Consider the following 459,160-nt stretch of genomic DNA (forward strand, 5'->3'; position numbering starts at 1 on the left):
ACCCGCCATCTCGTACGCGGTCACCCGGTTGAGGACGGCGTAGGGCACCTGCGTCTGCACGCTCGTCGCCCACATCACCGACCAGAACGCCCAGGCGCAGCCGCCGACCAGATGGCCCGCCATGAGCAGCGGAAGCGCGGGCTGGAGCGCGAGCGTCAGCGGCACGAACGTGAACCCGAACAGGGCGATCCCGCCTGCCGCCAGCGGCCGCGCCGGACGCAGCAGCATCGCCGTCAGCCCGCCGACCACGGTGCCGAGCCCGAGCGACGCCATCACCCAGCCGTAGGCCGCGTCGCCGAGCCGCTCCCCCACCAGCCGCGACCCGAGCGGCACCGAGGGACCGAAGACGAAAAGCCCGAAGAACACCCAGATGATGATCACCGACCACATCCAGGACCGCGCCCGGAACTCGCGCCAGCCCTCGCGCAGATCGGGCAGGAACGCGCTCTTGACCCGCGCGGCCGCGGGCAGGCCCCGGATCAGCGCGAGCAGCAGCCCGCTCAGCAGGAACGTCGCGGCGTCGACGGTGTAGACGACGCCCGCGCTGGTGAGCACCATGAGCATCCCGGCGAGCGCGGGCCCGGCGACCTGCGCGCCCGCGTCAGCGATCTTCAGCACCCCGTTGGCGCGCTGCGGATCGGACGCGACGAGCGGCACCATCCCGTTCACGCCCGGCTGGAACATCGCGGTGGCGATCCCGGCGAGCAGCGACGTCGCCAGCAGCAGCCACATCGGCGGCGTCCCCAGGAAGAACGCGACCGCGACCGCGCCCTGCGCGAGCACCCTGACGGCGTCGGCGGCGACCATCATCGTCCGCGCCCCCACCTTGTCGGCGAGGACGCCCCCGGCGAGCAGGAACAGCACAAAAGAGCCGGTCCACACCGCCATCACATAACCGACGCCGGAGATCCCGTAGATCCGGCCGACGGCCAGGGCCGCGGCGACGGGCATCATCGCGTCGCCGAACAGGGACACCACACGTGCCCCGAAGTACAGGGTGAACGTCGTCGTCCAGAGGCGGGGGGCGGGTGCGGCGGGGGCCGTGCGTTCCACGGTCGCGGTCATCGTGCGTACTCCATGACCCGTCATTCTTGCCACGCGCCGCCATCCCCACAGGTGTCCGGAAAGACGCGATCCGGTACTTTCCTGCCATGCGACATCGTGTGGTGGCCCTGGTCAGCCCGGGGCAGGAGCTGTACCCGGTGACCTGCGCGTCAGCCGTCTTCGGCTACCACGGGCCGGAAATCCCCCTGCGTTATTCCTTCCGGCTGTGCGCGGAACGGCCGGGACCCCTCCCGACGACCCTCGGGGCCGCCCTGGAGATCACCGACGGCCTCGAAGCCCTCGCGAACGCCGACACGATCCTGCTCGCCGACTGGCGGCGCGACCCGTCACCCGCCGTCCTCGCCGCCGTCGGCGCGGCGCACGCGCGCGGCGCGCGGCTGATCACGGTGTGGGCCGGGGTCTTCGTCGCCGCCGCGCTCGGCCTCCTCGACGGCAAACGCGCGGCAGTCCACTGGGACCTCGCCGGGGAGCTCGCCCGCCGCCACCCCCGCGTGCGCCCCGACGCCTCGGTCCTGTACATCGACCACGGCGACGTCGTGACGGCCGGGGCGTCGGCCACCGTCATCGACCTGTGCCTGCACCTCGTCAGATCCGACCACGGCGCGGCCCTCGCCCTGCGGATCGGCCGCCAGATCGCCGCGGCCCCGCACCGCGAAGGCCGTCAACGCCAATACCCCCGCCTCCCCACCTTGGGCCCCGCCGCCGATCCCCTGGCCCCCCTCCTCGACTGGATCACCGAGAACCTCGCGGCCCCCCTCACCGTCGCCGACATGGCGGAACGCTCCGGCACGTCCGAACGCTCCCTCAGCCGCAAGTTCACCGAACGCCTCGGCGTCTCCCCCGGCCGCTGGCTCCTCGACCGCCGCATCGCCCACGCCCGCGCCCTCCTCGAAGAAACCGACCTCCCCATAGAAGCCATCGCCCACCGCACCGGCCTGTCCTCCCCCACCAACCTCCGCCGCCGCTTCCGCACCGCCGTAGGCACCACCCCTTCCGCCTACCGCCACGCCCACCGCGGCCTCCCCGCCCCCTAACCCTCCCCACCCCAGGCACCAGCCAGCCACCCGACCTCGCCCCCAACCACACCGCGCCAAGCGCCTCGCGACGCGACGCTCACCACGCGCCCGCAGAACTGCGGCCGCCCAGCCCGGAACGTCAGGGGCGCCGCAAAGCGACGATCACGCCCCGCCCCACACCCACACCGCACAAAGCACCTCGCGGGACGGCGGTCAGGGGCGCGGCGTGCGGGGCGCAGCGTGCGGGACGCAGCGTGCGGGACGTGGGGAGCGTTGCGGGGCCGTGTGTTAGGCGGGGACGTCAGCAAGGGCGGCGCTCAGGAGCGCGGTCGCGGGGCTGTAGGCGCGGCGTGCGGAACGTGGGGTGCGTTGCCCGGCGGGTGGGTGGGGGGTCAGCGGGGGCGGCGGGGGACGGTGAGGGAGGCGAAAGCCTCGTCCAGGAGGGCGCGGAGGTCGCGGCCGTCCGCGCCGCCGGTCCAGGCTTCGACCGCGGCGTTCAGGCAGGTGAGGGCGGCGGCCGCGCGGACCGCGTCGCGCAGCCTCGGTGAGCGCGCACGGGCGCGCTGCGCGAGCGCCTCGGCGAGCAGCGGCCGCCAGGCGTGCTGCCGCTCAAGCTGACGCGCCCGCAGCGACGGCGTGTCGCGCACGAGGCGCGTCAGCGCGAGGGTGCGTTCCGGGTCGCTCGCGTAGGGCTCGATGAGGGTCGCAAGGGCGTTGCGCAGCGCAGTCCAGTCGTCCTCCGACGCCGGGCGCTCGCGCAGCGCGTCGGCGACCGCCATGCCCTGCGCGTCGAGCGCGCCGAGGACCGCGTCCTCCTTGCTGTCGAAGTAGCGCAGGAACGTACTGCGCGACACCCCCGCCGCCTCGGCCACCTCGGTGATGGTGACGTTGTCGAAGCCGTCGCGGGCGAACAGGTCGAAGGCGACCTCGGCAAGCTCCGCCCTGACCGCCGCGCGGGCGATGTCCCTGGTACTGGTGCGCACAGCTCCGCTCACCCCGTCGATCCTACGGGGTAGGCCACAACCGGCCGTAACCCGTACATATCCATCGGCCCTCAGTGCGTGACGACAGCGACAGGGCAGTCCGCGTGGTGCAGCACCGCGCCGCTCACCGACCCCAGGTACGGCCGCAGGTCTGTGCGGCGGCCTGGCCCGATGACGAGCAGGTCCGCCGACCGCGACTCCTCGAGCAGCGCGCTCTGCGGCTCCTCGAAGTGCAGCACGGGCACCGCGCGCACCCCCGGGAACCGCTCACGCCACGGCGTCAGCAACTCCTCAAGATCGTCAAGGGGGTCGCCCTCGACCACACCGCGCGACGGCAGCGCCCGCACAAGCCGCAGCTCCGCACCCGCCCTGTCGGCGGCCGCGAACCCGTAAGCCAACTCCTCAGCCTCCACCCCTCTCCCGGGCGCGAGCCCGACGGCCACCGCGCCGCGCGCCCCCGTGTCGTGCCCCCGCACGAGCACGACGGGCCGCGCGGTGTGCCCCGCGACGCCGAGGCTCGTCGTGCCGAGCAGCAGGAACTCCGACACGCGTCCCGCGCCCCGGTGCCCGAGCACAAGGACGTCGCCGCCGTCGGCGGCCTCGCGCAGCGCGGGGATCGCGGGCCCGTCGAGCAGCGCGGTCGTCACCTCGACGCCCTGCCCGCCGACCATCGCCACGGCGGCCCGCAGCACAAGGTCGCGCCCCGCGACGTCGCCGCCCTCCCCGGACGCCCACGGGTCCGCCGCCCGGACCACGCGCAGCCCGCCGCCGCGCCGCGCCGCCTCACGCACCGCCCATCGGACCGCGTTCGCCGCCACCGCCGACCCGTCGGTCCCGACGACCACCACACCATTACGCTCACTCGCCATATTCCGCCCATGCCCCCTGACACCGCCAGGAACACCCGACTTCCGCCCCCGTCCGCCGGGACCTCCGGCGCGCGCGAACCCCGCGCGGCTAGGCTGCCGAGGCCCGCACCCGCCGACCCCTTCCGGAGGCCGCCCACATGAGCCGGGACACGTCCCCGCACCCGCACGACACCGAGATCCTCGACCTCGTGAACTCGTCCGACGAGGTCATCGGCCAGATCCCCCGCAGCTCCTTCCCGCACCGCGCACCGCACGGCGCCTACATCCGCGTCGTCGACTGCTTCCTGCGCAACTCCAGCGGAGAACTGTGGATCCCCCGCAGGTCCCACACCAAGAAGCTCGCCCCCGGCGCGCTCGACTACAGCATGGGCGAACACGTCACCACCGGCGAGTCCTACGAGGACGCCGCCCTACGCGGCTTCACCGAAGAACTCAACCTGACAATCACCCCCTCCGACCTAACTCTCCTCACCAAGATCCCCCCAACTCCCACCAAGCCCTTCTTCCAAGCCCTCTACCTCCACACAACAGACACCACCCCCCACTACAACGAGGCCGACTTCATCGAAGCCCACTGGCTAACCCCCCAAGCCCTCCACACCCTCATCACTTCCGGCACCCCCACCAAACCCAGCCTCCCCTCCACCCTCACCCACTACCTCTCCCTAGCCCACCCCTAACCCCAACCCCACAAGAAAACTCCCAGAGGCCAAAGAACCACACACCCCAGCCCCCGAACCACGCCAACCCCAGCCACCCGCAAACCCCTGATCAAATCCTGCCCCCTGCCGTACCCAGGCGAGCGGACGGCAAACCCCCAACTCCTAACACCCGGTAAAAACAAAAAAGCCCCCGTACCGTAACGGGGGCGTGGGGGCGGAGCCCCCACATCGGGGGGTTCGGGGGGTCGCCCCCCCGATAGACATAGCGGCCCGCCGGGAGCTTTGAGCGACAGCGAAAAGCGACCAGCGGAAGCCGGCTCGTGGACGATACTGGGATTGAACCAGTGACCTCTTCCGTGTCAGGGAAGCGCTCTCCCGCTGAGCTAATCGTCCGGGATAACGAGGTGGAGACGGGATTTGAACCCGTGTACACGGCTTTGCAGGCCGTTGCCTCGCCTCTCGGCCACTCCACCGTGATCGACCCTCCAGGGCCGCTCCGAGCGGAAGACGGGATTCGAACCCGCGACCCCCACCTTGGCAAGGTGATGCTCTACCACTGAGCCACTTCCGCGTGTCTTGCCCCGGCCCTTCCGGCTGTCCCGGCCGGTCCGTGGCGACGTGGAAAACCATAGCCAACTCTCGGGCCGAGTGCCAAACCGGAGGCGCGCGGCCATGCGGAGCCGGGTAATCCGGGTGCGAGTGGTCGGTTCTGGGCGTGAAACTAGGGGTATGGATGCGTTCGCCCATGTGGGGGGTCTGCTGGCCACGGATCTGGCCGAGGTCTCCTCCGATCCCGCGGTGCTCGACGGGCGCGGCTGGTGGGCCGTGGCCGTCACCTATGAGGGCAAGGTGACGTGCGCCCGGTTCGAGCGGGTCAGGCCCGCTCCGCATCCGGAAGGGCCGTGGCGTGCGCCCGGACCGTGGCACAGCTCGCTGGACCGTTCCGCCTACGAGCGGGGCGTAACGGAGATCCGCGCGGCGATCGCCGACGGCGTCGTCTACCAGGCGAACCTCTGCCGTGTGCTGTCCGCGCCCGTCCGCGACGGGATCACCGGCCTCGGCCGCCGGCTGAGCGACGCCCATCCCGCCCCGTACGCGATGACGCTCAAGCTCCCCGGCCTTGAGATCGCCTGTGCGAGCCCCGAGCTCTACCTGGCCCGTGACGGCGACGTCGTCACGTCGGGGCCGATCAAGGGCACCGGGCGTACCGAGGCCGACCTCCTGCCGAAGGACCACGCCGAGAACGTCATGATCGTCGATCTCGTCCGCAACGACCTCGGGCGCGTCGCCGTCCCCGGGACCGTCGAGGTCCCCTCCCTGTGCGCGGTGGAACGGCATCCTGGGCTCGTCCACCTTGTGTCGACCGTACGCGCGCGCACGAACGCGGGCTGGCCGGAGATCCTTGACGCGACGTTCCCGCCCGGCTCGGTCACGGGCGCGCCCAAGTCGTCGGCCCTTGAGCTGATCGAGAGGCTTGAGCCGGTGGCGCGCGGCCCGTACTGCGGGGCGATCGGGTGGGTCGACGCCGACCGGCGCAAGGCCGCGCTCGCGGTCGGCATCCGCACGTTCTGGATCGAGGACGGGCATGTGCGCTTCGGCACGGGCGCGGGCATCACCTGGGGTTCCGATCCCGCGAGAGAATGGCTGGAGACTGAGTTGAAGGCCGAACGGCTACTGGAGGTTGCCGATGCTGGTGTGGACTGACGGCGAGCTCGGGCGCGACCACGTCAGCGTGGTCGACCACGGGATCACCGTGGGCGACGGCGTCTTCGAGACGGTCAAGCTCGTCAGGGGCGTGCCGTTCGCGCTGACGCGGCATCTGCGCCGCCTCGCCGTGTCCGCGCGCGGCCTCGGCCTGCCGGAGCCGGACGAGGGGTTCGTGCGCAAGGGCGTCGAGGAGGTCCTCGCCCAGGCCGACCCGTGGGAGCTGGGACGGCTACGGATCACCTATACCGGCGGCCCCGGGCCGCTCGGCTCTGTCCGCGGAGACAAGGGCACCACGACGATCGTGATCGCGGGCGAGCAGAAGCCGTTCGCTCCGACCTCGCGGGTGGCGACCGTCCCTTGGCCGCGTAACGAGCGGGGGCCTTTGACGGGCCTGAAGACCACCTCCTACGCCGACAACGTGATCGCGCTGGCACGGGCCGCCGAGGCGGGCGCGGACGAGGCGATCTTCGGGAACCTCGCGGGGAACCTCTGCGAGGGCACAGGCTCGAACATCTTCGTCGTCGTAGACGGACGGCTGATCACGCCGACGTTGGACAGCGGCTGCCTGGCCGGGATCACGCGCGCGCTGGTGCTCGAGTGGGGCGACGCCGAAGAGTCCGACGTGCCTTTCGAGTCGCTGGGCGCGGTCCAGGAGGCGTTCCTCACCTCGACCACCCGCGACGTCCAGCCCATCACCTCGATCGACGGCCGCGAGCTGCCCGTCGGCGGGCTGACCCGGGCCGTCGCCGCCGAGTTCGCCATCCGGTCGGCCGAAACCGTCGATCCCTGAGCCGTAAAGCGGTGTTCCCCCGCGGAGCGCCGCTTGTTACACGAAAGGGCTTATTACGGCGGCCGTCCCGGTTCAGACTGGAAGCCGTGTACGACTTCGATCTCCTCGTGCTCGGATCAGGACCGGGCGGCCAGAAGGCCGCCATCGCCGCCGCCAAGCTCGGCAAGAGGGCAGCCGTCGTCGAGAAAAGGAACATGCTCGGCGGCGTCTGCATCAATACCGGGACAATTCCGTCCAAAACCCTCCGTGAGGCCGTGCTCTACCTGACCGGCCTCAACCAGCGCGAACTCTACGGGCAGAGCTACCGGGTCAAGGACGACATCACCGTCACCGACCTCGGCATGCGCACCCAGCACGTCATCGGCCGCGAGATCCAGGTGATCCGCAGCCAGCTCAGCCGCAACCACGTCCAGATGTTCGAGGGCACGGGCCGCTTCCTCGACGCGCACACCGTCGGCGTCTCCGGGGCCGAGGAGAAGAAGGTCACCGCCGAGAAGATCGTCATCGCCACCGGCACCTCCCCGGCGCGGCCGTCGAGCGTCGAGTTCGACGACCGCACCGTCATCGACTCCGACGCCATCCTCCACCTCGACCGCGTCCCCGAGACCCTCGTCGTCGTCGGCGCGGGCGTCATCGGGATCGAGTACGCCTCGATGTTCGCCGCGCTCGGCACCAAGGTCACCGTGGTCGAGCGGCGCGAGCGCATGCTCGAGTTCTGCGACCTCGAGATCGTCGAGGCGCTCAAGTACCACCTGCGGGACCTCGCCGTCACGTTCCGGTTCGGCGAGAGCGTCGCGGCGGTCGAACGCAGGCCGCGCGGCGCGATCACCGTCCTGGAGAGCGGCAAGAAGATCCCCGCCGACTGCGTCATGTACTCGGCGGGCCGGCAGGGCAAGACCGCGGAGCTGTGCCTCGACGCCGCGGGCCTCAGCGCCGACGCGCGCGGCAGGATCGAGGTCGACGAGAACTACCGCACCGAGGTCCCGCACATCTACGCCGTCGGCGACGTGATCGGCTTCCCCGCCCTCGCGGCGACCTCGATGGAACAGGGCCGGCTGGCGGCCCAGCACGCGTGCGGCGAACCCGTCGCCGACATGCACGAACTCCAGCCGATCGGGATCTACACCGTCCCGGAGATCAGCTTCGTCGGCAAGACCGAGGACGAGCTGACCCGCGAAAGGATTCCGTTCGAGGTCGGCGTCTCCCGGTACCGCGAGCTCGCGCGCGGGCAGATCATCGGGGACTCCTACGGGGTGCTCAAACTGCTCGTCTCCCCCGAGACGCGCAAACTCCTCGGCGTCCACGTGTTCGGGACGGGTGCCACCGAACTCGTCCATATCGGCCAGACCGTCATGGGCTGCGACGGAACCGTCGATTACCTGGTCAACACCGTCTTCAACTATCCGACGCTCGCCGAGTCCTACAAGGTCGCGGCCCTTGACGCGATGAACAAGATGCGGGCCATCGAGCGGCTCACCGCCGAGCTGTGACCGTCGTCTGATGCGCGGAGCCCCGCGCGAGCCGGGTGTGGTGACGGCCGGCGCGGGGCTCCACGGTCTGCGCGAGGGGTGTCAGGACGACCAGAGCAGATGGTCGAGTTCGGCGTCCATGTCCACGAACTCCGACTCGCGCCCGGCCGCCACGATGTCGTACGTCTTGTGCAGGAAGTCCGCCATCGGCGTCAACGGGACGTCGAACAGGGCGTTCCCGAACGGCGACGACAGGGCCAGGTGCAGCGTCCTGTCGTTCTCCGGGCCCGCGGGCCACACCTGGACGTCGCCGTCCCCGGCCCTGCGCTCGATGCCGATCGTCAACAGCTCACGGGCGAAGATCCACTCGACGGGATCGTCATTGCCCACGTGGAACGACATCCTGATCGCGTACGGATCGTCCGCCGCGTACTCGAGGGTCGCCAACAGGGGCACGGTGGAGCGGTCGGGCACGACGAGCCGAAGGCCCAGCTCCGCGGAGACGGTGGTGCTGCCGTTCATCGCCATTCCTTCGCGTCGGGCCCGGTGCGTCGAGCATGGATGAGGACTGCGCCTCAATGACGGGTGTCCCCCTGATCTATGACGCGTAACTGCGAGAACGCGTCAGAACATTCCCAGCACCAGGCCACGAGAGGCCCTGACTGAGCGTGACCGATACCACGCTGACCTGCGAAAACGCCTGGCAGACAGGTCTTGGGACTCTGACTCCCGGGTAAGGTTTGCCACCGCCCGGCGGGCGTTTTCGACCTCCCGGGACTCGACTTTCACGTAGGGTGAAACCGTGGCGATTGACCAGGAAAATGATCTCCAGGGCCGCGGGGGCCGCCTCGAACGCTTCCGTACCGTGATGCGTTCCAATCCATTGCTTTACACGACATGGCGGGTCGGCGTCTTCACCGTCGGCGTCGCCGTCCTGTTGGCGGGCGTGCTGATGATGGTGCTGCCGGGACCGGGGATCCTTGCCATCGTCGTCGGCTTCGCGATCCTGGCGACCGAATTCGTCTGGGCCCAGCGCGCCCTGAGCAAGGCCAAGGCGGCCGCGGAGCGGGCCAAGGAGAAGGCGCTCGACCCACGGGCCCGTCGGCGGAACCTGACCCTCGCGGTCCTGTGCGGCCTCATCGCCGCCGCCGTGCTGATCGCCTATCTCCGGATCGTCGGCCTCGAACTCCCCTGGCGCGCCGACTGGAGCCGCATCAACACCGCCTGACGCCCGCACACCGTCGCGACCGGGGTGTGAAATCCGATATTCCGGACCTTCCCGGCAGCCGATTCCGGTGTCGGCGTTTCTTGCGAGCAACGACGCGAAACATCATGGACCCGGGTGCCCGCGCGCCTCTACCGTCACCGTTATGAGCATGGACATCACGGAGGCCGAGGAGCCGCCGGGCCCCGGCTCCGCCGACCCCGCAGCGACCCACCTCGACAACCTCGCCCGAGCGATCCAGCGCGGCTGGCCGGAACTCGCCACCGAACTCCTTCCCCCCTCCCCGACCCGTCCCGCGCGCCTGGCCGTCACCCGCGCCGACGCCCGCGAGGAGGTCTCCTGCCGCCTCGACCCCCGAACCGGCTGGCACTACCTCTGGCTCTGGCCCCACCCGCGCCCCCTCTCCCCCACCACCACCCCCGCCTCAGCCGCCCGCACCCTAGCCTCAGCCCTAGGCTGCCGAACCCTAACCACCTAGCCCCAACCCCAACCCCACCCCCGTCCCCAACCAATGTGCGAACCACCCCCCAAACACGCTAGTCTTAACCCCGTTGCCGGGCCCCCCGGCCAACACCGGGGCGATTAGCTCAGTGGGAGAGCGCTTCGTTCACACCGAAGAGGTCACTGGTTCGAACCCAGTATCGCCCACCCGGTAAAACAGCAGGTCGGAGAGGGTTTCGGGACTTTCCCGGAGCCCTCTTTCCGTGTCCCGGCCCTCCCCGGGAGCCACCAGCCAGGCAACTCCCGCCACAAAGACGGACTCGACCACTTCAACCGCATCCGTGCGTCGCTCATGATCGAGACGAACGAGTGACGCAGCTCCCGAGGTGTCCAGCCCTCCCCGATCCCGGCCCGGCGGGTCACCGCACGGAACGCCCGTCGGACGTTGCCGGCCTCCAGCGGCCCTCCGGTTCTGGTGCAGAACACCAGCCCGAGATTCTTCCAAGCGGCACCTGCTCGCTTGGCCCAGATCGCCACCTTCGCGAACTACACCCTGAGAGCGTCGGCGACCATGCTCGCGATTTCGAGTGTGCTCCTCGACTTCCTCGTCTTGGTGTCGCCGTCGACACGCACGGATCGCCACACGTGGATGGTGAAGCGCTCGTGGTCGAACCCCACGTCTGTGACAGCCCGCCTTCCCCGTCCATGAACGCCGCGACATGGTCCCATCTCATGGCCGTGCCATCTCATGCACTCTGAGCTGGGCAAACATCAACTTTGAGGCGACCGCGTGCGGGTCCGAGCACGCCGCCGTACTAGGCCCTGACCTGCGCCTACACAGGAGTTAGGGGTCGCGAATTCATCATCCGCGCGAGGGATAGGTACATCTACCCTCTCCTGGAATGTACAAGTCTGAGGGGTCGAAGGAATCGACCAGGAAACGCCGGAAAGACCTCACCCCCAAAGCGAATCAGCAAGATAACGAAATAGCAAAATCTTGCATGGGCTGGCCATGCCCGACCGGCCTCTACCTGCGGCTATGCGAATTCGCATACCGAGTCATGCGGATTCGCATTGCGAGAGCCTGTCACCGGCCTTCACGATGAGCCCGGTGCCCTCAGGCAAGGGCTACCTCGGCCATAGCAGAGCGAGTATCCCGTTGGGAAGTAGCAAGTTTCCCTGAGGAACTAGCTACTCCCGCACAGGCCGACCACCTGCCATCACGACCCGAGGCTGAGACGCAAATCTCACATATGTTCCAAACCGAGAAACGCTGGATTTTTGATGCCAGATACCGGAGGCTCGAAGCGGCCAAGGTAATCCGGCCTTGCCGGTACCGCCGCGAAAGGGGTAGGTACAGGGCATAAGACCAAGAAGAAGTATCGAACGAACCTACTGACGTGTGGGTGGCTCCCGTTGCAGCGGGAGCCACCCTATGTAGTCCCTCCAGGCTCCTAAACCGAAGGAGATAGACCACGTGCTCCACGATAAGCCCCCGTCGCAGCGCTGGCCCGTACCGCGACGGTGGGGATACTCCGTCGTCATCCTGCTCGTCGCGGTGGCGATCGGTGCGATCGCCTTCCAGTGGCCGCCGGCCGTTGCGCCTCTAACCCTGGCGCTTGCCGCGGCCCAGCTCGTGCACGGCTTCTTCGACAGGGAGAAGCCGAAGTAGAAGTGAGTGGTCGGCCAGTTAAGTGCTGGCCGACCGCTGCGTGAGCATCGGGAACTTAGGTGCGGAGGAGGTCTGCGAAGTTCTCCAGGCCGACTGATCTGGAGGCTTTGATCAGGACGGTGTCTCCGGGGCGCAGCAGGTCGTTGAGGAGGGGCAGGAGCGCTTCGGGGGTCTCGGCGTTCTTGATGCGGGGTGTGGAGCCGGTGGTGGTATTCGTGAGGGCGTTGATGTTGGGGCCGGTGCCGACGGTGATGAGGACGTCGAGGCCGAGGTCGGCGACGAGATCGCCGATTTCGGTGTGGGCTGCTTTGGCGGTTTCGCCTAGTTCGCGCATTTCGCCGAGGACGGCGATGGTGCGGCGGCCGTTGGCGAGGGTGGTGAGGGTGTGGAGGGCGGCGCGCATGGATTCGGCGTTGGCGTTGAAGGCGTCGTTGATGATGGTGACGCCGTCGGGGCGTTCGATGAGTTCGAGGCGGCCCGCGGAGAGGGGTTTCGCTTCGGTGAGGGCCTGGGCGATGTCGGCGGCGTTCATGCCGACGGCGTGGGCGGCTCCGGCGACGGCGAGGGCGTTGTGGACCTGATGGAGGCCGAGGAGTTGGAGCGTGACCGGGGCGGTGCCCGTGGGGGTGCGCAGGGTGAAGGCGGCACGGCCGTCAATTTGGGAGACGTCGGTGGCGCGGATCGTAGCCTCGTCGCCGGTGCCGTAGGTCAGGATCTGCGCCGTGGTCTGTTCGGCCATGGCGGCGACAAGGCGATCGTCGGCGTTGAGGACCGCGACTCCGCCTTCGCCGGAGGCCGGGAGTGCCTGTACCAGTTCGGACTTGGCCTTCGCGATGGCCTCCTGGCTGCCGAACTCCCCGACATGGGCGGAACCGACGTTCAGGACAATGCCGACTTTGGGGGGAGTCAGGGTGGTGAGGTAGGCGATGTCGCCGATGTGGCGCGCGCCCATCTCCAAGACGAGGAAGCGGGTCGAGGTATCGGCGCGCAGGACGGTCAGGGGCAGCCCGAGTTCGCCGTTGAAGGACCGCTCGGTCGCGACGGTCTCGCCATGACGGGCGAGGACCTGGGCCAGGAGGTCCTTGGTGGTCGTCTTGCCCGCGGAGCCGGTGAGGGCGACGACCGTCGCGCTGGTGCGCGCGAGAACATGCCGGGCGAGGTCACCGAGCGCGGCGATGACGTCGTCGACGACGACCGCCGGGGCCGCGACGGGCCGGGTCGCCAGCACGCACACCGCACCCGCGGCGACGGCCTGGGGCACGTAGTCATGACCGTCGACCCGCGCCCCGCCGACCGCGACGAACATGCCACCCGGCACCACGTCGCGGGAATCGACGGCGGACGGCGCGGTGACCCGGGCCTCTGGATCGGGCACGTCGTGCAGGGTGCCACCCGTGACTTCAGCGATCTCGGCCAACGTCAACGTGATCACGAAGTCCTCCTGGGCATCGGTGCGAACGTGATGGCACGGCCGGTGTAGGAAGCGGTCGCGCGGGTGGCCGGGACGCGGTCATGGGTTTGGCCCCAGGAGGAGGGGTCCCGGATGAGGAGGTGGCCGTCCTGGTGGCCGCGGGCGACGACGAGGTGGCCGCCGCTTCGACCGTCCTGGGGGAACCGCTCGGTCACCGAGATTATGAGCGGCGCGTCGTCCAGACGGTGGACAAGGTCAGCGGCGTCAACGGGCTCGGCTGTTGCGGGTACACCGAACTCGGTCGCGATGTGCGCGAGTCCCGCGTGCAGCCAGCCTCGCCCGGCGATGTAGGCCTCCCGCTTGACGCCGAGCTTCACCAGTTCGGTGAGCGGCGGCACGTCCTGGTGCCCGTAGGCGAGAAGGATCATCCGCAGGGAGGCCATACCGCAGGCTCGGTCGGACCACTTGACTCGGTCGCCGAGGGCCCAGCCTCCGCACCGGTCCCATTCCTCGGGGTCGATGAGCTGACGGCACATCGGCACGTCATGGACCTGGGACACGGTGCGGTGCCTTCCTCTCGTTCGGCTCAGCCGGAGACAGCCTCGAAGAACGGCTCCGGCAGAGGTCCATGGTAGGGCGGGCGGGTCAGCGCCTCATGGAGGAGCGCGAGCACGATGTCGGCGTGGCCGATCCCGCACAGTTCGGCGGCGGTGACGAAGTTCGACCCGGTGGACATGCCCGGGTTGGTGTTGACCTCAAGGGCCTGCGGTTCGGCGTTGTCGGCGACCATGAAGTCGATGCGGGCTGAGCCCTGGCAGCCGAGCCCGTCCCAGAGCCTGACGGCGTAGTGCTCCAGCCTGGTGATCATCGTGCGGGAGAGGTCGGCGCGACGGAAGCTGACGGTGCTCGTGCGGTCGGCGTCGAGTTTGGTGTCGGCGTCGTAGAAGTCCGCGTCGGGTACGTCGATGGCCAGGGGCGGCAGGACGAGCAGGCCGTCGGGCAGCTCCAGCAGGCCCACGGTCACGGGCGAGCCGAAGACGTAGTCCTCGACCATGACCTGTCCGTCGATCGCCGCTGCCTTCTCGAGCGCGGGCCGCAGTTCGTCGTAGGAGTGGACCAGGCTCATGCCGACGCTGGACCCGCCGAGGGTGGGTTTGACCATGACGGGTCGGCTGGTCCACTGCACGGTTTCGTCGTTCCAGAGCCACCAGTGGGGCGTCGGCACGCTCAGGCCACGCATCGTCTGCTTGCACAGGAGTTTGTCGGCGGCCACCGCGGACGCCGCCACACCACTTCCGCAGTAGGGCTTGCGCAGGTAGTCCAGGAGTCCCTGGAGACGGCCGTCCTCGCCGTAGGGGCCGTGCAGGCTCGACAGGACGACGTCGAAGCGGGTCAAGCTGGCGACGTACCTCTCCTCGCAGGGATCGAGGATCTCGAAGCGGATGCCGAGGTGTTCCAGGGAGCTGGCGAGCGCGGTGACCGAGATCTGCTCGGCGGGGCTCTCCTTGAGGTAGAGCCTGTCCTCTTCCGATACCCCGCCGTACACGAGCGCGACAGACAGGTCGGAGTTCATCTGCTGGTGCCATGTACGTAGCAGGTCGAGCTGGTTCTGGATGGTGGTGTCGTCGGAGGTCTCGATCAGGGGACGGGGCATGCCGGATCTCCTTCGTAGACTGTGGATGCGGCCCCCTCGACCCTCACTGTCGAGGGGACCGCGTGAACTTGCGGAGAGACGAACGGCGGACAGCGGTTCAGGAAGCCGCCGAGGAGCTGGCCGCGAGGAGCGGCAGGGACAGCTCGGCGACGTCGCCGGTGCCCATGAGGACGATCACGTCGCCGGGCAGGGCTCTGGCGGCGAGCGTGTCGGCCGCTTCGGACAGGTCACCGACCGTGGCGGACACGCGCTGCTGCCGCTCGGCGATCAGCGGGAGCAGGTGGTCGTGGTCGGCGTGGGTGTAGCGGGTGTGGACGGGCAGGAGGACGACGTCGTTCGCCTGGGCCAGGGACAGGGCTATCTCGGTGTGCATGAGGTTGACGCGGGTGAGGCCGGAGGGCTGGAGGGCCAGGATGACCCGGTGCTCGCCCGCGATTCTGCGGGCCACCTCGAGGTCCATGCGGATGGCGGTCGGATGGTGGGCGTAGGAGTCCAGGATGGTGACGCCGTTGTCGAGGGTCGTGGTGGTGAGGCGCCGCTCGACCCCGGGGAAGCTCTCCAGCGCGGAGGCGGCCTCGGCTTCGGTCACGCCGTACTGGCCGGCGACCACGATGGCGCCGAGCGCGTTGACCGCCTGGTGGCGGCCGAGGACGGGCAGCTTGACGACGCGGCCGGAGGAAAGGGTTCTCCAAGTGGTCGGAGTCGAGGTTGAGGACCAGGGCGACAGGCGGCTCGGTGAGCAGGAAGGACTTGTCGCTCTCGTCAAGCTCGGCGACGGCGGCCTCGCGGGGCGACCAGTGCGCGGCCTGCGTGCCGGTGGGGGTTCCACCGATCGCCCAGGCCGGGTCGAGGCCGACCTTGTCGAGGATGTGGCGGATCATCGCCGCGGTGTTGGTCTTCCCGTGGGTGCCGGTGACCGCGGTCCAGTGGTGGTCGGCGAGTACTTCGTCGAGGGCCTGTGCGCGGTGGACGATCGGGATGCCCTGTCGGTGGGCAGCGACCAACTCGACGTTCGTCGGGTCGATCGCCGAGGAGCGGATCACAACGCTGCGGCCGTTCACGTTCTCGGCGCGGTGGCCGCTGGAGGCGGGTCGGAGCCGGTGACGATCGCCTCGGCTCCCCTCAGCAGTTCGGCGAGAGGGGCCATCCCGAGGCCGTCGGCACCCACGAGGTGGGGGTTGGTCAGGTCGATGGGCCCGGTCATGCGTTGGGGTTCGCCGCTGGTCCAGGTGCTCCTTGCCGTTTCGGTCGTTTCTGCTCCGTTCTGGAGTGGGTCAGGTGGTCTCGGAGGGTTCCGTGTGGACGACGATTCAGGGGGTGGGGGACCCGAGCCTGCGAGCGCCCGGCACAGCGAACACCCGGGTGAGGTCGTTGATCCGGGCGGAGGGGAAGTGCAGGACGGCGTTCTCGCAGCGGCCGGTCTCCTCCAGGGAGATCACGGCCGTCCAGTCGGGGCCTCGCAGGGGCTCGGCTGTGCCCAGCAGGATCTGCATGTCCACCTCGGGCATGCACAGGTAGGCGAACCCTCGGTAGAAGTCGCCTCGGCGGCGGAGTTCGGCGGTCGGCAGCCGCACGCCGCTGTCGGCGTCGCAGTAGACGTCCCCCACGTTCTGGCAGCATGCGACCGTGCTGAGCCCGACCACCCAGAGAGCTTTGACCAGGTCGACCATCTCGGCGTCGATCTCGACCTGACGGCCGTCCGGGCTCATGACGGACTCGGTCTGGTGAACCTGACGCTGCTGGGTGTGCATCGTGCGGACGTCCTCACAGTGGTGTTCGGTCGGGGGTGGCCGCCCGTCCCGTGACGCGCGGGGGTCGCGTCGACAGGTGGGACGGGCGGCCTCCTCAAAGCGGCATCCCTATCGCCGCCTTGAGAGTTCGCTCGGCCCTCCGTGCCAGTCGGAGAGCCGAAGCCCTTGGAACCTCCCGGCCGTGGGTCGGGCCACGGGAAAGGGCCCACGGCCGGGAGGGGCTTCAGGAGACGGGCGGCTCGGGACCGGTGTCCGTCGACTCGTTCGTGACGGCGTCCTCCTCGATCGGGGGCTCCAACACGAACCAGAAGGACTTCCACCCTCCGGGCAGGGCTCTCCACCCGTGCTTGGGGGTCAGGAACTCCACGATGGCCAGGCCGCGGCCGTCTTCGGCGTCCTCATCGGGCATGGCCGGTGTTCCGGGGACATCGCGAGCGCGATCGGCGCAGTCGAAGTACAAGCCGCCCCCGAGCGTGGGGCGCACCGTGGCCCGCAGCAGCTCGCCCGGCGGACTCACCCGGACCGCGTTCGTCACGATCTCCGAGACGACCAGTTCCGCGGTCTCGATCAACGGTTCCGGCAGGCTCCACGCCTGGCACATCATGCCGACCGCCTTACGGATGACCCGGACGACGCCCCTTTCGGCGGGGAACTCCTGCCGGTACTCGATCCGCCCACCCTCAAGAAACGAGACGTGCGGCGACGCCTCGATGGATGTGGCTGCTGCGCTGGTCACGTCTCACCTCCGAAATTTCTGGAACGGACTCTCAGGAATGGAGAAGCACTGACAGCATCCGGCTGCGGGTTCTAATATGTCCACTGTTGCAGCATGTTCAGTGCAACTCTGACAACTCACAGACAACTTCCGAGGAGCCTTGTGAGCAGGAGACAACCCCCCGACCCCCGACTGTCGCTGAGGAATCTGATAGCCGCTGAGCTGCGCCTTATCCGTAGGGAACTACGGCTTTCAGGCGTTGAATTCGGGGAGATCATCCACCTCGACAAGACGATGATCTCCAGGCTGGAAAGCGGCGAACGACCTCTCCAGCTTGACCAAGCCAAACTGCTCGATGCACACATTGCTTCGCTCAGGCCCCGATACACGGACAACTTGGACAACGTGCACGCCCGATTCGAGGCCCTGGTGACCCTCGCGTCTGGCGAGCCGTCGGACGACTGGGGACGTGAGCACGAACGGCACGAGCAGAGGGCACACGCGATCCAGGTCTGGGAGTCCGGATACATCCCCGGCCTCTTCCAGACAGCCGACTACGCCCGCTCGATGATCAGCGCGACCGACGTACCGATGGACGTCGACAAACTTCTCGCGCGTCGCCTCGACCGGCAGCAGATCCTGACGCGTGACAACCCGCCTCAGGTCTGGGCCCTCATCGACGCAGGCATTCTCATGCGGCCCACGGACAACCCGTCCATCATGCGCGGCCAGCTCGCCCACCTCCTGGAGCTGACCGAGTTGCCGAACGTCACGATCCGGGTCGTGCCGCAAGACGTCCCCCTTCACCAGGGCCTCGACGGAGCATTCAAGATCTTCAAGTTCACCGGGGCGCTCCCGTTGGGCTACACCGAGGCCGCCTTCGGCTGGCGACTCGTCTCCGACCCCTCGGAAGTAGACTTGTTCGCACTCCGCTGGGAGCGGCTGTCGGCGCTCGCGCTGCCGGTCTCGGCGTCCAAGGCCACAATCCGCGAGCACATGGAGACGATGTGAAGGCGACCATCGCCTGGCGAAAGTCCAGCTACAGCAAGGCAGACGCGGACTGCGTGGAGGTCGGCCGAGCCGCGGGTCATGTCGGACTCCGCGACTCCAAGCACGTCGAGTCCGGACACCTCACGGTGCCCGCCCCCCAGTTCCGCGCCTTTGTCGCCTCGATCAAGGCGAGCGACCTGTAGGACGGAAGAAACAAGGTCCCAGTTGCCTGGGGCCTTGTTTGCTGGCGCTACGGCGGGCTGCGGCTTCCTGGAGCTAGGCGGGTTCGTGGAAGAACATGTCACTGACAGTAGGTAGCCGCCATCGCTGAGCGCCAGGAGTTTATTTAGTTTGCAATGAAGCCTTCTCCTGCCCAGATCTCCCTTTCGCTCCCGGGTGGGATGATCCCCAAAGAGACATGCGGGAGCCTGGTCGCCGCGAGCAGGAAGTCGAACTGCTCCTGCATTGCTTCGCGTCCGCCCATGGCGAGGTCAAGTGCTGAGGCTTCGAGGACGAAGGAGTACCGGTTCAACCCGGTGCCGTGGGTGAGCAGTCGCTTTCTGGAGAGCCGGCCCGCGGCTGCTCCGTCAACGTCTTCGTCTTCGGGCAGTTGGTGCACTCGGGCACCCATGGCCAGGAGAGCCCGGACGTATCCAGGGGTTTGCAGGATGCCGGGCAGCCGGTTGGATTCGTACGCGCGCAGAAGCTTGGTGCGCTCGTAGATGTCTCCCTCGGCCTGTACCTGCTTCAGGCCGACTTTCAGGGCCCGTTTGTGCTCGGTCCACATCTGCTCGGCATCGCGATGCGCTGCGATCAGCTCGGGAAGAACCCTCATCGCACCGCAGGCTTCGGCCCGCGCCCTGATGTCGCCCTCGGTCGGGCTGGACCGCGCATGCTCGATACGGCTGATCTTGGTGTTATGAATTCCGGTGCGGCTCGGACAGTTGCCGGCCCGTCAGCTCAGCGTCCAGGCGAAGGTCCTGAGCCTGAGCACGAACGCTTTGCGCGCCGCTGCTGAAGCGTCGTGGCCCACCGTCAGAGGGTACGCAAGTATTCGTGGTACGGGATCGACCGCTTCCACGCCGCCTCGAACGACGCGACGCACAAGTCGACGATCTCGGGATCGGACGAGACCTGAACATCGACGTGCTGGTCGTCCCCACCGAGGACGTTGAAGATCACGGTCTTGTCGTCCAGGACGAAGAAGTCGTTCCCCGGCAGGAGCAGCATCGATGCCCGTGCCCTGGGCAGCCACCGGATGTCCTCCCCTGCCTCGACCAGGGGCTCACTGATCGCGAGGATGAACCGGTGATACTCCGACAGCGGCTCGGACACGACCTTGATGCGGCGGGTCTTCACCCCGGCTTCGGTCTCCGCCTCGATCTCCGCCCGGATCTCTGCGGCGAAGCGGTCCAAGGTCTCCTGGTCCCCAGAGCGCCACGCCTCGAACAGAGGATCGTCAATGCCGTATCCGTCGCGCAGCTCCAGCTTGCGGATGTCCCGCGCTTCGGCGATGAGCGCGTTACGCCGCTCCCTCGATGTCGATTCCATAGGTCTCCTTCACCTACATCCGGGCGAAGAGGTCCCAAACGATCCGGAGCCTCCGAATAGACCTCGTTGTCGGCGAGGGCCACCAACGGCGATTCGATCTCCGGCCCCAAGCCCCAAGCCTGGATCACCCACGTCCCCCGGTCGGTCCGGTAGAACGTCGGGCAGTCTTGCTTGACCGAGGAATCGGGATCTTTGCAGTAGAAGCTAAGCCTCATCTTGTCGCCGCCGTCAGAAGTTTGCATGTTATTGCGCCCCTCCGTCCACGTAGCTGATCAAGCCTTCACTTACCAATCCAGAGCAGGTCAAGTGCGGACACTGAGCCCGTTCGCCCTTTGAGCGCAAACATCGTCAAATTCCTCGCTTCCACACCCCCAAGTCAGCGAATCTGCCGAAGAGTTCTCACCACCCATCCTCTGGCAAGCAGAGCAAGACGACTGGCTCCTCCTCGGCTTCGAAGTGCTGGAGGACTTCCGCAGCCTGGACTCAGCCCCGGCTCAGACGACCTCCCCCTGATCGTCGATACCCTCAACCGGATCAGCGCCCTACCGGTCCCCGGCATGCTCATCCTCCAACTCCTCGGATATCCCTTCACCCCGCCGAGGCCGAAGAAGTCGCGAGCGCCTGCACCGCCTGGCGGAACGCCGCCCCGAGAGCCATCGACCCCTCCGTCACGGCCACCGTCCGCTTCTACTCCAGGGCCTGCCAGCGGAAGCCCGACGAAGACTGGCTCAAGGTGGTCCTCGCCGACGCGGAAGCATGGGCCGAGTACCGCGGCCTGCGCGCGACCAACCAGTAAGAGGAAAGAAAAAAGCCCCGGCGCTGGACGCACCGGGGCACTTCGGGCCTGTTCGCCCAGGTCAGACCGTTGTGGCTCCCGCAATCCTGGAAGGGCACCACGGGAGCCAGTCCGGGGAGCCAACGTGGTCGGACGGAGCCGGATCCGGAAGCTCGGATGAGACCTTCTCGCAACTCAGCCACTGGTAGATCGACCTAAGCCGACTGTCCAGGACGGAGTGCGCTTCGTTCGCACCGGAGAGGTCACTGGTTTGGACCCAGTGTCGCCCATGCGGGTATGGAAGTGTGGGAGCCGGTTTCCCTTGGGGAAACCGGCTTTTGGTTATTTGAAGGGTTGGGTGTTGTGGGTGGTCCAGGTGGTGAAGGGGTGGGGTGGGCGGGTGAGGAGGTGGGTGAGGTCGGGGGTGGGGGTTTGTTCGGTGGGGGTGGGGGAGCCTAGGACGGCGAGGGTGGCGGTTACTACGGGGGGTGGCATGAAGGTGAGCATTCGGGTGCGGGCGGCTTCTGGGGTTTCTTCGATGAAGTGGATGGGGTCACCTAGGGCGTCAGCTATGGCGGCTACCTGCTCGCGGGGGGTGATCGGGGTGGGGCCCGTCAGGGTGTAGGCGGCTCCGGCGTGGCCGGGTTCGCGTAGGACGACGGCGGCGGCCTCGGCGATGTCGAGGGGGTCGATGGTGGGCAGCGCGACGTCGCCGAAGGGGGCGAGGGCCGTGCGCGAGGCGCGGATGGACTCGGCCCACTGGAAGGCGTTGGACGCGAAGTTGCCGGGCCGCAGCATCGTCCATTCCAGCCCCGAGTCCTTGACGGCGTCCTCGAGGTCGGAGGGGTGGCGGCCGGTGCCCACGCCCTGCGACGACAGCAGCACGACCCGCCCGACGCCGCTCGCCCGCACGACGTCCATGACGGCGTTCATGTCGCCGTGGGCCATGAAGTCGGCGGAGGTCAGCAGGAACAGCGCTTCGGCGTCGCGTAGCGCGGGCCGCAGGGTCTCCGGCGACGTCAGGTCGGCCTTGTGGCGCCGCACGCCCTCGGGCGCGTCCGCGACGTGCCGCGAGACGGCCGTGACGTCCTCGCCGGCTTCGACGAGCGTCTGGACCAGGTGCCGTCCGACGTTCCCGGTCGCTCCCGTCACCACGATCATGATTTCTCCTTGTTCTCGGTTCCTTGGGGGTACGTGGCGACGCTACTATCCGAGTGATAGTAGGTACCTAGAGGAAAGTACGGGGAACGTGATCGAGAGCACATCCGAGGTCGCGCCGGAGCAGGCATGTCCGATCGCGCCCGTGGTCGACGTGGTCTTCAGCCGCTGGACGACCCCGATCCTGTGGACGCTGCACGCGCACGGCAGGCACAGGTTCGTGGAGCTGGAACGCCGCATCACCACGATCACCCCGAAGGTGCTGACCGAGCGGCTGCGCAGGCTCGAGCGCGACGGGCTCGTCGTGCGCACCTACCATCCGGGCGTGCCGCCCAGGGTGGAGTACGAGATCAGCGAGCTCGGCCGCAGTCTCGCGCCGGTGTTCGCGGCGCTGGCGGACTGGTCGCCGAGCCTCGGCGACGTCGAGCGGTCCCGTCAGTCCTACGACGCGAGGGCCTGACCGGCGCTGCCTATGATGGTGAGAGGCCCTCAGGTTGGGGGGCGGAGGGAGCGGTCGTGTCTGAGGCGGAGCCTTACATCGCGCGACGGCCCAAACGGGCGGACGGGCAGCGGAATTACGACGCGATCCTCGCGGTCGCGCGCAAGGCGTTCGAGGCCGAGGGGGCTGAGGCTTCCCTTGAGGACATAGCGGCCCGCGCACAGGTCGCGATAGGCACGCTGTACAGGCACTTCCCCACACGGGCGACGTTGGTGGAGGCCGCTACGCGTGACGGGCTCGTCTTGCTCGTAGAGGCCGCAGAGAGGTTGCAGAAGGAGCAGGAGCCCTTGGGGGCCCTAACCGAGTGGATGGCTCTCGCGGTCCGGCATTTCAGTACCTTCCGCGGCCTCGTCGGGATCCTCGCGCGCAGCATGTACGACGAGGGGACGCCGTCGCACGCCATGTGCGCCGCCATGCACGCGGCGGGCGCGCGGCTGCTCACCGACGCCCAAGACGCGGGCGCGGTACGTCGCGACCTCGCGCCCGAGGAGCTGTTCGACCTGCTCAGCGGCGCAGCGTGGGTGCGGGAGAACGCGTCGTCCGACCGCGACGGCAGCCCCCGCTTCCTCGAGCACGTCCTCCAGGGCATCGCCGTCCGCCCCTGAGCGCGCCTGAGCCCGCGCCTCCCGGGTCGGGCGGCGCGGGCTCAGGGGCAGGGCTCAGGTCGTGCGGGCCGCGGCCGTGAGGTGACGGCTGACGCGCTTGATCAGGAGCGCCATCTCGTAGGCCACCTGGGCGGCCTGGGGGCCCGCGTCGGCGAGGACGGCCAGGCAGGTGCCCGTCCCGGCGGGCAGGACGAAGAAGAGCCTGTCGTCGAGCTCGATGACCGCCTGGTTGACCCGCTCGGCCGAGTAGTGCTCGGCCGCGCCGCGCGCGAGGCTGTGGAAGCCCGACGACAGCGCCGCGAGGAACTGGGCGTCCTCGGCTGACATGTTGCGGGACGCGGCCATGACCAGGCCGTCGCGGGACAGCAGGAGCGCGTGGTGGACGGGGACGACCCGGTCGACCAGGTCGTCCAGCAGCCAGTTGAGTTCGCCGGTCACGGTCTCTTCCGTTCGTCAGTCGGGTCGTCGCCCTGCCCGTCGCGTCCGAGCGCCCAGCCGTACTGGAGCGAGGACATGAGGGCGCGGCTTGACTCGGGGTCTGGTTCCTCGAAGTCGTCCTCGGGCGGGGGCGGCGTGGTCGACGTGCGCAGTTGCGGCGCCATGCTCTGCTGCTTGCGGCGGCGCGGAAGCCGTCCGGTCTGCTCGGGGGTCGCGTCCGGCTCGAAGCGGTTGTCGGCGGCGCGCGCGGGGGCGGGCAGCGGCGCGGGACGCCGTTCGGGGACCGCCGTGACGGCCGGGGCGGGCTGCGGCGTAGGACGTCCGGCGTCTACGGCGGGCCTGGACGGCGCGTCCTGGACGGTCAAAGACGACGGGATGAGGACGACCGCCGTGGTGCCTCCGTAAGCCGACGGCTGGAGGGCGACCCGGATGTTGTGCCGCGCGGCGAGGCGCGCGACGACGAACAGGCCGAGCCTGTCGGAGTCGGCGAGGTCGAACTCCGGCGGTTCCGCCAGCCTGCGGTTCAGTTCCGCGAGCTGGTCCGGGTAGAGGCCGAGGCCGCGGTCGATGATCTCCACGGCGAGCCCGTTCGCGACGGTCTCGGCCTTGACCAGCACCTCGGTGCCGGGCGGGGAGAACACCGTGGCGTTCTCGATGAGCTCGGCGAGCAGGTGGATGACGTCGGCGACGACCGCGCCGGTGATGGACGACGACCGCGAGACCGCGGGCTCCACGCGGGTGTAGTCCTCCACCTCGCCTATGGCGGCGCGGACTACGTCCTCGATGGGGACGGGATGGTCGAAGGCACGCACGGTCGGCTCCCCTGACAGGATCACCAGGCCCTCGGCGTGCCGCCGCATGCGGGTCGTCAGGTGATCGAGTTTGAACAGGTCGTCCAGCTCCTCGGGGCTGGATGCGCGGCGCTCCATGGTGTCGAGCAGCTGGAGCTGGCGCTGGAGAAGGCCCTGGCTGCGCCAGGAGAGGTTCACGAAGACCCTGCCGATGCTGCGGCGCAGCCGCGCCTCGCCGATCGCGACGTCGACGGCGGTGTGCTGGACCGTCGCGAACGCCTCGGCGACCGACGCGACCTCCTTGGTCCGCGCGCCGCCCGGCAGCGGCTGTTCTGCAAGGGACGTGTCGACGTTCTCGCCGGCCCGCAGCCGGGCGACGACGTCGGGCAGCCGTTCGTCGGCGAGGGTGTGCGCGGCGCTTTCCAGCACCCGCAGGTCGCCGGTCATGCTGCGCGCGAACCGCACCGACAGCAGCACCGACGCGACCACGGCGATGAGGCCGATGCCTCCGGCCGCGTAGAAGCGGAGCATGATCTGGTCGCCGACGGGTGCGATCCGGTCGTCGAGCATGGTGCTGATCTCGCCCATGTTCAGGTACCAGGCGGGCTCGACCTTGGCGATGACCTGCTTCCACTGGGCGGCGGTGACGCTCGCCTTGCCCGCGTTGACGCCGTTGAGCCGGATGTTCTTCTCGTAGGTCACGAATCCGGCGAACTCGGGGGACTTGGCGAACTCGTCGAGTTTGGCCCGGAGGTCGTCGTCGAGGCCCGCCGCGCCGAAGCGGAACATCTTGTCGCGGCTGTCGGCCCAGCCGTTGAACGCGCCGCGCTGGACCGAGTCGAACTTGCCGCCTTCGGGCAGGGTGGCGATGAGGGCCGACTCGCGCAGCATCAGGTCGTGCGAGTAGAGCACGTGCAGGACCGCGTTGCTGTTGCGGAAGGCGTCCATGTCGTCAACGCTGACCATGCCGGACAGCACCTCGAAGACGTTCTCCACGATGCGGCTGTACTCGTCGATGATCTCGACGGCGCCCGAGCCGTCGGAAGCCTTGCCGCGCAGGGCGGTGAGGTCGAGGAGCACGTCGTTGAGCGCCTTCACGCGGGCGCGGGACATGTCGTTCATCGCGTCCTGCGTCTCGTCGGAGAACGCCGAGTCGCGGAACGCCTGGACGATGCCGTCGGTGTAGGCGACCTGCTCGCCGAACTTCGGCGAGTGGGCGGCGGCCGACGCGCGTTCCTTCTGCATCGCGTCGATGACCGCGGCGGTCGGCAGGCCCATGTTGTCGTACTGGGTGTCGAAGTCGAACTTCGTCAGCGCGGCGGTCAGCGTGGTCACCGCCGCGAAGGACCAGAGGATGATCAGCGAGGCCAGCGGCAGCACAAGCAGGATGGCGAGTCTTCCGCTGACGGGCAGGACCCTGGGCCCGCTCCCGCCCTTCGCCGACGAACGTCTACCGCGCACCTCGCACCCCGTCCTCCTCCGATGGAAGCGTCATTCTCGTACGAGGCAACGTAGTTCTCGGACGGTCGGCAGACCACCATTTTGCCGGACTTAATACTAAATCGAAAGCAAGTTTAGATCACGCTGTGCGTCAACCGAGACGGTCTACGAGTCCCCAGGCCAACGCCGTTTCCGCGTCCAGAGGGGTGTTCGCCAAGGCGAGGTGCAGGGTGCGCCAGCGTCCGATGCGGCGCGGCAGGCTCACCGTGCCGCCCGCGCCGGGGATGAGGCCCATGGCGACCTCGGGAAGCCGGAACGTCGTCCCCGGCGACGCCACCACCGTGCCCGCGAACGCGGGGAGCTCCACGCCCGCGCCCACGCACGTGCCGTGGACGCGGACCGTGACGCGGTCACGCAGCCTGTGCAAAGGCAGCGCCACGCCCGCGCGCGTCCGCAGGAAGTGGGCGAGGGCCAGGTCGGCGGCCGTGCCGAACTCGGCGAGGTCGCCGCCCGCGGAGAACACCGGGCCCGCGCCGTCGAGCAGGACGCGGCGGACCGTCGGATCGAACTCCGCGACGGCGAGGGCCTCGACCAGGGCGTCGCGTACCTGGCGGCCGTAGGCGTTGCGCCGCTCTGGACGGTTCAGGGTGATGTGCAGGCTGTCGCCGTCTCTGCTGAGCAAGACGGGCTCGGCGACCTCCGCCGGAGGCAGGGCGTCGCCTCTGGTCGCCAGCCACGCGGCGAACTCACGGCCGGACAACAGGGTCGAGTAGGCGAACGACTCAAGGTCGAGCGCCTGCGCGACGTCAAGACGGACTCCCGCACGCAGCACCCCGCCGAGCGTGAAGGCGGCCTGAGGGTTGGCCTCCGCCTGACGCTGGAGGTGTTCGAGTTCGGCGCGGGGATCAGGCACCCCGACGTACGGGCGGGGAAGGGCACGTCCCGAACGCGCGAGCGTGAGGTCGAGGTAAGGGGCGAGCACACGGGCCGCCTCGGGAGGCGTCGCGCTGTCGGTGAGGCCGACGAGCACGCCGTCATGCGCGGCGAGGCGTTCGACGGCACGGCCGAGCGCGCCCGGCTCGCGTGGACCGTCGAGGACGACGCCGACGACCGGGGCGACCGGCGTCCCGTCCTCGCCCATCGCCCCCGCGCGCGCCACGCCGTCGGCGAGTTCCTCGACGGACACGACCGCGCCGACCATGGCCCCTCCCGCATGAAGATCATCGCCGCGGGCGAGTCTAGCCGCCTGCCCTGGATCGGCCGCGCCGGGGATTAGGCTCGCCCGCTAAGGCTCGGGGGTCAGGGAGGTGGCTGTGGAGAGCGTCGGAGGCGCGGCCGGGGCTTGGGCGCGCAGTGGCGTGGTCGCCCTGACGGGACGTGAGACGCCGCTCGTACCGCCCGGCGTAGGCGCGTGGACCGCTGACGCGCTCGCAAGGCGGTTCGCCGAGGCGACCGGCGTGGAGATGGACGGGGCTCGGCTGCTGTCCGAACGTGCCGCTTACACCGGCTTCGGACGGCGCGGAGCCGTCTCTGCAGGCGGGAGCTGCAGGCTCCTCCCCTGCGCGGACGGCTGGGCGGCGGTCTCCTGCGCGCGTGCCGACGACCCCGCTCTGCTCGCCGCCTTGGCGTTCGCCGAGCCCGGCGAAGACGTCTGGGCCGCTACCGCGCGGTGGCTGCGCGACCACACCGGCGCGGACCTCAACGAACGTGCCGAGCTGCTGGGCGTCGCCGCGGGCGCGGTGCGGCGGCCGCGCACTCCCCTGCCGCCCCTGCCCGGCCGTCCCCGGTCCGTCGCGGGGACCCTTGTCGTCGACTTCAGCGCGCTGTGGGCGGGACCCCTGTGCGCCAACCTCCTGGGGCTCGCGGGAGCGCGCGTGGTGAAGGTGGAGACGCCGACGCGGCCTGACGGGGCGCGCCGGGGGAACCCGACCTTCTACGACCTCCTGCACGCCGGCCACGCCTCGGTGGTGCTCGACCCGGACACCTCCGGGGGGCGACGCGCGCTCGCCGCCCTGGTGGCCGCCGCCGACATCGTCATCGAGGCGTCGCGGCCGCGCGCGCTGGCCCGCTGGGGGCTCGACGCGGAGGCCGCGGCGGCGTCCGGCACCACATGGGTCTCGATCACCGCGCACGGGCGCGGCTCGGACAGGATCGGCTTCGGCGACGACGTCGCGGCGTCGTCCGGGCTCGTCGCGCGGGACGCTGAGGGGCCCGTCTTCGTCGGGGACGCCTTCGCCGACCCTCTGACCGGGCTTACGGCCGCCGTCCTTGCCGCGTCGGAGCCGCCTTCCGGGGACGGGGTCCTGTGGGACCTGTCCATGACCGACGTGGTGGCGGCCACCGTCCCGGAGTCGGATAGCGGGATCTCCACGCGGGCCGTTCATGCGCGCTCGGGGTGGGTGGTAGAGACGCCGGACGGGGCGGTTCCCGTAGCCGCTCCCCTGCCTAGGGAGGCCGTACGGGTGGCGGCCTCTGCTTCGGGGGCGGACACCGCTTCCGTCCTCGGCTCCCTGGGGATCGCCCTTCCCTGACGCGGGCGGGCCCGTGGCGTCACCGTAGGGTGAGGACGTGGGTGGGAAGGGCGTACGCGGGACGCTGCTGCGGGACGTCGAACTCGACGGAAGACTGCGCGCCGACGTGCGGGTGCGCGACGGCGTCGTCCACGAGGTCGGGGACGCGCTCCCGTCTGACGGCGACGAAGTGCTCGCATGCGAGGGCCGCGCCCTCATCCCCGGACTGTGCGACCACCACGTGCACCTGCTCGCGCTCGCGGCAGTCCGCCGCTCGGTCGGGTGCGGGCCGCCCGAGGTGACCGACGCCGAGGCGCTCCGCGCGGCCCTCAGCGCGGCCGAGCCGGGACCGGACGGGTGGGTCCGGGGCGTGGGGTACGTCGAGACCGTCGCGGGCGACCTCGACGCCGCTGCGCTCGACGGGTTCCGCGCGGACGTGCCGGTCCGGCTCCAGCACCGCAGCGGCGCGCTGTGGATGCTGAACTCCGCCGCGGTGCGCGCCGCGGAAGTGGCGTCCGGGGAACATCCCGGGATCGAACTGGACGAGAGCGGCATACCTACCGGGCGGCTCTGGCGGGCGGACGGATGGCTGCGCACCCGTCTGCCGGACGAGGGCGGCACGGGCCTCGCCGAGGTCGGATCCGCGCTCAGCGCGCTGGGCGTCACCTCGGTCACCGACGCGACGCCCGACCTCGCGCCCGAGGCCGTCGCGCTGCTCGCGCGGGCACGGGCGTCCGGCGCGCTGCCGCAGCGGGTGCGCCTGCTCGGCGCGGCAGGTCCGCTGCCGGAGGGTCTTACGTCCGGGCCCGAGAAGATCGTCATCGCCGACTCCGCGCTCCCGTCACTCGACGGCCTAACCGCGCGTATCGCCGCCGCCCATCAGACCGGACGCCCTGTCGCCGCCCACTGCGTCACGTACGCGGCGCTTGTGCTGTTCCTGGTGGCCGTCGAGGCGGCGGGTCCGCTGCGCGGCGACCGGATCGAGCACGCCGCGCTCGTACCGTCGGAGCTTCTCGACACCATCCGACGGCTCGGCCTACGCGTCGTCACACAACCCGGCTTCTTGGCCGACCGGGGAGACGACTACCTGCGCGACATCCCTACGGCTGACCACGGCGACCTTTACCGCTGCGCGTCCCTGCTCGACGCGGGCGTCCCACTCGCCCTGTCGAGCGACGCGCCCTACGGGCCGCTCGATCCGTGGGCGGTCATGGACGCGGCGGTCCGGCGGCGGACCCGTCGCGGGGCGGTCGTGGGGGCGGCGGAGCGGATCGGGGCGCGCGCGGCCCTGAACGCCTACCTCGCGCCCTCCGACGACCCCGGCGGCCCCCCGCGCCGCGTCACACCGGGTGCGCCCGCCGATCTCGTGCTCCTGGCCGCCCCGCTCGCCGACGCCCTCGCCGGGCTCCCCCGCTCGCCGGTCGAGGCGGTATTCCTCGACGGCCGGCGCGCGCGCTGATTCCGGCGACATCCACCCGACGGCAAATCACCACTTACCCCTTGGCTAAGGTCGCAGGCGTAAGCACGACGTCTTGCTCGGGGCGCGACCCGGCAGGACAAGCAGGACGGCAAGGGGGCCGACGTGGGCGCGTTGCGGGACATCCTCGATCTGGAGCGGCTCGACGACCTCCTCTTCCGAGGTCCCGCCTCCCCGACCCGCAACACGCGGATCTTCGGCGGCGAGGTCGCCGCCCAGGCCCTCATGGCCGCCGGACGCACCGTGCCGGCCGACAGGCACGTCCACTCCCTGCACGCGTACTTCCTGCGGCCTGGCGACCCTGCGATCCCGATCGTCTACCAGGTGGACCCCATCCGCGACGGCGGCAGCTTCACCACGCGGCGCACCGTCGCGATCCAGCACGGCAAGCCGATCTTCCACCTCTCGGCGTCCTTCCACCGGCCCGAGGAGGGCTTCTCGCACCAGCCCGCCAAGACCGACAGGCCGGAACCCGAGGACCTTCCCACCGGCGACGAGGTGCTCGCCTCCGCCGACAAGGCCACGCGCGACTGGTTCGAGCGGGTGCACGGCAACAGCCCACTGGAGATCCGGTTCGCGGAGGAACTGCCCAGGTTCGCGGCGTTGCGCGGGGAAAGCGCCCCCGCCGTCCAGCGGTTCTGGTTCCGCACCCATGAGGCGCTTCCCGACGACGACCCCCTCATGCACGCCTGCGCGGTCACGTACGCGTCGGACCTTCTGCTGCTCAGCAGCTCGGTCGCACCGCACGCCACGACCCTCGACAGCGGCGGCCTCCAGTTCGCCAGCCTCGACCACACGCTCTGGCTGCACGGGGTCCCGCGCGCCGACGACTGGATCTTCTACGACCAGGAGGGCATCTGGGCGGGTGGAGCGCGCGCGCTTTGCCGAGGCTCCTTGTCCGACCGTTCTCACCGGCTCCTTGGCAACGTCATGCAGGAGGGCCTTATCCGTCCGGTGAGGTGAGGCGTCAGACGGCGTCGTAGGCGCGCAGCGTCAGCAGGGCCGCAAGGGTGACGCCCGGACGTGCCTCGGAAGCCGTCGTCGAAGACCACTGCACCCAACGGATCGGCCATCCGCCGTCAGCCTCCTGGGACTCCTGAAGATGGCGAAGGCTCAGGTCCATCTCGGCGTCGGAGAACCACGCGCGGGCGACGCTGCCGGGGAACGCCGCGTAGTCGTGCGGCATGTGCAGCTCACCCGGCCCGTAGCCGGGCGACAGCCGCGCCTCCTCGGGCCGCTCGGGGTCGAGCAGCACGATCCGCTGCTCCCTGACGAGCTCGCCGAGCCGCGCGGCCTGGCCTTCCGCCCACGCCCGGTCGGAGGCGCCGTCGAGGAACGCGACTGCCGCGCCGACCTCGTACGGGTGGGATTCCTTGAGCGTCTCGATCGCCGTCCGGCAGAACGCCTCGGCCTTCCGCAGCCACGGGTGCTCGACGCCGTGGCGCAGCAGCGGGCCCGCGATCTGACCCGTGGTGAGCAGATCACCGCGGGGGTCGTCGGCGACGGGCATGAACGGCGGGTGCGGATACCGCCGCAGCGACGGCAGGACCGCCGGGACGCCGCCGTCGGGGTCGGCCCGCTCGGCGAGCCAGTCGCACAGCGCGACAAGCCGCTCCTCGCGCGCCTGCCCGATCTCCTCGAGCACCCGCAGCGCCGACGGGACCGCGATCGGCTGGCCCTCGGGGCCCCGGATGTCGGGGTCGAGGCCGAACGCGTAGCCGCCCTCCTCGTCGGCGTAGGCGTCGAGTGCGGCGAGCACCCCTGACGCCGTTCCCGACCCGAACAGGTAGGCGAACCTGCGCTGTTCGAGCACCCTTCCCGACGTCCACAGGAAGCCGCCCGCGCTCTCGATCACCGTCTCGCTCAACCAACCCATAGGTCGCACCGTAAGCCGCCGGACGGGGTCGCGTCACCCGCGCGCGGGCGTGTCCTCACGGGTTCGGGGGCGGAAAGCGAGAAACCCCTCCCGGAGGAGGGGTCCTACCGGTCTCCCGGACGGGGCTCGTCACCAGTCGTGCCAGTAGCCCCAGCGGTCTCCGTACCACCATTCGTCGAAGTCGCAGTCGAAAGTGTCGCCCCAGCGGTCGGAGCACCAGTAGGGACCACCGGACGTCGGGGCCGTCGAAGCCGACGCCGATGTGGCGGGCGCGGCCACGAGGACCCCGCCCACAAGCGCGCCCGCGACAGCCAACCCGCGAGCGGAGCGCGATGCACTCATCACAAGCCTCCTCAAATCACTCGGAGTGACCTTCAACTCCACTGTCACACGACCCACCGTGATCCACACAAGCGATTACAGCCACCCAAACCACCACATAAGCCGCATTTGCCACAAACCACGCAAATACCCCAACCGCTCCCCCGTCCCGTTGCCGTCCCACAACCCCCCGACACCCCACCCGAACCCAGTTCACCCACCCACTCCCCGAGCGCCCGCACTCCCCGCCCGACCCGCCCGCTCCCCGAGCGCGCCCGCGTTCCCCGCCCGACTCGCCGCGGCACGCGGGCAGCGCTCCAGAGAGGCGGTGAGAGGGCCGTGGAGTCCGCAGTCCGGCGGACGCCGGGATCGTGGGCTTTGGAGTCCGCGGTCCCGGCGGGCTACGGGATCGTGGGCCTTGGAGTCCGCAGTCCCGGCGGACGGAGGGATCGTGGCCTTAAAGTCCGCGTCCCGGCGGGCTAGGGGACCGTGGGCCTTGGAGTCCGCAGTCCCGGCAGGCTACGGGATAGGGCGGCGGGGTGGGGCGGGCGGCGGGGTGGGCCGCCCGCCCGGGGGTCACTCGGCCGGGGTGTCGGCCGGGCGGTTGGGACGCCAGAAGACGGCGAGGAGGGCTGCCGCGCCGAGCACGCCCGCGCCCGCCGTGACGGCAAGGCCGGTGAGGCCGGACAGGCCGTCCTCGATGCCGATGACGGCGTCGAGGGAGTACGCGCCGCCGCCGAGCACGCCGAGGGCGCACGCGGTGAGGATCAGCACGAGCACGTACTCGTAGCCCTGGCCGGGCCGGAAGATGAAAAAGCCGTTGCGCAGGTGCGCGGTGACCAGCGCGACGGCCATCGTGCCGACGGCTCCGGCCGCGGCGAGCGGCGTCAGCAGCCCGAGCAGCAGCAGGACGCCGGCGCCGAGTTCGGTGCCCGTCGCGGCGAGCGCGTGCAGCATGCCGGGACGCAGGCCGATCGACGCGAACCAGCCTGCGGTGCCGGGCAGCTTGCCGCCGCCGAAGGCGTGGTTCCAGCCGTGCGCGATGAGGACGATGCCCAGGGTTGCCCTGAGGATCGCGGACGCAAGGTCGATGCTCTCCATGTGACCTCGTTCGGGGGGGAGAAGACGGATGGGTCAGCGCGGGCGAACGTGAGCCAGATTACGCCGAAAGGAACAAGGGCCCTTCTACCGCCCCCCGGCCGGTGTTAGCGTCGCGCGCATGCGACAGCGACGCGCACCCTCCCTGAGCGGACGGCGGGTGCTGATCACCGGGGCGGCGCGCGGCATCGGCGCAGCCCTGGCCCGCCGCCTGCACGAGCGCGGAGCCCGGGTCGTGCTCGCCGGGCTCGAACCCGAGCTGCTCGCCGAGGTCGCGGCGGACTGCGGCGACGCCCCCTTCCGGCCCGTCGACGTCACCGCGCGCGCCGATCTGGCCGAAGCCGTCGCCGACCTCGCGGGCCCGCTCGGCGGCCTCGACGTAGTCGTCGCCAACGCCGGGATCGCCAGGCAGTGGCCGGTGGCCGAAGGCGACCCCGAGATCCTCACCAAGACCCTCGAGGTGAACGTCCTCGGCACCGTGCACACCCTCCAGGCGGCGCTCCCGCACCTGTCCCATCCGCGCGGCTATGCCCTGCTCGTCTCCTCTCTCTCCGCCGCCGTCCACGCGCCCCTTCTCGGCGCGTACAGCGCCTCAAAGGCCGCCGTCGAGGCCCTCGGCAACACCCTCCGCATCGAGCTCGCGTCAACCGGCGCGCGCGTCGGCGTCGCCTACTTCGCCGAACTCGACACCGACATGACGCGCCGCGGCTTCGGCACCGAGGCCGCCTCCCTCCTGCGCACCCCCACCTCGGTCCTTGCCGGCGTCACCCCCCTCCCCGTCGCGATCGACGCCCTGGAACACGGCATCGCCTGGCGCTCCCGCACCATCTGCTCCCCCCGCTGGGTGGCCCCCCTTCTCCCCCTCCGCACCCTCGCCCAACACCTCCTGGAAACCACCCTCCCCCCCACCATCCCCAACGCAGTAGCCCTCGCCACCACCGAACCCGCCCCCTTCACCACCCCCCAACCCCCCACCCCCTAACCCCCCACTCCCCTGTCACCCCCCAACACCATAAAACCCAAACCCCCACCCCCACCTCCCTCACACGAGGGATGCGCAAGCCCACCCACCAGCCCAAATTCCCCCCAAGCACACAAGCTCAAAAACTCACAAACCGAGCCCCCACCCTCAGCACAACCCAGCCACAACCCAGCCCAAGCACCAAGCACCAAGCACCAAGCACCAAGCACCAAGCACCAAGCACCACCGACGCGAACCAGACAAGACACGGCTGAGGCACAAGCCACGCGCCGGACACGAAACGGGGCGAGACTGAGACGGGCGCGAGGCGCGGCGCGAGGCAGGGCGCGGGCGCGGGCAGGCAAGACACGCGGTGGGAAGCGAGCGGGATGGGCTACGAGGCGAGGCGCAGAGCGCGACGCACGTGGGGAGCGAGGCGGGGCTCAGACGCGACGCGGACGCGAGGCGCGGCGCGACGCTGGCACGAGGCAGGGCGCGGCGCTGGCACGAGGCGGGCGTGAGGCGCGGCCGTGAAACGCGACGCGGGCGTGATGCGGGCGCAGGGCGCGACGCGGCGCGGGCGGACGCGGGGTGGGGTGCAGCGTGGGTGGGAGGTGGGGTGAGGTGGGAGGAGGGGTGGGGTGGGTGGGTTAGGGGGTTAGGAAGGAGGTGGTAAGGGGGAGGGCGGGGTTGGGGGTGGGGGTGGGGGCGTGGGGGATGAGGGCGGCGAAGGCGAGGTCGGCGCGGTAGCCGATGAACCAGGAGTGGGGTGCGCCGGAGGCGGTTTCGGCGGTGCCGGTCTTGCCGTGGGTGCCCGAGGGGAGGGCTACGGAGGCGGCGGTGCCTGAGGTGACGACGGCGGACATCATGGTGCGGAGGGGGGCTAGGACGTCGGCAGGGAGTTTGCGGGGGTCGGGGACCTTCTCGCCGTTCTTCCAGTAGGCGTCGGCGGGGAACATGATGGGCGAGCGCCAGGTGCCCGACGCGACGGCGGCGGCGACCGCGGCCATCGCGAGCGGGGAGGCCATGACCCTGCCCTGGCCGATGCTCGCCTCGGCGAGGTCCGCGGTGCCCGAGGGCTCGGGGAAGCTCGCGCGGACCGCGTTGATGGCGAACGGCCGGTTGAAGCCGAACATCTCGGCGGCCGCCGTCATGCCCGCGGCACCTGCCCGGTTCACGCCGAGGTCGGCGAACGTCGTGTTGCAGGACTTCGCGAACGCCGTCCGCAGCGAGGTCGACCCGAGGGCGAGCCCATTGTGGTTGGGGATGGTGCGCTCGCCGATCAGGACCGTGGCGGGGCAGGCCACCCCCGACGACGCCGACAGCCCCGACGTGACGAGCGCCGCCGCGGTGACGATCTTGAAGGTGGAGCCCGGCGGATAGGTGATCTGGCTGGCCGCCAGGGAGCCCACCGTGTCGGCGAGGGCGACGATCTCACCCGTGGACGGCCGCAGCGCGACGAGGATCGCGGGCGAGGCCGCGGCGGCGACCGCCTTGTCGGCCGCGGCCTGGAGGTCCTCGTCCAGGGTGGTGGGACGCCGTGCGGCGGTCGGCTCGCTGAAGATCTTGACGGGCCGCCCGTCGAGGAAGACCCCCCAGCCCAACTCCTCCTCTCCCGAGGCGTACTGCCCGGTCAGCGCGTCGAGATACTGCCTGACGCCCGCGGTGTCGGGGATCTCCCCGCCGCCCGCGTAGGTGGCCACGCCTCCCCCGCCTCCGGGGATCTCCCGGAGTTGCAGCAGGCCGCCCTTCTTGAGTTCCGGGACGAGGGTCGCCGGGCTCCATATGACGCGCCAGCGCCGGTCCACGACCTTCATCCGCAGGGTCGAGCGCACGGTCCACTTGCCGGGAGGCAGGGTGCGCGACGCCGTGAACTCCGCCTTCGCCTCGTTCTCGGCGGACCGCACGGCGGGCTCGGGCTTGAGCAGGAGCGAGGAGACCCGGAGCGCCTTGCTGAAGGCCCGGTGCTGCTCGACGAAGTCCGCGGGCGGGGCTGCCGCGAGTTCGCGCATCGAGTGGAAGTCCCCTGCCTGCCAGTACGCGAAGTAGGACGTCGCGAGTTCCTTCGGGTCTCCTTCGATCCTGAGGCGCAGGTAGAGGCCGCCGCCCGCGGACGCGACAAGCACGGTTCCCACAATGATCGCCAGCCAGCGCACGCCCGACCTCCGGCCCTGAGAAGTTCAGCGCAGGCAATCTAGGACACAGAACACCCTTTCGGACAGGGATCTTGGAAATCTCCCGTTGAACCGTCGCCTTCCCGGCCTTCCGGACCGCTGCCCTACGATGGCCGCAGCACACGCCCACGGAGGGGATGGAATGTCGGGGAACGTAAGGCCGATCACGCTCATCGGGGACCCGGTCCTGCACCGGCCGCTGAAGGAGGTGACGGAGTTCGACGACGCCCTGCGGGAGCTCGCCGACGACATGTTCGCCAGCATGTACGCGGCCAACGGGGTCGGGCTCGCCGCCAACCAGATCGGCGTCGACCTGCGGATCTTCGTCTACGACTGCACCGACGACCACGGGGAGCAGCACAAGGGCGTCGTGGTGAACCCGACGATCGAGTACCCCGACAGGAACCGGACGCTCGACAACGACTCCGAGGGCTGTCTTTCCGTCCCCGGGCCCTACGCCGACGTCGCGCGAGTCGACCACGTGCACTGCCACGGGTTCGACCTCGACGGCAACCCGATCTCGCTGCACGGCACGGGCCAGCTCGCGCGCTGCTTCCAGCACGAGACCGACCACCTTGAGGGCAAGCTCTACGTGGACCGGATCCCCGCGAAGGCGCGCAAGCAGGTGCTGCGGGAGTACGAGGCGCGCAAGGCCGAGACGGCCTCCTGAGCCGCGCGCCAGGCGCGCGGCCGCCCCGGCGACGCGTGCTCTTCAGCCTGGTGAGAGGGTCTCGCGCAGCATCCGCGTGAGGCCCTCGACCCGTTCCAGGGTCTGCTGGAACAGGCGGTGGGCCTCCTCGAGCTGCTCCAGGGCCGCGTCGATCGGCGCCTCGTCGTCGGCCAGCAGAATCTCGGCGAACAGCACCTCGGTGGCGGCCAGGACGCCGGTCGCCGCGCCGCGCGCGACGCCGCCCTTCATCTCGGTGAGCTGGCGGACGGTGCGCATGAGGCGTTTCAGCACCATGGTCGGGTGCTGGCCCGGCGGCGCGGCGGAGCGGTACCCGGCGTCGAAGCGCGCCCAGTCCCGGTACATCCCGCCGGGTCCGGCGAGTTGTTCGACGGTCGCCAGCAGCCGGCCGACCGCGTACGCGTCGTCTCCCGGGCCCAGCGGACGCTCGGCGGGCCGCAGCAGGGCGAGCGCACGTCGCACGGCCCGCGGTTCGAGTTCGACTTTTTCTCGCTTCATCCCGATCACTCCTCAGCTCGTTGGCACCATCCTGGCCTCCTGTCAACCCCCAGAACCGACCGAACCCGATTCTGTGGATAACTTTTCGCAGCGATCCAAACACCCAACGTGCTCACCTAGCGCGCTACTCGTCGCGACCCCGAGACCGCGTGACGGGCAGGCCGCCAGGCGGCTGGACGCCGAGGAAAGCTAGGGTGTCCCGGAGTCCACGCCTGGCGCGGACCATCAGGAGATCAACCTTGAAAGCTCACAAAGAGCACAATTCGCAGGGGGTCGCGCGCGTGGTCGAGTTCGGTCCGGAGGCCGTCGAGTTCTGGCGGGAGTGGCACATCTGCACCCTGACGACGCTGCGCCCGGACGGCACCCCGCACGTCGTCCCGGTCGGCGTGACGCTCGACGCCGACGCCGGCGTCGCCCGGATCATCTGCGACGGCGGATCACGCAAGGCGAGGAACGCCGCCCTGCCGGGCGCCCGCGCCGTCGTCTGCCAGGTCGACAAAGGCCGGTACACGACGCTGGAGGGCACCGCGTCGGTGCTGACCGACCCCGAGTCCGTGGCCGACGCCGTGCGCAGGTACACCGAGCGGTACCGGGAGCCGAGGGTGAACCCGAACCGGGTCGTCATCGAGATCGCGATCGACCGGGTGATCGGCACCGTCAGGTGACGGTGTACTTCATCGGGGCGGGGCCCGGCGCGCCCGACCTGATCACCGTGCGCGCGCAACGGATCATCGCCGCGGCCCCCGTCTGCCTGTACGCGGGGGCGCTCGTGCCCGCCGAGCTGCTGGACGGCTGCCCGGCCGGGGCGCGCAAGGTGGACACCGCCGAGCTCGACCTCGACCAGATCCTCGCCGAGCTGACCGCCGCCCACGAGGCGGGCCGCGACGTGGCGCGCCTGCACTCCGGCGACCCGTCGGTGTTCAGCGCGATGGCCGAGCAGATGCGCCGTCTCGACGCCGCGGGGATCCCCTACGAGGTCGTGCCCGGCGTCCCTGCGTTCGCCGCCGCCGCGGCGTCGCTGCGGCGTGAGCTGACGGTCCCCGGCGTCGGCCAGACCGTGGTGCTGACGCGCACGGCGGCACGGGCCACCCCGATGCCCGAAGGCGAGGACCTGCCTTCGCTGGCGCGCAGCCGCTCGACCATGGTGCTGCACCTCGCCGTGCAGCGGATCGACGAGGTCGTCGCGGACCTGCTGCCGTCCTACGGGGACGACTGCCCGTCCGCCGTCGTCGCATACGCGTCACGGCGTGACGAGATCATCCTGCGCGGTCGTCTCGCGGACTTGCCTTCGCTCGTGCGTGAGGCGGGGATCAAGCGGACCGCGGTGATCATCGTCGGCAGGGTGCTCGCCGCCGAGAACTTCCCCGACAGCCACCTGTACTCGCCCGCGCGCTCGCGGCACTGAGCGCGTAACCGTCCGAGCGCTTACGTGGACGCGCCCTGCCTGAGGGCTCCGGTGGTTCGCCCGACGCCCTCGCCTGATTGGGTGGGGCGCATGAGATCCGTACTCGTGCTCGGTGGGACGGGCGAGGCAAGACGGCTCGCGGACGCGCTCTCCGCCGTGCCCCGGCTGCGGACGGTCTCCTCCCTCGCCGGGAGGGTGACGCATCCGGCCCTGCCCGTAGGCGAGGTCAGGACGGGCGGCTTCGGCGGCGCGGAAGGACTTGCGGCCTGGCTGAAGGCCGAAGGCATCGACCTCGTTGTGGACGCCACCCACCCGTTCGCCTCCGGGATGACGGCCTCCGCCGCCCAGGCCACCGCCCGTACGGGCGTCCCGTTGCTGGTGCTGCGCAGACCCGGATGGCAGCCCGTGCAGGGCGACCGCTGGCACTGGGCGGCCGACGTCGCCGAGGCGGCGAGGACCCTTCCCGGCCTCGGACGCCGGGTCTTCCTCACCACGGGCCGCCAGACGATAGGCGCGTTCGCCCGCCTCGACGGCCTGTGGTTCCTCGCGAGGTCGGTCGACCCTCCTGAGCCGCCCCTGCCGCGCGCCCTTCACGTCGTCCTGGACCGGGGGCCCTTCACCCTCGACGGGGAACTCGCCCTGATGCGCGAGCACGCCGTCGACGTCCTGGTCACCAAGGACAGCGGCGGGCCCATGACGTCGGCGAAGCTCGCTGCGGCGCGGACGCTGTCCTTGCCGGTACTTCTCGTACGCCGCCCTCCGCTGCCCGAAGGGGTGCCCGTTGTGGCGACCGTGGAGGAGGCCGCCGCGTGGGTCCGCGAAAGCTGACCTCCGCTCAGGCCGGGTAGCGACGCGGCGTGTAGACGACGGGTACGCCCTGCCGTTCGACGGCCCGGGTGGTGGACGACCCGATGATGACAAGGGTGCGCATGTCCACCTCCTGCGGAGCGAAGTCGGCAAGGGTGGTGACGACAAGGCGCTCCCGCGAGCCGCCGACGTCACGGCCGAGGATGACGGGCGTGGTCGGCGCGCGGTGCTCGAGGAACAGCGCCTTGGTCTTCTCGATCTGCTCGCGCCGCGTTTTAGACGCCGGGTTGTAGAGCGCGACGACGAGGTCGGCGCGGGCCGCCGCGGTGAGGCGGTCGGCGACGACCTCCCACGGCTTCAGGATGTCCGACAGCGAGATCACGCAGAAGTCGTGGCCGAGCGGCGCGCCGACGCGTGCCGCGACCGCCTGGGCGGCGGTCAGCCCCGGCAGCACCCGGACGGGCACGCCGGCGAACCGCTCCTGCTCGGCGACCTCGAGGACCGCGCTGGCCATCGCGAACACGCCGGGGTCACCCGAGGACACCACGGCCACGCGCGCGCCCTCGAGGGCGAGTTCCAGCGCGTGGGCGGCGCGTTCGGCCTCGACGCGGTTGTCCGTCGGGAAGCGGCGCTGCCTCGGGTTCGGCGGGACGCGGTCAAGGTAGGGCCCGTAACCGACGAGGGTGTCTGCGGCGGCCAAGGCGTCCTGCGCCTCTGGCGTCAGCCATGGGCGTCCTGCGGGACCGAGTCCGACGACGACGACTTCGCCCTCGCCCTTGGCCGGGCGTGACGGGGAGAGTTCCTGACGCACGGGCACGTGCGCGTTCATCGGGCTCGGCAGGAGCGCGAGGGAGAAGTACGGGGCCGAGGCCGGATCCACCTCCGCGAGGCGCTCGATCCGTTCGGTCCCGGTCGTCGCGCGTTCCACGTACCATGCCTCGTCCAGCCGCCCTGCGCGCTCCAACGCGGCCCTGACCTTGGGGAACGTACGGCCGAGCTTGAGGACGGCAACGGCGTCGGCGCTGGACAGGTGCCCGGCTAGTGCGTCCTCGGGAAGGGTGCCGGGCAGGACCGTCAGGGTCTCCTCGCCCTCCACGAGGGGCCTTCCGAGGGCCGCCGACGCGCCGCTCACCGAGGTCACTCCGGGGACGACCTCGGCCTCGTAGGTGTGCGCGAGCCTCTTGTGCAGGTGCATGTAGGAGCCGTAGAAGAGCGGGTCTCCTTCGGCGAGGACCACAACGTCGCGTCCTGCGTCAAGGTGGGCGGCCAGCCTTGCGGCGCACTCCTCGTAGAACTCCTCCAACGCCCCCCTGTACCCGCCCGGGTGGTCCGTTGTCTCGGTCGTGACGGGGTAGAGGAGCAACTCCTCCACCTGTCCTTGCCGAAGGTAGGGGGCCGCTACGGAACGGGCGATACTGCGTCCGTGACGGGCCGCGTGATACGCGATCACCTCCGCGGCGCCGATCAGCCGCGCTGCCTTGACCGTCACCAGTTCGGGGTCCCCAGGGCCGAGGCCCACCCCGTAGAGCTTGCCGGTGCGCATCACTCCTCCTCGCTGGCGATGGCGTTGACGGCGGCGACGGCCATCGCGCTGCCGCCGCGTCTTCCGTGGACGACGACGTAAGGCAGGTCGCTGTCTGCGAGCGCCTGTTTGGACTCGGCAGCGCCGATGAACCCGACCGGCACCCCGATGACGAGGGCGGGCCGTCCCGCGCCCTCCGCGACGAGTTCGAGAAGCCGGAACAGCGCGGTGGGCGCGTTGCCGATGGCCACGACCGCGCCTTCGAGGCGGTCGCCCCACAGGTCGAGTGCGGCGGCGCTACGGGTGGTCGCCAAGCGCGCGGCGAGCTCGGGGACGCCGGGGTCGTCGAGGGTGCAGATGATCTTGTTGTCGGCGGGCAGCCTGCGGCGGGTGATGCCCGAGGCGACCATCTTGGCGTCGCACAGCACCGGCGCGCCGCCGAGCAGGGCGGCCCGACCCGACGCGACCGCGCCCGGCGACCAGGCGACGTCGGCGACGAGGTCGGTCATGCCGCAGGTGTGGATCATGCGCACGACGACGCGGGCGACGTCGTCGGGCAGCCCGGTGAGGCGTGCCTCGGCGCGGATCGTCGCGAACGACCTCCGGTAGATCTCCGCGCCGTCGCGGATGTAGTCCATCACTCAGCCCTCTCGTGCTTCGCCGACGGCGGCCCCCGCCGTCACGAGCGAGGACAGTACCGGCCCTTCGGACACCCGGTAGCCATCGGCCGTCGCGACGACGTCCACGACGGGGCCCTCCGGCCTGCCGCAGCGGCGTTCGCAGCCGGACCAGTGGACCCTTCCCGCGCCGGGGGTCATGACGGCCCGGGCGTCGGCCCGTACGTCGGCGAGGGCCTTGCCGCAGCCGGGACGTCCCGTGCACGCGGTGACCCCCGCGAGCGCGTCACGCGGGTCGAGGATGAAGCCGTATCTGCGCAGTTCCTCGACGGTTTCGGGGCCGCCCGTCACGACGACGCTGCGCCAAGGCGTTATGACGATCTGCTCCCATGTCGCAAGGACCTCGGCCTGCTCGACCGTAAGGCGGCCGAGCGGAGCGCCGGCCACCACGAGGCCGCCGGGGACGCAGCCCAACGGGATCGCGTTGGGCTCGCGGCTGCGCGCGGAGTCTTCGGGAGAGGCGTCGGTCACATAAGGCAGGTCGCGCAGCGCGCGCACAATGCCCGGCACGGCTTCCGGCAGCTCGGTGAGCCGCCAGGCCGACGAGCCCAACGTCTCCCGCTCTGCGAGGAAGGACTCCGCCGCGGCGAGCAGCGCTTGCACGACGTCGGCGACGGCCACGCACAGCCCCGTGGCGGAGCCCGCTAGGCGCAGCGCGAACCTTGACGCGTCGAGTGCGACCGCCGACACGTCAGCGCGGGGAAGCCGGTCGCCTCCCCCGTCGTCGAGCCCGAATAGGAACCTTCCGGGCAGCGCCGCGAGCCCCGGCCGCGCGCACAACTCCCGGTCCAGCGCGCTGACAAGCGGCCCGATATCGACCCGCCCCGACCCGTCCCCCTCTCCTCCCACGGCGAGGCCGGCCGCGCACTCGGCCGCGACGGAGACCGCTCCGCCCGCGTCCGCACCGGGAACACCGCGCACTCCCGCGTCAGAGGCATGCGCGGCTGCTCCGGGGGCCTCGCCGGAAAGACCGCGCCCGTCCAGGTCAGCGGCGTGCGCGGCCAGGGCCTCCGCCCGAATAGCCGGGCCGAGGACCTCCCACCGCGCGGCCGAGCCCAGGGCCTCCCTCCGCACGGCCGGGCCGGGGGCCTCGCCCCGCGCGGCCAAGCCGAGGGTCTCCCCCCACGTGGCCGAGGCGGGTGACTCGCCCCGTGTGGCCGAGCCGGGGGCCTCGCCCCGCGCGGCCGAGGCGGGTGACTCGCCCCGTGTGGCCGAGCCGGGGGCCTCGCCCCACGTGGCCGAGGCGGGGGCCTCCCCCCGCGCGGCCGAGCCGGGGGCCTCCCCCCACGTGGCCAAGCCGAGGGCCTCCCCCCACGCGGCCGAGCCCAGGGCCTCGCCCCGCGCGGCCGAGGCGGGTGACTCGCCCCGCGTGGCCGGGCCGACGGGCTCCCGCCGCGCCGCCAAGGCGGAGGCCCCACACTGCGCGGCCAGGACGGAAGCCTCCTCCCGCGTGGCTGGGTCGGTGGGTTCCCGCTGTGCCGCCAAGGGGGAGGGGTCGCGCTGCGTGGTCAGGGGGGAGGCTTCGTGCTGGGGTGTGAGGCTGGGGGGCTTTGTCTGGGGGGTGAGGGGGGAGGCGGTGATGTTGCGGACGCGTTCGTGGGTCGGGGAAGGGAGCAGGCCCGCGGCGGTGAGGTGGGCGGTGAGGGCCGGGAGGCGGGCCGGGTCGATGCCGCGGATCTGGATGTTGGCGCGTGAGGTGAGTTCCAGCTCGCCCGTGCCGAACGCGCGGGCGGCGGCGGCCAGCGCGGTGAGCTGGGCGGACGTGACGCGGCCTCCGGGGAGCCTGAGGCGGGCCAGGGCGCCGTCGGCGGCGGTGTGCGGACGGAGCGCGCCGGGGCAGGCGTCGGGACGCTCACGCGGGGTGGTCATGTCGCCATGGTGCCACTTGCCGCCGAACCGCCCGCAACCGGTAATGTCGGGCGGGACGAGTCGTGCGAGGAAATCCGGTGTGAGCCCGGTGCTGTCCCGCAACTGTGATCGGAGGCCACGGCCGCCCGAAAGCCAGACACTCCCGCCCGTCGCCCGACCATCGACCGGGGCGCGGACCCCGAGGGAGGACCGTCGCCATGGGCGAGCCAGTTTTTGAGGGCGGCACTGTCGTGCTGCTTTCGACGTCCGACACCGACCTGCTCAGCGCGCGCGCTTGCGGCGCGGCCTACCGGCTCGGCAACCCGGCCCGTCTCACCGCCGCCGAGCTCCCCGCCCTCACCGACGGCGCTTCGCTCGTCGTGGTCCGGCTGCTGGGCGGCCGGAGGGCCTGGGAGGAAGGGCTCGACGCCCTGCTCGCCGGGAAGGTCCCGGTCGTCGTCCTCGGCGGGGAGCAGGCTCCGGACGCGGAGTTGATGGAGCTGTCCACGGTCCCGTCGGGTGTCGCCGCGCAGGCGCACGCGTACCTCGCGCACGGCGGCGCGGCCAACCTCGGCGAGCTGTACAAGTTCCTGTCTGACACCGTCCTGCTGACGGGTTTCGGCTTCGAGGCCCCGCAGGAAACCCCTGTGTGGGGAACCCTCGACCGCGCAGCGCGCGACGTAGACGGCCCGACGGTAGCGGTCCTGTACTACCGGGCCCACCACACGGCGGGGAACACCGCCTTCATCGAGGCCCTGTGCGAGGCGTTGGAGGACAAGGGCGCAAGGCCGCTCCCCGTCTACTGCGCCTCCCTGCGCTCGGCCCCCGCCGACCTCCTTGACGTCCTCGGTACCGCCGACGCCCTTGTGGTGACGGTCCTGGCCGCCGGAGGCACCCGTCCGGGGGCGGTCTCGGCGGGCGGCGACGACGAGCTGTGGGACGTGGGCGCGCTCGCCGCCCTCGACGTCCCGATCCTGCAGGGCCTGTGCCTGACCAGCAGCCGCGCCGAGTGGGCGGCCAACGACGACGGCCTGTCCCCGCTCGACGCCGCCTCCCAGGTGGCGATCCCCGAGTTCGACGGCCGCATCATCACCGTCCCGTTCTCGTTCAAGGAGATCGACGAGGACGGCCTGACCGTCTACGTCGCCGACGCCGAGCGGGCCTCGCGCGTCGCGGGGATCGCCTACCGGCACGCGCTCCTGCGGCACGTGGACGCGGCCGACAAGCGGGTGGCGCTGATGCTGTCGGCCTACCCGACGAAGCACTCGCGCATCGGCAACGCCGTCGGCCTCGACACGCCGCGCAGCGTGGTCCGCCTCCTGCGCGCGCTCGGCGAGCGCGGGTACGACGTCGGCGACCTGCCCGGAGCGGCCGCGCAGGACGGCGACGCCCTGATGCACGCGCTCATCGCGGCGGGCGGCCAGGACGAGAACTGGCTGACCGAGGAGGCCCTGGCCGCCAACCCGGTGCGCATCTCCGGCGCGGACTACCGCGCGTTCTTCGACACGCTGCCCGACGACCTGCGCGCGTCGATGGTGGAGCACTGGGGCGAGGCCCCGGGCAGCCTGTTCGTCCATGACGGCGACATCGTGCTCGCCGCCCTGACGGCGGGCAACGTCGTGGTGATGGTGCAGCCGCCGCGCGGTTTCGGCGAGAACCCCATCGCGATCTACCACGACCCGGACCTTCCGCCCAGTCACCACTATCTCGCCGCGTACCGGTGGCTCGAGGAGTCGTTCGGCGCGCACGCGGTCGTCCATGTCGGCAAGCACGGCAACCTCGAGTGGCTGCCCGGCAAGGGCGCTGGCCTGTCTGCCGACTGCGGTCCTGACGCGGCCCTCGGCGACCTGCCCCTCATCTACCCCTTCCTCGTCAACGACCCCGGCGAAGGCACGCAGGCCAAGCGCCGCGCGCACGCCGTCCTGGTAGACCACCTGGTTCCGCCGATGGCGCGCGCGGACGGCTACGGCGACATCGCCCGGCTCGAACAGCTCCTTGACGAGCACGCGGGCATCGCCGCGATGGACCCGGCGAAGCTCCCGGCGATCCGCGCCCAGATCTGGACGCTCATCCAGGCGGCGAAGCTCGACCACGACCTCGGCCTCGACGACCGGCCGCACGACGCGGAGTTCGACGACTTCCTGCTGCACGTGGACGGCTGGCTGTGCGAGATCAAGGACGTGCAGATCCGCGACGGCCTGCACGTGCTCGGCGAGGTCCCCGAGGGCGACGCGCACGTGAACCTCGTCCTGGCGATCCTGCGGGCCCGTCAGATGTGGGCGGGCAGGCAGTCGCTGCCGGGCCTGCGCGAGGCGCTGGGGCTCGCCGAGGACGGCTCGGCGGGCCGTGCCGAGACCGACGCGGCCGAGGAGCTCGCCGGACGGCTCGTGCGGGCCGCTGAGGCCGGCGGCTGGGCCGACCCCGCGGCGGCAGTCCGCGAGGTCCTGGGACGCGACGACGAGGCGGTGACGGCGGTGCTGCGCTTCGCCGCCGACGAGGTCGTCCCTCGCCTCGCCCGCACGACCGACGAGATGGCGCACGTCCTGCACGCCCTGGAAGGCGGATATGTCCCGGCCGGGCCTTCCGGCTCGCCGCTGCGCGGCCTGGTGAACGTGCTGCCGACGGGCCGGAACTTCTACTCGGTCGACCCCAAGGCAGTCCCGAGCAGGCTCGCGTGGGCGACGGGCCAGGCGATGGCCGATTCGCTTCTTGAGCGCTACCGGACCGAGCACGGGCGGTGGCCCGCGAGCGTCGGCCTGTCGGTCTGGGGGACGAGCGCGATGCGCACGGCCGGCGACGACGTCGCCGAGGTCATCGCGCTGCTGGGCGTCCGCCCGGTCTGGGACGACGCCTCCCGCCGCGTCACGGGCCTCGAGGCGATCCCGTCGGACGAGCTCGGACGCCCCCGCGTCGATGTGACGGTCCGTATCTCCGGCTTCTTCCGCGACGCGTTCCCGCACGTGGTGGCGATGCTGGACGACGCGGTAAGGCTCGTCGCCGACCTCGACGAGCCGGACGAGGCCAACTACGTCCGCGCCCATGTGCGCGGCGACCTCGCCGAGCACGGGGACGTCCGCCGTGCGACCCTCCGGGTGTTCGGCTCCCGGCCGGGCTCCTACGGCGCGGGCCTTCTCCCGCTGATAGACAGCCGCAACTGGCGTGACGAAAGGGACCTCGCCGAGGTGTACGCGGTCTGGGGCGGCTTCGCCTACGGCCGCGACCTCGACGGCCTGCCCGCGCGCGCTGACATGGAGTCGGCTTACCGCCGGATAGCCGTGGCGGCGAAGAACGTCGACACCCGCGAGCACGACATCGCCGACTCAGACGACTACTTCCAGTACCACGGAGGCATGGTCGCCACCGTGCGCGCGCTCACCGGACGTGCTCCGGCCGCGTACATCGGCGACAGCACCCGCCCGGAGGCGATCCGGACAAGGTCCCTCACCGAGGAGACGTCAAGGATCTTCCGTGCCCGGGTCGTCAACCCGCGGTGGCTGGCCGCGATGCGCAGGCACGGGTACAAGGGCGCGTTCGAACTGGCGGCCACAGTCGACTATCTCTTCGGATACGACGCCACCACCGGCGTGGTCGCCGACTGGATGTACGACCAGCTCGGCAGAACGTACATTCTGGACCCGGAGAACCGCGCCTTCCTCAACGAGTCGAACCCCTGGGCCCTGCACGGCATGGCCGAACGCCTGCTCGAGGCCGCGTCGCGCGGAATGTGGGCGGAGCCCGACCCTGAGGTCATCGCCGGGGTACGCCAGGCTTACCTGGACACCGAGGGTGACCTCGAGTCCGGCATGGAGTGACGGGAATCCGGTTAAGGTCTCCGGGTGACGGATCGAACTCCGGGGAGGCGTCACGGTGAAGAAGCTCGGTGCGGCGGCGGCGGTGGGGCTTGTCGGCCTGGTCTTCCGGGACGTGCCGCACTCGCTCGGCGCGCTCAAGCCAGGCCCGCGCGTGCTGCGTTCGCCGCACTACCGCGACGGCAGATTCCACAACGTGCGCGACGAGCCGCCCGCGTCCGAGCCGATGCGGGCGGCGATCGACTACGCGCGGCGCGAGCAGCGGTCGCCGCTCACGCCGGTCCCGGTGATGCGGCCGCGCTTCGGCGATCCCGAGCCGCTGACGGTGCACTGGCTGGGGCACGGCACGTCGCTGGTGGACATCGAGGGGCGGCGTGTGCTGTTCGACCCGGTGTTCTCCGCGCGCTGCTCGCCGAGCCAGCGCGTCGGCCCCAAGCGGGTGCATCCGGTGCCGGTGGCGGTCACCGGCCTGCCCAGGCTCGACGTCATCGCGATCACGCACGACCACTACGACCATCTCGACGCGGCGAGCGTCAAGGACCTCCTGCACACCCAGGACGCCCCTTTTGTCGTGCCGCTGGGGGTCGGCGCGCACCTTGAGCGGTGGGGGGTGCCGGTGTCGCGGATCATCGAGCTCGACTGGGACGAGACAGCCGTCGTCGCGGGCCTGCGGATCACCTGCACGGGCGCGCACCACTTCTCGGGCCGCGCGCTGAAGCGCAATCCGACCCTGTGGTGCTCCTACGTGGTGGCGGGCACCGAAAAAAAGGTCTTCTACAGCGGTGATTCGGGGTACTTCGAGGGGTATGCCGAGATCGGCGAGACGCACGGGCCGTTCGACGTCACGCTCATCCAGGTCGGCGCGTACAGCGCGTCGTGGGCCGACATCCACATGACGCCCGAGGAGGGCGTCACCGCCCATCGCGACCTGCGCGGCGAGCTGATGATCCCGGTGCACTGGGGCACGTTCGTGCTCGCGCCGCACGCGTGGAACGACCCGCCGAACCGCGTCAAGGCCGAGGCGAAGCTGCACGGGGTGCGCCTGGCGATCCCCCGGCCCGGCGAGCGGATCGACGTGTCCGCGCCGTCCGAGCCCGACGGGTGGTGGGAGCCGCTCGCCTGACCGCCCTAGGTCTTCTCCGCGCTCGGGGCGGGCGCGCCGAGCCCGGCGACGTCACGGACGAGCAGGCAGGCAGCGGCCCCGACCAGCACCATCAGGACCGGGAAGAGCATCGTCGGCCGTACGGCGGTGACGAACGCGTCCTCGAAGACCCTGGCGGCGAGCCGCTGCACCTCGGGCGGCGCGCCCGCCGGGCCCGAGTGCTGGCCCACGCCGAGTTCGAGGCCCGCCCGCGCCGCGCCGGCGAAGCCGCTGACGAACTCGTCACGGTTCGCCTCGGGCACCTGGGACGCGGCGTTCCGCGCCCCGTCGGCGAGCGCGACGGCCATCCGGTTCTGCAGGATCGCGCCCGCCGTCGCGTTGCCGAGCACCGAGCCGAGCTGGCGCAGCGTGTTGTTGACGCCGGCGGCCGCCCCCGCCTCGGCGGGCGGGACCGAGCGCATCGCCTCGGTCGACATCGGCGCGAACACGCACCCGACGCCGATCCCCGCGACGATGAAGGGGGCGAGGAACACCGTCCAGTGGCTGTGCGGGCCGATCACCGCGACGAGCCAGGCGAGCCCGATCGCGTAGGTGACGAGGCCGAAGATGAGGATGCGTTTGCCGCCCAGTTTGTCCGACAGCCGTCCGGCGTAAGGGGCGATGATCATCGACATCACCGACGATGGGGCCATCACCAGCCCCGCCTTGATCGCCGAGTACTCCAGCACTGACTGGAGATAGATCGACATGGGCAGGAAAAGCCCGATCATGCCGATCGACACCGTCACCCCGACGAGGCCGAGGACCGTGAAGTTCCGGTTGCGCAGCAGCGAGAACGGCAGCAACGGCCCGTTGTCCTGCCTGCGGCGCTGCTGGGTGAAGAAGACCGCGAAGATGACCGCCGCCGCCGCGAATGAGGCGAGAATCCACTGATTCCAGTCATAACGCTGGCCCTCGGTGAGCGCGAAAACGAAGAAGAACAGCCCCGCCGACGCCAGTGCGACGCCCGTCCAGTCGAGCGGGACGCGCGCGGAGTGCCGCACGTCCGGAATCACCGCGAACGCGAGGACGAGCACCAGCACGCCGATCGGCACGTTGACGAAGAAGATCCACCGCCAGTCGAGCGCCGTCACCAGCAGGCCGCCGACGGTCGGGCCGGCGATCGTCGCGAGGCCCGCGACCGAACCCCAGATGCCCATCGCCGCACCGCGCCGATCCGCGGGGAACGTCGCGATGATCAGCGCCATCGTCTGCGGCATGAGCATCGCCGCGCCGAGGCCCTGCACGACGCGGGCGGCGATCAGCTGCCACGCTTCCTGCGAGACCCCGCACAGGAACGACGCGATCGTGAACACCGCGACGCCGAGCACGAACATCGGACGCTGCCCGCGCAGGTCGCCGAGGCGGCCGCAGGTGATCAGCAGCACCGCGAGGATCAGGACGTACCCGTTCACCACCCACAGGACCTCGTCGAACGAAGCGTCAAGGTGCGCGAGCATGTCCGGGATCGCGATGTTGACGATCGTCAGGTCGAGGAGCGTCATGAAGAACCCGAGCGACAGCGTCAGCAGGATCGCCCAGGGGTTGCCGCGCCAGCGGCCGAGCAGCGAGGTCACGGCGGAGACGATACGCCCCTCGTCCGGCTCCCGCGATCAGTAGAGGGTGGCGCGGTAACCGGCCTCGAGGTCGGCGTCGATGACCTGCGCGGGGGCGGGGATGGCGAGGATGTCGCGCATCATCGCGCCGAGCGACGGGACCACGTCGGCCTCCGGCCACCCCTCCTGCCGCCACAGGCCCGACCTGCGGAAAGCCTTGGCGCAGTGGAAGAAGACCTCGTCTATCTCGACGAGGATCGCGGCCTTCGGGGCCTTGCCGTCGACTGCCAGGTCGGCCATGAAGGGGGCCCGTGCGACGACCCTGGCCCGGCCGTTGACGCGCAGGGTCTCCTCGCGTCCGGGGATCAGGAAGAGCAGGCCGACCGACGGGTGCATGATGATGTTGCGCAACGTGTCGTGCCGTTTGTTGCCGGGGCGTTCGGGGACCACGATGGTCCCGTCGTCCAGGACCTTCACAAAACCCGCGGGGTCGCCGCGGGGGGACAGGTCGGCGTTGCCCTCGCCGTCGGAGGTGGCAAGGAGGCAGAAGGGCGAGGCGGCTATCCAGGCGCGCGCGTGCTCCTCAAGGCGGGGCTGCACCTTGCGGATGACCGAGTCGTGCGGCTCGCCGAGCAGACCCGCCAACGCCTCGAGATCCGCGACGAACTCCACCCCGTCGTGCACGCTGCTTCCCCCTGTTTTCCGCCGGTGCGTGAGACCGATCTTACAGATACGGCGTAACCGATCATCCGTTTTGTCGCTTCACAGGGGATTCGTCCCTGGGTGGCATTGTGGGCGTCCAGCGCGGCCACGGCCTTCTGCGCTCCAGCTCGGCGGCGACCCGCAACAGGGCCTCCTCCTCCCCGTGCCGCGCGACGATCTGCAACCCGACCGGCAGCCCTTCCCGCGTGAAGCCCGCCGGGACGGAGATCGCCGGATGCCCGCTCAGATTGAACGCCCAGGTCAGAGCCACATTCATCCGCTCACCCGGCCCCTCGTGACCGTGCGGCGGATACGGGGCCGTCGGCGTGAACAGGAGATCCGTATGCGCGAAGAAGGCGGCGAGCGCGTCGTCGTTCAGGGCTCGGGAGGCCGCCGACGGGCCGCCGGACGTGGCGGACCCGTCTCGTGTGGGGGATGCCGCGTCCGGTTCGCCGCGCGTGGAGGGCGACGGGATCGGGACGCCCGATGTGAGGGATGGCGGGATCGGGGCGGCTCGTAGGGACGTCCAGGTCTCGGCCGGGTCGTTTAGGCGTAGTGATGTGGCGTCGAGGCTCAGGGGGCCCTGTAGCGCCTCTGCGGCGGTGCGGGCGATCTCGGCGACCTCGGGGTCCACCTCGGCGAAGCCGAGGGTCGCCGACCATGCGCCGCGCAGGGAGACCGGGAAGGCGTCGAGGAGGGTACGGGCCCCGCTGAGCGCGTCATAGGCGGCCGCCGCGTCCGCGACGGTACGGGCGAGCGGCCCCGGCGTGTTGAGCCCGGCCCGATCCCGCGCGGGAAGCCTCCCGTTCGTGAGCTTCAACCCGACGATCCCACACCATGCCGCAGGAATCCTGACGGACCCGGCACCGTCGCTCCCCGTCGCGAGCGGCACCATCCCCGCCGCGACGGCCGCCGCCGACCCCGCCGACGACCCGCCCGGCGTCACCTCAAGGCACCACGGATTCCGCGTCACCCCACGCGGAGTCCACCCCCACGTCTGCCACGCGGTCCCCGCCCGAGGCACCGCGGTCTCCCCCACCACCGCACACCCCGCCGCCACCATCCGCCGCCCTTGCTCCGACCCCACCCCTTCACTCCCCTTCACCCCCAACGGCACCCCCGCCAACGCCCCATCACCCCCCACCCCCGAACGAACCCCCACAAACGCCCGCACCACAGCATCCCTCTCCCCCACAACCTCCAACGCCGCCCGAACAACCTCCTCCCTGGACACCACCCTCCCCCGCACAAGCCCCCCGATCTCCACCCCGCTCAACCCCACATACTCCGAAGCCTCCACCGAACCTCCCACCCCCCTCTCCCCGTCCTGCTCCGGACATGATTCACCGTTCCCCCCACGGAACCCCCACCAACCCGCAACCATCAGACCCACAAGGCGAACAGCACGAAGGGCCCCAAGAACGACGTGCGATGCCGACGGGGGCTCAATGTCAGTTACGGGGCAGGCTGTGACGGTTCGGCTTGAGGCGCTTAGGTTTTATCGGGATAAAGGAGGGGTTCGGTGAGTTCGGAGCTTTCGGTGCAGGGGCAGGTGGGGGGGATGTCGGAGACGGCGCAGTTGGTGGCGGTGGAGAGGTATAAGTATATTTTGCAGCAGATTCATGCGTTGAATGAGAATGTTTATAAGTTTTTGGCGATTTATCAGACGCTGGCTACGGCGATTGTGGGGGCTGGGATTTCGGTGTTTTTGGGGCATGACAAGTGGGGGGTGGGGCCTGAGGTGGCGCGGGGGGCGTTGCGGGGGTTGTTGTGGCTTGAGACGTTTGTTGCGGGGTTCACGATTTTGTTGGTGGTCATTGGGGTTTTGTCTTGGTTGGATTATCGGCGGGAGGAGTGTGAGTTGTTGGATGAGCTGGTGCGGCCGGGGTTTCGGGCCAAGCCGAGGATCAGGGCGGCTTATCGGTGGTATGAGACGTATGTTGTGTTGTTCATCGGGGGGTCTACGGTGTTCCTGTGGGTGTACACGACGACGCTGCTGCTGCCGGCGATCAAGTGAGCAGGGCGGGGATCGACCACGTCGGGGTCGGGGTGGGGGCCCTGGTGTTCGACGGGGAGGGGCGGGTGTTCCTGGCGAAGCGGGGGGCCGGGGCGCGTAATGAGGCGGGGACGTGGGAGTTTCCGGGGGGTGGGGTCGCGTTCGGGGAGCGGCTCGCTGACGCCGTCCGGCGGGAGTTCCTTGAGGAGTACGGGATGGAGGTCGAGGCGACGGGGCTGCTCGGGGTGTTCGATCATCTGCTTCCCGAGGAGGGGCAGCACTGGGTGTCTGCCACGTTCCTGGCGAAGCATGTCGGGGGGACGCCGGAGATTCGGGAGCCGGGGAAGTGTCTGGAGATCGGGTGGTTTCGGCTTGACGCGCTGCCTCGGCCGCTGTCCCGGATCACCGAGGAGAATCTGACGGCCTACGCGAGGGAGACGGATCGGTGAGGGCGGCGTTTGCGGAGCGGGTGCGGGCGTGTGTCGTCGCGGGGGCGGTCGGTGACGCGCTCGGGGCGGGGGTGGAGTTCCAGTCGCTCGCCGAGATCCGCCGAGTTCACGGGCCGCGGGGCGTCGAAAGGCCGCTTCCCTGTTACGGCGTCGCCGGGGCGGTCATCACCGACGACACGCAGATGACGTTGTTCACCCTTGAGGGCCTTATCCGGGCGCAGAGCGGCGATGTTGAGGGGTCGGTCCACCGGGCGCACCGGAGGTGGCTTGCCACGCAGCGGCTGTCTTCGCCGCGTCGAGGGCACGTCGAACTACCGGGTGCGGGAGGCGTCGACCTTGACGGCGGCCTGTCTGACGAGGCTTGGCTGTACGCGCTGCGCGCGCCGGGGAACGCGTGCATGTCCGGCCTGTCCTCGAGGCGCATGGGCACGCCCGCCCACCCGCAGAACCCGGGCTCCAAAGGCTGCGGCGCGGTAATGCGCTCGGCCCCCTTCGGGCTCGTCCCTGCCTGGAGTCCCGAGGAGGCGTTCACGCGCGCGGCGGAGTGCGGCGCGCAGACACACGGCCACCCGACGGGCTACGTCGCGGCGGGAGCCTTCGCCGCGATCGTCCGTCACCTCCTCGCCGGGGAGCCACTGGCCGGTGCCGTCGGGCACACCGTGGCCCTCCTCGACGCCCACGAGAACGGCGCGGAGACCCGTGACGCGCTCGCCAAGGCGGTCGCCGCGGCCGCGCAAGGAATCCCGTCACCCGAGCTTCTGGAGTCGCTGGGCGAAGGCTGGATCGCCGAAGAGGCCCTCGCGATGTCCGTCTACTGCGCCCTCGCCCACGCCGACGACACCGCGGCCGCCCTGCTCCTTGCCGTCAACCACTCGGGCGACAGCGACTCGACGGGCGCGATCACCGGCAACCTGCTCGGCCTCCGCAACGGACTTACCGGCATCCCCGACGCGTGGCTCAGCGCGCTGGAAGGCCGCACGACGATCGAGGGCGTTTCCGACGCATTCGCGAAGCACTTCGCATCCTGAGAATTCTTCCACGTTCCGCCGGGTACATCCCTGGACGTGCCCGGTGACACATCACCCCCCTCGGGTAGGTGTTTCCTTTGTGAGATGACCGCTCCCGTGAGCTTCTGGGACCGCCTCCCCGCCGATCTGCAACGCCGTCTCGACGCCGAGCACCGCACCGTCGCGCACGGTCCGCACGCGGAGCTGCAGTTGCAGAGCAGGCTCGCCGAGGACGTCCTCATCGTGCGCGACGGGCACGCGCTGGAGATCCGCCGCGCGACCCTCACCAACCAGGCGTCGGTGATCGGGGTGCTCGGCCCGGGTGACGGGGCGGGGCTGCACCTGCTCGCCGGGCAGCCGCAGCGGGCCGACGTCGTCGCGGTCGGCAGGGGTGCGATGCGGGTGCTCAGGGTGCCGCAGGCGCGGTTCCGCCAGCTCGCCGAGGAGCACCACGCGTTCGCGACGGCGGTCCTGCGCACGATGGACGACCGCGCCACCCATGACGGCCTGCGCCTGGCGCTCGCGCTCGCGCCCGAGGTCGGCGCGGACCAGCGCCTGGCCGCGCACCTCGTGGAGCTCGCCGAGCGGTTCGGCCGTCCGCACGGCGGCGGCGCGCTGCTCGACATCGGCCTCACCCAGGAGGATCTCGGCAGATACGCGGGAGTGACGCGCGCACGGACAAACCGCACACTGAGCAGGTTCCGCCAGAAAGGGCTGCTCGACGCGCACTGGCGGCGTATCACCGATCTGCCCGGATTGCGGCGGATCGCGGAACCGTTCGACGACCTGTGGTCGGTGACCCCGCACCGCAGACCGCTCCTCGGCGAACCCGCGAAGCCCCGGCTGCGCGGGGCGGCGCTCCCCGCCGGTCTGGCCTGGCCGAGGCCGCCGTCACTGCCGCCGGAGGTGCGGCACTTCACCGGCCGCGCCGCCGAACTCAGCCTGCTGCGCGACGAGCTGTTGCACTCCCCCGGCCAGCGCCTGGCCGTCCTGCACGGTCCGAGCGGCTCGGGCAAGTCCGCGCTCGCCGCGCACTTCGCGCACGCGATGGCCGAGCACTTCCCCGACGGCAGGATCATGGTCGACGTCCGGGGCCGCCCCGCCGCGACGGCCCTCGGCGCGATCCTGCGCGCGCTGGGGCTGCCCGGCGAGAAGGTCCCGCGCGGCGAGGAGTCCCTGACCGAGCTGTACCGCCGCATCGTCGCCGACCGCGACCTGCTGCTGGTCTTCGACGACGCCGAGGGCCCCGCCCAGATAAGGCGGCTGCTCCCGATGACGCCGTCATGCGCGGTCGTCGTCACCTCGGGCGAGGCGCTGCCTTCTCTCGGTGGAAGACAGATCGCCGTAGGGCCGCTCGCGGAGGACGAGGCCGCCGACCTCGTCGCAAGGATCGCGCCGTCCGCTCCCCCGGAGACGCGGCGTGAGGTGGCCCGCCTGTGCGAGCGCAACCCGCTCGCCGTACGCGTCGCCGCAGCGCGTCCCGAAGGGCTCGCCGACCTCCAGGCCGGGACGGAGGCCGCGGGGGTGCGGTCGGCGTTCATGGTCGCCTACCGGGGCCTGGCGGAGGAGCACCGCCATGTGTTCAGGTTCGCCTCCCTCACCCCGAGCGCCGACTTCTCCGAGGAGTCCCTGAGCGCGCTGGTAGGTCTGCCGGTAGCGGCGGCCGGCGGCGTCCGGGAGGCCCTTGACGCGCTCGCCGAGGCGGGCCTCGTGACGCGCCAGCACGCCGGACGGTACCGCTGGCACGCCCTGCTGCGTCAGTTCGCGCTCGACCGGGTTCGCCTGGAGAACACCCAGCACGAGCGCGACGGGGCAGTCGACAGGGTCCTCACCTACTTCCTCGACGGCGCGCGCGAGCACGGCGACCGTCTCGGAAGGCACCGCCGCGCCTTCCATGGGACGGGCCCCGAGCCCTCCGCGCCCGAGCTGCGCGACAGGGGCCTCGCCTGGTTCGAACGCGAGCTGCGCGGACTCGTCGCGGCGGCGCGGCTGGCCGCCGAGGCGGGCCGCCACGAGGTCGCCTACGGCCTCGCCGACGCGTGCTTCGACTTCCTCGAACTGCGCAGGTACGGCCGCAGCACGATCGACATGCACCGGATCGGCCTGCGTTCCGCGCGCCTGGCCGACGACCCCCGCGCGGTCGCCCACATGCTGCGCAACCTGGGCGTCGTACATCTCGCGGTAGGCGAGTACATGGAAGCGTTCGCGTACGCAAAGATGGCCGGCCGCGCGTTCGCCGACCTCGAGGACAGGCACGGCCAAGCCGTCGTAGAGGGGGATCTCGCAGCCGTCCACCAGCTTCTCGACCAGCACGACGCGGCCATCGGCAGCGCCTGGCGGTCCCTTGAGCTGTACCGGGACTCGCGTGACCGGCGCGGCGAAGCCGACGTCCTGCTACGGCTCGGCGAGAGCCTGTGCACGCTCGGCCGTTACGCCGAGTCGTTGGAGGAGGCGGAGCGGGCGCTCGCGTTGCACAGGGCGTCCGGCGACGCGCGGGGCGAGGCCGAGGCGCTGCGCATCCGCGCGAACATCAGGCACGGCCGCCGCGAGCACGAGGCGGCGCACCGCGACGCGGCCGAGGCGCTCGCCCTCAGCGTCGCCCGCCATGACGCGACGGGCGAGGCGCGCGCCCTCACGATCCTCGCCAAGGTGGGCCGTCACCTACGGCTGCACGGCGAGGGCCGTGAGCATGGCCGCAAGGCCGTCGACCTCGCGCTCGCGTCGGGCGACCGGCAGGCCGAGGGCTGGGCGCGGATCTGGCTCGGCTGGACCCTCCTCGACGAGGCCGACCTCGACGGCGCGCTCGCCCAGCTCGACGCGGGCCTGCGCGCGCACATCGAGATCGACCACCCGCGCGGCCAGGTGTCGGCGCGCACGGCGATCGCGATCGTGCTGCAGCAGCGCGGCAGGCTGCACGAGTCGCGCAGCCAGCTCGAGCAGGCGCTGTCGCTGGCCCGCAGGATCGGCGACCGCAGCGGCGAGGCGCAGGCCCTCGAGGAGATGGCGACGACCCTGCGCCGCCTGCACCAGCTCAGGGACGCCAGAACGTTCGGCGAGGCGGCCCTCGCGGCGTGGCGCAGGCTCGGCCACCCGCACGGCACCGCGACCGCGCACGGCGGCCTCGCCCGCATCCACCTGCTCGCCGGGGAGATCGACGCGGCGTTGGCCGCGTGCGACCAGGCCGAGGCGCTGCGCGACCATCTTGGCGACCGTGTCGGGCTCGGCAGGGTCGCCGACACGCGCGCCCGCATCCTGCTGCGGATGGGCGAGTACGGCAGGGCGCTGAAGGTCATCGAGGAGGCGCTTCCGCTCATGCGCAGCGGCGGCGCGCCGTTCCCGCTCGCGTCGGCGCTGCTGGTGCGCGCGTCGGTGCTGCTCGAGCTGCGCAGGTACGGCGACGCGCACAAGCAGGCGGTAGACGGCCTGCGCCGCGCCGAGGAGCTTGGCGACGGGGCCGCCGAGGCCGAGGCACGGCTGGTGCTCGGGCTCATCCAGCAGCGGCAGGGCGGGGACGAGGGCGCGCTTGAGCAGTTCAGGCACGCCGACTCGGTCCTCGTGGACGTGGACGACCAGGGCGGCCGCATCGCCGTCCTGCTGGCCCAGGCGCTGTCCCACGAGCGCCTCGGCGGACACGACGAGGCCGACCGGTGCCGCCGCACCGCCCACGAGCTGCGCCGGTGGCTGGCGCGGCCCGAGCTCCCCGGAGGCTGATCCCCCATGTTCCTGTCGCTGCTGTCGGAGGAGACCAAGCGCGAACTCCACCACGCCGGATCGAGCGTGATCTACCGGCGCAACCAGAACCTCATGCGCGAGGGCACCGTCCTTGACGCCGTCCGCGTGCTGGACTCCGGCTGGGTCAAGGTGTGGGCGCGCCGCGACGGCCAGGAGCAGATCCTCGACCTGCTCGGCCCCGGCACGATCCTCGGCGAACTCGAACTCGCCGACGACAGGCTCCAGCTCTGCTACATCACCGCGCTCACCGACGTCCGCGCGACCGCCGTGCAGCCCGAGCGCTTCAAGGCACTGGCGGACCGCAACCCCGAGGTCTACCGTGCGCTCGCCCATGCGATCACCATGAAGTTCCGCGACGAACACGCGCTACGGATGGCCCATCAGGGCGCACAACGCCTGCGCGTACTGCTGATCCGCCTCGCCGACCGTTACGGACGCCCCACGCCCGACGGGCTCGTCCACGTCGCCATCCCGATCACCCGGACGCTCCTGGCGAGCTGGGCGCGGCTCACCACGGCCGCCAGCGGCAAGATCGTCACCCGCTCGTTCGGCGCGGGCGTCCAGTTCCGCCCTGACGGCCTGCTCATCCGCCGCGCCTGCCTCGACGTCCCCGACGACGACCTCTGAGCCCTACCGGGCGCGGAGCCGGTCCCGGACGGTGTCGGTGAGGGGACGGTACTCGCCCGCCGCGTCGCGGTAGTAGGCGATGCCCGCGTCCTCGTCCGGGACGCCCTCGGCGCGCAGGCTTCCGGTGCGCAGGCGGGCGAACGGGTTCGCGTCGATCTCGTCAACGATGCGGATGAGGTCGGGGCCCGCGTCGGGGAACGCAGCGGTGAAGTCGGCCGCCGAGACGGGGGCGCGCAGGGTGACAGCGGCGGCCAGGAGGTCGTGCCGTCCGGCGGGGATTCCGTATGCGACGGCGAGGTCGACGCCCGGCACGTCGCCGATCCTGTCGCGGATCGCGCCGCACGGGACGGGGCCCGCCGCCGTCCTGGCGATCTCGGCGGTGCGGCCGACCATCCAGTGGTCGCCGTCGGCGTCGCGCTGGAACAGGTCGCCGGTGGCGATCCATGAGTCGCCGGGCGCGAAGACGCCGCGCAGCGGATCGGGCGAGGCGTCTCCCGCCGCGAGGAGGATGCCGGTCTCGTCGGGGCCGCACTCGATCGCGAAACCGTCGGGGCCGGGGACGAGCGCGTCGCGTTCCAGGTCATAGCGCGCGATCGCGACGGCCGCGCTGCCCGGCAGCGGACGGCCCACCGAGCCCGGCTTCTTGCCGGTCAGGTTCACCATGATCGCCTCACCCGACGTGGCCGCGTAGAACTCCAACACACGGGCGGGCGCGAGCCGGGTCTCCAGCCGACGCCACAGGCCGCGCGGCATGCCCGAGCCGATGAACAGCCGCACCGAGTGGTGCCGCTCCCCCGGATGCGGAGGCGCCTCGACAAGCCCGTGCAGCAGGGTCCACGTGTACGACGCGACGGTGACGCCGTAGCGGCGCGCCTCGTCCCAGAACGTCGCGGGGTCGTAGCCGCTGGCCAGCGCGATCCGCGAACCGCCCGCGACCGCGCCGCCGATGCTCATCAGCAGCGTCGACGGGTGCGAGATCGGCGCGAGGCTGTAGACGGTGTCGGCCTCCGAGAGCGCCGCCGACGAAGCCGTGCCGAACGCCGAGAGCGCCCAGCGCCGGTTCGTGATCCGGATCGCCTTGGTCGCCCTGCCCTCGCCGCTGAACAGCACGAACGCGAGGTCGCCCGCGCGTCCCGGGTTCGGCCGGTACCAGCCCGGCACCTCAACGAGGTCGGTCTCCAGCCGGTCGAGGTCGGCGGCGACCTCGGCGTCGTCCGAGCCGCGCTCGGCCCCGCCGAGCAGGAACACCTCGACGCCGTCGACGAGCCCGGCGTGCTCGGGGTCGGCGACGACCCTGCGGACCTGGCCGAGCTCCATCTCCCGCGCGTGGTCGCCGTCGGGCCGCAGCATCACCGCGACCGCGCCGAGCCTGCTCAGCGCCGCGACGAGCGCCAGCGCGCTGGGCCGGTTGGCCATCAGCACCCCGACGTGCTCGCCCTGCCGCACGCCGAGCGACAGCAGCCCGCGCACCACCGTGTCGATCCTGCGTTCGGCCGCGAGCCGCGTGTGCGCCCTGTCCTCGTAGAGGAACAGCACCTCGTCGGGACGGCGGCGCGCCTGCTCGTCAAGGAGCAGGCCGAACGACATGCGGGTGTCCGGCTCGATCCGCTCGAGCCTGCGCAGGCGCGGCAGCAGCTCCGCGGCCTCCTCGCCGAGCCCGACGATCGCGTGCGCGGCGGTCGCGAGCGTCCCGGCCGCCGACCTGACGGCCCCGGTCCCGACCTGGACGGCGAGTTCAAGGCCGTACCCGACCTTGCCGCGCATGCCCTGTTCCTCGTCCTTCACCGGGCCGATCTCCTGCGGGATCATGCCCTCGCCCGACCGCCAGTGCACCCATCCCGCGACGACCGGCCAGGTGGTCCCGGCGGCGTGCGACCCCGCGACGAGTCCGAAATGCCCGGTCCGCTGGGTCGACTCGTACACCTCGGCGCGCGGCGCGGCCCGGACGATCCCGCGCACCATCGCGGTCGGCGCGATCTCGTCGACCTCACCGACGAACGCGAGCACAGGGCAGGTGATGTCGGCGAGGGTGCTCAGCCGGTCGCCGATGACGAACCCGCCGCGCAGCATCCGGTTGTGCGCCACGACCTGGCGCAGGAACTCCGCGAGCGCGGGGCCCGGCCAGGCGACCCAGCCCTCGCCCTGCATGAACCTGCGCTGGCGCTCACGCGGCGCGAGCACCTCCCTGTCGTGCAGCTGGAGCAGGAACTCGATCCGGTTGCGCACCGACTTGGTGGGGCTGAGCACCTGGAAGCCGACCCGCGTCACCCATCCCGGAATCGACAGGTTCGGCACCTGGCCGAGCAGGTCGACGATCGGCTGGCGCGGCACCCATGTCGGGACGCCGAACGGGTTCGCCGCGTCGAGGTCGGCGGGGCTGCCGAAGGTGATCAGCGACTCGATGCCCTGACTGCGGCGGTATGCGGCGGTCTGGTAGGCGAACATGCCGCCCTGGGAGTATCCGCCCAGATGGACGTCCCTGCCGGTGATCTCCTGGATGCGGTCGATCGCGTCGCTGATCGCCAGGACGTGGTCGCTGATGTCGCGCTGGAGGCCGCCCGGCTCGTCCTCGGGATGTCCGAAATCCACCACCCACGGGTCGACGCCGAGATCGTGCAGGACGCCGACGGCGCTCGCGGTCGGCGCGATGTCGTAGATCTCGGCGGTCAGCATCAGCGGGGGGACCAGCAGCACCACGGGACGGTCGGCCATGGCCTCGGGGAAGTAGCGGCGCAGCCGGTAGACGCGCTGCTCGGCCACGATCTGGTGCGGCGACGCCTGCTCGTCGGTGCGCAACCCGCCGAATCTGGCGACCTCCAGCACGTTCTGCGCGGTGGCGGTCAGCCCGCGGGCGAGCCGCGTGCCGAATCGGGCGAGGTCCTTCGGCGCCGGTGCCTTGAACAGGGACGTCACACCGGCCATCGTCGTGCGTCCACCCCTCCCGGGTCAACGCCCCGACCGGCCCGGCGCGTTAGCCGGGCGTTCATCACCCGTCACCCGACGTCGTCACCGTGAGGTAAGCAGTTATTTACATCACATGTGGGTAGGCAGCGTGGGAGCGGCGTGCGAGCATCGCCCTACCCCGGGCCGAGGAGACCCCCATGGATCGCGTGACGCTGGTGATCGAACGCCACGCGCAGCCGAGTCTGCGCGCCCGCGCCGTCGGCGTCAGCGCCCGTGCGGTCTCCAGAAGGCTGCTGTCGCGGGTGCCGTCGGGGCCGATCGACTTCAAGCGCGCGGCGGCGATCGACAAGTTCGCCGGGAAGGTGCCGCCGCCGCGCGGCACCCGGGTCCGGCGCGTCAAGCTCGACGGGTTCGGCGCGGAGTGGGTGCACGGCAGAGGCGTCGGACCTGACCGGTCGAAGGTGATCCTGTACTTCCACGGCGGAGGATGGATCTCCTGCGGGCTCAATACGCATCGGCGTATGGTCGCCCGCCTATCGGAGGCCGCCGGGGTCCCCGCCTTGTCCGTCGACTACCGGATGCTGCCCGAGGTCACCTTCGCCGAAGAAGCCCTCGACTGCCTGGCCGCCTACACATGGCTGCTCGACCAGGGCGTCGCCCCGGAGAACGTCGTCTTCTCCGGCGACTCGGCGGGCGGCTACATGACGTTCGCTACCGCGCTCCTCGCACGCGAGGCCGGCCTGCCGCTCCCGGCCGCGCTGATCGCCCTGTCGCCCATGCTCGACATGGACCTCACCGCCAAGGCCGCCCACCCCGCCGCCGCACTCGACGCGTTCAGCCTCATGCCGCTGCTCGACCTCTTCGTCACCCAGATCCTCGACGGCCTCGACCCGCTCGACCCCACGGTCTCCCCCATCAACGCCGACCTCACCGGGCTGCCCCCGTCCTACATCCTGTGCAGCTCGAGCGAGGTCCTGGTGTGCGACGCCGAGACGATGGCGCGGCGGCTCGCCGAAGCCGGCGTCCCGGCGACCCTCCAGACCTGGGCGGGACAGCTGCACGTCTTCCCCATGTTCGGCGGGCTCCTCCCGGAGTCCAAGGCAGCCATCGCAACGTACGGCGCGTGGGTACGCGCCGCGCTCACCCCTCCCGAGGAGGCCGCCTCGTGAACCAGATCTTCGACGACCTGCGCGCCGAGTACGCGGCGCTCGACGCGCTCGTCGGCGGTCTCACCCCCGCGCAGTGGGCGCTGCCGACCCCCGCGCCCGGCTGGACGATCGCCCACCAGGTCGCGCACCTGGCCTGGACCGACCGGCAGGCGCTGCTGTCCGCGACCGACCCCGACGGGTTCCGCGCGTCGCTCCGCGAGGCGACGCCCGACCTCCTCGAACAGGGCGCGAACCCCTCCCCGTACCTGCCGGGCACACCCCTTGAGGCGTGGCGCGAGGCACGTCAGGCGGCGCTGGCGGCGCTGCGCGAGGTGCCGCCCGGCGAGCGCGTCCCCTGGTTCGGACCGCCCATGGCCGCGCCGAGCATGGCGACCGCGCGCCTCATGGAGACCTGGGCGCACGGCCTCGACATCGCCGACGCGCTCGGCGTCACCGTCACGCCGACGCACCGGCTCAGGCACGTCGCGCACATCGCCGTCCGGGCCCGCGACTACGCGTTCTCCGTCAACGGGCAGCCCGCTCCCGCCGAACCCTTCTACGTGGTGCTGACCGGGCCGTCCGGCGAACAGTGGACGTGGGGGCCGAGCACCGCCGCCCAGCGCGTCACCGGATCGGCGCTCGACTTCTGCCTCCTCGCGGTCCGCCGCAGGCACCGCGACGACCTCGCCGTCCACGCCTCCGGGCCCGACGCGTCACGGTGGCTCGACGTCGTCCAGGCGTACGCCGGACCCCCCGGGCCCGGCCGCGCCCCCGTCGGCGCGACCGCCGAATCGAGTACGCACTAGGTCCGGAAGTCCTGTAGGGTTATCCATGTCGCCAAGGGGAACCGGCCGGAAACGGAACCGAAACCCGAGGTAGGCACGCGGAAGTGGCTCAGTGGTAGAGCATCACCTTGCCAAGGTGAGGGTCGCGGGTTCGAATCCCGTCTTCCGCTCGGAGAGGCCATCGCCTCGCGGTGGAGTGGCCGAGAGGCGAGGCAACGGCCTGCAAAGCCGTGTACACGGGTTCAAATCCCGTCTCCACCTCCACGGACGATTAGCTCAGCGGGAGAGCGCTTCCCTGACACGGAAGAGGTCACTGGTTCAATCCCAGTATCGTCCACGAGCCGGCCTTCGCTGGTCGCTTTTCGCTTCGCTTCAAAGCTCCCAGCGGGCCGCTATGTCTATCGGGGGGGCGACCCCCCGAACCCCCCGATGTGAGGGCTTCGCCCCCACGCCCCCGGCTACGGTACGGGGGCTTTTGGGTATCTGGGGGGTTTTCCTTTCTCGGGTTCTTCGTGGTCGGGGCGCTGACGCGTAGTTCCCTTGCAGTCTTAGGACACGTTCTTAGAGGGCTCCTCTCGTTGGTTGCGCTGGTTGGCGGGCCTCTCGCTTGTCGTGGCTGCTGCGTTTTCTCGCTTCTCGCTTCTCGCTTCTCGCTTCTCGCTTGTGCGCCCTTGCCCGTGTGCGCGCCGAAGTCGCTTGTTGGGGGGCTGGGGTGCTGGGGTTGGGGGCTGGGGTGGAGCGGTCCGGGGGGTGGGGGTGGGAGGGCCGGTGGTTTCGCGGATGTGGGTGGGGTGGGGGCGAAGGAACATCGGGGGGAGGCGGCCTCCGGGAGGGGGTCGGTGGATGGAAGGAGAGGGCTTATGGGGTGGGGTCGTCGGGTTTTGCGGGTGCTGGTCGTGGTGGGGGTGGTGGTCGCGGCGCATCTGCCGCCGGGGCCTGCGCTCGCGGCGGCGGGAGGGTCGGGGCCTTACCCGGCCGACTATGAGACGACGGTGCGGCTGCCGGGGCACACCGTGTACCGGCCCGTGAACCTGCCGAGCGGGAAACTGCCGATCGTGGCGTGGGGGAACGGGGCGTGCCGGGCCGACGGGACATGGTTCGAGAACATCCTGAAGGAGTTCGCGTCGCACGGGTTCCTGGTGATCGCCAACGGACGGCCAGGCGGGACCGGCAGGACCAACGCGCGGATGCTCACCGAGGCGATCGACTGGGCCATTGCGGAGAACACACGGCTGCTCAGCAGGTACCGGGGAAAGATCGACACGACGAAGATCGCGGTGATGGGCCAGTCGTGCGGTGGGCTCGAGGCATACGAGGCGTCCGCCGACCGGCGGGTGACGACGACCGGGATCTTCAACAGCGGAATGCTCGACGACGCGAACAACGTCCAGCTGACGCGGCTGCACGCGCCAGTCATCTACCTCGTCGGCGGACCCGACGACATCGCCCACCCCAACGCGCTCGACGACTGGGACCGGCTCCCGGCCGGGCTGCCCGCTTTCATGGGCAATCTGAACGTCGGCCACATGGGCACGTACGCGCAGCCGAACGGCGGTGAGTTCGGACGTGTCGCGTCGGCCTGGCTGAAGTGGCAGCTCAAGGGCGACACCGTCGCGCGGAGCCTGTTCGTCGGCGCGGACTGCGGGCTGTGCGGCACGGCGTGGGAGGTCCGTCAGAAGAACCTCTCCTAGCGCGCTGACAGAAGGCCGCCCTCCTCGTGGGGGCGGCCTTCCGCGTCGCGCGGACCCGCGAAATACCGTTGGGGCGGGGTGGGGATCGGTGGTTAGGGTGGGGGTATGGGCAATGCGGCGGGGACCGTGCGGGTGGACAGCTGGATCTGGGCCGTGCGGTTGTTGAAGACGCGGTCGGCGGCGGGTGAGGCGTGCCGGGGCGGGCACGTGCGGGTGAACGGGGTGCGGGCCAAGCCCGCGCAGGGCGTGAAGGTCGGCGACGAGGTGCGGGTGCGGGTCGAGGGACGGGAACGCGTCGTGGTCGTCGCCCGGCTCATCGTGAAGCGGGTGGGCGCGCCGGTCGCCGCCGAGTGCTATGAGGACAAGTCGCCGCCTCCGCCGCCGAAGGAGCTGACGGGGCCGGTCGGGATTCGGGATCGGGGGGCGGGCAGGCCGTCGAAGCGGGAGCGGCGCAGCATCGAGAAGCTGTTCGGGCGCAGTATGCGCTGACACGGCACGGGACACCCGGCGTTAGCGTGCGGTCACCTCGGGTAGTGGTTCGGTGATCGCGCCTCTGGGGGTCCTGTGAACTTTCTGATCCGGTTCGTCATCAACGCGGTGGCGCTGCTCGTGGCGACGTGGATCGTCAGCGGGGTCGACCTGACCGGGCACGACACCGCGTCGCAGGCGTGGACGCTGGCCGCCGTCGCGTTGATCTTCGGGCTGCTGAACGCGTTCCTCAAGCCGGTCATCAAGGTGCTCGGCTGCGCGTTCTACGTGCTGACGCTCGGTCTGTTCGCGCTCGTCGTGAACGCGTGCCTGGTGATGCTGACCGGCTGGATCGCCGACAAGTTCCATCTGCCGTTCCATGTCTCCGGGTTCTGGCCGGCGTTCTGGGCGGCGATCATCATCAGCCTGGTGAGCTGGCTGCTCAGCCTCTTCGTCGACGCCGACGACCGGCGATGACCGCCGCGGCGCGCCGTCTGCTGCCGCTCGTCCTGCCGGCGCTCGCCGTCGGGGTGGTGAGCGCGGTCGTGCTCGTCGGGGTGAGCGCGCTCGCCGGGCAGGTCGAGCATGTGCTGTGGAAGCCGCAGCAGGCGTGGTGGACGGTCGTCGTGCTGACCGCCGGGGGCCTGCTGAGCGGGCTCATCATCCGTTATGTCCCCGGGCACGCGGGGCACGACCCTGCGACGGAGAACCTGGGCGGCGGCGCGCCGCTGCCGCTTTCGACGGTGCCGGGCCTGCTCGCCGCCCTGTTCGTCACGCTGGCGTTCGGGGTGAGCCTCGGCCCGGAGGCGCCGACGATCGCCGCGAACGTGGCGCTCGCGGCGGGTCTCGGCCGACGGCTTCTGCCGAAGGTCCCCGTCGCGGTGTGGGTGGGGCTCGCGCTGTGCGGGACGCTGGGGGCGATGTTCGCGACGCCGATCGCGGCGGCGCTGCTGCTGTCGGAGCAGCCGTCGCGCGAGGGCGACGCGCCGCTGTGGGACAGGATGGCCGCGCCAGTCCTCGCCGCGGCGGCTGGCGCGTTGACCGTCCACTTCCTCAGCCCAGGCATGGAGTTCGCCCTGGACGTCCCCGCGTACGGCACGCCGGGGCTCGTCGACGTCGTCACCGCGGCGGTCGTGGCCGCCGTCGCGTGTCTGATCGGGATGGGCATGGTCTACCTGTTCCCGCGTTTCCACCGGATCGCCCATTCCGTCCGGAACACCGTGCTGCTGCTGACGCTCGGCGGGCTCGTCCTCGGGCTGCTCGGCGTGATCGGCGGCCGGATCACCCTGTTCAAGGGCCTCGAGCAGATGCAGGAGCTCGCGTCCGACCCCGACGCCCACTCGATGGGCCAGCTCGTCGTCATCATCGTCGTGAAGTGCGTGGCGCTGCTGGTGGCGGCGTCGGTGGGGTTCCGGGGCGGGCGGATCTTCCCCAGCGCGTTCATCGGGGTCGCGGTCGGGGTGCTCGCGGCGGCGCTGCCGTGGCCCGACATGCCGTTGGCGCTCGCCGTCTCGGCGGGGGCGATGGGCGCGTGCGTGGCGGTGTCGCGCAGCGGGTGGCTCAGCCTGTTCCTCGGGGTCGTGCTCGGCGGGAGCGTCGCGCTGGTGCCCGTGCTGTGCGTGGCGATCCTGCCCGCGTGGCTGATCGCGACGGGCCGGCCGGAGATGCGGGTCACGCCGCCCGCCGCCGGGACAGGATGAGGGTGATCACCGAGGTGAGGATGACGAGGTCGAACACCATCTGCACCGTGGTCAGCACCCGCGCCCACTGTCCGACGGGCACTATGTCGCCGAAGCCGACCGTGCACAGGGTCGAGACGGTGAAGTACAGGGCGTCGAGCCGTGTGGTGATTCCGTTGAACTCCTCGGCGCGCGCGTAGTAGAGCAGCGCGAAGAAGACGACGACGAGGTCGACCATGCTGAGCAGCAGCGCGATCTGCTCGGCGGGCAGCCGCCCCTGCTTCGTGGCGCGGCGACCCTGCCGGACGAGGATGAACGTCACGCCGCTCAGCGACAGGAACAGCACGAACGCGCGCAGCGCGAACTCCGACTGGATCTCCTCCGGTTTCACCGGGATCATGAAGTACACGACGGCCCCGCCGACGAACGCGAGGAACGCCTCGGCCCAGACCCAGATCCTGCGTGACACGCTCGCCCTCATCGGCCACCCCCTCCGCAGGGAGGTACCAGCCGGGTCGCCCGCCGCGCGCGCGGCGGGCGGACGGCGGCGCGAAGATCAGCGCGACTTGACCGACTCCAGGGCGAGCGCGAGGAGCACGACGTCGCGCGGCTCCTCGAGTTTGCGGCCGGTGACCTGTTCGAGCCGGCGGAGCCGGTTGAGCACGGTGTTGCGGTGGCAGTACAGCCGCCGCGCCGCCTCGGCGGTGGAGCCGACCTCGAGCCAGCAGTCGAGGGTGTCGAGCAGGGCGGTCGCCTCGTGTGACGGGAGCGCGAGCACGTCGGACATGATCTGGCGGCGCAGCAGTTCGGCGAGGTCGGGGGCCGCCCTGACGAACGAGCGCAGCAGATGGTCGTCGAGGGCGATGACGCCGCGCTGGTCGGGCCTGCGGCCGGCGAGCGCGGTGTCGGCGAGCCGCCGCGCGAACGCCAGCGAGGCGAGGCCGGTGACCTCGGGGCTGAGCCCGACCGGGCCCTGGACCGCCGCCTCGAGCGCCTCGGCGACCTTGGCGAGGCCGTCGCCGCGCAGCGCGATGACGGCGACGTCGCCCTCGGTCCCGGCCGACCACACGACGCGCGCGCCCGCCATCGTCTCGGGGTGGCGCACGCCGCGCCTCGGCCTTGCGTACCTGGTGACGGCCACGGCATAGCTGCCCTGCTCGTCAAGGCCGAGGGTGTCGCGGACGGCGTCCACGAGGGGCTGTTCCGGGGTGGCGGTCTCCAGCAGCTCGCCGAGCAGGAGGCGGGCGCGCTCGTCGGCGAAGCGGACCTGGTCGGCCTGTGCCTCGCGGTAAGCCTCGGCGGCGACGTCGGCCTGCCGCTCGATCCCCGCCCAGATGTGCATGCTGCTGCGCATCAGCAGGTCGAGCCGCTGCGGCGAGTCCTCGCGGACGATCCTGACGAGCTCGTCCCAGACGAGCTGGACCGACAGGTGGTAGGACTTGACGACCTCGTCGAGCGGGACGCCCTGGGCGGCGCGGCGGCGTCCGGTGCGCGCGGCCTGCAGGAGTTCGCGCCGCTCCGGACCGGGTTCGGGGATGGTGGCAAGGCCGTAGGCGAGGCCGAGCCGCACCGACTCGAACTGTTCCGCCTCCGGCACGAGCCGCGCGGCGGCCGGGCAGTGCGCCCTGATCCGCTTGACGAGCCGCGCCGCGAGTTCCGGGGTCTCGTCGCTGAGCCTGCGCGCCGCCATGCCGACGACGTCGCGGTGTGTCTGGTTCCGTTCGATGAGTCCGAGTGCGCCCATGATTGCCCTCCCTGAAACTCGGGCCAGCTTGCCCAGCGGGTTCGGGCCCGCGCAAGGGCGCGTTGTGGTCACCGACACACCTGCGCGTTCCGGATGTGCCCCCGCACACCTCTGCTGACCTGCGGTTATGCGGGACGGGACCGGTCCGACGGACGCCGTGCAGGGTGCACAAGACCAGGGATACACCTGTGGCACGCGCACAATCCTGGAACGATCCAAGCGGCTTCTCCGGCGATACCGGGCCGTGATGTTGTGCCGATGCTCCAATCGTCGCGAGGACCCCTATGGACGCCATGACACAGGGAGCCCACTTCTCCGGGGTCATAAACGTCATACGTATTATCCATCGCGTGTTCATTGCCACTTAATGCCGGGCTTCCGCCCTGTAGGCCGTTTTTGAGATCTTTTGTTTTGCCCGTAGATGACCTGGTTCGTCCAAATTCCCCCCGATTTGGCCGGGTCGTTCGGGCAGAAGGGAAGACTCGTGAAGCGAGTCCTCACGGCGACGGCCTGCGCGGCTGTCCTTGCGCCGCTCGCCCTCTTCGCCACCGCCTCCCCCGCCACCGCGACCCCGCCCGGCATCCCCAGCCTCGCCACCGCCAAGAGCCAGCTCGCGGCGCTGACCGTGGCCGCCGAGGCCAACGCCGGAACCTACAACCGCGACCTGTTCCCGCACTGGATCACCATCTCCGGCGCGTGCAACACCCGTGAGACCGTGCTGAAGCGCGACGGCGTCAACGTCGTCACCAACAGCTCGTGCGCCGCGACGTCCGGCAGCTGGTACAGCCCGTTCGACGGGGCCACCTGGACCGCCGCCTCCGACGTCGACATCGACCACCTGGTCCCGCTCGCCGAAGCCTGGCGCTCGGGCGCGTCGGCGTGGACCACCGCCAAGCGCCAGCAGTTCGCCAACGACCTCACCAGGCCGCAGCTGTGGGCGGTCACCGACAACGTCAACCAGGCCAAGGGCGACAAGGACCCCGCCGCCTGGAAGCCGTCGCTCACCGGCTTCTGGTGCACCTACGCCAAGTCCTGGATCGCCACCAAGTCCTACTGGGGCCTGACCCTCCAGAGCACCGAGAAGACCGCGCTCAACACGATGCTCGGCTACTGCTGAGTCATACGTAACACCTGACCGAAGGGCGGCCCGGGTCCCCCGACCCGGGCCGCCCGACGGGTGCTACTTGCCGCCCGGCTCCACCTTGACGGGCTCGGGCTTGTAGGACGCGCCCTTGGTGTCGTCGTTGATGTTGGCGAGCGCCTTGTTGATGTAGTCGTTGGTGTAGGCGAGTCCTTCCGGCTGCTTGGTGATGACCGTGTCGCCGTCGGCGTTCTTGGTGCCGAGCGACAGGTCGACGGTCCGCTTCCAGTCGGCGGCGTCGATGACGCCGATGCCGTCGGGCGCGGGCCAGATCAGCTTGTTGGTCTCGACGGTCTGCCAGAGCTGGTGGCTCGCGCCGAGCTTGGAGCCGCGCGCGACGACGAGGTCGCGGCACTCCTCGGGGTTGTCCCGGCAGAAGATCCAGCCCTTGAGGGTGCCGGTGAGGAACTTGACCGTCGTCTCCTGGTAGGCGGGGTCGCTGAGCCGCTCGGTCGACGCCCACACCGCGTCCTGCAGCATCGCGGTGCCGACCTCGTTCCAGTCAAGGACCGTGAAGTCCGACGCCTGGTACGGCTTCTTGGTCTTGGGGTTCTCCGCCTCCAGCAGCTGCGCGTACTCGTTGTAGGACATGGCCTGCGCGGCGTCGATGTCGCCGCGCAGCAGCGCCTGCATGTCGAACTGCTGCTGGACGAGCTCGACGTCCTTGCCCGGGTCGAGTCCGGCCTTGGTGAGGGCGGCGAACAGCTCGTACTCGTTGCCGAAGCCCCAGTTGCCGACCTTCTTGCCCTTCAGGTCGGCGGGGGTCTTGATGCCGCTGTCGGCGAAGGCGACCTGGTAGGTGCCGGAACGCTTGAAGATCTGGGCGACGTTGGTGATCGCCGCACCCTGCTCGCGCGAGGCGAGCGCCTTGGGCACCCAGGAGATCGCGTAGTCGGCCCGGTTCTGCGCCAGGACGGTCTGCGGGACGATGTCCACGCCGCCTTCCAGGATCTCCACCTCCAGGCCCTCTTCGGCGTAGAAGCCCTTGTCGACCGCCGCGATGTAGCCGGCGAACTGGGCCTGCACGAACCACTGGAGCTGGAGCTTGACCTTGGTGGGGCCCGACTCCTTGCCGCCGTCGCCCTCGTCGGTGTCGGCGGTGCCGCATCCGGCGAGCAGAAGCGCGGCGGTGAGCACGCCGAGGATCTTCTTCACTTGTTCTCTTCCTCCGGGGGTTGAGGGGATGAGGGGTTCCGGGGTGGGAGTTCGGGGGGCGGCTACGACGACGACGTGCGCTTCCACGGGGTCGCGAGCCGTTCCAGGAGGAGTGCCGCGGCGTAGAACAGCAGCCCGAGCGCGCACGCGCCGACGACGAACGCCCACGCCCTGGGGTAGGCGGTGTTCGACGCCGCAGCCGTGATGCGGGAGCCGAGGCCGTTCTGGAGGCCGCCGAAGTACTCCGAGACGACCGCGGCGATGACCCCGAGCGAGGCGGCCTGCCGCAGTCCGGTGAAGAAGAAGGGCAGCGCGCCCGGCAGGCGCACCTTCCGGTTGAACGCCCAGGGTCCCGCCGCGTAGGAGTCCATGAGCTCGGTGTGCGTCGGGTCGACCTCGCGCAGGCCGCGCAGGGTGTTGAGGAAGACCGGGAAGAACACCACGAGCGCGACGATCGCGCGGCGCGGGATGCTGCTGGTCGACTCGAACATGTTGTTCAGGATGGGCGCGAGCGCGATGATCGGCAGCGCGTTCGCGGCGGCGACGACCGGCGCGGACACCTCGCCGAGCAGGCCGAACCTGCTGGCCAGCAGCGCGGCGGCGAGCGCGAGCACGGTGCCGAGCACGAGGCCGGTGAGCACGTTGAGCCCGCTTGCCGCGCCCGTGCGGACGATGACGTCGAAGGAGCGGGTGAACTCCTTGGCGATCGCCGACGGCGCGGGCAGCACGAACGGCGCGACCCTGCCGACCCGCACGAACAGCTCCCACAGCACGAGCGCGGACACCCCGACGATGAGCGGCGCGAAGAGCGCGCGGGCCCTCACTTGTGCTCCGCGGGGGCGGGCACGGCCGGGGCGCGCAGCGCGCGGCGGACCTCGGTGACCGCGGCGAAGAACTCGGGCGACTGCCTGACGTCCTCGGTCCGCGCGCCGAGCGCGACGGGCACGATCTCGGTGATCCTGCCGGGCCGCGCCGACATGACCGCGACCCTGCCGGACAGGAACACCGCCTCGTCTATCGAGTGCGTGACGAACACGACTGTCGTGCCGGTCTCGGCGCAGATGCGCAGCAGTTCGCCCTGGAGCCGTTCGCGGGTCATCTCGTCGAGCGCGCCGAAGGGCTCGTCCATGAGCAGCAGGGGCGGCCCGTCGGCGAGCGCGCGGGCGATGGACACGCGCTGCTGCATCCCGCCGGACAGCTGCGCCGGGTAGTGCCCGGCGAAGTCGCCGAGCCCGACGAGGTCGAGCATGGCCGCCGCGCGCTGACGCCGCTCGGCCTTGCCGAGCCCACGCAGCTCGAGGGGCAGTTCCACGTTGCGCTGGACGGTTCGCCAGTCGAACAGCCCGGCCTTCTGGAAGACCATGCCGTAGGAGCGGTCCTTGCGCGCGCGGGCGGCGGGTTTGCCCGCGACGGTCACCGTCCCGGTCGTCGGCGGGACCAGGTCGGCGATGAGCCGCAGCAGTGTGCTCTTGCCGCAGCCGGACGGCCCGATCAGCGAGACGAACTCCCCCGCCGCGACGGACAGCTCCGCCGACGCTATCGCGGTGACCTCGGCGGCCTTGCCCGCGTTGAAGACCTTGGTGACCCCGGAAAGTTCGATCATGGTGTGACCCCCCTCGCGGCCAGGCGCTGCCCGAGCGTCAGCAGGCCGGTGACGGCCAGGCCGAGCAGGGCCGCGCCGAGCATCGCGGTGTAGACCTTCGCCGGGTCGGTCGTGGCCTCCCGGGAGTACTCGATGACAAGACGGCCGATGCCGCCGCGGGTGCCGGTGGAGATCTCCCCGACGACCGCGCCGACGACGGCGGCCGCCCCGGCGAGCTTGAGCGCCGGGAAAAGGAACGGCAGCGAGGCCGGGAGCCGCAGCTTGACCAGCGTCGCCCACCAGCCCGCCGAGTAGGCGTCCATCAGCTCGACCGCCTCGGGCGGCGGCGACTGAAGGCCGCGCAGCAGCCCGACCGCGACCGGGAAGAACGCAAGGTAGGCGGCGATGACGGAGACCGTCGCCCACTGCGGCATGATCGCGCCGCCCCAGCCCGCGATCGCCGGGGCGAGCGCGACGAGCGGGACGGTCTGCGACAGCACCACATAGGGCAGCAGGCCGCGTTCGGCGAACCCCGAGCGCTGCATGAGCACCGCGAGCAGCCCCCCGACGACGACGCCGACGACGAGCCCGACCGCGACGATCCCGAGCGTCGTCAGGCACGCGCTGAGCAGCACCTCCCAGATGGGCGCGCCGCCGCGCAACTCGGGTTCGCCGAGCCGGGCGAGCACGGTCCACAGGTGCGGCATCGCCTGGTCGTCGGCGCGCGGCATGACCCGGACGCCCATGACGGAGACGCCGTCGTCGGGGGCCAGCGCCTTGTATGCCTCCCAGGCCCCGGCGGCGAGCGCCACCAGGGCCAGGGAGCCGAACGCGCGTCTCACGTGGTCTTCACTCGCAGCCCCGAGACTGCCGGGATGATCTGCTCGCCGTAGACCGACAGGGTGTTCTCCTTGTCGTCGTGCTGGAGGTAGACGGCGAACTGGTCGACGCCCAGGTGCGCCAGCTCCTTCAGCCGGTCCAGGTGCGCCTCGACCGGGCCGAGCAGGCAGAACCTGTCGACGATCTCGTCGGGCACGAACGCGGTGTGGCTGTTGCCCGCGCGGCCGTGCTCGGCGTAGTCGTAGTCCTTGCGGCCCTTGATGTAGTCGGTGAGCGCCTTGGGCACCGCGCCGCCGTCCGCGCCGTACCGCTCCACGATGTCGGCGACGTGGTTGCCGACCATGCCGCCGAACCAGCGGCACTGCTCGCGCTGGTGCGCGAGGTCGTCGCCGACGTAGGCGGGCGCGGCCACGCAGAACGTGATCGCGTCGGGGTCGCGGCCCGCCTTCTCCGCCGCGTCCTTCACCGCGCCGATCGTCCACGCGACGATGTCGGGGTCGGCGAGCTGGAGGATGAACCCGTCGCCGACCTCACCGGCGACGGCGAGGGCGCGCGGGCCGTATCCGGCGACCCACATGGGCAGCGCGCCGCCCTTCACCCACGGGAAGTTGATCTCCTGGCCGCGCACGTCGGCGACCCTGCCCTCGGCCAGGTCGCGGATCGCGACGGTCGAGGCGCGCAACTCGGCGATGGTGGTCGGCTTCAGGCCGAGCGTGCGCACGGCGGAGTCGCCGCGGCCGATGCCGCAGACCGTCCGGTTGCCGTACGCCTCGTTCAGCGTGGCGAAGTGCGACGCGGTGACCGACCAGTCGCGCGTCTTCGGGTTGGTCACCATCGGCCCGACGACGACCTTCTCGGTCTTCGCCAGGATCTGGCTGTAGATGACGAACGGCTCCTGCCACAGCAGGTGCGAGTCGAAGCTCCAGACGTGGCTGAAACCCGCCTGTTCTGCCTTCACCGCAAGGTCCACGACGGCCGAGGCCGGCGGGTCGAGCTGGAAGACGACTCCGATGTCCACTGTTGTCCCCCTCGATGGTCTCTCGTGCGTCCGCGCTCAGGTGAGGTAGCTGCTCAGGCCGCGGCGCAGGTACTGCCCGTGGCCCTTGCGCCCCCGGTAGACGCCGTCCTCCAGCAGCACCGTGCCGCGGCTGATGACGGTGTCGACCTTGCCCGCTATCTCGTAGCCCTCGAAGGCGGAGTGGTCCATGTTCATGTGGTGCGTCTCGACGCTGATGCGGGTGCGGCCGTCCGGGTCGTAGACGACGATGTCGGCGTCCGAGCCCGGCGCGATGACGCCCTTGCGCGGGTAGAGGCCGAACATCCTGGCCGGGGTGGTGGCGATCGTCTCCACCCAGCGCTCGAGGCTGAGCTGGCCGTCCACGACGCCCTGGTAGAGCAGGTCGACGCGGTGCTCGACGCCGCCGATCCCGTTGGGGATCTTGGAGAAGTCCCCGACGCCGAGTTCCTTCTGGTCCTTGAAGCAGAAGGGGCAGTGGTCGGTGGAGACCACCGACAGGTCGTTCGTGCGCAGGCCGCGCCACAGGTCGCGGCCGTGCGACTCGTGCTTGGAGCGCAGCGGCGTCGAGCACACCCACTTCGCGCCCTCGAAGCCCGGCGCGCCGAGCTGGTCCTCGAGGGTCAGGTAGAGGTACTGCGGGCACGTCTCGGCGAACACGTTGCGGCCCGCGTCGCGCGCCTCGGCGACCCGCGCGAGCGCGCCGCTCGCCGACAGGTGCACGATGTACAGCGGGGTGTCCTTGGCGACCTCGGCGAGGTAGATCGCCCGGCTCGTCGCCTCGGCCTCCAGCGCGGCGGGACGGGTGATGCCGTGGTGGACCGGGTCGGTCTCGCCGCGCGCGAGCGCCTGCGCGACGAGGACGTCGATCGCCGGCCCGTTCTCGGCGTGCATCATGATCATCGCGCCGTTCTCGCGCGCCCGCTGCATGGCCCGCAGGATCTGGCCGTCGTCGCTGTAGAAGACGCCGGGGTAGGCCATGAACAGCTTGAAGCTCGTGATGCCCTCGTCGGTGACGAGCTGGTCCATCGCCTTCAGGGCGTCCTCGTCGACGCCGCCGAGGATCTGGTGGAAGGCGTAGTCGACGTGGCACTGGCCGTCGGCCTTGGCGTGCCACGCGGCGAGCCCGTCCTGGACGCGTTCGCCGGTCCGCTGCACCGCGAAGTCGATGATCGTCGTGGTGCCGCCCCACGCCGCCGCGCGGGTGCCGGTCTCGAACGTGTCGCTGGCGAAGGTGCCGCCGAAGGGCAGCTCCATGTGGGTGTGCGCGTCGACGCCACCCGGGATGACGTACTTGCCCGTGGCGTCCACGACGGTGTCGGCCGTGGTGATCGAGCCGGGCAGGGACAGCGAGACGATCCGCTCGCCGTCCACGAGGACGTCGGCGTCGATCGGGCCGGACGGGCCGATGACTTTGCCGCCCTTGACCAGAAGTGTGGTCATACGTATGCCTCCTTGGATACGCGGCGATTACGGTGCGGTGAGGTCGCCGTAGGCGTCCGGGCGGCGGTCGCGGTAGAAGGCCCAGCGGTCGCGGACCTCGGCGAGCAGCCCGAGGTCGAGGTCGCGGACGATCAGCTCGGCCTCGTGCCCGTCGCCGACGTCGCCGACGAACTTGCCCTCGGGGTCCACGAAGTAGGAGGTCCCGTAGAAGTCGTTCTCACCGAGGTCCTCGATGCCGACCCGGTTGATCGCGCCGACGAAGTACTCGTTCGCGACGGCGGAGGCGGGCTGCTCGAGCTTCCACAGGTACGACGACAGTCCCCGGCTCGTCGCCGACGGGTTGAACACGATCTGCGCCCCGTTCAGCCCGAGGGCGCGCCACCCCTCGGGGAAATGCCTGTCGTAGCAGATGTAGACGCCGACCTTGCCGACGGCGGTGTCGAACACCGGGTAGCCGAGGTTGCCGGGCCGGAAGTAGAACTTCTCCCAGAACCCCTTCACCTGCGGGATGTGGGTCTTGCGGTACTTGCCGAGGTAGCTGCCGTCGGCGTCCACGACGGCGGCGGTGTTGTAGAGGACCCCCGGCTGCTCCTGCTCGTACATCGGCAGCACCATCACCATGCCGAGTTCGGCGGCGAGGGCCTGGAAGCGCTCGGTGGTCGGGCCGGGGATCGACTCGGCGTACTCGTAGTAGGCCGGGTCCTGCACCTGGCAGAAGTACGGACCGTAGAAAAGCTCCTGGAAGCACATGACCTTGGCGCCCTGGGCGGCCGCCTGACGCGCGTATTCCTCGTGCGCCTTGATCATGGATTCCTTGTCGCCCGTCCAGGTGGTCTGGACGAGGGCGGCGCGGATGACTTCGGACATCACACTCCCCTGATCGAAGCCGTTAACAGCGACATCTTCTGCCCTTTAAGAGTCCGGAAGCTATGGCCGCAATTGGACATCCGCATTTCATGATCGTTCCAGGGAGGTTACTGACACCCTCTTGCACCTCGGGTCATTGGAGGGTCGAACAATCCGAATAGGGGAGATTTATCCGTTAATAGGAGGAAGTGCTAAAGCAGGGCCAGCAGACGGTCGCAGTGGGCGACGAGCGCGGCGCGCAAAGGCTCGGCCCGCTCGGCGAAGGAACGCTGGAACGCCGCGTACTCCGCGCGGCCCTCGGCGGTCTCGACGCGGATCGGCGGGTGGCCGAGCGCCGCCATGTCGTACGGGCTCGCCCGCATGTCCACCGCGCGGATCTCCCTGGCCAGCGCGAAACAGTCCGCGACGAGTTCGGCCGGGATCATCGGCGACAGCTTGTAGGCCCACTTGTACAGGTCCATGTTGGCGTGCAGGCAGCCCGGCTGCTCCTGCTCGCGCTGGCCCTCCCTGGTCGGCTGGAGCACGTTCAGCGGCCGCGCGGGCGGGGTGAAGAAGCGGAACGCGTCGAAGTGGCTGCACCGCACCCCGCGCCGGTCGACGACCTCGGCCACCTCCTCGGGCGGCAGCCGCAGCGGCCAGGCGGCGTGCCGGATCTCGTCCTGGCCGAGCTTGTAGACCATCGCCCACTCGTGCATGCCGAAGCAGCCCAGGTGGGCGGGGCGCGCGGCCGTCGCGGCGAGGAGGTCGCGGGTCCACGCCAGCGCCTTCGCGCGTTTGGGCAGCAGGGCGTCGAGATCGAGGGTCGCGCCGTCGGGGGTGTCGGCGTACGCCATGCCGAACTCGGCGGCCTTCGCGCCCTCGAGGACGACGCCCGCGCCCGGGTGCCAGGCCATCAGCCGGCCGGGACGGTGGCCGTAGTAGGTGAACAGGAAGTCCTCCACGGGATGGGCGCGCCCCGCCCGGCGCAGCGCGAGGTAGCCGCCGATCATGCCCTCGAGCCGGGCGCGGTGGGCCTCCGCGCGGTCACGCCAGACGGCGGCGGGCATGAGTGCGTCGCGAACCTGTGCCATGCCACGCATGTTAGGAGAGCCTGCGGACCGGGGCGGACCCTGGTAAAAGGGAGAGCGTAAAAGTGAATGCATGAGCACCTGCACGTGCAAGCGCCGTATGCGAAGGCGCTGTGCACGGCAGCGCGGCCGATGCGGCGAGGAGCGTAGATGATCCTGCGGGCCTTCAACGGGATGCCGGCCCAGTGGCTTCCGGAAGTCGAGTGGCGCGGCGGCGATACCGGCTGCGCGCTCGAGGTCGCCGGGCTGCCCGACGGCGAGGTCGCCGTGCGCAGCGCCCACCACCCCGACGGCCCCGCGCTGATCTTCAGCGCGGCGGACCTCGCCCTGTTCGTGGCGGGCGCGCGCGACGGGGTGTTCGACGACCTGTGCGCGGAACGCGGCAGGAACGAGGGCCCGGACGAGGCGCTGCGCTCGGCGTAGCGAGCGCGTCACGGCCCCGGCGGCCCTTGCCCGGCGGGCCGCCGGGAACCGGCCCGACCATCGTGGGCGGCCCCCGCCGCTAACGCAACCGCCTCGCCCATATCGTGATGGCCGCGTCGGCGGTGCGGCGCGGGACAACGCTCCCTGCCGGTCGGGACGGCGCGGCTCCTAACGTCGGACGCATGAACACCACTTCCCTCCAGACCGTCGCCTGGCTGATCATGGGCTCGACCGGAAGCGCGCCCGGCGTGCTGCGGCTCGGGAACGGACGGCTCATGTTCGAGGCGCACGGCAGGGGCGCGCTCACCCTCGGCCAGCTGCACACCCTCGAGCAGCGCAGCGGCGTGCCCGGCCTGTCCGGGCACCTCGCCGAAGGCGGCGTCGCCCCCCTGTTCGACGGGCCCGCCTCGCAGGTCAAGTTCCCCTGGTACTACTTCGGCGGCGGAATGAAGCTGTCGGTCGCGGGCTCGTCCTACCGGTTCTCCTTCCTCCAGCCGCAGAACACCCAGCTGCCCACCGAGCTGTACGACCTGCCGGGCATCGGCACGCAGATCAGCACGGGCCGCGCGGCCGGACGGGCCTGGCGCGCCGCGCTCACCGCCGCATAGGCGCGCGGTGTTCCGGCGGGCCGGGAACACGCGGGGGCGCTGCCGGTTCCGGCGCGGGGACGGCGGCTAGGCTCGCCGCCATGACCTTCCTGGACCCCGCGGTCGCCGACTACGTGGCCGCGCACTGCACCCCGGTCGACGACGTCCTGCAGGAGCTGGCCGACGAGACGCAGCGGGTGCTGCCGGACTTCGCAGGGATGCAGATCTCGCACGACGAGGGCGCGTTCCTCACGATGCTCGTGTCCCTGTCCGGGGCGCGCGACGCGCTCGAGGTGGGGGTCTTCACCGGCTACTCCTCGATCTGCGTGGCGCGCGGCCTGCCCGAGGACGGACGGCTGCTCGCCCTCGACGTCAGCGAGGAGTTCACCGCGATAGCGCGCGCGTACTGGGACCGCACGGGCCTCAGCGACAAGATCACCCTGCGGATCGCCCCGGCGATCGAGACCCTGCGCACGCTGCCGGAGACCCCGTCGTTCGACTTCGCCTTCGTGGACGCCGACAAGACCGGCTACCCCGACTACTACGAGGAGATCCTGCTCAGGCTCAGGCCGGGCGGCCTGATCGTCCTGGACAACGTGCTGCGCGACGGCAGGGTCGTCGACCCGACCGCGCAGGAGCCCGCCGACCTCACGATCAAGCGGCTGAACGACACGATCGCCGCCGACCCCCGGGTGTCCGCGGTGATGCTCCCGCTGCGCGACGGCGTCACCCTCGCCCGCAAGCACCCCTAGCGCGCTAGACGGACGCGCACGCCGTCTCGTGTCCCGTGGCCATCAGGCTCATTGCCTGGTCGCGGAGTTCGGCGTCGGTGCGGCCGCTGTCGTCGGCGTCGCGGGCTGAGGCGAGGGTCCGAGCACGTCGCCGTCGAGGTCGCCGTCCTTCTCTCAGGCGGCGATCTCGGCGCTGATCCCGCGCCGCGGCCTTCTTCCGCTGGAAGAAGGCGGGGAGCGCGCGCGGGAGGACGAGGTGGGTGTACGGCTGGTCGATGGCGTCCAGCGCGCGCTGGAGGGCGCCGGAGAGAACCGCGTAGCGCGGCGGCGCGGCCGCTAGCCCGACGGCTCGCCGCCGACCCCGCGGGCGGCGAGCAGGCCCGCGCGCGGGAGCGGCGCGGCGAGGCGCGGCGGCGAGGAGATCCCGTGTCGGCGGCCGTCGGGGCGCTGTCGCACGGCGAGACGCTCCGGGAGGGCCCTGGGACAGGGCCCCACAGGAGTCGACCGCTGGATCTAGGAGGCGGGGTCCTTGGGCTCGCCGCGGCGCGCCTCGGCGAGCCACGGGCCGAGCAGCGCGTCGGTGTCGAGGCCCGCCGCGCGCAGCCGCGCGATGGCACGGTCGGCGCGCAGCCAGTCGGGCTCCTGCCTGACGACCGGCGCGGGCCGGTCCGGCAGCATCCGGCGCGCCAGGAGCACGAGGCCCGTGGCGAGCAGGACCACGACCATGAAGATCACCGGAAGCACCGTACTTTCGGTGACAGGCAGGGCGACGGGCAGGGCGACGGGCAACGCGACGGGCAGTGCCGCGAGCGGCTCGGCGGACGGGGCGACTGCGGTCATCCGTTGCCGACCTCCTGCTGGCGCGGCACGAAGTCCTCGGCGTTGACCGGGCCCCGCTCGGCGTCGCGCGCCAGCACCTCGGCGAGCGCGTCGCGCACCGAGGCGAGCCCGTCGACGAGCCGGTCGTGCGCGCGGGTCAGCTCGGTGACGCGCGAGCCGACCTCCACGTCGAGCGACGCGCTCACCCGCTCCTCGAGCTCCATCGCGCGCTGCCGCGCCTCCCCGAGGATGCGCTCGGCCTCCACGGTCGCGGCGGCGAGGCGTTCGCGCGCCTCGGCCGCCATGAGGTCGGCGAGCTCGCGCGCGCCCAGCAGGGTGCGTTCGGCCTGCCCCGCCGCCTCCGCCTTGCGCTGGTCGGCGCACTCGGCGGCGAGCCGCAGCACTTTGGCGACCGCCCCCTCGGACGGCGCGACGGACGCGCCGCCGGGCGCCTCGGTGTGGGCGCGCAGCTCACGGCGCACCTCGAAGACAAAATCGTCGACCTCACGCCGGGAGTATCCGAAAAGTCGGATGCTGAATCCCGGTTCCTCACGGACAGCCATAAAGGCGAAGCTAGGCACCGATCGCCGCCGACGACGGGGGGACTTGCGGGCCGTCTTGAATCTTTGCCGACTCCGGGTGCGGTCACGGGAAACGACATAGGATTCACCGCAAGCCACGTCCGACGACACCCCTGGAAGTCATGCCGACCACGAGGCTGTACCAGGCCGTCCTGCGCGATCCGGGCCCCACCCTGGCCAAGCGCCTGCGCAGGGCGTTCAGCACCTGGCTGGTGGCTCGGGGCTTCCCCGAGGTGCCGATCAGCCCGCACTTCGAGGCGTCGGTCAAGGGCACCAGGGCGCGGCTCGACGCCGCGCGCGGCTGCGGCAGGTTCACCGTCGAGGACGGCAGGCTGCGCACCCGCGTCACCTACGCGCAGACGATCGAGCGGATGACCGGCTGGGTCGTGGTGACCGTCGAGCAGTACGCGGGCGAGCCGGCCGAGGAGTTCGCGCCCGGCTTCCTGCCGGACTACCTGGCGACCGAGCGCGTCACCGACGGCGGCGTCCACCTGACCGGCAGGGCCGAGCAGCACGACGAGGACGGCATCGTCTACCTGCTCGGCGACCTGTGCGAGCGGCGCAGACGGGTGCCGGTCGTGGTGGTGGCCGTCGAGGGGCGCGGGGTCGCCTCGGGCCGCGCCCACGCCGAGTACCTGGCCGACCGCGTCGCGGGCGCGGCCCAGGTCGTCTGGCTGGCCGACCTGCGCGCGCAGGACAGGTTCAACGACACGGTCGGCGACGACCTGGCCGTCTACGGCGGCGGCATCCGCACGTTCCTCGCGGGCTTCCGGCCCGAGGAGGAGGACACCGACCGGCACCGGGTGATGGGCGGCAAGATGGTCAGGGCCGAGGGCAGGCCCGCGCTGGACCGTGCCGCCGGCTACATCATCGGCGAGACCGCCGGGCTGAAACTGCCCGACGAGCTCCGCGAGCCCTACCGGGTGGTGGGCCGGATCGTGCAGGGCGACGTCGAGCCCGAGGCGCTCACCGAGGCGGCGCGGCCGCAGCCGGTGCGCTCGGCGTTCATCGACGCCGAGCTGTACCGCAAGATGATGGACATGGCCAAGGCCGCGCAGGTGCCCAAACCGCGCCCGCCGCTGTCCGCGCCGCGCGCGGCCGAGCCCGCGGCCACTGCGCTTGCCGAGAACCCGGCGCTCGCCGAGCCGGAGAACGCCGAGCCCGCCGAGCCGCCCTCCCCCGCCTTCGACCTCGACGGGATCGCCAGGATCGTCGCCGACCGCGTGGTGGAGCGGCTGTCTCATCTCGCCGACACCGTCGCCAAGGCGGTGACCGAGGGGGTGCACGGCGAGCTGGAGAGCATGCTCGAACTGGTCACCTCCGACCCGCAGGAGCTCGGGCGGCACATGCGGACGATGAACAGCCATGTCGCGAGCCTCACCCGGGAGCTGAGCGAGGCGCGCGACGGCCGCGAACGCGCGGTCTCCGGGCGGGCCGAGGCCGAGTCGGAGTCCGCGCGGCTCGAGGACGAGATCGAGCGCCTCGTGGAGCAGCAGCGCTGGCTTGAGCACGACCTGGCCGAGACCGCCGCGCGCGAACGCAGGCTCGCGGTGCGGGTGCGGCGGCTGGAGAGCGAGCTTGCCAAGGCCGCGGGACCCGTCGAGATCGCCGACGAGGCCCCCGAGTCGCCCGCCTCCCTGGTGGACGCGCTGCACTTCGCCGAGTCGCTGACCCATGTGGTGGTCGGCGAGACCATGCACGAGGCGAGTCTGCTTGACCTCGCCCATCCGACGCTGCGCAGGGTCTGGGCGGGCAAGGCGTGGGACGCCCTGTGCGCGCTCGACGAGTACGCCCGGGCCCGCTCGTGCGGCGAGTTCCAGGGCGGCTTCCGCGACTGGTGCCTCGCCGAGACCGGCGGCCGCCGCGTCATCTCGGCGAACCTGCTGGCCATGAAGGAGTCCGACTCGGTGACGGGCCGCGACAAGTTCTCCGCCGTCCGCACCTTCCCGGTCCCCGACGAGGTCGACCCGTCCGGCCGGGTCTTCATGCCCGCCCACATCAAACTCCGCAAAGCGGGCACCCCCGCCCCCCGCATCCACTTCTTCGACGACGCGGGCGGCCCCACCGGCCGCATCTGGGTCGGCTACGTAGGCGACCACCTCCCCAACACCCGCACAAACTAACCCCCCAACACCCCACGTGACGCGCCACGAGCTAATCCGGTCGATGCGCCGACGGGATTGGCGGCACTCACAGTAACGCCCCCCATACAGGTTCAGGTGGGGTACTGGCAAGCTTACGTATTATCCAAGCCGAAATTGCCTCGTGCTGGAGGGCCGCCTTGGCTCACAGGCCGGTCCAGGCTTTGGCGTGTTCCGAAACTACGCGCCCGGAGCGCAAAACCAAATCCTTGGATCTCAGCACTTTATCCGGTCAGACTTCCCCGAAGGTATCCCACCACCCGTCACACCAGATTTGGCGGGAACCCAAAATGCTCGTCCGATCCACGAGTAAAGACTCGCCACATCTCGACCTTTCCAGAAGAGCTGTCGGGGAAGATTTGCAGCTGGAACGAATTGCTCATAGCTACCGAGAAGAATCCACCGTCGGCGACGGTGGCGCTTGTCACCGTGGGGCGGAACCTTCCGAGGAATCCAGTCATGGCAATCGCCCTGGTGTCGAACATGGTGTTCTTGGATGGATCCTCATCGCCCTCAGCGGGGCGCTTGCCAGGGTAGGACAAGTCGTCCGAGCCAAGGATGATCTTCGACTCGTGGAGGAATCGGAAGGGGCACTGTATGTGGATACAGATCTCGTCGCCAGTCGAAGACAGGAATTCAACTATTCCCAAGTCCGTGGCGCGGCCGACCCCTTGCGCGACCGCACCATGGAGCAGACCGACGGCCCGCTCATGTTCTGTTAGCACCTGAACAAACCTCGCCCTTCCGCTACGATCCGATCGTAATCGGATCCTTGCTTGGTGATACGGTCGTGCAACTGACGCTCCTCTGCCGGCGTCAGGTCCCGCCCTAGATTGCGTTCGATCGTACGCACCACACGCTTAAACTCCTTGTCCTGCTCCACCCTGCTCTTAGGCGCATGGCAACCATCATCGTCCAAATCACCCGAGTCCCAATCCCCCTTGAACTTATCGAACTCCCAGTTAGCGGTGCCCTTGGGATCGGGATCAGAGGCGTTATCGACTAGGACCGGGGTGTTGCCGGCGAGGGCGTAGTGGGTGTGCGGGGTGTTGGGGAACAGGTGTTGGGCGAGGCGGGCTGCGAGGCTGCGGGTGACGGCTTTGCCGTTGTCGGTGGTGGTGGAGGGGCCTGGGTGGGCTCAGGGCAGGTCGTGGGGTCGGCAGGTGGCAGGCGAGCTGAGAGCCCGGACCGTCAGGGACAGATGGCCCGGGAAAAGGGGACATGTCGGTTGGGGACGGGGTGGGGGTGTCGGCGCTAGTCTGCCGGGATGACGCCGGTTCCGGGCAATCACCAGAGGGTGGCACAGGGACTCGACCTTGTCGGCAAGGGGCTTGGGCCCTATGTCGACAAGCAGATGCGCGGTAGGCACGGGGCGCAGTGGCTCGCGCAGGTGGAGAAGGACGACACCGCGCGGCTCGGTGAGCCCGTCACGCACTCGCTTGAGGACACCGGGCTGCTGCTGCGGATCATCACCGAGGAGCCGTTCTTCGCGGAGGTGCTGCCGCAGCCGGGGGTGCGGGTCGCGCGGATCTTGCTGCGGGTGCAGGCGCGGCTTGAGGACGTCGGGTTCACCGACGCCGAGGAGGACCAGGCGCTGCGCACGATGGCGCAGATGCTGCGGCTGGTCGGCGCGCGCAAGCTCGCGGGCGAGGTGCACGAGCTGATCGCGCCGCCGCCCCCGCCGCCGCCGCGCCGCAGGAACAACGCTGCGCTGGTGCGCAGGGCGGTGCTCGGCAAGAACCCCGGCCAGCGGCGCGAGCAGCGCGGCAAGACCAGCGCGGGCCAGATGCGGCTCACCACGCTCGTGGTCGGCGCGCTCGTCGTGCTCGTCGCGCTGCAGTTCCTCGCCGACGACGCCTCCCCCGACGACCCGTACGAGGGCAAGTGGACGGATCGGAAGGTCGGCGACCGGCTCGTGCACAAGGACGGCGTCGCGCTGCCCGACGGAAGCCACATCGTGCTCCTTGAGGGCGAGCCCCAGGAGGGGTCGTTCAAGGGTGACGTCTACTTCACGGCTGGAGCGCTCTACGCGACCGACCGTCGGCTCGCCGTGCTCGACAAGGACGATGACGCGGGCTACGAGCCGTGCCAGGGCATCAAGGACTGGCTGACCGTCGCCGAGGCCGAGGACTTGGAGCGGGGGCGCAGGCTCTGCGTCGTCACCGACCGCGGCGCGGTCGCGCTGCTGACCGTCACCAGCCGGGCCAAGCCCAAGCAGAAGGTCACGTTCGACCTCGAGGTCTGGAAGGGCCCGCGGCCGACGCGCTGACGGCTCAGGCGTCCGGCCAGAAGGCGGCGTACAGGGAGTCGTCGCGGGCGACCGACCAGCCGTTGCCGCGCAGGTGCGCGAGGACGGCGTTGACGTGCCTGGCGGGCAGGTGCTCGCGGCCGGACGGCCACTCCCGCTCGATCGGGCCGAACCGCTCGCGGAAGGCGACGTCGGCCCAGGGGCCGCGCACGGTCGGCACGGGACGCCAGCCGCTGTCGCCGAAGCACGGGTGCTCGTCCACGTCGAAGGGCTGGTCGTCGGCGGGGCGCACCGCCTGCCACAGGTCGCTGGTCGACCGCGCCCGCAGATGGTCGACGTCGACGTCCTCATGCGCGCGGCAGACCAGCTCGACGTAGTAGTCGAGGCAGCGGCGGCGGTCGTCCACCTCGAGGCCGAACGCGCGGGCCTCGCCGTAGGTGCGGGCGCTGAAGGCGGCGTCCAGACGGCGTACGCCCGCCTCCGCCTCGCTGTACTCCATCAGGTAGAGGTCGCCGCCGTGCACGCCGAGAGCCAGCTCGGCCTGCGCGAGCGCCGCGCCCGGCGCTTCCGGGGGGCGGTAGTCGGACTTGTCTCCGGGGAACAGGGGATCGCCCTCGTAGACGCCGAGCAGCCTTCCCGAGCCGCGCGGGCGGGTGAGGCGGCGCGGCGGCGGGCCAGGCAGCCAGGAGCCCTCGCCGCCGCAGCTGTACAGGGTGACCGACGCGCCGGTGCCGTAGAAGGCGACGCCCCAGCCGCGCGCCAGCCAGCCGTCGACCGTGCCGAGGAAGTGCACCCGGCCTGAGACGCTGGTCAGCCCCGCCTCGCGCCACGCCTCGAGGGCGAGTTCGCGGGCGCGGTCCGCCTCGATGACCGGCGCGGGACGGACGGGCTCGGCCGGCAGGGGGTGGGTCACCAGTTCCAGGACGGGGGTCATGGCACTCCTGACACGCCTTCGGAGGTGCTGGGGTAAGGCTCGCGGCGTCTCGATATTCTGTTCTATCATCGCATAGATGTTCGGTCGCGCCAGTGGTCGCGCCACATCCCGAGCGCGACGTTCACCTGGTCCATGAGGTCGAGCCCGTGGATCTCGCTGAGCGGGAACCATTCGGCGCGGTCGGTGGAGTTGTCGGTCTCGTGCCGCAGCTCCCCGCCGGTGCGCGCCACCTCGTACAGCACGCGCAGGCCGTGGAAGTCCACGATGTCGCCGTCGAGGTCGCGGCGCGGCATGTGGAAGGAGTGCACGCCGAGCAGCCGGGTGATCCTGCCGGTGTAGCCGGTCTCCTCGGTCAGCTCGCGCAGCACCGCGTCGGCGGGGTCCTCGCCGTGCTCCAGGCCGCCGCCCGGCAGAATCCAGCGGGGCCTGTCGCCGCCGATGAACCTGGCGAGCAGGATGTTCCCGTCCTCCACGACGACCGCGTACGCGGCGACCCTGAGTCTTCTTCTGATCGTTTCGTCCACGGGCCAGAGTCTTTCACCGCGCGCGTGCGGGCGGCCGGGTCCCCACTCCCGGCCGCCCTGTCATGACGTCAGCGCGCGCCCGTCAGTTCCAGGTGGCCGAGACGCTGTAGGAGCCGCCCGATCCCGTGCCGTAGGAGCGGTTTCCGCCGTTCTCCCAGGTCACGGTGCCATTCGCGTCCTTCTTGATGAACTTGTACTGGAATGTGGTGTTCTTCGGCACGATGGTGAGCCTGCTCCACACCGGGTAGCCGGTGGCCGACAGCGGGATCGCGTGGGCCGGGTTCCACGAGCCGAGCGAAGGCAGCGAGCCGACGACGTAGACGTTCGTGCCGGGATTCGTCGTCGCGTTCACGTTGAACGTCAGCGCGGTGGCGTTGGCGTCGGCGAGGTTCCAGGAGTTGTTGACCGTGACCGCCGACGTGCCGGTGGCGACCGTGCGGTTCGGGTTGCTCTCCCAGGTGACGGTCCCGCCCGCGGTCTTCTTGATGAACTTGTACTCGACTGTCGTGTTCGCGGGCAGCGCCGCCGAACCCGTCCAGACGGGGTAGCCGGACGCCGAGAGCTGCACCGCGTTGGCGGTGTTCCACGAGCCGAGCGCCGCGGTGTTGCCGACGACGTAGACGTTCTCACCGGGGACGGTCTCGGCGTAGACGTTGAAGTTGGCGGCGACCGTCGCGGGGTTGGTCGGGTCGGTGGGGGTCGGGGTCGGGGTGGGCGTCGGCGTGGTCGGCGTCGGCGACGGGCTCGGCCCCTCGCCCGACTTGGCGTTGACGTGGACGGCGAACGCGCTGTTCGCCGGGATCGTCACGGTCGCCGAGCCGCCGGAGACGGTGACGGACGAGCCGGTGCAGCCGTCGTCGTCGGGGACGCCGGTGATGACGTCGCAGTAGACGCCGTTCGCGAGGCCCGTCTGGTAGGTCGCGGTCGACGCGCTGCCCGAGTCGTTGATGCCGATCCAGCCCTTGTCGCCCCGGCTGAAGCCGATGACGTTGCTGTTGGTCGTCGTGAAGTTCGAGACGGTCGAGACGGACTTGGCGGCGTTGTGCCAGCCGACCATGCCCTTGATGCCCGTCGTCTGGGTGAGGCAGTTCCACGCCGCGCCGCACACGGTGTCGGTGACGTAGCCGTTCCCGTCGGCCGGGGGCGACTGTCCCTTCACCGACCAGGTGAAGCTGTCGTAGACCGACGGCTTGCCGTGCGGGTAGGCGAGCGCGAAGTAGTTCGCGAGCACGTAGTCGGTGCCGTTCTTGTACGACAGGACGACCCCGTCGCGCTCGAGGTCGTGGTTGGTGACCATCGAGAACACGTTGGCGCTGGGGGCGTCGAGCGCCCAGTTGCCGACGTTGGCGAGGGCGGAGATGGAGCCCTGGAACGCCGACCTGATGCCCTTGGCGTAGGCGAAGTCGAGGACGTCACCGTTGCCGGTGAACGCCGCGGCCTGCAGCGCGGGGTTGGAGGCCCCGTCGAAGATCTCCTGGGCGACGTACGGGCGCTTGTTCTCGGCGGCGGTGTTGTTCAGCTTGCCGAGGATCGCCGCGAAGTCGGGCTTGGAGACGTGCTTGACGGCGTCGACGCGGAAGCCGTCGACGCCGAGGCCGATGAGGTCGTTCAGGTAGGCGGCGATCTTGTTTCGGACGCTCTCGTCGCCGGTCCGCAGGTCGGACAGGCTGAGCAGCTCACAGCCGGTGACCTGCGCCTCGTTGTTCCAGTCGTTGATCCCGCCGCCGGTCGGGCAGCCGCTTCCGGGGTGGTGGAAGTCGTTGTAGCCGAAGGGCACGGCCGGGTAGGAGTAGCCGGTCGGGCTGAAGGACGTGCCCGCGTAGCCGGTGGTGTAGCTGTTGTTGGTCCCGGCCATGTGGTTGACGACGGCGTCGACGTAGACGCGGACGCCGGCGGCGTGGCACGCGGTGACCATCGCGGCGAACTCCGCGCGGGTGCCGAAGCGGCTCTCGAGCTTGTAGGAGACCGGCTGGTACACCTCCCACCACGGGTGGACGCCGTCGTCGCTGGTCGGCAGGCTCACCGACTCCTGCGGCGGCGCGACCTGCACCGCGCCGTACCCGGCGGGGCCCAGGTGGTTCGTGCAGGCGGCCGAGACTGAGTCCCAGTTCCATTCCCACAGGTTGGCGGTGACGTCGCTGTCGTTCAGGGTGACGGCTGCGGTGGCGGGCGCGCCAGCGCCGAGCAGGGCCGGGGCGACCATTCCTGCGGCGAGCGCCGTCGCCAGGGTGATCCCGCGCCAACGGCGCGGTCGTCTTCTCCACTGCATGCGGATGCCTCCTCGGGAGGGCCTGTCTGAAGGGGGGTGGGACGGCCGTCCACTCGGAGCGAGAATGAATCACTAATGAAAGCAAGTCAAGAACTTGCGCAAGAAGACTGCAAGTTTGCAGAAAGTCTTGACGGGAGGGTCGCGCTCGGACGATCCTCGGGTGCCCGCTCCCGTAGACGGCCAGGGAGCGGGCACCCGGGTTTCGGGTGCGGGACTAGCCGAAGACGCGCTTGAGCTTCGCGGTCCCGTGGGCCGTCACGTACGAGACCGCCTTGCGCGCGGTCGCCGCCGGGTTCTTGCGATCGGAGAGGAAGTACCAGTCCATCCGGGTCTGCGCCCTGCCGATCTCCACGACGCCGAAGCCGTGGTCGTCCATGTTGGTCCAGCGCACGTGCCGGTTGGTGACGCCGATCGCGGCCTCGACCGCCAGGGAGGTGGTGCGGGGCCGCGCACGGAGGATGTCGTCGATGTTGTCGCTGGTCACCGACGGGACGACGAACTCCGTCGCCACCGACGGGCTGAGCGGGTAGGTCCCGGCCTTGAGCGGCACCTCGTTGGCCCAGCTCGTGTGGATGTCGCCGGTGAGGAAGACCGTGTCGCCGGCCCCGCGCGCCGTAAGCGCGCTAAGCAGGGCCGCCCTGTCGGCGGTGTAGCCGTCCCACTGGTCGGGGTTGAGGCTGACGCCGCCGGAGGGCAGGCCGAGCAGCGCGGCGAGCGGGCCGAGCGCCTCGGCGGTGAGCGACGCGAGCACCAGCGGGCTGATCATCACCGAGGTCCCCACGATCCGCCAGCGCGCGGTGCTCGCGGCGAGGGTGTCCTTCAGCCACGCCATCTGCGGCGCGCCGGTGATCGTGCGCGCCGGGTCGTCAACGGCGAGGCCGCCCGCCTGGAGCGAGCGGTAGGACCGCAGGTCGAGCAGGACGATCTCGGCGAGGTCGCCGAAGCGCAGCGAGCGGTACAGGACGCCTTCCGGGGAGAACCGTACGGGCATCCACTCTTGGTATGCCTGGTGCGAGGCCGCCTTGCGGGCCGCGTACGCGCCCTCGGTATCGGGGCTGTGGTTCTCCGCGCCGTCGGCCCACGCGTCGTTGGCGACCTCGTGGTCGTCCCAGACGATGAGCCAGGGGTGACGCGCGTGCGCGGCCTGGAGGTCGGGGTCGGTCTTGTAGCTCGCGTGACGGATTCGGTAGTCGGCGAGCGTCACGATCTCGTGCGCGGGCGCGGTCTCGCGCACGACGCTCCCGCCCGCCGAGTAGCCGCCCGTGCCGTACTCGTAGATGTAGTCGCCGAGGTGGATGACGCCGAAGAGGTCGTCGCGCGCGGCGAGGTGGCGGTAGGCGGAGAAGAAGCCCGCCTCCCAGTTGGAGCACGAGGCGACGCCGAACCTGAGGGCGTCGACCGACGCGCCGGAGGCGGGGGCGGTGCGGGTGCGTCCGGTGGGCGAGTGGGTTCCGGCGTAGGTGAAGCGGTAGTGGTAGTCGGCCCCGGGGCGCAGGCCGCGCACGTCGACCTTGACGGTGTGGTCGCGCTCGGGGCCCGTCGCGAACACGCCTGAGGCGGCGACGGTGGCGAACGCGGCGTCCTCGGCGATCTGCCAGGACACCTGGATCTGCGGTCCGGCCCCGCTGCCGGGGACGGCCTCGGGCGTGGGCGTCACCCTGGTCCACAGGATGACGCCGTCGGGCAGCGGGTCGCCCGAGGCGACGCCGTGCGCGAACAGGGGTGAGGGTGCGGCGGACGCGGCGGCCGGGGCCATGAGGGCGAGGGCGGCCCCCGTGCCGCCGAGCTTCAGGGCGTCGCGGCGGTTGAGATGGGTCACAAGCGCCGAAGGTAACGAGTGTGACGAACCTGACAACAGTTTCGGCCGCAGAAGGCCATGCCCTGTTCATCGAGCTTTCGCCCGGTTTCCTCCGGCTTCGACCGGTGTTCACCGGCTGAGGCGGCGCGGATTCGTCGGCCGAGCGGCTCCGGAGACGACACGACACGCGTGGGGTCCCTGGAAAACCCTGGAACTCCAGGGAACTTCCGGTAGCCTCCGCTGCATGTCGCACGACGTCGACCCTTCCCCCGACCCCGCGCCGCCGGAGTCAGCCGACCACCTCGAACAGCGCATCTCCGCGCTGCGCACCGAGGTGCGGCGCGCGGTCGGCCGCGGCGACCGCGCCGCCGCCCGGGTGCTGCGCGCCGAGCTGCGCAGGCTCGAGCAAGCCTGGGACACCGCCGTGATGGCCCCCGCCGCGCCCGAGCCGGAGCCCACCCGGCTGATCCCGGTCCGCGACCAGGTGCACCACGCGCTCACCCTGCTCGGCGTGCCCGCCGCGCCCAAGCTCATCCAGAGCGTCCACGAGGCTTTCTACTCGGGGCCGCTGAACGCCGGGCAGCTCACCAGCCTGCGCCGCGACGAGGAGCGCTCGTTCCGGTCGGGCCCGCACACCAGGCCGTTCTACCTGTGCGCGGCGCTCACCTCCGATCTGCTCGCGCCCGCGCGCGGGCTGCTCGCGGTGAGCACCTGGCCCGCGCCCACCCGGATGGTCGGCCCGCTCAGCCCGCGCGTCGACTTCCTCACCGCGGCCGTGCGGGTCACCGAGCACCTCGAGCGGCTCGACGCCGAGCCCGGCCCTGCCGCACGCAGGCTGCTGTGGCGCTTCGCGGCGGGCATCCCGCGCGCGACCGGCGTGCAGGGCACCGTCGACCTGTCGGCGGTGCGCGCGGCCGCGCACGCCGAGCTCGACGTGCACCGCGAGGCCGACGCCGCGCACCGCGCCGAGGCCGCCGAGCGGGCCGGACGCCAGCTCGACCCGGTCGCCCAGCTGTTCGGGGCGAGACTGCAGAACACCCGCGCGATGGGAGTCGGCTCGTGAGCGCGCTTGAAGCCGTGGAAGCACGGCTGGACAGGCTGCGCGGCGACTCACCGCCCCGCAACCACGACGCGCGCAGCATCGCCGCGCTCACCACGAACCCCGGCTGCAAGCGCCGCGCCCTGCTGGACGCCGCGGGCGCCGACAAGGCGCAGATCGCCCGCTTGCTCGGGCATCCCCCGCACTTCGGCCGGTCCCAGTTCGCCATCACGCGCGGCAACGCGTTCGAGGCGACGGTCAAGGCCGACGGCTGCGCCCCCCTGTACGGGCTGCTGCGCGACAAGCTCGGCCTGCCCGTGCCCGAGTCGGAGTACGCCGACCTCGAGGAGGTCGGCGGGAACGTCAGCCGCGAGGTCCGCTACGCCCGTACCAAGCAGCTGCTCAAGCGCGCGGTCGAGGGCGAGGGGACCCTGTTCGACCATCCGCTGCTGCGTCTCGAGGTCGGCGGGCACCCCGTCTACCTCGAGCCCGACGTGATCGCGTTCCGGTTCGAGGGCGCGTTCCACATCATCGAGATCAAGTCGTTCCCGATCGTGGACGGCCGCGCCAACCCCGAGCAGGTCGCGGCGGCGGCCCGTCAGTCGGCGGTGTACGTGCTCGCGCTGCGGCTGCTGATGGCCGAGCTGGGCTATGACGAGAGCCTCGTCGCCGACCGGGTCGTCCTGGTCTGTCCGGAGAACTTCACCAACCGGCCGACCGCGACGCTCGTCGACGTGCGCCAGCAGCTCGGCGTCATCCGGCGGCAGCTCCAGCGGATGGAGCGGATCGACGCGCTGCTCGCGGAGCTGCCCGAGGACGTCACCTTCGCGTTGGAGGACGGGCTCGGCGAGTCCGTCCAGCGGATCGACGCCAGGTACGAGCCGGGGTGCCGCACCCACTGCGACATGTCCCTGTACTGCAGGGCCGAGGCCCGCGCGTGCGGCTCTGTCGACCAGCTCGGCCGCCAGATCGGCGACCAGCTCGGCGGGATCGTCAGGGTGGACGACGCGCTCGACATCGCCAGGGGCCGTGATCCCGGCGACGAGTCGCTCGAAGAGGTCGCCGAGGAGCTGCGCGAGGCGTACCGGCTGCTCGCCGAGGTCGCGCGGTGAGCGTGCTCGGCGCGGTCGCGCGCATGAAGGCGCTGCGCGAGGGCAGGGCGGTGCCGCTGGCGAGCGTCCGGCACGTCCGCCTCGCCGAGGACCCCCTGGTCCTCATCCCGCTGAAGCTCGCGGGCGAGGCCGCCGCGCCGCTCGCGGCGATGGTCGGCAACCATCCGGACAAGGCGCGGGTGCTGATCGTGCCGCAGCCGCGCAACCGCGACCTGCGGTTCGCGTTCTTCGCCGAACTCGGCAGGGTCGTGCTCGGCGAGGTCGCCGCCGCCACCGCGACCGCCGAGACGATCGAGATCAAGCGCGGCGAGCGCAAGGGCGAGACCTACGAGCGCTACCTCGACGCGCCGCAGATCCTCGTGCCGAACCGCGCGGCGATCGACTTCCTGCGGCACGTGGGCCGGGCGACGAGGTTCCGGCAGACCGACGGCGAGTGGCCCGTCGCGCCCGAGGTGCCGGTGCTCGGCCGCTGGCTCACCTGGTTCGCCGACCGCTCGGACTACCCGGGCGCGAGCGCGCTGTGCGCGATGACCGAGGTGCTCGGCGCGCACTGGGCGTCGGGGCAGTCCTCGATGGAGGACGGGAACCTCGCGGCGCTGCTCGGCTGGATCGACCCCGGGCCGCACCTCGCCGCGCTGATGGGCGCGCCGTCGCCGGGCCGTCGGCTGACCGGCAGGGACATGGCCGCGCTCGCCGAGGACCCGCTGACGGTCCCGCCCGCAGGGCCCGCGACCGACCCGACGTTCGACAACGAGATCCTCGCGCCGATGATCTCCGCCTACGACGCCGCGCCCGACGGCCCGGCCCGCGAGCACGCCGAAGAGCTGCTGCGCGAGCGGCTTGCCGAGCAGATGGAGCCGACGTGGCGGCTGATGTGGCACGCGGTCGCGCTGCTGCGCGAGCTGCCCGAGGCCCCGCACGTGCCGAGCCGCTTCGAGGGCGACAGGCAGTCCTTCACGAACTTCGAGGAGTCCCTTGACGAGGGCGTCCCGCAGGCCCGTCATGACGGCGCGGTCGCGGCGGCACGGCGGCTCGCCTCGCTGGAGGCCGCCGCGTCCCGGTACTCCGTCCAGCGCGCGCTTGACGACCCCCTCGTCATGGCCGAGCACCGGCTGACGGGTGAGGCGTTCCAGGGCGAGGTCGAGTGGGTCGACCCCGACAACGTCAACGAGAAGGGCCTGCGCCGTCCCCTGGTGACGATCGCGACGGACGACCGTCTGCGGCTCGAGCCCGGCGCGATCGTGCACAACGCGGCGCGCACCCAGAAGGCCGAGGTCCTGGACGTCGCCTCGGGCCGGGTGACCCTGCGGATCGAGAACGGGATGGGCAACGCGCGCAAGCCGCTGCCCGGCTCGATCCCCGAGGAGGGCCAGCGCATGTGCTTCACCGCGTTCGCCGACGAGTTCCGGCCGGGCGGCTCGCTGCCCGAGCCGGAGGACACCCCCTGGACGCACGGCGGGCCGCCCGAGACGTCGCTCGAGCCGAACGAGACGACCGCCGAGGAGATGACCCATGAGCGCGCCTGACGCGCCGGGCGCGCTCGCCGACGCCGCCGTCGCGGGGGTGCTCGCCGACCTCGCCGACGGGAGCCACCGCGGCGTCGTCGTCGACTCGCCGCCCGGCGCTGGCAAGTCGACCCTCGTGGTCAAGGCCGCGCTGCACCTCACCGAGGCGGGCGAGCGGCTGATGATCGTCGCGCAGACCAACGAGCAGGTGGACGACCTGATCGAGCGGCTGTGCGCCAAGACCGCCGACCTGGTGATCGGGCGGCTGTCGGCCGGGGACTACCAGCCGAGCGACCGCGTCAAGCTGCCGAACGTGCTGGTCTCCCCCAAGATCGACGCGCTCGCCGGGGTCCCGCTGACGATCGCGACCGCCGCCAAGTGGGCGACGGTCTCCGACGGCACATGGCCGTGGGCGATCGTTGACGAGGCGTACCAGATGCGCTCGGACGCGCTGCTGCGGATCGCCGCGCGGTTCGAGCGCGCCCTGTTCGTCGGGGACCCCGGGCAGCTCGACCCGTTCTCCACCGTCGACTCCGGGCGCTGGGCCGGCCAGTCGTGGGACCCGACGCAGTCGGCGGTCTCGGTGCTGCTCGCGCACAATCCCGACCTTCCGGTGCACCGGCTTCCGGTGTCGTGGCGGCTTCCCGCGTCGGCCGCGCCCGTCGTCTCCGACGCGTTCTACCCCTACACGGGCTTCCGCGCCGGAACCGGGCACGGCGACCGGCTGCTGCGGTTCGGCGCGGCCGGGCTCGGGGCCTACGACGACGCGCTCGACATCGCCGCCGCCTCAGGCTGGAGCCTGTACGAGCTGCCGAGGCGGCACACGATCCGCACCGACGCCGAGGCCGTCGCCGCGACCGCCGCGCTGGCCACCCGGGTGCTGCACCGGGGCGCGGTCGCGACCTCAGACGGTCAGGAGAAGCCGGTGACGGCCGAGCGGATCGCGGTCGGCGCCGCCCACCGCGACCAGGTCGCCGCGATCAAGGCGCACCTGGTCGGGACGGGCATCACCGTGGACACCGCGAACCGGCTCCAGGGCCGCGAGTACGACGTCACCGTCGTGCTGCACCCCCTGTCGGGGCGCAGGGACGCCACCGAGTTCCATCTCCAGGCCGGACGCCTGTGCGTGCTCGCCTCCCGGCACCGGCACGCCTGTGTGGTCGTCGCCAGGGCGGGCATTCCGGACCTGCTGGACGCCCATCCTTCGACGGGTCCGGTCCATCTCGGGCTGCCGGTGAAGTTCCCGGACGGCTGGGAGGCCAACCAGTCGGTCCTCGCCCACCTCGAGGGCTACAAGGTGACCGTCTGAGCCGTCATCTGCGCTCGCGGCGGCTCCTGCGCGCGACCGGCGAAAGGATCTGTGCGGCCGTGACCCGCACGGGCCGGATCGCGCGCAGGAGCTCCCCGCCGAGGATGACGCCCGCGCCCAGCGCGAGCGCCGTCGAGACCGCCTCGACCAGGGTGACGAGGCCGGTCTCGGTGTGCCCGGTGGTGACCTCGAGCAGCCCCCGGTACATCAGCGAGCCGGGCATGAGCGGCGCGACGCACGGCACCACCGCGACGATCGGGCTCACCCCCCGGTAGCGGGCGAGCGCGGTCATGAACAGGCCGACCACCAGCGTCGCGAGCAGGGTGGCGGCCGCGGCGGCGACGTCGTGGCGCAGCAGGAACGTGAACAGGGTCCAGCTCACCATCCCGCCGACGGCCCCGGGCAGGACCCACCGCGGCGGCACGACGACGTGCACCGCGAACGCCGCCGAGATCACCCCGGCCGCGAGCACCGAGCTGTTCGCGGTGAGCCGCGCGAGCGGCAGGTGCTCCAGCGAGATCGGGACGCCGATCCGCGCGGCGACGTAGATGGTGAAGCCGACGCCGCTGAGGATCGCCGCGATGATGTACAGCGCCTCGATGAGCCGGATCGAGCCGGTGACGTAGTCGCCCGCGATCCCGTCCTGCATGCTGGCGACGAGCGCGCGGCCGGGGATCAGCGCGATCACCACGCCGATGATCACCGCGCCGGCGCGCACCTCGACGTCGAGCCAGACCAGCACCGCCGCGAGGGTCGCGGCGAGGGAGGCGGCGAACGCCGTCTGAAGGAACTCCGAGACGCCCCGCGCGCCGAGCCGCGCCGCCGCCCGGTCGCCCAGCAGGGTCGCCACGAACGCGCCAAGCGCCGACAGGGGCCCGCCGCCGACCAGCACCGCGCCCGCCCCGGCGAGGACGGCGAGGGTGGGCGCGTGCACCCACCACGGGTAAGGGCCGGGCCGCAGGATGATCCAGCGCAGCCGCTCCGAAGCCTCCTCGATCGTCAGCCCGTCGCGCTCGGCCTCGGCGACGAGCCTGTCGACCGCGACCACACGGGTGAAGTCCGGGACGCGGCGGCGGATGGTCCGCTCGCACGTCACCGGGGGACGCCCGTGCCCCGGCAGGTACGACACCGAGATCGCCGACAGGGTGACGTTCACCTCGGTCCTGGCGGGCATGCCGAGCGCGCGGCCGAACCCGGCGACGGCCCGCTCGACGCTCTCTGCCGACTCGCCGCCCGCGAGCATCAGCTCGCCCACCCGCAGCGCGAGTTCCATCGCCAGATAGGCGGACTGCTCCTCGGTGCGCTCCTGCAACCCCTGCCTCCCCCGCGTGAGGGTAGCCAGGCCGTCACCGGCCGCCGCCCGACCCCCGGGCGGACCTGTGAAGTCTTTGCGATACCGTGCGAGCTGCGCATGTGAGCGAAGTCCGGTGTGATTCCGGCGCTGTCCCGCAACTGTGAACGCCGTCTCGGCGAAGCCAGGCCGCCTCGCGTGCGCAGGCGAACCCGAACCCTCGGCGGAAGGGCGGGCCGCCCCGCCGGGCGCGCTCGTCCCACCGCCGTCACCCCCAGGAAGGCCGTGTTCATGCGACGGGCCCGCGCTCTCGGCGCAGTGCTGTTGTTCCTCCCCCTCGCCGCCGGCTGCGGCTTCTCCACGTCCTCCGGCTCGGCCGAGGGGACGGGCGAGGCCGTCGCGCCCATCACCGTGGAGGCCGCCAACGGGACGGTGACGCTGCCCGGCCCCGCCGAGCGGATCGTGTCGCTGTCGCCGACCACGACCGAGATGCTGTTCGCGATCGGCGCGAACGAGCAGGTCGTCGCGGTGGACGACTACTCGACGTATCCCGCCGAGGCCCCGCGCACCGACCTGTCGGGCTTCAAGCCGAACGCCGAGGCCATCGCCGCCTACAAGCCCGACCTCGTCGTGCTCTCCGACGACATGGACGGCATCATCGCCGCCCTCGGCAAGCTGAAGATCCCGGTCATCCACGAGCCCGCCGCCAAGGTTCTCGACGACTCCTACGACCAGATCACCGACCTCGGGGCCGCCACCGGCAAGGGCGCGGAGGCCGCCGTGGTCGTCAAGACCATGAAGGACAGGATCGACGCGGCGGTGAAGGCCGTGCCGGACGGCTCGGGCATCACCTACTTCCACGAGGTCACCACCGACCTGTACACGATCACGTCGAAGACGTTCCTCGGCCAGATCTACGGGCTGTTCGGTCTGGAGAACATCGCCGACGAAGCCGACAAGCAGGGCACCGGCTACCCGCAGCTGTCGGCCGAGGCCGTGCTGAAGGCCGACCCGCGGCTGATCTTCCTCGCCGACGCCAGGGGCGCGGGCCAGTCGGCCGAGACCGTCGCCAAGCGCGCCGGATGGTCGGGCCTCACGGCGGTCAAGGAGCAAGGCGTCGTCGCGCTTGACGACGACATCGCCTCGCGCTGGGGTCCGCGTCTGCCCGATCTCATCGAGGACATCTCCGCCGCCGTCAAGCAGGCCGCGGCGTAAGTGCTCCCGCGCGCCAGGCTCCGTCCGGCACCGCTGGCGGTCACGCTCGCGGTGCTCGCGGCGTCCCTGGCGGCGGGGCTGCTCGCCGGCGCGATCGCGCTGCCGCCCGGGGCGGTGCTGCGCGCGGTCGCCGGGCTGCCGTCCGGGCTGTCGGAGATGGAGCAGGCGCTCGTCCTGGAACTGCGGCTGCCCAGGGTGCTGCTCGGCGCGCTGGTCGGCGGGCTGCTCGCGCTCGCGGGCGCGGGCTACCAGGGCGTGCTGCGCAACCCGCTCGCCGACCCCTACCTGCTCGGGTCGGCGGCGGGCGCGGGGCTCGGCGCGACCCTCGTCATCCTGTACGTGCCGATCGCGCCGTGGCTCGGGGTGCCCGTCGCGGCGTTCGCGGGGGCGCTCGGCGGGGTCGCCTTGGCGTACGCGCTCGGGCGGGCGGCCGGTCCCGGGACGGGGACGCTGATCCTGGCGGGCGTCGCGGTGTCGTCGTTCCTGTCGGCGGTCCAGACGTTCCTCCAGCAGAGCCGGATCGACGACCTCCACCGGGTGTACTCGTGGATACTCGGCGGGCTGTCGGGGGCGTCGTGGCAGACACTCGCCATGATCGCGCCGTACGCGCTGCTGTCCACCGTCGTGCTGCTGCTGCACGGACGGCTTCTCGACGTCCTGGCCGTCGGCGACGACGAGGCGTCGGCGCTCGGGGTGAACGCCGGGCAGGTCAGGTTCCTCGTGCTCGCGGCGGCGTCGCTGGCGACGGCGTCGGCGGTGGCGGTGAGCGGGCTCATCGGGTTCGTCGGCATCGTCGTGCCGCACCTCGTGCGGCTGCTCGCCGGGGGGTCCTTCCGGGTGGTGCTGCCGCTGTCGTTCCTGGGCGGCGCGGCCTTCCTCGTCCTGGCCGACCTGCTCGCCAGGACCGTCGTCGCTCCCGGCGAGCTGCCTTTGGGCGTCGTCACTGCTTTTGTGGGAGCGCCGTTCTTCCTCGCCGTCCTGCGCTCGTCCCGGGGGAGGTCGGGTTGATCGAGATCGCCGACCTGTCTGTGGACCGCGACGGCCGCCGCGTCCTCGACGGGGTATCCCTGACCGTGGACAAGGGCTCATGGGTGGCCGTCGTAGGGCCCAACGGGGCTGGCAAGTCCACGCTCCTGCAGGCCGTCGCCGGGCTACTCCCCCACACGGGGACCATCTCCTTGGCCGGGCGTACGGAGACGCGGGGACGGGAGCGCGCCCAAGCTGTGGCTTACGCGCCGCAGAACCCCGTACTCCCCGACGACCTCACGGTCTTCGACTACGCGCTGCTGGGCCGCTCCCCGTACATCGGCTACTTCGCCCGGGAGACCTCCCGGGACAGGAAGATCGCGGAAGCCGCCCTGGAAAGGCTCGACCTGTCCGGCTTCGCCGGGCGGCGGCTCGGCCGGATGTCCGGGGGCGAGCGGCAGCGCGTCGTCCTGGCCCGCGCGCTCGCCCAGCAGGCCCCCGTCCTCCTCCTCGACGAGCCCACCACGGCCCTCGACCTCGGCCACCAGCAGCAGGTCCTGGAACTCCTCGACGTCCTGCGCGCCGAGGAGGGCCTGACCGTCGTCACCACGCTGCACGACCTCGGCGCGGCGGGGCAGTACGCCGACGAGCTCGCGCTCGTGTCCGGCGGCGGGATCGCCGCCTCGGGGCCGCCCGGCGCGGTCCTCACCGCCGAGCTGGTCGCCGCCCACTTCGGCGCGCGCGTGCGCGTCACCGAAGGGCCGGGCGGACGGCCGCTCCTGTCCCTGGAGCGCCCGTGAACATCAAAACCGTCTGGCGCGAGGAGGACGGGGCCCGGCTGCCCGCGCTCGTCTGGCGCTCCGGCCCGCGCCGGATGATCTCCTCGGGGATGGTCGGCGGCGGGATCGGCGAGGCGGGCTGGGTGCTCAACGCCCAGGTCCCCGGCGGCTACAGCCGGATGGACCCCGTGACCCACCTTGCGGAGCTCGCGGCGGCCTTCACCCTCGACGGCCCAGGGGTCGGCCTGCTAACGGCCGCGGAGGTGAACGCGCACAAGACCGGTGAGGACTGCGGCGTCCACGCGGTCGCCACAGTGGGTCTAAGGGTGCCGACATGGGCGGCCGCCCCGGAGGGCGCGCGTGACCCCGAGCTCGCCCCGATGGTGACGCCCGGATACCGTCCCGGGACCATCAACATCGTCGTTGACGTGCCCGTCGCGCTTTCGGACGCGGCGCTGGTGAACGCCGTCCTCACCGTCACCGAGGCCAAGACCCAGGCGCTGCTGGAAGCCGGATACGACTGCTCGGGCACCGCCAGCGACGCCGTCTGCGTCGCCGCGTGCCTGAAAGGGGAGCCTGAGCCGTTCGCCGGGCCGCGCTCGGTGTGGGGCGCGCGGATCGCGCGGGCGACCCACGCGGCCGTCCTTGCGGGGGCGCTCGACTACCGTCGCCGACTGGGACTGATCGCGTCCGCGAGGCGGCCGGATCACGGCGGGTTGGGTTAAAGTCGCGGTAAACCGATCAAGGAGCGCGCCGCGATGATGACCGCCGTCCTCGTTCTGCTCTGTGTGGCGGTCGGGGTCCTCGAGCTGTACGCGGGCAGGCAGTCCAAGTACCAGGCCGAGGTTTTCGTCAGCCGGGTGCGCGACCTGCACGACCTCGTGCTGCGCCAGCACAACCGGCTCGAGTCCACCGGGCGCGAGCTGAACGAGGAGCTCGCCGAGGTCAAGCAGCGGCTGCTGCCCGACCTCGGCTTCCGGGTCAGCCAGCACGGCGGCCGCATAGACGAGATGTCGTCGCTGCTGCACCGGGCCGAGGAGTACATCAGGGCGCAGGCGATCCGGCTGCACGAGCTGGAGAAGCAGCGCGACGTGCTCGCCGAGCTGCGCGGCAGGCTCTCCGACATGGAGGCCGCCCAGACGCCGGTCCCGGTCCCGGCGATCGCGGGCGGCGAGGCCCGCATGGAGGCCGCGCTGACGCGCATCGCCGACCTGGAGACCGACCGGGGCAAGGTGCTCGAACTGCACCGCGACCTTTCGTCGGCGCTCGAGGAGATCGAGGAGGTCGTCGCCGACCTGCTCGGCTACGCCTCCGGCGAGCTGGATCACGCGATCACCGCGACCCTGCACGACGGGACCGAGCCGCTGACGACCGTCGGCGGCTCTCTCATGTCGGCCGACCCCGCCTTGCGCGAGGTGCTCTCGGACGTCTACGAGCGCTGCGTGGAGGGCAGCGGCCTGCACGTCAGGTTCCGCGACGTCGAGGACGACGTCACCCGCTACTACCTGACCGGCCGGATGCTCGAGGAGCTGGGCGGCGGGTACACGTCACTGCTGCTGTCGCTGACCCTTGACGCCGGCCTGTCGGCCACCCGGCACGGCGCGGGCGGCGACGCCGGCTCGGTCAAGGCGCTGCTGCGGGCGCTGCACGAGTCAGCCGGGGCCGTCGCACGGATCGGCCCGCTCGTGGTGTGCCGGACCGCCGACGCGCTCGTCTGCGGCGTCCTCACGCTCGCGCAGAGCGTCGAGTTCGAACGGCGGCGGCTGCACGCCGACCCGGCCGCGGCGGCCGCGACCCTGCGCGAACTGCCGGTCAGTCAGTTCTGGGACCTGACGGCCTGGGCGGCGCGTCCGGCCGCCGGGTAAGCCTGCACCACGACCCCGCCGGACGCCATCCTGACCAGCAGCCGCGCGTGCGGCCGCCCTGTCTCCCTGTCGAGTTCGACGCCGAGGCCGAAGCCCGTCTCGTCGTCGAGGAAGACCACGTCGCTGAGCGAGCGCGCCGCGCGCACGGCCGACCCTGCGGTGTCGGCGTCGTGGGGGTCGTAGAGGGTCTGGTAGGTGAGCCTGCGCGCGTACGCGGTGAGCGAGGCGGCGTCGATGACGCGGCTGCCCACCACCGCGTAAGGCCCCCGGATGGCTATGCCGGTGAGCCGTCCCCGGTCTCCGCGCACGAAGATCTCCCGGTCGGGATCACGTCGGACGTCGCCGCGCGGGAACTGGAGGCCGAAGCCGCTTGAGTCGGCGAAGACCGGCGCGGGGCCGGGCCGCGAGGAGAACCGCACGTCGCCAGGGACCGCCTTGTGGCCGGGAAAGTAGAGCTCGAGGCTCTTGACGAGCAGCTTCCACACCGCCCGCCCAGCGAGCTCGGCGCGGAACGCCTCCTCAGCCTCGTACGAACCAGGAACATGCCCCATGCTCCCCATCGTGGGCGCAACCACCGTCCCCGCACAAGAGTTACGGCGAGTCACGCGGCCCGGAGATTTCTCAACGGGCCCGGGCCGCGCTCCCCCGCACCTCGAGCCGTTCCAGCAGCACGGCCGTGGCCTCGGCCACCGCGGCGACCGCCTCCTCGAAAGCCTCGGCGTTGTGCGCGGCGGGCTCCCTGAACCCCGAGATCTTGCGCACATACTGCAGCGCGGCGGCCCGCACCTCGTCCTCGCCGACGTCCTCGGTGAACGGCGGCCTCAGCGTCTTGATGCTCCTGCACATACCTCCATCATCACCCCTCCCGCCGCGGCTCGAGGACGACGAGCGCGGCGGTGGCGTCGTCGTGGCGTTTGGTCCTGGGCCAGCGCTGGCAGTCGGGGTCGGCGTCCTCGGCGGAACGGGTCTGGTCGATGAGCGCCTCGGGGCCGTCGGCGGCGAGGAGGGTCAGCAGCTCCTGCCAGCCGAGGATCTTGAAGCGGTCGGTGAGGCGGGTCGCGCCGTCGGTGAGCAGGGCCGCGCGGCGGAGCGCGCCCGGCGGGCGGGCCCCGGTGATCGCGCGCGAGGCCGCCGACGGGTCCGCCGCGGCGTACGTGCGCGCGTACTCGTGCGAGACGACCTCGACGCTGCCGCCCGAGTCGAGCAACAGCACCGAGTCGGCGAGAACCAGGTACTCCACCCCCTCCGGACGCTCCCTCAGCGCGAGTACAGTCGCGGCAGGGGTGGCCCGATGGGACAGGTCGCAGGTATCGGCGTGCTTCAGCGCCACCGCCTCGATCGACGCGGCGAGACAGGCGCGCAGCGCGTTCCCCCGGTCCATCGGAACCGTGGGAGGCTCGAGCATCCTGCCGAGCATCTCAAGCCCGAGAGAGCGGGCGTACCATGCGGTTCCGTGGCGGCAGCCCAGATCCGTGCCCGGCGGGAGACTGCACCCGTCGAGCACCACCACCGCACCCTCGGCCGCCGCGACGAAATCCTCGTTGGGCCAGTCCCTGCGCGGAACGGCCCGGGTCGCCCAACTCACCTTCATGAACGCCTCCCGCCCCCTCCAGACGCCCACCGGACGTCCCAGGTTCGACTACCGTTTTTCCTGACCCGTCTTCGGAAAGGACGAGACCCATGCTCCTGCTCTTCGGTGGCTTCGGGCTGATCCTGCTCGCGTTCTGGATCTTCTGCATCTTCGATGTGCTCACCACCGACGCGCAAGAGACCAGGAACCTGCCCAAGCTCTTCTGGTTCGTGATCGTGGTGCTGCTGCCCGACGTCGGCTCGATCCTTTGGGTGCTGTTCGGCCGTCCCCGCCCGCCGTGGGAGGGGCTGCGCCGCCGTCCGGTGCCCGTCAAGAGCGCGCCCGACGACGACGAGGAGTTCCTGCGCGGCCTGCAGGCCCGCGTGGAGGAGCAGCGCCGCCGCGCCCGCGAGCAGCAGCAGGGCGACGAGCCCTGAACCCTCCCGCGTTACGGAGCGTGTCGGAGGCCGCGGGTGTCGTCACCGGTGGTAGTCGTGTGGGCGTTCACTCGCCCACCGGAAGGACCGTACCGATGCGTCTCGCCTCCGCCGCCGCCCTGGCGGCCTTCGCCGCCGTCCTGTCGCCCGGCTCCGCGCTCGCCAAGGGGGAACCCGGCTACCGCTGCGCCATCGACGGGCCCGTGCCCATGATCTATCCGCCGATGGTCCATGGGCGCTCGTGTACGCCGTCGGGGGGCGCGCCCGCGCAGGGGCGTGCCGACGGGCCCGTCAAGGTCGTCATCGGCGAGTCGGTCCTGGCGGGCGGCGGCCAGACCTGGGTCTGCCGGTTCACCGACGCGGTCGAGGGCAGCGGCGACGGCGGCATCATCGTGATCGGCCGCGACTGCGCCCTCATCGACCGCAGCCGCTGACCGTCGCCCGGCCCGTCCGATGAGCCTGTGCGGCCCTCAGGGCGACGTGACGGGCAGGAACAGCGCGGTTCCGCCTCCCGGACCGTGCTCGATCTCGTGGCGCTGTGGGAGCAGTCTCGTCGCCGTGCCGAGGGGATCGCCGGTGCCGGGGTTGCGGGCGAAGCGCGGGTGTGAGCCGCCCGCGACGTGGACCCTGATCCGGTGGCCCGCGCGGAAGCGGTAGGCGGTCGGCCAGAGGTCGAGCTCGATCTCGTGGACGCCGGGACCGTCGAGGACGAGCCTGCGCAGGCCGTCGCAGACGCCGGTGGAGCGGCCCGCCCGGTCGACGTCGGCGACCCGCACGAGCAGGTCGGTGTGCGCGGTGTCGCAGCGCAGCCTGACGCGGGCGCGGACCTCGCCGACGACGTCGAGATCGCGGTCGAGCGGCGGCGAGGTGAACAGCATGACGTCGGGGCGGGTCTCCACCGCGCGCTGGTCGCGCGGGCCCGCGCCGGAGCCGAGCAGCGGCCCGCCGACGCCCGGGGTCGGATCGGAGGGGTCGTAGGTGAAGGCCGACCACGAGACCTCGGCCGGGGGTTCCGCGCGCAGAGTGCCGTCTTGGTGGAGGTGGAAGGCGCGGGTTTGTGCGGGCGGCGGCCAGGCCGCGTAGCCGCGCCACTCGTCAGCGCCCTGGACGAACACGCGCACGGGGTCGCCGTCCGTGGGGAGGCCGCGCAGGTGCGCGCCGAACCAGTCGAGCGCGTCGCGGGCGGCCGCGCCGAACATGCCGAGTGACGTGTGCTTCCAGGGGCCGACCGTCAGCCGGGTCGTGCGGCCCGCCGCGACGAGCGCGGCGTGGTCGGCGAGCTGGAACGGCAGGAAGATGTCGTGCCAGCCGGTGACGAGGGTCGCCGGGGCGGTGACGTCGGCGACCGACGCGCGGTGGTCGCGGGTCTCGGTCCAGTAGGCGTCGCCGGGCGCGGCGTGCCGCAGCCATTGGCGGAACCAGGCGATGGGCGTGCCGGTGGCCGCGACGTCGGCCTCCTCCAGAGGGAGCGTCGCGTAAGCGCGCTCAAGGCGTCGGGCCTCGCCGAACAGCCTTCCGCGCGGGACGGCCCCGGTCCTGCGCGCCATGCCCGCCGCCCACGACAGGCTGCCGCGCAGCGTGAACGCCTCGCCGAGGTAGGTCTGGTCGCGGAACTGCGAGGCGGTCGCGAAGGGCGCGATCGCGGCGAGCCGGCCGCCCGCCTCGGCGGCGACGGCCCACTGGGCGAGGCCCAGGTAGCTCGGCCCGAACGTGACGGTCCTGCCGTTCCACCAGGGCTGCTTCTCCAGCCAGTCCAGCGCGGCGAGTCCGTCGCGGCCCTCCTCGAACGGGGAGAACTCCCCGTCTGAGCCGTCGGTACCGCGCACCGCCTGCACGACGACCTGGTAGCCGCGCTCGGCGAACGGCCACGCCGTCGCCTGCGCGACCCACCCACGCCGCCCGTAAGGACTGCGCACGAGGACGGTCGGCGCGTTCGGCACCCTGCGCGGCAGATACACATCGGCCCGCAGCACGGTCCCGTCATACGACGGAACCGCCACGTCCCTGCGCACCTCGACATCCCGCGACAGCGCGGGCGGCAACCCGAGCACCCGGGCGGCGACACGTCTCACCGACGACATGCCCGCGAGCCTAACCCCCACCCTCCCCCAAACCCCCAACCCCACCCCTCCACCCCCTCAGCCCCACACCAACAGCAGCGTCAGCCCCACGCCCCCATACCGGACAAGCCCAACACACGACCCACGCCAACCCCGCCACCCCCACCCGTGCCGGGCGAGCCCACACCGGCCACACGCCGACATCGCGACCGCGCGCGGGCAAGCCCAAGACAGGACGCACGCCGACGCCGTCAGGCGCACCCGTGCGGGCGCGCACAGGGCGGTCACACGCCGACGCCGTCAGGCGCACGCGTGCGAGCGAGCCCAACACAGGTCACACGCCGACGCCGTCGGGCGCACCCGTGCGGGCGAGTACAGGGCGGTCGCACGCCGACGGCGTCGGGCGTGTGCGTGCCGGGCGAGTTCAGGGCGGTCGGGCGGTGGCGGCGGGAAGGCGTGCGGGGGTTGGGGTGTGGGGGTTGGTCAGCGGGGGGTGGGTTGGGCGGAGATCTGGTTGCCGCGCACGGTGATGGTCGTGCCCGGTTTGAGGTCCTTGATGGTGCCGGGCTTGGTGGTGGTGACCGTCGTCTGGTCGGTGATCTCGACCTTGACGGTCTTGCCGTCTGAGGTCTTGACCTCGACGGTGTTCCCGGAGACCTTGGCGACGGTGCCCGCGGTGACGTTGCCGAAGCCTCCGCCGCCGCCGAAGCCTCCGCCGCCCGTCTGGGCGTTCGGCCTTCCCTGGCCCATCGGGCCGCCGCCTTGGCCGCCGCCGGGGAAGCCGCCTTGGCCGGGGAACCCTCCGCGCTGCGGGATCTGTGCGGCCTGCGGCGTCGCGGGGTCGCCCCACTGCTTGTCGGCGTAGACGCCGCCGATGAACCCGGCGACGGCGACCACGCCCGCCCCCAGGACAAGGGTCGCGACGGGGAGCTTGGCCCGGGGCGGGTGCGCGGCGAGGGCCTCCTCAAGCGTCTCCTCGTACGGGGACGTCTCCAGCAGTTCCTGCGGGCTCATGGGCTCGGACATGGCTGGCAGCATCGGGCCGTCGTCTGGGTGATCGGTGAGGCCCCGATGAGAGGAGGATGAGAGATCGGCTCAGCCCGTGGCGACCTCCACGGTGACGGGCATGCCCGCGCGGATCTTCGCGGGCCGCGACCCCAGCGACACGAGCACCTCGTACCTGACCACCGACGTCGACGACTGCTGGAAGCCGCCTCCCCCGGCGCTCGTGCTCTCGGCGCTGACCGGCGTCGGCGCGACGGTCAGCACCTTGCCCTTGACGCTCTCGCCCAGCGAGTCGAACGTGATCGTCGCCTTCTGGCCCTCCTTGAGCAGCGTCGCGTCCGCCTCGCTGAAGTCCGCGGTGACCCGCAGGTTCCGCATGTCAGTCAGCGTGATCATGGTCGAGCCCGCCGCGGCCTCGGCGTCGACGGTCGCGGCCACCGAGGTGACCGTCCCGGCGAAGGGCGCGTAGATCTTCGTGCCCTCGACCTCACGCTGCGCCTTCCGGTAGGCGTTACGGGCCTGGACCAGCGCGGCGTACAGCTGCTTCTTCTGGTCCTTCTTCGCGTCGGCGTAGCTGTCCTGCGCGGCGACGTACGCGGTGTAGGCGGCGTTGAGCGACTCGGTCGGCACAGTCGCGTCGACCGTCGCCAGCAGCGCGCCCTTGGCGACCTTCTTACCGGCCTTCGTCTTGACCGCGGTGATGACGCCGCCCGTCGCGAACGCGAGGGTGCGCACGCGCGCGCTCTCGACGGTGCCGGACGCCGACACCGCGCCCTCCTCGGCCGCCGCCGTCGCGGGCGCGGTCGCGGTCGCGGCGGCCGACGGCTCGGCCGCGTCCGCGCCTCCCCCGCCGCCCGAGCAGCCGGTCACCCCGCCCAGCACTAGGACCCCGGCAACGCCGAGCGCCACAACCCGGCCCCTCCCAAACCTCTTAACTCCGAACCTCTCGGCGCTAAACCTCTCGGCGCTAGATCCCTCGGCGCTAGATCCCTCGGCGCTAGATCCCTCGGCGCTCGATCTCTCGGCGCTCGATCTCTCAATGCCGTGACTCTTGGTGTTGTGGCTCTCAGCGTTAGACCTCTCGGGGTTGGACCTCTCGGGGTTGGGGATTTCGGGGTTGGGGTTGTTGGGGGACTGCATCGTTAGTTGCCGTCCTGTTCGCCGCCGTCGGGCCGGCCGCCGGGGCCGCCCTGGCCGCCGCCGGGGAAGCCGCCGCCGCCCTGGGGCATCAGGGAGGAGCACTCCTGGAAGGCGGACTGCTGCTCGGAGGACATGGAGGGCATACCCGAGGGGCGGGCCGTCGGCTGCCCGCTCGGGCGGTCCGTGGGGCGTCCGGTCGGCTGGCCGCTGGGCGCGTCGGTGGGGCGCTGCCCGCCGCCGCCCATGCCCCCGCCCATGCCGCCGCCCTGGGGAAGGGAGACGCCCTTGTCCTCAAGGCACTCCTGGAAGGCCGCGAAGTCGCCGTTCTGGGCGCCGTCCGAGGCGTCGTCGCCGCCGCAGGCCGCGGTCAGGGCGAGGACTCCGGCGAGCGCGAGGCCGCCGGCGATACGCACGATCTTGTTCATGGGGGGTCTCCTCAGTTCTGGCCGGGTGCCTGCATGCCGCCGCCGCCACCGCCACCGCCACCACCGGGGAACCCGGACGCGCCGGACCCCTCGCTGACGGAGGTCGCCGTGACGACGCCGTCGTCGCCGGTCTCGCCGCGCACGACGACGCTCGCGCCCGACTCGAGGTCGGCCGCCGTGCCGCTCTCGCTCAGCGTGATCTCGGTGTCGTCGCCGGTCTTGACCTCGACGGTCCCGCCGTCGGACGTCTTCAGCGTGATGACGCCGTCCTTCACCTTCGTGACGGTCCCGGAGGTGACGCCGCCGAGACCGCCGCCTCCCCCGCCGCCGAAGCCGCCCTGCCGCTGCCCGGACGCGCTCGGCGCGCCGCCCGTCGCGGCATCCGAACCGCCCCAGGTCTTGTGCGCCTGGACGCCGCCGATGAACCCGGCGACCGCGACGATCCCCGCGACGAGGAACACCGCGGGCGTCGGCTTCCGCCGCGCGGGCCGCGGCGCGAGGTCGGCGTCGAGGTCGCCCGCGAAGGGGCTGGCGTCGAGGACCTCGACGCCATTGCGCGGCGCGTCGGTCGCGTCCGTGCGGGTGGCGGAGGGGTCGCCGCCGCGTCGTGCCTTGCTCATGGGGTTCCTCACTCGTGTCGCAGGGCCTCGATGGGCCGCAGGTTTGCCGCGCGGTTGGCGGGATAGCTGCCGAAGAACAGGCCGATCGCGACCGAGACGCCGAGCGCCAGCGCGATGGACGACGGCATGATCACCGGCTTGACGCCGACGATCTCGAACCGGCTGCCCACCACCCCGACCACGACGCCGAGGACCCCGCCGAGCACCGACAGGATCGTCGCCTCGGCGACGAACTGGCCGAGGATCGCGCCCTTGGGCGCGCCGATCGCCTTGCGGATGCCGATCTCGCGGGTCCGCTCGGTGACGGTGACGAGCATGATGTTGGTGACGCCGATGCCGCCGACGAGCAGGCTGATCGCCGCGACCGCCGCGAGCAGCACGGTGAAGGTCTTGCTGGAGTCGGCGACGGCCTCCTGGGCGGACGCCTGGTTGTAGACGGTGAAGTCGGCGGTCGAGCCGGTGATCTCGTGCCGCTGGTTGAGGATCTCGGTGATCTCCTCCTGGGCGGCGTCGACCACGTCGGCGCTTTTGGCCTGCACGACGATCTGGCTGAGCGAGCCGTAGCTCGTCAGGGTGCCCTGCACGGCGGTGAGCGGCGCGATGGCGACGTCGTCGGCGTCCTGGAAGCCGGTCGAGGACGAGCCGGACGCGGCGAGCACGCCGACGACGGTGAAGGCCGTGCCGTCGACGTTGATCTTCTTGCCTACCGGGTCGACCGTCCCGAACAGCTCGTCGGCGACCGTCTGGCCGATCACCACGACCCGCGCGCGGGAGTCCACCTGCGCCTCGGTGAACGCCTCGCCCTTGGCGACTGTCTTGTTCGCCGCCTTGAAGTAGCCGGGATAGGTACCGATGAACTGGCTGATGTCGTGACTTGTCGTGGCGTAGGTGGTGGTGACGGAGTTGGCGTTCACCACGGGCGACGAGCTCTCCACGCTCGGCGCGTTCTCGGCGTCCACGAGGGCTTCGGCGTCCTCGACCGTCAGCTGCTTGGCCTGGGTGCGCGGGCCGCTCGACGTGGTGCTGCCGCCCCCGCCGAACTGACCGCCGCCTCCCCCGCCGCCGCGTCCCGTCGTGGACGACGACACCGTGAGCGAGCCCGCGCCGAGCGAGCTGATGCTGCTCTTGATCGCCTCGGACGAGCCGTTGCCGACCGCGACGAGCAGGATCACCGACGCGACGCCGATGAGGATGCCGAGCGTGGTGAGGCCGCTGCGCAGCTTGTTCGCGCCGAGTCCGCGCAGCGCGAACCTGAGGATCTCCAGGAGGTTCACCGGGCGCCTCCCGCGAGCAGGGCGGGCGGCGGGCCCTCGACGGGCGCCTGCCGCCGGTCCTCGATGACGTCGCCGTCCACGAGCTTCAGGACGCGCTTGGCCCGCGCGGCGACCTCGTCCTCGTGCGTGATGAGCGCGATGGTCCTGCCGCTGGTCGACAGCCGGTCGAGGATGTCGAGCACGTCGTGGGTCGAGCGGGTGTCGAGGTTGCCGGTGGGCTCGTCGGCGAGCAGCAAAGACGGCGACGTGGCCAGCGCGCGCGCTACGGCGACGCGTTGCTGCTGTCCGCCTGACAGCTCGTTGGGCTCGTGCCGTACACGGTCGGCAAGGCCGACCATCTCCAAGGCCGCCATAGCACGGCGTCGCCTTTCCGCGGCCTTCACGCCGCCGTACGCGAGCGGGAGCTCGACGTTCGCAAGCGCGCTCATTCGGGGGATGAGGTTGAACGACTGGAAGATGAAGCCGATCTTGCGGTTGCGCAGGATCGACAGCTGCGCCTCCTGGAGCACGCCGACGTCGGTGCCGTCGAGCAGGTAGCGGCCCTGGGTGGGCACGTCGAGGCAGCCGAGGATGTTCATCAGCGTGGACTTGCCCGAGCCGGACTGGCCCATGATCGCGACGTAGTCGCCGCGTTCGACCCGGAGGGTGACGCCGCGCAGCGCGTGCACGGTCGTCTCGCCCTGGCCGTAGACCTTGGTGACGCCCCGCACGTCGAGGACAGGGGGTGTCATCGGCCGCCACCGCCGCCGAACCCGCCGCCTCCGGTGAAGCCGCCACCGCCGCCGGGGAACCCGCCGCCCATGCCGCCGCCGGGGAAGCCGCTCCCGGTGCTGCCCGACGTTCCGGTGCTCGCCACCTGGACCGTGTCGCCCTCCTCGAGGCCCGACTTGATCTCGGTGCCCGAAGTGCCGGCGATGCCGGTCTCCACGGTGACGACCGACGTCGTCCCGTTCCGCACGACCGTGACCGTGCTCTGGCCGCCCGCCGTGCTGACCGCCGCCGACGGGACGTAGAGCACGTCCTTCGCCTCCGACGTGACCACGGTGACCGTCGAGGTCTGACCGATCCGCACCTTGGCGGGCTTGGACGTCAGCGTGATCGTCACCGAGAAGGACACCACGTTGTTGGTCGTGGTCGGCTCGGTGTCGATCGCGGTGACCTTGCCCTCGGCGGTGACCCCGCTGAGCGCGTTGAACGTCACTGTCGCGCTCTGCCCGACCTTCAGCTCGGTGGTGTCGGCCTCGGTGAAGTCGCCGTCCACCTTGAGCTTGCTGGGGTTGGCGATCTCGATGAAGCCGGACGACGCGGACGCCCCCGCCGTCCCGGCCGAGGACGAGCCCGAGGAGCCGGAGGACGAACCGCCCTCCTCGCCGTTCACGGCGGTGACCGTCCCCTTGAAGGGCGCGTAGATGACCGTGCCGTCAAGGGTCCGCTGCGCGCTCCGCACCGCGTTCTTGGCCTGGACGTACTGGGCGTAGCCCTGCGTGGAGTCGGTGTCGCCGTCGGCGGCGACCGCGAGGTTCGCCTGGGCCGCCTCGAGGTTCTCCAGCGCCTCGGTCTGGTCGAGGATCGCGAGCTTCTGGCCCTTGGCGACCTTGTCGCCGACCTTGACGTAGATCTCGTCAACGGTGCCGGAACCGGCGAAGGAAAGCGCGCTCGACTTGGCGCTCTCGACCGAGCCGGACGCCGACACCGACGCCGTCAGGTCGCCGCGCGAGACCGTCACGGTCCTCGTTGACGCGGAGGCCGGCTCGTCCTCCCCGAACAGCGCGCCGTCCCCGAGGGACAGGTAGGCGACGCCGACGCCGCCGGCAAGCAGCACGCCGAGCGTGCCGTTGACCAGCACGCCCCGGCGTTTGATGAGGGATTTCATGTCGGCTGAGGCTGCCGACGCCGTCTGGGCCGCCCGTGATCCCCACGTGAAAGTCACATGAGATCCACCGCCGCGCCCTCATCAAACCCGCGACCCGCGTTTAAGGAACCCCTCATCCGGGTACCGGACCGTTCCTTGGAATGATTCCGCCAATCCTGCTGACGGCGGTGCTGGCTCTGGGACACGTGACGGGCGCGAACACCGCGGCGGCGACGTCGCTGTTCGGTTCCGTCGGCGGCGCGGCCGGGCTCACCGCGGCCAACCGCAGGCTCGGGCTCACCCAGACGACGGTGTCCTCGGCATGGGGCGCGACCACCACGAGCGCCGCCGACCAGGTACGGCTCCTCACCGCGCTCGTCTCCCGGACGAGCAAGCTCTCCAAGGCCGGCCGCGCATACGTGCTCGGCCTTATGGGCGGCGTCACGGCGAGCCAAGCCTGGGGCGTCAGCGCGGCCGCGAAGACCGGCGACGACGTCGCGCTCAAGAACGGGTGGCTCCCCCGGCCCGTGCACGGCGGCCTGTGGACCGTCAACAGCGTCGGCCGCGTGACGGGCCACGGACACGACTACCTCATCGCGGTGATCTCCGAGCGGAGCACGTCGATGGCCGAGGGGGTCGCCACGGTCGAGCACGTCGCGCGCGCGGTGGCGCGGGGGATCGCCTAGGAACGTTCCCGGGTCAGCCCTGGGGGGCGTCGCGGAGCATGCAGCTGAGGCGTGACGTGCACACCCGGCGGCCCGCGTCGTCGGTGATCACGATCTCGAAGGTGGCGAGGCTGCGGCCGCCGTGGACCTTGGTCGCGACGCCCGTCACGAAGCCCTCGGTCGCCGACCTGTGGTGGGTGGCGTTGATCTCCACGCCCACCGCGATCCTGCCCTCGCCCGCGTGCAGCGCCGAGCCCACCGACCCCAGCGTCTCGGCCAGGACGCAGGACGCCCCGCCGTGCAGCAGCCCGTAAGGCTGGGTGTTGCCCTTCACCGGCATCCTGCCGACCACGCGGTCGGCCGACGCCTCGAGGATCTCGATGCCCATCGTGCTGCCGAGGTCCCCGCCGCCCTTCGCGAAGAATGCCTTCAACGACCGCGTCGTCTCTGCGTCCACCGGCCTCAACTCCCGCCGCTCGGTTCCGGCTCCTGCCGGAAACTGTCACCGACCGAGACTAGGCTCTGCGTGTGGCTAACGCGGAACCGACCCCTCAGACCCTGCTCCTGCTCGACGGGCACTCCCTGGCGTACCGGGCCTTCTACGCCCTGCCGGTGGAGAACTTCTCGACGACCACGGGGCAGCACACCAACGCGGTGTTCGGCTTCACCTCCATGCTGGTCAACGTCCTGCGGGACGAGAAGCCGACCCACGTCGCGGTCTGCTTCGACCGCTCCGAGCCGACGTTCCGCCACACCACCTACACCGAGTACAAGGCGGGCCGCGCCAAGACGCCGGATGAGTTCCGCAGCCAGGTCCAGCTCATCCAGGAGATGCTCGACGCGCTGCGCATCAGGCACCTGTCGGTGTCCGGCTTCGAGGCCGACGACCTCATCGCCACGCTCGCGGTGAAGGCGTCGGGCGAGGGGATGCGCACGCTGATCGTCACCGGCGACCGCGACGCGTTCCAGCTCGTCGACGACAACACCACCGTGCTGTACCCGGTGAAGGGCGTCTCGGTGCTGGCCCGGATGGACCCGGCCGCCGTCGAGGCCAAGTACGGGGTCGGGCCCGCGCGTTACCGCGAGCTCGCCGCACTCGTCGGGGAGACCAGCGACAACCTGCCGGGCGTGCCCGGGGTCGGGCCGAAGACCGCCGCCAAGTGGCTCACCGCTTATGAGGGGCTCGACAACCTCATCACCCGGGTCGACGAGATCAAGGGCAAGGCGGGCGACAGCCTGCGCGAGCATCTGGGCGAGGTGATCCGCAACCAGCAGATCAACAAGCTGGACACCTCCGTCGAGCTCGACTGCGACCCGGCCGACCTGACCGTCGGCGACTGGGAGCGCGCGGAGATCCAGGCGCTGCTCGACACCCTTGAGTTCCGGGGTGAGCTGCGCGAGCGGCTGTTCAACACGATCTCCGAGAACGTGGTCGAGGCCGAGGAGGGCTTCACCGTCGAGCTTGCCGAGCTGTCGCCGGGGGCGTTGGGCGACTGGCTGGCGGCGCGGAGCGGGCGCGTGGGCGTCGCGGTGGCCGGGCGGTGGGGGCGCGGCACCGGCGAGCTGACGGCGGTCGCGCTGGCCGACGCCGAGGGCGCTGCCGTGCACTTCGACCCCGCCGCGCTCGGCCCTGAGGACGAGCGGGCCCTGGCCGCGTGGCTGGCGGACCCGTCACGGCCCAAGACCATGCACGACTCCAAGGGCCCCGGCCTCGCGTTCGCCGCGCGCGGCCTCACCCTCGCCGGGGTCACCGACACCGCGCTCGCGTCCTACCTCGTCGCGCCCGACCAGCGCTCCTACGACCTCGGCGAGCAGGTGCTGCGCTTCCTGCACCGCGAGCTGCGCGAGGAGGCCGAGCAGAACGGCCAGCTCACCCTCGACGGCTCCGACGAGGACGACGCCGCCCAGGAACTCGCCGTCCGGGCCCGCGCGGTGGTCGACCTGTCCGAGGCGCTGGACGCCGAACTCGAGCGGCGCGGCGCGGGCCGGCTGCTCGTCGAACTCGAGCAGCCGCTCATCCCCATCCTTTCCGGGATGGAACGGGCGGGCATCGCCATCGACCACGATCACCTGGCGAACCTCTCGGCCTCGCTCGGCGGGCAGGCCAAGGAGGTCGAGCAGAACGCGTTCGACGCCGTCGGCCACGAGTTCAACCTCGGCTCGCCCAAGCAGGTGCAGCAGGTCCTGTTCGACGAACTCGGCCTGCCCAAGACCAAGCGCACCAAGACCGGCTACACCACCGACTCCGAGGCCCTCACCGGCCTGCTGGAGAAGAACGGCCACCCCGTCCTGGAACGCATCCTGCGCTGGCGCGAGGTGTCGAAGCTCAAGTCCATCGTGGACTCCCTGATGCCGCTCGCCGACGAGACCGGCCGCATCCACACCACGTTCAACCAGACAGTCGCGGCCACCGGACGGCTGTCCTCGACCGACCCGAACGTGCAGAACATCCCGACCCGTACCGACGAGGGCCGCCAGATCCGCGAGGCGTTCACCGTCGGGCCGGGGTACGAGTGCCTGCTGACCGCCGACTACAGCCAGATCGAACTGCGGATCATGGCGCACCTTTCCGGGGATGAGGCGCTGATCGAGGCGTTCGAGTCCGGCGCGGACTTCCACACCATCACCGCGGCGAAGGTCTTCTCCGTCGAGCTCGACAGCGTCACGCCCGAGCTGCGCAGCAAGATCAAGGCGATGAACTACGGGCTGGCCTACGGCCTTTCTGAGTTCGGCCTGTCCCAGCAGCTGCGGATCTCCCCCGGGGAGGCGCGCGGGCTGAAGGAGGAGTACTTCGAGGTGTTCGGCGGCGTGCGCGACTACCTCGCCGAGGTCGTCGCCGACGCCCGCCGCGACGGCTACACCGAGACCATCCTCGGCCGCCGCCGCTACCTGCCCGACCTCAACTCCGACAACCGGCAGCGCCGCGAGATGAGCGAGCGGATGGCGCTCAACGCCCCCATCCAGGGCTCGGCCGCCGACATCATCAAGGTCGCGATGATCCGCGTCGACGGCGCGCTGCGCGAATCCGGCCTGAAGTCGCGGATGCTGCTGCAGGTCCATGACGAACTCATCTTCGAGGTCTCCCCCGGCGAGACCGAAGCCCTCAAGGAACTCGTCAGCACCCAGATGGACGCCGCCTACGCCCTGCGCGCCCCGCTGCGCGTCTCGATGGGCACGGGCCGCACCTGGTTCGACGCCGCCCACTGACCGTCACCACCGGGCCCCGCAACAGCCCCCACCATCACCGTCCGCGATATCCCACCGTGTCCCACGTCACCCTTCCCCCACCACCTTTGCACCACCCCACCCCTCTCGCTACCGTTGCCCGAACGGGCCTGGAACGCCGAGTAGAAAACGCATGAACACGCGGCCCCAAAGGCGTCTCCAGGCCCCTCCCCTTCTCCCACCCGATCGCGCGGCTCCCCGCCCGTTCGCCTGGTAGCGTCCGTCGCATGAGCGAGCCATACGACTGGCCCTCCCTCATGCGGGTCCCCCCTTCAGTGGACCTCGACATGTACCTGGCCATGCCGGAGCACATCGCCCGCCGGGTCGAGATCAAAGACGGCATGATCGCCTTCCGCGAGTCCCCCTCGCCCAACCACATCACGGTCTCCAGAACGATCGAGCAGGCGCTTCGCGCCGCCGTCGCCAAGCACCCCCAGGACGAACTGTCCCTACGCGCGAGCGGAACCCTCGACATGCTCGTCTCAGAGGTCCCCTTCAGTTTCCGCAGGCCGGACGCGATCGTGTACCGCTGCGTCAAGGAGCCGCGAGGCCGCTGGAAGAAGAAGCCGACCGTCGCCGACACCCTCCTCGTCGTCGAGGTCGTCTCCCCCGGCACGGTCACCGCCGACCTACGCGACAAACGCGCCGAGTACGCCGCCCTCGGCATCCCCCACTACTGGATCGTCCGCATGGCCCGCGACGACGGCCCCGTCGCCTCCATCGAACGCCTCCGCCTCATGTCCGACGACACCTACACGCCCGACGGCATCTCCCTGCGCTCCCACACCCCCGCCCTGACGACCACCGACCCCGTGGAGGTCCACCTCACCTGGGAGGACCTGGACGAAGGGGTCGAGTGAGGGTCAGTTGAGGGCGGGGCGGATGGCGGTGAGGAGGTCGGTGAGGGTGTGGATGCCGGTCCAGGCGGGGCCGAAGGACGCGAGGGTGTCCTGGGCGGGGAGGACGGTCGGAGCGGCCTTGGGCGTGGCGGCCGGGACGCCCTCGAAGAAAAGGGTCTGCGGGTGGATGCCGGTCAGCAGCGGCGTCCCGGGCGGATGCCCGTCCCCCTCACCCAGGTCGGCCTCGACGGCCGGCACATCGGTGCTGAAGACCACAACGGGCGTGCCCACCGGAACCGCCCTGGCGAAACGCGAGGCGTCCGCCTCCGTCCCACCCCACACCTCCACATAGACGTTCCCATCCGCCCCGTACTTCGCATCCCCCTTAAGCCTCTCGACCACCCCCACCCGCACCACGACCTTGTGCACCGGCGCCCCACCCGCCGTCAAATGCGTCCGCCCCTCAGCAAACCCCCCAACAACCCCCGAAACCACAACATCCCACGCCTCAGCATTCTCCGCAGGCGACCCGAACATCACATAATCCCCCTCCGCAAACCCAAACACCGAAGTATCAACCACCCGCCCCACCCCCTCCCTCCCCTCCGCACACCCCACCACCACACCCCCCACCAACAGAACCACCACCCCAAACCACCCCACCCTCCCCATAACCTCCCCCTCCCCTTCAGTCGGGCGGGTATGGGGTCGGGGCTACGGGGGCTGGGTATCTGGGGCGCTTTCGTTGGGGTGGTCACGGGGGTTAGAGGACTTTGGAGAGGAAGTCGCGGAGGCGGGGGTGGGTGGGGGTGGTGAGGAGGGTGGGTGGGGGGCCCTGTTCTAGGATGCGGCCTTCGTCCATGAAGACGAGGGTGTCGGCGACCTCGCGGGCGAAGCCTAGTTCGTGGGTGACGACGATCATGGTCATGCCGTCGCGGGCGAGGGTTTTCATGACGTCGAGGACTTCGCCGACCAGTTCGGGGTCCAGGGCGCTGGTGGGCTCGTCGAAGAGCATGAGGGCGGGTTCCATCGCCAGGGCGCGGGCTATCGCTACGCGTTGTTGTTGGCCGCCAGAGAGTTGGGACGGGTAGTGGCTGGCGCGGTCGGCGAGGCCGACGCGGTCGAGGAGGAGTTCGGCGGCGACGCGCGCCTTGTCGCGCGGGATGCGCCGGACCTTGAGCGGCGCCTCCATGACGTTCTCGAGCGCGGTCTTGTGCGGGAACAGGTTGAAGCGCTGGAACACCATGCCGATCTGGCGGCGCTGCGCGGCGATCTCCCGCTCCGACAGCTCGTGCAGCTTCCCGTTCTTCTCGCGGTAGCCGATCAACTGCCCGTCGACCGACAGCCGGCCCGCGTTGATCTTCTCCAGGTGGTTGATGCAGCGCAGGAACGTCGACTTGCCCGACCCGGACGGGCCGATGACGCACATCACCTCGCCGCGCTCGACCTCGAGGTCGATCCCGCGCAGCACCTCGGTGCGCCCGAAGCTCTTGTGCACGTCCTCGGCCCTGACCATGGGCGCGTCGCTCCCCGCCGACGGGTCCGGCTCGCCCGACTCCGCGAGCTCGAACTCCGTCATCCCCGGACGCCCAGGGGACGTCGCGGCGTCGTCCGGACGGTCGGGCATCAGTGGTCCTTTCCGAGGATGCGCAGCCGCGTCCTCGCCTGTCCGGTGCGCGCGTGGCCCCGGGAGAAGCGGCGTTCGAGGAAGTACTGGCCGACCATCAGGACGCTGGTGAGCGCCAGGTACCACAGGCACGCGGCGACGAGCATCGGGAACGGCCGGAACTCGCGGTTGCCGATCGCGTCGAGCTGGAAGAACAGCTCGTTCGTGACGGGCACCGCGGCGAGGATCGCGGTGTCCTTGAGCATCGCGATCGTCTCGTTGCCGGTCGGCGGGATGACGACCCGCATGGCCTGCGGCAGCACGATCCGCCGCATCACCAGCGGACGCGACATGCCGAGCGCCGCCGCGGCCTCGGACTGCCCGGGGTCGACGGACTGGATGCCCGCGCGGATGATCTCGGCCATGTAGGCCGCCTCGGACAGCGCGAGCGCGAGCAGGCCCGCGAAGATCGGCAGGAGGATCTTGTTGGCGTCGACGGAGAACAGGGTCCCGTTAAGGTCGACGCCGAGGAGGTCGGCGATCTGCCCGGAGAACGGGAAGCCGACCGTGTAGTGCGAGTACAGGACGCCCATGTTGCCGAACAGCACGGCGAGCACGATGCGCGGGACCGCGCGGAAGAACCACGTGTACAGCCACGCGACGCCGCTGAGGATCGGGTTCGACGACAGCCGCATCACCGCGATCACGACGCCGAGCGTGATGCCGATCGCCATCGCGCCGACGGTCAGCTTCAGCGTGGTCTGGACGCCCTCGAGGACCGGCGGGTTGAAGGCGTTGTCGAAGATGTAGCCCCACATGAACTGGTCGTTCGTGAGGAGCATGTGTATGAACTGGGCACCGAGGACGGTGAGGACCGCGACGGCGATCCAGCGTCCGGGGTGCCGGACGGGCACGGCCTTGATGGGCTCGGGCCGGGCCCGTCCGTCATCCTGGGTTTTCATCAGGGGGCCGGGTCCACCGCCGGGTCGGTGATCGCGCCGCCCTCGACGCCCCACTCGGTGAGCACCTTGGTGTAGGAGCCGTCCGCGATGATCGCCTTGACGGCGTCGGCGAGTACCTGCGCGAACGGCGAGTCCTTCTTCAGGACGTAGCCGTAGGGCGCGGCGTCGTAGATGTCGCCGAGCAGCTGGAGGCCGGGGGCCTTGCTGACGGCGTATGCGGCGATGGGCGAGTCGGCGAGGCCGGCCTCGTCCTTGCCGGACACGACGGCGGCGGTCGCCTGGTCCTGGCCCTGGTACTGGTCGATCGTGATCTTCGGCTTGCCCGCGTCGGTGCACGCCTTGGAGCGCGCCTCGATGTCCTCGACCTGGACGGTGGCGGCCTGGACGGCGATCTTCTTGCCGCAGGCGTCGTCGGGCGAGATCGTCGCGCCCTCCTTGCCGAACCACTGGGTGCCTGCGCTGAAGTAGCTGACCATCGACGTCTGGGTCAGCCGCTCGGCGTTGATCGTGAACGAGGACACGCCGACCTCGTACTTGCCGGAGCCGATGCCGGGGATGATGCCGTCGAAGCTGCTGCTGACCCACTCGGTCTTCAGGCCGATCTTGGCGGCGACGGCGTCGAAGAGGTCGACGTCCCAGCCGCTGACGGTCTTGCCGTCCTCGTCGAGGAACTCGTTGGGCGCGTACGACGAGTCGACGCCGATGACGATCTTGCCGTCGGCCTTGATGTCGGCGGGGACGGCGTCGGCGAGGGCCTGGTCGACCGAGGCGAGGGGGGCCGCGGCCTCGGACGGCTTGGTGTCGGCGGCGTCGTCACCGCAGGCGGCGAGGCCGAGGGCGGCGACCAGGACGACGGTCCCGGCGGCCAGGGTACGGCGGGGGTTGGGGGATCTCACGGCGCGCTCTCCTTCAGTTAGTACTACGTACGACGGAGACTTGGAACGTTCGAAGGGGGCCGCCCGGGGGCGGCCCCTCTCCTATGCCTTGCTGGGCGGTGCTGCGGAATCGGGCGATCCGGGCTCCTCGGCGGCGGCCGTTTCAGACGGCAACTCTCCGCCAAGGTACGCGGCCCGCACCTCTGGGTCGTCGAGCAGGGTCGCGGCGGGCGCGGACTTCACGACCTTGCCGGTCTCCAGCACGTAGGCCCGGTGGGCGAGCTTGAGCGCCTGCTGCGCGTTCTGCTCGACGAGCAGCACGGTGGTGCCGCGCCGGTTGATCTCCTCGATGATCGAGAAGATCTGCTGGACGAGCTTCGGCGCGAGACCCATCGACGGCTCGTCGAGCAGCAGCACCTTCGGCTTGGCCATGAGGGCGCGGCCGATGGCGACCATCTGCTGCTCGCCGCCCGACATGGTGCCGCCCATCTGCGTCTTGCGCTGGGCGAGCCGCTCGAACAGCTCGTAGACCTCGGCGAGGTCCTTGTCGAAGTTGCCTCGGCGGCTGTAGGCCCCCATAAGGAGGTTGTCCTCGACGGTCATGCCGGGGAAGACGCCGCGGCCCTCAGGGGACTGCCCGATCCCGGCGAGGACCCGCTTGTGGCCCGGCATCTTGGAGATGTCGGAGCCGTCGAAGCGAATCCGTCCGGCCGAGAGCTTGCGCAGCCCGGAGATGGTCTTCAGCGTCGTCGTCTTGCCCGCGCCGTTGCCGCCGATGAGGGTGACGATCTCACCCTCGGCGACCTCGAGCGAGATGCCCTTGAGCGCCTCGACCTTGCCGTAGTGGACGCGGATGTCCTCGATCTCAAGAAGCATCGGCGGGGGCTCCCAAATACGCCTCGATGACCCGGGGGTCGTCCTGGACCTCGCGCGGCAGTCCTTCGGCGATCTTCGTGCCGAAGTCGAGCACCGCGACGCGGTCGCTGATGCCCATGACGAGACGCATGTCGTGTTCGATGAGCAGGACGGTGACGCCGGTGTCGCGGATCTTGCGGATGAGGTCCTGGAGCGCGACCTTCTCCGCCGGGTTCATGCCCGCGGCGGGCTCGTCGAGCAGCAGCAGCCTCGGCCTTGTGGCCAGCGCCCGCGCGATCTCCAGACGCCGCTGGTCACCGTACGGGAGGTTCTTGGCGGCCTCGTGGCCCCGGTGGGCGATCCCGACGAAGTCGAGCAGCCGCTGGGCCTCGGCGCGGCCGTCGCGCTCCTCGTTGCGGTGCCAGGGCAGGCCGAGGCCCGCGCCGGCGAGACCCGTCCGGTGGTGGGCGTCCGCGCCGACCATGACGTTCTCGATGGCCGACATGTTGTGGAACAGCCGGATGTTCTGGAACGTCCGCGCGACGCCGGCCTTGGTGACCTGGTAGCGCTTCTTGTTCGGGTCGCGCTGGAACCGCGTGGCCGCCCAGTGGGCGAGCGCGCCGATCCCGTCGCCGCGGCCAAGCCGCGGGAAGCGGTCGCGCTTCCACGCGCCGACCAGGAAGTTCGACCCGAAGTCGACCCTTCCCTCGGTCGGCCGGTAGACGCCGGTGATCACGTTGAAGACCGTCGTCTTGCCCGCGCCGTTCGGGCCGATCAGGGCGAAGATCTCGCCCTCGCGCAGCGTCAGGTCGAGCTTGTTGATCGCGGTGACGCCGCCGAACCGCATGACGACCTCGCGCATCTCGAGCAGCGGCTGCCCGGACGGCTGCGCCGCCCGCTCGGCGGGGTTGCCGGTGGGGTTGTCGGTCACTTCTTCACCTCGATCTCCACGTCGGAGCCGCCGGGACCGCCGACCTCCGCGCCGAGCGACCCCATGCCTCCGGTGCCCTCGGCGAGTTCGGCCTTGCGCTGCCGGGACGGCAGGATGCCCTCCGGACGCAACGCCATCATGATCACCAGCGCCGCGCCGAACACCAGGATGCGGTACTCGCCGACGCCGCGGACCCGCTCGGGAATCCACGCGATGATGAACGCGCCGAGCATGACGCCCGGAATGTTCCCCGAACCGCCGAGCACGACCGCGGCGAGGATCGTCGCCGACAGGATGAACGGGAAGTCCTCGGGGATGATCGACGTCGCCTGCGAGCCGTACAGCACACCGGCGAGACCGCCGAAGGCCGCGCCGATCGCGAACGACGCGAGCTTGAACTTGAACGTCGGCACGCCCATGAGCTCGGCGGCGTCCTCGTCCTCGCGGATCGCGGCCCACGCGCGGCCGACCCGGCTCTTCTCCAGCCGCTTGGCGAAGACGATGGTGAGGACGATCGCGACTACCAGGAGGTAGTAGTACGGCCGCGTGTCCAGGGCCCCGTAGGTGAAGGGCTTGAGCCCGTCGAGGTCGAGGGCCTCGGTGAGGGCGTTGGTCGGGACGGCCCAGTCCGTCAGGTTCGGCGGGTGGGGGATGCCGGCGATGCCGTTCGGGCCGCCGATCGCGTCGGTGTTCGTCGCGGTGATGCGGATGATCTCACCGAAGCCGAGCGTGACGATCGCCAGGTAGTCGCCGCGCAGCCGCAGCGTCGGCGCGCCGAGCAGGATGCCCGAGAGCGCCGCCAGGACGATCCCGATGACGATGATCTCCCAGAAGCTCCAGCCGTACATCTTGCCGAGGACGGCCATGGTGTAGCCGCCGACCGCGAAGAACGCGACGTAGCCGAGGTCGAGCAGGCCCGCCTGCCCGACGACGACGTTCAGGCCGATCGCCAGCAGGATGTACCCGCCGATCGGATAGAACAGGATGCTCTGCCAGTCCGAGTGCGGCGACATGAAGGAGCCGATCCCGGAATGCGGGAGAAGGAACGCGCCGACGATGAGCGCGACGTAGATCGTCCAGCGGACGGGGCCCGGCTGGCCCGCCCACCAGTCGCGGATGCCGTCGAGCACGTCGCCGACCGCGCCGGTGACGATCTTGAGTGGCTGCTGCCTGACCCTTGCGGCGGGCTTGGCCTTGTCGAAGGTGCTCATACGCGTGCCTGCTGAAGTGACTCACCGAGGATGCCGGTGGGACGGAACATGAGGACGAGGACCAGGACGGAGAACGCCACGACGTCCTTCCATTCGGAGCCGAAGAAGGCCGAGCCGTACATCTCGATGAGGCCGAGGGTGAGGCCGCCGACGAGCGCGCCGCGCAGGTTGCCGATGCCGCCGAGCACCGCGGCGGTGAACGCCTTGATGCCGAGGAGGAAGCCGACGAAGTAGTTCGTCTCCTCGAACCGCATGAAGTACAGGGCCGCCGCCGCGCCCGCCATCGCGCCGCCGATCGCGAACGTCGCGGTGACGATCCGGTCGATGTTGACGCCCATCAGCACGGAGGTCTCGGGGTCCTGCGCGGTGGCGCGGATGCCCCGTCCGAGCTTGGTCCTGGTGATGAACTGGTCGAGGCCGATCATCATGAGGATCGCCGCGAGGAAGATGATCAGCTTGTCGTTGCGCACGACGAAGTCGCCGATGGCGATCACGTCCTCGCGCACGACGAAGTGCCCCTGGACGGGCAGCGCGCCCTTCTCCTTGGGGACGTCGAACCACCAGGGGATCAGGACGCGCGCGAACAGCTGCTGCAGGAACAGCGACGCGCCGATCGCGGAGATGAGCGCGGCGAGCCGTGACGCGCCGCGTTTGCGCAGCGGCCGGTAGGCGAGGAACTCCAACGCCACCGCGCTCGCGCCCGACGCGACGCCGCCCGCGAGCGCGAGCAGCAGGACGACGCCGATGAGCGCGACGCCGCCGATCTCGGAGAAGCCGAACGCGCCGACCACCGCGAGGGAGGTGAAGGTGCCGATCATGAAGATCTCGGAGTGCGCGAAGTTGATGAGGCGCAGCACCCCGTACACCATCGTGTAGCCGAGGGCGATGAGGGCGTAGATCGAGCCGAGGGACAGCCCGTCCACGGTGGCGGGCCAGAACTGGCTCAGGAACTGGTCGGACGACGCCAGGAACCTGTCCCAGAGGCCGCCGAACACGCTGTCGAACATGAGAGAGTCACACCTTCGTGAAGAAGGGGCGGGAACCCGGGGTCACCGCGTTCCCGCCCCTCCACGTCTGCGTCGCGGGACTATTCGACCTTGGCTTCCTTGGCGTTGCCCAGCAGCGGCAGGGTCTCGCCGGTCACCTTGTAGATGTAGACGTCGTCCGCGGCGATCTCACCGTTCTCCTGGAACTTGATCTGCTTGCTGACGCCGGGGAAGTCGGCGCTGGCGATCCAGTTGTTGATGTCCTCGGCGGTGACGTTGCCGGCCTTGACGGCGTTGATGAACACCGACGCGGCGTCGTAAGCCTCGGCCGAGTAGATCGCGGTCGGCGAGCCGAACTTGGTCTTGTAGGCGTCGGCGAACTTCTTGGACGCGTCGCCCGCGGAGCCCTCGGGGTCGATCAGGCAGGGGCAGCCGATGAGCGCGCCCTCGGCGTTCTTGCCGCCCGCACCCTTGGCCAGGCCCGGGTCGAGGGAGCCGTCGGCCGACAGGAACTTGCCGTCGACGCCGGCCTCGCGCAGCTGCTTGAGCAGCTTGCCGCCCTGGGCGTAGTAGCCCGCGAAGAAGATCGCGTCGGGGGCGAACGCCTTCACCTTGTTGACGGTGGAGGAGTAGTCCGACGCCTTCGCGTCGATCGAGTCGGTCTGGCTGCTCGCGCTGCCGGCCTCGACGGTCGTCTTGACGGTCGCGCCGAGCGGCTGGCCGTACGTCGACTTGTCGTCGATGATGAAGACCTTCTTGGCGGACAGGCCGTTGACGATGAAGTTGCCGATACCGGCGCCCTGGACGTCGTCGTCGGCGATGACGCGGTGCCAGTACTTCCAGCCGCTCTCGGCGAGGTCGGCGTTGGTGGCGGAGGCCGAAACGCTCGGCACCTTCGCCTCCTCGAGGACCGGGCCGACCTGCGCGGACTCACCGGAGAACGCCGGGCCGATCAGGCCGACGATCTTGTCCTCCTTGATGGCCTGCTTGGCAAGAGCGGTCGCCTGCTCCGGCTTCGCCTGGCTGTCATAGGGGATCAGCTTGATCTTGGTGTCGGGGTTCGTCGCGTTGTACTCCTCGATCGCGAGTTCCGCCGCGTTCTTGATCGGCAGCACGATGCCGGAGTTCTCACCGGTGAGGTCGCCCATGAGTCCGATCGAGACCTCGGAGACATCGCCGCCGCCGCTTGAGTCGTCGCCACCGCCGCATGCGGTCAGCGCGAGGCTCGCGACACCGGCCACCGCGATGAGGCGGAGAGCGGACGTTCCAAGTTTCATGCCTTTGGCTCCTTCACCGGGTCGGCGCAGCGCGACGACCCACGTGGGACTGATTGGCGGAAACGTACTGAACGCCGATCAGGAACACCAGGCCAGAGCCGTTTCCCATCCGTCGTGATGCACAGTCGTGACCTTGCCGCTACCAACGGCAAATATCCGAAACCGGGATGTAACACCACAAAAGTGAGGAATTACTATTCCTGTGTTTTCGGCTCGGCTTCCGGCTCCGGCCGCACCGCGCTGTCCAGCACCGCCTCGGCGACCTTCCGCATGGTCAGCCGACGGTCCATCGACGTCTTCTGGATCCAGCGGAACGCCTCGGGCTCACTCCACCCGTGCTGCGCCTGGAGCTGCCCCTTGGCGCGATCCACGACCTTGCGGGTCTCCAACCTGTCCTTGAGCGTCGTGACCTCCGACTCGAGCTGCCGGATCTCGTCGTACCGCGACACCGCCATCTCGATCGCCGGCACGAGATCGGCCTTGGTGAACGGCTTCACCAGATACGCCATCGCCCCCGCGCTCCGCGCCCGTTCCACCAGCTCACGCTGCGAGAACGCGGTCAACATGACGACGGGCGCGACCCGCTCCCCCGCGATCCGCTCCGCCGCCGAGATGCCGTCGAGAATCGGCATCTTCACATCAAGGATCACCAGATCGGGCCGCAGCTCCGAAGCCAGCTTCACGGCCGTCTCCCCGTCCCCGGCCTCCCCCACAACCCGGTACCCGTCCTCCTCCAACATCTCCTTGAGGTCAAGCCGGATCAGGGCCTCGTCTTCGGCGATGACAACTCGCTTGGCACTCTCGCTCACGCGCACGAGACTACCGGGAACCTGTACCCTGGTGCCTGTCCCGGGTCGGCTAGACCCCGGTACGCACCGGTCCGCTCCACCGGACCCCGCCTCGGTATCCCAATTGGCAGAGGAGACGGATTCAAAACCCGTTCGTTGTGGGTTCGACTCCCACCCGAGGCACCACATTGAATAACCCGCCCTCCAGCCGGACGGCGATCGAGCTCTAACGAGCCCATCCCTGCTTTGCGCTCATGGCACCCTGCGCGTCGACGGGTTCCGGCCCCTCAGGGCCGGGTCACTCGCCCACGGATCTCGTCGGCGACAACGTCAAGCCGCTCGGCGCTCCCTTGCCCGAGCCCCGCCCCAGTGCGGTGGGCGGCGCTGGACGCCGGAGCCCATGAACAGGCCAGGCGACACTACGGTGAGGCCGTTGGCGCGGCTGGGGCTGGAGCGCCGGGTGCGGTTCGGGCGCTGCTCATTGAGCGTCAGGCGTGGGCGCACGCTGTGCGGGGTGACGAGGCGGGTGCCGCACGAGCTCTCGGCGACGCCGAGACCGCGCTCCTTGAATGCCGCGGGCAAGTGCCCCATTGGGCGGCGTGGGTCGACCAGATCGAACTCCAGATCATGGCGGGACGCTGTTGGGCCGAGCTCGGGCGTGAGCTGGAGCAGGCCACCTCGACGGCGATGCGCGCGATGGAGCTTGCGACGGGGGTCGCGTCGGTGCGGCCGCGTCAGAGGATCGGGTCGCTTATGTACAGATTCGAGCAGTACGCCGCGGAGGGCGGCGTCAGCGACCTCCTCGATCACGCCGAGGACTGGCTCAGCCGGTCGTCGTTCGTGTGATCCAGTCGAGGTAGTAGGGGGTGCCGTCTATGGGGGTGACGGTCACCTCCGCTGTGGTGCCCCAGGGGTGGGATTCGGCGAGGTGGGTTTCGAGGGCGGCGCGGTTGGCGGTTGTGGTTTTGAGGAGGAGGACCCACTCTTCGCTTTCGCCGTATTCGCCGTTGTGCCACCAGGCTGCGGTGACGGGGCCGTGGATCTGGCCGGAGGCGGCGTGGCGGGACTTGACGGCGGAGCGGAGGAGCGCGAGGGCTTCTTCGCGGGTGCCCAGTGCGGTGGTGACGTTGAGGTGGGTCACGGGGCCGGACTCATCCCAGGAAGGCCGAGGCCCCGCCGGATGAGCGGCGGGGCGGGGCGGCGGGTCAGTGGTGGGCTATGGCGTCGCCTATGCGGTGGACGCGTAGGGCGTTGGTGGAGCCGATGGTGCCGGGCGGGGAGCCGGCGACGATGACTACCTTGTCGCCTTTTTGGCAGCGGCCCAGTTCTAGGAGGGCCTGTTCTACCTGGGCGACCATTTCGTCGGTGTGGTCGACGTGGGGGACGAGGAAGGTTTCGACGCCCCAGGTGAGGGCCAGGCGGCTGCGGACGCGTTCGACCTCGGTGAAGGCCAGGAGGGGGATGGGGCTGCGGTAGCGCGCCAGGCGGCGGGCGGTTTCGCCGGACATGGTGAAGGCGACCAAAGCCTTCGCGCCTACGATCGCGCCGACCTCGGCGGCGGCTCGGGCGATGGCGCCGCCGGTGGTCTCGGGCCTGCGGTCGAGGGTGTGGGCGGCGTCGAGGTGGGACTCCTCGGCCGCGGCGGCGATGCGGGACATCGTCTGGACGGCCTCGATCGGGTACTGGCCGACCGCCGTTTCGCCCGAGAGCATGACGGCGTCGGCCCCGTCGAAGATGGCGTTGGCGACGTCGCTCGCCTCGGCCCTCGTCGGGCGGGGGGCGCTGATCATCGACTCGAGCATCTGGGTCGCGACGATCACCGGGTGTGCCTTGTCGCGGCACAGCTCGATCGCGCGCTTCTGCACGATCGGGACCTGCTCGAGCGGCAGTTCGACGCCCAGGTCGCCGCGCGCGACCATGATGCAGTCGAACGCGTCGACGATCTCGGGCAGCGCCGCGACGGCCTGCGGCTTCTCGATCTTGGCGATGAGGGGGACGCGGACGCCCTCCTCGTCCATGATCCGGTAGCACTCCTGGGCGTCGGCGGCGTTGCGCACGAACGACAGGGCGACCATGTCGACGCCGACGCGCAGCGCCCAGCGCAGGTCCGCCTCGTCCTTGTCGGTGAGGGCGGGCACGCTGACGGCCACGCCGGGCAGGTTGAGGCCCTTGTTGTCGGACACCATGCCGCCGACGACGACCTCGGTGCGCACCCGCGGGCCCTCCACGCCGAGGACCTTGAGGGAGACCTTGCCGTCGTCGACGAGGACGAAGTCGCCGCCGGTCACGTCGCCGGGCAGGCCCTGGTAGGTGGTGGACACCTCCTTGCGTGACCCGGGCACGTCCTCGGTGGTGATGGTGAACTCGTCGCCCACGTTGAGCCGGACCGGGCCGTCGGGGAAGCGGCCGATGCGGATCTTGGGGCCCTGGAGGTCGGCGAGCACGCCGACGCCCCGACCGGTGGCCTCGGCCGCGTCGCGCAGGAAGCGGTAGACCTCTTCGTGCTGCTCGTGGCTTCCGTGGGACATGTTCAGCCGGGCCACGTCGATCCCGGCCTCCACGAGGGCCAGGATCTGCTCGCGGCTGGAACACGCGGGACCGATGGTGCTGACTATCTTCGCTCGACGACTCACGGATACCACCCTAGGTAGTTACCCGACAGTAGGTGCAAAACAGCAGCTAGACATCACCGTCTGTTCATCGAGAACTTCGTGGAGTGGTCTAGACCAACGGTTTCGGTGACGGGCGCGGCCGGGGCCGTCAGGGAAGCCCGTCGCCAGACGACGAGGGCGGCGGCCAAGGCGACAGTGACGGGAGGGAGCAGGAAGGCGGTTTCCGGGCCGAACCGGTCGGCGAGCTGGCCGCCGAGGGCCGCGCCGGTCGCGATGCCCATGCCGGTCGCGCCGGTGAGCCAGGTGTACGCCTCGGTCTTGACGTGCGCGGGGGCGAGCCCGTCGAGGACGGTGTAGCCGGTGATCAACGCGGGCGCGACGATGAGGCCCGCCGCCCCGGCCGCCGCGTAGAGGGGGCCGGTGGAGGACGCGAGCGGCGGCAGCAGCAGCGCGGCCGACAGGGCCCACATGAGGAACGCGAGGCGGCGCGGTGCCTTGCCCTTCAGGCGGAGTGCGCCGAAGACGAGTCCGCCGACGAGGCTTCCCGCCGAGAACGTCCCGTAGATGGTGCCCGCCGCGCCGGGGTCGCCGAGCTGCTCGGTGTAGGAGGTGACGGCGACCTGGAGCGCGCCGAAGACCGTGCCGACGCCGAGCAACGCGCCCGCGACGACGCCGACACCGCGCAGCCCCAACACACGGGTGCCGCCCGTAGACGGGACGGGTACGGGAGCCGGCCTGCCCGTCCGTACGGTGGCGAACATCAGGGTGCCGAAGGCGACGAGGACGAGCGCGCCGGTGAGCGCCCAGACGGGGCTCGCGCCGGTCGCGGCAGCGATCAGGACGATCGGCGCGAGGGTGAACATGAGGTCGTCGGTGACGGCCTCGACCGCGAACGCCGTGCTCACGCTGCCCGGCGGCAGGAGATGCGCCCAGCGCGCGCGGACCATCGAGCCGACCTGCGGCATCGTCGCGCCCGCCAGCGCTGAGAGGGCGACGAGCCAGCCGGGCGTCAGGCCCGTCTGCGCGGCGACGAGCAGCGCGCCGAGCGCCGCGACGTGCACGGCGGTCTGCGGGTAGAGCACGGCCCGCTGCCCGTGCCGGTCGGCGAGCCGCCCGGTCTGCGGCGCGGCGAGCGCCTGCGCGACGGCGGCGGCCGCCGCCGCGAGCCCGCCCCACCCGTAAGATCCGGTCGCCCACTCGACGAGCAGCAACGTCCCGATCTGCAGCATCGCGTAAGGCAGCCGCGCACAGATCCCCGGCACGAGGAACCGCCAGGCCCCCGGCGTCCCCAACACACCCACATAAGCCCGCAAGGCCCGCTTCTCTCCACCCTCGACGACCAACGGTCAGACCGGGGTAGATACCGCCCTGATCCCAGAACAGCCGCCTTGCGGTCCCCCACATTTTACGCAAACCCCCAGAACCCCAAACCCCAAACCCCAACCCCAAACCCCAAACCTCCGGCCCCGAGCGCCTAGCGGCGCTCGGGGCCTCCGGAAGGAAACCCCACCCCGCCCGAAGACTTGAACCGGGAACCTCCGGAAGGGAACCCCACCCACGGACTCTGCCTACTGCCGGCACGCGAAGCGCAACGTCCGGAGGAGACCCCACACGCGCGCCGCCTCCTACCGGTAGGCGAAGCGCGGCGTCCGGGGTGGGGACCCCTACCCGCGTGGGTGTTGCGGCGCGCTGACCGACGCCCGCACCCCACTCGCGCCGCCTCCTACCGGTAGGCGAAGCGCGGCGTTCGGAGAAAGCAACGCCGCGCAGGCCCCCGTTCGGTAGGCGAAGCGCGGCGTCCGGGGTGGGAGCCCTGACCCGCGTGGGGGTGGCGGCGCGCTGACCGACGGGCGTAGCCCATGCGCGCCCGCGCTAGTCTCTTTGCCCGACGCTACGCGGGGCGCTCACGACCGCTGGGCGCGTCGTGCTCGGTGCGGTCCTCGCCGCCGCACGGGTCCTGCGCGATGCTCGGCGCGGGGCCGTCAACCGCACGGGCGTCGCGCGATGCTCGGCGCGGGCGGCCAGCCGCGTGGGCGTCGCGCGATGCTCGGCGCGGGGGGTGCCAGCCGCACGGGCGTTGCGCGTCGCTCGGTGCGGGGGGGTGCCAGCCGCACGGGCGTTGCGCGTCGCTCGGTGCGGGGGGGTGCCAGCCGCACGGGCGTTGCGCGTCGCTCGGTGCAGGGGGGTGCCAGCCGCACGGGCGTTGCGCGTCGCTCGGTGCGGGTGCCGGGCGCACGGGCGTTGCGCGTCGCTCGGTGCGGAGGCCGCCAGGCGCGCAGGCGTTGCGCGGTGGGGGTGTCGGGCGTGCGGGTGTTGGGCGGTGCTTGGTGTGGGGTGGGTGGCGGGGGGTGGGGGTTAGGGGTGGGGGGTGGGGGTGGGGAGGTGGACTGTGCCGGTTGTGCCGTTGAGGGTTAGGGGGGTGTTGGGGGGGATTCGGGTGGTGAGGGTGGGGATTCGGGCTATGGCGGGGATGTGGAGTTCGCGGGCGACGATGGCGACGTGGCTTAGGGGGCCGCCGCGTTCTATGAGGAGGCCGGAGGCGGTGGACAGGACGGAGACCCAGCGGGGGTCGGTGCGGCGGGTGACGATGATGCCGCCTTCGGCGTCGGCGGGCTCGTCGAGGAGGCGGGCGGGGCCCGTGGCTATGCCGGGGCTGCACGGGATGCCGCGCAGGACGTCGGCGGGGTCGTCGCCGGGGTCGGGGCTGCGCAGGCTCCAGTAGACGCTGCCGCGCGTGGTGAAGCGCGGCGGCGGGGCGGGCATCAGGCGCTGGCGGGTCTGCTGGTCGCGGCGCAGGTCGGCGAGCGGGCGCATCTCGCGGTGGTTGAGGGTGCCCGCGTAGGCGGCGCGGATCTCCTCGACCTTGAGGAAGAACACCTCGCGGCGGTCGCCGAGCGCGCCGACGGCCTCCAGGTCGCGGCCGATCGCCTGGAACATGCGCCGCGCGAGCCCGAACGCGTGCACCCTCGCGTGCCTGACGCGTTCGCGCTCATGCAGCGCCTCACGGACCTTCGTACGGACGAGGTTGTACACGAACCTCTTGGGCGCGCTGAGCCGCGCCTCAAGGTAAGCCTCCGCCTCCGCACGACGCCGCGCCGCCGCAGCCGCCTCCTCCGCTTCCGTCCCGCTCCGCACGTTCTGCAACGCTTCCTGAAGAAGCCCCATGAGCCGGACGGGATCATCCCGAAGGTCGGGCTCCTCAAGCTTCAACCCGCCAAGATGCCCGTGCTCGGCGAGGTAGCACGTCAGCGCGTCCCGCAGCCAGACGGCGTCATCCCCCCGCGCCTCGGCCAGCCACTCCGGCAACGCGCTCACGTCCCGCGCCGCGACCTCCACCGCGAGCCGGTCACGCGTCGCGAGCTCCGCCGCGATCTCCCCCATCCGCCGGACGGCCGGCCCCGGCTCGTTCGACGGCCGCACGGCCTCCCAGGCGAGCCACGCCGGCGCGTCCCGCAACCACCGCTGGTTCAACCCGTGCAGCACCCCGAACGAGAGCATCAGGACGTTGTCCAGCACCGCCGTCGGCCCCCACCGCGTGAGCAGCCGCTCTTCCAGCCGGTACAGCGCGCGGTTGACCTCCTGCCCCGGCATCGAGGAGTAGTCGACGCCCTCGAACTCCGCGGCGGCCTCGGCGAAGTCGTCGACGAACGACGAGACCGACCGCCGCGCCCCAAAGAACATCCGGACGAACCGGACGGCCACCCGCAGCCGCACAAGCCGCTGCCGCCCGGCGGAGTCGATCGGATGCTGCGCGTCCGCGAGCTCGTCGGACGTCTCCCGAACGCCCAGAGCCCGCTCGAGCACACGCCGATGCAGCTTGTACCCCGGCAGCAGCCGGATCACCTTGTACCAGTTCAGGACGTTGTAGTACACGCGTCCGTCGAAGTAGCCGAGCATGTCGCCGAACCACTCGTCCATCTTGGCGATGTCGCTCTCGGGCACGCCAAGCGCGCGCACGTGGTCGCGGTACACCTTCTGGTAAGCCGACCGCGCGAAACTGAACGTAAGCGGAGCGGTCACCTCGCCGAACGCCTCGTCTATGTGCGCGCTGTCCCAGACGCGCAGTTCGCCTTCCGCCTCCCTGAGCGTGGTGATGGGCCGGGCCTGGAGCACGTGGAACGCGCCGTCCGCGAAAGCCCACTCGACGTCCTGCGGGCAGCCGAACAGCCGCTCGATCTCCGCGCCGAGCTCGCCCAGCTCGCCGACCTGGTCGTTGGTGAGCGCGAACCGCTCGCGGTGGTGCCCGGACACCCGGCTGAGCACCGGCCCGTCGGGTCCGGCGTCGAGCCGCTCGGCCTTCTCCCCGATGACGGCGTCGCCGACGACCCCGCTCTCTCGATCAAGGGTCAACGTGTCGGGGTCGACCGCCCCGGACGCCAGCGTCTCCCCCAGCCCGTACACGCAGCTGATGAGCGACTGCGCCCGGTTCCCGGTGACGGGATGCGCGGTGAACATGACCCCGGACACCTCGGCGGGCACGATCCGCTGGACGATGACGGCGAGGTCGATCCGGTCGGTCGGCAGCCCGTGCAGCCACCGGTACACCAGCGACCGCGCCGAGTACCCCGACGCCCAGCACTCCCTGACGTGCTCGGCCACCGCGTCGAACCCGGAGAGCCCGAGGAACGACGAGTACTGCCCCGCGAACGACACGTTCGGCAGATCCTCATCGGCCCCCGACGACCTGACGGCCACCCGCCCCTGCCCGATCGCGTCGTACGCCCGCCAGATCGCCGAGAGCGCGGGCCCGTCGAGCGGCGTGACGGCGAACGCCTTGGCGATCCGTTCGGCGATGTCGTACGCGGTGTCGGGGTTGAGCCCGGAAAGCAGCGCCGCGATCTCCGCGTCGAGCCCGGACCGCAGCCTGAAGTCGCGCAGCACGTCGAGCCCGATCACCGACCAGGGCGGCACGGCGAATCCGGCGTCGGCGAGGGTGCGCAGGTGCGCGGCCTTGCCGCCGATCACGTGCGCACCACTTCGGCGCTCGCCGCGCAGACCTCGACGCCGTCCTGCGCGAAGGAGACCGCGACGGACGCCTTCCCGCCCCTGTCGGCGACGATACGGGCCGTACAGGACAGGGCCGCGTCAAGCTCCCCGATACCCGGGTGGGTGCTGTCGAGCGCCGTAACGGCGAGCTGTCCGGCCGGCAGGGCAAGGTGCCGGGACGTCGCCCACAAGGCGGCCTGCCGGGCGGCCTCCATGAGCGCGACCGCGGTGATGTGGTCCTGCGGCTTGTCGAAAAGTCCGGGGTTGGCGGGATCCATGACGACCCGGGCGGTCATCGTCCCCGGCCGCCAGACCGGGTCGGCGAGGATGACGTTGTCGTCGTGGCTGCGTCCGACGGCACGGGCCGCCGGGAAGGTTCCGGTCATGTCGGGCGGCCCGACCTCGGGGCCGAGCCCGTGCCTCGCCCGGCCCGCCGCGCGCTCGGCCCGCCAGGACTCCTCGCCCATCCAGGTGAACGACGACGCGGCGTTCGCGAGCGGCACGCCGTCGCCGTCGCCGTCCATGCCGAGCCCGTCCATGCCGAAGAAGCGCAGCGTGAGGTCGAGTCCGTCGCGGCGCGCCTCGGCGACGGTCGCCTCGATCCTGACGCGCCGGTGCGCGCTCGCGCCGGGCACCAGCGCCGCGCGCAGGCCGCGCAGCGCGAACCGCGCGTCGTCGGGCGCGCCGTGGTGGGCGTGCGCGAGGACGTAACAGCTCTGCCTGGTCAGCTCGAGGATGGGCGCGAGGTCGAGGCCGACGCCGGTGCGCGGCAGGTCGTTGAGGAAGCGATGCGCGGTCGGCAGCTCGCCCGCGAGCAGCACCGCGCCGCCGGGCGCGGCGAGCTGGTCGGTGAGCAGGACGCTCGCGGGACCCGCCTTGTGGACGAGCCGGTAGGGCAGGGTCCGGTCGAACCGCAGCGGACGCGTCGGCTGCGCGGTCAGGTGCTCCCACTGCGCGGTGGTCACCGCGGTCACCAGCGGCGCTTTGTCCGGTTCCGGGGACGCGACCATCGCCGCGCCGCCGAGGACGACCCCGTCCCACGGGTCGACGGGTGTGCCGCGCTCCGCCCGATCACGCGCTGCGGGCACGGAAAGGTCATGACCGGGAACGCGCTCGTACAGCTCCGCGATAAGCGCGCGCGCTTCCGCCTCACGGTCTACGCCCGCCGCCAAGTCGGCGTACACGCGGCGACGGTCCGGGCCGTCGAGCAGGATGCCGAACTCGCGGACGAGGTCGGCGGGCTCGTCGGCGGTGTGCGCGAAGGTGATGAGCGTGCCGATCTGGGAGGGCGGCCCGTCGAGCCGGTGGCGCAGCTGCCAGCGTTCCCGCCGCGACGGGTCGGCGCTGCCCTTGCGCTGGCTGATCCGCAGCGTCGCCGGGATGGGCGCGCGCGGCAGCCTGGCGACAAGGAGCAGGCTCTCCCCCGCGCTCGCGAGGAGGTCGGTGAGGGCGCGGCGCTCGCGGGTCGCGACGTTCCACTGGTACCACCACAGCGCGCGGGTGCTGTGCCGGTCGAGCCGCAGCGGCTCGGCGGCGGCGATGACGGCGTCCTGCTCGAGCAGCCACTCGAGCGCGGCTTCAAGCCGACGGCCTGCGACGGCGTCGGGGGTGAGCAGCACTGTGGCGTGTACGTCGAGGAGTGACCACGGGTCGGGGACCGTCTCGACGAGGTCGTCCCAGCCGTCGCGGAAGTAGCTGTCCACAGCGAACAGCGCGCGCTTGCCGGGGAGCGCGGACAGCGCGGCGGGGACGGGCTCTGCGTGCTCGGCCCCGATGGTCATCTCGGGTGTCTGCGCGGGCGCTGTGCCCGCTCCGGCCAGTGCGGTCGTCCCCGTCATGCCCGCCTCTCCCCACGGCGTCCCCGGCCCCGGATCGCACAGCGCTCCGGACCGATCACGAACCGTCCTGAAATATCCCTTCAAGAAAGGCCATCGAAGATGATCTGATCTTTGTTGTCAAATCGCCACAGCCCTGGCGGCAAGCGTTCACACACCTTTAACAGGGCGCTCCATTGCGGAGTGTCGCAGGTCACTGCCCCGCCCGGATTCCCTGCCCGGTAAGGGATCGCGCCGAGGTAACAGGAGTCAACATGACATTTCGGACCGCAGTCAACACAGCCGGTGAATTGCGCAACGACGCCATTCTCTTTTTCCGTGCCGCGCTCCCGCACCCGTTCCCGCCGCAACAAAGAACGCCCGGCCGCAGGTCACGGGACCGGGCCGGGCGTTCGGCGAGCGTTACAGGTCGTTGCGGATGCGGGTCAGAACATCGGCGGTCGCCGAGACGGGTTCGGCCTCCACGCACAACTGGTCCATCACCGCGAGGTAGCGCTCGACGTCGTCGCGCTTGTCGAGATACAGCGCGCTGGTGAGCTGTTCCAGATAGACGACGTCGGGAAGATCGGGCTCGGCGAACCGCAGGATGCTGAACGGGCCGCCGGCCGCCGCGTGCCCGCCGCGCGCGAACGGCACGACCTGGACCGTCACCCGGGGCAGCTCCGACAGCTCGATGAGGCGCGTGAGCTGCTCGCGCATCACCGCGCGCCCACCGAGGGGACGGCGCACGGCCGCCTCGTCGACGACGGTCCACACCAGCGGCGGGTCCTCGCCGGTGAGCAGTTCCTGGCGCTGCATCCGCATCTCGACGCGGCGCTCGATCTCGTCGGGCGGCGCGGCGCTGTGGCCGAGCAGGGTGACCGCGCGGGCGTAGCCCTCGGTCTGGAGCAGCCCGGGGACGAACTGCACCTCGTAGGAGCGGATGCGGCTGGCGGCCTCCTCGAGGCCGATGTAGTTCTCGAACCACTTCGGCAGCACGTCGTTGTAGCGGTGCCACCAGCCGTTGCGGCTGGCGCGCCGGGCGAGGGCGAGCGCCTTGGCGCGTTCCGCCTCGTCCCGGACGCCGTAGAGGGACAGGAGATCGGAGACGTCGCGCTCACGGAAGGAGACGCGGCCGAGCTCGAGCCGGCTGATCTTGGAGTCGGAGGCGCGGATGGCGTATCCGGCGTCCTCCCGGGAGATCCCCTTCGCCTCGCGCAGGCGGCGCAGTTGCGCGCCCAGAAGGATGCGCAACACCGTCGGACCGCCGCCCGCCGAGGCCGAGATGCTCATGACGGTGGCTGGTGCGGGTGGGACCATCCAGGGCTCCCCTGATCCATGGGTCTTCGGTTCTTCGGGTCTGCGATACGCCGGAACACGCGAGTATCCCATGGCACATCGCCGGGTTCCACCCGTTCTTATTTCGGACATCATGGACCGCCTGAACGGTCTGACCGCGTCGGCGGGACCCGGGCGCCGCCACCCGGCGCCCGCTGCTGTGCCCCCCGCTACTAGGCGACTAGATGGTCGAAGTCACCGTCCTTGGCGCCGCCGATGAAAGCCTCGATCTCCGCTCGCGTGTAGACGAGCACCGGGCCTTCCGGATGGCGCGAGTTGCGCATCGCGATCTCGCCGTTGGGCAACTCGCTCAATTCGACGCAGTTCCCGCTGGGGTTGCTCCTTCGGCTCTTCAGCCAGCCCCCGGGCGCCTGTCCGTGATGGGACGGCTTCAGTGCGTGTTCCCCCATGGCTTTGCTCCGTTCCAACAATGATCTTTCTGTGCCGCAAGGGCAGATGCACGTGCAGAAGCCCTTGCACCTGCACGCGTCGAAGGGAAAGATAGCGGACACCCACCCGACGCATCATCCGGTCGTGACAGGACAATCCATGACCCTTCAGCGGGCTCCTCGCATGATCCACAGCCGTCGGCTCTCCTGCGCCGACGAAGGCAGATGGCCTGCGATGCTGCCGACTCTGGAAGCCGCGCACTGGCCCACGCCGCCCTCGTCGGGCACCGACCGGCTCGTCCGGCGCCCGCTCAGCAGCGATCCGGGCTCCCCGGGTGCGGCGCGGGAGTTCACCCGCGACACGCTGCGCGGCTGGAACCTCTCCTGCGTCTTCGGCGACGCGGCGGTGGTGGTCTCCGAGCTCGTGACGAACGCGGTCCGCTACGGCCTTCCCGGACGGCACAGGGTCGCCCGCGCGCCGATCCAGCTCATCCTGATGGCGCAGGAGCGGCGGGTGCTCGCGATCGTCACCGACCCCAACCCCGAGCCCCCGGTGCTCAGCGAGCCCGACGACTTCGCCGAGAGCGGCCGCGGCCTCCAGGTCGTCGCCGGACTCGCCGAAGCCTGGGGCTGGGCGCCGCTGTCGACCGGCGGCAAGGCGGTCTGGTCGTCGTTCGCGCTCTGACCCGGACGTAACCCTCCCCGTGCTTCTCCCCTTAAGGCGTCCGTTTACAGCGCGCTTACGCGCATCGGGTAACCCGGGAATAACGGACAAACGCCGGACTGTTGTCCGCGACGGGCGGCGACCCATCGCCGCCGCGCCCGCGACGACGAGGGGAGGCGGCATGCAGAAACCGCGTTTTCCCGAGTCGATCCGACCTACGGTGGGTAAACAGGAAAGCGGGTCAGAGTTCCGGGGCGGTGAGGGCCACATGACCGATTCGTCCGCCTATAGTCTCGCGCCATGAACGTCGGGGGACCCGTCGCCGCGGCGCGGACCGTGCGTGGAGCCGCCGCGCGGCGTGAGGCCGACGGCTTCCACCGCACCCGCGTGCCCGATCCCGGAGCCGACTCCCTCCTGCACGCCGTTGACGCCCCCTACGCGGTGGGCGCGTGCGGCGCGGGACCGCTCATCCTCGCCTGGAACGGCACGGCCTGGACCTCCGAGACGCTGCCGGAGTTCGATCCCGCCCTGCACGGCGCGGTCCTGACCGCGGTGTCCGGCGACGTGGCGGTCGGCGGCGCGTTCGACCGCCTCCGCCTCGCCGAGGTGCCCCTCCTGCTGAGACGCGGCCCCACGGGCTGGCACGACGACGGCGCGCCGGAACTCGGCTTCCCCTACGTGCTCACCGGAGTCCGCGACGTCTGGGCCGTCGGGCACGGATTCCCCGGGAGCGGCCTGCCCACGTCCGTCGTCCTGCGGCACGACGGAGCCGTCTGGAAGCCCGTCGACGTGCCGGGGCGGCCCGCGAAGCTGCTCGCGGTGACCGCGTCGGGCGAGAACCTGCTCGCCGCCGGCGCACGTGACCGCGACGGCGTCATCCTGCACTTCGACGGACGCTCCTGGCGCGAGTGGCGCACCCGCACCGGGCCCGTCACGTCGCTCGCCTGCTGGCGCGGGCGCGCCTACGCGGCGGCCGGTGACGTCCTGCTGCACTGGACGGGCAGGCGCTGGGCCCAGGAGCGCGCGCCGCTGCGCGTCAACGCCGTCGCCGAGTGCCGCGCCGGGGTGCAGTGCGCCGGCGCGGACGCCCTCGCGGTCTTCGACGGCCGCCGCTGGAGCACCGAGGAACTCCCCGGCACCTGGCTGGGGACCGATCCGGAATGGCTCGTCGGCGCGTCCTGAGCTCAGGGCTCGACGAGCCCGGCCCGGATCGCGTACCTGGTGAGCTCGAGCCTGTCGCGCATGCCGAGTTTGGCGAGGATGTTCGAGCGGTGCCTGTCGACCGTCTTGACGCTGATGAACAGCGTCTCGGCGATCTCCTTGGTCGAGTTGCCCTCGGCGATCAGCTTCACCACCTCCTCCTCGCGCGGCGTGAGGATGCTGTCGGGCAGCCGCTCCCCCTGCTTCTCGCGCTGGAGGTAGTCGCGGATCAACGCGGTCATCGCGCCCGGGTACAGGAACGGCTGGCCGCGCATCGCCGCACGGCAGGCGTCGAGGAGGTCCTGGTCGGCCGCCGATTTCAGGACATACCCGCTGGCACCCGACTTCAGCGCCTCGAAGAAGTACTGCTCGTTGTCGTACATCGACAGCATCAGGATGCGCACCTGCGGGGCGCGCCGGGAGATCTCCCGCGCCGCCTGGAGCCCCGTCATCCGCGGCATCGCGATGTCGAGCACCGCGAGGTCGACCTGGCCGGACGCCGCAGCCTCGACCGCCTCGGCCCCGTCGGCCGCCTCGGCGACCACCGCGAGGTCGGGCTCGGAGTCGAGGATCATGCGCAGGCCCTGGCGGACGAGGGCGTGGTCGTCCGCGAGCAGGATCCTGGTCGTTTCCACGGTCGTCTCCACCGTCATTTCCGCTCTCTCATGGCCTCGACTGCCTTTCCTGGCACCGTCAGGGTGACCCGGGTGCCTCCCTGGGGGCGCGCCTGGACCGTCAGCCTGGCCCTGATCAGCCCGGCGCGTTCGCGCATGCCGCGGATACCCGCCCCCTCGACGTGTTCGCCGCCCTTGCCGTCGTCGGCGATCGACAGCACGATGTCCCTGCCCCGCACGGTGAGCCCCATCTCCACCCGGGACGCCCCGGCGTGTCGCATCACGTTCGTCAGACTCTCCTGCGCGACCCGGTAGAGGACGAGTTCGACGTCCTGGCCGAGATCTTCGGGAAGCTCAGGGTCTACCAGCTTCGTCACCGGAAGTCCGCTTGTTCGGGAGAAGTCGCTGATCAAGGACTTCAGCGCGCTGCGCAGCCCGAGGTCCTCCAGGACGCCGGGGCGCAGCCGGTGGGCGACCCTGCGGACCTCCTCAAGGCTCGTCCTGACGCCCTCCTGGACGGTGTGCAGGTCGTCCACGAGATCTTCCGGCGCGCGGTCCACCGTGCGTTTCAGGCCCAGCAGGACCACGGTCAGGCTCTGCCCGATCTCGTCGTGCAGCTCCCTGGCGATCCGCATCCGCTCGGCCTCCTGGGCGGCGAGGGTGCGCCCGGCGCTCGCGGTCCGCTCGGTCTCCAGCCTGTCGAGCATCCGGTTGAACGTGTCGATCAGGTGCGCGAGGTCGCCGTTGCCCTGCTCGGGCAGCCGGTCGCCGCCGCGCAGCAGGTCGACCCGCTGCATGACGCTGGCGAGCTGGTCGAGCGGGGCGAGGCTGCGCCGCAGCAGGAACCCGTTCAGGCCGAGGATCAACGCGAGGCCGACCAGGAGAACCGGTACTTCCCTCCAGAGCACAGGTGCGGATACCGTGGCGGGAGAGAGTGCGAGGACGAGGGTCCCTCCCGCGAACACCAGGCCGTTGCTGAGGAACAGTCTCCAGAACAGCGACTGGCCCGGTCCCTTCGCCTCAAGGCGTTTCCTGGCCTCAGAACGGCCGTCGGCTCCCCGCATCACTCAAGCGTCCTCACGGACCGTTGATCGGTCAATCGGCCGCGCCCCCCATTACTGAGCGTTGTGGGGGTCTGCCCCCACGGACATGTGGGGGTGTAACCCAATGGTGAGATCGTCCTTTTCGTCCCACACTGGAGAGGCGAGGAGGTCTTTGCGACCATGAGAATCACTCTGGATGGTGGAATGCGAGCGCGCGACATCACCGCGAACCTGCCCACGGTGACCGTGCACGACTCGGTTATGCGTGCCGTACAGCTCATGGCGGTGCGCCAACTCCCCGGCATCATCGTCGTGGACGACCGGGGCAAGCCGTGGTCCGTCCTGCCGGGCACCCAGGTGCTCCGGCTGGCCATCCCGGGAGCGTACCGGGAGACCCCCGCGCTCGCGCGCACCGTCGACGAGGCGCACGCCGACTTCTTCTGGGAGGAACTCGGCGAACGGACCGTCGGCGACTGCCTTCCCGAGGCCCCCGCGCGGCCCACCACCGTCAGGCCCGACACCAACCTCCTCGAGGTGGCGGCCCTGATGGCGCGGACCCGCAGCCCGCTGGCCGCGGTCGTCGACGAGCGCGGCGTGCTGATGGGGGCGATCACCCTAGACCGGCTGCTCACCAGCCTCGCCGTCCTCGGACCCGGCGACCCCGGCGAGTAAGAGGACCCGGGCGGCGGCCCTGACCGCCGCCTTCGGCGTTCCCGAGCACTTTCTTCTGTTGGGAGAGACCTATGTCCTATTTTGTCGATTCGTCATGCCTGAAAACTAGGACTGCGGAAGACGCGGGCCCGCCGGGGTACGCCCGGTGACCGGAATCGTCGCACTCTCCATCTTCACCATCGCCTTCGCGCTCATCGCCAGCGAGAAGGTGAACAAGGTCAAGGTCGTCCTGGTCGCCGCGGGCCTGATGACCGTGCTCGGGATCATCCCCGGCTCCGAGGTCTTCTTCTCCGAGCACGAGGGCATCGACTGGAACGTCATCTTCCTGCTGTTCGGGATGATGATCATCGTTGGGATCATCAAACAGACAGGTCTGTTTGACTTCCTGGCGATCTGGGCGGCGAAGAAGTCGGAAGGCCGCCCGTACAAGCTGATGGTCATGCTCATGGGCCTGACCGCGGTGGCCTCGCCCTTCCTCGACAACGTCACGACCATCATGCTCGTGGCGCCCGTCACCGTCGTCGTCTGTGACCGGCTGCGGATCCCGGCACAGCCCTACCTCATCGCCGAGATCCTCGCCTCGAACATCGGCGGCGCGGCCACCCTGATCGGCGACCCGCCGAACATCATCATCGGCAGCCGCGCGGGCCTGACGTTCAACGACTTCCTCGTGCACATGGCGCCGATCGTCGTCATCATCTTCGTGGTGTTCGTGCTGCTGACCCGGGTGATGTTCCGCAAGTCGTTCGAGTACCACCCCGAGCACGTCGCGGCCGTCATGGCGCTCAACGAGAAGAAGGCGATCACCGACCGGACGCTGCTCGTGCGCAGCCTCGTCGTCCTCGGCGGCGTGATCATCGGGTTCTCGCTGCACTCGGTGTTCCACGTCGAGCCGTCGATCGTCGCGCTCGTCGGCGCGGGCGTGATGCTGCTGGTGTCCAAGACCGACATCAACGACGTGCTCGCCGAGGTCGAGTGGCCGACGCTGGTGTTCTTCATGGGTCTGTTCGCCATGGTCGCCGGCCTCGTCCACACCGGGGTGATCGCCTCGATCGGCGAGTGGATCTCGGCGACGTTCGCCGACGACACGTTCCTGGCGGCGAGCGTCCTGCTGTGGGGCTCGGCGGTCTTCGGGGCGTTCTTCGACAACATCCCGTATGTCGCGACAGTCGCACCGATCGTCGAACAGATGGTCGCCGCGACGCCGGGCGACGGCGAGATGCTGTGGTGGGCGTTCGCGCTCGGCGCCGACTTCGGCGGCAACGGCACAGCGGTCGCCGCGAGCGCCAACGTCGTCGCGATCGGCATCGCCGCGCGCACCGGCCACAAGATCAGCTTCTGGCAGTTCACCAAGTACGGCCTGCTCGTCACGGTTCTGACCACCGCGATGGCCTGGGCGTACGTCTGGCTGCGCTACTTCGTGATGGCGTGATCCGAAGCCCGGCTCTGCTGGGCGGGGCCGGACGGGACTTCGGGTCCCGTCCGGCCCTTTCCTTTTGCCGCCTGAGTCCGCGGGGCTGACGATCGCCATATCCGTCCCGGGGGATACTCCCTCGGATGGAGGCCGTCGGCGCTGCGCTCGCCGCCATGCACTGGGGTGTCGTTCCCGTGCTGGCGGTCCTGGCCGTCCTGCACTACGTCTTCGAGGCGACGGCGCTGCGGTCGGCGGCCGGGCGTCCGCTGCGGCTCGGCCGCACCACGCTCACCCAGTTCACGGCCGCCGCGGCGGCGCGGATCACGCCGGGCGGGCTCGGGGGGATCGCGGTCAACGCGCGGTATCTGACGGTCTGCGGGATTCCGCTGCCCACGGCGGCGACCGCCGTCACCGCCTACACGGCCGGGCTCGTGCTGGGCCGGGTCGTGGTCGTGCTGCTGGTGATCGCGTTGACCGGGGACCTCAAGGCGCTCGACGGCGTCGCCGACCGGGTCGGCGGGTTCGTCGCGGGGCTCGCCGACCCCGGGATGGCGCTGGTCGCGGCGGGGGTCGGCCTCGCCGTCACGGCGCTGGTGTGGACGGGGGTGCGGCGGGCGCGCAGGGGCGGCGGAAGATCGCCGCGTGAGGCGCTCGCGGAGTCGTGGGAGGCGTTGCGCGACCTCGCGCGACGGCCCCGGGACCTGGCCGGGGTGCTGGCCTCGTCCGTGGGGGTCGCGGTGGTGCTCGGCGTCGCGTTCGCGCTCTCGGTGCTCGCGGTGCCCGGCACCGAGACCGACCCCGCGCAGCTCGGGGTGCTGGTCGGGGCGTACTTCGTCGGCAGCGCGGTCGGCTCCGCGGTGCCGGTGCCCGGCGGGGTCGGCACCAGCGAGGCCGCCTTCACCGGGACGCTGATCCTGCTCGGGATCGCGGCGCTGCCCGCGCTCCAGGCGGTCCTGGTGTTCCGGCTGATCACCTACTGGGCTCCTGTGCCGGTCGGGATCGCCGCGTCAAGGGTCGCGCTGGCCAGGCCCTAGACGGGCAGGGCCGTGTTGACCTTGATCCCGGCCTCCGTCAGCGGGCGCAAGGTCTCGGTGTCGGGGCGTTCGACGCCGAGGAAGTCGACCCTCGACAGCTCGCCTCCGAGGTTCGCCAGCAGGGACGACAGCTCGGCCGTCGGCGGGGTTCCGGAGAACGTCAGGGTGCCGAGGTGGGGCAACTGGGCGAGGGCGGCGAGGCGGGAGACGTCAAGGCGGGGCAGGCGTAGGTAGAGCATCCGTACGCCGAGCGGAAGCCAGCCGAGGCCGTCGCCCGAGGCCGCGCCCGACGACCAGCGCACCACGCGCAGGTCGGGATACCTGCCGGTCAGCCGCAGCGATCTGTCGTCGAGGTCCTGGCCCGTCAGCGAGATGACGCGCAGCGGCGCGTCCGGCGGGGCGAAGTCGCCCTGGATCGCGTCGGAGTCCAGCCACAGGTCGAACAGCTCACGCAGGCCCGCGAGCCGCCGCACGCCCGCGTCGGTGAACGTGCCGCGCGCCTTCAGGACCCGCAGCCACTCCATCGCGCCGACCTCGCCGAGCACCGCGTCGTCGGCGTCGGTGAGATCGAGTTCGCGGAACATCCGCTGTCCGCGCAGGCCGCCCATCCAGACGCCGGTGTACGCGAGTTCGGCGTCCGCCGCGAGCTCCACGCTCTGCATCTCCCCCATCCCCTCACCCTAGGTCACCCTCCGGCGGCGCATCCGGAATCCCGGGTGACGACGGGTCGAACTTCTCCACTCGCTCAGGGACGATTCCACCCGAAACCAGGAGATCACAGACCGCCGAGTCTGCCTTCGAGGATGATCAGGAGCTTGGACAGGTTCGCGGCCAGCTCATCGCGGGTTTCCTCGTCAAGGGCCGACAGGACCGACGCCTCGTGGGCGAGCTGGGCGGGGAGGATCTCGTCCGTCAGCGCGCGCCCTTCTTCGGTGAGGGAGAGGTGCGTGACGCGTCTGTCCCGCTCGTCCGTACGGCGGGCTACGAGGCCGCGTCCTTCAAGTGCCCGTACACGCTTGGTCACCGCCGCGCCGGACGCGAACGTCTCCCTCGCGAGGCGGCCCGGGGTGACCTCGTGGTCGACGCGGCGGAGCGCGGTGAGCACGTCGAACTCGGGGCGGGTCAGGCCGAACCCGGCGAGCGGGGTCTCCTCGGCCTGCTGGAGCAGCAGGGCGCAGCGGTTCAGCCTGCCGATCACGGCCATCGGCTCGGGGTCGAGGTCGGGCCTGACCTCGCGCCACTGCCGCATCACCCGCGCGACGACGTCTTCCACATCTCTCCTCATCGGTCACCCGACTGTAGTGCGGCGAGCTCGCGGTGTCCGTCGCGTTCGACGGCCGCGATCCGCTCCTCGGGCAGCCCGGCGCGCCACCACTCGCCGACGGCGATGTCGGCCGCCTCGCGCAGGCCCACGAGGGCGTCGGCGAGTTCGGCCGCGGCGGGCGCGGGCGGGGCGTCGGCGGCCTTCGCGCGGGCCTCCTCGACCCGGTCGAGGGCCCGCTCGGTGCGGCGCGCGGCCCGGTGGTTGGTGATCAGCAGGCAGGCGACGATCCCCGTGACCACGCCGACCACGGTGTCCAGCGCGCGGTCCATGACGAGCCCGGCGCCCGGCTCGCGCGCGGCGAACTCCGTCATGAGCAGGGCCATCGGGGTGACGAACACGGTCCCGAGCCAGTAGTTGCGGGTGATCATCGCCTCGGTAACGAACTGGCAGGCCAAGATCAGCAGGACGAGGGCGACCGCACCCGTCCGGCTTACCGGGAGGAGCAGGGCGAAGACGGCGAGTCCCGCGAAGTTACCCCAGACGCGCTGCACAGCCCGTCGCCAGGACAGGTCGGCGCTCGCCTGGCAGACCGCGGCGGCCGTTACGACGGCCCAGTACGGGTGTCCGACGCCGAGGAGAAGCGAGATCCAGCCGCCGAGCAGGGCCGACACCAGAACGCGCAGCACCACCGGCCACAGGCCCTGGAGCAGCACCGACGGGCTCGCGGCGGCGTGCCGTTCGGCGGCCAGGCCGGCGAGTTCGGCGACCTGGGCGTCGGAAAGCTCGACATCGGGGACGTTCCCGGCGCGGAGCCCGGCGGCGAGGGCGTTGAGGCGGGCGGACTCCGGCGGACGCGACAGCGCCTCCTCGGCCTGGACGAGCAGCCTGTCAAGGCCCGAAGGGCGGGCGGCGAGGACCGCGCGCCATGCGGCGTTGATCGCGGCGGCGGCGCGGTGCCGTGAGGGGGCGTCGGTGATCAGGGCGGCGGCTTCGAGCGCGCTAGCGACGGCTCGCCTTTCCGGCCCGTACGGGCGGACAAGGGCCGGGGCCATGACGACGAGCCAGGCGAACAGCGCGCCGAGCGCCGTCAGGGCGATGTGGCCGGGGACCTGGCCGGGGGTCGCGGGGACGAACGCGCAGGCCGCGCCGATGAACGTCAGGATCACGTTGCCGGGTGGGCCGACCTTCGCGGCCTCGCAGAACAGGCGGTGGGCGGCGGCCATGACGGCGGCCACGGCGACGAGAAGGGCCGCGGAGTCCGTCAGGGCCGAGGCGAGGGAGCCGACGGCGACGGTCGCGGTCATCGCGACGCCGATCCACGCGAGGACCCTGGCGCGTCGCCGGTACGGGAGGGCGTGGGTGTAGAGCGCGCACATCGCGCCCGCTGAGACGTACATGGCGAGGTCGAGGCGGCCCAGGGCGACGAGGACAAGATCGGGCACGCCGAGCGCGATCACCGCGCTGACCGACCTCTTCCACCAGATCTCGTCCACCCGGCCGACCCGGAACACCCCGGTGAGCGACAACCTCGGCCGCAGAACCCCCTGAACCATGACTACAGGCTACAAGTGTTTTACTAGTGAAACACTTGTAGCCCACTGTGCCCTTCGCCACGCCTGTGGGGGCCGGTTCGGTGCGGAAAAGGCGGCGGCGCGTGCTCTTTTACAGAGAGGGAGAAGGAAGCGCCGCCATGGCCGCACCGGGGCCCTGGGGAGGGAGCTGCGGTGAGGGAAGCGAGAGCGCTGTCATTCCTAAGATGGTGAGAAGGAAGCGCCCTCATGGCCTCGCCACGCGGCCCACGCTAGCAGCGCGGGCCCGGGCCGTCATCGGGTTATTCGCGGGGGCCCGGGCGGAGGGCGGGGAGGCTGCGCGCATTCCCTGGCGGAGAACAGAAGGAAGCCTTCCCATGGCCGCGCCGGGCCGTACTCAACAGGGCCCGGAACACGGGCGCTTGAGAGCCCGCGTTCCGGGTCGGATCGCACGATAGCGGTCAGAGCGGGACGAGGTCCGGCAGACTGTCGAGCGCGTACACCGTGGAGCCCTCGGGGAGATGGTCGGGGGCTTGCAGGCCGATGTACGTGACGGGGGTCTCCGGGGTGGTGCCGTCGTCTGGCAGGACGGAGCCTTCCGGGAGAAGGCCGAGCAGATGGCGGAACGTGACGTACTCGCGGTCGACGATCGAGGCGACCAGAAGGCCGGTGCTCACCCGTGTGTTCTCCGCCGTGTTGCCTTCGGACAGGCCCGCGAGGTGGACGTGCAGCCACTTCGCGCGCCAGCCGCCGACGGCGTCACGGACGAAGACCAGCGGGAGCGCGACCTGGCCGGTGCCGCGCAGCTCGGACCGCATCCGGACCGTCGCCGGCTCGAACGGCATCCCGTCCTGCTCGGCCTGCCGCAGCATGAACCCGAAGAAGGACTCGGCGACCTCGGCGAACCCCTCGCCCGAGAAGACGTGCACCTGCGGGACGATCCTGTCGTACCGCGCTTTGGCGAGGTCGATGTCGATGAACTCCGACGCGCCCTCCGGCGCCTCGGTGACGTCGCCGGAGTGGACCGCGCCGTGCTCGGCGAGGTTCGAGTACGACACCCAGTCGGGCTCGTCCCATCCGTCGTCGCCGTCGGCGAACAGCAGGACAGAGAGGTCGTAGTCGGTTGTTTGCTCGCGCTCCTTCCAGTACGTGAAGAATCTGAGCAGACCGGTGGATACCGGCGTCACCGAGCCGCGCGGCAGAATCCCGAAGCCCGTCGGGGCGGCCTTCCCGCTCAGCGGGAGCGCTACGTCGAGGATGTCGGGATCGACCAGGATGGGCCCTTTGAGGGTGAGGCGGGCGCGGACCTCGGCGTCGAGGATTTCGCAGACGTGGGAGATCGTTTCGGGCGAGAGCGGGGGGCGCGCGTCGGGCGTCACGTGCGCGCCGCCCTTACGGTTGACGAACACACGGCGCTTCTCGCCCGGAATCTCCCGGTTCATCAGGTGTTCCCGGATGCCGAGCAGGACACGTCCTGAGACGTGGGGCGCGGTCTCGGCGACTGCCTTGACGACGGCGTCACGCAGGCCGGTATCGCCCTCGGCGGTGCGGAGCAGGCGGTCAAGGGCGCGGAACAGCATGCCGGGGGCGGTCCGTAGGACGGCGAGCGTGCGCGGCACGTCACCGTCGGCGAAGGCGGCCTCGACCCTGCTGGCGAGGGAAGGAGCGCGCTTGTCTTGGCGGGCCACGGCGAACACGTCCTGCGCGTGCGGCCACTGCGGGAACTCGTGCGGGTGCAGGCGCTCCCCGAGGCGCTTCCACTGCTCGCGGCGCGCGTTCACGTCGGCGAGCTTGCCGGGGGCGTCACGGACGATCGCGTCGAGGGCGGCGAGGAGCTTGCGACGTGTGCCGCGCGGAAGCGAACGGAACCTGGTCGGCGTCTCGAGCGTGACGTCGCCGTCGGAGAGGGCGCAGGCGAGGCGCAGCACGTCGGTGACGGTGTCGGCGAGCAGCGGCAGCCCCTCGCTCAGGCGCACCCGGTTGACGACCGCGCGGTTCTCCCGCACGGGGATCTCCTCCGGCTGCGGCCCCTGCGCACAGTGGGCGGCGAGGAAAGCCAGGTCGCGCAGGTCGTCCTCGTTCAACGGCACGGCACTGCCCGCGAGAGCGAAGTACAGCTCACGCGCTTCGGTACGGGCGTCTCCGCCGAGATGCAGGACGGTGACGCGGTCGTCCGCCGAAGGCAGGAACTCCGCGTGGGCCGCTACCAACTCGGCGTACGTGTGCTGGTAGCGGCCGTACTTGGGCAGCGCCAGGAGGTTGATGCCCTCGGCGCTCGTGAACTCCTCGACAGGCAGCACCTTGAGGGCGTCGAGCACGCAGTCGACCCAGAACTCGACGGTGTCCGGCACGCCGTCCGGGAAGTCACGAAAGTAGGCGTTGTGCGCGACGTGGTCGCCGACCTCGCGCCGGACGACGTCGAGCACGGACGCGGCGAGATCGGTGACGACCTCGTCGGCGAGGCCGCCGAACGCGTCGAGGGCGTCCTTCGACAGCTTGAACCCGGCGGACATCAGCACCGCGTCGAACCGTCGCGCCGCCGCGCGCCCGTCGCCGCCTGGCCCGTCGGGCACCAGCACCTTCCGCCGCCTCCGCAGCACAAGTTCCGCGACCACATGATCGTGACTCATGCCCCGATCGTGGCATCCCCCTTTGACCCCCGTCTCCTGATTTATCCGGCGACGCTCGGGCTTTTCGGCTGTGGATAACTTTCTCGGCCGGGTCGTGATCCGGTTTAAAGTCGCGGTGAGGAGAGGGGGCGGTGATGGCGATGTGGACGCCGGAGCGCGAGATCGGGGTCGAGCAGGTGCGGCGGCTGTTGCGGGGCAGGTTTCCCGAGGTCGAGGCGCGCAGCGTCGAGTTCCTGAACGCGGGATGGGACAACGCTGTGTTCCTTGTCGACGGGGTGTGGGCGTTCCGCTTTCCGCACCGCAAAATCGCGCTCGACCTGCTGCGCAAGGAGATGACCGTCCTTCCGGCTCTTGCCGGGAAGCTGCCCCTGCCCATCCCCTCTCCACGTTTCGTCGGCGAGGACGACGGCGACCCGCCCTGGCCGTTCGTCGGCGGCCCGTTCCTGCCCGGCCGCGAGCTCGCCCTGGCGAACCTCAGCCCTGAGGCCCGTATACGCGCCGCCGAAGCCCTCGGCGGATTCCTCGCCGTCCTGCACTCCCTGACCCCGCCCCCTGGCCTCCCCCACGACCCGATGCTGCGCGCCGACCCCGTCGCCCGTGCCCGCATGGCCCGCGAAACCCTCGCCGACCTGGAACGCCGCGGCCTCCACACCCCCGACCCCGACGTCACCGCCCTCCTGGACTCCGCCCACGACCCCGGCCCCCAGACCCGCGTCCTCGTCCACGGCGACCTCCACCTCCGCCACCTCCTCGTCACCGACGACGGCGCCCCCACCGGCGTCATCGACTGGGGCGACACCTGCACCGCCGACCCCTCGGTGGACCTCTCCTTCGCCTACGCCGCCTTCGAAGGCCCCTCCCGCGCCGCCTTCTTCACCGCCTACGGCCCCCCGACCCCCGCCCAGGACCACCGCGCCCGCATCCTCGCCCTCTCCCTCACCACCATGCTCATAGCCTCAGCCCCCACCCCCGCCCACCGCAAAGAACCCCAAGCCGCCCTCCCCCGCACAGCCCGCTTACCCCCACCCTTCAGCCGCAAGCCCCCTCAACTCCCGCACCAGCCGCCGATGCTGCCCCCCTCCCGACGCATCCCCCTGAACCTCCGCAAGCATTCCATCCGCCGCCCGAACAGCCGCAACAATCGCGTCAACCAACACCCCAACCCGCCCCTCCGGATCAGTGAACTCCGCACATCCCTCCTCCGCACAGAACACCCCCCACCAGTCCAGAAGCGCATCCAACGCCGCAACCCGCCCCTCCCCCTCCCCTTTCTCCACAACCTCCAAGAACACCCCCACAGCAGGCACCGCCGCACAGCACAACGTCCCCGCATGGTCATTACTCACTGCATGCCGCAACGCCACAACCGCCCCCTCCACCTCCCCCGCACTCCCCGCCTCCCCCAACCTCCGCACCACCCCCACAACCTCCTCCCCCCGACACCACCCAACCCCACCCCACCACCCACCCCCAAACACCCCGAACCCCTTCCCTCGTCCACCTCAAGCCCACCGGCCGTCACATGTACTCGGAGCGTAGTAGGTTCCGGGCCATCACCTCGGACTGGACAGTCTCCATCAGCGCCCGCAACGGGAATCCCGCATGGTCATGCTCAGCCATGACCATGCACTGCGCGCTCCTGTAGCGGACAGCGGGGTTCTCGTGGGCGAGCAGATCGTCAATCCAGTCTTTGCCTCGCAGCGCCACCACAGCACTCGGGTCGCGCAGGTACAGAGCGACCATGGCGTATGCCAGGTCGCCTTGGACGACCGGGTCGCCCTCCTCCGAAAACGCTTCCGCGAAGTACACAAAATCCTCAGACGGGTTCAGTGACGAGTCCGCGAGCGCAGTCAGCGCGATACCTCTCACTTCAGTCGAAGCGCTTCGCGTATGCGACAGAAGAATGGGCCTACCGCGCAGTATCTCGGTTCGCACGAGGTATTTAAGTTCACCTTCGACGGCGTCGATAACCCCTGGAACGCAGACCATCGTGTCGATAAGCTGTATGACGTACTGCGCCCAGTGAAAATCAGCAGAACCAAGCATCTGATAAAGAAGAGGAATTACCTGAACGGCCGCCGGTTCAACGGTGACCGAGCCGTAGCAGACGATCTCGTGAAGGCCGTACACGGCCTCTGCCGCCGCAGTTGAGGTCGGCGCGCTCCCAAGCTCACCGAGCAGGCGGGGAATCTCAAGGACCGCCGCGTCCCCATGAGCCAGGGACCGCCAGTCAACGTGGTCATACACAAGACAATGGAACCACAGCCGCCGACTCCCGAATCTACGAGACCGCGTCGATTGTCCGGTTCAGGGAAGTTGCGTAGTGCGCTTGTGGAGGGTGTTGCTCGGTGGGCGGGGTCGGGGGGTTTGGGGTGGAAAGGGGTGGGCCCGGCGACTGGGGGTCGGCCGGGCCCGGGGTGGGGTGGGTGGGGTTAGTGGGGGGTGGCTTTTTCGGCGCCTAGGCCGGTTAGGGAGCGGACTTCCATTTCGGCGTATTTGGATTCGCGGTGTTCTTTGCTGAGGATGGTGCCCAGGTAGCCGAAGAGGAAGCCCAGGGGGATGGAGACCAGGCCCGGGTTCTCCAGGGGGAACCAGGAGAAGTCCACGGAGGCGGGGAAGAGGGAGAGGCTCTTGCCGGAGGCGTCTACGCCCTTGCCGGAGACGACCGGGGAGAAGAAGACCAGGAGGACGGCGGAGCCCAGGCCGCCGTAGATTGCGGCGACAGCGCCCGCGGTGTTGAAGCGCTTCCAGAAGAGGCTGTAGATGATGGCCGGGAGGTTGCCGGAGGCCGCCACCGCGAAGGCAAGGGCGACGAGGAAGGCGACGTTCAGGCGTTGGGCGAAGATGCCGAGGACGATGGCGACCGCGCCGATGACGAACGCGGAGATCTTCGCGACGCGGACTTCCTCGCGCTCGGTGACGTCGCCCTTGCGGATGACGTGGGCGTACAGGTCGTGCGCGACCGACGAGGAGGACGCCAGGGTCAGGCCCGCGACGACCGCGAGGATCGTGGCGAACGCGACGGCAGCGATGAACGCCAGCAGGATCGTCCCGCCGACGCTGCCGAAGATGATCTCGCCGATCCGTTCCGCGAGCAGTGGCGCGGCGGTGTTGCCCGCCGCGTTCGACTCGGCGATCTTCTTCGACCCGACGAGTGCCGCCGCGCCGAAGCCGAGGATGAGGGTGAGCAGGTAGAAGACGCCGATGATGCCGATGCCCCACAGGACCGACTTGCGGGCGTCGCGCGCGGTCGGGACCGTGTAGAAGCGGATGAGGATGTGCGGCAGGCCGGCGGTGCCGAGGACGAGGGCGAGGCCGAGGCTGATGAGGTCGAGCTTGCCCGCGACGCCCTGGGCGTCGGTGCCGTACTTGAGGCCGGGCTCGAGGAACGCGTCGCCCTTGCCGCTCTGCGCGGCGGCGTCACCGAGCAGGTTGGAGACGTTGAAGCCGTACTTGCCGAGCACGAGCAGCGTGATGAGGGTCGCGCCGCCCATGAGCAGCACGGCCTTGACGATCTGCACCCATGTGGTGCCCTTCATCCCGCCGACGACCACGTAGACGATCATCAGGATGCCGACGCCGACGATGGTGAGCGCCTTGGCCGCCTCGCTGGTGAGCCCGAACAGCAGCGCGACGAGCGCGCCCGCACCGACCATCTGGGCGAGCAGGTAGAAGATCGACACGACGATCGTCGAGACTCCGGCGGCCGTGCGCACAGGCGTCGGACGCATCCGGAACGCCAGCACGTCGGCCATCGTGTATTTGCCGGAGTTGCGCATCAGCTCGGCCACCAGCAGCAGCGCGACGAGCCACGCGACGAGGAAGCCGATCGAGTACAGGAATCCGTCGTAGCCGGACAGCGCGATGATGCCGGCGATGCCGAGGAACGAGGCGGCGGACATGTAGTCGCCGCCGATCGCCAGGCCGTTCTGCGCGGCGGAGAAGGAGCGGCCGCCCGCGTAGAAGTCGGCGGCGTCCTTGGTCTGCCGTGACGCCCTGATCGTCAGGACGAGGGTCGCGCCGACGAACAGCAGGAACAGCAGGATCGCGAGGGTCTGGTGGCTCATTCCCCGACCTCCTCGCGGATCTTGGCGGCGATCGGGTCGAGTTTGGCTCCCGCATAGCGCGCATAGAAGTACGCGATAGCGAACGTGGAGACGAACTGGAGGAGCCCGAACACCAGCGCGACGTTGATGTTGCCGAGGAGCTGGATCGCCATGAAGTCGCGGGCGAAGCCTGACATCACCACATAGAGCAGATACCAGGCGAGGAACGCGACGGTCAGCGGGAACACGAAGGAGCGGAACTTGTGCCTCAGCTCGACGAAGTCCGGGGTGGACCGGACCTCCTCGTAGACGCTGAGGCCCTCGGGAGCCGTGCTCATGCGGGACCTCCTTACGGATGTGATGGGGGTCACTGTGGGGTGGACGCGCACACAACGTAAGTCCGGCGAAGGTCCCCGTGCAGAGGTGTATCGGCGAGCCGCTCCCCGGCTGCGGCAGTTCTTGATCGGCTGCGGTGAACGGTCGCTCTGACGCGGTGAACGGGTCGGCCTCGCCGTCAGATACGCCGGGGACGCCAGTCGCCGCGATCAAGCTCCACGCCTTCGGGGGTGTGGAGGCGGACCATCGTCCGCGCGGTGTTCGGCGGGCGCTTGGTGCGCCGGGAGACCGCGACCATCACCAGGAACGTCAGCGGGACGGTCCACGCGCCGGGCTGGGCGACCCAGCTGTGCGCGCGCTCAGTCGCGACGGTCCACACGACGGCCCCGCCCGCGAGGACGCCGCCCGTCACCAGACCCGCGAGCGCGCCCGCCGCGGTGAGGCCGCGCCACCAGATGCCGAGCACGAGCAGCGGGCAGAACGTCGACGCCGACAGCGCGAACGCCAGGCCGACCATCGTCGCGACCGGCAGCGACGACGGGAGCACCAGCGAGAGCACCAGCGGCACCCCGATCGCCACGACGGTCGCGGCCCGGAAGGACCGGACGCCGCCGCGCAGGAGGTCCTGGCCGATGACGCCGGCGACGGACACCGTCAGGCCCGAGGACGTCGAAAGGAACGCGGCGAACGCGCCGGCGACGAGGAGCGCCCCGAGCGCGTCGCCGAGGGTGCCGCCGACGATCCGCGCGGGCAGTTCCAGCACGACGGTGTCGGTGTCAGGCGAGCCGCCTTCGACGAGGTCGGCGGCGTAGATCTTGCCGAGCGCGCCGTAGGCGGCGGGCAGGAGGTAGAACAGGCCGAGCAGGGCGAGGACGAACGAGGTCGTGCGGCGCGCGGCCGCGCCGTCGGGGTTGGTGTAGAAGCGGACGAGGACGTGCGGCAGGCCCATGGTGCCGAGGAACGTCGCGAGGATCAGGGAGTACGTCGAGTAGAGGCGGTCGTCGCCCACGTCGGGGAGCAGCCAGGACGTGTCGGATATGCCGGGCGAGCCGTCGCCGCGCCAGGCCATCGCGAGGAAGACGAGCGGGACGCCGAGCGCCGTCAGCTTCAGCCAGTACTGCAGCGCCTGAACCAGGGTGATACTGCGCATTCCACCCGCGACGACCCCGAGGATCACCACCGCCGCCACGAGCAGGCCGCCCGCCCACTGCGGCCCCCCGGTGACCGACGCCAGCACCCGTCCCGCCGCCTGGAGCTGCGGCAGCAGGTAGAGCCAGCCGATCAGGACCACGAGCAGGCTCGCCGCGCGCCGGACCGCCATCGACTCAAGGCGCGCCTCGGCGAAGTCCGGCAGGGTGTACGCGCCCGAGCGGCGCAGCGGCGCGGCGACCAGCACCAGCAGGACGAGGTAGCCGCCGGTCCACCCGACCGGCAGCCACAGCATGTCGACGCCCCCGGCCAGCACCAGCCCCGCGATCCCGAGGAACGACGCCGCCGAGACGTACTCGCCGCCGATCGCCGACGCGTTCGCCAGCGGCGACACCCCGCGCGAGGCGACGTAGAAGTCCGAGGTGGTCCGCGACAGCCGCAGCCCGTAGAACCCGGCGAGCAGGGTCGCCAGGGCGACCGCGATCACCGCGGCGAGGTTCACCGGCTCACCTGCGCTGCACCATCTCGGCGAAGTCCCGCTCGGCCGCCTCGGCCTGCCGCCGGTACCACCAGCCGAGCCCGGCGAACAGCGGGTAGACGGCCACCGCGAGCAGCAGCCAGGGCAGCGGGACGCCCAGGACCTGCGCCTCCCGCGCGGGGCGCACCAGCGCGAACGCCAACGGCAGCCCTCCAATGAGCGTCACGAGGATCACGCACACCGACAGTGAAAGCTTGAGCTGCGACCGTATCAGCGCGTCCATGTAGACCTCGCCCAGTCGCGTCTGCTCGTCGATCTCGCGCGTGCGCGGACCCGGCAGCCGTCTGCGCGGCGCGGCCGCGCGGGGGCTCGTCACCGTCACCCGGCGCGCGGTCATGGCCGTGGCCTGCGCAGCAGGAGGTCGCGCAGCTGCCGGGTGTGGCGGCGGCTCACCGGCAGCTCGGTCCCCGCGACGACGACCGTGCAGCGCCCGGCGTCCAGGCGCAGCTCGGAGATGTGCGGGACGGCGACGAGATGGCTCCGGTGGATGCGGACGAGCGCGGGCCAGCGCTCCTCGAGCGCGGTCAGCGGGATCCGCACGAGGTGCGCGCCGGACGCGGTGTGCAGCTTGGCGTAGTCGCCGCGCGCCTCCACGTAGTGCACCTCCGACGGGTGGACGAACCGGGTCACCCCGGACAGTTCGACGGGGAGGGGTTCGGGTTCCGGCGGCGCGGGGGCGGCGTCGTCGGTGCCCTCGGTGATCCGTCTGACGGTCTCGGCTAGCCGCTCGGGCCTGACGGGCTTCAGGAGGTAGTCGGCGGCCTGGATCTCGAACGCCTGGACCGCGTGCTCCTCGTGCGCGGTGACGTAGACGAGCCGCGGCGGGCAGGCGAACTGGGCAAGGAGGCGGCCAAGGACGATTCCATCGAGACCCGGCATTCTGACGTCGAGGAAGACGGCGTCGTAAGGGCGTTCGGCGGCTAGCGCGCGGTCGAGGGCGCGTAGGGCGGCGGCTCCGTCACGTGCGCCGTCGACGTCGGCGACGCGGGGGTCGGAGCGCAGCAGGAACACAAGATCGTCCAGGGCGGGGAGTTCGTCGTCCACGGCTAGCACGCGCATCTCCAAAGGGTGACGACCATCACAAAGGATGTCAAAGGTCGTTTTCCTCGATAGTTGCTCTTTTCGGTCCTTTCGGTCAGCGGGCGGTCACTCCCGGGTGGTACTTCGGGACCCTTAGCGTGATCTTGACGCCTGCGCCTTCTGCGGTCTCTACGACCAGGCCGTACGCGTCGCCGTAGACCTGGCGTAGGCGGGTGTCCACGTTGGCCAGGCCCATGCCGGTCCCGGGGCCGCCCTCCCCCGCGAGGACCTTGCGCATCTCGTCGGGGGCCATGCCGACGCCGTCGTCCTCGACGATCAGCCGGCACTCCGCGCCGGCGTCCTCGGCGAGGAGGGTGATCCGGCCGGGTCCTGGCCTGCCTTCGAGGCCGTGTCGGACCGCGTTCTCGACCAGCGGTTGGAGGCACAGGAACGGGACGGCGACGGGCAGCACTTCTGGCGCGATCCGCAGCGTCACGCGGAGGCGCTCCTCGCCGAACCGCGCGCGGGCGAGCATGAGGAACCTGTCGATGTTGCGGAGCTCCTCGGCGAGGGTCGTGAACTCGCCGTGGCGGCGGAAGGAGTACCGGGTGAAGTCGGCGAATTCCAGGAGGAGTTCCCTGGCCTGCTCGGGGTCGGTCCTGACGAAGGAGGCGATCGTGGTGAGGGCGTTGTAGATGAAGTGGGGGGAGATCTGCGCGCGCAACGCCCTGACCTCGGCCTCCACCAGGAGTTCCCGTGAGCGGTCCAGCTCGGCGAGTTCGAGGTGGGTGCCGACCCAGCGGCCCACCTCCTCGGTCGCCCTGACCAGGCCCGCCGACGCCTGTGCGCCGAAGGCGACGAGGGTCCCGGCCACTCCCGTGCCCGTCGCGAGGGGCACCACGACCGCCGCGCCGCCCGGGAGTTCGACGACCCGGGCCCGGCCCGTCTCCAGGGAGTGGGCGGCGAGGTCCATGACGCCGTCGCGCGGGCCCGTCAGGACCTCTTCGCGGTCGGTGATCGACAGATCGTCGGCCCCGAGGAGTTCCTTCAGGTGGCGGGCCGCCTTCTCCGCGCCCGTGGCGGTCAGGCCCCTGCGCAGGGCGGGGGCGGCGAGGGAGACCTTGTGCAGGGTCTCGAAGGCAGCCCGCTCGGCGGGGCCGCCGAGATCACGGCGGCTCAGCCTGACCAGCAGCGCGAGGGCCGCGGCGAACGCGACGGCGAAGAACAGGAGGGCGGCTTCCACCCGAGCAAGGTAACCGCACGACGCCGATAATCTGGGCGGCATGACCGAAGTGCCTCCGTGCTGCGCCGCCTCCCGCCCGACCCCGGTCAGCCTGTCGTTGACGACCCCGCCCGCCTCTGCCCCTGGCGACGCGGCGGCTCCCGGGGCGGGCGCGTCGCGGGCGGGGAGTCCGCCGAAGGGCATGATCGCGCTGCCCGGCGGGACCTTCCGGATGGGCAACGAAGACGAGAACGCCAACCCGCTCGACGGCGAGGGACCCGTCAGGGAGGTCGAGGTCGGGCCGTTCCGGATCGACCCGACGACGGTCACGAACGCGCAGTTCGCCAGGTTCGTCAAGGAGACCGGATATGTGACGGAGGCGGAGAAGTTCGGATGGTCGTTCGTGTTCTACGGCCTGCTGCCCCCCGGCGTCGCCGCGCGCACCCCGGCACCGGAGGGGACCCCGTGGTGGCGGGCGATCGAGGGCGCGACCTGGCGGACCCCCGAGGGTGAGGGCTCCGACGTCAGCCGCCGCCAGAAGCACCCGGTGATCCACGTCTCGTGGAACGACGCGGCCGCCTACGCCGCCTGGGCCGGCAAACGCCTCCCCACCGAGATCGAGTGGGAGTACGCCGCCCGAGGCGGCCTCGACCAGGCCACCTTCCCCTGGGGAAACGAGCTCTACCCGCGCGGCCAGCGCCGCGCCAACATCTGGGAGGGCGACTTCCCCACCCACCACACCGGCACCATCGGCCCCGTCCCCGCCGACTCCTTCCGCCCCAACGCCTACGGCCTCCACAACACCGTCGGCAACGTCTGGGAATGGACCGCCGACTGGTTCGACCCCGCCCAAGACCGCCGCGCCATGCGCGGCGGCTCCTACCTCTGCCACGACTCCTACTGCAACCGCTACCGCGTAGCCGCCCGCACCGCCAACACCCCCGACTCCAGCACCGCCAACATCGGCTTCCGCTGCGCGTATTGAATGGTCGCGGCTCCGCCGCTCCGGTGATTGGGCGCCTGGAAGCCGCCGTCTTCCCTCCGCCTTGCTCGCCTGGCGGCTCACAAGGCTCCGGTCCAGACGACGGCGCGCCCAATCACTCTGGGGCCTTCCACCCAACGTCCGTGGCCCCGGCCGAGCTGGAACCCCCGCACAGCCTTAGGTTTCGAGGGCGTGGCCCCGGCTGGGCTGGAACCCTCGCACAGCCTTAGCTTTTGGGGGCGTGGCCCCGGCTGGGCTGGAGCTTGTGACGGGGATGGGCCTCCACTGCGCGGGCGGTTGTCAGGCCCTTGAGGTTGGTGGCGGCTGGTGCGTTCGGGGCGGGGTCGGCGCTCCGGTCAGGAGGGTTGTTGTGGCGGTTGTGGCGTCTGGGATTTGGGTGGTTGGTGCCAGGGGGTGGCCCCAGGTTGTGAAGAACCAGGGGTGGTCGGGGTCTTCCTGGTGGGGGCGGATGATCACTGTGGCGGACGGGTGGGTGGAGCCGCATGGCCAGGAGCCGGGGCGGGTTGTGTGGCAGCCGGGGGCGTTCGTGTTCTCCACGCGCAGGCCGGTGCTGGTCATCGAAGCGCGGAGCGCGTGGACGCGAAGCATCGTGCCGAGTGCTTCCAGGAACGGCCTGTGGGCCGGGGTGATGGGAGAGTGGCCGGTTTGAGGTGGTTCGGGCGTCATGTGCGAGCGCTCCGGAGGGCTGCCTTGATCGTGATGAGGGCGTCGGTCGGGTTGGTCGCCTCGCACAACCACATGCCGCCGAGGGTGAACCACAGGTTCGCGGCGTCGTCGGGGCGGGGCAGGCACTCGACTTCCACCGCTCGGGCCTCGTCATCCGCGGTGAACCTCGCTCGGCTGCCGTCCGCCTCCGCCGCGAGCCGGTGACCCGACGCCAACAGGACAAGGGTCGTGATGCGGGACGAGATCTGTGCGCTGACCGCTGCCCCCTCGGGACTGCCGAACGCGTCCGCTCGTGTCATGGCCTCGTGGGTCATCGGGTCGTCGTCTCCTCGGGTGTCCTGGTCCGCGGGGTCGTCCGGCCGACGCGGACGCCGGGCGGGCGGTTGTGTTCAGGTGAGCGTCGCGTGAGCGGGCGGGACGCCGGTACCTCCTCAAAACCACACTCAGGGACGTCTTGTGCGGGACAGAATGTCTTTGGAGAAGTCCTGCGGGTCCTGGAGAAGACGCATGCCGAACGAACGACTCAGAACAGTCATGACGGCAGGTGGATGGACATATGCCACGCTTGCGGAAGCGGCGGACGTTGATCCGAAATCCGTGGAACGGTGGGTGAACCGCGACCGGACGCCGCACCGGGCGACGGCCATGCGGGTGGCCGAACGGCTCGGCGAGGATGTGTTCGCCTTGTGGCCGAGTTTGCGGCAGGGGCGGGCGGCTCGCGCCGTCAGTGCTGATCTGGTGGCCCTGCACGAACAGCGTGCCGATGTCCCGGTCTCGGCATTCGTGGATCTGCTCAAGCAGGCGACTGAGCGTATAGACGTGCTCGTCTATGCTGCGGTTTTCCTGCATGAGGCGTACCCGCGGCTGAATGATCTGCTGCGTGAACGCGCGGCGGAAGGGGCGGCCGTGTGGATCGCGGTCGGGGACGCGGACAGTTCGAACGTTCAGCAGCGGGGCCGGGAGGAGAGGTTCGGGGAGGGCATTGAGTCGCGTTGTCGTGTCGCGGCGATGCACTATCGGCAGCTTGTCGGGACCCCGGGAATCGAGGTGCGGACGCACGGGACAACTCTCTACAACTCGATCTACCGTGCCGACGGGCAGATGTTCGTGAACGCCCACGTGTGGGGGGCGAACGCCTATGCCGCACCCGTGTGGCACCTACGGCGCAGCGGCGACGGTGGGATGTTCGATACCTATGCCGCGAGCTTTGATGCGGTCTGGGGTACTGGTGTTTCCGTGGGAGGGGTTTAGAGGATGGGTCGGGTTGAGTATTTTGATGATCCTGATGCACCGCGGCCGAATAGTTTTGTTGTCGCGGCTTCTGCGGTTGTTACGGACGAGGGAGGGAGGATTCTGCTTCAGCGGCGGACGGATAATGGGTTGTATGCGCTGCCCGGGGGTGTGATGGATTTTGGGGAGTCGCTTCCGGGGGCGGCGGTCCGGGAGGTTCGGGAGGAGACTGGGCTTGATGTTGAGATCACGGGTCTGGTGGGGACGTACACGGATCCTCGGCATATTATTGCTTATAGTGACGGGGAGGTGCGGCAGCAGTTCAATGTGTGCTTTATCGCTCGGGTTGTCGGTGGAGATCTTCGCATTTCCGGGGAGTCTACCGAGCTTTGTTTTGTGGCGACCGAGGAGATCGATGCGCTGCCCATGCACCATACACAGCGGATGAGGATTAAGCATTTTGTGGAGCGGCGGGGTGGGCCGTATCTTGGGTGAGGGTGGTGGTTTTTGGAAGGGGCGCGTGTGGTGAGTGGAGAGGCCGACGGGGGTGTGTGTTGTGGAAGAGGGGGCAGGTCGGGTGGGGGCGTTGTGTGCGGAGCCTGTGGGTGGGTGGAGGGTGGTTGACGTGGCGAAGGCTACGGAGGGGGCTTTGGAGGCGGCTCTGCGGATGGTGGAGGAGATGCCGCAGTCCGCGGGGGCCTGGGTGGATCACTGGCATCGGGAGGATGGCGGCTCTGAGGTGGATCCGTTGCGGCTTGTGCTCAATGTGCGGTTCACCGGGGATCTTGAGGTGAATGAGCGACGGGTGCGGGAGGTTTGGGGCGGGGCGCTTTGTGTGTCGGCTGCGCGTTACACCATGACGGAGCTCATTGAGGTGACCGAGCGGGTGATCAAGGAGTTTCCGCAGGTTCGGTCGTCGTGGCCGGACGTTGTGGCGAACCGGGTCGGGGTCCTTGTGTTCGTGGCGACGCCGGAGTTCCAGGCGGAGCTTGACGCGCGGTATGGGGTGGGGATGGTGCGGGCCACGGGGGAGGCTCGGCCGGTCGACTGACGGGCGGGTGGGGTTAGGGGGTGGGGATGGTTTGGGCTTGGGGGAGGCCCGGGCGGTTAGGGGGTGGGGTGGGGCCAGGATTGGGACCAGTTGCGGCCCTCGGCGTCTATGAAGGAGTTGGGTGGGGCGGGGATGTTGTGGGCGCGGAGCCAGGTGCCGGGGGCGGGCTGCGAAGGGCGGGGGTGGCCGGAGGAGGGCATGAGTTGCGGGGGGATGGGGGCGGGGGGCGGGTCGTAGTAGGGCTCCAGGGATTGGGCGGCAAGGTCTTTTTCCTCGGCCATGCCGATGGGGCCCTCGCGGCGGGCGTTGAAGAACTGGTTGACGGCGGGGTCGCGGCTGGTGAGGATCATTTCGCGGTGGCCGAAGGCGACGAGGCCGCGGCGGAAGAGGAGGCCCATGTTGTCGGGAAGGACGCGGGCGGTGCCGATGTCATGGGTGACGATGAGGATCGTCGCGCCGGTTTCGTAGTTGATGTCCACGAACAACTGGCTGAGGTAGGCGGTGCGGACGGGGTCAAGGCCGGAGTCCGGTTCGTCGGCGAGGATGATCTCGGGGTCGAGGACCAGGGCCCGGGCCAGGCCGGCGCGTTTGCGCATGCCGCCGGAGATCTCGCCGGGGAGTTTGTTCTCCGCGCCCGTCAGGCCGACGAGCTCCATTTTCTCCATGGTCTTGGCACGGATCTTCGACTCGGGGAGCTTGGTGTGTTCGCGCAGCGGGAAGGCGACGTTGTCGAAGACCGTCATGGAGCCGAAGAGCGCGCCGTCCTGGAAGAGGACGCCGAAACGGCGGCGCATTTCGTAGAGGCGGCGTTCGCGCAGTTCCGGGACGTCCTGGCCGTCCACCCAGACGTGGCCGCGGTCGGGGCGGAGCAGGCCGATGAGGTTCTTGAGGAAGACCGACTTGCCCGTGCCCGACGGGCCCAGCAGGGCCGAGATCTGGCCCGCGGGGACGGTGAAGGACACGTCCTCCCAGATGACCTGGCGGCCGAACGACTTGCGCAGGCCCTCCACCCGGATCTCGACGCCCATGGCGGCACTCCAAGCCCGGGGCCGGGCGGCGGAACGTCACCCGCCGTCTGGGACGGCCCCGCTGACCGGAACGTACGCCGTAACAAAAGCCCTGAGAGGGCCCAAAACCCCAGAAACCTCAGGCAGCGGGGATGCCGAGCGCCTTGTGGATCTCCGCGAGCACGTCGGGCAGCTCGTCGTTGAGGTAGAAGTGCCCGCCCGGGAACGCCCTGACCTCGCTCGACGCGCTCGTCACGTCCGCCCAGCGGTGTATCTCCTCCACCGAGACATGCGGGTCGGCCTCGCCGGTGAGCGCGGTGATCGGCGTGGCCAGCTTCGGCGCTGAGGCGTCGCGCTGGTAGCGCTCGATCGCCCGGAAGTCCGCCCGCACATAGGGCAGGACGAGTTCGCGCAGCTCAGGGTCGGCGAGCGCCGCCGCGTCGGTGCCGCCGAGCTCCGTCAGCTCCGCGACGACCCCGTCGTCGTCCCTCTCGGACACCTTGTCCTCGGCGTCACGCCGCCGGTGTACCGGCCGGGAGGCGGAGGCGAAGAAGTGGACGGGAGGCGTGCCCTTGGCTTGGAGGATCAACGCGGTCTCGTAAGCGATGAGCGCGCCCATGCTGTGCCCGAACAGCGCGAGGGGCCGGTCGGTGAGCGGGCCGAGCGCCGCGGCGACGAGCCTGGCGGCCTGCTTGAGGTCGGTCATGAGCGGGTCGCGCATCCGGTCGGCGCGGCCGGGGTACTGCACGGCGTGCACCTCGAGGGCGGGGCTGACGGCCTTGCCCCAGGCCCGGTAGGCGACGGCGGAGCCGCCGGCGTGCGGGAAGCAGACGAGTCGTGTCGTCGCCCAGGGCCGGGGGTCGGGGCAGCGCAGCCAGCTCACCGTGGGGTCTCCTGTCAGTCGGTCGGGCCGGGCGCGGGGTCGCGGGGGTCGCCCGGCAGGGGCCAGGGGGCCAGCCGGGGGTCGGGCACGGTCTTCACCCCGGTCTCCTCCCGCGCGACGGAGAAGCCGCGCCGCAGGTAGTTGGCCTTGGCGGTCGGATGATCGAGCGTACTCGTGCGGAGCCAGACGCGGCGCGTCGGCCCCAGCCCGTCGCCCCACAGGCGGCCGCGCTGCCAGGCCCTGCGGACGCACTGTTCGACGAGGTAGCCGCCGAACCCCCGCCCGACGAAGGCCGGGACGAGTCCGACAAGGTGCACCTCGGTGTCCCCGTCCGGCTGCGCTTCAAGCTCGAAGTACCCCGCGACGGTCCCCTCGGCCAGCGCGAGCCATGTCGCGAGTTCCGGACGATCCACCCATTTCGCCCAGTCGCCATGGGTCCAGGAGAAGCGGTCGGTCCAGCAGACGCGTGCGCCGACGGCCGCGTACATCGCCCGGTTGAAGTCGGGCGAAGGCACGCACGCGAGGCTGAACGACATCTCCCCCGACGGGAGCGGGCCGGGCCGGAGGGCTGCGGGGTCGCGCATCTCCATCGCCCACTCGGTGACGGTGATCTCCCTCGGTTCCCCGAAGGCCGCCAAGATCAGGAGTCCATGGCCTGGGCGAGACCGCGCGGCCGCATGTCCGTCCAGTGCTCGGAGATGTAGTCGAGGCAGTTCTGGCGGGTGTCCTCGGTCTTCTCGACGGTCCAGCCCGCGGGGACCTCGGCGAACGTGGGCCACAGCGAGTACTGGCCTTCGCCGTTCACCAGGACGAGGTAGGTCGCGTCGTCGTTCTCGAACGGGTTCGTGGCCATGTCAGGGGGTCCTTCCGGTCAAGGGTGGATTGCGAGGATAGTCGTTACTTCCGGCGCCGGTCCGCGAGGACCGCGGTGATCTCCGCGACGGCCTGGGGCTCCATGAGGAAGTGGTGCTCGACGTCGAGGTCGTGCACTTCGAGGCCCGTCGTGTAGGGCGCCCAGGTCTGCGGGCTCGGGGAGTCGGGGCGCAGGCCGCGGGTGGCGCGGAAGAACACCATGGGCACCGGCACGGACCCCGACGGCACATACCCGTCGACGATCCTGAGGCCGTTCTCGTAGGTGCTGTAGACGGCCAGGAGCTGGTCCTCCTCGAGGGTGGCGAACGCGTCGCCCCTGGCGCGCAGCTCGGCCATGATCGCGGCGACGTCGGGGGCCTCGGGGTCGCCCGCGGTGGCCTCGTCTATGCCGATGGACTGGAGCAGTTCCGGGATCACCTCACGCTCGTCGGCGGCGAGGTCCTGGGAGTGGAAGGAGTCGAGCAGGCACAGCACGCCGACCTCGCGGCCCTGCTCGTGCAGCACCCTCGCCGCCTCGAACGCGACGAGTCCGCCGAGCGACCAGCCGAGCAGGTGGTAGGGCCCGGTGGGCCGCACCTTGACCATCTCGGCGACGTAGTCCTCGGCCATAGCGCGCACAGACGCCGCCCGGTAGCCGGGCTCGGAAAGCGCGCGTGACTGGAGCCCGTAGAGGGGGCTTCGAAGGTGCGGAAGGAAAGCGAAGTAGGGCCACGACAGTCCGGCGGCCGGGTGGACGCAGAACAGCGGCGCGCCCTCTCCCCCGGTGCGGATCGGGAGGAGCACGTCCAGACCGGGTGACGGGTCCCCGCCGCCGAGCAGCCCCGCGACGGTCTGGTGGGTGAAGACCATGCGCGGGGTGATGTCGAACCCCGCCTCCTTCGCGCGGGCGGCGAGGCGGAGCGCGGCGATGCTGTCGCCGCCGAGGTCGAAGAACCCGACGTCGGCGTAGACCGCGTCGAGCCCGAGCACTTCCGCGAACACCGCGCACAGGCGCTCCTCGTCCGGGGTGGCCGGGGGCCGTCCGGTGAGGGTGAAGCCGGGGGCGGGCAGCGCGGCGCGGTCGAGCTTGCCGCTGCCGTTGAGCGGGAACGCGTCGAGGACGACGACGGCGACCGGGACCATGTACGACGGGAGCTGGCCGGCGAGGAAGGCGCGCAGGTCGTCGGACTCGGGCGTCAGGCCCTCGTGCGCGACGGCGTAGGCGACCAGGCGCTTGTCCCCCGGCCTGTCCTCACGGGCGAGCACGGCGGCGCGCGCGACGTACGGGTGCGCGCCGAGCACCGCCTCGATCTCGCCGAGCTCGATCCGGAACCCACGGATCTTCACCTGGAAGTCGGCCCGGTCGACGTATTCGAGCAGCCCGTCGCGCCAGCGCACGAGGTCGCCGGTCCGGTACATGCGCGCGCCGGGCGGCCCGGACGGGCACGCCACGAACCGCTCGGCCGTGAGCGCCTGACGCCCCAGATAGCCGCGCGCGAGCCCTGCGCCGGAGATGTACAGCTCCCCCGTGACGCCCTCGGGAACCGGCCGCAGCGCCGCGTCAAGGACGTGCAGGACGGTGTCGTCGAGGGGTCCGCCGAGGGGCGGCGCGGCACGGTCGCCCAGGTGCCCGCGCATCGCCTGGAAGGCCGCGTACGTGGTCGTCTCGGTGGGCCCGTACACGTTGAACAGTTCGGTGTCCGGGCAGGCGTCCAGGACGGCGCGCATAGCGCGCGCGTTACCCGCCTCGCCGCCCGTGTGCAGGCGCTTGAGAGGGGCGAACGCCTCGGGCCGCTCGGAAGCCAGCAGGTTGAACAGGCTCGTGGTGACGAACGACCCGGTGACGCGTTCGGCGGCGGCCAGCTCGGCGAAGCCGTCGGCGTCGAACTCGCCGGGAGGCGCGATGACGGCTGTGCCGCCGTTCAGCAGCGGCGTCCAGATCTCGTAGGTGGAGGCGTCGAAGGCGTGCGCGGAGAACACAAGGACACGCTCATGACCCTGCGCGACCTCGCTGTCGGTGGCGAAGGCGGCGACTTCCCTGTGCGCGACGCCGACCCGCTTGGGCAGCCCCGTGGAGCCCGACGTGAAGATCGCGTAAGCCAGGGAGTCGGGTCCGGCCGGGCCGGGCAGGGGGACGTCGGGCGCGTCGCCTGGCTCGTCCACCCGCAAGACCCGGGCGGAAGGGGTGAAGCCCGGGTCAGCGAAGGCGGCGTCCAGCAGCAGGACGGGCGCGCCGGACTCCGCAAGCGCCCACGCGCGCCGCTCGGGCGGGTAGCTGTGGTGGATCGGCACGTAGTAGCCGCCGGTCTTCAGCACCGCGAGGGTCGCCGCGACGACGTCGGGGCCGCGCTCCAGCAGCATCGCCACCGGGGTCTCGGGGCCGACGCCCGCCGCGCGCAGCCGCCGCGCCAGCGCCGTGGCGCGCGCGTCGAGCTCGGCGTAGGTGGTCGACGTGCCCGCGTGCCTGAGCGCGACGGCGTCGGGCCGCTCGGCGACGAAAGCCGCGAACCGCCCGGTGATCGTCTCGGCGGCGCGTCCGACAACCGGGCCGGTGCCCAGCGCGCGCGCTGACGCGTGCTCCTCGGGGGTCAGGAGGTCGAGACGGCCCACGAGGGTGTCCGGGGCCGTCGCGAGGGTCTCGAGGACGCCGCGCAGCCGTTCGGCGAGCCGCCGTGCCTCGGCGTCGGTGAGCAGGTCGGGCCGGTAGTCGAACCTGACGCCCAGCTCGCGCCCCGGCACGGCGGCGACGGCGACCGGGTAGTGGGTGGCGTCGTGCATGCTGACGCCGGAGACCTTGACGCCGTTCAGGTCGGTCGCCTCGGCGTCGGGGTCGAACGGGTAGTTCTCCAGCACCATGACGGTGTCGAACAGCGCGCCGAGCCTGGTCAGGCCCTGGATCTCGGCGAGGCCGAGGTGGTGGTGCGCCAGCAGGTCGGCCTGGTCGCGCTGGACGCGGCGCAGGGCGGCGTCGAGGGTGTCCCAGGGCGTCACGCCGACCCGGACGGGCAGCGTGTTGATGAACAGCCCGACCATCTGCTCGACGCCCGGCAGATCGGCGGGACGGCCGGAGACGACCCCGCCGAACACCACGTCGGTGCGGCCCGTCTCAGCCCCGAGGACAAGGCCCCAGGCGAGCTGGAGCGCCGTGTTGAGGGTGACGCCCGCCGCCCGTGCGCGCGCGGTGAGCGCGGTCGTCATCCCCTCGGTAAGGCTGACGTGCAGCTTGCGCGGCTCTACGGCGGCTCCCCCTGCGGCGGCCGGACGCAGCAGCGTAGGTTCCTCGACGCCTTGCAGCGCCTCCCGCCACGCCGCCTCCGCCGCTCCCCTGTCCTGCCGGGAAACCCACGCGAGGTAGTTCTTGTAGGGCGTGACGCGCGGGAGCACCGAGGCGTCCCCGCCCGTCAGGTACAGGGCGAACAGCTCGGTCTGGAGCAGCGGGGTCGACCAGCCGTCGAGCAGGATGTGGTGGTTGGTGAACACCAGGTGGTGCACGTCGGGCGTGGCGTCCTTCACCAGGACGAAGCGCAGCAGCGGCGGCCGCGCGAGGTCGAAGCGGTGCGCCCGCTCCCGCTCGGCGATCTCCGCGACGTCCCCGGCCGCCTCCTCGAACGGCACCTTGACTGACTTGGCCACCAGCTGCACCGGCTCGCCCGTCTTACGCTGCCGGAACGCCGCCCGCAGGTTGGCGTGCCTTGCGACGAGCGCCTCGGCCGCGTTACGCAGCGCCGGGACGTCGAGCGGCCCGTCGAGCCGCAGGACGACCTGGGCGCTGTAGACGTCGGCGTCGCCGTCGAAGCTCGCGTGGAAGTACAGGCCCTGCTGGAGCGGCGACAGCGGGAGCACGTCTTCCAGGTTGCCGCTCATCGCTTGTTCCCTCGCTCGGTTCGGGTGGTCACAGGTCGAAATCCTCGAATTCCGCGGCGAACTCGTCGAGCTCGTCCTGGCTGACCGTGACGAGGTCGATGTCGGACGGGGTGAAGCCGCCCGCGCCGTCGGTCGCGGCGTGTCCGGCGAGCGCGCCGAGCGCGGCGAACCACAGGTCGGCGAGCTCGGCGACGTCGTCGTGGTCGAGCAGGCCGGTCGCCCACGACCAGGTCGCGGCCAGGCGCGGTCCGGCGGGGCCGTCCTCGGTGTGGCAGTTGAACTCGAGGGCGTGCGGGAGGGCGAGCGCGGGGTCGTGGCCGCCGCCGAGCGCGTCGCTGAGCGCGGCGGGGGCGGGCGACCAGTCGGCGTCCTCGGCCGCCGAGACGCGGCCCAGGTAGTTGAACGCGAGCTGCGGCGCGCGGTGTCCGGCCAGGACCGCGCCGGTCTCGGCGTTGACGTACCTGAGCAGCCCGTAGCCGACGCCGTTGTCCGGGGCCTCGCGCAGCTGCTCCTTGACCCGCTTGAGCGCGGTCCCGACCTCGGGCCCGGCCGCCAGGACCTCGGCCCAGGACGGACGGCCCGCGTCGAGCCTGACGGGGTGGATCGAGGTGAACCAGCCCGCGGTGCGCGAGACGTCCACGCCGGGCACGACCTCCTCGCGCCCGTGGCCCTCAAGGTCGACAAGGACGCCCGTGACGGCCTCGCCGCGCCGCTCCCGCCACTCGGCGACGGCAAGGGCCAGCGCGGTCAGCAGCACGTCGTTGACGCGCCCGTGGAAGGCGGCGGGGACGCTCGTGAGAACGGGTTCGGTGACGTCCTCCCCCAGGGTCACCGTGAGATGTCCTGCGGTCGCGAAGGTGTCCTTACCGGGATCAAGCGGCCGTGACCCAAGGTCGGGGTCGGGCGTCGCCGCGATCTCGGCCCAGAAGCCGAGCTCCGCCGTGCGCGACGGCTCGGACGCCTCGGCGGTGAGCCGCTGCGCCCAGCGCCGGAACGACGTCGGGACGGGCTGGAGCTCCGCCCCGCCGAGCGCGGTCACCAGGTCGGGCAGCAGGATGCGCCAGGAGACCCCGTCCACCACGAGGTGGTGCGCGGTGAACAGCAGCAGGCCGGAGGCGTCGCCCGCGTCGAGCAGGTGCAGCCGGGTGACCTCGCCGGACGCGGGGTCGAGCGCCGCCCGCGCGGCCGCGCCGGTCGCGGCGAGCACGCGTTCCAGCGCCTCGCCTTGCAGGCCCGCGATGTCGACCACCTCGACCTCGGCCGTGCGCGCGCCCCTTTCCCGCACCTCGTAGACCCCGTCTGCGACGCGCAGGCGCAGCATGTCGTGGTGGTCGAGGACGGTCTGGTACGCGGCGCTGAGGGCGGCGACGTCCAAGTGCGGCGGGACGCGCAGCAGCATCCGCTGGCTGTAGGAGGCGGTCGGCCCTTCCAGCTCCTCGAACCAGCGAAGGATCGGCGTCGGGGGCACCGCGCCGAGGGCCGTGCCCTCCGGCTCCGCCTCGATGACGTCCTCGTCGGCAGGGCGGGCGACGGCGGCGAGCTCGGCCGTCGTCTGGTGCTGGAACACCTCGCGCGGTGTGAACGCCAGGCCCGACTGACGGGCCCGCGCGACGAGCTGGATCGCGATGATCGAGTCACCGCCCAGGTCGAAGAACCCGTCGTCTATGCCGACCCGCTCAAGGCCGAGCACCTCGGCGAACAGCGCGGCGACGGTCTCCTCGGCCGGGGTGCGCGGGGCGCGGCCCGTGACGTTGGCGGCGAAGTCGGGGGCGGGCAGCGCGCGCCGGTCGAGCTTGCCGTTGCCGGTGAGCGGCAGCGCGTCGAGCGCGACGACGGCGGCGGGGATCATGTAGTCGGGCAGGTCGGCGCCCAGGAACGCGCGCAGCTGAGCGCTGTCGGGCGCGCTCTGCCCGGCCGGGGCGGTCACGTAGGCGACGAGCCGCTTGTCCCCCGGCCTGTCCTCGCGGACGATCGCGGCGGCGTCGGCGACGGACGGGTGCCGCACCAGCGCGGCCTCGATCTCGCCGAGCTCGATCCGGAACCCGCGCAGCTGGACCTGCTGGTCGGCGCGGCCCAGGTACTCAAGGGACCCGTCGCGCCGCCAGCGGCCGAGGTCGCCGGTCCGGTACATGCGCGCGCCGGGCGCGCCGAACGGGTCGGCGACGAACCGCGACGCGGTCAGCTCGGGCTTGCCGTGGTAGCCCCGCGCAAGGCCCGCGCCGGAGACGTACAGCTCGCCGACAACACCCGGCGCGACGGGCTGGAGCCGGTCATCAAGGACATAGGAGCGCAGGTCCGGAATGGGCACGCCGATGATGGAACCCGGCGCTTCCTGGCAGTACGCCCGGTCAAGGGCGATGTAGGAGACATGGACGGTCGTCTCGGTGATGCCGTACATGTTCACCAGGACCGGCGCGTCGTCGGCGTGCCGGGAGTACCAGTCCTCAAGCCTGCCGAGCTCAAGTGCCTCGCCGCCGAAGACGACGTACCGGAGGCTGAGCGCGGTCCCGGGGGACGCGGCGTCGGCGGCCATGAGCTGGTAGAACGCCGACGGCGTCTGGTTGAGGACGGTGACGCCCTCCTCGGCGAGCAGCCTGAGGAAGTCCTCCGGCGACCTGGACACCGCGTAAGGCACGACGACGAGGCGGCCGCCGTTCATCAGCGGCCCCCACAGCTCCCACACGGAGAAGTCGAACGCGTAGGAGTGGAACAGCGTCCACACGTCGTCCGGGCCGAACCCGAACCAGTGCTCGGTAGAAGTCATCAACCGCACAGCGTTGCGATGCGGCACCACAACGCCCTTGGGACGACCCGTAGAACCCGACGTGTAGATGACATAAGCCGGGTGGTCCGGAGACATCTCCACCGAGGGGTTCTCCGCCGAGTACCCCGTAAGGTCGGCGGCCGCGAGAAGCGCCTCGTCCACGGTCAGCACCGGGGACGCGTCCGCGACGATGTAGGCGATCCGGTCGGCCGGGTAGTCCGGGTCCACCGGCACATACGCCGCGCCAGTCTTCAACACCGCCAGGACGCCCACGACGAGGTCGAGCGAGCGCGGCAGGGCGAGCGCGACGAACTTCTCGGGTCCCGCGCCGCGCTCGATGAGGTGCCTTGCGAGCCGGTTGGCGGACGCGTTCACCTCGGCGTAGGTGAGGGTCGTGCCCTCGAACGTGACGGCCGGCGCGTCCGGGGTCGTGGCGGCCTGCCGTTCGACGGCGGTGTGGATGAGCCCGTCAGCGGCCGGAAGCTCGGGCAGCGCGGCGTCCGGCGTGGTGAGCCCGGCCGACCAGCGCGCGAGGATCGTGTCGCGCTCGTCGTCGGCGAGGACGGCGGCCGCGCTGATCGGCGCGTCCGGCGCGTCCGCGACGGCGGACAGGAACCGGGTGAGCCGGGCGACGAGGTCGGCCGCCGTAGCCGGGTCGAACAGGTCGAGCGCGTATTCCAGCCCGGCGGACAGGCCCGCAGGAGAGCCGTCCGAGGAGTGGTGCTCCTCCAGGTACAGAGACAGGTCGTACTTGGCGACGCCGACGCCCAGGTCAAGGGCCTCGACGGTGAGGCCGTCGAGTTCGGCGCGCGCCTCGGGGTTGTTCTGGAACGACAGGCACACCTGGAACAGCGGGTGGCGGCCCAGGTGACGGGCCGGGGACAGCACCTCGACAAGCCGCTCGAACGGGACGTCCTGGTGGGCGTAGGCGGCGAGGTCGGCTTCGCGGACCCGTCCGACGAGTTCACGGAAGGTCGGGTCGCCCGCGGTGTCGGTGCGCAGGACGAGCATGTTCACGAACATGCCGACGAGGTCGTCAAGGGCCTCGTCGGTGCGTCCGGCGATGGGCGAGCCGATGGGGATGTCGGTGCCCGCGCCGAGCCGGGTGAGCAGCGCCGCGTAGGCGGCCTGGACGACCATGAACAGGCTCGCGCCCGACTCGCGCGCGAGGTCCAGCAGCGCGCGGTGGACCGAGGCGTCGAGGGTGAAGTCGAGGGTCGCGCCGCGCTGGGAAGCCTGCGCGGGCCTCGGCCGGTCGGCGGGCAGTTCGAGCTGGTCGGGCAGGTCGGCAAGGGCCTCGGCCCAGTAGGCGGTCTGCCGGGCGAGCAGGCTCTCGGGGTCCTCGGGGTCGCCGAGCAGGTCGCGCTGCCAGAGCGCGTAGTCGGCGTACTGGACGGGCAGCGGAGCCCACGCGGGGGCCTCCCCGCGCCGCCGCGCGTCGTAGGCGGCGACGACGTCGCGCGCGAGCGGGGCCATCGACCAGCCGTCGCCCGCGATGTGGTGCAGCACGAGCAGCAGCACATGGTCGTCCTCGCCGAGGCGCAGCAGCGCGACCCGGAACGGCGGCTCGACCGACAGGTCGAACCCCTCCCCCGCGACGGCGGCGAGCGCGGCGGGCAACCCGGCCTCGGACGTCTCGGTGACGGTCACGCGCGGCAGCGCGGCGGCGGTGTTGAGGACGAGCTGGCGCGGCGTGCCCGAGGCGTCCGGGAAGACAGTGCGCAGTGACTCGTGCCTGCCGACGACATCGGCGAGGGCGGCGCGCAGGGCGTCGAGGTCGAGCGCGCCGCGCAGCCGCAGCGGCACCGGCATGTTGAACGTCGCCGACGGCCCCTCGAACCGGCCGAGGAACCACAGCCGCTGCTGCGCGGGCGAAAGCGGCACCGCGGCGGGCCGCTCCTGACGGGCCAGCGAGGGCCGGGCGCTGCCCTCGGCGGCCGCGACGCGCAGGGCGAGCCCCGCGACGGTCGGGGCCTCGAACAGCGCGCGGATGGGCAGCTCGACGCCGAGCACCGTGCGGACCCGGCTGATCAGCCGGGTCGCGGTGAGCGAGTCGCCGCCGAGGTCGAAGAACGAGTCGTCCGCGCCGACCCTGCCGACGCCGAGGATCTCGGCGTACACGCCCGCGAGGATCTCCTCCTGCGGGGTGCGCGGGCCGCGTCCGCCGCCGAGGCCGGGGTCGGGCGCGGGCAGCGCCTTGCGGTCGAGCTTGCCGTTCGGGGTGAGCGGCAGGTCAGGAAGCAGGACGACCAGCGGAACCATGTACTCGGGCAGCGTGCCGGCGACGAACGCCCGCAGGTCGCGGCCGGACGCCCCCTCGGCGGCCACCACGTACGCGACGAGGCGCTTGTCGCCCGGCCTGTCCTCCCGGACCACGACCGCGGCCCGCGAGACCGCAGGGTGCCGCTCAAGCGTCGAGGCGACCTCGCCGGGTTCGATCCGGAACCCGCGGATCTTCACCTGATCGTCGGCGCGGCCCAGGTACTCGAGGGCGCCGTCCGGGAGCCAGCGCACGAGGTCGCCGGTCCGGTACATGCGCTCGCCGGGCTCCCCGAACGGGCACGCGACGAACCGCTCGGCGGTCAGGCCGGGACGGTCGAGGTAGCCGTCCGCGAGCAGCGGACCCGCGACGTAAAGCTCGCCGGGAACGCCGTCGGGGACCCGTCGCAGCGCGGTGTCCAGCACGTACGGGCGGCTGTTGCGGAACGCGACGCCGATGTTCGGGGTCGCGCCCGCGACGAGTGGGCCGTTGAAGAAGTCGACGCTCGCCTCGGTCGGCCCGTAGAAGTTGCGCGCTTCAAGGCCGGGAAGGTCGGCGAGTTCGTCCCAGAGGCCCTGGGTGACTGCCTCGCCGCCCAGCAGCACGGTCGAGACCCCGGCCTCCAGGACGCCGAGGTCGCGCAGCGTCTGGAAGTGCGACGGCGTCGTGTTCACCAGGTCGACGCCGTGGTCGCGGACGTAGGCGACGAGCGCGTTGCCGTCCCGGCGCGCGGTGTCGTCGAGGACGTGCAGCTCCTGGCCGAAGACCATCAGCAGCAGGCCGTGCCACGAGGTGTCGAAGGAGAACGACGCGGTGTGCGCGAAGCGGACGCGGCGGCCCGCGCGCTCCACAACCGGCGCCCAGAAGGCCGCGCGATGTCCGTCGTGGTAGTTGACCAGGCCCCGGTGCGGGATGACGACGCCCTTGGGCAGCCCGGAGGAGCCCGACGTGTAGATCGTGTAGGCGGGCGCGTCAGGGTGGATCGTGACGCCGGGGTCATGGGCCGGCGCGTCGGCGGTCAGGCCGGGCCAGTCGGGGGTGATCTCCAGGGCGGGCCGGGAGTCGGCGAGCATGTGCGCGATCCGGTCGGCCGGGTAATCGGGGTCGACGGGCACGTAGGCAGCGCCGGTCTTGAGCACGCCGAAGATCGCCGCGACATGCGCCGCGCCGCGCGGAAGGCGGATCGCCACCCTGTCGCCCGCCTTGACGCCGGAGGACAGCAGCGTGTGGGCGATCCGGTTGGCGAAGGCGTTCAGCTCGGCGTAGGTGAGCGTCGCGTCCGAGGCGACGAGGGCGGTGACGTCCGGGTCGGCCGAGGCCCGCGCCTGGAGGAGGTCGACCACCGAGGGGGCCGAGAGCTCCCCGACGGGTCCGACGCGGGAGGCGAGGGCCGCGTGTTCGGCGTCGGACAGCAGGTCGAGCGCCGCGAGGGGCTGGTCGGCGTCGGCGAGGACCGCGTCGAGGAACGCGCGGACCCTGCCGAGCAGCGCCTCGGCCTGCTCGGGGCCGAAGAGGTCGGGCCGGTAGTGCAGCCGCAGCGACAGCCGGTCGCCGGGGATGATCACGAACGAGAGCGGGAAGTGCGTCGCGTCGTAGGACTCGAATCCGGTGAGCCTGAGGCCGCCGAGCGTCCCGTCCATCGTCGCCGGGTCGAACGGGTAGTTCTCCAGCACCGTCATGGTGTCGAAGAGGACGGGATTGCCGGTCGCGCGCTGGATCTCGGTGAGGCCCAGGTGGTGGTGGGCGAGCAGGTCGGTCTGCTCCTCCTGGAGGCGTTCCAGCACCTCGGCGAGGGTGTCCGCCGGGTTCAGCCGCACCCGGATCGGCAGCGTGTTGATGAACAGGCCGATCATCTGCTCGACCCCGGGAAGGTCGGCGGGCCTGCCGGAGACCGCCGCGCCGAAGACGACGTCGTCGCGGCCGGTCAGCGCGCCGACGACCACGCCCCAGGCGGCCTGGAGCAGGGTGTTCACGGTGACGCCGTGACGGCGTGCCGCGCGCGTCAGCTTCCGGGTGACGGGCTCGTCGAGTTCGAGGAGCGCGCGGTGCGGGACGACGGCGGGCAGGTCGGCGGCCTGCGGGGCGACGAGCGTGGGGTCGTCGAGACCGGCTAGCGCCTCCTGCCAGGCGGCCTCGGCGGCCTTGCGGTCCTGTCCGGCGAGCCAGCGCAGGTAGTCCTTGTACGGGGTCGGCCTGGGCAGTCCCTCGTCACCGCCGCCCGCGAGGTACAGGGCGAACAGCTCGGTCGCGAGGACGGGCGTCGACCAGCCGTCGAGCAGGATGTGGTGGTTGGTGAAGACAAGCCGGTATCTGTCGCCGCCGAGCCGCACGAGCACGAAGCGCAGCAGCGGCGGGTCCATGAGGTCGAACCTGCGGGTCCGCTCGGCGAGCACAAGCGCGCGCGCTTCCTCCTCGCTGAGGTCGACCTCCTCCCACGGCAGTTCCACATCGCGCGGGACAAGCTGCACAGGGCGGCTGACGCCCTCGTCGGTGAAGGCCGCGCGCAGGTTCGCGTGCCGCGTCAGCAGCGTCCCCGCCGCACTGCGCAGCGCCGCCACGTCGAGCTGCCCTTCCATGTCGAGGACGAGCTGTGCGGTGTAGACGTCCTGCTCGTCGTACTTGGCGTGGAAGAAGAAGCCCTGCTGAAGCGGGGACAGCGGAAGGATGTCCTGCAGATCCCGGCCCGTGCTCACTTGTTCCTCCAAGCCGCCTGAAGCGTGTCGATCTCGGACTGGTCGAGCTCGACCAGCAGGTCGGAACTGGTGAAGCCGCCCGCGCCCTCGGCCCCGACGTGCGCGACGAGGCCGCGCAGCGCCGCGAACCACGCCTCGCCGAGCGTCCTGACGTCGTCCTCGGCGAGCAGCCCGCCCGGCCACGACCAGGTGACGGCCAGCTCGGGGCCGCCGGGCCTGTCGTGGGTGATCGCGTTGATCTCCAGGGTGTGCGCGGCGGGCAGCCCGGGGTCCTCGCCGGGGGGAAGCTGCTCGGGGGCTGGGCTGAAGTCGCCGTCGTCGGCGGCGACCCGGCCGAGGTAGTTGAACGCGATCTGCGCCTGCGGCAGATCGGCCAGCTCCTCGCCGGTCTCGGCGTTGAGGTATCTGAGCAGGCCGAAGCCGATGCCGTTGTCTGGCACCTGCCGCAGCTGCTCCTTGACCCGCTTGAGCGCCTGCCCGGCCGCCGCGCCGCCCGAGGTGATCTCGGTCCAGGCCGCCTGGCCGGGGTCGAGCCGGACGGGGTACAGGCTCGTGAACCATCCGACGGTCCGGGATATGTCGACGCCTTGCACGATCTCCTCACGGCCGTGGCCCTCAAGATCGACAAGGACGCCGGTGCCGCGTCCGCCGCGCTCGGCACGCCAGTGCGCGACGGCCAGGGCGAGTCCCGTCAGCAGGACGTCGTTGACGCGGCCGTGGAACGCGGCGGGCACGTCGGTGAGGACGGCGGCGCTGGTCTCGGCGTCGAGCACGAGGTCGAGGCGCTCGACGGTCTCGGCGGTGTCCACCGCCGGGTTGAGCACGCGCGCGGCGAGCTTGGGGTTGGTGCCCTCGGCGAGGTCGAACCAGGTGTCGAGTTCGCCCGCGCGCGCCGGGTCCTCGGCTTCGGCGAGGAGCTTGTGCGCCCAGCGGCGGAACGAGGTCGGCACGGGTTCGAGCGCGGGTTCCGCACCCGCCGCGACCGCGCCCCAGGCGGCGACGAGGTCGGGCATGACGATCCGCCACGAGACGCCGTCCACCACGAGGTGGTGCAGCACGAGGACGAGGCGGCCCTGGGCGTCGGGTCCGGCGTCGAGCCAGATGAGCCGCGCGTTCTCCCCCGCCTCGGGGTCGAGTTCGGCGGCCGCGCGGCGCACCTCGGCGTCGATCTCGGCCTGGTAGTCGGCGGCGGGGGCGACCGCGACGCGGCGGACGAGGTCGTCGGCCCGCACCTCGCCGACGGGACGGACGATCGGCTGCCAGTCCTCGAGGCGCAGCCTGAGCATGTCGTGCCGGTCGAGCACGGCCTGGAGCGCGCGGACCAGGTGCGCCTCGCCGAGCCCGCCGGGGACCCGCAGCGCGAACGCCTGGTGGAACCCGGCCATCCGGCCGCCGCGCGCGCGCAGCCACGCCATGATCGGGGTGAGCGGCACGGGTCCGACGCCCGCGCCCTCCGGCTCGACCTCGACGGCGTCGTCGTCGGCCGCGTCACGGGCCAGTGCCGCGAGAGCCGCGACGGTCTGGTGCTGGAACACCTCGCGCGGCGTCACCACGAGGCCCGACTGACGGGCCCGCGAGACGAGCTGGATCGCGATGATCGAGTCGCCGCCCAGGTCGAAGAAGCCGTCGTCCGCGCCGGGCCGCGCGCCGAGGCCGAGGACCTCGGCGAACAGGTCGGCGAAGACCTCCTCGCGCTCGGACGCCGGGGCGCGGCCCTCGCCGACCTCGACCACGGGCGCGGGCAGCGCGCGCCGGTCGAGCTTGCCGTTGCCGGTGAGCGGCAGCGCGGCGAGCCCGACAAAGGCCGACGGGACCATGTGCGACGGCAGCCGCTCGGCGGCGAACGCGCGCAACTCGGTGCCGTCCACGTCGCCGACGGCGTAGGCGACGAGCCGTTTGTCGCCCGGCCTGTCCTCCCGTACGACCACCGCGACGTCGGTGACGGCGTCGTGGGCGGCCAGGACCGCCTCGATCTCGCCGAGCTCGATCCGGAACCCGCGGATCTTCACCTGGTCGTCGGCGCGGCCCAGGTACTCGAGGGTCCCGTCGGTGCGCCAGCGGGCCAGGTCGCCCGTCCGGTACATCCGGGTTCCTGCGGGTCCGTAGGGGTCGGCGACAAAGCGGGACGCGGTGAGGTCGGGCTTGCCGTGGTAGCCGCGCGCCAGGCCCGCGCCGGAGACGTACAGCTCGCCGACGACGCCGGGCGGGACCGGCCTGAGCCGTCCGTCGAGGACCCGGACGCCTAGGTCGGGGATGCCGACGCCGATGACGGAACCGGGGGCCGTTGCGCAGTACTCGGCGTCGAGGGCGACATAGGAGACGTGGACCGTCGTCTCGGTGATGCCGTACATGTTCACCAGGACCGTCGGGCGGCCGTGGGCGTACCAGTCGGCGAGGCGCTTCAGCTCAAGGGCCTCACCGCCGAACACCACGTACCGCAGCGCGAGGTCGCGGCCGTCGTCGGCGGCCATCAGCTGGTAGAAGGCCGACGGCGTCTGGTTGAGGACCGTGACGCGCTCGCGGGCCAGGAGGTCGAGGAACTCTTCCGGCGACCTGGTGACCGCGAAGGGCACGACGACGAGACGGCCGCCGTACAGCAGCGGCCCCCACAGCTCCCACACGGAGAAGTCGAACGCGTACGAGTGGAACAGCGTCCACACATCATCAGAGCCGAACCCGAACCAGTGCTCGGTAGAGGTCATCAGCCGGACCGCGTTGCGATGCGGCACCACGACGCCCTTGGGCTTGCCCGTAGAGCCTGAGGTGTAGATGACGTAAGCCGGGTGGTCCGGAGACATCCCCACCGAGGGGTTCTCCGCCGGGTAGCCCGTAAGGTCGGCCGACGCCAGCGCCTCGTCCACGGTGAACACCGGGGCGGAGTCGGCGAGGGTGTAGGCGATGCGCTCTTCCGGGTAGTCCGGGTCGATCGGCACATAGGCCGCACCCGTCTTCAGCACCGCGAGAACCGCGACGACAAGGCGTTCCGAGCGCGGCAGCCGCAGCGCGACGAACCGCTCGGGGCCCGCGCCGAGCTCGATGAGCCGGTGCGCGAGCCGGTTGGCCGCCGCGTTCAGCTCCGCGTAGGTGAGGGTCGTGTCCTCGTAGGTGACGGCCGGGGCGTCGGGCGTCTCGGCGGCGCGCCGCTCGAACACCGCGTGGATCGTCGCGGAGCCGTCGGACGCCTGCGCGGGACCCGCCCAGGAGTCGAGCATCGCGCGTTCGTCGTCGGCGAGGAGCGGCGCTTCGGCGACGGGCGCGTCGGGGGCGTCGAGCAGCCCGGTCAGCAGCCGTTCGAACCGCGCGACGAACGTGCGCGCGGTCGCCGGGTCGTAGAGGTCGAGCGCGTATTCCAGCTCGCCTTCAAGACCGGCCGGGGAGCCGTCCTCGCCGAACTTCTCGGTGAGCATCAGCAGCTGGTCGAAGCGGGACACCGAGGCGTGCAGGGGTTCGGGCGCGGCGGTGAACCCGTCGAGCTCGAGGCGCGCCTCGGGGTTGTTCTGGAAGGTGAGGCCGTTCTGGAACAGCGGGTGGCGGCCCATGTGCCGGGTCGGGTTCAGCGCCTCCACCAGGCGTTCGAACGGGACGTCCTGGTGGGCGTAGGCGGCGAGGTCGGTTTCGCGGACCCGTCCGACGAGTTCGCGGAAGGTCGGATCGCCCGAGACGTCGGTGCGCAGCACCAGCATGTTCACGAACATGCCGACGAGATCGTCAAGTGCCTCGTCGGTGCGTCCCGCGATGGGCGATCCGACGGGGATGTCCTCTCCGCCGCCGAGCCGCGAAAGCAGCACCGCGTAGGCGGCCTGGGCGACCATGAACGGCGACGCCTGGGTCTGCGCGGCGAGGTCGGCGATCTTGCGCTGCACCCCGGCCGACAGCGTGAACCTGACGGTCCCGCCCCGGTACGTCGCCTCCTCCGGACGTGGCCGGTCGGTCGGAAGGTCGAGCTGGTCGGGCAGCCCGGCCAGGGTCTCCTTCCAGTACGCGATCTGCCGCGACAGCAGGCTGGAAGGGTCGTCCTCGGAGCCGAGCAGCTTCTGGTGCCAGAGCGTGTAGTCGGCGTACTGGACCGGCAACGGCTCCCACGTGGGGGCCCCGCCCAGCGCGCGCGCGGCGTACGCGGTGATGACGTCGCGGGCCAGCGGCGCGAGCGACCAGCCGTCGGTGGCGACGTGGTGCATCACCAGCACCGCGACGTGCTCGTCCTCGGAAAGCGACAGCAGGTGCGCGCGCAGCGGCGGCTCAGCGGAGATGTCGAACGGCCGGCCCGCGACCCTCGCCAGCTCCATCGGAAGGGCGGCCTCGGTCGTCGCGACGGTCTCGACCTGCGGCCGCGCGAGCGACGCGGAAAGGATCTGCTGCCGCGGCGCGCCCCCTGAGTCGGGGAAGATCGTGCGCAGCGACTCGTGCCGCGCGACGACGTCGCCGAGCGCGTCCTGGAGCGCGGCGTGGTCGATCCGGCCGGTGAGGCGCAGCGCGAGCGGCATGTTGTAGGTCGCCGACGGCCCCTCGAACTTGCCGAGGAACCACAGCCGCTGCTGCGCGTACGACAGCGGGATCTCGGCGGGCCGCTCGGCCGGGACCAGCGCGGCCCGCGCGGGCGCGGCGCGCTCGACGTGCGCGGCGAGCGCCGCCACGTTCGGGTCCTCGAACAGCGCGCGCACCGACAGCTCGACGCCGAACGCGACACGGGCCCGCGCGACGACCCGCATCGCGAGCAGCGAGTTGCCGCCGAGCGCGAAGAAGTCGTCGTCAACGCCGACCTCGGCAACGCCGAGCAGTTCCCCGACGATCTCCGCGAGCACGCGTTCGCGCTCGTTGGCGGGCGCGCGGTAGGGCGCGGTGCCGGGCGCGAGCTCGGGCTTGGGCAGGTTCTTGGTGTCGACCTTGCCGTTCGCGGTGAGCGGCAGCTCGTTCATCACCATGACGGCGGCCGGGACCATCGCCTTCGGCAGGTGCTCGAGCACGAACGCGCGCAGCTCCTCGGAGCTGATGGTGTGGCCGGGCGCGGGCACCACGTAGGCGACGAGCCGCTTGTCCGGGCCCGCGCTGGGCCGGACGGCCGGGGCGGGCGCGGGGGTGCGCAGCAGCAGCGCGTCGGCCTCGGGCAGGTGCATCGCGCCGATGTGCACCGACGGGTCGGCGACGGCGGCGTCGAGCACCCGGGTGAACCAGCGGCACAGGTCGGCGGCGGTGTCGGCGTCGAAGAGGTCGCGGGCGTATTCGAGGGTGCCGGTGAGGCCGCCTTCCGGGGACTCCTCGAGCAGGAACTCGAGGTCGAACTTGGCGACGCCCGGGTCGACGTCCTCGATCTGGACGGTCATCCCGTCGAGGTCGACGCGGGCCTCGGGGTTGTTCTGGAGGGTGAGCATCACCTGGAACAGCGGGTGCCTGGACAGCGAACGCGCCGGGTTCAGCACCTCCACAAGCCGCTCGAACGGCAGCTCCTGGTGGGCGTAGGCGGCGAGGTCGGTGTCGCGGACCCGGTCGAGCAGCTCGGCGAACGTCGGGTCGCCCGAGGTGTCCGTGCGCAGCACGAGCGTGTTGACGAACACGCCGACGAGGTCGTCGAGGGCCTCCTCGGTGCGTCCGGCGATGGGCGAGCCGAGCGGGATGTCGGTGCCCGCGCCGAGCCGCGTGAGCAGGGTCGCGAGTCCGGCCTGGAGCGCCATGAACAGGCTGCCGCGCGCCGAAAGGGCGAGTTCCTGGAGGCCCGCGAGGGTGTCGGCGGAGATCGCGAACGTCGTCCGGCCGCCCCGGTAGGAGGCGCGTTCGGGGCGCGGCCTGTCGGTGGGGAGGGCGAGCTGGTCGGGCAGGGCGGCGAGCTCACGCGTCCAGAAGCGGATCTGGCGGGAGACGAGGCTGTCGGGGTCGTCCTCGCTGCCGAACAGCTCGCGCTGCCACAGGGCGTAGTCGCCGTACTGGACGGGCAGCGGGGCCCACGCGGGGGCGCGGCCCGTCGCGCGGGAGCCGTAGGCGGTGATGACGTCGCGGGCCAGCGGCGCGAGCGACCAGCCGTCGCCCGCGATGTGGTGCATGACCAGCAGGAGGACGTGTTCGTCGGGGCCGAGCCGGTAGACGTGCGCGCGGAGCGGGATCTCGGCGGCGAGGTCGAAGCCGCGGGTGGCGTCCATGTAGAGCAGGCCGTGGAGGTCGTCGGGGTCGGCCTCGGAGACCGTCAGCGGGACCTCGGCGTCCGGGAGGACACGTTGGAACGGTTCGCCCGCGACCTCGGTGAAGACCGTGCGCAGCGACTCGTGCCGCGCGGTCACGTCGCGCAGCGCGGCCCGGACTGCGGCGAGGTCGAGCGCGCCGGTGAGCCGCAGCGGGATCGGCATGTTGTAGGTCGCCGACGGGCCTTCGAGCTGGGCGAGGAACCACAGCCGCTGCTGGGCGTAGGAGACCGGGACGAGCTCGGGCCGCGCGACCGCCGTCAGCGGGGGCCGCTCGGCGGTGACGGTCTCGGCCCGCCCGAGCTGCGCGGCGAGTTCCGCCACGGTCGGCGCGTGGAACATCGCGCGGACCGACAGCTCCGAGCGCGTCGCGGTGCGGATGCGCGCGACGGCACGGGTGGCCAGCAGGGAGTCGCCGCCGAGTTCGAAGAAGTTGTCGTCGATGCCGACCTCGCGCACCCCGAGGACCTCGCGGAACACCCCGCACAGCAGTTCCTCGGTGCGGTCGCGCGGGCCGCGTCCCTCCTTGGCGGGCGCGGTGAAGTCGGGCGCGGGCAGCGCGGCGCGTTCCAGCTTGCCGTTGGGGTTGAGCGGCAGCGACCCGATCGCGAGGATCGCGGCGGGGACCATGTACTCCGGCAGCCGTCCGGCGACGAACCTGCGGATGCGCGCGGTGTCCAGGGCCGCGCCCGGCACCGGCACGACATAGCCGACGATCCGGGTGTGCCCGGAGTCCTCGCGGGCGACCGCGACGGCCTGGGCGACCTCGGGATGCGCGGCCAGGGCCGCCTCGATCTCGCCGAGTTCGATCCGGAACCCGCGCACCTTCACCTGGTGGTCGAGCCGTCCCAGGTACTCGATGTCGCCTGCGGCGTTCCAGCGCGCCAGATCGCCCGTGCGGTACATGCGCTCGCCGTCGCCGAACGGGCATGCGACGAACCGCTCGGCGGTCAGCGCGGGCCGGTTCAGGTAGCCGCGCGCCAGGCCCTCCCCGGCCAGGTACAGCTCCCCCGTGACCCCGACGGGCACCGGGCGCAGGCCCGAGTCGAGGATGTAGGCGCGGGTGTTGGCCAGCGGCCGCCCTATCGGCGCGACGCCCTCGGGGTTGCCGTCGTCATACCAGCCGATCGTGTAGACGGTCGCCTCGGTCGGCCCGTAGATGTTGGAGATGCGCGCGTCGGGGACGAGGGCGCGCAGCCGTCGCACGAGCTGCGGGGGCAGCGCCTCGCCCGCCAGCACCACGTCGTCCACGGCGAGGTCGAGCGTGCCCTGGGAGAGCACGGCGGCCATCGCCGAGGGCACCCCGGACAGCAGCGAGCCGCGCCACCCGCCGCGCTCGGCGAGCTCAAGGAGGTCCCTGACGACCTCGACCCGCCCGCCGACGGTCAGCGGCGCGAGCCACTCGAACACCGACACGTCGAAGTTCAGCGAGGTCGACCACAGCACGTGCCGCAGCCGCTCGGGCCCGAAGTCGCGGGCCGCCCACGCGCAGAAGTCGACGGCGTTGGCGTGCGTGACGACGACGCCCTTGGGCCGTCCGGTGGAGCCCGAGGTGTAGATGACGTACGCGGCGTCGAGCGGGTGCGGGGCCGTCAGGCCGGGGCCGTCGAGTCCGGCGCGCGGGCCGAGGATCGCGGTGCCCTCGGGCAGGTGCGCGGCGCTCTCGGCGATCACCGCGGCGGGGGCGGCGTCGGCGAGCATGAACGCGATCCGGTCGGCCGGGTAGGCGGGGTCGATCGGCAGGTAGGCCGCGCCCGCCTTGAGCACCGCGAGGGCGGCGACGGCGAGGTCGGCCGAGCGCGGCAGCGAGATCGCGACGACCGAGCCGGGCCCCGCGCCGTCGGCGCGCAGCCTGCGGGCCAGGCGATCGGAGAGGTCGTCCAGCGCGCGGTAGGTGAGGGAGTTCGCGGCGTCGCTGACGGCCGTCGCGTGCGGGGTCCTGGCGACCTGGGCGCGGAACAGGCCGGGCACCGTCTCCCTGGCGACCTCGAGGCCGGTGTTGTTCCAGACGTTCAGGACGAGGTCGCGTTCGGCTGCGTCGAGGAGGTCGAGCGCGCCGATCCGGGTGCCGGGGTCGACGTCGGCCATCGCCTTCAGCAGCCGGACGTACCGCTCCTGGTGCGCCTCGACCTCGGGCGCGGAGTACAGCTCGGGGTGGGCGTCGAAGTCGATCCGCGCGCCCCTGCCGTCGGCGGCGTCGAAGATCGCGATGGCCAGGTCCTCGACCGGGCCGTTGCTGAGCGGGTACTGGGTGGCGCGCAGCCCGCCCCAGTCGGCCGTGTAGTCGTACGGCATGATGTTGACGACCGGGCCGTGGATGCGCCGTCCGACGAGCTTCAGGTCGCGCACGAGGTCCTCGCGGCGGTACCGCTGGTGGCGCAGCAGCCGGGCGGTCGCGCGCGACGCCTGGCGGGTCAGGTCCTCGACCGTCATGTCCGGCCGCACCGAGACGCGCAGCGGCAGGATCGACGCCATGTGCGTGGGGGTCTCGCGGGCCAGCTTCGTCACCCTGCCGGAGACGGCGATGCCGAGCACGACGTCCTCCGCGCCCGTCGTCTTGGCCACCAGCGCGGCCGCCGCGGCGATCGCGAGGCCGGGAGTGGCCGTCCGCAGCCGGCGCGCACCAGCCGCGACCTCCTTGGTCTCGGCCTCGCCGAGCATGACCGTGCGGCGCAGGTACCTGTCGGTCGGCGCGGCGACCCGCTCACTCAGCCCGACGACGTCGGGACGGTCGGCGAACCGCTCGGTCCAGTAGGCGCGGTCGGCCTCGAACTTCTCCGACGCCCGGTAGGTCTCCTCCTCCGCGAGGAGGGCCCGGTAGTCGCCGTGCCGCTCGGGCACGTACTCCTCGCCGCGCGCGAGCGCCGCGTACACCTCCGAGCCACGCCGGTTGAGGAACGCGCCGGAGTAGCCGTCGATCATGATGTGGTGGCCCCGCATGAACCACCAGTGCAGGTCGGGGGCGAGGCGCAGGACCCGGCTGACGTACAGCTCGGGGCCCATCAGGTCGAACGGGCTGTGCACCTCGCGGTCGATCCACGCCGTCGCGGCGGCCCGGGGGTCGGGCTCGTCGCTGAAGTCCAGAAGCGGCATCGCCTTGGGCGGCGCGTCGAGCGTCTGGTAGGGAATTCCATCCTTTTCCACGAGCCTGAACCACAGCGCCTCGCCCTCGTGCGAGCCGATCGCCACGGTCCGCTCGAACAACTCGGGATCGAAGTCGCCCTCGATCTCGATGTACTGCGCGACGCACAGCGGAGTTTCCGGGCTGAGTTGTTGCGCATACCAGACCGACTGCTGTGCCGCGGACAGGGGGAGCAACTCTGAAGACGACATGAAGAATGGCTTTCGCGGGTGCGGGAGGTGGGTGGTTCTAGCGCGAAGAATTACCAATCAGAAAACCGGGTGCCGGCCCCTTTCCCGCAACGTCTCCACAATGCGCGCACGATCCTCGTCTTTGCCCGCCGACGATCGACCGCGCCTCGTGAGGCCCCCTTGTTGCACTACTTTTCAGTAGCGGAAGCACAGTCAACCAGGGCGCCTCATGCTTCGCAATCCTCCCATAAGCGGAACTTAACGGGCGCGGTTGCTCACCTTCGTGACAAGAAACGGGGAGGGTGACCGCACGGTTACCCTCCGGGCGATCCACTGGTGACAAGCCTTCTCCGGGGCGTCCCCGAACGGCGATCCCCCCGTTACCGTGACGTGCCGAAGTCGTGCACGACCACCGCGACCGCCCCCACGCTGGGGTGGCGCTGCAACACCGCCTCGATCTCGCCGAGCTCCATCCGGACGCCCGCGATCTTCACCTGCCTGTCGACCCTGCCCAGGTACTGCAACGCGCCCTGCGGCAGCACCTTCACCGCGTCGCCCGTCCGGTAGAGACGGCTGGTCAGGGACCCTCCGAACGGGGAGCGGAAGAACGCGTCACGGGTGCGCTCGTGGTTGCCGAAGTAGCCCCTGCCGACCCCGTGGCCGCCGACAAAAAGCTCCCCCACCTCGCCCGGCTCGCAGGCGTACCAGCCGTCGTCCTCCGAGCGCAGGACGTACAGGTCGGTGTTCACCACGGGCGTCCCGATGGGCAGCCGCAGCAGTTCCAGGTCACTCAGCGTGACGATGTGATGGGTGACGTCGTCGGAGCACTCGGTGGGGCCGTAGGCGTTCACTAGGCCCGCCTGGGGCATCTCCAGCAGCCAGCGGCGGGCCACCTCCGTGGGCAGCTCCTCGCCGGTCGCGAGCATCCAGCGCAGGCCCGACAGGCTCTTGCGCCCGCCTGTCTCGGCCGCCGCGAGGTCGTCAAGGAGCAGCCTGACCATGGTCGGGACCAGCTCAACGATGGTGATGCCCTGGCCGTCGATCGCGGCGGCGAAGGCCACCGAGTCGTAGGACACCTCGTCGCTGACGACGTGCACCTGACCGCCGTTGAGCAGCGGGCACAGCATCTGCCAGATGGAGATGTCGAAGCCGAGCGGGGCGGTCTGGGCGACCACGTCGCGGTCGGTCATGTCGAGGTCCACGATCTTGGCCCACAGGTGGTTCACCATGCCCTGGTGCTCGACCACCGCGCCCTTGGGACGGCCGGTCGAACCCGACGTGAACAGCACGTACCTGGGCTGGGCAAGGCCGTCGAGGCGGGCCTCGCCCTCCAACGGCGCGACGTCGGCGGCCTCGTGCGCGCGCACCACGCGCACCCCGGCGGCGGCCGCGCCCTCGGCGAGGACCGGCGTCACCTCACCACGGTCGGTGTTGAACAGCAGCACCGCCCCGGCCTGGTCGAGCACGTCGGCGACGCGCTTGGCCGGCCAGTTCGTGTCGGCCGGGACATAGAGCGCGCCGAGCAGTTCGAGGGCGAGGAACGCGGCGATGACCGTCACGCTGCGTACACCGCCGACGGCGACGACATGGTTCGGCCCGACGCCCTCGCGGGCCAGCAGCGCGGCGATACGGCGTGCCTCGACGGCGAGTTCGGCATAGCTGAGCTGGCGGAATTCGTCGCGGACGGCGGGACGGTCTCCGGCGCGCGCGATCCGTTCCACCCTCGTGATGACGGCGTCGGCGAGATCGACCTCATGCGCGCGGCTCATCGCGAGCCGCCGCGCCCTGTCGATCTCGGCGTCGGAGATGTTCAGCTCCGGCAGTGCTTCGAGTTCGAGCAGACCATCCAAGATCGTCACGAATCCGCTCCTACATCCCGTGCGTCATTAGCCGATTTTAAGTACTTTAGTGGACAGTCTGGGCTTGCCTGCCAACTTGCCCTACTGTACGGTAATCACGGCCGCGGTGATGAGCCGCCCGAAAGATTCCAGGGAGCACCGGAGTTTCCGAATGCCGGCGAAGACCGAAGGGCAGGTCTGAGCGAATTCAGTCCCGGGATGAATGGCGGGAGAATTTCGGCTGAAGGCGCGCGGCCCAGATTCGAGCAAGGCCCGTCCGCCCCGGGGAAGCAGTCACTGTCTACCAACGTTCGGTTAGTTGTCATACAGAGGGTGTCGGCAACGTGCCTATTATCAGCTCCCCGCAGGAGTTCAACGTCGAGGACCTGTACGTCGATCTTCGGTCGGTGCTGGGTTCGCCGCTGTTCCTGAAGTGCGAGGGGTTCAACTTCGCCGGCTCGGTGAAGCTCAAGGCCGCGGCGGAGATGATCTCCGCGGCGGAGCGCAGCGGCCTGATCAGGCCGGACTCGGTGCTCGTGGAGTCGTCGTCGGGCAACCTCGGCATCGCGCTCGCCATGATCGCCTCGGCCAAGGGCTACCGCTTCCTGTGCGTCACCGACCCGCGCTGCAACACCGCGTCCCAGCGGGTCATGCGCGCGCTCGGCGCGGAGGTGCGCGTCATAGACGAGAAGGACGCCAACGGCGGCTACCTCGAAAGCCGCATCCGCTACGTGCGGAGCCTCGTCGAGTCGAGCGGCCGCCACGTCTGGCTGAACCAGTACGCCAACCCCAACAACTGGCGCGCCCACTACCGGCACACCGCCCCCGCGATCGCGCGCGCCTTCCCCGACCTCGACGTCCTGTTCGTCGGCGCGGGCACCACGGGCACCCTCATGGGCTGCGCGCGGTACTTCAAGGAGCACGGCAGGCCCGTCACGATCGTCGCGATCGACGCCGTCGGCTCGGTGACGTTCGGCGGCATCCCCGAGCGGCGCATGGTCCCCGGCCTCGGCACCAGCACCCGTCCCGCGCTCGTTGACGAGTCCTTCATTGACGACGTCGTCCACGTCGCCGAGCCGGACACCATCAGGACCTGCCACCGGCTCGCCGGAGCGGGCTTCCTGTTCGGCGGGTCGACCGGCACCGTCGTCAGCGGGGCGGCGCACTGGCTGAACGAGAAGTACCCCGGCGAGGAGCCCGTCGCCGTCGCCGTCTCGCCCGACCTCGGCGAGCGTTACCTTGACTCCATCTACGAGGAGGGCTGGCTGCGGGAGTACTTCGGTACCCTCGACCTTCCCTGAACCTCCTCGACCTGACCGGCGGGTTCCCCTCCCCCCAGGGAACCCGCCTTTCCCGTTTCCCGCGCGCCAGCTAGGAGCCCTCCGCATGAGCCAGACCCCCCAGTTCTCCGTCATCTCCGGAGAGCAGGTACACAACGCCCTCCACGGGAGGGAGCGCCAGGTGACTGCCATGATCGAGGCCGCCTACCGGCTGCACGGCGAGGGGCAGACCGTCAACCCCGACAGCTACTTCCTGCGCTTCCCCGACCGGCCCAACAGCCGGATCATCGCGCTGCCCGCCAGCGTCAAGGGCGAGGTGAACGCGCACGGCGTCAAGTGGATCTCCAGCTTCCCCGACAACGTCGCCGCCGGCATCCCGCGCGCCAGCGCCGTGCTGATCCTCAACGACACCGAGACCGGGTACCCGTTCGCGTGCCTGGAGAGCAGCATCATCAGCGCCGCGCGTACCGCCGCGAGCGCGGCCCTGGCGGCCGTCACGCTGGCGGAGAAGCGCGGCGTCACCCCGCGCAAGGTCGGGTTCGTCGGGGTCGGGCTGATCGCCAGGTACCTGCACACCTACCTCGTCGGCAACGGCCTCGACTTCGACGAGCTGGGCATCTTCGACCTGTCCAGCGAGCACGCCGAGGGCTTCAAGGGCTACCTTGAGCGCACCGAGAAGGGCCAGGTCGTCATCCACGACACCGTGGAGTCTCTGCTCACGTCGAGCGACCTCGTCGTGCTGGCGACCGTCGCGGGCGAGCCGCACATCCTCGACCCCGAGCTGCTCGCGCACAACCCGCTCGTCCTGCACGTCTCCCTGCGCGACTTCTCGCCGGAGATCATCCTGTCGGCCTACAACATCGTGGACGACGTCGACCACTGCCTGAAGGCCAACACCTCGCCGCACCTCGCCGAGCAGCAGACCGGTAACCGCGACTTCGTGGACGGCACCCTCTACGACGTGCTCGTCGGCAAGACCGTCCCGCCCGCCGACCGGCCCGTCATCTTCTCCCCGTTCGGCCTCGGCGTCCTCGACCTCGCCGTGGCCCGCTACGTCCACTCCGAGGTCACCGCCTCCGGCGACCTCACCACCATCCCGGGCTTCTTCCACGAGATGAAGCGCTACGGCTGACCGCTCCTGGGCCTCCGGGACGTCGGCGTCCCGGAGGCTTTCGCGTGTTCAGGGGGCGGTGGGACGCCAGTACTGGCGGTGGTCGGTCTCGCGGACGACGAGGCCGAGGCGGGCCAGTTCGGCGCGGAGTTCGCGGGCGTCGGAGCCGTCGCGGTCCTTGCGGAGCGCCTTCTCGCGGGCGGTGAAGTAGGCGTCCGCGCCCGCGGGGAGGCCGGGCGCGCCGGGGGCCCAGCGGACGAAGTCGGCGGCATGGGGGTCGGCCTCGGCCCAGGCGTGGCCGTATGCGGTGAAGGCGGCCTCCAGGGCCTCGGCGTCGAGGTCGGTGCGTTCCCTGGCCAGCTCGCGGCCGTCGTTGGCGAGCAGGACGAGGTACTTGCCGTCGCGGAACGCCGCGCGCAGGTCGGCGGCGGCGTACTCGGTGCGCTTGCCGTCGCGGGTGAGGGCGACGCGGTCGGCGGAGACCGCGACCGCGAGCAGGTCGGTGTGGATCATCAGCGCGAGGAACCCGCCGGCGACGAGTCCGATGACGATCGGCACGAGCGTGCGCCACGGGTCGGGGAACGACAGCAGCGTCTCCACCGGGCCCTGCCAGGGGGCCCAGGGCAGCGAGGTCCACCAGTCGCCGAGCGGGCCGACGAGCCAGCCGAGGCCGCCGCCCCCCGCGACCGCCGCCGCGCACAGCAGGGCGATCGCCCAGCGCGGTTCGGCGACGACCGTCTCCTTCTGTCGACCGTCCAGGCCGCTCCGGTGTGTTCGTGCCATGCGCCCCCTCCTTCGCCCGGTATTCTTAAACCGAGTAAGCGGTCTAACAATAACCCGGGGAAGGCGCGGACGTCACCCGGGAGGCGAGGAGCGGGCATGCGGAAGGTCGATCCCGAGCGGCAGCGGGCAAGGCGGCAGCAGATCGTCGGCGCGGCCGCGGCGCTGTTCGCCGAGCGCGGGTTCGACCGCACCACCACCGCCGAGATCTGCGCGGCGGCCGGGATGAGCAGCGGGAACCTGTTCCACTACTTCCCGAACAAGCGCGCCATCCTGCACGCGCTCTACGAGGGCGAGCCCGAGGAGCGGGCGGAGCGGGAGCGTCGGCTGGCCGCCGCGCGGGACGCCGCCGACCCTTGGGAGGGGCTGCGCGACACCGTCGACCTGCTCGCCGCCGACGCGCTCGCCCCGCTCGTCCCCGCGCTCGTCATGGAGGCGATGGTCCAGGCGTACCGGGACCAGGAACTCGCCGAACTCCTGGAGCGGGACAACCTCCAAGAGCACGGCACCCTTGTCCACCTGCTGAAGCGGACGGCCTCGGCCTCGTTGACGGACCCGTCCCTTGAGCCGGAGTCCACGGCGACCTGGATACAGGCGCTCATCGGGACGCTGTACACGTCGGCCGCCACTGACCCGTCCTTCGACCCGGCCGTAGAACTCCCCACCTTGCACCTCATCATCACCCGTTACCTACGCCCCACAAGTGGTTGAAATGCGCGGAACGCAATGGTTCGCTGTGGCTCGTGCGCTCCTTCCGGAAGACCGCCCTCGCCCTGTCCGTCGCGCTCGCCCTCACCGGATGCAGCGACGGTGACGCCCCGGACGGCACAACACCCACCCCGACAACCGGCGGACGCGCAACACCCGAACCCGTCGCCTACGCCAAGGAGGGCTGGACGGGCCCGGTCGGCCCCGTCCGGGTGCGGCTCGAGGTCGGAGCCGTGGAGAAGCACGCCGATCAGACGATCCTCCGGTTCTACGTCACCAACCTCGGGGAGCGTCCGGCGTTCCCCGACCTGTCCACGTCGATAGCGCAGCGGTCGGACGTGTCGATGACGCTGCTCGACCCCGTCGGCGGGCGGGCGTACCTGCCGCTGCGCGACGCCGGGAACCGCCAGATCGGATCGGACACCAGGCGGCAGCCCCAGTACCAGCCCGGCGTGCGCTACGAGCATGTGCTCGCCTTCCCCAGGCTGCCCGCCGACCTCACGACGCTGACCGTCCTCACGAACACGACGGCCGGGGAGTTCACCGGCATACCCGTCACCGAGGGGGCGGGGGCTCCGGGGCCGAGCGCGCCGCCCGTACCGGCCGCGCCCAAGGACCTCGTAGCCGGCCAGACGTACGGGTTCCCGCTACGCGAGGACGTCGGGCCCGCCGAGGGCGGCTCGGAGGTCGAGCTCACGGGGCTCACCGAGACCGACGTGAAGTCCACGAGCAGCAGCGCCGACGGCGAGGAGGTGGGGTTGCGCACCGACGTGCTGTTCGCGCTCGACTCCGCGAAGCTCTCCCCGCGCGCCCGCGCCGTGCTCGACGACGTCGCCGCCGAGATCGAGGCCCGCGCCGACGTCCAGCTGTCGATCACCGGCCACACCGACGACACCGGCACCCCCGCGCACAACCTCGACCTGTCCGAGCGGCGCGCCGACGCCGTCCTCAAGGAGCTGAAGGCACGGCTCGGCGACGGCTGGAAGTACCTGGCGCGAGGCGCGGGCGAGTCCGAGCCCGCGGTGGAGCCGGGCGGCCAGGACGTCGAGGAGGCACGCGCCCGCAACCGGCGCGTCGAGATCGCCTACGACCTGCGCCCGCAGGAGCCGCCCCCGTCCGTGAACGCGGCGTTCCGCGACGTCGACGGCCCCGTCGTGGCGAGCGAGGAGGCCGAGTTCGCCGCGCTGTCCTCCACGACCCGCCGCCGCATCGACGTCAAACCCTTCTACCGTGACGGCGCCTACCTCGTCGCCGTCTTCGACATCACCAACCTCGGCCCCGGCACCCTCTCGGAGACCCTCCCCCACTACCGGGGCGTCAACGGCGGCCAGTTCGGCGCGTTCACCGTCATCGACCCCGCCTCCGGCATCCGCTACGCCAGCGTCCGCCTCGGTCCCGTGTCGCCCACCGGCCGAGCCCCCTACGCCGACCCCGGCGGAACCATCTTCCAAACCACCCCCGACACCACGAACCGCGGCTTCTTCTACGTCCCCACTCCCCCCGCCTCCGTCACCTCCGTCACCTTCGACGCGGGCCCCTTCGGCACCTTCCCCGACATCCCCATCAGGTGACCCCGCACCCGCGACCGCCGGTCCTGCCCGACGCGGACCCGGTGCCGTGTACGAGACGCACCGCACGCCGGACCGCGCCGGCCGGGGACCCGCACCGGGCCGCGACCGGCATCAGACCTCGCGGGGCGCCCACTGCTGCAGCCGTCCGCCGTCGCACACCTCGATGACCGCGGCGGCGCTGTACCTGGACTGGGCCGCCGAAGACCCGGCCGCCTCCCGCTCGAGCCGCCCCCAGCCCGTCGCCGGTCGGATCGGCATCGCCAGACCGCTGGCGCAGACGCAGGAGACACCGAGTAGCACGCCGCGCTTCTGGTCGCCCCATTCCAACCGCCGCCACAGTGGGTGGGGTGGGGGAAATGTCCGGGGTGTCTTGACAGGGGTGGGTGGGGGAGGGTGTTCTAGTCCCACGCTGCGAAACTGTGTTTCCTTCACCGAAACGCTGGGGGGTGGGTGTGGGGCGGGGGGTGGGGAGCGCGGGGCGTGGCGGGTAATCGTGCGCGTCACCGTGGCATGCACGCGGCAGAAGGAGCGGTTCATGTCGATCAGCCAGAAGAAGACGAAGGGGCGCGGGGCGGTGCGCGGGCTCGCGATCGGGTCGAGCGCGGTGCTGCTGGCGACCGTGGGGTTCGGCGGGAGCCCCGCGTCGGCCGGGACGGGGACCGTGGCTTACAGCTGCAAGATCTTCTCCACGACGTTCGACTACAACGCCAAGGTCACGATGAAGGGGCCGGCGAAGCCGAAGGTCGGGAAGACCGTGACGATCACCGCCGACCTGTCGGCGCTGCCGGGGGTGTCGCCGGTCGCCGTGGACTCGTGGCGGACCACCGGGAAGTTCACCGCGTCGGGCGCGCAGAAGGGCTCGATCAACGCGTCCGGGCCGAAGAAGAAGGGGCCGGTCAAGGCCAAGGCCAAGATCCCGCTCGGCAAGATCACCGGCAAGGTGAAGCTGAAGAAGGCGGGCAAGGTCACCCTGACCCTCGGCACCCTCAAGATCACCGCTGTCGCGTTCGGGTCGTCGGTGACGATGCCCTGCACGCCCAAGAAGAACAAGCCCCTGCCCAAGCTGCTGAACCTGACCGTCAAGCGCTGACGCGGGCGACGGCCGGTACGCGGGGTCCGGGGTGGGTGCACCGGACCCCGCGTCCGCGCGACGGGCCCGGGGTCAGAGGGAGAGGTGGGCGGCCAGGCGGGTGCGGTGGGTGGTGGGGGTGCTGAAGAGGAGTTGGGTGGATTTGGCGCGCTTGAAGTGGAGGTGGGCGTCGTGTTCCCAGGTGAAGCCGAGGCCGCCGTGGATCTGGATGGATTCTGCGGCGGCGGTGAAGTAAGCGTCGGCGGTGTGGGACTTGGCGAGGGACGCGGTGACGGGGAGGGCGTCGGGGGATGCGGTGTCGGCGGTGCCCGCGGCGTAGGCGACGGCTGAGCGGGCCGACTCGACGAGGGTGAGGAGGTCGGCGCACTTGTGCTTGATGGCCTGGAAGGAGCCGATGGGCTTGCCGAACTGGTGGCGGACCTTCGCATAGGCGACCGAGGAGTCAAGGCAGTGCTGCGCGCCGCCCAGGGCCTCGGCGGATAGGGCGATCTCAGCGAGGTCCAGGACACGGGCGAGTACCCGTGGCGCGCCGCCTTCCACGCCGATCGGGGCGGCCGGTGCCGCGTCCAGGGCGACCCTTGCCAGACGACGGGTCTGGTCGAGGGTGGGCAGCTGCGTCACGGTGACGCCGGGGGCATCGGTGCGTACCGCGAAGAGTGACGGGCCCGCGGCCGTCCGCGCGGAAAGCAGGACGAGGTCGGCCACCTGCGCCTCAAGGACGAGGTCCGCGACCCCCGTCAGCCGGAACCCCCCGAACTCCCCCGTCCGCGCCGCGTCCGCGCCCCCCGCCTCGGACGACCTCGCCTGGGAGGCCGCATAAGAAGAGTCGTCGGCGGAGGTCGCCTCGATCTCGGCGGCCGGGGCGGTGTCGCCCATGGGGAGCGCCACGGTGGCGATCAGGCTGCCGTCGGCGAGGCCCGGAAGGTAGGCGGCCGCCGCGGCGGGGTCGTCGGCCGCCAGGAGGGTCTGGACGGCCAGGACCGCCGACGGGAGGAAGGGTGAGGGCAGGAGGCGACGGCCCAGCTCCTCAAGGACCACGGCGAGTTCGGCGAGGCCGCATCCCGCTCCCCCGTGCTCCTCGGGTACGGCGAGGCCCTGGAGGCCCAGCTCGGCCATCAGGGACCACAGGGCGGGGTCGTGGCCGTCGGGGCCGGACATGAGGTCCCGGACTGCGGCGTCGGGGGCGTGGTCGGCGAGCATCCTGCGCACGACCGCGGCGAGTTCCCGCTGCTCCTCGGTGACCGCCCAGTCCATAGCAACCTCCCTAGCAAGCGCTTGGCCAACTAGCCTAACACCACGGCCCGCCGTGCCCCTTCATGTCCCGTTGGTCACGTAACCGCGAATTCACCGCAGAGAAACGGAAACGATCACCACGCGGCCGTAGGTTCTCGGGTATACGGCCGTCCGGCACCGCGGCGCGGTGGTGCCGGAGGCCGTAAATCCCCCTCCCCGGACTTCCCGAATCCGGTTCGGTCAGGGCAGGATGACCCGGGTGGAACCGTTCTTCAGCGCCTCGGGGGCCGATCTGTTGCCCCAGCCGTCCGCCCGCAGCCCCTGGTCACCGCACATGCTGCACGGACGCGTCCTCGGCGGCCTCGCCGCCCGCGCGATCGAAGCCGAACACCTGCCTGACGGCATGCGGCCCGCCCGTATCACCGTCGACCTCTTCAAGAGCTCAGGCTTCGTCCCCCTCCAGGTGACGACCTCCGCCGTCCGTACGGGCCGCCGTATCCGTGTCGTAGACGCGCTCGTCACCGGCCCCGAAGGACCCGTCGCAAGGGCGACGTGCGTGATGCTCCGCGAAGGCGAGCAGCCCACGGGAGGCGGAGGGTGGGCGCGTCAGCCGTGGGACGTCTCCCCGCCCGGCGACGGCCCCGCCCACGACGGCGTCACCCCGCTGCACATGTGGTGGCCGGAGGGCGGCAGCCCCACGGGCCAGCGCCGCGCGTGGATGAAGGAGGTCTGCGCGCTCGTGGACGATGAGCCCCTGACCCCGTTCGTCCGCGCGGTCCTCGCCGCGGACCTCGCGAGCCCGATGACGCACTGGGGTGAGAGCGCCCTCGCCTTCATCAACGCCGACTACACCCTCCACCTGGCCCGCCTGCCCGAGGGCGAGGTCATCGGCTTTGAGGGGGGCGGCCACCTGTCGGCCGACGGCATCGCCGCGGGCCACTGCGTCATCTACGACGCCAAGGGCCCGATCGGCCACAGCAACACGACGGCTGTCGCCACCCCTCCCCTGGGCTCCTAACACCTCCACGCAGTCCCTTCGGGACTGCGTGAAAAAGGGGCCTCCCCTGGGCTCCCGATGCCCCGCGAGGCCGAGTTCACGCAGTCCCCGTGAAGAACGGGCCTCCCCTCGGCTCCCGAGGGTTCAGCCGAGTTCACGCAGCCCCTTCGAAAGGCCCCCTGGGCTCCTGACACCCCGGCCGAATCCACGCAGTCCCCGTGAAGAATGGGCCTCCCCTCGGCTCCTGACGCCCCGGGCGAGCTCACGCAGTCCCCTCGGGACTGCGTGGAGGAAGGGCCTCCCCTCCGCTCCTGAGGAGTCAGCCGAGGAGTGGTAGGCGGTCGCCGAGGACGGCTTCGGCGGCTTGGACCAGTTGTTCGAGGCGGTAGATCTCGGTGGTGTGGAACTCCGGGGCGTTGGACCGGGCCACGAGGACCGCGAGGTCGGCGGCGGGCAGCGGGACGAACCCGAACTGGGTTCCGTCGGCCGCCTGGAAGGCGCGGAGCCGCACGGGTTCGAGGTCGGCGGGCGCTTCGGCCGTCTCGCCGCCCGGGCTGGCGTGCACGAGCTTGCCCGACGGGATGTGCACGATGCCCGCCCAGTCGGCCGACAGGATGCCGGGCAGGGCGTCGGCGAGGATCACGAGGCCGTCGGCGGAGGCGAGGGCGAGCTGGCCGATGAGCGCGACGTCGGGGTGCAGTCCCTGCGGCTCGATCGTCGGCCACAGCCCCTCGACCTTGACGCCGGGGACGGCGTCGAGGCCCGCGATGAGCCGGTCGGCCGAGACGCCGTTGGGCCAGGAGACGGTGAAGTCGTCAAGGGCCCGGCCCGCGTCCTGTTCCAGCACGGTGAGCTGCACCACATCGGCCCCTGCGGCGCCGAGAGTGCGCGCGACCTTGCCCAGCGAGCCCGGACGGTCCGGGAGCCGCACGCGAATGCGCAGCAGCATGGCCACCTCCAGTAAGCGTTCCGTCCCTTAATGTTCCCCTATGAGCGTTTCGGTGCTGTTACCCGATCGTGTCACTTCTCCAAGAAGCCCTATCGCCCCGGGTAGGCGACCATTAAGGTTTTCCAACGTGTCGAGTACACCCGGTGTCCCCCGCGAGAGGCCGCCAGACAGCGAGTCCGAGGGCCGGCCCGAGGTCACCCTGGCGGACCTTCGCGCCGCCGTGGCCGGTCTTTCGGCGAACCTCGGCCGCGAGCACGACCGGGCCAGGCACCGCGAGGAGATCATCGACCGGCTGCACCGGGAGAACGAGCGCCTGCGGCGCGGCGAGCTCGACCAGCTCCACGACCCTGTGCGGGCCGCTCTCTACCGACTCTACGACCTCGTCCGGCGGGCCGAGCTCGAGCCGCCGGACGGCGCGCACGTCGCGCCCCTGCTCGGCATGATCGGCGACGAGCTCGCCGAGGCCCTCGGCCGCACCGGCGTCGAGATCTTCGAGGTCGAGTTCGGCGAACCCTATGACTCCGCCCGGCACCGCCCCCTCGGCGTGGAGCCCGTCACCGACAGGGGGCTCGACGGCAGGGTCGTCGAGGTCTGCCGGGACGGCTTCGCCCGCGGGGAGGTGGTCGTGCGCAGAGCGCAAGTCCGTATCGGTAAATACGTGTCGGCAAGTACAGGGAAGACTGAGGACACCTAAGGACATGGCTGTATACGGGATCGACCTGGGCACGACGTACTCCTGCATCGCGAGCATCGACGACGTGGGCCGCCCGACCGTCCTGCGGAACCTGGAGGGCACCGACACCACGCCGTCCGTCGTCTACTTCGAGTCCGGCAGCAACGTGGTGGTGGGCGCGACGGCCAAGGACACCGCCGTGATCGACCCCGACAACGTGGTGAGCCTGATCAAACGGGACATGGGCCGTGACGTGCCGCGCGAGATCCACGGGTTCAGCTACAACCCCGAGGAGCTTTCGGCGTTCGTCCTGGTGAAGCTCGCCAACGACGCCCAGACCGTGACGGGCGAGGTGGCCCGCGACGTCGTCATCACCGTCCCCGCCTACTTCGGCGCGGCCGAGCGCGACGCCACCCGCAAGGCCGGACGCCTGGCTGGCCTGAACGTCATCGACATCATCTCCGAGCCGATCGCCGCCGCCGTCACCTACGGGGTGCTGAACCCCGACCGCGACCGCACGATCCTGGTCTACGACCTGGGCGGCGGCACGTTCGACACCACGGTCATCGCGCTGCGCGGCGGCCACATCGAGGTCATCTGCACCGACGGCGACCACGAGCTGGGCGGCGCGGACTGGGACTCACGCCTGGTGGAGTACCTGGCCGAGCGCTTCACCGCCGAGCACCCCGACGCCGGCGACCCGCTTGACGACAAGATCACCGAACAGCAGCTGCGCAGGGACGCCGAGGAGGCCAAGAAGGCCCTGACGACGCGGACGCAGCACACCGTCCGGGTGATGCACGGCGGCCGGGTCGCGACCCTGGAGATCACCCGCGACGTGTTCGAGGAGATCACCAAGGACCTCCTCGACCGCACGATCGAGATCACCGGCCGCACCCTCGAGGTGGCCCGCAACAAGGGCGTCACCGACTACGACGACCTGGTGCTGGTCGGCGGCTCGACCAAGATGCCCGCCGTCTCCGCCCGCCTCAGCGCGGAACTCGGCCTCGACCCCAAGCTCCAGGACCCCGATCTGGCCGTCGCCAAGGGCGCGGCCCTGTACGCCTTCGAGGAGACGTTCCGAAGGCTGCTGCTGGAGGGCGCGCAGGAGGAGGCCGAGGAGATGGCCAGCCGCGCGGGCCTTTCGGTGGAGCAGCAGCGGCAGATCGCGGCGCGCAAGATCAAGACGGTCGCCTCGCGCGGGTTCGGGATCGTGGTGCTGAACCGCGACACCCAGGCCGAGGAGGTCATCCACCTCGTGCACGCGAACGACGAGCTCCCCGCAGGCCGTACCTCGGACTTCTTCACCGTCCACGACGACCAGACGACGGCCGACGTGCGCGTCATGGAGCAGGCGGGGGCGGTGGAGTCGCCCGAGCCGTCCGACAACACCGAGATCGCGACGGGTTCGGTGCGCGTCCCGTCAGGGAAACAGGCGGGCTGGCCCATCTCGGTCACGTTCACGCTCGACTCCTCCGGCCTGCTGCACGTGACGGCCGAGGAGAAGGAGACGGGCGAGCGCCTCGACCTCCAGGTGGAGGTCGGCAGGATGACCGAGGACGACGTCGAGACCTCGCGCGCGGCCCTGTCCCGCGTCCAGGTGAGCTGACCGGGGCGCGCGGGCCGTGTCGTTCGACGACGACTACAAGAAGCGCGTGCTCGACCCCGCCCGCGCGGCGGGGGACCAGCCGCCGGAGGACCTGCGCGTCAGGTACGCGCTCGCCGAGCCGCTGACGCCCGAGGCGGTCAGCGCGCGGGTCACCCAGGTACGGCAGTGCTGGCGGCGCTCGCGCGGCCAGCTGAAGTACCGCCGTCTCATCGACCGGCTCGAGGCCGAGCACCGGCAGCTCGCGCCGGTGTTCACCGCCGCCGAGAACGGCGATCTCGGCCCGCTGCGGCAGCGGCTGCGCGGCGGCGACGAGCGCAACGCGCAGCGCCGCGCCGAGGTCCGCACCCGGCTCCTCGACGCGGCCGGGACGCTCAAGCTGCTGACGCCCGCCGAGTGCGAGGCGATCGGGAAGTCGGGCGGCGTGTCGGCGGCGGAGCTGAACCAGCTGCTGCGGATCGACGGCGTCGAGGTGCACGAGCCCGACGCGCTGCCCGCCGCGCCGCCCTACCCCGGCTATGCAAAGGCGAGCGAGTCGCTGCGGGTGCTCGGCAGCCGCCATCTGCTCGCGTTCCTACTGGGCAGCGACAGGATCGGCGGGATCAGGGTGTTCGGCGGGGTGTCGGCGGGCGGCGTCCCGATCGACCCGGCGGGCGCGGGCCGCGCGCTGGAGCGGGTGGCCGGGGAGTGGGCGCGCAGGCCGCGCGACACCAGCGCGACCAACGCCGAGACCGTGCTGATCGCGTTGCGCGCCGCGCTGCGCGAGGGCTTCCTGCACGATCTGCTGTCCTACGACTTCGTCGCGCGGCTGCGGGAACGCCGCGCCCAGCGCGCTTCGGACGCCGCGCTCATGGACGCCGCAGTACGCGGTCTCGGCATCGAGACGGGCGAGGCACGGCGGCTCGTGTTCGCGATCAGCCGCGAGGGCGGCGTGCCGACCGGGCCTTCCGGACGGCTGCGCGAGCTCCTTGCGGCCGGTGACGCGCACGCCGCGACGCTGCTCGCCGAGAGCCTGCCGGACGCCGAGACGCTGCCGGAGGCCGCCGAGGCGCGCGGCAGGGTCGAGGCCGCCGCCCGGCTGCTCGCCGAGGCCGAGGGCCTCAGCGACCCGGACGCCGCCTGGCAGCGCCTCGAGGACGCGGCCGCGCTCGCCGCCGACCTTCCGGGGCTGCGCGAGCTGCGGCGGGCGCTGCCGCCGCTGCCGCCGACCGGGGTGCGTGCCGTCGCCGACGGCGAGCAGGTCCGCGTCACCTGGACGGCGTCGGCGTCACGGGCCGGGGAGATCAGGCACGTGGTCGTCCGCAGGGCCGGACGGCCGCCCGCCGACCTGTCCGACGGCGACGCCGTGCCCGCGTCCGATCCCGCCCCGCCCGTCAACGTGCCGCTGCACTACGCGGTGTTCGCGCGGCGCGGCGAGGCGGTCTCGGCGGGGGCGACGGCCGACCCCGTGCTGCTGCGGCCCGAGCCTTCTGACGTGGAGCTCGCGACCGGCGACGGGACCGTCACGGGCCGGTGGGTGTGCCCGCCCGGCGCGTCGCGGGTCGCGGTGTTCCGGGACGGGGTGCCGATCCCGGTCGGCCGCGAGGGGTTCACCGACCGGGCCGTGGTCAACGGCGCGACCCACCGGTACGAGATCCACGCGGTCTACCCGGACGGGCCGATCGAGACCACGACGCCCGGGATCGTGCTGTCGGCGACGCCGCACGCGCTGCCCGATCCCGTCACGGAGTTCACCGCCGAGCCGCACGGGCAGGACAGGCTGCTGCTGTGCTTCACCCTGCCCGAGCACGGCCTGGTGGAGGCGCGGCTGCTCGAGGCCGACCCGCCCTGGCCGACGGGCGCGCTGGTGCCCCTCGTGGACCTGCGCGGGGAGAAGGTCGAGTCGACGCCGCACGCGCGCGGGCTCGTCGTGCGGCCGGGGGCGAGCGGGGTGCTGCTGCTGGTGACCGTCGCGGGCAGCGCGGCGGCGGTAGGCGCACACCGCAGGCACGTCGACCTGCCGGTTCCCGAGGGGCTCACGGCGGCGCGGCGCGGCGGCGAGGTGCGGATCGGGTTCGCCTGGCCGGGGGACGCCTCGGCCGTCGCGGTCACCTACGAGATCGGGGAGGCCGGCGCGCAACGCGTCGCCGTCACGCGGGCCGCCTACACCGCCGCCGGAGGGGTTCACCTTGCGGTGCCCGAGACCGAGGCGGTACGGATCGGCGTAGCGGGCGTCTCCGACCACGGCGGGGCGGTGCTCACCGGGCCCGCCGCGACGGTCGCGCTCGGCGCGCGCACGGTCGTCAGGTACGACCTCGCGGCTGCGGGACCGCCCTGGCGACGGGAACTCGTGCTGACGCTCACGCCGGACCGGCCGGTGCGGCTCGGCAGGCTCGACCTCGTGGTCAGGGACGGCAAGGTGATGCCTGACGCACCGGGCGACGGGGAGAACCTCGTGTCGTGGCACGATCTCGACCTTCCAGCGGAAACCGTCATGCGGGTGCCGCTGCCGAAGCGGCGCGGGCCCTACTGGCTGCGGTGCTTCACCGGCGACGCCGTCGACCTCGCCGACCCGCCAGTCCGACGCCTCAAGCAGGGAGCATGAAGATGCGAACCGAACGCGCGCGCGGCGCACACCGCAGACCCACGCGGAGCCGTCCGCCGCGCGCCAGGGACGCCGTCACCTGCCCCTACTGCTTCGCGCTGTTCGGCCGCGACGCGATCGCCTACCGCTGCCTGGGCCGGGCGGGGCGCGGGGTCGGCTGCGATCCCGTCCTCGACATGGCTCTCGCCGCCTACCAGGGCAGCCAGTCCGGCGCGATGCTGCCGCCGGTGTTCACCGGACGCGGCACGCGCGCCTCATGCCCGGACTGCGGCCGGGAGAGCGGGCGGCGCGTCTGCCCCGAGTGCCACCACGAACTCGCGCCCGCCTACTGCGACACGCCGGGCAGGATCGTCGCGCTGGTCGGCGCGAAGAACGCGGGCAAGAGCACATATATCGCCGTGCTCCTGCACGAGCTGCGCAACCGGGTCGGCACCGAGCTTGGCACCTCGCTCGTCGCCTGCGACGACCGCACGATCGAGCGTTACAAGCGCGACTTCGCGCGGCCGCTGTTCGACCAGCGGCGGCTGCTGCCGACCACGCCGAGCGCGGTCACCGCGCCGCGCGAGCCGCTGGTGTACCTGCTGACGCGCCGGGTGAAGGGCAGGTTCGGCAGCCGCACCGAGGCGCTGACGCTCGTGCTGTTCGACACCGCCGGGGAGGACCTGCGCAGCCGTGAGGTCCGCGACCTGCACCTGCGCTACCTTGAGGCGGCCGACGCGATCGTGTTCCTCGCCGATCCGCTCGAACTCGTGGAGGGCGGCGCGGAGAGCGAGCCGCTCGACGTGCTCGCCAGGGTCACCGAACCGCTGCGGCAGCGGCACGGCCTGGACGTCAAGGATCGGCTGCGCACCCCGATCGCGGTCGCGCTGACCAAGATCGACGAACTCGAACTCCCCGCGTCCTCGGCGCTCCAGCGGTCCCGGGTCAGGTCCGGCTCGCTCGACGCCGACGACCGCGAGGCGGTCGACGCCCACGTCCGCTCGCTGCTCGACGCGTGGGGCGCGGGCGACCTCGACCGCTACCTCGAGCAGCACTACGCCGAGTACGGCCTGTTCGGGGTGTCCGCGCTGGGCGGCGCGCCGCGCGGCGACGAGGTCGCGCCGGGCGGCGTCCGTCCGTATCGGGTGGAAGATCCGCTGCTGTGGCTGCTGCACCGGTTCGGGATGCTGGACGGCTGATGGCCTGGCAGCTCCACTACACCTCGGCCCGCTCGGCCGCCCGCTCCGGATTCCAGTTCACCGCCTCCTCCCCCGGGCTGCCTCCGGGCGCGGAAGCCGTCGTCTCGCCTTATCTGGGGTACCGTCCGCCGCCCGACGCGCCGCCCGCGCCCGACGCGTCGGAGCTCGCGGCGTTCCCCGAGGCGTTGAGCTACGACCTCGTCGGGGGGCGGCCGCTGCTGGTCCTGTCGCGGTATCTGGGGCGCGACTATTCGGGGCGGTTCGGGAACTTCCTGGCGCATGCCGTGCTCGCCGAGGCCGCCGAGCTTGAAGGGATGCGGCCCATCGAGTTCTGGCGCGCGCCCTTCTGGGCGGACTCCCCCGCGACTCGGCTGTCGGTTCTGGAGGACCCGCTTCCCGGCGACGCCCTCGACCCGGAATCCCTGTGCCACTGGCTTACCGCGCTCGATCACGACCCTTACGCGCGGCTCGCCTGGCTGCTCGACGCGTCGGCCGACCGGATCATCCTTGTCGGGGATGATGTGGAGGAGATCGTCCGGTGGTTCGCGGTCGTCGCCTACTCGCTGCCGGTCGAGGCGGCCGCCGCGCTGTCGTTCACCACCTACACCGCCGACCCCGTGACGGCCCCGCACCGCCTGGTCGGCACGACGCCGGACGTGTGGGCGTCGCAGCGCACCGACCACCCGGCCCTCCCCCTCGACCGCCCTGCGCCCCCGCATACGCCGAGCCGTTACGCCGAGGCCGTAGCGGCCCGCTGGCGCGCCCACGACCTCGACGGCCTCGACGCGCTCGCCGAACTCGCCAGGCTGAACCCCGACGAACCCGACGGCGCGGCAGTCGTCGCCGGACTGTGCGAGGGAATCGCGCACGACGACGCGGCACAGCGGCTCGCGCTCCCCCTGCTCAGGCATCCCGACCTGCCCGGATGGGTGTGGGAGCGGCTCGCGGTGCCCGCGCTCGGGTTCGATCTGGCCGCCGCCGTCAACCGGCTGTCGCCCGACCCTGCCGCCGCCCGCGCGGCGGGCGACCGCTGCGCGCACCTCGTGCTCACCGCGCCCGCGCTGCGCGACAGGCTCGGCGAGTTCACCCTCGAGGACCCCGCCGAGCTGTCGGTGCGGCTGTCGCGCGAGCTCGCCGCGGCCGCCGACCTGACGGCGCTGGCCGACCTGACCGTCGTCGCCGAACGGCTGGCCATCCCGGTGGTCGGCGAGCTGACCAGGCGCGGCGCACAGCGCATCACCCTCGAAGGCGCCGACGACAAGGCCGTGCTCAGCGCGCTGGAACGGGTCTGTGACAGCGCGCTTCCCGCGCTGCTGTCCGGCGTGATCGAGGCGCTGGAGCGCGGCGGGGCGCTGCTGCGCCGCGAGGTGCTCACCGGCGAGGTCTGCGACACCCTCGCCGCGCACGCCGACCGCGTCGCCCTCGCCGACGCGCCCGAGGTCTGCCTGCACCTGCTGCGCTCCCTGGCCGCCCGGCACGGCATCCACGGCGGCCCGACCCTCTCGCTCGCCGAACGGCTGCCGGGCAACCGCGCCGCGCGCGGCGTCCTCGCCGCCCGTGACGTCGCCACAGGACGCGACCCCCGCGCCGCCGCCCGCGCGCTTGAGGACGTCGACGGCGCCCTCGCCGGGCCGACGCTGCTCGCCGTCGCCGACGCGCTCACCGAACGCTCACCGCGCTTCCGCGCCGCCCTCCTGACCGCGCTCGACGAGCGCATCCGCGACATGCTCGCGCACCGCTGGATCGAGACGGCCGGGACGCGGGCGCGGCGGTTCGAGCTCGTCGGCGTCGCGCTGCGCGCCCCCGGCACGCCGCTCGACGGGTGGGCGCGTGAGCTGACACGCAGACGGCTCACCATGTTGCAGCTGGAGACCTATTTCCGGGACGATCAGACACTCCGAGCCGCACTGCGAGACCTTCGGGGGTAGACGAGAGTGCCGATCGTCCCGATCCTCTACCTGCTGGCCGCTCTCGTGTGGTCGGTGGTGATGTGGGCCGGGTTCGTCTACGTCTTCCCGCCGCTGTTCGGCGGCACCCTCCTCGGCGTCACGATCGCCGCGTTCGGCTACTACTACGTCATCGCGTGCCGCGCGCTTGTGCCCGCCGGAGCCGACGGCCTGTCCCCGGTGACGCCGTCGGACGGAAGGTACCGGCACTACCTCGTCGGCCAGGTGTGGCTCGACTGGCTCGCGCTGGTCCGCGAGGTCGGGCCGCGCGTCCACCGGATGGCCGACACCGCCGTTCGTCGCCTCACCAAGGTGCTGCTCCAGGGCTGGTGGGGGTTCTTCCTGTTCCCGGCGTGGGCGGCGCTGTGCGGGGGGATCGTGCTCGCGGCGGTGCCCGTCGCGGTGATCGGCGCGGCGCTGACCGTCCTGTACGGGGTCGTCGCGGCGATCGGGCTTGCCGGGTGGCTGGTGTGCGTGGCGCTGCTCGCCGGGCTCGACAGGCTGCTGACGATCCGGTGGCGAATCCTCCAGACCTGTCCGCATCCGAGCTGCTATCGGCGGATCGGGCTTCCCGTGTACGTCTGTCCGCGCTGCCAGCGACGGCACGACAGGCTCGCGCCCTCGACGGCCGGGGCGTTCCGGCACGTGTGCGAGTGCGGGGCGCGGCTGCCGACGACCGTCGCGCTCGGCAGGTACCGGCTGACCGCGCACTGCCCGCACTGCGGGGGGAGGCTGCCGGACCGGATCGGCCGCGTCAGGGTCGAGCCCGTGCCGTTCATCGGGGGCCCTGCCGCGGGCAAGACGACCTTCATGTTCCTGGCGATCCGGGCATTGCACGCGCGGTCACGGGAGATCGAGGGGCGTGTCGCGTTCGTCGAGCAGCGGCACCAGCAGGCGTACGCGGGCGCGGTCGCGGAGTTCGCGCGCGGCGGACGGCTCGCCAAGACCGGCCCCGAGCTGCCGCTGGCCACGATGGTCGACGCCGAACTCCCGCACGAGCACCGCATCCTGTACCTGTTCGACCCGGCCGGCGAGCTGTTCACCGGCGCGGCCTCGGTGGAGGCGCTGCGCTACCTCGACCACAGCGAGGCGCTGGTCTTCGTGCTCGACCCGTTCGCGCTGCCGGAGGTCCAGCGCTCGCTCACCGAGGACGAGCGCGCTCGGCTCCGCGCGACCTCCGGTCAGGAGCCTTCGGACGAGGACCCCTCCGACACCCTTCAGCGGGTGCTGAACGATCTGCGGTCGCGGCCCGACCGGGGCAGGCAGCGGCGGGTGGCCGTCGTGGTGACCAAGACCGACCTGCTGGTGGGCACGTCCATCGGCCGTGACGTGCGCGCCGACCCGCGCGCCTGGCTCGACTCGCTCGGCCTCGGGAACACGCTGCGCACGCTCGACCAGCTCGCCGAGGAGGTGCGGGTCTTCCCCTCCGGCCTCGACGCGCCAGTCTCGGCGCTGGCCGACCTCGTCGGATGGGTCGCGGGGCTGACGCTCTCGGCGCGCGGCGTGCTCGTGCCCGACCTGCCGCCGGACCTGTCGGAGGTGCCGCCCGCGCTGCCCCTGCGCGACGCCTGGCGGCCCAAGGGACGCACCCGGGACTTCGTCCCGCTCGGGTACCAGGCGGGCCGCTGGGCGATCCTGGGCAGCCTCTCGCTGGTGACCCTCTCGGGGTTCCTGCTGACGTTCCAGCAGCTGCTCGGCTGAGCGTCGCCCGCGGCGAACCGACCGGGCCGGACCGGAGTCGAACAGGGCGAGGTGACCCCCCGACCCCAGTCCGGGAAAGGACTGCCATGTCCGCCGAGACCGACCCGCCCGCCGCGCCGCCCGCTCCCGACGGCGGCGAGGAGATGTCCAAGAAGACGATGGTCCTGCTCGCGGGGGCGATGAGCGTCTGCGTCGCCCTCGTGCTCGGGATCACCCTCCTGGTCGGGGGCGGCGGGCAGGGCGGGTCGGCCGCGCCGCCCGTCGCGGGGACAGTCCCGAAGCTCGAGGGGCTGACGCTGCTGAAGGCGACGCAGGCGCTCGCCGAGCGCAGGCTCCCGATCGGCGGGGTGACGCGGGTGCCGTCGTCGCTGCCCGCCGGGGCCGTCGTCTACACCGCGCCGGGTGAGGGCGCGCCCGTCACCGAGGGCTCGCCGGTGAGCCTTTACGTCTCGAACGGGAACGGCGACGACGCGCCGACCAGGGTCGCGGTGCCGTACCTGCTCGGGGTGGACGCGGCGCACGCGGCACGGGTGCTGCGCAAGTTGGGGCTGCGGCTTGAGGCGACGGGACAGCAGGGACCGATCGCCGAGCAGGATCCCGCGCCGGGGACGGAGGTGGACGAGGGAACCGTGGTCAGGGCGACCGTGCCTTAGCCCGTTTTGTCCGAGGTATCGGACCTGGGCCATAGATACGGACATTTACTGACAGGTTACAAATCACTAACCCCGCGTATTCACGTCACACGACGCAGTTCCATCACGTCGAATGGGCGGATGCTTGGCACAGCCGTCCGCTAGATGACCCGGCCTTCGACCCCCCGCCCGGAGCCGCCCGATGCGCACCCTCCTGCCCGTGATGCTCCTTATCCTCCTTCTCGCGCCACCCGTCAGCGCGCACGAACACCCGCACGGGTCGACCGACCGCGTCACGCCGGGGGCCGTCCGGGTCGAGGTCGGAGCGAAGATCGACATCACCCTCGTCGACGACCGCGCCGCGCTCCAGCGGTTCAAGCGCACCTACGAGGTCGAACTCGGCGCGGGCAGCGGCTTCACCGTCGCGCCCGACGGGGTTATCGTCACCGCCACCGGGACGGTCCAGAGCGCCAACGACCCCGCGGTCTACGCCGCGAACCGGATCTTCGCCGAGTACTTCAAACAGGACATCCCCGCCGACTTCGCCAAACACACGGCGGGTACCGGCGATCTGGACTTCCGGCTTCAGTCCTGTTATCCACCGGAACGCAGCAATTCGACGTGTACGGCGGTCGTCACGCCGACCGTCCGGATCTTTCCGCATCTCGACCCCGCCCCGGCCGAGGGGCTGCCCGCCGAGATCCTCAAGACCGGCGCCGACGCCTCGGCCCCGGCCGTCCTACGCGTGACGGACTCCGCCAAAACCGGGGACCTGCCCACGCTGCCGCTGGCCAAGGCGTTCGACGGCGAGATCAAGGCGATCGACGTCATGACGTTCAAGGCGCGGCCGTCGGTGGAGGTCGCCCCCACCGTCGAGGTCGCCCACTTCGACCCGCCCGGCTCGCGCACCCTCCTCAAGGACGACAGGACCCGCATCGCCGGCCAGGTCGCCGCCGACGGGACCGGCGGGGCGGTCATCGACGACGCGCGCAGCGAGGTCATCGGCCTGGTCACCCTCGCCGGGACCGAGGCCAAGTTCGCGACCGTCGAGGACATCGTCGCCACCCTGGAGTCCGCCGGGGTCACCGCCCACCGCGGCCCCCTCGACGTCGTCTTCGAGACCGCCCTCGCGCACTACCACGACCGCTCGTACTCGCTGGCGATACCCGTGCTGGAACAGGTGCTCAAGCTGCGGCCCGACCACGCCGTCGCGATCAGCCACCTGCGCGACTCGCGCGCCTGGAAGGGCACCGACAAGGAGGCCAAACGGCCGCAGGCCGACAGCGGCGGCGTCGGCTTCCTCACCCCGTGGACCGTCGGCGCGGCCGCGCTGCTGCTCGCCGCCCTCGGCGCGGGCGTCCTCCTGCTGCGCAAACCCCGCGCCGCGGCCCCCGACGAGACCGCCACGGCCGTCGTCGGGGCGCAGCCGCTCCAGGCCGCGCCCCTCACCACGGTCGACCGATCCGACCCCGGCGCGGCCCGGTGGCAGAGCCAGCCGAGCGGCGGCCCCGGCCCCGCGCCGCGCGAGCCGGGACCCGGCGACCGGCCCGCGTACTGCACCCAGTGCGGCATGCGGCGCGGCCCCGCCCACCGCTTCTGCGGCTACTGCGGACATCCCGCCTAAGGAGACCCCTTGCAGACCGGCGACTCCCGACCCGGCCTCTCCGGCCGCCTCATCGGCGACTACCAGGTGCTCGACCTCGTCGGGCGCGGCGGCATGGCCGAGGTGTACCGCGCGCGCGACCACCGGCTCGGCCGGATCGTCGCGCTGAAGATCCTCGCCCCGCACCTGACGTACGACGAACGGTTCCGCACCCGGTTCGTGCGCGAGTCGCGGACCGTCGCGGGGATGGACCACCCGTACATCATCCCGATCTTCGAGGCGGGCGAGGCGGACGGGCTGCTGTTCATCGCGATGCGGTTCGTCGGCGGGGAGGACCTGCGCGTCAGGATGTCGCGGCAGCGGCCCTTCCCAGGGGACCGGGCGACGCGGCTGCTCGGGCAGATCGCGGCGGCGTTGGACTCCGCGCACGAGAACGGGCTCGTACACCGTGACGTCAAGCCCGCGAACGTGCTCGTCGCGGCGGGGCAGTCGGAGGGGGACGAGCACGTGTACCTGACCGACTTCGGGCTGACGAAGTCGGCGACGTCGGCGTCGGGGCTGACCAGCCAGGGGCAGTTCGTCGGGACGCCGCGTTACATCGCGCCGGAGCAGATCACCGGTGACGTCGTGGACGGGCGGTGCGACCAGTACGCGCTCGGGTGCGTGGCCTACGAGATGCTGTGCGGGGTTCCGCCGTTCGTCCGGGAGAACCAGATGGGACTCCTGTACGCGCATGTGTCCGAGGAGGCGCCTCCGGCGTCGTCACACCGGCCTGACCTTCCCGGCGCGGTGGACGGGGTGCTTGCGCGGGCGATAGCGAAGTCGCCGTCCGCGCGGTATCCCACGTGTCTGGCTTTCGTGCGCGCGCTTCGGGAGGCGTTGGGGGAGGTCGTCTCCGACCCGTCGTTGCGGTCGGTGCCTTATCCGGCGTCCGGGGAGCAGACCCCTCCGCCCGGCCTTAGGCGTGCCGATACCGTGCCGCCTTCGCTGACCCGTCTGACGACGCCGTCGGCACGGATCGGGGGGCGCAGGCCCGTCCAGTTGATCGGGGCGGGAATCGCGGTGCTGGTCGCCGCTGCCGCGGCCGTCGCGCTGCTGCTGCCTGGCGGGTCGGCGACCTATCCGGGGAGCGCGGCTGCGCCGTTCAAGTTCGACTACCCGGCTTCGTGGCAGGCGCGCACCCACTCCGACGTGTACATGGTCGCGTCTCCCGAGGCCGCGGCGTTCGAGAGGCTGTTCGCGACGCCCGTCGCGGCCGACTGGACGCCCGTCGCGGGGCTCGGGGGGTCCGCCACGGGCGTGTACGCGGGGGTCAGCGACACGCTCGACAACGTCGCGACCGCGCCGACGAGCCTGCCCGCGCTGCTGCCCGGGAAGGTGAGCCTCGGCCCGGGCGCGCCGGTGACGGCGGGGGGCGCGCAGGGCGTCCGGTATCAGGGGTCCGTCGCGGACCCGGCCGATCCGGGGCACCGGCTGGAGATCACCGTTCTCGTCGTGCCGCGCGCGGGGGCGTCGAGCGCGTTCCTCGTGTACTTCTGCGCGCCCTCGCACTGCTCGGCGGACACCGCGGCCGAGCTCGTCGCGAGCTTCGCGCTCAACCCCTGAGGCGGTCGGGCGCGGCGCGGACGGCGGCGAAGAAGTCGCGGACGTCCTCGGCGAAGGCGGCGGGCTGCTCAAGGGCGAGGAACGCGCCGCCGCGCTCGATCTCCGTCCAGCGCGTCACGTGGTGCTCGCGGTCGGCGAACCTGCGGACTGCGACGTCGGTCGTGCCCGTCGCGAGGACGGCCGTCGGCACCGGGCCGCGCGGCCTCGGCGCGACCTCGTTGGGATCGTGCGCGTCCTCGTAGAACAGCGCGGCCGCCGACGCCGCCGTCCTGGTGAACCACAGGATCGACGCGTCCGCGAGCAGCAGATCCCGGTCGACCGCGTCCTCGGGCAGCGGCGACCGCGCGTCACTCCACGCCCGCAGCTTCTCCACGGTCCACGCCAGCTGCCCGGCCGGGGAGTCGAGCAGCGCGTGCCCGAGCGTCGCCGGACGCGTCGACTGCAACGCGGCGAACCCGAACCCGTCGGTGTGCAGCTCCGCGAGCCGTCCGAGGCGTTCCTTCTCGATCTCGGTGAGGCCGGCGAGTGCCCCGGGATCGTCGGTGGGCGGCGTGACGAGCCCGTTCAGATGCACCCCGATCACCCGATCCGGCGCGCGCCTGCCCATCTCCGCCGCGATCCGCGCCCCGCTCCGCCCGCCCTGCACCCCGAACTCCGCGTACCCCAGCCTCCCCATCAGCGTGAGGAACGCGTCGGCGATCCTTCCCGTCGTCCACCCCGCCTCCCGCAACGGCCCCGAGAACCCCACCCCCGGCACGTCCGGCACGACGAGATGGAACGCGTCCGCGAGCTGCGGCAACACCTCGGTGAACTCCACGAACGACCCGGGCCACCCATGCACCAGCAGCAGCGGCACCGCCCCGTCCCGCGCCGACCGCTGATGTACAAAATGCACATCCTGCCCGTCGATCTCCGTGCGGAACTGCGGCATCCGATTCAACCGCCCCTCCACCGCCCCCCAGTCAAACCCCCCACCCCAATACCCCACAAGCTCCCGCAAATACCCCACCGGCACCCCCCTCTCCCACCCCACCCCCGGCACATCGCTCCCCCACCGAGTCCCCGCCAACCTCCCCCTCAACTCAGCAACATCCCCCCGCCCGACCCGAATCACAAACTCCCTGACATCCCCCATACCCCCACCCCTACCCCCCGCCCTCCACCTGCACCCGGTACCTCTCCAACAACTCGGCCTCAAACCCCAACAACTCCCCCAACTCCTCAACCAACGCCGCATCAATGACCGCCATCTCCACCCAACTCAACCTCTCCACCCCAACCCCTCCCCCTGGAAACCTCCGCCCGGATCGTAACCCCCACCACCACGGCCCGCCCCGCCGCCCCCACGCTCGTCCTGGACGCCGGCGGGGGTCAGGGGGTCGGGGTGGAGAGGAGTTTCTTGGCTCTGGCCAGGGCCTTGCGATGGGTTTCGGTGAGGGCGGCGACTTCGGGTTCGTAGAAGGTGAGGGCCGCGGTGAAGTACCTGTCTTCGAGGGTCGTGCGCTTGGGGGCGTAGCCGGACCGGTCCTCGCACTCCGCGTCGGCGACGGCGATGGTCAGGGCCTCGTCACGGGGGGCTTCGGCCGCGAGGACCCGGGCGTCTTCTGGGCGGGGCAGGTTCGGGTGGCCCTTGTCCTTCATGCAGGCGGACCATGTGGCGTTGAGCGCCTTCATCGCCGGGTCGGCGGCCGCCCGCTGTTTCGCCTCGATCGGCAGGTTTCCGGCGAGGGCCGTGGAGGTCATCGCGTCCTCCAGGGAGCCGTAGAGCGTGCGGCGTGCCTCCGAGACGCACCCGTCCGCCGAGACGGACACGACCGATCCATCCGACATGCGCATGTTGACGTGGTTCGCCACACCCTGTCCGTTCAGCGCGGTGCCCCACCTCCTGCGGTCCTCCTCGGACAAACCCTCCTGACCCATGTCCCGCTCGACCACCGGAGGCCCCTGCGGCGCGGCATCCTCTCCGTAGCCATGCCGTCGAGCGTCCGCGACGGAGATGCCATACGGGTCAGGACCGAGCCCCGGGTTCACGTCTTTCCCCACCCCCGGCCGCTTCACATACCTGAACCCCTGCGCCTTCATACAGCGCCGCACAAGCTCCTGCTCAGCCGCTGCCCGCACCCCATACCCATCAAAAAGCCCCCGAACCCGATCCCTGACCCCCTCCTCCGGCACCGCCGGCACCTCCCAAACAGCCCCACCCTCCTCCACCCGCGCCGTCTCCCCCTCCCCACACCCGCCCAACCCCAGCACCACCCCCAAAACAACAATCCCCCGCCCAACCCCGACCCCCAACGCCGCACCCCGCCCGAACACCCGCAAACCCAAGTTCCCTTCTCTTCCCACGCAAGCACAACGCACTCGCGACCAGACCATCCAAAGCCCGCTCCCAATCAGCAGTGGACGCTACCAGACCACGAAAATCCCATTCAGCAATTCCCCCACCCCACAGCCACGCCCATTGACCAAGAACGGCCACCTCACACGACAACCATTCCGCCTCTACTGAGCAAGCTCAGGAAACCTCGCCGATTTCGGCACCCAGCAGCGCCCCGAGCTCCCAGCACGCCTCCCGATCACCCTTGCCCACCGGCCCCGTCACCGTCACCGCAGGCCGAACCGCCCGCCACCCCATCCCCCCCGCGATCGACTCAACCGCCCGCACCGCCCCCGCCACATCAACGTTCCCATGCACATAAAGGCCATAAGGCATCCGCGCCTTGTCCTCCAAACACGGGTAGTAAACCGTGTCGAAGAAGTGCTAGAAGGTTCGCAAAGGTGACATGCGGAGCCCTTGATGGCCGCTACCCCCCGTGACGATGTCCCCGTTCTGTTCTATGCCCGCATCTCCGCCGACCTCCAGCGAGACGAGCACGGCGTGAACCACCAGCACGCCGTCAACCGCGCGACGGCCGCGCGTCTCGGCTGGACGATCGTCGGCGAGGTCACCGACAACGACAAGTCAGCGGCCAAGGCCGACGTGTACCGCGACGGGTTCGAGTTCATGATCCGCGCTCTCAAGGCGACCCTGACGGGTCGCAGCCGGGCCGCCGGTCCGGGCATACGGCCTCTCCGGGCCGGTCCCGGACCGGCCACCCGGCCGACATGGGGGGTTGATCGAGTCCGAAGCGGGGGCTTGCCGCCCCCAGCCCCCCGGCGAGCCGGGGAACCGGCAGGTTGCGGGTCGGGCTCACGGACACGGCCCGTTTCCCCGCGTAACGCGTGCGGTCCGGACGACGCGCGCTCACGGCCCCGGGCGCTTGCGCCCGGGGCCGTGGCGCGCTGTCCGGCCGCCGATACGCGGGATCACGCCCGAGCCTCAGGCCCTCCCCGGAACACCATGCGGAGCGCCCAGACGAGCCAGCTCCCTACGGGCCTGACCGACTCTGGCGCGTGCCCGCATCCGCTCGCTGGGATGCAGCGACGCGAGGTCCAGCCACGGGCCGTACAGGTTCACCACCGCCCGCAGGTAAGCCACATACGCGAACGCCGCGTCCGCATTGGTGCTGTTCGCGTGGCCCGTCATTGCGTCGCTCCCGGCAATGGCAGGCCCCATTCCGTGAAGACGGCCGACAGCGCCCGCCTGGCCGCCGACAATTCTTCGCAGGGCCCAAGATCTGCGATCAACGCCACCTGTAGCCGAGGGCCGTGTGCCTCTCCAAGGACCTCAATGACCACGCTCGCACCGACGCCCGGCGTCGCCGGGTTCCACACACGCAGGAGCGGCCGATAATCGTCGGGGTCCCGCAGAAGGACCCCGAAGCCCTCCGCCAACAGGGACGCTCCGAAGCGCTCCAAGATCGCCGTCATATCGCGACGGCCCAGGGCCGTCGTCTCGGCGCTCACGACGCTTCTCCCGAGCCCGACGGAAGCGCGCGGACCATGCAGACCTTTGCCGCCGCTCTCGCCGAATACGCGTTGCCACCAGTCAGTTCGTCGCCGGGCATGAACACCTCGCTTTCTCCGGACTGTGCTCAGGTGACATTGAGGTTGCTCGTGTTGACGGAACGTCTGCACTCCGTTTGCGGGACGTCTAGGATCGTTTCCAGGGGATTCCGGAAAACGTCCTAGACGTCCTGCGAAAGGTCCCGGTTCATGACGAATATGCCCCTCAGGCATGCGATGACCAGTGCCAAACTGACAGAGCAGGCGCTCGCGGAGATCTGCGAGGTAGATGTGAAGACAGTGGCCCGATGGGTGTCGGAGGAAGGCCGCCTGCCCCATCCACGGCATCGTTGGGCCGCGAGTCAGGCGCTGGGAGTTGAAGAGTCCGTGCTGTGGCCCGAAGCCGTCCGCAAGAACATCAAGACCGGACCCGACCGCGAGATCGTCAGCGTCTACCCGTATCGGTCGGCCTGCCCCAAGACGGTCTGGCGATCGCTGATCACCGACGCGTCGAGCGACATCACGTTCGCCGGTTACACCAATTACTTCCTCTGGCTGGAGCTTCCCAATCTGCGCAGTGTGCTGCGCCGGAAGGCCGAGCGCGGGTGCAAGGTCCGATTCGTCATCGGCGACCCCGACAGCGAAGTGACCCGGCAGCGTGAGGAGCGCGAAGGCGTGCCACTCACTGTCGGGACGCGCATCCGCATCACGCTGGACGAACTGTCGAAGCTCTCAGACGTCGAAGGCATCGAGGCCCGGTTCAGCGACGATCACATCGCCATGAGCGCGTTCACCTTCGACGATCAGATGCTCGTCACACCGCATCTGGCCAACCTGGCCGGACACGACTCCCCCATGCTGCACTTGAGGAGGCAGCAGGCGGACGGCCTTTTCGACCGGTTCGCCTTCCACGTCGCCGAACTGTGGGAGCACGGCAGGCCCGTGCAGAACCCGTCCGCCTGACGCCGGGCGTTCAAGCCAACTCTCCGATCTCGGCCGCCAGCAACGCACCCAGTTCCCAACACGCCTCCCGGTCGGCCTTGGTGACCGCACCCGTGACGGTCACCGCCGGACGAACGGGCCGCCACGACATCCCCGTCGCGATCGACTCGACGGCCCGCACCGCGCCGCCCGTGTCGAGGTTGCCGTGCACGTAGAGCCCGTAGGGCATCTTGGGCTTGGCCTCCAAACACGGGTAGTAGACCGTGTCGAAGAAGTGCTTCAGGGCACCGGACATGTAGCCGATGTTGGCGGGAGTGCCCAGCAGGATCGCATCGGCTTCCAGGACGTCCACGACCGAGGCCGACAGCGCAGGGCGGGTGACGACCTCGACGCCCTCGATCTCCTCCGCCGACGCGCCCGCCCGCGCCGCCTCCAGCAGTTCCTGCAACGCCGGAGAAGGCGTGTGGTGTACGACCAACAGCCGCTTCACAACCACAAGTCTCCCATAGACCGCCCACCCGCCCTGGCCGAAGGGAGGCGCACAGGCGCCACCCCGAGCTGGCCGACCCGGAACAGCAGGCAAGGGCGGGCGCGGAGCTCGACGCCTACGTGACCGGGTTTCCAGCTCAAGGAGCTCCGCAGATCGCTGGGTAAGACGCAGGCGGAAATCGCCAAAGTCCTCGGCGTCTCCCAGTCCCTATCTCCCAGATCGAGAACGGCAACGTCGAGGCCATGGAACTAGAGACGCTCCGTTCTTACGCCGCGGCGCTCAGCGGACGCCTCGCCATCACCATCAGCGTCGGCATCCACACGGTCAGGGTCGTCTAGTAGTGGGTGGTGGTCCAGTGGGAGCGGTAGGTGGATTGGGCGGCGGTGGTGCCCACCTTGCGGGCGGGGGCAGGGGCGAAGATGTCGCGGTAGAGGACGCGGTCGCCGAGGGACGGGAAGAAGCTCAGGAGGTTGCGGAGGAGCATGCGCCAGCGGGCGTCGCGGAGGGCGAGGAGGTTGCCGCCGCTCATCTGGCTGCTCATGCCGGTCGGCCAGCAGTCCAGACGGGCGCCGACGACGAGGAAGGTGCGGCCTTCCGCCTCGGGCTCCTGGCGCAGGTCGGTGAACACATCGAAGACGTCCGGGCCGGCGCCCTTCCACAGTCTTCCCCGAGGGTCGGCGAGTTCGACGTGCCACGTGCCCTCCGCGAACCAGCGCTGCGCCGACCAGGACTCGATGTGACCGTCGGCGGTTCGTACTCGGATCGGTTCGTCCATCGCGGCCTGCCTTTGTGGTGTCCGGCATGGCAAGCGTCTCACTGCCGTGAGCCCGGAAGCGAGAAGCTTCCGGGCTCACGGGGGTAAGGGGGTGCCCCGGGTGGGGGCGGGGGGGTTAGGCGAAGTTGTAGGTGGCGTCTACGGTTACGCCGCCGGAGCAGAACCAGCCGGTGCCGCTGACGGACTGGTTGGTCCAGGTGACGACGGTGCCGCTGACGGTGCCGCCGGTCAGGGTGCCGCTGTAGGTGCAGCCGAGGGCGGACATGGCGAAGGACATGGTGGCGGGGGCGGCGATGTTGCCGCTCCAGGGCAGGGACGCGGGGCTGACGGGCACGCCGCAGCCGGTCGCGGTCGCGGAGGTGACCGTGATCGACGAGCCGGTCCTGTCGCCGGACAGGGTGGAGGAGCAGGTCGCGACGGTGCTGCCGCTGACCTTCACCACGACGGTGCCGGTGGCGAGCTGGGCGGCCTGCGCCGGCGCGGCCGTGAGCGCGACGGCCGCGGCCGAGGCCGCGCCGAGCACGGCGAACTTGGTGATGCGGGACATGTGTCCTCTTTCCAGAAAACGGGCGCGCTGAAGACGCCCAAGGGGGTGGGACGGCCGTCCGGCGCTCCGAATCCGCCCATGTCGGGTGGGCGGTGACGGTTTCGAACTCCGGGATCGACCGCAGGAGATCTTTCCGCCCCTGATGGGCGGGTACCTCCTGAACGTAAAGCGCCGCCCCCTTCCCGGCAACAGACAAGCGCTAGCTTGGTCTGGCCACATGCTGACGCCCCCGGCGCGTTTGTGCCGCTGGGACGCCAGGGCCCGCCGAGGCGGGCCCGCAGGCCCGCATCGGCGACGCACCCGTAAGCCGACGGGGACCTGTAAGAGGGAGAGCTGGGAGGCGGCTTCGGCGAGCAAGGTCTGGATGTGCAGGCCGTGCGCGGCGTTCAGCGGGTGGTCGACGCCGGTGCGGACTGCCTCGGCGAACTCGGTGATCATGCGGGTGAAGTCGTCGTCGCCGACGTGCCAGTCGATGCGCGCCTCGCCGCGCGCGCCGAAGACCTCGACGTGGGCCGACTGGTCGGGGTCGGTCCCGGCCATGGACAGGGACACCTCGCTGACCGCGCCGCCCTCGTGCTCGAGCAGGAGGCCGAGCCAGCGCAGCGGGTGGCCGTGCGCGCGGAGGGAGACGATACGGCCGAGGGAGGCGTCCATCATGTCCAGGACGTGCGGGCCGAGGTCGAGGAGCGCGCCATGCTCGAGCCGCCATGGGGTGGCGAAGGGGCCGCCGGACAGGCCCGCCGACACGAACCTGCCGTAGCCGCCGAAGACCTCAAGGTCGGCGGCGGTGCGCAGGAAGGCCCGCGCCTCGGCGGTGTAGCGCAGGGAGAAGACCATCTGGGAGACGACGCCCGCCTCGGCGATCGCCTCGGCGAGGCCGCGCGCGCCTTCGAGGTCCATCGCGAGCGGCTTCTCCAGCAGCACCGCCTTGCCCGCCGCGACGGCCTTCAGCGCCAGCTCGGCCTGCACGTTCGGCGGCACCGCGAACGCCACGGCCTCGCAGGAGGCGAACAGCTCATCCAGGCTCGCATACGCGGTCGTGCCGTGCGCGCCCGCCAGCTCGGCCGCGGCCTCCGGGCGACGCGCCCACACCCCCGCGAGCCGGGTGCCGGGACCCGCCGCGATCGCCGGCGCGTGCACCATGTTCGCCCAGGGTCCGGCGCCGACGAGTCCCACAGCTACTTCACTCATGCCCGCAAGTTTTCCACCCCGCCGCCGACCGCGCGAACCGCGCTTGTGGATAACTTCCCGCGGAAAAATCGGCCTTGCGCGACGTGCCCGCGCGCTGGCGCGGACCTGTCTTGGGCATGCGAAGACCCCGGCTCCCTGACGGCGGGGGCCGGGGTCCTCAGACGGGCGTCAGACCGTTCAGACGGTGGTGACGACCTCGTCGTAGTCGAGCCGCGGGCTGCGCGGGAACCAGGCGTCGGGGCCCGGCTTGCCGATGTTGATCACCGCGAGCACCTTGTGCGCGCCATCGCCGAAGAAGTCCTTGTTGATGGCTTCCGCGTCATAACCGGCCATGGGGCCCGCCGCGAGGCCGGCCGCCCGGATCGCGATGATCAGGTAGCCGATCTGCAGTGACGCGTTGAAGGAGCCCATGCCGTGGCGGATCTCCGCGGCGTTGTCGAAGTTGGCCTTCGCGCCCTCGGCGTGCGGGAACACCTTCGGCAGTTCCTCATGCCAGTCGGTGTCATAGCCGACGATGGCGACGAGCGGGGCGCTGGCGGTCTTGGCCTTGTTGCCCTCGGACATGTGGCTGACGAGGCGCTCACGGGCCTCGGGGCTGCGGACGAAGGTGATGCGCAGCGGCTGGGTGTTCATGGCGGTCGGACCGTACTTGACGAGGTCGTAGATCGCCTTGGCCTGCTCTTCGGTCACCGGCTCGTCGGTGAAGGTGTTCGCGGTGCGCGCCTCGCGGAACAGCAGGTCCTGGGCCGCGGTGTCGAGGATCAAGCTCATGTGATCGCCTTCCTGGGGAGGGATGGGGTTCCTTGGTACGGAAGTCTCAACAAGATTGAACCCTCAACTTCTGCCCCATCAGGAGATGACGTGTGTCACACCCGTCCCACCCTCGATCACCCTGGTCAGCGCGTCACGGGAGGACTCAAGATCGGCTATGGCCTGCTCCATGCGGTCGCGTTCCCGGCGCAACTCGGCGAGAAGATCCGGACATGTCGGGACGAGCGCGGCCCCGTCGTCGCGCAGGCACGGCAGGACCGACGCGATCGTCGCCGTCGGCAGCCCGGCCGCCAGAAGCCGACGGACCCGCAGTACCGCCGCAAGATCGGCCTCGGAGTAGTCCCGGTATCCGCTCGCGTTACGCCGGGGCGCGAGCAGACCCTGTTCCTCGTAGTAGCGCAGCAGCCGGGTGCTCACGTCGGCTCGCCGCGCGAGTTCGCCTATCCGCATGTGGGTGACCCCGCCTACACTCGCTTGCCTTCACATGGATGTGAAGGTTCAGGGTAGCCCGCATGACGCAGAACCAAGCCCCTCCCGGCCCTTCCTTCCGCCCGGCGTCCGGATCTTTCGCCGGACGCCCACAGGTGCTCCTCGCCGGGTTCATCCTGCTCGTCTTCTGCACCGGGACTGCGGAGTTCCTTGTGGCCGGGCTCCTTCCCGAGGTGTCCGCCGACCTTGACGTCTCGTTGCCCGTCGCGGGCCAGGCGGCGACCGCCTACGCGCTCACCGTCGCGTTCGGAGGGCCGCTCGTCACCCTCGCGACCGCGCGGCTTCCCCGTAAGGGACTCGTCCTGGGGCTGTGCGGCGTGTTCGTCTTCGGCACCCTGCTTTCGGCGCTCGCTCCCGGCTTCGCCGTGCTCCTCGTAGGACGGGTCCTGGCCGCCTCCGCCCAGGCGACGCTGTTCGCCATCGCCCTTGTCGTGGCCACCTCTGTGGTCTCCCCCGATCGCGCGGGACGGGCGGTGGCCGCCGTGACGTCGGGGCTGACGGTCGCGACCGTGCTCGGGGTCCCGCTGGGCCAGTGGGTCGGAGGGGCGACGCACTGGCGCGTGCCGTTCTTGGCGGCCGCCGCGGCCGCCGTCCTCGGCACGCTCCTGGTCGCGGTCTCCATGCCGCGCGCGGCGACCGCGCCTGCGGAGGGTGCCTTGGCCGAGTTGTCTGTGCTGCGGCGTACGCCTGTCCTGTTGTCACTGGCCACCACGGCGGTGGGGTGCGCCGGGGTGGGTGTCGTGTTCACCTACCTCGTGCCGCTGCTGACCGACGTCTCAGGCTTCACCGGCGGGGCCGTCACCGCGCTGCTCGTCGCCTACGGGGTGGGCGGGTTCACGGGCAACGTCGTGGCCGGGCGGCTCGCCGACCGGAGCGTCGGGGCGACCCTGCGCGGCGTCTTCACCGCGATGGTCGCGGTGATGGCCCTGCTGCCGTTCGCCGCGCCGGTCCCGTGGGCCGCCGTGCTCGCCGTCGGGGCTCTCGGGGTGCTGTCCACGGCGACGATCGCGCCCCTGCAGACGCTGCTGCTGCGGCACGCGTCGGGTGCGCCGACGCTGTCGGTGGCGGTGAACGTCGGGGCGTTCAACCTCGCCAACGCGCTCGGCGCGTCGCTCGGCGGGCTCGGCGTGGGCGTCGGTCTGCTCCGCTGGAACGGGCTGCTCGGCGCGGTGTTCGCGGGGGTCGGGCTGCTGCTGGCCGGGGCCGTGCTGCGGCGCACGCGGTCCTGAGAACGCTGCCGGGCCCGCTGCGGAGGTGTGCAGCGGGCCTTTGGTCAGCGGAGGCGGGAGCGGCGGATGGCGTGTTCCGGGCGGTGGGCGGTGGTGCCGCAGTCGATGACGATGGTCTGGCCGGTGATGCAGCGGGATTCGGTGGAGGCGAGGAAGGCGACGAGGGCGGCGACGTCCTCGGGAGCGGCGGGCCAGGGGAGGAGGCGTTCGGCCGCCTTCTCGGCGAGCAGGTCAGGGGTCATGACGCGGCGTGCGGTGTCGGTGAGGACGAGGCCGGGGGCGACGGCGTTGCAGCGGATGCCCCTGTCGCCGTACATGGTGGCGACGTAACGGGTGAAGGAGATGAGGGCGGCTTTGGCGGAACCGTACGCCGCGTGGTCGGTGTCCCCCACCAGGGCGCTGACGGACGTGGTGTTCACGATCGACGCGTCCTCGCCCATAAGGGGGACGAGGTGCTTGCAGGTGAGCATCGCGCCGCGTACGGAGACCTCATGGGTGCGGTCCCAGACGGCGACGTCGAGGTCGGCGAGGTCAAGGTCGCGCCCGTAGACGTCGCGGCTGAGGGCCGCCGCGTTGTTGTGCAGGACGTCGAGCCGCCCATACGTCTCGCGTACGTGGTCGGCAAGCGCGCGCACGGCTGTCTCGTCGGAGACGTCGAGAGCGAACGACGTCGCCACGCCCCCGTCCTTCACCACGAGGTCCGCGGTGTCACGCGGCTTGAGGTCCGCGACGATCAGGGCCGCGCCCTCGGCGGCGAGCCTGCGGGCGGTGGCCTTGCCGATGCCCGACCCGCCGCCCGTGACGACCGCGACCTTCCCGGCGAACCTCACCTCTCATCCCACTCGACATGCAACGCGGAAAGGCCGCGTCCGACGAGGCTGCGCCGGTATTCGACCGCCTGCCCCTCCACAAGCCGGAGTGACGGGATCCGCCGCGTGATCTGCTGGAACGCGATCTCCATCTTGAGCCTGCTCAGCGCCGCGCCCACACAGTGGTGGATGCCGTAGCCGAACACGAGGTGGTCGCGCGCGTTGGGCCGCCGTATGTCGAACTTTTCCGGGTCGGGGAAGACTGTCTCGTCATGCGCGGCGGAGTCGGTGCTGATGAGGACCTCGACCCCTGCGGGGATCGTGACGCCGTGCAGGGGGACCGGCTTGGTGGGGATGCGGAAGCTGCCGAGGCTCGCGCCGTCGATGCGCATCGACTCCTCGATCATGCCGGGGATGAGCGCGGGATCGGCGACGATCTCGTCCCAGACGTCCCTTTCGCGCATGAGCCGGAGGATGCCGTTGCCCAGCGCGTTGGGCACCGTGTCGTTACCGCCGAGCAGTAGCGCGCTGATGGTCTCCACGACCTCGCGGTGAGACAACTCGTCGGGGATGAGCCCGGCCATGAGCGACGCGAAGTCGTCGCGCGGCCGCTCGCGCCGTTCGGTGACGAGTCCGTCAACGAAGTCGAGGTACTTGAGGAAGTCCCCGGCGAGCTCCACCTGGCGCTCGGGCGTCTGCGGCGACAGGAACAGCTGGAACCACGACGTGACCCAGTGCTTGACGTTCTCCTCGTCCTCCGGCGGCACCCCGATGAAGATCGCGGCGAGGTGCGCCGACGGCAGATGCGCGATGGTCTGGACGAGGTCGGTGCCGCCCCGCGGGATGACGTCGTCGAGCACGCCGTCGACCTGGGCGCGGAACGCCTCGCCGAGCTTCGCGACGGCCCTCGGCGTGAAGGCGCGGGAGATGGCGCGCCGCATCCTCGTGTGCTGGGGCGGGTCGACGTTGGCGGCGAAGTTGTCGAGGAAGGACTCGTGCTCGCCCAGCGCGCGGCGGACGTCGTCGGTGAGGGTGCGGGAGATGGTGAGCGAGCCGACCGACGAGAACGTCCCGTGGTCGCGGTAGGCGGCCCTGACGTCCTCGTAGCGGGTCAGCACCCACATCTTCAGGTGCTCGCTCCAGAAGACCGGCTGCTCGTGCCTGAGCCGCCGCAGGAACGGGTACGGGTCGGCGACGTGCCAGGCGGCTGTGACGTCGAAGTCCGCGGCGGTCTCGGCGGCTTGCGCGTGCTCGGCGGGGTGGACGGTCAAGGCGGGCCCCCTCAGTAGGGAGCGACGGGTGTGAGGACCCGCCGCGGGTTGTCGGTGAGCATCAGGTCGATCTGGGCGCGGGTGACGCCGCGGTCCAGCAGGGCGGGCAGCACGTCGGACGAGATGTGCTTCAGGTGGTAGTTCGGATGCCTTTCGGCGATGACGTCCCACTCGAACCTGTCGTTGAAGCAGTACGAGTCGTGGCCGAGGACCATCCGCTCGGCGTAACCGAGTTCGCACATGGCCGCGACGGTCGCGACGCGGTCCTCGAAGGAGGTGAACTCGATGCCGAAGCGGTCCATGCCGAGGTAGGAGCCGTTGTCGGCGAGGGTGCGCAGGTAGTCGAGGTCGGTGGAGTCGCCCGCGTGGCCGATGACGACACGGTTCAGGTCGACGCCCTCTTCGACAAGGAGTTTCTGCTGGTCGAGGCCGTTGCGTACGGACGACTCGCTATGCGTGGTGATGGGCACGCCGGTCTCGCGGTGTGCCTTGGCGCAGGCCCGGATGACGCGTTCTACGCCGGTCGTCATCCCCTGCTTGCCTGTGGCGCACTTGAGCATCCCGGCTTTGACGCCCGTGCGGCCGATGCCTTCGGTGATGTCCCGGATGAAGAACTCCGCGAGCCTGTCCTCTCCGCCGAAGAGCGTGCCGGGGCCTCGGTTGGCGAAGTAGGCGGGCAGGTCGTCGTAGGTGTACAGGCCGGTGGCCACGACGATGTTCACCGACGTCAGTTCCGCGACCCGCTGCACGGCGGGGACGTACCTGCCGAGGCCGATGACGGTGAGGTCCACGACGGTGTCGATGCCTAGCGCGCGCACGGCCTCCAACTTGGCTGCGGCGTCGGCGGCGCAGCGTTCCAGGTCCCAGCCTTCGGGGACGTCCGGCCAGTTCCACAGGATCTCGGGGCTGAGTCCGAAGATGTGCTCGTGCATGAGGACCGCGCCCAGGTGGTCGGCGGGTCCGCGGACGGTCTGGATCACGCGGTGACCTCCGGGAAGCGGGGATGGTCGAACGGTTTGTTGACCTCGAGGCCGAGGCCGTCTGTCTGCGCGTAAGGCGTGCCGGTGTACAGGGCGTCGGAGTCGAAGTACGTGACGGTGAACGAAAGCCGCGGTTCGTCGCGCAGGTTCGCGCCCGACCCGTGGACGGTGAGGGCGTGGTGGACCGTCGCGTCGCCCGCGGCGAGGTCGAGCGGGTCGGACAGGGGGAGGTCGGCGAGCCAGGGGTGCTGCGAGGGCTGGTCGTCGCCTTCGCGGGTGAAACTGCGGCCGAGCACCCCGTACCGGTGGGAGCCGGTGTAGAAGCGCAGCGACCCCATCTCGGCGGGGATGTCGCCGAGGGCGAGCCAGACCGTCAGCATCTCCGAGCGGTCCATCGGCATCCAGGGGAAGTCCTGGTGGAACACCGTCGCGCCGTGGCCGCCCGCGCCCTCCGGCTCCTTGACGAGCAGGTTCGTCACCTGCACGCGCACCTTCGCGACGCCCTTGAGCAGCCGTGCGGCAGTCCTGCCGAGGGTGCCGTCGAGGGTGAGTGAGCGGAAGAGCTGGTCGGTCTCAGCGATGTCGCGGGACTGGCCGAACGCCTGGTCGACGGCGCTGCGCCGGGCCCTGTCGCGCTCGGCGAGGCGGGCCAGGGCGGTGGCGCGCAGGTCGGCGACGGTCTCGGGCGGGAGGAGGCCGGGCAGGTGGACCCAGCCGTTCTCGCGGAAGAAGGCGACCTCGTCGTCGGTCGCGGGACGCACTGCGAGGGACATTGCCCAAGTGTCGAACGCGCGGCATGGTAAAGCAAGCGCTTGGTTTGAATGATCCACCGACCAGAGGTCCCCCACAGGAGGAGTCCCCCATGTCACGTCAGTTCCGTTTCGGCGCGGTCCTGCGCCTCGCCGACTCCGGCCGCGCCTGGGCCGACAAGGCCCGCCGCCTCGAAGACGACGGCTTCAGCACGCTGCTCGTCCCCGACCACCTCGTCGGCCCCCGCTTCGGACCCGTCGCCGCGATGACGGCCGCGGCCTGCGCGACCGAGACGCTGAACGTGGGGACGCTGGTGTTCGCCAACGACTTCCGGCACCCGGCCGTGCTCGCCAAGGAGGCCGCCACGATCGACCTGCTCTCCGACGGCCGCCTTGAACTCGGCATGGGCACCGGGTGGATGGCCCGCGACTACGACGCCGCAGGCATGGAGCTGGCTTCCCCGGGCGTCAGGGTGGCCCGCCTCGATGAGTCGCTCCAGGTCATGAAGGCGCTGTGGAGGGGCGGGCCCGTGAACTTCGAGGGGAAGCACTACAAGATCGCGGGGCTTGAGCAGGACCCCCTGCCGGCGCGTAAGCCGGGTCCGCGCATCATGCTCGGGGGCGGCGGTCCGAAGATGCTCGCGCTCGCGGCCCGTGAGGCCGACGTGGTCAACCTGACGATGCGGGTGCGCGCCGACGGCGCCGGCCCCGACCTGCGCGACAGCGGGATCGCCCAGTTCCGCGACAAGATCGCCACGCTCAAGGCGGCGGCCGGAAGCCGGTTCGGCGAGATCGAGCTCGGGACGTCGGTGCTGAGCCTCGGACTCGGCGCGCAGCCCGAGGCGTGGAGCGCGGCGAACCCGTCGGCGCAGGAGGGGACGCCGCAGGTGCTCGCCGGGTCGCTGGACGAGGTCTGCGACGCGCTGCGCCGCTGGCGCGAGGAGCTCGGAATCTCCTACTTCGTCCTGCACAACGAGGACGACCTGCCGTCCTTCCGGCAGGTCGTCTCGCGCCTCGCGGGCACGTGAGCCGACGCGCGGCCCCGGGGCGCGGGGCCGCGCGTCAGGTCATCCCAGGTACGGGCCGGGCGTCCCGATCCGGCCCGGCGCGGCGTTCGCGCCGGGAAGGTCGAGGACGTAGGCCCGCAGGTCGCCCTTTCCGGACGGGACCGCCGTCAGGGTCCCGTTCGTGACCACCTTGACGTCCCCGGTGACGGCGTCCTTGTAGGTGCCGTTCGGGATTCCGGCGAAGGAGGCCGAACCGGAGATGGCGACGAGCACGAAGCTGTCCACTCCCCCGGCGGTGTACCTCCGTTTGAACGCCAGATCGCCCGAGACGCCCTCACGGGAGTACTGGCCCATCTGGAGTGCCGGGACGGCCCTGCGAATCCTGTTGAGCCGCTGGAGGTGCTTGACGAGCGGCTGCGCGAGGGTCGTGGCGACCTGCCCCGACGCGCTGGAGGCGATGCCGAAGTCGGCGGCGGTGACCGACCCGGCGAGGTGGTCGCCGAAGTACGCGCGGCCCGTCGTGGACAGGGGGCAGGTCGGGCCGCAGTCGATCCGCGCGCCCTTCATGAACTCGATCTCCGACCCGTAGTAGAGGGTGGGGATGCCCCGGAACGTCCACATCAGCGCCATGTTCTCCGCCCACGCGTCGGTTCCTCCGGTGTACCGGACGTTCGACTTGTTGGGCCCGTAGTCGTGCGAGTCGACGTACACGGCGTTGAAGGTGGCGTCGTTGGTGGCGTCGTCGGAGTCCCTGCCGTTGTGGAAGGCGTTGCTGGCGTCCCCGAAGTTCATGTGCATGCGCATGTCGATGATGTTCATGCCGGAGAACTGGGAGTGGTCGGGGGCGTGGTAGGCGTTGCCGTTCAGGAAGGCGTTCGAGGACGTCGGCTGGTTGCCGGTGCCCATGGTGTTCTCGTAGGAGAACTGGTCGAGGGCGGCCTGGACGTCGTCGCCGGTGTAGGTGCGGCGTTCCTTCCAGGTGAAGAACTGCGCCGAGTGGTTGACCGAGCCGCGGTTCCACTTGTCGTTGACGAAGGCGGCGACCTCTCCGAACACGTAGAAGTCCTTGGCCTTGTCCGCGCCGTACTTGTCGACGAGCTTCGCCTCAAGGGCGGGCAGGAACCTTCGGTTCCACGTGACGCGCGGGATATGGACCGCGGTGTCGATGCGGAAGCCGTCGACGCCCATGTCGATGTACCTGTTGTGGACGTCGATGAGGTACTGCTGGACGGCCGGGTTCTCGGTGTTGAAGTCGGCGAGGTCCTCGTGCAGCCAGCAGCTGCGGGCGTCCTCGCCCTCCCAGTTGCCGATCCAGCACTGGTGGTAGAGGTCGGCAGGGAAGAGCTTGGAGGTCGGCGTGGGCCACTGGCAGTGCCGCAGCGCGAACCCTTCCGGGCTCGACTGGCCGGTCGCCACGCCGTAGTTCGGGCAGGCGTTCCCTGCGGGGACTTCCGTGCTCCACAGGTCGCCGTTGTAAGGACGGCCCTTGGCCATCGCGTTCTGTGCGGCGGTCATAGCCGGGTCGTTCCCTTGGTGCTCGTCAAGCGGGTCGTAGGTCTTGCCCGCCTGCTTGGCGCTGTAGAACCAGTCCCACTGGCCGTCGCGCGCGCCCCAGACCTTCGGCACGTACAGGCCCTTGGCTCCCCACCGGGACGAGTGGTTGTAGACGACGTCCTGGTAGATCTTGATGCCCTTGGCGTGCGCGCCGTCGATGAGGTCCTGGTAGGACGCGCCGGGGGACTCGAGGCGTGGGTCGACGCGGTAGAAGTCCCAGCCGTGGTAGCCGTGGAAGTCGTAGTCGGAGCGGTTGAGGACGACAGGGGTGATCCAGATCGCGGAGAAGCCGAGCGCCTTGATGTAGTCGAGGCGGTCGATGAGGCCCTTGAAGTCGCCGCGGAACATGGGGTCGTTCGCCGCCGCGTTGCCGGACTTGACGTGCTGGCTGCCGCCCCGGTTGTTGCCGGCGTGGCCGTCCATGAAGCGCGCGGTCATCGCGAAGTAGATCGCGTCCTTGCGGGGGTCGCCGCCCAGCATCTCGCCGGGTTCCGGCTCGGGCGCGGCCTCCCCCGTCGTCACGGTGACGGACGCGCTCGCGGCCGAGGTGTTGCCCGCCGCGTCATACGCCCGGACCGTGTAGGTGTAGGCGGTTTGCGGGGCGAGGCCGGGGAGGCTGAGGAACGGCGACGAGGTCGCGTAGACGGTGGTGTCGCCGCCGCGCGTCTGGGTGACGGTGTAGCCGGTGACGCCCACGTTGTCGGTGGAGGCCGTCCACGCCAGCTCGACCGTGGTGCCGTCGGCCGTGCCGCTCAGCCCGGACGGGACGGTCGGGGCCTGTGTGTCGGGCACGGGGGCCGCGCACGGGTCGGGCGCGGCGGCGGTGATCACGCCGTCCTTCACGGTCGTCCTGCCGAGGCCGAGCGTGTAGTCCGATCCGCCGTTGTTGTCCCAGACGCCCGAGCCGTTGTTGAACGCGGCCTTCAGCCCGGTCGCGGTGCCCAGATCGAGCGTCTTGACCGCCCAGTCGGCGCAGGCCGCGTCCATGAGGACGCCGGGCGTGGCCGTCCACGCGCCGCCCGTCGGCTGGTAGTGGACGCGCGGGGCGGTCCAGCCCCTGGTCTTGGTGAAGTAGTAGACGTCCGCCTTGTTGGTCTGCGGCGCGGCCCCGGTGGTGCGGGTGACGCCGGACGACTGGGCCGAGACGTTCCCCGCCGCGTCGCGCGCGAGCACGCTGTAGGTGTAGGACGTCTCCGGCGCGAGCCCGTCGTCTGTGTAGGACGTGGTTGTGGAGGGCAGCTCGACGGTCCCGTCCGGGCCGACGCGCCGGACGGTGTAGCCGGTGACGCCGACGTCGTCGGTCGCGGCGGTCCAGCTCAGTGTGATCCGGGTGCCGCTGACGGTCGCGGCGAGCCCGGTCGGCACGGTAGGCGCGGTGATGTCGGGCGTGCACGGGTTCGCCGCGTCCGGGGTGATGACGCCGTTCTTGATGGTCGTCGTGCCGATGGGCAGGGCGTAGTCGGTTCCGCCGTTGTTGTCCCAAGTGCCCGACCCGTTGTTGAACGCGGCTTTCAGGCTGGTGGCCGTGCCGATGTCGAGGGTCTTGACGGCCCAGCCGGCGCAGGCCGGGTCCATGAGCAGGCCCGGCGCGGCGGTCCAGGAGCCGCCGGAAGGCTGGTAGTGCAGGCGGGGACTCGCCCAGGAGCTCGCGTAGTAGACGGTCGCGGTGTTGCCGGGCTGGACGGGCCCGCAGGGGTCGCCCGCGCCGACGACGCCCGCGTTGACCGTCACGTTCCCGGTCGGGAGGGCGTAGTTCCCGCCGCCGTTGTTGTCCCAGATGCCCGAGCCGTTGTTGAACACGGCGGTCAGGCCGGGCGCGGTGCCGAGGTCGATGGTGCGCTTGACCCAGCCCGCGCAGGCGACCTCCATGGCGACGCCGGGGACCGTCGTCCAGGAGCCTCCCGAGGGCTGGTAGTGGATGTTGGTCGTGGCCCAGCCCGTCTTGTAGAAGACGGTGGCCGACGTGGCCGCCGCGGCCGGTGGCGCGGCCGCCAGGGCCGCCGCGCAGGCGAGCGCGGCGGCCGCCGCGACTCCCCTCCCCGGCCGTGATCTCGTGGGGTGCTGCATGGTGCTCCTCAAGGGGGGTGGTGAGGGGCCGGGCCGAGGCAGCCCGGCCCCGTGACCGGCCGTCAGTCGGCCGGTGCGATCCTTGTCGCGGCGAGGAGGCGGCCCTCCCCGTCGCGTTCCACGACGACGGCTCCGGAGCCGGTCGCGGCGGTGAGGAGTCCGGCGTCGCGGGGATCGACGGCGAACGCCTTGCGGTCGGCGTAGTCGGGGTAGCGCTCCTGCTGCGCTTCGGTGAGCCCGCCTGACGGGATCAACCGGATGATCCGGACGTCGCCCGTGATCCGTCCGTCGGCGTAGCCGAGTTCGCCGGAGCCGGGGAAGACGAGCGTGTAGGAGCGCGCGGTGGTCGTCCTGCGCTTCCACGCGACGACGCCGTCGTCGAGCAGGTGCGCGCCGACCTCCTCCAGGTCGACCTCGGGGGCCGCGCCGCCGACGACGGGCAGCAGGTAGCCGGGGGTCGCGGCCTGAATCCACACCTCGTTGCCGAAGGTCGCGAGGTCGAGGGACTGGTCGTCGGGGAGGTCCTTGATGTCGCCCTTGTGCAGGATGTACGACAGCGATTCCGCGCCCGGGGCGAGCGGGATCTCCCAGTAGACGCCGAACGCGTCGGTTCCGGCGGGTGCGGGCGGGTTCGCCCAGTCCGTGGGGGTGGCCGCGCCCGCCCAGGCGTGCGGGCCCCATCCGGTGTAGTCGCCGTCGGCGCGGCGGTAGTGCAGGACGGCGAGGCCGTCCGCCGCCGCCTTGGAGGCGTACAGGGGTTGCTCTCCGGAGTCGACGTAGCCGTCCGGTTGGTCGGCGGGGATAAGGGACTGGTCGGTACCGGGGTCCTTCTCGTCGCCCCGGTGGACGATGAAGTTGAGCGGGGCGTAGGCGTCGGCCAGAGGGATCTTCCAGTACGCGCCGTAGGAGTCGGTGCCGTCGGGCGTCCTGGGCTCGGTCCAGGAGGTGGCGACGCCGTCGGCGAGGCCCTCGCCCCACAGATGCAGGCCCCAGCCGGTGTAGTCGCCGTCGGGGCGGCGGTAGTGGACCGTGGCGTGACCCTGGGCCTCGGCGCGTGACGCGAACGCGTCGGCGGCGTCGGGGCGGAGCCAGATCTCGCCCGTGTTGGCCGGGACGGTGTGCTCGGCGATAGCCGTGTCGCCGTCACGGACGCTCAAGACGACCTCCTGAGCGTCCTCGGCGAGCTTCACCCAGGCGAACGCGCCGTAGGAGTCGCGGCCCGCGAACGGGATAGAGCCCGGCTGGGCGACGTCGCCGGAGGCGGTGACGGTCAGGCCGTCGTAGTCGCCGTCCTCGGCGCGGTAGTGGACGAGGACGTTCTCGCGCGCCACCTGCCCGGGTTCGGGCTCGGGGGCGGGTTCCGCGACGGTCCCGGAGACCTGGGCGGAGGCGATCCTTCCGGCGCTGTCCACCGCGATCGCCTTGTAGGTGACCGTTGTGCCGGGGGTAAGCGCGCTGACGTCGTGGAAGACGCGGAAGTCGCGATTGTCGTCCACGCCGATGTGCTTCCAGCCGCCGGAGCCGATCTTGGCGAGGAAGACGACGCGGTCGAAGCCCGTGCCGGGGACGGTCGCGGTGACCTCGGCGCGGCCGGACAGCGCGGCGTCGGGCAGCGCGACGGTCACCGAGGGGGCGGCGTCGGGCTTGGCGAGCTTGCGACCGGCCTTGAGGACGACGGCCTGGAGCGGCGGGACCGTCACGGTGAGGACCTTGTCCCGTGCCGTGGTGGTCCGTTCGGTGGTGCCGTAGACGCCGGTGAACTGGGTGTTCGCGGAGAAGGTCGGGATCTTCACCTTCGCCGGGGCCTTCCCGCTGTTGACCGCGACGACGTATTCGACGTTCTCGTCCGGGTCGATCCGGGAGTAGGCGTAGACGTTGCCGTCGGAGATCCGCTCGATCTGTGCGCCGTCACGCAGGGCCGGGTGGGCCGAGGTGAGGTCGGCGAGCTTCCGGATACCGGTGTAGAGCGGGTGTTTGGTGTCGAAGTTGTCGCGGGCGTGGGTGGAGGCGGTGCCGATGAGGTCGTCGTCTAGGTACTCGGGGACCTGGGAGGCGAACATCGAGGTGCGGGCGAGCTGGTCGTTGCCGTCGCCGGTGAAGCCCTGCTCGTCGCCGTAGTAGACGACGGGCTGGCCGCGCGTCAGGTACATGAGCTGGTGGGCGAACTGGTCGCGTTTCAGCAGTTCCGCGTCCGAGATGCCCGGGTTGTCGCGCTGGAGGAAGCCGCCGATCCTGCCCATGTCGTGGTTGCCGAGGAAGGTCGGCAGGGAGTAGGCGTTGCCGTCGCCGTCGGTGTAACGGTCGTCCTGCGCGTACAGCCGCCGCAGTACGTCGGCCGACCCTCCCGACGCGTAAGCGCGCGCGGCCTCCTGGAACGGGAAGTCGAGGACGGACTGGAGCCGCCCCTCCGAGGTGTACTTCGACGTCACCGCGACGTCGCTGCTGTAGACCTCGCCGAACATGAAGAAGTCCTTCTTGCCCTGCTTCCTGGCATAGCCGAGGACGTCGGGCGCGAACTGCTTCCAGAACTCGAGGTTGACGTGCTTGACGGTGTCGATCCGGAACCCATCGATCCCGGCTTCCTTCACCCACGTTCGGTAGATGTCCGTCATGCCCTTGACGACCCGGGGATGTTCGGTGAACAGGTCGTCGAGGCCGTAGAAGTCGCCGTACTCGCCGCTCTCTCCGGCGAAGGTCGAGTCCCCCCGGTTGTGGTAGAGGGTGACGTCGTTCAGCCAGGCCGGGACCTTCTTCGGCAGGGACGCGTCAACGACCGGGGTGTAAGGGAACGACTTGTCTGTCAGCTCGGGGAAGGCGGGACTCCCGGCGGCGTCGTAGTCCCTGTCGTCAAAGGGGCGGTTGTCGGCGTCGAGGTACGGAGACGTGCTCTTGGGCCGGTAGGAGTACTTCTTCTCGGCGTAGTCGATGATGTCGGCGGTGTGGTTGGTGATCACGTCGAAGAACACCTTCATGCCGCGTTTGTGCGCCTCCTTGACCAGGCGCTTCATCTCGGCGTTGGTGCCCAGGTGCGGGTCGATCCGGGTGAAGTCGGTGATCCAGTAGCCGTGGTATCCGGCCGACACGTTGTCGCCCGTGCCCTGGACGGGACGGTTCGCGAACATCGGCGTCAGCCAGAGCGAGGTGCTGCCGAGACCCTTGATGTAGTCGAGCTTGCCGATCAGCCCGGCGAGGTCGCCGCCCTGGTAGAAGCCGCGTTTTGTGGGGTCGTATCCGGTCGTGAGCGGGCCGCCGGACAGGCCGCCCTTGTCGTTGGACCTGTCGCCGTTGGCGAACCTGTCGGTCATCGCGAAGTAGAAGCGCTCACGGCTCAGGCTCGGCCTGACCGGCGCGTCCTTGAGCAGGCGGCGGTCCTCGGCGTCGGCGCGGCCGCTGGGGCCCGAGCGGGCGGGTTTCGGCCGGTGGTCGCCCGGCGCGGCCGCCGTAGGGGAGGCGATCACGGGGCTGAGGAGTGAGGCTCCGAGCACGGCGGCCAGGCCGGTCCGCAGGACGCGGCGCGGACGGGGTGCGGAGCCGCGGAGGGGTGCCACGGCGTGTCCTTTCTTGGGTGGGAGGCGCGCTCAGCGCGCGGCTACGGCGGTGAGCATGAGGTGGGAGGGGTGTCCGGGGACCTCGGCGAGACGGACCGTGCAGCCCGCCTCCACGGCCCACGCGGCGAGCGCGGCGGGCGGGTGGAGGCGGCCGCCCTGGGTGTGCCAGAGGTTGAGGTCGAAGAAGCGCTGGAAGGCGCGGTCGGCGGGCTCGCGCGGGTCGGGGTCTGACTCGACCACGAGCAGCGTCCCGCCCGGCGTGAGCGCGGCCACCGCCTCATGGACGAGTGCGCGGGCCCGCTCGGAGGGGAAGCCGTGCAGGACGTTGCAGAGCAGGACGACGTCCACGCCGCGTTCGGTGAGCGCGCCGGGAACGCCGAGGTCGGCGGCGCGTCCGGTGATCCTTCCGCCTAGGTCGGTGAGGTCGGTGAGGTCGGCGATGACCGTCGGGAGGTCCACGACTGTCGCGTGCAGCTCGGGGTGGCGGGCGCACATGACCCTGCTGAACGTGCCGGTGCCGCCGCCCGCGTCGAGGAGGGTCCGCGCGCCCTCGGGGAGGGTGAGCGCCTCGGCCAGGCCCGCCGCGAGGCCCGCCTGGAGGGTGTGGAAGCCGCGCCGCTCCTCGGGCAGCCCGTCAAGCCAGGCGTAGAACGAGCCGTCGGGGACGCCGGTGCGCACCGCGTCGGCGAGGCCCTGCCAGGGGCCCGAGGCGAGGGCGGTCCACAGCGGGAGGACCGCGCCGAAGTGGCCGCGTAGGGCCGCGCCCGCAGGGCGTTCGGCGTAACGGCCGTCCTTGACCGACAGGTAGCCGGTCTCGGCGAGCGCGTCGAGGAGGTGGCGGAGGGGTTCGGCCGACGCGCCGGTCTTCGCGGCGAGGGCGCGCAGGTCGGCGGGGCCGTCGGCGAGCGCGTGGAAGACGCCGAGGCGCAGCGCGGCGACCGCGGCGTGGCAGGTGAGCAGGCCGAGAAGGTCGGCCATCGGGTCGGGCTCAGCGGGCATCGGCGGTCTCCGGGTCGAGCGCGTCGGGGAGTGCGGTTTCGAGGGTGCGCAGCGCGGGGGCGAGCGCGGTCGCCGCCGCGAGCAGGGCGAGCAGGACCGCGGCGGCGAGGAACAGCGCGGCGACGCCGCGGCCGGGTCCGGTCCCGGTGAGCGCGCCGACGCTTCCGGCGAGCGCGCCCCCGTCGGCGAGCAGCGGTTCGGCGACGCGTTCGCTGAGCGGCCCCGCCGCGAGGTAGGCGACGGGCTGGGCGACCTGCCCGAGCGCCTGGACGGTCCCGCTGACCCTGCCGAGCGAGGCGGGCTCGACCTTCGTCTGGAAGAGGGTCCTTCCGCAGCCCTGCACGATCGGGAGGGTGAACAGGAACACCGCCGCCGCACAGCCCACGAGCAGCGGCGACGGCCGTACGGCGTGCAGAGCCAAGGCGACGGCCCCGGCGAACATGAACAGCGAGATCCCCGGCATCCGGTTGCGCGGCCCGCCCCACGCGCCCATGACGAGGCTGCCCGCGAACACGCCGCTGCCGCCCGCCAGCATGAGCAGGCCAAGGGTGGTCGCGGAGGCGAACCCGAGGATGAGCGGCTGTACGAGGACGCCCGCGAGCCCGTAAATGAAGTTGTATCCGGTGAAGACAAGCGCGAGCGCCAGCAGCGGCGGCCTTGCGCGGAGATAACGCCAGCCGTGGGCGAGGTCGGCCCGCAACGGCTTGGGCGGCTCCGTACGGGCGGGCCGTAGGACGCGTGCGGGCAGCCGTACCGTGGCGAGCACGCTCACCGCGACGGCGAAGGACACGAGGTCGAGCACAAGGACGCCGGTCGTGCCGACGGCCGTGAGCAGGCCCGCCGCGACGGCCGGGGCGGCGATCTGCGCGGCCATGCCGAGCTGCATCAGCCCGTTGGCGCGGCCCAGGTGGCGGGCGGGGATGAGCAGCGGCGTCATCGCCTGGTACGCGGTGAAGTGGAACGCGCCCGCCGCCGCGCTGACGGCGGCCGCCACGCACACGTGCCAGGGCCGCAGGCCGCCGGTGTGCACGAGCAGCGCGAGCGTCGCGGTGGCGACGCCGCTGACGGCGTCCGCGCCGAGCAGGACGCGTCTGCGGTCGAACCTGTCGGCGACGGCCCCGGCGAGCGGGCCGAGCAGCACGGGCGGCAGCATCGCGGCGAGCATCACCAGCGCGAAGCCGGTCACCGAGCCCGTCGTCTGGTAGACCCACACGCCGAGGACGAAGGACGACAGCGCGGAGCCGACGCTGGACAGCAGGGAAGTCGTCCAGACGACGGCGAAGCGCACGACGTCGGCGCGGGACGAGGGTGCGGTCATGCGAGGGCTCCGGAGGCGGCGAGGAAGTCGAGGTAGCGGCCGATGAGTTCGGCGTCGGCGGGCGGGAGCGGGCCGAGGTCGCGGGCGGTGCGGGCGCAGTCGAAGTCGGGGCGCGGGAAGGCCGGGGCGTCGTGCGGCAGCTCGCCGACGAAGGGCGCGAGCGCGACGGGCGCTCCGGCGGCGAGGCGGGCGTTGACCTCGTCGCGCCAGCGCGCCCACGGGACGAGGGCGACGTCGCGGCCGCGCGAGCGCAGGGCCGTCGCGAAGGCCGGGTAGGCGAGGGTCGCGGTGTTGAAGTAGTGGAAGTCGCGGCCTTGCGCGCCGGGGTCGAGGACGGCCTTGGCGATCGCGGCGGCGACGTGGTCGACGGGCGCGACGTCCTCGGTGTGCGCGAGGTCGGGCACACAGCCGGTCTGCGCGAACGTGCGGAGCAGGCTGCTGAAGTAGTCGCCGGGCTCGGCGCGGCCGGTGCGGGAGTGCCCGCCGATCCGCGCGGGCCGGTGCACGCTCACCGGGACGCCGGCGTCGCGCGCCTGCCTGCACAGCCGGTCGGCGACCCACTTGGCCTGCTCGTACGGGCCAGGCAGGCCGGTGGGATCGTCGGGGATGTCGGCTTCGGTGACGCGTGCGCCGAGATACCTGTCGGCGATGAACACGCCGAGGGTGGAGACCGCGTGGACGGGGACGCCGCCGAGCGCGGCGAGGCGCAGCGCCTCGATGGTCCCGCCGACGTTGGCTGGCCGCAGCCGCTCGTACGGCTCGGTGAAGCTGACGAGGCCGCCGTTGTGGCAGACCACGTCGACGCGTCCGGCGAGGTCGCGCCAGGCGGCGTCGGACATGCCGAAGCGCGGCAGCGCGAGGTCGCCGGGCAGCGCGACGACCCTTGCCGGGTCCCCGGTGAGGTCGCGTGAGCGCAGCGCCCCGGCCACCCGATCCTCGGCGTGCTCGGCGGTGGCGGCGCGGACGGGGCAGACGACCGTCACGTTGGGTCGGGTGAGGAGGTCGGCGAGCAGGTGCGCGCCGAGGAAGCCCGTCGCACCGGTGAGCAGGACCGTCCGCGGCACGTGCGCGGAGTCCGGGCCCAGGCCCCGGATCTCAGGCGGCAGGACGCTGCGCGGCACGTGAGCGGAGGCCGCGCCCGGGCCCCTGAACTCGGGCGGCAGGACCTTGCGCGGCGCGCGTGCGGAGGCCGTACCCGGACCCCGGGTCTCCGGGGGCAGGACGGTGCGGGGCATGCGTGCGGAGGGGGTGCCCGGGCCTCGGGTCTCCGGCGGCAAGACGGCGGAGGCCGCGCCCGGGCCCTTGATCTCAGGCGGCAGGACCGTGCCCGGTACGCGTGGTGAGGGGGTGCCCGGGCCCCGGATCTCGGGGGGCAGGGGCTCGGTGAGGTCGGGGGGTGGGGAGCGGCGGTCGCCCTGGGCGCGGCGGGCGAAGTCGGCGAGGTCGGCGGCCGAGAAGAGTTCGTCGAGGGGGACGCGGACGCCGAGTTCGCGCGCTATCGCGGCGGTTATCCGGGTGCCGACGAGGGAGCTGCCGCCGAGTGCGAAGAAGTTGTCGGCCCGGCCAACCCTGGGGAGTTCGAGCGTCTTGCCCCAGATCTTGGCGAGCGCCTGTTCCCAGGGGCCTTCTGGCGGTTCGTACCCCTGCTCGGCCGACGGAACGGGCGGGAGCGCGGCGAGATCGACCTTCGCGTGGGCGGTGCGCGGGACCGCCGGGACCGTGACGAACACGTCGGGGACGAGCGGTCTCGGCAGACGTTCCCTGACGAACCCGCGCAGCTCGGCCGGGGCCGCCTCGGTCGCCGCGTACGCGACGAGCCGTTCCCCGGACGCGACGACCGCCGCGTCCCGGACTGCCGGGTGCGCGGTCAGCGCCGCCTCGACCTCGCCCGGTTCGATCCGGAATCCCCTGATCTTCACCTGTCGGTCGGCCCGGCCGAGGAACTCGAGGGTCCCGTCGGCCCTCCAGCGCGCCATGTCGCCGGTGCGGTACATGCGGCCGCCGTGCCACGGGTCGGGCAAGAAGCGCTCGGCGGTGAGGCCGGGGGCGTCCAGGTAGCCGTGGGCGACGCACTCCCCCGCGAGGTGCAGTTCACCCGGCGCGCCCTCGGCGGCGGGCTCTCCCTCGGGGGTGAGGACGTAGGCGCGCGCGTGCGGGAGCGGCCGGCCGATCGGGAGGTGCGCGCCGGGGTGCTCGCCGCCGTCGACGGTGGTGAGCACCGTCGCGCAGACCGTCGCCTCGGTGGGGCCGTAGTGGTTGTGCAGGGTGACGCGTGCGCCCGTCGCCGCGGCCCATGCCGCGACGGCCCCGGCCGGGACGCGGTCGCCGCCGACCATGACCGAGGTGACCGGCCAGCCTTCGGGGACCCGTACGGCACCCGAAGCCAGGTCGTCGGTCCAGCGCCGCCACAGCGCGACGGGGGCGTCCACGGCGGTGACGTCGTACTCGGCGCAGTACGCGACGAGGGAGGCAGCGTCAAGGGAGGCGGGGTCGGGGTGCGGGATGAGTGCCGCGCCGGAGACGAGCGCCGGGAACACGTCGCCCACCGACGCGTCGAAGGTCAGCGGCGGCAGCATGAGAATCCGCTGTCCGGGCGCGAAACAGCCATGTGCCTTGACGAACGCGCTTGTGAAGCTCGCAAGCGCGCTACGGCCGACCATGACGCCCTTCGGCTCCCCGGTCGATCCCGACGTGAAGATCACGTAGGCGAGGTCGTCCGGAAGGTCGGGTTCCGCCCCGGTGTGCCGCAGTCCTTGCGCGTCGATGACGACATCGGCCTTAGCGCGCTCAAGCAGGGCGGGCGTGCGCGGGTCGTCCGGGGAGAGGGGCAGGTAGGCGGCTCCCGCCCGCAGGGCCGCGAGGATCGTCACGACGGCGTCGGCTCCGGTCGGCAGTACGACGCCCACAAGGCGCGCCCCCGCCAAGCGCGCGGCGAGCAGCCGCGACCCGCGCTCCACCTCCCGATAGGTCAGGGTCCGTCCGTCCACGACGATCGCCGCGGCCTCGGGCTTCCGCTCCACCGCCTTGAGGAACCCCGCGACGACGTCGTCGCCCCCGCTCGCCTCCCCCGGGGCCGCGACGGCCCCGGCGGGAACGCGGTGCAGCGGAAGGCCCGGATCATCGGCGCAGGCGCGCAGGAGCCGCACGAGGTGGTCGCGGAAGCGCGCGGCCTCGGCGGCGGTGAGCACGTCAGCCGCGTAGTCGAAGTAGAGCTCGACGGACTCGCCGAGCGCGACCACGACGGTGAGGTCGAGACGTGCGGTCGGGGCCACCAGCGGCCAAGGCTCGGGCCGCAAGGACGGCTCGCCGGGCCCGACCGGAGGCTGGTCCATGACGAGCATCGTCTGGAACAGGGGGTTCCTGGCGGGATCACGGGGAGCGTCGGAGGCGGCGACGATCTCCTCGAACGGAGTACGGCGGTGCGCGAGCGCCTCGAAGACGGCGGTGCGTACGTCGCGCAGCACGTCGCGGAAGGAACCGGTCTCCGAGACCGCGCAACGGATCGGGAGGCTGTTCACGTAGAAGCCGACCGCGTCTTCCAGGCCCGCCTCGTCACGTTCGCTCGAGGGGGTGCCGACGACGACGTCACGCTCGCCCGAGTGCCTGGCCAGCGTGATCATCAGCGCGCTGAGGAACACCATGAACGGCGTGCAGCGCTCCCTGCGGGCCAGCGCAAGGAGGTCGCGGGACAGCTCGGGGTCGAGCCGCGCGGCGCAGTGCGCGCCGCGTACGCTCGGCGTCAGCGGACGCGGCAGATCCGAGGGGATGCCTTGGACGGCCGGTACGCCCGCGAGCTTGGCGGCCCAGTACGCGCGTCCGTCGTCGTCCGGTTGTCCGGCCGCCCAGAGCGCGTAGTCGGGGAACTGTACGGGCTCCCCAGAAGGCGGCCTCCCTGCGTAGCGCGCGAACACCTCACCTTCCAGCAGCGCGAGGGACTGCCCGTCGCAGACGATGTGGTGCAGACACCACACGAACACGTGGTCGTCGTCTGACAGCCGCAGCAAGAGCGCGCGGTGCAGCGGCGGACGGTCGAGCCGCATCGGACGTGCCGCGAACTCCGCGCTCACCCGCCGCGCCTCGGCCTCCGGATCGGCGGACCCGGACAGATCATGCTCTTCCAGGACGTCCGGGGCGTCGGCCACCACATGCTGGATCGGCCCGTCAGGCCCCGCGCCGATCCACGTGCGCAGCGCCTCGTGCCTGGCGACCGTCGCGCGCAGCGCCGCACGCAGCAGCCCCGCGTCGAGGACGCCCCGGTACCGCTTGCTGGTCCAGCACAGATACGCGCTCTGCTCGCCGAAACTCGACTGGTCGAGCACCCAGAGCCTGGTCTGGGCGGGCGTGAGCGGCGCGTCAGCCCCGTCCGCGCGCTTCGGGATCAGCACCGCGCACCCCCGAACAGCGCCTCATGCACCTCGAGGAGCGCGGGGTCGTGCGCGAGGAACGGCCGGTCGGACGGGACCATGTGCCGCAGGCCGAGCAGCGGGACCGGGCTGCGCAGCGGCCGCCACTCGGGGTTCCACAGGCCGCCCTTGGGCGGCGGCCCGTCGTGGAACTCGCCGACCATCAGCCCACGGCTGACGAACGACGGACGCAACGCGGCCTGCGCCCTGTCGATCAGCGCGAGATCGCGGACCTCGGGAAAAAGCAGGAGGATCGTGGTGAAGAGGGCGTCGGGTTCGGCGCGCGGCGCGAGTTCGAGGAACCAGTCGCGGTACTTCTCGGCGACGCCGGTGATCTCGTCAAGGCGGGTCACGGGTTCGGGAACGACGTGCAGATAGAAGGCGCGGCGGCTGAGCGACCCCTGGGCGTAGGGGCAGACGGGTCCCTTGCGGCCGAGGTCGGGGTGGGCGTTGACGAGATAGTCACGCGCCCACGCGACGACCTTGGCGGCCTCGGGAACGTGGACGTCGGTGGTCTCCAGCAGGCGCAGGGCGGGGTCACGGGGGTGGGTGATCATCGCTGGTCCGTCTCGGGGTGGCGGAGGGCGAGCGCGGCGCACGCGGCGAGGCCCGCGGCGGCCGCCGTGAGGGCGAGGTCCTGGCGGCGGGCGCGGCGCAGCGCGTCGGCGTACGGGAGTGCGGTGTGGGAGATCATCGTGTAGAGCGGCAGCCAGCGGCCGGGGAGCAGCCTGGCGAGCGCGCGGTCGGTGTGCGCGCGGGCGCGGCGCAGCGGGGAGCGGACGCCGTCGCGCAGTTCGGCGAAGTTGCGTTCGGACAGGTCGGCGAGCACGTCGGTGTGCGGTTTGCGTGCCGCCTGGTAGGCGGCGAGCGCCTCCTCGACGGGGTGCGCGGCAAGGCACTCATCGAGGACAAGGCAGTCCTCAAGCGCGGCGTTCATGCCCTGCCCGTAGAACGGGGTGACGGCGTGGGCGGCGTCCCCGACCAGCACCGCCCTCCCCTGCGACCAGAGCGACGTGCGGACCGTCACCAGGTGCCCGACGGGACGCGCGGCGAACTCGCGCGGCAGCCCGGGGGCGAGGTCGAGGACGGCGGGGAAGCGCTCGGCGAAGAAGCGTGCTACCGAGTCCTCGGTAGTGAGTTCAGCAAGCTGGCGTAGGGGGAGGAAGACGGTCCCGGTGTGGGAGCCGTCGACGTTGGGGTGGCTGAGGACGAGCCCGTGCCGTCCCGGCCACAGGTTCAGCGCCTCGTGCGGGATCGGCGCGGCCGACGGGATCGTCACCTCCCGGTACCCCCACGGCAGGTAGTCGCGCCGGAAGTCGGCGGGCCTGCCGCGCTGCATGAGGTCGCGGACCGTGGAGAACGCGCCGTCCGCGCCGACGACGAGGTCGAACGAACGGGACGTGCCGTCGGCGAGCGTCAGGGTCCCGGTGTCGGGGTCGAGGCCGACGCAGGCCGTGCCGAAGACGAACGAGGCGTCCTTCTCCGCGCGGGTGATGAGCGCGGCGTTGAGCACCGAGCGCCGGACCGAGTGCAGCACCTGCGACTCGTCGGTGCCATACGGCGTGAAGGCGTGCCGGGCCCCCGGCGTGTGCACGGCACGGCCGCGCATCGGGACGAGGTGCGGCGCGAGGTCGTCCCACAGGCCGATCCGCCGCAGCGCGCGGATGCCGCGCGCCGACACGCCGAGGTTCACCGACCTGCCCTCGCCTGCGCCGCCCGCACGCGGGTCGGGCCGCCGGTCGTAGACCGTGACGGTGTGGCCGCGTCCGCCGAGCAGCGCGGCGAGCAGCGGCCCGCCGAGTCCCGCGCCGACGATCGCGACCCTCATCGGGCGGTGCCCAGCGTCGTCGGGCCGTGCGCGCGCAGGTCGGCGGCCGTCAGCCGGATGAGCGCGGCGTGCTCGGCGAGCGCGGGCACGTCGAGGAGCAGCGGTTCGGCCTCGGGGAAGCGCCACAGCAGGTCCTCGACCAGGTAGCGCAGGTAGACCGGGCGGAGTTCGGCGAACGTGCGCAGCTGCGCCTTGAGGTGCCAGGTGTGGTGCCACAGGTCAGTGTGGTCGGGGCCGTCCCATGCCTCGCGGCCGCCCAGCCAGAACCGTTCGGTGGCGGGCCGCAGCTCGGTGCCGAGGGTCCGCGCGACGGCCGGGGCGAGGCGCTGTTCGGCGAACACCGCGCGCACGTGGACGTCGCCGTCGTACGGGCCCGCGTTCCCGACGGCATAGGCCATGCCCGCCTCGGCGTAGGCGGCGCGGTGCGCGTCGTCGCGGAACACCGAGATCGCCATGTTCGCGGCGGGGGTGTCGAAGGTCCAGCGCGCCAGGTCGGCGCCCGCGTGGTTGGGCACGTCGGCGACGTCCGGGTAGATGACGGGGTCGAGGTCCTCCCAATGCGCGAAGACGAAGCCGACGCCTTCGGGGAGCGCAAGGGGGCGGCGCAGGTACAGGTCGGTGTCGATGATCGCGAAGGGGGCGCGGCGCAGGGCGGCGGCATGGATCTTCGCGCCCGTCGAGTAGACGAGGGGGTCGAGGTCGACGGCGTCGAGGTCGTCAAGGGCGGCGTCGACGTCGTCGTAGAGGGCGTCGATGCCCTGTTCCTTGGCGTAGGACGCGCCGAGGGAGTCGGTGAGCAGGCCGATCGGGCCGTGGTGCCGTCGCCAGGCGAGGGCGCTGTGGACCGTCGTCACGATCTCCTCGGGCGGGAGCCGGTAGGCGCGGGCCGCGAGGTCGCCGTGACGGCCGAGCCCGTGCCGGTACGGGCTCGTCCAGTTGACGTGCAGCGCGGGGAGGGTCACTTCGCCTCCTGGGTGAGCAGCCGGTCCGCGTACGCGGCGAGACCGGCGATCGTGGGGGTGTCGTAGAAGACGTGCAGGGGCAGGTCGGGGCCTATGCGGGCGCGAATCCTGACGCCTATCTGGGTGATGAGCAGGGAGTGGACGCCGAGGTCGAACAGGTCGTCTTCGGGGCCGATCCCGGGCAGGCGCAGCACCTCGCCGACGATCTCCTGGACGGCGCGCGCGGTGCCGGTCAGCGCGGAGGCGTCGGCGCTGGGCGCGGTCTCCGGCTCGGGGAGCGCGTTGCGGTCGAGCTTGCCGTTCGGGGTGAGCGGCAGCGCGTCAAGGGTGACGAACCGGGCGGGGACCATGATCGGCGGCAGCGTCGCGGCGCAGTGCGCGCGCAGCTCGGCCACGGAGATCCCGGCGGGCGCGACGACATAGGCGATGAGCCGGACATCCCGGACGGCGACCGCCGCGCGTGCCACGTCGGGGTGTTCCAGAAGCCGCGCCTCGACCTCGCCGGTCTCGATCCGGTGGCCGCGCAGCTTCACCTGGCCGTCGCGGCGGCCCAGGTACTCGAGGTCGCCGTCGGCGCGGAACCGGGCGAGGTCGCCCGTCCGGTAGATCCGGGTTCCGTCGGGTCCGGTGACGAACCGCTCGGCGGTCAGCTCTGGCCTGTTCAGATACCCGAACGCCAGGCCCGCTCCCCCGACGCACAGCTCGCCGGGCACGCCGTGCGGCAGCGGGCGCAGGCCCTCGTCAAGGACGTGGACCGTGGTGTTGGCCAGGGGCGTCCCGATCGTGACGGGTCCGGCGACCTCGGCGCAGGTCGACCAGATCGTCGTCTCGGTCGGCCCGTACATGTTGAGGACGCGCCGGGTGCGGGCGCGCAGCTCGGCTGCGAGCGGCGCGGGCAGCGCCTCGCCGCCGACCAGCGCGACGACGTCGGCGGGCCCGCCGTCCAGCAGGACCTGCCATCCCGACGGCGTCGCCTGCACATGGGTGACGCCCTCGCGGGCGACGAGCGCGGTGAGGGCCGGGCCGTCGCCGGTCAGCGCCTCGGGCGCGACGACGAGACGGCCCCCGGTGATCAGCGGGAGATATGTCTCAAGTGCGGAGATGTCGAACGACGGCGAGGTGAGGCCGAGCCAGACCGGCGTGGCCTGGTCGCCGAGCCTGTCCTGGACGGCGAGGAGCAGGTTCGTCAGTGCCGCGTGGCCGATCTCGACGCCCTTCGGCTGACCGGTCGAACCCGAGGTATAGAGGACATAGGCCAGGTCTTCCGGCGAAGGGCGCGAAGCGGGGCGTGCCGCGCCCGTCTGGACGGCGTCCTCCAGGACGAGCACCGGCACGTCGCCGGGCGGGATCGACTCCAGCAGCCGCTTGGGCGCGACGACGACGGCCGGGGCCGCGTCGGCGAGCTGGAACGCGAGCCGCGCCGGCGGATGTGACGGGTCGAGCGGCAGGTAGGCCGCACCCGCCTTGAGCACGCCGAGCTGGGCGACGACGGTGTCGGCGGACCTGTCGGCGACGACCGCCACGAGGGAACCCGACGCGAGCCCGGCCGCGACGGCGTCGGCCGCCGCGTTCAGGTCCGCGTAGGTGAGCGCCCTGCCGTCGTCCAGGACCGCGACGGCTTCCGGGGTGCGGCGTGCCTGCTCCTCGAACAGGTCGACCAGCGTGACGGCCGGGTAGGCGACGCCTGTGTCGTGCCTCGGCGCGGGGTCGTCGACGAGGTCGGCGAGAGGGACGTCGGGGTCGACGGCGACGCGGTCGAGCAGGCCGCGCCAGTGCCCGGCGATCCGCTCGGCCGCCTCCGCGCCGAGGTGCGCGGGCTGGTACTGGAGGCCGACGTCGCAGCCCGAGGGCCCGTCCACCACGACGAGCCGGAGCGCTCCCCTGCCGACGCCGTTGAAGGAGATCCAGTCCACGTCGGCGGTGAGTCCGGGAAAATCGGGCGCGGTGTCGCGTCTCCGATAGCTGAGCGAAACGGGCGGAAGCGCGGTTTCCGGGGTGATGCCGGAGACCGCGCGTGACAGCGGCACCTCGCGGACCCGGAACAGCCCGCGCAGGTCGCGGCTCAGCCCGTGCTCGAACCGCAGGCTCCTGGCCAGCCGCAGGAACGACCATTCCGGGTCGATCCTGGCGAAGACCGGCAGTTCTGCGGCGAACATGCCGATCCTGTCGCGGTCGGCCGCCGCGCGGGTGCCGAGGTCGACGCCGACCGCCGCCGAGGGGTTGCCGTACCGCCACAGCAGCGCCTGCACCGAGGCGAGCAGCACCTCAAAGCGCGACGTACCGGGTATTTCGGGAAGGTCGGCGAGCCGGAAGGTGAGCTGCGCGCCGGGGCCGTCCGACGGGCACGCGCCCTCCTGGAACGGCAGCGCGACGGGCTCGGGCGCGCGCCAGCGCGGCTTCCAGTACTCGCGCGCCGTGCCGAGCGCGTCGGCGACCCGGGCGGCCTCCTCCTCCGCGAGGTCGGCGTCCGGCAGCGGCGGCAGCGCCTCGCCCGCGTAGGCGGCGGCGAGATCGCGCAGGAACACCGACTTCGACGCGCCGTCGAACACGAGGTGGTGGGCGGCGAGCGTCAGACGGCAGCCGTAAGCCGTCTCCTCAAGGCCGATCCGGGTGAGCGGGCCGCGTTCCAGATCGAAGGGGGCGACGGCGTCGGCGGGGCCGTCCTCGATGCGCGGCGGCGAGGCGGCGGGGACGAGGTACAAGACGCCGTCCTCCTCCCGCACCGCGCACGCCAGGACGGGGTGGCGTGCCAGCACCGCCGAGACCGCCGCGCGCATGCGCGGGAGGTCGGCCGTGCCGGAGAACGTGACGGAGAACCGCATCGTGTAGCCGTCGCGGCCGGCCCGTGCGGCGAACCAGACGTCGTGCTGGCGCAGGGTCGCGCGTCGCTTCATGTCCTCACCTCTGCGAGCAGCTCCTTGACCCTCGGCTTGAGGATCTTTCCTGTGGTGGTGCGGGCGAAGTCGGCGACGAACGCGATCCGCGCGGGGCGTTCGTGCCTGGCGAGCCGGGCGGCGAGGAAGCGTTTGAGCTCGGCCGCCGTCACCGGCTCGCGGGTCCTGACGGCGGCGCCGACGACCGCGCCCATGACGGGGTGCGGCAGGCCCACGACCGCCGCCTCCACGACGGCCGGATGCTCGTGCAACGCCGCCTCGACCTGGACCGTGGAGACCTTGAGGCCGCCGCACTTGATCACGTCGGACTCGCGGTCCACCAGGAAGAGGTGGCCGTCGGGGTCGAGCCGGCCCAGGTCGCCCATGCGGACCCAGCCGTCGCGGAACACGTCGGCGCGCTCCTCGCCCAGGTAGGCGCGGGGCGGGGCGGCGCAGCGCAACCACACCTCGCCGACCTCGCCGGGCGCGGCGGCGGACCCGTCGGGGCGGGCGATCCGCAGGTCGCGCGGGTCGGCGGGCACGCCGAGCGAGCCGGGACGCGACGGGTCCACGATCATCGCGGTCCGCGCCGGGGCGGATTCGGTGGAGATGTAGCAGTTCACCACCGTCGCGGCGGGGAAGATCCGGGTCAGCTCAAGCGCGGTCGCGGGGGGCAGCGCGGCCGCCGACGAGCTCACCAGCAGCACGCTCGACATGTCGTGCCCCCGGTACGCCTCGGATCTGACGAGCTCGGCGGCCATCGGCGGCACAAGGAAGACGGTGCCGATCCGGTGCTCGGCGACCAGGGCGCAGAACCGCGCGGCGTCGAAGAACGGCAGCGCGAGCGCGCCGGGGTGCGCGGTCAGGCTGTCGATCAGCATCATCTGCGCCGCGTTCGTGCCGATCGGGAAGGCGTGGGCGAACAGCCGGGAATGCGCGTAAGGGCGGATGCGCGGACGCGGGGCGTATCCGTACGTCAGGTTGGCGTGGGAGGCGGCGACCGCCTTGGGCGCGCCGGTCGTGCCGGACGTGAAGACGATCTGGGCGAGATCGTCGGGGTTCATCCGGAGGTCGGGGGGCGGCGCGCCCGGCGTCTCGAGGCCGTCGAGCGAGGACAGGGAGAGGCGTGCGCCCGCCCTCGCGCGCAAGTCGTCGGCCTGCGCGGCGGGCAGTCCCGCCGCGAGCGGGAGCGCGACGCCGCCCGCCTTCTGCACCGCGAGGCAGGCGATCGCGAACTCCGGCCATGCCTTCCCGTCGAACGTCAGCGCCACCGGCTCGCCGCGTCGCACGCCAAGGTCGAGCAGGGCCCGGGCGACGGCGTCGGAGCGGCGGTCCCACGCGCCGAACGTGAGGGCTCGGCCGTCGGGAGTGGTGATCGCGGCGCGGTCGGGCTGGTCGGCGGCCCTGGCGCGCAGCAGGCCGGGAACCGTCGCGCTCATGCGAGCTCACCGAGGAACGCGTTCACCTCGGCCGCGAACAACTCGGCGAAGCGCGCGGCGGTCTCCTGCGCGAAACCGAAGTGGTTGTAGACGACGGCCGCGCGCAGCGACCCGTCGCGCTGCTCCTCGACCACGAGCCACGGCGAGCTGAGGTCATGTTCGCCGGGCGGGGCGTGCCAGACGAGGTTCTCCTGGAGGCGCGGCAGCGGGAACGGCTCGGAGCGCAGCCCGGGGAAGTTCGGCTCCTGGCCCCAGCTCTCGTAGTGGATACGCGAGGGATAGGGCACCTTGGGGCGTACGTCCTGGTAAGCGTGGAGTTGGTGGGAGGTCGCGCCGAGGACCGTCGCGCGGACGCGGGCGAGGAGGTCGGCGCGGGCCGGGCTTCCCGAGGCGTCGATCCGCAGGACGAGGGACTGCACGAGGCAGCCGACGAGGTCGTTGTGCGCCGGTTCGGTCCGGCCGGGGGCGGGCGACATGACGACGAGGTCGTCAACGCCGGTCCAGGCGGCGAGGACGGAGGTCCAGCATGTGGTGACCGCCATGAACGGGGTCGCGCGGCGGGCTTTGGCGGCGTCGCGGAGGCGTCCGGCGGTGGCGGCGGCGACGGTGAAGGGGTGGGCGCGCCAGCTGAAGCGGTCGGTGGGCAGGCGTTCGGGGAACGGGACGAGGGCGCGGGGCGCGCCGTCGAGCACGGTCTCCCAGTAGGACCGGTTGGCCTCCCAGCGGGTGCGCGTCCAGGCGCAGTAGCTCCCGTAGGCGAGGTCGAGGGGGCGGAGCGGGGAGGGAAGGCCGGCGCGCAGGGCCGAGTAGACGATGGCGGCCTCGCGCAGCACGATCCCCATCGACCAGCCGTCGGTGACGAAGTGGTGCACGGACAGGACGAGCACCTGGTCGTCGGGGTCGATCCTGATCACCAGCGCCCGGACCATCGGGTCGGCCGTCACGTCGGACAGGCGGGTGCGTTCGCGTTCGGCGAGGGCGAGCGCGTCGGCGAGGCGTTCTTCCGGCGTCGCGCCCTTGGCCCGTGCCTCGGCGACCTCCGGAGGCAGGTCGGCGAGGGTCTGCGTCCGGTAGCCGTCACCGTCGCGGCGGCACACCGTGCGCAGGGCCTCGTGCCGTTTGACGACCTCGCCCAGCGCGCGGGCGAACAGCGTCGTGTCGAACGCGTCGCGGATGCGGGTGGCGATCGCGATCGCGCCGATATCGCGGCGCGGCTCGCCCGGCTCGGCCATCCAGACAAGGAAGTCCTCCTGCTGGGTGCTCAGCGCCGCGCCCGCGACGGCCTCGGCCGGCAGGGCCGCGCGGGACAGCGCGCCGATCCAGGCGGCCTGCTCGGCGAGGCACGGTCTTGCGAAAGCCATGTCGGGATCGGCCTCGACGCCGAAACGGCGGCTGACGAGCGAGGCGAGCTGGACGGCCTGGAAGGAGTCCCCTCCGAGGTCGAAGAAGTCGTCGTCCGGGCCCACTCCCGGCACGCGCAACAGCTCGCGCCAGAGGTCGGCAAGGGTTTCCGCGGTGGTGCTCATGTGCGCTCCGGGGGGTGGTACGCGGCAGGCGGCGGGCCCTGAGCATGGCACGGAAAACCCTTGGATGAAAGCTCTTGCAGAAAACTTTCATTGTCTTGCAGAATCTCGCTTGGATGCTTGCAAGCGGAGGCGTCAGGGCCGCCGCGAGCGCGTCAGGCCGCCGTCGCGCCACGGCGGCGACGAGCGACGAGGAGGTTCAAACGCCGGACGCGGAAAAAGCGCGGGAAACCTCAATGGTCCAGACCATTCCGCCGAGGCGGACCACGCAGTTCCGAGCGCGTTTTGACGCCGTCTCAGGACGTGCGATCGGCGCGCTTTCCCGTCCCTGCCTGGGCGTTGACGCGCCGCGCCGCCCCCGACGGGCCCACAAGGGCGTCTGCGCAGGTAGCGCCGCCGCGCAACGGCCCCTTGGCACCCCGTGAGATCTGCACCACACTCCCGCGTCGGCACACCGACCTGGGGAAACTACCGGCCCGCCCGCCGAATACGAGGATGACCTGGCGTCCTTCGGCCGGGTTGCGGCCGACCGCGCGGAAAGCAGAAAGATTTTCTGTGTGAGGCGATGTTTCCCCAAAGTAACGCATTGGCCCAGACCAATTGGCCAAGACCTGTAGGTGTCGTTCACGATGCGTACAACCCCAAAGCAGGTGTGAGGAGTAAGGCGTGTCTGACCAGGTCCCCGGGCTCAAACCGGCACCGACCAGCAACCAGGAACTGATCGACTGGGTCGGCGAGATCGCCGCGCTGACCAAGCCCGACAACGTCGTCTGGTGTGATGGCTCCGAAGAGGAGTGGGTACGGCTGACCGACCTGCTCGTCGAGCAGGGCACCTTCAAGCGGCTCAACCCTGACAAGCGCCCGAACAGCTTCTACGCCGCCTCCGACCCGCGCGACGTCGCCCGGGTGGAGGACAGGACCTACATCTGCTCCGAGAAGGAGGAGGACGCGGGTCCGACCAACAACTGGATCGCACCCGCCGAGATGCGCGCGACCTTCGCGGACATCTTCGACGGCGCCATGAAGGGCCGCACCATGTACGTGGTGCCGTTCTGCATGGGCCCGCTGGGCGGCAACATCTCCCAGCTCGGCGTTGAGATCACCGACTCCGCCTACGTCGCGGTCTCGATGAAGATCATGACCCGCATGGGCGCCGAGGCGCTGCGCCTCATCGAGGAGCGCGGCTCCTTCGTCAAGGCCGTGCACACGGTCGGCGCGCCGCTCGAGCCCGGCCAGGCCGACGTGCCGTGGCCGTGCAACACCGAGAAGTACATCTCGCACTTCCCCGAGACCCGTGAGATCTGGTCCTACGGCTCGGGCTACGGCGGCAACGCGCTGCTCGGCAAGAAGTGCTACGCGCTGCGCATCGCCTCGACCATGGCGCGCGACGAGGGCTGGCTGGCCGAGCACATGCTCATCCTCAAGCTGACCCCGCCGAGCGGCGACGCCAAGTACATCACCGCCGCGTTCCCGAGCGCCTGCGGCAAGACCAACCTCGCCATGCTCCAGCCGACGATCCCGGGCTGGAAGGTCGAGACGGTCGGCGACGACATCGCCTGGATGCGCTTCGGCGAGGACGGCCGCCTGTACGCGATCAACCCTGAAGCGGGGTTCTTCGGGGTCGCGCCCGGCACCGGCGAGTCCACCAACGCCAACGCCATCAAGACGCTCTGGGGCAACTCGATCTTCACCAACGTCGCGCTCACCGACGACGGCGACGTGTGGTGGGAGGGCCTGACCGACGAGCCGCCCGCGCACCTCACCGACTGGAAGGGCAACGACTGGACGCCGGAGTCCAGTACCCCGGCCGCCCACCCGAACGCCCGCTTCACCACCCCGGCCGGGCAGTGCCCGACCATCGCGCCGGAGTGGGAGGACCCGAACGGCGTGCCGATCTCGGCGATCCTGTTCGGCGGCCGCCGCGCCACCTCGGTGCCGCTGGTGACCGAGTCGTTCGACTGGCAGCAGGGCGTGTTCCTCGGCGCGAACGTCGCGTCGGAGAAGACCGCCGCCGCCGAGGGCACCGTCGGCGAGCTGCGCTACGACCCGTTCGCGATGCTGCCGTTCTGCGGCTACAACATGGGCGACTACTTCGCGCACTGGCTGAAGCTCGGCGCTGCCGCCGACCCGGAGAAGCTGCCGCGCATCTACTACGTCAACTGGTTCCGCAAGGACGACGACGGCAAGTGGCTGTGGCCGGGCTTCGGCGAGAACAGCCGCGTCCTCAAGTGGATCGTCGAGCGCCTCGAGGGCAAGGCCGACGCCACCAAGACCGCCATCGGCCACGTCCCGACCGCCAAGGCGCTCGACCTCGAGGGCCTCAAGATCGACGGCCGTGACCTCGACCTCCTGCTGTCGGCCGACAAGGAGACCTGGAAGCGCGAGGCATCCCTGATGCCGGCCCACCTTGAGACTTTCGGCGACCACCTGCCCAAGGAACTCTGGGACGAGTACAACGCCCTCGTCGCCCGCCTCAACGACGACTTCTAACAGGTCGCTCACACCCCGGGAGGCTCCCTCCGGCCTCCCACCGGGGACCGTCTCCGCCTCATGGAGCCGCCCCACCCAGGCCCCCGCCAACGCCGCCGGGGGCCTACCCTTTTCCCACCCACCCGGCCCCCGGGCGGGCCTTCCTCGGCTTCCCATATAAGCGCGTGGCGCGCTTGGTGGGGGTGTGAAGGGGGGGTGGGGGTTAGGGGGCTAGTTTGGAGTTGGGGAAGGGGGCTAGGAGGGTTTCGCGCCAGGTGTTGGTGAGGTAGTCGCGGGCGCGGGACTGCCAGGTGAGGAGGCGGGGGTCGGCGGGGGTTTCGTCGTCGAGGCCGAGGGCGGCGTCGCGGGCGCGTTGGAGGGTGAGGTGGGCTTCCAGGGTGGTGCCCCAGAAGGTGACGACCTCGGTGTCGCAGAACTGGACCTCGTAGGAGCCGATGAGGCGCTGGCCGTGTTCGGCGAGGACGGGGGCGCGCTCCTCGGTGACGGCGGCGAGGTAGTCGAGGGCCGCGCCCGGCCTCACCGTCGCGCTTTCGAAGACGTAGAAGGGGGCGGCGTAGCCCTCGTCCACGAGGTCGGCGAGGGCGGGGCTGCCAGGCGAAGCGCCCAGGGGACGTGAGTACGCGGCGTGCCTGAGGTCGTCTATGTCGGACAGGAACAGGCGTTCGTCCACGCCCGCGTAGATGTCCATCATCTGCTTCCAGCCGCCTTCCCAGCCGCCTCGGCAGTCCCACAGGGTGACCGCCTTGAACTGCCGGTGGCCGGTGATCCCTACGGCGTAGAACGCGCCGACGAGGTCGATGTCGCTCGACCTGACGGACTTGCCGTCGGTCAGCTCCGACTCGCCCTCCCCGTAGGACTCGGCGTCCTCGTTCTTGTATCCGGTGAGCCAGGTCAGGTACTCCAGCGGCTTCCGTGAGTTCATCGGGTTGAACTCGACCTCTTCGAGCAGATAGATGCCACGCCGCACGCGGTTCCTCCGGCGGTAGATCAACCAAGCGATTGCTCGGCAAGCCTAACCGGACGACCGCCTCCCGGCCCAGACCCGATCGGCACGGACCCGATCGGCACGGACCCGATCGGCACGGACCCGATCGGCACGGGCCCGTCAGAGGGCGGCGAGGGTGGCCGCGGCGCGCGCGGCGAACAGCACGGCCCCCTGACGACGGGCCAGCGCGGCCGCCTCTTCCAGGACGCTACGGGCCGCGTCGACGTCACCCAGGGCGGCAAGCGCCGCACCGCGCAGGTGCAGGAGATCGGCGCGGACGTAGTCCTCTCCCGTAGCGTCCGCGAAGGCAAGTCCCCTGTCCACCTCGGCGAGGGCGGCCGCCGGATCGCCGAGGCGTAGCAGCGCCTCACCCATCTCCGCGTGCATGACCGTGCTCGTCGCCCGCATGGACAGCGACGCGTACGAGTACCCGGCGCGTTCGCGCAGCAGCGCGAACCCTGCGGCGTCGTCGGCGCGGCTCCACGCGAGCAGCGACCCGGCGAGCCCTTCGAGCTGGGCGAACCCGCCGTCCGCGCACAGTTCCAGCGCGCGGGCGGCGGCCTGCCCGGTGCGTTCCCTGTCGAGTTCCGTGAAGGCGGTCCAGGCGCGGAAGTGCGCGGCCGACGCCCTGTCGTAGGGGTCACCGGTGGCGAGCGCGAACCGTTCGGTCTCCGCCTCGACCGCGCGTGCCCGCGCGGTCTCGCCCCGCGTGGCGAGGGCGAGGCCGAGGAACGAGCGCGCCATCACCGCCGCGCGCGACCGGAAGGACCCGGGCGGCCCCGAGAGATCTCCCGCGACGGCCTCCTCAAGCCGTTCCTTAGCGCGATGGAGGTCACCGCGTAGGACCGCCGTACAACCCGTCGCATACGCGCCCGCCACGGGGTCCAAGACGGTGAGCCGTCTTGCGTACTCTTCGGCGGCCGCGTACTCGGCGCTGGTATTGGCGTGCTCCCACAGCTGCCCCAGGGCGGCCGCCACTCCGGGCGCGTCCGGGTCCACGAGGTCGAGCACCTGACGCATCCGCGCGTTGTTCTCACCGACCTCGGGCGCGTTGTAGCCGTCGAGTCCGGACAGCAGGGACGCCCTGCGGGCGAGCGCGTCGAGCTCGCGGGCGGCCTCGGCGGGGTCGAGCGCCGAGCGTGCCGCGTGCACGGCAGCCTGGCGGCGTAGGAAGTCGGCGGCTTCGGCGTCGGCGAACGCCCGCGAGGCCGCCTCCGCAGCACGCCCCAGCCAGGTGACGCGCTCGGCCCGGTACCCCAGCGGAGCCGCCTGCTCGTAGTGGAAGGCCAGCTCGGCGGGCGTGCCGCTGCCCTCGGCGAGGTGCGCTGCGGCGAGCGCCGCGTGCAGCGCGGCCCGCCGCACCACCGGCAGCCCGGCGAGCACCGCCTCGCCCAGCAGCGCGTGCGCGAGCCGCAGCGACGCGCCCCGCTCGGTGACCAGCCCCGAGGCGAACGCGGGACCGAGCGCGGTGAGCGCGCTGACGACGTCGGAGCCCCACGCCGCCGCGAGCGTCGCGGGCTCCACCGGACGGCCCGCGACCGCGAGCAGCTCGACGAGTTCGCACGCGTCGGGCGGATGCTCGTCAAGCCGCCGCGCGATCACCGCGTGCAATGCGGTTTCCGCCGGGACACTCCCTATCTGCGCGAGATGGAAGGGATTTCCCCCGGTGACCGTGTGCAGCAGCGGCGCGCCCTCGGCGTCGCCGGTCAGCTCGGCGACCTGCTCGGGAGTCAGGCCCCTGAGCTCGATCGGCGGCGCGTCCAGCGGCACCGGCCTGCGCGACAGGACGAGGCAGCGCAGCCCCTTGGCCCGCGCCTTGGCCAGATACCGCAGCAGGAGCACCGAGTCGGCGTCGGCGGAGTGCAGGTCGTCAAGGACGACGAGCAGGCCGCGCGGCGCGGCGACCCGCGCCAGCAGCCGCGTGACGCCCTCATACAGCCGGAACCTGCCGACGGGCTCCTCCGGCGCGAGCAGCCGTTCGCCCGCTTCGCCCAGCTTCGCCCGTAGATCGGCTGAGTCGTCCATCTCCGCGCGCAGCGCCGGGTCGGCGAGCGCGTCGGAGAGCGCGCCGGCGACCTGCGCCCACAGCCAGAACGGCGGCGCGTCGCCCGCGTCGGGCCCCCGCCCCCAGACGACGGGCACGCCGCGCTCCCGCGCCCGCGCCGCGACGCGTTCGGCAAGCGCGGTCTTGCCGATCCCACCGGGCCCGGTGACGACCCGGACGCCCTCCCCCGAGGCCGCGAACTCCCACAGGGTCGCCAGTTCCCCGGCCCGTCCGATGAACGGGCGCTCCTCCCGCGCGGCCGCGTCGGACGGCTCGGGCGCGGCGAGTGAAGGGTCCTGCTGAAGGATGCGGCGGTGTAGCGCGCGCAGCTCCGCCGAGGGGTCGATGCCGAGTTCTGCGTCGAGGGTGCGGCGCAGGGTCTCGTAGGCGGCAAGGGCCTCGGCCTGGTTGCCGACCCGGTACAGGGCGAGGATGAGCTGGCGGTGCGCGGTCTCGCGCAGCGGATGGGCGGCGGCGAACCGCCGCAACCCGGGCACCGCCTCGGCGTGTCTGCCGAGGCCGACCTGGGCGGTCAGCATGCCCTCTTCGGCGCGCACTCGCAGCTCGGCGAGCCTGTCGGCCTCGAGCCTGAGCGGTTCGAGATCGGGCAGTCCGGCGAGCGCGGGGCCGCGCCACAGGGCGAGTGCTTCGGCGAAACCGGTGGCGGCCTCGGCGTGCCGCTCGGCCGCGAGCGCGCTCTCGGCCGCCTCCACGAGGCCGGTGAAGGCGAGCGCGTCGGACTCGGGCTTGTCCAGCGCGTAGCCGCCGGCCCGGCTCACCAGCACCCGGTAGGGCGGGCCAGGCTCGAGCTCGCGGCGGAGCACCGAGATGTAGGAGCGCAGCGTCGCGACCGCGCCGGCCGGGGGCGCGCCGGACCACAGCTCGTCGGCGAGCTCACCGGCCGACGCGTACGCCGACGGCCGCACCAGCAGCAGCGCGAGCAGCGCGCGTTGGCGCGGTCCACCGAGATCCACGGGAACGCCGTCCCGCAACACTTCGAGCGGGCCGAGCAGACGGAAGGACAGAGCGGGAGCGGGGGTGTCCGTCTTGGGCATGATGATCCGCGCGTCGGAGTGCTCGGCCCCAGGGGAGGCGGAGGAGGCGCCGCGCACGTCTCCTCCGTCTCCCGCCGGAGCCGAGTCCCCCGGCCACCACGCGGCGACTCCTCAAGGTAATCAGACAGGCACGTCCTGTGCTGGCGATTCTAGAAATTGGACGTGACGTTGGCGATCACGGCGTCGATCGTCGCCGCGTCACCCGCGTCGTACGCCTTGGCGTCGGTCGCCTCGGCGATCTTCTTGAGGCCGTCGTGGTCGGCGCCCGCGGAGAACCCGATCGTGAACAGCCGGACGCCGCTCTCCCCGTCGAGCCTGCCGAGCAGGGTCTCCAGCGAGATCGAGCCGCGGTCGTCGTTGACGCCGTCGGTGAGCAGGACGACCGAGTTGATCGCGTCGGGCACCTTGTTCTCGCGGACCTTGGTGAAGGCCGCGAGCGCGGTGTCGAACAGGCCGGTGTCGGACTTGGGCTGCAATCCGCCGATGGCGCTCTTGAGCTTCGCGCGGTTCTGCGAGACCGGGCCGATCGGCACGAGCTCGCGGTAGTCCTTCGCGCCGTCGATGCGCGTGGCGAACTCCCACAAGCCGACCTTGTCGACGCCGATGAACTGGTCCATCGCCTTGGCGAGCGACGCCTTGGCCAGCTCCATCCGCGTCTTGCCGGTGCCCGGCACCTGCTCGACCATCGAGCCGGACACGTCGACCACCCACAGCACGTTCGAGCGCTTGCGCAGCGACTCCCAGCCGCGCAGGACCTTGTCCAGGACGGCGGGGTCGGGCGGCGCGAGCATCTTGGCGGGCTGGTTGGGCAGCAGGCCGTTGTCGGCGGTGATGAGGTCGGTGACCTTGTTGTCGTAGCCGCGGAACGCGTCCTCGGCGAACCTGGCCTGGCCGTCGGGGCCGCGTAGGAACGCGAGGAAGCCGTCGGCTATCGCCTTCTTGCCCGGGTCCATCGTGTTCAGCGCGACGTACGGGTGGTCGGAGACGATCGTCCCCTCCTTGGGGTAGACCGCCACCAGAGGGATCTTCGGAGGGGCGTGCTTGCCCGCGGTCGCGCGGTCACCCGTCGGGTTGCCCTCGTTGTAGTACCTGACGGACATCTCCTCGACCGCGACGGCCGAGACGTACCCGAGGGCCTGTCCCGCGTCGTCGGCGCGCTGGAGGCCGGACAGGAACGTCAGGGTCGTGTCGCCGTAGTGGACGATCGCGCTCTCCACGTCGCGGACGAACGACTTCACCCTCGGCGCGTCGAGGTCGCCGGTGGTGAGGTCGGCCGACTTCTCCGTCGCCGCGAAGTACGCGCCGACCGTGGCGTTCAGACCGGAGGTGGAGTAGTTCGGGTTGGTCTTGCCGAGTTTGAACTGACCCCACTCGGGGTGGCCGTAGGAACCCCAGCCCTGCGGGTCGCGCGACAGCTTGAGGATGTCCGACCAGCCGATCGCGCTGCCCGGCCAGCCGAGCGCCTCGGCCATCGGCCGCGGCATCGCGATGACCAGCGGCGACACCGCGACGCCCGGGGTCTCACCGGGCAGGAAGTCGATCTTGCCGCTGTCGGCGAGCCGCTGGCGCAGCAGCCCCACCCAGGTCGACGCGGCGGGAGTCCACACGTCGGGCTGCGGGGCCTTGTCGGTCTCGGTGTTCCAGCCGCGCGCGAGCGCCGCCATCGCCTCGCCCGACGACTTCGACTGAATCGCGATCTGGGCGCAGACCCCGTTCACCTCGGTGCCGGAGTACTCCTCCGCCAGGTCCTGCATGACGCCGAACTTCTCCGGCGACGACGACACGTTCAGCGTGACGCCGTCGGAGCCGCACGACTTGCCCGTCGGGCCGAGCAGGTAGAACGCGACGCCGCCCGCGAGCACGAGGACGGTGAGGATCGCGACGATCCCCAGGACCAGCGGACCCCTGCTGCGCCGTGGAGGCGGCGGTGGCGGAGCGTAGTAAGGCGGCGGGGTGTACGGCGGGGGGCTGTACAAGAGGTCCTCCAGACGCAGGGACAGGACATACGGCCCGCCCTTTCAGGGGGGTTTTGGGGTCTGACGCCAAAGTTATACAGCCGGTTCGTCAGACTGCCGACGTGAACGCCATGACGGCGGCGGTCTCGCCCGCCCCATTCGTCACCTTCGCTCCGTCCCCGGTGCGCTCCACCGACGCGTCCGTGCCCGCGAAAACCGGGCGTCGCAAGGTGAACGAGAGGGACGTCGGGCCGCCCTGCGGGGTGCGTCCGAGCTCGGCCATGAGGATCGCAAGGAGCGGGCCGTGGACGACGAGTCCTCGGTGGCCCTCTACTTCGGTGGCGTACGCGAAGTCGTAGTGGATGCGGTGGGCGTTGTAGGTGAGGGCGCTGAAGCGGAACAGCAGAGCGGGGTCGGCGGACAGCGCGAACGTACGCTCGTCCGTACGTCGCAGGCCCTTGCCGTCGGGACGGATGGGCGGCTCCGGGCTCGCGGGGGCGTCGCCGGAGCGGTAGACGATGTCCTGCTCTTCTTCTGCGAGCAGTTCCCCGGCGCGCAGAAGCCGGTGTCTTACGGTGGTGAACAGCAGCTTGCCTGTGCGGCCGTCCTTCTCCTTGACCGACGTCAGCTCCGAGCGCTTGACGAGCTCGTCGCCGAGCCGGATCGGGGCGTGCGCGGTGTACCTCGCCCCGGCGAACATCCGGCGGCGGTCGGGCAGCGGCGGGAGGAAGCGGCCGTCGCGGGGGTGGCCGTCGGGGCCGAGCGCGGCCTGGGGGTGGCGTTCGAGGTGGAACAGCCAGTGCCACAGCGGCGGCAGCTCCGCGCCGGGCGGGTCGATGTCCAGGAGCCCGGCAAGCGCGCGCACGGGCCCCTCGGCGACGACGTCGGCGGTCTCTACCGGCTCAGGCGTCCAGCTCATCCCACGACGCCCTTCTCGCGCAGTTCCGCGACCTCGCCGGGGGTCAGCCCGACGGTCCCCAGGACCGACTCGGCGTCCGCGCCGAGCACGGGCGCGGGCCTCGGCTCGCGCGGCGCGCCGTCCCGGATGGGGGTGCGCGGGGCGCGCAGCCGTCCGACGCCGGGTTGGTCGATCTCGGCGAGCAAAGCGTGGTCGCGGGCCATGAGGTCGCGGAACGTGCCGTACTGCGACCACAGGACCGACGTGCGGGCCAGCGTCTCGGCGGCCTCGGCGGCCGTCCGTGCGGCGAACCAGGGTTCGAGCAGCGCGGCGAGTCCTTCGCGGTGGCGGTATCTGTCGCCGTCGTCTGAGAAGTCCGCGCCTACCAGCTTCTCCAGCTCGGCGACCTTCTCCGACGTGCCCGTGGCCTTGGCGAGGTCGTCGAGGTGCCTGCGCGAGAGCGTCACGACCATGAACCTGCCGTCGCGGACCGCGAAGTCGCGCGCGAACCCGCCGAACAGGTGGTTGCCGATCCTCGGCCGGTCGACGCCGTTCAGCTCGGCCTCGCCGAGGAATCCGAGGTTCCCCGCGGTCGCCAGCGCCACGTCCGAGAGCGCGATCTTCACCGACCTGCCTTCGCCGGTGCGCAGCCTGTGGTGGTCGGCCGCGAGGATCGCGACCGCCGCGTACAGGCCGCACGCGACGTCCCACGCGGGCAGCACATGGTTCACCGGGGCGTCGCCGAGCCCGGTGACCAGCGGGAAGCCGGTCTCGGCGTTGACCGTGTAGTCCACCGCGGGACGCCCGTCGGGATATCCCTGCACGAGCACGTGGATAAGGCCGGGACGTGCCTTGGCCAGCTCCTCGTAGGCCGGCTTCGGCGTGTTCGCCAGCACCACCCCCGCCTGCGCGGCGAGCCGCAGTACGAGGTCGCGGCCTTCGGGCGTGCGCTGGTCGACCATGAGCGACCGCTTGCCCTTGTTCAGCGACGTCCAGTAGATCGACGCGCCGTCGGCGGTCACCGGCCACCGTGTGGTGTCGGTCGCGCCGCCGATCGGATCGACCCGCACCACGTCCGCGCCGAGCTGGGCGAGCGTCATCCCGCCCAGCGGCGCGGCGACGAAACTGGAGATCTCCAGGACCCGCAGACCGGTCAGCATGCCCCGAGCCTGCCACACCGGCTCAGCGCTGGACGACGGCACCGGAGGCGAGGAGGTCGTCGACGTCCTTGAACCCCAGCCCGGTCAGCACCTCGCGGGTGTGCGCGCCGGCCAGCGACGGCGGGCCGGTGATCTCGCCGGGCGTCCGGGAGAAGCGCGGCGCGGGCGCGGGCTGCGGGACGCCCTCGACGCCCGGCACGAACACGTCGCGCGCGGTGTTCCACGGGTGCTCGGCGGCCTCGGTCAGGCTGAGGACGGGCTCCACGCACGCGTCGGACGGGACGAAGATCTCCGCCCACTCGTCACGCGTCTTCTCCTTGAACTTCGCCGCGAACAGTTCCTTCTGCGCGCCCCAATTGGCCATGTCGTACTGCGGGGCCTCCTCGGGGGCGACCCCTAGACGCTTCAGGAACTCCGCGTAGAACTGCGACTCGATCGCGCCGACAGCCATGTGCTTGCCATCGGAGGTCTCGTACACGTCGTAGAAGGGCGCGCCCGTGTCGAGCATGTTGGTGCCCCGGTTGTCGGTCCACAGGCCGGACGCCTTGAACGCGTGGATGAACGTGGTGAGGTGCGCGGTCCCGTCCACGATTGCCGCGTCGACGACCTGGCCGCGCCCGCTCACCTTGGACTCCAGCAGCGCGGCGAGCACCCCGACCACGAGGTACATGCTGCCGCCCGCGAAGTCGCCGAGGAGGTTGAGCGGCACCTGGGGCGGGCCGCCCGCCCGTCCGATGGCGTGCAGCGCGCCCGTGATCGCGATGTAGCCGATGTCGTGCCCGGCGGTGTGGCTGAGCGGGCCCTCCTGGCCCCAGCCCGTCATCCGGCCGTACACGAGCCGCGGGTTGCGCGCGAGGCAGTCGTCGGGGCCGATGCCGAGCCGCTCGGTGACGCCCGGCCGGAAGCCCTCCAGGAGCACGTCGGCCTGCTCTACGAGGCGCAGCACGACGTCACGGCCCGCCTCGCTCTTGAGGTCGACCGCGACCGAGCGCTTGGAGCGGTTGGTCATGTCCTTCTCGGCGACGGGTCCCGCGCCGCCGCCCTTGCCCGCCCGGTCGATCCTGATCACCTCGGCGCCGAGGTCGGCGAGCAGCATCGCCGCGAACGGGCCGGGACCGATCCCCGCCAGCTCGATCACACGTACCCCGGAAAGCGGACCAGCCATAGAACACCCCTCACCTCAAGGACTCACCGCACAGTGTGCCACGAAGGTAAGTGATCGCTTTGTCCCGGGGGCGGATCTTCAGTCGAGCGTGAACGCCCGCAAGGGAGCGCGCTTGGTCCGCTCGCCCCTGACGAAGTGCAGGCCCGCCCGCTCATGCGCCCCGTGGAGCGTGACGCCGTCGCCCGCCGCGAGGAAGTACCAGTGCTTGTTCGGGGCGCGCCACCACAGTGCGGTCCTGCCGTCGGCGCACTCACGCGCCTTGTGCGCGTGGCCTCCGACGGTCAGCAGGCCCTCGTAGCGGACGACGCCCTGTGGGCCGGTGGAGGCGCGGCAGAGAAGTCGGCCCTCTCCGCCCTGTCCGGGCAACGTGCCCTCCCAGAGGATCCTTTCCTTCGGCGTTGCGGTCACCGCCTTGGCCGGGCTGACGAACACCTCAGGCACGTGCTTCGCACCGGACGCCATAGGCAGGCCGCCCTGCTCCTCCACGGCGAGCGCGCCCGCCGCCGCGCACGTCACGAGAAGGGCGACCGCCAGAGGGGCCCGGGAGCGGCGGCGCACCCCGCGCGCGCCCACCGGCCCCGGCGTCACCACGTTCAACTCGGGCATCCGCGCGACCCTGTCGAGCACGGCCTGGGCGTCGGGGACGGCGAGGTCGACAAGGACGTCACGCGCCTCGTACCTGCGCATACCGAGCACACGGCACAGCACGTAGGCGACCCGCTCGTCCGGGCGCAAGGCGGCGAGTTCAGGGTTGTCGGGAGCCTTGGCGGGCGTTCCGCGCAACCGCCACCGCAGCTTCCACGACGGCCGTATCGAGCGGCGCAGGACCGTCCGCCGTGCGTCGGCGTAGGCGCTGCCCCCTACCGGGCGGCGGGGAAGCGCGCGGTCGACGATCCCGCGCGCGAGGGCGAGGCGCACGTCGTTGGCCCGCCCGCCCGGCAGCACGAGGTAGGACAGCCTGACCAGCTCGCGGTACCGCCTGTCTGCGCCGAAGTCCGGCATGGGTGGGAACCTCTCTGACCCGAGGGAGTGGAAACGGTCAGAGGCTAGGAACGGCGCGGACCCGTCGCGCGGGGGTTGGCGCTACGTTTACCGCCGCCCGGACGATCTGTGGCTCCCCGCGCGACGATGTCATCCGATAGACGACAAATGCCGGTGAAGTAGTTTTACGATTGCCGCATGGAGTGGCTGGAGCTGATTTTGAGGTTGCGCCGCTGGACCGACAACGGAACCCGCGACCCGCACAAGGCGCTCCTCGTCCTTTACGCCATCGGCCAGCTCCAACGCGTCGGCTACAAGACCATCCGCTTCCGTGACGCCGAATCCGTCCTCGAGGGGATGCTCAAGGAGTTCGGACCGCCCAGGCCCGCCGGAGCCGGATACCCGTTCCACCACCTCGCCTCCGACGGGCTGTGGGAGGTCGCGACGGCGTCGGGCGGGCCGTGCCCGTCGGCGGAACGGGCGGCGCTGCTCGCCGAGGACGTGCACGGGAGGCTGCACCCGGCCTTCGCCAGGGACCTTCTCGCCGAACCCGCCCTTCTCGCCCAGATCGTCAGGCTGCTGCTCGACCTCAACTTCGAAGGCGGGCTGCACGCCGACGTCTGCGCCGCGGCCGGGCTCATGCCCGAACTCGCGCACACCGCCGCCGTCGCCGACTTCGGCAAGGGCGACCTCCCGCGCACCGACCGCGACCCGATCCTGCGCCAGAAGATCCTGCTCGCCTACGACTGCCGCTGCGCCTTCTGCGGCTTCGAGGGCTGGATAGGGACCACCGTCATCGGGCTTGAGGCGGCCAGGCTGCGCTGGTGGGCCTTCGAGGGGCTGGACGATCCGACCAACTGCCTGTGCCTGTGCACACTCCACCACAAACTGCTTGACAAGGGCGTTCTCGGGCTTTCGCCGCTCGGGAAGATCATGGTGTCGCGGCAGTTCGTCGGGACGACCGAGACGTCGCGGCGGCTCGTCACCGACCTGTCCGGGCGCGCCTTCCACCCGCCACAGCCCGGGTTCGCCGGGCCCGAGGCCCGCAACATCGCCTGGCACGGCAGGCAGGTCTTCCGCGGACCCTCCCTCGCCTAGATCAACAGAACACACGCGGGCATCCGGACGTCATACCCTGGGCGCACTCCGAAGGGCGGATATCAGGTGAAGTTCAGCGACTTGTGGCACGCGCAGGACGTCCCGGAACTGTGGATCAGCGGCGTGGCGACCCTCGCCGCCCTGGTCCTCGTCGGGTACGGGCCGGTCTGGCGGATCGCGCGCAACGTGGTGACCATCGCGCACGAGGGCGGGCACGCGATCGTCGCGCTGGTCTTCGGCCGCAAGCTCGACGGCATCCGCCTGCACTCCGACACCTCCGGCGTCACCGTCTCCCGGGGCAGGCCCGACGGCGCGGGCATGGTCTTCACCGCCCTCGCCGGCTACACCGCGCCGTCCCTGCTCGGCCTGCTGTTCGCGTGGCTGCTCGGCATGGGCCGCATCACCCTCATGCTGTGGTTCGCGCTGCTGCTGCTCATCGGGATGCTCGTGATGATCCGCAACGTGTTCGGCGTCGTGTCCGTCGTCACGACGGGTGCGGTGATCTTCGCGGTCTCCTGGTTCGGCTCCGCCGAGATCCAGGGCGCCTTCGCCGCCTTCGGCGCGGCCTTCCTGCTCCTGGCCGGCGTCCGCCCCGTCTTCGAACTCCAACGCCTGCGCGCCCGCCGCCAGGCCCCCAGCTCCGACGCCGACCAGCTCGCCCACCTCACCGGCGTCCCCGGCATCGTCTGGGTAGGCGTCTTCTTCACCGTAGCCCTGGCCTCCCTCCTCCTAGGCGCCTGGCTCCTCCTCCCCCTTGAATGGCCCCTCCCCCCAACCCCCTAACAAACCCACCCCCCAACCCCACAAACACCCACCCAACACCAGGGGCACCCTCAGAGCCCGCCGAAAACCGCCAGACGACGCGAGCCCCCACGCCTCCCGGTCAGCCGCGCAGGAGCGAGGCGACGTCCCTCTCCCGCAGCCCCAAAGAACCAGCGAGCGACGCGGGAGCCCCCGCGCTCACGAGTCGGCCACACACGAGCGAGCGCGACGCCCTCTCCCCCAGCCCCGAAGGACCGGCGAGTGACCCCCGGCCTCACGAATCAGCCACACACGAGCAAGGGCGACGCCCCTCTCCCACAGCCCCGAAAGACCAGCGAGCGACGCGGGCGCCCCCGCGCTCACGAGTCAGCCGCACGCGAGCGAGCGCCACGTCCCTCTGGACCGGCGAGCGACGCGGGTGCCGCCTGCGCCTTACGCGTCAGCCGCACGGGATCGAGGGCGACGCGGGAGCCGCCCGCGCCTTACCGGTCAGCCGCACAGGAGCGAGCGCGACGCGGGAGCCGCCCGCGCCTTACCGGTCAGCCGCACAGGAGCGAGCGCGACGCGGGGAGCCGCCCGCGCCTTACCGGTCAGCCGCACGGGAGGGCGACGCGGGAGCCGCCCGCGCCTTACCGGTCAGCCGCACGGGAGGGTGGGCGATGTTCCCTTCCCGCAGTCCCGAAGGGACTGCGGGGTTTGTTTTTCGGGGGTGGCGGCAGGGGGGTCGGCGGGGGGAGGGGGGTCGGCGTCTGGTTGTGGGGGTGTCTCGGGGGCCGGGGGGTCGTCGGGGGTTGTGGGCGGGGGGTCGGCGGCGGGGGGAGGGTCGTCCGGGGTCTGGGCGGGGGGTTCCGGGGCCTCGGTGGGTGGGGCGTCGGAGGGCTCGTCCGGGGGTGTTGTGGGCGTCGGGAGGTCCGTGGGCGGGGTGAGGGGCGTGGTGGGGGCGGTCTTGGCGGGGTCGCCTGGGCTGGCGGGGGCGGACGGCGGCTCGGAGGCCGCGGTCGGCGGGACGGGCTCGGGCCGGCCGTCGGCCTCCCCCTCGGTGCCGACGGGACGGTCGAAGGCGGTGCCGGTGTCGGCGTCCACGAGCTTCAGGTCCTCGACGTCCCGCTCGGGCGGGCTGACCACCGTCACCTTCTCGGGAGAGAACTGTGGCCACGAAGCGCCCTTGAAGTCACTTTCCTTGGGATCCACCTCGGGCTCGGACAGCGGATTCCCGCAATTGCACTTCACGACGGGAAGGCCCCGCGCGTTGACCATGACCGCTATACCCGCCTGGAGAACCGCGGGCATCTTCGTGGCTTTCCCGTCACGGTAGCCGTGGTTCGTCACGAGGGTGTCGGCGCGGAGCAGGACAGGCGTGAGCCCTGCGACGAACTTCGCGATGCCGTCCGGCGAGATGCCTTGCGCGGACGCCCACACCTTCGCCTTGTCCGGGTCGCCTTCGAGGAACTTCACGAGCGCGTCCTTGTCGCAGACGGCGTCCTGCCTGGTCCCGCCGTACAGGCCGGGCTCGTCGCCCTTCTTGTCCCCGCCCGCCGCCGCCAGCCTGCCGACGTCCTCGTCGTCCGTGCCGGACACGATCGTGTAGGCGTCAGGTCCGGGATCGCCGACCGCGAGCCGGGTGATGACGGTCCCCGCTCCCCCGCACGCCGCGGACCCCATAACCAGCAGAAGCACGAGAAACAGCACTGTTCCCGGCTTTGTCACCATCCCGACCCCCGTCTGGATTTTCGTAAGTCTTTCGTCTTTGATGTCTCATAGACGGGGGAAATATACAATTCCTGAGCCTGGCCGGGGAGGGACTCATCTTGCGCGCGCTCCAACCGGGGGACCCGGAGCGACTAGGCGACCACGAACTGCTCGGACGGCTCGGACACGGCGGCCAGGGGACCGTCTTCCTCGGGCGCGGGCCGCACGGCGACGTCGCGGTGAAACTGCTGCACGCGCAGCTCAGCGCCGACCCCATGGCCAGGGCAAGGTTCGCGCGCGAACTCGCGACACTGCGGCGCGTCGCGGGGTTCTGCACCGCGCGCGTGCTCGCGGCCGACCTCGACGGCGACCGGCCCTACATCGTCAGCGAGTACGTCCCTGGACCTTCACTGCGCGACCTCGTCGCCGCCGAGGGACCGCGCAGCGAGGGCGCCCTCATGCGCCTCGCCGTCGGCACCGCGACCGCCCTCGCCGCGATCCACGGCGCGGGCATCGTGCACCGCGACTTCAAGCCCCCGAACGTGCTGATGGCCGCAGACGGCCCCCGCGTCATCGACTTCGGCATAGCGCGCGCGCTCGACAACGTCGGTATGCGGACCATAACCGGCAACCTGGTAGGCACCCCCGCCTACATGGCGCCCGAACAGTTCACCGACTCGTCCGTGGGCCCGGCCGCCGACCTCTTCTCGTGGGCCCACACCATCGTCTTCGCCGCCACCGGTCGCCACGCCTTCGAGGCCCCCACCCTCACCTCCCTCATCCACGCCATCCGCACCGCACCCCCCAACCTGACCGGCATCCCTCCTGAACTCCTCCCACCCCTCCAAGCCTGCCTCGCCAAGTCCCCCACCGCCCGCCCCACCGCCCAAGACCTCCTCTGGACCCTCCTAACCCTCCCCAAACCCCCACCCCCCACCAGCCCCACCCCCCAACCCCCCTCCCACCCCCAACCCCAACCCCCACAACCCGCACAATCCCCCCAAACTCCACGACCCACCCAGCACCAAAAGCCCACCCAAACCGCACAGCTCACACCACCCAAGCCCCCCGCACACCCCACAAAGCCCCCACCGCCCGCCGCGCAGCCCACAAAGCCCCCACCGCCCGCACCGCCCGCCGCGCGGCCCACCCAGCCCACCGCGCAGACCGCCCAGCCCTCGCCGCCTGTCGCGCAGACCGCACAGCCCGCACCGCCCGAGCCCCTCACCGCGCAGACCGCACAGGACAAGCAGCCCACCCACCACGCCCAGAACCCACCCCCGGCAGCACATGCCCAAAAACCACAGCACCCACAACGCGCACGAGACGCACAGCACGTGCGGGCTGCGCAAGACGAAGTGGGTGCGCGGAGTACGCGCGATGCCGTGGGTGCGCAGGCTGCACGCGATACAGCGGGCACGCGGGATGCGCGCGATGCTGTGGGTACGCGAGATGCCGTGGGTTCGCAGACTGCGCGCGATAAAGCGGGCACGCAGGATGCGCGCGATGCGGTAGGTACGCGAGATGAGGTGGGTGCGCAGACCGCGCGCGACGCGGCGGGTACGCGGGACGGGGCAGGTGCGCGGGACAGGGCAGGTGCGCGGGAGGCGCAGGACAGGGCGGGTGGGCGGGAGGCGCGCGATGCGGCGGGTGTGCGGGAGGGGCTTGACGGGGTGAGTGCGCAGGCTGCGCGCGATGCGGTGGGTACGCGGGATGAGGTGGGTGCGCAGACTGCGCGCGACGCGGTGGGGGCACGGGACGGGGCGGGGGCGCTGGACGGGCAGGACGGGGTGGGGGCGCAGACTGCGCGGGATGGGGTGGGTGTGCGGGATGGGGTGGGTGGGCGGGAAGGGTGGGAGGGGGTGGTGAGGCCGGTGGGGGCGGTGCGGCGGGGGCGGTCGCCGGTACGGGTTTCGGCGGTCGACTCGACGCAGGATCTGGGTGAGCGGAGGGTGGTCGCCCGGCACTCGGCCGAGCATGCCGAAGAGACGCCCGGCGAGGACACGGGCGAGGGCGGGCGGCCCAGGCTGCGGCGGACCTGGCCGCTCACGCTGGCCCTGATCATCGTCACGGCGGTGTCGCTGCTCGACATGGCGTCGCTGTCGGTCGCGGCGGGCGGGCCCGTCGTGGAGTTGCGGCAGCAGTGGACGCTGGTGCTCGCCACCACCTACACGTCGCTGGCCGTCATCACCCTGTTCGGGGCCGTCGCCGCGTGGCGCGGCTACCGCTCAGGCGTGTGGACGATCATCGCCGTCCGGCTCGTCCGCGCGGGCATCTGGCTCGCGACCTTCGGCCAGGTCCCCCCGCACACCCTCACCGTCATCCTCCAAACCCTCTCCCCCACCCTCGTGATCACCCTCCTCCTCACCGCCCTCTACCTGGGCCGCCCCAAACCCCCCTGACCCCACCCACCAACACCCCACCCCTCAACGCAAGCCGCCACAGCACGTCCAGCGTCACATCGCGTCAAGAGCCGCACCACAAGCCGCCCCGCAGCGCCACCAGAGCCGCAGCGCAAGCCGTCCGCAGCGCGTGCAGCCCCGCAGCGCGTCCAGCGTCACAGCGCAAGCCGCCCTCAGCGCTACCAGAGTCGCAGCACGTCCAGCGTCACCCGCGTGCACCGTCAGTGCACCGTCGCAGCGCGACCAGAATCGCAGCGCGACCAGAATCGCAGCGCGTCCAGCGTCGCAGCGCGTCCAGCGGCTCAGCGCGACCAGCGGCTCAGCGCGACCAGAATCGCAGCGCGTGCAGTATGGGGGGTGGGTTCGGGGGAGGGGTAAGGCCAGGGCGGGGTGGGGGTGGGGGGAGGTGCAGTGGACTGGGGTGTCGGCGGCGTGGTCGACCTCGAGGGTCGTGTGGGTGATGCCGTAGGCGTTGTGCAGGAGGTCGCGGACCTGTCTGCGGACGGTGTGGCAGTCACCGCCGGGGCCGACGACGATGTGCGCGGACAGGGTCGGGTGGCCTGAGGTGACCTCCCAGACGTGGAGCGCGCCGATCGCCGCGACATGTGGGACATCTCTGACGGAAGCGCTGATCTCGGCGGCGTCCATGCCGTCCGGGGCGGCCTGGAGCAGCACCCTGCCCGCGTCGCGCACGAGGCCGATCCCCGCCTTCACCATGAGGACCGCGACCACGAGGGACGCGACGGCGTCGGCCCGGTTCCAGCCCGTCGCCATCACCACGCCCCCGGCGATCGCCGTCGCCACGAACGCCAGCAGATCGTTGAGAATGTGCTGGTATGCCCCTTCCACGTTGAGCTTCGAGCGGTCGGCGCGGCGCAGCAGCCAGGTCGCGGCGAGGTTCACCGCGATGCCCGCGAGCGCCGTCATGACGACGAGTTCGCCCTCGACGGGATGCGGCGCGATGATCCGCCGCACGCCCTCGACCGCGAAGTACGCGGCGAGCAGCAGCAGGGTGAGCCCGTTGAGCTGCGCGGAGAGGATCTCGACGCGTTTGAGGCCATAGGTGAAGCGGCCGGTCGGCGGGCGCGCCGCGATCCGCATCGCCAGCAGCGCGACCGCCACCGCGAACGCGTCGGTGAGCATGTGCGCCGCGTCCGTCAGCAGCGCGAGCGACCCCGACGCCACCCCCACGACGACCTCGGCCGTCATGAACACGACGATCAGCGCGAGCGCCCCGCGCAGGAACCGCCGATCCGCGTCGGCCCCCAGACCGTGCCCGTGGCCGTGCCCATGCCCGTGGCCGTGGCCGCGCGCGGGACTGCGGTTTCGGGCATGGTCGTGTGTGTTCCTGTGTTCGAGTTCGGCTTCCGTGCCCATCCGCCCAACACCCCCTGACCGGCAACCCTAGCTTGGCGCGACTCAGCTGACCTGGGATTTCGCGCCGGGTGCGCCCGTCGGGAGCGCGCCCGGGAACACTGTGGCGCACTTCGCGAAATCGTGTCGGCCCGGCCTGTGGACAACCCGATTCTGTCGGTGGCGGACGCTAGATTCGACAATGTGATCGAATGAAAGCTGGTCGGTCCGGCGCGGAACGCGCGGGTCGGCCGAGTGGAGGGAGGTGCGGTCGTGGACGAGCGGTCGGCGGGTCGGGAGCACGATGAGGGAGTCCGGTGGGGCCGGGAGCAGGTGTTGGCGCTCGCGCCGGACGCCGCCTCGCGCAAGGCCGCGGGCCTTGTGGCGGGGCGTTCTGAGTGGACGTCGTCGGGCGCGGATTCCGCGCTGGTCTGGGCGGAGGGCAGATACGCCACCGCCGTCGAGCTCGCGGGTCCGGCCTTCCGGTGCTCGTGCCCGAGCCGCAAGATCCCCTGCAAGCACACGCTCGGCCTGCTGCTGCGCTGGAGCGGGGGCGAGGTCCCGGCCTCCGGCGTGGCCGAGCGTCCGGCCTGGGCCGCCGAGTGGCTCGCCGCGCGTCAGGAACGCGCGAGCGCGCGAGCCGCCGCCCGGTCCGTCGAGGAGGCGGAGCCGTCCGGGCCCAGTGCGGCGGCGCTCCGCCGTGCCGAGCGGGTGGAGGACGGCGTCACCGAGTTCGGCCGGTGGCTGCGCGACCAGGTGTCCCGTGGGCTCGCCGGGGCCGAACGCGCGCCCTACTCCCTGTGGGACGACGCGGCGCGGCGGCTGGTCGACGCGCAGGCCGGCGCGCTGGCGTCCCGGGTGAAGGAGCTCGCCGCACTCCCGCGCGGCGGCGAACGCTGGCCGGAGCGCCTGCTCGAGGAGTACGGGCTGCTGCATCTCCTGGTCCGCGCGTACGCCAAAGGTACGGCCCTCTCCGGAGGGCTGCGCGAGACAGTACGCACAAGGATCGGCTTCGCCACCCCGCACGAGGAAGTCCTCGCGGGACCGCACGTGCGGGACACATGGCAGGTGCTCGGCCTTCGCGAGGTGTCCGCGGAGGGTCTCACCACCCGCCGTACCTGGCTGCGCGGTCAGACGACGGGCACACCCGCGCTGCTGCTCGCCTTCGCCCCACCCGGACGCCCCCTCGACCCCGCGCTCCCGCCGGGAACCGAGGTCGACGCCTCACTCGCGTTCCATCCGGCGGCGCAGCCACTGCGCGCGCTCGTGGTCGAGCAGCACGCCGCGCCTAGGCCGTCGCCTCCGCGAGGAGGGTCGGTGATGGCGCTGCTTGAGGAGTACGCGGCGGCGCTATCCCGTGACCCGTGGCTCGACCACTGGCCCGCCTGTCTCGCCGAAGTGCGCCTCGCCCACACCGACCCCCTCCAGGTGGTCGACGCCGCAGGCCACGCCCTGCCGCTGCGCGCCGCCGACCCATGGCATCTGCTCGCCCTGTCCGGCGGCTCGCCCTTCACGCTCACCGCCGAGTGGACGCCGACCGGCCTCGTCCCGCTCACCGCACACCACCCGGAGGAGGGCCTTGTCGCCCTGTCCTTAAGCCGGAGAACGCCTGTCCCCTCGTCCCTGAGAGCGTCGGCCGCCCTGACGGCGATCGGCCCCCCGCAACGTCACGAAAGGTCTCTCGCCATGGCCAGCGTTCCGTCCCATCACCGGGTTCCATGCCGCCGGACGCCCACGCGCCGGGTGCCGGGTTCGTCCCGATCGCGGTGGGTGTCGTCGCGAATGCGTGCGGAAGGAGGTCGGCGGTGAACGCCGGGAAGGAGCCGGAAGGGCTCGACGCGGTCCGATGGCCGGAGGTGTGGCAGGAGCATGTGGCGACCGCGCTGCTGGGGACGCGGCGGCGCGGCGTGCCTGAGCTCGCCGAGGCCGAACTGGCCGAGGACGACCCGGCGGCGCGGCTGCTCGACCAGGCCGGCCTGCTCGCGGTCGGCAGGCGCGCGGGCTTCAAGCCGGGAAGCGCCGAGGCCGTCGCGCCCGCACCCGCCGAGGACGCGCCGCCGGTGCCGGAGGCGGCGCGCGACATGCTGGGGACGCTGCTGGAAGGCGAACGGGTGCGGCTGCTGCCCGAGTGGCTGACCGCCGTCGCCGAGCTCGGGTACCGGGTGCCCGCGCGCTATCTGCCAGAACTCCTCGACCGGGGAAGGGCGGACCGCGCGATACGGCCGTTGATCGCGCGCGCGGCGGGGCGGCGCGGCGCGTGGCTCGCGCTGCGCAACACCGACTGGGCGTATCTGCTCACCGAGTCCGAGGCGGCCGCCGAACCCGTCGCCGACTGGGCGCACGGCAACCGAGGGCAGCGGGTCGCCGCGCTCACCGGGGCGCGCAGGGCCGACCCCGCCGAGGCGCGGGACCTGCTGCTGCGCACCTGGCCGCGCGAGTCCGCGCCCGACCGCGCGGCCTTCCTCGCCACGTTCGCGCACGGGCTTTCGCCGGACGACGAGGAGTTCCTGGAAAGCGCGCTCGACGATCGGGGCAAGGACGTCAGGCGGCGGGCCGCCGACCTGCTGTCGCTGCTGCCTGGCACCGCCTACGCGCGGCGGATGGCCGAGCGGGCGCGCTCGCTCGTCCGGCTGTCGGGCACGCCCGCGCGCAGGCACCTGACGGTCACCCTGCCCGCCGAGCACGACGACGCGATGGCGCGCGACGGCATCCCGTTCCACCCGGCGGGGTCGTTCGACCCGGCGGCGGCGCGCACCGGGGTCAGGGCGGCGTGGCTGCGCGAGATCCTCGCGCGCGCCCCGCTCGACACCTGGCCCGCCCACCTGGGGCTGAGCGCCGCGCAGGCCGTCGCGCTGCCGGTCGCCGACGACTTCGCGCGCGACGTCCACCTCGGCTGGTGCCGGGCGGCACAGCGGGAAGGCTCGGCCGAGTGGGCGCGCGCCCTGCTGCGGGAAGGGTTCATCATCGACGAGGCCGAGTCGCCCACCGGTCTGCTCGCGCTCCTCCCGGAGGACGACCGCGCCGTCGAGGCCGCCGCGCTGCTGTCGGCGGCCGAGGACCACGCGCACCGCCTGCGGCTGCTGTCCCATATCCCCGCCCCCTGGGCCGGCCCGCTCACCGAGGCGGTCCTCACCGCCCTGTCCGACGCGCTCACCGACCCCGACGCCCCCCGCGTCGTGTCCCAGCTGTGCCGCCTTGCCGACGAACGCCTCGCCCCGGACGCGGCCCCCCGCGTCCACGCGCTCGCCGCCGCGCACCCGACCTGGCCCCTCGCCGAACTCGCCGACACCCTGGCCTACCGCCGCCACATGCTCCGCGACCTCACCCCGCCATGACCCCGCCCGCACACCCCGAAAGCCCTGGCCAGTTGGCCGGGCGGGCCGGTCTGCCTGGTCGGCCCGCCTTGAGAAGGGTCGCGTCTGCCTCGGTGGGTGAAGTGGCCGGGCTGGCCGGGCGGCCTGGTCGGCGGAGGGCGGGGGAATGTCAGAGGGGTGTGGTGGGGTGGGGGTGTGGGGTGATCTTGCGAAGGTTCCGGAGAAGGAGGGTGTTGTGGCTGAGGTTCTGCGGGCGCATGCGGAGCAGGAGTACGCGGCGGAGCTGGCGAGGTTGGGCGAGGTGGACGGGCGGGTGAGGCCGCCCGGGTGGCGGCTGTCGCCCTGGGCGGTCACCGAGTACCTGATGGGCGGCGAGCTGGAAGACGGGACGGTGATCACGCCGAAGTACGTGGGGCCGCGCAGGCTCATGGAGGTCGCCGTCGCCACGTTGGCGACCGACCGGGCGCTGCTGCTGCTCGGGGTGCCGGGGACGGCGAAGACATGGGTGTCGGAGCATCTGGCGGCCGCGATCAGCGGCGACTCGACGCTGCTGGTGCAGGGCACGGCGGGCACCGCGGAGGAGGCTGTGCGTTACGGCTGGAACTACGCGCGGCTGCTCGCCGAGGGGCCGTCGGCCGACGCGCTGGTGGAGAGCCCGGTGATGCGGGCGATGCGGCTCGGGTCGGTCGCCAGGATCGAGGAGCTGACCCGCATCCCCTCCGACGTGCAGGACGCGCTCATCACGATCCTGTCGGAGAAGACGCTGCCGGTGCCCGAGCTGAACACCGAGGTGCAGGCGCGGCGCGGCTTCACCGTCATCGCGACAGCCAACGACCGGGACAGGGGCGTCAACGAGCTGTCCAGCGCGTTGCGGCGCAGGTTCAACACCGTGGTGCTGCCGGTGCCCGCGTCGGCCGAGGAGGAGGTCGAGATCGTGGCCCGACGGGTCGCGCAGCTCGGCAGCTCCCTCGAGCTGCCGGACGCCGCGAGCGGCATCGCCGAGATCCGCAGGGTCGTGACGGTCTTCCGCGAGCTGCGGTCCGGCCTCACCGAGGACGGCCGCACCAAGGTCAAGACGCCCAGCGGCACGCTCAGCACCGCCGAGGCGATCTCGGTCATCACGGGCGGGATGGCGCTCGCGACGCACTTCGGCGACGGCGAGCTGCGCGCGTCCGACGTGGCCGCGGGCGTCCGGAGCGCGGTGGTGCAGGACGCGGTCTCCGACCGGGTCGTGTGGCAGGAGTACGTCGAGACCGTCGTGCGCGAGCGACCAGAGTGGGCCGACTTCTACCGGGCGTGCCGCGAGGTACACGCCTGACACCGCCCCCCTTTGCCCCTCCCCTCCGCTTCCCCCGGGAGTCACCATGTCCGTCGAGGTCTACGGCGTCCGCCACCACGGCCCTGGCTCGGCCCGCGCGCTTGACGAGGCGCTCGCCGCCCAGCGTCCCGACATCGTGCTGATCGAGGGCCCGCCCGAGGCCGACGCGCTCATCCCGCTCGCCGCCGACCCCGGCATGGTCCCGCCGGTCGCGCTGCTCGCCTACACCGCCGACGCGGCCGCCCCGACCCGCGCGGCCTTCTGGCCCTTCGCGGCGTTCAGCCCCGAGTGGCGCGCCCTGCGCCACGCCGTCACCAGCGGCGTCCCCGCGAGGTTCATCGACCTCCCCGCCGCCCACACCCTCGCCGAGCAGGCCGAAGACGACGAGCCCAGCGAGAGCCCCCGGCACGAGCGCCCCTCGGCCCAGCACCCCCGGGACGACACGCAAGAACCCTCTTCGGAGGAAGCTGCCGAAACGCAGGGACGCGGCTCCGCGCGGCAGGCCCGGGAGACCGCGAACGAGACGGCCGAGAGGCCCAGGCAGGGCGCGGCGCAGCAGACCTCGGAGGGCGCGGCGGAGGAGGCTGCCTGGACGCTGGAGGGTTACGCGGCGGAGCGGGACTCGGAGGGCCCGGAAGGGGACGCGGCGAGGAACGCCGCGCCGAAGCCGGAGGCGGGCGCGGTGTGGCAGGGCTCGGGCGAGGCGGCGGAGGAAGAGAAGGAGCGGGAGGGCTTGGAAGGGGACGCGGCGAGGGACGCCGCACAGAAGCGGGAGCAGGGCGCGGCACGGCAGGGCTCGGACGAGGCTGAGGGGGCGGCGCGGCAGGCCCTGGAAGGGGAGGCGCGGGAGGGCTCGGGAGAGGCGGAGGAGCGGCAGGTCCTGGAGGGGGCGGAGCGGGAGGGCTTGGGAGAGGCTGAGGGGGCGGGGGCGCGGGAGGGCTTGGAAGGGGAGGGCTTGGAGGAGGGGGTTGGGTGGTGGGGGCGGGTGAGGAGGGATCCGTTGGGGGTGTTGGCGGAGGTGGCGGGGTATGCGGACGCGGAGCGGTGGTGGGACGACGTGATCGAGTTGCGGGGAGGGGCGGATCGGTTCGCTGCGGTGGCCGAGGCCATGGCGGTGTTGCGGGAGGGGGACGAGGGTGCGCCGAGTGTGCGGGAGGAGCGCAGGGAGGCCGCGATGCGGCAGGGGATTCGCAAGGCGTTGAAGGAGGGGTATTCCAACGTCGCGGTGGTGTGCGGGGCCTGGCATGTGCCCGCCTTGAGCGATGCGGGGCGGGCGCGGGTGACCGTCGCGAAGGATACGGCCGCGCTGCGGGGGGTGCCGAAGGTGAAGGTCGCGGTGACGTGGGTGCCGTGGACGCACGGGAGGCTCACCAGGGACTCCGGTTACGGGGCTGGGGTCTCCTCGCCGGGCTGGTACGGGCATCTGTTCGAGGCCGAGGACCGGCCGGTCGAGCGGTGGCTGACGGAGGCGGCGCGGGTGCTGCGCGACGAGGGGCTGCCGGTTTCGTCAGGGCATGTGATCGAGGCGGTGCGGCTCGCCGAGGCGCTCGCCGCGCTGCGCGGCCGTCCGCTGCCGGGGCTCGAGGAGCTGACGGAGGCGGTCCGCGCGGTGCTGTGCGAGGGCGCGGAGCTTCCGGTGACGCTGGTCGAGCGGCGTCTCGTCGTCGGGGAACGGCTCGGAAGGGTGCCGCCGGAGACGCCGATGGTGCCGCTCCAGCGCGATCTTGAGGCGGCCAGGCGGAGGCTGCGGCTCAAGGCGTCGGCGGACAAGAAGGAGCACGTCTTCGACCTGCGCAACGAGACGGATCTGGCGCGCAGCAGGCTGCTGCACCGGCTGCGGCTGCTCGACGTCGGCTGGGGCGAGCCCGCGGGGGTCGAGCGCGGCAAGGGCACGTTCAAGGAGACCTGGACGCTGCTGTGGCGGCCCGAGTTCGGCGTCCGGCTGATCGAGGCGGGCGGGTGGGGCACGACGGTCGTGGGGGCGGCGAACGCACGCGTCACCGCCCAGGTGTCGCCGCCCGAGACGCCCGAACTGCCGGAGTTGACGGCGCTCGCGGAACGCTGCCTGCTCGCCGACCTCTCCGCCGCCCTCCCCCGCGTCATGCGCGCCCTGGCCGACCGCGCGGCCGCCGACCGCGACGCCGCCAACCTCATGGCCGCGCTGCCGCCGCTCGTGCGCTCGCTGCGCTACGGCGACGTCCGCGGCACCGCCACGGGCCCGCTCCGCGCGGTCGTCGACGGCCTCGTCGTCAGGTTCTGCGTGGGCCTGCCCGCCGCGCTGTCCGCCCTTGACGACGACGCGGCGCGCGAGGCGCTCGGCCTGGTCGGCACGGTCCACGAGAGCCTGGCGCTCCTTGACGACCCGGCGCACACCGAACGCTGGCTCGCCGCCCTCGAGTCGCTGTCCGAAGCCCCAACCCTGCACGGGGTGCTCGCGGGCCGTCTCACCCGGCTGCTCATGGACGCCGGAAGGATCACCGACCTCGCCGACCGCATGTCGCGCGCGGTCTCGGCGGCCGCCCCGCCCGACCGCGCCGCGGCCTGGGTGGAGGGCTTCCTTTCCGACGGCGCGCTTGTGCTCCTGCACGACGAGGACCTTCTCGCGCTGCTCGACTCCTGGCTCGCCGCCCTGTCCCCCGCCGCGTTCGACGCCGCCCTGCCATTGCTGCGGCGTACGTTCGCGCGCTTCGCCTCTCCGGAGCGTCGTGCGCTCGCCACCGCGGTCCGGCGTCCTGCCGCGGCGCGCGGCGCGCGGACGGGCCCGGAGATCGACGTCGCGCGGGCCGCCCCCGCCGTCGCGACGGTGCTGGCGTTCCTCGACGTCCGTACGCCCTCGCCATGAACCGCCGCCTACGACCCCGGCCTGACGAGCAGAAGGAGGAGACATGAACGAGGCCGAAGAGAGGCTGCGCAGGTGGCGGCTGGTCCTTGGCCCGGAGGCCGCCGACGGCGTCGGCGTGACGCCCGAGGGAAGGGACCGCCGGATAGACGAGTCCCTTGAGGCGCTGTACGGCGGCGGGGAAGGACGCAGGGGCGGTCTCGGGGCCTCCGCGCCGAACGTCGCGCGCTGGCTCGGCGACATCCGCGAGTACTTCCCTGCCCCGGTCGTGCAGGTGATGCAGCGCGACGCGATCGAGCGGCTCGACCTGACCCGGCTGCTGCTCGAACCCGAACTCCTCGACGCCGTCGAGCCCGACGTGCGGCTGGTCGGCACGCTGCTGTCGCTGGCGAAGGTGCTCCCGGAGAAGGCGCGCGAGTCGGCGCGCGCCGTCGTGCGCAAGGTCGTCGCCGATCTTGAGGCGCGGCTGGCCGACCGCACCCGCGCCGCGGTGCGCGGCGCGCTCGACCGGGCGGCCCGCGCGTCGCGGCCGCGCCCGTCCGACATCGACTGGGACCGGACGATCCGGGCGAACCTCCGGCACTATCTGCCGGAGCGCCGCACGGTCGTGCCGGAGCGCCTTGTCGGACATGGCAGGAAAAGCCGGGCGGTGGAGCGCGAGGTGATCCTGTGCCTCGACCAGAGCGGGTCGATGGCGTCGTCGGTGGTGTACGCCGGGCTGTTCGGCGCGGTGCTCGCCTCGCTGCCCACGCTGAAGACCTCGGTCGTGGCGTTCGACACCGCGGTCGTCGACCTCACCGAGCGGCTGCACGATCCCGTCGACGTGCTGTTCGGCACGAGGCTCGGCGGCGGCACGGACATCAACCGCGCCCTCGCCTACTGCCAGGGCCTTGTCTCGCGCCCTGAGCGGACGGTGCTCGTGCTGGTCAGCGATCTGTTCGAGGGCGGCGACCGCGGCCAGATGCTGGCCAGGGCCGCCGCGCTCGTCCGCTCGGGGGTGCAGGTGATCGCGTTGCTCGCGCTGTCCGACGACGGCGCGCCCGCCCACGACCACGCCACCGCCGAGGCGCTGGCCGCCCTGGAGATCCCCGCGTTCGCCTGTACCCCCGACGCGTTCCCCGAGCTCCTCGCGGCGGCCCTTCAGCGGCTGCCGCTGCCGGTCCCATGACCGGCTCAGGCGGCGCGCGCCCCGCTTTCCGGCGGCGGGACCAGCGCCTCGCGCAGGACGGGCAGCGCCCGCGCGAACTCCCGCGACCAGTACGGCCAGCTGTGCGTGCCGGGATGGAACCGGGTCGTCGCCGGCACCCCGAGCTGCTGGAGCTTCGCCGCGTACAGCGTGTTGACGGTGTGCACGAGGGTTTCGACGGGATCGGGACCGGTGTGCGGAAGCGGGTCGAGCGGCCCGGGCATCCCGGTGCCGCACGCCAGGTACAGCCGCACGCCGGTGAGCTGGGTGACGAGGTCGTAGGGGTTGTGCCGCTTCCACAGGGCGCGCTGCTCGACCGGATCGCCCCACACGTGGGACCAGTCGACGCGGGCCACGGCCGCGCTCAGCTCCATGAGGTCGGGCCCGTCGAGGGAGGAGGACGAGTGATGGAGGGTGTCCACCGGGGCGCTGAAGGCCGCGACGGCACGGAACGTTCCACGATGGCGGGCGGCGTAGGCGAGCGCGCCTCGCCCGCCCTGCGAGCAGCCCGCCACAGCGCGCGCAGGGCCCGCGCGGTAGCCGCGTTCCAGGATCTGGACGAGTTCGGTGAGGTGGAAGGTCTCCCAGCGCGCGCCGCCCCTGCGCGGCCGGAGCGGGTCGGTGTAGGCCGCGCACGCGCCGCCCTCGGGCAGCACGACGATGAAGCCGTCATGCTCGGTGCGCGACATGACGTCGGTGTGGGTGGTCCAGCTCGTGTGGTCGCCGCCCGGGCCGTGCAGGAGCCACAGCGCGGGCCAGGAGCGTTTGGCGTCGCGCGCCCACCCGGGCGGCAGCAGGAGCCGGACGCGCCGGTCCTCGCCGAGGGCGGGTGAGCGGACGGTGAGATCGAGCACCCGGCCCTGCCTGCGTTCGCCGACGACCCGGGCGCCGTCGTCAGCCGAGGGCACCCTGGCCCGCGCGGGGCCGCCGGGTGCGATGGTCGCGACGTTCCGGAGAACCGCCGAGACCAGGGAGTAGGTTCCGATGACAGACCAAGCAGCCCTCCGCATAGCCGCCTCACAGTGAGATTCTTGTTCTGGTAATCACTTTCTGCCCTGTGAAAAGGGAGTTCGCACCTGTCCACAAAGATTTATAAGATGAAGGTCATCGGGGCGGGCGTCATGAGCATGTGATGGTGTAACGCGAGAACGAGCGACGGGGTGCCGTGATGCGCAGCAAGGCCGAACTCGGCGCGTCGATCCGCGGGGGCGGCAGGGCGGTCCTCGTCGTCAACTCCCGGTCGCGCCGTGGCCGCCGTGAGTACGCCGAGGCGCTGCGGCTGCTGATCGCCGCGCGGATCGGGTTCGTCGGGCTGTACCCGGTCACCGATCCCGAGCGGCTGCCGGAGATCTTCGCCGAGGCGCTGGAGCTCGACCCCGATCTTGTGGTCGTCGGCGGCGGCGACGGCACGCTCAAGGAGGCGGTCAGGCATCTCGCGCACCGCGACATCGCGCTGGGGCTGCTGCCGCTCGGCACCACCAACAACTTCGCGCGCGGCCTGCAGCTCCCGTTGCGGCTGTCGGGGGCGGTCGAGGTGATAGCGCGCGGCAAGGTCGCCGACGTCGACCTCGCCGAGATCGTCCGGGACGACGACTCCGAGCCGGAGATCTTCGCGAACATGCTCAGCATGGGCCTTTCGGTGAAGGTCGCCGAGAACGTGCCGCACCTGCTCAAACGGTATGTCGGCCGCGCCGCGTACCCGCTCACCGCGATCGCCCGCCTCGCGCGCGACCGCGCGTTCACCGCGACCCTCACGGTCGACGGCGAGGTGCACACGCTGAAGACCCACCAGCTCAACATCGCCAACGGCTCGCACCACAGCGGCAGGCCGATCGCGCGCGACGCGAGCCCGGACGACAGGCTGCTCGCGGTCTATCCGCTCGGCGGCGCGGGCCGGGTCAAGCTGCTGTCGGCCACCGCCCGGCACGTGCTGACGGGTGCGTTCCGCACGATCACCGAGCCGCCGTTCGTCACCGCAGGGAAGGTCGGGATCGTCACCGATCCGCCGATGGCCGCCGACGTGGACGGCGAGCTCCACCCCGGCACGCCGATGACGGTCACGCTGCTGCCGAACGCGTTGCGCGTCATGGTGAAGCAGGATTTTCCCGACACCTGACAGGACAAGGGACCCTGGACTGTCGTCACGGGCGGGGTCAGGATGCGGGCATGGAACACGTGCGGGTCGCCATCATAGGGGCGGGTTTCGGCGGAATCGGGCTTGCCATCCGGCTGCGACAGGCGGGCATCGGACCCGTCCTGGTCCTGGAGAAGGCCGACGAGATCGGCGGCACATGGCGGGACAACACCTACCCCGGGGCGGCATGTGATGTGCCGTCGCATTTGTACTCGTTTTCCTTCGAGCGGAAGGCCGACTGGACCCGTCGCTACAGCGGGCAGGCGGAAATCCTCGACTACCTCCGGCATTGTGCGGACAAATACGGCATCAAACCACGACTCAACACCGAGGTACACGAAGCCGTCTACCAGGACGGGCGGTGGCTGCTGACGACGTCGTCGGGGACGGTCCGCGCCGACGTCCTCGTCTCGGCGACCGGACAGCTCAACCGTCCGCTGGTGCCCGACCTTCCGGGGCTTGAGACGTTCGCGGGCAAGGCGTTCCACTCGGCGCGCTGGGACCACGATCACGACCTCACCGGCCGGCGCGTCGCCGTCATCGGGACGGGGGCGAGCGCCATCCAGTTCGTCCCGCACGTCGCGCGGGAGGCCGCCGAACTGACCGTCTACCAGCGGTCCGCGCCGTGGATCATCACCAAAGCCGACAGGGCGTACACGGCACGGCAGCACGGTCTTTTCGCCGCGCTGCCCGCCACCCAGGACCTCAGCCGCGCGCTGATCTACGCGCTTCTCGAGTCGCGCGCCCTCGGCTTCGTGACCTGGCCCAAGCTGCTGAAGATCATGGAACGCACCTCGCTGCGACGGCTGCGCGCCGAGGTCGCCGACCCCGAGCTGCGCCGCAAGCTCACCCCCGACTACGCGCTCGGTTGCAAGCGCATCCTCCTGTCCGACGACTACTACCCGGCGATCCAGCGGCCCAACGTCGAGCTCGTCACCGACGCCGTCAAGGAGGTCAGGCCCGAGGGGATCGTCAGCTCCGACGGCAAGCTCAGGCCCGCCGACACCCTCATCCTCGGCACGGGATTCCGCGCGACCGAGTTCCTCGCGCCCATGCGCGTGACCGGGCGCGACGGCGTCACCCTCGACGACGTCTGGCACGGCGGCGCGCACGCCCACCTGGGCGTCACCGTCCACGGGTTCCCGAACCTCTACCTGCTCTACGGCCCCAACACCAGCCTCGGCCACAACAGCATCGTCTACATGCTGGAAAGCCAGTTCGCGTACATCCTTGGTTGTGTGCGGTCCGGACGCGTCCTCGAGGTGCGCGCCGAGGCGCACAGCAGGTTCGCGGCGTCGATGCGCGAGCTGTCGAAGCGGTCGGTGTGGACGTCGGGCTGCCGCAGCTGGTACCTCACCGAGGACGGCGCAAACACCGTCAACTGGCCCGGCTACACCTTCGCCTACCGCAGGGCCACCCGGCGGCCCGACCCCGCCGACTTCCGCGTCCTGCCCGCGCCCCGCGCCGACGCGGTGCCCGACGCCCAGGGAGCGAAAGACCTAGGGTGAGGACATGCCTACCGCACTCATCACCGGCGCGACAGCCGGCATCGGCGCGGCCTTCGCGCGGCGTCTCGCCCGCGACGGGCTCGACCTCGTCCTCGTCGCCCGCGACTCCGACAGGCTCGCCGCCTCCGCCGCGGAACTCCACGACAGGTTCGGCGTCAAGACCGAGGTCGTCCAGGCCGACCTCGCCACCGACGAAGGGATCGAGCGGGTCGAGAAACGCCTGCGCGACGGCGTCGACCTGCTCGTCAACAACGCGGGCTTCGGCAACCAGGGCACGTTCCTGAAGGTCCCCGTCGAGGACGAGCTGCGCATGCTGAAGGTGCACTGCGAGGCCGTACTGCGACTCACCTACGCGGCCCTTCCGGGGATGCGTGAGCGCGGCAAGGGCGGGATCATCAACGTCGCCTCCGTCGCCGCGTTCCTTACGCGCGGAACCTACGGCGCGTCCAAGGCATGGGTCGTCAGCTTCACCGAGGCCCTCGCCCAGGAGATCACCGAGCCGAACGTGCACGCCGTCGCCCTGTGCCCCGGCCTGGTCCGCACCGAGTTCCACGAACGCGCCAAGATGGATGTCTCCGGCGTTCCGGACGTTCTGTGGCTCGACGCCGACGCCGTCGTGGACGCCGCCCTGACCGACCTGCGCAAGGGCCGTGCCGTCAGCGTCCCTGACCCGAGGTACAAGGCGATCGTGGGGTTCGCGAAGTTCGTCCCGAAGGGCCTCGCCGGGAAGCTCTCCTCGAAGACCGCGCGCCGCTACGACTGACGTGATCGGCGGGCCGCGCGACGGTCGCGGCCCGCCGTCCGTCCCTCCCGGAAAGTCAGGACAAGCCACGGCAGCCGCCCGGCTCGATAGAATTCCCCCGTGCCCGACCCGAAGTTCGAAGTGCAGATGCTGCACGACCGCGTCATGATCAAGGCCGACAAGGAGTCGGAGCGGACCAGCAGCAGCGGCATCGTCATCCCCGCCACCGCCGACTCCTCCAACCTCCTGGCCTGGGGCGAGGTCTGCGGCGCGGGCCCGCACGTCCGCACCGTCAAGCCCGGCGACCGAGTCCTCTTCCACCCAGAAGACCAACTCGAAGTAGACATCCAGGGCACCCGCTACCTCATCATGCGCGAACGCGACCTCCACGCCGTAGCCTCCGAACGCGTAGAACACGGCACCGGCCTCTACCTCTGACCCCGTTCGCGGCGAAGGCCCGGCGGAGGTGATCCGCCGGGCCGCTCGTCCGGTGGGCGTCACATGGTGTTGTCCTCCGGCGCGCCCGTGATCGTCGCGTTGGCGGAGGCGTCGCTGGCGTCGACCGCGTCGCCGTCCTTCAGGACCGACAGCACCGGCGTGCTCGACGAGGCGACCGAGAACAGACCGGACGGCGCCGGAAGGGTGAAGACGTAGTCGACGGTGATCGTCTCCTCAGTCTCGGCCTCGGCGGGCCCCACGTGGTCGGGGTCGATGTACGAGGCGTCGGTGTAGGTGTCCGTCGTGCGGGTGGTGAGGACCGCGCGGACGGTGACCCGGTTCGTCGCCGCGTCATAGCTGACCAGCGCCTCCTCGACTGTCGGGGTGTCGCTCTCCCGCTCGATCCCCGCCACCGCGAGTCCCGCCTTCTCCGCGAGGAGCGAGTCACCCGTGACCGCCAAGGCCGCTGAGAACAGCGTGCCCTGTGAACTCGCGGTCAGCGCCGACGCGACCGAGGCGAAGGTGCCGTCGACGAGCCCGAGCTGGGCGTCGCCGAACTGGCGTACGGCGTCGACGAACCCCTGCGCGCCGCCGGGTGTCGCCGCGGTCGTGACGTTCGCCGCGGTGGCCAGCCACGGACCGGGGCCCGCGGCGTTCGTGGCGCGCACCCGGACGCCGTAGGACTGGCCGTTGGCCAGGCCGCCCACGATCACCGAGGTGTCCATGGTGGTCGCCGTCTTCACGACGCCGCCTGTGGAGTTCAGGACCTCGACCTGGAACGACTCGGCGTCGAGGTTCCCGTCGACCTCCCAGCTCGCCAGGAGACCGCCGTCGCCCGGCCGCGCGCTCACCGCGGAGACCTGGCCGGGTGCTTCGGCGGCGAGGTAACCGACGGTGAGAGACAGGCCGGTGAAGGAAACAGTGCCGGTGCCCGGGGAGCGCAGGAGCAGGCCGGGATCGGCCGCGCGGCTACGGTCCGACATGACGTTGTCGAAGATGAGCGTCGGCGCGTTCGCCGGGACTTGAGCGAGCGCGTCCTCGAACGCCGCGCCCGCGACCAGGGAGCCTGTCGCCGGCCCGGTCAGCGGCTCGATCTGGTGCGCGGTGATCTGGCGGCTCGCGGCACAGTCGCCCGAGCAGCCGCTGAGCGTGAGAGTCGCTGACTCGATCTCCGCCCCCGCCGGCACCTCCGAGAGGTCGACGCGCAGCCGCGTGACGGTCTCGCCGTCTCCGGAGCCGCCGAGCTGGACGCCGGGCGTGGGCGTCAGGGCGCAGGGCGCGCCGGCGCAGGCGGCGGCCCCGGTCTGCGCGGTGTCCAGCGTGATCTTGTTCCCGGTGACGGTGAGGGCGGTGAGCGCCGGCGCGGGGGGAGCCTCTCCCCACGTCAGCGGCTGGGGCGCGGTGCGCGGCGCGCAGCTGAACTCGGCGCACGCCTCGATCTGCCACGTGTAGGGGTCGCCGGGCTCGATCAGGTCGGCGGGCACCCGCAGCGAGACGCGCTGACCGCCGTCCACGGTCCCCTCCCCGAGCGGGGACGGCCCCACGGGGTCGCCATCGGCGTCGAACAGGTAGAACCTGCCGGTGGTGGGCCGTTCCGAGGCCCTGGACACGACGCCGGACAGGACGGGGCCGGCCTCGTCGCCCGCCTCGGTGAGCAGGTCGGTCGGGGTCTGCGGGGCGTCGACACCGAACCAGTGCCACGAGGTCCAGGCGGAGGACGCGCCGGACACGTCGGTGGCCCTGGCCCGGAAGACGTACGCTCCCGGGCTGGTCAGGACGTTCGCCGGGACTGTCCAGGCCCCGGCCGACCCGTGCGCGACGCCGTTGGCGGTCCCGACGGAGATCGGGTTCGTGCTGCCCTGGGGAGCCACCTGGAAGTCGTAGTTCAGCGGCGCGCCTTCGGGGTCGACGGACGCCGCCGACAGGGTGGGCGTCGTGGAGGACAGGGTGCTCTCGTCCGACAGCGGGCCGAGGGTGAGCTCGGGCGTGGAGGGCGCTTTGCCGGTGTAGGCGGCAACGTCGAGCCAGATCTTCACCGCGGCGGTTCCGTCGTTGCGGATGTCGACGGCTCCCGAGGCGCTCAGCTGGGTGAGGGCGTGCGCGGTGGTCGAGCGGTCGGAGAAGTAGCCGAGTGTGTGGTTGCCCTGCCAGGCCGCGCCCGACGGGTAGGCGCGCAGCGTGCCCGACCCGGTGCCCTTGGCGGTGAGCCAGTAGGAGGCCGCGCGGACGGCCGGGCTGTTCGGGATGCCGCCCTGGCCGCGCAGGGCCACCGTGTGGACGCCGCCCGCGGGGATGCTGATCTCGTTGAGCAGCCGGTTCTGGGCGACCGAGGTGATGACGCCGCGGGCGGGGTCTGAGCCGCTGTCGGTGAAGTATCCCGCGACGTCGACGGACACCGCGGTGCTGCCGAAGCCGACGTTGGTGATGGCGATCTTGCCCGCCGCGTTCGGCTTGGCGAGGACGAGGTTCTGGCTGTAGGTCGCGGGCTGGTACTCGAGCGCCGCGTCGACCGGGACGATCTCCCCCGCCGTGTAGACGCGCAGGGTGCCGGTGTCGGCGGCGCTCAGGGTGGAGACGGCGAGGGCCACGGCGGTGACGCCACTCGCGGGGATTCCGGCCACGCCGTTCACGGTGACTTCGTGCGCGCCATACGGCCCGAGGTTCTGGGCGTTCAGAACACGGCCGGGTGGCAGCGGCACGAACGTACTCGCCGGACCGCTCGCGTTGCCCGTAAGGGTGTAACCCTGTACGTCGACGTACAGGTTGACGGCCTGGGCGCTGGTATTGGCGACCACGATCGCTCCGTCAGCGCCGACCTTGACGATGCCCGAGGTGCCGCCGAAGACGTTCGGGTTGTACGACATCGCGGTCGTCCCCGGCGCGGTCCCGCCCGACGGGTATGCCTTCAACGAGCCGAAGTTGAACCACGAACCCTTCGCGCTGAGCACCACGAAGACCGAGGCCACGCCGGACGCGGGAACGCCCGCGACGCCCGCCACGGGCACCGTCGTGGAGCCGTTGGCCGCCACCTGGACGTTGTTGGCCACCCGCCCCCGCATCGGGAAGAACTGGCCGGGCTCCGCCGTGGCGGCGGCCTGCGCGCGGGGCGTCGGGATCACCAGCGCGGCGACCGCGAGCAGGGCCGCCACGCCCGCCGCGAGCAGCGCATGCCCGATGCGCAGGCCGGCGAGGCTTGGTCGGCCGGAGATCAGGCCGGCACGGCTGTGCTGCACGAAATACCTCGTTTTCCGTGGGCCGAAATTGCCCGTCGACAACGGATAAACCGGAAATAAATTCCGGAACAACTTGCGGCATGCGGCGACCTTCGCACAAGATCCAAAGCCATGGAAAAAGATGTGATGATCATCACACTTGCCGGGGTGGCGCGGAATCCGTAAATTCCCGGCCCATGCGTCCACGTTTCCGGCTGCTCCGCCGGTTTTCGGCTTTTTTCGCGACGGTGGCGGCGGCCACAGTTCTGGCGTCGGTTCAGGTTCATCCGGCTCACGCGGCCGGTGAGAAGTACATGCTCGTCAACCAGAGTGACAATGAGCTGCAGCTGGGGAACCGGACGGCCGGCTGGAGTTCCGCGAACTGGAACAGAACCTTCAATGGGGTGTGGGGAAAACTCACCGAGGCCAAGTTCCGTTACTACCGGGAAAAGAAGACTGAGGCGGGCAAAGTGACCGCGGTGGCCGGTGACGGCGGCCATGTCGGCCTGGTCAAGCCCAACAAGACGATCTTCTGGGACTACGAGATCGGCGGTTCGCCGCACTCCGTCGAGGTGCTGCCCGGCGGGATGATCGCGGTCGCGGACTCGGCGGGCGCAGGCTCGGTGAAACTGATCGGCGCGGGGTCGGACAAGCCCAAGAAGACGGTCAGCCAGACCATCCCCCTGGCCAAGGCGCACGGGGTCGTCTGGGACCCCACGGGAAAGCTCCTGTGGGCGATCGGCGACACCATGATCCGCGCCTACAAGCTGAATAACAGCAAGGCCAATCCCAAGGTCGACAAAATCGTGAAAACCGTAAAGCTGCCCAACGCCGCGTCCTCCGGGCACGATCTCTTCCAGAGCCGCGCCACCGGGCAGGGCAACCTCCTGCTGTGGACAGAATGGCGGGTCGGCACCGTGAAGAAGGTCTACGGGGCCAACGAGAACCCGCTCAAGGTCTTCGGCGGTGGAAACTGGCCGAACATCAACCGGGTCAAGAGCTTCAGCAACTGGACCGACGGCAGATACGTGGTCTGCCAGGGGCTCAAAGGCGTGGAGTACTGCAACAAGGACCGGGCGAAGGTCCTCAACGCCGACGGCACCAAAGCCTACGAACTCGGCCAGGACGGCAAGCGGTATTACAAGGTGCGTCCTTTCTTTTGGGTGGGGTGGTAGGTGATGATCGGACCTTGGTCGGTGCGCGGTGTGGGAGGCGAAGGCATGGGTGTGTTCAGGGTGGTGGGGGCCGCGGTCTCGGCAGGGGCGGTTCTGGTCGGCGTGCCCTCGGCGGCGGTCGGCACGCAGAAGGACGCGGAGTGGCGTCTGGTGAAGACCGTGGAGGCCAGGTACGGAAAGGGGTTCTCCGGCTTCGACCAGGTCGTGGCGCTGGGCCCGTCGAACGCCTTCGCGTTCGGGCAGGGCAACGGCGCGGAGTTCTCCACGAAACCGACAAGTGACCTGCTCGCCTACCGGTACGACGGGAAGACCTGGCGGCACACGAAGCTGCCGCCGAAGATCGGCAACGGGTTCGGGCCCGTCGCCGCCGTGAACCGGACCTCGGTGTTCGCGGTCGCGACCTTCCAGCGCCCGGAGGCCCCCACTCCCCCGCGCGCGGGCCACTACTCGTCCACGCTCGTGCGGTGGAACGGGACCAAGTGGTCGGTGGTGCGCAAGTGGCAGGGGTACTCCATCCGGTCGATGGCGGTGCTCGGGAGCAAGAACGTCTGGGTCTTCGGCTCACGGGTCGTCAAGGGGCGCTTCAAGCCGGTGGCCCTGCACTACGACGGGCGAAGCTGGAAGGAGCGCACGACGCCGTATGTCGTCGCCGCCGTCACGAAGGGGCCCAAGGGGAGGCTGTTCGCCACCGGGTACAAGCCCCACAGGTTCTTCCCAGAGGGCGACGGCACCCCGCGGGCGCTGCGGTTCGACGGGAAACGCTGGCGCACCCTGTCCGACCCCGTCTGCAAGGGCGCGACGCTCCTCGCCGCGCATCGGGGCAGGCCCGTCGGGACGTGTCTGAAGGAGAATGCGAAGGACGTGTCCGTCGGCACGTTCGTGTCCTGGAACGGGTCGTCGTGGAAGGCCGAGCGGCCCAGCGCGGCGCACGGCTGGGACCTTGGGGAGCCCGTCTCGGCGGGGGCCGGCGGGCTGTGGTTCGTCGGCGTCGCCGACAGCGGGTCCCGTGCGCTGTTCCACCGGTCTTCCTCGGGGAAGTGGACGCGCACCGTGATCGCGCCTGAGCCGTTGGGCGGTTCGTACACGAATCCGCTCGGTCGTCGGCACCTCGCCGTCCTGCCCGGGCTCGGCGCGCTCGTCCGGGTCGGCGGGGTCGACGACGCCGACGGGAATCCGGTCGGTGCGATCGCGCGTCTCGACGGGCTCTGAGGCGCGGCGGGGACGTCAAGGGGCCTGCCGTGTCGGTGGGCCCCTTCTGTGTTGGGGGGTTGGTCAGGTTCCTGGGCGGGTGACCATGAGGATGGCTACGGCGGCCCAGAGGAGGTTGAAGAGGCCGGTGGTCATGGAGAGGTGGGGGGTGGTGGGGGTGGTCAGGAGGCGGCGTTGGGTGGGGAGGATGGAAAAGGTGAGGAGGGCGGCGGCCGCGGCGGTGAGGGCTATGGAGGTGAGGAGCCAGGGGGCGGTGAGGGAGTTGAGGGTGAGGGCTGTGGCGAAGCCGAAGAGGGGGATCGCGAGGGCGACGTAGGAGTAGGTGCGGCAGATGCGGTGGAGGAGGGCTGTGGTGGGGGCGGCCTCGCGGGCGGCTCGGGGGAAGAGGGAGGAGGCGACCGAGACTGGGCCGATCGCCAGGAGAGCGGCCAGGACGTGGGCGGTCAGGAAGAAGGTGGACATCGCGGGTCCTATAGGTAGATGGGCAATGGGTTGGCTGCCAACCTGTTTACCAGAGGGAGCCGGGGTTGGGTAGGCTGGCTACCTATGAAGGCGGATTCGGTGCGGGGGCATCTTGACGCGCTGCTGCTCGCGGCCCTGGAGACGGGGCCCGCGCACGGGTACGCGATCATCACGGCGGTCGAGGAGCGCAGCGCGGGGGCGCTCGAGCTGCGCAAGGGGACGGTGTATCCGGCGCTGATCAGGCTTGAGCGGGTGGGGTTGCTGCGCAGCGCCTGGGAGGCGTCCGGGGAGCGGAGAAGGCGGCGGTACGAGCTGACCGAGGCCGGGCGGCGGGCGCTCGCGGGCGAGCGGGCGTCCTGGCTTGAGTTCACGACGGCGATCGACGCGGTGCTCAACCCGCGCACCGCGTCATGACGCCCGCCGCACCGGCCGACGCGGACGCCGTCGAGGGCTATCTCGCGGAGTTGGCGGCCGCGTTGCACGGGCCGCGGAAGGCGCGGGCGCGGCTGATCGAGGAGATGCGCGGCGACCTCGGCGAACTGGTGGACGCGCTGGTCGACGGCGGGATGCGGGTCGAGCGGGCGCGGGAGGAGGCGGTCCGTGAGTTCGGCGACGTGGCAGCCGTCGCGGCCGCGTGCCAGGAGGAGTTGACGGTCGCGCAGGCAAGGCACACGGCCTCGGCGGTCGTGGTGGCGGTGCCGGTGCTGCTCGCGGGGTGGTCGGCGCTGCGGCCGGACGAAGCGGGGCAACCCGCGCAGATCTTCGCGTTCGGCGCTGCCGCGACGGCGGTCTGCGCGGCGCTGCTCGCGGTGGTGGTGCTGGTCGCGACGGGTTCGCGCGCACTGCCTGCCGCGCGCCCGCTGCCCAGGCTCATGGCGTGGGCCGGGACGGCGGCGGCCGCGTCGATCGTCTTCGGCACCGTCGCCCTCGGCCTCACCGCCCAGGGCCCGACGCTCGCGCTCGTCGCCGTGGCGGCGGCTCTGGGCCACGGCAAGGTCGCCGCCTCGGCCCGCCGCTGCCGCGACTGCGCAAGCCTCGCGACGGCCTGAGCGACCCCCTCAGCCCCCGCAACGACCCGGCGAAAGCGCTCGACCCGACGGCCGCAGGCAAGGCCCCCGACCCGGGAGCGCGAAGCCGACGCCCACGCACGCACAGGGCCGCCGCCCACGGACGATCTTCGCGACCGTCCGAACCCGACGTGCCCGTCCGGCGGGGCGAAAGCGAAGCCGATCCCGCGTTGCCCGTCCCGTCGCCGACCCGCCGACCGCCGACCGTGTGAGGGCGGGCGTTGCGGGTTGGGGTGGGGGCGTGCTAGACGCATGGGGTCAAAGGTGGTGAACCGGGCGGGCGGATCGTGGGAAGTCCGGCGGTTCGATCACCCGGTCGGCTGGCCTATATTTTTCTACGTTCCGTAGAAGTATGCGCCGGTCCCCCTAGCGCGGCGTCCCCCGGAGGAGTCCCATGTCCCCCAGTCAGAAGTCGGCGCGCGAGGCCCGGCAGCGGGTCGCCGAGATGCGCGCGAAGGAGAAGCGGCGTGAGCGGCGCAACAAGGTCCTCGGCGTCTCCGCCGCGGGCGTCGTCGCCGCCGCGCTCGTCGCGGGCGCGGTGTGGATGGTGACGCAGCAGGAGTCCGCGCCGCCGGTCAAGTCGGCTCCGGTGACCTCGAAGGTCCGCGACGACGGCGTCACGATCTACGAGGGCCTCACCGCGAACCACGTCACCAAGGACGTGGCGTACGGGCAGACCCCGCCCGTCGGCGGCGACCACAACGCCGTGTGGCAGAACTGCGGCATCTACGGCGACCCGCTGAAGGACGTGAACGCGGTCCACTCGCTGGAGCACGGCGCGGTGTGGATCACCTACGGCAAGGGCCTCGCCGAGGCGCAGGTGACCGCGCTGCGCGACCTGGTCCGCGGCAAGCCGTACGTGCTGCTCAGCCCGCACGACGGCGTCGCCGACGGGATCTTCGCGAGCGCGTGGGGCGCGCAGCTCAAGGTGACCGACCCGGCCGACGCGAAGCTGACCGCGTTCATCACCGAGTTCGCCCAGTCGCCCAACGCGCCCGAGCCCGGCGCGCCGTGCACGAGCGGCACCGGCCAGCCGCAGGACTGAGCGCTCACAGCAGGCACAGGCCGAGCACCGAGGGCGTCGCCGCCCACAGCGCCGCAGAGACCGCGTACACCGAGGCCCGCTGCCACACCGGCATCGGGCGCTCGGGCGCGGTGAGGCGGCGCACCCGCGCGACGACCGAGCGCTCGGCCGCGCCCAGCGCGCTGGCGGGCACCGAGCCCACCCGTCCGGCCGCGAGCCGTACCAGCGCCGAGGCGACGGCCCTGCCGCCGTGCCGGGCGCGGGCGTGGTCGTCGGCGAGCATCTCCACGAGCCGTGACGCGCTGTCGCGGGCCGTCCGGAACGCCGCGAGGCGCGGGAGGGCCGTGGCGAGCGCGTCGAAGGGCAGGAGCAGCAGGTGGTGCCTGCCGCGCGCGTGGGCGCGCTCGTGGTCGAGGACGGCGGCGAGCTCGGCGGGCTCCAGCAGCGCGACGAGCCCCGACGTGACGACCACGCGCGGCCGGAAGCCGGGCAGGCAGTAGGCGGCGGGCACGTCGTGGTCGAGCACGACCGCGCCGTCCCGCCGCGCGACGCCGACGAGGTCGAGCCTGAGCCGGTGCCTGCGCCGCACCCCGGCCTGCCTGGCGAACGCGTGCCCGAACAGCGTGATGATCCCTCCGGCGACGACCACCGCCCACACCAGCGCGACGATCTCGGCCGCGCCCATGCCGCGCAAGGGGTGGCCCTGGAGGGTCTGCGCGGTGAACACCCGCAGGCTGCAGTGCAAGGTCGCCGACAGTGGCGCGACGGCGACCGCGGTCAGCCCGCCGACGAGGCTGAGCGCCGCCGCGCCCGTCACGGCCTGCCAGAGGGCCAGGGCCGCGCGCGGGGCGCGCTCGCTCCACGGGGCGCGGGCCAGCCGCGCGGGCAGCGGCCCGAGCAGGAGGGCGCTGAGCGCGAGCAGCCCCGCGGCGACGAGGACGCCGGCCACGGCTAGGCCACGTCCGGGTCGGGGGCGGACTCGAGGATGCGGCGGAGCGCGGCGACGTCGTCGGGCGAGACCGCGCCGAGGAAGTGGGTGAGGGCCGACTCGCGGTCGTCGGCGGTGGCCAGCGCCTCGTTCATGGTCTCGGCGACGTGGGCCTCCTTGCTGTGCAGCGCGTAGTAGCGGTGCGCGCGGCCCTCCCGCTCGCGGGTGACCAGGCCCTTGCGGACGAGGCGGTCGAGGATGGTGAGGACGGTGGTGACGGCGGGCTGCGACGGCAGCGCCTCGGTGAGGTCCCTGGCCAGGACGCCGCCGCCGGGGCGGGCCCACAGCTCGTTCATCACCGCTCGTTCCAGGTCTCCCAGACGCACTTCCGCCCCCCTTGTCCGCCGTCCGCCCGCCAGGGTAGCGCGGGCTCCGCGCGGGCCCTCCCCGGCCGACGCCGCCCCGGGTCCGGGGAGGCTCGGAGGTCTTCTATTGTCGGGAGGACTCCGCGCCAGGCGCGCCCACCCGCTCGGAAGGAAGACAGCCCGATGACCTTGCCGCGGCCCGCCGCCCGGATCTCGCGCCTCATGCTCGGCCTCGTGCTGCTCGTCGCGGCCGGGCTCGTCGGCGCGTTCCTCGCCGCGCCGGACCGGCCGGTGGAGGGCTCGCCGGAGGCGGGGTTCAGCCGCGACATGGCCGTGCACCACACCCAGGCCGTGGAGATGGCGCTGATCATCCGCGACAACACCGACGACGCCGAGTTGCGCACGATCGCGCTGGACATGCTGCTCACCCAGCAGAACCAGATCGGCAGGATGCAGGACTGGCTGATCCAGTGGGGCCTTCCGCTGACGGGCGCGCGCCGCCCGATGGAGTGGATGGGCGGCCACCACGGGGGCGGCGGGACGGCCGATTACACGAAGATGCCGGGGATGGCGTCGCAGCAGGACCTGGCGAGGCTGCGCGAGGCGCGCGGCCGTGACGCCGAGGTGCTGTTCCTCACGCTGATGATCGCCCACCACCAGGGCGGGGTGGACATGGCCGAGGCCGTCCTCCCGCTCACCGACGACGCGCACGTCAGGTCGCTCGCGCGCAGCATCGTGCGGAGCCAGAGCGCGGAGATCACCGTGCTCAAGCAGTTGCTTGAGGATCGCGGCGGGTCTCCCGCCTCGTAACGCCGGCTTGTTCAGGCCCCGTAGGCGGCGGTCTGCCTTGCCACGATCCGGAGCAGGTCGCCCAGCGCGATGTTCACGTCGAGCAGGTGGGTTCCCCAGGTCGGCAGAGGGGCGGGGTGCAGGGCGCGGGCTCCGGCGAGCCCGGTGATGCGCAGGACGTGCGCGCCGTTCTCCCGGGCGCATTCGACGACGTACCTGTCGGACGGGATCAGCCACGGCGTGGCCGCCGTAGGAGGCGGTCCCAGGTAGGTGAGGAAGGCGGCGACCCCGAGGAGGCCCGGTACGGGGTCGGTGCGCAGGATCGTCTTGGCGATCTCCGGGCTGTTGTGGCGCAGTGAGGCGGGGTTGGTGCAGGCGGCCTCGTAGTCCGGGCCGTAGGGGAAGCCGCTGCCGTTGTCGGTGGCGGGGACCCGTCCGAAGAGGGAGTCCTTGCCCGGCGTCTTGCTGAAGGACGCGAACGACAGGACGCAGCCGGTCTGGTCCTCGGCCCTGCACAGCGGCACGTTCTTGAAGTCGCCGTCACGGTCGGAGCCCTTGCGGACGGCGACGGTGCCGCCAAGGAGGAGCCCGGAGACGAGCCGTGCCCTGACCGACGGGTTCTGGTCGATCTCCTCGCGGATCAGCCGCCGCAGGACCCCGGTGCCCTGGGAGTGCCCGATGAGGACGACCCCGCGCCCTTCCGGCGTCCTGGCGAGGTACTCCTTCCACGCCCGCAGGACGTCCCCGTAGGCGATCCGCGCGGTCTCGGCCTGGAGTTCGGGCCCGTAGAGGCTGCTGACGGCCAGGGCGGTGAGGGTGCGCTGGCGGTAGATCGGGGCCCAGACCTCGCAGACGTCGGAGAAGCGCGCTGCCTGGTGCCTGGCTATCGAGACGACGGGCGGGGTCGCCTTGAGGCTCGCGTTCGGGGTCAGGTCCTGGGAGACCGTCGGGTACACATAGAAGCAGTCCACAGGGCGGCTCTCGGGGGCCGTCGTGGTCTTGCCGGTGCGTTCGTCGGTCGTGGGCAGGCCGCCCTGGCAGGGGTCGGCGGCGAGGCCGGGGGCGCACAGCCAGACCGTCGCGGGTTCTCGGGCCGCTACGGGCCCGCTGAGGAGAGCGCCGAGAAGTCCGGCCAAGGCCGCCGCCGTGAGGAACCGCCGCATCTTCCGCCTCCACCACAGGTGTCCCGCGTCACAGATCACCTTCGGCCGACGGGACGCGAGCGCCTAGCGGCCAGGGTTACAGGCCACCGGGACGGGTTTTGCGCCGGCGCACTAGACGAGGTCCTTCTTGACTGAATCGGTGGGGATTAATACTCTCTCTACCCATTCGGGTAGATATGGTAGACGCCGCTGGTGAACGCCATAGCGAGCAGAGGGATAGGTGGCGTATGGGCGCATTCGAGCGGGTGTCGCGGAGGTCGTTCCTGCGGGCGGTCGCGGTGGCCGGAGGCGTGGCGACCCTGCCCGGGCTCCTCACGGCGTGCGGCTCCCCGGACGCCCCCGAGGCGGCCAAGAACGGCGGTTCCCTCGACGAGCTGCGGGTGGCCCTGCCCTCCTCGCTGAGCTCGCTGGACGCCAGCAAGGAGGCCGGGATCATGAACTACGTGGTCGCGCTCCTGTGCCAGGAGGCCCTCGTAGGGGTCGGACCCGACGGGGAACTCGTCCCTGCGCTCGCCGAGTCCTGGAAGAGCGACGACGCCAAGACGTTCGTCTACCAGCTCCGCAAGGACGTCAAGTTCTCCGACGGCACCCCCGTCACCGCCGCCGACATCGTCGCGAGCCTGGAGTACAACACCAAGAAGGGCTCCACCTCGGCTTTCGCCTACGCGTACGGCGGCGTCAAGTCCGTCAAGGCGACCGGCGAGCACGAGGTCACCATCGCGCTGGACCAGATCGACAGCTCCTTCGCCTGGACGGTCTCGCCCGGCACCCTGCTGGTCACCAGCGAGAAGTTCCTCGCCAACGGCGACAAGATCGGCACCCCGGACGTCAAGATCCTCGGCACCGGCCCCTACAAGGTCACCGAGTTCGCGCCCGACTCGCACGTCACGCTGGAGCGCAACGACGCGTGGTGGGGCGGGAAGGCCGCGATCGCCAAGATCCGCTTCGAGTTCATCGCCGAGGACTCCACCCGGCTGCTCGCGATGCGCCAGGGCGAGGTCGACGTGGCCCTCAACGTGCCGCTCGAGCAGCTGTCCCAGTGGGAGGCGCTCGACGGCGTCGAGGTGAAGACCACCACCGACCGCTCCCTCGTCACGCTGGCGTTCAACACCGCGGTGAAGCCGTTCGACGACCCGCACGTCCGCAAGGCGATCGCGCACTCGATCGACCGCAAGGGCGTCGTGGACAGCATCCTGGGCGGCCACGCCGAGGTCGCCACGACGCTGCCGTCGTCCTCGCAGTGGGCGGGCCTGCCCGCCGCCGAGGTCGCCGCGATGTACGCCGAGATCCCGCAGGCCGACTTCGACCTCGCCAAGGCCAAGGCCGAACTGGCCGCCTCCTCGGTGCCCAAGGGCTTCAAGGCGACGCTCACCTACCCCAACAGCGGCTCCCAGCTCGGCAAGGCCGCGCTGACCCTCGCGGAGAACCTGAAGGGCCTCGGGATCGACCTGACCGTCAAGGAGATCACCCTCGAGGCGTGGATCGCCGAGCTGACCGAGCGCAAGGCGGGCCTGATCTACGGCTGGTACTTCGCGACCACCGGCGACCCGGCCGAGTTCACCCAGCAGCTGCTCAACGGCGCGAACGCCGCGCCCGGCGGCACGAACATCGCCTCGTACGCGAACGCGAAGGTGACGTCCCTGCTCGACCAGGCCAAGGCGACCACCGAGGACAAGGCGCGCACCGACCTCATCGGGCAGGCGCTGAAGCTGGCCGCCGAGGACCTGCCCTACCAGCCGCTGTGGTGGGGCCAGTCGGCGACGGCGTTCGGCCCGAAGGTCACCGCCAAGGGCTACGGCCCGTACTTCTTCATCTCGCCCTGGGCGGCGGAGGTCGCGCCGAAGTGACCGCCGACCCCCGCGCCGCCCACGCGGCCCTGACCGCCGCGCGCGTGCCGTCGGACGTCACCGCCGACGGAGGGCTGATCGCGTTCACCGTGCCGTCAGGCGAGCGGATGGCGCTGCACGTCATGCCGGTCGACGGCGAGGCGCGGCAGCTGCCGGGCACCGACCACGTGATGCCGCGCTGGATTCCCGGCACCGGCAGGCTCGTGGCGGTGACCGCCGACCTCGGCTGGATCGAGGAGATCGACGCCGCGACCGGCGCGATCGCCTGGTCGCAGCCGGTGGACGGCGCGGTGGAGGACGTGGTCGCGGCGGCCGGGGGCGCGCTGCTCGTCCGGGTCGCCGACCCGGGCAGCGACCGCGACGGCATGCACCTCGGCCTGCGCGTCCCCTCTCCGGAGGGACCCTTCGTCGACGCGCCGGGCACCCGCCTGCGCCGCCTGTACCTGGCCCAGGCGGGCCGCGACGGGCTGACCCCGCTCGACCTCGGCGGCCTGACGGTCTGGGAGGCCGACTGGGACGGCGGCCCGACCGTCCTCGCGGTCGTCTCGGCGGACCCGTCGCCGAGCGGGTACTACGCGCCGAGGCTCGTCACCGTGGACGTCGCCAAGGGCGAGGTGCGCACGCTGCTGACGACGCCATGGCAGCTCGCCAGGCCCCGGCTTTCGCCCGACGGGTCGTGCGCGGTCGTGGTCGAGGGCCTGTCGATCGTGTCGGGCCGTGTCCTGCGCGTCGACCTCGCCTCGGGCGGCGCGACATGCTGGGACTCCCTTGACGACGTCACCGACCTCGGCTGGCTCGACGCCGGGCGGCTCTGGTTCGCCGGCTGGGCGGGCACCGGCGTCCAGGGCGGGGTCGTGGGTACCGACGGCGCTCCCGAGGCGCGGTGGACCGTCTCAGCGGCGCTGGGCGGCCGCGACGGCCAGCCGTCCCTCGTCCCGTGCGGCAGCGACCTCGTCGCGACGGTCCTGGACGCCCCCGACAGCCCGCCCGAGGTCGCGGTCGGCTCGCTCAGCCGGGGCGACCTCACGCCGCGCACCGCCTTCAACGCCGACCTCGCCGGGCTGGCCGACGGCGTCGTGCGCGAGGTGCGCACATGGGAGGCCGACGACGGCAGGACGATCGAGGGGATCGTGCTGCGCCCAGAAGGGCAAGGCCCGTTCCCGCTCGTCGTCCTCGCGCACGGCGGCCCGACCTGGCTGTGGGCGCGGTCGTTCGCGCCCGGCGAGTCGAACCTGATGGCGCTGCCGCTGGTCCTGGCCGGGGCGGCGGTGCTGCTGCCGAACCCGCGCGGCAGCAGCGGCAGGGGCCAGGAGCACGCGCGCGCGGTGATCGGCGACTTCGGCGGGGCCGACCTGTCCGACGTGCTCGCCGGGGCCGACCTGCTGATCTGCGAGGGCATAGCCGATCCCGACAGGCAGGCGATAGCCGGGCTGAGCTACGGCGGTTACCTGACGGCGCGGGCGATCACCCAGACCGGGCGATTCCGGGCGGCCATCGTCATGTCGGGCGTGCCGGATTGGGTGAGCTTCCGCACGACGAGCGCGATAGGCGGCGGCTACGACGTCGTCTACCACGCGGGCGCGGACCCGGCGACACCCGAGGGTCGGGAGTTCCTCGCCGAGCGCTCGCCCCTGTACGCGGCGGACTCCGTGACGACCCCGACGCTGATCCTGCACGGCGCGGAAGACCGGATCACCACGCTCGGCGAGGCCGAGCGGCTGTACCGGGCCCTGCGCAGCGCAGGCGCGACAGTACAGATGGTGACATATCCTCACGAGGGCCACGAGCTGGTCGACCCCGTCAACTGCGCGGACGCCCGCGACCGGATGCTCGCCTGGCTCACCGACCACGGGGTGCTTCCCGCCTCCGGCCCGGTGATCGCACGCACCGCCACCGCCGGAGAGAGCGCATGACCGCCACCGCCCGCCCGCCGCTCACCGCGGCGTACGCGCCGGGCAGGGCCGCGTGACTGCGGGCTTCCTGGCGCGGCGGGCGCTGGCCACCCTCGCCGTCCTGGCGATCCTCTCGGTCGGCGTGTTCGGCCTGCTCTACCTCGCGCCAGGCTCGGTCGAACGGACCCTGCTGGGCACCCGGCCCGCCTCCCCCGAGGCGCTTGAGGCGATCCGTGCCAGGTACCACCTGAACGAACCCGTCGTCACGCAGTACCTGCGCTGGCTGGGCGGGGTCTTCCAGGGCGACTTCGGCACCTCGATCCGTACCGGGACGCCGGTGACCGAGGCCATCGGGTCGCGTCTCGGCCTCACCCTTCAGCTCACCGTCTACGGCACGGTCCTCGCCGTCCTGATCGGGCTGCCGCTCGGGATCGTCGGCGCGTTCCGCAAGGGCAAGGCGGTCGACAGGGCCGCCGCCGTGACCGCCGTCGCCGGGATGAGCGCGCCGCCCTTCGCGGCGGGGCTCGTGCTGCTGATGGCGTTCGCCGTGTACCTCCAGTGGTTCCCCGTCTACGGCGCGGGCGAAGGCTTCGGCGACAGGCTCCTCCATCTGACGCTGCCCGCCGTCGCGCTCGCGATCGGCGCGGCGGGGATGCTCGTCAGGTTCACCAGGACCGCCCTGGTCCGCGAACTCGACCAGGACTACATCGTCTTCGCCCGCGCGCGCGGGCTGTCGCCGCTACGCGTCGCCGGATACGCGCTGCGCAACTCCCTCATCCCGATCCTGACGGCCGTCGGCCTCATCGTCACCAGCACCCTCGCCGGGACGGTCCTGATCGAGGTGACGTTCGCGCTGCCCGGCCTCGGCTCGCTGCTCGTGGACTCGGTCACGTTCAAGGACATGCCCGTCGTGCAGGCGCTCGCGCTGCTGCTCACGCTGCTGATCTCGCTGGTCAACCTGCTCGTGGACGTCGCCTACACCGTCGCCGATCCGCGCATCCGCTTCGGGGAGGCCCGATGAGCCCGTCAGTGCGGCGGACGCCGCTGCGGCGACGGCTGCCCGCCCCGGCCGTCGCGGTCGCGCTGCTCGTCCTCGCGGTCGCGGCGGTCAGCGCGCTGTTCGGCGGGCTGCTCGTGCCCGACGCGACCGCGCAGAGCCTCATGACCGGGATCACCTTCCCCGGCCCCGGCCACCCCCTCGGCACCGACGAGCTGGGCCGCGACGTGCTCAAACTGCTCGTCGCCGGGGCGAACACCGCGGTGCTCGGGGCGCTCGCGGTGAGCGCCGGGTCCATGATCCTCGGCAACCTGATCGGCCTTCCCGCCGGATACCTCGGCGGCCGTACCGACGCCCTCGCCATGCGGTGGGCCGACCTCGTGCTGTCCCTGCCCGCGCTGCTCGTCGCGATCGTGGTCGCGGGGGTCATGGGCGGCGGCTTCTGGCTCGCCGTCCTTGTCCTGGTCGTCCTGTTCGCGCCCACTGACGCGCGTGTGGTGCGCGGGGCCGTCCTGGAACAGCGCTCGCGCGCCTACGTGGAGGCCGCGCGGCTGCAGAACCTGTCGTCCTGGCGGATCATGACGCGGCACGTCTGGCCGAACATCCTTCCGGTGGCCCTGGCGAACGCCTTCTTGAACTTCGCGTACGCGCTGGTGTCCTTGGCGTCGCTGTCGTTCCTCGGCCTCGGCGTCGCCGCGGGCTCTCCGGACTGGGGCCGCACCCTGTCGGACAACAAGGCGCAGCTCTTCGCCAACCCGTGGGCGGCCGTCGCCCCCGGGCTGGCGATCATCATCACGGCGGCCGCGGTGACCGTCGTCGGCGACTGGCTCCAGGAGCGGGCGGAACGGCGGAGGCTCGCACGATGACCGACCTGGCGAAGGGACAGCCGCTGATCGAGGTCTCCGGCCTGCGGGTGAGCCGGACGTCCGATGAACGCACACTCCTTTCCGACGTGTCCTTCGCGGTCGAAGCCGGGCGCTCATTGGCGATCGTCGGGGAGTCCGGCTCAGGCAAGTCCCTGACCGTGCGCGCGCTCTTCGGATTGCTGCCTTCCGGGCTTGAGGCGTCCGGGGAGGTGGACCTCGCGGGGGTGCGGGTGTCCGAGCGGCCCAAGGAGCTCAGACGGCTGCGCGGCTCCACCGTCTCCCTCCTCCTCCAGGACCCCTTCACCCTGCTCAACCCGCTGCGGCCCGTGGGCAGGCAGATAGCCGACGGGCTTCCGCGCGCCAAGCGGACCCGGGAGGAGATCACCCGGAGGCTCGCGGAGGTGGGGCTGTCCGCCGACGTCGCGGAACGCCGCCCCTACGAGCTGTCTGGGGGGATGCGTCAGCGCGTCGGACTCGCGTGCGCCCTCGCCGGGGACCCCCGGGTGCTGGTGGCCGACGAACCCACGACGGCGCTCGACGTCACCACCCAGGCCGAGGTTCTTGACCTCATCCGGAGGGTGCAGAAGGAACGCGGCATGGCGTTCGTGCTGATCACGCACGACCTGCGGGTGGCGTTCTCGATGTGCGACGAAGTCCTCGTCCTGTACGCGGGAAGGACCGTCGAGAAGGGCCCGGCAGACGCCGTCCGGGGAAATTCCCGGCATCCGTACACGCGGGCCCTCCTTGCGGCCGAGCCTCCGCTTGACCGCAGGCTCGCGGTGCTGCCCTCGGTGCCCGGATCGGTGCCCGCGCACGACGCCGTCGTCGGGCGGTGCGGGTTCGCCGACCGGTGCGCGCTCGCCGCCGACGCCTGCCGCACCGGAACGCCCGAGCTGCGCCCGGCCGGGCCGGAACGGTGGTCGGCGTGCGTGAAGGCCGACGCGATCGCCGTCACCGCCGCCCCCGAACCCGCCGTCGCGCCCGCGCCCGTCCTCGCCGACCCGGCCGGGCCCGCGCTGCTCGACGTGCGCGGCCTCACCCGGACGTTCCGTGGGGCCAAGCGGCCCGCGCTCGGCGGGATCGACCTGCGGGTCGCGCCCGGCGAGGCGGTCGGGATCGTCGGCGAGTCAGGGTCGGGCAAGACCACGCTCGCGCGCTGCGTCGTCGGGCTGGAACGCCCCGACGGCGGCACGATCACCTTCGACGGGACCTCTTACACCGACCTGCGCGCGCTGGGGAAGGCCGACCGCGCGCGGGTGCTGCGCGGCGTCCAGATGGTCTTCCAGGACCCGTACTCCTCGCTCAACCCGGTCAGGTCGGTCGGCGCGGTCCTCGCCGAGGCGCTGCGCGCGGCAGGCAGGGACGGCGGCAAGGCCGAGGTCGCCGCGCTGCTCGACCTCGTCGGGCTGTCCGCGACCGTCGCGGCGCGGCCTCCGGCGGGCATGTCGGGCGGTGAACGCCAGCGCGTCGCGATCGCCAGGGCGGTCGCGGGCCGTCCGCGCCTGCTCATCTGCGACGAGTCGGTCTCCGCGCTCGACGTCTCGGTCCAGGCCCAGATCCTGACGCTGCTCGCCGACCTGCGCGCCGCGCTGTCGATGTCGCTGCTGTTCATCACGCACGACCTCGCCGTGGTCCGCCAGATCACCGACCGCGTGTACGTCATGTCCGACGGCGTGCTGCGCGAGGAGGGCCCCACCGAGCGCGTCCTGGACTCCCCCGCCGACCCCTACACCCGTCGCCTCCTGGCCAGCCTCCCGCGCCCCTGAGGGGCTATCAGAGCTCGTCGAAGGTGAGGATCGTGAGGACGCGGGCGGGGTCGGCCGCCGTGACGTAGACGTGGTCGAGCTCGGCCGGAAAGCGGATCGCGTCGCCCGGGTGCAACGCCACCGACCAGTCCGCGGACTCGACGGTGACGCTGCCGGACACCACATAGGCGTACTCGACGGTGTCGGGCCCATGGGCGTTCTTCACACTGCGCGTCCCGGCCGGGACATACCCCTCGGAGATCTCAAAACGCCGCCGCTCCCACGACCCGAACAGCGTCCGCACCGCCTGCTCGGCGTCCCGCGCACGATCGGCCCGCAGCACCTCCGGCCCGCCCATCCGGGGCCGCGCCAGCTCCACGAAACTCTCCCCGAGCGCCACGGCGACCCGCGACAGCACGTCGATCGTCGGATTCGCCACCCCGCGCTCGATCTGCGACAGCAGCGCCTTGCTGACCCCGGTCTCCTCCGACAGCTCACGCAGGCTCAGCCCCCGCGCGAGCCGTATCCGGCGCACATTGGCCGCCACGACGTCACGTACCGGCATCCCGCCCGACTCGCCCTGCTCCGCGACCTCGCCCACCCCACCACCCTTTCCTCAGCCCCCATCATGCCCTGCCGGGCGATCCCGACAAAAAAGTCGGGACCGCCGCCAGAGGCGGAAGGCCCGCCTTGCGGCCGTCCGCCTCCAGAGCTGGGTTCAGGAGGAGGGGCTGTAGAGGACCAGGGGGTTGCCGTCGGGGTCGTGCAGCAGCGCCCGCTGTTCGTGCGCGCCCTCGGTGACCTCGCTTACGGCTGCTCCGGAGGCTCGCAGGGCGGCGGCAGTGACGGTGACGTCGGCAACCTTGAGGCCGAGGGTGGTGACGCCGGGGGCGGGCTGTTCGGCGGGGGCCGCGAGGGCGAGGGTCGCGCCGCCGAGGTCCAGGGCGGCGTAGCGGTCGCCGTCCTGGAACTTGACCTTGAGGCCGAGGGTCTCGCGGTAGAAGGCAAGGGCGACCGCGAGGTCGGACACGGGGAGGAGGATGTGGCCAAGGCGCAGGTCGGAGGTCATCGGGCGGGCTCCTTGAAGTGCGGCATGACCTCCTTGGCGAACCGCTCGACGATGCCGTGCGACACCTCGGGCGGGCAGCCGAGCCACTGGACGCGGAAGACGAAGTGGTCGAATCCGGCGGCGGCGAAGTCATGGATCTTCGCGGTGATCTCCTCGGGTGTGCCGAAGAAGAGCGCCTTGTCGCAGATGTCCTGCCACATGGTCTCGAAGTAGTCCATGCCGTACTCGACGTACGAACCGTAGGACCGGCGCGCGTACTCGCCGGCCAGGGCGAACGCCTCCGCACGCGAGTCGGCGAGGCATAGGTCGCGCTGGATCGGCCGGGTGAGGGCGGCCCAGCCGGGGCCGCTCTCCTCCCGGTGCGTCTCGAGGTTCCCCACGGCCCAGTTGCGCTTCACGTTCGAGGGCGCGAGCCAGGAGTACCCGTGCCGGGCGGCCCTGCGGATGCCCAGGGGCCCGTTCGCGCCCACCCACACCTCGGGACGCGGCCGTCCGTAAGGCAGGACGCTGCACCGGACCCCGTCGAGCTTGAAGTGCGCGCCCTCGTGGTTGACCTCCTCGCCGGTCCACAGCTTCTCCATCACCTCGAGCGCCTCGAACATCCGTGACGAGCGCCGTTTCAGGTCGAGGCCGAACGAGGCGTACTCGTCCTCCCGGTAGCCCGCGCCGACGCCGAGGACGAACCTGCCGCCGGACATCTGGTCGAGCGTCGCGATCTCCTCGGCCCAGTGCACGGGGTGGCCGAGCGGCAGGATCAGGATGCCCGTGCCGACCTGCATGTCCCCGCTGTGCTCGAGGACCCTGCTGAGCACCGGGAGCGGCTGCGGGGTGGCGAGGTTCGACAGGTAGTGGTGGACGCCGAAGACCGAGTCGTATCCGGCGTCCCGCACGTGCTGCACGAGCTCGACGAGTTCGCCGAGCCGCGCCCTGACGTCGTCGCCCTTGGCGTACTGGTGGTCGAGGAGGATGCCGAAGCGCAAGGCTCAGCCCTTCTCGCCGTCGCGGGAGCGCCGCTCGCTGAGCCGGAAGTAGGGCGCGACCATGTTGTCGCGGTCGGCGAGCGCCTGGGCGATGCCCTTCTCGCGGCGCTGCTTGAGGAAGTTCCAGTCGCCGTCCTCGAAGCTGACGTTGGTGGCCCAGCCGTGCCCGACCCAGCCGGTCATCGCGCCGAGCCCCTTGCCGCGCGCCTCCATGACGACCTGCATCATGGCCTTGCCCATCATGAGCGAGTCGAGCGGGGTGACGGCGATGGCCTCGGCGTAGTCGTCCACCCACTTCTCCAGCTCGTCGTGCGGCACGACCTTGGTGACGAGTCCGGCCCGCTCGCCCTCCTCCGCGCCGAGGGGCCGCATGGTGAGCATGAGGTCCTTCATCTTGGTGAGGCCGAGCTTCTCGATCCAGTGGTACATGTCCTGCGGGGCCGGTCCGAGGTAGCGGAAGGCCGGGTGGGTGAAGCGCGCGTCCGGCGTGGCGATGACGATGTCGCAGGACAGCGCGATCTGGAAGTGGCCGCCGTAGCAGTAGCCCTGCACCTGGCAGATCGTGGCCTTCAGCGACTCCACGATGGGCCTGGTGAAGCCGGTGGTGAGGACGTTGCGGTCGGGCAGGATGCGCTGGCGCTGGGCGGGACGGCGGCGGGACGCCTTGTCGGTGCCGTTGCGGTAGCCGATGTAGTGGCCGAGTTCCGCGGCGTCGGCCCCGGTGCCGAAGTGGGGGCCCTCGCCCTTGAAGACGATGACCTTGACGCGGTCGTCGGTCTCGGCCTCCCGCACCAGGTCGCCGACGCGTTCGAAGGCGGCGACGGGGATGGCGTTGAGCGTCTCCGGCCGGTCGAAGGTGATCGTGGCGACCGAGCGCTCGGCGTCCACCTCATACCGGACGTACTTCTCGAGCAGCGCGGGGTCGACCGTCATGTTGTCGACGTCCCACTGCTGGGAGAGCAGCTCGGCTTCGGTCTTCTTCATGTCTCAGCCCTTCTTCATACCGTCCGGTCGGAATGTACGTAACGTCGTGGTCGGCTGTCAAGGGACAGCGCGGCCCGCCCTCAGGCGAAGGCGGGCATGACCTCGCGCGCGAACAGCTCAAGGGAGCGGCGCGCCTGCTCGATCGGCATCCCCAGCCACATCGGCCGGAAGATGACGTGGTCGAAGCCGAGCGCCTGGTATCCCCTGATCCGCTCGATCAGCAGGTCGGGTGAGCCGAGCAGCAGGGTGTGCCGGACGAGCTCGTCGAACCTGTCGCGCTGCCAGCGCAGCGCGGGGTACTCGGCGTAGGAGTAGTACTCGCGGCGCGCGTAAGGCAGCGCCTCTTCTATGGCCTGCTCGGTGGTCGGCGCGCAGTACAGCTCGACCCCGATCGGCCGGTCGACGGGCGTGCGCCCGTACTCCGCCAGCGCCTCGTCGTAGACGGCAAGGTGATCGGGCAGATAGCGCGGATTGGGCGAGTTGCCGGGCGCGTACCAGGCGTCGCCCAGCCGCGCGGCCCGCCTGACCGACTTCTTCCCGCCCGCCCCGATGTAGATGGGCGGCCCGCCCGGCTGCACGGGCGGCACCCCGCAGCGATCGGCCCGCACCTGGTAGAACTCGCCCTCGAAGTCGACGGGTTCGCCCGACCACAGCGCCCGGATCAGCCTGACGCCCTCGTCAAGCCGCCGGAAGCGGCTCGCCATGTCCACGCCGAGCGCCGCGAACTCGTGCTCGCGGTACCCGGCCGCGACGCCGAGCACCACACGGCCGCCCGACAGCTGGTCGAGCGTCGCGAACTCCTCGGCCACATGGACGGGGTTGAACAGCGGAAGCAGCAGGATTCCGCTGCCGATCCGCATCTCCCCGCTGCACTCGATGAGCCTGGCCATCATCGAGATCGGCTGCGGCGTGGCGAGGTTGGACAGAAAGTGGTTGATCGTCCAGACCGAGTGGTAGCCGAGGTCGGCGGCGTGCTCGACGAGGCCGGTCAGCTCCCGCAGCCGCGCGCCGAGGTCGTCGTCGAACGGGTACTGGTGCGGGGCCATGATCCCGAACTTCACCTGACCGCCTCCTCCGTCGTCTGGCGGCTCACCTTGCCGGTGGCGCTGCGCGGGATCTCCGCGACGAACACGACGTCACGCGGGGCCTTGAAGTGCGCGAGCCGCTCCCTGGCGAGCGCGACGAGCGCGGCGGCGAGCGCGGCGTCGTCCACCGACGGGTCGGGGACGCGCACGACCTCGGCGCGCGGGATCTCGCCGAGCCGCTCGTCAGGCGCGCCGACGACGCGCAGGTCGGCGACCAGCGGATGCGCCCGCAGCTCCTCCTCGATCTCCTCGGGCCAGACCTGGAAGCCGCCGCACTTGATCATGTCGCGCTTGCGGCCGACGAGGAACAGCACCCCGTCCTGGTCGACGTACCCGATGTCGCCGGAGTGCACCCAGCCGTCCCGCACCAGCTCGGACGTGGCCGCGGCGTCGTCCACGTAGCCCTTGGCCATCGAGCTGCGCACGACGACCTCGCCGGGCTCCCCGACGGGCAGCGCGCGGCCGTCGTCGGCGCGGATCTCCAGGGTGACGCCGGGGTACACGCGCCCGGCCGAGCCGGGCTTCCACAGGCCGGCGCGCATGTCGGACGACGTCCAGCCCGCGACGTGCCCGGTCTCGGTGGAGCCGTAGTTCATGACGATCGGCACGCCGTAGCGCTCCTCGAACCTGCGCCGCAGGTGCGGGCCGAGCGCCTGCCCGGCGATGAGCACCGAGCGGACCGACGACAGGTCGAGCGCGCGGTCGGCGTGGACGAGGTCGAACAGCATCGTCGGCAGCAGGAACAGGTTGTCGAAGCGGTGCCTCTCCAGCAGCGCGCGCAGGGTCTCGACCCGGAACCTGTCCCACAGCACGACCGAGCGGCCGACCCGGAAGGCGAACAGCAGCGAGTGCTGGCCGCCGCTGTGGAAGAGGGGGAGCGCGATCAGGTTGGGCGCGGCCCCCTCGGCGATCGGGTAGGGCCCCTCGCGGCCGGTGGAGACGCGGGCGAGGCGCGCCAGGGAGTCCTGGACGCCGCCGTGCGTGACGCTGACGGCCTTGGGGCTGCCGGTCGTGCCCCCGGTGAACAGGATGCACGCCTCGTCCTCGGCGGTGACGTCAACGGCCGTGACGTTTCTCGGCGCGCCCGCGCCGAGCGGGCGCAGGCCGGGCAGGTCGACCCCGTCCACGACGACCGTCGCGACGCCGGTCCGCGCGACGGCGTCGGCGAGGGCGGCCGGGTCGTGGTCGTCGGCGACGAGCAGCCTGGGCTTGGTCTTGCCGACCGACTCGGCGAGTTCCGCGCCGTTGTACAGGCCGCTGATCGTCACCGGCACCGCGCCGAGCTTCCACGCGGCGTACAGCAGCCGGACGATGTCGGGCCCGTTGCGGGTGTAGACCGCGACGCGGTCGCCGCGTCCGACGCCGAGGGCCGCCAGGGCATGGGCGACCGCCCCGACCTGGCCTTCCAGTGCGGCGAACGTCAGGGCGACGCCGTCCTCGTGGTGGAGCGCCACCCGGTCGCCGGCCTGGGCGGCCCGCAGTTCGAGGTCGCGAGCGAGGTTCACTACAGACTCCTTCATGATGCGTCGCGGTCAGGAGGCGACGTGCGGGAGGACTTCCTCGCCGAAAAGCCGGATCTGCTCCATCGCCTGCTCGTGCGGCATCCCCATGAACTGGAGCCTGAGCGACAGGTCGGTGATCCCGTGGACGCGCTCCAGCCGCCGAATCCTTGCGACGACCTGGGCGGGGTCGCCCACCAGGCAGTCCTCGGCGATGTAACGGTCCACGTCTATGCCCTGGGCGGTGTCCCACGACTTGTAGCCCGCGTACTGGCGTTCCAGATGGGGCCGGATAAGGGCGACGGCCTCGGCACGGGTGGGCGCGACGCACGCCTCGCGGCTCATCGGGTAGGCGCGCTCAAGGGAGTGCCCGTGTTCGCGAAGTTCGGCGCGGTACAGGGCGAGGCGCTCGGCGATGGCGGCGTCGTCGCCCTCGGGGCCCATGAGCCACGGCGCGTCGAGCCGTGCCGCGCGGCGGATCGCGGGTTCGGCGAACGCGCCGATCCACAGCGGCGGCCCGCCCGGCTGCACCGGGCGTAGCGCGAGGCGCGCGTCGGCGACCTTGCCCCAGCTGCCTTCTGCGGTCACCTTCTCCCCCGCCCACAGCGCGCGCAGGATCGGCACGTACTCGCGCAGCCTGCGAATCCGGTCGCCCCACTCGACCCCGAACGCCTCGCACTCGCGCCTGCGGTATCCCGCGCCGAGTCCGACGGTGATGCGGCCGCCGCTCAGCACGTCGAGGGTGGCGAGTTCTTCGGCGAGGGCGAGCGGGTTGTACAGCGGCGCGAGCAGGACGCCGAAGCCGATCCGCACCCGCTCGGTGGCGTGCGCGAGGTAGCCCGCGAGCTGGAGCGGCTGGAGGAACGCCGAGTGGGCGAGGTAATGGTGGCCCAGGAAGACGGCGTCGAAGCCGAGCCGGTCGGCGAGTACTGCCTGTTCGGTGATCGCGGCGAGCCCGTCGGACGGGTCGGCGGCCGGCTCGAACTGGGCGCTGAGGAAGACTCCGACGCGCATCAGCGTGCGGCCCCCGCGGGCACGGCGGTCTCGCGGAACTGCGGGATCACCTCGGCGGCGAACGTCTCCATGGAGCGCAGGGCCTCCTCGCGGCGCAGCGACGGGATGCGCATCCAGGATATGTAGTGGTTGATGCCCAGCTGGTCGCGCAGCTCGGCGACGGTCTGGGCGACCCGCTCGGGCTCGCCGAAGTTGCCCCCGTGCGTCAGGGTCTGCTCAAGGGTGAGCAGCCTGATGTTCTCGGCGACCTTCTCGTAGTAGGCGCGCTCGGCGTCGAGCGCCTCCTCCGAGCCGGGGATGACCTTGCCGACCGACCTGTAGTACTCGAGCGCGGCGGCGGCCGCGTCGCGCATGCCCTGCTCGCCCCGGCCCGTCCAGACCTGCTGCATGAAGGGGAGGTCGTGCGCGGAGGGGTCGTGCCCGTTGGCGAGGCTCTCCTCGCGGTAGGCGTCGAAGTTGCGCTTCATCAGGGTCAGCGGGGTGAAGTTCGGCGAGGTGATGATCGGCTCGCCGACCGCGCCGCGCTGCCGGAAGTTCTCCGGCGAGACCGTGCCCTGGAGGATGCGCGGGCCGCCCGGCGTGAACGGCCTGGGGTAGGTCGTGACGTTCTCGTACTGGAAGATCTTGCCCTGGTAAGAGAAGTTCTCGGTGGTGAGGGCAAGGCGCAGCACGTCAAGGGTCTCCTCGTAGCGCGCGCGCGACTGGTCGAGGGGGATGCCGAATCCGGCGAACTCCTTGGGCTGGTAGCCGCGGCCGACCCCGATGACGACGCGGCCGCCGCTCATGACGTCGAGCGCGGCGACGTCCTCGGCGAGGCGGAGCGGGTCGTGGAACGGCAGCACGAGCACGGCGGTGCCGATGGTGATCCGCTTGGTGCGCTCGGCGACGGCCATGCCGAACTGGAGCGGGCTGCCGAGGATGCCGTACTTGGAGAAGTGGTGTTCGGCGAGCCACACCGAGTCGAAGCCGAGCTCGTCGGCGAGCTGGATCTCCTCGAGCGTTTCGCGCAGGACCTGCTGGTCGGACGCGCCGTCGCTCACCGGGAACAGGTTCATGATCCCGAACTTCATCTGCACTCCCTAATTAATTCCGACCGGACGGTATGTTAGTGACACGCCGGGACGACGGCAAGGCCGTCCCGGCGCGGGGGCGTCAGCCGCCCAGGCGCAGCCGGCCCAGCGCGCGGCGGTGCCAGGAGGGCGCGCCGAACCACGGCTCGGTCGCCAGGGCCCGGCGCAGGTAGAGCTGCGGGTCGGCCTCGAAGGTGATGCCCATGCCGCCGTGGACCTGGATCGCCCGCTCGGCCGCGAAGACCGCGGCCTCCCCCGCGCGCGCCTTCGCCGCGTGGACGTGGGCGGCGGCGTCGGCCTCGCCCTCCTGGACGGCCCATGCCGCGTAAAGGGTGAGGTCCCAGGCCGCCTTGAGCCCGACAAAAGCCTCGACGAGCTGGAACGCGACGCCCTGGAACGCGCCGATCGGCTGGCCGAACTGCTCGCGCTCGCGCGCGTAGGCGGCGCCGAGTTCGATCGCGCCGCGCGCGACCCCGCACAGGTCGGCGGCGACCAGCACCGCGCCGCGCAGCAGGCCGTCGCCGGTGGGGCCGACCGCGAGGGGCGCGACGTCCAAGGAGACCGATCCGTACGGGCGGCTCGGATCGAGCGACTCACGCAGCCGGACCCCTTCGGCGGGCACGAGGGCCGTGCGGCCGGGGAGGGTGACGACGAGGGCGTCGGCGTCCTCGGGGAAGGCGATGAGGGTCTTGTCGCCGCGCACCCTGCCGTCCACGAGTTCGGTGGCGGGGTCGGCGAACCCGTCGCGGGCGGGCTCGTCCACGGCAGGGGACCACCGGACGGCCCCGGCGACGGCGTCGGCTACATCGAGCCCCGCCGCGGCGGCGAGCTGGACCGCCACAGCCTGGGCGACGTACCGGGTGGGCACGAGCCGACGGCCCAGCGCCTCGACGGCGACGGCGAGGTCGACAAGGCCCGACCCCACTCCCCCGGCCGCCTCCGGCACCCCCACAAGGCCGTAGTCCTCAAGCAGCCGCTTCTCGAACGGCGGCTCACTCCGTCCGCCCTCGTGCCGGGCGCGGGCGAGGTCGGGCCCCCGCTCCCCGAGCGCCAGCATGACGCGTTCGAGGTCGAGCTGTTCCTGGGTGAAGATCGCGGGCATCTGTGCTCCTGGTCTGCGGCGCGGCTCAGCGCGACCGGGGAAGGCCGAGCACGCGCTCGGCGAGGATTGACTTCTGGACCTCGTCGGTGCCGCCCTCGATGGTGTGCGCGCGGGCCCGCAGGTAGTGGTGCAGCCTGACGGCCGCGCCCGTGTCGTCCACCAGGACGCCCTCCGCGCCCTGGAGCCGCACGGCGAGCCGGTTGGTGGCCTGCACGACCCCCGCCCACAGCAGCTTCGTCACCGAGGTCTCCGGGCCCGGCTCGGCCCCTGCCTGCATCTCCGACATCATCCGCAGCGACCCGATCCTGACGGCCTCGGCGTCGGCGTCGAGCGCGCCGACCGCCTCGCACACCCCCGGATCGTCGGCAAGGCCCCGCGCGACGGCGACGGCCGCGAGCCGGTCGACCGCCTGACGCGCCCACACCCAGAGGTTCAGCGCCATGCTCGCCCGCTCGTAGGCCAGCGTGGTCAGCGCGACCTTCCAGCCCGCGCCCACGGGCCCGAGCACGTCGGCGTCGGCGACGAACACGTCATCGAGGTACATCTGGTTGAACTCGGTGTCGCCGTTCAGCATGACCAGCGGCCGCACCTTGATCGCGGTCATGTCGGCGAGGAAGTAGGTGATGCCGGCGTGCTTGGGCGCGGCGGGGTCGGTGCGGGCGAGCAACATGCAGCGCGTCGCGTTGTGCGCGTTGGACGTCCACACCTTCTCGCCGCTGACGAGCCAGCCGCCGTCCACCTTGCGGGCCGACGTGCGCAGGCTCGCCAGGTCGGAGCCGGAACCTGGCTCGCTGAAGCCCTGGCACCAGTAGTCGCGGCTGTCCAGGATCGCGGGCAGGTACTTCGCCTTCTGCTCCGGCGTGCCGTGCGTGAGGATCGTCGGCCCGGCGAGCATCGCGCCGACGCCGTTCAGCGCGTAGGGCGCGCCGCGCCGCTCGGCCTCCTCGTTGAAGATCGCCTGGGACAGGGCGGGCAGGCCGCGCCCGCCGAACTCCCGCGGCCAGGACAGGCCGGTCCAGCCGCCGTCGGAAAGGCGCTGCTGCCAGACGCGCGACCAGTGCTCGCGCTCCTCCTGGCCGAGGCCGTCCTGCGGGGGCACGTCGGCCAACGCCTCGTCCAGCCAGCCGCCGGCCTTGGCACGGAACGCCGCGTTCGCTGCGCTGTCTCGGAAATCCACGGTCTCAACTCCTGCTTCACGCGGACGCGCCGTCGGCGGCGACCGCCACGGCGTCCTCCGACAGACGGGCCTTGTAGAGCTTGCCGTTGGGGTCGCGCGGCAGCCCGGGGATGAGGTGCAGCCTGGCGGGGCACTTGACCCGCGCGAGCTTGCGCGCGCAGTGCGCGGCGATCGACGCGGCGAGGTCCGCGCCCTCCAGCGGGCCTGGGCGCGGCTCGACGAACGCGACCGGCACCTCGCCGAGGTCGGCGTCCTCGGCGGCGACCACGCCCGCGTCGGCGACCTGCGGGTGGGTGAGGAGGGCGGCCTCGATCTCGGCGGGGTAGACGTTGACGCCGCCGACGATGATGAGGTCGCTGGAGCGTCCGGTGAGGAACAGGTAGCCGTCCTCGTCCACATAGCCGAGGTCGCCCACCGTGAGCAGGCCGTCCCTGCGGGCGCGCCGGGTCTTGCCGGGGTCGTTGTGGTACTCCATGACGTCGGTCCCCTGCCGCATGTACACCGTGCCCTCGACGCCCGGGCGAACCTCGTTGCCGTCGTCGTCAAGGATCTTCAGGGTGGAGATCGACGCGGGCCGTCCGACGGTGCCGGGCTTGGCCAGCCACTCGTGCGGCCTCGCGACGGTCGTGCCGACCTCGGTGGAGCCGTAGTACTCGTACAGGACCGGGCCCCACCAGGCGAACATCCGCTCCTTGACCTGGCGCGGGCAGGGCGCGGCCCCGTGCAGGACCGCGCGCAGCGAGCCGACGTCGGCGGCCGCCCGGGTCTCCTCGGGCAGCTGAAGAAGCCTGTGGAACTGCGTCGGCACCATGTGCGTGCCGGTGACGCCGTGCCGCGCGACGGTCTCCAGGAACATCTCGGCGGTCCACCCGTCCATCAGGACGAGACGGCCGCCCAGGTGCAGGGTTCCGGCGGCGGGCGTGAGGTTCGCCGAGTGGTACAGCGGCGCGGCGACGAGCCAGACGCGGCACGCGTCGGCCATCCCGTACTCGTCGAACAGCCACTTGTAGGCGCGCGCCCCGGCGTCGGCGTCGGCGTCCGGCAGGGGCCGCTTGACGCCCTTGGGCCGCCCCGTCGTCCCCGACGTGTACAGCATCAGCGACCCGGCGGGCCGTTCGGCGGGCAGCTCGGCCGACATCCCCTCGGTCAGGTCCTCGAAAGGCCGCGCCTTCGGGTGGGTCCCGTCCACGAAGAGCGGCGCCCTCCCGCCCACGGCCTCCGCGACCTGGTCCGCCGCGCGCTCCGAGCAGACGACGGCCGCCGCGCCGCAGTCGCCGACGATGTAGCCGATCTCCTCGGCGGTGAGGTGGTAGTTGACGTTCACCAGGTGGACGCCGCTCTGCATGGCCGCGAGGTAGAGCGTCAGCATCCGGATCGAGTTGGCCATCACGCAGGCGACGGTGTCGCCGCGGCGCACTCCGGCGACCTCGCGCAGCCCGTGGCTCACCCGGTTCACCTCGGCGTACAGCTCGCCGTAGGTGAGGGCGTCGCCCTTGGCGTCCACGATCGCGGGGCGGCCCGGTTCGGCCTCGGCCCACCAGCGGAACCCGATGCGCTCCTCGCTCACCAGCTCCTCCTCAACTTAATGCCGACCGTTCGGTATCTTTTGACGGACCCAGATTATGTGAGGTGCCATGGACATGTCCATACCGCTCATCGCCGAACAGCGCGCCGCCTTCTCCCGAGGCGGCGTCCCGGCCCCACGCCAGGCCGCCGACGGAGTCTGGAGCATCCCGATCCCGCTGACCGGCAGCCCCCTGATCTCCATGTTCATGTACCTCGTGGACACCCCGCGCGGCCTCGTCCTCATCGACGCCGGGTTCGACTCGCGCACCGCGTGGACCGCGCTCCTCGACGGCCTGCGCGCGGCCGGAACGACGCCGTCGGAGATCACCGCGACGGTCCTCACGCACAACCACCCCGACCACATCGGCCTCGCCGACAGGCTGCGCGCCGAAGGCGGCGCGGCGGTGGCGATCCATCCGCTCGACTGCTTCGCCGCCCAGCGGGCGATCCGCGGCGGCTTCCTCGACCAGCTCGCCCGCGCGCTCCTCCTCGCGGGCGTGCCCGACCCCGAGCGCGAGACCATGCTCGACTCAGCGCGCGCGCTGGCCGTGCACAGCGAATCCCTGGTGCCCGACGTCCTGCTGAACGAGGGCGACACCGTCGGCGACGGCCTTGAAGTGCTGCACACGCCAGGCCACACCTACGGCCACATCGCGCTGCGCGACCACGCGCGCGGCCTGGTGTTCACCGGCGACCTGCTGATGCCGACCGGCGAACCCCAGCTCGCCCCGGTCAGCCTCGACGGCGACGACCCGGGCGCGGAACTCGCCGTCTCCCTCGACAGGATCGCCGCGCTCCCGGCCGCGCTCGTGCTGCCCGGCCACCAGTACCCGATCGCCGACCACGCGCGGCGCGGCAGGGCGGTGCTCGCCGAGCACAGGGCGCGGCTCGCCGAGACGGCCGAGGCGGCCGCCCGCGCGGAGACCGCGTGGGAGGTCGCCGCGCTGCTGCGCTGGGCGCGGCCGTGGGCGGAAATGGGGACGACCGCGAAGCGGTTCGCGGTCGTCCAGACGCTCGGCCTGCTGCGGGCGCTTCAGCGCGGCGCTGACGCGCCCTCGGCCACCCACAGCGGCTTCAGCTGAGCAAGGCCCGTCCGCAGTTCGCGCTTGAGGATCTTGCCGGACGGGTTGCTCGGCAGCTCGTCCACCACATACAGGACCTTCGGGACCTTGAACCTTCCCAGGCGCGCGCCGCAGTGCGCGATCAGCGCCGCGGGATCGAGGCCGGGCTCGGCCACCAGGACCGCCGCCGGGACCTCGACCCACGTGGGGTGCGCGATCCCGACGACGGCCGCCTGATGGACGCCGGGGAAGTCGCACAGCACGGCCTCGATCTCCGGGCCCGCGACGTTCTCGCCGCCGCTGCGGATCATGTCCTTCAGCCGGTCCACGACGTACAGGTAGCCGTCGGCGTCGAAGCGGCCGACGTCGCCGGTGTGGAACCAGCCGTCGCGGAACGCGGCGGCGTCGGCGGCCGGGTCGTCGAGGTAGCCCGCGCAGACCTTCGGGCCGCGCACGACGATCTCGCCCTCGACGCCCGGCGCGACCTCCGCGCCGCGCTCGTCCACGACCCGTACGTCCACCCCGTGCACCGGACGGCCCACCGACCCCTGTTTGGTCAGCATGTGGGCCATGTCGAGGTAGGTGACGCCGTTGCAGGTCTCGGTCATCCCGTAGCCCTCGACCAGCGCCGCGTTCGGGAAGAGCGCGAGGGTGTCGCGGAACAGCGCGGGGGTGACCTGGCTGAAGATCATCCAGCGGACCGAGCCGGTGTCGCCGAGCGCGTCGGGGCCGAGCCTGCGGATCAGCTGGAGCATGGTCGCGACCATCACCATGCCGGTGATCCGCTCGCGCTCGATCGCGCGCAGGATCGAGGCGGCGTCGAACCTGCGCATCAGCACCATCGTCGCGCCGACGTGGAACGTCGCGTAACCGGGGATGTCGAGGCCGCCCACGTGGTAGAGCGGCGCGAAGTTGAGCACCCTGTCCCGCTGGGTGAGACCGAGTTCCACGATCTGGGCGTGGATGTTGGCGGCCACGTTGCCGTGGGTGAGCCGGACGCCCTTGGGCCTGCTCGTGGTCCCGGAGGTGAACAGGATGCGCTGGAGGTCGTCGGGGCCGAGGTCGGCGTCGGGGACGCGGGCCCCCTGATGCTCGGCGATGAGCGCGCTGACGCTCTGCCAGCCTTCGCCCATCGGGTCGAACGCGAGCAGGACGCGCAGCCGAGGGATACGGGCCGCAAGCGCGCGGGCCGTCTCGCCGAACTCCTCCTCGGCCGCGAGCCCGACCGCGCCCGAGCGTTCCAGGACGTCGGCGAGCTCCTCGAGGTGCAGCCGGTGGTTGAGCGGGACCATCACCGCGCCGGTCTTGGCGAGCGCGAGGCCGAGGATCAGATACTCGGGCAGGTTCATCGCCAGCACCGCGACCCGGTCGCCCCTGCCGATCCCGCGCGCGAGCAGGGCCGCGGCGAGGGCGTTGACGTCGCGGTCGAGCTCGGCGTAGGTCCAGCGGCGGTCCTCGAAGATCAGCGCGTCGCGGTCGGCGAACCTGTGCCGCGCCCAGTCGAGCATCCTGCTGAGGTTCGCGGTCATCTCACGCCTCCCGGTCGAGCAGGCGCTTGACCACCTTGCCCGAGTCATTGCGCGGCAGCTCGGCGACGAGCGCGAAGTGCTTGGGCACCTTGAAGCGCGCCAGATGCGCCTCGCAGTGCGCGCGCAGGGCGGCGGCGTCTACGGCCGAGCCCTGACGCGGCAGCACGTACGCCTTCGGCACCTCGTCCCAGCGCGGATCGGGCACCCCGATGACGGCCACCTCGGCGACCTCCGGATGGGCGGAAATGACGCGTTCGATCTCGGCGGCCGCCACGTTCTCGCCGCCCGACTTGATCATGTTGGCGCGCCTGTCGACGAACCACAGGTAGCCCTCGGCGTCCAGGGAGGCGAGGTCGCCGGTGCGGAACCAGCCGTCCTTCCACGCCTTGGCTGTCGCCTCCGGGTCACGCCAGTAGCCGGGAGACACCTTGCGACCGCGTACGAGGAGTTCCCCCACCTCGCCGGGCGGCAGCGGGGAGCCGTCCGTATCCGCGACGCGCAACTCGACATAAGGCAGCGGGGTGCCTTGCGAGCCGAGCTTCGTCCAGGTGTGGGCGTCGTCCATGTAGCACGCGCCGTTGCACAGCTCGGTCATGCCGAAGGTGTCGATCAGCCTGACGTGCGGCAGCGCCGCGTGCACCGCGCGCCGCACGCCCTCGGGGACCCCGGCGAAGATGATGAACCGCAGCGCGGAAAGGTCGTATTCGGCCAGGTCGGGGAGTTTCAGGATGTCGTGGATGATCTGCGCGGCGAGCACCATGCCGGTCACCCGTTCGCGGGCCGCGAGGCGCACGATGTCCTCGCCCTTGTAACCGCGCGCGATCACCATCGTGCCGCCCGCGCGCAGGGTCGCCAGGCCCGGCGCTTCGAGGCCGCTGACGTGGAAGAGCGGCGCGGAGACCATGGTCCGGTCGGCGGCGGTGAGACCGAGTTCGAGGATCTGGCCGACCTGGTTGGCGTCCACGTTGCCGTGCGTGTGCGTGACGCCCTTCGGCCGCGACGTCGTCCCGGAGGTGTACAGGACGCGCTGGACGCCGTCCTCCGGGGATTCGGCGTCGGGCGCGGCGGGGTCGTCGGCCGCCTCGCGCAGCAGGTCGGGCAGCGACAGCCAGCCCTCGGGCGGCGTGCCCTCCTCGAGCACGACGCCGCGTCCCTTCGCGACGAACCCCGCCTTGGCGCAGAACTCGCGGTCGGCCAGCAGCAGCGCGACGCCCGCGTGCTCGCACACGTACCGCAGCTCCTCCTCGTGCAGCCGCCAGTTGAGCGGCAGCGACACCGCGCCGATCCGGTCGATCGCGATCAGCGCGACCACGTACGTGGCGTGGTTGCGGGCGAGGATCGCGACGACCTCGCCGGGGACGGCCCCGGCGCGGCGCAGGGCCGCGGCGTGCGCGTCGACCGCGCGGTCGAGATCCGCATACGTCAGGACTTCGCCGTCGTCCACGATCGCCGGTGAATCCGCCCGGCGCAGGACCTGCCTGCGCAGCACTCCGCCCGGCCCGTTCACGCCTCCTCCTTCGCGGCGGCGGCCCGGAACGCCAGGATCTCCGCGCGGTCGGGCAGCGCGACGAACTCCAGCAGGTTGCCGTCCGGGTCATAGGCGGCGAACGCGTGGATGAAGCCGTAGTTCTGCAGCAGCACCTTGTTCGGCCGTGACACACAGGTGCCGCCGAGCTCGGCGAGCCTGTCGTGCAGCGCGTCGAGCTCGTCGGCGGGGACCTGGAAGCTGAGCAGGAACACCCCGGGACGGCGGTGGTCCACCGGATGCGCGGGAAGCTTCTCGCCCGCCCACTCGATCAGTTCGAGCTGGCCGATCTGGGACGGGCCCTGGAGGTACTGGACGCGTCCTGTCGTGCCGTCGGGCAGACGCAGCGACGCCGTCATCTCCGGGCCGCCGACCTCGGCGCTGAGCGTCCTGCGGTACCCCAGGCCCTTCTCGTAGAAGGACGCCGCCCGCTCAAGGTCCGACACCGTCACCGCGACGTGGTGGACTTCGCTCACCGGCATGGAATTCAACCCCTTCGTTCTGATGGTTCAGGCGTCTTCGCCGAGCAGGGCACGGCGGATCAGGGCGACCTCGCCGGTCCCGTCCTCGGGCACCACGTAGCCGTCGAGCGACAGCACGCCGTCGAGCGCGTTCTCGACCGCCTCGGGCGTCGCCGGGTCCGGGCCCAGGTAGACGCCGGGCGTGGTGCCGACGAAGATCCGCGCGACCCTGCCTCCCCCGGCCGACAGCACATGGTGGGTCAGCGCGCACCGCTCGCTCACCAGGTAGGCCGCGACGGGCGCGACGTGCGCGGGGTCGAAGCGGTCGGCGAGATCGCCCAGCAGGCCCTCGGTCATCCGGGTCGCCGCCGTCGGGGACAGCGCGTTGACCAGGACGCCGTGCCGCGCGCCCTCGACCGCGAGCACGTTCATCAGCCCGAGCAGACCCGCCTTGGCGGCCGCGTAGTTGGCCTGGCCGAACGTGCCGAACAGCCCTGAGGCCGACGTCGTCAGCAGGACGCGGCCGTAACGCTGCTCGCGCATCACCGGCCAGGCCGGGCGCAGCACGTGGAACGCGCCTTCCAGGTGGACGGCCATGACGTCGGCCACCTCGGCCTCGGTCATCTTGGCGAACGAGCTGTCCCGCAGGATTCCCGCGTTGTGGATCACGATGTCGAGCCGCCCGAACGCGTCGAGCGCGGCCCTGACGACCGCCTCCCCGCCCTCGGCCGTCGCGATGCTCGCGGTCGCCGCGACGGCCGCGCCGCCCGCCCCCTCGATCTCCGCGACGACCTCGGCCGCCCCGCCCACGTCGGCGACCACCACCCGCGCGCCGCGCGCGGCGAGCAGCAGCGCATGGGCGCGGCCGATGCCGCCGCCCGCGCCGGTGACGACGGCGACCCGCCCGGTGAAGTCGATCTCGCTCAAGGCCCCTCGTTTCCGATCACCGCGGTGAAGGCGACGCACGAACCCGGCTGGCCGCCGAGGTTCTGCGCGACGGCGAGGCGCGCGTCGGGCACCTGCCGCTCACCCGCCTCACCGCGCAGTTGCAGGAAGCATTCGTAGAACATGCGCAGCCCCGTCGCGCCGACGGGGTGGCCGAACGACTTCAGACCGCCGTCGGGGTTGACCGCGACCTTCCCGTCCCGGTCGAAGACGCCGTCCAGGACGTCGGCCCAGGCCCTGCCGCGTTCGGCGAAGCCCAGGTCCTCCATCAGGACGAGTTCGGTGGGGGTGAAGCAGTCGTGCACCTCGGCCAGGTCGATCTGGTCGCGCGGCGAGGTGACGCCCGCCTGCGCGTACGCCTCGGCGGTCGCCTGGACGACCTCGGGGAACGTCGTGAAGTCGTAGCCGTCGGTGGTGAGGCCGTCGCCGGGGCCCGCGACGAAGCCCATGCCCTTCAGGAAGACCGGGCGGTCGGTGTAGCGGTGGGCGTCCTCGGCCCTGACGATCAGGGCGGCGGCCGCCCCGTCGGCGACGCCCGAGCAGTCCATGACGCTGAGGCTCCCGGCGATCCGCGGCGACCTGGCGATCGCCTCCTTGGAGACCGCCTTGCGGAACTGCGCCTTGGGGTTCAGCGCCCCGTTCGCGTGGTTCTTGTAGGCGATGTGGGTGAGCGCGTCACGCAGGTCGGCTTCGGTGATCCCGTACCGCTCCCGGTAGGCGGGGGCGAGCAGGGAGAACCCTCCGGGGGCCGTCCACTCCACGTCTGTGCCGTCCGAAGGCGGCCAGGTGGCTGTGAGGCCGGAGAACGACGAGTCCTTCAGCTTCTCCACGCCGGTCGCCATGACCACGTCATACGCGCCGGACGCCACCGCGAAGGCGGCGTTCCGGAACGCCTCGGAACCCGTCGCGCAGTAGTTCTCGACCCGGGTGACGGGCTTGCCGCGCAGGCCGAGCGGTTTGGCGAGGGTCTGGCCGCTCATCCCCGACCCCTGGGTGCCGACCCAGAACGCCTCGACGTCGTCGAGCGCGACGCCGGGCGCGCCGTCGAGGCACTCGGTGACGGCGTCGACCAGCAGGTCGTCGGCCGACCTGTCCCAGTGCTCGCGGAAGGGCGTGCAGCCCATCGCGACGATCGCGACCCTGTCGCGCAGTCCCCTAGCCATGCCGCACCTTCCCCATCGGCCGCGCCTTCCAGAAGTAGTTGTGGACGCCTCCGGAGGAGGAGATCCGACGGAACACCGGCCACAGCACGTCGCCGACCGCGAGGCCGCCTTCCGGCACGTCGGCGACGTGCACGCTGCGCCGTCCGCCGCCCTCGACGTCCACGACGGCCTGCACCGACGGGCCGTCCGGGCCTACCGCGAGCAGGTCCTCGGTCAGGCTGACGATCGTGCAGGGCAGGTCGCGCAAGGACTCGGGCCGCAGCGCGTCGTGGGCCCCGCAGCCCGCGCAGACCCTGCCGGGCGGCGCGGTGACCGCCGCGCACTTGGTGCAGCGCGCCGCGACCAGTGCGTTCTTCCACGCTCTGCGCCGTTCCATCGGCGGCGCGGCGGGCGGCGCGGGCTCGGGCCGGTTCGGGCCGCGCACGGTGAACAGGCCGCGCCAGCGCACGTACCGCTCGTAGGTGAGGTGGGTGCGGGCGTCGAGCTGGTCGCGGACGGCGGGGCCGTGGCCCGCGTCCTCGATCCCGTCGGCGACCTCGAAGACGAACGCGTCGGCCCCGTCGGCGGCGTTCACCGCCAGCACAGTCTCGCCGGGCCGCGCCCGGTCGAAGGCGTCCGCGAGCAGCACCCCGAGGTGGGCCGCGCCGCAGTACCCGATGCGTGCCTCCACCTCGGCGTCCCTGCCGCCGCCCAGCGCGCTGCGCAGGGCGGCCGCCGCGCGCGGGTTCGCGCACGAGACGACCACATGATCGACCCGCTCAAGGCCCGCGTCCTTAAGCGCGCGGGTGACGGCGTCAAGCGCGCGGTCGCGCAGGATTCCTGCGGTGAAGCGCTCGTCCCACACCGTCGGGTGCGGCGCGCCGGGGGCGCGCCAGCGGTCGAGCAGCTCCACGGTCGCCGACGCCGTCGCCAACAGCCGGATCGGGCCGTCCTCACCCGCCGCGAACGCGGCTGCGCCGTCGCCCTGGGCGAGTTCGCCGGGCGCGCCGGGAGGGTCGGTCCGGTGGTCGGCGAGGACGGCGAGGCCGCCCCCGGCGAGGGCCGTGCGGAGCGCCGCCGCGCCGGAGCGCAGGCCGGTGAGGTCGAGCGCGGCGACGGCGTCGGGCAGCGCGAGCGCCGCGTGGACCGTCGCGGCCGACGACTTGTCAAGGTATGGCGGCTCGCTCGTCGCCAGGAGCAGAGACGCGGTGCCGTGGAGCGCTCCATCGAGGCGGCGGCCCGCCTCGACGCCGAGCGTGACGGCGTCCTCGTCATGGGACGCGACGGATCTCGTCCGCCCCCTCCCCGGCGCGCCGTCCGCGCGGAAGTCGGTCGTGGACAGCGCGAAGGCCGGGAGGTGAACGGCGTACGCGGTGATCGAACCACCCGCCACGGTCAGTGTCCTTCCTTGTCGATGGGTCCCGCGAGCAGCGGGTCGCCTTGCAGGGGGTGAACGCATCTGACGCCGTCGCCGCGCCCGCCCGTCCAGCCGACGTCGTCGGCGCAGGCGGCCGACGCGCGGCCGCAGCGGTCGGCGAACCGGCAGCCGCGGAACTCCGTGGTGACGCGCGGCGTGGAACCCGGGATGCCGACGAGCGGCCCTTCGGTGCTCCAGCTCGGCACCGACGCCAGCAGCCCCGCGGTGAACGGGTGCCTCGGCGCTTCCAGCACCCGCGCGGTCGGCCCCGCCTCGACTATCTGGCCGCCGTACATGACGGCGATCGTGTCGCAGAGGTCGGAGGCGAGCAGCAGGTCATGGGTGACGAACACAAGGCCGACCCCGGTGTCGCGCACGAGGTCGCGGAACAGCGACACCACCTCGGCCTGGGTGGTGACGTCGAGCGCGGTCGTGCACTCGTCGGCGAGGACGAGTTCGGGGTCGGTGACCACCGCGAGCGCGATCGCGACGCGCTGGCGCAGCCCGCCGGACAGCTGGTGCGGATGGCTGTCCAGCACCCGCTCGACCTCGGCGATCCCCATCCTGCCGAGCACGGCGGCCATCTTCGCGGCGGCCTGCGCGCCGGTGAGGTCGGGCCGGTGTCTGGCCAGCACCTCGCGGAGCTGATACCTGATCTTGAACAGCGGGTCGAGCGAGCGCGCCGCGTCCTGGAACACCGTCCCGACGCGCGAGCCGCGCACCTTCGCGGACGCGTCACGGCCCGGCGCGACGACGGTCTCACCGCCCAGCCGCACCTCGCCGTCCGCGACCTCGACATTGCTCTCCAGCATCCCGATGAGGGTGCGCACGAGCGTCGACTTGCCGCAGCCCGACTCGCCGACCACCCCGACGATCTCGCCCCGGCCGACGCGCAGGTCGGCGCCGTCGACGAGGACGAGGTCGGCGGCGGCCGTCTCGGCCTCGACACGCAGCCTGTCGACTTCAAGGACAGTGGGCGAAACGGTCACCGGTGACCTCCCTTACGCGGGTCGTAGTGGCTGAGCAGGGCGTCGCCGAGCAGGTTCACCAGCAGCACGAGCACGGTGATCGCGACGCCCGGCAGCGCCGCGACCCACCACGCCTGGGTGAGCAGCGACTGGCCGGAGGCGAGGATCGCGCCCCAGCTGATGCTCGGCGCGACGACGCCGAGCCCGAGGAAGCTCAGCGCGCTCTCCACGAGCACGGCGGTGCCCACCTGGAGCGTCGCCAGCGCGACGACCGTCCCGGCGAGGTTCGGCAGCAGATGCCGCAGCACGATCCTCGTCTCCGACGCGCCCGCCGCGCGCAGCGCGGGCACGAACTGCCGCTCGCGCAGCACCATCGCCGACGCCCGCACGACCCGCGCGCACGGGGCCCAGCCGGTCAGCGCGAGCACCACGAGCAGCACCCCGAGGGAGCTGCCCCGGTTGGAGATCACCGACAGGGCGATGAGGATGAACGGCAGCGCGAGCTGGGCGTCGATCAGCCGCGACAGGATCGTGTCGGTGAGCCCGCGCCGGTATCCGGCCAGCAGCCCGACCAAGGTGCCGGGAATGATCGCGACGACCGCCCCGAGCAGACCGATCACCAGCGTGAGCCGGCCGCCGTGCACGAGCCGGGACAGCAGGTCGTGGCCGAGCTTGTCGGTGCCGAGCGGGTGGTCCCAGGAGCCACCGGCGAACACCGGGGGCTGGAGCGCGGCCGCGAGGTCCTGCTGGTTGGGGTCGGGCAGCAGCCCGGTCAGCGGCAGCAGCAGCACCGCGAGCGCGATCACGAGCAGCGGCACGGCGACCAGGAGCACGCCGCGTCGGCCGCGCACGCGCGGCTTGCGGCGCGCGGGCGTCGTCTTGGTGACGGGAGGTTCGGTGGTGAGGGTCATGGCGGCTACCTCAGGCGTGGGTCGACGACCGCGTACAGCAGGTCGGCGATGAGGTTGATGACGACGAAGCTGACCGCCCCGACCACGACGATCGCCTGGACCAGCGGGAAGTCGCGGAACTGGATCGCCTGGAGCGCCAGCGAGCCGAGCCCCGGCCAGGAGTAGACGTACTCGACGGCGACCGCCCCGGACAGCAGCATCCCGGTCTGCAACGCGACGACCGTGAGGACCGGCGGCGACGCGTTGCGCAGCGCGTGCACGAACACCACGCGCCACCCGGCGAGGCCACGCGCGCGCACTGCCGCGATGTAGGGCTCGCGCAGCACCTCGGCCATCGCCGAGCGGGTGAGCCGCGCGATGTGCGCCATCGGGTACATCGCCATGGTCAGCGCCGGGAGCACGAGGTTGCGCCAGCCGCCCGCCTGCCCGGCGGGCAGCAGCCCGGCCTGCACCGCGAACACCGCGACGAGCATCATGCCGAGCCAGAACACCGGCACCGACTGCCCGAGGACGGCGAGGGCGGAGGCCGTCCGGTCCCACACGCCGCCCTCGCGGGTCGCCGCGAGGATGCCCAGCGGCACCCCGACGATGACCGCGACGGTCATGCCCGCCCCGAGCAGCTGCAGCGTGTAGGGCAGCCGGTCGAAGATCATGCCGAGGTTCGGCTGGTAGAACTGGAGCGAGTCGCCCAGATCGCCCACTGCGGTGCTCGTCAGGTAGTCGAAGTACTGCACGAGCAGCGGCCGGTCGAGCCCGAGCGTGTGGCGCAGCGCGTCGGCCTGCTCCTCGGTGGCGAACGGGCCGAGGATGTTGGCGACGGGGTCGCCCGACAGCCGGCCGAGCAGGAACGCGCCGGTCAGCGCCAGGTACAGCGTGACGAGGACCGCGCCGATCTTGCCGGTCACGAACCGAATCATGTGAGCCTCCCCAGGGGCCGGGCCGCGTGCGCCGCGCGCAGCCGCCGCCCGGGAACCGCGGCGACGAGCCTGCGCGTGTAGTCCTCGACCGGCGCTTCGAGCACGCGCGCGGCAGGGCCCTCCTCGACCACCCTGCCGTGCAGCATGACGTACACGCGGTCGCAGATACGGCGCACGACGGACAGGTCGTGGCTGACGAACAGAACGGAGACCCCCGTCGTCTCGCGCAGCCGCATGAGCAGGCCGAGCACCTCGGCCTGGACCGAGACGTCGAGACCCGACGTGGGCTCGTCGGCGACCAGCAGCTTCGGCCGCATCAGCAGCGCGCGGGCGATGCACACGCGCTGCGCCTGGCCGCCGCTGAGCTGGTGCGGCATCCTGCCGAGCAGGTCGGGCGCGAGCCTGACCTGGGCCATCAGCTCCGCGTCGTCGATCCAGCCGGTGCGCTCTGGCTGGAGCGCGCGCAGCTCACGCAGCCCGGACCGCACCGACTGACGCGGATCGAGCGACCCGTGCGGATCCTGGAAGATCACCTGGACCTCGGGCCGCAGCCGACGCAGCTCGGCCGGGCGCAGCGCCGCGAGATCGCGGCCGAGCACCCGGATCGTGCCCGACGTGCGCGGCCCGAGGCCAGCGACGGCCATCCCCAGCGTGGTCTTGCCCGAGCCCGACTCGCCGACGACCCCCACGATCTCGCCGCCCTCGACGCGCAGCGACACCCCGTCGACGGCCGTGTGGCCGCCGCGCACCCCGGCGCGGTACCGCACCGTCAGCGCGTCGACCTCCACGACCGGCGCGCCGGCATGAGCCCCTGAGGGAAAGCCGTCGCCCTTCATCAGCGCGTCTCCGCCCGGTCGAACAGGACGCTGTTCAGCGCGGTGTAGCGGATGCCGGTGACGCCGTCGGTCGCGTAGCTGAACGTCTGCTTGTACAGGGGCAGGTAGCAGTGCTGCTCAACGACGGCGGCGGTGTTCAGCTCGTCGTAGAGCGGCTGGGCGGCGGCCGGGTCGGCCTTCTCCAGCGCCTCGTCGGCGAGCTTGTCGAAGCGCGGGGACGCGCAGTTGGCGGTGATGGAGTCCGAGGTGAGGAAGCCGTGCGCGAAGTAGTCGGGCGCGGCGACGTTCGGCACTCCGGCGAACAGGTACAGACCGGAGATCTTGCGGCCGACGACCTCGCCCACGAGGGTCCCGTAGTCCACCGGGTTGTACTTGACGGTGAACCCTGCGGCCTCCAGCTGCCCGCCGACGGCCTGGGCGACCTCGTCAATGTAGGTGTACTTCTTGGCCGGGTAGGTCAGCGGGATGGTGACCTTGCCGCTGACCAGGCTCTTGGCGCGCGCGGGGTCCGCCTTGACGGCCTGCGCGGGCTGCTCGTCGGGCTTGACGTTCAGCAGGCCCGCGTCGGCGGTGGCCTGGCCCTCGAGGACGCTGGCGACGATCGCGTCGCGGTCGACGGCAAGGACGGCGGCCTCACGCAGCTTCGGGTCGTCGAACGGCGGCTTGTCGGACTGGAGGAACCCGACGATCTTCATCGCGGACTTGACGCGCTGCACGTCGAGGCCCGCGTCGGACGCCTCCTTCGCCTGCGCGGGCGGCAGGTCGAAGACCACGTCGGCGGCCTTGCTGCGCAGCAGCGCCAGGCGCTGCGCCGCGTCGGGCGACCAGGTGAACGTGACGCCCGGCAGCTTGGTCTTCTCGCCCCAGTAGTCGGGGTTGGCCGTCACCGAGACGCTGCGGCCCGGCTGCTGCTCCTTCCACACGAACGCGCCGGTGCCGACCGGGTGCGCGGTGAAGCCCTCGGTGCCCTGCTCCGCGTAGTACTTCGGCGGCATCAGGTAGATGTTCGTCAGCAGGTTCGGGATGTTGTACTGCGGCGTCCCGGTCTTCACCTCGACGGTGTCGGCGTCGAGCGCCGTCACCGACTTCACGTTGGCCAGGTAGGACTTCAGGATCGCCTTCTCGCCGTCCCGGTTCAGCAGGATCGAGGCGGCGACGGCCTCGGCGTCGGCCTTCTCGCCGTTGGTGAACGTGAGGCCGGGGCGGACCTCGAACGTCCAGGTCGTCGGGTCGGCGCGGGCCCAGTCGGTGACGACGCCGTCCTTGGCGGGTTCCAGGTCGTCGCCGGTGGCGATGATCGGTTCGACCATCGTGCCCCAGATGTACTGGTCGGAGCGGGCGCCCACGACCGGGTCGAGGGTGGCCGGCTGGGAGTTCAGGACGACGCGCAGGTCGCCGTCGGCGGAGCCGCCGCCCGACGTCCCGCCGTCGCCGCCGCAGGCGGTGGCGCCCAGCGCCAGGACCGCCCCGACGGCCGCCGCCCGCAGGACGCTGGCGCGTCGGAAGCTGCTGTGTCTCATCAGGACTTCCTCTCTCTCGCCCGGTGTGGCGTCCGTCACTCCATCACCGGGCTTCGAAAAGATACCGACCGGACGGAATTATGGTCAAGGGGTGGTTCACCAGGGAAAGGACGTTCTCACCGGGAAGAAGGAGCTTCGAGGGACGGGCACGCCAAAGCACAGCGACGCCCAGGGCACGACCGCGTAACGCGTCGTGAAGCGGCCGCGCGTAAGGAACACGAGCCGAAGCACGCGCAAGTGGCACGAGCCGAAGCGCCCACAAGAGGCACGGGCCGGGCCGTGCGCAGGGAGCACAGGCCGAAGCGCGCGCAGGAGGCACGGGCCGAGGCGCGCTTAGGGAGCACGAGCCGACGCACGCGCAAGCGGCACGGGCCAAAGCGCGCGTAAGGAGCACGGGCCGACGCACGCACAAGAGGCACGGGCCAAGCGCGCGTAAGGAGCACGGGCCGGGCCCGTGCGCATTAGAGGCGGGCGGGAGGCCGCCCGTGGGATCAGCGGGCCTCGGGGACCAGGATGCCCTCGAGGATCATCGCGCCGAACTGCCGCGCGATCTCGTCGGCGGCGAACGCGCCGTCAGGCTTGTACCACTGGTACGCCCACGCGCACATGCCCACGAGGCCGAACGTGGTGATCCGCGGGTCGAGGTCGCTGCGGAAGAACCCGCGCTCGACCCCGTCGCGGATGACCCCGTTGAAGGCGCGCTCGACCTCGTCGCGCTTGGCCGCGACCTCGGTGAACCGCGGCCCGGCGAGGTGGCGGCGCTCCTGGTAGAAGATCGTGACGTGCGGGTGGAAGTCGGCGATGCTGGTCAGGCTCACGCGGATCAGCTCGCGCAGCCGCACCCTGGGGTCCTCCGACGCGGCCATGATCTCGGTGATCGCCGCGAGCTGCGCCTCGATGTAGGAGTTCTGGATCTCCCAGAGCAGCTCTTCCTTGGTCGCGAAGTGGTGGTAGAACGCGCCCTTGGTGAGGTCGGCGCGGTCCACGATCTCCCGGATCGAGGTGCCGTCGAAGCCCTGCGCCTGGAACAGCGCGAGCGCGCTGTCCATGATCGACGTGCGGGTCGCCTCCGGGTCGTAGCCGTCGGGCCAGCGGCGTCGGCGCGCGGCTGTCGTCTCTGCCATGCTGTTCACCTCTGGTCACCGTCAGTCGGCAGGGTCGGCGCACATCATACCGACCGAACGGTAGGAATGTCGGAACTCTCAGGGATTCCGTGGCTCTCACCGCAGATACCTGAAGACGATCTCCGCGACGCACACCGGGCGCGGCGCGTCCTCGGCCGTCACCGTCACCGTCGCGACGGCCTGGACCCCGCCAGGCACCGGCTCCGCCTCCGTCAGGGCGGCCTGCGCGCGGACGCGTGCGCCGACCCTGAGCGGCGCGGGGAACCGCACACGGTTCATGCCGTAGTTGATGCCGAGGCTCGCGCCCTCGACCACGAGGATCTCCGCGAGCAGCACGGGGATCAGCGAGAGCGTCAGATGGCCGTGCGCGATCGTGCCGCCGAAGGGGCCGTCGGCGGCGCGGACGGGGTCGACGTGAATCCACTGGTGGTCGCCGGTCACCTTGGCGAAGAGGTCGACGTCGTCCTGGGTGACCTCGCGCCAGGTCGAGACGCCGAGATCCGTGCCCGGGAGGGTCAGGAGGTCGTCGACGTGGACCGTCGTGGGCTGTGCCGTCATCGGGTTCCTTCTTTGGCTCGCTTCGGGGGCAGTACGGCGAACGCGCCACGGTGGAACGCCAGCGCGCTTGAGGTGTCGTCGCCGTTCTCGACGTGGTCGACCTCGATGATCAGGATCACGTGGTCGCCGCTGTGCAGGCGTCGGGTGACCGGGCCGGCGAGCCGGGCGGCGGTCCCCGGGAGCAGCGGCTCGCCGCCCGGTCCTGGCGTCCAGGCGACGTCGGCGAGGCGCTGCGCGCCCGTCAGGCCGGACGTCGCCAGGCGCTTGGCCAGCGCCTCCTGGTCGGCGGCCAGCACATGCACGGCGAGCCGCTCCGACGCGGCCACCACCGGGTAGCTCGACGTGCCGACGCCCACGCAGACGAGGATCTGCGCGGGGTCGAGCGACACCGAGGCGAAGGAGTTCACGGCGAGCGCCGCGACGCCGCCGCCCGGATCGGCGGCGGTCACCGCGGTGACCCCCGTGGCGAACTGCGCGCAGGCGCGCCGGAAGTCGGCGGCCTCCACGCGGTCGGTCGTCGTCGTCATCAGGTGTTCCCTTCCGGCCGCCGCGCGGCCATCGCCTCCCGGACGCTGAACGCCGCGTCCATCGCGGCCGCGGCGACCCGCGCCTCGACCGACTCCGCCGTCGCCCTGCGGAAGGACTCCAACGCCCGTCCCGTCCCTGAACTCGGGTGCCCGGCGACGAGCGCGGCGACCCGCGCCGTCTCGGTCGCGAGCTGCTCGCGCGCAACGACCCGGGACACGAGGCCGAGTTCGCGCGCCCGCTCCGCGCCGACCGCCTCTCCAGTGAGCAGCAGGTCCAGCGCCGCCTTGGCGGGCAACGCCCGCGCGAGGTCCACGAGCACCCCTGCGGGCGCGATGCCGTGCCCGACCTCGGGCAGCGCGAACCGCGCGTCGTCCGCCGCGACCGCGAGGTGCAGGTGGGCGAGCAGCCCGATCCCGAACCCCGCGGTCATGCCGCTGACCTGGGCGACGGTCACCGCGGGGACCCGCCAGAGCCGGCCGAGCGCCGCGTGCACCGCCCGCAGCTCGGCCGCGAGGACCTCGGCCTCGCCCCTGCCGAGCTCGGCGAAGCCGCCGGTGTCCCAGCCCGCGCAGAAGTGCCGTCCCTCACCCCGGACGACGACGACCGCGCACTCCGCCGCCGTCTCCTCGACCGCGCGGACGAGGGCGTCGAGCATCGCGGCGTCGAGCGCGTTCCCCCGGTCCGGCCGCGCGAGGACGACCGAGGCGACGGCCCCGTCCCTCTCCACCCGCACCCTCTGATCTTCCATGCGCGAGATAATACCAACCGACCGGTATGAAAAGAAGGGGCCGGGACGCGCCGCCGCCTCGGAGTACGGGACCCGCGCGCGATGCGGGCATAGTTGGCGGGTCGGGCAGTTGAGTTGAGGGGGCGTCGTGGGACCGGACAAGCTCGGACGGTTGCTGTGGCTCTCGGTCGCGGCCGCGGTCGCGACGATCGCGCTGAAGACGACCGCGTGGGCGCTCACCGGATCGGTCGGCCTGCTGTCGGACGCCGCCGAGTCCGTGGTGAACCTCGTCGCGGCGCTCATCGCGGTCGGGGCGCTGCGCTGGTCGGCGATGCCCGCCGACGACGAGCACGCCTACGGGCATACCAAAGCCGAGTACTTCTCTGCGGGCGCCGAAGGCATCATGATCTTCATCGCCTCGGTGACGATCACCGTCGCGGCGGTCGAACGGCTGCTCGCGCCGCAGCCCGTCGAGGACGTCGGGGTCGGGCTCGCGGTCTCGGCCGTCGCGTCGCTGATCAACCTCGCGGTCGGGGTCGTGCTGATCCGGGCGGGCCGGGCGAACCGCTCGATCATCCTGGAAGCCGACGGAAAACACCTGATCACCGATGTGTGGACGTCGGTGGGCGTCATCGCGGCCGTCGCGGTCGTCGCGCTGACGGGCTGGCAGGTGCTCGACCCGCTCATCGCGCTCGCCGTCGCCGCGAACATCGCCTTCACCGGCGCGAAACTGGTCCGCCGCTCGGGCTCGGGCCTGATGGACCGCGCCCTGCCCGCCGACGAACTCGCCCTCATCGCCGAGGCGCTGCGCCCGTTCGAGGAGCGCGGCATCGTGTTCCACGCGCTGCGCACCCGTCAGGCGGCGAGCCGCGCGTTCGTCTCCCTGCACGTCCTGGTCCCCGGCGCGTGGCGCGTCTTCCACGGCCACCGCACCGCCACCGAGGTCGAGTCCGCCATCCGCGCCGCCCTCCCCCACGCCTCGGTCTTCACCCACCTAGAAGCCCTGGAAGACCCCCTCTCCTACGAAGACATCTCCCTAGACCCCCCCACCTAACACCCCTTCGCTCCTGACGCCTCGGCGGCGGGGCGGGCGGGGGCGGCGGGTTGGGGGTCCCCGCCCCCGGGGGGCCGGGGGCGGGGGTGGGGTGGGAGGGGGTCGGGTCAGGCGGTGGGGGCGGGGCGGGGGATCGACTTGAGCTCGAGGTATGCCTCGAGGCCCTCGGGGCCGAGCTCGCGGCCGAGCCCGCTCGACTTGTAGCCGCCGAAGGGGGTGGCCGGGTCGATGCTGTAGAGGTTCACGCCGCACGAGCCGGTGCGGATGCGGCGGGCCACCTCGATGCCGTGCTGCTCGTCGGCCGTCCAGACCGAGCCGCCCAGGCCGTAGTCGCTGTCGTTGGCGATGCGGATCGCGTCCTCCTCGTCGTCGTAGGCGAGCAGCGCGAGGACGGGGCCGAAGATCTCCTCGCGGGCGATCCGCATGTCGTTGGTGACGCCGCCGAACACCGTCGGCGCGACATACCAGCCCCGGTCGTAGGGCCGCTCGAGCCCGCCGACGAGGACCTTCGCGCCCTCGTCCTGGCCGATCTGGATGTAGCCCTCGACGCGTTCCTGCTGCCGCCGCGCGACCAGCGGGCCGATCTCGGTGCCGAAGTCGGCCGGGTCGCCGACGGCCATCCCGCCGACCATGGTCGCGAGCGCGTCGGCGACCTCGTCGTAGCGGGAGCGCGGCGCGAGGATGCGGGTCTGCGCGGCGCACGCCTGCCCGTTGTTCATCAGCGACGCGAGCTTGAACCCCTCGATCGTGGACGCGAGGTCGGCGTCCTCGAGGATGATCGCCGCCGACTTGCCGCCGAGCTCCAGCGTGACCCGCTTGAGCTGCCGCCCGCACACCTCGGCGATGCTCCGCCCGGCGGCCGTCGACCCGGTGAACGACACCTTGTCCACGTCCGGATGCGCGACGAGGTGCGCCCCGGCCTCACGGCCCGCGGGCACGATGTTCACCACGCCGTCCGGGATGCCCGCCTCCTTGATCCACTCGGCGAGCAGATAGGTGTCGAGCGGCGTCTCCGGCGACGGCTTCGCCACGATCGTGCAGCCCGCGATCAGCGCGGGGGCCAGCTTCAGCATCAGCGTGAACTGCGGGACGTTCCACGGCACGATCGCCGCGACGACGCCGACCGGCTCACGCGTCACGGTGACCGGCCCCTGCATACCCTGCCGCTCGTCCTCCCAGGTGTAGGTGGCGGCGAGGTCCACGTAGTACTGCAGCACCATCTGCGGGATCGCGGCCTGCGCGAACATCGAGAACAGCGCGGGCGAGCCCATCTCCGCCGTGACGAGCTGCGACATCTGCTCGACGTTGGCCGCGTAGATCGCCGACAGCCGTCCGACGATCTCGGCGCGCTCGGCCGGGCTCATCCGCGGCCACGGGCCCTCGTCGAAGGCCCGGCGCGCGGCGGCGACCGCGGCGTCGATGTCCGCCTCGGAGCCGTCCGGGACGCGCCCGATGACCTCCTCGGTGTGCGGGGAGACGACGTCGATGACCCCGGTCCCGGCCGGGGCGACCCACTCGCCGCCGATGAAGAAGCTCTTGTGCTCGTACATAAAACCCTCCGCAACCCACCGAGTGCTTGCTTGGGCGCAGCATATGACGGCGAGACCCGAGTCTCAATCGCCGGGTCGCCGACAAACCCGCCCGACGCGCCCGCCGCCGCCCTACCGCCCCCGACGCGCGAAGCCCGACCGCTCACAGCAGATGCGCGTTCGGCAGCTTCGCCCGCGCGGCCAGCGCCGGGATCTCCACGACCTCGACGCCCTCGTGTTCCAGCAGCTCGAACCCGTCGCCCTCGACGAAAAGCGCGGGTTCCCGCCAGGCGAACACCACCCGCCCCGCACCCCTTTCCACGATCAGCCGCGCACAGGGTTTCGGCCGGGAAAGCCGCCGCGCACAGGGCTCAAGCGAACTGTAGACCGTGGCCCCGGCGAGATCCATGCCCGGAATCTTCGCCAAAGCCGCCTCCTCGGCGTGCACCTTGTCGTCGGTCTCCCGCGAGTACCCCCTGGCCAGCTCCCTCCCGTCCGCCCCGACCACCACGGCCCCCACCGAGAACGCCGTCGAAGACGGCGGACACGACGCCGCGAGATCACAGGCGACCTCGAGCCACCGCAGATCCTCCACCTCACCCATGCCCCACCTCACTCATGCCCCACCTCATTCATCGCCGGTCCCTCTCCCCTGCCCATCCCCTCACCCATCGTCGGCTCCGACCAGATAGCGCAGGAACGCCACGTCGCCGATGGCGCGGGTCTCGGCGAGGCGCATCGGGCGTGCCGGGTTCTGCGGGAACGCCCCGGGATGGGTGAAGCGCGGGGCGTCCGGATCGCCGACGAAGAAGGGGGCCACCGCGAGCTGGATCTCGTCCACGAGATCGGCCGTCAGGAACGCGGTGTGCACCCCGCCGCCGCCCTCGACCATGAGCCGCCGCACCCCGCGCGCGTGCAGATCGGCGAGCAGGGCGGGGATCGCGACGCCCGCGCCGAGCGCCACGACCTCGGCGACGCCGTCGAGCTCGGCGCGCAGTTCCCCCGCCGCGCGCGCCCCGGTGTAGACGATCTTCGGTTCGGTCCCCGTGGTGAAGAACCGCGCCTGTGGATCGAGCTCGCCCAGGGTCGTCAGCGTCACCTTCGTCAGGTTCTCCGGCATGCCGCGCGCCGCCCGCGCGGCCCTGCGCTCCGGCGACCGCACGAGCAGTGACGGGTTGTCGCGCCGGATCGTCGTCGCGCCGACGAGGATCGCGTCGACCCCGGCGCGGGCCTCGTCGACCCTGTCGAAGTCAGCCTCGTTGGACAGCCGCAGCCGCTCCGGCGACGTGTCGTCGATGTACCCGTCGACGGAGGTCGCGCAGCTCAGCAGGACATAGGGCCGGTCGTTCATGAAGGCAACATAGCCCGGATCGCCGACGAGATTTTTTCCGCCTGTGGAAAACCCGAAGGGCCCGGCCCCCTCCGCACAAGGGGGCCGGGCCGCGCGGACGTCGGCGTCAGGTGCCGAGGAACGTCCGGATCTGGGTGAGGACCGAGGTGTCGGTGAGGAAGCCGAGGTGCGTCTGGCAGAGCACGTTGTTGTTGGTCGCGCCGGTCAGCCTGGTGCTGGTGTAGGGGATGATGATCCCGTCGCAGGCCGAGTACCAGGTGCCGTACTTGGTGCTGCCGGGGGTCTCGTCGCCGCTGCTCAGCGTGTTGATGAACGACGAGCCCGGATACATCTGCTGGCACGTGGTGTAGATCAGGCAGGCGCCCGCGAACGTCGTGCCGTGGTTGGCGCCCGCGATCGAGGCGAGGTGGCGGACCTTGGGGTGGCCGCCGAGCTGCTTCAGGTACCACAGGCTCACCAGGCCGCCCATGGAGTGGTTGACGATGTCGACCTGCGACGCGCCGGTCCGCGAGCGCACGTTGTCCACGAACGTCGCGAGACCCTGCGCGTTGGTGATGTTGTTGCCGTACGAGTTGTATTCGTACGCGAACAGTTCGGAGCTCGCGTAGCCGCCGGAACGGAAGACCGACATGGCCGTCGTCCAGTTGGAGGCGCTGCCGGTGTACCCGTGGACGAAGACGACGGGGGTCTTCGCCGCGTGGGCGGGCGCGGAGAAGCCCGCCAGGACGGCCGCGAGCGCGGCCATCACGACGCCGATCTTGCGGAGCATGTTCTCTCCTCGGGGGGTGGGGTGCCCCGAGTGTGCCGGGCGCCACACCGCGCCCGCATCGGTGACATCACCGGTGCCCGCGAGGGCCGGACTGGAACGATCCATCCACCCGCGTCCCGGCCAGAGAACCCCAGCTCAGGCCGGGTTTTTCACCCGGACGGACGAAGATCAGAAGAACTTCGTCAGCTCGACCCGCGAGCGCACCCCGAGCCTGGTGAAGACGTTGCGCAGATGGTGTTCGACGGTCCTGGGGCTGAGCACGAGCCTCGCCGCTATCTCCCGGTTCGTCGCGCCCTCGGCGGCGAGCCTGGCGATCTGCTCCTGCTGCGCGGTCAGCTCGGCGGCCGGCTCGCCGCCCGCCGCGGTCTCCCCCGCCGCGCGCAGCTCGGCGCGCGCGCGTCCCGCCCATGCCTCGGCCTCGTAGTGGCGGAACAGGTGCAGCGCGTGCCGCAGGTGCGGGCGGGCGTCGCTGGGCCGTCGGGAGCGGCGCAGCCACGCGCCGAACAGCAGCTCGGTACGCGCCAGCTCGAACGGCGAGCCGCCGAGCCTGTGCAGCGCGAGCGCCGCGCTGAAGTGCTCCTCGGCCTCTGGCCCGTCGGTGAGCAGGGCGTGGCAGCGCCGGGAGAGCGCGAGCCGCGCCGGGTTGGCGGTCGCCTTGGCCCACACGTCGAAGACCGCGAGGGACCTTGCCGCCGCCTCCCGTCCGCCGGAGTGCACCTCGGCCTCCACGTACAGCGGCGTCGACATCACCCGCACGACGGGGTGCACCGTCATGATCCGCAGCCGCGCGGCCGCCTCGGCGGGCCGGTCGGCGAGGAGGTCGAGCGCGGCCTCTGCCCAGCTGAGGAACGCCTCGGGACGGCTCAGCCCTCGGCCCGCAGCCGTCGCGGCCGCTATCCCGGCCTGTCTACGGCTCTCGGTACGGTCGCCGCGCAACGCCGCGACGAGCGCGAGCAGCGCACGGTGGTCCACCGCGACGTTGCCCTGCCCTGTCGCGTCTGCCAGCGCCAGCCCTTCACGGGACGCCTCCACCGCCTCGCAGAACCTCCCCCTCCACAGCTCGGCTTGCGCGAGCAGGTGGAGCGCGCAGGGCTTCAGCGCCATGTTGCCGCCGTGGGCGGCCCGTACGGCACCGCCCGCCAGCTCGTGCGCGGCGAGGTCGTCGCCCAGCAGTGACGCGGCCGTGCTCGCCCACAGGTGGTCGAGGCAGCTCTCGGGGAGGGTGAGCACCCGGCGCAGCGGAAGGCTGAAGTCCTCCCCGACGAACGCGGCGGCGATCCCCTGGAAGTGCAGGGTGAGCAGGTCGGAGCCCGGCGTACGGGCGGCGCGCTCGGCGAGGTCGAGGTAGGACATGATGTCGCCCGCGAGGTAGGCGGCCTCCCCCGCGCGGGCCAAGGCGTCGAGCCTCTCCGCCTCGGGAAGCAGGTCGGCTGCCGTCGCGTACAGCGTCCGCGCCTTCTCCGGCATCCCGTCGAACAGCTCTATCTCGCCGAGCAGCATCTCCGCCTCGCCGGGCGGCACCTCGGGGTCGGCCAGCGCGCGGCGCACGAGCACCCGCGCGCGGGCGGGCGCGCCGGCCCGCCAGTGCGCCGACGCCGCGCCGAGCAGGTCGGCCGGGTCGCCGGACAGCTCGGACGCCCGCGCCCAGATCGCGGCGGCCTCGGCGGGCTCGGCCCCGGCCGCCACCGCGCGCAGCTCCGCGAGGTCCCCGGGACGCTGCGCGACCGCCGTCCGGTGCATGATCCGCCGCGCGCGCTGGCCCGGCCGGTCCATCACCTGGGCGAGCAGCCGGTGCGCGGCGTGCAGGGTCGTCAGCGGGGAGTCGGCCTGAAGGACGCTGCGCATAAGCGCGCTGGGGATGCTGACATGGTCGCGGTCCACGGTGAGCAGGCCCGCGCCGCGCGCGGGCTCCAGGGCCGCGAGGTCAAGCCCCGCCGACGCGGCCGCCCTGCCGAGGGTGACGATGTCCAGCCGCTCCTCCACGACGGCGAAGGCGAGCAGCTGCCGAGCCTCCTCAGGCAGCCTGTCGTAACGCCTGCGGTAGATGGCACGCAGTTCGCTGCCCGAGGGCAGGGTCGCCGGAGGCGGCTCTATGCCGGAGATCTGTCCTGGGGTGAGCGCCCTTCCCAGCTCGCGAAGCGCGCGCGGATTGCCCCCGGCCAGCTCGACGAGGACCGACTCCACCTCCGGGGGGATGCCTTCGACGCACTCGCGCAGCACAAGACGCGACGCCTGGTCGTCAAGCGGGGGAAGCGGCAGGTCGGGGATCGCGGCGAGCCTGTCGCGGCCCGCGCCGCGCACCCGTCCGTCGCTCGCCCCGAACAGCATGAGGATGGGCAGGGTCTCGGCCCTGCGCGCGGTGAAGGCGAGCGCCGCGAGCGACGGCGCGTCCATCCAGTGCGCGTCGTCGGCCACGCACAGCAGCGGCCGGTCGGCGGCGAGCTCGGTGAGCCGCCGGTGCACGTCGAGCGGGTCGCCGGAGCCGCCCGGCAGGATGCGGCTGAGCGCCGCCCCGGCAAGATCCGACTCGACGCGGACGCCGGGCACGCTCAGCACGCGGAAGTCGGGCGAGGCGCGGCGGGCGGCCCAGCGCAGCAGCGTGCTGCGGCCGAGTCCCGGCCCGCTGCGGACGGCGAGCGCGCCGCCCCGGCCCGCGCGCGCCTCCACCACAAGGCGGTCGAGCAGATCGAGTTCCCGGTCACGACCGTGGACGCCCATCTCGGCACCTCCCAGGAAGCCGCCGTCACTACAGCACGCCGGCATCGGACCGTCCAGGGTCCCATAGGGGAGGTGGGCCGTGACACCCCGTGCGAACCGCCCATTGTGCGACTGCACAATCCCGGCATAGGTGACGTATCGTGCGCCCGTCATCACGGCGGCGCGGATCCGTCGTGTGAATCGCGATACCGGAGCACGCTTTCGGGGCCGAAGTGTCAGTGCCCCGGTCTAGGGTCGTGCGTGCCATGAGACTCCTGCACACCTCCGACTGGCATCTGGGCCGCTCCTTCCACCGGGAGGACCTGCTCGGTGCCCAGACCGCCTTCGCCGACCACCTCGTCGAGACGGTCACCGCCGAACGCGTCGACTGCGTGGCGGTGAGCGGCGACGTCTTCGACCGCGCGATCCCGCCGGTCGACGCGGTACGCCTGTACGACGAGACCCTCGCGCGGCTCAAGGCCACCGGCGCGGCCGTCGTCGTCATCTCCGGCAACCACGACTCGGCGATCCGGCTCGGCGTGGGGTCGCGGCTGTTCGAGGCCGCCGGCGTCCATGTCCGTACGGACCCGGAGCAGACGGGCCGTCCGGTGCTGGTCGGCGATGTCGCCCTCTACCCGGTCCCCTACCTTGAGCCCGAGCTCGTCAGGGAGCCCTGGGGGCTGGAGGAGCGGTCGCATACGGCCGCGCTCACCGAGGCGATGCGCAGGATCGACGCCGACGGGCATCGCGGGCCGCGCGTCGTCCTTGCGCACGCGTTCGTCTCGGCGGGTGAGGCGCCCGTCACGAGTGAGAGCGAACGCGACATCTCGGTCGGCGGGGCGAGCATCGTCCCTGCGGGTGTCTTCGACGGGATCGACTATGTGGCGCTCGGGCATCTGCACGGCAGGCGCACGCTGCGTGAGCACGTCAGATACTCCGGGTCGCCGCTGGCCTACTCCTTCTCCGAGCTGACGCACGTGAAGGGCTCATGGCTGGTGGACCTCGACTCCTCGGGGCTGCGCGGTGCCGAGTTCGTCAAGGCCCCGGTCCCCCGCGAGCTCGCCCATCTGACCGGAACCCTTGACGACCTGTTGTCCGACCCCGCTTACGCCGTCCACGAGGGCCACTGGGTGAAGGCGACCCTCACCGACACAAGGCGCGTCGCGGGGGCGATGGAGAGGCTGCGGACGCGCTTCCCGCACGCGCTCGTCCTCGAGTTCGCCGCCGAGGTCTTCACCGGCGACGGCCCCGGCCGCGCCGAGCTGCTCGCCACCCGCACCGAGCCGGAGATGGCCGGGGAGTTCGTCCGCGAGGTCACCGGCGAGGCCGCCACCGAGGCCGAGACGTCACTCCTGCAGGCCGCGTTCGAGTACTGCCGGCGTGAGGAGAAGACGCCGGTCCCCGCCCAGCGCGTCCCCGTCCGCGAGGGAGCCTCCCGATGAGACTGCGCCACCTGCGCGTCAGCGCGTTCGGCCCCTTCGCCGCGACGGAGGAGGTCGACTTCACCGCCCTCGCCGACGCTGGCCTGTTCCTCATCCAGGGGCCCACCGGCGCGGGCAAGACGAGCGTGCTTGACGCCGTCTGCTTCGCCCTGTTCGGCACGGTGCCAGGGCCGCGCCGCAACGTGCGCAACCTGCGCAGCGACCACGCCGCGCCGGGGGCCGAGCCCAAGGTCGTGCTCGAATACGCGATCGCCGGCAGGACGTTCCGGCTCACCCGCTCCCCCGAGTGGCAGCGGCCCAAGCAGCGCGGCACTGGCACGACGCGGCAGCAGGCGTCGGTCATCTTCGAGGAGCACTCCGCGGAGGGCTGGCGCGCGCTCTCCACCCGGATAGACGAGACAGCCCACCAGGTCGAGAAGACCCTCGGCATGAACGTCGCCCAGTTCAGCCAGGTCGCGCTGCTGCCGCAGGGCGATTTCGCCGCGTTCCTGCGCGCGGGGGCCGAGGAGCGCCGCAAGGTGCTGGAGAAGCTGTTCGCCACCGAGATCTACGCGGCGGTCGAGAAGCGGCTCGCCGAGGAGCGCGCCCGTACGCACCGCGAAGCCGACGCGTTGCTCGCGGAGTTCACGACGACCGCAAGGCTCGTCGCGGAGGTGGCCGCCGTGGAACCGCCCGAGGACGCGGCGGAAGACGCGCTACTGGAGTGGGCCGACGAACTCGCCGCAGGGCACGCGGTCCGGCTGCGCGGCGCGGAGGAGGCGCTTGAGGCGTCCCGGGCGGCGGTGCAGGCGGCGCAGCGGGCGGCCGCCGACGCCGTCGAATTGAACCGGCTGAAGGGCGAGCACGCCGAGGCGGTCCGGCGGCGCGCCGAGCTCGACGGGCGCGCGCCCGGGATCGCGCTGCTGCGCGAACGCCTCGCCGCCGCCGAGCGCGCCGAACGCGTCAGGCCCTACGGGAGCGCGTTGCGCGGGCGTAGGCAGGACGCGGAGAACGCCGAGAGACAGGCCGCTGAAGCACGTCGGGCGCTTAGCGCGCTCGTACCGCCCGCTCCGCTTCCGTGCGTCTGCGCGGAGGCGGAGTGCCGGTGCGGGTGGAGCGCGGAGGCATCGGCGGAGACCGTCGGGGCGGCGCGCCGGGTCTGGCAGGACGAGATCGCGCGGCTCGACGGGCTGCGCGGCCGTGAGCTGCGGCTTTCGGAGGTGACGCGGGAGGTCGCCGAGCTGCGCGAGCGGGCCGAGCGGCAGTCCCGCGAGGAGGAGCGGGCGAGGCAGGACGCCGAGCGGCTGCCCGCGCTGATCGAGGCCGACAGACGGGCGCTGGAGACCGCGCGGATCGGCGCGTCCCAGGTGGAGTCCGCCCGCAAGGCGGGAGACGACGCCGCCCGTGCCGTCGAGGACGCCCGCCGCCGCGACAAGCTCAAGCGCGACCTCGCCAAGGCCGAGGAGGCGCACCGCGCGGCCGTGGACCGCGCCCAGGAGGCCACCGACGCGCTCCAGACGATCCGGGGCGCGCGGCTCGCCGGGATGGCCGCGCTGCTCGCCGCCGGGCTGCGCGACGGCGAGCCCTGCCAGGTCTGCGGCTCGGCCGAGCATCCCGCCCCGGCCGTCGGCGCGGCCGAGGTGCCCACCGACGCCGACGAGGAGCGGGCCGGGGCCGTCCAGGAGTCCTGCCAGCGCGTGCGGGAGGAGGCCGCGGGGCGCTGCGAGGGCATCCGCGCCGAGTACGACGTGCTCGCCGGGCTTGTCGAGGGCACGGTCGAGGCGCTGATGGACGCGCTCGCCGCCGCCCAGGACACGCTGCGCGCAAGGCTCGCCGACGCCGGCCGCGTCGAGGAGCTCGACCAGCGGGTCCGCGAGGGTGAGCGGCTGCTCGAGCAGGCGCGCGAGGCGCAGGGCGCGGCGGGCCGCGCGGTCGCCGAGGCCACCGCGTCGGTCCAGGCGCTCACCGAGGAGGCCGGGGGGCTCAGGGCCGAGCTTGAGGTGGCGCGCGGTACGGACGCCAGCCTTAACGCGAGGATAAGTCGCCTTACCTCCGAGGCCGCCCTCCTCGACGCGGCCGTCGCCGCAGACGCCCGCACCGAAACCGCCAGTAGAGAACTCGCGCAAGCCGAGACGGCGTTCGATGCCGCGTGGCGCGAGCAGGGGTTCGCCTCCGTCGAGGACGCCAGGCAGGCGCTGCTGCCCGAGCCCGAGCGCGCGGCGGCCACCGCCGAGGTCCGCGGCTTCGACGACGCCGAGGCCGCGGTCCGCGCCCGTCTCGAGTCACCCGAGCTCAGGGCCGCCGCCGTCGCCGAGGACATCGACGCCGACAAGGCGCGCACCGCCGCCGCCGAGGCCGAGGAGGCGCACACCGCGCTCGTCTCGGCGCACGACGCGGCCCGGCGCGTCAGCGGGAGGCTCGCCGAGCTCGCCGGGGTCCTCAGGGAGAGGCACGCGGCATGGCTCCCCGCGCACGCGGCCTACACGACGACCGCGCGCCTTGCGTACCTGGTGAACGGCCAGCCGCCGAACCCGATGCAGATGCGCCTTTCTGCCTATGTTCTGTCGGCGCGGCTCGACCAGGTCGTCGCGGCGGCCAACGCGCGCCTGTCCACGATGTCGCAGAGCCGCTACCTCCTGCACCGCACCGACGAGCGCGCGGCCGGTGACACCAAGCGCGCGGGCGGCGGCCTCGGCCTGCGCGTCATCGACTCCTGGACGGGCCAGGAACGCGACCCGGCCACGCTGTCGGGCGGCGAGTCGTTCGTCACGAGCCTCGCCCTCGCGCTCGGCCTCGCCGACGTCGTCACCGCCGAGGCGGGCGGCGCGGAGATCAACACCCTGTTCATCGACGAGGGCTTCGGCACCCTCGACGAGGACACCCTCGACGAGGTCATGAACGTGCTCGACTCCCTGCGCGGCGGCGGCAGATCCGTCGGCGTCGTCAGCCACGTCGCCGAACTGCGCACCCGCATCCCCACCCAGCTGCGCCTCACCAAGACCCGCCACGGCTCCCGCCTGTCCACCACCCCGTGACGTGCCGGGTGCGTTCACCCGGACGCTCCGCGAACCCGCCACGGCTCCCGCCTGTCCACCACCCCGTGACGTGCCGGGTGCGCTCGCCCGGAACGCGGGCGCTTCGCGAACCCGGCACCCGGGGGCAGCACGGGGGCCCGCGTTCCGGGCCGTGCTCGCGGGTCCGTCGCCCGTGGGTGCTGACGAAATGCGAACCAAGCGCTAGTTTGTTTCCGTAGTCGTCCGCCGAGTCGCCGGGAGCCGCCGATGTCCGCGCCCACGCCAGTGCAGCGGGTGTTCCGCCCGCTGTTCCAGAGCATCTCCGGGTCGGCCTGGTTCGCCAAGGTCGGACCGAAGGTAGTGCCGCCGCTCGACCGCGGCCTGCATCGCATCACCGGCGGACGGATGATGCTCGCCCAGGCGCTCATACCGACGCTCTACCTGACGACGACGGGCGCGAAGTCGGGACAACCGCGCGTTACGCCCCTGCTGTGCATGCCCGAAGACGGCGGCTGGATCGTCGTCGGAAGCAACTTCGGACAGGACAAGCACCCCGCGTGGACCGGCAACCTCCTGAAGCAGCCGCGCGCCTCCGTCGAGTTCCGCAAGCGGACCTACGACGTCACAGGGGTCCTGCTCGAGGGGGCCGAGCGCGAGGAGACCTGGACGCGCCTGAACGCCCTGTGGCCCGTGTTCCGCCGCTACCAGTCCCGGGCGGAGCGCGACCTGCGCGTCTTCCGGCTCACCCCGTCCGGCTGACGCGCGGTCAGCGGTAGCAGAGCCAGAGGCCGTCCTTCTCCTTGCGCGCGGCGAGGTCGCGCTGCTGGTACTGCCAGGCGCATGCGAGGTTCTTGTCTATCGGGGTCCGGCACACCCAGGTCCCGGCAAGGACCGTCGTGCCGACCTCGGCGCTCGGCTCGAACCTTTCGCGGCAGTATCCCGCCATGTCCTTGATGCCGCCGACGTCCTTCTTCTTACTGTTCACGCAACGTCCGCTGTACGGCCCGGAATCCATCTCGATGCGATGCCCGGAAGATCCGTATTGCCAGTCACATGCCTTGTCGAGCGGAATGTTGAGCGAGCAGAATGCGTCGTCATTCGCGGCGTAGCCATAGGACTTGCAGTAGCGCGCGAAGTCGAGCCCGCCCACCGGGGTGTCCTTGACCAGTTTCGCCGGATCGGCGAACAGCCAGATCAGTGACGCGCCCACCGCGATGAACACCGCGGCGAGCAGGACCCGCGAGAGCCTGTCGCGCAGGGCCGCGAGCCGCTCCCGCAGCGGCCGCCTGGCCAGCACGCGCGTGATCGCGCCGAGCGACCCGGTGACCGCTACCGTCGCGGCGAAGACCCCGGTGAACAGGGCGACCGCGGTGAGGAAGGACAGCCAGCCCCATGCGTCGTTCGGCGGGATCGTCCGGGGGATCAGGGCCTCGCCGACCACCGTGCACAGGCCGATCACCACCGCGGCCAGCACGATGATCAGCGCCGAGTAGCGACGGCCCCGCGCCCGCTGGTCGCCGCCGTCCGGCTCACTCATGGACCGCCTCCCGCCGCGCGGAGGGAACTGACGGGACAGGGGGTGGAGCGAGCATCGACGCCTCCCGGCGCTGACTCGGGTGGGGCACCCGTGATATCACGGAAATGCGGCGTGCGGGAGCTTCTCGCATCCGATGATCGGCTGACGGCCGGGCGAAGATAAGCCGTCCGACGCCGTCTCGCATATTTTCACCTGCGACAAAACCCATAAACCAGGACAAGTCTCTACCGCTGCGGTTTTTGGTTCTCGGGTGGCGCGGGAATTGTCAGACCCCCTGATTAGTGTCGGTGAGGTGGTCGGGGCGGCGTTCGCCCCGGGAGGCACGGAAGGGGAAGGAGGCGGTCATGGGTACTCCGGTGACGTTCGTCCTGCTGCACGGCGCGGCGTCGGACTCCTGGTACTGGCATCTCGTCGCGCCCGCACTGCGCGAGGCGGGCCACGAGGTCGTCGCGGTGGATCTGCCCTGCGACGACCCGGAGGCGGGGCTCGACGCCCACACCGAGGCGGTCGTGACGGCGATCGGCGGGCGGGGCGAGGTCGTCGTCGTGGCGCAGTCGCTCGCCGGGCTCGTCGCGCCGCTCGTCGCGGCGCGGCTTCCGGACCGTGTGGTGATGGTCGTCATGGTCGCCGCGATGATCCCCGCGCCGGGCGAGACCGGCGGCGCGTGGTGGGCAGCGACGGGGCAGCAGGAGGCACAGCGCGCGGCCGACCTCGCCGCGGGACGCGATCCCGACGCCCCCTTCGACCCCTTCGTCACGTTCCTGCACGATGTCCCACCCGACGTCGCCGCGGCCTCCGCCGAGCACACGCGCGACCAGACCTCGCGCGTCTTCGACGACCCGTGGCCCCTCCCGTCCTGGCCCGCGGTCCCCACCCGTGTGCTCCTGTGCCGCGACGACCGTCTCTTCCCCGCGCCCTTCCTGCGCGAGTTGTCCCGCGCACGCCTCGGCCTCACCCCGGACGAACTGCCGGGCGGCCACCTCCCCGCGCTCGCCCAGCCGAAGGCCCTCACCGAGGCGCTGCTCGCCTACGTCGGCGAGCCCTGACGTGTCGCGGGCCGGAACTTCCGCCGCGCGATGATCTCTGACTGAATGGCGGCATGAGACGCGGTCTTGTGGTGACGGGGGTCGGGATCGTGGCGGTGCTCGCGGGCGGCGCGGGCGTCCGCTGGTTCGACGGCGTGCCGCTGGTGCGCGCCTGCGAGGTGCTCACCGGCGACTTCGCCGCCCAGGTCCTCGGCGGCCCGGTGCTCAGCAACGACGACATGGGCCCGCGTTCGACCGAGTGCCAGTACATGAGCACGCCCGCGGGCGGCTCGGTGACCCTGGAAGCCCGCCGCTACAAGGCGACCGCCAGGGAGTCCGCGCCCGAACGCGCCCGCAGGCTCGGCCTCAGACACCGCGGCAAGCCCTACCCCGGCCTGGGCGAGGAGGCATACCTGTCGATCTACCAGATCCCCCACTCCCCCACGACCGTCCCGTCTCCGCAGACCGCCATGGGCCAACTCGTCATCGTCGTCGACAACGTCATCATCCGCGTCGGCGCAGGCGGCCTCCCCACCCCCCAAATCCGCACAACCACCGAAAAACTAGCCCGCGCCTACCTCTCCCGCCTCACCCCCTAACCACCCGCCCCTGACCCGCAGAACCCCCCGACATAAGGGACGAGGGCGGAGTCAGACCGCAAGGCCGGTGGGGGCGAGGGGCAGTCGGACCGCAAGGCGAGCGGGACCGCGAGGCGGGTGGGGGCGGGGGACGCGTCGGACCGCGAGGCGGGTCGGGTGGCACAGCGGGCGGGCCGCGCGGGGGTGGGGGCGAGGGCGGGTGGGACCGCGAGGCGGGCGGGGCCGGTCGCCCGCCTCGCGGAGTCGGGGCGGTCAGGAGTAGGCGACGGGGAGTTCCTTGATGCCGTGGATCCAGGAGGAGCGCAGCCGACGGGGGTCGCCGGTGCGGCGGATGCGGGGCATCGCGTCGGCGATCGCCTCGAACATGATGCTGATCTCCAGGCGGGCGAGGTTCGCGCCGACGCAGTAGTGCGGGCCGGTACCGCCGAAGCCGAGGTGGGGGTTGGGTGAGCGGGTGATGTCGAAGCGGAAGGGATCGGTGAAGACCGTTTCGTCATAGTTCGCCGACGAGTAGTACAGGGCGAGGCGCTGTCCCGCCTTGACCTCGGTGCCGCCGAGCGCGGTGTCGCGCAGGGCGGTGCGCTGGAAGGCGATGACGGGCGTCGCCCACCTGACGATCTCGTCGGCCGCGGTCGCGGGCCGCTCGGCCTTGTAGCGCTCCCACTGGTCCGGGTTGTCGAGGAACGCGAGCATCCCGTGGGTGATGGCGTTGCGCGTCGTCTCGTTGCCCGCGACGGCGAGCACGATGAAGAAGAACCCGAACTCGTCGTCGGTGAGGCCCCCGCTCTCCCCGGCCTGCACGAGCTTGGTGACGATGTCGTCGGCGGGCCGCGCGCGCCGTGCCTCGGCCAGGCCCATCGAGTACTCGAGGATCCCGGCGGCCGCGCCCGTCATGTCGGCGTTCAGCTCGGGGTCGTCGTAGCCCAGCATCTGGTTGGACCACTGGAACAGCTTGCCCCTGTCCTCCTGCGGCACGCCGAGCAGCTCCGCGATCGCCTGGAGCGGCAACTCGACCGCCACATCTGTGACGAAGTCGCCAGTCCCCTCACGCACCGCCCGCGCGACGATCCGCTCGGCCCGCTCCCGCAACGCGTCACGCAACCTCTCGATGACGCGCGGCGTGAACCCGCGCGACACGATCGTCCGCAGCCGCGAATGCTCGGGCGGGTCAAGGTTGATGAGCAACGTGCTCTTGAGCATCTCGATGTCCGCGTGCCCGATCCGCTCGTTGTACCGGATGAGCGCCGTATCAGCATGCGTGGAATACACCGCGAAGTCCCGCGACGCCTCCATCACGTCAGCATGCCTGCTGACAACCCAGCACCCCTCATCATCAAACCCCGACACCCCGCGCGGCTGCGGGTTCCACCACAACCCCCCGGCCCGCCGCAACGCCGCGAACTCCGCCGCCGGAATCCTCTCCTCAACCAGCCCCGGATCAGTGAAGTCAAATCCGTCGGGCACACCCACCAGCTCCACAACCCCTCCTAACGAAACCCCATCGGCCCCTCACCCGCCAGTACACCCCCACCCTCCTCCCCCCTCAACCAAATGAGACGTGAGTCTAGTCACCCGTCTCCCCAATCCCGCCCCCTCGCCCCCCGCCCCCCGACCCCTGGCTCCTAGCCCCCTGGCCCCTAGCCCTAGCCCTAGCCCTAGCCCTAGCCCTAGCCCTAGCCCCCGACCCGAACCACACGCCCACAAAGGCCCCGCACACCAAAAGCTCCGCACCCGCGCAACAGGAGCCGCACGCCCAGAAGGCCCGCCCCCCACAGCACCGCACACACAAGAGACCCCCACCCACCGAGGGTCCACACGCGAACCCGCAAATGGAGCCGCACACACACAAGGCCCGCACCCGCACAGGTCCGCACGCCGCAGGAGAGCCCCACCCGCAGAGGGGCCGCCCGCAATCGCACAGAAGGAGCCCACCCACAGAAGGCCCGCACCCCCACAGCACCGCACACGCAGGAGAACCCCACCCACGAGGGGCCCCGCGCGAACGCACAGAAGAGCCGCACCCGCACACGACCGCGCACACGGGAGAGCCTTACCCACGGAGAGCCGCGCGCACATAAGGGTTGCCACGACGCGGTCAGCCTCGTCGACCTCCGCGGGAGACGGGCCGCGCCCGCGTGAGGGCCGCGCGCGTGTGAGGGCCGCGCACGCGTGAGGGTTGCGCGCGTGTGAGGGTTGCGCGTGTGTGAGGGTTGCGCGTGTGTGAGGGTTGCGCGTGTGTGAGGGTTGCGCGTGTGTGAGGGTTGCGCGTGTGAGGACCACCCCCGCAGCGGGGTCGTGGTCGAACGGCCGGGGCGGGGCCGCACGCGCGAAAGAGCCGCACCCAACGCAAAAAGAAAAAGCGCCCCACGCGCGCAAGAGACCGCGAGCGCCCAGGAGACCGCAGGCGCAGAAGGGCCCGCACCCCGCAATAGGCCGCACGTGCAAAAGGAGCCCCACACACGCAAGGAACCGCACTCGCGCAAAGAGGCGCACGCCCAGACGGGGGCGCACACGGGAAGGCGCGCACGTGCAAGGTGCGAGAGGAGCGCGAAGGCAGGAGGGGCGCGCGAACAGGAAAGCTGCGCAGGTGGGAGGAAACGCGCGGGTAGGACAGGCGCACCTGGTAGGAGGGCGCGCGGGTGAGAGGGGCGCACTTGGGAGGGTGCGGGGGTGAGAGGGACGCGCGGGCAGGACCCTTTTGGGTCCGGGCGCACGGGTACAGGAGGCGCACGGGGGTGAGAGGAATGCGTAGGTGGGAGGGGCGCGCGGGCAGTAGGGATGCGCAGGTAGGGCAGGCAGGAGTGACGTGGGCGGGAGGGCGCGGGGGCAGGACGGCCGAGCGGGTAAGACGGGCGCGGGGCAGGACGGGCCCGGGGGTGAGAGGGACACGCGGGTAGGAGGGCGCACGGGTGAGAGGGGCACAGGGACAGGACCTTTTAGGTCCGGGCGTGCGGGTAGGAGGGGCACGGGGGGTGGGAGGAACGCGCGGGTAGGGCGGGCGCACTTGGGAGGAGGGCGCGGGGGTGAGGGACGCGCGGGCAGGACCCTTTTGGGTCCGGGCGCACGGGTACAGGAGGGCCACGGGGGTGAGAGGAATGCGTAGGTGGGAGGGGCGTAGGGGCTGGGAGGGGCGCGCGGGCAGGAGGCTGCGCAGGTAGGGCAGGCAGGAGGACGCGGGGATAGGAGACGCGGGCGGGAGGGCACGGGGCAGGACAGCCGCGCGGGTAAGACGGGCACGGGGGGACGGGCGCGGGGGTGAGAGGGACACGCGGGTAGGAGGGCGCGCGGGCAGTAGGGGCACATGGGCAGGACCTTTTGGGTCCGGGCGTGCGGGTGGGAGGGGCACGGGGGCGGGAGGGATGCTCAGGTAGGAGGGACGCGCGGGCAGCACGAGTGCCCGGGTACGACAGGCGTCCGGGAGGACAGGCGCGGGGCAGGAGGAATGCTCAGGTAGGAGGGACGCGGGGGTAGGACGGGCGCCCGGGAGGACCGGCGCGGGGCAGAAGGGATGCGCAGGTAGGAGGGACGCGCGGGCACAACGGGTGCCCGGGTACGACAGGCGTCCGGGAGGACGGGCACGGGGCAGAAGGGATGCGCAGGTAGGAGGGACGCGGGGGTGGGACGGGCGGGCGGGGTGGACGGGCGCGGGGACTGGAGGGGCAGGGGCCTTTGGGTTCGGGCGTGGGGGTGGGAGGGGTGTGCGGGCAGGAGGGTAGGGGCCTTGTGGGGTGGGGTGGGGGCCGGGTTGGGTGGGCCGGCCCCCGGGGTGGGGTGGGTTAGGCGGCTAGGGGGGTGGCGGTGGCGGGTTCTAGGGCGAGGGTGAGGGCCTCGCGGACGTCGGTTACGGGGTGGACGGTGAGTTGGGCGAGGATTTCGGCGGGGACGTCGTCCAGGTCGGGTTCGTTGCGCTTGGGGATGAGGACCGTGGTGATTCCGGCGCGGTGGGCGGCGAGCAGCTTCTGCTTCACGCCGCCGATCGGCAGGACCCGGCCGGTGAGGGAGACCTCGCCGGTCATCGCCACGTCAGCGCGGACCGGGCGGCCCGACAGGAGCGAGGCGAGGGCGGTCGTCATCGTCACGCCGGCGGACGGGCCGTCCTTCGGGACCGCGCCGGCCGGGACGTGGACGTGCACGCCCCTGTCCTTCAGGTCGCCGACGGGCAGTTCGAGCTCCGCGCCGTGCGAGCGCAGGTACGACAGCGCGATCCGCGCCGACTCCTTCATGACGTCGCCGAGCTGGCCCGTCAGGGTCACGCCGGTGTCGCCGGTCTCGGCGTCCGCGAGAGACGCCTCGACGTACAGGACGTCACCGCCCGCGCCCGTCACCGCGAGGCCCGTCGCGACGCCGGGGACGGCGGTGCGCCGGTCGGACTCCTTGAGCGACACCTCAGGGGTGAACCGGGGGCGGCCCAGGTAGTCGGTGAGGTCGTCGATGACGACCGGCAGCTCGACCTGGCCGAGCGCGACCTTCGCGGTGACCTTGCGCAGCACCCGCGCGATCGACCGCTCGAGAGAGCGGACGCCGGCCTCGCGGGTGTACTCGCCCGCGATGAGCCGCAGCGCCTCGTCCGGGAAGACGACGTCGCCGGACTCCAGGCCCGCCTTGTCGAGCTGGCGCGGCAGCAGGTGGTCGCGCGCGATCGTGACCTTCTCGTCCTCGGTGTAACCGTCGAGCGTCACCAGCTCCATGCGGTCGAGCAGGGGGCCGGGGATGGTCTCCAGCGAGTTGGCGGTCGCCAGGAACAGCACGTCCGACAGGTCGAGTTCCACCTCGAGGTAGTGGTCGCGGAACGTGTGGTTCTGCGCCGGGTCGAGCACCTCGAGCAGGGCCGCCGTGGGGTCGCCGCGGTAGTCAGCGCCGATCTTGTCGATCTCGTCGAGCAGGACGACCGGGTTCATCGAACCGGCCTCCTTGATCGCCCGGACGATGCGGCCGGGCAGCGCGCCCACGTAGGTGCGCCGGTGGCCGCGGATCTCCGCCTCGTCCCGGACGCCGCCGAGCGCGACCCTGACGAACTCGCGGCCCATCGCCCGCGCGACGGACTCGCCGAGCGAGGTCTTGCCGACCCCGGGAGGGCCGGCGAGCGCCAGGACGGCCCCCGACCGACGGCCGCCGACGACGCCCAGGCCGCGGTCGGACCGCCGCTTGCGGACGGCGAGGTACTCGATGATCCGTTCCTTGACGTCGTCAAGCCCCGCGTGGTCGGCGTCGAGGATGGCCCGGGCCCCCTCGATGTCGTAGGAGTCCTCGGAACGCTCGTTCCACGGGATCTCCAGGACCGTGTCCAGCCAGGTGCGGATCCAGGAGCCCTCCGGGGAGGCGTCGCTTGACCGCTCCAGCTTGTCGACTTCCTTGAGCGCTGCCTTCTCCACCTTCTCCGGCAGGTCCGCGGCCTCGATCCGGGCGCGGTAGTCCTCCTCCTCGCCCTCCTCGGCGTCGCCGTTCAGCTCGGAGAGCTCCTTGCGGACCGCGCGGAGCTGCTGCTTGAGCAGGAACTCGCGCTGCTGCTTGTCGATGCCGTCCTGGACGTCCTTGCGGATCGTCTCGGCGACGTCGAGCTCGGCGAGCTGGTCGCGGGCCCAGCCGGTGACGAGTTCCAGCCGCTCGACCACGTCGGCGGTCTCCAGCAGGGTGATCTTCTGCGCGACGCTCAGGTAGGGCGCGTAGCCCGCCTGGTCGGCGAGGATCGACGGGTCGTCTATCTGCTGGACGATGTCCACGAGCTGCCACGAGCCGCGGTGCTGCAGGATCGCCTGGAGGAGGCCCTTGTACTCCTTGGCCAGCTTGGCCGCCTCCGGGCCCGCGGCCGGGATGTCGACGGTGTCGCCCTCCACCCACAGCGCGGCGCCGGGACCTGTCGTGCCGGTGCCGATGCGGACCCTGCCGACGGCCCTGACGACCGCGCCGGGTTCGCCTCCGGGAAGCCTGCCTTCCTGCTCGACGACGCTCAGCACGCCGACGTCGGCGTACCTGCCCTCGATCCTGGGCACGAGCAGCACCCTCGGCTTGCCCGACGACACGGCGCGCGCCGCCTCGATCGCCGCCCGGACCTCGCGGTCGTTCAGCTCCAGCGGCACGACCATGCCGGGCAGCACGACCGTGTCGTCGAGCGGCAGCACGGGCACCGTAAGTCTCTCGCTCATCTCACTCCCCAGTCATGGTTCTTGAGTCACTCACACTCAAGAAACCAGAGCCCCTATTCATTCCCCAACCCTTGTTCGCCGACAGCGATCAACCTGACGAACCTCCACCGACCCGCAGATCCGCCCCAACCCCGGCGGCCTCCCCCGCATTCCCCGCACCCCGCCCGCCCCGCACCCCCTTTCACCCGGAGCGCGGACGGACGCGGGGCCTGGCGACGGACGCAGCCCCGGAGACGCCGACGGATGCCGGGCTTAGGGGACCTGGACGCCGGGTGAGCTGGACGCCGGGCCTAAGGGAGCTAACGGGGTGGCCAGTGGTCGGGCGGTGAACATGTGGGAGTTGGGCGGGCTGCCCGGGGTCGGCGGCGGGGTGGGGGAAGGCAGGCCGTACTGGGGGGCGACGAGGGCGGGCTCGAGGACCGTGGTGGTCCAGCTGAAGGGGAGGCCGGAGGCGGCGGGCGGGTGCGGCGAGTCCATCAGCTGGAAGTGGAGGTGGGGCTCCGAGGTGTTGCCCGAGTTGCCCACCTCGCCCAGCGGATGGGCGGCGGAGACCCGGTCGCCCACCCCGACCTTGAGGGAGTTCCGGCGCAGGTGGGCGTAGGCGGAGTAGACGCCGTCACCGTGGTCGATGATCACGTGATTGCCGAAGACGAAGCGCCAGCCGCCGACCTGACGAAAGAAGCCCTCGATCGCCATGTATACAAGGCCGGGCCAGGTGTCGCGGGCGCGGTGGTCGCGCTGGCCGCCGCCCGCCGCGACGACCACCCCTTCGGCCACGGCGAGGACATGTTCGCCGAAGCACGGGTAGTCCTCCGCGCGGCGTGGCAGGCCCCAGCCGTAGCGCGGCTTGGGGTGCGGGCCCTGCGCCGCCTCGACCACGTGCGGCACGAGGATGTCGATCGCGTAGGTCTGGCCGTAGCCCCGGCTGCCGTGCGCGGGGACCTTCGTGCCCGGGCTGTTGAGCGCGAGCCACCGCCCGACGACGGGGGCGGCGACGGGCACCGGCTCGCGCTCGCGGTCCCAGGCCGGGCGGACGAACGACAGCGCGAGCACCGCGAGGAAGATCCAGTACCACCAGAAGGGAATGTCGAACAGCACGAGCGCGAGCACGCCTGCCGCGAAGACCTTGACGGACACATCGCCCCAGCGGGCGATCGCCCGCCTCACCCTCGCGTTCACCGTGCCTGTCGTGTTCGTCGTGTCCGTGGTGTTCACCGTCGGCCTCCGAGGATCGTGGTGAGCAGGGGGACGACCCGCTCGGCGGGGACCTCGTGGCGGCCGCCCTCGCGGGCGCGCAGCCAGCCGGCCGAGGCGAGCTGGCGCAGGTGGTGGTAGACCTGCCCGGTGGTGCCCATGCCGTCGAGATCGGCGAGTTCGCGTGCGGTGCCGTGGCCGCGCAGCACCTCGCGCACGAGCCTGAGCCGGACCGGGTGGCCGAGCGCGGCGAATGCCTCGGCGAGCGACTCCCATTCGTCGTCGAGCAGATCGGCGGTGCCTGCGCCGAGCTGCCAGCCCGCCGTGCGGCCGTCGGGCAGCGCGACGTCGCCGACGATCATCACCGCGCCCGGCGCGGGCTCGCGCTCGCGCAGCCCCTCAAGGGCCCAGAACAGATCTGGTGGGGCCGCGCCGCCGTGTTCCGGCCGTGGCGTCGGGGCCGCGACCTTCCGTTCGGCGGCGACCAGCGCGGCGAGCGCGCTCTCCACCGCGCTCAGCCGCTCCTCGACGCTCCGCCCGTCACCCGCGCCCTCCGCGGCACCCGGTTCCGCACCCGCCTGCGCGACGCCTTCCGCACCGACGGATCCGCCGACGCCCTCGGCCGCCCCGGCACCGGCCTCTTCCGCACCGCTCCGCGCCTTTCCGGCCATGCTCCCGCCCCCCGATCACGCGACTACGTCATTACGTAATTCCGATTGAACATCACTCCACGTCATCCGTCAACTCCAAAAAAAGAACCCGCCCGGCGGTGCCGGGCGGGTTCGGGTCGTAGTACGCGGGCCGCAAGACGCGCGCAGCCCCTCTCCTCGACGAGGGGCGCGAGGAGAGGGGCTGGCAAAAATCTCGGGTCAGGCGGTCCCGGGTCAGGCCGGGGCGGGCTTGGCGGCGTCCCGTTCGGCGAGGACCTCGCGGGCGTCGGCGACGATGCGGCGCTCGATGAAGAACGCGAGGAACGGGACGAGCCCCGCGGAGACCATGACCGCCATCTTCTTCAGCGGCCAGGACGCCTTGGTGTACAGGTCGAAGGAGGCCACGAGGTAGACCATGTACAGGAACCCGTGGATCGGGGAGATGATCCCGGAAGGTCCGGGGTTGTCCCAGATGTAGCGCAGCGGCACGGCCACGAAGCACAGCAGGAGCAGCATGATGCCGACGACGGTCGCGAGCACGCGGTACCGGGTGATGGCCGCTTCCACAGGGTTCCCTTTCTAGCGCCGGTTCTGCGCGGCGAGCCGGGCAAGACGGCGGTTGTAGGCCGCCAGCTCGGGGTTCTCCGCTTCGGCTTCCTTGATCAGTTGGGCTTCGGTGAGGGTACGGACGGGTTCGGCGGGGGCCGCGTTGGGGTCCACCGGGGGTTCCTTGGCGGCCTTGAGCTCGTCGCGGATCATCTTGATCCACATGACCAGGACGAATCCCGCGAAGACGGGCCACTCGAAGGTGTAGCCCCAGCTTCGCGCGTTGCCCGCCTGGGCCCGCTCGAACTGCCACCAGCCGAACGCCAGGAACGCGAAGAAGAGCACGATCGCGATGAGGTGGATGCCCAGCCAGCCGGGTGTGAAGAACCGTTTCACGTCCCTGACACTACCGCCGCCCCGGGGCGATCAGTCCCCACCCCCACCGTGGACGTTGAGGAGGCCGTGCACGGCCTTTGTCCAGGGGTAGCGTTCGGCCCGCGCGCGGGCGGCGGCCCGCCTCCGCGCCTCCGGCAGGGCGAGCAGCCTGACGATCGCGTCGGCGAAGGCCGCGGCGTCGGCGGGCGCGGCCTCGCCCGCTCCCGGGACGATCAGTTCGGGGGCCGCGCCCGCGTTCGCGCAGACGACGGGCGTGCCGCACGCCAGGGCCTCCAGGACGGCGAGGCCGAACGACTCGACGGGGCATGTGGCGAGCGCCACGTCGGCGGCGGCGAGGAGGCCCGCCACCTCCCCCCGGACGCCCAGGTGGCCGTGGAAGCGCACGGGAAGTCCCACGGCCGCCCTGCGCATGGCGGGGCCGAGGGAGCCGCCGCCTATGACGTCGAGACGGGCCCGGTGCCCGCGCGCCAGCAGCTCGCGCAGGGCCGCGAGGGCGAGGCCGGGCCGCTTCTCCTTCGACAGCCTCCCGAGGAGTACAAGGCGCGCCTCGGTACGCGGCGGCGAAGGCCGGGGCCGGAAGGTGGTGAGGTCGACGCCGAGGGGGACGAGCGCGACGGACGGCGCGCCGATCCTGCGGAACTCGGCGGCGGAGAACTCCGACGTGGCCACGACGGTGTCGAAGGCACCGGCGAGCCTCCGGTTCCACAGGTCAGCGCCCCGGTCGAGCGCGACCCATGACGGGACGCGGGGCGCGAGGATCGCGTCGAGGCGTTCGTGGGAGAACAGCACCGAGCGCGCTCCGCTCCGCCGCGCCCAGCGGGCGGCGACGGTGAGGGTCGCCTTGTCGGAGACCTCGACGGAGTCGGGCTTGATCTCGTCCAGCGCGCGCAGGACGGGCCGGGGGTCGAGGACCAGGCGATATCCCGGCGCGACCGACGGCCCCGGCACGGTGATCACGGTCCCGGCCTCGGTCTCCCTGCGCGACCTTCCCGGACCCGGTAGCACGAGGAACCTTTCGTGGCCCGCCTTGGCGTAGCCCCTGCCGAGTTCGTCAACGGCGGTGCGCAGCCCTCCGGAGACCGGGCTGTAGAGGTTGGCGAGCTGGACGATCCTCATGCGTTCCTCACGCAAGGAGCGCGCGGTAGGTGACGGGCCGCGCCCCGGCCCTGAGCGCGGCGTCTATCGCGGTGAGGGCCGCCTCGTGCAGGCCGGGCCGGTCGAGGTCGGCGGGGTGGAGCGCGATCCTGAGCGAGCGGCCCGCTCCGGCGAGGGCGCGTGCCGCGCGGACCATCAGCGCGGCTCCCGTCCGCTCGCCCGTGCCGCCCGGCCTGTGCGAGAAGGCGGGGACGCGGAGGACGCGGCGGCGGCGCAGGTCGTGTATCCCGGTCTGGCTGGTCCAGTAGGCGAACCCGAGCCTTGCGAGCGCGTCGCGGGTGCCGGGTGAGGCGAGCCAGCCGGGCGGGGTGAACCCGTCGACGGCGAGGCCGGCCCGTTCCATGATCGCCATTCCCGTCCGGAGCCTGCGCGTCGCCTCGTGGGGGTCGAGCGCGCAGAACTCCCCCGCACCGCGCGCTATCAGGGTGTTGGCCCACTGGAGCCAGGGAGACCCGCCAGGCACCCGTGTGTGGGTGAGTCCGTGCAACGCGATCTCGTGTGCGCCGTCGACGGCGCGGAGGCGGCGGGCGAACTCGGGGTCGTCGCCGAGGCCGGGCCGTCCGCCGAAGGCGCCGGGGATGACGAGCAGACTTGCGGGGACGCCGCGCGCTTCGAGGTCGGTGAGCCAGGTCGCGGTGGCGGCTGCGGTCGCGGGGGCGACGTCGTGGACGGAGACGACGAGCCGTGCCTCACGCGACGGCACGGTCGGCCCCCGTGCCGTAGATGACCTCGGTGTAGTGGCCGAGGAGCCTGTCGCAGACCGCCTCCCAGGTGTTGCCGCGTACCGAGTTGCGGGCTGCGCGGCCCATACGCTCCCGCGTGGGCGCGTCGGAGGCGAGTGACGCTACCGCCGCGCGGAGGGCCGCCCCGTCCGACGGGGTGAAGAGCAGTCCGTTGACGCCGGGGCGTACGAGGTCGAGTGGGCCGCCCGCGGCGGGCGCGACGGCGGGCAGGCCGGACGCGAGGGCTTCCTGAAGGGCCTGGCAGAACGTCTCGTTCGCCCCGGTGTGCACGAAGACGTCGAGGCTGGCGAGGAGCCGGGCGAGGTCGGGCCCGGTCTGGAACCCTGTGAAGACCGCCTTGGGCAGCAGCGTGCGCAGGTTCTCTTCCGCCGGTCCGTCTCCGATGACGACGACGCGGACCCCTTCGAGCCCGTCCAGCCAGGACAGCAACTCGACCTGCTTCTCCGGCGCGAGACGGCCCATGTATCCGACGAGGATCTCTCCGTCGGGGGCGAGCGCGGCGCGGGTCGCGGCGCAGCGGCGTTCCGGATGGAACGTCTCCTGGTCCACTCCCCTGCCCCACAGGGCGAGCCGGGGGAAGTCGCGCTCTTCCAGGTCCCGGAGGGTCGGACGGGAGGGGGCGAGCGTCCGGTCCGCCTTGGCGTGGACGTGCCTCAGCCAGGACCAGAGAACCGAGTCGGTGCCGCGGAAGCCGTAACCGCGGAAGAACCCTGCGATGTCCGTCTGGAAGACCGCTACGGACGGCACCCCAAGCCGCTTGGCTGCGGTCGCCCCCGCCGCGCCGAGTACGACGGGAGAGGCGAGGTGCACGACGTCGGGCTGGAACGCGCGTAGGGCGTGCTCCACCTTGCGTCCGGGGACGCCGACGGTGAACGACTTGTAGACGGGCAGGGAGAGGCCGGGCACGAGTTCGACGGGCGTGCCCGCGTAGCTGTCCGGGCCGGGGGCCGGGGCGACGAGGAGCGCCTGGTGTCCGCGCGCGGCCAGGTGTTCGAGGACCCGGCAGACCGAGTTGGTCACGCCGTTCACCCTCGGCAGGAACGATTCCGCCACGATTGCCACCTTCACGGTGGTGATCGTGACGAATCGGGACGACCTTCCGACCTCAGGACGGAACCAGGCGAGAAAACAGCAGACGAACACTCGCGCTCGGTGACTTGCCGTCACTATGCTGACGCGCACCCGACCGGGCAGATCATCACAATTCCGGATATCTAGCCACGGCCGCCGAGGACTGACCATCGAGGGACGCGCGATGACCAGCACAAGTTCGGGACGGGCGTGGACGTCCCGGCTCGCCGTCTACCGCGCCGCGGTCCAGCGCCGCGTGCTCCTCGTGCTCACCGCCGTCCAGGTCGTCGCCGGGATCGGCATCGGCGCGGGCGCGGCGGCCGGGGCGCTCGCGGCCAGGCACCTTTCCGGCAGCGAGACGGTGACGGGGCTCGCCCAGGCGGGGGTGCTCCTGGGCGCGGCGGTGGTCGCCGTGCCGATAGCGCGCTTGGCCGCCGGACGGGGCCGCCGTCCCGCTCTCGCGTTCGGTTACGGCTGCGGCGTACTCGGGGCGCTTGTCGCACTTGTCGCGGTTGCCCTCGGAACGTGGGAACTTCTGCTCGCCGGGACGCTGCTGCTCGGCGGCGGGAGCGCGGCGGGGCTCGCCGCGCGGTTCGCCGCGACCGACCTGTCGCGGCCCGGGCACCCCGCCCGCGACCTCAGCATCATCGTGTGGGCGGCGACCGGCGGCGCGGTCGCGGGTCCGCTGGTCGCGGGGCAGCTCGACGACACCGGCGGCCACCTCGGCGTCTTCGCGCTCGCCGCCGTCGTGTTCGCGATGGCCGCCGTCGGCGCGTTCGCGGGGCTGCGGCCCGACCCGCTGCAGGTCGCGCACGAGGGCAGCGCGCGCGGCGCGATCGCGCCCGAACGGTCGCTGCGGGTCGCGCTCGGCGTCCTCGGCCGCTCCCCCAGCGCGCGGGTGGCGGTGGCGGCGATAGCCGTAAGCAATGTCGCGACCTTCGCGCTGATGACGGCGACGCCCCTTCACCTCGACCGGGGCGGCGCGGACGCCGCCGACCTCGGCATCGTCCTCAGCCTCCACTTTGCGGGCATGTACGCGCTGTCGCCTCTGGTCGGCTGGTTCGCCGACCAGTTCGGCCACGTGCCCGTGCTGCTGCTCGGCCAGGTCCTGCTCGTGCTCGCCGCGCTGACGGCCGGGCTCGCCGCGCCGTCGGCGGTCGCCCAGTCCGGGCTTGCCCTGCTGCTGCTCGGGCTCGGCTGGTCGTGCGGGCTCGTCGCGGGATCCGCCCTGCTCACCGAGTCCGTCCCGGTCGACCTGCGCCCGTCCGTGCAGGGCCTGTCCGACGTGCTCATGAACGCCGCGGGCGCACTCGCGGTCCTCGCCGCAGGTTCCCTCGCCGCCTTGGACTCCTACGCCGCCCTGGCGGGCCTCATCCTCGTCCTCGCCCTCCCCATGGGCACCGCCCTCCTCCTCGCCCGCCGCATCGCCACCCCCGCCTGACCCGCCAGCGTCACACGACCCCCCGCGCGCAGTGCGCGACCGACCTTGTCGTCGCCGTACCTGTGCTCCATCTCCACGACCCGCCGCGCGCAGTGCGCGACCCGCCGCCGTCGTAGCCGTAGACGGACTGCGCGCACACGACCGCCGCGCGCAGTGCGCGACCAACTCGAGGAGCGGTGGCAGGGTCTTCTTGTTGGGGTGCGGTGGGGTCAGCGGCGTAGTTCCAGGGTGCAGCATTTGGGGCCGCCGCCGGCCTTGTGGAGTTCGGTGAGGGTTATGGGGATGGGGCGGTAGCCGCGGCCGTTGAGGGCGTGGGCGAGGTCGGTGGCTGCTTCGGTGAGGATGACGTTTTCGCCGTCGCAGACGGAGTTGAGGCCGAAGGAGGCGGCGTCGTCGGCTGACGCCTCGACTGCCTTGGGGAACATGTCGCGGAGCAGGGCGAGGCTTTCTGTGGCGAAGGCGCCGGGGTAGTAGCAGACGTTGTCGCCGCCGAGCGTGAACAGGGCCGTGTCCAGGTGGTAGAAGCGCGGGTCGACGAGGTGCAGCGTCACCACGGGGCGGCCGAGGAACGCCTCGGCCTCGCGGTGGGCGGCGACCGTGGTGCGGAAGCCGGTTCCGGCGAGGATGACCTCGTCGAGCGTCAGGATGTCGCCTTCGCCCTCGTTCACCTCCTGCGCACTGAGCACGTCGGCGAAACCGTTCGCGCGGAACCATGCCTCGTAAGCCGGGCCCTCGGCAGCGCGCTCGGGGTGCAGGAACCGCGCGCCGTACACGCGGCCGTCCACGACGGTCGCGCCGTTGGCGGCGAACACCATGTCGGGCAGGCCGGGCAGGGGGTCGATGAGCTCGACCGTGTGGCCGAGGCGCAGGTAGACCTCGCGCAGCGCCTCCCACTGGGCGACGGCCAGGGCGCGGTCCGCGCCGCGCGCCGGGTCCATCCACGGGTTGATGGCATAGGCGACGTCGAAATGCGTGGGCCGGCACATGAGGTATTCCGTCATGCGGCCACTGTAGGAAGCCCCGACCCGCGAACCAATGCGCCGATGCTGCGTCTTACCCGCAGATCTTTGCGCGATTTCCCGCCCAGACAGCGAATCGTTCAGCAGTGCCGTTGCGTGGCGACTCAGCTCCGCGTCGCGAGTCGCCTCCACGTGGCCACTCAGCTCCGCGTGGCGAGTCGCGTTCGCTTGGCGAGCGGCCTTCGGGTGGGTTTGGGTTAGGGGTAGTGGATGTTGGTGAGGTTTTCGGAGGCGGTCCAGAGGGTGGTGGCGAGGGTGGGGTCGTCGGCGCGGGGGTGGAGGGATGTTCTGACGGGGGCGCCTCTGGCCAGGAGGCGGGGGCCGTAGCATTCGCCGCCCTGGGCGGTAGGGTCGGTGGCGGCGCGGAGGGTGGGGAGCGCGCCCGCGGCACCGGACTGGGCGAGGATGCGGCCCGCGGTGTAGGTGAGGGCGGCGATGCGGCTGCCGCTGGTCTTGGCGGAGTTGGCGGTCAGTTCGGTGTTGGCGTAGCCGGGGTGCGCGGCGAGGCTCGCCACTGACGGGACCCTCCGGTCGAGTTCCTTGGCGAACAGGAGGTTGGCGAGTTTCGCGCGCCCGTAGGCGAGCCACTTGGAGTACTTCCGTTCTCCTTGCAGGTCCGCGAAGTCGAGGGTGCGCGCCGCGTTGGACATCAGGCTCGTCACCGTGACGACCCGGGCCCCTTCGCGTTCCAGGAGCGCGGGAAGCAGGAGCCCGGTGAGGGCGAAGTGCCCGAGGTGGTTGGTGCCGAACTGCCGCTCGAAGCCGTCGGCGGTGACCGCGCGCGGGATCGCCATGACGCCGCCGTTGTTGATGAGCACGTCGAGTGGCGTTTTGACCTGTTCGTCGGCGAAGGCGCGGATGGACGACAGGTCGGCGAGGTCGACCAGCGCGAGCGACACCTTGGCCGCGGGCACCGCGTCGGAGATGAGCCTGAGCGCCGCCTCACCGCGTTCGCGGCTCCGGCAGGCCAGGACGGTGTCGGCCCCGTGCCTCGCGAGCTCGAGGGCGGTCTTCAGCCCGATCCCGCTGTTGGCCCCGGTGACGATCACCCGCTTGCCGCCCAGGTCGGGGATGTCCGCCGCACTCCAGCCCATCGTCTGCTCCGTTCCACCGCCGCGCGCGCCTACCAACCAAGCGCTCGATCATCCTCGGAACGTGAACTTAGACCGCTTGTCCAAGGGAGGGCAAGACAGGAAGGCAAGACGGGGAACAGAGCGAGACGGGGAAGACAGACGGACGCCCCGGGCGGCGCGCAGACGCGTGGCCCGGGGCGCCGGAAGGCTAGGCCGGAAGGGCGGCCTCGACGGCGGCGACGAGGGCGTCGTCGTCGGGTTCGGTCTGGGGTGAGAAACGGATGACTGAGCCGTCGGCGGCGATGAGGAACTTCTCGAAGTTCCAGCGGATGTCACCGGAGTGACCGGTCGAGTCGGCGACGTCGACCAGCGCGGAGTACAGCGGATGCCGGCCTGGGCCGTTCACCTCGACCTTCTCCGTGAGGGGGAAGGTGACGCCGTAGGTCGCCGAGCAGAACGTCGCGATCTCCTCGGCGGTCCCCGGCTCCTGGCCGAGGAACTGGTTGCAGGGCACGCCGAGAACGGTGAACCCGCGCTCGGCGTACTTCTTCTGGAGCTCCTCCAGCCCCGCGTACTGCGGGGTGAGACCGCACTGGGAGGCGACGTTGACCACGAGCACGGCCTTGCCCTTGTACCGGGCCAGATCGGCCGGTCCACCCTGGAGGGATCCGATCTCCACATCGAGAGCACTCATGCGGGGATCTTACGGACCTCCACCAGGATGGCGAAGTGTCGGGGGTGAAGGTGTCAGGTGCCCAGCCTGTTCACGAACGTGGCGAGTTGCGTCCCCGCGTCCCCGATAGCCGAGAACGCGTTGTTCACCACCTCGGCCGCAGCCGCGGGCTGGCTCAGCAAGTAGAACGCCACGAAGGCGATTGCCAACAGTCGGACGTTCCTATTGTTCAACATGCGTGCCGTCCCTAAGTACGCTGTGACACGACTGACCCGATTCAGTTGTGCCCACCGATGGATGTCCGCAAAGAGACTTTCGTGTGGCTTCTTCGCCACCCGTTTCCGGGCCCATCGTAAGACGTGGAAGGCAAGTTGGGGGCCCCGGGTTCCGAAGATCCCGGGGCCCCGTCGATTACGTCGTGTCAGGGGATGGCGCTCGTCATGAACGTCGAGAGCGAGTCGGCCGCGCCACCGAGTCCGTTGAGCGTCCCCTGGACGACTCCGGCGGCACCGTCCGGTCGATTGACGACGTACCAGACGACGAACGCGATACTGCCCCACTTCAGATACTTCTTGATCATGACAACCACACCTTCGGTCCACACACGGTCACCCGGAGTGATGCCCCGTGTGTGGCCGGTTACCCCACCGCGAATGTTAAAAAATCACTTGAGGCCGTCCGGAACGGGGGAATCCTTACGAAGCGCCTCGAACAGGGCCTCGGACTTGGCCGCGTCCCATGTCACGTAGCTTCCCACCGCGCTTGATCCGAATCCGCCGAAGGGCACGCTCAGTGTTTTTCCGTCACCGCCGGTGAGGCCGCGCATCGCCCACATCATCCTTGCGAGGTCCAGGAGCGAGGAGTCCTCGTCGACCGTGAAGTTGCCGGTGGAGTTCCACGCGAGGGGGACGCTGCGGAACGGGTTCAGGAGGGTGCCGGGCGAGGTGGCCTTGTCGATCAGGGCCGAGAAGAACTCGCGCTGGTTCTTGATCCGCTCGAGGTCGCCGTTGGCGTACTGGCGGGTGCGGACGTAGCCGAGCGCCTGGCCGCCGTCGAGGGTCTGGCAGCCCTTCTTGAGGTTCAGGCCGGCCTTGACGTCCTTGAGCCGCTTCTTCACGCAGATGTCGACGCCGCCGACCGCGTCCACGACGCCGACGAACCCGCCGAAGCCGATCTCGGCGAAGTGGTCGATCCGGATGCCGGTGGACTTCTCGACGGTCTGGGCGAGCAGCGCGGGGCCGCCGAAGGCGTAGGCGGCGTTGATCTTGTTCTTGCCCTTGCCGGGGATGTCCACGTAGGAGTCGCGCGGGATGCTGACGAGGGTCGTGCCGCCGTCGCCGTAGTGCAGCAGCATGATCGAGTCGGTGCGCTTGCCCTCGGCCTTGCCCGTCTTGAGCTTCTTGCGGTCGTCGGACGTCAGGCCCTCACGGCTGTCGGAGCCGACGATGAGCCAGTTCGTCCCCGGGGTGTCCTCTATCCGGCCCGCGTAGTCCGGAAGGGCCTCCTCCTTCTGGAGGCGGCCGTCCAGGGAGACGTAGCCGACGCCCAGGAGGACGGCGAGCACCACGAGGACCGCGACGCCGATCTTGCGCTTGCGGCCGCGCCTGCGCCGCGGGGGCGGCGGCTCTTCGGCCGTGGTCGTGGGCGCGTAAACCATCTGGTCTCCTCCGGTGGGCTGTGCTGATCCAAAGGTATGAGAGAGGGCGAACGCCGCGCATCGACCTGGCGAATCGGTTACATGACCCTCTTCCGTACGACGCGACACGGTCGGCGTCAGCCCAGCGGGTGACACTTGGCTCACGGAAACCGAAAGTCAGGAGGACGATGCCGTTCCGCCCACGCGCTCCCAGGAAGAAACCCAAGGCTCCCCCACCGCAGACCCCGCCCGAACAGTCCGGCCAATCCGGCCAGCCCGGCCAAGCCGCACAGCCCGGCAAGCCCGAGCGGCCGAAGCTGTCCGAGCACCGCTGGACCGCGCACACCGCCGAGCTCGCCCAGACCAGCGTCCGGCAGGTCGCGCGCAGACTACCCGCTCTCGTGGGCCAGGCGATGGCGCTCGCCTGGCGCGCCAACCGCCTCGACACCGCGGCCGCCGTCGGCCTGAACGTGCTGGCCGGTCTGTTCACCGCGTTCGGCCTGCTGGCCACCACCGGCGTGCTCACCGCGCTGTTCTCCGCCGCGCCCACCCCCGACCGGGTCCGTGACGCGCTGCCGTCGTTGCTGCTCGTCGCGGGGGCGTTCGCGCTGCAAGGCGGGCTCCAGGCCGCCGCCGGATGGGCGCAGGCGCGGCTCGAGCCGCAGATCGAGCGGATCGTGGAGATGCGGCTCTACCGGCTCAGCACCGGGATCGACCTCGCCGCGCTGGACGACCCCGACTTCCTCGACGACATGAAGCGCGCCGAGACGCGCGGGATGATGGCCGCGCCGACGATGGTCAGGCACACGATCGACCTCGTGACGGGGCTGAGCGGGCTCGTCGCGGCCGCGGGCGCGCTGGGGGTGCTGCACCCCGCGCTGCTGCCGCTGCTGCTCCTGACGGCCGTTCCGCTCGCCTGGGCGGCAGTCCGCAGCGCCCGGATGCGCTACCTGACGATCCTGACGCTCGTGCCGAGCCGCCGCCGCAGGGGCATCCTCGCCGATCTCATGACGAACCGGACACAGGCCGCCGAGGTCAGGTCGTTCACGGTCCGCGATCTTCTCCTCCGCCAGTACGAGGAGCTGGCCACCCACGAGAGGGACGTCGAACTCGACCTCACCCGGAGGCAGGCCGTCACACGCGTCGCCGGGGACGGCCTCCAGGGGATCGCAGGAGCCCTGGTGTACGTGGCGCTCGGCTTCCTGCTGTGGCAGGGGGCGGTCCCCCTCGCCGTCGCGGGGGCGGCGGTCTTCGCGATCAGGACGGGCAGGACGTCCCTCGCCAACCTCGTCTACGCCGTCAACCGGTGCTACGAGGAGGGCCTGTACTTCGCGGACTACCTGAGGTTCTGCGCCGAGGCAGACAAGCGCCTCCCTGTTCCGGTCGCCTCCCCGCTCCCGGTCCCCGCCCGCTTCGGGGTGATCAGGGCGGAGAACGTGACGTTCACGTATCCGGGCGCGGACGCGCCGTCGCTGCGCGACGTGTCGGTGGAGCTGCGGCGCGGCGAGATCGTCGCGCTGGTCGGGGAGAACGGGTCGGGCAAGACGACCCTCGCCAAGATCCTCGCGGGCCTGTACTTCCCGCAGTCGGGCCGGGTGCTGTGGGACGACGTGCCGCTCGCCAGGGTCGACCCCGAGGAGCTGCGCGAGCGCATCGCGGTCGTCGCGCAGGACCACACGCACTGGCCGATGACCGCGCGGCAGAACGTGATCATGGGCCGTCCCGACGTGGCGCGCGCGGTGGACGCCGCGGTGGCGGCGTCGGGCGCGGACGAGGTGATCGCGGAGCTGGCGCACGGTTACGACACGCTGCTCGACCGCAGGTTCGACGGCGGCGCGGAGCTGTCGGGCGGGCAGTGGCAGCGGCTTGCCGCCGCGCGCGGGTTCTACCGCGACGAGCCCCTGCTCATCTGCGACGAGCCTTCGGCGGCGCTGGACGCGCGGGCCGAGCACGCGCTGTTCGAGCGGATCCGCTCCCACGCCAGGGGCAGGACCGTGCTTCTCATCACGCACCGGCTCGCGAGCGTGCGGATGGCCGACCGCGTGTACGTCCTAGAAAAAGGAGAAATCGTAGGGCACGGGGACCATCTCCGCCTAATGGCCGAGGGGGGACTTTACGCCGATCTTTATACGCTTCAGGCGAGCGCTTATCACGCGTCCACACCTCCCTGAACCGGGCGTAGGGTGGGCAGAGTGACAATCCCCCGGTTGCCTGAACACCTAGAACTGCTGGTCACGGATGAGCCCGTCTTCGACGTATACGCGCACGGACCCTGGCGCGTGCCGGACGGGCTCATCGAGGAACTGACCGAGCGGGCGAAGGCGTTCGCGGCCGACGAGCGGGGCAAGGAACTCGCCCAGTCGCTGACCAGCTTCTACGCCGAGGACACCTCGGTCCTCGGCGCCGAGCTGTTCTCCCTGATCACCTTTCTCATGGGCGCCTCCGCCGTCCGCGCGGGCAGCCGCGGGGACATGGACTACGAGCTGCTGCTGTCGTTCCTGGCCAACCCCGAGCCCGCCGTCCGCGACACCGTCGCCTGGTTCTCCCAGTCCGGCCGCTGGCGGCCGCCCGCGCTGTGGCTGGCCGACCCCGCGGCGAACGATCCGGACAAGCGCGAGCTGATGTTCCGCCTCGCCCGCGAGGCCCTTGACGTGTTCGAGGGCCTCGAGCCGCTCGACGCCCGCCGCCGCGCCCTGATCGCCCTGCACGACCGCCGTGACGAGGAGCAGACCGCAAAGGACGCCGCGGTGCCCGTCGGGGAGCTCGCCGGGATCTGGGCGGACCGGGCGACGCCTGAGGAGCTGTCCCTTCTTCCTGAGCTCTCCGGGAGCATCGGGTACCTCCAGTGGTCGGCCGAAGGGCTCGTCGCGGCGCACGAGCGGCTGACGGCGGTCGTCGCCGCCGATCCCGTCGAGACCGCGCTGGCCAAGCTGCTGCTCCAGGCCGGGCAGACGGTCCCGCCCGCCGACCTCGCCGTCGCGCTGGGCACCGCGCGGTACGAGAACATCACCGAACGGATGGCCGCCCTCCAGCCGGAGTGGGCGGTGGAGCCCTGGCAGCAGGGCATCCGGTCGTGGCTGTCGCGGCTGCTGGTCGCCGGGGAGGCCGACGCCTGCCGGGCCTGGCTCGACATGGCGGTGCGCGTCACCGGCTGTGTGCAGGGCCTGCCCGACCCCGCCGCGCACCCCGCGATGCACACGCCGGTGCGCTGGTTCCAGGCCGACCTGCGGCGGCTGTTCGGCCGCCGCAAGGTGGTGCCGAACGCGCTCGCGGAGCGGCTGCGCCGCGACGTGCCCGTCATCACCGGCGCGGAGGAGGATCTCCCCGAGCCCTATGACGTCCCGGGCAAGGCGCTGGTCGGCCAGCCGGAACTCGTCAAGGCGATCGGCGCGGCCCTGGACGGCGAGGGCCCGGTGCGGCTCCTCGTCGCCGGCCCCGAGGCCACCGGCAAGGGCACCGGGGCCGAGGTCCTGGAACGGGCCCTCGTGGAGTCCGGACGCATCCGTGAGGCCCTGTGGGTGTCGGACCAGGTCTTCCCCTCCCTGACGCTGTCCGACGGCGTCCTGTGGATTCAGGCGCGCGTGAAGGAGTGCCTCGACGGGCGTCAGTTGCTCGTCTTCGAGAACCTGGACAAGCTGCTGTCCTACGAGCGCTGCGGCCCTGCCGTCCTCGAGGAGCTGCGGCGGCTGATGGCGCGCAACCAGAACCTGCACGTCCTGGCGTTCGCGCGGCCCGGCGGCGACGAGCGGCTGTTCGCCGCCAACCCTGGCCTCGCCCGCGCGCTACGGGTGGCCCGTACCCGCGACTTCGGCGAGGCCGAGTACTCCGAGCTGTTCGTGCGCGCGGTACGCGCCAGGGAGATGAACGTGGCGCGCACGGTCGCCGCCACGGCCGGCGTGCTGCTGTCGCGGACGCCGCCGATGCTGAACCTGCGCAACGCGCGGCTCGTGGACTTCCTCGCCGACCAGGCCGTCACCGCGGCCGCCGCGCGGCGGGCGGGCAGGGTGACCGCCAAGGACCTGCCGCAGCGCCTCGTGCCCGGCGACGCCTCCGCGGCCGACCCGCTGGCCGAGCTGGCCGCGTGCGTCGGGATCGAGCCCGTCAAGCGGGAGATCGCGGCGCTGGTCGCCGAGGCCAAGGCCGCCAAGATGCGGCGCGAGGCGGGCATGGCCGTGCCCGCGCGGCCCAGGCACCTCGTCTTCACCGGCAACCACGGGACGGGCAAGAGCCGCGTCGCGCGCATCCTCGGCAGGATCTACGCCGAGCTGGGAGTGCTGCCGACAGGGCACCTCGTCGAGGTCGACCGCGCCGATCTCGTCGGGGAGTACACCAGCGAAAGCGGCCCGAAGGTACGGCGTGCGGTAGAGCGCGCGTTGGGCGGCGTGCTGCTGGTCGCCGACGCGCACACGCTGGGCACCTCGGAGTCGCCGCGCGACCGCGAGGCGCTCGACGTGCTGCTCGCCTCGATCCAGGCGCACTCCGAGGAGCTCGTCGTGGTGCTGTCCGGCCCGGACGCCGCGATCAACGGCCTGCTCAAGGGCGACGCCGACCTCTCCCGCTCGTTCACCAAGATCGTCCGCTTCCCCGACCTCAGCGAGGAGGAGCTGGTCGAGGTCTTCCGGGTCAAGGCCGCCGAGAGCGGGTTCGCGCTCGCGTCCGGCGTGCTGGACCGGGTGCGCTCGCTGGTCAAGGCGGGTCCGCGCGGCACCAACGCGCGCCTGATGACGAGCCTGCTCGACCGGGCGATCGCGCTCCAGTCGCGCCGCGTCCTCGAGGACGGGGTCGTGGACGAGGCCGAGTCCCTTGACGAGATCCTGCCGGAGGACCTGCCGAACACCCTCGCGGCCACCGGCCGGATCGAGCTGCCCGGCGACCCCCTCGCGGAGATCGACGCGCTCATCGGCCTCGACGCCGTCAAGCAGGAGGTCCACCTTCTGGTCGCCGAAGCCAAGGCCGAGAAGCTGCGCCGCGAGGCGGGCATCCCGATCTCCTCGCCGACCCGGCACATGGTCTTCACCGGCAACCCCGGCACCGCCAAGACGACGATCGCGCGGCTTGTCGCGGCCGTGTACGCCAAGCTCGGGCTGCTGTCGTCCGGGCACCTCGTGGAGGTGTCGCGGGCCGACCTCGTCGGCGAGTACATCGGGCAGACCGCGCCGCGCGTACGTGCCGCCGTAGAGCGCGCGCTGGGCGGGGTGCTGTTCATTGACGAGGCGTACTCGCTGACGCCCGCCGACTCCTACCAGGACTACGGGCACGAGGCGGTGGCCGAGCTGCTCAAGCTGATGGAGGAGCACAGGTCGGACCTCGTGGTGATCGTCGCCGGGTACGAGGGCGAGATGCTGCGGTTCCTCGACTTCAACCCGGGCCTGGCCTCGCGGTTCCCGACGGTCCTGGCCTTCCCGGACTACTCGGACGACGATCTCGTGGCGATCTTCGCGTTCATGGCGGAACAGGCCGGGCTGACGCTCGACGCGGCGATCCCGTCGCGGCTCGCGGAGATCCTGCGGCTCACGCCGCGCGGCTCGTCGTTCGGCAACGCCCGCCTGATGCGCAACCTGCTCGACCGGGCGCGCTCGCTCCAGGCGCGGCGCATCACCGCCGAGGAGACCCCGGTTGACGTGCGGCGGCTGCTGCTCGAGGACCTTCCGGAGAACCCGGCGAAGCCGGCGGACATCCCGATGGGCCAGTACCTCTGACGTGCGCGGACGCGGGCCACCCCCGCGTCCGCCGCCGACGATCTTCTGCGAACATGTGTTCGTGTCCGATGATATGTTCGACCTTGGGGCGCGGGCGACGATCCTGCACGCCGATCTCGATGCGTTCTACGCCTCGGTCGAGCAGCGCGACGATCCGGGGCTGCGCGGGCGTCCGGTGATCGTCGGGGGCGGGGTGGTGCTTGCGGCGAGCTACGAGGCGCGGGCGTTCGGGGTGCGCACCGCGATGGGCGGTCGCCAGGCGCTGCGGCTGTGCCCGCAGGCGGTCGTGGTGCCGCCGCGCATGGCCGCCTACACCGAGGCGAGCCGCGCGGTGTTCGCGCTGTTCCGTGACACGACGCCGCTGGTGGAGGGCCTGTCGATAGACGAGGCGTTCCTCGACGTCGGGGGCCTGCGCGAGATCGCCGGGACGCCGGAGGAGATCGCGGTGCGGCTGCGGCGGCGGGTCCGGCAGGAGGCCGGGTTGCCGATCACCGTGGGGGTGGCGCGCACGAAGTTCCTGGCGAAGGTGGCCAGCGGCGTCGGCAAGCCCGACGGGCTGCTCGTGGTGCGCCCGGACCGCGAGCGCGAGTTCCTGCACCCGCTGCCGGTCGGGCGGCTGTGGGGGGTCGGGCCGATCACCGCAGCGCGGCTCTCGGCGCTCGGCGTGCGGACCGTCGGCGACGTCGCGGCGCTGCCCGAGACGGTGCTGGTGTCGGTGCTCGGCAGGTCCTCCGGCGGGCACCTGCACGCGCTCGCCCTGGGCCGCGACCCGCGTCCGGTGACGCCGGGGGTGCGCCGCCGCTCGATGGGCGCGCAGCGGGCGCTCGGCCGCCGCCCGCGCACCCCCGAGGAGCTCGACGTGATCGCGCTCGGCCTCGTCGACCGGCTCTGCGGGCGGCTGCGCAAGGCGCACCGGGTCTGCCGCACGGTCACCCTGCGGCTGCGCTTCGGCGACTACACGCGCGCGGCGCGCAGCCGTTCCCTGCCGCAGGCGACCGCCGAGACCGACGCGATCCTGCGCGTCGCGCGGCGGCTGCTCGCCGAGGCGCTGCCGCTGATCGGCGCGCGCGGGGTGACCCTGCTGGGGGTCGCGCTCGGCGGCCTGCACGACGACACCGCCGTGCAGCTCGCGCTGCCGCTGGAAGGCGAGGTCCCGCCCAGCGCGCTCGACCCCGCCCTTGACGCGGTGCGCGCGCGGTTCGGACGCACCGCGCTGTCGCGCGCGGTCCTGCTGGGCGGGGACGACGCCCAGGAGACGCCGCTCCTGCCCGACTTATCCCGGCCATTCTCGGTGAATGCCGTAAAAATGCCATTCATTACCGTGAAAAAGCGGCATACCGCGAAATGCCAAGGACACTAAGACACTACCTGAGCGGCATATCAGGAAATGAAAGGTTGACACACCAAGACGCGCTAATTAGCGTTCCCTGCGTACGTTCTCCCTCGTCACCCGGTATTTTGGAGACTTCGCACACTCGGGAGCGCCACTGCACGGGAACCCTCCGCACGCGATAAACCGCGCACTCCCGCCCAAGGCCGGGCGGGAAAGGAAGGCGTCAGTCCTCGGATTCCTCTTCGTCGTCGCCGAAGACCTCGTCGAACACCTCGCCCGCGACCATGCCCGCGACGAAACCGCCGGCCGCCCCCGCGGCGACGCCCGCCCAGCCGGGACCACTGTGCCCGCTGTGCCTGTGATGCCCGTGGTGGCCGTGCGCGTGGTGGCCGTGCGCGTCGTACCCGTGGGACGCGCTCGGCAGGCCCGCCGCGACCGCGCCGAGCCACTCGGTGAGGGCGGCGGCCCAGTCCGTCGCGAGGGCCTCGGCGTGCGGGAGGGTGAAGCGGCCCAGGGCGTCGCCGCCGGAGGAGAACAGGCCGCCGCGCTTGTCGGCCTCGAGGACGACGGTGAGATTCCACGGGTCGGCGACGAACGTCAGCTCGACCTCGTTGATCCTGCCGTGGTACGCGGCCGGAGGATAGAACTCGATCTCCTGGTAGAAGGGGAGCTGCTGGCTGACCCCGTGCAGGGTGCCGTACTCGACGTCCGCGCCCTTGAAGGAGAAGCCGAGCGTCCCGAACGCCTCGAGGATGACGGCCTGGGACGGGAGCGGCGTCACGGCGAACGCGTCGAGGTCGCCCTTGTCCACGCCGGACGCCACGGCGAGCTCGGTGCGCACGCCCATGGCCATCCCGTGCAGGGGCGTCCCGTAGAACGACGTCACAGGGGTCTCCCAAGGGACGGCGAGCTCGAACGGGATCGCGGTGGACTGGCCCTTGCCGAGCCGGAAGCCGCCGGAGACGTCGACCTTGAGGAACTCGACGTCGCCGACCGCCTCGCCCTCGTCGTGCTCGACCTCGATCCTGGTGACGAGGCCGAGGCCGATCCGCTGGAACTCGACGTCGTAGTCGGCGGCCTGCACCCGCACCTCGCCGCGCAGGGTCCCGCCGGGCTCGCACGACGCGGTGTGCAGCACGGTGTCGACGGTCGGCCCGCCGATCCCCAGCGAACCGAGCATCCTCTTGAAGATCACGAAGTTTCCTCCCCGTACCGGCGGCACGGCACGTCCGGCGATGATTTTCCCCGCTACTATTACATCCGTAGTTTGTTACCGGCAACGACATCTGTAGTTTTTCTGCCGCGCAACCGCCCTGCACCGCATTTCTGAGGGGAGCCGTCCGTGACGAGACGCCAGCTCGGGCAACTCGAGGCCGAGGTCCTCGCCGCCCTGTCGGACTCGCCGGACCACGCGCTGTCGACCGCCGAGCTGCAGAGCCGCATCCCGGGCAATCCTGCCTACACCACCATCAACACCGTGCTGTTCCGGCTGCACGACAAGGGCCTGGTCACCCGCGAGCGCGACGGCAGGTCCTTCCGCTACCGGATCGCGGTGGACGAGGCGAGGCTCGTCGCCGGAAGGATGCACGACCACCTGCGCTACGCCAGCGACTCGTTCAACGTGCTGAGCCAGTTCGTCAAGACGCTGAGCCCCGACGAGGAGGAGGCGCTGCGCCGGATTCTGGAGGACGGGTGAACGCCTGGACGTTCCTCCCCGCGGCGCTCACCCTCGCGCTGTCCGTCGTCCTCGGCCTCGTGCCGCTCCCCCTGCACCCGATGTGGTCGGCGAAGATACTCGGCACCGTCGCCGCGACCACCGGCCTGGCGAGCGCCGGAACCCTGTTCTTCGTCGCCGTCAACTACGGCGCGACCCTGCACCCCAGGGCGGCCGACCGGCTGCCCGAGTGGGCGCTCATCGGCGACGACGAGCCGATCCCCGCCGCGCTCGGCGTCCCGGCGACCGTGCTGTTCGCCGCGCTGTGCCTCACCGCGGCGATCGTCGCGCTGCGCTCGGCGGCCGAGGTGCGGCGCGCCTCGGAGGACGCCAGGTCGGTCCTGGACACCGACGTGCCCATCGCGGTCGCCGTCCCCGGGCGTAACGGCGGGGTATTGGCGTCGCGTGGGCTGCTCGCCGCCTTGGACCCGCGTGAGCTGCGCGTCGTCTTCGAGCACGAGGGGGCGCATCTGCGTCACGGCCACCACAGGTACCTCGCCGTCGCCGCGCTCGCCGCCGCGTGCGTGCCGCCGCTGCGGCCGCTGCGGTCCCGGCTGCGGTTCGCGCTGGAACGCTGGGCCGACGAGGAGGCGGCCGAGGCCGTCGGGGACCGCGAGCAGGTGGCCAGGACCATCGCCCGCGTCGCGCTGCTGCAACGGCCGCCCGATCCTGGACCGCTCCCGGCGTTCGCCGACTCCGGCGTCGTCGGACGGGTCCGCGCGCTCCTCGTGCGCGCCCCGGACCGGAACCGGATCAGCGGGCCCGCCCTGCTCGTCGGCACCGGGCTGGTCACCGCGGCGCTCGCGCTCACCGCGCTCCAGCTCGACCAGGCGTTCGGACTGACGCTCCGGTGAAGCGCGCGAGGGTACGGGGGATCGTCGACTCCCGCACGTTCCAGCACTGCGTCACCGCGGTCATCGTCGTCAACGCGGTCACGCTCGGGTGTGAGACCTCGCCGTACCTGCTCGAGCACTACGGCAGGCTCCTGCACTTCCTCGACCGGACCGCGCTCGTCGTCTTCATCGCGGAACTGAGCCTGCGGCTGTACGCGCACCGGCTCGCGTTCTTCCGCGACCCGTGGAGCTGCTTCGACGCGATCATCGTCGGGATCTCGCTGCTCCCGGCGTCGAGCGGGATGTCGGTGCTGCGGGCGCTGCGCGTGCTGCGGGCGCTGCGGCTCATCTCGGTCGTGCCGAGCATGCGCAGGGTCGTCGCCGGGCTGCTCACCGCGATCCCGGGGCTCGTGTCGATCACCGCGCTGCTCGGGCTGATCCTCTACGTCGCCGCCGTCATCGCGACCCGGCTGTTCTCCGGCGCGGACCCCGAGCACTTCGGCGACCTCGGCGAGTCGGCGTTCACCCTGTTCCAGATCATGACCGGCGACGGCTGGTCCGACATCGCCCGCCCGATCATGGCCGCCTATCCGTGGGCCTGGGTGTACTTCCTGCTGTACATCCTGGTTTCTACCTTTGTAGTGCTGAATCTGTTCATCGCCATCACCGTCAGCGCGATGGAGCCGCAGGTGCTCGGCGACCTCCAGGAGGGGCTCGACCAGCTCGAGCGGCGCGAGCAGTCGTCCGACGCGCTCGTCCTGGAGGAACTGCGACGGCTGCGCGCGGAGATCGCCGACCTGCGCGCCACGGTCCACGGGACGCCCGGGCAGCCCGACGGCCCGGGCGGCGACGGACCCCTGGTGCCTAGCGCTCGATGAACGGCGAGTCGTACGGCCACACCAAGGGCGACGGCCCATAGCCGGGCAGCTCGTCCTTGCCGCGCTTCTTCGGCTTGTACGGCTTGCCGTCGGGCCCGTAGAACTCACCGGGCTTGTAGGGCTTGCCCGGCTTCACCGGCTTACCCGGCTTGACGGGCTCGGCCTTGGCCGGGCAGTTGTCGAACAGCGTGCAGAAGAACTGGTCGACCACCGACGCCACCTCCGCGAGCAGGCCGTCGGCGGCCCCGGTCGGCGGACCGGGCGCGGCGTGCGCCGGCGCGGGTCCGGCGAGCAGGGCCAGCAGCACGGCCGCGGCGGCCGTCCCGGCAGTCTTCATCGCGCATCCCTTCGAAGCCCGGAATCGACACCCCGAAGGATTGCGGCACCCGCCGCGCGGCCGCAGCCGTCATGGGCCACCCGGGAAGGTACCTTGACCGTCCCTTGGCACTGCCTTTCGGGTCGGCCCGGTCCGGCGCGGGCCAACCGGAGGGCCGCGCGCGGAGTCTCACAGGCATGATCAGACTGAGAGAACCCGCGCGCGCGGTCGCGACGGGGCTCGCCGCGGCGGGGCTGCTGCTCGCCGCCGCGGGCTGTGTGACGATCCCGACCGCACCCGTCTCGCCCGCGCCCGCCGACACCGGGGCCCCACCGCCGCCCGCGAGCACCCAGGACCCCGGCACCCAGAACCCCGGAGGGGCCCAGAACCCGCCGGGCGGCGCGCAGCAGAGCGACGGCGGGCAGCCGCCCTCCGGAGGCGGCTCAGGGACTCCCGTGTTCGTCGCCAGCGGCGCGGTGGAGGCGTGGGCCGAGACCATGGACCAGGAGTGCGGTCCCCCGTCGCAGGGCGGCGTCGCGTTCTTCGCCACCCTGTACTCCAACGGGAGCAAGGCGCTCACCCTGACGATCGCCAACAACGACGGGGCCGAGGGCGCGCTCCTTGAGGACCACCGCTCCGGCCACTCCTACGTGACGACGTCCGGCGTCTCCATCGACCCCGTCAAGGGCGTCGCGGGGGTGGACGCCGACCTCCAACGCACCGACGGCGGGGCCACGACCCACGTGACCGCCGTCATCACCTGCCCGTAACCCTTCCACCAGAGCGTGTCCCCCTTACGTCCCCGCCGCGTGCTCCCGCCTCCCTGCCCCTTGTCGGGCCCGTCCGGTGAAGTGTCTCCCTCCTTCCGGACCTGTCTCGCGGGACTTCCAGCGGCCGCCCTGCGCCGCTTCCTTCTCCGGCCCGTGACGCGGACGAACCGGTTTCGTTCTTGTCTGATGAGAAGATCCCTCTATGACAGCATCTGACGCGGAAGCCAAGGCCGCCGTGGCCGCGATGTTCGACCGCTCCGCGGCCACGTACGAGGACCTGGGCGCCGCGTACTTCGGACCCATGGGACGGGCGCTGGTCTCGCGTGCCGCGATCACCCGGGGATCGCGGGTGCTCGACGTCGGATGCGGGCGCGGCGCCGTGCTGTTCCCGGCCGCCGAGGCGACCGGCCCGTCCGGCTCGGTCGTCGGCATCGACCTCGCGCCCGGCATGGTCGAGCGCACCGCGGCCGCCGCCGCGCACCTGCCCTGGGTGACCGTCGCGCTCGGCGACGCGGCCGAACCCGACTTTCCCGACGGCTCCTTCGACGTGGTGCTCGCCGGGCTCGTCCTGTTCTTCCTGCCTTCTCCGGAGACGGCGCTCGCCAACTACCGCAGGCTGCTGCGGCCGGGCGGGAAGCTGGTGTTCAGCACCTTCGCCGCGCAGGACCCGCTGCTGTCGGCGGTCGTGCGGGCGCTCACGCCGCTGGTGCCGCCCGAGGCCGCCGAGCGGCCCGTGGACAGGTTCAAGGACACCTCGTCCATCAGCGCGTTCCTCGGCGACTGGGACGCCGTCGCCTACTCGGGCCAGCCCATCGAGACGTCCTTCACCGGCAAGGACCACCTGTGGACCTGGTTCTGGTCGCACGGGATGCGCGCGTTCCTCGAGGCGGTCCCCGCCGACCGGCTTGAAGAGGCCGAGGCCATCGCCTACCGGGTGATGGACGCCGCGGCGGGCCCCGACGGCAGGATCACCTTGCACACGACGGTACGGATCACCACAGCTATCTGCCGGGACTGACCTGCCGGGACTGACCTGCCGGAACGCGCGCTAAGAGTGTGACTTCAGGTAGTCCAGGTAGACCGGCCGGAGGGCGTCGGCCAAGGGCTCCTCGCCCGAGCCGAGCAGGTCGGTGACGAGGCCGAACACCCGCATGATGTCGGTCTCGCTGCGCTCCAGGTCGCCCTGGGCCGCCTCGGCCGCGGGGATCGCGCGCAGCAGCTCCCACAGGAAGCCCACGTCCCTGCGTTCCAGCGCGAGCTTGACGGCCCTGTCGTGCAGTTCGGGGGAGGTGAGGTCGTCGAGGTCCATGGCACTCCCCTACCCCGCCCCTCCCGCGCGCATCCGCTACTTGGCGTCGGCGTAGCAGGGGACGGCCGAGGTGTGCAGGGGGAAGACGACGGGGGTCGCGCCGAAGAGAAGGCGTTTGGCCTCGTCGGCGGCCTTGGCGACGGCGGCGGTGACGGCCTCGGCGTCCGCCTCGGGTGTGTGCACGATCACCTCGTCGTGCTGGAAGAAGACGATCTCGGCGGGGCCGCCGAGCAGTTCGCGCCGCAGCAGCGCGAGGAAGGCCAGGGCCCATTCCGCGGCGGTCGCCTGGACGACGAAGTTGCGGGTGAACCTGCCGCGCGACAGGGCCGCCGAGCGGCCCGCCGACGTGGTGATCAGCTCGCGGTACTCCGCAGAACCGGCCGGGCTCGCGCGGCCAAGCAGCGAGGTGACGGCCTGGCCGAGCTCGCCCGCCCTGGCCGCCGACTCGACGTACTCGAACGCGGCGGGGAACCGCGCGCGCAGCACCGCGAGCAGCGCGACCGCCTCGCCGGTGCCGCCGCCGTACATCGCCGACAGCATCGCGATCTTCGCCTTGTCGCGCGGGGACGGGCCGTCGGGCGTCTCGGCGAACGCGTCGGCCAGCGCGGCGTAGATGTCGCCCTGGGCGGCGGCCTCGGTGAACGCGGCGTCGCCCGCGAGCGCGGCGAGCACCCGGGGTTCGAGCTGGGCGGCGTCGGCGACGACGAGGGTCCAGCCGGGGTCGGCCACCACCGCGCGGCGCAGCACCTTGGGGATCTGGAGCGCGCCGCCGCCCTTGCTCGCCCAGCGCCCCGACACCACTCCCCCTACGACGTACTCGGGACGGAACCTTCCGTCGCGCACCCATGAGTCCATCCATGTCCACCCGTGCGCGGTGTACAGGCGGGCGAGTTCCTTGTACTCAAGGACGGGCGCGACAGCCGGGTGGTCTATCCCGCGCAGCTCCCACGCCCGGGTCGTGGTGACGGGGTGGCCCACCGAGGCGAACGCCTTCAGGAGCTGCTTGGGCGAGTCGGGGTTCACGTGCGCGCCGAACGCCGCGCCGATCTTGTCGGCGAGGTCCTGGAGCAGGCGCGGCCGCATGCCGGGCGCGGGACGCGGACCGAGCAGGCCGGTCAGCAGCTCGTCGTGGACGTCGACGCGCCACGGGACGCCCTCGTGGCTCATCTCGGCGGCGGCGAGGCCGCCCGCGGACTCGGCGGCGGCGAGCAGCCGCAGCGGGCCGAGCTCGGCCTCCTGGGCGCGGTAGGCGGCGACGACGTCGGCCAGCGGGGTCGCGGGCGCGCCGCCGAACAGCGACGGCTGCGCCTCCGGCCTGTGCTCGGCGGGCACGGGCAGGCCCCGGCGACGGGCCAGCGCGGCGGCCGCCGAGCGCGGCTCGCCGAAGGCGCCCTCGCGGGCCAGGAGCAGGCCCTCGGTCAGCTCGACGTCGTGGCAGCGGGCCACCCGCACGCCCGCCGCGAGCAGCCGGGCGTAGTCGCGCGCGGACGACTCCCACACCCAGCGCGGCCCCTCGGCGGCCTCAAGGCGGGCAACCTCGGCGGCGAGATCGGGGACCGTCCTCGGCGGGGACTCAGGGACGACGGGCGCGGCATCCTGCGGGATCGGGTCGGGGAGGACCTGGAGTTCCCCGTCCCCGTCCTCGCCCCAGGCCACCGCGATCCGCATCAGGCCATTGTGCCGACCGGGTCTGACAGTTCCTGACGGGCCCGCGTCGAGTCCGTCGTCCGGCGGCTGTCCGGCGGCTCCGGCGGCTGTCCGGCCGTTACAGGGGGACGCCGTAGATGGCCCTGCGGCGGGGGAACTCGGTGAGGCTCCAGAGCTGTTCCCTGGCCCGCCAGACCGTCAGGTCCTCCGGTCCGTAGGGGTAGTCGCGCACTTCGGGGTCACCGTCGGGCTCGGCCTCGATGAGCCTGCCCCGCACGGCCCCCGTCCCGGCCTGGCTGAGGTACCAGCGGGCCTTGTGGGAGACCGCGCCCTGGATCTTGCAGTCGGGGGCGAGATACGCCGCCGACGGGACGGCGACGCCTTCGTCATGCGTGAGGGAGCCGTCTTCGGCGAGGTTCCAGCACGCGAGCCTCCCGACGCCGCCCTGGGCGTCGCCGCACTCGCCGGAGATGAGCCGCGCGGGCGCGGTGGAGCGGTCTACCGAGGCGAACGAGCAACGGACGCCCGTGGTCGCGAGCTTCCAGCAGTCGCTCTGCGGGAGCAGGAACCGGTAGCCGTAAGCGTGGTACTTGCCTTGCTTGCGGCCGAACCTCGTGTGGTCGCCGACGTCGTCCTGGACCGAGCGGAGGTCGAGGATGCGCCGCAGGTCGAAGACGCGCAGGCCGCGCGTGGTGTCGGCGACGTAGAGGAGGTCGCCGTACCAGGCGATGCCTCCCGAGTGGATGTCCACGGGCGCGTACGAGCCGTCCGTCTTGCCGACGACGCACAAAACATGCCTGTACTTCGCCGTCTGGGGGTCGAGGAAGGTGAGGCGTACGCCGCGTTCTTCGGTGTCGACCTCGGGCTTCCAGTACCAGGAGGCGATGAAGGCTGGCTCGTCGCGTCCGGCGTCGCAGGCGCTGGTGAGGCCCTGCGGGTGCCAGTCGCGGGTGTCGTCGTCGCGGTCCTCGAAGGTGAACCAGTCGACGGGCCCGGGCCGCATGCCGTTGAACGCGGTGGTCGCGCCCTGCCTTACCGCCGTCCGGTTCGCCCCGGAAAGGAGCTCGGCGACGGAGACCGCCGCGAGGTCTTCGGCGAGGCGTGCCGCGCCCTCGGCGAGCTCGCCGGTGCGTCGGCGCAGGGTGTACGGCTCCGGGGAGGCCGCGACCAGTTTTCGCATCGCACGACTATGCGACAAACCCCAACGTTCCGCCACAAGATCGGCAGGATTTTAATCGGTGGCGGGAACGGCGGCCGCCGTCCTAGGGTTGCGGTGACGCGGCGCGCGGCAAGGTCGGCGCGCCCCAGGCCACGAGGGAGCCCCCGTGAAGGAGACCACTGTGAAGACTGTCGTTGTGCGCGACGACTCCTCGCCCTCCTTCACCGCGGCGCCCGCCTGAGCTCAGGCCAGGCAGGGCGCCGGTTCCTCACGAAAGGCGCCCACCGTGGCATCGGCATTTCCGTCAGCTTTCCTTCCGTCACTCGAAGCGCTCGGCTACGACGAGTCCTTCGCCGCGCACCTTGAGCCGGGTCTCGTCCCGGGCCGGGTCGTACGCGTCGACCGGGGGGCCTGCCTCGTCCTGACCGGCGAGGGCCCACGTCAGGCCGGCAACCGGCTGCCCGAGGGCGAACGGCCCTGCGTCGGCGACTGGGCCGGGCTCACCTCGGGGCGCGACCCCGTCGTCAGGCAGATCCTGCCCCGGCGCACCGCGATCGTGCGGGCGTCGGCGTCGCCGGGCGTCTCGGCGGGCCAGGTGCTCGCCGCGAACGTCGACGTCGTGTACATCGCCGAGCCCGCGGTTCCGGAGATCGACCTCGGCAGGATCGAACGGCTGCTCGCCCTGGCCTGGGAGAGCGGCGCGCGTCCCGTCGTGGTGATCACCAAGGCCGACCTCGCGGGCACCGTGCTGCCCGAGTCCGTCATGGACGAGGTCGTCAGGGCCGCGCCCGGGGCCGAGGTCGTCGCGATCTCTGCGGTCGCGCGCACCGGGCTCGACGGCCTGTCCCCGGCGGCCGGGGAGACCGCCGTCGTGCTCGGCCGCTCGGGCGCGGGCAAGTCGACCCTCGTCAACGCGCTCGCCAGGCGCGAGGCGATGGAGACCGGCGAGGTCCGCGCGTCCGACGGCAGGGGCAGGCACACCACCGTCCACCGCGAGCTGCTGCTCCTGCCGGGCGGCGGCATGATCATCGACACCCCCGGCCTGCGCTCCATCGGCCTGCAGGCCGACGGCGAGGGCGTGTCCCGCACGTTCGCCGACGTCGCCGACCTCGCCGAGGCGTGCCGGTCCACCGACTGCGCGCACGACGGCGAGCCGGGCTGCGCGGTGGCCGAGGCGGTCGCCGACGGCACCCTGCCGGAGCGGCGGCTCGCCTCATGGCGCAAGCTGCAGCGTGAGGCCGAATGGGCGGCCTCCCGCACCGACGCGCGGCTGCGCGCCGAGCGGGAGAACCGCTGGAAGGCCATCCACAAGCAGATGCGGGGCCACAGCCGTCCCTAGAGCGGCTTGAGCTCCGGACGCTTCGGGGTGCGGCCGTCGCCGGAGGAGACTCCCTTGATGCGGCGCTGCACCCACGGGGCGAAGTAGGTGCGCGCCCAGTACAGGTCGTCCCGCAGGGCCTCCTGCCTGGTCTTGACCGGGAGCACCGGCCAGGGCGCGCGCCAGTCGCCCTCGACGGGCACGCCGAGCCGCTCGGCGACCGCGTGCGCCAGCCTGGCGTGCCCCTCGGGGGTCAGGTGCAGCCTGTCCTCGTGCCAGGCGGGGTCGGCGTTCAGCACGGGCATCGACCACAGGTCGACGACGGTCAGGCCGAGCCGGTCGGCGATCGACCTGATGTGCATGTTGAACGTCGCGACCTTGCCGCGGAAACGGCCGTCGCTCGCCCGTCCGTTGAGGCCCCGGTACTTCGGGTCGAAGCCGGTGAAGACCACGACCCGCGCGCCGGTCTTGCGCAGCGCGGCGAGGGCGTCGCGGTAGACGACGGCGAGGGCGTCGGGGTCCGCGCCGGGGCGGATCATGTCGTTGCCGCCCGCCGAGATCGTGTACAGGTCGGCGTTCATCGCCACGGCCTTCGGCACCTGCTCGGCGGCGACCTGGCGCAGCACCTTGCCGCGCACCGCGAGGTTGGCGTACAGCAGGCCGGGACTCGCGGCGTCGAGATGCTCGGCGAGCCGGTCGGCCCAGCCCCGGTACACGTCGGTCCCGTACGGGTCGTTCAGTCCTTCGGTGAAGCTGTCACCGAGAGCCACATAAGAGCGAATTACCTCTTTACCCACTTCACTCACCCATGAAGGATGCATCATGCATATTGCCCTACGCGACCGTAACAAGCGGTGACGACCGCCACGTGAGGACGCCGGAATAGATCGGCAGAACACGGTCAGCGCAGGGAGATGCGCAGTTCGTGTTCCACCGGGGGTTCGAGCTCCTGCGCCCGGCAGCCCGTCGCGCCGAAGCAGCGGATGTGCAGCTCGCCGGGGGTGATGTCGAGGCGCAGGAAGGTCTTGAAGAAGGGGGCCGCGTCGCTGTCGGACGCCTCGGAGAACAGGCGGTGGTAGGGCATGTTCACCGGGAGGCGCAGAAGGGGCCTGCGCTTGCGTCCGTCGGGGACGGCGAGGAGGGAGGCGACCATACGGGCGCGCAATCCCGGGACGACGCCTTGGGCCTCAGGACGCGTCGGCGCTACGCCGAGCCTCCTTGAGACGGCGGCGGCCGCCTCGGGGTAGTCGAGTTCGAAGAACCTGCGCAGGCCGAAGCGGCGTAGCCGGTCGGCGTACAGGCGGCTGTAGAAGACCAGGGAGTCGCCGCGCAGGGGGTGGCAGAAGAACGCGTCCTCGTCCACGATCGTCTCGCCGTCGCGCCTTATGTCGACCGCGGGGATGGTGTGAGTGGCGTGCATGTACGCGCCCGAGCCTCCGGCGACCAGGTAGTCGATCCGGTGGCCGTCCACGTCGACCGGATAGTGCTGGTAGTTGTGGATGTCGCCGCCGATGACCGCGACGTACCCGGTCGTGCGGACGATCTCGTCGACGGTGCCGCCGCCCTCGATCTGGCACGGGCGGTACTCGTTGTTGCGGTAGATCGGCTTGCCGGTGATGAGGAGCTTCGGCCGGGGATCGGCCGAGACGCGGCGCAGCCACTCGCCCTGGTCGCGGTCGATGCCGCCGCCGATCCCCGTGTCGAGGCCGACGACGCGCAGGCGGGGGCTGTCGATGAACCAGTAGGGGCCCGGTTGCTTGGCCTGCTGGGAGGGCTGGGCCCTGAGCGCGCGGGCGGCGGTGAAGGCGTCCTCGTCGGTGGGCTCCGGCTTGCGCCACAGCTTCGTCGCGAGCCTGGCGTACCTGGGCTTCCAGGTCGGGCCGGGCGCGCCGTCGCCGATCCTGTCGCAGAAGACGCGCATGAAGCCTTCGAGGCCGTCGTACCAGTCGTGGTTCCCCGGGACCGCGTAGATCGGGGCGGGATACGCCTGGTAGGGCTTGAAGAACGTCTGGCCGTAGTCGTTGACCGAACCGACCGGGTAGTTGACGTCGCTCGCCACGACAGCGAAGCGGGTGCCTTGGCCGACGCGGAGCATGCCGGGGACGACGGCGTACTGGGAGGAGTCTCCTTCGCCCGTGTCGCCGAGGACAAGGAAGGAGAAGGTCTCCCCTTCCGTACGCATGGGCGTCTCTTGCGGCACCTGGACCCAGCGGCGGCGCACCTCGTCCACGGGGTCGCCGAACCACTTGGCGATGACGTCGTTACGGGACCGCCACAGCACGGACGGACGCATCCACGACAGCGCGGGCCGCGGACCGAGATCGGTGTAGACGCCGGGCTCCTGGCAGCCCCATACGGAGGCGTTGTGTGAGCTTCGGGGGGAGGTCACCCCTCAAGGCGACCACGCCGGACCGTTCCGGATCAAGAGCCGGAAGTGATCTTTCCCGGGATACGGCCCCGTCAGAACCCCACCGACGCGTTCCGCGGGTCGTCGGCCGACACGATCTCCCGTCCGAGCGGCGTCAACGACACGGGGATCAGCTTGAAGTTCGCGATCCCCAGCGGAATCCCGATGATCGTCAGGCACAGCGCGATCCCGGTCGTCAGATGCCCGATCGCCAGCCAGATCCCGGCCACGATGATCCAGATCACGTTCCCGATCGCCGACGCCGCCCCGGCCGTCGGCTTCTGCACGACCTTCTTCCCGAACGGCCACAGCGCGAACACCCCGATCCGCCAGGCCGCCACCCCGAACGGAATCGTAATGATCAGTACAAAACAGATGATCCCCGCCGCGAAGTACCCCAACGCCATCCAGAACCCGCACAGCACAAGCCAGATCACGTTCAACAAGGTCCGCATACCCCGACCCTAACCGGCCCCCACCCCGCCCAAACGCCGAGAACTCCGGCGGAACCGGCACATAGCCCGGCGTTGGGCGGTGCGTTCCGGCCGCGACGGGGCCGGGGGCGGGGTCAGGGGCGGATGAGGTTGAGGGCGTCGGGGAGGGCGCGGGCGGTCAGGGGGAGCCACCCGGGGAGTTCGCCGTCGCAGCCGTAGGGCAGGGGGCGGGAGGCGGCGATGTGGATTTCGCGGCAGCTGTGCAGTTCCACCTGGGGGCGGTGGACGTGCTTGCCGGATTCGAGCTCCTGCATGACGGTCAGGAAGAGGCGGGGGGACGAGTGGTTGATGATGACCACGTCAAGGAGGCCGTCTTCCACCGAGGCGTGGGGGGCTATACGGCGGCCGTAGCCGTAGTAGCCGGAGTTGGCGGCCACGACGGTGTAGGCGGGGCGGTCGAGGCGGGTGCCGTCCATGGTGATCGTGTAGGTGACGGGCTTCCAGGTGGCGAACGCCTTCACCGCGCCCCACGTGTAGGACGCCTTCCCCTTGAGCCATGTCTTGTTCGCGTAGGCGTTGGCCAGGGCGTCGACGCCCGCGTAGACGCTGCCCAGGCCGGGTTCTCCTGCGGCTTCTATGGCGTCGGTGGGCTTGGCGTCGCCGTGGAGCAGGAGTTCGGCGAGGGACCTGGAGTCCTTGGGGAGGGCGATCTGGCGGGCGAAGTCGTTGCCTCGGCCCGCGGGGACTATGCCGAATTCCGCGCCCGTGCCCACCAGGGCTCCGCCCACGGTGCCGACGATGCCGTCGCCGCCCACGCCCAGGACGGTGTCGCCCCGGGCGGCCGCCTCGCGGGCGAGGGTCGCGGCGTGGCGGAGGTCGCGGCTGTAGTCGACCTGGAGGGGCGCGCCCGCGTCGCGGAGGAGGCGGGCGAGGGCGAACAGCGTCTGCGCCGACGAGCCGCCCCCCGCAGTGGGGTTCACGATCGCCGTGAACGACCTCACGGGACCAGCACCCCCGGGTTGAGGACCCCGGCCGGGTCGAGCCGTGCCTTGACCGCACGGAGGATCTCAACGCCGAGCGGGCCTATCTCCTCGGCGTAGGGGGCGCGGTGGTCGGTGCCGACGCCGTGGTGGTGGCTGATCGACCCGCCCGCCGCGAGGATCGCCGCGTTGACGGCCGGCTTGGCGACGTCCCAGTCGATGTCGGGCGTGACGATCGTGAAGTACAGCGAGGCTGCCGAGGGGTACACGTGCGAAATGTGGCACATGACGAGATGGCCGGGCAATGCCGCGAGGACCGCTTTGTAGAGCTCGGGGATGTTCGACCAGAACGTCGTGGTCTCCAGGGTCTCCACGAACGCGCCGACGTCCAGCAGGGAGTCGCGCAGGTAGGGCGCGGCGAACCTGCCGTGCGCCCACCCCTCCCCCGGGCCCTCACCCAGGTCCGTGCCGCCCTGCTCCGCGAGGATCTCCCGCACCCGCGCGCGCCTTTCGGCGACCTCGCGCGGCTCGCCCTCGAAGCCGACGATGGCGAGGCAGCCGTTGCCGCCCTCCTCCCCTATCGCCCCGGACTGGGCGAGGTTGACCAGCGTCTCGGTCTCGTCCGAGAGCCGGAGCACGGTCGGGACGGGTCCGTCCTGGATGATCCGGCGCAGCGCGGCCGACCCGGTGGCGAAGTCGGGGAACCGCCACCCCTCGTACACCTTCACCTCGGGCACCGGGCGGACCCGCACGGTCACCGACGTGATCACCCCGAACGCCCCCTCCGACCCGAGGACGAGCTGGCGCAGGTCGGGCCCGGCCGCCGACTTCTGCGTCCTGCCGAGCGTGAGCGTCCCGGTGGGCGTGGCGACGGTGAGGCCGACGACGTTCTCGTCGAACCGCCCGTACCCGGCGGAAGACTGCCCGCTTGAGCGCGCGGCGGCGAACCCGCCGATGCTCGCCCACTCGAACGACTGGGGGAAGTGCCCGAGGGTGAACCCGTGCTCGGCGAGCAGTTCCTCGGCGCGCGGCCCGCGCAGGCCGGGTTCGAGCGTCGCGGTCCTGCTGACGGGATCGACGGCGACGAGCCCGTCGAGATGCCGCAGATCAAGTGCGACGAACCCCGCGAAACCCGTGTCGTCCGGGGCGAGACCGCCCACGACAGACGTCCCCCCGCCGAACGGGACGACCGCGAACCTGTGCTCGGTCGCCAGTTCGAGCACCCGCAGTACGGCCTCGTGCGAGTCGGGCAGCACGACCGCGTCCGGGGCGTCCGAGACGTCCCCGCGCCGGATCGCGAGCAGGTCCGGCGTCGACTTGCCGCGCGTGTGCCTGACCCTGCTTTCGGCGTCGGTCCTGACGACGGCGACGTCGGCGAGGGCCTGGAGCGCCGCCGTCGAAAGCCGTGACGGCCTGGGCGCGATGTCCTCGAGCGCGACGGGCGGCACCTCGCGGGGTTTGACGCCGAGGAGGTCGCGCAGCAGTGCCGTGATCTTCTCCGGAAGCGGCGCGGCCTTGGCCGGGTCGCCCCATCCGGACCAGGAGATCTCGGTTTCCGACATACTCGCTCCTCGTTCGTTCGGACAGCTCGGGTGTGGTTCACTGTGACACATGACGTCAGTTCGTCACAACACCGGCCGTGCCGACGCCGCGCCCGACGGCCCCGCGCGCGGCGGCCCCGCGCCCGGGAGCACCGCGCGGAGCGCCGAACCCAAGGGGACGGCGTCCAATGACGCGGTCCTCGACGCCGCGCGGGACTGTGTGCTCGCCGTCGGGGTGCGCCGCACCACACTGACCGACATCGCGCGGCGCGCGGGCGTCTCCCGGATGACGCTCTACCGTCGCTGGCCCGACGTGCGCACGATCGTCGGCGACCTCATGACGCGCGAGTGGCTCGCCCTCGCCGTCTCCGTGGTCGATACCGCCGCGTCCGGCGACGCCCGTAGCCGTCTTGTGGAGACGCTGGTCCGGGGCACCCGGGCCTTCCGCGAACACCCGCTGCTCCGCAAGATCATCGACGTCGACCCGGAACTGCTGCTCCCCTATCTGCTCACCCGGACCGGCGCGAGCCAGGAGGCGTTCCTCGACCTCATCGAGGACGCCCTGGGCGAGGGCCACCGCGACGGCTCGATACGCCCCGGCTCCGCTCCCCTCCAAGCGCGCGCGCTTCTCCTTGTCGTACAGGGCTTCGCGTTGTCCCTTCCCACAATGGCCGGAGACGGCGCGTTGTCCGACGACGCCTTCGACGCCGAACTCCGCCTCATCCTCGAACGCACCCTGACGCCCTGACCCTCAGCGAGGACCCCATGAGCACTTCACTCAACGCCGCACGACGCGTCCGCGACCTCGCCGCCGCCACCGACGAGATCGCCGACGTCCTGGTGGTCGGCCTCGGCGTCACCGGCGCGGGCGTGGCGCTCGACGCCGCCGCGCGCGGCCTGAAGGTGACCGCGATCGACGCCCACGACCTGGCGTTCGGCACGTCGCGGTGGAGTTCCAAGCTCGTCCACGGCGGCCTGCGCTACCTGGCGTCCGGCCAGGTGGACGTGGCGCGGGAGAGCGCGATCGAGCGCGGCGTCCTGATGACGCGCACCGCACCGCACCTGACCCGGCGGATGCCGTTCGTGCTGCCGCTGACCCCGCTCGTCCCGCGCCGGAACGAGCTGCTGACGTCGGTGGGCCTGCACGCGGGCGACCTGCTGCGCAGGAGCGCGGGCACGCCGCGCGGCGTGCTGCCCGGCCCGTCGCGGCTGTCGGCGGCGGCGACGCTGCGCAGCGCGCCGGTGCTGCGCGCGGCGGGCCTGCGCGGCGGCCTGCTGTCCTGGGACGGCCAGCTCCACGACGACGCCAGGCTCGTCACGGCCATCGCCCGCACGGCGGCAGGCAGGGGCGCGCGCATCCTGACCCGCTGCCGCGCGCTCGAGGTGACCGGCGAGGGCGTCAGGGTCCGCGACGAACTCACCGGCGCCGAGTACGACCTCCGCGCCCGCAAGGTCGTGAACGCGGCGGGCGTCTGGGCGGGCTCCCTCGTGCCCGGCATCACCCTGCGCCCGTCCCGTGGCACCCACCTCGTCCTCGACGGCACGCTCTTCGGCGGAATGCGGACCGGCCTGCACATCCCGATCCCCGGCACCCTCAACCGCTTCGCCCTGGTACTCCCCCAGGACGACGGACGCGTCTACGTCGGCCTCACCGACGAGCCGTCCGACGGCATCCCCGACGTCCCCGTCCCGCCGGAGTCCGACATCGGCTTCCTCCTCGACGTCCTCGGCACGGTCCTCGACGTCCAGGTACGCCGCTCCGATGTCCTGGGAGCCTTCGCGGGCCTGCGTCCCCTCCTCCAACTCGACGGCAAGGACGCCGCCGCAGGAGCCACCGCAGACATCTCCCGCAGGCACGCCGTCCTGAAGTCCCCCGACGGCGTCGTCACCATCGTCGGCGGCAAGCTCACCACCTACCGCAGGATGGCTGAGGACGCGGTGGACGCGCTCGGCCTCGCCGTCCCGCCTTCGCCGACCGCACAGATCCCCCTGGTCGGGGCCGCCTCCTTCACCGACCTCGCGCGGATCAAGGCACCGTCGCGTCTGGTCCGCAGGTACGGCGCGGAGGCCGCCCAGATGGCCGAGCTGGCCGCCGACGACCCGTCGCTGCTCGAGCCGGTGCTCACGGGGCGTCCCCAGATGCGGGTCGAGTGGGAGTGGGCGGTCAGGCATGAGGGCGCGCTGACGGCCGAGGATCTTGTGGACCGCAGGACCCGGCTCGGGCTGTCCGATTCCGACCGCGCGCGGGCGATGCCGCTGGCCAGCGGCTATTTCTGAACGAAACTTCCACGGGGCCGAGGTGTGTCACCCGGGGTGGCAGGGGAAGGACAAGTTAGGTTAGGGTGTCCTAACTATTGCCCCGGGGGAGGTTTTTCCTTTGTCACGCTCGGTCTCGTGTGAGCACTGCCCAGGAGGTCACCTGGGACAGACGCCCTGCCTGGCGAGCGCGACGACGAAGGCCAACTCCTGGCTCCTCATCGAGCACTCCGGCCCCTGGCCGCGCAAGATCGAGGAACTCGGCCTCCCGGTGATCGACCGGGCGATCGCGCACGGCGTCCGCCCGCAGTTGATCCGCCGCACCGGCCGCCGCACCCCGACGCCGCCGCTGCGCGTGTACGTCGGGTGGTCCGGGGAGGACCCGTGGCTGGAGACCCGGGTGGTCGCCGACCTCGCCGAACTCGACGATCTCGACCTCGCCGCGGTGGCGCTCGGCCGCCGTCCCGGCTTCGGCGAGCCCACCCTCGAGCCGCTTCTCCTGGTCTGCACGCACGCCAAGCGCAACGCCTGCTGCGCGCGCACGGGCGCGCCGCTCGCGCGCGGCCTGGCCGCCGGCTACGGCGACCTGGTCTGGGAGACGAGCCACGTCGGCGGCGACAGGTACGCGGCCAACCTCGTGTGCCTGCCGCACGGCATCTACTACGGGGCGCTGGACGGCGAGGCGGCGCGCGACGCCGTCGAGGCGTACCTGCGCGGCGAGGTGGTGCTGGAGAGGCTGCGCGGACGGGCGGGGATTCCCGAGCCGGCCCAGGCGGCCGAGCACTTCGTCCGGGCGCACACCGGATTGCTGGGTCTGGACCAAGTCAGGGTAATATCCGTCACCGGTACCGGCCCCTATATGACGAGGGTCACAGCCGCCGGAAACGTGTGGTCCGGCACAGTTGAACTGGTGCGCGGCCCTGGAAGCTGCGGTCACGACTGCGATGAGACGGTCCAGACATACCAAATGAGGGACCTGGCCCTTCACAGCGAGGCGGCCCTCGTGTAATCTCTGCGAGGCCCCATTCAAGGGGATGCTGCGCCGCGGGCTCACCCATCATAGGGAACACAGCGGCAACTCCGGACGTTGAAAATTCTGACGCTACCAAGCGTCGGCAACGTCTATGTCCTTATTTGCTCAGAAATCAACTGAGGTGGGTGTTTCATGGCTCAGGTACGTCGGCAGGCTAACCTCCCCCGTCCCAGCTGGGGCTGGCAGGACGCCGCCGCGTGCCGGGGGGAAGACCTTGTGCTCTTCTTCGGCCCCGACGGCGAGCGTCAGCCCGAGCGGGAGATCCGAGAGCGCAAGGCCAAGCAGGTCTGCATGGGCTGCCCCGTCCGCACGGAGTGTCTCGACTACGCCGTCTCCCGTCCGGAGAAGTACGGCACGTGGGGCGGGCTGAACGAGGACGAGCGCGCCTCCGAGCGTCGCCGTCGTATGCGCCGCGCCAACGCCGCGTAAAGATCGGCCGCCGACAACCCCGGCACCACACAGATGCGCCTCCGGCCTCGCACTTCGCGAGGCCGTTTGCGTTCCCGGCACAATGCACCGTTCCACGGTCGGTGCCGCGTGACCCAGGGAAATGCGAAAAGGCCCTCCATCGGAGGGCCTTTTGTGTTACGCGTCTCGTGGCGGCGCTCACGTTCTGACGGGACAGTTCTCCGGGACCCGGGGAAAGGGTTCGGTGTCCGCGCCGACCTACAGGCGCGAGGACAGCCAGCGGAGCGTGTTCTCCCGGGTGATCAGGTCGAGCGTGCCGTCGTCGACGCCGCAGGCGCGCAGGGCGGGGACGAACTCGGTCAGCACCGCGCCGAAGCCGGGGCCGCCGTAGTGCGCGATGTGGCTCTGCCGGGTGACGCCCGAGCCGAGCAGCAGCCGGTCGGCGTGGCCCGCCTCGATCAGCTCGAGGGCGAACTTCAGCGACGCGTCGCCGGAGTGGGCGAGGTCGCCGAACGACACGTACGCGCCGAGTTCGGCGATCTTGCGGTGCACCCCGGGGTCGGCCGCGACGTCCTGCTGGCCGACGGCGATCCGCTCGGGGGCGACGCCCATCTCCATCAGGATCTCCAGCTGGGCGAGCCCGGGCCGTCCGTAGGTGGCGACGGGAAGCGACGTCTCCAGGGCGGCCAGGGCCGCGCCCTTCAGCGCCTTCTCCTCCCCCGGCGTGGGGGTCTCGCCCCAGAAGCCGACCTCGCCGATGACGCCGGGCAGGACGCTGGTGCCGTCCATGCCGAAGCCGATCTCGGCGATCAGCCGCTCGGCGATCTGCTCGTGGTCCATGTCGGCCATGGCGAGCGGGTGGAACGGGTCGGTGAAGTAGCCGGTGGAGGCGACGACCGCGACCCGGCTCGCGGCGGAGATCCGCGCGAGGGCGGAGGCGTCGCGGCCCATGCCGAGGCAGGTCAGTTCGACGACCAGGCCGAGCTCATGCTCCTTGCGCAGCGCGGTCAGCTCGGCGGCGACGTGGAGCTCCTCGTCGAGCCAGCGGTGCGGGTCGGAGTCCGCGCGGACCGGCCAGCGCAGGTCGAGCCGCAGGTGTTCGCGGGACAGGACGCGTCCGGTGAGCGCGGAGAGCTGAGCGGGGCCCGTGACCGTGCGGATACGGGCGTCTACGTTGAGGGCCGTCATAAAAAGCTAGGCTAAGCGAACTTTGCCGGGATTAGTGATTGACGCCCGAATTCTTTACCAATGCCGCGGCGCGTGCCCTTGAGGTGCTCACACTCGGCCAGAGCTTGTCGACCTCGGCGTTCAGGCACGCCCCCACCAGGACGGCGAAGGCGGTGACATACAGCCAGGCCATGAAGGCGATCGGGGCCGTCAGGGACGCGCTCACCGACACCCCGCTGACCGTCCCGGAAAGGTAGATCCGCAAAAGGACGCTGCCGCCGACCCAGAACGCCATCGCCACCACCGCGCCGGGCATCTCGCGCCACCACGCGGTGCGCACCGGAACGCTCAGGTGATAGAGCAACGACAGGAAAAGGATCAATACGACGACGGTGAAAGGCCAGTAACACCACGACAGCACCCGCGCGCTCGCCGGGATCGTGTTCCGCACGAGGGCCGGGCCGATGATCATGAACGGGATCACCAGCACCGCGACGAACAGCCCGACGATGTACAGCAGGAACGCCTGGAGCCTGGTCCGGATGACCCCTCGGACGCCGTCGAGCCCGTAGGTGATGGTGATGGTGTCGACGTAGACGCTCATCGCGCGCGAGCCCGCCCACAGGCAGATGACGAAGCCGACCGAGATGATCGCGATCTTCTCGCCCTGCACCACGTCGTCCACCAGCGGGACGATGACGCTGTCGACCGCCGGTTCGGTGAGGAACGCGCGCGACTTCTCGATGATCCAGCCGCTGATCTCGTTGACCGTCTCCGCGCCGAGCAGCCCGCGCAGGTGGCCGACGCTGGAGATCAGCCCGAGCACCAGCGGCGGCAGCGACAGCAGCGCCCAGAAGGCCGCCTCGGCGGCGAGCCCGGTGATCCGGTAGTTGAAGGCGGTGACCGTCGTGCCGCGCACCAGCAGCCACAGCACCCGCCCCAGCGCGGCGGCGCGGCGGGCGGGCGGTGCTGCGGGGGACTCCACCACCCGCGGGACGGCTGACGTCACGGACAACACCGTAGGGGGTCGCGTACCTGGATCATTCGCTCTCGCCCCAACTGGTGAGTTCGTGCCGCGGGTTCCTGGAGGTCGACGGTCTATGATGTCCGACACACTGCTGTGGTATCGGACACTCGTCACGATAGGTGACACTGAAGCATGATCTGCCTCCAGTGCCGAAACCGTCACCACGAGGACTGCCCCGGTGGAACCTGGTGCGACTGCCAGCACCAGCCGCCGTCCGAACCGGTGGACGAACCACCCCTGAACTGGGTCAGGCAGGGGTGAAGTTGATCTCCCGTGCCTGTCCACATGCCGGACGCGGCTGGACAATGGCCGCTACCGCGTGTCAAAGTCATGGCATGACTGCTGCCATCGACCCGTTGCTGGTGACGCGCCGGCACGTGGACTTCCTCCGGGTCCGCAGCGCCATCTGTCGGTAACGCCCAGACCACGCCCGACGACTTTTCCGGGCCCGTGGCTTACCGGCGACCTCGTTTATCGCTCACTGCCGAGCACGTCCCCGGTCCCGCCATGCGGTCCTCCGCTTAGACACACGACCTCTGGGAGACGCGCGCCGTGCCACCCCGTAAGCGTGGTGAGGGCCAGTGGGCCCTCGGATACCGCGAGCCGCTGAACAAGAACGAAGAGAGCAAGAAGAACGACGACCCGCTCAACGTGGGAAGTCGGATCATCGACATCTACGCCAAGCGCGGCTTCGACTCGATCGACCCGGCCGACCTGCGCGGCAGGTTCCGGTGGTACGGGCTGTACACCCAGCGCAAGCCGGGCATCGACGGCGGAAAGACGGGCCTTCTTGAGGAGGAGGAGCTCGACGACCGCTACTTCATGATGCGGGTGCGCATCGACGGCGGCCAGCTCGACGCCGCCCAGCTGCGGGTGCTGGCCGACATCTCCAACGACTACGCGCGCGGCACCGCCGACATCACCGACCGGCAGAACATCCAGTACCACTGGATCGCCATCGAGGACGTCCCGGCGATCTGGGAGAAGCTGCACAGCGTCGGCCTGTCCACGATGACGGCCTGCGGCGACTCCCCGCGCGTCATCATCGGCTGCCCGCTCGCCGGGATCGCCGAGGACGAGATCATCGACGGCCAGCCGCAGATCGACGACATCACCAGCAGGTACCTGGGCTCCAAGGAGTTCTCGAACCTGCCGCGCAAGTTCAAGTCGGCGATCTCCGGGTGCTCCTCGCACTGCACGGTCCACGAGATCAACGACATCGCGTTCGTCGGCGTCGTCAACGAGGCGGGCGAGACCGGCTACGACCTGTTCGTCGGCGGCGGCCTGTCCACGAACCCGATGTTCGCCAAGCGGCTCGGCGTGTTCGTCAAGCCCGAGCTGGTGCACGAGGTGTGGAAGGGCGTCATCTCGGTCTTCCGCGACTACGGCTACCGCCGCCTGCGCCACCGCGCCCGCATCAAGTTCCTGATCAACGACTGGGGCGCGGAGAAGTTCCGCCAGGTCCTGCAGGACGAGTACCTGGGCTACGCGCTGCCCGACGGCCCGCCGCCCGCGCCGCCCAAGGCGCAGCGCGACCACGTCGGCATCCACCGGCAGCAGGACGGCAACTACTACGTCGGCTTCGCGCCGCGCGTCGGCCGGACCAACGGCGACAAGCTGCACGTCATCGCCGACCTCGCCGAGAAGTACGGCTCGGGCCGCACCCGGACGACCGCCGAGCAGAAGATGGTCATCCTCGACGTGCCCGAGGCCAACACCGAGGCGCTGGCCGCCGAGCTCGAGTCGCACGACCTGCGGGTGCGTCCGTCGGTGTTCCGCCGCCAGACCATGGCCTGCACCGGCATCGAGTACTGCAAGCTGGCGATCGTGGAGACCAAGCAGCGCGCCATGGACCTCATGGACGAGCTGGAGAAGCGCCTCCCCGACTTCGACCAGCCGCTGACGATCAACGTCAACGGCTGCCCGAACGCCTGCGCCCGCATCCAGGTCGCCGACATCGGCCTCAAGGGCCAGCTCGTCCTTGACGAGGACGGCAACCAGGTCGAGGGCTTCCAGATCCACCTCGGCGGCGAGCTCGGCACCACCTTCGGCAAGAAGGTGCGCGGCCTGAAGACCACGTCCGCCGGGCTCACCGACTACGTCGAGCGGGTCGTGCGCAAGTACGACGCGCAGCGCGCCGAGGGCGAGAAGTTCGCCCAGTGGGTGCAGCGCGCCGCCGACGCCGACCTGCAGTAGGCGGGAATGAGCGAGCGAGCGGCCCCGTTCTACTGCCCGTACTGCGGTGACGAAGATCTTGTTCCCTACGAGGGGGACGGGACCTGGCACTGCCGGGCCTGTGCCCGCAAGTTCCGTTTGAGCTTCCTCGGGATTGGAGCCCCCCGGTGACGGTGTTGGACACGGCCAAGTTGGACCCTGCCAAGGTGGATCCGGCGCGGCTCGACGTTCGCCCCTCCCTTTCCCTGGAGGACATCGTCGACTCGGCCGCCGCCGCGCTCGCCGACGCCTCCGCGCTGGAGATCGTCCGCTGGGCGTCGGCGACGTTCGGCGACCGGATCTGTCTGACGTCGTCGATGTCGGACGCGGCGCTGATCCATCTCGTGTCGAAGGTCCGTCCCGGGGTCGACGTGCTGTTCGTGGACACCGGCTACCACTTCGTGGAGACGATCGGGACCCGCGACGCCGTCGAGGCGGTCTACCCGGTGAACGTCATCAACGTGACGTCGCAGCGGACCGTCGCCGAGCAGGACAGGGACCTCGGGCCGCGGCTGTACGGGCGCAACCCCGACCTGTGCTGCCACCTGCGCAAGGTCGAGCCGCTCGGCCGCGCGCTCGAGGGCTACATGGCGTGGTTCACCGGGGTGCGCGCGGACGAGACCCGCTCGCGCAAGGACATGAAGGTCGTCGAGTGGGACCGGCGGCGGCAGATGGTCAAGGTCAACCCGATCCTGAACTGGACCGAGGACGACGTCGACAACTACATCGCCGACAACGGAATCCTCGTCAACCCGCTGCACTACGACGGCTACCCGTCGATCGGCTGCGAGCCGTGCACGTCACGGGTCGAGCCTGGCGCGGACCCGCGTAGCGGCCGCTGGTCGGGGCTCGGCAAGGTCGAATGCGGCATTCATCTTTGATGAGAAGAACGCCGGGGCCGCCGCTCGTCGCGGTCGCGCACGGGTCACGTGACCCGCGGGCGACCGCGACCGTGGAGTCCCTTCTCGACCTCGTGCGCGCGCGGGGCGTGAACGTCAGGACCTCCTACCTCGACCACGCTCCGCCGTCGCCGGTGCACGTGCTGGAAGGCGTGCACTCGGCGGTGGTGCTGCCGCTGCTGCTCACCGCGGCCTATCACAGCAAGATCGACATTCCGGGCGTGCTGGAGACGGCTCGGCGGCGCAACCGCCGGCTGTCGGTGCGGGTCACCGGGACGCTCGGGCCGCATCCGCTGATGTTCGGGGCGCTCGAGCGGCGGCTCGCCGAGGTCGGCGTGACGCCGTCGCCGGACACCGCAGTGGTGCTGGTCGCGGCGGGCTCGTCCGATCCGTCGGCCAACGCGGTGATCGCGGGGATGGCGGAGACCTGGCGGGAGCGCGGGTGGTGGGACGTGCGCGCCGCCTACGCCTCGGCCACGACGCCGACCCCTTCGGACGCCGTCAGCGCGCTGTACGAGGCCGGAGCGCCGAGGGTTGTGGTCGCCTCGTACTTCCTCGCGCCCGGGTACTTCGCCGACAAGGTCCGCACCGCGGCCGAGGAGGCCGGGGCGTACGCGGTGTCGCCGGTGCTCGGCGCGGCTCCCGAGCTGGCCGAGATCGTCGTGCAGCGGTACCGGGCGGCGCTGACGCGTCCCGCGTCGGGCGTGCGGCCCGTGCTCAGCGGGCGAGCAGGAGCCTGATCAGGTCGCCGAGCGGCCTCGGCGACAGTTCCGGATCGACGGCTCTGCGCAGTCCGAGCCCTATGCCAAGGCCCAGGATGGTCTCTGCGAGTTCGTCCACCGGGAGGGGCAGGTCCCTCGGGGTGCGGCGGAGTTCGGCGCGCAGCAGGTCGGCCAGCGCGCGGGCGGCCTGTCTGCCTCCCTCGGCGACGCGGGCGCGCGCCTCGGGGGCCGAGCGCGCGGCGTGGATGGCGAACTCGGCTTCGAGCAGGGTCCAGCCGGGGTCGCCGACGGTGGTCTCGGCCCAGGCGTCGAACGCGCGGAGGTGCTCGGTGAGGGAGCCCTCGGCGAGGAACAGCGCGGCGATGGCGGCGACGTGTTCGCCGCGCACCTGCGCGATGACCTCCTCGCACAGCGCGTCCTTGGTGGCGAAGTTGCTGTAGACCGCGCCCTTGGAGAACCCCGCCGCGTCGGCGACCTTCTCCAGGCTCGTCGCGTGGTAGCCGTCGCGCAGGAAAAGTTCGCGCGCGGTGCGGAGCAGCAGGTCACGGGTGCGCGCCTGGCTTTCGGCGCGGCTCAGCCTCGACATAGATACCAATGGTATCCAGATACCCATTGACACATCAAATGCGCGCTACCTACCGTCGGTATCCGGATTCCCTCGGAAGGAGCGGCTCGTGGACCCCGTGGACTTTGCGGTCGTCGCGGTCGGGGCCGGGTTCTCCGGCCTCTGCGTCGGGATCAAGCTGCGCGAGGCGGGCGTCGAGGACTTCGCGATCCTCGACGCGGCCGACGGCGTCGGCGGCGTGTGGCGGCACAACACGTACCCGGGGGTGGCCGTGGACATCCCGTCGGCGACCTACAGCTACTCGTTCGAGCCGAACCCCGGGTGGAGCCGTGCGTTCGCGCCCGGCAGGGAACTGCTCGCCTACGCCGAGCACGTCGCGGACAAGTACCGGCTGCGGTCGAAGCTGCGGCTCGGCGTTTTTGTGGAGCGCGCGGACTTCGACGAGGCGCACGACATGTGGCGGCTGACGACGAGCGCGGGCGAGGTGACGTGCCGGTTCCTCGTGGGCGCGGTCGGGCCGCTCGACCAGCCAAAGACGCCCGACATTCCGGGTATCGAGGACTTCGCCGGGAAGATCGTGCACACCGCGCGGTGGGACCACACCCATGACGTGGCGGGCGAGCGGGTGGCCGTCATCGGGACCGGGGCGTCCGGGCTCCAGGTGATCCCGCACCTTGCCGAACGTGCCGCGCACCTCGACGTGTACCAGCGGACGCCGATCTGGGTGTTCCCCAAGCTCGACTTCGCGATCCCGCCCGTGGTGCGCGGAATGCTGCGGGTCGTTCCCGGGCTGCAACGGCTCGTGCGCCTGGTGACGACGGCGCTCACCGAGGCGATCTTCGTGCTCGGGGTCATCCACCACCGGCGGATGCCGTTCCTGTCGGCGCTGATCGAGCGGGTGTGCCGGGCGCACCTGCGGCGTCAGGTGCGCGACCCGGAGACCAGGAAGAAGCTGACGCCCTCGTACGGGTTCGGGTGCAAGCGCCCCTCGTTCTCGAACTCCTACCTCGCGGCGTACAACCGCGATGACGTCGAGCTCGTCACCACGCCGATCGAGCGGATCACCGCGACCGGGATCGTCACCGCCGACGGCGTGGAGCGGAAGATCGACACGCTCGTCCTCGCCACCGGGTTCAAGATCCTCGAACTCGGCGCGACGCCGGCGTTCCCCGTCCACGGGCTCGACGGGATCGAGCTCGGCGCGTTCTGGGACGCGCACAGGTACCAGAACTACGAGGGCGTCGCCTCGCCGCAGACGCCGAACTTCTGGCTCATGAACGGGCCGTACTCGGTGTCCGGCGCGTCATGGTTCACCATGATCGAGACCGGGACGCGGCACATCGTCCGGTGCGTCACCGAGGCGCGGCGGCGCGGCGCGACCCGGATGACGGTCAAACAGGGCCCGCACGACGCCTACACCGAGCGGATGCGCGCGGGCATCGCGGGCACGATCTTCGCCCGTCCGGTGTGCGCGGGGAGCAACTCCTACTACTTCGACAGGCACGGCGACGTCCCCTACATCCGTGCCCAGTCCGGCCCCGCACTGTGGTGGGCGTCTGGCCACTTCGACCTCGACGACTACGCCTTCACCACTTCCGGTACGGCTCGAAGCGCCCGTCGAGGGTGACGCGCACGCGGTCGCCGGCCGGGTCGGCGACCCGTTCGATGTCGAGGCGGAAGTCGGTCGAGCTCATCAGCCCGTCGCCGAACTCCTCGCAGATGATCGACTTCAGCGTGGTCCCGTAGACCTGCACGATCTCGTGGAACCGGTGGATGAGCGGGTCGGTCGGCACCCCGGCGGGCAGCGACCCCTTGTCCGCAGGGGACTGCAGCGCCCGCGCGACGTCGATGTCGAGGCCGAGCAGGTCGACCACCGCGTCGGCCTCGGCCATGCTCATCTGCTGCTGTCCGAGCAGCGCCGAGGTCGTCCACACCGTGTGCTGGTCCACGGCCTCCGCGATCTCCGAGAACGTCAGCCCCTTACGCGCCTTCGCCTCGAGGATCAACTCCATGGCCCGCATCTTGTCCATGATCGCAAGGTACCGACCCCCGGATTTCATCCGCATGAAAACTGCGTCACGCGTGACCACGGTGAGCCCGGACCTCCGCATAGTTGACCAGTGGTCATCAAGTGGCTAGCTGAAATCGGGTCTTGACCTAACCAGTGGTCAGGTGGGAGGGTGCGGGGCAATCCCCCCTTACCCCCCTAATGACCGGAGGTTCGCTGATGCGGCGGCAGGTCCTTGGCGCTGTTCTTGCCTCAGTGGTGGCTGTCGTGGCCACCGGATGCGGTGGAGACGACGACGCCACGAACAACGAGGCCCGGACGATCACCGTCTGGATGATGGAAGGCGACCTGTCCGACCAGGCGGTCGCGGCGATCGGCACGAAGTTCACCGAGGCGACCGGGGCGTCGGTCGACCTGCAGATCCAGCAGTGGGACGAGATCAACACCAAGATCTCGACCGCGCTCGCGCAGAACGACCCGCCGGACGTCGTCGCGATCGGCAACACCAACGTGCCGCTGTTCGCCGCGAGCGGCGGCCTGCTCGACATCACCGACAAGCAGAGCGACCTTTCCGCCGGGCAGACCTGGCTGCCGGGCCTGGCCGGACCCGCGACCGTCGACGGCAAGCTGTACGCCGCGCCGCTGTTCGCCGGGAACCGGGCCGTCGTCTACAACAAGAAGATCTGGGCCGACGCGGGCGTCACCGCGCCGCCGAAGACGTTCGCCGAGCTCAAGACCGCGCTCGACAAGATCAAGGCAAAGAACACCGCGAAGGACTTCTCGCCCTTCTACCTGCCGGGCCAGTACTGGTTCGGCGCGGTCCAGTTCCTCTGGGACGCCGGCGGCCAGCTCGCGGTCAAGAACGGCGACGCCTGGGCGGGCGGCCTGTCCTCGCCGGAGTCCATCAAGGGGCTCACCGCGTGGAAGGACTTCCAGAACGCCTACTCGGTGCCCGCGTCGCGCAACGTCGGCAACCGCGCGCCCGACCAGGCGGCGCTGTTCGCCGACGGGAAGGTCGGCGCGATCGTCGACTCCAGCATCAAGACGATCCTGAAGAACAAGCCCGAGCTCGAGGGCGACATCGGGACGTTCCCGTTCCCGTCGCTCGAAGGCGACGGCACCCAGCCGGTGTTCCTCGGCGGGACCGACCTGGCGATCCCCGTCAAGAGCAAGGACGCCGACCTGGCCCTCGAGTACCTGAAGGCCGCGACGAGCCCCGAGGTGCAGAAGGAGGCGATCGTCGGCCTCGACGGGTGGACCCCGGTCTCCACCGAGCTGATCGCCGAGGTCTCCGGGACGCTCCCGGAAACCTCGCAGGCGTTCGTCAAGGCCGCCCAGAACAGCGTCGCCACCCCGGCGACGGCCGGATGGGCGACGATCGAGACCGACCAGTCGCTGTCCACCTTCTTCGCCGACATCGCGACCGGCCGCAAGACCGTCGCGGACGCGGCGAAGGACTTCGACGCGCACCTCGCCCAGGCGCTCAACGCCTCATGACCGTGTCGTTCCGACGACGCCCGGCCCGTGGTGGGCCGGGCGTCCCCTATCTGCTGCTCGCCCCGGCGGCCGCGCTGTTCGCGCTGATCCTCGGCTATCCGCTGGTGAAGCTGCTGATCCTGTCGTTCCAGGACTTCGGGTTGCGCGCGCTGTTCACCGGGACCGCCGAGTGGGTGGGCCTCGCCAACTACCGCGACCTCGCCTCGTCGGAGTTCTTCCCTGCGCTGCTGCGCACCGTGCTGTTCTGCGGCGCGCTCGTCGCGGGGACGCTCGGGATCGGCCTCGGCGTCGCGCTGCTCATGGGACGGCTCGGCAAGCGGATGCGCGGCGCCGTCACGTTCGTGCTCATCACCGCGTGGGCCGTGCCGAACGTCGCGGCGACGCTGATCTGGCAGTGGCTGTTCCAGCCGCTGTACGGGGTGGTGAACTGGGCGCTCGGCGCGGGCCAGCACGACTGGCTGGCCACGCCCCTGTCGGCGTTCGGGATCGTGTGGCTGCTCGTCGTCTGGCAGTCCGTGCCGTTCGTCGCGCTGACCCTGTACGCGGGCCTGTCGCAGATCCCGCGCGCCTACTACGAGGCGGCCGCGATCGACGGGGCGGGGCCGCTGGCGTCGTTCCGCGCGATCACGCTGCCGTTCCTGCGGCCGATCCTGCTGCTGGTGACGATCTTGTCGGTGATCTGGGACTTCAACGTGTTCAACCAGCTGTGGATTCTCACGCGCGGCGGCCCGCAGGGCGGGACCACGACGCTGAGCGTGCTGTCGTTCACCGAGGCGTTCAGCTCCAACGCCTACGGGCGGGGCGCGGCGATCGCCGTCGTCTCGGTGGTGCTGCTGATGGGGCTGACCGCGTACTACGTGCGGCGGCTCGTGCGCGCAGGGGAGGAACTGTGAAGAGGTTCCTGCTCAACGGGACCGCCGTGGTCTTCTGCGTCGTCTGGGCGTTCCCCGTCTACTGGATGGTGAACACCGCGTTCAAGCCGTACGGGGACATCCTCGACGAGACCCCTGACTTCCTGCCGTGGCCGCTCAGCTTCGACAACTTCATCTCGGCGCTGAACAAACCGCACTTCTGGGACTACCTGGCCAACAGCCTGATCGTCGCGGTGTCGGTGGTCTCGGTGTCGATCGTGGTGGCGTTCCTCGCGGCGACCGCGCTCACCAGGTTCCGGTTCCTCGGCCGGCGCGGGTTCCTGCTCGGCGTGATCTTCGTGCAGATGATCCCGCAGCCCGCCCTGGTCATCCCGCTGTTCCTCGGGATGAAGAGCCTCAACCTGCTCGACAGCCCGGTCGGCCTCTCGCTCACCTATGTGGCGTTCGTCCTTCCGTTCACGATCTGGACGCTGCGCGGGTTCATGCACGGCATCCCCGTCGAGCTGGAGGAGGCCGCGATGGTCGACGGGGCGGGGCGCGCGACGGTCATGCGCAAGGTGCTGCTGCCGCTGGTCATGCCGGGGCTCATCGCGACGAGCGTCTTCGCGTTCATCACCGCCTGGAACGACTACATCTACGCCTACGTGATGATGCAGGACCAGGCCAACTACACGCTGCCGCTCTGGCTCGTGTCCTTCTCCTCGAACACCGGCACCGACTACGGCGGGCTCATCGCGGGCTCGACGCTGTTCACGCTGCCTGTCGTCGTCTTCTTCCTGCTGATCCAACGGCGTCTCGTCGCCGGTATGACCTCGGGGGCGGTCAAAGGATGATCAACCTGGTTCCTCTTCCCGGCGAACTGCGCGAACTGCCCGGTTCGCTGGCGCTCGACGGCGTCACCGTCACGGGCGACGCGCGCACCGCGGGGCTCCTCACCGGATACTTCGGGCACGGCCCGACCCCTGTGCGGCTCACCCTCGACCCCGCGATCCCGGACGGCGACGGCTACCGGCTCGCCGTGGGCCCGTCGGGGATCGAGGTGACGGCGGCGCGGCGCTCCGGGCTCGCGTTCGGCGTCCAGACCCTTAGGCAGCTCAGGACCGACAACGGGCGCGTCCCGCACGTCGAGATCACCGACACACCAAGGTACGCGTGGCGCGGCGCGCTCCTCGACGTCGCCAGGCACCACATGCCGCTGGAGTTCCTGTACCGGTTCGTGGACCAGCTCGCGTTCCACAAGCTGAACGTGCTGCACCTGCACCTCACCGACGACCAGGGCTGGCGGATCGAGATCGACGGGTACCCCAGGCTGACCGAGGTCGGCGCGTGGCGGACCGAGAGCATGGTCGGCCGGGCCGGGTCGACCGCCTTCGACGGGACCCCGCACGGCGGCTACTACACCCAGGCCGAGCTCGCCGAACTCGTCGCGTTCGCCGACGTGCGCGGGGTGCGGATCGTGCCGGAGATCGAGATGCCGGGGCACGCGATGGCCGCGCTGGCCGCCTACCCCGAGCTCGGCAACGACGCGGCGCGGCCGCTTCCGGTCTGGACGGGCTGGGGCATCAGCGAGCACGTCTTCGGCGTCCAGGACGAGACGCTCGAGTTCTGCCGCGAGGTGTTGCGCCAGGTGATGAAGGTCTTTCCTTCGCGTGACATCCACCTGGGCGGCGACGAGTGCCCGACCCGGCAGTGGGAGAACAGCGCGGCGGCCCGCGAGCGCGCGGCCTCGCTCGGCCTGGCCAGGCCCGCCGAGCTGCACGGGTGGTTCCTCGGGGAGATCGCCGGGTTCCTCGCCGAGCACGGGCGCAGGGCGGTCTGCTGGGACGAGGCGGCCCACTCCGCCTCACCGCCGCCGCCCGGCGCGGCCGTGATGGCGTGGCGCGATCCCGTCCACGCGGCCGACGCCGCAGCGCGCGGTCACGAGGTGATCATGACCCCGTACCGGTGGACCTATCTGGACTACCCTCAGACCGGCAGCCCGCACGAACCCCTCGGCCAGGAAGGGGCGATCATCACTCTCGCCGACGTCTACCGGTTCGAGCCAGGACCCGTCCTCGGCGCACAGGCCCAGCTGTGGACTGAGTTCGCGGCGACCCCCGCCGAGGTGGAGTACCTCGCCTACCCGAGGCTGTGCGCGTTGGCCGAGACCGCCTGGTCGGACCTGCCGAAGGACTTCGCGGGGTTCACCGCGCGGCTGCGGCCGCACCTCGCGCGGCTCGGCGTCGCGCACGGGGAGGTCCCGGCGTGAGCGGGCTCAAGCGCGACAGGGTGCGCGACTATCTCCTCGACCTCATCGAGCAGCACGCGCCGGGCACCCCGCTGCCGTCCGAGCGCGACCTCGCGCAGGAACTCGGCGTCTCGCGGCCGACGCTGCGGGCGGCGGTGGAGGACCTGACGCAGGCCGGTCTGCTCGTCCGGCAGCACGGGCGCGGCACGTTCACCAGCCCGAACAAGGTCAACCAGCAGCTGTCGGGCACCTCGACCAACGCGTTCGCCGTCCCGCCCGCCGAGGGCACCTGGCTGAGCGCGGTGCTGGAGTTCGAGACCTTCCCGGCGGGGGCGGCGATGGGCAGCAAGCTCCAGTTGTCCCCGTCCGAGCCGGTGCTGCGCATCGTGCGGCTGCGCACGGTCGACGGCGAGCCCATCTCGATAGAGCGCATCCACGTGCCGCACGACCTCGTGCGGGGTCTTGAGGCGGCCGACATGGAGCAGGGGAACTTCTACCACCTGCTGCGGACCCGCTTCGGCGTCACGGTCTCCGACGCCGTCCAGACGATCGAGCCGACGGTCACCGACCCCGAGGAGTCGAGCCACCTCGCCGTCCCGCTGCACGCCCCGGCGCTGCTCGTGGAACGGACGACGCGGGACACCACCGCGCGCCTCGTGGAGTTCACCCGGTCGATCTACCGGGGCGACAGGTACCGGATCACCTCACACCTGAAGTTCGATCCGGCGTCCGGCTGAGGACCGCCCTCCCTGCTCGCCCCGCTCGCTCATGAGGCGTTGAGCGAGGCGAGGAGGGCGAGGGCGTCGGCCGTGCGGGAGGCGGGCTCGGCGTGCAGGAGCATCACCTCGATGCCGACGGTCCCGACCACGAGGAACTTCTCCACGAGCAGTTCCAGCGGGCCGACCTGGGGATGTCTGATCCGGAAGGTCACCTCCTGGGCGGAGCGCACGTCGTGCCGCGCCCACAGCTGACGGAACCGCTCGCTCTTCAGCGAAAGCTCGCCGATCAGCGCGTGCAGCCGCTCGTCGTCGCTGTCCGAGCCGATCTGGGCGCGCAGATGGGCCACCGCGACGGCGGTGTACTCGTCCCAGTCTTCGGCGAAGCCGTGCGCCGCGTGGTCGGTGAACAGCACGCGCAGCCGGTTCAGGCCCGGCGCCATGTCCGGGGACAGCGCCCTGGCCAGCGGGTTGGCGGCGAGCACGTCGCTGTACTTGTTGACGGCGAGGGCAGGCACGTTGAGGGTGCCGAGCAGCATCTCGAGCCCCCGGGGCAGGCGCTCGTCCGGCGCGCCGACGCTGCGCCGCGGCCTCGGCTGGGCCAGCGACGTCAGATACGCGGTGCCCTCCGCGTCGAGGCGCAGGACCCCGGCGAGCGCGTCGATCACCTGCGCCGACGGGTTGCGGTCGCGGCCCTGCTCGAGCCGCAGGTAGTACTCGACGCTGATCCCGGCGAGCATGGCCACTTCCTCGCGGCGCAGGCCCGGGACCCGGCGCATGCCGTGTCCGGGGGGCAGGCCGACGTCGGCGGGGCTCACCCGCTCGCGCCGCGCGCGCAGGAAGTCTCCCAGGGCGTTGTCCACCCGAACAAGCCTACGTCGCGGCTCCCTGAGGTGGGTGTCCCCCCTGCTACCAGGAACAACGGGGAACTGGCGGGGGCCATGGGCCGCGGCGAGGGTGGATCTCATGACGATACGCACATGGTTCATCACCGGCGTCAACAGCGGCTTCGGACGCGAGCTCGCCGAGCAGCTCCTGGCCCGTGGCGAGCGGGTGGCGGGCACGGTACGGCGCGAGGGGTCGGTTGACGATCTCCGTGACAAGTACGGCGACATGTTCTGGGTCGGGCGCCTCGACGTCACCGATCTCGCGCGGGTGCGCGAGGTGGTCGACGCCGCCTTCGCCGCGCTCGGCGGGATCGACGTCGTCGTGATCAACGCGGGCTACGGGCTGTTCGGGGCCGCCGAGGAGTTCACCGACGACCAGGTCGTCCACCAGATCACCACGAACCTGCTCGGCTCGATCCAGACGGCGCGGGCGGCGCTGCCGCATCTGCGCGCGCAGGGCGGCGGACGGATCATCCAGATCTCCTCGGTCGCCGGGCTCGCCGCGCATCCCGGCGCCTCGCTGTACCACGCGGGCAAGTGGGGCGTCGAAGGGTTCATGGAGGCGCTCGCCGCCGAGGTCGCCCCGTTCGGCGTCGAGGTGACGCTGGTCGAGCCGGGCGGCGCGCGCACGTCGTTCGCGGGCAGCAGCCTCCGGCTCAGCCGGCCGCTGTCCGCCTACGACGGCACCCCCGCCGCGGCGGTGCGCGCGTTCAAGGACGTCGCGGTTCCGGTGCCCGGCGACCCCGCCAAGGTCGCCGCGAAGATCATCGCCGGCGCGGACGTGCGGCCCGCGCCGCTGCGCCTCGTCCTGGGCAGCGACTGCCACCATGCCGCGACGGCCGCGCTGCGCAAACGCCTCGCCGAGGTCGAGGCACAGCGGGCGACCGCCGCGGAGACCGACGCCTGAGCGCGCATGCCTCCTGGGCCGCCGCCGGACCGCGTCATGACGGGTCCGGCGGCGCGGGCAGCGCGACGGCCCGCAGGAACGCCTCGGCGAAGGTGCGGATCGTCTCGTCCCTGCCCGGGAGCGCGGCGGCGGCGCTCCGCTCGGCGACGGGACGCAGCAGGAGGTGCAGGAGGAGCGGGGCGGTCATCAGCTGGGTGAGCAGCAGCGGGGGGAGGTCGCGGACGCGTCCCGCCTCGGCCTCCGCGGCGAGCCACGCGCCGAGCCCGGCGAGCAGCCGCGGGGTGAGGCTCTCGAAGAGCACCGCGATGTCCGCGTCGCCGGGGCGGGTGAAGACCTCGGCGAGCAGGCTCGGCAGCACGCGCGGCTCGCGCTCGAGCGCGTCGGCCATGAGCCGGGTGACGCGGTGGACGGTCTCCGCGAACTCCTCGTGCGAACCGGCGAGGAACGTCTCGACCTCCACGATGGGGCTGTAGCGGTCGAAGACCGCGCGCAGGAGGTCGTCACGTCCGGCGAAGACCGCGTAGAGGGCGGGCACCGAGCACTCGGCGGCGGCCGCGACCCGCTCGAACGTCACCCTGCCGAGCCCCTCGGCGCTGATCAGCGCGCCGGTGACCTCGATCGCGCGTTCCCTGACCGGCTTCCGGCCGCCCACCTCGACCCCGGCGGCCCGCAGCGCCTCGTCCAGGGCCTGTCTGTTGCCGCCGAGCCTGCGCACCAGCGTGCTCCGCGAGATCCCCGCCTCCTGGGCGATGTCCCGCAGCGGCACGTCCGCCACGGGCACGCCGCGCGCCTGTGCCGCCCGCAGGGTCGCCTGGACGATCTCCCCGGGGACCCGCACGCCGGACGGCTCACTGATACCTGACATGCAGGTTAATGTACTCTAAAGTCAGTATCAGGGCATGTTCGATCATGTCCGCGCCTCCCCGGGACGGCCAACGCGCGGCCCCGAGACGCTGGAAACTGTCTACATTCCTCGGGAGCTTCCCCAAGTATCCCCTGTTCCAACTCTCAGAGGCCGAAGCCGCTCCAGATACTTCGGCGCAAAATGTTGACACTTTGCCGGGACTGCTCTTACGGTTCCCCCACAGCCAGTCCCCAGAATCGAGTGCCACCGTGCCGATAGACATCTCCCAGCTCGCCAGCGCCGCGCGCTTCACGCCGGACGGCCACGAGGGCGTCGGACCCGTCCACCTCTTCGGCGGCGCGGGATACGACGGGGCGGTGACGGTCGCCCTGTCGCACTACCTGCCGGGCGGCAGGGCCGACCTCGCGCCGGTCCCCGCCGAGACGCTGTACCTCGTGCTGAGCGGCGAACTCACCCTCACCGACGCCGACGGCGACGCCACGGTCCTCACCGCCCTCGACGGCGCGCGCCTCACCGAGGGCACGCCGCGCGCCGTGGAGAACCGCACGAACCTGCCCGTGAGCATGCTGGTGATCCGGCCGAACCCGGCGGCCAAGCCATGACGGGCCAGCCCTCCGGTGGGCCGCTCGCCGGGCTGCTCGTGGTCGATCTCAGCCGGGCGCTCGCCGGGCCGCAGGCCGCGATGATGCTCGGCGACCTCGGCGCGCGCGTGATCAAGGTGGAGGGCCCCGGCGGCGACGACACGAGGTCCTGGGGGCCGCCGTTCGTCACCGCCGACGACGGCACCACCGAGTCGACGTACTTCCTGTCCTGCAACCGGAACAAGGAGTCGATCGCGCTCGACCTGAAGAACGCCGACGACGCCGCAGTCCTCGCCCGGCTGATCGAGCGCGCCGACGTGCTGCTGGAGAACTTCAAACCTGGCGTGCTCCAGCGGCTCGGCTTCGGCACCGAGCGGCTGACGCGGCTGAACCCGCGCCTCGTCGTGCTGTCGATCAGCGGGTTCGGCCACGACGGGCCCGAGGCGGGCCGCGCCGGATACGACCAGATCGCGCAGGGCGAGGCGGGGCTGATGTCCCTCACCGGACCCGACCCCGACCACCCCCAGCGCGTCGGCGTGCCGATCGCCGACCTCCTCGCGGGCATGAACGGCGCGTTCGGCGTGCTCGCCGCGCTGCGGGAGCGCGACAGGACGGGGCGCGGCCAGGTCGTCAGGACCTCGCTGCTCGCCTCGGTCATCGCCGCGCACGCGTTCCAGGGCACCCGCTGGACCGTCGCCGGTGACCTCGGCGCGGCGCAGGGCAACCAGCACCCGACCATCGCGCCCTACGGCCTGTTCCGCTGCGCGGGCGGGAGCGTTCAGATCGCCTGCGGCAACGACGCCATGTGGCACAGGCTCCGCGCCGCCTTCGACCTCCCCGACGACCCCGGCTACGCCACCAACGCCGACCGCCTCGCGCGCAGGGACGACCTCACCGCCCTGCTCGAAGCGGTGTTCGCCGACTTCGAGCCGGACGAGCTGCTGCGCCGCCTCGCCGCCGCGGGCATCCCCGCCGGACGGGTCCGCTCCCTCGACGAGGTCTACGCGTGGGAGCAGACCCGCTCCCAGCGCCTGCTCATCGACGTCGAGCACCGGAGCCTCGGCAAGATCGCCCTCCCCGGCTCCGCGCTGCGCACCTTCGCCCTCACCGAGACCGGCGAGGAGACCGAGACCACCCGCGACCTGCACGATCCCCCGCCCGTGCTGGACGCCGACGCCGCCGCCGTCCGCGCGTGGCTCGCCGCCACCCCCTGACCCCGCTCAACAACACCCACCCCACCCCACCCCGAAAGGGGAGTTCCATGCCTCGTCACGGAAGATTCGCCGGGCCCGTCGTCGGCCTGCGCTACGAGACCCCCACCTGCTCCGGCCACACCGACGACGCGGGGACGTTCGCCTACCATGACGGCGAGATCGTCGTCTTCTCGGTCGGCTCGGTGCTGATCGGCGCGGCGCGCGGCGCGGACCGGCTCACCCTCGCCGACGTCGTCGCCAGGGTCGGCGGCGACCCCGGCAAGCTCGCCGATCCCGGCCTGACGAACATCGCGCGCTTCCTGCAGACCCTCTCCCGCGACGCCGACCTCGGCGACGGGATCGTGCTGACCCCCGAGATCCACGCGCTCGTCGGCGACCGTCCGATCGACTTCCGCTACGGGCTCGCGTCGCTGCCGGGCGCGCCCGCCGACCCCGTCCGGGCGTTCACCGACGACCCCGTCGTCGCCGACCTGCTCGCCGACCTGAACCGCGCCGGCGTGTTCGACGCGCCGCGCACGCTCCGATCCCCCGCCGCCGCGCGCAACCAGGTACGCCGCGACGTCCTCGGCATCCGGCTGTGGCGCGACGTGAAGATCCCGCTGCGGAACGGCTCGTTCGTCTACGCCGACGTCTACCGGCCCGACACCGACGAGCCAGTCCCGGTGATCATGAACTGCGGCGTCTACGGGCGCGCGTTCGTGCACCACTCGCTGTGCGACGACGCGGCGGTCGAGCGGCACGAACTGATGGAGGAGCGGTACTTCCTCGGCAACCCCGACGGCTACGAGTACGAGAACCACGAGAGCGTCAACACCGCGGCGTGGGTGCCGCGCGGCTACGCGGTGGTCCGGGTGGACGGCCCCGGCGCGGGCAAGAGCCCTGGCACGCTCGGCATCTGGGGCATCGAGGAGGCCGAGGCGTACCGCGACGCGATCGAGTGGGCGGGCGGACAGGACTGGTCGAACGGGAACGTCGGCCTGTGGGGCATGTCGTACTACGCGGTCAACCAGCACGCGGTCGCGAGCCTCAGGCCCGCGCACCTCAAGGCGATGATCGCGATCGGCACGGACGCCGACCTCTACGAGGAGGTCATGTACACCGGCGGCATCCTGAACGAGGAGTTCTTCCCCGGCTGGTTCAGGTTCGGGATCACCCCGGCGATCTGCGGCGAGGTCGACGCGCACGACTTCATCGCGATCGCGCGCGCCAACCCGTTCAAGGACTCCGACCCCGGCGCGATCTTCGGCCCGCGTGCCAAGGTGCTGATGAACCCGGACATGGGCGCGGTGGACGTGCCGCTGTGGACCGTCGCGGTCACCACGCACCCCGGCAACTTCCACCAGCTCGGCAGCAGCGAGACCTACCTGAACACGCCGACGCCGCACAAGAAGATCGACTTCTGGGAGGACTGGTTCCTCAAGCCCTACACGGCGGCCGCCGTGGAAGACCACGTCGCCTTCTTCGACCACTGGCTGAAGGGGGTCGACAACGGGATCATGGACCGGCCCCCGGTCCGGCTGGAGATCCGCACCGGGCGCGGCGCGGCGTACGTCCAGGAGGAAGACGAGTGGCCGGTCGCGCGCACCGAGTACGTCAGGTGGTACCTGGACGCCGCGCCCGCCGACGGGGTCGGCGACCTGCCGTGTGACCACGTCCTGCGGCTCGCCAGGACGGTCCCGGACGCCGAACGGTCGGTCACCTACTCGGCCGAGGTCGACGTCGACGCGTGCCGGGTGCCTCCGGCGGCCGACGCGGCCACCGCGCCGTGCTCGCCGGGCGCGACGTTCGTCACCGAGCCGATGGCCGAGGACACCGTGCTCGCCGGGTACAGCAAGGCGGTGCTGTGGGTCTCCAGCACCAGCGAGGACATGGACGTCTACGTGTCCTTCCGGGTGCTCGACGAGCAGAACCGCGAGGTCGACTACTGCGGGCCCGCGCTCATCCCCGGCATCTCCACCCGGTTCTACCCGCTGGCCAAGGGCTGGCTCAAGGCGTCGCACCGCAGGCTCGACCCCGAGCGGTCCACCGAGTTCCGGCCCAAGCACACCCACCTGAGCGCCGACCACGCGCCGCTGCGCGACGGCGAGATCGTGCCGGTCGAGGTCGAGATCATCCCGAACACCGGCCTCGTGCGGGCGGGCCACCGCGTCCGGGTGGACATCCAGCCGTACACCGGCGTCGGGCACGGCAACCGGCACGCCTACGACGCGGCCTACCACGACGGCGCGCGGAACACGATCCACACCGGCCCTGACCACCCGAGCTATGTGCAGCTCCCGGTCCTGCCGCCCAAGACGTCATGACGTCTCCCCCACCCACCCCGAGAAACGGAAGATGCCGATGAACCTCGAAGAGCTGAGCGCGCGGGCGCAGATCCACGACGTGCTGCTGCGCTACTGCCGCGGCCTCGACCGCGTCGACATGGACCTGGTCCGCGGCGCGTTCCACGAAGACGCGTTCGTCCAGTTCCCGAATCCCTGCACATCGGGCCCGTCGAGGGCTTCGTCGCGTTCCTGACGGCCGAGATGCCGCGGTTCGTGCGGACCTCGCACAACCTCGGCAACAGCCTGATCGAGTTCGACGGCCCCGAGGTCGCCCACGTCGAGACCTACCTGAACGCCGACCACCAGGGCTCCGAGCGGCACCACTGGAAGGGCGACTACGTCAAGCTCTGGGCGCGCTACCTCGACAGGTTCGAGCTGCGGGACGGCAAGTGGCTGATCGCGCGGCGGAGGCTGCTCGTGGACTGGATGTACCGGTACCCGGCCGACGGCTGGTTCGACGACCACCCTGACGCGTCGGCCGGCCTGCGCGACGGCAGCGACCCGAGCCTGCGCCCGGTCTCCGGGTTCCACGGGACGCCGTCGCCGGCGAACGCCGTGTGGCCGTCCTGACCCGCCCACGCACGCGCCTACTAGGAGGAAGTCATGAGGACGATGGAGAGGGCGACCGCCGACGACGTCGTCGCGCGCCTCGCCGAGCTGCGGCCCTGGCTGCGCGAGCGGCAGGCCGAGGCCGAACGGCAGCGCCGCATCCCGCAGGAGAGCATCGAGCGCCTTGACGCCGCCGGCGTCTTCGGCGTGACCACGCCGAAGCGGTTCGGCGGCGCGGACTACACCACCGCCGAGCTGCACGCGGTCTTCCGTGCGCTGGGCGCGGGCTGCGGCGCGACGGGCTGGATGGTGTGGGCCGCGGCGGGCGGGAACCTGTGGAGCGCGGCCTTCGCCGACGACGTCGCCGGGCCCGTCTACACCGCGCCGTGGGTCGGGAACCGCACGTTCGCGGTGGGCGGCACGAGCCGTCGCATGTCCGGGAAGGCGCGGCGGGTCGACGGCGGCTGGATGGTCGAGGGCGTGTGGCCGTTCGCGACCGGCAGCGTGCACGCCTCGCACGGCTACCTCGCGGTCTTCTACGACGAGACCGACGACGCCAAGGTCGGCATGACCCTCATCCCGAAGGACCAGCTCGTCGCCAGGGACGACTGGGACGCGATGGGCATGGCCGCCACCGGCAGCCAGACCGTCGCGACCGACGGCGAGCTGTTCGTCCCCGACGAGCGGTTCAGCACCCCCGAGCTGCTGGGCGCGCGGATCGCCGAGCTGACCGCGCGCGGCCTCGGCCCGCGGCGCGGCGGCCTGGCCCGCTCCCTCGTCGCCGGGACCGGCGTCGCGCTCGGCATGGCCGACCACGCGGTCGAGCTGTTCGTCGGCGCGGTCGGCAAGCGGAGCATCCCGTACTCGCCGTACGCGACCCAGCTCGACGCGCCCGTCACGCATCTGACCGTCGGGCGTGCCGTGGCCCAGATCCGGGCGGCGGGCCTTGTCGCCGACGCCGCGGTCGCGGCCCTCGACCGGCACGAGGCGGAGCGGTCCGATCCCACCGAGGTCGACGTCCTCAGGTTCCACACCGACGTCGCCTATGTGTGGGACGCGTGCGCCTCGGCCGTCGAGTCGCTGTTCCACGCCTCGGGCGCGTCGGCGATCATCCGGCGGCAGCCGCTCCAGCTGATCGCGCGGAACTGCCGCGCGGGCAGCCTGCACTCGGCGCACAACGTCGACACCTGGCTGGAGAACACCGGCAGGGCGCTGTGCGGGGCCGAGGCCGGGCCGATGTCGATGAGCGTGCTGGAGCGGCGGTCATGAGCGGGACGGCGACGCGGGACCTCGAGCAGGTGACCGCGCCCGAGCAGCTCAGGCGGGCGTTCGGGTGCTTCCCGTCCGGGGTCACCGCCCTGTGCGGCAGCCGCGACGGGGTGCCGGTGGGCATCGCGGCGAGCTCGTTCACCTCGGTGTCGCTGCGGCCGCCGCTGGTGTCGGTCTGCGTCCAGCGCACCTCGACCACGTGGCCGACGCTGCGGGAGCTGCCCAGGCTCGGCGTCAGCGTGCTCGCCGAGGACCAGGACGAGATCTGCGCACGGCTCGCCAGCAGGGACGGCGACAGGTTCGCCGGGACCGACCTCGCGACCTCCGCCGAGGGCGGCGTCTTCGTCGCGGGGGCCGCGCTGTGGCTTGACTGCACGGTCCACGACGAGGTCGCGTGCGGCGACCACGACATCGTGCTGCTGCGCGTCCACGGGCTCAGCGCCGCACCGCAGACCCCGCCGCTCGTCTTCCACGGCAGCCGGTTCCGCCGCCTCGCCGGGGACGTCAACGCCGACGGGAGGGGCTGACCGATGCCGTCACCCGACGTCGTGGTGCCCGCCGCCTTCGTCGACGCGCCGGGCGCGCCGCCCAGGCCGGGCTCGGTCGTGCTGCCGCCGCGTGCGCCGGGGACGACGCTCCTCGCCGTCGTCGCCGCGCCGCTGAACCCGCTCGACCTCGCCATCGCCTCCGGAACATTCCACTCGGCCCGATACGAATCGCCCTATGTGCCGGGCAGTGAGTGCGTCGGCGTCGTGCTCGACTCCGACAGCCACCCGCAGGGCGCGCTGGTGTACGCCGAGTGCCACGCGTCGCCGACCAGCCCCGGCTCGTTCGCGGCGCGGGTCCTGGTCGCCGACGATGACGTGCTCCCCCTGCCCGACGGCCTCGACCCGGTGCTCGCCGCCGCCGTCGGCAACGCCGGGATCGCGGCGTTCCTTCCGCTGGTCGAGGAGGCCGGGCTTTGCCCCGGCGAGACAGTGCTCGTGCTGGGGGCGACCGGCGCGGTCGGGCAGCTCACGGTCCAGGTGGCGCGGCGGCGCGGCGCGGGCCGGGTGGTCGGCGTCGGCCGCGATCCCGACGCGCTCGACCGGGCGCGGACGCTCGGCGCGGACGCCGTCGTCGCGCTGCGCGCCGGGGAAAGCGTCGCGGACCTCGCGGCCCGGCTCGCGGAGGCCGCTGGGCCCGTGGACGTCGTCCTCGACGGCGTGTACGGGACCCCGCTGGAAGCCGCGCTCCACGCGTGCGCGCCCCGGGCGCGGATCGTCAACGTCGGCGATCCGGCGGGCGCGACCGCGCGGATACCCGCGGGGCTGCTCCGGGGCAGGCGGCTCACCCTGTCGGGCTTCGCGGGCCTGCACACCCCGCTGTCGGCCAAGCGCGAGGCGCTGACCTGGCTGTGGGCCGCGCTGTCCCGGGACGAGCTGCGGATCGAGGTGCGCACGTTCCCGCTCGCTGACCTCGCCTCGGCCTGGCACACGCAGGCGGTGTCCCCGCACGCCAAGTGCGTCATCCTGCCCGACCGGGACGGCGAAGGGGGGCGCGGCGCATGACGGCCCCGTCCACACCGCTCCGGGACCGCGTCGACTGCCTCGTCGTCGGCGGCGGGCCCGTCGGACTGCTGAGCGCCGTGCTGCTCGGCCAGGCGGGGCTGCGGGTGGCCGTCGTGGAACGGCAGCCGCGCAGGTACCCGCTGCCCAGGGCGTGCACGATCGACCATGAGGCGCTGCGCGTCCTCCAGGCGGCGGGGCTGATGGCCGACCACGCCGACCTGTTCGAGCCGTCCCTTGGGGAGCGCGGCGGATACGAGTTCCGCAACGGCGAAGGCGAACTCCTGCAGGCCATCGACTGGAACCGCGCCTCGGAGTCCGGCTGGGCCACCACCAACGGCTTCCACCAGCCCGACCTCGAGGCCGCCCTTGAGGCGCGCGCCGCCGCGACGCCCGGGGTGACCGTCCACCGAGGGGTGGCCTTCCAGGCCCTCGCGCAGGACGGTGACGGCGTCGCCGTCCGGGTCGCGCCGACCGAGCGGCCCGGCGCGGCCGTCGAGGTCTCGGCGCGGTGGCTGATCGGCGCGGACGGGGCCAACAGCCAGGTCCGCGCGGCGCTCGGCGTCGAGGTCGGGGACTCGGGCTTCGAGGCCGACTGGCTCGTGGCCGACTACCTGCCGCGCATCGAAGAGAAGTGGACGGCTTTCGCCACCCAGTACTGCGACCCGGCGCAGCCCGCGACCGCCGTCAACAGCGGCCCCGGGCGGCGCAGGTTCGAGTTCATGCGGCGCGCCGACATGACCGTCGCGGAACTCGGCGAGGAGAGCACGGCATGGCGGCTCATGGCCCCGTGGGGCGTCACGCCGGAGACCGCGCGGCTTGAGCGGCACGCGGTGTACACATTCCGGGGCAGATGGGCGCATTCCTGGCAGGTCGGGAACGCCTTCCTCGCGGGCGACGCCGCCCACCTCATGCCGCCGTTCCTCGGCCAGGGGCTGTGCTCGGGCATCCGCGACGCACGCGCGCTCACCTGGCGGCTCGCCATGGTCCACCGGGGGCTCGCCGCGCCCTCGGTCCTCGACAGCTACGGTCCCGAGCGGGTCGGGCACGTCAGGGAGATCATTGACGAGGCGGTCGCGGCCGGGCGCGTCATCTGTGAACTCGACCCCGCGCGGGCTGCGGTCAGGGACGCGGAGATGAAGCGGCTCGCCCGCGACCCGGGCTTCGCCACCCGCAGACCGCCGCACCCACGGCTGGGCGAGCCGTCGCTGACCGTCGCGAGCGGCGGCGTCGAGGGACGGCTCGCGCCGCAGGGACGCGTCCGCGCCGCCGACCGGACCGGCCTGTTCGACGACGTCGTCGGCGGCGGCTGGCAGCTCGTCAGCCGGACCGGCGACCCTGCCGCCGCGCTCGACCCGGCCGACGCGGCGTGGTTCCGCGAGATCGGCGGCGTTACCGCCGACCTGTCCTGCGTCCACGACCTCGACGGCGTCTACGCGCGCTGGTTCGTTGAGCACGGCTGCGAAGCCTTCCTGGCGAGGCCCGACTTCGCGGTGTTCGCCGCGGGCCGCCACGAGGACGCCGCGCGCTTCGTCGTACAGCTGCGCCGGGCCCTCACCCACACCCCCAGAACTCTAGGAGAAACCCGATGACCCACCACCCCGACATCGCGCTGCCCGAGGCGCACCGGCCGAGGCCGGGCGGCTCGTTCGACGCGACGGCCATCACCTTCGCGGCCATGGGACTGTTCGACGGCCTGACCGCCGACCAGCGCGCGCGGGTCCTGCTGCCGCACACCGACCCTGGCCGGACGCACTGGAACTTCCTCCCCGAGTCCGGCAGGCACGGCCTCGCCCTCGGCGAACTCGACCGCCACCAGACCGGGCTCGCGCACCGGCTGATCGCCGAGTCCATGTCCGTGCCCGCCTATGCCCGCGTGGTCCAGGTGATGGCCAACGAACACGTGCTCCGCGAGCTCAACCTTCCGCTGTTCGGGCACATCGCGCCGACCTTCCGTGACGCGGGCGGCTACTTCCTCACCTTCTTCGGCCAGCCGCAGCCGGACACCACATGGGGCTGGCGGCTCGTCGGCCACCACCTGTCGGTCAACGTCACCGTCGTGGACGGCGAACTCGTCAACGCCACACCGTTTCTGCTCGGCGCGGAACCCGCCGGATTCGGGCCCTTCCGGATTCTCGGCGAGGAGGAGGACGCGGCCTTCGCGCTCCTCGACGGGCTCACCGAAGCCCAGCTCGGGCAGGCCGTCATCCACCACAGGCCGCCCGCCGACTTCGTCACCAGGACGGTCCCGGTCATCGGGGAGGTCGAGTACCCCGGGTACCACGGCGTCGGCCGCCGCGACGCGATGATTACCGACGAGGACCGCAGGGCGCTCGCCTACTTCCGCGCCCATCCGCGCGGCATCCGCGTCGGCGACCTCTCCCCCGTCCAGCGCGCGCGCTTTGACGACCTGCTCGCCAAGTTCGTGGAGCGGGCGAGGCCCGGCCTCGTCGGCTTCGAGATGGACCGGGTGGCCGCCGCCGGAGGCGTCGCGGAGCTCAGGTTCGCGTGGGCCGGAGGCACGTCCCTTGACGAGCCGCACTACTTCCGCATCCAGGGCCCGGTGACGCTCATCGAGTTCGACAACGCCGAGGACGACGCCAACCACGTGCACAGCGTGTGGCGCGACCCGTCCAACGACTTCGGCAGCGACCTGCTGATCCATCACCACCTCGAGCACGACCACACCGCACCCGAGAACACCCAGAAGGAAGCCAAGTGAGAATCGTGGGCATCAGGCGACCGGACGGCGCGGGCGTCGAGGTCGCCGACCTTTCCGCGCGGGGCGACGAGGTCACCGTCATCGCCCCGCTCGCGGAGTTCTGGGCCGACCCGGCGGGGTGCCTCGCCCGTCCGGCCTCGGGTCGGGTGCTCGGCGTCGGCGCGGTCGAACTCGTGCCGCCGGTGCTCCCGGACGCGCGCGTCCTGTGCGTCGGGCTCAACTACCTCGACCACGCGGCCGAGGGCAGCTACCGGGACCAGGAGCTGCCGCCCTACCCGAGCCTGTTCGGCAGGTGGACGCGGTCGCTGACCGTGGACGGGGCCGAGGTCCCCGTGCCGTCCAACGAGGACGGGCTCGACTGGGAGGGCGAGGTCGTCGCGTGGGTCGGCGCGCCGCTCGTCGACGCCTCCCCCGAGGAGGCGCTCGCGGCGGTGCTCGGGTACTCCGCGTTCAACGACCTGACGTCGCGCAGGGCGCAGAAGCTGACCTCACAGTGGACACTCGGCAAGAACGGGGACAGGTCGGGACCTTTGGGGCCGATCGTCCCGGCCGCCGAGGTCGGCGACCTGCGCGACGGACTGCGGGTCACCACCCGCGTCAACGGCGAGACCATGCAGGACGCGCGGACCGACCAGATGATCTACCCCGTGGGGAACACCCTGTCGCTGATCTCGCACACCATGACCCTGCGGCCCGGCGATCTCCTGGCCACCGGGACCCCGTCCGGGGTCGGCTACGTGCGCAGGCCCCCTCGGCTGCTCGGCCCCGGCGACGTGGTCGAGGTCGAGGTGGAGCGGCTGGGCTCGGTCCGCAACACCGTGGTCGGCAATGATCACCGAGGGCAAAGTGTCAACATTTCCTCGGCGGCTTGTACCCTCTAGACCTACGGCAACGCGCGAAGGGTCTGCGGACGATGACAGCACAGCCGGCCGGACTGGCCGACGGCCTCACCCACCCCGACGAGGTGAGCAGGGCCCACCACGCGCTGCGCCGCGCGATCATGCACGGCGAGCTGCGCGCGGGTGACCCGCTGTCCCAGGTCGAGCTGGCCAGGCGGCTGGGCGTCAGCCGCGGACCCCTGCGCGAGGCGCTCAGAATCCTGCAGCGCGAGGGGTTCGTCCGGCAGGAGTCGCAGCACCGCGCGCGGGTCGCGGAGTTCAGCGACGAGGATCTTGACGAGCTCTACGCCATGCGGATCAGTCTTGAGGCGCTCGCGATCGGCATCGCCGTCCCCCGGATGACCGAGGAGCACATCGCCGGGCTTGACGCGCTGCTCCTGGAGATGGACGAGAAGGCGCGCACCGGGGACGTCGAGCAGTGGGAGTGCCCGCACGAGCGGTTCCACCGCGCCCTTGTCCACCCGGCGGGGCCCAGGCTCGAACGTGAGCTCTCGCTCCTTTCTGACCACGCCACCCGCTACCGGATGGCGTTCGTCACCTGGAACCCGCTCGAATGGCAGGCCGACACCGGCACCCAGCACCACACGATCGCCGAGGCGGTGAAGGCCCGCGACGCGGCCGCCGCGTCACGCGCGCTGGCGGCCCATCTGGCCCGTACGGCCCTCGTGGTCCTGTCGATCGCCTCGCCCGCCTATGAGCCCGTCCGGATTCGCAGGGCCCTGGCGGACCACGCGTAGGGCCGGGGAGTTTGGCGGAGGTGGACGGGAATCGAACCCGCCGCGCCGGGATGCCCGGCGCCTTCGGTTTTGAAGACCGAGGGGGCCACCAGGCGCCCAGACACCTCCGGGGGGCAGCTTATCCGGAGGATTCGGACGTCTAAAATCCGAGGTCATGGACGATGTGCGGCGGCTGATCCCGCGTACTGACGCGCTGCTGGCCGACGAGCGGTTCGTCGCGGCGGCGTCGCGGGTGGGGCGGGAGCGGGTGAAGGCGGCGATCGGCGCGGCGCAGGAGGCGGCCCGCGCGGGGCGGATCGCGCCGGGGGACGTCGCGGAGACGGCGCTCGCCGGGCTCGCGCACGTCGGCGGGCGCGCGGTGCTGAACGCGACGGGGGTGATCCTGCACACCAACCTCGGGCGCGCCCCGCTGTCGGCCGAGGCGCGACGGGCGGTCGCCGAGGCGGCGGGCTGCACCGACGTGGAACTCGACCTCGCCACCGGGCGGCGCGGGGCGCGCGGACGCGACGCGATGGCCGCGCTCGCCGCGAAGGTCCCCGACGCCGGGGGCGTCCACGTGGTGAACAACAACGCGGCGGCGCTGGTGCTCGCGGCGACGGCGCTGGCGGCGGGCCGGGAGATCGTCATCGCGCGGGGTGAGCTCGTGGAGATCGGCGCGGGGTTCCGGCTGCCCGAGCTGCTGGAGTCCACCGGCGCGCGGCTGCGCGAGGTCGGCACGACGAACCGGACCACGGTCCGCGACTATGCCTCGGTGCTCGGCCCGGAGACCGGGTTCGTGCTGAAGGTCCACCCGTCGAACTACCGGGTCGTCGGGTTCACCAGCGAGGCAGCGCCACGGGAGCTCGCGGCGCTGTGCCGGGAGGCCGACGTGCCGTTCGTCGGGGACATCGGCTCGGGCCTGCTCGCGCCCGACCGGGTGCTGCCGGACGAGCCCGACGCGGCGACCTGGCTTCGCGCCGGGGCCGACCTGGTGACGGCGAGCGGCGACAAGCTGCTCGGCGGCCCCCAGTGCGGGCTGCTGCTGGGCAGGGCCGACCTTGTCGAACGGCTGCGCCGCCACCCGCTGGCCAGGGCGCTGCGCGTCGACAAGCTCACCCTCGCCGCCCTTGAGGCATCGCTGCTGTTCCCGACCCCTACCGCCGAGTCCCTGCACGCCGACCCGTCCGTGCTGCGCGCCCGCGCCGAGTCCCTGGCCGCCGCCCTGCGCGCCGACGGCCTCGACGCCCACGCGTGCGACTCCGTCGCCGTCGTCGGGGGCGGCGGCGCGCCTGGCGTCGACCTCCCCAGCGCCGCCGTCTCCCTCCCCGCCTCCTACGCCGCCCCTCTCCGCACCGGCACCCCCGCCGTCCTCGCCAGACTCGACAACGACCGCTGCCTCCTCGACCTCCGCGCCCTCCCCCCCACCCACGACCCCAACCTCCTCAAAGCGATCCGCCAATGCACGTGACCGCCACAACCGGACATCTCGACCACGGCAAGCCCGCGCCGCCGCGCACGCTGCCCGCTCACGACGCCGAGCTGTGTGAGGCGATGCGGGTGATCGCTACGGCGGACCCCGCCGACCACCGCAAACCCGCGCCGCTGCGCGCGCTGCCCGCCCACGACGCCGAGCTGTGTGAGGCGGTGCGGGGATGCGGGTGATCGCTACGGCGGGGCATGTGGATCATGGGAAGTCGGCGCTGTTGCGGGGGCTTACGGGGCAGGAGCCGGATCGGCTTGGGGAGGAGAAGGCTCGGGGGTTGACGATCGACCTTGGGTTCGTGTGGTCGGATGAACTTGGGCTGGCCTTCGTGGATGTGCCGGGGCATGAGCGGTTTCTGGGGACGATGCTGGCCGGGGTGGGGGCGGTGCCCGCCGTGCTGTTCGTGGTCGCGGCGGACGAGGGGTGGCGGGCGCAGTCGGCCGAGCACCTCGCGGTGCTGGAGGCGCTGGGGGTCGGGCACGGACTGCTCGCGGTGACCAGGACCGACCTCGCCGACCCGGGGCCCGCGCTGGCACAGGCGCGCGAGCGGATGGCGGGCGGGCCGCTCGCCGACGTGCCGTCGGTCGCGGTGAGCGCGCTGACCGGGGCCGGAATGCCGGAACTGCGCGCCGCCCTGACCGCGCTGGCGGCCTCGCTGCCGGAACCCGATCCGGACGGCGACGTCAGGCTGTGGGTCGACCGCGCGTTCACCCTCAAGGGCCGGGGCACCGTCGTCACCGGGACGCTGGGGGCGGGCACGCTCGCGGTCGGCGACGTCCTGCGCGTCGCGGGGACCGGCGAGGAGGTCCGGGTACGCGGCCTGCACACCCTCGGACGGCCGGTCGAGCGGATCTCCGGGAGCGCGCGGGTCGGCGTGAACGTGCACGGCGAGGGCGTCGCGGGGCTCAGGCGCGGCGCGGCCCTGCTGACGCCGGACCGCTGGCTCGACACCGCAGTCATCGACGTCGAGGTCCCCGGCGAGGAGCCGCCGCCCGCGCACGTCACGCTGCACGTCGGCGCGGCCGGGGTCCCCGCCCAGGTCAGGCCGCTCGGCGGCGGGTACTTCAGGCTCACCGCGCGCACGCCGCTGCCGCTGCGGCTCGCCGACCGCGTCGTGCTGCGCGATCCCGGCGCGCACCGGGTCTGGGCGGCGCGTCCGGTGGACGTCGCGCCAAAGCCGCTTGAGCGGCGCAGGGGCGCGGCACGCCGCAGGGCCGAACTGCTCGCGGCCACCGCCCCCCTTCCCCCCGCCGACGCCCTGCTCACGGGCCACCTCCTGCTGCGCGGCGCGGACCTCGCCCGGATGGGCGCGGCCCCGACCCGCCCCCCGGTGGCGGGCGACTGGCACGCCGACCCCGCGCACTGGGCGGCGCTCGGGCCACGTCTGGAAGATGCCGTCAGGGACTGGGAGGCCGCCCACCCGCACGCGCCGGGCATGGCCGTCGAGACCGCGCGCCAGCGCCTTGCCCTGCCCGACCGCGCCCTCGTGGAGGCGCTGCTGGCGGACACGTCGCTGCGCCTGGCCGACGGCAAGATCTCGACCGGCGGGCCGGTGCCCGAGGCCGTCGCCGCCGCCGTCGCCGCGCTGCGCGCCGAGCTCGCCGACACGCCGTTCCACGCCCCGGAGGCCGACCGGCTGCGCGCCCTCGGCCTCGACGCGCCCGCGCTCGCCGTCGCACGCCGGGCGGGGCTCGTGCTCGTCCTCGACCGCACCGTCGTGCTCCTGCCGGACGCGGTCGAGCGCGCGGTGGCCGCGCTGTCCGCGCTCGGCCGCGCCTTCACCGTCGCCGAGGCCCGCGACGCCCTCGCCACCACGCGCAGGACCGCGCTCCCGCTCCTCGCCCACCTCGACGCGCTCGGCCGCACCCGCAGAATCGACCCGGCCCTCCGCGTTATTGAGACAGAACCGCAGGATTCCTTTTCTCGGTGAGGTTCCCGTAACACAATAGAAAACTAGTAAACATCACTTTTCGCCGCTTTGTTGGATTGGGTCACGTGACCTAGACTCATTTCGGACAAGACAGGAGTGATGGCTCTTGATGGCTTATGTGCGTTCAGAAGTACAGGAAGCTCGCATTCTCCGGGCGGCTCTGCGCGTACTCAGCCGAGACGGCCTTGCCAAGACAAGCATGCGGGCCGTCGCCGGCGAGGCGGGGATCTCCCTGAGCAGCCTCCAGCACGTGTTCTCCACCAAGGAGAGCCTGCTGAAGGCCGTGGTCAGGCACTCGTTCCTCACCGTCGACCCGCCGACCGGCGAGGCCGCCTCGTTCGGCGACCGCCTCGTCGCCTCGTTCAACGCCTGGTGGACCACCATCCTCGACCAGGGCCCCGGCAACCACCTGTCCCAGTTCGAGGTCACCATCTACGCGCTGCGCGACGACCTCAGCGACGGCCTCGCCGCCTGGCAGTACGACCAGTACCTCGGCTCACTCGAACTCTGGCTCGACAAGATCGGCCACCCGGGCGACGAAGCCCCCGGCCTTCCCCGCGCCCAGCTCGCCAGGCTGCTGATGGCCGTCGTGGACGGCCTGCTCCTCCAGTGGCTCATCGACCCCGACCTGGAACGCGCCATCGAGGACATGGACCGGACCATCTCCGCCCTCGCCCTGCTCGCGGACCCGGCGACGTAGCCGCCGCATGGCAGTCATGTAGCCGCCACGCGGAAAATCCCGCGCCTTTATAACACCGTCGGACTTTCTCTTCGCCGACGCCTTCTCCCCTTTTTCCCGCCCGCCTGTGGCACGCGTCTCTTTCGCCTGCCGCAAAACTTCTAGGAGGGCTCCGTTGTTGTTCCTCGTCGTCCTCAGGACCGCGGTAGGGCTCGCCCTGCTCGTCGCGGGGGCGCCCAAGCTCCGCGACACCGCGCGGTTCGCCAGGTCGGTCCGGGCCTACCGGGTGCTGCCCGGGCCGGTCGCCGACGCCGTCGGCAGGGCGCTCCCGTTCGCCGAGGTCATCGTCGGCGCGGCGCTCGTGCTCGGCGTGGCGACAAGGGCCGCCTCGGCCGTCGCGGTGCTGATGTTCCTCGCCTTCGCCACCGGACTCACCATCAACCTCGCGCGCGGCCGCCGCGACCTCGACTGCGGCTGCTTCGCGTTCGGCCACGCCGACCCCGACGCCGCCCGCATCAGCTGGTTCCACGCCGGACGCGCCGCGGCCCTGGCCGTCGCCGCGCTGCCCGCCCTGCTCTGGGCGACCGAACCGGTCTGGGCGAGTTCCGCCGCGGTCGGCGGGGCGGCCGCCGGCGTCGTCATCGTCGCCGCGGTGTTCGCCGCGGGCCAGGTCGCCGCGGTGACCGGCACCGGACCGAGCCGTCTCGACGGCTATCTCGACCCGGCCGGGGAACGCCTGGCCCGCATCCAAGGAGCCCTCTAGATGAACACCGTTCTCCTCGCCCTCGTCGTGGTGCTCGCCGCCGCGGTCGCCGCCCTGTTCGTCATGCTGCTCGCGCTGGCCCGCGAGGTCGGCCGCATCCAGGTGCGGCTCGGCCCGCTCGGCGCGCGGATGCTCGACACCGGACCGCGCGTCGGACAGGAGGGTCCCGCCTTCAGCGGCCTCGTCGACCATCTGAACCGGAGCACCGACGTCGGCGGGCGGCGCGACCGTCCCCAGCTCGTGCTGTTCACCAGCCCGACCTGCTCCACCTGCAAGAGCCTGCTGCCCGGCGTGCTGGCCATGGCGCGGGCGGAGAAGGACCTCGACGTCGTCCTGGTCTCCGACGGCAGCCCGCAGGAGCACGAGCGGTTCCTCGCCGGGACCCAGCTCGGCCCGCACGTCGCCTACCTCGACGCCGCCGAGGTCGGGATCGCCTACCAGGTCGGGACCACGCCCTACGGGATCGCGCTCGACGCGCACGGCGTCGTGCGGGCCAAGGGCCTGTGCAACACCATGCAGCAGGTCGAGAGCCTCATCAACGCGCTGGAGGCCGGGGTGTCCTCCGTCCAGGAGCTGCACCTCAGCGCCACCCGGCACGCACACACCCACCAGTAAGAGAGAGGAAGTCTCGTGGGCGAGAACATGATGCCCGTCGGCCAGGACGCCGTGCAGGAGCACGCCGACTGGCTCGCGGGCGGCGGCGGAGGCACGGCGAGCCGTGCCGCGCGCAAGCTGTCCGAGCGGACGTCCCGGCGCGGAATGCTCGCGCGCATGGGCGCCTGGATGATCGGCGCGGCGGGGGTGACGACGGTCGCGGCGCTCCCGGTGTCGCGGGCGCTCGCCGACACCAGCGACAAGATCGTCCCTGACTACGCGGGCAAGGACCCGTCCAAGTGCGAGTACTGGCGCTGGTGCAACATGGACGGCTCCCCGTGCGCCGACTGTGCGGGCGGCGGCGTCACCACGTGCCCGCCCGGCTCCACGCCCGGCGCGGAGTTCTGGGTCGGCTGCTGCACCCACCCCGACAGCAAGAAGACCTACCTGGTCGCGTACTACGACTGCTGCGGCGGCGCGGGCTGCGCGGCGACGTTCTGCGCGGAGCCGCACGTGCAGGCGCAGATGTACAACCCGGTGTCGGGCAGCTTCGACCAGGAGATCATCTGGTGCGTCTCGGAGGAGTCGCAGAGCTACACGTGCACGCTCGCGCCGATCATCGGTGAGGACTGCACGCCGAGGCCCGCCGCCCGCGTCGGAGCCAAGACAGGTGTCTGACGCCGTCTGCGGCACCGGGTCCGGCGGCAAACGCCCGATCGGGTCGGTGTACGGACGGCTGCGGCGGCTCAGCGTGTGGGCCGTGCTCCTGCTCGCGGGAGCGGCCCTCGGCGCGGCGACCGGCGACGACGCCGTCGCCTGGACCGTTCCGGTGCTGATCGTCGCGGTGCTCTCGGGAATGGGCGCGAGCTGGTCTCCCTGAGGCTACTCGCTGGTGGCCACGATGGTGGCCCCCAAGCCTGCCGTGCGCGGGCGTTCGACCCCGGTGCGCCGCATCGGCTGGCATCTGCTCGGCCTGCTGCTCACCGCCCTGCCCACCGGCGCGCTCGTCGGCTGGCTCGGCTCACTGCTCCCGGATGTCCCGGCCGTCTGGTCGTTCGGGATCTGGGCCGTGGTGGCCGCCGCCTACGGCATGCACGAGATGCGCCTGATCACCCTGCCGCACCCCCAGCGGATGCGTCAGGTGCCCGCAGGCTGGCGCCGCAAGTACCAGCCGCGGATCGTGGCGTTCGCCTACGGGCTGCTGATCGGTCCCGGATACCTGATCTTCATCCGCACCACCGCCTTCTACCTGCTCAACCTCGGTGTGCTACTCGCCGGTTCCCCGGTGCTCGGCGCGACGGGCTGGGCGATCGTCGCGGTCTGCCGGATCGTCCCCTCAGTGCTGGCGCTGCCCAGCGCGCGGCGGGGCGACCTGAACGACCACCTGATCCGCACGATGGGCCTCGACAACCCGGCGCGCCTCGTGTGCGGCGGCGCGCTCGCGCTCCTCGCGGGCCACGTCCTGCTCCTCGTGCTGACCTGACCCCCTCCACTGCCTGAACTCCAAGGAGTCCCCCCTTGCGATCCACCAAGACGATGGGCTTGGTGAGCGTGTCCATGGCCCTCGCCGTGACCCTCACCGCCTGCTCGTCCGACTCCGACAAGGAGGCGTCGCCCAAGCCGACGTCTCCGTTCCGCACCCAGCCGTACACCGCGCCGGACGCCAACACCGGCATCGGGCCGACGGACCAGGCGCTCCCGACCCAGATCCCCGAGCCGATCCACGTGAGCGAGCTCAAGCCGATCGGCGCCGACCAGGTCGTCATCGCCGAGGCCGGGTGGGGCTCGCTCACCACGAACCTCAACGTGTTCGACCCCAAGACCGGCAAGCTCATCCAGACCGTCACCAGCGCCAACACCAACTGGGACCTCACCCCGACGGTGTTCGCCGGCGAGCACCCCGGCCTGCCCTACATCCTCGGGCACGAGGTGTGGCGGCCGCGCGGCTGGCGCGGCAAGGCCGACTACACCCTCACCTGGTACGAGGGCGACGCGACGAAGCCCGCCGAGGTCGTCCTGCCCGAGGAGACCCGCACCCACGGAAGGCACTCCAGCAACGCCGTCACCCCCGACGGCAAGTACTGGGTGACCTGGGACGACATGCTCTTCGGCATCCGCGTGGTCGACCTGCAGGCCAAGAAGCAGACCGGGAAGCTCCAGATCCTCAACTGCGGCCCGTTCACCTGGCCGGTCGGGCACGACATCTACAGCCTCTGCGAGTCCTCGCAGGAGTTGCTGCAGATCCACATCGACGACAACGGCGTGCCGAGCGTCGCCAACCGGACGAAGGTCCTGCCGGAGGGCTTCACCTCGGCGCGGCACGCGCCGTTCGCCGCCGACGTCAAGAAGGCGCTGCTGGTCAACGGGTACGGCAACGCCTACCTGTTCGACTTCGCCAACGGGCTGCCGACCGCCCCGGTGGAGAAGGCGGGCAGCGTCGTCAAGGCGGGGATCAGCTTCGACAACCCGGCCGTCAACGCCGACGCGTCGCGGATCTCCGTCCCCTACACCGACGGCGAGATCCCGGCGGGCTCGGCGCGCGCGGGCGACTGGAAGAAGACGATCGTCTTCGACGCGGCGTTCAAGGAGGTCGGTGAGCTGACCGCCGACGACCTCGGCGGCGGCTCGGCGGAGTCCCAGGTGTTCAGCACCGACGGCAAGATCCTCTACGTCCTGGCGTCCAAGGACGACAAGACGACCCTCTACGGGTTCGACGCCGCCTCGCTCAAGCAGGTCTCCAAGGCCCCCGTCAAGGGTCCAGGCCCGCTCGGCGAGATGTTCGCGCCGCTGACGGTCACGCCGTGACCGCGGCGTCCCGGCCGGGGGCGCTCCCGGCCGGGACGCCCACGCCCACCCCCTGGGAAGGAACATGATGAACCCACGCCTCGACCGCCGGGGCTTCCTCGTCCTCGGCGGGCTCTCGCTTGCCGCGGCGGCGTGCGGCGGCGACGCCAAGCCCGGCGCGCCCGCGCCGGTGCCCGTCGCGCCGACCGATCCCGCGGTCGCCGCCGCCGAGGCGGGCCGTCTCGCGCCCGGCCGCAAGCCCGTCGCGGTGCGGCTCAAGGCCGCGCCCGTCACGCTCGACCTCGCGGGGCGCGAGGTGCAGACGTGGGCGTACGGCGACGGCGCGGGCACCACCGAGATCCGCGCCAAGAAGGGCGACCTGCTCGAGGCGACGCTGGTGAACGACCTGCCCGCCGAGAGCACGATCCACTGGCACGGCATCACGATCCGCAACGACATGGACGGCGTCTCGCCCGTGACGCAGGCCCCGGTCATGCCGGGAGACAGCTTCACGTACCGGTTCGCGTTGGAGCACCCGGGCACCTACTGGTACCACCCGCACATCGGCCTCCAAGCGGACCGGGGGCTCTACGGTCCGCTGATCATCGAGGACCCCGACGACGCGACCGGCGCGGAGACCGAGTTCGTCATCGTCCTCGACGACTGGCTCGACGGGCTCGGCACCACCCCCGACGAGGTGCTGACCGCGCTGAACCCCGCGCTCAGCGGGCACGCGGGTCACGCGATGACGCCCGACGCGACGATGACGCCCGGGCACGTGATGACGCCCGCGCCGCCGTCCTCCGCCGCGACGGCCCTGGTCAGCGGCGCGCACGGGAACTCCACGCCGCTCGGCGGGATGGGCGGCCACATCGCCTACCCGCTGCACCTGGTGAACGGCCGGCCGCCCGCCGACCGGCCGACGTTCACCGCGCGCGCCGGGGCGAAGATCCGGCTGCGGATCATCAACGCCGCAGCCGAGACCCCGTACCGGTTCGCGGTCGGCGGGCACAAGCTGACCGTCACGCACGCCGACGGCTTCCCCGTCGAACCCGTCGAGGCCGACGCGCTCGTGCTCGGCATGGGCGAGCGCTACGACGTGCTGCTGACGCCCAAGTCCGGCGCGTGGCCGATCATGGCGGCCGCCGAAGGCAAGGCGGGCTATGCGGCGGCGATCCTGCGGTCGTCGTCAAGCGCCTCCGCGCCCTCGGTGGGCAGCCGTCCCACCGAACTCGACGGGAGGCTGCTGTCCTACGCCGACCTGGTGCCCGAGGGGTCCGCGCGGCTCGCCGACCGGGCTCCGGCGCGCGACTACCGGGTCGAGCTGATCGGCGGGACCGACCGGTACGTGTGGGGCCTCGCCGGGGCCGACGCCGCCGCGCTGCGCGCCGTCGAGGGCGAGCGCATCCGCATCACCATGCGCAACTCGACGCCGATGTGGCACCCGATGCACCTGCACGGGCACACGTTCGCGATCCCGGGCGGGGCGCGCAAGGACACCGTCAACATCCTGCCGGGCCAGGACCTCGCCATCGAGTTCGACGCCGACAACCCCGGCCCGTGGATGTTCCACTGCCACAACGCCTACCACTTCGAAGCCGGCATGACCGCCAACCTCACCTACGTAAGGGCCTGACCCGCATGCGCAAGATTCTGATGTCCCTCGTCCTGGCCGCGGGCCTCGTCGTCACCGGCTGCTCCTCCGACGACGGCGGCGACGCCAAGGCCAGCGAGGTGATCCCCGTCAAGGTCGCGAACATGGTCTACTCCCCCGCCAACCTGACGATCAAGGTCGGCCAGACCGTCGAGTGGACCTTCGACGACAACGGCCTGCTGCACGACGTCGTCGGCGACGACGGCCTCAAGAGCGACCTCGTCGCCACCGGCACCTACCGGCACACGTTCACGAAGGTCGGGACCTTCAAGTACCTGTGCAGCGTCCACCCGATGATGACCGGCACGGTCACCGTCACCGCATGAGGGCTCGGCAGGCGCTGGCGGCCGCGCTGTGCGCCGCCGCACCGCTGGCGGGGTGCGCGAGCGCCCCGCCGCCCGCCCCTGCGGCCGTGGTGACGGTCTCCAACATCGCCTACAGCCCGGCGACCGTCACCATCCCCGTGGGGGGCAGCGTGCGGTGGGACTTCGCGGACGACGGCATCCTCCACCATGTGATGGGCGACGGCCTGGACAGCGGGATCGTCGGCACGGGCAGCTACACGCACACGTTCAACGCGCCGGGTACGTATTCGTACCATTGCAGCGTCCACACCGTCATGGCGGGCGCCGTCATCGTCACCCCGGAGGAACCGTGAAGAGGCTGACCCAGTACGCGCAGGGCGGCGGCTGCGCCTGCAAGATCCCGCCGGGTGAGCTCGAGGCGGTGCTCGCCGGGCTGTGGGACGGCCCGGCCGAGGAGGGACTGGTCGTCGGCCTCGACTCCGGGGACGACGCGGCCGTCGTCGCGCTCGGCGACGGCACGGCGGTCGTCAGCACCGCCGACTTCTTCACCCCCGTCGTGGACGACCCCTACGACTGGGGGCGGATCGCGGCCGCCAACGCCCTGTCGGACGTCTACGCGATGGGCGGCGCCCCGATCCTGGCGATCAACCTGCTGAGCTGGCCGCGCGACGTGCTGCCCTACGACCTCGCCCGCGAGGTGCTGCGCGGTGGCCTGGCGATCGCGCGCGAGGCGGGCTGCCCGCTCGCGGGCGGCCACAGCGTCAACGACCCCGAGCCGAAGTACGGCCTCGCCGTCACCGGCGTCGCCGACCCCGCCCGGCTGCTGCGCAACGACGCGGGCCGGGCCGGGGTCCCGCTGTCGCTCACCAAGCCGCTCGGCCTCGGCGTGCTCAACAACCGGCACAAGGCGACGGGCGAGGTGTTCCCCGAGGCCGTCGCGACGATGACCGCGCTCAACGCCAAGGCGAGCCGCGACGCCCTCGCCGCGGGCGCGCGCTGCGCCACCGACGTCACGGGCTTCGGCCTCCTCGGCCACCTCCACAAGCTCTGCCGCGCCTCGGGCGTCAGCGCGGTCCTCGACGCCGCCGCCGTCCCCTTCCTCGACGGCGCGGCCGACTCCCTGCGCGCGGGCTATGTCCCCGGCGGCTCCCAGCGCAACCTCGACTGGGTCGCCCCCCACGTTGACGTCTCCGCCGTCTCCGCCGACCTCGCGCTGCTGCTCGCCGACGCCCAGACCTCGGGCGGCCTCCTCGTCGCGGGCGAGATCCCCGGCGCGCCCGTCATCGGCGAACTCGTCCCGGCGGGCGACCACACGATCGTCGTGAAGTAGCGGCCGTCAGGACGGGTCGGGGAGCAGGGCCACGCGGGAGAGGACCCGGGCGAGCCGGGCGGCCGTGGTGGACGGCGGGAGGGTCGGCTGGACGAGGTGGCTGACGGTGAGGCGGACGACCGTCTCGACGGCCAGGGCGCGGGAGTCGGCGTCGATGTGCGGCCAGGCTTCCGCGGCGTAGGCGTCGAGCATGGTGGTGGCGGTTTCGAGGAGGGGCTCGGAGCGGGTGGTGAGGTGCGCGAGGAGGTCGTCTTCCGCGCCCCTTGAGCTGGTGAGGACGCTCTTCACCAGGGGGTTGTCGGCCGCGGTGTCGAGGGTGAAGCGGACCGCGGCCTCGACGGCGGCGCGGGGGTCGGGGCGGTGGGCGTCGAGCTGCTCCTGGACGCCGAGCAGGAAGCGGTCGACCTCGCGCATGACGAGGGCCTGGCCGATGGCGTCGCGGGTGCCGAACTCGGTGTAGACGGTCTGGCGGCTGACGCCCGCGGTGGTCGCGATGTGCGCCATGCGCAACTTGCTCCAGCCGTCGGCGGTGACCCGCTCGTAGGCGGCGTCCAGCAGCCGGTCGCGGAGCAGCGACCGCACGGATTCCCGGTATCGCGTCATCGGTCCAAGAGTATAGCGATCCGTCCAATCTCTTGACACTCTGGGCGGTAAGTGTCTATTTTCCGGACAGTTCTCCCTAAGACTGTAAGGAGATGGCATGGCCGCGGTCGATGCCGGACGCGGGCCCGAGACGGCCTGGCGGGACCCGAAAAAGTACCTGTGGCTGCTCGGGCTGTTCGTGCCGAGCTTCCCGTTCCTGTCCTTCGGGCTCGCGGAGGCGACCGGCCTCGGCGTCTTCTGGTGGTCGGGGCTGATCCTGCTGTTCGTGCTCTTCCCCGTGCTCGACCAGTTCATCGGCAAGGACTCCGCGAACCCTCCGGACAGCGTCCTCGCCTGGCTCGAAGCGCAGAAGTACTACAGGTGGTGTACGTACCTGTTCCTGCCGCTGCAGTACGCGGGCCTGCTGCTCGGCTGCGCGGTGTGGACGTCGGCGGCGTACGGGGTCGCCGACAAGATCGGGTTCGCGCTGACGATCGGGGTGGTCGGCGGGCTCGGCATCAACACCGCGCACGAACTCGGCCACAAGAAGGACAAGCTGGAAAGGTGGCTGTCGAAGATCGCCCTCGCCCAGACCGCTTACGGGCACTTCTTCATCGAGCACAACCGGGGCCACCACGTCAGGGTCGCGACCCCGGAGGACCCGGCGAGCTCACGGCTCGGCGAGACGTTCTGGGCGTTCCTCCCGCGCAGCGTCTGGGGCAGCTTCCGATCGGGCTGGGGGCTGGAGAAGCGGCGGCTCGGCCGTACCGGACGCGGCCCCTGGACGCCGCGCAACGACGTGCTGAACGCGTGGGCGATGACGTTCGCGCTGTATGCCGTGCTCGTCGTCGGGTTCGGGCCGGGAATCCTCCCGTATCTGCTGGTCCAGGCCGTCTTCGGGTTCTCGCTGCTCGAAGTCGTCAACTACCTCGAGCACTACGGGCTGCTGCGGCAGCGGCGCGACAACGGCCGCTACGAGCGCTGCGCGCCACGGCACAGCTGGAACAGCAACAACATCGCCTCCAACGTGCTGCTCTACCACCTCCAGCGGCACAGCGACCACCACGCCAACCCGACCCGCCGCTACCAGGCGCTGCGGCACTTCGACGAGGCCCCGGAACTGCCGTCGGGCTACGCCACGATGATCGTGCTCGCGTACTTCCCGCCGCTGTGGCGGCGCGTCATGGACCGCAGGGTCCTCGCCCACTACGACGGCGACGTCACGCGCGCGAACATCCAGCCGGGCCGTCGCGCGAAGCTCCTCGCCAAGTACGGGGCCGCCGCGTGAGCGCGTACGTGTGCCCCGTCTGCGAGTACGTCTACGACGAGTCCACCGGCGACCCGCGCGAGGGCTTCCCCGCCGGAACCCCTTGGGCCGACATCCCCGACGACTGGTGCTGCCCCGACTGCGGCGTCCGCGAGAAGCCCGACTTCGAGAAGGCCGAAGGGGCCCGCGACTGAAGGGCGACAACGCCACCTACTGCCAGCAGTACGAGGGCGTCTACGCGGCCCGCCTTCTGAGGCTTGCGTAAGGAGGGCCCGTACGGATGCGTCCGTACGGGCCGTCGCTTATTCGAAGGTCGCCCCCGCCTCGCGGAGGAGTCCGAGGACTACGGCCGGGTTGTACGGGGCCGGTTCTCCCGGCAGATAGGTGACCGACTCAAGGGTCCCGGTGTAGGGGAAGTGCCCGTGACGCAGGTACAGCGGCCACGAGACGGGGTTGCGCCGGTCCGCGCCGACGTCGATGCCCTGCGCCGGGGAGAACCCGAAGAGCATCAGCGCCTGCTCGACCTTCGCCTTGACGACCCCGTCGACAAGGAGGTCGAAGCTCCAGCGGAACTCGGGCAGCGCCGTCGCGCGCAGCGTCAGCAGGTGGGGTCCCTCGGCGAGTTCTCCCGCGTCGGCCTCCAGGAGGACGCCGAACTCGTTGTAGACGAACCTGAGGCTTCCGTCCTCTATGTGCAGGTTGTACCCGCCGCCCTGGTCGCCGTGCGCGAACAAAACGCCCTGGTCGCCCGCCGCGTAGACGAGCCTGGTCTCGACGTCGAACGAGCGCAGCGCGACGAGCTTGGCCGACCGGTACCGCTCAAGGCTCGGCGTGCCGGGCAGCAGCCGGAGCGGGCGGCTGAACGCCTGCTCGGCCGGGGAGCGCCGGACGTGCATGATGCCGCGTTCGTCCTGCGGGAAGACCTTGTTCGCCCAGGCCGCCTTCTCCCAGGCCGCCGCGAGTTCCGCGACGAGCTCGGGGTTCTGCGCCGCCACGTCATGAACCTCGGTCGGGTCGGTGCGCAGGTCGTACAGCTCCCACGGCACCGCGTCGGGCGAGACGCCCGGCTGGGCGAGCGTGACGATCTTCCAGCCGTCCTTGTAGTACGACCGGTTGCCCGTCATCTCCGCGTATTGCTCGGGATGCGTACTTTGCTCCGACGGGTCGGCGAGCGGGCCGGTGAAGCTGAACCCGTCGAGGCCGGGGGCGGGCAGGCCGTGCCGCTCGGTGAGGCGGGAGACGCCCGTCAGCTCGAGGAGGGTCGGGTAGAGGTCGGTGACGTACTGGTACTGGGTGCGCACCTGCCCTGCGTGCTCGGCGAGCCGCGCGGGCCAGGAGACGATGAACGGCACACGGACGCCGCCCGCGTGCGTGTTCCCCTTGTACAGCCGGAACGGCGCGTTCGACGCCATCCCCCACCCGCGCGGGTAGTGGATCGCGCTCTGCGGGCCGCCGAGGATCTCCAGGTCGCGCGGCACGTCGCGCTTCCACTCGTCCGGCAGGTGGCCGCCCTTGCCGAAATTTTTAAAGTAGCTGCGGGTGCCCTGCGGGCCGCCCTCCCCGGTGCCGCCGTTGTCGGAGGTGAAGATGACGATGGTGTTGTCGAGCTCGCCCAGCGCCTCGATCGCGGCGAGGAGACGGCCGAGGTTCTGGTCGACGTTGTCGACCATCGCCGCGTACACCTCCTTCATCCGCGCGTACAGCTCGCGTTCGTCGTCGCCCAACGAGTCCCAGGGCTCGACGGACTCGTGCAGCTCCCCGTTGCGAATAGGCAACTCGGTGCCTTCGGGGAACAACCCGCCCTCCACCTGACGGGCGAACCTCGCCGCCCGTACGGCGTCCCATCCCTCGGCGTACTTGCCTCGGTACTTGGCTATGTCGTCGGGCTTGGCCTGGAGGGGGCCGTGGCACGCGCCGTGCGCGAAGTACAGGAAGAACGGCTTGTCGGAGTTAGCGCGCAGGCCCTTGACCAGGCCGATTGCCTCGTCCGTGAGGTCGTCGGTGAGGTAGTAGCCGTCGGGGTAGACGTCGGTCTGCACGGGCGAGTTGTCCCGGACCAGGTGGTACGGGAGGTGGAGGCTGGTCATGCCCTCAAGGAACCCGTAGAACCTGTCGAACCCGCGCTGAAGCGGCCACGACGCCTTCGCCGCGCCCTCGTTCATCAGCGCGTCCTTCGTCAGGTGCCACTTGCCGACGGCGTACGTGGCGTACCCTCCGGCGCGCAGGGACTCCGCGAGCGTGGGGACGTCGTCGGCGATCTCGAACACCCAGCCGGGGAAGCCCGGGTCGGCGTTGGAGACGAACCCGTAGCCCGCGTTGTGCGGGTTCAGGCCGGTCAGCAGCGACGCGCGCGACGGCGAGCACAGCGGGTTGGTGTGGTAGTTGGTGAACCTGACGCCGCGCTCGGCGAGCGCGTCGAGGGTCGGCGTGTCGATCTCCGAGCCGAACGGGCCGACGTCGCTGAAGCCCATGTCGTCCATGAGCACGACCACGACGTTCGGCGCCCCTGCCGGCGCCTGCGGCGGCGTCCGCCACCACGGCGTCGAGTCGGTGACGTTCCTGGCGACGGCCGCGCCGTGCCCCGGGTAGGTGCGGGTCTCCGGGGCGCTCATCGCGGGACGTCTCCGACGATCGAGGCGCGCTCGGCGACGCGCACGTGCGGGTGGTAGTCGGAGGAGGCGTAGTGCCAGGTGGCCCGGTTGTCCCAGAAGGCGATGTCGTCCTTCTCCCAGCGCCAGCGCACCTGGTACTCGGGCACGAACGCCTGCCGGAAGAGGTAGCGGAGCAGTTCCTCGCCCTCGTCGGCGGGCAGGTCAGGGATGTGCGTGGTGAAGATGGCGTTCACGAACAGGCTCTTGCGGCCGGTCTCCGGGTGCGTCCTGACGATCGGGTGGGCGACGGGCGGGAACTCGGCCTGCTTGGCGGCGGCGAGCTCGGGCGGGAGGAACCTGCCGAAGGACGGCATGAAGTCGTGGACCGCGGTGAGGCCGTCGATGCGGGCCTTCACGTCGTCCGGCAGGTTGTCGTAGGCGGCTCCGGCGTCGGCCCACAGGGTGTCGCCGCCGCCGTGCGGGGGGACCTCGGTGAGCCGCAGGACCGAGCCGAGCGCGGGGTTGGCGCGCCAGGTGACGTCGGTGTGCCAGATGTTCTCGTAGCCGCTGAGGTCGGCGTCCTTGGCGAAGCGGACGACGTCGGCGGTGTCGCCCTGCGGCAGGAACGGGTGCGTCTCAAGCTCGCCCCACAGCCTCGCGAAGTCGCGGTGCTGGGCGTTGGTGATGCGCTGGCGGCGGAAGAAGACGACCTTGTGCTCGAGCAGCGCGCGGTTGAGCTCGGCGTGCAGCTCGGGGGTGACGGGCGCGCCCAGGTCGACGCCGGTGATCTCCGCGCCGATGAGGGGTCCGAGAGGGCGCACGCCGAAGAGTTCGTAGGGGCGGTCGTCCTGGCCGTCGGCGAGTCGGCGCAGCGTGCGCGGGCCGCTCAGGCCCCACCGGGCGGTCAGGTCGATGTCGACGGTCTCTGGCGCCTGGGCCGTCGGGGACATGAGCGGTCTCCTTTTCCGAGAACCCATGTGGGTTGTTCGTCCTGATTTGTTACGGCGGGCGACAGCCTTTCCCACTATCCCCACAATGTCAACCTGAACGGTAGGAAAACTAGAGTATGTGTCGACGTTTGGTGACCTTCTTGTCGCTTTATGTCAGTGATCGTGGTGGATGGGGCCGTCGGTGGCGGTGAGGGGGAGGGCGCGGCCGCCGCGTCGGGCGGCGACGATTTCGGCGAGGATCGACACGGCGGTCTCCTCCGGGGTCCGCGCGCCGAGATCGAGCCCGATCGGGGAGCGGAGGCCGGTGAGTTCGCCATCGGACAGTCCGGCATCCCGCAGGCGGTCGAGCCGCTCCGCGTGCGTGCGCCGCGAACCCATCGCACCCACGTACCCGACGGGAAGCCGCAGGGCGACCTTGAGCAGCGGAATATCGAACTTCACATCATGGGTGAGGACGACGATCGCGGTGCGGGCATCGGTCGAGGTGGCCGCAAGGTAGCGATGCGGCCAGTCAACGACCACCTCGTGCGCATCGGGAAACCGACCCGGGGTGGCGAACACAGGCCGCGCATCACACACCGTCACCCGATAACCAAGAAACCTGCCGAGCGACGCCACCGACCCCGCATAGTCAATCGCCCCGAACACCAACAAACGCGGCGGCTCCGCGAACGAGGCAACGAACACCTCAACCCCCTCCCGACACCGCACCGACCGCACCCCGCTCACCCCCGCCTCCAACATCCCCCGCGCCTCCCCAACGACCACCCCATCAACCTCCACCTCACCGGTAGACCCATAACACGCAGCCCCATCAACAGCCAACACACCCCCAACGACACCCTCCCGCCCCAAAACATCGGAGCCCACGACATCCGCGACAACCGGCACCAACGCGGACGCGGCACGGCGTCCGCTGGCGGAGGCCGCCAGGGCGGCGTCGGCAGGATGCGCGGCGACGACGGCCGGGGCCAGGGCGGGAGCGGCGCGGTGTTCGGCGTCCGCGACAGCCGGGGCGAGTGCGGGCGCGGCGGGGGCGGTGGGGGGTGTGGGGGTGGGGAGGAGGTGGGCCAGGGCTATGGGGCGGCCTGCGGTGAGGGCTTCGGAGAGGGCGGAGATCACGGCGGGCGGGGGTGCGGGGGTCACCCAGACCTCGACGGTACCGCCGCAGGTCAGGCCGACGGCGAAGGCCGTGTCGTCGGAGTAGCCGAAGGTCTCGCGGAAGGAGTCGCCGGTTTCCAGCGCGCGTAGGCACAGGTCGTAGACCGCGCCTTCGACGCAGCCGCCCGAGACGCTGCCGACCGCTTCGCCGTCCTCGGCGACGGCCATCGCCGCGCCGGGCGTCCGGGGGGCGCTGCCGCCGGTGGCGATGACCGTGGCCAGCGCGTACCGGGTGCCGGATCGCTGCCAGGCCGTCAGCCGCTCGATGATCTCCCGCACTGTCCGCCCCCTTGTCGTCGCGTTTGCACGCAAAGATACCTTAGGACTAACATTCTTTGAACAAAGTGTTCAATCGAGAACAGGACCACACCCATGGGTTCCTCCATCGCCATCAGCGGCGCGGGGATCGGCGGGCTCGCCGCCGCGATCGCGCTCCGTTCCCTCGGCCACGAGGTCGTGGTCTACGAGCAGGCGCCCAAGTTCGCCAGGGTCGGCGCGGACATCAACCTGACCCCGAACGCCGTCCGCGCCCTCGACGGCCTCGGCGTCGGCGACGCCCTGCGCGAGACCGCGGCCCGCCCGACCCACCGGATCAGCCGCACCTACGACACCGGCGAGGAGACCTCACGCCTGCCCATGGGCGACACCGCCGAGCTGCAGTACGGCGCGCCGCAGCTCACCATGCACCGCGCCGACCTCATGAGCGCGCTTGAGGCCGCAGTGCCCGCGTCGGCGATCCGGCTCGGCACGAAGGTCGCCGGCCTGACGCAGGACGACGAGGGCGTCACGCTCGAGTTCGCCGACGGCACGTCCGCCCGGCACGCCGCGGTGATCGGCGCGGACGGCATCCACTCCGTCGTCCGGACCGCCCTGTTCGGCAAGGAAAGCCCGGTCTTCACCGGAGTCGTCGCCTATCGCGCGGTCGTCCCGATCTCCACACTTTCCGACGTCACGAACCTCGACGCGTTCACCAAGTGGTGGGGCCCCAACAAGGACACCCAGATCGTGACATTCCCCCTCAACCGGGGCGAAGACCTGTTCATCTTCGCGACGATCCCCCAGGAGGGCTGGCACGCCGAGTCCTGGACCCAGCCCGGCGACGTCGCCGAGCTCACCGACCTCTACCGCGACTTCCACCCCGAGGCCCGCCGCCTCCTGGCGGCCTGCGACGAGGTGCTCAAGTCCGCACTCTACGTCCGCGACCCCCTCCCCACCTGGACCGCGGGCCGCGCCACCCTCCTGGGCGACGCCTGCCACCCGATGATGCCCTTCATGGCCCAGGGCGCGGGCCAGGCCGTCGAAGACGCCGTCGTGCTGGCCCGCGCCATCGACGCCGCCCCCACCTTCGAAGCCGCCTTCGCCGCCTACGAGACCGCGCGCCTCCCCCGCACGTCCCGCATCCAGATCTCCTCCCGCGACAACGCCTGGCTCAAGGAGTCCGGCACCGGCGACTGGGTCTACGCCTACAACCCCTGGACCACCCCCCTCACATGACCCCACCTCCGGCTCCCTCCAACACCCCGAAGGCGGCCCCCCAGACAGCGACCCCGACATCAGCCCCGGCTCGCGTCGGGGGGCCGGGGGCGGGGTCGGGGTCGGCGGCCGCGCGGGTGCTGACGCTCCTCGAGCACATCGCCGAGGGCGGCAGCACCGCGAACCTGTCCGACCTGGCCCGCGCCACCGGCCTCAACCGCCTCACCGCGACCCGCCTGCTCGCCGACCTCACCGAGGCGGACGCGATCGAGCGCACCGCGTCAGGCCACCGCCTGAGCACCCGCCTCCTCCATTTGGCCGCCACCGCCCTCTCCGGCCAGGACCTCACCTCCCTGGGCCAACGCGCCCTAGACTCCCTCAGCTCCAAGCTCGGTGTCTCGGCCTATCTGGTGGTAGCCGACGACACCCACCTCACCTACCTCCTGCGCGCCATCCCCGACCAGCCCCTCGTCTCCCACATCACCACGGGCACCGTCGTCCCCCTCACCGCCACCACCGGCGGCCGAGCCATCCTCGCCGCCCGCTCCGGCCACCCGCCCGCCTGCGTCTGGAGCCGCTCAGGCTACGAACCCGGCATCGACTCCGTAGCCGCCGCCATCACCCCCACCCCCACCCACCCGGTCGCCGCCCTGAGCCTCGCCGCCCCCTCCGGCGCCCTCGACCCCACCCCCACCCACGCCACAGCCCTGGAATCCCTCCTCCTCCAAACCACCACCTCCCTAGCCACCCTCCTAACCCACCCCCACTAACCCCTCCCCCAACACCCCCGCGCACCGAACACACACGCCACCCCCAATCCGACCTCCTGCGTCACCCCAGACCCAAACCTCACATCAGCACAGCAACCCACAGAGCTCAGTGATCTGACGGGCGGGAAAGTGAAGGCTCGCGTTCGGGAGGGGGCCGGTGGAGCGGAGGCGGATGTTGGATGCCCAGCCGTTGCCGGGGCGGAGGGGCTCGGCGATGCTCAGGAGGATCTGCATGTCGGCTGTGGGCATGGTGAGCCAGGCGAAGTCGGCGTAGAAGGCGGCGTAGCGGTTCCATCGGTCGGGTGGGATGGCGGCTCCGCCTTGGGCGAGAGATTCTCCGGCGTTCTGGCAGCACATGGCCGTGTCGAGGCCGAGTGCCCAGATGGCCGAGACCAGGTCGGTCATTCCCTCGTCTATGGCGACGGTGGTGCCGTCGAGCTTGGTGATGTTCCTGGTCGGGTGGACTTGTCGTGGTTCGTGCATGGGAGTCCTCGGCGGTACTCGGCCCAGTGGCCGGTGAGGTGTCGGAGTTCGTGGGCCCAGGGTTCGGCGATGCGGTCGGCTGCGGTGATCCAGAAGGCGGCGTTCATTTCGGCGAAGTTCGTGAGCGTCGCTGCGGGGAGGCTGGTCCAGGCGGGAAACCGGGAAAGCCATGCTTCGGCTTGTTCGGGGGTGTGTCCGGCTTTGAGGAGCCATTGGGCGAGGAGGGCGAGTTCGGTCCAGGCGGCGCCTCGGCTGGCGAAGCCCCAGTCGACGAGGAAAGCGTCCTCGTCGGGGGTGATGAGGAGGTTGCCGGGGTTGAGGTCGGCGTGGATGACGGTGTCGCCTTCGAGGGCGGAGATGTCGCCCAGATCCGTCCAGCGGCGTCCGACGGGGATTTTCAGGTCGGGGGCGTCGATCGTCTGGAGGCGGTGGATGACTGCTTCCAGGCGGGCGAGGTCTGGAGAGCCTGGCTGGTAGTCGGCGTGGCGGGCCTCTATGTGTTCGTAGGCGAGGAGGTGCCAGCCCTCGGCTTCCACGTTGTGGAGAAGCCGAGGGGCCAGGCCGACGACGGCGGGGTTGATGCGGGCTTCGCGCCGCAGGGCCCACAGGTCCGGGGTTTCCGGGTCGGTCTGCATGCCTTTGAGGAAGAGGGTTCGGGTCTCGGTGTGGAGGACGGCGGTGATGTCGGAGTGCTCGCCCACGTGGTGCGGGGTGGCGTGTTCGACTCGGCCGGTGTGCTCCTCGATGGCGGCCCGGGTCTTGGGCGGCAGGTCTTCCCAGGTGCGGCGCATGATCTTGGACCTTAGGCGGTGAGGCGGGTGACCTTCAGGTAGCAGTTGTCGGTCTGGCAGCAGCTTGTGCCCTGCTCCCACATGGAGGGGTCGACGGGCCAGCCGTAGAAGGCCATCGCCGTGGTCGTGAGGGTGACGGACTTCCCGGTGCGGATGTCGTCGTGGGTGACGGGGACGTGGTCGAGGAAGGCACCGTCGGTGAGGTCGGCGCAGAAGGCGCGGTACTCGGCGGTGAAGTCGAGGAAGTAGTGGATCGCGGGGTCCACGGCGGCGGACGGGGTGAGGTAAATGAACTCGTGGCCGTCCTGAACGAGGTCGGCGGGCGGGTTCTCGGGGTCGTAGGCGGCGACGGTGGCCATGTAGGCGAGCATCTGCTCGACCATCGTCTCGGCGTAGGTCGTCGCGACGGGCATGTGCTCCTGGATGCGGGCGACGATCTTGCTGAACAGGTCCGTGGAGACGAGGTTGCGGGGAGTCCTGGTCTGGGTGTCTTCGGTGATCACAAGCGTTCCTCTCGATCGAGCGGTCATCTTGCTGCCGTGATCCGCCCCGCTCTCAGGAGGCCGGAAGCGGGGCGGATCGCCATGGCAAGTGAACGTCGGCGCGGGAGGCGGCGGGCAGAGGAGATCAGAGGAGACGGTCGTTCAGCGGGAGGGAGTGCAGGACCGTCCAACGGTAGGCGGCCCCTTCCCTGCGGAGTTCCACCAACTCGACAGACCTCACCGCGATGCGTACTGGCGATAGGTCGCGGAGCGGGAGGAGGTAGGGAAGGAGATCCTTGGCGGGGCGGGCACGGTTGTTGTAGGTGACACCCAGGTGGGGGCGGAAGCTCGGGGTGGGACGGCCGCCGGGGACGCCTGCGCGGGTGTTCGCGGTGGTGAGGGTGTGGTGGAGGTCGGTGAGGTGGTGCCAGGGGGTGACGGTGAAGCGGGCGGCCCCGCGTGACGCGGTGAGGGGGTGGGCGGTGAGGGTGAATCTTGCTTGGAGGGTTGTGGCGGCCAGGTCGGCGAGTTGGTTCGGGGTGACGCGGTCGGTGTCGCCGATCTTGGTCATGGTGATGTGGAGGCCGTCTTCGGGGACGTCGTCCATGCCGAGCGGTGCGAGGGCGTCCTGGCAGCGACGGGCGAGCTTCAGCAGGTCCGGGATGTCGGGGAAGGTGAGCATCCAGTAGTAGGCGCGGTATGCGGGATGCCACCGCGCCCGGTCCCAGTGGTCCTTCATCACATCGAGAGCCCGGTAAGCCTCCCAGTCCCGGGCCAGGATGGCAGCGGGATCATGGAGGTCAGAGGGAGGACCGGCTGGGAAGGACTCCTCGTCGTGGTGTAGCCGGGGTGTCATGGTGTCGTCTCGGCGGTGTGGCGGGTGCGGGCTGTGGCCTTCCACGAGGCGAGGCGATGGCGAAAGCTCGTCGCTTCCGGTGTGCCGTTCCAGCGGGCGGCCTTGTGGGCAAGTTCCTCGGCCCGCTGCCCGACGGACTTGATGGGCGCGGAGGCCGTCATGGACAGGGCCTGGTGTCCGAGTTCCAGGGCGCGGCCCACGTCCGGGTCGCGTTGGGTCAGGAGCGCGCTCGCGGTATCGAGGCGGACGAGTGCCTTACTCCAGCGAGAGTCGGACTCCTCCACGAGGGAATCGAGGGCTTCGGTGTGCTCCAGGACCCGGGTATGGTCCCCGAGGGACAGCAGCGCGGTCGCGGCGTTGGCCATGGTGCGGGCCGGGCTGTACGGGGTGAAGGCGACGCACGAGGACATGCCACCGGGCAGCCCTTCCGAAATGTCGGACAAGGTCAGTGCCTCCTCAATGCGTCGTCGGGCTTCCGTATTGTGCCCGGTCATGCGGGCGAGTGCCCGAGCGCGTCCGTTGACGAGGAGCCTGATGGCCTGCGGGCTGGACGGAGCGAGCCTGATCCCGGCATCCGCGGCTTGGTCGGCCTCGGCGTAGCGGCCTTGATAGTAGAGCCCGAACGAGCGGGTCCCCATCGCCCACATCGCCAACTCGACGTCCTCGGCCTCACGCGCGAGCAACTCTGCCTCGGTGCAGTAGGCGTCGCACAATGACGGCTTGTCCAGGTTCACGGCCATGTAGCCGAGCAGCCCCGAAGCCTTCGCCGCCAAGCGAAAAAGGGCGCGGCGCTGCCTGGCCGACTGCCGGCCGTCGAGGAGGCCGTGCAGCGTCTGCCGCCACAGAAGCATCCGCTGGGCCAGCGGCCAGGGGCCCTCGCCCTCGTAAGCGCCGACGACCTGCGCGATCGACCGTTCAGCGTCGTCAAGCACGGCGTCGTCCACGTTCGAGTGCGTCAGAGCGCGCGCCCGAGCGACGATCCGCGCGGGGTCCTCACCCTCCAGAGAAGACGCCTCGGCTTGCCCCTCACCGTTGAACGCGATCTCCCACACCCGCCTGTACAGCTCCGCGTAAACCGGCCCAGGACGATGCTCGCCCCGCTCATGGAACCGGATCTCCCGGACGATCGAGTCCCGGCCCGGAAGCTGCACCCTCGTCTTCTCATCAGCCGCCAAGAAGAGCCGGCGAGCGAGTTCCCGCTGGCTCCAGCACAAGCGATGCCGCCGGGTACGGATCTCCTCCGCCCAAAGAGGTCTCACCGCGTCCTCGCCCATGCGCACCTCCCCGCCGTCGACCGTAAGATTCCCGACCTCCTCCAGTCTCCTCCTGACGTGTCCTTGCGCGCAGGTGTTCGCTTTGCGTGATGGTCCCGATACCGGGACGGCCCTGCTTCCTCTGGAGAATGGCATGACATTGGTTCGCAGCACGTCGAGCCTGAGCAAGGGCGAATGGGTGCGTGCCCGTGGTGAACGCGTCTGGCGGGTGGCGTTCCCCGGGGCGCACGACCAGGTGCGGCGTGCCCGTGCGCTCGTCAGAACGCTGCTTGCGGGAACCGGTTGCGAGGACGACGCTGCCCTTGTCGTCACGGAACTGGCGAACAACGCACTCCAGCACACGAGGTCGGGTGTGGAGGGAGGGTGGTTCGGCGTTGAGGTCGTCGCGAACGACGCCCGCGTCCTTGTCTCCGTCACCGACCAGGGTGCCGGTGGCGAACTCGTCTGGGCGAACTCGGGGCCGGGCGCTGAGGACGGGCGTGGCCTCTTCATTGTGGCCGAGTTGGCCGCGTCGTGCGGGGCACGCGTCGAGTCGGACGGCGCGCACACTGTCTGGGCGGAGTTGGGGGCTCGTTGCCTTGGCCGCATGTTTTGAGGGGCTCGGTCGCAGTCTTGATCTTGGAGTATGCGGCGGCGGGGTTGTTAGAGGGTGGTGAGGAACGTGGATAGTTCTGTGTTGAAGGCTGTGGGGTTTTCTTGGTTGGCGAGGTGGCCTGCGGCGGGGATTTCGCGGAGGGCTGCGTTGGGGATCTGGGTTGCCAGGGCTTTGGCTTCGGGGCGGCCGGTCACGTTGTCGGAGGCGCCGTAGAGGATGAGGGTGGGGGCCTTGATGGCGGCAAGGGCGCCGTCGAGGTTGGTGGTGGCCATGGAGTGGGCGGCGTGGGCGTAGCCGGGGAGGCGGATGGCGGAGGCCATGGCGGTGGTGGCGGCCTCGACTTCCGCGGGGGGCGCGTCCGGGCGGAGGAGGCGGCGGGCGCGGGCGGCGGCGAACGCGTCGGGGCCCTGGACGGCGAGGTCGTCGGGGCGGGCGCGCATGGCGGCGGCCTGGGCCGGGGACTGGGCGGAGCCCCGGGTGCTGTCGCCGAGGACCAGGGCGCGGACCAGGGACGGGTGGCGCTGGGCAAGGCGGGCCGCGATGACACCGCCCCACGACATGCCGAGGACGACGGCGTCGTCATGGCCGAGCTCCCGGATGAGGGAGGCCGCGAGGTCGGCGTACCCGTCCATCCCGGGCGCAGCCGACAAAGGCGGAGAAGACGCGTAGCCAGGGGCGTCCCACGCGACGACCCGCATAACCGACGAGAACGCCGCGAACTGGGCGTCGAAGGAGGCCGAGCTGTTGCCGATGCCGTGCAGGCAGAGCAGGAGCGGGCCGTTCCCCTCCGAACGGAAGTGGGGAAGGGCCGCCCCGGCCTCCCGGGAGGGCAGGCCAGGGGCGGGGCGGGGCGCGGACGTCATCAGTCGCGGGTGACGCCGTGCATCTCCGACGTCGCCGGGTACGACGGGAGCGCCGGCTTCTTCGTGCCGATGATGACGCAGATGCGCGCGTCCTCCTCCGAGACCGTCTTGAGGCTGCGCGGCACCCCGGCCGGCACGCAGAGCAGGTCGTACTTCCCGAGGACCCGGCTCGCCCTCTTGTTCCCGTCCTCCACGTCGTGGACGGAGAACTCGACGCGCCCCTCGAGGACGAAGAAGGCTTCCTCGACGTCCGGGTGGGTGTGCTCGGGCCCGACGCAGCCGGACGGCAGGATCATGTTCGAGAACGTGAAGTGGTCCGACGGGATGATCGAGGAGTCGCCCTCGTGGTTGCCGGTCGCGCCGGAGCCGATGTAGCGGACCTGGGCGCGGCGGAACTTGTCGCCGGCCTTGGTCTGGAACTTGAGGGTGTCGAAGTCGATGTTGCGGGTCTCGCTTGAGGCGAGGCAGCTGTCGATGAGGGTTTCGAGTTCGGGGGTACTGGTCTCGGACATCTTGTGGCCTTTCTCGTTGCGGGTGCGGTGGGCGGTCAGGCCCAGCCGGGGTCGGGCGTGCCGCCCATGTGGCTGCGGATGTGCGGGCTCGGCGGCCCCGCCGTGCGGAACAGGTCGGACAGTTCCGGCACGCGCGGCCACACCCGCGGCATCCATGTGTCGTCGTCGATCTGCATGACCTCGGCCGTCATCTCCGGGACGAGTCCGGCGGGGTCGACGTAGTAGGCGAACGCGTTGTCCCCCGGCCCATGACGGCCCGGGCCCCACGCGGTCTCGTGCCCGGCGACCTTGAGCCGTCCGATGCTGCGCAGCCACGCGTCGAGGTTCGCGACCTCGTACGCGACGTGGTTCGGCGCGGCCCACTCGGCCTGGTTGAAGGCGATGACGTGGTGGTCGCCGACGGCGCGCAGGAACACCATCTGGTGCTCCGACCAGTCGCTGACGCGCAGGCCGAGCACCCGGGTGTACCAGGCGGTGAGGGCGTCGATGTCGGTGGTGTTGAGGACGCAGTGGGCGACCTTGCGCGGCACCGGGACGTCCTGGGGCCGCTCGGCGACGGCGTTGACGTACGCGCTGATCTCCAGGACCCGGTTCTCCGGGTCGGTGAAGCGGAACCCGTAGCCCCCGCCCGGCCGGGTGATCGGGCCGGGCGGCTCGATGATCTGCGCGCCCTCGGCGGCGGCCCAGGCGGCCGCCGCGTCGACCTCCTCGGGGGTGGGCAGCGCGAACGCGATGTGGTCGAGCGCGTTGTGGTCGGCGGCGTGCAACTGCAGGACGTGGTGTTCGGGGCCGGCCGCGCGCAGGTAGGCGGCGTCGTCGGACCGTTCCACGAGTTCCAGGCCCCACGGACCGCTGTAGAACGCGACGGACTCCTCAAGCGCCGTCGTCCGCAGCCCGACGTGGCGCAGGGCCCTGATCTTCGGTGGTGCCGTCATCGGCTGTCCTTCCGGGGGTCGGGGATCGACACGGGCGGGGTGAACGGCTTCGGGATGGGGCCGAGCGCGTCGACGTCGACCTCGACGAACGCCGCGCCCCGGACGGAGAGGGCGGCGGCCAGCGCGCCCTCTATCTCCTCGACGCCCTTCACCTTCCAGTACGGCAGCCCGTACGCCTGGGCAAGGAGGCCGAAGTCGGGGGTGGCGAGGTCGACGCCGGAGCGGCGGCCGACGAACCCGTCCTGGGTGTTGCGCAGGACGCCGTAGCCGCCGTCGTTGAACAGCAGCACGACCGCCCACGGGTTCTCCTGCGCGAGCGTGCCGAGCTCACCGAGGTGGACGGCGAAGCCGCCGTCCCCGGCGAGGATCAGCGAGGGCACGTCGGGCCTGGCGAGCGCGCCGCCGATGCCCATCGCGAGGCCCTGCCCGATGCCGCCGCCGCGCGGGAACACGTTGACCGACGGGTCGTCCACGGCCAGCAGGCGGTTCCCCCACATGCTGGAGGGGATGGTGACGTCCCTGGCCAGGACCGCGGTGCGCGGGAAGGCGGCGCGGACGGCGTCGCAGATCTCCGCCTGCCAGCCGATCGACGCGCGCAGCCCCTCGCGCGCGCCGCGCCGGGCGGCGGCGACCTCGGTCAGCCAGGTGTCGTCGGTGCCGGTGCGCTCGGGCAGCCGGTCGAGCAGCGCGCGCAGGACCGCCGACGCGTCGCCGACCAGCCCGGCCGACGCCGGGTAGACGCGGCCGATCGCGGCGGGATCGAGGTCGATCTGGACGTGCTCCGACGGCAGGCCGAGCGAGTAGTCGCCGGTCTCGTTGCTGCGGAAGTGTGTGCCGATGCTGATCAGGAGGTCGGCCCGCTCGCGGACCGGCGCGACGGCCGGGTTCATCGCGAAGTTGCCGATGCACGCGCCGTGCCCCTCGCCGACGACGCCTCGCCCGGAGTTGCTGGTGAGGAGCCCGGCGCGGGTCCTGGTGAGCAGCGCGGCGACCTCGTCGCGGGCGTCGAGCGCGCCGCCGCCGACCCACAGCAGCGGCCTGCGCGCCCCGGCGATCAGCGCGGCGGCCTCATCGAGCGCGGCGGCGTCGGGAAGGACGGGTTCGGCGCGCGGGGTGACGTCGAGTTCCGGGATCTCGTGTATCCGGTACTGGAGGTCGATCGGCCACTCGACGCTGACCGGGCCGTAGGGCGCGGTCGCGGCCTCGCGGGCGGCGCGGGCGAGCAGTTCGGGCGCGCCCGCGACGTCGGCGACGGTGTAGGCGGCCTTGCTGACCGCGGCGAGCATGCCCGCCTGGTCCTTGGTCTCGTGGATGAAGCCGCGGCCCTGCCCGAGGTAGCGGCTCTCGATCTGCCCGGTGACGTGCAGGACGCGCGAGCCGGTGGCCAGCGCCTCGATGAGGGACCCCGCGGCATTGCCCGCGCCGGTTCCGGTGCTGGTCAGCGCGATGCCGACGGTGCCGCGCACCCGCCCGTAGGCGTCGGCGGCGTTGACGGCGGCGGCCTCGTGCCGGACCGGGACGAACCTCAGCTTCTCCGACACCGCGTCGACGAGCGGCATGTTGTGCACGCTGACGACGCCGAAGGCGGTGTCCACGCCGAGCGCCTCCATGAGCGCGACGAGGAGGTCGCCGCCGTTGACGGCGTCGAGGGCCCGGCGGGTGGGCTGATCGGGCGACTTGTCAGACATAGCGGGCGACTCCTCCGGAGACCTCGAGCTGTGTGCCGGTGATGTAGGAGGCGCGCGGGGACGCCAGGAAGACGATGGCCGCGGCGACCTCGTCGGCGGAACCGAACCGGCCCGCGGCGATGCGGCGGTCGGCGGCGATGTAGCGCGACCACTCCTCGTAGGAGCCGGACGACTGGCCCGTCTCGACGGCCGTCTCGTAGCGACGCCGCCACTGGCCGGTGTCGATCAGGCCGACGCACACCGAGTTGACGCGGACGCCGTCGGCGGCGAGCTCGGCGGCCATCGACGTCGAAAGGTTCAGCAGCCCGGCCCGCGCGGCGGACGTGGCGACGAGGTGTGGCTCTGGCTGGCGGGCCAGGACCGCGTTCAGGTTGACGATCGCAGCCGCGTCGGAGGCGCGCAGGGCGTCGAGCGCGGCGCGGGTGGGGTTGATGACGCCGAAGAACTTCAGGTCGAGCTCGGCCCGCCACGCCTCGTCGGTGGTGGTGCGGAAGGTCGACGTGTGCGAGCGGCCCGCGTTGTTGACGAGCACGTCGAGCCCGCCGAAGACCTCGATCGCCCCGGCCGTGAACGCCTGCGTGGAGGCGGCGTCGGTGACGTCGGCGGTGCCGTAGTGCAGCCGGTCTCCGTGGCGTTCGCGCAGGGGGGCGAGGGCGGTTTCCAGCCTTCCGGGGTCCCGGCCGCAGGTCGCGACGTTCGCCCCCTCGGCGAGCAGCGCCGCGACCGTGGCGAGCCCGATGCCCGAGCTCCCCCCGGTGACGAGCGCCGTCCGGCCGGCAAGTCCCAGTTCCATGAACCGCACGGTACCATAAATCTCAGACCTAAGTATCTTTAGTCCCAGGTAATTAGTTCTGAGCCGCTCAGCACTGAGTTAATGCAGGTCGAGGGGTCGACCCGCCCGAAAGGAGCCCACATGCCGGAAGCGACGACGGCCGCACAGCTGACGCGAGAAGACGCGCAGGCCGGGAACGAGGGCACGCGCGACGAGGCCACGCGCGACGGGCGCGGCGCGAGCGGGCGGCCCCGGGCGGTGGCGGTGCTCGGATGGGGGGCCATCGGGTCGGTGGTGGGGGCGCGGCTGCTCGCGGGGGCGGTGCCCGGGGCGCGGCTCGAGTGTGTCGTCGCGCGGGGCGAGGTTGACGCGCCGGTGCCGGTCGTGAGCGCGGACGAGGCGATCGCGCGGGCCGACGTGCTCGTGGAGTGCGCGGGCCACGCGGCCCTCGCCGCGCACGGGCTCGCGGCGCTCAGCGCGGGCGTCGACGTCGTCGTCTCCTCGGTCGGCGCGCTCATCGACGCGGGCCTGCGCGCGGAGCTGGAGGCCGCCCGCCCCGGCCGCCTGCACGTGACGACGGGGGCGCTCGGCGGGCTCGACCTCCTCGTCGCCGCCTCCCTGGCCGCGCCCTTCACCTCGGTCCGGCTCACCACGACCAAGACGCCGCGCGCGCTCGTCCAGGACTGGATGGACGACGACCGCAAGGCCGAACTCCGCGCCGCGCGCGGGCCCGTCACGGTCTTCCGGGGCTCAGCCGAGGAGGCCGCCCCCCTGTTCCCCAAGTCCCTGAACGTCGCGGCGACCCTCGCCCTGTCTCTGCCCGGGACCCCGGTGGAGGTGGAGCTCGTCGCCGACCCGGACGCCGCCCTCGTCACCCACGTGGTCACCGCCGAGGGCCCGGTCGGCTCCTACCGGTTCGAGGTCCAGAACCGCCCCTCCCCCGCCAACCCCCGCACCAGCCAGGTCGTCCCCTACGCCGTCCTGCGCACACTCCAGAGGGCGCTCTGAACTACAACCCCATATATTCCGACGGAGTTCACCGCGGGGAGCATCGGGCAGGTGAACCGGCCCTAACCCTCACACCGGCCCCAGAAGCAATATAGGGAAGACCACCGCATACCCCGCTGGCCGGATTTCGCCACTTCGCCGGGATCACCGGCTGGATCACCCCGGCTCGGCTACCCTTGTGCCGCCGAGCCCTTGCCCCAGGGAATATACGATACATATCCTGTGACCCCGGTCATACAGCGGTAGAACAGGATGGTCCCCAGGATGCTCGACTCCCCTTCGGCGTTCGTGGTGCGCGACGTACGGATCTTCGACGGCCACGGCCTGTCCGACCCGGGGACCGTGGCCGTCGACCACGGGATCATCGTCGCCCCCGAGCAGGCCCCCGCCGACGCCGTCGTCTACGAAGGGCGCGGCGGCACGCTCCTGCCCGGCCTCATCGACGCGCACATCCACCTGCGCGAGGAGTCCGACCTCGTGGCGCAGCGCGCGTTCGGCGTGACGACCGTGCTCGACATGGCCAGCCCGTCGCGCGACGTGCTCGACGCGCTGCGCAGCCTGCCCGGCCTGCCCGAGGTGCGCAGCGCGGGCATCCCGGCGAGCGCGCCCGGCGGCGTGCAGACCACGTTCATGAACTTCCCGAAGGACGCGGTGCTGAGCCGTCCCGACGAGGCCGACGCGTTCGTCGCCGACCGGATCGCGCAGGGCTCGGACCTGCTGAAGATCATCATCGAGGACCCGTCGCGGCCGGTCCCGGCGGGCCTCCCGCAGGAGACGATCGACGCGCTGGTCAAGGCCGCCGACGCGCGCGGCCTGGTGAGCGTCGCGCACGCCGCCGCCGTCGTCACCTTCCAGATGGCGGTCCGCGCGGGCGTCTCGGCGATCACGCACGTGCCGGTCGACGCGCCGCTTGACGAGGCGACGATCGACGCGGTCGCGGCGTCCGGGCAGGTGGTCATCCCGACACTCGTCATGATGGAACGCTCGGCGGCGTCGCCGATGACCCGGCAGATCACCGGCAAGGACCTCGACTTCTCTTACGCGCAGGAGGCCGTGGCCGCCCTGCGCGCGGCGGGCGCGCGCATCCTCGCGGGCACCGACGCCAACTCCTCGCCGCACGCCCCCGCGACGGTCCCGCACGGCGCGGCCCTGCACCGCGAGCTCGCCTACCTGGTCGAGGCGGGCGCGTCCCCGGCCGAGGCGCTGCGCGCCGCGACGATCGACAACGCGACGTTCTTCGGCCTCACCGACCGCGGCGCGATCGCCCCCGGCCTGCGCGCCGACCTCCTCCTCATCGACGGCGACCCCCTCGCCGACATCAACGCCACAACCGACGTCCGCGCCGTCTGGTGCGCCGGCGTCCTCACCGAGCTGTCCTAACCCCCACCCCCACCGCCCGGGCGACCGACGTCCGCGCGGTGCGGCGCGCGAGCGGGGGCCGTAAGGACGGGAAGAGCCGCCCCCGGTGGGGGCGGCTCTGTTCGGGTCAGGGGAGGTGGAAGGCGGGGCCCCGCCCCCGAGGCGTCAGCGTCGTGCTTGCGCCGGATCTCGCCGATCGCGTGGTTGAGCGCCGCCGTGTCCGAGGGGATCAGTGACCCGTCGGGCTCGGGCGGGGTGGTGCCGCCGGACCCCGGAGGGTCCCGCCTCCTCGACGGGGCCGTCCGGTGTGCCGGTCTGCTGGGTCAGCCGGGGCTGCTTCGGTTCTGGTCGGTGAATGCCGCGTGCTGTTTGCGGACGTACTCCTCGAACGTCGTCGGCGGGCGGCCCAGGAGCCAGGTGAGGACGTTGGGGTTGCCGACGAAGTCGTGGCCGCTGTACCGCGCGGAGATCGAGCGCAGGACGCGGATCTGGTGGGTGAACTCGCGCGGGTCGCCGTCGCCGACCCATGCCTTGAGGTAGGTGTCGGCGTCGATCTCGCGGACCTCGATCGGCCTGCCGAGGACCCGGGAGATGATCTCGCCGAGCTCGTGCGCGGTGTACCGGCCGGGCCCGACCAGCTCGTACGTCGCGCCCGCGTGCGCGTCGGGGTCGGCGAGGACGAGCCGCGCGACGTCGGTGACGTCGTCGAGGTCGACCATCGACTGACGCCGGTCGAGCGACCACGACAGCTCGAACACGTCGCGTTCGAACACCGGCCGCAGCTTCAGCGGCAGCATGTAGTTCGCGGGCTGGAGGATGGTGAACTCAAGGCCCGACGACAGCAGGTGCTCTTCGACGTCGCGTTTGATCTCGTGCTGGACGAGGTCGGTGGTGATGGCGTGCAGCACCGAGCTGAAGACGAAGTGGCGCACGCCCTTCGCGCGGGCGGCGTCCACCACCGTGAACCCCATCTCGCGCTCGCGCGGATGCAGGGTCGGGCCGACGTGGAAGACCTTCGCGACGCCGTCGAGCGCGCGGTCGGCGACGCCGGGATCGCTGACGTCGCCGACGACGACGTCAGCGACGCCCAGCGCGCGCAGGTGCCCGGCCGACTCCTCCGACCTGACGCAGGCGCGCACCGCGTGCCCGTCCGCGAGCAGCTTCGGCACGAGCAGCCTGCCCAGGTTCCCGTTGGCCGCGGTGACCAGGATCATGACGTCTCCCTCCGAGGAAATCCGCGGAGCGCCGCCGCGAGCACGTCCGCCGCTTCGGTCTCGGCGGGCGTGCCTCCCATCCAGGCGATGTACTGGTCGGGCCGCACGAGGACGAGTTCTGCCCCGAAGAACGCGGCGAGGCCGAGCGCGGGCTCGTCAAGGACGGTCAGCGGGACGCCGCGCCGTGCGGCCTCCCCGACCAGGCCCGCCGCCGCCTCGGCCGAGCCGATGACGGTGAAGCCGCGGCCCAGCCTGTCGAACAGCGACGTGCCGTCGTCGAGGACGCGGTGCGGCAGCCGGTTGCCGGGCGCGGCGACCGGCAGGTAGTCCGAGCCGTTGGTCGTCTGCCGGGCGGCGGCCTCGCCGTAGCCCATGCCGAACACCAGGCCGTCGCTGTGGAACTCGATGCGCTTGGCGGTCTGGATGCCCTCGGCGACGGCCGGGCGCGCCGCCGCGAACTCGGCTTCGGTCCCGGTCAGCGCCTCGACCGCGAGGGTCGTCGGCCCGGTCTTGCCGTTCTCGGCGGCGGTCGCCACGAACTGCTCGGCGATCGGCCTGCGCTCGGCGGCGTAGCTGTCGAGCAGGTCAACCGGGGCCCAGCCGTTGATCACCGCGGCGAGCTTCCAGCCGAGGTTCACCGCGTCGCCGACGCCCGTGTTATAGCCGTGGCCGCCCCAGGGCGGGTTCTGGTGCGCGGCGTCCCCCGCGATGAAGATGCGGCCCTTGCGGTAGGCGTCGGCGATCAGGGTGCGCGACCACCACGGGTCGGTCGCGATGACCTTGATCGGCAGATCCCTGCCGAGCAGCCCGGTGACGAGCGACTCGGGCGAGACGACGCCGTCGGCGACGTCGGCGGGACGCGCCGTCGCGATCGCCCACCAGGTGCCGGAGAGGTCGAGCCTGCCGACGATCCCCGGCGTCCCGGCGTTCAGCACCCAGTACTGGACCGCGTTGCCGTGCGGGATGAGGTCGCCGAGCTCCGCGCTCTCGAAGGTGATGCTGACGTTCGGCAGCGGCTGGCTCTCGCCCTGGTAGACCGAGCCCATCGCGGCGCGCACGACGCTGCGGGGACCGTCCGCGCCGACCACGTACTTGGCCCGGACGATGGAGGTGACGCCCTCCTCGTCCTCGATCGTCACCGCGACCTCGTCGGGCGTCTCCTCGAGGAGGACCGCCCGGTGGCCGAGCAGCAGCCTGACGTGCTCGGAGCCGGTGAGCGCGTCGCGCATCGCCTCCTCCACGATCGGCTGCGGCACCTGCTGGCCCGCCTCGGCCGCGACCCCGTCGGCGAGGGCGAGGCCGAGCGTGCCGGTGAGCCTGGTGATCTCGCGGCCGGTGGCGGTCGTGCAGAACACGATGTCCTTGGCCCAGTCGACGTGCAGCGGGGCGCGCCTGCGCACCTCGTCAGCCAGGCCCCAGCGGCGGAACAGCTCCATGGTCCGCGCCGACGTGGTCTTGGCCCTGGGCCGCAGGTGCGAGACCTCCGTGCGGGGTTCGACCACGATCGCGCCGACGCCGTGGTGCGCGAGCTCCATCGCGGTCGCGAGCCCGGTCGGGCCGCCGCCGACGACGAGCACGTCGGTGCGGTACTCGGGGGCGGTCATGACGCGACGCCGTCCAGGGTCTCGGCGAGGTAGTCCTCGACCGTGCGGGGCGGCCGGCCCGTCATCAGCTCGACGTCGCCGGAGACGAACTCCGACTCTCCGCGCCGGAACATCTCGTACATCTCCTCGAAGTGCTCGGCCTCCCACAGCGGGGTGCCGCGCCCGGACATCATGATCCGCACGTCGGCGGGCGTGATGTCCTGGAGCTCCACCTTGCGGCCGGTGCGTTCCCCGATGACCGCGGTGATCTCGGCGTACGTCACCGGACGCGGGCCGGTGAGCACGAGGGTGCGGCCCGCCCAGTCGTCGGTGGTGAGCGCGATCGCGGCGCACTCGCCGATGTCGCGGCCGTCGATGAAGCTGATGCCCGCGCCCGCGATCGGGTTGGGCACCGTGCCGGTCGCGCGCACCGACGGCAGCAGGATCTGGCCGATGAGCGTCTGCATGAACGCGTTGGGCCGCAGGATCACGTACGGCTGGCCGCTGTCGCGCAGGACCGTCTCGACCTCCCAGTGCGCGCGGCACGCGTACGGGCCCTGCGGGGTGATCGCCGAGGACGTCCCGGAGACCTTGACGATCGACACGTCGAGCCTGCGCAGCGCCCGCACGATGCGGAGCTGGAGGTCGGCCATGTCGTGGGAGTGCGCGGTGAGCAGCAGCACCGACGACACCTCCGAGCAGGCGGCGATGATCTGGTCGTGGTCGCCGATGTCGACCTGCCGGATCTCGGCCTCGGCGGGCAGCAGCGGCTTGGCGCGGTCCGCGTCGCGGGTCAGCACACGCGGACGCTCACCGCGGGCGACCAGGGACTCCACGATGCGCGGGCCGATGGTGCCCGCGGCCCCGATGACGGCGACGGTCACTCGAACTCCTGCACGACGGCGTCGGCGGGGATGTCGTCCCGAACGAGGTGGGTGTCCTCGGCGCGGCGCCAGATCTCGTAGCCGTTCTCCCGGCAGATCTTGCCGTCGCGCAGCTCGAAGGCGTGCACAAGGCGGACGCTGACGCGGGTGCCGGCCGGGAACGGGCAGTTGTGGAAGCCGTCGCCGGTGACGGTGAAGTCGAAGATGCTGTCGTCGAAGACCCAGTCCTCGGTGGCGAACCGGTGCAGGTTGGTGATCTTGTGCACCTTCATCGAGTCGAAGATCTTGAGGTACTCGGCCTTGACGGTCTCGCGGTCGCGGTGCACGAGGCCGCGCGCGGGCACCTCCCAGATGATGTCGTCGGTGTAGACGCCCACGGCGAGGTCGATGCCCTCGGCGTTCTCGTTGTGGAAGTGCTGGTCCACGGCTTCGATGTTGCGCTTGATGATCTCTTCACGGGTCAGGGTGGACGCCATGGTGGGTTTCTCCAAGTGTCGTGGGTCACAACCTGGTGCGGGGAAGAATATAGCCTGCGAGGGGTGATGGTTTCCACACATCTGCCGACCTGATCCGAAAGAGTGCAGGCTGGATGGCCAGGATGACCCTTGTAGGCACAGAACGTTAAATATATGATCCGGGTCGTGAACGTTGCCGCACTCCTCGCCTCGACGGCGACCCGCCACCCCGACCGCGCAGCCCTCGTCCACGCCTCGGGGCGCGCCTCCTATAGCGTGCTCACCGAGCGTGTCGCCCGCCTTGCCACGGGCCTGCGGGAACGCCTTGAGCCCAGGTCACGCGTGATGTTGATGATGAACAACGGGCCTGAGTTCGTGGCGGCGCTGTGGGCGGCGTTCTGGGCGGGGATGGTCGCGGTGCCGGTCAACCGGCATCTGCACGCGCGGGAGGCCGCGTACGTCGCGGACCACGCCGCGGCGGGACTCGTCATATACGATCAGCATACGCGTGAGACGGTGACCGCGTCCGGAATCCTCGGCGGCACTCTTGGCGTCGAAGCCGCCTCACCTGCGTGGACGGAGCTGGCGGCGGCGCGGCCCGCGCCCGTCGCCGACGTGCGGCCCGACGACCCGGCCTGGCTGTTCTACACCTCGGGCACCACCGGACGGCCCAAGGGCGCGACCCTCACGCACCGCAACCTGATGGCGATGACGCTGAACTACTACGCGGACATCGACCCGGTCGGCCCCGACACCGTCTACCTGCACGCGGCCCCGCTCTCGCACGGCAGCGGCCTGTACCTGCTGCCGTCGGTCGGGCACGGCGCGACCAACGTCATCGCCGACGGCGAGAGCTTCGACCCCGTCGCGTTCCTCGCCCTCGCCGACGAGCACGCCGCCACCCACGCGGCGTTCCTCGCGCCGACGATGCTGCGCCGTCTCACCGACGCCGCCCAGGCGGCGGGCCGCTCCCCCGCGACGCTCCGGCACATCATGGTCGGCGGCGCGGCGCTGTATGAGCAGGACCTCGCCGACGCGATCGCCGCGTTCGGCCCGGTCGTCGCGCAGATGTACGGGCAGGGCGAGTCGCCCATGACCATCGCGTTCATGCCGCCGGAGCTGCTCACCGAACGCGACGCCGAGGACTCGAACTGGCGCTCGTGCGGCCGTCCGTTCACCGGGATCGAGGTGCGGATCGGCGACGGCCCGACCCCCGGCGAGGGCGAGATCCTGGTGCGCGGCGACGTCGTCATGGCAGGGTACTGGAACGACCCGGAGGCGACCGCGCGGACCGTCACGGACGGGTGGCTGGCCACCGGCGACGTCGGCAGGTTCGACGCGCGCGGCTTCCTGTACCTGACCGACCGTTCCAAGGACGTCATCATCTCCGGCGGCTCCAACATCTACCCGCGCGAGGTGGAGGAGGCGCTGCTGCTGCACCCCGGGGTGCACGAGGCGGTCGTGGTGGGCGTGCCCGACCCGTCGTGGGGCGAGTCGGTGCGCGCGTACGTGGTGCCCGCCGAGGGCGCGCCGCCGCCGAGCGAGGCCGAGCTGATCGAGCACTGCCGCAGCCGCATCGCCTCGCTCGGAAGCCGAAGTCGGTCGTGCTCGTCGGGGAGCTGCCCAAGAGCGCGAACGGCAAGGTGCTGCGCCGCGTCCTGCGGGAGGAGGCGGCGCGCTAGCGCAGGGCGAGGGCAGCGATGCCGGACAGGCACGCCGCCTCGTTGTTCGACAGGTGCTCGCTGATGGCCCGCCGGATCTCCGCGGGGGACCCCGAGCGGGCCGCCGCGTACAGCGCGCGGTGCGCGACCTCACGTGACTTGCGGTTGTGCGACGGCACCGCGTAGGTGTCGAACACGACGCGGGTGTAGCGGTCGCAGGCGTTCCACAGCTGGGTGAGGATGCGCAGGTCCCATTCGGTCGCGGCCGGGCGCAGGTACACCATGTGCAGGTCGTGGTGGAGCGTCCACAGGTAGTCGGCGTCGTCGGTGATGTCGGACTCCTCGCCGACGTACAGGCTGAGCAGCCGTTCGGCCTCGGCGAAGTCGTCGTCGGTGAGCATCGAGCAGGACCGCGCCGCGAGGTCGGGTTCCAGCATCTGGCGCAGCCGGAATATAGCCCGCAGTTCGTCGCGGTCGAGCGGGCTCACCATCGCGCTGCGGCCCGGCCGCAGCACGATCAGGCCCTGTGCCTCGAGCCTGCGCAGCGCCTCGCGGACGGGGATGTGACTGACCCCCAGCTGCGCGCTCAGCTCGGCGATCGAGAACTTCTGGCCGGGCGGCAGCGCCCCGGACAGCACCGACCTGCGCACCTGCGCGGCGACCTTCTCCACCGCCGAGTCCGCGGCCTCACCCTGACGGCGGCGGGGGTCGGGGGGCGCCTGGGTCACGGATTCCGCGGCCTCATCGGGGACATCAACCATATATTCAATCTACCGTAGCTCTCCGTGCCCCCGCATCCCAAAGTGCTGGTTCCCCGGTTCTCGTGGATTTCATGGTGTTATTTCATATATCACTTGGACTTAAGAGATCGGGACATCCAGGACTGCGCTGCGGCTCTTATCAGGGCCTTGACCTCGACTCCGGCACGGAATCCACCCATAACGCACACCGGCCCGGATATATCCGTGGGGATATATCCGGGCCGGGGTCGGGGACGTGCGTCAGTCCGCCCAGGGGATGGGGGTTCCGCTCACGTCCACATAGACGCTCTTCTGGCGCTGGTAGGCGCGGATGGCGTCCGCGCCCTTCTCGCGGGTGGAGCCGGAGTCCTTGAAGCCGCCGAAGGGGGTGGCCACGGACAGTTGTTTGTAGGTGTTGATCCAGATCTGTCCGGCCTGGAGGGCGCGGGCGGTGCGCCACGCCTTGGGGAAGTCGCGGGTCCAGACGCCCGCCGCGAGGCCGTAGACGGTGTCGTTGGCCTGGGCGATGAGGTCGGACTCGTCATCGAAGGGGATGACGACGAGGACCGGGCCGAAGATCTCCTCCTGGGCGATCCGTGACGCGTTGGTCACGCCGGTGATGATCGTCGGACGCAGGTACGTGCCCGCCGCGAGGGCCGGGTCGGCGGGGCGTGCTCCCCCGGCGACGACCTTGCCGCCTTCGGCGACGCCGAGCCCGATGTACTCCTCGACCGAGGTGCGGTGTCGGTCGGTGATGAGCGGGCCCATCTGGGTGCGTTCGTCGCGGGGGTGGCCGACCCTGAGCGCGTCGGCGCGGGCAGAAAGGCGGGCGACGACCTCGTCAAGGACGGAACGCTGCACGAACAGCCGCGATCCGGCGATGCACGACTGGCCCTGCGAGCTGAAGATCCCGTACAGGACGCCGTTGACCGCCACGTCGAGGTCGGCGTCGTCGAACACGATCGTCGGCGACTTGCCGCCGAGCTCGAGCGACGTCGTCATGAGCTTGCGCGCGGCGGACTCGGCGAGCCGCCGTCCGGTGTCGGTGCCCCCGGTGAAGGAGACGTGCCCGACGGCCGGGTGGTCCACGATCCGCTGCCCGACGGTGCCGCCCGCGCCCGGCAGGACGCTGACGAGCCCGGCCGGGAATCCGGCCTCGAGCAGGATCTCGCCGACCTTCAGCGACACCAGCGGCGCCCATCCGGCGGGCTTGAGCAGCACCGCGTTGCCGCCCGCGAGCGCGGGGGCGAGCTTCTGCGCGTCCGAGGCGATCGGCGAGTTCCACGGGGTGATCGCGCCGACGACGCCGATCGGCTCGTGCACCGAAAGCGTCAGATACTGCCCGCGCGGGACAGTCAGGCGCTCGTCTGAGCTTTCCAGGACGGCAGCGACATAACGGAAGGTGCCCGCCGCGCTGGCGACCAGCGCCCGCGTCTCGGTGATGGGCTTGCCGTTGTCGCGCGACTGGAGCAGCGCGAGTTCCTCGGCGCGCGCCTCGATGATCTCGGCGGTCCGGGTGAGCAGCCGCGCCCTGACGTGCGGCAGCATCCGCTGCCACGCCGGGTCGGCCTGCGCGGCGACGGCCCGGGCGACGGCGTCGTCAACGTCGAGCTCGGACGCGGCCGCGACTGTCGCGACGGTCGTGCCGTCGGCGGGGTCGACGCTGGCCAGCGGGCCGCCGCGCCCCTGCGTGGGGACGCCGCCGACGAGGATGGGAAGCAGGTTCTCGGCCATCATGACTCGCTCGGCAGGAAGCCGGTCTGCCGCCAGAAGACCACCCGGCGTTCGATGAGGTCGACCGCGAGGTAGACCAGGAACGCCATCACCGACAGCAGGATGACGAACGCGAACACCCGGTCGAGCGCGAAGCCGACCGACGCCGTCTTCACCATGACGCCGAGGCCCTCACCGCCGCCGAGGAACTCCGCGACGATCGCGCCGATGACCGCCAGGACCGAGGCCGACTTGAGGCCCGCGAACACGAACGGGAGCGCGTTCATCAGCTTGAGCTTGACGAACCGCTGCCACGGCGTCGCGCGCAGCGACTTGAACAGCTTGTCCTCGTCCTCGTCGATCCCGGCGAGGCCCGCGGCGGTGTCGACCATGACGGGGAAGAACGCGATGACCGCGGCCATGACGACCTTCGGGGCCATGTCGAACCCGAACCAGGCGACGAACAGCGGCGCGAGCGCCACCTTCGGCGCGGCGTACAGCGCGATCATCAGCGGCTGCAGGACACGTCGGCCGATGACGGTCTCGGCGATGAGGACGCCGAGCACGACGCCCGCGACGGCCGCGATGAGCAGGCCGTAAAGGGTCTCCTGCGCGGAGATCAGGAAGTTGTCGAACACCGGGCCGCCGGTGAACAGGTCGGCGGTGACGTCCCACAGCGCCGTCGCGGTGTCCCACGGGGTCGGCAGGACGTACTCGTTGACCCACCCGAGCGAGATCGCGCCCTGCCAGACGGCGACGAGCAGGGCCAGCGCCGCGGTGAGCAGGATCGGGGTGGGGATGCGCTCCATAAGCGGTTTCGCGGCCTTCGCGCGCGGCGCTGCCTTGTCCGGCTGCGCGGCGACCCGGGGCGGGGTCGCGGTGGCGGGCTGCGTCATGGTCAGTGCTCCTCGGTGCCGGAGGACGCCGCGTCGTAGCCGGTCTTCAGCAGGTCGCGCGCCTCACGGACGTAGTTCTGGAACGGGGCCGAGGTCATCACCTCGGGGTCGCGGGGCTTGGCGAGGTCGACGTCAACGACGCCCGCGATCCGGCCGGGCCGCGCGCTCATCACCACGACGCGGTCGGCGAGGAACACCGCCTCGCTGATCGAGTGGGTGACGAACACCGCGGTACGGCCGGTGAGCGCGCAGATCCTGGCGAGTTCCACGTTCATGTGCTCGCGGGTGAACTCGTCAAGCGCGCCGAACGGCTCGTCGAGCAGGAGGACGCTGGGCTCCTGGATGAGCATGCGGCAGATCGCCGCGCGCTGCTGCATGCCGCCGGACAGCTCGTTCGGCATCTTGTCGGCGAAGGCCGCCAGGCCGACGAGGTCGAGCAGCTCGTCGGCCTTCGCCGTCGCGGCCTTCGCGGCCCTGCGGCCACGGGAGATCTCGATCGGCAGGAGCACGTTCTCCCGGACCGTGCGCCAGGCGAGCAGGACCGCCTTCTGGAACATCATCCCGACCTCGTCGGGGACGCCCGCGACATCGTCGCCGCCGACCCGGACGATGCCCGAGGTCTGCGGCAGGAGCCCGCCGATGATGTTGAGAAGCGTGCTCTTCCCGCATCCCGAGGGGCCGAGCAGCGCCACGAACTCCCCCGGCGCGATGTCAAGGGACACCGGGCCGAGGGCGTGGACGGTCTCCCCGTCGCGCGTGAAGGTCCGGACGACGTCGCGGACGTGCACTGCCGCTCCCGTCGCGGTCGTGTCGGCCGCGGGTCGGTCCGCGGTCATTCGGTGCTGTGGCATGCTTCCCTCTCGATCGCCCTCGCGCTGGCGCGCCTGGCGCTTACTTGCCGGTCGAGTTCCAGGCTTCGACGTGGTCGTTGGTGACGGCCTTCGCGCCGTCGGCCGAGTCGATGAGCTTCAGGTCGGCCAGCTGCGCGGCGAACGCGCCGAAGCCGTCGGTGTCGATGTGGCCGTACTTGCCCTGCGCGCTCTCCGGCAGGGTCAGCAGGTCGCTCACCCGGTCGTAGATGACCTTGGCGAACGCCGGGTCCTCGGTCTCCTCGGGCGCGTGCTTCCCGCAGATCTCGATGACGCCGTCGGGGTTGGCCAGGCCCCACTCGGTGCCGCGCGCGAGCGCCCGGCCGACCTTCTCGATCGTCTCGGTGTTGGCCTTGGCCCACTTGTCGGTGGCGACGAGGAAGTTGTCGACGAGCTGCGGCTCGTTCGCGACGTGCAGCGCGGTCACTTCCAGGTCGCCGCTCTTGATGACCTCCTCGTCGAAGAACGAGGCGGAGTAGGCGTCGACCGTGCCCTTCTTGAGCGCGGTGGCGGCTGAGGAGCCGTCGCCCACGGCCAGCTGGCTGTAGTCGGCGTCCTTCTTCAGCCCGGCCTGCGAGGCGAGCCACTCCTGGTAGATGACGTCGCCGCCGCCGGGCGCGCTGATGCCGATCTTCTTGCCCTTGAGGCCCGCGACGTCGCTGACGCCGGAGTCCTTGGTGGTGATCACCGAGAAGGTGCTCTTCTGGTACAGGGCGTAGAACGCCTGGAGGCCCGCGCCGGTGGCGGTCGCGGCCAGGTAGGCGTTCGGCGCGGCGGCGGCGAGCTCGGCCTTGCCGGTGAGCGTCGCCTGGACCGCGCCGCCCGAGCCGTCGGTCGCCTCGAACGACGCCTTGACGCCCTCCTCCTTGAAGTAGCCCTTGTCCTCCGCGACGTAGAGCGGGTACCAGGACAGGCAGCTCGCGAAGGGCAGCGCGACGGTGACCTCGCCTGACGCCGCGCCCGCGTCGTCGCCGCCGCCACAGGCGGAGGCGAGCATGGCCGTGGTCGCCAGGGCGGCGGTGGCCAGGAGCTTCTTCGACATGGTGATCCTCTTCTCAGAGCATGACTTCTTAGTTCAAGAAGTATTAGTCCTAAGATTTTAGGTGCCTAGACTTCTGCTGTAACAATTCCGTTAATGCGCTGGTCAGGACCGCATTTGCGATGCTTTTGCGGGACCTTTCCCGGTATCTGCGAGGGGGTCAGTCGCGCGTCAGGCGGTAGCCCGAGGTGCGGCGGCCGAGCAGG

The 459,160-nt window shown here is 71.6% G+C and carries 400 protein-coding genes, 9 tRNA genes, 2 pseudogenes and 2 riboswitches (2 of these 413 cut by a window edge); of the genes and pseudogenes, 178 read left to right on the forward strand and 233 right to left on the reverse strand.

The genetic code is table 11. The features are described 5' to 3' along the window. Positions 1-1,065: the 5' portion of an MFS transporter gene (locus R9X44_RS05375; protein WP_319812853.1), read on the reverse strand. Its footprint begins 189 nt before the window's first position; only the first 1,065 of its 1,254 coding nucleotides appear in the window; the start codon lies at positions 1,063-1,065; its stop codon lies beyond the left edge, outside the window. Between the two features lie 86 nt (positions 1,066-1,151). On the opposite strand from R9X44_RS05375, the gene R9X44_RS05380 reads away from it, so the two are divergent. Further along, complete coding sequence (locus tag R9X44_RS05380; protein WP_319812854.1) at positions 1,152-2,099, forward strand: GlxA family transcriptional regulator; 948 nt, start codon at positions 1,152-1,154, stop codon at positions 2,097-2,099. A gap of 374 nt (positions 2,100-2,473) precedes the next feature. Here the strand turns inward: R9X44_RS05380 and R9X44_RS05385 are convergent, their stop codons facing one another. Together R9X44_RS05385 and R9X44_RS05390 are read right to left on the reverse strand one after the other, a co-directional pair. Beyond that, entirely contained in the window at positions 2,474-3,076 is a 603-nt protein-coding gene (locus R9X44_RS05385; RefSeq protein WP_319812855.1) for a TetR family transcriptional regulator, read from the reverse strand. Positions 3,077-3,135: 59 nt separating this feature from the next. After that, the gene (locus R9X44_RS05390; RefSeq protein ID WP_319812856.1) at positions 3,136-3,912 is read right to left on the reverse strand and encodes a universal stress protein; all 777 of its coding nucleotides are present in this window, start codon (positions 3,910-3,912) and stop codon (positions 3,136-3,138) included. 158 nt (positions 3,913-4,070) lie between these two features. Here R9X44_RS05390 and R9X44_RS05395 point away from each other — a divergent pair, with 158 nt between their 5' ends. Continuing rightward, the gene (locus R9X44_RS05395) at positions 4,071-4,613 is read left to right on the forward strand and encodes an NUDIX domain-containing protein (RefSeq protein ID WP_319812857.1); all 543 of its coding nucleotides are present in this window, start codon (positions 4,071-4,073) and stop codon (positions 4,611-4,613) included. A gap of 303 nt (positions 4,614-4,916) precedes the next feature. Here R9X44_RS05395 and R9X44_RS05400 read toward each other — a convergent pair. The 3 genes from R9X44_RS05400 to R9X44_RS05410 form a co-directional block, all read right to left on the reverse strand. Next, positions 4,917-4,988, reverse strand: a tRNA-Val gene (locus R9X44_RS05400). Positions 4,989-4,997: 9 nt separating this feature from the next. Then, positions 4,998-5,068 (reverse strand) — tRNA-Cys (locus tag R9X44_RS05405). Between the two features lie 26 nt (positions 5,069-5,094). Beyond that, positions 5,095-5,166 (reverse strand) — tRNA-Gly (locus tag R9X44_RS05410). A 158-nt stretch (positions 5,167-5,324) separates the two neighbouring features. Between R9X44_RS05410 and R9X44_RS05415 the strand changes: the two genes are divergently transcribed. The 3 genes from R9X44_RS05415 to sthA all read left to right on the forward strand — a co-directional run bounded on the left by R9X44_RS05415 (position 5,325) and on the right by sthA (position 8,582). After that, positions 5,325-6,299 carry a chorismate-binding protein gene (locus R9X44_RS05415; protein WP_319812858.1) on the forward strand — a complete coding sequence of 325 codons (975 nt, stop codon included), beginning with the start codon at positions 5,325-5,327 and terminating at the stop codon, positions 6,297-6,299. Further along, complete coding sequence (locus R9X44_RS05420) at positions 6,283-7,092, forward strand: aminotransferase class IV (protein WP_319812859.1); 810 nt, start codon at positions 6,283-6,285, stop codon at positions 7,090-7,092. Before R9X44_RS05415 ends, R9X44_RS05420 begins: the two co-directional genes overlap by 17 nt. An 86-nt stretch (positions 7,093-7,178) precedes the next feature. Next, the gene (gene sthA, locus R9X44_RS05425) at positions 7,179-8,582 is read left to right on the forward strand and encodes a Si-specific NAD(P)(+) transhydrogenase (protein WP_319812860.1); all 1,404 of its coding nucleotides are present in this window, start codon (positions 7,179-7,181) and stop codon (positions 8,580-8,582) included. Between the two features lie 81 nt (positions 8,583-8,663). Here sthA and R9X44_RS05430 read toward each other — a convergent pair whose 3' ends face one another. Then, positions 8,664-9,083, reverse strand: a complete 420-nt coding sequence (locus R9X44_RS05430) for an SsgA family sporulation/cell division regulator (protein ID WP_319812861.1) — start codon at positions 9,081-9,083, stop codon at positions 8,664-8,666. Between the two features lie 346 nt (positions 9,084-9,429). On the opposite strand from R9X44_RS05430, the gene R9X44_RS05435 reads away from it, so the two are divergent. From R9X44_RS05435 to R9X44_RS05445, 3 genes are all read left to right on the forward strand, one after another. Continuing rightward, positions 9,430-9,789, forward strand: a complete 360-nt coding sequence (locus tag R9X44_RS05435) for a PGPGW domain-containing protein (protein ID WP_319812862.1) — start codon at positions 9,430-9,432, stop codon at positions 9,787-9,789. A gap of 142 nt (positions 9,790-9,931) precedes the next feature. Next, positions 9,932-10,264 (forward strand): hypothetical protein, encoded by a 333-nt coding sequence (locus R9X44_RS05440; RefSeq protein WP_319812863.1) that lies wholly within the window; start codon positions 9,932-9,934, stop codon positions 10,262-10,264. 98 nt (positions 10,265-10,362) lie between these two features. Next, positions 10,363-10,434, forward strand: a tRNA-Val gene (locus R9X44_RS05445). Here R9X44_RS05445 and R9X44_RS35705 read toward each other — a convergent pair. Then, positions 10,408-10,764, reverse strand: coding sequence for a tyrosine-type recombinase/integrase (locus R9X44_RS35705; RefSeq protein WP_413774908.1), 357 nt, complete (start codon positions 10,762-10,764; stop codon positions 10,408-10,410). The genes R9X44_RS05445 and R9X44_RS35705 overlap by 27 nt on opposite strands. 940 nt (positions 10,765-11,704) lie before the next feature. Here R9X44_RS35705 and R9X44_RS05450 point away from each other — a divergent pair. Next, the gene (locus R9X44_RS05450; protein ID WP_319812864.1) at positions 11,705-11,899 is read left to right on the forward strand and encodes a hypothetical protein; all 195 of its coding nucleotides are present in this window, start codon (positions 11,705-11,707) and stop codon (positions 11,897-11,899) included. A gap of 55 nt (positions 11,900-11,954) precedes the next feature. On the opposite strand, the gene R9X44_RS05455 is transcribed toward R9X44_RS05450, so the two are convergent. From R9X44_RS05455 to R9X44_RS05485, 8 genes and pseudogenes are all read right to left on the reverse strand, one after another. Next, on the reverse strand, positions 11,955-13,331 hold the full coding sequence (locus R9X44_RS05455; protein WP_319812865.1) for a UDP-N-acetylmuramoyl-tripeptide--D-alanyl-D-alanine ligase: 1,377 nt from the start codon (positions 13,329-13,331) through the stop codon (positions 11,955-11,957). After that, positions 13,328-13,870: a cysteine peptidase family C39 domain-containing protein gene (locus tag R9X44_RS05460; protein ID WP_319812866.1), complete on the reverse strand. Its 543-nt coding sequence runs from the start codon at positions 13,868-13,870 to the stop codon at positions 13,328-13,330. The genes R9X44_RS05455 and R9X44_RS05460 overlap by 4 nt, the downstream gene beginning before the upstream one ends. Positions 13,871-13,896: 26 nt before the next feature. Beyond that, positions 13,897-14,964 (reverse strand): ATP-grasp domain-containing protein, encoded by a 1,068-nt coding sequence (locus R9X44_RS05465; protein WP_319812867.1) that lies wholly within the window; start codon positions 14,962-14,964, stop codon positions 13,897-13,899. A 97-nt stretch (positions 14,965-15,061) separates the two neighbouring features. Beyond that, positions 15,062-15,793: a glutamate ligase domain-containing protein gene (locus R9X44_RS05470; RefSeq protein ID WP_413774909.1), complete on the reverse strand. Its 732-nt coding sequence runs from the start codon at positions 15,791-15,793 to the stop codon at positions 15,062-15,064. Continuing rightward, positions 15,711-16,025: pseudogene (locus tag R9X44_RS35710) on the reverse strand (Mur ligase domain-containing protein); the annotation flags it as partial. The gene R9X44_RS05470 and the pseudogene R9X44_RS35710, both read right to left, overlap by 83 nt. Beyond that, on the reverse strand, positions 16,022-16,168 hold the full coding sequence (locus tag R9X44_RS05475; RefSeq protein WP_319812869.1) for a hypothetical protein: 147 nt from the start codon (positions 16,166-16,168) through the stop codon (positions 16,022-16,024). The gene R9X44_RS05475 and the pseudogene R9X44_RS35710, both read right to left, overlap by 4 nt. 106 nt (positions 16,169-16,274) lie before the next feature. Further along, on the reverse strand, positions 16,275-16,715 hold the full coding sequence (locus R9X44_RS05480) for a hypothetical protein (RefSeq protein ID WP_319812870.1): 441 nt from the start codon (positions 16,713-16,715) through the stop codon (positions 16,275-16,277). Between the two features lie 223 nt (positions 16,716-16,938). After that, positions 16,939-17,451, reverse strand: a complete 513-nt coding sequence (locus tag R9X44_RS05485) for an ATP-binding protein (RefSeq protein WP_319812871.1) — start codon at positions 17,449-17,451, stop codon at positions 16,939-16,941. A gap of 384 nt (positions 17,452-17,835) precedes the next feature. Here R9X44_RS05485 and R9X44_RS05490 point away from each other — a divergent pair, with 384 nt between their 5' ends. Both R9X44_RS05490 and R9X44_RS05495 read left to right on the forward strand, forming a co-directional pair. Further along, positions 17,836-18,441, forward strand: a complete 606-nt coding sequence (locus R9X44_RS05490) for a DUF5753 domain-containing protein (RefSeq protein ID WP_319813574.1) — start codon at positions 17,836-17,838, stop codon at positions 18,439-18,441. Beyond that, positions 18,438-18,623: a DUF397 domain-containing protein gene (locus R9X44_RS05495; protein ID WP_319812872.1), complete on the forward strand. Its 186-nt coding sequence runs from the start codon at positions 18,438-18,440 to the stop codon at positions 18,621-18,623. Before R9X44_RS05490 ends, R9X44_RS05495 begins: the two co-directional genes overlap by 4 nt. A gap of 143 nt (positions 18,624-18,766) precedes the next feature. Here the strand turns inward: R9X44_RS05495 and R9X44_RS05500 are convergent, their stop codons facing one another. The 3 genes from R9X44_RS05500 to R9X44_RS05510 all read right to left on the reverse strand — a co-directional run bounded on the left by R9X44_RS05500 (position 18,767) and on the right by R9X44_RS05510 (position 21,907). Next, entirely contained in the window at positions 18,767-19,255 is a 489-nt protein-coding gene (locus R9X44_RS05500; protein WP_319812873.1) for a Scr1 family TA system antitoxin-like transcriptional regulator, read from the reverse strand. A gap of 200 nt (positions 19,256-19,455) precedes the next feature. Continuing rightward, on the reverse strand, positions 19,456-19,971 hold the full coding sequence (locus tag R9X44_RS05505) for a DUF6879 family protein (protein ID WP_319812874.1): 516 nt from the start codon (positions 19,969-19,971) through the stop codon (positions 19,456-19,458). 1,117 nt (positions 19,972-21,088) lie between these two features. Further along, positions 21,089-21,907, reverse strand: coding sequence for an SDR family oxidoreductase (locus R9X44_RS05510; RefSeq protein ID WP_319812875.1), 819 nt, complete (start codon positions 21,905-21,907; stop codon positions 21,089-21,091). 88 nt (positions 21,908-21,995) lie between these two features. On the opposite strand from R9X44_RS05510, the gene R9X44_RS05515 reads away from it, so the two are divergent. Then, complete coding sequence (locus R9X44_RS05515; RefSeq protein WP_319812876.1) at positions 21,996-22,364, forward strand: helix-turn-helix domain-containing protein; 369 nt, start codon at positions 21,996-21,998, stop codon at positions 22,362-22,364. 56 nt (positions 22,365-22,420) lie between these two features. Next, the gene (locus tag R9X44_RS05520) at positions 22,421-23,008 is read left to right on the forward strand and encodes a helix-turn-helix domain-containing protein (RefSeq protein WP_319812877.1); all 588 of its coding nucleotides are present in this window, start codon (positions 22,421-22,423) and stop codon (positions 23,006-23,008) included. A gap of 54 nt (positions 23,009-23,062) precedes the next feature. Here the strand turns inward: R9X44_RS05520 and R9X44_RS05525 are convergent, their stop codons facing one another. From R9X44_RS05525 to R9X44_RS05535, 3 genes are all read right to left on the reverse strand, one after another. Then, complete coding sequence (locus R9X44_RS05525) at positions 23,063-23,446, reverse strand: roadblock/LC7 domain-containing protein (protein WP_319812878.1); 384 nt, start codon at positions 23,444-23,446, stop codon at positions 23,063-23,065. Beyond that, entirely contained in the window at positions 23,443-25,698 is a 2,256-nt protein-coding gene (locus tag R9X44_RS05530; RefSeq protein WP_319812879.1) for an ATP-binding protein, read from the reverse strand. The genes R9X44_RS05525 and R9X44_RS05530 overlap by 4 nt, the downstream gene beginning before the upstream one ends. A 130-nt stretch (positions 25,699-25,828) precedes the next feature. Continuing rightward, the gene (locus R9X44_RS05535) at positions 25,829-26,878 is read right to left on the reverse strand and encodes an enoyl-CoA hydratase/isomerase family protein (RefSeq protein WP_319812880.1); all 1,050 of its coding nucleotides are present in this window, start codon (positions 26,876-26,878) and stop codon (positions 25,829-25,831) included. 112 nt (positions 26,879-26,990) lie between these two features. On the opposite strand from R9X44_RS05535, the gene R9X44_RS05540 reads away from it, so the two are divergent. From R9X44_RS05540 to R9X44_RS05550, 3 genes are all read left to right on the forward strand, one after another. Then, complete coding sequence (locus R9X44_RS05540; RefSeq protein WP_319812881.1) at positions 26,991-28,208, forward strand: CoA transferase; 1,218 nt, start codon at positions 26,991-26,993, stop codon at positions 28,206-28,208. A 37-nt stretch (positions 28,209-28,245) separates the two neighbouring features. After that, complete coding sequence (locus R9X44_RS05545) at positions 28,246-29,646, forward strand: amidohydrolase family protein (RefSeq protein WP_319812882.1); 1,401 nt, start codon at positions 28,246-28,248, stop codon at positions 29,644-29,646. A 123-nt stretch (positions 29,647-29,769) separates the two neighbouring features. Then, on the forward strand, positions 29,770-30,627 hold the full coding sequence (locus R9X44_RS05550; RefSeq protein ID WP_319812883.1) for an acyl-CoA thioesterase: 858 nt from the start codon (positions 29,770-29,772) through the stop codon (positions 30,625-30,627). 4 nt (positions 30,628-30,631) lie between these two features. Here R9X44_RS05550 and R9X44_RS05555 read toward each other — a convergent pair whose 3' ends face one another. From R9X44_RS05555 to R9X44_RS05565, 3 genes are all read right to left on the reverse strand, one after another. After that, entirely contained in the window at positions 30,632-31,540 is a 909-nt protein-coding gene (locus R9X44_RS05555; RefSeq protein WP_319812884.1) for a hypothetical protein, read from the reverse strand. 129 nt (positions 31,541-31,669) lie between these two features. Beyond that, positions 31,670-31,882 carry a hypothetical protein gene (locus R9X44_RS05560; RefSeq protein ID WP_319812885.1) on the reverse strand — a complete coding sequence of 71 codons (213 nt, stop codon included), beginning with the start codon at positions 31,880-31,882 and terminating at the stop codon, positions 31,670-31,672. Positions 31,883-32,437: 555 nt separating this feature from the next. Continuing rightward, positions 32,438-32,962, reverse strand: coding sequence for a DoxX family protein (locus R9X44_RS05565; protein WP_319812886.1), 525 nt, complete (start codon positions 32,960-32,962; stop codon positions 32,438-32,440). A gap of 118 nt (positions 32,963-33,080) precedes the next feature. On the opposite strand from R9X44_RS05565, the gene R9X44_RS05570 reads away from it, so the two are divergent. Next, positions 33,081-33,941, forward strand: a complete 861-nt coding sequence (locus R9X44_RS05570) for an SDR family NAD(P)-dependent oxidoreductase (protein WP_319812887.1) — start codon at positions 33,081-33,083, stop codon at positions 33,939-33,941. Between the two features lie 629 nt (positions 33,942-34,570). Here the strand turns inward: R9X44_RS05570 and R9X44_RS05575 are convergent. After that, positions 34,571-36,046 carry a penicillin-binding transpeptidase domain-containing protein gene (locus R9X44_RS05575; RefSeq protein WP_319812888.1) on the reverse strand — a complete coding sequence of 492 codons (1,476 nt, stop codon included), beginning with the start codon at positions 36,044-36,046 and terminating at the stop codon, positions 34,571-34,573. 190 nt (positions 36,047-36,236) lie between these two features. Between R9X44_RS05575 and def the strand changes: the two genes are divergently transcribed. Next, a complete protein-coding gene (gene def, locus R9X44_RS05580) occupies positions 36,237-36,764 on the forward strand; it encodes a peptide deformylase (RefSeq protein ID WP_319812889.1) in 528 nt (175 codons plus the stop codon). Between the two features lie 42 nt (positions 36,765-36,806). Here def and R9X44_RS05585 read toward each other — a convergent pair whose 3' ends face one another. Next, the gene (locus R9X44_RS05585; protein ID WP_319812890.1) at positions 36,807-37,280 is read right to left on the reverse strand and encodes a hypothetical protein; all 474 of its coding nucleotides are present in this window, start codon (positions 37,278-37,280) and stop codon (positions 36,807-36,809) included. 239 nt (positions 37,281-37,519) lie between these two features. Here R9X44_RS05585 and R9X44_RS05590 point away from each other — a divergent pair, with 239 nt between their 5' ends. The 3 genes from R9X44_RS05590 (at position 37,520) to R9X44_RS05600 (ending at position 39,513) form a co-directional block, all read left to right on the forward strand. Further along, positions 37,520-37,945 carry a pyridoxamine 5'-phosphate oxidase family protein gene (locus tag R9X44_RS05590; protein ID WP_413774910.1) on the forward strand — a complete coding sequence of 142 codons (426 nt, stop codon included), beginning with the start codon at positions 37,520-37,522 and terminating at the stop codon, positions 37,943-37,945. Continuing rightward, positions 37,942-38,685, forward strand: coding sequence for a precorrin-4 C(11)-methyltransferase (cobM, locus tag R9X44_RS05595; RefSeq protein WP_319812891.1), 744 nt, complete (start codon positions 37,942-37,944; stop codon positions 38,683-38,685). The genes R9X44_RS05590 and cobM overlap by 4 nt, the downstream gene beginning before the upstream one ends. A gap of 90 nt (positions 38,686-38,775) precedes the next feature. Next, positions 38,776-39,513 (forward strand): cobalt-precorrin-6A reductase, encoded by a 738-nt coding sequence (locus tag R9X44_RS05600; protein WP_319812892.1) that lies wholly within the window; start codon positions 38,776-38,778, stop codon positions 39,511-39,513. Positions 39,514-39,520: 7 nt separating this feature from the next. Here the strand turns inward: R9X44_RS05600 and R9X44_RS05605 are convergent, their stop codons facing one another. The 3 genes from R9X44_RS05605 to R9X44_RS05615 are packed head-to-tail and all read right to left on the reverse strand — an operon-like array spanning position 39,521 to position 43,560. Continuing rightward, positions 39,521-41,035 carry a precorrin-2 C(20)-methyltransferase gene (locus R9X44_RS05605; protein ID WP_319812893.1) on the reverse strand — a complete coding sequence of 505 codons (1,515 nt, stop codon included), beginning with the start codon at positions 41,033-41,035 and terminating at the stop codon, positions 39,521-39,523. Next, on the reverse strand, positions 41,035-41,655 hold the full coding sequence (locus R9X44_RS05610) for a precorrin-8X methylmutase (RefSeq protein WP_413774911.1): 621 nt from the start codon (positions 41,653-41,655) through the stop codon (positions 41,035-41,037). Before R9X44_RS05610 ends, R9X44_RS05605 begins: the two co-directional genes overlap by 1 nt. Beyond that, positions 41,656-43,560, reverse strand: a complete 1,905-nt coding sequence (locus R9X44_RS05615) for a hypothetical protein (RefSeq protein ID WP_319812895.1) — start codon at positions 43,558-43,560, stop codon at positions 41,656-41,658. A gap of 33 nt (positions 43,561-43,593) precedes the next feature. Next, positions 43,594-43,723: riboswitch (cobalamin riboswitch) on the forward strand. Positions 43,724-43,757: 34 nt separating this feature from the next. On the opposite strand from R9X44_RS05615, the gene cobN reads away from it, so the two are divergent. Together cobN and R9X44_RS05625 are read left to right on the forward strand one after the other, a co-directional pair. After that, complete coding sequence (gene cobN, locus R9X44_RS05620; protein WP_319812896.1) at positions 43,758-47,351, forward strand: cobaltochelatase subunit CobN; 3,594 nt, start codon at positions 43,758-43,760, stop codon at positions 47,349-47,351. 55 nt (positions 47,352-47,406) lie between these two features. Further along, positions 47,407-48,471 carry an MBL fold metallo-hydrolase gene (locus R9X44_RS05625; RefSeq protein ID WP_319812897.1) on the forward strand — a complete coding sequence of 355 codons (1,065 nt, stop codon included), beginning with the start codon at positions 47,407-47,409 and terminating at the stop codon, positions 48,469-48,471. 5 nt (positions 48,472-48,476) lie between these two features. Here the strand turns inward: R9X44_RS05625 and R9X44_RS05630 are convergent, their stop codons facing one another. The 3 genes from R9X44_RS05630 to R9X44_RS05640 form a co-directional block, all read right to left on the reverse strand. Beyond that, positions 48,477-50,066, reverse strand: a complete 1,590-nt coding sequence (locus R9X44_RS05630) for a DHA2 family efflux MFS transporter permease subunit (protein ID WP_319812898.1) — start codon at positions 50,064-50,066, stop codon at positions 48,477-48,479. 36 nt (positions 50,067-50,102) lie between these two features. Then, positions 50,103-50,729, reverse strand: a complete 627-nt coding sequence (locus R9X44_RS05635) for a pyridoxamine 5'-phosphate oxidase family protein (protein ID WP_319812899.1) — start codon at positions 50,727-50,729, stop codon at positions 50,103-50,105. 61 nt (positions 50,730-50,790) lie between these two features. After that, positions 50,791-52,131 carry an amidase gene (locus R9X44_RS05640; protein ID WP_319813576.1) on the reverse strand — a complete coding sequence of 447 codons (1,341 nt, stop codon included), beginning with the start codon at positions 52,129-52,131 and terminating at the stop codon, positions 50,791-50,793. Between the two features lie 138 nt (positions 52,132-52,269). Between R9X44_RS05640 and R9X44_RS05645 the strand changes: the two genes are divergently transcribed. From R9X44_RS05645 to R9X44_RS05665, 5 genes are all read left to right on the forward strand, one after another. Then, positions 52,270-52,764 carry a hypothetical protein gene (locus tag R9X44_RS05645; protein ID WP_319812900.1) on the forward strand — a complete coding sequence of 165 codons (495 nt, stop codon included), beginning with the start codon at positions 52,270-52,272 and terminating at the stop codon, positions 52,762-52,764. Next, the gene (locus R9X44_RS05650; RefSeq protein WP_319812901.1) at positions 52,722-53,192 is read left to right on the forward strand and encodes an NUDIX domain-containing protein; all 471 of its coding nucleotides are present in this window, start codon (positions 52,722-52,724) and stop codon (positions 53,190-53,192) included. Before R9X44_RS05645 ends, R9X44_RS05650 begins: the two co-directional genes overlap by 43 nt. Beyond that, positions 53,189-54,220, forward strand: a complete 1,032-nt coding sequence (locus R9X44_RS05655; protein WP_319812902.1) for an ADP-ribosylglycohydrolase family protein — start codon at positions 53,189-53,191, stop codon at positions 54,218-54,220. Before R9X44_RS05650 ends, R9X44_RS05655 begins: the two co-directional genes overlap by 4 nt. Before the next feature lie 84 nt (positions 54,221-54,304). Beyond that, entirely contained in the window at positions 54,305-57,910 is a 3,606-nt protein-coding gene (locus tag R9X44_RS05660; protein ID WP_319812903.1) for a tetratricopeptide repeat protein, read from the forward strand. 6 nt (positions 57,911-57,916) lie between these two features. Then, entirely contained in the window at positions 57,917-58,558 is a 642-nt protein-coding gene (locus R9X44_RS05665) for a Crp/Fnr family transcriptional regulator (RefSeq protein WP_319812904.1), read from the forward strand. Positions 58,559-58,561: 3 nt separating this feature from the next. On the opposite strand, the gene R9X44_RS05670 is transcribed toward R9X44_RS05665, so the two are convergent. Next, positions 58,562-61,471, reverse strand: a complete 2,910-nt coding sequence (locus R9X44_RS05670; protein ID WP_319812905.1) for an AMP-binding protein — start codon at positions 61,469-61,471, stop codon at positions 58,562-58,564. A gap of 188 nt (positions 61,472-61,659) precedes the next feature. Between R9X44_RS05670 and R9X44_RS05675 the strand changes: the two genes are divergently transcribed. From R9X44_RS05675 to R9X44_RS05715, 9 genes are all read left to right on the forward strand, one after another. Continuing rightward, the gene (locus tag R9X44_RS05675; protein ID WP_319812906.1) at positions 61,660-62,631 is read left to right on the forward strand and encodes an alpha/beta hydrolase; all 972 of its coding nucleotides are present in this window, start codon (positions 61,660-61,662) and stop codon (positions 62,629-62,631) included. Continuing rightward, positions 62,628-63,416 carry a TIGR03084 family metal-binding protein gene (locus R9X44_RS05680; protein WP_319812907.1) on the forward strand — a complete coding sequence of 263 codons (789 nt, stop codon included), beginning with the start codon at positions 62,628-62,630 and terminating at the stop codon, positions 63,414-63,416. Before R9X44_RS05675 ends, R9X44_RS05680 begins: the two co-directional genes overlap by 4 nt. A 77-nt stretch (positions 63,417-63,493) precedes the next feature. Further along, positions 63,494-63,565: transfer RNA gene (locus tag R9X44_RS05685), tRNA-Gly, on the forward strand. 20 nt (positions 63,566-63,585) lie between these two features. Then, positions 63,586-63,659, forward strand: a tRNA-Cys gene (locus tag R9X44_RS05690). A 1-nt stretch (position 63,660) separates the two neighbouring features. Then, a tRNA-Val gene (locus tag R9X44_RS05695) sits at positions 63,661-63,732 on the forward strand. Between the two features lie 523 nt (positions 63,733-64,255). After that, positions 64,256-65,086 (forward strand): alpha/beta hydrolase, encoded by an 831-nt coding sequence (locus R9X44_RS05700; RefSeq protein WP_319812908.1) that lies wholly within the window; start codon positions 64,256-64,258, stop codon positions 65,084-65,086. 105 nt (positions 65,087-65,191) lie between these two features. Further along, entirely contained in the window at positions 65,192-65,575 is a 384-nt protein-coding gene (locus tag R9X44_RS05705) for an RNA-binding S4 domain-containing protein (protein ID WP_319812909.1), read from the forward strand. A gap of 75 nt (positions 65,576-65,650) precedes the next feature. Then, positions 65,651-66,031: a phage holin family protein gene (locus R9X44_RS05710; RefSeq protein ID WP_319812910.1), complete on the forward strand. Its 381-nt coding sequence runs from the start codon at positions 65,651-65,653 to the stop codon at positions 66,029-66,031. Further along, entirely contained in the window at positions 66,028-67,254 is a 1,227-nt protein-coding gene (locus R9X44_RS05715; RefSeq protein WP_319812911.1) for an ion channel protein, read from the forward strand. The genes R9X44_RS05710 and R9X44_RS05715 overlap by 4 nt, the downstream gene beginning before the upstream one ends. Here R9X44_RS05715 and R9X44_RS05720 read toward each other — a convergent pair. Then, complete coding sequence (locus tag R9X44_RS05720) at positions 67,226-67,702, reverse strand: potassium channel family protein (protein ID WP_319812912.1); 477 nt, start codon at positions 67,700-67,702, stop codon at positions 67,226-67,228. The genes R9X44_RS05715 and R9X44_RS05720 overlap by 29 nt on opposite strands. 87 nt (positions 67,703-67,789) lie before the next feature. After that, complete coding sequence (locus R9X44_RS05725) at positions 67,790-68,977, reverse strand: helix-turn-helix domain-containing protein (RefSeq protein ID WP_319812913.1); 1,188 nt, start codon at positions 68,975-68,977, stop codon at positions 67,790-67,792. A gap of 484 nt (positions 68,978-69,461) precedes the next feature. Here R9X44_RS05725 and R9X44_RS05730 point away from each other — a divergent pair, with 484 nt between their 5' ends. After that, positions 69,462-70,094 carry an HNH endonuclease family protein gene (locus R9X44_RS05730; RefSeq protein WP_319812914.1) on the forward strand — a complete coding sequence of 211 codons (633 nt, stop codon included), beginning with the start codon at positions 69,462-69,464 and terminating at the stop codon, positions 70,092-70,094. A 63-nt stretch (positions 70,095-70,157) separates the two neighbouring features. Here the strand turns inward: R9X44_RS05730 and R9X44_RS05735 are convergent, their stop codons facing one another. From R9X44_RS05735 to R9X44_RS05770, 8 genes are all read right to left on the reverse strand, one after another. Next, positions 70,158-71,273 (reverse strand): ABC transporter substrate-binding protein, encoded by a 1,116-nt coding sequence (locus R9X44_RS05735; RefSeq protein ID WP_319812915.1) that lies wholly within the window; start codon positions 71,271-71,273, stop codon positions 70,158-70,160. A gap of 62 nt (positions 71,274-71,335) precedes the next feature. Then, the gene (locus tag R9X44_RS05740; RefSeq protein ID WP_319812916.1) at positions 71,336-72,097 is read right to left on the reverse strand and encodes an ABC transporter permease; all 762 of its coding nucleotides are present in this window, start codon (positions 72,095-72,097) and stop codon (positions 71,336-71,338) included. Further along, positions 72,094-72,876, reverse strand: coding sequence for an ABC transporter ATP-binding protein (locus tag R9X44_RS05745; protein WP_319812917.1), 783 nt, complete (start codon positions 72,874-72,876; stop codon positions 72,094-72,096). Before R9X44_RS05745 ends, R9X44_RS05740 begins: the two co-directional genes overlap by 4 nt. Then, complete coding sequence (locus R9X44_RS05750; RefSeq protein ID WP_319812918.1) at positions 72,873-73,697, reverse strand: ABC transporter permease; 825 nt, start codon at positions 73,695-73,697, stop codon at positions 72,873-72,875. The genes R9X44_RS05745 and R9X44_RS05750 overlap by 4 nt, the downstream gene beginning before the upstream one ends. After that, positions 73,694-74,713, reverse strand: coding sequence for a TIGR03842 family LLM class F420-dependent oxidoreductase (locus R9X44_RS05755; protein ID WP_319812919.1), 1,020 nt, complete (start codon positions 74,711-74,713; stop codon positions 73,694-73,696). Before R9X44_RS05755 ends, R9X44_RS05750 begins: the two co-directional genes overlap by 4 nt. 36 nt (positions 74,714-74,749) lie before the next feature. Then, entirely contained in the window at positions 74,750-76,153 is a 1,404-nt protein-coding gene (gene hydA, locus R9X44_RS05760) for a dihydropyrimidinase (protein WP_319812920.1), read from the reverse strand. A 27-nt stretch (positions 76,154-76,180) separates the two neighbouring features. Continuing rightward, the gene (locus R9X44_RS05765) at positions 76,181-77,020 is read right to left on the reverse strand and encodes a nitrilase-related carbon-nitrogen hydrolase (RefSeq protein WP_319812921.1); all 840 of its coding nucleotides are present in this window, start codon (positions 77,018-77,020) and stop codon (positions 76,181-76,183) included. 191 nt (positions 77,021-77,211) lie between these two features. Next, positions 77,212-78,090 carry a 3-methyladenine DNA glycosylase gene (locus tag R9X44_RS05770; RefSeq protein WP_319812922.1) on the reverse strand — a complete coding sequence of 293 codons (879 nt, stop codon included), beginning with the start codon at positions 78,088-78,090 and terminating at the stop codon, positions 77,212-77,214. Positions 78,091-78,237: 147 nt separating this feature from the next. Between R9X44_RS05770 and R9X44_RS05775 the strand changes: the two genes are divergently transcribed. From R9X44_RS05775 to R9X44_RS05785, 3 genes are all read left to right on the forward strand, one after another. Continuing rightward, positions 78,238-78,510, forward strand: a complete 273-nt coding sequence (locus tag R9X44_RS05775; protein ID WP_319812923.1) for a DUF397 domain-containing protein — start codon at positions 78,238-78,240, stop codon at positions 78,508-78,510. Between the two features lie 182 nt (positions 78,511-78,692). Then, positions 78,693-79,118: a hypothetical protein gene (locus R9X44_RS05780; protein WP_319812924.1), complete on the forward strand. Its 426-nt coding sequence runs from the start codon at positions 78,693-78,695 to the stop codon at positions 79,116-79,118. A gap of 80 nt (positions 79,119-79,198) precedes the next feature. Continuing rightward, on the forward strand, positions 79,199-79,849 hold the full coding sequence (locus R9X44_RS05785; protein WP_319812925.1) for an O-methyltransferase: 651 nt from the start codon (positions 79,199-79,201) through the stop codon (positions 79,847-79,849). Between the two features lie 492 nt (positions 79,850-80,341). Here R9X44_RS05785 and R9X44_RS05790 read toward each other — a convergent pair whose 3' ends face one another. Beyond that, positions 80,342-80,668: a hypothetical protein gene (locus R9X44_RS05790; protein WP_319812926.1), complete on the reverse strand. Its 327-nt coding sequence runs from the start codon at positions 80,666-80,668 to the stop codon at positions 80,342-80,344. Beyond that, positions 80,665-81,210: a hypothetical protein gene (locus tag R9X44_RS05795; protein ID WP_319812927.1), complete on the reverse strand. Its 546-nt coding sequence runs from the start codon at positions 81,208-81,210 to the stop codon at positions 80,665-80,667. Before R9X44_RS05795 ends, R9X44_RS05790 begins: the two co-directional genes overlap by 4 nt. Positions 81,211-81,350: 140 nt before the next feature. Between R9X44_RS05795 and R9X44_RS05800 the strand changes: the two genes are divergently transcribed. Then, entirely contained in the window at positions 81,351-83,351 is a 2,001-nt protein-coding gene (locus R9X44_RS05800; RefSeq protein WP_319812928.1) for a hypothetical protein, read from the forward strand. A 281-nt stretch (positions 83,352-83,632) separates the two neighbouring features. Here the strand turns inward: R9X44_RS05800 and R9X44_RS05805 are convergent, their stop codons facing one another. Then, a complete protein-coding gene (locus R9X44_RS05805) occupies positions 83,633-84,094 on the reverse strand; it encodes a hypothetical protein (protein ID WP_319812929.1) in 462 nt (153 codons plus the stop codon). Between the two features lie 572 nt (positions 84,095-84,666). Here R9X44_RS05805 and R9X44_RS05810 point away from each other — a divergent pair. Beyond that, positions 84,667-85,638, forward strand: coding sequence for a Swt1 family HEPN domain-containing protein (locus R9X44_RS05810; RefSeq protein ID WP_319812930.1), 972 nt, complete (start codon positions 84,667-84,669; stop codon positions 85,636-85,638). 4 nt (positions 85,639-85,642) lie between these two features. Here R9X44_RS05810 and R9X44_RS05815 read toward each other — a convergent pair whose 3' ends face one another. The 4 genes from R9X44_RS05815 to R9X44_RS05830 all read right to left on the reverse strand — a co-directional run bounded on the left by R9X44_RS05815 (position 85,643) and on the right by R9X44_RS05830 (position 91,163). Further along, positions 85,643-86,551: a hypothetical protein gene (locus R9X44_RS05815; RefSeq protein ID WP_319812931.1), complete on the reverse strand. Its 909-nt coding sequence runs from the start codon at positions 86,549-86,551 to the stop codon at positions 85,643-85,645. A gap of 65 nt (positions 86,552-86,616) precedes the next feature. Next, entirely contained in the window at positions 86,617-87,075 is a 459-nt protein-coding gene (locus R9X44_RS05820) for an NUDIX hydrolase (protein ID WP_319812932.1), read from the reverse strand. A gap of 82 nt (positions 87,076-87,157) precedes the next feature. Continuing rightward, positions 87,158-89,344 carry a carbohydrate-binding module family 20 domain-containing protein gene (locus R9X44_RS05825; RefSeq protein WP_319812933.1) on the reverse strand — a complete coding sequence of 729 codons (2,187 nt, stop codon included), beginning with the start codon at positions 89,342-89,344 and terminating at the stop codon, positions 87,158-87,160. Between the two features lie 214 nt (positions 89,345-89,558). Further along, positions 89,559-91,163 carry an alkaline phosphatase D family protein gene (locus tag R9X44_RS05830; protein ID WP_319812934.1) on the reverse strand — a complete coding sequence of 535 codons (1,605 nt, stop codon included), beginning with the start codon at positions 91,161-91,163 and terminating at the stop codon, positions 89,559-89,561. Positions 91,164-91,386: 223 nt separating this feature from the next. Between R9X44_RS05830 and R9X44_RS05835 the strand changes: the two genes are divergently transcribed. From R9X44_RS05835 to R9X44_RS05850, 4 genes are read left to right on the forward strand one after another with little or no spacing between them, the layout of a single operon-like run. Next, positions 91,387-92,205, forward strand: coding sequence for a hypothetical protein (locus tag R9X44_RS05835; protein ID WP_319812935.1), 819 nt, complete (start codon positions 91,387-91,389; stop codon positions 92,203-92,205). After that, on the forward strand, positions 92,202-93,293 hold the full coding sequence (locus R9X44_RS05840) for a hypothetical protein (RefSeq protein ID WP_319812936.1): 1,092 nt from the start codon (positions 92,202-92,204) through the stop codon (positions 93,291-93,293). Before R9X44_RS05835 ends, R9X44_RS05840 begins: the two co-directional genes overlap by 4 nt. Then, positions 93,290-94,819, forward strand: a complete 1,530-nt coding sequence (locus R9X44_RS05845) for a hypothetical protein (RefSeq protein WP_319812937.1) — start codon at positions 93,290-93,292, stop codon at positions 94,817-94,819. The genes R9X44_RS05840 and R9X44_RS05845 overlap by 4 nt, the downstream gene beginning before the upstream one ends. Continuing rightward, the gene (locus tag R9X44_RS05850; protein WP_319812938.1) at positions 94,806-96,107 is read left to right on the forward strand and encodes an AAA family ATPase; all 1,302 of its coding nucleotides are present in this window, start codon (positions 94,806-94,808) and stop codon (positions 96,105-96,107) included. Before R9X44_RS05845 ends, R9X44_RS05850 begins: the two co-directional genes overlap by 14 nt. Positions 96,108-96,111: 4 nt before the next feature. Here R9X44_RS05850 and R9X44_RS05855 read toward each other — a convergent pair whose 3' ends face one another. Continuing rightward, positions 96,112-97,419 carry a threonine/serine exporter family protein gene (locus R9X44_RS05855; RefSeq protein WP_319812939.1) on the reverse strand — a complete coding sequence of 436 codons (1,308 nt, stop codon included), beginning with the start codon at positions 97,417-97,419 and terminating at the stop codon, positions 96,112-96,114. Positions 97,420-97,493: 74 nt separating this feature from the next. Then, a riboswitch (cobalamin riboswitch) is annotated at positions 97,494-97,610 on the forward strand. A 79-nt stretch (positions 97,611-97,689) separates the two neighbouring features. On the opposite strand from R9X44_RS05855, the gene R9X44_RS05860 reads away from it, so the two are divergent. The 5 genes from R9X44_RS05860 to R9X44_RS05880 are packed head-to-tail and all read left to right on the forward strand — an operon-like array spanning position 97,690 to position 102,223. Further along, positions 97,690-98,613: an ABC transporter substrate-binding protein gene (locus R9X44_RS05860; protein WP_319812940.1), complete on the forward strand. Its 924-nt coding sequence runs from the start codon at positions 97,690-97,692 to the stop codon at positions 98,611-98,613. After that, positions 98,614-99,621 carry an iron ABC transporter permease gene (locus R9X44_RS05865; protein ID WP_319812941.1) on the forward strand — a complete coding sequence of 336 codons (1,008 nt, stop codon included), beginning with the start codon at positions 98,614-98,616 and terminating at the stop codon, positions 99,619-99,621. Continuing rightward, complete coding sequence (locus R9X44_RS05870) at positions 99,618-100,379, forward strand: ABC transporter ATP-binding protein (RefSeq protein ID WP_319812942.1); 762 nt, start codon at positions 99,618-99,620, stop codon at positions 100,377-100,379. The genes R9X44_RS05865 and R9X44_RS05870 overlap by 4 nt, the downstream gene beginning before the upstream one ends. Then, positions 100,376-101,083 carry an adenosylcobinamide amidohydrolase gene (locus tag R9X44_RS05875; protein ID WP_319812943.1) on the forward strand — a complete coding sequence of 236 codons (708 nt, stop codon included), beginning with the start codon at positions 100,376-100,378 and terminating at the stop codon, positions 101,081-101,083. Before R9X44_RS05870 ends, R9X44_RS05875 begins: the two co-directional genes overlap by 4 nt. 33 nt (positions 101,084-101,116) lie before the next feature. Continuing rightward, a complete protein-coding gene (locus R9X44_RS05880) occupies positions 101,117-102,223 on the forward strand; it encodes a hypothetical protein (RefSeq protein WP_319812944.1) in 1,107 nt (368 codons plus the stop codon). On the opposite strand, the gene R9X44_RS05885 is transcribed toward R9X44_RS05880, so the two are convergent. The 3 genes from R9X44_RS05885 to R9X44_RS05895 all read right to left on the reverse strand — a co-directional run bounded on the left by R9X44_RS05885 (position 102,175) and on the right by R9X44_RS05895 (position 103,814). Next, a complete protein-coding gene (locus R9X44_RS05885) occupies positions 102,175-102,774 on the reverse strand; it encodes a hypothetical protein (RefSeq protein ID WP_319812945.1) in 600 nt (199 codons plus the stop codon). The genes R9X44_RS05880 and R9X44_RS05885 overlap by 49 nt on opposite strands. A gap of 70 nt (positions 102,775-102,844) precedes the next feature. After that, the gene (locus tag R9X44_RS05890) at positions 102,845-103,069 is read right to left on the reverse strand and encodes a DUF2277 family protein (RefSeq protein ID WP_319812946.1); all 225 of its coding nucleotides are present in this window, start codon (positions 103,067-103,069) and stop codon (positions 102,845-102,847) included. 10 nt (positions 103,070-103,079) lie between these two features. After that, the gene (locus R9X44_RS05895; protein WP_319812947.1) at positions 103,080-103,814 is read right to left on the reverse strand and encodes a protein phosphatase 2C domain-containing protein; all 735 of its coding nucleotides are present in this window, start codon (positions 103,812-103,814) and stop codon (positions 103,080-103,082) included. Positions 103,815-103,903: 89 nt separating this feature from the next. On the opposite strand from R9X44_RS05895, the gene R9X44_RS05900 reads away from it, so the two are divergent. After that, positions 103,904-104,230 (forward strand): PLD nuclease N-terminal domain-containing protein, encoded by a 327-nt coding sequence (locus tag R9X44_RS05900; RefSeq protein ID WP_319812948.1) that lies wholly within the window; start codon positions 103,904-103,906, stop codon positions 104,228-104,230. 95 nt (positions 104,231-104,325) lie between these two features. Continuing rightward, positions 104,326-104,664 (forward strand): hypothetical protein, encoded by a 339-nt coding sequence (locus R9X44_RS05905; RefSeq protein WP_319812949.1) that lies wholly within the window; start codon positions 104,326-104,328, stop codon positions 104,662-104,664. A 36-nt stretch (positions 104,665-104,700) separates the two neighbouring features. Here the strand turns inward: R9X44_RS05905 and R9X44_RS05910 are convergent, their stop codons facing one another. The 8 genes from R9X44_RS05910 to R9X44_RS05945 all read right to left on the reverse strand — a co-directional run bounded on the left by R9X44_RS05910 (position 104,701) and on the right by R9X44_RS05945 (position 112,627). Further along, positions 104,701-106,311, reverse strand: a complete 1,611-nt coding sequence (locus tag R9X44_RS05910) for a CocE/NonD family hydrolase (protein WP_319812950.1) — start codon at positions 106,309-106,311, stop codon at positions 104,701-104,703. Positions 106,312-106,773: 462 nt separating this feature from the next. After that, positions 106,774-107,316, reverse strand: coding sequence for a hypothetical protein (locus R9X44_RS05915; RefSeq protein WP_319812951.1), 543 nt, complete (start codon positions 107,314-107,316; stop codon positions 106,774-106,776). Between the two features lie 69 nt (positions 107,317-107,385). After that, positions 107,386-108,204, reverse strand: coding sequence for an efflux RND transporter periplasmic adaptor subunit (locus R9X44_RS05920; RefSeq protein WP_319812952.1), 819 nt, complete (start codon positions 108,202-108,204; stop codon positions 107,386-107,388). 233 nt (positions 108,205-108,437) lie between these two features. Beyond that, a complete protein-coding gene (locus R9X44_RS05925; RefSeq protein WP_319812953.1) occupies positions 108,438-108,860 on the reverse strand; it encodes a PT domain-containing protein in 423 nt (140 codons plus the stop codon). A gap of 11 nt (positions 108,861-108,871) precedes the next feature. Further along, the gene (locus R9X44_RS05930; RefSeq protein WP_319812954.1) at positions 108,872-109,480 is read right to left on the reverse strand and encodes a hypothetical protein; all 609 of its coding nucleotides are present in this window, start codon (positions 109,478-109,480) and stop codon (positions 108,872-108,874) included. Positions 109,481-109,488: 8 nt separating this feature from the next. Continuing rightward, on the reverse strand, positions 109,489-110,754 hold the full coding sequence (locus tag R9X44_RS05935; protein WP_319812955.1) for an ABC transporter permease: 1,266 nt from the start codon (positions 110,752-110,754) through the stop codon (positions 109,489-109,491). Beyond that, positions 110,751-111,485: an ABC transporter ATP-binding protein gene (locus R9X44_RS05940; RefSeq protein ID WP_319812956.1), complete on the reverse strand. Its 735-nt coding sequence runs from the start codon at positions 111,483-111,485 to the stop codon at positions 110,751-110,753. Before R9X44_RS05940 ends, R9X44_RS05935 begins: the two co-directional genes overlap by 4 nt. Beyond that, positions 111,482-112,627 carry an efflux RND transporter periplasmic adaptor subunit gene (locus R9X44_RS05945; RefSeq protein WP_319812957.1) on the reverse strand — a complete coding sequence of 382 codons (1,146 nt, stop codon included), beginning with the start codon at positions 112,625-112,627 and terminating at the stop codon, positions 111,482-111,484. Before R9X44_RS05945 ends, R9X44_RS05940 begins: the two co-directional genes overlap by 4 nt. A gap of 140 nt (positions 112,628-112,767) precedes the next feature. Here R9X44_RS05945 and R9X44_RS05950 point away from each other — a divergent pair, with 140 nt between their 5' ends. After that, positions 112,768-113,292 (forward strand): serine hydrolase, encoded by a 525-nt coding sequence (locus R9X44_RS05950; RefSeq protein WP_319812958.1) that lies wholly within the window; start codon positions 112,768-112,770, stop codon positions 113,290-113,292. 13 nt (positions 113,293-113,305) lie between these two features. Here R9X44_RS05950 and R9X44_RS05955 read toward each other — a convergent pair whose 3' ends face one another. Next, positions 113,306-113,728 (reverse strand): hotdog fold thioesterase, encoded by a 423-nt coding sequence (locus tag R9X44_RS05955; protein ID WP_319812959.1) that lies wholly within the window; start codon positions 113,726-113,728, stop codon positions 113,306-113,308. Positions 113,729-113,799: 71 nt separating this feature from the next. On the opposite strand from R9X44_RS05955, the gene polA reads away from it, so the two are divergent. Together polA and R9X44_RS05965 are read left to right on the forward strand one after the other, a co-directional pair. After that, positions 113,800-116,478, forward strand: coding sequence for a DNA polymerase I (gene polA, locus R9X44_RS05960; protein ID WP_319812960.1), 2,679 nt, complete (start codon positions 113,800-113,802; stop codon positions 116,476-116,478). Positions 116,479-116,723: 245 nt separating this feature from the next. Further along, complete coding sequence (locus tag R9X44_RS05965) at positions 116,724-117,356, forward strand: Uma2 family endonuclease (RefSeq protein WP_319812961.1); 633 nt, start codon at positions 116,724-116,726, stop codon at positions 117,354-117,356. A gap of 3 nt (positions 117,357-117,359) precedes the next feature. Here the strand turns inward: R9X44_RS05965 and R9X44_RS05970 are convergent, their stop codons facing one another. From R9X44_RS05970 to R9X44_RS06015, 10 genes are all read right to left on the reverse strand, one after another. Next, positions 117,360-117,626 carry a hypothetical protein gene (locus tag R9X44_RS05970; RefSeq protein WP_319812962.1) on the reverse strand — a complete coding sequence of 89 codons (267 nt, stop codon included), beginning with the start codon at positions 117,624-117,626 and terminating at the stop codon, positions 117,360-117,362. A gap of 472 nt (positions 117,627-118,098) precedes the next feature. After that, positions 118,099-118,914 (reverse strand): amino acid ABC transporter ATP-binding protein, encoded by an 816-nt coding sequence (locus R9X44_RS05975; protein ID WP_319813577.1) that lies wholly within the window; start codon positions 118,912-118,914, stop codon positions 118,099-118,101. A 47-nt stretch (positions 118,915-118,961) separates the two neighbouring features. Beyond that, positions 118,962-119,903 carry an amino acid ABC transporter permease gene (locus tag R9X44_RS05980; protein WP_319812963.1) on the reverse strand — a complete coding sequence of 314 codons (942 nt, stop codon included), beginning with the start codon at positions 119,901-119,903 and terminating at the stop codon, positions 118,962-118,964. After that, entirely contained in the window at positions 119,903-120,799 is an 897-nt protein-coding gene (locus R9X44_RS05985) for an ABC transporter substrate-binding protein (protein ID WP_319812964.1), read from the reverse strand. Before R9X44_RS05985 ends, R9X44_RS05980 begins: the two co-directional genes overlap by 1 nt. Before the next feature lie 81 nt (positions 120,800-120,880). After that, positions 120,881-121,654, reverse strand: a complete 774-nt coding sequence (locus R9X44_RS05990) for an ABC transporter ATP-binding protein (RefSeq protein WP_319812965.1) — start codon at positions 121,652-121,654, stop codon at positions 120,881-120,883. Continuing rightward, a complete protein-coding gene (locus R9X44_RS05995; protein WP_413774912.1) occupies positions 121,644-122,564 on the reverse strand; it encodes an ABC transporter ATP-binding protein in 921 nt (306 codons plus the stop codon). Before R9X44_RS05995 ends, R9X44_RS05990 begins: the two co-directional genes overlap by 11 nt. Next, complete coding sequence (locus R9X44_RS06000; protein WP_319812966.1) at positions 122,561-123,775, reverse strand: ABC transporter permease subunit; 1,215 nt, start codon at positions 123,773-123,775, stop codon at positions 122,561-122,563. Before R9X44_RS06000 ends, R9X44_RS05995 begins: the two co-directional genes overlap by 4 nt. Further along, positions 123,772-124,782 carry a branched-chain amino acid ABC transporter permease gene (locus R9X44_RS06005; protein ID WP_319812967.1) on the reverse strand — a complete coding sequence of 337 codons (1,011 nt, stop codon included), beginning with the start codon at positions 124,780-124,782 and terminating at the stop codon, positions 123,772-123,774. Before R9X44_RS06005 ends, R9X44_RS06000 begins: the two co-directional genes overlap by 4 nt. Before the next feature lie 80 nt (positions 124,783-124,862). Then, positions 124,863-126,038 carry a branched-chain amino acid ABC transporter substrate-binding protein gene (locus R9X44_RS06010; protein ID WP_319812968.1) on the reverse strand — a complete coding sequence of 392 codons (1,176 nt, stop codon included), beginning with the start codon at positions 126,036-126,038 and terminating at the stop codon, positions 124,863-124,865. Positions 126,039-126,232: 194 nt separating this feature from the next. Further along, positions 126,233-126,853 carry an ANTAR domain-containing response regulator gene (locus R9X44_RS06015; protein ID WP_319812969.1) on the reverse strand — a complete coding sequence of 207 codons (621 nt, stop codon included), beginning with the start codon at positions 126,851-126,853 and terminating at the stop codon, positions 126,233-126,235. 82 nt (positions 126,854-126,935) lie between these two features. Between R9X44_RS06015 and R9X44_RS06020 the strand changes: the two genes are divergently transcribed. Together R9X44_RS06020 and R9X44_RS06025 are read left to right on the forward strand one after the other, a co-directional pair. Then, positions 126,936-127,012 (forward strand) — tRNA-Leu (locus tag R9X44_RS06020). A gap of 396 nt (positions 127,013-127,408) precedes the next feature. After that, entirely contained in the window at positions 127,409-127,672 is a 264-nt protein-coding gene (locus tag R9X44_RS06025) for a hypothetical protein (RefSeq protein WP_319812970.1), read from the forward strand. On the opposite strand, the gene cutA is transcribed toward R9X44_RS06025, so the two are convergent. The 7 genes from cutA to R9X44_RS06060 all read right to left on the reverse strand — a co-directional run bounded on the left by cutA (position 127,650) and on the right by R9X44_RS06060 (position 137,986). Continuing rightward, positions 127,650-127,967 carry a divalent-cation tolerance protein CutA gene (cutA, locus tag R9X44_RS06030; RefSeq protein ID WP_319812971.1) on the reverse strand — a complete coding sequence of 106 codons (318 nt, stop codon included), beginning with the start codon at positions 127,965-127,967 and terminating at the stop codon, positions 127,650-127,652. The two genes, R9X44_RS06025 and cutA, sit on opposite strands and share 23 nt — an antisense overlap. A gap of 64 nt (positions 127,968-128,031) precedes the next feature. Next, on the reverse strand, positions 128,032-129,459 hold the full coding sequence (gene pyk / locus R9X44_RS06035) for a pyruvate kinase (RefSeq protein ID WP_319812972.1): 1,428 nt from the start codon (positions 129,457-129,459) through the stop codon (positions 128,032-128,034). A 53-nt stretch (positions 129,460-129,512) separates the two neighbouring features. Next, a complete protein-coding gene (locus R9X44_RS06040) occupies positions 129,513-130,751 on the reverse strand; it encodes an MFS transporter (RefSeq protein WP_319812973.1) in 1,239 nt (412 codons plus the stop codon). A gap of 1,042 nt (positions 130,752-131,793) precedes the next feature. Further along, positions 131,794-134,403, reverse strand: a complete 2,610-nt coding sequence (locus tag R9X44_RS06045) for a PEP/pyruvate-binding domain-containing protein (protein WP_319812974.1) — start codon at positions 134,401-134,403, stop codon at positions 131,794-131,796. Then, the gene (locus R9X44_RS06050) at positions 134,400-136,262 is read right to left on the reverse strand and encodes an AfsA-related hotdog domain-containing protein (RefSeq protein WP_319812975.1); all 1,863 of its coding nucleotides are present in this window, start codon (positions 136,260-136,262) and stop codon (positions 134,400-134,402) included. The genes R9X44_RS06045 and R9X44_RS06050 overlap by 4 nt, the downstream gene beginning before the upstream one ends. Positions 136,263-136,661: 399 nt before the next feature. Then, a complete protein-coding gene (locus R9X44_RS06055) occupies positions 136,662-137,531 on the reverse strand; it encodes a helix-turn-helix transcriptional regulator (RefSeq protein WP_319812976.1) in 870 nt (289 codons plus the stop codon). Positions 137,532-137,749: 218 nt separating this feature from the next. Beyond that, positions 137,750-137,986 (reverse strand): DUF397 domain-containing protein, encoded by a 237-nt coding sequence (locus tag R9X44_RS06060; RefSeq protein ID WP_319812977.1) that lies wholly within the window; start codon positions 137,984-137,986, stop codon positions 137,750-137,752. A 214-nt stretch (positions 137,987-138,200) separates the two neighbouring features. Here R9X44_RS06060 and R9X44_RS06065 point away from each other — a divergent pair, with 214 nt between their 5' ends. Both R9X44_RS06065 and R9X44_RS06070 read left to right on the forward strand, forming a co-directional pair. Continuing rightward, positions 138,201-138,650 carry an ATP-binding protein gene (locus R9X44_RS06065; RefSeq protein WP_319812978.1) on the forward strand — a complete coding sequence of 150 codons (450 nt, stop codon included), beginning with the start codon at positions 138,201-138,203 and terminating at the stop codon, positions 138,648-138,650. A gap of 279 nt (positions 138,651-138,929) precedes the next feature. Beyond that, the gene (locus R9X44_RS06070; RefSeq protein ID WP_319812979.1) at positions 138,930-139,811 is read left to right on the forward strand and encodes a hypothetical protein; all 882 of its coding nucleotides are present in this window, start codon (positions 138,930-138,932) and stop codon (positions 139,809-139,811) included. 2 nt (positions 139,812-139,813) lie between these two features. Here the strand turns inward: R9X44_RS06070 and R9X44_RS06075 are convergent, their stop codons facing one another. Both R9X44_RS06075 and R9X44_RS06080 read right to left on the reverse strand, forming a co-directional pair. Continuing rightward, positions 139,814-140,482, reverse strand: coding sequence for a response regulator (locus R9X44_RS06075; RefSeq protein ID WP_413774913.1), 669 nt, complete (start codon positions 140,480-140,482; stop codon positions 139,814-139,816). After that, positions 140,479-141,507 (reverse strand): sensor histidine kinase, encoded by a 1,029-nt coding sequence (locus tag R9X44_RS06080; protein WP_319812981.1) that lies wholly within the window; start codon positions 141,505-141,507, stop codon positions 140,479-140,481. The genes R9X44_RS06075 and R9X44_RS06080 overlap by 4 nt, the downstream gene beginning before the upstream one ends. Before the next feature lie 159 nt (positions 141,508-141,666). On the opposite strand from R9X44_RS06080, the gene R9X44_RS06085 reads away from it, so the two are divergent. The 3 genes from R9X44_RS06085 to R9X44_RS06095 all read left to right on the forward strand — a co-directional run bounded on the left by R9X44_RS06085 (position 141,667) and on the right by R9X44_RS06095 (position 144,606). Then, entirely contained in the window at positions 141,667-142,158 is a 492-nt protein-coding gene (locus tag R9X44_RS06085) for a CBS domain-containing protein (protein ID WP_319812982.1), read from the forward strand. Positions 142,159-142,303: 145 nt separating this feature from the next. Then, entirely contained in the window at positions 142,304-143,590 is a 1,287-nt protein-coding gene (locus tag R9X44_RS06090; protein ID WP_319812983.1) for an ArsB/NhaD family transporter, read from the forward strand. A gap of 125 nt (positions 143,591-143,715) precedes the next feature. After that, a complete protein-coding gene (locus R9X44_RS06095) occupies positions 143,716-144,606 on the forward strand; it encodes a lysylphosphatidylglycerol synthase transmembrane domain-containing protein (RefSeq protein ID WP_319812984.1) in 891 nt (296 codons plus the stop codon). Here the strand turns inward: R9X44_RS06095 and R9X44_RS06100 are convergent. The 4 genes from R9X44_RS06100 to R9X44_RS06115 form a co-directional block, all read right to left on the reverse strand. Next, positions 144,603-145,277: a hypothetical protein gene (locus R9X44_RS06100; RefSeq protein WP_319812985.1), complete on the reverse strand. Its 675-nt coding sequence runs from the start codon at positions 145,275-145,277 to the stop codon at positions 144,603-144,605. The two genes, R9X44_RS06095 and R9X44_RS06100, sit on opposite strands and share 4 nt — an antisense overlap. 104 nt (positions 145,278-145,381) lie before the next feature. After that, entirely contained in the window at positions 145,382-145,891 is a 510-nt protein-coding gene (locus R9X44_RS06105) for a MarR family winged helix-turn-helix transcriptional regulator (RefSeq protein ID WP_319812986.1), read from the reverse strand. Next, entirely contained in the window at positions 145,888-147,423 is a 1,536-nt protein-coding gene (locus R9X44_RS06110) for an FUSC family protein (protein WP_319812987.1), read from the reverse strand. Before R9X44_RS06110 ends, R9X44_RS06105 begins: the two co-directional genes overlap by 4 nt. Before the next feature lie 437 nt (positions 147,424-147,860). Continuing rightward, on the reverse strand, positions 147,861-150,029 hold the full coding sequence (locus tag R9X44_RS06115) for a TerD family protein (protein ID WP_319812988.1): 2,169 nt from the start codon (positions 150,027-150,029) through the stop codon (positions 147,861-147,863). 140 nt (positions 150,030-150,169) lie between these two features. Here R9X44_RS06115 and R9X44_RS35715 point away from each other — a divergent pair, with 140 nt between their 5' ends. Further along, complete coding sequence (locus R9X44_RS35715) at positions 150,170-151,651, forward strand: phosphotransferase (protein ID WP_413774920.1); 1,482 nt, start codon at positions 150,170-150,172, stop codon at positions 151,649-151,651. Here the strand turns inward: R9X44_RS35715 and R9X44_RS06125 are convergent. The 7 genes from R9X44_RS06125 to R9X44_RS06155 form a co-directional block, all read right to left on the reverse strand. Continuing rightward, positions 151,548-152,276, reverse strand: coding sequence for a hypothetical protein (locus R9X44_RS06125; protein WP_319812990.1), 729 nt, complete (start codon positions 152,274-152,276; stop codon positions 151,548-151,550). The two genes, R9X44_RS35715 and R9X44_RS06125, sit on opposite strands and share 104 nt — an antisense overlap. Positions 152,277-152,461: 185 nt before the next feature. Next, positions 152,462-154,096: a cation acetate symporter gene (locus tag R9X44_RS06130; RefSeq protein WP_319812991.1), complete on the reverse strand. Its 1,635-nt coding sequence runs from the start codon at positions 154,094-154,096 to the stop codon at positions 152,462-152,464. Next, positions 154,093-154,413, reverse strand: a complete 321-nt coding sequence (locus tag R9X44_RS06135; protein WP_319812992.1) for a DUF485 domain-containing protein — start codon at positions 154,411-154,413, stop codon at positions 154,093-154,095. The genes R9X44_RS06130 and R9X44_RS06135 overlap by 4 nt, the downstream gene beginning before the upstream one ends. Positions 154,414-154,589: 176 nt before the next feature. Beyond that, a complete protein-coding gene (locus R9X44_RS06140; RefSeq protein WP_319812993.1) occupies positions 154,590-156,062 on the reverse strand; it encodes a cation acetate symporter in 1,473 nt (490 codons plus the stop codon). A gap of 4 nt (positions 156,063-156,066) precedes the next feature. Next, positions 156,067-156,435: a hypothetical protein gene (locus tag R9X44_RS06145; RefSeq protein ID WP_319812994.1), complete on the reverse strand. Its 369-nt coding sequence runs from the start codon at positions 156,433-156,435 to the stop codon at positions 156,067-156,069. Continuing rightward, on the reverse strand, positions 156,432-157,157 hold the full coding sequence (locus tag R9X44_RS06150; RefSeq protein WP_319812995.1) for a LytTR family DNA-binding domain-containing protein: 726 nt from the start codon (positions 157,155-157,157) through the stop codon (positions 156,432-156,434). Before R9X44_RS06150 ends, R9X44_RS06145 begins: the two co-directional genes overlap by 4 nt. Positions 157,158-157,233: 76 nt before the next feature. After that, entirely contained in the window at positions 157,234-158,361 is a 1,128-nt protein-coding gene (locus tag R9X44_RS06155; RefSeq protein ID WP_319812996.1) for a sensor histidine kinase, read from the reverse strand. A 40-nt stretch (positions 158,362-158,401) separates the two neighbouring features. Between R9X44_RS06155 and R9X44_RS06160 the strand changes: the two genes are divergently transcribed. Beyond that, on the forward strand, positions 158,402-159,325 hold the full coding sequence (locus R9X44_RS06160) for a formylglycine-generating enzyme family protein (protein WP_319812997.1): 924 nt from the start codon (positions 158,402-158,404) through the stop codon (positions 159,323-159,325). Positions 159,326-160,005: 680 nt separating this feature from the next. Here the strand turns inward: R9X44_RS06160 and R9X44_RS06165 are convergent. Beyond that, positions 160,006-160,308, reverse strand: coding sequence for a hypothetical protein (locus R9X44_RS06165; RefSeq protein WP_319812998.1), 303 nt, complete (start codon positions 160,306-160,308; stop codon positions 160,006-160,008). Between the two features lie 208 nt (positions 160,309-160,516). Here R9X44_RS06165 and R9X44_RS06170 point away from each other — a divergent pair, with 208 nt between their 5' ends. From R9X44_RS06170 to R9X44_RS06180, 3 genes are all read left to right on the forward strand, one after another. Then, positions 160,517-161,260 carry a helix-turn-helix transcriptional regulator gene (locus tag R9X44_RS06170; protein WP_319812999.1) on the forward strand — a complete coding sequence of 248 codons (744 nt, stop codon included), beginning with the start codon at positions 160,517-160,519 and terminating at the stop codon, positions 161,258-161,260. A gap of 3 nt (positions 161,261-161,263) precedes the next feature. Continuing rightward, the gene (locus R9X44_RS06175) at positions 161,264-161,734 is read left to right on the forward strand and encodes an NUDIX domain-containing protein (RefSeq protein ID WP_319813000.1); all 471 of its coding nucleotides are present in this window, start codon (positions 161,264-161,266) and stop codon (positions 161,732-161,734) included. 130 nt (positions 161,735-161,864) lie between these two features. Continuing rightward, entirely contained in the window at positions 161,865-162,290 is a 426-nt protein-coding gene (locus tag R9X44_RS06180; RefSeq protein ID WP_319813001.1) for a hypothetical protein, read from the forward strand. Positions 162,291-162,346: 56 nt separating this feature from the next. Here R9X44_RS06180 and R9X44_RS06185 read toward each other — a convergent pair whose 3' ends face one another. The 8 genes from R9X44_RS06185 to R9X44_RS06220 all read right to left on the reverse strand — a co-directional run bounded on the left by R9X44_RS06185 (position 162,347) and on the right by R9X44_RS06220 (position 187,954). After that, complete coding sequence (locus tag R9X44_RS06185) at positions 162,347-163,318, reverse strand: ABC transporter ATP-binding protein (protein ID WP_319813002.1); 972 nt, start codon at positions 163,316-163,318, stop codon at positions 162,347-162,349. A 118-nt stretch (positions 163,319-163,436) separates the two neighbouring features. Beyond that, the gene (locus tag R9X44_RS06190) at positions 163,437-164,180 is read right to left on the reverse strand and encodes a thioesterase II family protein (RefSeq protein WP_319813003.1); all 744 of its coding nucleotides are present in this window, start codon (positions 164,178-164,180) and stop codon (positions 163,437-163,439) included. A 14-nt stretch (positions 164,181-164,194) separates the two neighbouring features. Continuing rightward, complete coding sequence (locus R9X44_RS06195; RefSeq protein ID WP_319813004.1) at positions 164,195-164,818, reverse strand: GNAT family N-acetyltransferase; 624 nt, start codon at positions 164,816-164,818, stop codon at positions 164,195-164,197. Between the two features lie 2 nt (positions 164,819-164,820). Continuing rightward, positions 164,821-165,033: an MbtH family protein gene (locus tag R9X44_RS06200; RefSeq protein ID WP_319813005.1), complete on the reverse strand. Its 213-nt coding sequence runs from the start codon at positions 165,031-165,033 to the stop codon at positions 164,821-164,823. Positions 165,034-165,077: 44 nt separating this feature from the next. After that, on the reverse strand, positions 165,078-168,896 hold the full coding sequence (locus tag R9X44_RS06205; protein ID WP_319813006.1) for an amino acid adenylation domain-containing protein: 3,819 nt from the start codon (positions 168,894-168,896) through the stop codon (positions 165,078-165,080). A gap of 28 nt (positions 168,897-168,924) precedes the next feature. After that, positions 168,925-176,613 carry a non-ribosomal peptide synthetase gene (locus R9X44_RS06210; protein WP_319813007.1) on the reverse strand — a complete coding sequence of 2,563 codons (7,689 nt, stop codon included), beginning with the start codon at positions 176,611-176,613 and terminating at the stop codon, positions 168,925-168,927. Continuing rightward, a complete protein-coding gene (locus R9X44_RS06215) occupies positions 176,610-186,116 on the reverse strand; it encodes a non-ribosomal peptide synthetase (protein WP_319813008.1) in 9,507 nt (3,168 codons plus the stop codon). The genes R9X44_RS06210 and R9X44_RS06215 overlap by 4 nt, the downstream gene beginning before the upstream one ends. 359 nt (positions 186,117-186,475) lie before the next feature. Beyond that, on the reverse strand, positions 186,476-187,954 hold the full coding sequence (locus R9X44_RS06220) for an amino acid adenylation domain-containing protein (RefSeq protein ID WP_319813009.1): 1,479 nt from the start codon (positions 187,952-187,954) through the stop codon (positions 186,476-186,478). A 323-nt stretch (positions 187,955-188,277) separates the two neighbouring features. Here R9X44_RS06220 and sbnA point away from each other — a divergent pair, with 323 nt between their 5' ends. Together sbnA and sbnB are read left to right on the forward strand one after the other, a co-directional pair. After that, a complete protein-coding gene (gene sbnA / locus R9X44_RS06225) occupies positions 188,278-189,234 on the forward strand; it encodes a 2,3-diaminopropionate biosynthesis protein SbnA (RefSeq protein WP_319813010.1) in 957 nt (318 codons plus the stop codon). Positions 189,235-189,319: 85 nt separating this feature from the next. Continuing rightward, complete coding sequence (gene sbnB / locus R9X44_RS06230) at positions 189,320-190,345, forward strand: 2,3-diaminopropionate biosynthesis protein SbnB (RefSeq protein WP_319813011.1); 1,026 nt, start codon at positions 189,320-189,322, stop codon at positions 190,343-190,345. A gap of 48 nt (positions 190,346-190,393) precedes the next feature. On the opposite strand, the gene R9X44_RS06235 is transcribed toward sbnB, so the two are convergent. Further along, entirely contained in the window at positions 190,394-191,107 is a 714-nt protein-coding gene (locus tag R9X44_RS06235) for a hypothetical protein (RefSeq protein WP_319813012.1), read from the reverse strand. A gap of 96 nt (positions 191,108-191,203) precedes the next feature. On the opposite strand from R9X44_RS06235, the gene R9X44_RS06240 reads away from it, so the two are divergent. Together R9X44_RS06240 and R9X44_RS06245 are read left to right on the forward strand one after the other, a co-directional pair. Continuing rightward, the gene (locus R9X44_RS06240; protein WP_319813013.1) at positions 191,204-191,815 is read left to right on the forward strand and encodes a TetR/AcrR family transcriptional regulator; all 612 of its coding nucleotides are present in this window, start codon (positions 191,204-191,206) and stop codon (positions 191,813-191,815) included. Between the two features lie 32 nt (positions 191,816-191,847). Then, on the forward strand, positions 191,848-193,383 hold the full coding sequence (locus R9X44_RS06245; RefSeq protein WP_319813014.1) for an OmpA family protein: 1,536 nt from the start codon (positions 191,848-191,850) through the stop codon (positions 193,381-193,383). A gap of 111 nt (positions 193,384-193,494) precedes the next feature. On the opposite strand, the gene R9X44_RS06250 is transcribed toward R9X44_RS06245, so the two are convergent. Next, positions 193,495-193,683, reverse strand: a complete 189-nt coding sequence (locus R9X44_RS06250) for a hypothetical protein (protein WP_319813015.1) — start codon at positions 193,681-193,683, stop codon at positions 193,495-193,497. 235 nt (positions 193,684-193,918) lie between these two features. On the opposite strand from R9X44_RS06250, the gene R9X44_RS06255 reads away from it, so the two are divergent. Further along, positions 193,919-194,473, forward strand: a complete 555-nt coding sequence (locus tag R9X44_RS06255) for a hypothetical protein (RefSeq protein ID WP_319813016.1) — start codon at positions 193,919-193,921, stop codon at positions 194,471-194,473. A 72-nt stretch (positions 194,474-194,545) separates the two neighbouring features. Here R9X44_RS06255 and R9X44_RS06260 read toward each other — a convergent pair whose 3' ends face one another. Further along, complete coding sequence (locus R9X44_RS06260; RefSeq protein ID WP_319813017.1) at positions 194,546-195,727, reverse strand: acyl-CoA dehydrogenase family protein; 1,182 nt, start codon at positions 195,725-195,727, stop codon at positions 194,546-194,548. 229 nt (positions 195,728-195,956) lie between these two features. Here R9X44_RS06260 and R9X44_RS06265 point away from each other — a divergent pair, with 229 nt between their 5' ends. Beyond that, on the forward strand, positions 195,957-196,724 hold the full coding sequence (locus R9X44_RS06265; protein ID WP_413774914.1) for an acyl-CoA thioesterase domain-containing protein: 768 nt from the start codon (positions 195,957-195,959) through the stop codon (positions 196,722-196,724). 298 nt (positions 196,725-197,022) lie between these two features. Here the strand turns inward: R9X44_RS06265 and R9X44_RS06270 are convergent, their stop codons facing one another. Next, on the reverse strand, positions 197,023-197,652 hold the full coding sequence (locus R9X44_RS06270; protein ID WP_319813019.1) for an ACT domain-containing protein: 630 nt from the start codon (positions 197,650-197,652) through the stop codon (positions 197,023-197,025). 220 nt (positions 197,653-197,872) lie between these two features. Here R9X44_RS06270 and R9X44_RS06275 point away from each other — a divergent pair, with 220 nt between their 5' ends. The 9 genes from R9X44_RS06275 (at position 197,873) to R9X44_RS06315 (ending at position 211,180) form a co-directional block, all read left to right on the forward strand. Beyond that, entirely contained in the window at positions 197,873-198,346 is a 474-nt protein-coding gene (locus tag R9X44_RS06275; RefSeq protein WP_319813020.1) for a nucleotide exchange factor GrpE, read from the forward strand. A gap of 4 nt (positions 198,347-198,350) precedes the next feature. Continuing rightward, a complete protein-coding gene (locus tag R9X44_RS06280; RefSeq protein WP_319813021.1) occupies positions 198,351-199,934 on the forward strand; it encodes an Hsp70 family protein in 1,584 nt (527 codons plus the stop codon). A 16-nt stretch (positions 199,935-199,950) separates the two neighbouring features. Beyond that, positions 199,951-202,515: a hypothetical protein gene (locus R9X44_RS06285; RefSeq protein WP_319813022.1), complete on the forward strand. Its 2,565-nt coding sequence runs from the start codon at positions 199,951-199,953 to the stop codon at positions 202,513-202,515. A 2-nt stretch (positions 202,516-202,517) separates the two neighbouring features. Then, positions 202,518-203,693 carry a TRAFAC clade GTPase domain-containing protein gene (locus R9X44_RS06290; RefSeq protein WP_319813023.1) on the forward strand — a complete coding sequence of 392 codons (1,176 nt, stop codon included), beginning with the start codon at positions 202,518-202,520 and terminating at the stop codon, positions 203,691-203,693. Continuing rightward, complete coding sequence (locus tag R9X44_RS06295) at positions 203,693-205,621, forward strand: hypothetical protein (RefSeq protein WP_319813024.1); 1,929 nt, start codon at positions 203,693-203,695, stop codon at positions 205,619-205,621. The genes R9X44_RS06290 and R9X44_RS06295 overlap by 1 nt, the downstream gene beginning before the upstream one ends. Positions 205,622-205,627: 6 nt before the next feature. Continuing rightward, positions 205,628-207,340 (forward strand): TRAFAC clade GTPase domain-containing protein, encoded by a 1,713-nt coding sequence (locus R9X44_RS06300; protein WP_319813025.1) that lies wholly within the window; start codon positions 205,628-205,630, stop codon positions 207,338-207,340. 86 nt (positions 207,341-207,426) lie between these two features. Further along, a complete protein-coding gene (locus R9X44_RS06305) occupies positions 207,427-207,993 on the forward strand; it encodes a PASTA domain-containing protein (protein WP_319813026.1) in 567 nt (188 codons plus the stop codon). Between the two features lie 181 nt (positions 207,994-208,174). Continuing rightward, on the forward strand, positions 208,175-209,596 hold the full coding sequence (locus R9X44_RS06310; RefSeq protein ID WP_319813027.1) for a hypothetical protein: 1,422 nt from the start codon (positions 208,175-208,177) through the stop codon (positions 209,594-209,596). Between the two features lie 9 nt (positions 209,597-209,605). After that, positions 209,606-211,180, forward strand: coding sequence for a serine/threonine-protein kinase (locus R9X44_RS06315; protein WP_319813028.1), 1,575 nt, complete (start codon positions 209,606-209,608; stop codon positions 211,178-211,180). On the opposite strand, the gene R9X44_RS06320 is transcribed toward R9X44_RS06315, so the two are convergent. From R9X44_RS06320 to R9X44_RS06335, 4 genes and pseudogenes are all read right to left on the reverse strand, one after another. Continuing rightward, positions 211,170-212,315: an epoxide hydrolase gene (locus R9X44_RS06320; protein ID WP_319813029.1), complete on the reverse strand. Its 1,146-nt coding sequence runs from the start codon at positions 212,313-212,315 to the stop codon at positions 211,170-211,172. The two genes, R9X44_RS06315 and R9X44_RS06320, sit on opposite strands and share 11 nt — an antisense overlap. A 236-nt stretch (positions 212,316-212,551) precedes the next feature. Beyond that, positions 212,552-213,085 carry a hypothetical protein gene (locus R9X44_RS06325; RefSeq protein WP_319813030.1) on the reverse strand — a complete coding sequence of 178 codons (534 nt, stop codon included), beginning with the start codon at positions 213,083-213,085 and terminating at the stop codon, positions 212,552-212,554. A gap of 610 nt (positions 213,086-213,695) precedes the next feature. After that, positions 213,696-213,941: pseudogene (locus tag R9X44_RS06330) on the reverse strand (flavodoxin); the annotation flags it as partial. 761 nt (positions 213,942-214,702) lie between these two features. After that, positions 214,703-215,026, reverse strand: coding sequence for a hypothetical protein (locus R9X44_RS06335; RefSeq protein WP_319813031.1), 324 nt, complete (start codon positions 215,024-215,026; stop codon positions 214,703-214,705). A gap of 249 nt (positions 215,027-215,275) precedes the next feature. Here R9X44_RS06335 and R9X44_RS06340 point away from each other — a divergent pair, with 249 nt between their 5' ends. Next, positions 215,276-216,028: a DUF5919 domain-containing protein gene (locus R9X44_RS06340; protein ID WP_319813032.1), complete on the forward strand. Its 753-nt coding sequence runs from the start codon at positions 215,276-215,278 to the stop codon at positions 216,026-216,028. A gap of 10 nt (positions 216,029-216,038) precedes the next feature. On the opposite strand, the gene R9X44_RS06345 is transcribed toward R9X44_RS06340, so the two are convergent. Further along, entirely contained in the window at positions 216,039-216,497 is a 459-nt protein-coding gene (locus tag R9X44_RS06345) for a flavodoxin family protein (RefSeq protein WP_319813033.1), read from the reverse strand. Between the two features lie 156 nt (positions 216,498-216,653). Between R9X44_RS06345 and R9X44_RS06350 the strand changes: the two genes are divergently transcribed. Then, positions 216,654-216,749: a hypothetical protein gene (locus R9X44_RS06350; RefSeq protein WP_319813579.1), complete on the forward strand. Its 96-nt coding sequence runs from the start codon at positions 216,654-216,656 to the stop codon at positions 216,747-216,749. An 82-nt stretch (positions 216,750-216,831) separates the two neighbouring features. On the opposite strand, the gene R9X44_RS06355 is transcribed toward R9X44_RS06350, so the two are convergent. The 4 genes from R9X44_RS06355 to R9X44_RS06370 all read right to left on the reverse strand — a co-directional run bounded on the left by R9X44_RS06355 (position 216,832) and on the right by R9X44_RS06370 (position 220,231). Beyond that, entirely contained in the window at positions 216,832-217,272 is a 441-nt protein-coding gene (locus tag R9X44_RS06355; RefSeq protein WP_319813034.1) for a hypothetical protein, read from the reverse strand. 115 nt (positions 217,273-217,387) lie between these two features. Then, positions 217,388-219,010: a Gfo/Idh/MocA family oxidoreductase gene (locus R9X44_RS06360; protein ID WP_319813035.1), complete on the reverse strand. Its 1,623-nt coding sequence runs from the start codon at positions 219,008-219,010 to the stop codon at positions 217,388-217,390. A gap of 177 nt (positions 219,011-219,187) precedes the next feature. Next, positions 219,188-219,781, reverse strand: coding sequence for a malonic semialdehyde reductase (locus tag R9X44_RS06365; RefSeq protein ID WP_319813036.1), 594 nt, complete (start codon positions 219,779-219,781; stop codon positions 219,188-219,190). A 78-nt stretch (positions 219,782-219,859) separates the two neighbouring features. After that, entirely contained in the window at positions 219,860-220,231 is a 372-nt protein-coding gene (locus R9X44_RS06370; protein ID WP_319813037.1) for a MerR family transcriptional regulator, read from the reverse strand. A gap of 62 nt (positions 220,232-220,293) precedes the next feature. Here R9X44_RS06370 and R9X44_RS06375 point away from each other — a divergent pair, with 62 nt between their 5' ends. Next, positions 220,294-221,499 carry an MFS transporter gene (locus tag R9X44_RS06375; RefSeq protein ID WP_319813038.1) on the forward strand — a complete coding sequence of 402 codons (1,206 nt, stop codon included), beginning with the start codon at positions 220,294-220,296 and terminating at the stop codon, positions 221,497-221,499. A 44-nt stretch (positions 221,500-221,543) separates the two neighbouring features. Here the strand turns inward: R9X44_RS06375 and R9X44_RS06380 are convergent, their stop codons facing one another. The 4 genes from R9X44_RS06380 to R9X44_RS06395 are packed head-to-tail and all read right to left on the reverse strand — an operon-like array spanning position 221,544 to position 225,332. After that, a complete protein-coding gene (locus R9X44_RS06380) occupies positions 221,544-222,329 on the reverse strand; it encodes an SDR family oxidoreductase (protein WP_319813039.1) in 786 nt (261 codons plus the stop codon). Further along, positions 222,326-223,579, reverse strand: coding sequence for a cytochrome P450 (locus R9X44_RS06385; RefSeq protein ID WP_319813040.1), 1,254 nt, complete (start codon positions 223,577-223,579; stop codon positions 222,326-222,328). The genes R9X44_RS06380 and R9X44_RS06385 overlap by 4 nt, the downstream gene beginning before the upstream one ends. An 11-nt stretch (positions 223,580-223,590) precedes the next feature. After that, positions 223,591-224,559, reverse strand: coding sequence for a phosphotriesterase-related protein (locus tag R9X44_RS06390; protein WP_319813041.1), 969 nt, complete (start codon positions 224,557-224,559; stop codon positions 223,591-223,593). Next, positions 224,556-225,332, reverse strand: a complete 777-nt coding sequence (locus tag R9X44_RS06395) for a phytanoyl-CoA dioxygenase family protein (RefSeq protein WP_319813042.1) — start codon at positions 225,330-225,332, stop codon at positions 224,556-224,558. Before R9X44_RS06395 ends, R9X44_RS06390 begins: the two co-directional genes overlap by 4 nt. An 89-nt stretch (positions 225,333-225,421) precedes the next feature. Here R9X44_RS06395 and R9X44_RS06400 point away from each other — a divergent pair, with 89 nt between their 5' ends. Then, a complete protein-coding gene (locus R9X44_RS06400; RefSeq protein WP_319813043.1) occupies positions 225,422-226,336 on the forward strand; it encodes a TIGR03621 family F420-dependent LLM class oxidoreductase in 915 nt (304 codons plus the stop codon). Positions 226,337-226,375: 39 nt separating this feature from the next. On the opposite strand, the gene R9X44_RS06405 is transcribed toward R9X44_RS06400, so the two are convergent. From R9X44_RS06405 to R9X44_RS06455, 11 genes are all read right to left on the reverse strand, one after another. Further along, positions 226,376-229,936 (reverse strand): carbohydrate binding domain-containing protein, encoded by a 3,561-nt coding sequence (locus R9X44_RS06405; RefSeq protein ID WP_319813044.1) that lies wholly within the window; start codon positions 229,934-229,936, stop codon positions 226,376-226,378. Between the two features lie 62 nt (positions 229,937-229,998). Continuing rightward, complete coding sequence (locus R9X44_RS06410; RefSeq protein ID WP_319813045.1) at positions 229,999-233,484, reverse strand: alpha-amylase family glycosyl hydrolase; 3,486 nt, start codon at positions 233,482-233,484, stop codon at positions 229,999-230,001. A gap of 30 nt (positions 233,485-233,514) precedes the next feature. Continuing rightward, a complete protein-coding gene (locus R9X44_RS06415) occupies positions 233,515-234,483 on the reverse strand; it encodes a methyltransferase (RefSeq protein ID WP_319813046.1) in 969 nt (322 codons plus the stop codon). Beyond that, positions 234,473-235,801 carry an MFS transporter gene (locus R9X44_RS06420; RefSeq protein ID WP_319813047.1) on the reverse strand — a complete coding sequence of 443 codons (1,329 nt, stop codon included), beginning with the start codon at positions 235,799-235,801 and terminating at the stop codon, positions 234,473-234,475. The genes R9X44_RS06415 and R9X44_RS06420 overlap by 11 nt, the downstream gene beginning before the upstream one ends. After that, positions 235,798-240,186 carry a thioester reductase domain-containing protein gene (locus R9X44_RS06425; RefSeq protein WP_319813048.1) on the reverse strand — a complete coding sequence of 1,463 codons (4,389 nt, stop codon included), beginning with the start codon at positions 240,184-240,186 and terminating at the stop codon, positions 235,798-235,800. Before R9X44_RS06425 ends, R9X44_RS06420 begins: the two co-directional genes overlap by 4 nt. Next, entirely contained in the window at positions 240,180-240,761 is a 582-nt protein-coding gene (locus R9X44_RS06430) for a DUF6875 domain-containing protein (protein ID WP_319813049.1), read from the reverse strand. The genes R9X44_RS06425 and R9X44_RS06430 overlap by 7 nt, the downstream gene beginning before the upstream one ends. Next, positions 240,758-242,032, reverse strand: coding sequence for an NAD(P)/FAD-dependent oxidoreductase (locus R9X44_RS06435; RefSeq protein WP_319813050.1), 1,275 nt, complete (start codon positions 242,030-242,032; stop codon positions 240,758-240,760). The genes R9X44_RS06430 and R9X44_RS06435 overlap by 4 nt, the downstream gene beginning before the upstream one ends. After that, complete coding sequence (locus R9X44_RS06440) at positions 242,029-242,994, reverse strand: hypothetical protein (protein ID WP_319813051.1); 966 nt, start codon at positions 242,992-242,994, stop codon at positions 242,029-242,031. The genes R9X44_RS06435 and R9X44_RS06440 overlap by 4 nt, the downstream gene beginning before the upstream one ends. After that, positions 242,991-245,888 carry an amino acid adenylation domain-containing protein gene (locus R9X44_RS06445; RefSeq protein ID WP_319813052.1) on the reverse strand — a complete coding sequence of 966 codons (2,898 nt, stop codon included), beginning with the start codon at positions 245,886-245,888 and terminating at the stop codon, positions 242,991-242,993. The genes R9X44_RS06440 and R9X44_RS06445 overlap by 4 nt, the downstream gene beginning before the upstream one ends. After that, positions 245,885-247,306: a class I adenylate-forming enzyme family protein gene (locus R9X44_RS06450; protein WP_319813053.1), complete on the reverse strand. Its 1,422-nt coding sequence runs from the start codon at positions 247,304-247,306 to the stop codon at positions 245,885-245,887. Before R9X44_RS06450 ends, R9X44_RS06445 begins: the two co-directional genes overlap by 4 nt. Further along, positions 247,303-248,832, reverse strand: a complete 1,530-nt coding sequence (locus R9X44_RS06455; protein ID WP_319813054.1) for a condensation domain-containing protein — start codon at positions 248,830-248,832, stop codon at positions 247,303-247,305. The genes R9X44_RS06450 and R9X44_RS06455 overlap by 4 nt, the downstream gene beginning before the upstream one ends. A gap of 663 nt (positions 248,833-249,495) precedes the next feature. Between R9X44_RS06455 and R9X44_RS06460 the strand changes: the two genes are divergently transcribed. Then, a complete protein-coding gene (locus tag R9X44_RS06460; RefSeq protein ID WP_319813055.1) occupies positions 249,496-251,319 on the forward strand; it encodes a phosphoenolpyruvate carboxykinase (GTP) in 1,824 nt (607 codons plus the stop codon). Positions 251,320-251,521: 202 nt separating this feature from the next. Here the strand turns inward: R9X44_RS06460 and R9X44_RS06465 are convergent, their stop codons facing one another. From R9X44_RS06465 to R9X44_RS06495, 7 genes are all read right to left on the reverse strand, one after another. Further along, positions 251,522-252,286, reverse strand: a complete 765-nt coding sequence (locus R9X44_RS06465; RefSeq protein ID WP_319813056.1) for a hypothetical protein — start codon at positions 252,284-252,286, stop codon at positions 251,522-251,524. Positions 252,287-252,424: 138 nt separating this feature from the next. After that, entirely contained in the window at positions 252,425-255,460 is a 3,036-nt protein-coding gene (locus tag R9X44_RS06470; protein ID WP_319813057.1) for a BTAD domain-containing putative transcriptional regulator, read from the reverse strand. Positions 255,461-255,552: 92 nt separating this feature from the next. After that, positions 255,553-257,379: a substrate-binding and VWA domain-containing protein gene (locus R9X44_RS06475; RefSeq protein ID WP_319813058.1), complete on the reverse strand. Its 1,827-nt coding sequence runs from the start codon at positions 257,377-257,379 to the stop codon at positions 255,553-255,555. A gap of 88 nt (positions 257,380-257,467) precedes the next feature. Continuing rightward, positions 257,468-258,277: a MaoC family dehydratase N-terminal domain-containing protein gene (locus R9X44_RS06480; RefSeq protein WP_319813059.1), complete on the reverse strand. Its 810-nt coding sequence runs from the start codon at positions 258,275-258,277 to the stop codon at positions 257,468-257,470. Next, positions 258,274-259,416 (reverse strand): CoA transferase, encoded by a 1,143-nt coding sequence (locus tag R9X44_RS06485; RefSeq protein WP_319813060.1) that lies wholly within the window; start codon positions 259,414-259,416, stop codon positions 258,274-258,276. Before R9X44_RS06485 ends, R9X44_RS06480 begins: the two co-directional genes overlap by 4 nt. A gap of 22 nt (positions 259,417-259,438) precedes the next feature. Beyond that, positions 259,439-260,581: a CaiB/BaiF CoA-transferase family protein gene (locus R9X44_RS06490; protein WP_319813061.1), complete on the reverse strand. Its 1,143-nt coding sequence runs from the start codon at positions 260,579-260,581 to the stop codon at positions 259,439-259,441. Positions 260,582-260,659: 78 nt separating this feature from the next. Further along, on the reverse strand, positions 260,660-261,583 hold the full coding sequence (locus tag R9X44_RS06495; RefSeq protein WP_319813062.1) for a hypothetical protein: 924 nt from the start codon (positions 261,581-261,583) through the stop codon (positions 260,660-260,662). Between the two features lie 177 nt (positions 261,584-261,760). On the opposite strand from R9X44_RS06495, the gene R9X44_RS06500 reads away from it, so the two are divergent. Together R9X44_RS06500 and R9X44_RS06505 are read left to right on the forward strand one after the other, a co-directional pair. Then, positions 261,761-262,660 (forward strand): phosphorothioated DNA-binding restriction endonuclease, encoded by a 900-nt coding sequence (locus R9X44_RS06500; RefSeq protein ID WP_319813063.1) that lies wholly within the window; start codon positions 261,761-261,763, stop codon positions 262,658-262,660. Between the two features lie 66 nt (positions 262,661-262,726). Beyond that, complete coding sequence (locus R9X44_RS06505; RefSeq protein ID WP_413774915.1) at positions 262,727-263,443, forward strand: M50 family metallopeptidase; 717 nt, start codon at positions 262,727-262,729, stop codon at positions 263,441-263,443. Between the two features lie 615 nt (positions 263,444-264,058). On the opposite strand, the gene R9X44_RS06510 is transcribed toward R9X44_RS06505, so the two are convergent. Next, complete coding sequence (locus tag R9X44_RS06510) at positions 264,059-265,099, reverse strand: DUF6777 domain-containing protein (protein WP_319813064.1); 1,041 nt, start codon at positions 265,097-265,099, stop codon at positions 264,059-264,061. Positions 265,100-265,230: 131 nt separating this feature from the next. Here R9X44_RS06510 and R9X44_RS06515 point away from each other — a divergent pair, with 131 nt between their 5' ends. Then, a complete protein-coding gene (locus R9X44_RS06515; protein WP_319813065.1) occupies positions 265,231-267,513 on the forward strand; it encodes a protein kinase domain-containing protein in 2,283 nt (760 codons plus the stop codon). Between the two features lie 54 nt (positions 267,514-267,567). On the opposite strand, the gene R9X44_RS06520 is transcribed toward R9X44_RS06515, so the two are convergent. Next, entirely contained in the window at positions 267,568-268,890 is a 1,323-nt protein-coding gene (locus R9X44_RS06520; protein WP_319813066.1) for a cation diffusion facilitator family transporter, read from the reverse strand. A gap of 249 nt (positions 268,891-269,139) precedes the next feature. On the opposite strand from R9X44_RS06520, the gene R9X44_RS06525 reads away from it, so the two are divergent. The 5 genes from R9X44_RS06525 (at position 269,140) to R9X44_RS06545 (ending at position 277,505) form a co-directional block, all read left to right on the forward strand. Continuing rightward, positions 269,140-270,675 carry an SWIM zinc finger family protein gene (locus R9X44_RS06525; RefSeq protein WP_319813067.1) on the forward strand — a complete coding sequence of 512 codons (1,536 nt, stop codon included), beginning with the start codon at positions 269,140-269,142 and terminating at the stop codon, positions 270,673-270,675. After that, positions 270,672-272,201, forward strand: coding sequence for a DUF5691 domain-containing protein (locus tag R9X44_RS06530; RefSeq protein ID WP_319813068.1), 1,530 nt, complete (start codon positions 270,672-270,674; stop codon positions 272,199-272,201). Before R9X44_RS06525 ends, R9X44_RS06530 begins: the two co-directional genes overlap by 4 nt. A 214-nt stretch (positions 272,202-272,415) precedes the next feature. Beyond that, positions 272,416-273,498 carry an AAA family ATPase gene (locus R9X44_RS06535; RefSeq protein WP_319813069.1) on the forward strand — a complete coding sequence of 361 codons (1,083 nt, stop codon included), beginning with the start codon at positions 272,416-272,418 and terminating at the stop codon, positions 273,496-273,498. Positions 273,499-273,544: 46 nt separating this feature from the next. Next, complete coding sequence (locus tag R9X44_RS06540) at positions 273,545-276,340, forward strand: DUF5682 family protein (protein WP_319813070.1); 2,796 nt, start codon at positions 273,545-273,547, stop codon at positions 276,338-276,340. Between the two features lie 43 nt (positions 276,341-276,383). Continuing rightward, a complete protein-coding gene (locus R9X44_RS06545) occupies positions 276,384-277,505 on the forward strand; it encodes a VWA domain-containing protein (RefSeq protein WP_319813071.1) in 1,122 nt (373 codons plus the stop codon). A 5-nt stretch (positions 277,506-277,510) separates the two neighbouring features. Here R9X44_RS06545 and R9X44_RS06550 read toward each other — a convergent pair whose 3' ends face one another. Beyond that, the gene (locus R9X44_RS06550; RefSeq protein ID WP_319813072.1) at positions 277,511-278,533 is read right to left on the reverse strand and encodes an alpha/beta hydrolase family protein; all 1,023 of its coding nucleotides are present in this window, start codon (positions 278,531-278,533) and stop codon (positions 277,511-277,513) included. A gap of 158 nt (positions 278,534-278,691) precedes the next feature. Here R9X44_RS06550 and R9X44_RS06555 point away from each other — a divergent pair, with 158 nt between their 5' ends. The 4 genes from R9X44_RS06555 (at position 278,692) to R9X44_RS06570 (ending at position 282,345) form a co-directional block, all read left to right on the forward strand. Further along, positions 278,692-279,639, forward strand: coding sequence for a diacylglycerol/lipid kinase family protein (locus R9X44_RS06555; protein ID WP_319813073.1), 948 nt, complete (start codon positions 278,692-278,694; stop codon positions 279,637-279,639). Positions 279,640-279,689: 50 nt separating this feature from the next. After that, a complete protein-coding gene (locus tag R9X44_RS06560; RefSeq protein WP_319813074.1) occupies positions 279,690-281,165 on the forward strand; it encodes an NAD(P)/FAD-dependent oxidoreductase in 1,476 nt (491 codons plus the stop codon). 4 nt (positions 281,166-281,169) lie between these two features. Continuing rightward, positions 281,170-281,928 carry an SDR family oxidoreductase gene (locus R9X44_RS06565; RefSeq protein ID WP_319813075.1) on the forward strand — a complete coding sequence of 253 codons (759 nt, stop codon included), beginning with the start codon at positions 281,170-281,172 and terminating at the stop codon, positions 281,926-281,928. 99 nt (positions 281,929-282,027) lie between these two features. Beyond that, positions 282,028-282,345 carry a co-chaperone GroES gene (locus R9X44_RS06570; RefSeq protein WP_319813076.1) on the forward strand — a complete coding sequence of 106 codons (318 nt, stop codon included), beginning with the start codon at positions 282,028-282,030 and terminating at the stop codon, positions 282,343-282,345. A gap of 59 nt (positions 282,346-282,404) precedes the next feature. Here R9X44_RS06570 and R9X44_RS06575 read toward each other — a convergent pair whose 3' ends face one another. Continuing rightward, positions 282,405-285,578: a fibronectin type III domain-containing protein gene (locus R9X44_RS06575; protein WP_319813077.1), complete on the reverse strand. Its 3,174-nt coding sequence runs from the start codon at positions 285,576-285,578 to the stop codon at positions 282,405-282,407. 176 nt (positions 285,579-285,754) lie between these two features. On the opposite strand from R9X44_RS06575, the gene R9X44_RS06580 reads away from it, so the two are divergent. Then, positions 285,755-286,732, forward strand: coding sequence for a DUF6528 family protein (locus R9X44_RS06580; protein ID WP_319813078.1), 978 nt, complete (start codon positions 285,755-285,757; stop codon positions 286,730-286,732). A gap of 45 nt (positions 286,733-286,777) precedes the next feature. Beyond that, complete coding sequence (locus R9X44_RS06585) at positions 286,778-287,941, forward strand: hypothetical protein (protein WP_319813079.1); 1,164 nt, start codon at positions 286,778-286,780, stop codon at positions 287,939-287,941. Positions 287,942-288,004: 63 nt separating this feature from the next. On the opposite strand, the gene R9X44_RS06590 is transcribed toward R9X44_RS06585, so the two are convergent. After that, positions 288,005-288,403 carry a hypothetical protein gene (locus R9X44_RS06590; protein WP_319813080.1) on the reverse strand — a complete coding sequence of 133 codons (399 nt, stop codon included), beginning with the start codon at positions 288,401-288,403 and terminating at the stop codon, positions 288,005-288,007. Positions 288,404-288,487: 84 nt separating this feature from the next. On the opposite strand from R9X44_RS06590, the gene R9X44_RS06595 reads away from it, so the two are divergent. The 3 genes from R9X44_RS06595 to R9X44_RS06605 all read left to right on the forward strand — a co-directional run bounded on the left by R9X44_RS06595 (position 288,488) and on the right by R9X44_RS06605 (position 290,515). Next, the gene (locus R9X44_RS06595) at positions 288,488-288,817 is read left to right on the forward strand and encodes a PadR family transcriptional regulator (RefSeq protein WP_319813081.1); all 330 of its coding nucleotides are present in this window, start codon (positions 288,488-288,490) and stop codon (positions 288,815-288,817) included. Further along, entirely contained in the window at positions 288,814-289,452 is a 639-nt protein-coding gene (locus R9X44_RS06600) for a permease prefix domain 1-containing protein (RefSeq protein ID WP_319813082.1), read from the forward strand. Before R9X44_RS06595 ends, R9X44_RS06600 begins: the two co-directional genes overlap by 4 nt. Before the next feature lie 412 nt (positions 289,453-289,864). Beyond that, positions 289,865-290,515: a DUF3105 domain-containing protein gene (locus R9X44_RS06605; RefSeq protein WP_319813083.1), complete on the forward strand. Its 651-nt coding sequence runs from the start codon at positions 289,865-289,867 to the stop codon at positions 290,513-290,515. A gap of 4 nt (positions 290,516-290,519) precedes the next feature. Here R9X44_RS06605 and R9X44_RS06610 read toward each other — a convergent pair whose 3' ends face one another. Together R9X44_RS06610 and R9X44_RS06615 are read right to left on the reverse strand one after the other, a co-directional pair. Then, entirely contained in the window at positions 290,520-291,443 is a 924-nt protein-coding gene (locus R9X44_RS06610) for a M56 family metallopeptidase (protein ID WP_319813084.1), read from the reverse strand. A gap of 2 nt (positions 291,444-291,445) precedes the next feature. Beyond that, positions 291,446-291,808, reverse strand: coding sequence for a BlaI/MecI/CopY family transcriptional regulator (locus tag R9X44_RS06615; RefSeq protein WP_319813085.1), 363 nt, complete (start codon positions 291,806-291,808; stop codon positions 291,446-291,448). Between the two features lie 162 nt (positions 291,809-291,970). Between R9X44_RS06615 and R9X44_RS06620 the strand changes: the two genes are divergently transcribed. Next, a complete protein-coding gene (locus R9X44_RS06620) occupies positions 291,971-292,597 on the forward strand; it encodes a DUF305 domain-containing protein (protein WP_319813086.1) in 627 nt (208 codons plus the stop codon). A gap of 11 nt (positions 292,598-292,608) precedes the next feature. On the opposite strand, the gene R9X44_RS06625 is transcribed toward R9X44_RS06620, so the two are convergent. Beyond that, complete coding sequence (locus R9X44_RS06625; protein WP_319813087.1) at positions 292,609-293,739, reverse strand: DUF3089 domain-containing protein; 1,131 nt, start codon at positions 293,737-293,739, stop codon at positions 292,609-292,611. Positions 293,740-293,966: 227 nt separating this feature from the next. Between R9X44_RS06625 and R9X44_RS06630 the strand changes: the two genes are divergently transcribed. The 5 genes from R9X44_RS06630 to R9X44_RS06650 are packed head-to-tail and all read left to right on the forward strand — an operon-like array spanning position 293,967 to position 301,107. Continuing rightward, positions 293,967-295,586: an ABC transporter substrate-binding protein gene (locus R9X44_RS06630; protein ID WP_319813088.1), complete on the forward strand. Its 1,620-nt coding sequence runs from the start codon at positions 293,967-293,969 to the stop codon at positions 295,584-295,586. Beyond that, positions 295,583-297,499: a S9 family peptidase gene (locus R9X44_RS06635; protein WP_319813089.1), complete on the forward strand. Its 1,917-nt coding sequence runs from the start codon at positions 295,583-295,585 to the stop codon at positions 297,497-297,499. Before R9X44_RS06630 ends, R9X44_RS06635 begins: the two co-directional genes overlap by 4 nt. A gap of 52 nt (positions 297,500-297,551) precedes the next feature. After that, positions 297,552-298,499, forward strand: a complete 948-nt coding sequence (locus R9X44_RS06640; protein WP_319813090.1) for an ABC transporter permease — start codon at positions 297,552-297,554, stop codon at positions 298,497-298,499. Further along, complete coding sequence (locus R9X44_RS06645) at positions 298,496-299,341, forward strand: ABC transporter permease (protein WP_319813091.1); 846 nt, start codon at positions 298,496-298,498, stop codon at positions 299,339-299,341. The genes R9X44_RS06640 and R9X44_RS06645 overlap by 4 nt, the downstream gene beginning before the upstream one ends. Next, positions 299,338-301,107: an ABC transporter ATP-binding protein gene (locus R9X44_RS06650; RefSeq protein ID WP_319813092.1), complete on the forward strand. Its 1,770-nt coding sequence runs from the start codon at positions 299,338-299,340 to the stop codon at positions 301,105-301,107. The genes R9X44_RS06645 and R9X44_RS06650 overlap by 4 nt, the downstream gene beginning before the upstream one ends. A gap of 7 nt (positions 301,108-301,114) precedes the next feature. On the opposite strand, the gene R9X44_RS06655 is transcribed toward R9X44_RS06650, so the two are convergent. From R9X44_RS06655 to R9X44_RS06705, 11 genes are all read right to left on the reverse strand, one after another. Continuing rightward, a complete protein-coding gene (locus tag R9X44_RS06655) occupies positions 301,115-301,687 on the reverse strand; it encodes an XRE family transcriptional regulator (RefSeq protein WP_319813093.1) in 573 nt (190 codons plus the stop codon). Positions 301,688-301,804: 117 nt separating this feature from the next. Beyond that, positions 301,805-302,155, reverse strand: a complete 351-nt coding sequence (locus R9X44_RS06660; protein ID WP_319813094.1) for a VOC family protein — start codon at positions 302,153-302,155, stop codon at positions 301,805-301,807. After that, positions 302,152-303,135, reverse strand: a complete 984-nt coding sequence (locus R9X44_RS06665) for an LLM class flavin-dependent oxidoreductase (protein ID WP_319813095.1) — start codon at positions 303,133-303,135, stop codon at positions 302,152-302,154. The genes R9X44_RS06660 and R9X44_RS06665 overlap by 4 nt, the downstream gene beginning before the upstream one ends. Before the next feature lie 3 nt (positions 303,136-303,138). After that, the gene (locus tag R9X44_RS06670) at positions 303,139-304,119 is read right to left on the reverse strand and encodes an enoyl-CoA hydratase/isomerase family protein (protein ID WP_319813096.1); all 981 of its coding nucleotides are present in this window, start codon (positions 304,117-304,119) and stop codon (positions 303,139-303,141) included. Positions 304,120-304,199: 80 nt separating this feature from the next. Then, positions 304,200-305,180, reverse strand: a complete 981-nt coding sequence (locus tag R9X44_RS06675; protein WP_319813097.1) for an LLM class flavin-dependent oxidoreductase — start codon at positions 305,178-305,180, stop codon at positions 304,200-304,202. Continuing rightward, complete coding sequence (locus R9X44_RS06680; RefSeq protein ID WP_319813098.1) at positions 305,177-306,709, reverse strand: class I adenylate-forming enzyme family protein; 1,533 nt, start codon at positions 306,707-306,709, stop codon at positions 305,177-305,179. The genes R9X44_RS06675 and R9X44_RS06680 overlap by 4 nt, the downstream gene beginning before the upstream one ends. 27 nt (positions 306,710-306,736) lie before the next feature. Next, positions 306,737-307,717 (reverse strand): LLM class flavin-dependent oxidoreductase, encoded by a 981-nt coding sequence (locus tag R9X44_RS06685; protein WP_319813099.1) that lies wholly within the window; start codon positions 307,715-307,717, stop codon positions 306,737-306,739. Beyond that, positions 307,717-308,787 (reverse strand): LLM class flavin-dependent oxidoreductase, encoded by a 1,071-nt coding sequence (locus R9X44_RS06690; protein WP_319813100.1) that lies wholly within the window; start codon positions 308,785-308,787, stop codon positions 307,717-307,719. Before R9X44_RS06690 ends, R9X44_RS06685 begins: the two co-directional genes overlap by 1 nt. Before the next feature lie 82 nt (positions 308,788-308,869). Beyond that, entirely contained in the window at positions 308,870-309,889 is a 1,020-nt protein-coding gene (locus R9X44_RS06695) for an acyl-CoA dehydrogenase family protein (protein WP_319813101.1), read from the reverse strand. A gap of 25 nt (positions 309,890-309,914) precedes the next feature. Then, entirely contained in the window at positions 309,915-311,066 is a 1,152-nt protein-coding gene (locus tag R9X44_RS06700) for an acyl-CoA dehydrogenase family protein (RefSeq protein WP_319813102.1), read from the reverse strand. A gap of 16 nt (positions 311,067-311,082) precedes the next feature. Then, positions 311,083-312,633 (reverse strand): AMP-binding protein, encoded by a 1,551-nt coding sequence (locus tag R9X44_RS06705; RefSeq protein WP_319813103.1) that lies wholly within the window; start codon positions 312,631-312,633, stop codon positions 311,083-311,085. A gap of 73 nt (positions 312,634-312,706) precedes the next feature. Between R9X44_RS06705 and R9X44_RS06710 the strand changes: the two genes are divergently transcribed. Then, a complete protein-coding gene (locus tag R9X44_RS06710) occupies positions 312,707-313,714 on the forward strand; it encodes an MBL fold metallo-hydrolase (RefSeq protein WP_319813104.1) in 1,008 nt (335 codons plus the stop codon). Here R9X44_RS06710 and R9X44_RS06715 read toward each other — a convergent pair. From R9X44_RS06715 to R9X44_RS06785, 15 genes are all read right to left on the reverse strand, one after another. Then, positions 313,666-315,222 (reverse strand): class I adenylate-forming enzyme family protein, encoded by a 1,557-nt coding sequence (locus tag R9X44_RS06715; protein WP_319813105.1) that lies wholly within the window; start codon positions 315,220-315,222, stop codon positions 313,666-313,668. The genes R9X44_RS06710 and R9X44_RS06715 overlap by 49 nt on opposite strands. 1 nt (position 315,223) lies before the next feature. Further along, on the reverse strand, positions 315,224-316,729 hold the full coding sequence (locus R9X44_RS06720) for a class I adenylate-forming enzyme family protein (RefSeq protein ID WP_319813106.1): 1,506 nt from the start codon (positions 316,727-316,729) through the stop codon (positions 315,224-315,226). Beyond that, positions 316,726-317,229 carry a VOC family protein gene (locus tag R9X44_RS06725; RefSeq protein WP_319813107.1) on the reverse strand — a complete coding sequence of 168 codons (504 nt, stop codon included), beginning with the start codon at positions 317,227-317,229 and terminating at the stop codon, positions 316,726-316,728. The genes R9X44_RS06720 and R9X44_RS06725 overlap by 4 nt, the downstream gene beginning before the upstream one ends. A gap of 27 nt (positions 317,230-317,256) precedes the next feature. Continuing rightward, positions 317,257-318,135 (reverse strand): SDR family NAD(P)-dependent oxidoreductase, encoded by an 879-nt coding sequence (locus R9X44_RS06730; RefSeq protein ID WP_319813108.1) that lies wholly within the window; start codon positions 318,133-318,135, stop codon positions 317,257-317,259. Then, positions 318,132-319,316, reverse strand: coding sequence for an acetyl-CoA acetyltransferase (locus R9X44_RS06735; RefSeq protein ID WP_319813109.1), 1,185 nt, complete (start codon positions 319,314-319,316; stop codon positions 318,132-318,134). Before R9X44_RS06735 ends, R9X44_RS06730 begins: the two co-directional genes overlap by 4 nt. Further along, positions 319,309-320,688, reverse strand: coding sequence for a hydroxymethylglutaryl-CoA synthase (locus R9X44_RS06740; protein WP_319813110.1), 1,380 nt, complete (start codon positions 320,686-320,688; stop codon positions 319,309-319,311). Before R9X44_RS06740 ends, R9X44_RS06735 begins: the two co-directional genes overlap by 8 nt. Positions 320,689-320,690: 2 nt before the next feature. Next, a complete protein-coding gene (locus R9X44_RS06745; protein ID WP_319813111.1) occupies positions 320,691-321,701 on the reverse strand; it encodes an ABC transporter ATP-binding protein in 1,011 nt (336 codons plus the stop codon). Next, entirely contained in the window at positions 321,698-322,591 is an 894-nt protein-coding gene (locus R9X44_RS06750; protein WP_319813112.1) for an ABC transporter permease, read from the reverse strand. Before R9X44_RS06750 ends, R9X44_RS06745 begins: the two co-directional genes overlap by 4 nt. Positions 322,592-322,596: 5 nt before the next feature. After that, positions 322,597-323,508, reverse strand: a complete 912-nt coding sequence (locus R9X44_RS06755) for an ABC transporter permease (RefSeq protein WP_319813113.1) — start codon at positions 323,506-323,508, stop codon at positions 322,597-322,599. After that, the gene (locus tag R9X44_RS06760) at positions 323,505-324,344 is read right to left on the reverse strand and encodes a dipeptide/oligopeptide/nickel ABC transporter ATP-binding protein (RefSeq protein ID WP_319813114.1); all 840 of its coding nucleotides are present in this window, start codon (positions 324,342-324,344) and stop codon (positions 323,505-323,507) included. Before R9X44_RS06760 ends, R9X44_RS06755 begins: the two co-directional genes overlap by 4 nt. After that, entirely contained in the window at positions 324,344-325,864 is a 1,521-nt protein-coding gene (locus tag R9X44_RS06765; RefSeq protein WP_319813115.1) for an ABC transporter substrate-binding protein, read from the reverse strand. Before R9X44_RS06765 ends, R9X44_RS06760 begins: the two co-directional genes overlap by 1 nt. 491 nt (positions 325,865-326,355) lie before the next feature. Continuing rightward, positions 326,356-326,988: a TetR/AcrR family transcriptional regulator gene (locus R9X44_RS06770; protein ID WP_319813116.1), complete on the reverse strand. Its 633-nt coding sequence runs from the start codon at positions 326,986-326,988 to the stop codon at positions 326,356-326,358. A gap of 96 nt (positions 326,989-327,084) precedes the next feature. Then, positions 327,085-327,546 carry a MaoC family dehydratase gene (locus R9X44_RS06775; RefSeq protein ID WP_319813117.1) on the reverse strand — a complete coding sequence of 154 codons (462 nt, stop codon included), beginning with the start codon at positions 327,544-327,546 and terminating at the stop codon, positions 327,085-327,087. Further along, complete coding sequence (locus tag R9X44_RS06780) at positions 327,543-328,073, reverse strand: flavin reductase family protein (protein ID WP_319813118.1); 531 nt, start codon at positions 328,071-328,073, stop codon at positions 327,543-327,545. Before R9X44_RS06780 ends, R9X44_RS06775 begins: the two co-directional genes overlap by 4 nt. Beyond that, positions 328,073-328,822, reverse strand: coding sequence for an enoyl-CoA hydratase/isomerase family protein (locus R9X44_RS06785; RefSeq protein WP_319813119.1), 750 nt, complete (start codon positions 328,820-328,822; stop codon positions 328,073-328,075). Before R9X44_RS06785 ends, R9X44_RS06780 begins: the two co-directional genes overlap by 1 nt. Before the next feature lie 127 nt (positions 328,823-328,949). Between R9X44_RS06785 and R9X44_RS06790 the strand changes: the two genes are divergently transcribed. Next, positions 328,950-329,855, forward strand: a complete 906-nt coding sequence (locus R9X44_RS06790; RefSeq protein WP_319813120.1) for a cation diffusion facilitator family transporter — start codon at positions 328,950-328,952, stop codon at positions 329,853-329,855. A 107-nt stretch (positions 329,856-329,962) separates the two neighbouring features. Here R9X44_RS06790 and R9X44_RS06795 read toward each other — a convergent pair whose 3' ends face one another. From R9X44_RS06795 to R9X44_RS06815, 5 genes are all read right to left on the reverse strand, one after another. Continuing rightward, positions 329,963-331,405 (reverse strand): aldehyde dehydrogenase, encoded by a 1,443-nt coding sequence (locus R9X44_RS06795; RefSeq protein ID WP_319813121.1) that lies wholly within the window; start codon positions 331,403-331,405, stop codon positions 329,963-329,965. Between the two features lie 142 nt (positions 331,406-331,547). Next, on the reverse strand, positions 331,548-331,988 hold the full coding sequence (locus R9X44_RS06800) for a dCMP deaminase (protein ID WP_319813122.1): 441 nt from the start codon (positions 331,986-331,988) through the stop codon (positions 331,548-331,550). Positions 331,989-332,048: 60 nt separating this feature from the next. Then, positions 332,049-332,735, reverse strand: coding sequence for a RibD family protein (locus R9X44_RS06805; protein WP_319813123.1), 687 nt, complete (start codon positions 332,733-332,735; stop codon positions 332,049-332,051). Between the two features lie 106 nt (positions 332,736-332,841). Next, positions 332,842-333,504, reverse strand: a complete 663-nt coding sequence (locus R9X44_RS06810) for an esterase/lipase family protein (protein ID WP_319813124.1) — start codon at positions 333,502-333,504, stop codon at positions 332,842-332,844. Positions 333,505-333,672: 168 nt separating this feature from the next. Next, the gene (locus tag R9X44_RS06815; RefSeq protein ID WP_319813125.1) at positions 333,673-336,222 is read right to left on the reverse strand and encodes a helix-turn-helix transcriptional regulator; all 2,550 of its coding nucleotides are present in this window, start codon (positions 336,220-336,222) and stop codon (positions 333,673-333,675) included. A 245-nt stretch (positions 336,223-336,467) separates the two neighbouring features. Here R9X44_RS06815 and R9X44_RS06820 point away from each other — a divergent pair, with 245 nt between their 5' ends. From R9X44_RS06820 to R9X44_RS06830, 3 genes are all read left to right on the forward strand, one after another. Continuing rightward, a complete protein-coding gene (locus R9X44_RS06820; protein WP_319813126.1) occupies positions 336,468-337,643 on the forward strand; it encodes an exonuclease SbcCD subunit D in 1,176 nt (391 codons plus the stop codon). Next, positions 337,640-340,657: an SMC family ATPase gene (locus R9X44_RS06825; RefSeq protein WP_319813127.1), complete on the forward strand. Its 3,018-nt coding sequence runs from the start codon at positions 337,640-337,642 to the stop codon at positions 340,655-340,657. The genes R9X44_RS06820 and R9X44_RS06825 overlap by 4 nt, the downstream gene beginning before the upstream one ends. 246 nt (positions 340,658-340,903) lie before the next feature. Beyond that, positions 340,904-341,395, forward strand: a complete 492-nt coding sequence (locus tag R9X44_RS06830) for a nitroreductase family deazaflavin-dependent oxidoreductase (RefSeq protein ID WP_319813128.1) — start codon at positions 340,904-340,906, stop codon at positions 341,393-341,395. A 7-nt stretch (positions 341,396-341,402) separates the two neighbouring features. Here R9X44_RS06830 and R9X44_RS06835 read toward each other — a convergent pair whose 3' ends face one another. Next, positions 341,403-342,173, reverse strand: coding sequence for a hypothetical protein (locus R9X44_RS06835; RefSeq protein ID WP_319813129.1), 771 nt, complete (start codon positions 342,171-342,173; stop codon positions 341,403-341,405). Between the two features lie 344 nt (positions 342,174-342,517). Here R9X44_RS06835 and R9X44_RS06840 point away from each other — a divergent pair, with 344 nt between their 5' ends. Next, entirely contained in the window at positions 342,518-343,219 is a 702-nt protein-coding gene (locus tag R9X44_RS06840) for an alpha/beta hydrolase (RefSeq protein ID WP_319813130.1), read from the forward strand. A 53-nt stretch (positions 343,220-343,272) separates the two neighbouring features. Then, a complete protein-coding gene (locus R9X44_RS06845; RefSeq protein ID WP_319813131.1) occupies positions 343,273-343,797 on the forward strand; it encodes a hypothetical protein in 525 nt (174 codons plus the stop codon). 252 nt (positions 343,798-344,049) lie between these two features. Here the strand turns inward: R9X44_RS06845 and R9X44_RS06850 are convergent, their stop codons facing one another. The 9 genes from R9X44_RS06850 to R9X44_RS06890 form a co-directional block, all read right to left on the reverse strand. Then, positions 344,050-345,090 carry a cytochrome P450 gene (locus tag R9X44_RS06850; protein WP_319813132.1) on the reverse strand — a complete coding sequence of 347 codons (1,041 nt, stop codon included), beginning with the start codon at positions 345,088-345,090 and terminating at the stop codon, positions 344,050-344,052. Between the two features lie 2,483 nt (positions 345,091-347,573). Further along, entirely contained in the window at positions 347,574-349,940 is a 2,367-nt protein-coding gene (gene lon / locus R9X44_RS06855; protein WP_319813133.1) for an endopeptidase La, read from the reverse strand. A 252-nt stretch (positions 349,941-350,192) separates the two neighbouring features. Beyond that, positions 350,193-351,155, reverse strand: a complete 963-nt coding sequence (locus R9X44_RS06860; protein WP_319813134.1) for a M23 family metallopeptidase — start codon at positions 351,153-351,155, stop codon at positions 350,193-350,195. Then, entirely contained in the window at positions 351,152-351,805 is a 654-nt protein-coding gene (locus tag R9X44_RS06865) for a winged helix-turn-helix domain-containing protein (protein WP_319813135.1), read from the reverse strand. Before R9X44_RS06865 ends, R9X44_RS06860 begins: the two co-directional genes overlap by 4 nt. A 213-nt stretch (positions 351,806-352,018) precedes the next feature. Then, positions 352,019-352,351 carry a DUF3817 domain-containing protein gene (locus R9X44_RS06870; RefSeq protein WP_319813136.1) on the reverse strand — a complete coding sequence of 111 codons (333 nt, stop codon included), beginning with the start codon at positions 352,349-352,351 and terminating at the stop codon, positions 352,019-352,021. A gap of 12 nt (positions 352,352-352,363) precedes the next feature. Continuing rightward, complete coding sequence (locus R9X44_RS06875; protein WP_319813137.1) at positions 352,364-352,726, reverse strand: hypothetical protein; 363 nt, start codon at positions 352,724-352,726, stop codon at positions 352,364-352,366. Between the two features lie 30 nt (positions 352,727-352,756). Beyond that, the gene (locus tag R9X44_RS06880; RefSeq protein ID WP_319813138.1) at positions 352,757-353,842 is read right to left on the reverse strand and encodes a glycosyltransferase; all 1,086 of its coding nucleotides are present in this window, start codon (positions 353,840-353,842) and stop codon (positions 352,757-352,759) included. A 7-nt stretch (positions 353,843-353,849) separates the two neighbouring features. Then, positions 353,850-354,584: a DUF2334 domain-containing protein gene (locus R9X44_RS06885; RefSeq protein ID WP_319813139.1), complete on the reverse strand. Its 735-nt coding sequence runs from the start codon at positions 354,582-354,584 to the stop codon at positions 353,850-353,852. Beyond that, on the reverse strand, positions 354,571-355,677 hold the full coding sequence (locus R9X44_RS06890) for a glycosyltransferase family 1 protein (RefSeq protein WP_319813140.1): 1,107 nt from the start codon (positions 355,675-355,677) through the stop codon (positions 354,571-354,573). The genes R9X44_RS06885 and R9X44_RS06890 overlap by 14 nt, the downstream gene beginning before the upstream one ends. 202 nt (positions 355,678-355,879) lie before the next feature. Between R9X44_RS06890 and R9X44_RS06895 the strand changes: the two genes are divergently transcribed. Further along, positions 355,880-357,136: an MFS transporter gene (locus tag R9X44_RS06895; protein WP_319813141.1), complete on the forward strand. Its 1,257-nt coding sequence runs from the start codon at positions 355,880-355,882 to the stop codon at positions 357,134-357,136. Between the two features lie 209 nt (positions 357,137-357,345). On the opposite strand, the gene ddaH is transcribed toward R9X44_RS06895, so the two are convergent. The 5 genes from ddaH to R9X44_RS06920 all read right to left on the reverse strand — a co-directional run bounded on the left by ddaH (position 357,346) and on the right by R9X44_RS06920 (position 361,558). Continuing rightward, positions 357,346-358,137: a dimethylargininase gene (gene ddaH, locus R9X44_RS06900; protein ID WP_319813142.1), complete on the reverse strand. Its 792-nt coding sequence runs from the start codon at positions 358,135-358,137 to the stop codon at positions 357,346-357,348. Positions 358,138-358,352: 215 nt separating this feature from the next. Next, complete coding sequence (locus tag R9X44_RS06905) at positions 358,353-359,249, reverse strand: oxidoreductase (RefSeq protein ID WP_319813143.1); 897 nt, start codon at positions 359,247-359,249, stop codon at positions 358,353-358,355. Positions 359,250-359,436: 187 nt separating this feature from the next. Then, positions 359,437-359,922 (reverse strand): glutathione peroxidase, encoded by a 486-nt coding sequence (locus tag R9X44_RS06910; protein ID WP_319813144.1) that lies wholly within the window; start codon positions 359,920-359,922, stop codon positions 359,437-359,439. Positions 359,923-360,322: 400 nt separating this feature from the next. Next, positions 360,323-360,481 carry a hypothetical protein gene (locus R9X44_RS06915; protein ID WP_319813145.1) on the reverse strand — a complete coding sequence of 53 codons (159 nt, stop codon included), beginning with the start codon at positions 360,479-360,481 and terminating at the stop codon, positions 360,323-360,325. An 84-nt stretch (positions 360,482-360,565) separates the two neighbouring features. Further along, on the reverse strand, positions 360,566-361,558 hold the full coding sequence (locus tag R9X44_RS06920; protein WP_319813146.1) for an LCP family protein: 993 nt from the start codon (positions 361,556-361,558) through the stop codon (positions 360,566-360,568). Positions 361,559-361,725: 167 nt separating this feature from the next. Between R9X44_RS06920 and R9X44_RS06925 the strand changes: the two genes are divergently transcribed. The 3 genes from R9X44_RS06925 (at position 361,726) to dinB (ending at position 368,596) form a co-directional block, all read left to right on the forward strand. After that, positions 361,726-363,708 (forward strand): ABC transporter ATP-binding protein, encoded by a 1,983-nt coding sequence (locus R9X44_RS06925; protein WP_319813147.1) that lies wholly within the window; start codon positions 361,726-361,728, stop codon positions 363,706-363,708. Positions 363,709-363,744: 36 nt separating this feature from the next. Further along, positions 363,745-367,236, forward strand: coding sequence for an AAA family ATPase (locus R9X44_RS06930; protein ID WP_319813148.1), 3,492 nt, complete (start codon positions 363,745-363,747; stop codon positions 367,234-367,236). 61 nt (positions 367,237-367,297) lie between these two features. Further along, a complete protein-coding gene (gene dinB, locus R9X44_RS06935) occupies positions 367,298-368,596 on the forward strand; it encodes a DNA polymerase IV (protein WP_319813149.1) in 1,299 nt (432 codons plus the stop codon). Positions 368,597-368,792: 196 nt separating this feature from the next. On the opposite strand, the gene R9X44_RS06940 is transcribed toward dinB, so the two are convergent. Then, positions 368,793-369,764 carry a sporulation protein gene (locus R9X44_RS06940; RefSeq protein WP_319813150.1) on the reverse strand — a complete coding sequence of 324 codons (972 nt, stop codon included), beginning with the start codon at positions 369,762-369,764 and terminating at the stop codon, positions 368,793-368,795. Between the two features lie 147 nt (positions 369,765-369,911). Here R9X44_RS06940 and R9X44_RS06945 point away from each other — a divergent pair, with 147 nt between their 5' ends. The 3 genes from R9X44_RS06945 to R9X44_RS06955 are packed head-to-tail and all read left to right on the forward strand — an operon-like array spanning position 369,912 to position 371,994. Next, positions 369,912-370,265: a BlaI/MecI/CopY family transcriptional regulator gene (locus R9X44_RS06945; protein ID WP_319813151.1), complete on the forward strand. Its 354-nt coding sequence runs from the start codon at positions 369,912-369,914 to the stop codon at positions 370,263-370,265. Continuing rightward, the gene (locus R9X44_RS06950) at positions 370,262-371,137 is read left to right on the forward strand and encodes a M56 family metallopeptidase (protein WP_319813152.1); all 876 of its coding nucleotides are present in this window, start codon (positions 370,262-370,264) and stop codon (positions 371,135-371,137) included. Before R9X44_RS06945 ends, R9X44_RS06950 begins: the two co-directional genes overlap by 4 nt. Further along, positions 371,134-371,994 (forward strand): ion transporter, encoded by an 861-nt coding sequence (locus R9X44_RS06955; protein WP_319813153.1) that lies wholly within the window; start codon positions 371,134-371,136, stop codon positions 371,992-371,994. The genes R9X44_RS06950 and R9X44_RS06955 overlap by 4 nt, the downstream gene beginning before the upstream one ends. Here the strand turns inward: R9X44_RS06955 and R9X44_RS06960 are convergent. Continuing rightward, complete coding sequence (locus R9X44_RS06960) at positions 371,981-372,331, reverse strand: hypothetical protein (RefSeq protein ID WP_319813154.1); 351 nt, start codon at positions 372,329-372,331, stop codon at positions 371,981-371,983. The two genes, R9X44_RS06955 and R9X44_RS06960, sit on opposite strands and share 14 nt — an antisense overlap. Positions 372,332-372,507: 176 nt before the next feature. Between R9X44_RS06960 and R9X44_RS06965 the strand changes: the two genes are divergently transcribed. Together R9X44_RS06965 and R9X44_RS06970 are read left to right on the forward strand one after the other, a co-directional pair. Beyond that, on the forward strand, positions 372,508-373,080 hold the full coding sequence (locus R9X44_RS06965) for a hypothetical protein (protein ID WP_319813155.1): 573 nt from the start codon (positions 372,508-372,510) through the stop codon (positions 373,078-373,080). Between the two features lie 202 nt (positions 373,081-373,282). Further along, positions 373,283-374,098 carry a class I SAM-dependent methyltransferase gene (locus R9X44_RS06970; protein WP_319813156.1) on the forward strand — a complete coding sequence of 272 codons (816 nt, stop codon included), beginning with the start codon at positions 373,283-373,285 and terminating at the stop codon, positions 374,096-374,098. Positions 374,099-374,128: 30 nt separating this feature from the next. On the opposite strand, the gene R9X44_RS06975 is transcribed toward R9X44_RS06970, so the two are convergent. The 3 genes from R9X44_RS06975 to R9X44_RS06985 form a co-directional block, all read right to left on the reverse strand. Beyond that, positions 374,129-374,389 (reverse strand): hypothetical protein, encoded by a 261-nt coding sequence (locus R9X44_RS06975; protein WP_319813157.1) that lies wholly within the window; start codon positions 374,387-374,389, stop codon positions 374,129-374,131. A gap of 36 nt (positions 374,390-374,425) precedes the next feature. Further along, entirely contained in the window at positions 374,426-376,057 is a 1,632-nt protein-coding gene (locus R9X44_RS06980; protein WP_319813158.1) for a bifunctional 3'-5' exonuclease/DNA polymerase, read from the reverse strand. 97 nt (positions 376,058-376,154) lie between these two features. Beyond that, positions 376,155-377,216, reverse strand: coding sequence for a hypothetical protein (locus R9X44_RS06985; protein WP_319813159.1), 1,062 nt, complete (start codon positions 377,214-377,216; stop codon positions 376,155-376,157). Positions 377,217-377,481: 265 nt separating this feature from the next. Between R9X44_RS06985 and rsgA the strand changes: the two genes are divergently transcribed. After that, on the forward strand, positions 377,482-378,534 hold the full coding sequence (gene rsgA / locus R9X44_RS06990) for a ribosome small subunit-dependent GTPase A (RefSeq protein WP_319813160.1): 1,053 nt from the start codon (positions 377,482-377,484) through the stop codon (positions 378,532-378,534). On the opposite strand, the gene R9X44_RS06995 is transcribed toward rsgA, so the two are convergent. From R9X44_RS06995 to R9X44_RS07015, 5 genes are all read right to left on the reverse strand, one after another. After that, complete coding sequence (locus tag R9X44_RS06995; RefSeq protein WP_319813581.1) at positions 378,531-379,334, reverse strand: SGNH/GDSL hydrolase family protein; 804 nt, start codon at positions 379,332-379,334, stop codon at positions 378,531-378,533. The two genes, rsgA and R9X44_RS06995, sit on opposite strands and share 4 nt — an antisense overlap. An 80-nt stretch (positions 379,335-379,414) precedes the next feature. Further along, positions 379,415-380,902, reverse strand: coding sequence for a metallophosphoesterase family protein (locus tag R9X44_RS07000; RefSeq protein ID WP_319813161.1), 1,488 nt, complete (start codon positions 380,900-380,902; stop codon positions 379,415-379,417). Positions 380,903-380,973: 71 nt separating this feature from the next. Then, positions 380,974-381,375 carry a YccF domain-containing protein gene (locus R9X44_RS07005; protein WP_319813162.1) on the reverse strand — a complete coding sequence of 134 codons (402 nt, stop codon included), beginning with the start codon at positions 381,373-381,375 and terminating at the stop codon, positions 380,974-380,976. Between the two features lie 113 nt (positions 381,376-381,488). Beyond that, positions 381,489-382,355 carry a diacylglycerol/lipid kinase family protein gene (locus R9X44_RS07010; protein ID WP_319813163.1) on the reverse strand — a complete coding sequence of 289 codons (867 nt, stop codon included), beginning with the start codon at positions 382,353-382,355 and terminating at the stop codon, positions 381,489-381,491. After that, on the reverse strand, positions 382,352-383,896 hold the full coding sequence (locus tag R9X44_RS07015) for an FAD-binding oxidoreductase (RefSeq protein WP_319813164.1): 1,545 nt from the start codon (positions 383,894-383,896) through the stop codon (positions 382,352-382,354). The genes R9X44_RS07010 and R9X44_RS07015 overlap by 4 nt, the downstream gene beginning before the upstream one ends. A 49-nt stretch (positions 383,897-383,945) precedes the next feature. On the opposite strand from R9X44_RS07015, the gene R9X44_RS07020 reads away from it, so the two are divergent. The 4 genes from R9X44_RS07020 to R9X44_RS07035 all read left to right on the forward strand — a co-directional run bounded on the left by R9X44_RS07020 (position 383,946) and on the right by R9X44_RS07035 (position 387,593). Beyond that, on the forward strand, positions 383,946-384,623 hold the full coding sequence (locus R9X44_RS07020; RefSeq protein ID WP_319813165.1) for a TetR/AcrR family transcriptional regulator: 678 nt from the start codon (positions 383,946-383,948) through the stop codon (positions 384,621-384,623). A gap of 17 nt (positions 384,624-384,640) precedes the next feature. Beyond that, entirely contained in the window at positions 384,641-386,152 is a 1,512-nt protein-coding gene (locus R9X44_RS07025) for a glycerol-3-phosphate dehydrogenase/oxidase (RefSeq protein WP_319813166.1), read from the forward strand. Between the two features lie 100 nt (positions 386,153-386,252). Next, entirely contained in the window at positions 386,253-387,140 is an 888-nt protein-coding gene (locus R9X44_RS07030) for a sucrase ferredoxin (protein WP_319813167.1), read from the forward strand. 156 nt (positions 387,141-387,296) lie between these two features. After that, positions 387,297-387,593: a WhiB family transcriptional regulator gene (locus R9X44_RS07035; RefSeq protein WP_187247343.1), complete on the forward strand. Its 297-nt coding sequence runs from the start codon at positions 387,297-387,299 to the stop codon at positions 387,591-387,593. Positions 387,594-387,830: 237 nt separating this feature from the next. Here the strand turns inward: R9X44_RS07035 and R9X44_RS07040 are convergent, their stop codons facing one another. Continuing rightward, the gene (locus R9X44_RS07040; RefSeq protein ID WP_319813168.1) at positions 387,831-388,760 is read right to left on the reverse strand and encodes an aryldialkylphosphatase; all 930 of its coding nucleotides are present in this window, start codon (positions 388,758-388,760) and stop codon (positions 387,831-387,833) included. A 31-nt stretch (positions 388,761-388,791) separates the two neighbouring features. After that, the gene (locus R9X44_RS07045; RefSeq protein ID WP_319813169.1) at positions 388,792-389,748 is read right to left on the reverse strand and encodes a YihY/virulence factor BrkB family protein; all 957 of its coding nucleotides are present in this window, start codon (positions 389,746-389,748) and stop codon (positions 388,792-388,794) included. A gap of 570 nt (positions 389,749-390,318) precedes the next feature. Between R9X44_RS07045 and R9X44_RS07050 the strand changes: the two genes are divergently transcribed. From R9X44_RS07050 to R9X44_RS07065, 4 genes are read left to right on the forward strand one after another with little or no spacing between them, the layout of a single operon-like run. Continuing rightward, positions 390,319-391,962: a nitrite/sulfite reductase gene (locus R9X44_RS07050; RefSeq protein ID WP_319813170.1), complete on the forward strand. Its 1,644-nt coding sequence runs from the start codon at positions 390,319-390,321 to the stop codon at positions 391,960-391,962. A gap of 6 nt (positions 391,963-391,968) precedes the next feature. Next, complete coding sequence (locus tag R9X44_RS07055) at positions 391,969-392,112, forward strand: Insertion element protein (RefSeq protein ID WP_230612933.1); 144 nt, start codon at positions 391,969-391,971, stop codon at positions 392,110-392,112. A 35-nt stretch (positions 392,113-392,147) separates the two neighbouring features. Beyond that, positions 392,148-392,861 carry a phosphoadenylyl-sulfate reductase gene (locus tag R9X44_RS07060; protein ID WP_413774921.1) on the forward strand — a complete coding sequence of 238 codons (714 nt, stop codon included), beginning with the start codon at positions 392,148-392,150 and terminating at the stop codon, positions 392,859-392,861. Beyond that, complete coding sequence (locus R9X44_RS07065) at positions 392,861-393,619, forward strand: sirohydrochlorin chelatase (protein ID WP_319813171.1); 759 nt, start codon at positions 392,861-392,863, stop codon at positions 393,617-393,619. Before R9X44_RS07060 ends, R9X44_RS07065 begins: the two co-directional genes overlap by 1 nt. Here the strand turns inward: R9X44_RS07065 and R9X44_RS07070 are convergent. After that, positions 393,597-394,187, reverse strand: a complete 591-nt coding sequence (locus R9X44_RS07070) for a helix-turn-helix domain-containing protein (protein ID WP_319813172.1) — start codon at positions 394,185-394,187, stop codon at positions 393,597-393,599. The two genes, R9X44_RS07065 and R9X44_RS07070, sit on opposite strands and share 23 nt — an antisense overlap. An 88-nt stretch (positions 394,188-394,275) precedes the next feature. On the opposite strand from R9X44_RS07070, the gene R9X44_RS07075 reads away from it, so the two are divergent. Next, complete coding sequence (locus R9X44_RS07075) at positions 394,276-395,793, forward strand: NAD(P)/FAD-dependent oxidoreductase (protein ID WP_319813173.1); 1,518 nt, start codon at positions 394,276-394,278, stop codon at positions 395,791-395,793. Here the strand turns inward: R9X44_RS07075 and cynS are convergent. Further along, positions 395,753-396,196: a cyanase gene (cynS, locus tag R9X44_RS07080; protein ID WP_319813174.1), complete on the reverse strand. Its 444-nt coding sequence runs from the start codon at positions 396,194-396,196 to the stop codon at positions 395,753-395,755. The two genes, R9X44_RS07075 and cynS, sit on opposite strands and share 41 nt — an antisense overlap. A gap of 197 nt (positions 396,197-396,393) precedes the next feature. Between cynS and R9X44_RS07085 the strand changes: the two genes are divergently transcribed. The 5 genes from R9X44_RS07085 to R9X44_RS07105 are packed head-to-tail and all read left to right on the forward strand — an operon-like array spanning position 396,394 to position 401,507. Then, positions 396,394-397,671 (forward strand): extracellular solute-binding protein, encoded by a 1,278-nt coding sequence (locus R9X44_RS07085; RefSeq protein WP_319813175.1) that lies wholly within the window; start codon positions 396,394-396,396, stop codon positions 397,669-397,671. Continuing rightward, positions 397,668-398,564, forward strand: coding sequence for a sugar ABC transporter permease (locus tag R9X44_RS07090; protein ID WP_319813176.1), 897 nt, complete (start codon positions 397,668-397,670; stop codon positions 398,562-398,564). Before R9X44_RS07085 ends, R9X44_RS07090 begins: the two co-directional genes overlap by 4 nt. Then, a complete protein-coding gene (locus R9X44_RS07095; protein WP_319813177.1) occupies positions 398,561-399,376 on the forward strand; it encodes a carbohydrate ABC transporter permease in 816 nt (271 codons plus the stop codon). Before R9X44_RS07090 ends, R9X44_RS07095 begins: the two co-directional genes overlap by 4 nt. Then, positions 399,373-400,791: a beta-N-acetylhexosaminidase gene (locus R9X44_RS07100; RefSeq protein WP_319813178.1), complete on the forward strand. Its 1,419-nt coding sequence runs from the start codon at positions 399,373-399,375 to the stop codon at positions 400,789-400,791. The genes R9X44_RS07095 and R9X44_RS07100 overlap by 4 nt, the downstream gene beginning before the upstream one ends. Then, the gene (locus tag R9X44_RS07105) at positions 400,788-401,507 is read left to right on the forward strand and encodes a GntR family transcriptional regulator (RefSeq protein ID WP_319813179.1); all 720 of its coding nucleotides are present in this window, start codon (positions 400,788-400,790) and stop codon (positions 401,505-401,507) included. Before R9X44_RS07100 ends, R9X44_RS07105 begins: the two co-directional genes overlap by 4 nt. 29 nt (positions 401,508-401,536) lie before the next feature. Here the strand turns inward: R9X44_RS07105 and R9X44_RS07110 are convergent, their stop codons facing one another. Further along, positions 401,537-402,349 carry a helix-turn-helix transcriptional regulator gene (locus tag R9X44_RS07110; RefSeq protein WP_319813180.1) on the reverse strand — a complete coding sequence of 271 codons (813 nt, stop codon included), beginning with the start codon at positions 402,347-402,349 and terminating at the stop codon, positions 401,537-401,539. A 103-nt stretch (positions 402,350-402,452) separates the two neighbouring features. Between R9X44_RS07110 and R9X44_RS07115 the strand changes: the two genes are divergently transcribed. Further along, positions 402,453-403,280, forward strand: a complete 828-nt coding sequence (locus R9X44_RS07115) for an SDR family oxidoreductase (protein WP_319813181.1) — start codon at positions 402,453-402,455, stop codon at positions 403,278-403,280. A gap of 34 nt (positions 403,281-403,314) precedes the next feature. Here the strand turns inward: R9X44_RS07115 and R9X44_RS07120 are convergent, their stop codons facing one another. Next, positions 403,315-404,145: a TetR/AcrR family transcriptional regulator gene (locus tag R9X44_RS07120; RefSeq protein WP_319813182.1), complete on the reverse strand. Its 831-nt coding sequence runs from the start codon at positions 404,143-404,145 to the stop codon at positions 403,315-403,317. A 248-nt stretch (positions 404,146-404,393) separates the two neighbouring features. On the opposite strand from R9X44_RS07120, the gene R9X44_RS07125 reads away from it, so the two are divergent. Genes R9X44_RS07125 through R9X44_RS07180 form a run of 12 tightly spaced genes read left to right on the forward strand, consistent with a single transcriptional unit; the run spans position 404,394 to position 415,987 of the window. Beyond that, positions 404,394-404,747, forward strand: a complete 354-nt coding sequence (locus tag R9X44_RS07125; protein WP_319813183.1) for a cupin domain-containing protein — start codon at positions 404,394-404,396, stop codon at positions 404,745-404,747. Continuing rightward, positions 404,744-405,940: a CoA transferase gene (locus R9X44_RS07130; protein WP_319813184.1), complete on the forward strand. Its 1,197-nt coding sequence runs from the start codon at positions 404,744-404,746 to the stop codon at positions 405,938-405,940. Before R9X44_RS07125 ends, R9X44_RS07130 begins: the two co-directional genes overlap by 4 nt. Positions 405,941-405,987: 47 nt before the next feature. Continuing rightward, positions 405,988-408,243, forward strand: a complete 2,256-nt coding sequence (locus R9X44_RS07135) for a CocE/NonD family hydrolase (RefSeq protein WP_319813185.1) — start codon at positions 405,988-405,990, stop codon at positions 408,241-408,243. A gap of 37 nt (positions 408,244-408,280) precedes the next feature. Beyond that, complete coding sequence (locus R9X44_RS07140; RefSeq protein WP_319813186.1) at positions 408,281-408,457, forward strand: nuclear transport factor 2 family protein; 177 nt, start codon at positions 408,281-408,283, stop codon at positions 408,455-408,457. A 20-nt stretch (positions 408,458-408,477) separates the two neighbouring features. Further along, the gene (locus R9X44_RS07145; RefSeq protein WP_319813187.1) at positions 408,478-408,834 is read left to right on the forward strand and encodes a nuclear transport factor 2 family protein; all 357 of its coding nucleotides are present in this window, start codon (positions 408,478-408,480) and stop codon (positions 408,832-408,834) included. 33 nt (positions 408,835-408,867) lie between these two features. After that, entirely contained in the window at positions 408,868-410,082 is a 1,215-nt protein-coding gene (locus tag R9X44_RS07150) for an acyl-CoA dehydrogenase family protein (RefSeq protein ID WP_319813188.1), read from the forward strand. Beyond that, positions 410,079-410,609: a flavin reductase family protein gene (locus R9X44_RS07155; RefSeq protein WP_319813189.1), complete on the forward strand. Its 531-nt coding sequence runs from the start codon at positions 410,079-410,081 to the stop codon at positions 410,607-410,609. Before R9X44_RS07150 ends, R9X44_RS07155 begins: the two co-directional genes overlap by 4 nt. A gap of 3 nt (positions 410,610-410,612) precedes the next feature. Beyond that, entirely contained in the window at positions 410,613-411,632 is a 1,020-nt protein-coding gene (locus R9X44_RS07160; protein ID WP_319813190.1) for a zinc-binding alcohol dehydrogenase family protein, read from the forward strand. Further along, positions 411,629-413,221: a bifunctional 3-(3-hydroxy-phenyl)propionate/3-hydroxycinnamic acid hydroxylase gene (locus R9X44_RS07165; protein ID WP_319813191.1), complete on the forward strand. Its 1,593-nt coding sequence runs from the start codon at positions 411,629-411,631 to the stop codon at positions 413,219-413,221. The genes R9X44_RS07160 and R9X44_RS07165 overlap by 4 nt, the downstream gene beginning before the upstream one ends. Then, the gene (locus R9X44_RS07170; RefSeq protein WP_319813192.1) at positions 413,218-414,351 is read left to right on the forward strand and encodes a DUF3500 domain-containing protein; all 1,134 of its coding nucleotides are present in this window, start codon (positions 413,218-413,220) and stop codon (positions 414,349-414,351) included. The genes R9X44_RS07165 and R9X44_RS07170 overlap by 4 nt, the downstream gene beginning before the upstream one ends. Then, entirely contained in the window at positions 414,348-415,232 is an 885-nt protein-coding gene (locus R9X44_RS07175; RefSeq protein ID WP_319813193.1) for a fumarylacetoacetate hydrolase family protein, read from the forward strand. The genes R9X44_RS07170 and R9X44_RS07175 overlap by 4 nt, the downstream gene beginning before the upstream one ends. Positions 415,233-415,264: 32 nt before the next feature. Beyond that, positions 415,265-415,987, forward strand: coding sequence for a GntR family transcriptional regulator (locus R9X44_RS07180; RefSeq protein WP_319813194.1), 723 nt, complete (start codon positions 415,265-415,267; stop codon positions 415,985-415,987). A gap of 12 nt (positions 415,988-415,999) precedes the next feature. On the opposite strand, the gene R9X44_RS07185 is transcribed toward R9X44_RS07180, so the two are convergent. Next, positions 416,000-416,095 (reverse strand) — tRNA-Sec (locus R9X44_RS07185). A 46-nt stretch (positions 416,096-416,141) separates the two neighbouring features. Between R9X44_RS07185 and selA the strand changes: the two genes are divergently transcribed. The 14 genes from selA (at position 416,142) to selD (ending at position 427,488) form a co-directional block, all read left to right on the forward strand. Next, a complete protein-coding gene (gene selA, locus R9X44_RS07190; protein WP_319813195.1) occupies positions 416,142-417,434 on the forward strand; it encodes an L-seryl-tRNA(Sec) selenium transferase in 1,293 nt (430 codons plus the stop codon). Beyond that, entirely contained in the window at positions 417,431-417,628 is a 198-nt protein-coding gene (locus R9X44_RS07195) for a hypothetical protein (RefSeq protein ID WP_319813196.1), read from the forward strand. Before selA ends, R9X44_RS07195 begins: the two co-directional genes overlap by 4 nt. Further along, complete coding sequence (locus R9X44_RS07200; RefSeq protein WP_319813197.1) at positions 417,619-419,379, forward strand: SelB C-terminal domain-containing protein; 1,761 nt, start codon at positions 417,619-417,621, stop codon at positions 419,377-419,379. The genes R9X44_RS07195 and R9X44_RS07200 overlap by 10 nt, the downstream gene beginning before the upstream one ends. A gap of 109 nt (positions 419,380-419,488) precedes the next feature. After that, positions 419,489-420,079 carry a TetR/AcrR family transcriptional regulator gene (locus tag R9X44_RS07205; RefSeq protein WP_319813198.1) on the forward strand — a complete coding sequence of 197 codons (591 nt, stop codon included), beginning with the start codon at positions 419,489-419,491 and terminating at the stop codon, positions 420,077-420,079. 154 nt (positions 420,080-420,233) lie between these two features. After that, positions 420,234-420,821: a MauE/DoxX family redox-associated membrane protein gene (locus R9X44_RS07210; protein WP_319813199.1), complete on the forward strand. Its 588-nt coding sequence runs from the start codon at positions 420,234-420,236 to the stop codon at positions 420,819-420,821. After that, complete coding sequence (locus R9X44_RS07215) at positions 420,822-421,436, forward strand: hypothetical protein (RefSeq protein ID WP_319813200.1); 615 nt, start codon at positions 420,822-420,824, stop codon at positions 421,434-421,436. Between the two features lie 15 nt (positions 421,437-421,451). Beyond that, complete coding sequence (locus tag R9X44_RS07220; RefSeq protein WP_319813201.1) at positions 421,452-422,093, forward strand: methylamine dehydrogenase light chain; 642 nt, start codon at positions 421,452-421,454, stop codon at positions 422,091-422,093. Continuing rightward, positions 422,086-422,295, forward strand: coding sequence for a hypothetical protein (locus tag R9X44_RS07225; RefSeq protein WP_319813202.1), 210 nt, complete (start codon positions 422,086-422,088; stop codon positions 422,293-422,295). Before R9X44_RS07220 ends, R9X44_RS07225 begins: the two co-directional genes overlap by 8 nt. 12 nt (positions 422,296-422,307) lie before the next feature. Then, the gene (locus R9X44_RS07230) at positions 422,308-422,898 is read left to right on the forward strand and encodes a hypothetical protein (RefSeq protein ID WP_319813203.1); all 591 of its coding nucleotides are present in this window, start codon (positions 422,308-422,310) and stop codon (positions 422,896-422,898) included. A 35-nt stretch (positions 422,899-422,933) separates the two neighbouring features. Beyond that, positions 422,934-424,220: a hypothetical protein gene (locus R9X44_RS07235; protein ID WP_319813204.1), complete on the forward strand. Its 1,287-nt coding sequence runs from the start codon at positions 422,934-422,936 to the stop codon at positions 424,218-424,220. A 64-nt stretch (positions 424,221-424,284) separates the two neighbouring features. Continuing rightward, entirely contained in the window at positions 424,285-425,835 is a 1,551-nt protein-coding gene (locus tag R9X44_RS07240) for a multicopper oxidase family protein (protein WP_319813205.1), read from the forward strand. A gap of 5 nt (positions 425,836-425,840) precedes the next feature. Continuing rightward, on the forward strand, positions 425,841-426,179 hold the full coding sequence (locus R9X44_RS07245) for a plastocyanin/azurin family copper-binding protein (protein WP_319813206.1): 339 nt from the start codon (positions 425,841-425,843) through the stop codon (positions 426,177-426,179). Continuing rightward, complete coding sequence (locus tag R9X44_RS07250; RefSeq protein WP_319813207.1) at positions 426,176-426,511, forward strand: plastocyanin/azurin family copper-binding protein; 336 nt, start codon at positions 426,176-426,178, stop codon at positions 426,509-426,511. Before R9X44_RS07245 ends, R9X44_RS07250 begins: the two co-directional genes overlap by 4 nt. Next, on the forward strand, positions 426,508-427,488 hold the full coding sequence (gene selD, locus R9X44_RS07255) for a selenide, water dikinase SelD (protein WP_319813208.1): 981 nt from the start codon (positions 426,508-426,510) through the stop codon (positions 427,486-427,488). The genes R9X44_RS07250 and selD overlap by 4 nt, the downstream gene beginning before the upstream one ends. A gap of 6 nt (positions 427,489-427,494) precedes the next feature. Here the strand turns inward: selD and R9X44_RS07260 are convergent, their stop codons facing one another. Further along, positions 427,495-428,091, reverse strand: coding sequence for a TetR family transcriptional regulator (locus R9X44_RS07260; RefSeq protein WP_319813209.1), 597 nt, complete (start codon positions 428,089-428,091; stop codon positions 427,495-427,497). Positions 428,092-428,188: 97 nt separating this feature from the next. Between R9X44_RS07260 and R9X44_RS07265 the strand changes: the two genes are divergently transcribed. Next, positions 428,189-429,358 carry an alkane 1-monooxygenase gene (locus R9X44_RS07265; RefSeq protein ID WP_319813210.1) on the forward strand — a complete coding sequence of 390 codons (1,170 nt, stop codon included), beginning with the start codon at positions 428,189-428,191 and terminating at the stop codon, positions 429,356-429,358. After that, entirely contained in the window at positions 429,355-429,531 is a 177-nt protein-coding gene (locus R9X44_RS07270; RefSeq protein ID WP_319813211.1) for a rubredoxin, read from the forward strand. Before R9X44_RS07265 ends, R9X44_RS07270 begins: the two co-directional genes overlap by 4 nt. Positions 429,532-429,639: 108 nt before the next feature. Here R9X44_RS07270 and R9X44_RS07275 read toward each other — a convergent pair whose 3' ends face one another. The 3 genes from R9X44_RS07275 to R9X44_RS07285 form a co-directional block, all read right to left on the reverse strand. Continuing rightward, the gene (locus tag R9X44_RS07275) at positions 429,640-431,949 is read right to left on the reverse strand and encodes an arylsulfatase (protein ID WP_319813212.1); all 2,310 of its coding nucleotides are present in this window, start codon (positions 431,947-431,949) and stop codon (positions 429,640-429,642) included. Continuing rightward, positions 431,946-432,878: a TauD/TfdA dioxygenase family protein gene (locus tag R9X44_RS07280; protein WP_319813213.1), complete on the reverse strand. Its 933-nt coding sequence runs from the start codon at positions 432,876-432,878 to the stop codon at positions 431,946-431,948. The genes R9X44_RS07275 and R9X44_RS07280 overlap by 4 nt, the downstream gene beginning before the upstream one ends. Before the next feature lie 153 nt (positions 432,879-433,031). Further along, positions 433,032-434,318, reverse strand: a complete 1,287-nt coding sequence (locus R9X44_RS07285; RefSeq protein ID WP_319813214.1) for an XdhC/CoxI family protein — start codon at positions 434,316-434,318, stop codon at positions 433,032-433,034. A 93-nt stretch (positions 434,319-434,411) separates the two neighbouring features. Here R9X44_RS07285 and R9X44_RS07290 point away from each other — a divergent pair, with 93 nt between their 5' ends. Together R9X44_RS07290 and R9X44_RS07295 are read left to right on the forward strand one after the other, a co-directional pair. Then, entirely contained in the window at positions 434,412-435,533 is a 1,122-nt protein-coding gene (locus tag R9X44_RS07290; protein ID WP_319813215.1) for an FAD-dependent monooxygenase, read from the forward strand. Positions 435,534-435,649: 116 nt separating this feature from the next. Further along, the gene (locus R9X44_RS07295) at positions 435,650-436,282 is read left to right on the forward strand and encodes an IclR family transcriptional regulator (RefSeq protein ID WP_319813216.1); all 633 of its coding nucleotides are present in this window, start codon (positions 435,650-435,652) and stop codon (positions 436,280-436,282) included. Positions 436,283-436,366: 84 nt separating this feature from the next. Here the strand turns inward: R9X44_RS07295 and R9X44_RS07300 are convergent, their stop codons facing one another. The 5 genes from R9X44_RS07300 to R9X44_RS07320 all read right to left on the reverse strand — a co-directional run bounded on the left by R9X44_RS07300 (position 436,367) and on the right by R9X44_RS07320 (position 440,168). Beyond that, positions 436,367-436,765: a hypothetical protein gene (locus tag R9X44_RS07300; protein ID WP_319813217.1), complete on the reverse strand. Its 399-nt coding sequence runs from the start codon at positions 436,763-436,765 to the stop codon at positions 436,367-436,369. Further along, positions 436,696-437,556, reverse strand: coding sequence for a phosphotransferase (locus tag R9X44_RS07305; protein WP_319813218.1), 861 nt, complete (start codon positions 437,554-437,556; stop codon positions 436,696-436,698). The genes R9X44_RS07300 and R9X44_RS07305 overlap by 70 nt, the downstream gene beginning before the upstream one ends. Positions 437,557-437,567: 11 nt before the next feature. Beyond that, the gene (locus R9X44_RS07310) at positions 437,568-438,059 is read right to left on the reverse strand and encodes a hypothetical protein (RefSeq protein ID WP_319813219.1); all 492 of its coding nucleotides are present in this window, start codon (positions 438,057-438,059) and stop codon (positions 437,568-437,570) included. 124 nt (positions 438,060-438,183) lie between these two features. Further along, positions 438,184-438,777: a 2'-5' RNA ligase family protein gene (locus tag R9X44_RS07315; RefSeq protein ID WP_319813220.1), complete on the reverse strand. Its 594-nt coding sequence runs from the start codon at positions 438,775-438,777 to the stop codon at positions 438,184-438,186. Positions 438,778-438,890: 113 nt separating this feature from the next. Next, positions 438,891-440,168, reverse strand: a complete 1,278-nt coding sequence (locus tag R9X44_RS07320) for a hypothetical protein (RefSeq protein ID WP_319813221.1) — start codon at positions 440,166-440,168, stop codon at positions 438,891-438,893. 73 nt (positions 440,169-440,241) lie between these two features. On the opposite strand from R9X44_RS07320, the gene R9X44_RS07325 reads away from it, so the two are divergent. Beyond that, on the forward strand, positions 440,242-440,763 hold the full coding sequence (locus tag R9X44_RS07325; protein ID WP_319813222.1) for an ATP-binding protein: 522 nt from the start codon (positions 440,242-440,244) through the stop codon (positions 440,761-440,763). A gap of 47 nt (positions 440,764-440,810) precedes the next feature. Here the strand turns inward: R9X44_RS07325 and R9X44_RS07330 are convergent, their stop codons facing one another. The 5 genes from R9X44_RS07330 to R9X44_RS07350 are packed head-to-tail and all read right to left on the reverse strand — an operon-like array spanning position 440,811 to position 445,554. After that, the gene (locus tag R9X44_RS07330) at positions 440,811-441,626 is read right to left on the reverse strand and encodes an alpha/beta hydrolase (protein WP_319813223.1); all 816 of its coding nucleotides are present in this window, start codon (positions 441,624-441,626) and stop codon (positions 440,811-440,813) included. Continuing rightward, complete coding sequence (locus R9X44_RS07335; RefSeq protein ID WP_319813224.1) at positions 441,626-442,138, reverse strand: cupin domain-containing protein; 513 nt, start codon at positions 442,136-442,138, stop codon at positions 441,626-441,628. Before R9X44_RS07335 ends, R9X44_RS07330 begins: the two co-directional genes overlap by 1 nt. A gap of 35 nt (positions 442,139-442,173) precedes the next feature. After that, positions 442,174-443,073 carry a VOC family protein gene (locus R9X44_RS07340; protein ID WP_319813225.1) on the reverse strand — a complete coding sequence of 300 codons (900 nt, stop codon included), beginning with the start codon at positions 443,071-443,073 and terminating at the stop codon, positions 442,174-442,176. After that, the gene (locus R9X44_RS07345; RefSeq protein ID WP_319813226.1) at positions 443,070-444,761 is read right to left on the reverse strand and encodes a thiamine pyrophosphate-binding protein; all 1,692 of its coding nucleotides are present in this window, start codon (positions 444,759-444,761) and stop codon (positions 443,070-443,072) included. Before R9X44_RS07345 ends, R9X44_RS07340 begins: the two co-directional genes overlap by 4 nt. Further along, positions 444,754-445,554 carry an SDR family oxidoreductase gene (locus tag R9X44_RS07350; protein ID WP_319813227.1) on the reverse strand — a complete coding sequence of 267 codons (801 nt, stop codon included), beginning with the start codon at positions 445,552-445,554 and terminating at the stop codon, positions 444,754-444,756. The genes R9X44_RS07345 and R9X44_RS07350 overlap by 8 nt, the downstream gene beginning before the upstream one ends. A gap of 120 nt (positions 445,555-445,674) precedes the next feature. Here R9X44_RS07350 and R9X44_RS07355 point away from each other — a divergent pair, with 120 nt between their 5' ends. Further along, positions 445,675-446,541: an aspartate dehydrogenase domain-containing protein gene (locus R9X44_RS07355; RefSeq protein WP_319813228.1), complete on the forward strand. Its 867-nt coding sequence runs from the start codon at positions 445,675-445,677 to the stop codon at positions 446,539-446,541. A gap of 264 nt (positions 446,542-446,805) precedes the next feature. After that, on the forward strand, positions 446,806-447,921 hold the full coding sequence (locus R9X44_RS07360) for an amidohydrolase family protein (RefSeq protein ID WP_319813229.1): 1,116 nt from the start codon (positions 446,806-446,808) through the stop codon (positions 447,919-447,921). A 302-nt stretch (positions 447,922-448,223) separates the two neighbouring features. Here the strand turns inward: R9X44_RS07360 and R9X44_RS07365 are convergent, their stop codons facing one another. The 4 genes from R9X44_RS07365 to R9X44_RS07380 are packed head-to-tail and all read right to left on the reverse strand — an operon-like array spanning position 448,224 to position 452,057. Beyond that, on the reverse strand, positions 448,224-449,114 hold the full coding sequence (locus R9X44_RS07365; RefSeq protein WP_319813230.1) for an SDR family oxidoreductase: 891 nt from the start codon (positions 449,112-449,114) through the stop codon (positions 448,224-448,226). Further along, positions 449,111-450,718, reverse strand: coding sequence for an FAD-dependent monooxygenase (locus R9X44_RS07370; protein ID WP_319813231.1), 1,608 nt, complete (start codon positions 450,716-450,718; stop codon positions 449,111-449,113). Before R9X44_RS07370 ends, R9X44_RS07365 begins: the two co-directional genes overlap by 4 nt. Further along, the gene (locus tag R9X44_RS07375; RefSeq protein ID WP_319813232.1) at positions 450,715-451,581 is read right to left on the reverse strand and encodes an NmrA family NAD(P)-binding protein; all 867 of its coding nucleotides are present in this window, start codon (positions 451,579-451,581) and stop codon (positions 450,715-450,717) included. Before R9X44_RS07375 ends, R9X44_RS07370 begins: the two co-directional genes overlap by 4 nt. Next, positions 451,578-452,057, reverse strand: coding sequence for a nuclear transport factor 2 family protein (locus R9X44_RS07380; RefSeq protein WP_319813233.1), 480 nt, complete (start codon positions 452,055-452,057; stop codon positions 451,578-451,580). Before R9X44_RS07380 ends, R9X44_RS07375 begins: the two co-directional genes overlap by 4 nt. Before the next feature lie 165 nt (positions 452,058-452,222). Between R9X44_RS07380 and R9X44_RS07385 the strand changes: the two genes are divergently transcribed. Continuing rightward, positions 452,223-453,782, forward strand: coding sequence for a class I adenylate-forming enzyme family protein (locus tag R9X44_RS07385; protein WP_319813234.1), 1,560 nt, complete (start codon positions 452,223-452,225; stop codon positions 453,780-453,782). Here R9X44_RS07385 and R9X44_RS07390 read toward each other — a convergent pair. The 6 genes from R9X44_RS07390 to R9X44_RS07415 all read right to left on the reverse strand — a co-directional run. Further along, a complete protein-coding gene (locus R9X44_RS07390) occupies positions 453,715-454,458 on the reverse strand; it encodes a GntR family transcriptional regulator (RefSeq protein WP_319813235.1) in 744 nt (247 codons plus the stop codon). The genes R9X44_RS07385 and R9X44_RS07390 overlap by 68 nt on opposite strands. 240 nt (positions 454,459-454,698) lie before the next feature. Continuing rightward, on the reverse strand, positions 454,699-456,174 hold the full coding sequence (locus R9X44_RS07395; RefSeq protein ID WP_319813236.1) for an aldehyde dehydrogenase: 1,476 nt from the start codon (positions 456,172-456,174) through the stop codon (positions 454,699-454,701). Further along, entirely contained in the window at positions 456,171-457,046 is an 876-nt protein-coding gene (locus R9X44_RS07400) for an ABC transporter permease (protein ID WP_319813237.1), read from the reverse strand. Before R9X44_RS07400 ends, R9X44_RS07395 begins: the two co-directional genes overlap by 4 nt. Positions 457,047-457,048: 2 nt before the next feature. Next, the gene (locus R9X44_RS07405; RefSeq protein ID WP_319813238.1) at positions 457,049-457,882 is read right to left on the reverse strand and encodes an ABC transporter ATP-binding protein; all 834 of its coding nucleotides are present in this window, start codon (positions 457,880-457,882) and stop codon (positions 457,049-457,051) included. A gap of 55 nt (positions 457,883-457,937) precedes the next feature. Then, the gene (locus R9X44_RS07410; protein WP_319813239.1) at positions 457,938-458,957 is read right to left on the reverse strand and encodes an ABC transporter substrate-binding protein; all 1,020 of its coding nucleotides are present in this window, start codon (positions 458,955-458,957) and stop codon (positions 457,938-457,940) included. A gap of 157 nt (positions 458,958-459,114) precedes the next feature. Further along, positions 459,115-459,160, reverse strand: partial view of an SRPBCC family protein gene (locus tag R9X44_RS07415; RefSeq protein ID WP_319813240.1) — the 3' end only. The gene runs 635 nt beyond the window's last position; 46 of the gene's 681 nt are visible here — the last part of the coding sequence; its start codon lies beyond the right edge, outside the window; the stop codon is at positions 459,115-459,117.

Origin of the sequence: Actinocorallia sp. A-T 12471, assembly GCF_033875155.1 — a bacterium.
GTDB lineage: Bacteria > Actinomycetota > Actinomycetes > Streptosporangiales > Streptosporangiaceae > Actinocorallia.

What these genes read in the sequence shown, in the direction of transcription:
- R9X44_RS05885 (WP_319812945.1), bottom strand. Translation starts at nt 102,774, where the DNA reads ATGGGGCATGTTCCTGGTTCGTACGAGGCTGAGGAGGCGTTCCGCGCC.
- R9X44_RS06620 (WP_319813086.1), top strand. Translation starts at nt 291,971, where the DNA reads ATGACCTTGCCGCGGCCCGCCGCCCGGATCTCGCGCCTCATGCTCGGC.
- R9X44_RS06005 (WP_319812967.1), bottom strand. Translation starts at nt 124,782, where the DNA reads ATGTTCGACAGCGTGTTCGGCGGCCTCTGGGACAGGTTCCTGGCGTCG.
- R9X44_RS07370 (WP_319813231.1), bottom strand. Translation starts at nt 450,718, where the DNA reads ATGACCGCCCCCGAGTACCGCACCGACGTGCTCGTCGTCGGCGGCGGC.
- R9X44_RS07100 (WP_319813178.1), top strand. Translation starts at nt 399,373, where the DNA reads ATGATCAACCTGGTTCCTCTTCCCGGCGAACTGCGCGAACTGCCCGGT.
- R9X44_RS05555 (WP_319812884.1), bottom strand. Translation starts at nt 31,540, where the DNA reads ATGGGTTGGTTGAGCGAGACGGTGATCGAGAGCGCGGGCGGCTTCCTG.
- R9X44_RS06670 (WP_319813096.1), bottom strand. Translation starts at nt 304,119, where the DNA reads ATGAAGAAGACCGAAGCCGAGCTGCTCTCCCAGCAGTGGGACGTCGAC.
- R9X44_RS06360 (WP_319813035.1), bottom strand. Translation starts at nt 219,010, where the DNA reads ATGAGTGAAGTAGCTGTGGGACTCGTCGGCGCCGGACCCTGGGCGAAC.
- R9X44_RS06585 (WP_319813079.1), top strand. Translation starts at nt 286,778, where the DNA reads ATGGGTGTGTTCAGGGTGGTGGGGGCCGCGGTCTCGGCAGGGGCGGTT.
- R9X44_RS05940 (WP_319812956.1), bottom strand. Translation starts at nt 111,485, where the DNA reads ATGACACCCCCTGTCCTCGACGTGCGGGGCGTCACCAAGGTCTACGGC.
- R9X44_RS06760 (WP_319813114.1), bottom strand. Translation starts at nt 324,344, where the DNA reads ATGAAGGGCGACGGCTTTCCCTCAGGGGCTCATGCCGGCGCGCCGGTC.
- R9X44_RS05860 (WP_319812940.1), top strand. Translation starts at nt 97,690, where the DNA reads ATGCGACGGGCCCGCGCTCTCGGCGCAGTGCTGTTGTTCCTCCCCCTC.
- R9X44_RS06105 (WP_319812986.1), bottom strand. Translation starts at nt 145,891, where the DNA reads ATGAGGAGAGATGTGGAAGACGTCGTCGCGCGGGTGATGCGGCAGTGG.
- R9X44_RS06095 (WP_319812984.1), top strand. Translation starts at nt 143,716, where the DNA reads ATGGAGGCCGTCGGCGCTGCGCTCGCCGCCATGCACTGGGGTGTCGTT.
- R9X44_RS06550 (WP_319813072.1), bottom strand. Translation starts at nt 278,533, where the DNA reads ATGCGGAGGGCTGCTTGGTCTGTCATCGGAACCTACTCCCTGGTCTCG.
- R9X44_RS05665 (WP_319812904.1), top strand. Translation starts at nt 57,917, where the DNA reads ATGTTCCTGTCGCTGCTGTCGGAGGAGACCAAGCGCGAACTCCACCAC.
- R9X44_RS05505 (WP_319812874.1), bottom strand. Translation starts at nt 19,971, where the DNA reads ATGGAATCGACATCGAGGGAGCGGCGTAACGCGCTCATCGCCGAAGCG.
- R9X44_RS06405 (WP_319813044.1), bottom strand. Translation starts at nt 229,936, where the DNA reads ATGCAGCACCCCACGAGATCACGGCCGGGGAGGGGAGTCGCGGCGGCC.
- R9X44_RS06835 (WP_319813129.1), bottom strand. Translation starts at nt 342,173, where the DNA reads ATGAGTGAGCCGGACGGCGGCGACCAGCGGGCGCGGGGCCGTCGCTAC.
- R9X44_RS05925 (WP_319812953.1), bottom strand. Translation starts at nt 108,860, where the DNA reads ATGAACAAGATCGTGCGTATCGCCGGCGGCCTCGCGCTCGCCGGAGTC.
- R9X44_RS07180 (WP_319813194.1), top strand. Translation starts at nt 415,265, where the DNA reads ATGACAGCACAGCCGGCCGGACTGGCCGACGGCCTCACCCACCCCGAC.
- R9X44_RS07320 (WP_319813221.1), bottom strand. Translation starts at nt 440,168, where the DNA reads ATGGGCGAGGACGCGGTGAGACCTCTTTGGGCGGAGGAGATCCGTACC.
- R9X44_RS06100 (WP_319812985.1), bottom strand. Translation starts at nt 145,277, where the DNA reads ATGGGGGAGATGCAGAGCGTGGAGCTCGCGGCGGACGCCGAACTCGCG.
- R9X44_RS06630 (WP_319813088.1), top strand. Translation starts at nt 293,967, where the DNA reads ATGGGCGCATTCGAGCGGGTGTCGCGGAGGTCGTTCCTGCGGGCGGTC.
- R9X44_RS05565 (WP_319812886.1), bottom strand. Translation starts at nt 32,962, where the DNA reads ATGGAGAGCATCGACCTTGCGTCCGCGATCCTCAGGGCAACCCTGGGC.
- R9X44_RS06415 (WP_319813046.1), bottom strand. Translation starts at nt 234,483, where the DNA reads ATGCCCGCTGAGCCCGACCCGATGGCCGACCTTCTCGGCCTGCTCACC.
- R9X44_RS05560 (WP_319812885.1), bottom strand. Translation starts at nt 31,882, where the DNA reads ATGAGTGCATCGCGCTCCGCTCGCGGGTTGGCTGTCGCGGGCGCGCTT.
- R9X44_RS06080 (WP_319812981.1), bottom strand. Translation starts at nt 141,507, where the DNA reads ATGCGGGGAGCCGACGGCCGTTCTGAGGCCAGGAAACGCCTTGAGGCG.
- R9X44_RS05950 (WP_319812958.1), top strand. Translation starts at nt 112,768, where the DNA reads ATGATTCCGCCAATCCTGCTGACGGCGGTGCTGGCTCTGGGACACGTG.
- R9X44_RS05965 (WP_319812961.1), top strand. Translation starts at nt 116,724, where the DNA reads ATGAGCGAGCCATACGACTGGCCCTCCCTCATGCGGGTCCCCCCTTCA.
- R9X44_RS05895 (WP_319812947.1), bottom strand. Translation starts at nt 103,814, where the DNA reads ATGAAGGTGAGTTGGGCGACCCGGGCCGTTCCGCGCAGGGACTGGCCC.
- R9X44_RS07405 (WP_319813238.1), bottom strand. Translation starts at nt 457,882, where the DNA reads ATGACCGCGGACCGACCCGCGGCCGACACGACCGCGACGGGAGCGGCA.
- R9X44_RS06580 (WP_319813078.1), top strand. Translation starts at nt 285,755, where the DNA reads ATGCGTCCACGTTTCCGGCTGCTCCGCCGGTTTTCGGCTTTTTTCGCG.
- R9X44_RS05725 (WP_319812913.1), bottom strand. Translation starts at nt 68,977, where the DNA reads ATGGGCGCACTCGGACTCATCGAACGGAACCAGACACACCGCGACGTC.
- R9X44_RS06555 (WP_319813073.1), top strand. Translation starts at nt 278,692, where the DNA reads ATGCGCAGCAAGGCCGAACTCGGCGCGTCGATCCGCGGGGGCGGCAGG.
- R9X44_RS07300 (WP_319813217.1), bottom strand. Translation starts at nt 436,765, where the DNA reads ATGCACGAACCACGACAAGTCCACCCGACCAGGAACATCACCAAGCTC.
- R9X44_RS07155 (WP_319813189.1), top strand. Translation starts at nt 410,079, where the DNA reads ATGAGCGGGACGGCGACGCGGGACCTCGAGCAGGTGACCGCGCCCGAG.
- R9X44_RS07165 (WP_319813191.1), top strand. Translation starts at nt 411,629, where the DNA reads ATGACGGCCCCGTCCACACCGCTCCGGGACCGCGTCGACTGCCTCGTC.
- hydA (WP_319812920.1), bottom strand. Translation starts at nt 76,153, where the DNA reads ATGACCACACTTCTGGTCAAGGGCGGCAAAGTCATCGGCCCGTCCGGC.
- R9X44_RS06810 (WP_319813124.1), bottom strand. Translation starts at nt 333,504, where the DNA reads ATGCTCCGCAAGATCGGCGTCGTGATGGCCGCGCTCGCGGCCGTCCTG.
- R9X44_RS06500 (WP_319813063.1), top strand. Translation starts at nt 261,761, where the DNA reads ATGGAGTGGCTGGAGCTGATTTTGAGGTTGCGCCGCTGGACCGACAAC.
- R9X44_RS07340 (WP_319813225.1), bottom strand. Translation starts at nt 443,073, where the DNA reads ATGACGGCACCACCGAAGATCAGGGCCCTGCGCCACGTCGGGCTGCGG.
- cynS (WP_319813174.1), bottom strand. Translation starts at nt 396,196, where the DNA reads ATGGACAAGATGCGGGCCATGGAGTTGATCCTCGAGGCGAAGGCGCGT.
- R9X44_RS05880 (WP_319812944.1), top strand. Translation starts at nt 101,117, where the DNA reads ATGATGACCGCCGTCCTCGTTCTGCTCTGTGTGGCGGTCGGGGTCCTC.
- R9X44_RS07040 (WP_319813168.1), bottom strand. Translation starts at nt 388,760, where the DNA reads ATGACGGCCCTCAACGTAGACGCCCGTATCCGCACGGTCACGGGCCCC.
- R9X44_RS05715 (WP_319812911.1), top strand. Translation starts at nt 66,028, where the DNA reads ATGACCGCCGCGGCGCGCCGTCTGCTGCCGCTCGTCCTGCCGGCGCTC.
- R9X44_RS05640 (WP_319813576.1), bottom strand. Translation starts at nt 52,131, where the DNA reads ATGGTTGCGGGTTGGTGGGGGTTCCGTGGGGGGAACGGTGAATCATGT.
- R9X44_RS05775 (WP_319812923.1), top strand. Translation starts at nt 78,238, where the DNA reads ATGATCCTGCGGGCCTTCAACGGGATGCCGGCCCAGTGGCTTCCGGAA.
- R9X44_RS06000 (WP_319812966.1), bottom strand. Translation starts at nt 123,775, where the DNA reads ATGAGCACCTTCGACAAGGCCAAGCCCGCCGCAAGGGTCAGGCAGCAG.
- R9X44_RS06215 (WP_319813008.1), bottom strand. Translation starts at nt 186,116, where the DNA reads ATGTCGTCTTCAGAGTTGCTCCCCCTGTCCGCGGCACAGCAGTCGGTC.
- R9X44_RS07395 (WP_319813236.1), bottom strand. Translation starts at nt 456,174, where the DNA reads ATGATGGCCGAGAACCTGCTTCCCATCCTCGTCGGCGGCGTCCCCACG.
- R9X44_RS06980 (WP_319813158.1), bottom strand. Translation starts at nt 376,057, where the DNA reads ATGCGGATCGCGGTGGCCTGGGGCGAGGACGGGGACGGGGAACTCCAG.
- R9X44_RS05825 (WP_319812933.1), bottom strand. Translation starts at nt 89,344, where the DNA reads ATGCAGTGGAGAAGACGACCGCGCCGTTGGCGCGGGATCACCCTGGCG.
- R9X44_RS06915 (WP_319813145.1), bottom strand. Translation starts at nt 360,481, where the DNA reads ATGATCAAGAAGTATCTGAAGTGGGGCAGTATCGCGTTCGTCGTCTGG.
- R9X44_RS06435 (WP_319813050.1), bottom strand. Translation starts at nt 242,032, where the DNA reads ATGAGGGTCGCGATCGTCGGCGCGGGACTCGGCGGGCCGCTGCTCGCC.
- R9X44_RS07400 (WP_319813237.1), bottom strand. Translation starts at nt 457,046, where the DNA reads ATGACGCAGCCCGCCACCGCGACCCCGCCCCGGGTCGCCGCGCAGCCG.
- R9X44_RS06600 (WP_319813082.1), top strand. Translation starts at nt 288,814, where the DNA reads ATGACGCCCGCCGCACCGGCCGACGCGGACGCCGTCGAGGGCTATCTC.
- R9X44_RS07275 (WP_319813212.1), bottom strand. Translation starts at nt 431,949, where the DNA reads ATGAGCGCCCCGGAGACCCGCACCTACCCGGGGCACGGCGCGGCCGTC.
- R9X44_RS05900 (WP_319812948.1), top strand. Translation starts at nt 103,904, where the DNA reads ATGCTCCTGCTCTTCGGTGGCTTCGGGCTGATCCTGCTCGCGTTCTGG.
- R9X44_RS05500 (WP_319812873.1), bottom strand. Translation starts at nt 19,255, where the DNA reads ATGAGGGTTCTTCCCGAGCTGATCGCAGCGCATCGCGATGCCGAGCAG.
- R9X44_RS07260 (WP_319813209.1), bottom strand. Translation starts at nt 428,091, where the DNA reads ATGACGCGATACCGGGAATCCGTGCGGTCGCTGCTCCGCGACCGGCTG.
- R9X44_RS07115 (WP_319813181.1), top strand. Translation starts at nt 402,453, where the DNA reads ATGACGATACGCACATGGTTCATCACCGGCGTCAACAGCGGCTTCGGA.
- R9X44_RS05915 (WP_319812951.1), bottom strand. Translation starts at nt 107,316, where the DNA reads ATGTCCGAGCCCATGAGCCCGCAGGAACTGCTGGAGACGTCCCCGTAC.
- R9X44_RS05975 (WP_319813577.1), bottom strand. Translation starts at nt 118,914, where the DNA reads ATGACGGAGTTCGAGCTCGCGGAGTCGGGCGAGCCGGACCCGTCGGCG.
- R9X44_RS06775 (WP_319813117.1), bottom strand. Translation starts at nt 327,546, where the DNA reads ATGACGGCACAGCCCACGACGGTCCACGTCGACGACCTCCTGACCCTC.
- R9X44_RS07070 (WP_319813172.1), bottom strand. Translation starts at nt 394,187, where the DNA reads ATGTCGAGGCTGAGCCGCGCCGAAAGCCAGGCGCGCACCCGTGACCTG.
- R9X44_RS06130 (WP_319812991.1), bottom strand. Translation starts at nt 154,096, where the DNA reads ATGAGCCACCAGACCCTCGCGATCCTGCTGTTCCTGCTGTTCGTCGGC.
- R9X44_RS06820 (WP_319813126.1), top strand. Translation starts at nt 336,468, where the DNA reads ATGAGACTCCTGCACACCTCCGACTGGCATCTGGGCCGCTCCTTCCAC.
- R9X44_RS06490 (WP_319813061.1), bottom strand. Translation starts at nt 260,581, where the DNA reads ATGGCTGGTCCGCTTTCCGGGGTACGTGTGATCGAGCTGGCGGGGATC.
- R9X44_RS06830 (WP_319813128.1), top strand. Translation starts at nt 340,904, where the DNA reads ATGTCCGCGCCCACGCCAGTGCAGCGGGTGTTCCGCCCGCTGTTCCAG.
- R9X44_RS05600 (WP_319812892.1), top strand. Translation starts at nt 38,776, where the DNA reads ATGAGATCCGTACTCGTGCTCGGTGGGACGGGCGAGGCAAGACGGCTC.
- R9X44_RS05660 (WP_319812903.1), top strand. Translation starts at nt 54,305, where the DNA reads ATGACCGCTCCCGTGAGCTTCTGGGACCGCCTCCCCGCCGATCTGCAA.
- R9X44_RS06065 (WP_319812978.1), top strand. Translation starts at nt 138,201, where the DNA reads ATGCTGCCGACTCTGGAAGCCGCGCACTGGCCCACGCCGCCCTCGTCG.
- R9X44_RS07330 (WP_319813223.1), bottom strand. Translation starts at nt 441,626, where the DNA reads ATGACGTCCGCGCCCCGCCCCGCCCCTGGCCTGCCCTCCCGGGAGGCC.
- R9X44_RS06375 (WP_319813038.1), top strand. Translation starts at nt 220,294, where the DNA reads ATGACGCAGAACCAAGCCCCTCCCGGCCCTTCCTTCCGCCCGGCGTCC.
- R9X44_RS06480 (WP_319813059.1), bottom strand. Translation starts at nt 258,277, where the DNA reads ATGAGCTGGACGCCTGAGCCGGTAGAGACCGCCGACGTCGTCGCCGAG.
- R9X44_RS05850 (WP_319812938.1), top strand. Translation starts at nt 94,806, where the DNA reads ATGAGCGCGCCTGACGCGCCGGGCGCGCTCGCCGACGCCGCCGTCGCG.
- selA (WP_319813195.1), top strand. Translation starts at nt 416,142, where the DNA reads ATGGACGATGTGCGGCGGCTGATCCCGCGTACTGACGCGCTGCTGGCC.
- R9X44_RS05765 (WP_319812921.1), bottom strand. Translation starts at nt 77,020, where the DNA reads ATGTCCGAAGTCATCCGCGCCGCCCTCGTCCAGACCACCTGGACGGGC.
- R9X44_RS07390 (WP_319813235.1), bottom strand. Translation starts at nt 454,458, where the DNA reads ATGGTTGATGTCCCCGATGAGGCCGCGGAATCCGTGACCCAGGCGCCC.
- R9X44_RS06255 (WP_319813016.1), top strand. Translation starts at nt 193,919, where the DNA reads ATGTCGATCAGCCAGAAGAAGACGAAGGGGCGCGGGGCGGTGCGCGGG.
- R9X44_RS06295 (WP_319813024.1), top strand. Translation starts at nt 203,693, where the DNA reads ATGGCCTGGCAGCTCCACTACACCTCGGCCCGCTCGGCCGCCCGCTCC.
- R9X44_RS06645 (WP_319813091.1), top strand. Translation starts at nt 298,496, where the DNA reads ATGAGCCCGTCAGTGCGGCGGACGCCGCTGCGGCGACGGCTGCCCGCC.
- R9X44_RS06545 (WP_319813071.1), top strand. Translation starts at nt 276,384, where the DNA reads ATGAACGAGGCCGAAGAGAGGCTGCGCAGGTGGCGGCTGGTCCTTGGC.
- R9X44_RS06400 (WP_319813043.1), top strand. Translation starts at nt 225,422, where the DNA reads ATGTCACGTCAGTTCCGTTTCGGCGCGGTCCTGCGCCTCGCCGACTCC.
- R9X44_RS06055 (WP_319812976.1), bottom strand. Translation starts at nt 137,531, where the DNA reads ATGAGCATCTCGGCCTCGGCGGGCGGCGGTCCGACGGTGTTGCGCATC.
- R9X44_RS07250 (WP_319813207.1), top strand. Translation starts at nt 426,176, where the DNA reads ATGAGGGCTCGGCAGGCGCTGGCGGCCGCGCTGTGCGCCGCCGCACCG.
- R9X44_RS07240 (WP_319813205.1), top strand. Translation starts at nt 424,285, where the DNA reads ATGATGAACCCACGCCTCGACCGCCGGGGCTTCCTCGTCCTCGGCGGG.
- R9X44_RS06780 (WP_319813118.1), bottom strand. Translation starts at nt 328,073, where the DNA reads ATGACGACGACGACCGACCGCGTGGAGGCCGCCGACTTCCGGCGCGCC.
- R9X44_RS06340 (WP_319813032.1), top strand. Translation starts at nt 215,276, where the DNA reads ATGACGAATATGCCCCTCAGGCATGCGATGACCAGTGCCAAACTGACA.
- R9X44_RS06370 (WP_319813037.1), bottom strand. Translation starts at nt 220,231, where the DNA reads ATGCGGATAGGCGAACTCGCGCGGCGAGCCGACGTGAGCACCCGGCTG.
- R9X44_RS06650 (WP_319813092.1), top strand. Translation starts at nt 299,338, where the DNA reads ATGACCGACCTGGCGAAGGGACAGCCGCTGATCGAGGTCTCCGGCCTG.
- R9X44_RS07245 (WP_319813206.1), top strand. Translation starts at nt 425,841, where the DNA reads ATGCGCAAGATTCTGATGTCCCTCGTCCTGGCCGCGGGCCTCGTCGTC.
- R9X44_RS06975 (WP_319813157.1), bottom strand. Translation starts at nt 374,389, where the DNA reads ATGGACCTCGACGACCTCACCTCCCCCGAACTGCACGACAGGGCCGTC.
- R9X44_RS06565 (WP_319813075.1), top strand. Translation starts at nt 281,170, where the DNA reads ATGCCTACCGCACTCATCACCGGCGCGACAGCCGGCATCGGCGCGGCC.
- R9X44_RS06165 (WP_319812998.1), bottom strand. Translation starts at nt 160,308, where the DNA reads ATGACACGAGCGGACGCGTTCGGCAGTCCCGAGGGGGCAGCGGTCAGC.
- R9X44_RS06050 (WP_319812975.1), bottom strand. Translation starts at nt 136,262, where the DNA reads ATGACGGGGACGACCGCACTGGCCGGAGCGGGCACAGCGCCCGCGCAG.
- R9X44_RS05415 (WP_319812858.1), top strand. Translation starts at nt 5,325, where the DNA reads ATGGATGCGTTCGCCCATGTGGGGGGTCTGCTGGCCACGGATCTGGCC.
- R9X44_RS06395 (WP_319813042.1), bottom strand. Translation starts at nt 225,332, where the DNA reads ATGTCCCTCGCAGTGCGTCCCGCGACCGACGACGAGGTCGCCTTCTTC.
- R9X44_RS06110 (WP_319812987.1), bottom strand. Translation starts at nt 147,423, where the DNA reads ATGGTTCAGGGGGTTCTGCGGCCGAGGTTGTCGCTCACCGGGGTGTTC.
- R9X44_RS06455 (WP_319813054.1), bottom strand. Translation starts at nt 248,832, where the DNA reads ATGAGCACCACCGCGGAAACCCTTGCCGACCTCTGGCGCGAGCTGTTG.
- R9X44_RS06805 (WP_319813123.1), bottom strand. Translation starts at nt 332,735, where the DNA reads ATGAACGACCGGCCCTATGTCCTGCTGAGCTGCGCGACCTCCGTCGAC.
- R9X44_RS05430 (WP_319812861.1), bottom strand. Translation starts at nt 9,083, where the DNA reads ATGAACGGCAGCACCACCGTCTCCGCGGAGCTGGGCCTTCGGCTCGTC.
- R9X44_RS07090 (WP_319813176.1), top strand. Translation starts at nt 397,668, where the DNA reads ATGACCGTGTCGTTCCGACGACGCCCGGCCCGTGGTGGGCCGGGCGTC.
- R9X44_RS06605 (WP_319813083.1), top strand. Translation starts at nt 289,865, where the DNA reads ATGTCCCCCAGTCAGAAGTCGGCGCGCGAGGCCCGGCAGCGGGTCGCC.
- R9X44_RS06445 (WP_319813052.1), bottom strand. Translation starts at nt 245,888, where the DNA reads ATGAAGCGACGCGCGACCCTGCGCCAGCACGACGTCTGGTTCGCCGCA.
- R9X44_RS06430 (WP_319813049.1), bottom strand. Translation starts at nt 240,761, where the DNA reads ATGATCACCCACCCCCGTGACCCCGCCCTGCGCCTGCTGGAGACCACC.
- R9X44_RS07120 (WP_319813182.1), bottom strand. Translation starts at nt 404,145, where the DNA reads ATGTCAGGTATCAGTGAGCCGTCCGGCGTGCGGGTCCCCGGGGAGATC.
- R9X44_RS05380 (WP_319812854.1), top strand. Translation starts at nt 1,152, where the DNA reads ATGCGACATCGTGTGGTGGCCCTGGTCAGCCCGGGGCAGGAGCTGTAC.
- R9X44_RS06150 (WP_319812995.1), bottom strand. Translation starts at nt 157,157, where the DNA reads ATGCGCGTGCTAGCCGTGGACGACGAACTCCCCGCCCTGGACGATCTT.
- R9X44_RS06925 (WP_319813147.1), top strand. Translation starts at nt 361,726, where the DNA reads ATGCCGTTCCGCCCACGCGCTCCCAGGAAGAAACCCAAGGCTCCCCCA.
- R9X44_RS06305 (WP_319813026.1), top strand. Translation starts at nt 207,427, where the DNA reads ATGTCCGCCGAGACCGACCCGCCCGCCGCGCCGCCCGCTCCCGACGGC.
- R9X44_RS06850 (WP_319813132.1), bottom strand. Translation starts at nt 345,090, where the DNA reads ATGGAGGCGTCGCGGGACTTCGCGGTGTATTCCACGCATGCTGATACG.
- R9X44_RS07130 (WP_319813184.1), top strand. Translation starts at nt 404,744, where the DNA reads ATGACGGGCCAGCCCTCCGGTGGGCCGCTCGCCGGGCTGCTCGTGGTC.
- ddaH (WP_319813142.1), bottom strand. Translation starts at nt 358,137, where the DNA reads ATGACGGAATACCTCATGTGCCGGCCCACGCATTTCGACGTCGCCTAT.
- R9X44_RS06960 (WP_319813154.1), bottom strand. Translation starts at nt 372,331, where the DNA reads ATGAAGACTGCCGGGACGGCCGCCGCGGCCGTGCTGCTGGCCCTGCTC.
- R9X44_RS05605 (WP_319812893.1), bottom strand. Translation starts at nt 41,035, where the DNA reads ATGCGCACCGGCAAGCTCTACGGGGTGGGCCTCGGCCCTGGGGACCCC.
- R9X44_RS07200 (WP_319813197.1), top strand. Translation starts at nt 417,619, where the DNA reads ATGCGGGTGATCGCTACGGCGGGGCATGTGGATCATGGGAAGTCGGCG.
- R9X44_RS07015 (WP_319813164.1), bottom strand. Translation starts at nt 383,896, where the DNA reads ATGTCGGAAACCGAGATCTCCTGGTCCGGATGGGGCGACCCGGCCAAG.
- R9X44_RS06200 (WP_319813005.1), bottom strand. Translation starts at nt 165,033, where the DNA reads ATGGCCACGAACCCGTTCGAGAACGACGACGCGACCTACCTCGTCCTG.
- R9X44_RS06845 (WP_319813131.1), top strand. Translation starts at nt 343,273, where the DNA reads ATGAGACGCGGTCTTGTGGTGACGGGGGTCGGGATCGTGGCGGTGCTC.
- R9X44_RS06865 (WP_319813135.1), bottom strand. Translation starts at nt 351,805, where the DNA reads ATGGCCGGAAAGGCGCGGAGCGGTGCGGAAGAGGCCGGTGCCGGGGCG.
- R9X44_RS06685 (WP_319813099.1), bottom strand. Translation starts at nt 307,717, where the DNA reads ATGCGCGTCGGAGTCTTCCTCAGCGCCCAGTTCGAGCCGGCCGCCGAC.
- R9X44_RS06725 (WP_319813107.1), bottom strand. Translation starts at nt 317,229, where the DNA reads ATGCCGGTGAGCGAAGTCCACCACGTCGCGGTGACGGTGTCGGACCTT.
- R9X44_RS06560 (WP_319813074.1), top strand. Translation starts at nt 279,690, where the DNA reads ATGGAACACGTGCGGGTCGCCATCATAGGGGCGGGTTTCGGCGGAATC.
- R9X44_RS06920 (WP_319813146.1), bottom strand. Translation starts at nt 361,558, where the DNA reads ATGGTTTACGCGCCCACGACCACGGCCGAAGAGCCGCCGCCCCCGCGG.
- R9X44_RS06750 (WP_319813112.1), bottom strand. Translation starts at nt 322,591, where the DNA reads ATGACCCTCACCACCGAACCTCCCGTCACCAAGACGACGCCCGCGCGC.
- R9X44_RS07135 (WP_319813185.1), top strand. Translation starts at nt 405,988, where the DNA reads ATGCCTCGTCACGGAAGATTCGCCGGGCCCGTCGTCGGCCTGCGCTAC.
- R9X44_RS06320 (WP_319813029.1), bottom strand. Translation starts at nt 212,315, where the DNA reads ATGGGGGATGTCAGGGAGTTTGTGATTCGGGTCGGGCGGGGGGATGTT.
- R9X44_RS06800 (WP_319813122.1), bottom strand. Translation starts at nt 331,988, where the DNA reads ATGGGTGAGGTGGAGGATCTGCGGTGGCTCGAGGTCGCCTGTGATCTC.
- R9X44_RS05435 (WP_319812862.1), top strand. Translation starts at nt 9,430, where the DNA reads ATGCGTTCCAATCCATTGCTTTACACGACATGGCGGGTCGGCGTCTTC.
- R9X44_RS07215 (WP_319813200.1), top strand. Translation starts at nt 420,822, where the DNA reads ATGAACACCGTTCTCCTCGCCCTCGTCGTGGTGCTCGCCGCCGCGGTC.
- R9X44_RS07280 (WP_319813213.1), bottom strand. Translation starts at nt 432,878, where the DNA reads ATGTCCCCGACGGCCCAGGCGCCAGAGACCGTCGACATCGACCTGACC.
- R9X44_RS06010 (WP_319812968.1), bottom strand. Translation starts at nt 126,038, where the DNA reads ATGAAACTTGGAACGTCCGCTCTCCGCCTCATCGCGGTGGCCGGTGTC.
- R9X44_RS06910 (WP_319813144.1), bottom strand. Translation starts at nt 359,922, where the DNA reads ATGAGTGCTCTCGATGTGGAGATCGGATCCCTCCAGGGTGGACCGGCC.
- cobN (WP_319812896.1), top strand. Translation starts at nt 43,758, where the DNA reads ATGGGCGAGCCAGTTTTTGAGGGCGGCACTGTCGTGCTGCTTTCGACG.
- R9X44_RS06205 (WP_319813006.1), bottom strand. Translation starts at nt 168,896, where the DNA reads ATGAGCGGCAACCTGGAAGACGTGCTCCCGCTGTCGCCGCTCCAGCAG.
- R9X44_RS06450 (WP_319813053.1), bottom strand. Translation starts at nt 247,306, where the DNA reads ATGAGCGCGACGGTTCCCGGCCTGCTGCGCGCCAGGGCCGCCGACCAG.
- R9X44_RS05890 (WP_319812946.1), bottom strand. Translation starts at nt 103,069, where the DNA reads ATGTGCAGGAGCATCAAGACGCTGAGGCCGCCGTTCACCGAGGACGTC.
- R9X44_RS07315 (WP_319813220.1), bottom strand. Translation starts at nt 438,777, where the DNA reads ATGAAGGACCACTGGGACCGGGCGCGGTGGCATCCCGCATACCGCGCC.
- R9X44_RS05835 (WP_319812935.1), top strand. Translation starts at nt 91,387, where the DNA reads ATGTCGCACGACGTCGACCCTTCCCCCGACCCCGCGCCGCCGGAGTCA.
- R9X44_RS06075 (WP_413774913.1), bottom strand. Translation starts at nt 140,482, where the DNA reads ATGACGGTGGAGACGACCGTGGAAACGACCAGGATCCTGCTCGCGGAC.
- R9X44_RS06290 (WP_319813023.1), top strand. Translation starts at nt 202,518, where the DNA reads ATGCGAACCGAACGCGCGCGCGGCGCACACCGCAGACCCACGCGGAGC.
- R9X44_RS06795 (WP_319813121.1), bottom strand. Translation starts at nt 331,405, where the DNA reads ATGTACGAGCACAAGAGCTTCTTCATCGGCGGCGAGTGGGTCGCCCCG.
- R9X44_RS05980 (WP_319812963.1), bottom strand. Translation starts at nt 119,903, where the DNA reads ATGAAAACCCAGGATGACGGACGGGCCCGGCCCGAGCCCATCAAGGCC.
- R9X44_RS06840 (WP_319813130.1), top strand. Translation starts at nt 342,518, where the DNA reads ATGGGTACTCCGGTGACGTTCGTCCTGCTGCACGGCGCGGCGTCGGAC.
- R9X44_RS06660 (WP_319813094.1), bottom strand. Translation starts at nt 302,155, where the DNA reads ATGACCTCCGACCTGCGCCTTGGCCACATCCTCCTCCCCGTGTCCGAC.
- R9X44_RS06695 (WP_319813101.1), bottom strand. Translation starts at nt 309,889, where the DNA reads ATGCCCGCGATCTTCACCCAGGAACAGCTCGACCTCGAACGCGTCATG.
- R9X44_RS07170 (WP_319813192.1), top strand. Translation starts at nt 413,218, where the DNA reads ATGACCCACCACCCCGACATCGCGCTGCCCGAGGCGCACCGGCCGAGG.
- R9X44_RS05535 (WP_319812880.1), bottom strand. Translation starts at nt 26,878, where the DNA reads ATGGTCGGCGCGGTCGTGTCCGTCGAGGAACTCGCCGACGGCGTGGCG.
- R9X44_RS07020 (WP_319813165.1), top strand. Translation starts at nt 383,946, where the DNA reads ATGACGTCAGTTCGTCACAACACCGGCCGTGCCGACGCCGCGCCCGAC.
- R9X44_RS05930 (WP_319812954.1), bottom strand. Translation starts at nt 109,480, where the DNA reads ATGAGCAAGGCACGACGCGGCGGCGACCCCTCCGCCACCCGCACGGAC.
- R9X44_RS06825 (WP_319813127.1), top strand. Translation starts at nt 337,640, where the DNA reads ATGAGACTGCGCCACCTGCGCGTCAGCGCGTTCGGCCCCTTCGCCGCG.
- R9X44_RS05585 (WP_319812890.1), bottom strand. Translation starts at nt 37,280, where the DNA reads ATGAAGCGAGAAAAAGTCGAACTCGAACCGCGGGCCGTGCGACGTGCG.
- R9X44_RS07085 (WP_319813175.1), top strand. Translation starts at nt 396,394, where the DNA reads ATGCGGCGGCAGGTCCTTGGCGCTGTTCTTGCCTCAGTGGTGGCTGTC.
- R9X44_RS07160 (WP_319813190.1), top strand. Translation starts at nt 410,613, where the DNA reads ATGCCGTCACCCGACGTCGTGGTGCCCGCCGCCTTCGTCGACGCGCCG.
- R9X44_RS07380 (WP_319813233.1), bottom strand. Translation starts at nt 452,057, where the DNA reads ATGGCGTCCACCCTGACCCGTGAAGAGATCATCAAGCGCAACATCGAA.
- R9X44_RS07035 (WP_187247343.1), top strand. Translation starts at nt 387,297, where the DNA reads ATGGCTCAGGTACGTCGGCAGGCTAACCTCCCCCGTCCCAGCTGGGGC.
- R9X44_RS06145 (WP_319812994.1), bottom strand. Translation starts at nt 156,435, where the DNA reads ATGACCGCGCGCCGGGTGACGGTGACGAGCCCCCGCGCGGCCGCGCCG.
- R9X44_RS06185 (WP_319813002.1), bottom strand. Translation starts at nt 163,318, where the DNA reads ATGGGCGTCGAGATCCGGGTGGAGGGCCTGCGCAAGTCGTTCGGCCGC.
- R9X44_RS06690 (WP_319813100.1), bottom strand. Translation starts at nt 308,787, where the DNA reads ATGAAGTTCGGGATCATGAACCTGTTCCCGGTGAGCGACGGCGCGTCC.
- R9X44_RS07345 (WP_319813226.1), bottom strand. Translation starts at nt 444,761, where the DNA reads ATGTCTGACAAGTCGCCCGATCAGCCCACCCGCCGGGCCCTCGACGCC.
- R9X44_RS06420 (WP_319813047.1), bottom strand. Translation starts at nt 235,801, where the DNA reads ATGACCGCACCCTCGTCCCGCGCCGACGTCGTGCGCTTCGCCGTCGTC.
- R9X44_RS06160 (WP_319812997.1), top strand. Translation starts at nt 158,402, where the DNA reads ATGACCGAAGTGCCTCCGTGCTGCGCCGCCTCCCGCCCGACCCCGGTC.
- R9X44_RS07290 (WP_319813215.1), top strand. Translation starts at nt 434,412, where the DNA reads ATGGGTTCCTCCATCGCCATCAGCGGCGCGGGGATCGGCGGGCTCGCC.
- R9X44_RS05510 (WP_319812875.1), bottom strand. Translation starts at nt 21,907, where the DNA reads ATGATCGTGGTGACGGGAGCGACCGGGAACGTCGGACGGCACCTGGTC.
- R9X44_RS06485 (WP_319813060.1), bottom strand. Translation starts at nt 259,416, where the DNA reads ATGCTGACCGGTCTGCGGGTCCTGGAGATCTCCAGTTTCGTCGCCGCG.
- R9X44_RS05800 (WP_319812928.1), top strand. Translation starts at nt 81,351, where the DNA reads ATGCCGACCACGAGGCTGTACCAGGCCGTCCTGCGCGATCCGGGCCCC.
- R9X44_RS06715 (WP_319813105.1), bottom strand. Translation starts at nt 315,222, where the DNA reads ATGACCGCGAACCTCAGCAGGATGCTCGACTGGGCGCGGCACAGGTTC.
- R9X44_RS35715 (WP_413774920.1), top strand. Translation starts at nt 150,170, where the DNA reads ATGTGGACGCCGGAGCGCGAGATCGGGGTCGAGCAGGTGCGGCGGCTG.
- R9X44_RS06595 (WP_319813081.1), top strand. Translation starts at nt 288,488, where the DNA reads ATGAAGGCGGATTCGGTGCGGGGGCATCTTGACGCGCTGCTGCTCGCG.
- R9X44_RS05785 (WP_319812925.1), top strand. Translation starts at nt 79,199, where the DNA reads ATGACCTTCCTGGACCCCGCGGTCGCCGACTACGTGGCCGCGCACTGC.
- R9X44_RS06540 (WP_319813070.1), top strand. Translation starts at nt 273,545, where the DNA reads ATGTCCGTCGAGGTCTACGGCGTCCGCCACCACGGCCCTGGCTCGGCC.
- R9X44_RS07355 (WP_319813228.1), top strand. Translation starts at nt 445,675, where the DNA reads ATGCCGGAAGCGACGACGGCCGCACAGCTGACGCGAGAAGACGCGCAG.
- R9X44_RS06770 (WP_319813116.1), bottom strand. Translation starts at nt 326,988, where the DNA reads ATGGCAGAGACGACAGCCGCGCGCCGACGCCGCTGGCCCGACGGCTAC.
- R9X44_RS05700 (WP_319812908.1), top strand. Translation starts at nt 64,256, where the DNA reads ATGGGGTGGGGTCGTCGGGTTTTGCGGGTGCTGGTCGTGGTGGGGGTG.
- R9X44_RS06735 (WP_319813109.1), bottom strand. Translation starts at nt 319,316, where the DNA reads ATGGCTAGGGGACTGCGCGACAGGGTCGCGATCGTCGCGATGGGCTGC.
- R9X44_RS06070 (WP_319812979.1), top strand. Translation starts at nt 138,930, where the DNA reads ATGAACGTCGGGGGACCCGTCGCCGCGGCGCGGACCGTGCGTGGAGCC.
- lon (WP_319813133.1), bottom strand. Translation starts at nt 349,940, where the DNA reads ATGAGCGAGAGACTTACGGTGCCCGTGCTGCCGCTCGACGACACGGTC.
- R9X44_RS06280 (WP_319813021.1), top strand. Translation starts at nt 198,351, where the DNA reads ATGGCTGTATACGGGATCGACCTGGGCACGACGTACTCCTGCATCGCG.
- R9X44_RS06175 (WP_319813000.1), top strand. Translation starts at nt 161,264, where the DNA reads ATGGGTCGGGTTGAGTATTTTGATGATCCTGATGCACCGCGGCCGAAT.
- R9X44_RS05780 (WP_319812924.1), top strand. Translation starts at nt 78,693, where the DNA reads ATGAACACCACTTCCCTCCAGACCGTCGCCTGGCTGATCATGGGCTCG.
- R9X44_RS07305 (WP_319813218.1), bottom strand. Translation starts at nt 437,556, where the DNA reads ATGCGCCGCACCTGGGAAGACCTGCCGCCCAAGACCCGGGCCGCCATC.
- R9X44_RS06135 (WP_319812992.1), bottom strand. Translation starts at nt 154,413, where the DNA reads ATGAGCACGGCTCCCGAGGGCCTCAGCGTCTACGAGGAGGTCCGGTCC.
- R9X44_RS05815 (WP_319812931.1), bottom strand. Translation starts at nt 86,551, where the DNA reads ATGACCCCCGTCCTGGAACTGGTGACCCACCCCCTGCCGGCCGAGCCC.
- R9X44_RS06170 (WP_319812999.1), top strand. Translation starts at nt 160,517, where the DNA reads ATGCCGAACGAACGACTCAGAACAGTCATGACGGCAGGTGGATGGACA.
- R9X44_RS05480 (WP_319812870.1), bottom strand. Translation starts at nt 16,715, where the DNA reads ATGCACACCCAGCAGCGTCAGGTTCACCAGACCGAGTCCGTCATGAGC.
- R9X44_RS05910 (WP_319812950.1), bottom strand. Translation starts at nt 106,311, where the DNA reads ATGTCGTCGGTGAGACGTGTCGCCGCCCGGGTGCTCGGGTTGCCGCCC.
- R9X44_RS06355 (WP_319813034.1), bottom strand. Translation starts at nt 217,272, where the DNA reads ATGGACGAACCGATCCGAGTACGAACCGCCGACGGTCACATCGAGTCC.
- R9X44_RS06970 (WP_319813156.1), top strand. Translation starts at nt 373,283, where the DNA reads ATGACAGCATCTGACGCGGAAGCCAAGGCCGCCGTGGCCGCGATGTTC.
- R9X44_RS06815 (WP_319813125.1), bottom strand. Translation starts at nt 336,222, where the DNA reads ATGGGCGTCCACGGTCGTGACCGGGAACTCGATCTGCTCGACCGCCTT.
- R9X44_RS05945 (WP_319812957.1), bottom strand. Translation starts at nt 112,627, where the DNA reads ATGAAATCCCTCATCAAACGCCGGGGCGTGCTGGTCAACGGCACGCTC.
- R9X44_RS06985 (WP_319813159.1), bottom strand. Translation starts at nt 377,216, where the DNA reads ATGCGAAAACTGGTCGCGGCCTCCCCGGAGCCGTACACCCTGCGCCGA.
- sbnB (WP_319813011.1), top strand. Translation starts at nt 189,320, where the DNA reads ATGAGCCAGACCCCCCAGTTCTCCGTCATCTCCGGAGAGCAGGTACAC.
- R9X44_RS07065 (WP_319813171.1), top strand. Translation starts at nt 392,861, where the DNA reads ATGAGAAGAACGCCGGGGCCGCCGCTCGTCGCGGTCGCGCACGGGTCA.
- R9X44_RS05475 (WP_319812869.1), bottom strand. Translation starts at nt 16,168, where the DNA reads ATGACCGGGCCCATCGACCTGACCAACCCCCACCTCGTGGGTGCCGAC.
- R9X44_RS06085 (WP_319812982.1), top strand. Translation starts at nt 141,667, where the DNA reads ATGAGAATCACTCTGGATGGTGGAATGCGAGCGCGCGACATCACCGCG.
- R9X44_RS06495 (WP_319813062.1), bottom strand. Translation starts at nt 261,583, where the DNA reads ATGCCGGACTTCGGCGCAGACAGGCGGTACCGCGAGCTGGTCAGGCTG.
- R9X44_RS05570 (WP_319812887.1), top strand. Translation starts at nt 33,081, where the DNA reads ATGCGACAGCGACGCGCACCCTCCCTGAGCGGACGGCGGGTGCTGATC.
- R9X44_RS07150 (WP_319813188.1), top strand. Translation starts at nt 408,868, where the DNA reads ATGAGGACGATGGAGAGGGCGACCGCCGACGACGTCGTCGCGCGCCTC.
- R9X44_RS05795 (WP_319812927.1), bottom strand. Translation starts at nt 81,210, where the DNA reads ATGGCTGTCCGTGAGGAACCGGGATTCAGCATCCGACTTTTCGGATAC.
- R9X44_RS06260 (WP_319813017.1), bottom strand. Translation starts at nt 195,727, where the DNA reads ATGGACTGGGCGGTCACCGAGGAGCAGCGGGAACTCGCCGCGGTCGTG.
- R9X44_RS07055 (WP_230612933.1), top strand. Translation starts at nt 391,969, where the DNA reads ATGAGCGAGCGAGCGGCCCCGTTCTACTGCCCGTACTGCGGTGACGAA.
- R9X44_RS06115 (WP_319812988.1), bottom strand. Translation starts at nt 150,029, where the DNA reads ATGAGTCACGATCATGTGGTCGCGGAACTTGTGCTGCGGAGGCGGCGG.
- R9X44_RS06995 (WP_319813581.1), bottom strand. Translation starts at nt 379,334, where the DNA reads ATGCATCCTTCATGGGTGAGTGAAGTGGGTAAAGAGGTAATTCGCTCT.
- R9X44_RS06520 (WP_319813066.1), bottom strand. Translation starts at nt 268,890, where the DNA reads ATGGGCACGGAAGCCGAACTCGAACACAGGAACACACACGACCATGCC.
- R9X44_RS07410 (WP_319813239.1), bottom strand. Translation starts at nt 458,957, where the DNA reads ATGTCGAAGAAGCTCCTGGCCACCGCCGCCCTGGCGACCACGGCCATG.
- R9X44_RS06240 (WP_319813013.1), top strand. Translation starts at nt 191,204, where the DNA reads ATGCGGAAGGTCGATCCCGAGCGGCAGCGGGCAAGGCGGCAGCAGATC.
- R9X44_RS05675 (WP_319812906.1), top strand. Translation starts at nt 61,660, where the DNA reads ATGGATCGCGTGACGCTGGTGATCGAACGCCACGCGCAGCCGAGTCTG.
- R9X44_RS05990 (WP_319812965.1), bottom strand. Translation starts at nt 121,654, where the DNA reads ATGCTTCTTGAGATCGAGGACATCCGCGTCCACTACGGCAAGGTCGAG.
- R9X44_RS06265 (WP_413774914.1), top strand. Translation starts at nt 195,957, where the DNA reads ATGACCCGGGTGGAACCGTTCTTCAGCGCCTCGGGGGCCGATCTGTTG.
- R9X44_RS05615 (WP_319812895.1), bottom strand. Translation starts at nt 43,560, where the DNA reads ATGACCACCCCGCGTGAGCGTCCCGACGCCTGCCCCGGCGCGCTCCGT.
- R9X44_RS06060 (WP_319812977.1), bottom strand. Translation starts at nt 137,986, where the DNA reads ATGGGGGAACACGCACTGAAGCCGTCCCATCACGGACAGGCGCCCGGG.
- R9X44_RS05465 (WP_319812867.1), bottom strand. Translation starts at nt 14,964, where the DNA reads ATGCCCCGTCCCCTGATCGAGACCTCCGACGACACCACCATCCAGAAC.
- R9X44_RS07205 (WP_319813198.1), top strand. Translation starts at nt 419,489, where the DNA reads ATGGCTTATGTGCGTTCAGAAGTACAGGAAGCTCGCATTCTCCGGGCG.
- R9X44_RS06785 (WP_319813119.1), bottom strand. Translation starts at nt 328,822, where the DNA reads ATGGAAGATCAGAGGGTGCGGGTGGAGAGGGACGGGGCCGTCGCCTCG.
- R9X44_RS05705 (WP_319812909.1), top strand. Translation starts at nt 65,192, where the DNA reads ATGGGCAATGCGGCGGGGACCGTGCGGGTGGACAGCTGGATCTGGGCC.
- R9X44_RS05440 (WP_319812863.1), top strand. Translation starts at nt 9,932, where the DNA reads ATGAGCATGGACATCACGGAGGCCGAGGAGCCGCCGGGCCCCGGCTCC.
- R9X44_RS07365 (WP_319813230.1), bottom strand. Translation starts at nt 449,114, where the DNA reads ATGATCCTGGTCACCGCGGCCAACGGGAACCTGGGCAGGCTGCTCGTG.
- R9X44_RS06895 (WP_319813141.1), top strand. Translation starts at nt 355,880, where the DNA reads ATGACCAGCACAAGTTCGGGACGGGCGTGGACGTCCCGGCTCGCCGTC.
- R9X44_RS07350 (WP_319813227.1), bottom strand. Translation starts at nt 445,554, where the DNA reads ATGGAACTGGGACTTGCCGGCCGGACGGCGCTCGTCACCGGGGGGAGC.
- R9X44_RS05420 (WP_319812859.1), top strand. Translation starts at nt 6,283, where the DNA reads ATGCTGGTGTGGACTGACGGCGAGCTCGGGCGCGACCACGTCAGCGTG.
- R9X44_RS06880 (WP_319813138.1), bottom strand. Translation starts at nt 353,842, where the DNA reads ATGAGGATCGTCCAGCTCGCCAACCTCTACAGCCCGGTCTCCGGAGGG.
- R9X44_RS06765 (WP_319813115.1), bottom strand. Translation starts at nt 325,864, where the DNA reads ATGAGACACAGCAGCTTCCGACGCGCCAGCGTCCTGCGGGCGGCGGCC.
- R9X44_RS06365 (WP_319813036.1), bottom strand. Translation starts at nt 219,781, where the DNA reads ATGAGCTTGATCCTCGACACCGCGGCCCAGGACCTGCTGTTCCGCGAG.
- R9X44_RS06710 (WP_319813104.1), top strand. Translation starts at nt 312,707, where the DNA reads ATGTCCATACCGCTCATCGCCGAACAGCGCGCCGCCTTCTCCCGAGGC.
- R9X44_RS05790 (WP_319812926.1), bottom strand. Translation starts at nt 80,668, where the DNA reads ATGACCGCAGTCGCCCCGTCCGCCGAGCCGCTCGCGGCACTGCCCGTC.
- R9X44_RS07360 (WP_319813229.1), top strand. Translation starts at nt 446,806, where the DNA reads ATGCTCGACTCCCCTTCGGCGTTCGTGGTGCGCGACGTACGGATCTTC.
- R9X44_RS05745 (WP_319812917.1), bottom strand. Translation starts at nt 72,876, where the DNA reads ATGATCGAACTTTCCGGGGTCACCAAGGTCTTCAACGCGGGCAAGGCC.
- R9X44_RS06965 (WP_319813155.1), top strand. Translation starts at nt 372,508, where the DNA reads ATGATCAGACTGAGAGAACCCGCGCGCGCGGTCGCGACGGGGCTCGCC.
- R9X44_RS05770 (WP_319812922.1), bottom strand. Translation starts at nt 78,090, where the DNA reads ATGGCACAGGTTCGCGACGCACTCATGCCCGCCGCCGTCTGGCGTGAC.
- R9X44_RS05395 (WP_319812857.1), top strand. Translation starts at nt 4,071, where the DNA reads ATGAGCCGGGACACGTCCCCGCACCCGCACGACACCGAGATCCTCGAC.
- R9X44_RS06310 (WP_319813027.1), top strand. Translation starts at nt 208,175, where the DNA reads ATGCGCACCCTCCTGCCCGTGATGCTCCTTATCCTCCTTCTCGCGCCA.
- R9X44_RS07265 (WP_319813210.1), top strand. Translation starts at nt 428,189, where the DNA reads ATGGCCGCGGTCGATGCCGGACGCGGGCCCGAGACGGCCTGGCGGGAC.
- R9X44_RS07005 (WP_319813162.1), bottom strand. Translation starts at nt 381,375, where the DNA reads ATGCGGACCTTGTTGAACGTGATCTGGCTTGTGCTGTGCGGGTTCTGG.
- R9X44_RS07140 (WP_319813186.1), top strand. Translation starts at nt 408,281, where the DNA reads ATGAACCTCGAAGAGCTGAGCGCGCGGGCGCAGATCCACGACGTGCTG.
- R9X44_RS07335 (WP_319813224.1), bottom strand. Translation starts at nt 442,138, where the DNA reads ATGTCCGAGACCAGTACCCCCGAACTCGAAACCCTCATCGACAGCTGC.
- R9X44_RS07025 (WP_319813166.1), top strand. Translation starts at nt 384,641, where the DNA reads ATGAGCACTTCACTCAACGCCGCACGACGCGTCCGCGACCTCGCCGCC.
- R9X44_RS06755 (WP_319813113.1), bottom strand. Translation starts at nt 323,508, where the DNA reads ATGATTCGGTTCGTGACCGGCAAGATCGGCGCGGTCCTCGTCACGCTG.
- R9X44_RS06590 (WP_319813080.1), bottom strand. Translation starts at nt 288,403, where the DNA reads ATGTCCACCTTCTTCCTGACCGCCCACGTCCTGGCCGCTCTCCTGGCG.
- R9X44_RS06625 (WP_319813087.1), bottom strand. Translation starts at nt 293,739, where the DNA reads ATGCGGCGGTTCCTCACGGCGGCGGCCTTGGCCGGACTTCTCGGCGCT.
- R9X44_RS06235 (WP_319813012.1), bottom strand. Translation starts at nt 191,107, where the DNA reads ATGGCACGAACACACCGGAGCGGCCTGGACGGTCGACAGAAGGAGACG.
- def (WP_319812889.1), top strand. Translation starts at nt 36,237, where the DNA reads ATGTCGGGGAACGTAAGGCCGATCACGCTCATCGGGGACCCGGTCCTG.
- R9X44_RS06905 (WP_319813143.1), bottom strand. Translation starts at nt 359,249, where the DNA reads ATGGGCTGGAGTGCGGCGGACATCCCCGACCTGGGCGGCAAGCGGGTG.
- R9X44_RS06270 (WP_319813019.1), bottom strand. Translation starts at nt 197,652, where the DNA reads ATGCTGCTGCGCATTCGCGTGCGGCTCCCGGACCGTCCGGGCTCGCTG.
- R9X44_RS05905 (WP_319812949.1), top strand. Translation starts at nt 104,326, where the DNA reads ATGCGTCTCGCCTCCGCCGCCGCCCTGGCGGCCTTCGCCGCCGTCCTG.